General features: G+C 66.1%; 341 protein-coding genes, 4 tRNA genes and 3 pseudogenes. 186 read left to right on the top strand and 162 right to left on the bottom strand.

Going from position 1 to position 364,910, the window contains the following annotated elements:
- The 3 genes from QTH90_RS10650 to QTH90_RS10640 all read left to right on the top strand — a co-directional run.
- A partial coding sequence (locus tag QTH90_RS10650) for a transposase (protein ID WP_286664423.1) occupies positions 1-235 on the top strand: 235 nt, incomplete at its 5' end.
- A 506-nt stretch (positions 236-741) separates the two neighbouring features.
- On the top strand, positions 742-1,923 hold the full coding sequence (locus QTH90_RS10645; RefSeq protein WP_286664422.1) for an FAD-dependent monooxygenase: 1,182 nt from the start codon (positions 742-744) through the stop codon (positions 1,921-1,923).
- Positions 1,924-2,058: 135 nt separating this feature from the next.
- Positions 2,059-7,467, top strand: a complete 5,409-nt coding sequence (locus QTH90_RS10640) for an autotransporter outer membrane beta-barrel domain-containing protein (protein WP_286664421.1) — start codon at positions 2,059-2,061, stop codon at positions 7,465-7,467.
- A gap of 584 nt (positions 7,468-8,051) precedes the next feature.
- Here QTH90_RS10640 and QTH90_RS10635 read toward each other — a convergent pair.
- Positions 8,052-8,798, bottom strand: a complete 747-nt coding sequence (locus QTH90_RS10635) for a response regulator transcription factor (protein ID WP_286664420.1) — start codon at positions 8,796-8,798, stop codon at positions 8,052-8,054.
- 222 nt (positions 8,799-9,020) lie between these two features.
- Positions 9,021-9,251: a Na+/H+ antiporter NhaC family protein gene (locus QTH90_RS10630; protein WP_286664419.1), complete on the bottom strand. Its 231-nt coding sequence runs from the start codon at positions 9,249-9,251 to the stop codon at positions 9,021-9,023.
- A 244-nt stretch (positions 9,252-9,495) separates the two neighbouring features.
- Here QTH90_RS10630 and QTH90_RS10625 point away from each other — a divergent pair, with 244 nt between their 5' ends.
- From QTH90_RS10625 to QTH90_RS10610, 4 genes are all read left to right on the top strand, one after another.
- Complete coding sequence (locus tag QTH90_RS10625) at positions 9,496-9,747, top strand: hypothetical protein (RefSeq protein WP_286664418.1); 252 nt, start codon at positions 9,496-9,498, stop codon at positions 9,745-9,747.
- A 147-nt stretch (positions 9,748-9,894) separates the two neighbouring features.
- Positions 9,895-11,517, top strand: coding sequence for a ShlB/FhaC/HecB family hemolysin secretion/activation protein (locus QTH90_RS10620; RefSeq protein ID WP_286664417.1), 1,623 nt, complete (start codon positions 9,895-9,897; stop codon positions 11,515-11,517).
- Positions 11,518-11,557: 40 nt separating this feature from the next.
- Positions 11,558-17,452, top strand: a complete 5,895-nt coding sequence (locus tag QTH90_RS10615) for an MBG domain-containing protein (RefSeq protein WP_286664416.1) — start codon at positions 11,558-11,560, stop codon at positions 17,450-17,452.
- A 266-nt stretch (positions 17,453-17,718) separates the two neighbouring features.
- Positions 17,719-18,213: a methyltransferase family protein gene (locus QTH90_RS10610; protein ID WP_286664415.1), complete on the top strand. Its 495-nt coding sequence runs from the start codon at positions 17,719-17,721 to the stop codon at positions 18,211-18,213.
- 259 nt (positions 18,214-18,472) lie between these two features.
- Here the strand turns inward: QTH90_RS10610 and QTH90_RS10605 are convergent, their stop codons facing one another.
- The 10 genes and pseudogenes from QTH90_RS10605 to QTH90_RS10565 form a co-directional block, all read right to left on the bottom strand.
- Positions 18,473-19,288, bottom strand: coding sequence for a hypothetical protein (locus QTH90_RS10605; RefSeq protein ID WP_286664414.1), 816 nt, complete (start codon positions 19,286-19,288; stop codon positions 18,473-18,475).
- A gap of 228 nt (positions 19,289-19,516) precedes the next feature.
- Entirely contained in the window at positions 19,517-19,825 is a 309-nt protein-coding gene (locus QTH90_RS10600) for a hypothetical protein (RefSeq protein ID WP_286664413.1), read from the bottom strand.
- Between the two features lie 122 nt (positions 19,826-19,947).
- Positions 19,948-20,373: an energy transducer TonB gene (locus tag QTH90_RS10595; protein WP_286664412.1), complete on the bottom strand. Its 426-nt coding sequence runs from the start codon at positions 20,371-20,373 to the stop codon at positions 19,948-19,950.
- A gap of 68 nt (positions 20,374-20,441) precedes the next feature.
- A complete protein-coding gene (locus QTH90_RS10590; RefSeq protein WP_286664411.1) occupies positions 20,442-20,753 on the bottom strand; it encodes a hypothetical protein in 312 nt (103 codons plus the stop codon).
- A 660-nt stretch (positions 20,754-21,413) separates the two neighbouring features.
- A complete protein-coding gene (locus QTH90_RS10585; protein ID WP_286664410.1) occupies positions 21,414-21,761 on the bottom strand; it encodes a hypothetical protein in 348 nt (115 codons plus the stop codon).
- A gap of 606 nt (positions 21,762-22,367) precedes the next feature.
- The gene (locus tag QTH90_RS10580; RefSeq protein ID WP_286664409.1) at positions 22,368-23,570 is read right to left on the bottom strand and encodes an MFS transporter; all 1,203 of its coding nucleotides are present in this window, start codon (positions 23,568-23,570) and stop codon (positions 22,368-22,370) included.
- A gap of 205 nt (positions 23,571-23,775) precedes the next feature.
- Positions 23,776-23,883, bottom strand: a pseudogene (locus QTH90_RS10575) (ABC transporter substrate-binding protein); the annotation flags it as partial.
- Positions 23,884-24,147: 264 nt separating this feature from the next.
- The gene (locus tag QTH90_RS10570) at positions 24,148-25,086 is read right to left on the bottom strand and encodes an MFS transporter (protein WP_286664408.1); all 939 of its coding nucleotides are present in this window, start codon (positions 25,084-25,086) and stop codon (positions 24,148-24,150) included.
- A 65-nt stretch (positions 25,087-25,151) separates the two neighbouring features.
- Positions 25,152-25,307 (bottom strand): annotated as a pseudogene (locus QTH90_RS31520) (MFS transporter); the annotation flags it as partial.
- Positions 25,308-25,416: 109 nt separating this feature from the next.
- Positions 25,417-25,896, bottom strand: a complete 480-nt coding sequence (locus tag QTH90_RS10565; RefSeq protein ID WP_286664407.1) for an RrF2 family transcriptional regulator — start codon at positions 25,894-25,896, stop codon at positions 25,417-25,419.
- A gap of 789 nt (positions 25,897-26,685) precedes the next feature.
- On the opposite strand from QTH90_RS10565, the gene QTH90_RS10560 reads away from it, so the two are divergent.
- Positions 26,686-27,150, top strand: coding sequence for a hypothetical protein (locus QTH90_RS10560; RefSeq protein WP_286664406.1), 465 nt, complete (start codon positions 26,686-26,688; stop codon positions 27,148-27,150).
- A gap of 143 nt (positions 27,151-27,293) precedes the next feature.
- Here the strand turns inward: QTH90_RS10560 and QTH90_RS10555 are convergent, their stop codons facing one another.
- From QTH90_RS10555 to QTH90_RS10515, 9 genes are all read right to left on the bottom strand, one after another.
- A complete protein-coding gene (locus QTH90_RS10555; protein WP_286664524.1) occupies positions 27,294-29,609 on the bottom strand; it encodes a di-heme oxidoreductase family protein in 2,316 nt (771 codons plus the stop codon).
- Positions 29,610-29,844: 235 nt separating this feature from the next.
- Positions 29,845-30,816 carry a glycoside hydrolase family protein gene (locus QTH90_RS10550; RefSeq protein WP_286664405.1) on the bottom strand — a complete coding sequence of 324 codons (972 nt, stop codon included), beginning with the start codon at positions 30,814-30,816 and terminating at the stop codon, positions 29,845-29,847.
- A complete protein-coding gene (locus QTH90_RS10545; RefSeq protein ID WP_286664404.1) occupies positions 30,813-31,205 on the bottom strand; it encodes a hypothetical protein in 393 nt (130 codons plus the stop codon). Before QTH90_RS10545 ends, QTH90_RS10550 begins: the two co-directional genes overlap by 4 nt.
- Before the next feature lie 443 nt (positions 31,206-31,648).
- Positions 31,649-32,356 (bottom strand): alpha/beta fold hydrolase, encoded by a 708-nt coding sequence (locus QTH90_RS10540; protein WP_286664403.1) that lies wholly within the window; start codon positions 32,354-32,356, stop codon positions 31,649-31,651.
- A gap of 114 nt (positions 32,357-32,470) precedes the next feature.
- On the bottom strand, positions 32,471-33,346 hold the full coding sequence (locus QTH90_RS10535) for a DMT family transporter (protein ID WP_286664402.1): 876 nt from the start codon (positions 33,344-33,346) through the stop codon (positions 32,471-32,473).
- A gap of 70 nt (positions 33,347-33,416) precedes the next feature.
- Positions 33,417-34,031 (bottom strand): TetR/AcrR family transcriptional regulator, encoded by a 615-nt coding sequence (locus QTH90_RS10530; RefSeq protein WP_286664401.1) that lies wholly within the window; start codon positions 34,029-34,031, stop codon positions 33,417-33,419.
- A gap of 122 nt (positions 34,032-34,153) precedes the next feature.
- Positions 34,154-34,900 carry an SDR family oxidoreductase gene (locus tag QTH90_RS10525; protein ID WP_286664400.1) on the bottom strand — a complete coding sequence of 249 codons (747 nt, stop codon included), beginning with the start codon at positions 34,898-34,900 and terminating at the stop codon, positions 34,154-34,156.
- A 169-nt stretch (positions 34,901-35,069) separates the two neighbouring features.
- Positions 35,070-35,879 (bottom strand): helix-turn-helix domain-containing protein, encoded by an 810-nt coding sequence (locus QTH90_RS10520; protein ID WP_286664399.1) that lies wholly within the window; start codon positions 35,877-35,879, stop codon positions 35,070-35,072.
- A gap of 332 nt (positions 35,880-36,211) precedes the next feature.
- Entirely contained in the window at positions 36,212-38,494 is a 2,283-nt protein-coding gene (locus tag QTH90_RS10515) for an NADP-dependent malic enzyme (RefSeq protein ID WP_286664398.1), read from the bottom strand.
- 140 nt (positions 38,495-38,634) lie between these two features.
- On the opposite strand from QTH90_RS10515, the gene QTH90_RS10510 reads away from it, so the two are divergent.
- Together QTH90_RS10510 and QTH90_RS10505 are read left to right on the top strand one after the other, a co-directional pair.
- Complete coding sequence (locus tag QTH90_RS10510; protein WP_286664397.1) at positions 38,635-39,630, top strand: LysR family transcriptional regulator; 996 nt, start codon at positions 38,635-38,637, stop codon at positions 39,628-39,630.
- A 196-nt stretch (positions 39,631-39,826) separates the two neighbouring features.
- Entirely contained in the window at positions 39,827-40,186 is a 360-nt protein-coding gene (locus tag QTH90_RS10505) for a cupin domain-containing protein (RefSeq protein WP_286664396.1), read from the top strand.
- 135 nt (positions 40,187-40,321) lie between these two features.
- Here QTH90_RS10505 and QTH90_RS10500 read toward each other — a convergent pair whose 3' ends face one another.
- Positions 40,322-40,927, bottom strand: coding sequence for a TetR/AcrR family transcriptional regulator (locus tag QTH90_RS10500; protein WP_286664395.1), 606 nt, complete (start codon positions 40,925-40,927; stop codon positions 40,322-40,324).
- A gap of 146 nt (positions 40,928-41,073) precedes the next feature.
- On the opposite strand from QTH90_RS10500, the pseudogene QTH90_RS10495 reads away from it, so the two are divergent.
- Positions 41,074-42,129 (top strand): annotated as a pseudogene (locus QTH90_RS10495) (aldo/keto reductase).
- A 16-nt stretch (positions 42,130-42,145) separates the two neighbouring features.
- On the opposite strand, the gene map reads toward QTH90_RS10495, so the two are convergent.
- Together map and QTH90_RS10485 are read right to left on the bottom strand one after the other, a co-directional pair.
- Positions 42,146-42,925 (bottom strand): type I methionyl aminopeptidase, encoded by a 780-nt coding sequence (gene map, locus QTH90_RS10490; RefSeq protein WP_286664394.1) that lies wholly within the window; start codon positions 42,923-42,925, stop codon positions 42,146-42,148.
- A complete protein-coding gene (locus QTH90_RS10485) occupies positions 42,925-43,179 on the bottom strand; it encodes a ParD-like family protein (RefSeq protein ID WP_286664393.1) in 255 nt (84 codons plus the stop codon). Before QTH90_RS10485 ends, map begins: the two co-directional genes overlap by 1 nt.
- Before the next feature lie 137 nt (positions 43,180-43,316).
- Here QTH90_RS10485 and QTH90_RS10480 point away from each other — a divergent pair, with 137 nt between their 5' ends.
- The 4 genes from QTH90_RS10480 (at position 43,317) to QTH90_RS10465 (ending at position 46,392) form a co-directional block, all read left to right on the top strand.
- Entirely contained in the window at positions 43,317-43,913 is a 597-nt protein-coding gene (locus tag QTH90_RS10480; protein WP_286664392.1) for a TetR/AcrR family transcriptional regulator, read from the top strand.
- A gap of 207 nt (positions 43,914-44,120) precedes the next feature.
- Positions 44,121-44,711, top strand: coding sequence for a hypothetical protein (locus tag QTH90_RS10475; protein WP_286664391.1), 591 nt, complete (start codon positions 44,121-44,123; stop codon positions 44,709-44,711).
- A gap of 47 nt (positions 44,712-44,758) precedes the next feature.
- Positions 44,759-45,619, top strand: a complete 861-nt coding sequence (locus tag QTH90_RS10470) for a cytochrome b/b6 domain-containing protein (RefSeq protein ID WP_286664390.1) — start codon at positions 44,759-44,761, stop codon at positions 45,617-45,619.
- Positions 45,616-46,392 carry a molybdopterin-binding protein gene (locus QTH90_RS10465; protein WP_286664389.1) on the top strand — a complete coding sequence of 259 codons (777 nt, stop codon included), beginning with the start codon at positions 45,616-45,618 and terminating at the stop codon, positions 46,390-46,392. The genes QTH90_RS10470 and QTH90_RS10465 overlap by 4 nt, the downstream gene beginning before the upstream one ends.
- 86 nt (positions 46,393-46,478) lie before the next feature.
- On the opposite strand, the gene QTH90_RS10460 is transcribed toward QTH90_RS10465, so the two are convergent.
- Both QTH90_RS10460 and QTH90_RS10455 read right to left on the bottom strand, forming a co-directional pair.
- Positions 46,479-47,450 (bottom strand): Bug family tripartite tricarboxylate transporter substrate binding protein, encoded by a 972-nt coding sequence (locus tag QTH90_RS10460; RefSeq protein WP_286664388.1) that lies wholly within the window; start codon positions 47,448-47,450, stop codon positions 46,479-46,481.
- Positions 47,450-48,478 (bottom strand): PdxA family dehydrogenase, encoded by a 1,029-nt coding sequence (locus QTH90_RS10455; RefSeq protein ID WP_286664387.1) that lies wholly within the window; start codon positions 48,476-48,478, stop codon positions 47,450-47,452. The genes QTH90_RS10460 and QTH90_RS10455 overlap by 1 nt, the downstream gene beginning before the upstream one ends.
- A gap of 93 nt (positions 48,479-48,571) precedes the next feature.
- On the opposite strand from QTH90_RS10455, the gene QTH90_RS10450 reads away from it, so the two are divergent.
- Positions 48,572-49,492: a LysR family transcriptional regulator gene (locus QTH90_RS10450; RefSeq protein ID WP_286664386.1), complete on the top strand. Its 921-nt coding sequence runs from the start codon at positions 48,572-48,574 to the stop codon at positions 49,490-49,492.
- Between the two features lie 22 nt (positions 49,493-49,514).
- On the opposite strand, the gene QTH90_RS10445 is transcribed toward QTH90_RS10450, so the two are convergent.
- Positions 49,515-50,501 carry a quinone oxidoreductase family protein gene (locus QTH90_RS10445; protein ID WP_286664385.1) on the bottom strand — a complete coding sequence of 329 codons (987 nt, stop codon included), beginning with the start codon at positions 50,499-50,501 and terminating at the stop codon, positions 49,515-49,517.
- Positions 50,502-50,597: 96 nt separating this feature from the next.
- On the opposite strand from QTH90_RS10445, the gene QTH90_RS10440 reads away from it, so the two are divergent.
- Positions 50,598-51,008, top strand: a complete 411-nt coding sequence (locus tag QTH90_RS10440; RefSeq protein ID WP_286664384.1) for a winged helix-turn-helix transcriptional regulator — start codon at positions 50,598-50,600, stop codon at positions 51,006-51,008.
- Here QTH90_RS10440 and QTH90_RS10435 read toward each other — a convergent pair.
- Positions 50,999-51,163, bottom strand: a complete 165-nt coding sequence (locus QTH90_RS10435) for a hypothetical protein (RefSeq protein WP_286664383.1) — start codon at positions 51,161-51,163, stop codon at positions 50,999-51,001. The two genes, QTH90_RS10440 and QTH90_RS10435, sit on opposite strands and share 10 nt — an antisense overlap.
- Before the next feature lie 285 nt (positions 51,164-51,448).
- On the opposite strand from QTH90_RS10435, the gene QTH90_RS10430 reads away from it, so the two are divergent.
- Genes QTH90_RS10430 through QTH90_RS10420 form a run of 3 tightly spaced genes read left to right on the top strand, consistent with a single transcriptional unit; the run spans position 51,449 to position 57,275 of the window.
- Positions 51,449-53,326 carry a CocE/NonD family hydrolase gene (locus tag QTH90_RS10430; RefSeq protein WP_286664382.1) on the top strand — a complete coding sequence of 626 codons (1,878 nt, stop codon included), beginning with the start codon at positions 51,449-51,451 and terminating at the stop codon, positions 53,324-53,326.
- A gap of 15 nt (positions 53,327-53,341) precedes the next feature.
- Positions 53,342-54,460 (top strand): acyltransferase family protein, encoded by a 1,119-nt coding sequence (locus QTH90_RS10425; protein WP_286664381.1) that lies wholly within the window; start codon positions 53,342-53,344, stop codon positions 54,458-54,460.
- On the top strand, positions 54,426-57,275 hold the full coding sequence (locus QTH90_RS10420; protein ID WP_286664380.1) for an ATP-binding protein: 2,850 nt from the start codon (positions 54,426-54,428) through the stop codon (positions 57,273-57,275). The genes QTH90_RS10425 and QTH90_RS10420 overlap by 35 nt, the downstream gene beginning before the upstream one ends.
- Positions 57,276-57,312: 37 nt before the next feature.
- On the opposite strand, the gene QTH90_RS10415 is transcribed toward QTH90_RS10420, so the two are convergent.
- Positions 57,313-58,281, bottom strand: a complete 969-nt coding sequence (locus QTH90_RS10415; RefSeq protein WP_286664379.1) for an SDR family NAD(P)-dependent oxidoreductase — start codon at positions 58,279-58,281, stop codon at positions 57,313-57,315.
- A 165-nt stretch (positions 58,282-58,446) separates the two neighbouring features.
- Positions 58,447-59,202, bottom strand: a complete 756-nt coding sequence (locus QTH90_RS10410; protein WP_286664523.1) for an AraC family transcriptional regulator — start codon at positions 59,200-59,202, stop codon at positions 58,447-58,449.
- Between the two features lie 211 nt (positions 59,203-59,413).
- Between QTH90_RS10410 and QTH90_RS10405 the strand changes: the two genes are divergently transcribed.
- Positions 59,414-60,541, top strand: coding sequence for an MFS transporter (locus QTH90_RS10405; RefSeq protein ID WP_286664378.1), 1,128 nt, complete (start codon positions 59,414-59,416; stop codon positions 60,539-60,541).
- A 48-nt stretch (positions 60,542-60,589) separates the two neighbouring features.
- On the opposite strand, the gene QTH90_RS10400 is transcribed toward QTH90_RS10405, so the two are convergent.
- From QTH90_RS10400 to QTH90_RS10375, 6 genes are all read right to left on the bottom strand, one after another.
- A complete protein-coding gene (locus QTH90_RS10400; RefSeq protein WP_286664377.1) occupies positions 60,590-61,708 on the bottom strand; it encodes an iron-containing alcohol dehydrogenase in 1,119 nt (372 codons plus the stop codon).
- Positions 61,709-61,825: 117 nt separating this feature from the next.
- Positions 61,826-62,737 carry a LysR substrate-binding domain-containing protein gene (locus tag QTH90_RS10395; protein WP_286664376.1) on the bottom strand — a complete coding sequence of 304 codons (912 nt, stop codon included), beginning with the start codon at positions 62,735-62,737 and terminating at the stop codon, positions 61,826-61,828.
- Positions 62,738-62,825: 88 nt separating this feature from the next.
- Positions 62,826-63,461 carry an NAD(P)H:quinone oxidoreductase gene (gene wrbA / locus QTH90_RS10390; RefSeq protein WP_286664375.1) on the bottom strand — a complete coding sequence of 212 codons (636 nt, stop codon included), beginning with the start codon at positions 63,459-63,461 and terminating at the stop codon, positions 62,826-62,828.
- A 55-nt stretch (positions 63,462-63,516) separates the two neighbouring features.
- The gene (locus QTH90_RS10385) at positions 63,517-64,467 is read right to left on the bottom strand and encodes a ring-cleaving dioxygenase (RefSeq protein WP_286664374.1); all 951 of its coding nucleotides are present in this window, start codon (positions 64,465-64,467) and stop codon (positions 63,517-63,519) included.
- 61 nt (positions 64,468-64,528) lie between these two features.
- Positions 64,529-65,425, bottom strand: a complete 897-nt coding sequence (locus QTH90_RS10380) for a tryptophan 2,3-dioxygenase (RefSeq protein WP_286664373.1) — start codon at positions 65,423-65,425, stop codon at positions 64,529-64,531.
- A complete protein-coding gene (locus tag QTH90_RS10375) occupies positions 65,422-66,831 on the bottom strand; it encodes an amidase (protein ID WP_286664372.1) in 1,410 nt (469 codons plus the stop codon). The genes QTH90_RS10380 and QTH90_RS10375 overlap by 4 nt, the downstream gene beginning before the upstream one ends.
- 338 nt (positions 66,832-67,169) lie before the next feature.
- Between QTH90_RS10375 and QTH90_RS10370 the strand changes: the two genes are divergently transcribed.
- The 5 genes from QTH90_RS10370 to QTH90_RS10350 all read left to right on the top strand — a co-directional run bounded on the left by QTH90_RS10370 (position 67,170) and on the right by QTH90_RS10350 (position 71,595).
- The gene (locus QTH90_RS10370) at positions 67,170-68,195 is read left to right on the top strand and encodes a LysR family transcriptional regulator (protein WP_286664371.1); all 1,026 of its coding nucleotides are present in this window, start codon (positions 67,170-67,172) and stop codon (positions 68,193-68,195) included.
- 154 nt (positions 68,196-68,349) lie between these two features.
- Positions 68,350-69,321: an alpha/beta fold hydrolase gene (locus tag QTH90_RS10365; RefSeq protein WP_444814701.1), complete on the top strand. Its 972-nt coding sequence runs from the start codon at positions 68,350-68,352 to the stop codon at positions 69,319-69,321.
- A 39-nt stretch (positions 69,322-69,360) separates the two neighbouring features.
- Positions 69,361-70,224, top strand: coding sequence for a hypothetical protein (locus tag QTH90_RS10360; protein ID WP_286664370.1), 864 nt, complete (start codon positions 69,361-69,363; stop codon positions 70,222-70,224).
- A gap of 28 nt (positions 70,225-70,252) precedes the next feature.
- Positions 70,253-70,951: a dienelactone hydrolase family protein gene (locus tag QTH90_RS10355; protein WP_286664369.1), complete on the top strand. Its 699-nt coding sequence runs from the start codon at positions 70,253-70,255 to the stop codon at positions 70,949-70,951.
- Positions 70,952-70,992: 41 nt separating this feature from the next.
- Positions 70,993-71,595, top strand: a complete 603-nt coding sequence (locus QTH90_RS10350; protein ID WP_286664368.1) for a LuxR C-terminal-related transcriptional regulator — start codon at positions 70,993-70,995, stop codon at positions 71,593-71,595.
- Between the two features lie 66 nt (positions 71,596-71,661).
- On the opposite strand, the gene QTH90_RS10345 is transcribed toward QTH90_RS10350, so the two are convergent.
- From QTH90_RS10345 to QTH90_RS10335, 3 genes are all read right to left on the bottom strand, one after another.
- Entirely contained in the window at positions 71,662-72,066 is a 405-nt protein-coding gene (locus QTH90_RS10345; RefSeq protein WP_286664367.1) for a cupin domain-containing protein, read from the bottom strand.
- A gap of 59 nt (positions 72,067-72,125) precedes the next feature.
- Positions 72,126-72,584, bottom strand: a complete 459-nt coding sequence (locus QTH90_RS10340; RefSeq protein ID WP_286664366.1) for a carboxymuconolactone decarboxylase family protein — start codon at positions 72,582-72,584, stop codon at positions 72,126-72,128.
- 101 nt (positions 72,585-72,685) lie between these two features.
- Complete coding sequence (locus tag QTH90_RS10335) at positions 72,686-73,441, bottom strand: SDR family oxidoreductase (protein WP_286664365.1); 756 nt, start codon at positions 73,439-73,441, stop codon at positions 72,686-72,688.
- Between the two features lie 236 nt (positions 73,442-73,677).
- On the opposite strand from QTH90_RS10335, the gene QTH90_RS10330 reads away from it, so the two are divergent.
- Positions 73,678-74,286 (top strand): glutathione S-transferase family protein, encoded by a 609-nt coding sequence (locus QTH90_RS10330; RefSeq protein ID WP_286664364.1) that lies wholly within the window; start codon positions 73,678-73,680, stop codon positions 74,284-74,286.
- Here the strand turns inward: QTH90_RS10330 and QTH90_RS10325 are convergent.
- Positions 74,283-74,912, bottom strand: a complete 630-nt coding sequence (locus QTH90_RS10325) for a sigma-70 family RNA polymerase sigma factor (protein WP_353506608.1) — start codon at positions 74,910-74,912, stop codon at positions 74,283-74,285. The two genes, QTH90_RS10330 and QTH90_RS10325, sit on opposite strands and share 4 nt — an antisense overlap.
- Positions 74,913-75,223: 311 nt before the next feature.
- Here QTH90_RS10325 and QTH90_RS10320 point away from each other — a divergent pair, with 311 nt between their 5' ends.
- The gene (locus QTH90_RS10320; protein ID WP_286664363.1) at positions 75,224-76,690 is read left to right on the top strand and encodes a catalase; all 1,467 of its coding nucleotides are present in this window, start codon (positions 75,224-75,226) and stop codon (positions 76,688-76,690) included.
- Positions 76,691-76,722: 32 nt separating this feature from the next.
- Here QTH90_RS10320 and QTH90_RS10315 read toward each other — a convergent pair whose 3' ends face one another.
- Together QTH90_RS10315 and QTH90_RS10310 are read right to left on the bottom strand one after the other, a co-directional pair.
- Positions 76,723-77,148: a hypothetical protein gene (locus QTH90_RS10315; protein ID WP_286664362.1), complete on the bottom strand. Its 426-nt coding sequence runs from the start codon at positions 77,146-77,148 to the stop codon at positions 76,723-76,725.
- A gap of 53 nt (positions 77,149-77,201) precedes the next feature.
- Positions 77,202-77,951, bottom strand: coding sequence for an SDR family oxidoreductase (locus tag QTH90_RS10310; protein ID WP_286664361.1), 750 nt, complete (start codon positions 77,949-77,951; stop codon positions 77,202-77,204).
- Between the two features lie 253 nt (positions 77,952-78,204).
- On the opposite strand from QTH90_RS10310, the gene wrbA (QTH90_RS10305) reads away from it, so the two are divergent.
- On the top strand, positions 78,205-78,819 hold the full coding sequence (wrbA, locus tag QTH90_RS10305; protein ID WP_286664360.1) for an NAD(P)H:quinone oxidoreductase: 615 nt from the start codon (positions 78,205-78,207) through the stop codon (positions 78,817-78,819).
- Between the two features lie 51 nt (positions 78,820-78,870).
- Entirely contained in the window at positions 78,871-79,749 is an 879-nt protein-coding gene (locus QTH90_RS10300) for a LysR family transcriptional regulator (protein ID WP_286664359.1), read from the top strand.
- A 43-nt stretch (positions 79,750-79,792) separates the two neighbouring features.
- Here QTH90_RS10300 and QTH90_RS10295 read toward each other — a convergent pair whose 3' ends face one another.
- On the bottom strand, positions 79,793-80,548 hold the full coding sequence (locus QTH90_RS10295; protein WP_286664358.1) for an SDR family NAD(P)-dependent oxidoreductase: 756 nt from the start codon (positions 80,546-80,548) through the stop codon (positions 79,793-79,795).
- A 392-nt stretch (positions 80,549-80,940) separates the two neighbouring features.
- On the opposite strand from QTH90_RS10295, the gene QTH90_RS10290 reads away from it, so the two are divergent.
- From QTH90_RS10290 to QTH90_RS10220, 15 genes are all read left to right on the top strand, one after another.
- The gene (locus QTH90_RS10290) at positions 80,941-81,699 is read left to right on the top strand and encodes a sensor histidine kinase (protein WP_286664357.1); all 759 of its coding nucleotides are present in this window, start codon (positions 80,941-80,943) and stop codon (positions 81,697-81,699) included.
- Entirely contained in the window at positions 81,696-82,064 is a 369-nt protein-coding gene (locus QTH90_RS10285; protein ID WP_286664356.1) for a hypothetical protein, read from the top strand. The genes QTH90_RS10290 and QTH90_RS10285 overlap by 4 nt, the downstream gene beginning before the upstream one ends.
- A gap of 16 nt (positions 82,065-82,080) precedes the next feature.
- On the top strand, positions 82,081-82,848 hold the full coding sequence (locus QTH90_RS10280) for an alpha/beta hydrolase family protein (protein WP_286664355.1): 768 nt from the start codon (positions 82,081-82,083) through the stop codon (positions 82,846-82,848).
- 146 nt (positions 82,849-82,994) lie between these two features.
- Positions 82,995-83,408, top strand: coding sequence for a cupin domain-containing protein (locus QTH90_RS10275; RefSeq protein WP_286664354.1), 414 nt, complete (start codon positions 82,995-82,997; stop codon positions 83,406-83,408).
- A 212-nt stretch (positions 83,409-83,620) separates the two neighbouring features.
- The gene (locus QTH90_RS10270) at positions 83,621-85,294 is read left to right on the top strand and encodes an electron transfer flavoprotein-ubiquinone oxidoreductase (RefSeq protein ID WP_286664353.1); all 1,674 of its coding nucleotides are present in this window, start codon (positions 83,621-83,623) and stop codon (positions 85,292-85,294) included.
- A gap of 240 nt (positions 85,295-85,534) precedes the next feature.
- Complete coding sequence (locus QTH90_RS10265) at positions 85,535-85,762, top strand: hypothetical protein (protein WP_286664352.1); 228 nt, start codon at positions 85,535-85,537, stop codon at positions 85,760-85,762.
- Between the two features lie 47 nt (positions 85,763-85,809).
- Positions 85,810-86,646, top strand: a complete 837-nt coding sequence (locus tag QTH90_RS10260; RefSeq protein ID WP_286664351.1) for an alpha/beta fold hydrolase — start codon at positions 85,810-85,812, stop codon at positions 86,644-86,646.
- Between the two features lie 26 nt (positions 86,647-86,672).
- Positions 86,673-86,939: a hypothetical protein gene (locus tag QTH90_RS10255; protein WP_286664350.1), complete on the top strand. Its 267-nt coding sequence runs from the start codon at positions 86,673-86,675 to the stop codon at positions 86,937-86,939.
- Positions 86,936-87,568 (top strand): peroxiredoxin-like family protein, encoded by a 633-nt coding sequence (locus QTH90_RS10250; RefSeq protein ID WP_286664349.1) that lies wholly within the window; start codon positions 86,936-86,938, stop codon positions 87,566-87,568. The genes QTH90_RS10255 and QTH90_RS10250 overlap by 4 nt, the downstream gene beginning before the upstream one ends.
- 62 nt (positions 87,569-87,630) lie before the next feature.
- On the top strand, positions 87,631-88,638 hold the full coding sequence (locus QTH90_RS10245) for a bestrophin family protein (RefSeq protein WP_286664348.1): 1,008 nt from the start codon (positions 87,631-87,633) through the stop codon (positions 88,636-88,638).
- A 181-nt stretch (positions 88,639-88,819) separates the two neighbouring features.
- The gene (locus QTH90_RS10240; RefSeq protein WP_286664347.1) at positions 88,820-89,299 is read left to right on the top strand and encodes a carboxymuconolactone decarboxylase family protein; all 480 of its coding nucleotides are present in this window, start codon (positions 88,820-88,822) and stop codon (positions 89,297-89,299) included.
- Positions 89,300-89,322: 23 nt separating this feature from the next.
- Positions 89,323-90,078 carry an SDR family oxidoreductase gene (locus QTH90_RS10235; RefSeq protein WP_286664346.1) on the top strand — a complete coding sequence of 252 codons (756 nt, stop codon included), beginning with the start codon at positions 89,323-89,325 and terminating at the stop codon, positions 90,076-90,078.
- A 137-nt stretch (positions 90,079-90,215) separates the two neighbouring features.
- The gene (locus QTH90_RS10230) at positions 90,216-90,728 is read left to right on the top strand and encodes an Ohr family peroxiredoxin (protein WP_286664345.1); all 513 of its coding nucleotides are present in this window, start codon (positions 90,216-90,218) and stop codon (positions 90,726-90,728) included.
- Positions 90,725-91,402 (top strand): LuxR C-terminal-related transcriptional regulator, encoded by a 678-nt coding sequence (locus tag QTH90_RS10225; protein ID WP_286664344.1) that lies wholly within the window; start codon positions 90,725-90,727, stop codon positions 91,400-91,402. Before QTH90_RS10230 ends, QTH90_RS10225 begins: the two co-directional genes overlap by 4 nt.
- A 110-nt stretch (positions 91,403-91,512) precedes the next feature.
- A complete protein-coding gene (locus QTH90_RS10220) occupies positions 91,513-91,986 on the top strand; it encodes an acyloxyacyl hydrolase (RefSeq protein WP_286664521.1) in 474 nt (157 codons plus the stop codon).
- A 182-nt stretch (positions 91,987-92,168) separates the two neighbouring features.
- On the opposite strand, the gene QTH90_RS10215 is transcribed toward QTH90_RS10220, so the two are convergent.
- Positions 92,169-92,399 (bottom strand): hypothetical protein, encoded by a 231-nt coding sequence (locus tag QTH90_RS10215; RefSeq protein WP_286664343.1) that lies wholly within the window; start codon positions 92,397-92,399, stop codon positions 92,169-92,171.
- Positions 92,400-92,766: 367 nt separating this feature from the next.
- Here QTH90_RS10215 and QTH90_RS10210 point away from each other — a divergent pair, with 367 nt between their 5' ends.
- A complete protein-coding gene (locus QTH90_RS10210) occupies positions 92,767-93,153 on the top strand; it encodes a hypothetical protein (RefSeq protein ID WP_286664342.1) in 387 nt (128 codons plus the stop codon).
- Between the two features lie 33 nt (positions 93,154-93,186).
- Here QTH90_RS10210 and QTH90_RS10205 read toward each other — a convergent pair whose 3' ends face one another.
- Both QTH90_RS10205 and QTH90_RS10200 read right to left on the bottom strand, forming a co-directional pair.
- Positions 93,187-94,722, bottom strand: coding sequence for an MDR family MFS transporter (locus QTH90_RS10205; RefSeq protein ID WP_286664341.1), 1,536 nt, complete (start codon positions 94,720-94,722; stop codon positions 93,187-93,189).
- Positions 94,719-95,180, bottom strand: a complete 462-nt coding sequence (locus tag QTH90_RS10200) for a MarR family winged helix-turn-helix transcriptional regulator (RefSeq protein ID WP_286664340.1) — start codon at positions 95,178-95,180, stop codon at positions 94,719-94,721. The genes QTH90_RS10205 and QTH90_RS10200 overlap by 4 nt, the downstream gene beginning before the upstream one ends.
- Positions 95,181-95,333: 153 nt before the next feature.
- Between QTH90_RS10200 and QTH90_RS10195 the strand changes: the two genes are divergently transcribed.
- On the top strand, positions 95,334-97,061 hold the full coding sequence (locus QTH90_RS10195) for an esterase/lipase family protein (RefSeq protein ID WP_286664339.1): 1,728 nt from the start codon (positions 95,334-95,336) through the stop codon (positions 97,059-97,061).
- Between the two features lie 26 nt (positions 97,062-97,087).
- On the opposite strand, the gene QTH90_RS10190 is transcribed toward QTH90_RS10195, so the two are convergent.
- The 11 genes from QTH90_RS10190 to QTH90_RS10140 form a co-directional block, all read right to left on the bottom strand.
- Positions 97,088-98,146, bottom strand: a complete 1,059-nt coding sequence (locus QTH90_RS10190; protein WP_286664338.1) for an alpha/beta fold hydrolase — start codon at positions 98,144-98,146, stop codon at positions 97,088-97,090.
- Positions 98,147-98,300: 154 nt separating this feature from the next.
- The gene (locus QTH90_RS10185; RefSeq protein WP_286664337.1) at positions 98,301-99,515 is read right to left on the bottom strand and encodes a PP2C family protein-serine/threonine phosphatase; all 1,215 of its coding nucleotides are present in this window, start codon (positions 99,513-99,515) and stop codon (positions 98,301-98,303) included.
- A gap of 22 nt (positions 99,516-99,537) precedes the next feature.
- Entirely contained in the window at positions 99,538-100,032 is a 495-nt protein-coding gene (locus QTH90_RS10180; protein ID WP_286664336.1) for a Rab family GTPase, read from the bottom strand.
- Between the two features lie 2 nt (positions 100,033-100,034).
- On the bottom strand, positions 100,035-101,894 hold the full coding sequence (locus QTH90_RS10175; protein ID WP_286664335.1) for an OmpA family protein: 1,860 nt from the start codon (positions 101,892-101,894) through the stop codon (positions 100,035-100,037).
- A gap of 58 nt (positions 101,895-101,952) precedes the next feature.
- A complete protein-coding gene (locus QTH90_RS10170) occupies positions 101,953-102,579 on the bottom strand; it encodes a hypothetical protein (RefSeq protein WP_286664334.1) in 627 nt (208 codons plus the stop codon).
- A gap of 43 nt (positions 102,580-102,622) precedes the next feature.
- The gene (locus tag QTH90_RS10165) at positions 102,623-103,060 is read right to left on the bottom strand and encodes an ATP-binding protein (protein ID WP_286664333.1); all 438 of its coding nucleotides are present in this window, start codon (positions 103,058-103,060) and stop codon (positions 102,623-102,625) included.
- The gene (locus QTH90_RS10160; RefSeq protein WP_286664332.1) at positions 103,060-103,416 is read right to left on the bottom strand and encodes an STAS domain-containing protein; all 357 of its coding nucleotides are present in this window, start codon (positions 103,414-103,416) and stop codon (positions 103,060-103,062) included. The genes QTH90_RS10165 and QTH90_RS10160 overlap by 1 nt, the downstream gene beginning before the upstream one ends.
- 212 nt (positions 103,417-103,628) lie before the next feature.
- Complete coding sequence (locus QTH90_RS10155) at positions 103,629-107,927, bottom strand: GAF domain-containing protein (protein ID WP_286664331.1); 4,299 nt, start codon at positions 107,925-107,927, stop codon at positions 103,629-103,631.
- A 62-nt stretch (positions 107,928-107,989) separates the two neighbouring features.
- On the bottom strand, positions 107,990-108,154 hold the full coding sequence (locus tag QTH90_RS10150; protein ID WP_286664330.1) for a hypothetical protein: 165 nt from the start codon (positions 108,152-108,154) through the stop codon (positions 107,990-107,992).
- 11 nt (positions 108,155-108,165) lie between these two features.
- Complete coding sequence (locus QTH90_RS10145) at positions 108,166-109,149, bottom strand: Bug family tripartite tricarboxylate transporter substrate binding protein (protein WP_286664329.1); 984 nt, start codon at positions 109,147-109,149, stop codon at positions 108,166-108,168.
- Positions 109,139-110,368, bottom strand: a complete 1,230-nt coding sequence (locus tag QTH90_RS10140; protein ID WP_286664328.1) for a CaiB/BaiF CoA transferase family protein — start codon at positions 110,366-110,368, stop codon at positions 109,139-109,141. Before QTH90_RS10140 ends, QTH90_RS10145 begins: the two co-directional genes overlap by 11 nt.
- Before the next feature lie 169 nt (positions 110,369-110,537).
- Here QTH90_RS10140 and QTH90_RS10135 point away from each other — a divergent pair, with 169 nt between their 5' ends.
- From QTH90_RS10135 to QTH90_RS10060, 16 genes are all read left to right on the top strand, one after another.
- Positions 110,538-111,752, top strand: a complete 1,215-nt coding sequence (locus QTH90_RS10135) for an ABC transporter substrate-binding protein (RefSeq protein WP_286664327.1) — start codon at positions 110,538-110,540, stop codon at positions 111,750-111,752.
- A 9-nt stretch (positions 111,753-111,761) separates the two neighbouring features.
- On the top strand, positions 111,762-112,604 hold the full coding sequence (locus QTH90_RS10130; protein ID WP_286664326.1) for an HTD2 family dehydratase: 843 nt from the start codon (positions 111,762-111,764) through the stop codon (positions 112,602-112,604).
- Between the two features lie 48 nt (positions 112,605-112,652).
- Complete coding sequence (locus QTH90_RS10125) at positions 112,653-113,399, top strand: SDR family NAD(P)-dependent oxidoreductase (RefSeq protein WP_286664325.1); 747 nt, start codon at positions 112,653-112,655, stop codon at positions 113,397-113,399.
- Positions 113,400-113,412: 13 nt separating this feature from the next.
- Entirely contained in the window at positions 113,413-114,339 is a 927-nt protein-coding gene (locus QTH90_RS10120) for an NAD(P)-dependent oxidoreductase (protein WP_286664324.1), read from the top strand.
- A 4-nt stretch (positions 114,340-114,343) separates the two neighbouring features.
- Entirely contained in the window at positions 114,344-115,222 is an 879-nt protein-coding gene (locus QTH90_RS10115) for a branched-chain amino acid ABC transporter permease (RefSeq protein WP_286664323.1), read from the top strand.
- On the top strand, positions 115,215-116,231 hold the full coding sequence (locus tag QTH90_RS10110; RefSeq protein WP_286664322.1) for a branched-chain amino acid ABC transporter permease: 1,017 nt from the start codon (positions 115,215-115,217) through the stop codon (positions 116,229-116,231). Before QTH90_RS10115 ends, QTH90_RS10110 begins: the two co-directional genes overlap by 8 nt.
- A complete protein-coding gene (locus QTH90_RS10105) occupies positions 116,228-117,016 on the top strand; it encodes an ABC transporter ATP-binding protein (protein WP_286664321.1) in 789 nt (262 codons plus the stop codon). The genes QTH90_RS10110 and QTH90_RS10105 overlap by 4 nt, the downstream gene beginning before the upstream one ends.
- A complete protein-coding gene (locus QTH90_RS10100) occupies positions 117,009-117,791 on the top strand; it encodes an ABC transporter ATP-binding protein (RefSeq protein WP_286664320.1) in 783 nt (260 codons plus the stop codon). Before QTH90_RS10105 ends, QTH90_RS10100 begins: the two co-directional genes overlap by 8 nt.
- Positions 117,779-118,705, top strand: coding sequence for an SMP-30/gluconolactonase/LRE family protein (locus QTH90_RS10095; RefSeq protein WP_286664319.1), 927 nt, complete (start codon positions 117,779-117,781; stop codon positions 118,703-118,705). Before QTH90_RS10100 ends, QTH90_RS10095 begins: the two co-directional genes overlap by 13 nt.
- Positions 118,702-119,706 (top strand): Bug family tripartite tricarboxylate transporter substrate binding protein, encoded by a 1,005-nt coding sequence (locus QTH90_RS10090; RefSeq protein ID WP_286664318.1) that lies wholly within the window; start codon positions 118,702-118,704, stop codon positions 119,704-119,706. The genes QTH90_RS10095 and QTH90_RS10090 overlap by 4 nt, the downstream gene beginning before the upstream one ends.
- A 102-nt stretch (positions 119,707-119,808) precedes the next feature.
- Positions 119,809-121,029 (top strand): FAS1-like dehydratase domain-containing protein, encoded by a 1,221-nt coding sequence (locus QTH90_RS10085; protein WP_286664317.1) that lies wholly within the window; start codon positions 119,809-119,811, stop codon positions 121,027-121,029.
- Positions 121,030-121,065: 36 nt separating this feature from the next.
- Positions 121,066-122,232: a CoA transferase gene (locus QTH90_RS10080; RefSeq protein WP_286664316.1), complete on the top strand. Its 1,167-nt coding sequence runs from the start codon at positions 121,066-121,068 to the stop codon at positions 122,230-122,232.
- A complete protein-coding gene (locus QTH90_RS10075) occupies positions 122,229-123,434 on the top strand; it encodes a CaiB/BaiF CoA transferase family protein (RefSeq protein ID WP_286664315.1) in 1,206 nt (401 codons plus the stop codon). The genes QTH90_RS10080 and QTH90_RS10075 overlap by 4 nt, the downstream gene beginning before the upstream one ends.
- A 50-nt stretch (positions 123,435-123,484) precedes the next feature.
- Positions 123,485-124,066 carry a cysteine hydrolase family protein gene (locus tag QTH90_RS10070; RefSeq protein ID WP_286664314.1) on the top strand — a complete coding sequence of 194 codons (582 nt, stop codon included), beginning with the start codon at positions 123,485-123,487 and terminating at the stop codon, positions 124,064-124,066.
- 7 nt (positions 124,067-124,073) lie between these two features.
- Entirely contained in the window at positions 124,074-124,883 is an 810-nt protein-coding gene (locus QTH90_RS10065; RefSeq protein WP_286664313.1) for an HpcH/HpaI aldolase/citrate lyase family protein, read from the top strand.
- Between the two features lie 32 nt (positions 124,884-124,915).
- A complete protein-coding gene (locus QTH90_RS10060) occupies positions 124,916-125,542 on the top strand; it encodes a GntR family transcriptional regulator (RefSeq protein ID WP_286664312.1) in 627 nt (208 codons plus the stop codon).
- A 25-nt stretch (positions 125,543-125,567) separates the two neighbouring features.
- On the opposite strand, the gene QTH90_RS10055 is transcribed toward QTH90_RS10060, so the two are convergent.
- From QTH90_RS10055 to QTH90_RS10040, 4 genes are read right to left on the bottom strand one after another with little or no spacing between them, the layout of a single operon-like run.
- The gene (locus QTH90_RS10055) at positions 125,568-126,605 is read right to left on the bottom strand and encodes an L-idonate 5-dehydrogenase (protein ID WP_286664311.1); all 1,038 of its coding nucleotides are present in this window, start codon (positions 126,603-126,605) and stop codon (positions 125,568-125,570) included.
- Positions 126,606-126,613: 8 nt separating this feature from the next.
- The gene (locus QTH90_RS10050) at positions 126,614-127,387 is read right to left on the bottom strand and encodes a glucose 1-dehydrogenase (protein ID WP_286664310.1); all 774 of its coding nucleotides are present in this window, start codon (positions 127,385-127,387) and stop codon (positions 126,614-126,616) included.
- Between the two features lie 25 nt (positions 127,388-127,412).
- Positions 127,413-128,081, bottom strand: coding sequence for an alpha/beta hydrolase family protein (locus QTH90_RS10045; RefSeq protein WP_286664309.1), 669 nt, complete (start codon positions 128,079-128,081; stop codon positions 127,413-127,415).
- 25 nt (positions 128,082-128,106) lie between these two features.
- Entirely contained in the window at positions 128,107-128,493 is a 387-nt protein-coding gene (locus tag QTH90_RS10040) for a DUF1090 domain-containing protein (RefSeq protein WP_286664308.1), read from the bottom strand.
- 72 nt (positions 128,494-128,565) lie between these two features.
- On the opposite strand from QTH90_RS10040, the gene QTH90_RS10035 reads away from it, so the two are divergent.
- The gene (locus tag QTH90_RS10035; protein ID WP_286664307.1) at positions 128,566-129,501 is read left to right on the top strand and encodes a hypothetical protein; all 936 of its coding nucleotides are present in this window, start codon (positions 128,566-128,568) and stop codon (positions 129,499-129,501) included.
- A 65-nt stretch (positions 129,502-129,566) separates the two neighbouring features.
- Complete coding sequence (locus QTH90_RS10030) at positions 129,567-130,424, top strand: aldo/keto reductase (protein ID WP_286664306.1); 858 nt, start codon at positions 129,567-129,569, stop codon at positions 130,422-130,424.
- A gap of 128 nt (positions 130,425-130,552) precedes the next feature.
- Here the strand turns inward: QTH90_RS10030 and QTH90_RS10025 are convergent, their stop codons facing one another.
- Both QTH90_RS10025 and QTH90_RS10020 read right to left on the bottom strand, forming a co-directional pair.
- On the bottom strand, positions 130,553-132,037 hold the full coding sequence (locus QTH90_RS10025; RefSeq protein ID WP_286664305.1) for a nucleobase:cation symporter-2 family protein: 1,485 nt from the start codon (positions 132,035-132,037) through the stop codon (positions 130,553-130,555).
- Positions 132,038-132,228: 191 nt separating this feature from the next.
- On the bottom strand, positions 132,229-132,474 hold the full coding sequence (locus QTH90_RS10020) for an invasion associated locus B family protein (RefSeq protein WP_286664304.1): 246 nt from the start codon (positions 132,472-132,474) through the stop codon (positions 132,229-132,231).
- A gap of 201 nt (positions 132,475-132,675) precedes the next feature.
- Between QTH90_RS10020 and QTH90_RS10015 the strand changes: the two genes are divergently transcribed.
- From QTH90_RS10015 to QTH90_RS10000, 4 genes are all read left to right on the top strand, one after another.
- Positions 132,676-134,739, top strand: a complete 2,064-nt coding sequence (locus QTH90_RS10015) for an AsmA family protein (protein WP_286664303.1) — start codon at positions 132,676-132,678, stop codon at positions 134,737-134,739.
- 72 nt (positions 134,740-134,811) lie between these two features.
- Complete coding sequence (locus tag QTH90_RS10010) at positions 134,812-135,120, top strand: hypothetical protein (protein ID WP_286664302.1); 309 nt, start codon at positions 134,812-134,814, stop codon at positions 135,118-135,120.
- 80 nt (positions 135,121-135,200) lie between these two features.
- A complete protein-coding gene (locus QTH90_RS10005) occupies positions 135,201-135,449 on the top strand; it encodes a hypothetical protein (RefSeq protein WP_286664301.1) in 249 nt (82 codons plus the stop codon).
- A 29-nt stretch (positions 135,450-135,478) separates the two neighbouring features.
- A complete protein-coding gene (locus QTH90_RS10000; protein ID WP_286664300.1) occupies positions 135,479-135,676 on the top strand; it encodes a hypothetical protein in 198 nt (65 codons plus the stop codon).
- A 10-nt stretch (positions 135,677-135,686) separates the two neighbouring features.
- Here the strand turns inward: QTH90_RS10000 and QTH90_RS09995 are convergent, their stop codons facing one another.
- The 5 genes from QTH90_RS09995 to QTH90_RS09975 form a co-directional block, all read right to left on the bottom strand.
- Positions 135,687-136,634 (bottom strand): universal stress protein, encoded by a 948-nt coding sequence (locus QTH90_RS09995; RefSeq protein ID WP_286664299.1) that lies wholly within the window; start codon positions 136,632-136,634, stop codon positions 135,687-135,689.
- A 457-nt stretch (positions 136,635-137,091) separates the two neighbouring features.
- On the bottom strand, positions 137,092-138,318 hold the full coding sequence (locus tag QTH90_RS09990; protein ID WP_286664298.1) for a M20 family metallopeptidase: 1,227 nt from the start codon (positions 138,316-138,318) through the stop codon (positions 137,092-137,094).
- 5 nt (positions 138,319-138,323) lie between these two features.
- On the bottom strand, positions 138,324-140,096 hold the full coding sequence (gene uraD, locus QTH90_RS09985; RefSeq protein WP_286664297.1) for a 2-oxo-4-hydroxy-4-carboxy-5-ureidoimidazoline decarboxylase: 1,773 nt from the start codon (positions 140,094-140,096) through the stop codon (positions 138,324-138,326).
- A gap of 1 nt (position 140,097) precedes the next feature.
- Positions 140,098-141,048 carry an allantoinase PuuE gene (gene puuE, locus QTH90_RS09980; RefSeq protein WP_286664296.1) on the bottom strand — a complete coding sequence of 317 codons (951 nt, stop codon included), beginning with the start codon at positions 141,046-141,048 and terminating at the stop codon, positions 140,098-140,100.
- A 6-nt stretch (positions 141,049-141,054) separates the two neighbouring features.
- Complete coding sequence (locus QTH90_RS09975; protein WP_286603767.1) at positions 141,055-141,729, bottom strand: GntR family transcriptional regulator; 675 nt, start codon at positions 141,727-141,729, stop codon at positions 141,055-141,057.
- Between the two features lie 74 nt (positions 141,730-141,803).
- Here QTH90_RS09975 and uraH point away from each other — a divergent pair, with 74 nt between their 5' ends.
- On the top strand, positions 141,804-142,166 hold the full coding sequence (uraH, locus tag QTH90_RS09970; protein WP_286664295.1) for a hydroxyisourate hydrolase: 363 nt from the start codon (positions 141,804-141,806) through the stop codon (positions 142,164-142,166).
- A 2-nt stretch (positions 142,167-142,168) separates the two neighbouring features.
- Here the strand turns inward: uraH and QTH90_RS09965 are convergent, their stop codons facing one another.
- Positions 142,169-142,678 carry a hypothetical protein gene (locus QTH90_RS09965; RefSeq protein ID WP_286664294.1) on the bottom strand — a complete coding sequence of 170 codons (510 nt, stop codon included), beginning with the start codon at positions 142,676-142,678 and terminating at the stop codon, positions 142,169-142,171.
- 53 nt (positions 142,679-142,731) lie between these two features.
- Between QTH90_RS09965 and xdhC the strand changes: the two genes are divergently transcribed.
- The 7 genes from xdhC (at position 142,732) to QTH90_RS09930 (ending at position 149,301) form a co-directional block, all read left to right on the top strand.
- Positions 142,732-143,544, top strand: coding sequence for a xanthine dehydrogenase accessory protein XdhC (gene xdhC / locus QTH90_RS09960; RefSeq protein WP_286664293.1), 813 nt, complete (start codon positions 142,732-142,734; stop codon positions 143,542-143,544).
- Positions 143,545-143,751: 207 nt separating this feature from the next.
- A complete protein-coding gene (locus tag QTH90_RS09955; protein WP_286664292.1) occupies positions 143,752-144,957 on the top strand; it encodes a urate hydroxylase PuuD in 1,206 nt (401 codons plus the stop codon).
- Positions 144,958-145,017: 60 nt separating this feature from the next.
- On the top strand, positions 145,018-146,352 hold the full coding sequence (locus QTH90_RS09950) for a glycerate kinase type-2 family protein (RefSeq protein ID WP_286664291.1): 1,335 nt from the start codon (positions 145,018-145,020) through the stop codon (positions 146,350-146,352).
- 68 nt (positions 146,353-146,420) lie between these two features.
- Positions 146,421-147,182 (top strand): phosphatase PAP2 family protein, encoded by a 762-nt coding sequence (locus tag QTH90_RS09945; RefSeq protein ID WP_286664290.1) that lies wholly within the window; start codon positions 146,421-146,423, stop codon positions 147,180-147,182.
- Positions 147,183-147,259: 77 nt separating this feature from the next.
- Positions 147,260-147,499 (top strand): acyl carrier protein, encoded by a 240-nt coding sequence (locus QTH90_RS09940; protein WP_286664289.1) that lies wholly within the window; start codon positions 147,260-147,262, stop codon positions 147,497-147,499.
- Positions 147,496-148,698 carry a beta-ketoacyl-[acyl-carrier-protein] synthase family protein gene (locus tag QTH90_RS09935; RefSeq protein ID WP_286664288.1) on the top strand — a complete coding sequence of 401 codons (1,203 nt, stop codon included), beginning with the start codon at positions 147,496-147,498 and terminating at the stop codon, positions 148,696-148,698. Before QTH90_RS09940 ends, QTH90_RS09935 begins: the two co-directional genes overlap by 4 nt.
- A 63-nt stretch (positions 148,699-148,761) precedes the next feature.
- Positions 148,762-149,301 carry a DUF4136 domain-containing protein gene (locus QTH90_RS09930; RefSeq protein WP_286664287.1) on the top strand — a complete coding sequence of 180 codons (540 nt, stop codon included), beginning with the start codon at positions 148,762-148,764 and terminating at the stop codon, positions 149,299-149,301.
- A 34-nt stretch (positions 149,302-149,335) separates the two neighbouring features.
- Here QTH90_RS09930 and QTH90_RS09925 read toward each other — a convergent pair whose 3' ends face one another.
- The 3 genes from QTH90_RS09925 to QTH90_RS09915 are packed head-to-tail and all read right to left on the bottom strand — an operon-like array spanning position 149,336 to position 152,935.
- Complete coding sequence (locus tag QTH90_RS09925) at positions 149,336-151,168, bottom strand: IlvD/Edd family dehydratase (RefSeq protein ID WP_286664286.1); 1,833 nt, start codon at positions 151,166-151,168, stop codon at positions 149,336-149,338.
- On the bottom strand, positions 151,168-152,184 hold the full coding sequence (gene denD, locus QTH90_RS09920) for a D-erythronate dehydrogenase (protein ID WP_286664285.1): 1,017 nt from the start codon (positions 152,182-152,184) through the stop codon (positions 151,168-151,170). Before denD ends, QTH90_RS09925 begins: the two co-directional genes overlap by 1 nt.
- A gap of 10 nt (positions 152,185-152,194) precedes the next feature.
- Positions 152,195-152,935, bottom strand: a complete 741-nt coding sequence (locus tag QTH90_RS09915) for a FadR/GntR family transcriptional regulator (protein ID WP_286664520.1) — start codon at positions 152,933-152,935, stop codon at positions 152,195-152,197.
- A 231-nt stretch (positions 152,936-153,166) separates the two neighbouring features.
- On the opposite strand from QTH90_RS09915, the gene QTH90_RS09910 reads away from it, so the two are divergent.
- From QTH90_RS09910 to QTH90_RS09895, 4 genes are read left to right on the top strand one after another with little or no spacing between them, the layout of a single operon-like run.
- A complete protein-coding gene (locus QTH90_RS09910) occupies positions 153,167-154,240 on the top strand; it encodes an ABC transporter ATP-binding protein (RefSeq protein WP_286664284.1) in 1,074 nt (357 codons plus the stop codon).
- A gap of 43 nt (positions 154,241-154,283) precedes the next feature.
- Positions 154,284-155,612, top strand: a complete 1,329-nt coding sequence (locus QTH90_RS09905; protein ID WP_286664283.1) for an ABC transporter substrate-binding protein — start codon at positions 154,284-154,286, stop codon at positions 155,610-155,612.
- 19 nt (positions 155,613-155,631) lie between these two features.
- On the top strand, positions 155,632-156,543 hold the full coding sequence (locus QTH90_RS09900) for a carbohydrate ABC transporter permease (RefSeq protein ID WP_286664282.1): 912 nt from the start codon (positions 155,632-155,634) through the stop codon (positions 156,541-156,543).
- Entirely contained in the window at positions 156,540-157,418 is an 879-nt protein-coding gene (locus QTH90_RS09895) for a carbohydrate ABC transporter permease (RefSeq protein WP_286664281.1), read from the top strand. The genes QTH90_RS09900 and QTH90_RS09895 overlap by 4 nt, the downstream gene beginning before the upstream one ends.
- Here the strand turns inward: QTH90_RS09895 and QTH90_RS09890 are convergent.
- Positions 157,408-158,232 (bottom strand): class I SAM-dependent methyltransferase, encoded by an 825-nt coding sequence (locus QTH90_RS09890; protein ID WP_286664280.1) that lies wholly within the window; start codon positions 158,230-158,232, stop codon positions 157,408-157,410. The two genes, QTH90_RS09895 and QTH90_RS09890, sit on opposite strands and share 11 nt — an antisense overlap.
- Before the next feature lie 253 nt (positions 158,233-158,485).
- Between QTH90_RS09890 and QTH90_RS09885 the strand changes: the two genes are divergently transcribed.
- From QTH90_RS09885 to QTH90_RS09865, 5 genes are all read left to right on the top strand, one after another.
- Positions 158,486-159,001 carry a DUF3016 domain-containing protein gene (locus tag QTH90_RS09885; protein WP_286664279.1) on the top strand — a complete coding sequence of 172 codons (516 nt, stop codon included), beginning with the start codon at positions 158,486-158,488 and terminating at the stop codon, positions 158,999-159,001.
- Between the two features lie 68 nt (positions 159,002-159,069).
- Complete coding sequence (locus QTH90_RS09880) at positions 159,070-159,432, top strand: SPW repeat protein (RefSeq protein WP_286664278.1); 363 nt, start codon at positions 159,070-159,072, stop codon at positions 159,430-159,432.
- A gap of 82 nt (positions 159,433-159,514) precedes the next feature.
- Positions 159,515-160,183, top strand: coding sequence for a glutathione S-transferase family protein (locus tag QTH90_RS09875; RefSeq protein ID WP_286664277.1), 669 nt, complete (start codon positions 159,515-159,517; stop codon positions 160,181-160,183).
- Between the two features lie 2 nt (positions 160,184-160,185).
- Positions 160,186-160,425, top strand: coding sequence for a hypothetical protein (locus QTH90_RS09870; RefSeq protein WP_286664276.1), 240 nt, complete (start codon positions 160,186-160,188; stop codon positions 160,423-160,425).
- Positions 160,426-160,644: 219 nt separating this feature from the next.
- Positions 160,645-161,508 carry a hypothetical protein gene (locus QTH90_RS09865; protein WP_286664275.1) on the top strand — a complete coding sequence of 288 codons (864 nt, stop codon included), beginning with the start codon at positions 160,645-160,647 and terminating at the stop codon, positions 161,506-161,508.
- Positions 161,509-161,619: 111 nt separating this feature from the next.
- Here the strand turns inward: QTH90_RS09865 and QTH90_RS09860 are convergent, their stop codons facing one another.
- The 4 genes from QTH90_RS09860 to coxB form a co-directional block, all read right to left on the bottom strand.
- Positions 161,620-162,933 carry a ferredoxin reductase family protein gene (locus QTH90_RS09860; protein WP_286664274.1) on the bottom strand — a complete coding sequence of 438 codons (1,314 nt, stop codon included), beginning with the start codon at positions 162,931-162,933 and terminating at the stop codon, positions 161,620-161,622.
- A gap of 103 nt (positions 162,934-163,036) precedes the next feature.
- Entirely contained in the window at positions 163,037-163,375 is a 339-nt protein-coding gene (locus tag QTH90_RS09855; protein WP_286664273.1) for a hypothetical protein, read from the bottom strand.
- A complete protein-coding gene (ctaD, locus tag QTH90_RS09850) occupies positions 163,372-165,906 on the bottom strand; it encodes a cytochrome c oxidase subunit I (RefSeq protein ID WP_286664272.1) in 2,535 nt (844 codons plus the stop codon). The genes QTH90_RS09855 and ctaD overlap by 4 nt, the downstream gene beginning before the upstream one ends.
- Positions 165,903-166,565 carry a cytochrome c oxidase subunit II gene (gene coxB / locus QTH90_RS09845; protein ID WP_286664271.1) on the bottom strand — a complete coding sequence of 221 codons (663 nt, stop codon included), beginning with the start codon at positions 166,563-166,565 and terminating at the stop codon, positions 165,903-165,905. Before coxB ends, ctaD begins: the two co-directional genes overlap by 4 nt.
- Positions 166,566-166,643: 78 nt before the next feature.
- Here coxB and QTH90_RS09840 point away from each other — a divergent pair, with 78 nt between their 5' ends.
- Complete coding sequence (locus QTH90_RS09840; RefSeq protein ID WP_286664270.1) at positions 166,644-167,150, top strand: DUF2231 domain-containing protein; 507 nt, start codon at positions 166,644-166,646, stop codon at positions 167,148-167,150.
- On the opposite strand, the gene QTH90_RS09835 is transcribed toward QTH90_RS09840, so the two are convergent.
- The 10 genes from QTH90_RS09835 to QTH90_RS09790 form a co-directional block, all read right to left on the bottom strand.
- On the bottom strand, positions 167,114-167,626 hold the full coding sequence (locus QTH90_RS09835; protein WP_286664269.1) for a HemJ family protein: 513 nt from the start codon (positions 167,624-167,626) through the stop codon (positions 167,114-167,116). The two genes, QTH90_RS09840 and QTH90_RS09835, sit on opposite strands and share 37 nt — an antisense overlap.
- Positions 167,623-168,336 carry a cytochrome c oxidase assembly protein gene (locus tag QTH90_RS09830; protein WP_286664268.1) on the bottom strand — a complete coding sequence of 238 codons (714 nt, stop codon included), beginning with the start codon at positions 168,334-168,336 and terminating at the stop codon, positions 167,623-167,625. The genes QTH90_RS09835 and QTH90_RS09830 overlap by 4 nt, the downstream gene beginning before the upstream one ends.
- Positions 168,337-168,516: 180 nt before the next feature.
- Entirely contained in the window at positions 168,517-168,930 is a 414-nt protein-coding gene (locus QTH90_RS09825; RefSeq protein ID WP_286664267.1) for an acyl-CoA thioesterase, read from the bottom strand.
- Position 168,931: 1 nt separating this feature from the next.
- Positions 168,932-170,233: a TRAP transporter large permease gene (locus QTH90_RS09820; protein WP_286664266.1), complete on the bottom strand. Its 1,302-nt coding sequence runs from the start codon at positions 170,231-170,233 to the stop codon at positions 168,932-168,934.
- Positions 170,234-170,311: 78 nt separating this feature from the next.
- Positions 170,312-170,836, bottom strand: a complete 525-nt coding sequence (locus QTH90_RS09815; protein WP_286664265.1) for a TRAP transporter small permease — start codon at positions 170,834-170,836, stop codon at positions 170,312-170,314.
- Between the two features lie 37 nt (positions 170,837-170,873).
- On the bottom strand, positions 170,874-171,920 hold the full coding sequence (locus tag QTH90_RS09810; RefSeq protein ID WP_286664264.1) for a TRAP transporter substrate-binding protein: 1,047 nt from the start codon (positions 171,918-171,920) through the stop codon (positions 170,874-170,876).
- 131 nt (positions 171,921-172,051) lie between these two features.
- Positions 172,052-173,668, bottom strand: coding sequence for an indolepyruvate oxidoreductase subunit beta family protein (locus tag QTH90_RS09805; RefSeq protein ID WP_286664263.1), 1,617 nt, complete (start codon positions 173,666-173,668; stop codon positions 172,052-172,054).
- Between the two features lie 4 nt (positions 173,669-173,672).
- Positions 173,673-175,826: a thiamine pyrophosphate-dependent enzyme gene (locus QTH90_RS09800; RefSeq protein ID WP_286664262.1), complete on the bottom strand. Its 2,154-nt coding sequence runs from the start codon at positions 175,824-175,826 to the stop codon at positions 173,673-173,675.
- Between the two features lie 94 nt (positions 175,827-175,920).
- A complete protein-coding gene (locus QTH90_RS09795; RefSeq protein WP_286664261.1) occupies positions 175,921-176,559 on the bottom strand; it encodes a c-type cytochrome in 639 nt (212 codons plus the stop codon).
- Positions 176,556-177,749, bottom strand: a complete 1,194-nt coding sequence (locus tag QTH90_RS09790) for a PQQ-dependent sugar dehydrogenase (protein WP_286664260.1) — start codon at positions 177,747-177,749, stop codon at positions 176,556-176,558. The genes QTH90_RS09795 and QTH90_RS09790 overlap by 4 nt, the downstream gene beginning before the upstream one ends.
- Before the next feature lie 93 nt (positions 177,750-177,842).
- Between QTH90_RS09790 and QTH90_RS09785 the strand changes: the two genes are divergently transcribed.
- The 11 genes from QTH90_RS09785 (at position 177,843) to QTH90_RS09735 (ending at position 192,656) form a co-directional block, all read left to right on the top strand.
- Positions 177,843-178,748, top strand: coding sequence for a LysR family transcriptional regulator (locus tag QTH90_RS09785; protein ID WP_286664259.1), 906 nt, complete (start codon positions 177,843-177,845; stop codon positions 178,746-178,748).
- 217 nt (positions 178,749-178,965) lie between these two features.
- Positions 178,966-180,549, top strand: a complete 1,584-nt coding sequence (gene xdhA, locus QTH90_RS09780; RefSeq protein ID WP_286664258.1) for a xanthine dehydrogenase small subunit — start codon at positions 178,966-178,968, stop codon at positions 180,547-180,549.
- 146 nt (positions 180,550-180,695) lie between these two features.
- A complete protein-coding gene (gene xdhB / locus QTH90_RS09775) occupies positions 180,696-183,122 on the top strand; it encodes a xanthine dehydrogenase molybdopterin binding subunit (RefSeq protein WP_286664257.1) in 2,427 nt (808 codons plus the stop codon).
- A 65-nt stretch (positions 183,123-183,187) separates the two neighbouring features.
- Positions 183,188-184,141, top strand: a complete 954-nt coding sequence (locus QTH90_RS09770; protein WP_286664256.1) for a LysR family transcriptional regulator — start codon at positions 183,188-183,190, stop codon at positions 184,139-184,141.
- A 72-nt stretch (positions 184,142-184,213) separates the two neighbouring features.
- On the top strand, positions 184,214-185,578 hold the full coding sequence (locus QTH90_RS09765; RefSeq protein WP_286664255.1) for an NCS2 family permease: 1,365 nt from the start codon (positions 184,214-184,216) through the stop codon (positions 185,576-185,578).
- 68 nt (positions 185,579-185,646) lie between these two features.
- Complete coding sequence (locus QTH90_RS09760) at positions 185,647-187,188, top strand: ABC transporter ATP-binding protein (RefSeq protein WP_286664254.1); 1,542 nt, start codon at positions 185,647-185,649, stop codon at positions 187,186-187,188.
- Positions 187,181-188,332, top strand: coding sequence for an ABC transporter permease (locus tag QTH90_RS09755; RefSeq protein WP_286664253.1), 1,152 nt, complete (start codon positions 187,181-187,183; stop codon positions 188,330-188,332). Before QTH90_RS09760 ends, QTH90_RS09755 begins: the two co-directional genes overlap by 8 nt.
- A gap of 56 nt (positions 188,333-188,388) precedes the next feature.
- On the top strand, positions 188,389-189,309 hold the full coding sequence (locus QTH90_RS09750) for an ABC transporter permease (RefSeq protein WP_286664252.1): 921 nt from the start codon (positions 188,389-188,391) through the stop codon (positions 189,307-189,309).
- Positions 189,310-189,361: 52 nt separating this feature from the next.
- Positions 189,362-190,531, top strand: coding sequence for a BMP family ABC transporter substrate-binding protein (locus QTH90_RS09745; protein WP_286664251.1), 1,170 nt, complete (start codon positions 189,362-189,364; stop codon positions 190,529-190,531).
- 71 nt (positions 190,532-190,602) lie between these two features.
- Entirely contained in the window at positions 190,603-191,604 is a 1,002-nt protein-coding gene (locus QTH90_RS09740) for an aromatic ring-hydroxylating dioxygenase subunit alpha (RefSeq protein WP_286664250.1), read from the top strand.
- Positions 191,604-192,656, top strand: a complete 1,053-nt coding sequence (locus QTH90_RS09735) for an adenosine deaminase (protein ID WP_286664249.1) — start codon at positions 191,604-191,606, stop codon at positions 192,654-192,656. Before QTH90_RS09740 ends, QTH90_RS09735 begins: the two co-directional genes overlap by 1 nt.
- Here the strand turns inward: QTH90_RS09735 and QTH90_RS09730 are convergent.
- On the bottom strand, positions 192,614-193,909 hold the full coding sequence (locus QTH90_RS09730; RefSeq protein WP_286664248.1) for an MFS transporter: 1,296 nt from the start codon (positions 193,907-193,909) through the stop codon (positions 192,614-192,616). The two genes, QTH90_RS09735 and QTH90_RS09730, sit on opposite strands and share 43 nt — an antisense overlap.
- Before the next feature lie 84 nt (positions 193,910-193,993).
- On the opposite strand from QTH90_RS09730, the gene QTH90_RS09725 reads away from it, so the two are divergent.
- Complete coding sequence (locus tag QTH90_RS09725) at positions 193,994-194,917, top strand: LysR substrate-binding domain-containing protein (RefSeq protein WP_286664247.1); 924 nt, start codon at positions 193,994-193,996, stop codon at positions 194,915-194,917.
- Between the two features lie 24 nt (positions 194,918-194,941).
- Here QTH90_RS09725 and QTH90_RS09720 read toward each other — a convergent pair whose 3' ends face one another.
- Complete coding sequence (locus QTH90_RS09720; RefSeq protein WP_286664246.1) at positions 194,942-197,143, bottom strand: phosphocholine-specific phospholipase C; 2,202 nt, start codon at positions 197,141-197,143, stop codon at positions 194,942-194,944.
- Between the two features lie 24 nt (positions 197,144-197,167).
- Positions 197,168-197,389, bottom strand: coding sequence for a hypothetical protein (locus QTH90_RS09715; protein WP_286664245.1), 222 nt, complete (start codon positions 197,387-197,389; stop codon positions 197,168-197,170).
- A gap of 203 nt (positions 197,390-197,592) precedes the next feature.
- On the opposite strand from QTH90_RS09715, the gene QTH90_RS09710 reads away from it, so the two are divergent.
- Entirely contained in the window at positions 197,593-198,684 is a 1,092-nt protein-coding gene (locus QTH90_RS09710; RefSeq protein WP_286664244.1) for a BMP family ABC transporter substrate-binding protein, read from the top strand.
- 18 nt (positions 198,685-198,702) lie between these two features.
- On the opposite strand, the gene QTH90_RS09705 is transcribed toward QTH90_RS09710, so the two are convergent.
- Together QTH90_RS09705 and QTH90_RS09700 are read right to left on the bottom strand one after the other, a co-directional pair.
- Positions 198,703-199,365 carry an acyltransferase gene (locus tag QTH90_RS09705; protein ID WP_286664243.1) on the bottom strand — a complete coding sequence of 221 codons (663 nt, stop codon included), beginning with the start codon at positions 199,363-199,365 and terminating at the stop codon, positions 198,703-198,705.
- On the bottom strand, positions 199,362-200,519 hold the full coding sequence (locus QTH90_RS09700; protein ID WP_286664242.1) for a glycosyltransferase family 4 protein: 1,158 nt from the start codon (positions 200,517-200,519) through the stop codon (positions 199,362-199,364). Before QTH90_RS09700 ends, QTH90_RS09705 begins: the two co-directional genes overlap by 4 nt.
- A gap of 198 nt (positions 200,520-200,717) precedes the next feature.
- On the opposite strand from QTH90_RS09700, the gene guaD reads away from it, so the two are divergent.
- The 5 genes from guaD to QTH90_RS09675 all read left to right on the top strand — a co-directional run bounded on the left by guaD (position 200,718) and on the right by QTH90_RS09675 (position 205,573).
- The gene (gene guaD / locus QTH90_RS09695; protein WP_286664241.1) at positions 200,718-202,007 is read left to right on the top strand and encodes a guanine deaminase; all 1,290 of its coding nucleotides are present in this window, start codon (positions 200,718-200,720) and stop codon (positions 202,005-202,007) included.
- Positions 202,008-202,065: 58 nt separating this feature from the next.
- On the top strand, positions 202,066-202,632 hold the full coding sequence (dcd, locus tag QTH90_RS09690; protein ID WP_106555705.1) for a dCTP deaminase: 567 nt from the start codon (positions 202,066-202,068) through the stop codon (positions 202,630-202,632).
- Between the two features lie 138 nt (positions 202,633-202,770).
- Positions 202,771-203,034 (top strand): hypothetical protein, encoded by a 264-nt coding sequence (locus tag QTH90_RS09685; RefSeq protein WP_286664240.1) that lies wholly within the window; start codon positions 202,771-202,773, stop codon positions 203,032-203,034.
- A gap of 49 nt (positions 203,035-203,083) precedes the next feature.
- Positions 203,084-203,959, top strand: coding sequence for a KPN_02809 family neutral zinc metallopeptidase (gene ypfJ / locus QTH90_RS09680; RefSeq protein ID WP_286664239.1), 876 nt, complete (start codon positions 203,084-203,086; stop codon positions 203,957-203,959).
- 147 nt (positions 203,960-204,106) lie between these two features.
- Positions 204,107-205,573, top strand: coding sequence for a DEAD/DEAH box helicase (locus QTH90_RS09675; protein ID WP_286664238.1), 1,467 nt, complete (start codon positions 204,107-204,109; stop codon positions 205,571-205,573).
- A 12-nt stretch (positions 205,574-205,585) separates the two neighbouring features.
- Here the strand turns inward: QTH90_RS09675 and QTH90_RS09670 are convergent, their stop codons facing one another.
- Complete coding sequence (locus QTH90_RS09670; protein WP_286664237.1) at positions 205,586-206,428, bottom strand: symmetrical bis(5'-nucleosyl)-tetraphosphatase; 843 nt, start codon at positions 206,426-206,428, stop codon at positions 205,586-205,588.
- Between the two features lie 23 nt (positions 206,429-206,451).
- Between QTH90_RS09670 and QTH90_RS09665 the strand changes: the two genes are divergently transcribed.
- From QTH90_RS09665 to QTH90_RS09655, 3 genes are all read left to right on the top strand, one after another.
- Complete coding sequence (locus QTH90_RS09665; RefSeq protein ID WP_286664236.1) at positions 206,452-207,765, top strand: hemolysin family protein; 1,314 nt, start codon at positions 206,452-206,454, stop codon at positions 207,763-207,765.
- Between the two features lie 104 nt (positions 207,766-207,869).
- Positions 207,870-209,249, top strand: coding sequence for a type II toxin-antitoxin system HipA family toxin YjjJ (gene yjjJ, locus QTH90_RS09660; RefSeq protein ID WP_286664235.1), 1,380 nt, complete (start codon positions 207,870-207,872; stop codon positions 209,247-209,249).
- Between the two features lie 43 nt (positions 209,250-209,292).
- The gene (locus QTH90_RS09655; RefSeq protein ID WP_286664234.1) at positions 209,293-210,426 is read left to right on the top strand and encodes a zinc-binding dehydrogenase; all 1,134 of its coding nucleotides are present in this window, start codon (positions 209,293-209,295) and stop codon (positions 210,424-210,426) included.
- A gap of 39 nt (positions 210,427-210,465) precedes the next feature.
- Here QTH90_RS09655 and QTH90_RS09650 read toward each other — a convergent pair whose 3' ends face one another.
- The 3 genes from QTH90_RS09650 to flgA all read right to left on the bottom strand — a co-directional run bounded on the left by QTH90_RS09650 (position 210,466) and on the right by flgA (position 212,003).
- On the bottom strand, positions 210,466-210,918 hold the full coding sequence (locus QTH90_RS09650; RefSeq protein WP_286664233.1) for a flagella synthesis protein FlgN: 453 nt from the start codon (positions 210,916-210,918) through the stop codon (positions 210,466-210,468).
- The gene (flgM, locus tag QTH90_RS09645) at positions 210,915-211,208 is read right to left on the bottom strand and encodes a flagellar biosynthesis anti-sigma factor FlgM (protein ID WP_286664232.1); all 294 of its coding nucleotides are present in this window, start codon (positions 211,206-211,208) and stop codon (positions 210,915-210,917) included. The genes QTH90_RS09650 and flgM overlap by 4 nt, the downstream gene beginning before the upstream one ends.
- Before the next feature lie 84 nt (positions 211,209-211,292).
- Positions 211,293-212,003, bottom strand: a complete 711-nt coding sequence (flgA, locus tag QTH90_RS09640; RefSeq protein WP_286664231.1) for a flagellar basal body P-ring formation chaperone FlgA — start codon at positions 212,001-212,003, stop codon at positions 211,293-211,295.
- A 160-nt stretch (positions 212,004-212,163) separates the two neighbouring features.
- Here flgA and flgB point away from each other — a divergent pair, with 160 nt between their 5' ends.
- From flgB to QTH90_RS09515, 25 genes are all read left to right on the top strand, one after another.
- Positions 212,164-212,571, top strand: a complete 408-nt coding sequence (gene flgB / locus QTH90_RS09635) for a flagellar basal body rod protein FlgB (RefSeq protein ID WP_286664230.1) — start codon at positions 212,164-212,166, stop codon at positions 212,569-212,571.
- Positions 212,572-212,587: 16 nt separating this feature from the next.
- The gene (flgC, locus tag QTH90_RS09630; RefSeq protein ID WP_286664229.1) at positions 212,588-213,004 is read left to right on the top strand and encodes a flagellar basal body rod protein FlgC; all 417 of its coding nucleotides are present in this window, start codon (positions 212,588-212,590) and stop codon (positions 213,002-213,004) included.
- A 22-nt stretch (positions 213,005-213,026) separates the two neighbouring features.
- A complete protein-coding gene (locus QTH90_RS09625; RefSeq protein WP_286664228.1) occupies positions 213,027-213,713 on the top strand; it encodes a flagellar hook assembly protein FlgD in 687 nt (228 codons plus the stop codon).
- A 79-nt stretch (positions 213,714-213,792) separates the two neighbouring features.
- Positions 213,793-215,013, top strand: coding sequence for a flagellar hook protein FlgE (gene flgE / locus QTH90_RS09620; RefSeq protein WP_286664227.1), 1,221 nt, complete (start codon positions 213,793-213,795; stop codon positions 215,011-215,013).
- Positions 215,014-215,062: 49 nt separating this feature from the next.
- Complete coding sequence (locus QTH90_RS09615; RefSeq protein WP_286664226.1) at positions 215,063-215,806, top strand: flagellar basal body rod protein FlgF; 744 nt, start codon at positions 215,063-215,065, stop codon at positions 215,804-215,806.
- 38 nt (positions 215,807-215,844) lie between these two features.
- Complete coding sequence (flgG, locus tag QTH90_RS09610; RefSeq protein WP_286571876.1) at positions 215,845-216,627, top strand: flagellar basal-body rod protein FlgG; 783 nt, start codon at positions 215,845-215,847, stop codon at positions 216,625-216,627.
- Positions 216,627-217,397, top strand: coding sequence for a flagellar basal body L-ring protein FlgH (locus tag QTH90_RS09605; protein ID WP_286664225.1), 771 nt, complete (start codon positions 216,627-216,629; stop codon positions 217,395-217,397). The genes flgG and QTH90_RS09605 overlap by 1 nt, the downstream gene beginning before the upstream one ends.
- Positions 217,358-218,614 carry a flagellar basal body P-ring protein FlgI gene (locus QTH90_RS09600; protein ID WP_444814715.1) on the top strand — a complete coding sequence of 419 codons (1,257 nt, stop codon included), beginning with the start codon at positions 217,358-217,360 and terminating at the stop codon, positions 218,612-218,614. Before QTH90_RS09605 ends, QTH90_RS09600 begins: the two co-directional genes overlap by 40 nt.
- Positions 218,615-218,621: 7 nt before the next feature.
- Positions 218,622-219,632 (top strand): flagellar assembly peptidoglycan hydrolase FlgJ, encoded by a 1,011-nt coding sequence (flgJ, locus tag QTH90_RS09595; protein ID WP_286664224.1) that lies wholly within the window; start codon positions 218,622-218,624, stop codon positions 219,630-219,632.
- A gap of 58 nt (positions 219,633-219,690) precedes the next feature.
- Positions 219,691-220,209, top strand: a complete 519-nt coding sequence (locus tag QTH90_RS09590; protein WP_286571874.1) for a chemotaxis protein CheW — start codon at positions 219,691-219,693, stop codon at positions 220,207-220,209.
- 59 nt (positions 220,210-220,268) lie between these two features.
- Positions 220,269-221,975: a methyl-accepting chemotaxis protein gene (locus QTH90_RS09585; RefSeq protein WP_286664223.1), complete on the top strand. Its 1,707-nt coding sequence runs from the start codon at positions 220,269-220,271 to the stop codon at positions 221,973-221,975.
- Positions 221,976-222,005: 30 nt separating this feature from the next.
- Positions 222,006-223,550 carry a methyl-accepting chemotaxis protein gene (locus QTH90_RS09580; protein ID WP_286664222.1) on the top strand — a complete coding sequence of 515 codons (1,545 nt, stop codon included), beginning with the start codon at positions 222,006-222,008 and terminating at the stop codon, positions 223,548-223,550.
- A 107-nt stretch (positions 223,551-223,657) separates the two neighbouring features.
- Positions 223,658-225,223 (top strand): methyl-accepting chemotaxis protein, encoded by a 1,566-nt coding sequence (locus QTH90_RS09575; RefSeq protein WP_286664221.1) that lies wholly within the window; start codon positions 223,658-223,660, stop codon positions 225,221-225,223.
- Positions 225,224-225,227: 4 nt separating this feature from the next.
- Positions 225,228-226,814 (top strand): methyl-accepting chemotaxis protein, encoded by a 1,587-nt coding sequence (locus QTH90_RS09570; protein ID WP_286664220.1) that lies wholly within the window; start codon positions 225,228-225,230, stop codon positions 226,812-226,814.
- 16 nt (positions 226,815-226,830) lie between these two features.
- On the top strand, positions 226,831-227,304 hold the full coding sequence (locus QTH90_RS09565) for a chemotaxis protein CheW (RefSeq protein WP_286664219.1): 474 nt from the start codon (positions 226,831-226,833) through the stop codon (positions 227,302-227,304).
- 67 nt (positions 227,305-227,371) lie between these two features.
- Positions 227,372-229,105, top strand: coding sequence for a methyl-accepting chemotaxis protein (locus tag QTH90_RS09560; protein ID WP_286664218.1), 1,734 nt, complete (start codon positions 227,372-227,374; stop codon positions 229,103-229,105).
- A 50-nt stretch (positions 229,106-229,155) separates the two neighbouring features.
- Positions 229,156-230,862, top strand: a complete 1,707-nt coding sequence (locus QTH90_RS09555) for a methyl-accepting chemotaxis protein (RefSeq protein WP_286664217.1) — start codon at positions 229,156-229,158, stop codon at positions 230,860-230,862.
- A gap of 29 nt (positions 230,863-230,891) precedes the next feature.
- Positions 230,892-232,610, top strand: coding sequence for a methyl-accepting chemotaxis protein (locus tag QTH90_RS09550; protein WP_286664216.1), 1,719 nt, complete (start codon positions 230,892-230,894; stop codon positions 232,608-232,610).
- A gap of 31 nt (positions 232,611-232,641) precedes the next feature.
- Positions 232,642-234,609, top strand: a complete 1,968-nt coding sequence (locus QTH90_RS09545) for a methyl-accepting chemotaxis protein (RefSeq protein WP_286664215.1) — start codon at positions 232,642-232,644, stop codon at positions 234,607-234,609.
- Positions 234,610-234,706: 97 nt separating this feature from the next.
- Positions 234,707-236,671, top strand: a complete 1,965-nt coding sequence (flgK, locus tag QTH90_RS09540) for a flagellar hook-associated protein FlgK (protein ID WP_286664214.1) — start codon at positions 234,707-234,709, stop codon at positions 236,669-236,671.
- Positions 236,672-236,703: 32 nt separating this feature from the next.
- Positions 236,704-237,918 carry a flagellar hook-associated protein FlgL gene (gene flgL / locus QTH90_RS09535; protein ID WP_286664213.1) on the top strand — a complete coding sequence of 405 codons (1,215 nt, stop codon included), beginning with the start codon at positions 236,704-236,706 and terminating at the stop codon, positions 237,916-237,918.
- A 40-nt stretch (positions 237,919-237,958) separates the two neighbouring features.
- Positions 237,959-238,396, top strand: a complete 438-nt coding sequence (locus QTH90_RS09530; RefSeq protein WP_286664212.1) for a DUF4189 domain-containing protein — start codon at positions 237,959-237,961, stop codon at positions 238,394-238,396.
- Between the two features lie 26 nt (positions 238,397-238,422).
- On the top strand, positions 238,423-239,643 hold the full coding sequence (locus QTH90_RS09525; protein WP_286664211.1) for a helix-turn-helix domain-containing protein: 1,221 nt from the start codon (positions 238,423-238,425) through the stop codon (positions 239,641-239,643).
- A 51-nt stretch (positions 239,644-239,694) separates the two neighbouring features.
- Entirely contained in the window at positions 239,695-240,366 is a 672-nt protein-coding gene (locus QTH90_RS09520; protein ID WP_286664210.1) for a Vgb family protein, read from the top strand.
- 23 nt (positions 240,367-240,389) lie between these two features.
- Entirely contained in the window at positions 240,390-241,181 is a 792-nt protein-coding gene (locus QTH90_RS09515) for a DUF899 domain-containing protein (protein WP_286664209.1), read from the top strand.
- 57 nt (positions 241,182-241,238) lie between these two features.
- On the opposite strand, the gene QTH90_RS09510 is transcribed toward QTH90_RS09515, so the two are convergent.
- The 14 genes from QTH90_RS09510 to QTH90_RS09445 form a co-directional block, all read right to left on the bottom strand.
- The gene (locus tag QTH90_RS09510; RefSeq protein ID WP_286664208.1) at positions 241,239-241,586 is read right to left on the bottom strand and encodes a PRC-barrel domain-containing protein; all 348 of its coding nucleotides are present in this window, start codon (positions 241,584-241,586) and stop codon (positions 241,239-241,241) included.
- Between the two features lie 156 nt (positions 241,587-241,742).
- Positions 241,743-242,519, bottom strand: a complete 777-nt coding sequence (locus tag QTH90_RS09505; protein WP_286664207.1) for an alpha/beta hydrolase family protein — start codon at positions 242,517-242,519, stop codon at positions 241,743-241,745.
- Entirely contained in the window at positions 242,503-243,660 is a 1,158-nt protein-coding gene (locus QTH90_RS09500) for a DUF3182 family protein (protein WP_286664206.1), read from the bottom strand. Before QTH90_RS09500 ends, QTH90_RS09505 begins: the two co-directional genes overlap by 17 nt.
- Before the next feature lie 26 nt (positions 243,661-243,686).
- Positions 243,687-244,136 (bottom strand): hypothetical protein, encoded by a 450-nt coding sequence (locus QTH90_RS09495; RefSeq protein ID WP_286664205.1) that lies wholly within the window; start codon positions 244,134-244,136, stop codon positions 243,687-243,689.
- A 90-nt stretch (positions 244,137-244,226) separates the two neighbouring features.
- Positions 244,227-244,493 (bottom strand): hypothetical protein, encoded by a 267-nt coding sequence (locus QTH90_RS09490; protein ID WP_286664204.1) that lies wholly within the window; start codon positions 244,491-244,493, stop codon positions 244,227-244,229.
- A gap of 113 nt (positions 244,494-244,606) precedes the next feature.
- The gene (treY, locus tag QTH90_RS09485) at positions 244,607-249,673 is read right to left on the bottom strand and encodes a malto-oligosyltrehalose synthase (protein WP_286664203.1); all 5,067 of its coding nucleotides are present in this window, start codon (positions 249,671-249,673) and stop codon (positions 244,607-244,609) included.
- Complete coding sequence (gene treZ, locus QTH90_RS09480) at positions 249,666-251,528, bottom strand: malto-oligosyltrehalose trehalohydrolase (RefSeq protein WP_286664202.1); 1,863 nt, start codon at positions 251,526-251,528, stop codon at positions 249,666-249,668. The genes treY and treZ overlap by 8 nt, the downstream gene beginning before the upstream one ends.
- A complete protein-coding gene (gene glgX, locus QTH90_RS09475) occupies positions 251,525-253,660 on the bottom strand; it encodes a glycogen debranching protein GlgX (RefSeq protein ID WP_286664201.1) in 2,136 nt (711 codons plus the stop codon). Before glgX ends, treZ begins: the two co-directional genes overlap by 4 nt.
- Positions 253,657-254,445: a mechanosensitive ion channel family protein gene (locus QTH90_RS09470; RefSeq protein ID WP_286664200.1), complete on the bottom strand. Its 789-nt coding sequence runs from the start codon at positions 254,443-254,445 to the stop codon at positions 253,657-253,659. The genes glgX and QTH90_RS09470 overlap by 4 nt, the downstream gene beginning before the upstream one ends.
- Positions 254,446-254,478: 33 nt before the next feature.
- Complete coding sequence (gene treS, locus QTH90_RS09465) at positions 254,479-257,805, bottom strand: maltose alpha-D-glucosyltransferase (RefSeq protein ID WP_286664199.1); 3,327 nt, start codon at positions 257,803-257,805, stop codon at positions 254,479-254,481.
- An 11-nt stretch (positions 257,806-257,816) separates the two neighbouring features.
- Positions 257,817-259,865, bottom strand: coding sequence for an alpha-1,4-glucan--maltose-1-phosphate maltosyltransferase (locus QTH90_RS09460; RefSeq protein ID WP_286664198.1), 2,049 nt, complete (start codon positions 259,863-259,865; stop codon positions 257,817-257,819).
- Positions 259,858-261,747, bottom strand: a complete 1,890-nt coding sequence (gene glgB / locus QTH90_RS09455) for a 1,4-alpha-glucan branching protein GlgB (RefSeq protein WP_286664197.1) — start codon at positions 261,745-261,747, stop codon at positions 259,858-259,860. Before glgB ends, QTH90_RS09460 begins: the two co-directional genes overlap by 8 nt.
- A 110-nt stretch (positions 261,748-261,857) precedes the next feature.
- Positions 261,858-263,045, bottom strand: a complete 1,188-nt coding sequence (locus QTH90_RS09450; protein ID WP_286664196.1) for a glycoside hydrolase 100 family protein — start codon at positions 263,043-263,045, stop codon at positions 261,858-261,860.
- A 16-nt stretch (positions 263,046-263,061) separates the two neighbouring features.
- Positions 263,062-264,690 (bottom strand): N-acyl-D-amino-acid deacylase family protein, encoded by a 1,629-nt coding sequence (locus QTH90_RS09445; protein WP_286664195.1) that lies wholly within the window; start codon positions 264,688-264,690, stop codon positions 263,062-263,064.
- A gap of 157 nt (positions 264,691-264,847) precedes the next feature.
- On the opposite strand from QTH90_RS09445, the gene QTH90_RS09440 reads away from it, so the two are divergent.
- Entirely contained in the window at positions 264,848-265,489 is a 642-nt protein-coding gene (locus QTH90_RS09440; RefSeq protein WP_286664194.1) for a LysE family translocator, read from the top strand.
- Between the two features lie 48 nt (positions 265,490-265,537).
- On the opposite strand, the gene QTH90_RS09435 is transcribed toward QTH90_RS09440, so the two are convergent.
- Positions 265,538-265,957, bottom strand: coding sequence for a GFA family protein (locus tag QTH90_RS09435; RefSeq protein ID WP_286664193.1), 420 nt, complete (start codon positions 265,955-265,957; stop codon positions 265,538-265,540).
- Between the two features lie 126 nt (positions 265,958-266,083).
- Here QTH90_RS09435 and QTH90_RS09430 point away from each other — a divergent pair, with 126 nt between their 5' ends.
- Positions 266,084-266,734 carry a hypothetical protein gene (locus tag QTH90_RS09430; protein WP_286664192.1) on the top strand — a complete coding sequence of 217 codons (651 nt, stop codon included), beginning with the start codon at positions 266,084-266,086 and terminating at the stop codon, positions 266,732-266,734.
- A gap of 26 nt (positions 266,735-266,760) precedes the next feature.
- Here QTH90_RS09430 and QTH90_RS09425 read toward each other — a convergent pair whose 3' ends face one another.
- From QTH90_RS09425 to fliF, 15 genes are all read right to left on the bottom strand, one after another.
- Positions 266,761-267,147, bottom strand: a complete 387-nt coding sequence (locus tag QTH90_RS09425; RefSeq protein ID WP_286664191.1) for a DUF4345 domain-containing protein — start codon at positions 267,145-267,147, stop codon at positions 266,761-266,763.
- Positions 267,148-267,169: 22 nt separating this feature from the next.
- Positions 267,170-267,760: an NADPH-dependent FMN reductase gene (locus QTH90_RS09420; protein WP_286664190.1), complete on the bottom strand. Its 591-nt coding sequence runs from the start codon at positions 267,758-267,760 to the stop codon at positions 267,170-267,172.
- 63 nt (positions 267,761-267,823) lie between these two features.
- The gene (gene fliR / locus QTH90_RS09415) at positions 267,824-268,618 is read right to left on the bottom strand and encodes a flagellar biosynthetic protein FliR (RefSeq protein WP_286664189.1); all 795 of its coding nucleotides are present in this window, start codon (positions 268,616-268,618) and stop codon (positions 267,824-267,826) included.
- A 13-nt stretch (positions 268,619-268,631) separates the two neighbouring features.
- Entirely contained in the window at positions 268,632-268,901 is a 270-nt protein-coding gene (gene fliQ / locus QTH90_RS09410; RefSeq protein WP_286664188.1) for a flagellar biosynthesis protein FliQ, read from the bottom strand.
- A gap of 25 nt (positions 268,902-268,926) precedes the next feature.
- Positions 268,927-269,685: a flagellar type III secretion system pore protein FliP gene (fliP, locus tag QTH90_RS09405; RefSeq protein WP_444814700.1), complete on the bottom strand. Its 759-nt coding sequence runs from the start codon at positions 269,683-269,685 to the stop codon at positions 268,927-268,929.
- Positions 269,682-270,122 (bottom strand): flagellar biosynthetic protein FliO, encoded by a 441-nt coding sequence (gene fliO, locus QTH90_RS09400; RefSeq protein WP_286664187.1) that lies wholly within the window; start codon positions 270,120-270,122, stop codon positions 269,682-269,684. The genes fliP and fliO overlap by 4 nt, the downstream gene beginning before the upstream one ends.
- Before the next feature lie 129 nt (positions 270,123-270,251).
- Positions 270,252-270,683, bottom strand: a complete 432-nt coding sequence (gene fliN / locus QTH90_RS09395; RefSeq protein ID WP_286664186.1) for a flagellar motor switch protein FliN — start codon at positions 270,681-270,683, stop codon at positions 270,252-270,254.
- Positions 270,676-271,677, bottom strand: coding sequence for a flagellar motor switch protein FliM (gene fliM, locus QTH90_RS09390; RefSeq protein ID WP_286664185.1), 1,002 nt, complete (start codon positions 271,675-271,677; stop codon positions 270,676-270,678). Before fliM ends, fliN begins: the two co-directional genes overlap by 8 nt.
- Before the next feature lie 21 nt (positions 271,678-271,698).
- Positions 271,699-272,193, bottom strand: coding sequence for a flagellar basal body-associated FliL family protein (locus QTH90_RS09385; RefSeq protein WP_286664184.1), 495 nt, complete (start codon positions 272,191-272,193; stop codon positions 271,699-271,701).
- Between the two features lie 137 nt (positions 272,194-272,330).
- On the bottom strand, positions 272,331-273,674 hold the full coding sequence (locus QTH90_RS09380; RefSeq protein WP_286664183.1) for a flagellar hook-length control protein FliK: 1,344 nt from the start codon (positions 273,672-273,674) through the stop codon (positions 272,331-272,333).
- 16 nt (positions 273,675-273,690) lie between these two features.
- Positions 273,691-274,146, bottom strand: a complete 456-nt coding sequence (gene fliJ, locus QTH90_RS09375) for a flagellar export protein FliJ (protein WP_286664182.1) — start codon at positions 274,144-274,146, stop codon at positions 273,691-273,693.
- 5 nt (positions 274,147-274,151) lie between these two features.
- The gene (fliI, locus tag QTH90_RS09370; protein ID WP_286664181.1) at positions 274,152-275,576 is read right to left on the bottom strand and encodes a flagellar protein export ATPase FliI; all 1,425 of its coding nucleotides are present in this window, start codon (positions 275,574-275,576) and stop codon (positions 274,152-274,154) included.
- Positions 275,577-275,580: 4 nt separating this feature from the next.
- On the bottom strand, positions 275,581-276,366 hold the full coding sequence (gene fliH / locus QTH90_RS09365) for a flagellar assembly protein FliH (protein WP_286664180.1): 786 nt from the start codon (positions 276,364-276,366) through the stop codon (positions 275,581-275,583).
- Entirely contained in the window at positions 276,353-277,351 is a 999-nt protein-coding gene (fliG, locus tag QTH90_RS09360) for a flagellar motor switch protein FliG (protein ID WP_286664179.1), read from the bottom strand. Before fliG ends, fliH begins: the two co-directional genes overlap by 14 nt.
- Entirely contained in the window at positions 277,341-279,068 is a 1,728-nt protein-coding gene (fliF, locus tag QTH90_RS09355; protein ID WP_286664178.1) for a flagellar basal-body MS-ring/collar protein FliF, read from the bottom strand. Before fliF ends, fliG begins: the two co-directional genes overlap by 11 nt.
- A gap of 288 nt (positions 279,069-279,356) precedes the next feature.
- Here fliF and fliE point away from each other — a divergent pair, with 288 nt between their 5' ends.
- The 24 genes from fliE to QTH90_RS09235 all read left to right on the top strand — a co-directional run bounded on the left by fliE (position 279,357) and on the right by QTH90_RS09235 (position 304,336).
- The gene (fliE, locus tag QTH90_RS09350) at positions 279,357-279,674 is read left to right on the top strand and encodes a flagellar hook-basal body complex protein FliE (RefSeq protein WP_286567012.1); all 318 of its coding nucleotides are present in this window, start codon (positions 279,357-279,359) and stop codon (positions 279,672-279,674) included.
- Positions 279,675-279,930: 256 nt separating this feature from the next.
- Positions 279,931-281,706: a FliC/FljB family flagellin gene (locus QTH90_RS09345; RefSeq protein ID WP_286664177.1), complete on the top strand. Its 1,776-nt coding sequence runs from the start codon at positions 279,931-279,933 to the stop codon at positions 281,704-281,706.
- Positions 281,707-281,856: 150 nt separating this feature from the next.
- Positions 281,857-282,204 (top strand): flagellar protein FlaG, encoded by a 348-nt coding sequence (locus QTH90_RS09340; protein WP_286664176.1) that lies wholly within the window; start codon positions 281,857-281,859, stop codon positions 282,202-282,204.
- A gap of 43 nt (positions 282,205-282,247) precedes the next feature.
- Positions 282,248-283,696 carry a flagellar filament capping protein FliD gene (gene fliD, locus QTH90_RS09335; protein WP_286664175.1) on the top strand — a complete coding sequence of 483 codons (1,449 nt, stop codon included), beginning with the start codon at positions 282,248-282,250 and terminating at the stop codon, positions 283,694-283,696.
- Between the two features lie 22 nt (positions 283,697-283,718).
- Positions 283,719-284,141 (top strand): flagellar export chaperone FliS, encoded by a 423-nt coding sequence (fliS, locus tag QTH90_RS09330; RefSeq protein WP_286664174.1) that lies wholly within the window; start codon positions 283,719-283,721, stop codon positions 284,139-284,141.
- A 37-nt stretch (positions 284,142-284,178) separates the two neighbouring features.
- Positions 284,179-284,511 (top strand): flagellar protein FliT, encoded by a 333-nt coding sequence (locus QTH90_RS09325; RefSeq protein WP_286664173.1) that lies wholly within the window; start codon positions 284,179-284,181, stop codon positions 284,509-284,511.
- Positions 284,512-284,527: 16 nt separating this feature from the next.
- Positions 284,528-285,817 carry a flagellar hook-length control protein FliK gene (gene fliK, locus QTH90_RS09320; protein WP_286664172.1) on the top strand — a complete coding sequence of 430 codons (1,290 nt, stop codon included), beginning with the start codon at positions 284,528-284,530 and terminating at the stop codon, positions 285,815-285,817.
- 11 nt (positions 285,818-285,828) lie between these two features.
- A complete protein-coding gene (locus QTH90_RS09315; protein WP_286664517.1) occupies positions 285,829-286,107 on the top strand; it encodes an EscU/YscU/HrcU family type III secretion system export apparatus switch protein in 279 nt (92 codons plus the stop codon).
- Positions 286,108-286,680: 573 nt separating this feature from the next.
- The gene (gene flhD, locus QTH90_RS09310; RefSeq protein WP_286664171.1) at positions 286,681-287,031 is read left to right on the top strand and encodes a flagellar transcriptional regulator FlhD; all 351 of its coding nucleotides are present in this window, start codon (positions 286,681-286,683) and stop codon (positions 287,029-287,031) included.
- Complete coding sequence (gene flhC / locus QTH90_RS09305) at positions 287,028-287,636, top strand: flagellar transcriptional regulator FlhC (protein ID WP_286664170.1); 609 nt, start codon at positions 287,028-287,030, stop codon at positions 287,634-287,636. Before flhD ends, flhC begins: the two co-directional genes overlap by 4 nt.
- Before the next feature lie 69 nt (positions 287,637-287,705).
- Positions 287,706-288,566, top strand: coding sequence for a flagellar motor stator protein MotA (gene motA, locus QTH90_RS09300; RefSeq protein WP_286664169.1), 861 nt, complete (start codon positions 287,706-287,708; stop codon positions 288,564-288,566).
- A gap of 17 nt (positions 288,567-288,583) precedes the next feature.
- Positions 288,584-289,516, top strand: coding sequence for a flagellar motor protein MotB (gene motB, locus QTH90_RS09295; RefSeq protein ID WP_286664168.1), 933 nt, complete (start codon positions 288,584-288,586; stop codon positions 289,514-289,516).
- Between the two features lie 17 nt (positions 289,517-289,533).
- Positions 289,534-291,576, top strand: a complete 2,043-nt coding sequence (gene cheA, locus QTH90_RS09290) for a chemotaxis protein CheA (protein ID WP_286664167.1) — start codon at positions 289,534-289,536, stop codon at positions 291,574-291,576.
- 79 nt (positions 291,577-291,655) lie between these two features.
- Entirely contained in the window at positions 291,656-292,993 is a 1,338-nt protein-coding gene (locus tag QTH90_RS09285; protein ID WP_286664166.1) for an EAL and HDOD domain-containing protein, read from the top strand.
- A gap of 63 nt (positions 292,994-293,056) precedes the next feature.
- On the top strand, positions 293,057-293,923 hold the full coding sequence (locus QTH90_RS09280; protein WP_286664165.1) for a CheR family methyltransferase: 867 nt from the start codon (positions 293,057-293,059) through the stop codon (positions 293,921-293,923).
- The gene (gene cheD, locus QTH90_RS09275; protein WP_286664164.1) at positions 293,920-294,582 is read left to right on the top strand and encodes a chemoreceptor glutamine deamidase CheD; all 663 of its coding nucleotides are present in this window, start codon (positions 293,920-293,922) and stop codon (positions 294,580-294,582) included. Before QTH90_RS09280 ends, cheD begins: the two co-directional genes overlap by 4 nt.
- Before the next feature lie 56 nt (positions 294,583-294,638).
- Positions 294,639-295,664, top strand: coding sequence for a protein-glutamate methylesterase/protein-glutamine glutaminase (locus QTH90_RS09270; RefSeq protein ID WP_444814714.1), 1,026 nt, complete (start codon positions 294,639-294,641; stop codon positions 295,662-295,664).
- Positions 295,665-295,694: 30 nt separating this feature from the next.
- Positions 295,695-296,081: a chemotaxis response regulator CheY gene (gene cheY / locus QTH90_RS09265; RefSeq protein ID WP_286664515.1), complete on the top strand. Its 387-nt coding sequence runs from the start codon at positions 295,695-295,697 to the stop codon at positions 296,079-296,081.
- 11 nt (positions 296,082-296,092) lie between these two features.
- On the top strand, positions 296,093-296,734 hold the full coding sequence (gene cheZ / locus QTH90_RS09260; protein WP_286664163.1) for a protein phosphatase CheZ: 642 nt from the start codon (positions 296,093-296,095) through the stop codon (positions 296,732-296,734).
- Positions 296,735-296,862: 128 nt separating this feature from the next.
- Complete coding sequence (gene flhB / locus QTH90_RS09255) at positions 296,863-298,005, top strand: flagellar biosynthesis protein FlhB (protein ID WP_286664162.1); 1,143 nt, start codon at positions 296,863-296,865, stop codon at positions 298,003-298,005.
- Positions 298,002-300,098 carry a flagellar biosynthesis protein FlhA gene (gene flhA, locus QTH90_RS09250; RefSeq protein WP_286664161.1) on the top strand — a complete coding sequence of 699 codons (2,097 nt, stop codon included), beginning with the start codon at positions 298,002-298,004 and terminating at the stop codon, positions 300,096-300,098. Before flhB ends, flhA begins: the two co-directional genes overlap by 4 nt.
- Positions 300,095-302,677 carry a flagellar biosynthesis GTPase FlhF gene (gene flhF / locus QTH90_RS09245; RefSeq protein WP_286664160.1) on the top strand — a complete coding sequence of 861 codons (2,583 nt, stop codon included), beginning with the start codon at positions 300,095-300,097 and terminating at the stop codon, positions 302,675-302,677. The genes flhA and flhF overlap by 4 nt, the downstream gene beginning before the upstream one ends.
- Before the next feature lie 13 nt (positions 302,678-302,690).
- Entirely contained in the window at positions 302,691-303,566 is an 876-nt protein-coding gene (locus tag QTH90_RS09240; protein WP_286664159.1) for a MinD/ParA family ATP-binding protein, read from the top strand.
- A 35-nt stretch (positions 303,567-303,601) separates the two neighbouring features.
- Positions 303,602-304,336, top strand: a complete 735-nt coding sequence (locus tag QTH90_RS09235; protein ID WP_286664158.1) for an RNA polymerase sigma factor FliA — start codon at positions 303,602-303,604, stop codon at positions 304,334-304,336.
- Between the two features lie 9 nt (positions 304,337-304,345).
- On the opposite strand, the gene QTH90_RS09230 is transcribed toward QTH90_RS09235, so the two are convergent.
- The 3 genes from QTH90_RS09230 to QTH90_RS09220 all read right to left on the bottom strand — a co-directional run bounded on the left by QTH90_RS09230 (position 304,346) and on the right by QTH90_RS09220 (position 307,233).
- Positions 304,346-304,984, bottom strand: a complete 639-nt coding sequence (locus QTH90_RS09230) for a DUF2238 domain-containing protein (protein WP_286664157.1) — start codon at positions 304,982-304,984, stop codon at positions 304,346-304,348.
- A gap of 72 nt (positions 304,985-305,056) precedes the next feature.
- Complete coding sequence (locus tag QTH90_RS09225) at positions 305,057-306,244, bottom strand: M20 aminoacylase family protein (RefSeq protein WP_286664156.1); 1,188 nt, start codon at positions 306,242-306,244, stop codon at positions 305,057-305,059.
- Positions 306,245-306,252: 8 nt separating this feature from the next.
- Positions 306,253-307,233: a tripartite tricarboxylate transporter substrate binding protein gene (locus QTH90_RS09220; protein ID WP_286664155.1), complete on the bottom strand. Its 981-nt coding sequence runs from the start codon at positions 307,231-307,233 to the stop codon at positions 306,253-306,255.
- Between the two features lie 169 nt (positions 307,234-307,402).
- Between QTH90_RS09220 and QTH90_RS09215 the strand changes: the two genes are divergently transcribed.
- A complete protein-coding gene (locus tag QTH90_RS09215) occupies positions 307,403-308,287 on the top strand; it encodes a LysR family transcriptional regulator (protein WP_286664154.1) in 885 nt (294 codons plus the stop codon).
- A 104-nt stretch (positions 308,288-308,391) separates the two neighbouring features.
- On the top strand, positions 308,392-309,813 hold the full coding sequence (gene aspA / locus QTH90_RS09210; RefSeq protein WP_286664153.1) for an aspartate ammonia-lyase: 1,422 nt from the start codon (positions 308,392-308,394) through the stop codon (positions 309,811-309,813).
- Positions 309,814-309,847: 34 nt separating this feature from the next.
- Here the strand turns inward: aspA and QTH90_RS09205 are convergent, their stop codons facing one another.
- From QTH90_RS09205 to QTH90_RS09155, 11 genes are all read right to left on the bottom strand, one after another.
- Positions 309,848-310,825, bottom strand: a complete 978-nt coding sequence (locus tag QTH90_RS09205) for a Bug family tripartite tricarboxylate transporter substrate binding protein (protein ID WP_444814699.1) — start codon at positions 310,823-310,825, stop codon at positions 309,848-309,850.
- A gap of 34 nt (positions 310,826-310,859) precedes the next feature.
- Positions 310,860-312,044 carry a tricarballylate utilization 4Fe-4S protein TcuB gene (gene tcuB / locus QTH90_RS09200; RefSeq protein ID WP_286664152.1) on the bottom strand — a complete coding sequence of 395 codons (1,185 nt, stop codon included), beginning with the start codon at positions 312,042-312,044 and terminating at the stop codon, positions 310,860-310,862.
- A complete protein-coding gene (gene tcuA / locus QTH90_RS09195) occupies positions 312,031-313,452 on the bottom strand; it encodes an FAD-dependent tricarballylate dehydrogenase TcuA (protein ID WP_286664151.1) in 1,422 nt (473 codons plus the stop codon). Before tcuA ends, tcuB begins: the two co-directional genes overlap by 14 nt.
- A 77-nt stretch (positions 313,453-313,529) precedes the next feature.
- Positions 313,530-314,456 (bottom strand): LysR family transcriptional regulator, encoded by a 927-nt coding sequence (locus QTH90_RS09190; protein WP_286664513.1) that lies wholly within the window; start codon positions 314,454-314,456, stop codon positions 313,530-313,532.
- 67 nt (positions 314,457-314,523) lie between these two features.
- The gene (locus QTH90_RS09185) at positions 314,524-315,249 is read right to left on the bottom strand and encodes an SGNH/GDSL hydrolase family protein (RefSeq protein WP_286664150.1); all 726 of its coding nucleotides are present in this window, start codon (positions 315,247-315,249) and stop codon (positions 314,524-314,526) included.
- 142 nt (positions 315,250-315,391) lie between these two features.
- Positions 315,392-315,467, bottom strand: a tRNA-Thr gene (locus tag QTH90_RS09180).
- An 11-nt stretch (positions 315,468-315,478) separates the two neighbouring features.
- Entirely contained in the window at positions 315,479-316,489 is a 1,011-nt protein-coding gene (locus QTH90_RS09175; protein WP_286664149.1) for a class 1 fructose-bisphosphatase, read from the bottom strand.
- 21 nt (positions 316,490-316,510) lie between these two features.
- Positions 316,511-319,204, bottom strand: coding sequence for an aminopeptidase N (gene pepN, locus QTH90_RS09170; RefSeq protein WP_286664148.1), 2,694 nt, complete (start codon positions 319,202-319,204; stop codon positions 316,511-316,513).
- Positions 319,191-319,877 (bottom strand): HAD family hydrolase, encoded by a 687-nt coding sequence (locus QTH90_RS09165; RefSeq protein ID WP_286664147.1) that lies wholly within the window; start codon positions 319,875-319,877, stop codon positions 319,191-319,193. The genes pepN and QTH90_RS09165 overlap by 14 nt, the downstream gene beginning before the upstream one ends.
- A protein-coding gene (prfB, locus tag QTH90_RS09160) for a peptide chain release factor 2 (RefSeq protein WP_286664146.1) occupies positions 319,877-320,981 on the bottom strand; the annotation gives its coding sequence in 2 pieces (ribosomal slippage) (positions 319,877-320,899 and positions 320,901-320,981; 1,104 coding nt in all). The genes QTH90_RS09165 and prfB overlap by 1 nt, the downstream gene beginning before the upstream one ends.
- Positions 320,982-321,073: 92 nt before the next feature.
- Positions 321,074-321,991: an alpha/beta fold hydrolase gene (locus QTH90_RS09155; RefSeq protein WP_286664145.1), complete on the bottom strand. Its 918-nt coding sequence runs from the start codon at positions 321,989-321,991 to the stop codon at positions 321,074-321,076.
- 92 nt (positions 321,992-322,083) lie between these two features.
- Here QTH90_RS09155 and QTH90_RS09150 point away from each other — a divergent pair, with 92 nt between their 5' ends.
- The 4 genes from QTH90_RS09150 to QTH90_RS09135 are packed head-to-tail and all read left to right on the top strand — an operon-like array spanning position 322,084 to position 324,692.
- A complete protein-coding gene (locus tag QTH90_RS09150) occupies positions 322,084-323,145 on the top strand; it encodes an aldo/keto reductase (RefSeq protein WP_286664144.1) in 1,062 nt (353 codons plus the stop codon).
- Between the two features lie 10 nt (positions 323,146-323,155).
- Entirely contained in the window at positions 323,156-323,647 is a 492-nt protein-coding gene (locus QTH90_RS09145; RefSeq protein ID WP_286664143.1) for an aminoacyl-tRNA deacylase, read from the top strand.
- Positions 323,648-323,699: 52 nt separating this feature from the next.
- The gene (gene plsY, locus QTH90_RS09140) at positions 323,700-324,329 is read left to right on the top strand and encodes a glycerol-3-phosphate 1-O-acyltransferase PlsY (protein WP_286664142.1); all 630 of its coding nucleotides are present in this window, start codon (positions 323,700-323,702) and stop codon (positions 324,327-324,329) included.
- 9 nt (positions 324,330-324,338) lie between these two features.
- The gene (locus QTH90_RS09135; protein ID WP_286664141.1) at positions 324,339-324,692 is read left to right on the top strand and encodes a RidA family protein; all 354 of its coding nucleotides are present in this window, start codon (positions 324,339-324,341) and stop codon (positions 324,690-324,692) included.
- Between the two features lie 9 nt (positions 324,693-324,701).
- Here the strand turns inward: QTH90_RS09135 and QTH90_RS09130 are convergent, their stop codons facing one another.
- Both QTH90_RS09130 and QTH90_RS09125 read right to left on the bottom strand, forming a co-directional pair.
- Positions 324,702-325,277, bottom strand: coding sequence for a retropepsin-like aspartic protease family protein (locus QTH90_RS09130; RefSeq protein WP_444814698.1), 576 nt, complete (start codon positions 325,275-325,277; stop codon positions 324,702-324,704).
- A gap of 167 nt (positions 325,278-325,444) precedes the next feature.
- A complete protein-coding gene (locus QTH90_RS09125; protein ID WP_286566971.1) occupies positions 325,445-325,930 on the bottom strand; it encodes a YajQ family cyclic di-GMP-binding protein in 486 nt (161 codons plus the stop codon).
- Between the two features lie 77 nt (positions 325,931-326,007).
- On the opposite strand from QTH90_RS09125, the gene murB reads away from it, so the two are divergent.
- Complete coding sequence (gene murB, locus QTH90_RS09120; protein ID WP_286664140.1) at positions 326,008-327,060, top strand: UDP-N-acetylmuramate dehydrogenase; 1,053 nt, start codon at positions 326,008-326,010, stop codon at positions 327,058-327,060.
- Positions 327,061-327,064: 4 nt separating this feature from the next.
- Positions 327,065-327,877: a glycine-rich domain-containing protein gene (locus QTH90_RS09115; protein WP_286664139.1), complete on the top strand. Its 813-nt coding sequence runs from the start codon at positions 327,065-327,067 to the stop codon at positions 327,875-327,877.
- Between the two features lie 66 nt (positions 327,878-327,943).
- Here QTH90_RS09115 and argG read toward each other — a convergent pair whose 3' ends face one another.
- The 4 genes from argG to QTH90_RS09095 all read right to left on the bottom strand — a co-directional run bounded on the left by argG (position 327,944) and on the right by QTH90_RS09095 (position 330,737).
- A complete protein-coding gene (gene argG / locus QTH90_RS09110; protein ID WP_286664138.1) occupies positions 327,944-329,287 on the bottom strand; it encodes an argininosuccinate synthase in 1,344 nt (447 codons plus the stop codon).
- Positions 329,288-329,302: 15 nt separating this feature from the next.
- Positions 329,303-329,626, bottom strand: a complete 324-nt coding sequence (gene ppnP / locus QTH90_RS09105; RefSeq protein WP_286566967.1) for a pyrimidine/purine nucleoside phosphorylase — start codon at positions 329,624-329,626, stop codon at positions 329,303-329,305.
- A 133-nt stretch (positions 329,627-329,759) separates the two neighbouring features.
- Positions 329,760-330,308: a hypothetical protein gene (locus QTH90_RS09100; protein ID WP_286664137.1), complete on the bottom strand. Its 549-nt coding sequence runs from the start codon at positions 330,306-330,308 to the stop codon at positions 329,760-329,762.
- 75 nt (positions 330,309-330,383) lie between these two features.
- Entirely contained in the window at positions 330,384-330,737 is a 354-nt protein-coding gene (locus tag QTH90_RS09095; protein WP_286664136.1) for an ArsC family reductase, read from the bottom strand.
- Between the two features lie 34 nt (positions 330,738-330,771).
- Between QTH90_RS09095 and folC the strand changes: the two genes are divergently transcribed.
- The 15 genes from folC (at position 330,772) to QTH90_RS09020 (ending at position 345,385) form a co-directional block, all read left to right on the top strand.
- On the top strand, positions 330,772-332,079 hold the full coding sequence (gene folC, locus QTH90_RS09090; RefSeq protein WP_286664511.1) for a bifunctional tetrahydrofolate synthase/dihydrofolate synthase: 1,308 nt from the start codon (positions 330,772-330,774) through the stop codon (positions 332,077-332,079).
- A gap of 62 nt (positions 332,080-332,141) precedes the next feature.
- Entirely contained in the window at positions 332,142-333,041 is a 900-nt protein-coding gene (locus QTH90_RS09085) for an SPOR domain-containing protein (RefSeq protein ID WP_286664135.1), read from the top strand.
- Between the two features lie 11 nt (positions 333,042-333,052).
- Positions 333,053-333,538: a CvpA family protein gene (locus tag QTH90_RS09080; RefSeq protein WP_286664134.1), complete on the top strand. Its 486-nt coding sequence runs from the start codon at positions 333,053-333,055 to the stop codon at positions 333,536-333,538.
- Positions 333,539-333,550: 12 nt separating this feature from the next.
- Positions 333,551-335,050, top strand: coding sequence for an amidophosphoribosyltransferase (purF, locus tag QTH90_RS09075; RefSeq protein WP_286664133.1), 1,500 nt, complete (start codon positions 333,551-333,553; stop codon positions 335,048-335,050).
- Between the two features lie 9 nt (positions 335,051-335,059).
- On the top strand, positions 335,060-336,274 hold the full coding sequence (locus tag QTH90_RS09070) for an O-succinylhomoserine sulfhydrylase (protein WP_286664132.1): 1,215 nt from the start codon (positions 335,060-335,062) through the stop codon (positions 336,272-336,274).
- Positions 336,271-337,659, top strand: a complete 1,389-nt coding sequence (gene gltX, locus QTH90_RS09065) for a glutamate--tRNA ligase (RefSeq protein WP_286664131.1) — start codon at positions 336,271-336,273, stop codon at positions 337,657-337,659. Before QTH90_RS09070 ends, gltX begins: the two co-directional genes overlap by 4 nt.
- A gap of 35 nt (positions 337,660-337,694) precedes the next feature.
- Positions 337,695-337,770: transfer RNA gene (locus tag QTH90_RS09060), tRNA-Ala, on the top strand.
- A 54-nt stretch (positions 337,771-337,824) separates the two neighbouring features.
- Positions 337,825-337,900, top strand: a tRNA-Glu gene (locus QTH90_RS09055).
- A gap of 71 nt (positions 337,901-337,971) precedes the next feature.
- A tRNA-Asp gene (locus QTH90_RS09050) sits at positions 337,972-338,048 on the top strand.
- A gap of 172 nt (positions 338,049-338,220) precedes the next feature.
- Positions 338,221-339,210, top strand: coding sequence for an alpha/beta fold hydrolase (locus QTH90_RS09045; RefSeq protein WP_286664130.1), 990 nt, complete (start codon positions 338,221-338,223; stop codon positions 339,208-339,210).
- Positions 339,211-339,248: 38 nt separating this feature from the next.
- Entirely contained in the window at positions 339,249-339,746 is a 498-nt protein-coding gene (locus QTH90_RS09040) for a flavodoxin family protein (protein ID WP_286664129.1), read from the top strand.
- A 235-nt stretch (positions 339,747-339,981) separates the two neighbouring features.
- Positions 339,982-341,649: a M30 family zinc metallopeptidase gene (locus QTH90_RS09035; protein ID WP_286664128.1), complete on the top strand. Its 1,668-nt coding sequence runs from the start codon at positions 339,982-339,984 to the stop codon at positions 341,647-341,649.
- A 117-nt stretch (positions 341,650-341,766) separates the two neighbouring features.
- Complete coding sequence (locus QTH90_RS09030) at positions 341,767-343,377, top strand: mechanosensitive ion channel family protein (protein ID WP_286664127.1); 1,611 nt, start codon at positions 341,767-341,769, stop codon at positions 343,375-343,377.
- Positions 343,378-343,559: 182 nt separating this feature from the next.
- Positions 343,560-343,913, top strand: coding sequence for an alpha/beta hydrolase (locus QTH90_RS09025; protein ID WP_286664126.1), 354 nt, complete (start codon positions 343,560-343,562; stop codon positions 343,911-343,913).
- 134 nt (positions 343,914-344,047) lie between these two features.
- The gene (locus QTH90_RS09020) at positions 344,048-345,385 is read left to right on the top strand and encodes an MFS family transporter (protein WP_286664125.1); all 1,338 of its coding nucleotides are present in this window, start codon (positions 344,048-344,050) and stop codon (positions 345,383-345,385) included.
- On the opposite strand, the gene QTH90_RS09015 is transcribed toward QTH90_RS09020, so the two are convergent.
- From QTH90_RS09015 to QTH90_RS09000, 4 genes are all read right to left on the bottom strand, one after another.
- Positions 345,379-346,848 (bottom strand): amino acid permease, encoded by a 1,470-nt coding sequence (locus QTH90_RS09015; protein WP_286664124.1) that lies wholly within the window; start codon positions 346,846-346,848, stop codon positions 345,379-345,381. The two genes, QTH90_RS09020 and QTH90_RS09015, sit on opposite strands and share 7 nt — an antisense overlap.
- Positions 346,849-346,942: 94 nt before the next feature.
- Positions 346,943-348,556: a GMC family oxidoreductase gene (locus tag QTH90_RS09010; RefSeq protein ID WP_286664123.1), complete on the bottom strand. Its 1,614-nt coding sequence runs from the start codon at positions 348,554-348,556 to the stop codon at positions 346,943-346,945.
- Positions 348,553-350,055 carry a coniferyl aldehyde dehydrogenase gene (locus QTH90_RS09005; RefSeq protein ID WP_286664122.1) on the bottom strand — a complete coding sequence of 501 codons (1,503 nt, stop codon included), beginning with the start codon at positions 350,053-350,055 and terminating at the stop codon, positions 348,553-348,555. Before QTH90_RS09005 ends, QTH90_RS09010 begins: the two co-directional genes overlap by 4 nt.
- Positions 350,056-350,203: 148 nt before the next feature.
- Entirely contained in the window at positions 350,204-351,016 is an 813-nt protein-coding gene (locus QTH90_RS09000) for a class I SAM-dependent methyltransferase (RefSeq protein ID WP_286664121.1), read from the bottom strand.
- 205 nt (positions 351,017-351,221) lie between these two features.
- Between QTH90_RS09000 and QTH90_RS08995 the strand changes: the two genes are divergently transcribed.
- Both QTH90_RS08995 and QTH90_RS08990 read left to right on the top strand, forming a co-directional pair.
- Positions 351,222-351,755: an OsmC family protein gene (locus QTH90_RS08995; protein WP_286664120.1), complete on the top strand. Its 534-nt coding sequence runs from the start codon at positions 351,222-351,224 to the stop codon at positions 351,753-351,755.
- A gap of 10 nt (positions 351,756-351,765) precedes the next feature.
- Positions 351,766-352,734 (top strand): AraC family transcriptional regulator, encoded by a 969-nt coding sequence (locus tag QTH90_RS08990; protein ID WP_286664119.1) that lies wholly within the window; start codon positions 351,766-351,768, stop codon positions 352,732-352,734.
- 12 nt (positions 352,735-352,746) lie between these two features.
- Here the strand turns inward: QTH90_RS08990 and QTH90_RS08985 are convergent, their stop codons facing one another.
- Positions 352,747-353,166 carry a hypothetical protein gene (locus QTH90_RS08985; RefSeq protein ID WP_286664118.1) on the bottom strand — a complete coding sequence of 140 codons (420 nt, stop codon included), beginning with the start codon at positions 353,164-353,166 and terminating at the stop codon, positions 352,747-352,749.
- 108 nt (positions 353,167-353,274) lie between these two features.
- On the opposite strand from QTH90_RS08985, the gene QTH90_RS08980 reads away from it, so the two are divergent.
- Entirely contained in the window at positions 353,275-353,850 is a 576-nt protein-coding gene (locus QTH90_RS08980) for a cysteine hydrolase family protein (RefSeq protein ID WP_286664117.1), read from the top strand.
- Positions 353,837-354,364: a GNAT family N-acetyltransferase gene (locus QTH90_RS08975; protein WP_286664116.1), complete on the top strand. Its 528-nt coding sequence runs from the start codon at positions 353,837-353,839 to the stop codon at positions 354,362-354,364. Before QTH90_RS08980 ends, QTH90_RS08975 begins: the two co-directional genes overlap by 14 nt.
- 30 nt (positions 354,365-354,394) lie before the next feature.
- Here the strand turns inward: QTH90_RS08975 and trxC are convergent, their stop codons facing one another.
- The 11 genes from trxC to QTH90_RS08920 form a co-directional block, all read right to left on the bottom strand.
- Positions 354,395-354,838, bottom strand: coding sequence for a thioredoxin TrxC (trxC, locus tag QTH90_RS08970; RefSeq protein WP_286664115.1), 444 nt, complete (start codon positions 354,836-354,838; stop codon positions 354,395-354,397).
- A gap of 92 nt (positions 354,839-354,930) precedes the next feature.
- On the bottom strand, positions 354,931-355,770 hold the full coding sequence (locus tag QTH90_RS08965; RefSeq protein ID WP_286664114.1) for an alpha/beta hydrolase: 840 nt from the start codon (positions 355,768-355,770) through the stop codon (positions 354,931-354,933).
- A 23-nt stretch (positions 355,771-355,793) separates the two neighbouring features.
- Positions 355,794-357,797, bottom strand: a complete 2,004-nt coding sequence (locus QTH90_RS08960) for a hybrid sensor histidine kinase/response regulator (protein WP_286664113.1) — start codon at positions 357,795-357,797, stop codon at positions 355,794-355,796.
- Between the two features lie 3 nt (positions 357,798-357,800).
- Positions 357,801-358,691: an ATP-binding protein gene (locus QTH90_RS08955; RefSeq protein ID WP_286664112.1), complete on the bottom strand. Its 891-nt coding sequence runs from the start codon at positions 358,689-358,691 to the stop codon at positions 357,801-357,803.
- A 2-nt stretch (positions 358,692-358,693) separates the two neighbouring features.
- Positions 358,694-359,716 (bottom strand): anti-sigma regulatory factor, encoded by a 1,023-nt coding sequence (locus tag QTH90_RS08950; RefSeq protein WP_286664111.1) that lies wholly within the window; start codon positions 359,714-359,716, stop codon positions 358,694-358,696.
- Positions 359,707-360,111 carry an anti-sigma regulatory factor gene (locus QTH90_RS08945; protein WP_286664110.1) on the bottom strand — a complete coding sequence of 135 codons (405 nt, stop codon included), beginning with the start codon at positions 360,109-360,111 and terminating at the stop codon, positions 359,707-359,709. The genes QTH90_RS08950 and QTH90_RS08945 overlap by 10 nt, the downstream gene beginning before the upstream one ends.
- On the bottom strand, positions 360,101-360,475 hold the full coding sequence (locus QTH90_RS08940; protein ID WP_286664109.1) for an STAS domain-containing protein: 375 nt from the start codon (positions 360,473-360,475) through the stop codon (positions 360,101-360,103). Before QTH90_RS08940 ends, QTH90_RS08945 begins: the two co-directional genes overlap by 11 nt.
- A gap of 7 nt (positions 360,476-360,482) precedes the next feature.
- Positions 360,483-361,328 (bottom strand): STAS domain-containing protein, encoded by an 846-nt coding sequence (locus QTH90_RS08935; protein WP_286664108.1) that lies wholly within the window; start codon positions 361,326-361,328, stop codon positions 360,483-360,485.
- Between the two features lie 232 nt (positions 361,329-361,560).
- Complete coding sequence (locus QTH90_RS08930; RefSeq protein ID WP_444814697.1) at positions 361,561-362,571, bottom strand: Bug family tripartite tricarboxylate transporter substrate binding protein; 1,011 nt, start codon at positions 362,569-362,571, stop codon at positions 361,561-361,563.
- A 24-nt stretch (positions 362,572-362,595) separates the two neighbouring features.
- Positions 362,596-363,585 carry a hydroxymethylglutaryl-CoA lyase gene (locus QTH90_RS08925; RefSeq protein WP_286664107.1) on the bottom strand — a complete coding sequence of 330 codons (990 nt, stop codon included), beginning with the start codon at positions 363,583-363,585 and terminating at the stop codon, positions 362,596-362,598.
- Positions 363,582-364,805, bottom strand: coding sequence for a CaiB/BaiF CoA transferase family protein (locus QTH90_RS08920; protein WP_286664106.1), 1,224 nt, complete (start codon positions 364,803-364,805; stop codon positions 363,582-363,584). The genes QTH90_RS08925 and QTH90_RS08920 overlap by 4 nt, the downstream gene beginning before the upstream one ends.
- Between the last annotated feature and the right edge of the window lie 105 nt (positions 364,806-364,910).

The following is a 364,910-nucleotide window of genomic DNA, read 5'->3' as shown; positions in this document are numbered from 1 at the left end:
TGTCCAGCAACGCATGGATCGCAAGCCTGTGGCCATGACGCTGCGAAGATGCACCGTTGAGCACGTGTTCGGAACCTTCAAACACTGGATGGGTTGGACGCACTTCCTGACCAGGAAACTGGAGCATGTGGGCACCGAGATGAGCCTGCACGTGCTGGCTTACAACCTGAAGAGAGTCATCGCGATCTTGGGCATAGCCAGAACGATGAAGGCGATGCGATTGATGGAGGCGTAAGCCTCTCAAGGAGCCCCAACGTTCAATTCGAATGACCCCGGGCGCGCTTGCTGCGCACCGCGTACTGGATAAGCCGCTCTTGGCCACCCCGCCGGGTTCGCGGTCATGTCCTGCACACTGTGCAAAGCCAACGGTTTGCACACGGCCTCGGCCCGGACTTGCCGTCGGAAGGCAGACCGGGGAATGCCGTTCTGCGGCGGGAGCAGTCGTAGCCCGCAAAATGTTGGACTTTCCTAGTCGGCCATCAGCGGTCGCTGAAATGTTGAAGTCGAACTACCGGTTCCGGCCTTGGAAAAGGCCTTGGCCGTCTTGCATGGCCGCCACTTCGGGGAGCAATCGCCTGGATCGGAGAGGGACCTCTTCAGGTCGAACAATAGGATGTCCGGGCTGGCCCGGTAACAACGCTTCCCACATCGCTTTGCAATGCCTATGCTGCGAGCTTTGTGACGTGCCGCATCGCTGTAGCGCAGGGAGGCGGCTGATCGCATTCGCCAACCTGAGGTCGCATGTCGGCTCACCTACTTATTGCCGGTGGTGGCATTGGCGGACTCTGCGCCGCGGTGGCCTTGGCGCGTGCGGGCCAGAAGATCGACGTACTCGAACAGGCGCCCAAATTCGGCGAAATTGGCGCAGGCATCCAACTTTGGCCCAACGTGACCCACCGCCTACGTTTGCTGGGACTCGAAGATGCCATCGCCAGTGTCGCAGCCCGTCCCGAAGCGCTGACGATACGGAATGCCGCCGATAGCGCCGTGCTGGCACGCATGCCGCTCGGGGACTCGATCTTGCGCAAGTATGGCTCCCCGTACCTCTGCGTGCATCGCGTTGAGTTGCATGGTGTATTGCTCGCAGCAGCACAGAACATGCCCCTAGTCACGCTGACGACTGACGCACGCATATCACGGGTGGTGACGCGTAGGGAATCCGTCTCAGTCGGGGCATCCGGTGCACGCGAATGGGAGGGCGATGGGCTGATTGGCGCGGACGGGCTGTGGAGCATCGTGCGCGAGCGTGTGGTGGCCAGCACGCTGCCACCCCGCCCGACCGGACACACTGCATGGCGTGCCCTTGTTCCGTGCGACAGCCTGCCGGCGAAACTGCGAAGCGTCGACGTGCAGGCTTGGCTCGCTGAGCAACTCCATGTTGTAGCCTATCCGGTCCGCGGAGGCGACTGGCTCAGTCTGGTGGTCATCGCCGAATCGGAGTTGACCGGGTCCGACCCCAGCGACTGGGATCAGGAGGCCAGCGCCGGCGCTTTGCTAAATGTCATTGGGGACCGCTGCGACGGGGTCAGGCCCCTGATCGATGCGATGCCTTCCTGGCGCGCCTGGACCGTGAACAGCCGGCCTCCGGTCGCGGGCCCCGACGAAATGGCGAACGATCGAATCGCGCTTCTGGGCGACGCGTCCCATCCGATGGCGCCGCATCTCGCGCAAGGCGCCGCCATGGCGATCGAAGACGCCGTGGCGCTGGCCGAGTGCGCGGGAGACGGTGGCCCGGACAGCTTGCCGGATGCTTTCGCACGCTACGCGGCCGCACGCTGGCGCCGCAATGCCCGCGTGCAGGCGCAAGCCAAGCGTGATGGGGATATTTTTCATTCCCGCGGGACGATGCGCATGGCGCGCGACGCAGCGCTGCGTGTGGTGGGCGGGCTCTGGCTCGACGCGCCCTGGCTGTACGAAGGCTAGACCTCGAATGTGCGTCAGGGAGATCTGGTCCAAGTGCCGTAGATCGGATAGCCTTCTCGACGCCGTTTGAGACGCCGTGCCGTCGGATTGCGGCCTCCGCAATGCCTTGACAGCAACGCTTTGAAGGAGCGCACGATGAACGCGACATACCGGGTGGTCTGGAGCGCAGCCCGCCAAGCGTTCTCGGTCACCTCCGAACTGGCAAGCGGCCTTTGCAAATCCACCTCCGCGGTGGTCTTTGGCGGGGGCACTCAACACGCCGCCATGTGGCCGATGGGCCTTGCCGCAGCGCTGTTGACGATGGCCGTTCCCGGGCACGCATATGCCCAGCAAGCACAAGACTTGTCCATCATCCATGGCACGTCGGCGAGCACCACCAACACCATCACCGACGGGCAGATCAATGCCCAGCTCGGCATCGGCGGCTTCACCCTTCGCGCCAGCAGCAGCATTGGCGATGCCGCAGACGTTTCGGTATTCAGTGGCAACCCATCGGCGCTGGTGTTCGAGAGCAAGGGCGTCAATCTGGTGGGAACCTACAACGTGGGCGGTGGAATCGTGTTCAACAGCACAGGCGCTTCATCGGTGACTGGCACCCTCTCCGGAGCCGGCAGCCTCACCGTCTTGAAAGGCACGGTCACCCTCGGATCGGACGGCGCATTTTCATACACCGGATCGACGACGGTGGCCGATGGGGCGACCCTTCGCCTGTCATCACCGTCGGACGCATCGCCCATACGATCCACGAAGTTCAACGTCAATGGGCCATCGACCTTGATCATCGATGCCGTCAGCCGGGAGGACATCAGCGGGAGGATCACGTTCGATTCAACGGGCGTTGGGGTCGTGGATTTCACAGGAGAGGACTTTCGCGGCGGCACGGTCCTGGTGGACCCATTGACCATCACGACGGCCGGCGGCCCTGAAAACAAGGTCGTCAGCACCTCGGGCGTCGGGTTGAACCTGAACTTCAGACCCCTGACGCTGGAAACCCTTGATCGGGGTGACAGCCTGCTGGTGAGTTCGAGGATATGGAATTCTTCAGGCCCCGTGACCAAGACCGGCCCGGGAACCGCCGTGCTGACCTTCGACAACACCTATGAGGGCCCCACCATCATCAAGGAAGGGAGCCTGAGCGTCTCGAAAATCGCCAATGGCCGCGTCGCCAGCAATATCGGCAACTCCTCCAATGAGGCGGCCAACCTGGTACTCGACGGCGGCACGCTGCTCTACACCGGCGCCGTCAGCAGCACCGATCGCCTGTTCAGCGTGGGCGCCGGCGGCGGCACCATCGATGCGTCCGGCACGGGCGCGCTGAACTTCACCAACCCCGGTGCAATGGCATTCAACGGCCAGACGGGGGCTCGTATCCTGACCTTGGGCGGCAGCAACACGGGTGCGAACACGCTGGCCGCCGTGATCGGCGAAATCGGCGGGGCGACCTCGTTGGTGAAATCCGGAACGGGCACCTGGGTGCTGACCGGTAACGAGGGCTACACAGGCGGCACGACCATTGCCAAGGGTGCGCTGCACATTGGCAGTGGCGGGACCGCGGGCAGCATCATCGGGGACGTCGTCAATGATGGCGCCTTGGCCTTCAACCGGGCGGACGCGCTCACGTTCAGGGGTGTGGTCAGCGGGACGGGCTCTCTGACGCAGGCGGGCCCCGGCGTACTGACGCTGACGGGCGTGAACCGCTACACCGGCACCACGCACATCGACAACGGTGTCCTGAGCGTGGCGAGCGATGCCAATCTCGGCGCGCCCGCCGCCCCAGTGACTTTTGGGGGCAGCACGCCGAACGGCGGCGTCCTGCAACTCACCCAGTCCTTCAATTCCGACCGGGCCGTGACGCTCAACTCGGTCGGCACCATCGACATCGGGGCCAACAACGTTACCTTCACGGCCGGCATCAGGGGCCCCGGCCGGCTCATCAAGCTGGGCACCGGTACGCTGATTCTCACGGGTGGCAACACCTTCAATGGCACCACGACCATCAGCGGTGGCACCGTCGAGGTTGGCGGCGGCATCAGCAGCGGCACCGTCGCCGGAGATATCCACAACGATGGGTCGATGGTGTACAGCCGCAGCGACTCGCGCACCTATGGGGGTGTCATCAGCGGCACGGGCCCGGTCACCCAGGCCGGGGGCGGCGTCCTGACCCTCTCCGGCGCCAGCACGTACACGGGGCTCACGAGCGTCAATTCCGGCGTGCTCGCCCTGAATGGCACGGTCGGGGGCAACGCGCAGGTCAACAATGGCGCCACGCTGCGGGGCACCGGCACGGTGGCTGGACAGTCCAATGTGGCCGATGGGGGGCATCTCGCGCCGGGCAACAGCGCTGGCACATTCAGCCTTGGCGCGCTGGTGCTCAACCCAAGTTCCCAACTCGACTACGAACTGGGCCTGCCCGATCTGGTCGGTGGCACCGTCAACGACCTGACCCAAGTGGCGGGCAACCTCACGCTGGATGGGACACTCAACCTGGCCAACCTCGGCGGCATGGCGCCCGGCGTGTACCGCCTCATCGACTACGGTGGGGTCCTGACCAACAACGGACTCGCGGTGGGGTCGGTACCGGCGCGCTTCGTGAGCAGCGACTTCCTGGTCGACACCGCGACGCCGGGCCAGGTGAACCTGATCGTCCAGTCGGGTGGCTATGCGCTCCAGTTCTGGGACGGCGCGAACACCACCTCCAACAATGCGGTCGATGGCGGCACTGGAACCTGGCACACAACACCCGCCAACTGGACCGGCTCGACAGGAAATGTGAACGCGCCATGGCAAAACGGCTTCGCCGTTTTCCAGGGTGCCGCCGGCACCGTCACGCTGGGCGAGAACATCGCCTTCGAGGGCATGGAATTTCGCACGGGCGGCTACACGATCGAGGGGGGTGGCTTCGCCCTGGCGGGCGAGCCGGCGATGATCATCCGAGTGGATCCGCTCGCCACGGCCACCATCAACGCGCCGATCGTTGACGGCGCGAGCGGCCCCGCCCGGCTGATTCGCTCCGATGCGGGCCTTCTGGTGCTGGGCGGCGCCAACACCTACTCGGGCGGTACCGCGATGAACGGGGGCGCAGTGCAGGTGAGCGGCGACAACAACCTCGGGGCGCCCAGCGGCGGGCTCAGCCTCAACAGCGGCACGCTGATCACCAGTGCAACCTTCGGCATCGCTCGCAACGTCGATCTCGGTGTTGATGGCGGAACGTTCACACCCGAGGCCAACACGACCTTGAGCCTCACAGGCCCGATCTCCGGACCGGGCTTGCTGACCAAGCTGGGCGCCGGCACCCTGGTCCTCGCGGGTGCCAACAGCTACACCGGCGGCACCTTCATCGGGAACGGGGTGCTTGCTGTGGCGAGTGATGCCAATCTCGGCGCACCTGGGGGAGCACTGGATTTCGGTGGGGGGACGTTGCGCTTTGACGCCGACCTGAGCCTCGCGACCACGCGCGCCGTCGCGCTCAACGCCGCGGGTGGTCGCATCGACACCAACGGTCGCAACGCGACCATTGCGCAGAGCATCGGCGGCAGGGGCGGCCTAGCGAAACTCGGCAGTGGCACGCTGGTCCTCGCGGGCAACAACTACTACGAAGGCGGCACCGTCATCGGCGCGGGCACCCTGCAGCTCGGCAATGGGGGTACCTCGGGCAGCATCATCGGAGACGTCCTCAACAATGGGGCCCTCGTCTTCAACCACAGCGATGCCCTGACCTACGAAGGCGTCATCAGCGGAAGCGGCACCGTGGCCCAGAGCGGTACCAACACGCTCACGCTGACCGGCAACAGCCCCTATACCGGCACCACCACGATCAGCAGCGGCACACTGCAGCTTGGTGACGGCGGCAGCAGCGGCTCCGTGGGCGGCAACATCACCAACAACGGCACACTCTCCTTCAACCGCAACAACGTTTATGCCTATGGCGGCGCCATTTCCGGCGGCGGTGGGGTGAGCCAGATCGGTACGGGCACGACCGTGCTATCGGGCGCGAACACCTATGCAGGTGCCACCATGGTGACAGCGGGCACATTGAGGGCGGGTGCGGCCAACACCTTCAGCGCCGCCTCGGCCCACACCGTCGCAAAGGGTGCGACGCTCGACACTGGTGGCTTCAACCAGCGCGTGGCGGCGCTGGACAACAGCGGCACGGTGAGCCTCCTCGCCGCCAACGCGGGCAGCACGCTGACGGTTACTGGACCCTATGCGGCACACAGCGTGTTGAGGCTGGGCACGCAACTGGGCGGAGACGGAAGCGTGAGCGACCGGCTGGTGCTCGACGGTCCCGGTGCGACTGCCAGCGGCAAAACCTCCGTCCAGGTCACGAACCTGGGAGGGCTGGGGGCGCTCACGACCGGCAATGGCATCGAGGTGGTGAGCGGCATCAATGGCGGCACCACCACTGCGCAGACGACCAAGAGCGCGTTCACCCTGGCCAATGGCCACGTGGACGCGGGCGCCTACGAGTACAGGCTCTATGCAGCCGATGCGCAGGGCACGGGCGAGAACTGGTACCTGCGCTCCACCGCACCGGAGCTGCCGGCCGTCGGTCCGCCCGTGCAGGTGCCGACCTTCAGGGCGGAAGTTCCGCTGCTGGCGGCCTTGCCCGCGCAGCTTCGACAGGCGGACCTGGCCATGCTGGGCAACCTGCATCGGCGCATTGGCGACGAGGCGCCGGCGGCCCAAGGACTGGAGCCGCAGACAGGCACGCAAGCCGGTGCGCGTCGCGCCTGGGGGCGCTTGGTCTACTCGGACTTGGACATCCAGCAACCGGGGGTGGCCCAAGCACACACGGAGGGGCACGTGAGCGGTCTGCAGGCGGGCACCGACCTTTGGGCAGACGGCGACTGGCGCGCCGGCGTCTACGTGGGCTATCTCGATGGCGGCGTCGACGTCTCCGGCAATGCCCGCGGCATCACCGCGAATGTGGGCCGCAACGACCTGCAATCGCGCTACTTGGGCGCCTATGCAACCTGGATGCAGGCGAGCGGCCTGTACGTCGACAGCGTGCTGCAGGGTGGCAGCCAGCGCTTCACGGTGCGCCCCGACCTCAACCCGAACGTCTCCGGCAAGGCCAGCAGCTTCACGGCGTCCGTGGAGGCGGGCATGCCCTTCGCGCTCAGCGAGCGCTGGAGCTTGGAGCCCCAGGCGCAGATTGCATGGCAGCACAGCAATGTGGACGACATGGTGCTCAGTGGCGCACAGGTGAGCCACGACAACGCCGATGGCTGGATCGGGCGCCTGGGCGTGCGCATCAAGGGCGACCTTGCCACCGGTGCCGGTCGGCTGCAGCCTTACGCGCGCGCGAACCTGTACTGGGCGCATTTCGGCGACGATGTGGTCCGTTTCATCGGCCCGGCGGGATCCCCGGCGATCGCGAGCGGCGGTGGATACAGCGCGGCCGAGGTGGCGGCCGGCGCCACGCTGGCACTGAGCCCTGCAACCAGCCTGTACGGCGAGCTCGGGCACCTGTGGAGCATCGGCGGCGATGCGTCTGTCAAGTTCTCGGTGCAGGCGTCGCTCGGCATCAAGGTGCGCTGGTAGCAGTTCCAAGTCCCGAGGATATTCCCTGTATACGCCCCGCTGCAGCGGGGACTATTGTCGATCGGACAGGCCCTCAGCATGAACGTCCAACGCCGACTTCTTTGCGAAGCCGAAATTCAAGCAGCGAAGTTGAAGGTCGCGTGGGGGCCCTCTCCTGCCCAGCGGCAACCACCCGTCGTAAGACTGCTGCGCAGCAGCTTTGCTGCCCTTCGCGTCGGAGCGACCTACGACTCGGGTCGGCCATCTGCAGACATACGATCAGCTTTGTCCAGCGTCTCCTTTGGCCCAAAGCAGTCGAGCAGCAATCCTGCTAGCCATGGCCTCCTTCCGCGCCCAAGCGCTCGGCTGGAACCGCGAACGGCTTTACGTCACCACAGCGCCACTTCAAGGTCGAGCTACGCGGCAAGTGCCACATGCAGAGACGCGCCGGCGCGAGATCTCGCTCGACGAGGAAATCGTGCGGGTGAAACCCGCGCTTGCCTCGCGTTCGGCGCGCGCGATGCCCACGTGTTCCTACAGCGACCGTCCCCGTGATGCGCGAGCGCGGGCACTAGCACGAACGCGCCGCCGGGCGGCGGGTACTGTCACCCGTCATCTGCTGCGCGGCGCCCCCACACGGCGCGCGGACGCATGGCGGCGTGGCTCTTAGATCTGTCGGTGGCATCGAGCGCGGTATCGCCATCTTGAACGTTGACACCTGTCTCGACCGACGCGCCGCCAGGCGGGGCGTCGGAGTCCAAGAGTGCGAAGGCGTGAACCAGATCGGGCACGGAATCGACGACGAGCTTCTTCAATGCCGACTTTCGATAGCTCTTAACGGTGCGCTCGGCAGCGCCGAGCTTTTCTGCGATGTCCCTGTTGCGATAGCCTTCGCTGACAGATCGCGCGACCACCTGTTCCTGATAGGTCAGGCACGCATATCGTTCTCTCAGGAACGCAATTCTGGACGCTCTAGTGCGTTGCCTTCGCCCGCGCACTAGAGCCGTCTCGATGGCCTCGTGCAGCACCTGTTCCGCGACGGGCTTGATCAAGAAATCCGAGACTCCAACCTTCATCGCCGCGATGATGTCGGCAGGGCTCGGGCGCGTCGCGAGGACGACCGCAGCGACTCCCCGGGCGGCCGCACGCGCCAGGATGGCGGGCAGCGCGCTCAGGTTCTCGCGGACATCGATGTCGACGAGCACGCAGCCGCCCTCGGGATCCACTTCCGCTTCTTCGGTCGCGAACGCGTCGAGATTCTCGCAAACGTGAACACGATGCCCCTCCCGGCGAAGCGATCGCGAGAGCCGACTCGAAAGTGCAGTCGGGCCCATCAATTGCACGCCAGCCATCACCCGCTCCAAGAAAGGAAATCCAACCGGTGCAGGCGCCGGCACCCCGCGGCCTATTGCCGTCGCAAGTCGGGATCATCCGTCATCGGGTCGAAGTTGGCATCGCAAATGAGCGTAGCACTGGTCCGGTCAGTCAGGCCATGTTCCCTTTTCGGGGCGATCGGGCTTCCAGGCCGCGCCATCGTGGCATCTCGCGTTCGGAACTTATTCGCCGGACTTGCGTTAGCCCGATGGTGCCTGTTGCGCAGAAACACGTGGCATGCGGATGCCGCAGTAGGCCATGACGATAGCGATGACCGGGCTCGCGATGCAGAAGATCGCAAAGGGCGCGTAGCTGAACGTGGCGACGCCAAGTGTGGCCGCCATGCAGGCTCTGCAGCTGTTCCATGGGATCAGCGCAGAGGTGGGGAACGGCCGGTCTAATTTGGAACGTGACTTCGGCGTCGTCGTCATGAATCAGCATGGGTGGCAACGGACGAGCAGGGCGACATCCTGCGCGAACGACAGCCTCCGCAAGTCGCGAATCGGAGCTTCGGGCCCACTGTTGACATTCAGCGGCCGATATTGCCTTCCGCGAAGCGGTCCTCGGCGTTTGACACGAGCGGCAGACACTGGCTTGTCGGTAGCGCGTTGGCGCGTGGGCGCTACTCTGACTTGCGGTCGCGGAACACGCGCTCGACAAGGGTCTGATCCGCGGATGCTCGCGCAACGCGGCATTGCCCGGATCGTGCAGCAACATCGGCATCACGGCGCAGTGGGAGCCGAAGGCGGCCACGATCAGTTGCGCGGCGCGCTCGGTGTCACCCAGCGCTGCGCAGGCGGGTGCATGCAGGGCGGCGCTGCAGGCAGACGAGGCACTGCAGTCCAGGCAAGGATCGATCAGCGCCAGGGCCTGCGCGCTGCGCTCGCAGCGCGCGCGAGCACGTACGACAGCACCGACAGCGCGTAAGTGGTGCGTCGCGTTGTTCGGCCAGCTGGCAAGGTGGATCGCAGCGACGTCGATTCAATTCGACGCAACTTGCCCTGTGCAGCGCCTCTATGATCCGTGTGTGGGTTGCGCACCGTCTTAAAGCCAACGCTGAAGGGACCCTTGCGGATGTCGGGATGCTGGTTCCGATCGTGGTTCGTTCACCTGCTCATGGCAGGCTGCGCCGCATTCATGGCGATCGACGGCGCCGCCCAAACCCCTCCCAGCTTCGAGATCAAGCGAATTCGCGTAGACGGCGACAGCCTGTTGGATGCCGCGCACATCGATGCATTGCTCGCCCCTTTCATCGGCGCCAACAAGACCTTGATCGACGTGCAGGCTGCCCGCGAAGCACTGCTCGCCGAATACGCACGGCGCGGCTGGGGTGCCGTCGAAGTGCTGGTGCCTGAGCAAGAGGTCCGCGACGGAGAGGTCGTGGTCCGCGTGATCGAGGCCCGCGTGAGCCAGGTCCGCGTCACCGGCAACGAACATTTCGATACGGCGAACATTCGCCGCAGCCTTCCCGCCGTGCAGGAAGGCCAAGCGCCGAACACCCGTGCGCTGGCGGCACAACTGCGCTTGGCCAATACCAATCCGCTCAAGCAGACCACTGCCGTGCTGCAACCCGGCGCCGAAGCTGGAAGCGTCGATGTCGAAGCGCGCGTGAGCGACCAACGACCGTACCGGTTTAGCATTGGCCTGGACAACACCGGCAACCCGGAGACCGGCAACCTGCGCCTGGGACTGGGCTTTCAGCATGCCAACGTGTTCGGCCTAGACCACGTGCTGAGCCTCCAGTACGTGACCGCGCCCTATGACGACGACAACACGCACCGGCTGAGCGCGATCCCGGGTGACGACGTGCGCATCTGGGGCGCTGCCTACCGCATCCCGCTGCCCGCACTGGGCGATTCGATCGAGTTCACGGCGGGCTATGCCAACGTCAACTCGGGCGTTGTACAGGGGATCTTCAATGTCACGGGCGCCGGGCGGATCTATGGCGCGCGCTACAACTTCGGCCTCCAGGGCACGCCCTGGCTCGAGCACCAGTTGTCGCTCGGCATCGAGAAGCGCGACTACGACAACCGCGTGTTCGCTGTCGGCAGCGGCGTAGAGCTCGTGCCCGACTACAGCCTGCAACCCATCGGTGTCACCTACTCGGGCCTGCTGCGCGCTCCGCAAGGCGAAGGCTCGTTCTCCGCGGGCCTGGTGCGCAACCTGCCGGGCGGCAGCCAAGGCGATCAGGCCGCCTTCGATGCGGTACGCCGCGGGGCGGAGGCAGATTACACGCTGCTGCGCGCGAGCGCGAGCTACACGCACGCCCTTCCCTCGGACTTTCAGGCACGGGTGCGCTTCGCGGGCCAGTACACCAGCGACGTGCTGCTGCCCGGCGAGCAGTTCGGCATCGGTGGCATGGACTCGCTGCGCGGCCTCTACGAGCGGCAGTTGCTCGCCGACAAGGGCTATTCAGGCTCGCTAGAGTTTTATTCACCCGACTTGGGACGCTATACCGGCCAGCCTGACCTGCGCTTGAGGTTCCTTGCATTCGTCGATTTCGCGAAGGGATGGCGCAACGAGCCTCAGGCGATCGAGCTCGCCAAGGTCGATGCCAGGAGCTATGGGGTGGGATTGCGCATGGCCTGGAGCAACACGTACAGCCTGCGCTTCGACTACGCCACGCTCGATCCGGTCAGGCCGTACTACCTCGGTCGCTCCGAGCGCGCAACGTTCAGCATGGTGGTCGTGTTCTGAGGTGCAGCCAGCGCCGCGCCCCGAAGCCAAGGAGGTGAGAATGAGACAGGAGCATCCGCCGCTGCGACTGCTGGCGATGATGATCGCCCTGTGCCTTGCGGACGCGGCGCAGGCCAATCCGAGCGGGTCCACCGTGGTGAACGGCAGCGCCAGCGTCGATGCAAACGGCAGGACGCTGACGGTCACCAACTCGCCGGGCGCAATCATCAACTGGCAGCAGTTCTCGATCCGGCCCGACGAGGTGACGCGCTTCATCCAGAGCGGCGCGGCAAGCACGGTGCTCAACCGCGTGACCGGCACGCAATCGTCCAGCCTGCTCGGGCAGTTGCTTTCCAACGGGCGGGTGTTCCTGATCAATCCGAACGGCGTTGCGATCGGGGCCGGCGCCTACATCGACACGGCCGGCTTCGTCGCATCGAGCCTGCCGCTGTCCAACGAGGACTTCCTCGCGGGCCGCATGCGCTTCGGTGGTGCGGGCGGACCCGCGGTGGGCAACGTGGTCAACCAGGGCCGCATCCACACACAGGCGGGTGGACCGGTCTACCTCATTGCGCCGAACGTGGAGAACAGCGGCGTCATCACCGCGCCCAACGGCGAGATCCTGCTGGCGGCGGGCAAGAGCGTGGAACTGGTGTCGGGTGCCGCACCGCAGCTCCGCGTCCTGCTGAGCGCGCCTGAAGGCGGCGAGGCCGTCAACGTCGGGCAACTGGTGGCGCAGGCCGGCTCGGTCGGCATCTTCGGCGCGCTGGTGCGCAATGGCGGCCTCGCCTCGGCCAACAGCGCGAGCGTCAACGGGCGGGGCAATGTCGTGCTCAAGGCGACCGGGGACGTGTTCGTGGAGCCCACCGGCCGCGTCGAAGCGATCAACACGGCCGGCACCGGTGGCACGGTCGCGGTGCTGGGCGACCGCGTGGGCGTGCTCAGCGGCGCCGGCATCGATGCCTCCGGCCAGACGGGCGGAGGGTCGGTGCTGATCGGCGGTGACTTGCGGGGCGGCAACGCGCAGGTGCCCAACGCGCGCAGCACCGTGATCGCCTCCGGCGCGTCGATCCGCGCCGATGCGACGCAGCAGGGCCAGGGCGGCCGCGTGATCGCCTGGTCGGACGACTACACCGGCTTCCACGGCGCGATCTCGGCGCGCGGCGGTGCAATGGGCGGAGACGGCGGCTTCGTCGAGACCAGCGGCAAGAACAACCTGCAGGCCTTCGGCACGGTCGATGCGGGTTCGCCGCTGGGCGCCGCCGGGCAATGGCTGCTCGATCCGCGCAACGTGACCATCGCCAATGCCACGTCGGGCGGCGCGTTCAGTGCGGCCAACCCGAGCGTCTTCACGCCCACGGCCGACAACGCGGTCGTGGATGCGGGCACCATCAATGCGTCGCTCAACGCGGCGACCAGCGTCAACATCACGACGGGCACCACGGGAACGCAGGCCGGCAACATCACGGTGGCGGCGCCGATCAGCAAGACGGCAGGCGGCAATGCCACCTTCAGGCTGCTGGCGGCCAACGGGATCGTCTTCAATCCAGGCACCAGCGTCACCTCGACCAGCAACCAGCTCAACCTGACGCTGACCGCACCCGGCGGCATCACGGGCCTGCCGGTGACGAATCTCAACGGCGGCGCGTTCGTCGCGAACAACCCGGTGACGCTCACGGCCAACACCACGATGAACGCGGGCAACATCACCTTCGGTACGGTCGATTCCGACACGACGCCGCGTGCGCTCACGCTGAACGCCGCCGGCGCGACCACCTTCAATGGCGCCGTGGGTCGAACGTCGCCGCTCGCGAGCCTGACGACGGACGCACCCGGCCTCACCACCTTCAATGCCGGGTCGGCCACCATCGCATCGGTCACGACCGCCGGCGCGCAGACATACAACGATGCGGTTGCCCTGGGCGCCGTGCTCAGCGCGGACCCCAGGGCTTTCACCAGCACGGGCGCAGGGAACATCACTTTCGCTTCGACCGTGGACAGCAGCGGCGGGGCCGCGCGACTGATCGTCAACACGGCCGGCGTGACCCGCTTCGGTGGCGCGATCGGCACGGCGGCACGGCTGAATTCGATCTCCACCGACGACCCCGGCACGACGCGCATCGGCTCGCCGTCCGTCCTGACCACCGCCGGCCAGTCGTACAACGATGCCGTCGTGCTGACGGGTGACGCGGCTTTCAGGGCGTCGAACGCGAACCAGAACATCACCTTCGTCAAGCAACTCGACTCGGACGGCACACCGCGCAACGCGATCGTCGACGCCACGGGCACCAAGAGCTTCCAGGGCGGCGTCGGCCAGAGCTCACCGCTCGCATCGCTGACGACGACGGGCGCCGGAAACGTGCGCGTGCTCGGCGGCGGCGTGACCACCACCGGCGCGCAGACGTACGGCAGCATCGTGCGATTGAACATCGCACCGGACAACACGCTCTTCACCAGCACCAACGGCGGCAACATGACCTTCGGCGGCGGTGTCGACTCGGAGAACCCGGCGCAACTGCGCGGATTCGGCGCGTTCACCGACGGGACCGTGTTCCTCAACGGACCGATGGGCGCGACCATCGGCCTGTTCGGCATTTTCACGACCGGACCCACCGTCCTTGCGGGCGGTACGCTGCGCGCGCGCGACTTCATTCAGTTCGAGCAGCCGGTCACCCTGGCGGCGGACACGACGATGACCGTGACCGGACCGCAGTTGACGTTTCCGACGCCGGCGGTCGTGTTCGCCAACAGCATCGACTCGGCGCCGGGCACGTCACGCGCGCTGACGATCAACTCGTTCCGGGAAACGCTGCTCTTCGGGCCGATCGGCGGGACCACGCCGCTCGGCAGCCTGTCCATCAGCAGCCCGGCCGGCACGCAGTTCGCGGGCGGCCCCATCCGCACCACGGGCGCCCAGGCGTACAGCGGGCCGTTCCAGTTGCTGGCGCCGACGACGATGACCAGCACGGCCGGCGGCAACGTCACGCTCGCCAGCGCAGCGGGCGGCGGCAACGATCTCACCATCAACACCGCGGGCCTGACCACGCTGACGAACGCGCTCGGGCTCAGCAGGCTCACGACCGATGCGCCAGGGACCGTTGCACTCAACGGCCCCATCGACGCGCCGGTGATGAGCATCAACGAAGCGAACGGGTCGATTTGCGGCAGCCTGGGCGGCGGCAGCGGCAACGGCTCGTTCAGCATCGCGGGCGCGGTCGTCCTGTGCGGCAACACGACGATCAACGCCGGGTCGATCGCTTTCGGCTCGACCGTGGATTCCAGCACCGGCAACGTGTTCTCGTTGACGGCGAATGCGGCGGGCCCCTTCTCCAGCGGCCCGCTCGGCGGCAGCGCCGCGCTCGGCGGGTTGTCGGTCAACGCGGGCGGGATCAGCCTCAACGGCAACGCCCGTACGGCCATCGGCGCCAGTCCGCTCGCCGGCAACGTGACCCTGGCGTCGACGGGCGCACTGGCCGTCAACGGCACGCTGGACACGAGCGCGGCCAACGGGGGCATCACGCTCTCGGCAGCCGCAGGCCCCATTGGCAGCGATGGGGCACCAGTGGGCGTCAATGCGGGGTCGGGCGTGGCCAGCGCCTCGACCTCGGCCCCAGACGGCAACATTTTTTTGAACAGCGCCGGACCACTCTCGCTCGGCGCCCTCGTGACGAACGGCGCAAGCCAGCAAACGGTTCGCGTGCGCAGCACGGGCCCGGTCACGGTACTCGACCGCGCCGAAGGGATCGCGGGCGACCTCACCGAGATCAATGCCGGCGCCAACACGCTGACGGTGCAGGACACCGCATTCGACGCCGGCAACGGCGTGCTGCACCTCATCGGCGACGAGGTCAACCTGCTCGGCGGTGCGGGCTCCATCCGCGGATCGGGCGACGTCTACCTCGAGCCGTACACCCTGGCGACCGCCGTCAACGTGCGCGGCCCGGACACCGGCCTGGCCGGCACGCTCGACCTGAGCGCCACCGATCTCGACGCACTGCGCGACGGCTTTGCGAGCATCACGATCGGCAATGGGGCGGGCACCGGACACATCACGATCAATGCGGCGACTTTCAACGATTCGGTCTGGTTCCGCAGCTTCGATCCGTCAAGCGCGGGCATCTCTGTCGCCGGTCCACTGAACGCCGGCACGAACACCATCACGTTCAACACCACCGGCACCGCCACCCAGACGGCACCGATCGCCGCTGCGGGCATTGAATTGCTCGGCACGGGCGGCATCCACACGCTCACCAACCCCGGCAACAGCATTGGCACCATCGCCGCGAACACCGGCAGCGTGACCTACACGCCCGCAGGCAATGCTGTGGTCGGCATCGTCAACGGCTCCGTCGGCATCACGACGACCAGCACGATCACCATCAGCGCGGGTGGCAACGTGGTGCTCAACCAGCCCGTGAGCGCGGGCGCTGCCGGCAATGCCGCCGTGCTGTCGGGCGCGAACTTCATCAACAGCGCTGGCGCCTCGGCCATCGCCACGCCCAACGGGCGGTGGATCGTCTACTCGACCGATCCTGCGGCCGACACCTTCGGCGGACTAGCAAGCAACAGCGCGCCGGTGTGGGGCGCCAGCCTGGCGTCTCGTCCGCTGACAAACATTCCCGCGGGCAATCGCTACGTGTTCATCGCGCCGCAGACGCTGACATTCACGTCGACTGACACAACCAAGATCTACGGCGACGACGCTTCGGACGTGATCGGCAGCAGCTTCGCCGTCACCGGGTTCAACACCAACACCTTCGGCGGCGCCTTCCTAGCCGACACGGCCGCGACAACCTTCACCGGGGCACCCGCTGTGACGTCGATCGGTTCCGCGCCTCCGGCCACAGTAGCAGGCGGCCCCTATGGCATCGCCATCGCCACGGGCTCGCTGGCGGCAACGAATGGCTATGCCTTCAGCTTCGATCCGGCAGGGCGGCTGGGCGTCACGCCGCGATCGCTGGCGGTCACAGCCGATCCGCAGACCAAGGTCTACGGCTCGGCGGACCCGACGCTCACCTACAGTGCCCCGGGCCTGGTCAACGGCGACACGTTGTTCGGGTCGGTGGTTCGCGTGGCCGGCGAGACCGTGCTTGGCGGCCCCTATGCCATCACGCAAGGCACTCTGGCCAACCCCAACTACACGCTCGCCTTCACCAACGGGCAGCTCACGATCGCGCCGCGCGCGCTCGCGGTGGCGGCCGATCCGCAGACCAAGATCTACGGCGCTGCGGATCCCGCGCTCACCGTCAGCGCACCGGGCCTCGTCAACGGCGACACGCTCGCGGGCTCGGCAGTCCGCTCCCCGGGCGAGACGGTGCCTGGCGGCCCCTACGCCATCACCCAGGGCACGCTGGCAAACCCGAACTACGCGATCAGCTTCACGAACGGGCAATTCGCGATCACGCCGCGCCCGATCTCGGTCGTTGCCACCGACGGTGTCAAGCTGGTCGGAACGCCGGACCCGCGGCTCAGCTATTCCGTCAGCGGCTTGGTGGGCGGCGACACGCTCAACGGCAATCTCGCGCGCGCGGCCGGGGAGAACGCGGCTGGCGGCCCTTATGCAATCACGCAGGGCACCCTCACCGATACCAACAATCCGAATTACCACATCGGGTTCACCGGCGCCCGGTTTACGATCCTCGAGGCCCCTGTGGCCATCGCGCCCAGCGTGGTCGAGCCGCCGCCGGCGATCGTGCGCAGCGTGATCGAACCGTCGCAGGTCCTCGCGGCGAGCGCCTTGGGCTCCGCCTCGCAGGCGGCCTTGGCGCGCAGCGACGTCAGCGGCTCCGACGCAACCCCGCCGGGCGCGAGCGTCCCCACGCTCAACCTTTGCCATCTGGACTTCGGGGCCGCTACCCAGCGCCGCGAGTTGATGGAGCTCGACCTTGCGCTGTATCGCGCCGCGCGCGCGGGCCGCGAACTGGGGATGGGATTGTGCGCGGGAGGGACGCAGTGAGCACGGTGCCCGTACCGGCGTTTTGCATTCGATGCGCGTGTCAAGCCGCACACTGGGCTAGTCGAGCGAATCTCTCGAGATCCGACCGGCCCTCCCGTTTCAGGCGGGGGATCGACGGCGGCAGCTGCGAGCCGGGTGACAAAGACGGTTGATGTGGGCTAATAATGTTGGGCGGGGTGCGCTGCGAATCAGCAGCGTGCATGAAGCTGCCCGCTCCGTGCGAGCGACTTGCGAGTCGCCCGTTGTTTCGAGTACGTGATCCTATCGTGCAGCGCGCCGCCGCGATCATCGGTTCCGCGATCTTCCTGGTCATCGCTCCGGGCACCCTCGCCTTGTACGTCCCTTGGTACCTCACCCACTGGGACTTTGCACCTCCGCTATTCCCGATCGCGCGCGTGCTCGGCGCCGCCCTGATCGTGGCCGGATTGCCGATCTTGCTCGATTCGTTCGCTCGCTTCGCGTTGCAGGGCCTCGGCACACCGGCGCCCGTGATGCCTCCCAAGCGCCTCGTCGTCACCGGGCTCTATCGCTACGTCCGCAATCCGATGTACGTCGCAGTCACGGCGTTGATCGCGGCCAGGGGCCTCCTGTTCGGGAGCATCACGCTGCTGAAGTACGGCGTGATCGTGTGGGCCGGATTCTTCTTGTTCGTTGTCGCCTACGAAGAGCCTGCGCTGGGCGCGCAGTTCGGCGACGAGTACAAGCGCTATCGGGCGAACGTGAGGCGATGGTTACCGCGCATCACCCCATGGTGCGGGTAGGTGGTAAGAACGCTGATCCTCAGTCAACTCATCGCTGCATTGCAGACGTTCATGCGCCACATCGCCAACGCCCGGAACGGGCCCGGAACTGCTATCGAAAGGCCGAGCGGGAATTCCGTTGTGCAGCGAATGCCGACGTCGAGGTTAGGACCGCTTGATGCTTGAAACCAGCCGCTGCAAGTTGCAGGAGCTAAGACGGCAGTGGGCCCAAACCGGCTGTACAGATTTCTCCATAGCTGACCTTCGCGTTGGCAGCCGTTCAATGCTCAGGCATCGGGCCGTAGTCGACCAGCTTGTAGCCAAGCTCCCTGGCACCGAACGTCTGGTGCAAGCGTCGAAGCAGCGAGCTTTCCCGCAGGGTCGAGGCTGGCTCAGAAAAGTCAACGCAGAAAATCGGCCGAGGCCAAGACGCATGCTCCATGCGACTCATCGTCAGCGACTGGTCGGACAGCGCGAAACGACGCTTTGCTGTTTTGACGCCTGCTACGGACGTTTCTTCGCCTTCCCAAGACGAAAGCTGTCTGACTTCTGCGGCCTCTCCGAAGGCGGCAAACACGTCACCTTCGGCATGTGCGGAGAACGTGAACTGCACGTAGCGTCGCTTCTTCGAGTTCGGTACCAGGCTGTCCGCATTCGCCGCAGCGTCGGAGACGACGCCGGCCAACCATTCGGCGAAGAGTTGGTTCGGCGTTTGCGTGCCCAGCTCGAGGTCGAAAATCACAAGTCGCTCGCCTGCGCTTGAGGGCACCACGGCGCACGTGCGGTCCGCCTCGTCCAGCGCAAAGGGAAATGCATCGTCCGCTATCTCCCCGAAGATTTCCAGCAAGCCATCCCTTGCCTGACGGCATTCCCGAGCCTTCTCAAACGGTCGCAGGCCAACGTGTTTCCCAGCATAGGTGAGGTCCTGAACCAGCCCAACTTCCCGGTAGTAGTCCCGCAGCAATGGCGGTGCTTGAAGTCCAACCTCCAACTCCATCGCGCCAACTTCGGCTTCCGTCAGGCCTTCGAGGTAGACGCTCCCTCTTGCGGCCCCCAGGGAAAGCAGCGCTGTTTGGACTTGAGTCGGATGTGGCATCTGGCTGATGGGTTGGTGAGTTCAAGAATCGGCGATGTGCGGCGAACGACGGGTTCTGGCCGAGCTGTGTGAAAACTCGGTTGAGGCACGTTTTCAGGGGTCTTTGACCCCTTGGCGCATTCGAGAAAACGCAACCTGAGCCCATCTGAGAGGTCGACATTCGGAGTGACGTCGACCGCGATGAGTTTTCACACAGCCTCGGCCGCATGCTGCCTTCACGTCCGCCAGCTACGCGGCCGGTCGCTTAGAACGTGAAATGCGCCGCTGGAGGTCCTGCAGGGCCCGACCGCACGCACCCCATGCCGCATAGAAAGCAGGCTCATCGTTTGCGAAGACGTCGTGGAGGCTCCCCGGCCCCGCGTAGCTTGTGGCTGCGTACAGGTTCATGGCTTCGAATGCATCACCTTTTTCCAATGCGCGAGCAATTTGGTCGAACCTCGCGGCCCAACCTTCGAGTTCCTCGCTCCGGAGCACAACCACGAAGTGGTCGGTGACTGCCACTGCGTGCGCGATTTCCTCATCCGATTGCAAATCCATGGTCGCCTTGGTGCTTGGTGGCTCGGGGGCCGACGGCCGATTGTGGCCGGGTACAAGTCAGTGCGCACGCGCTTCCAAAGGTGCTTCGACCGTCAGCTTTTGGCCGGTTTGCGACGGCATGGCTACTCATTCGGCCGAAAGTGGAACACGATTACTTTCGGGAGCGCTTCGTTGGGTTCGAGCGGTAAACGCTCAGTTCGAACAATCGCCTGGAGGACAGATGTGTCCCATTCAACAACGCCGCTGGACTGAACAAGGTTGTGATTCAGTATTCGACCATCCGACGCGGTCTCGATTCGTACCACTGCCTCGGGGTTTCCCTTGATTTCGGTGTCTAGGTGGATGCTTTTCCTTACGGCGAGTGCTATCTGCATCGCGTAGGCGGCTGACGGCGCTTTGGGGGCCGCGAGCGCGGTGGCGTTTTGTATTCGGGCCATCCGACGCAAGTTCTCCTCGCGTTGCTCCTCCGCCGGCCCCGCGTGAACTGCATAGCACCAGAACGCAAGAGCGAAGGCAATCAACACAGCGAAATCGTCAGCTTGTCGCATCATTGGGTTCGGTCATGAAATTGAAGGTCGGGGCGAACGTCTGGTCTTGGCCGTTCGGAGCCATTCGATCAAGGCACGAGGGAGTAGCCCGCTCCGGCAAGGCAGCCGATGCAGAGGATGACGAAAAGCCAAACCGATTGATTGAGGTCACCAATGCCACGGAGCCTGCTGTACTGCTTTCGCTTCTCTTGTTCTGCCAGCGAGACATGCGCGACATCCTCACCCCAGCCCTTCGCGGTAAGGGCGAAGGGCACATCAGTTTCCGGTGACGAAAGTCGCGCCGCGTCATATGCGAGAAAGGCAAAGACGACCGCTACCGCGAGCAACACCCAGGTCAAAAGCATTCCCTCAATTGTGCGTGAGCCGAGAATGCGGTCCACCGAGTTTCGACCGCAACAGCCCGCTCCTGGCCGTATGCTATCTGCGACAAGCTCATTGCTTACGACGGACGTCTTCGATTACGAACCCCAAGGGGCTTGCGGTGAACTGAAGTGTCACAGTGTCCCCTTCCTTCGCAAAGGCGTCCAAACGACCTTCCACAGAATCTGCGATTTCGTGAAGGTCAAGGCCGGCCGCCGTCTCATGAACAGCCGACCTCCGAAACGCAGGACCGATGAGCGAAGTGACGTCGATTTGCATGCTTTTTCGAGTTCGTCGTGGAGGTCCGGTGTTGGCCGAATTCAGTCCTGCGCCAGCGAAGCTCCGGCAACAGAGGCGCGAGGCATTTTGGACACTTCTTCGGAAAGAAAAGAATGCCGGTCGTACCGCTGACGCTGCTGGAAGGAGGGGTCCCACATCTTGGGCATCGATAGAGTACAGAATGGTCCAAGAAGAGGGACAGAAAGCACGATGCGGCGACCACGGCGTACACCCAGCTGGACGACGAATCAGACTTCGTCAAGAGGAAGACGGCGCCGAAAAATCCCAAGCCAGGAAGCAAGGCCATCCAAGGGCCCAACGCATGTCTTCTTGCAAATCGCTTGGCCACCTCGTCCTTACAGATGCGCATCGCAACAACGGCTTCGAAAGCCTCGGGTCACTCAGGGCTTGCAGGTGAGCATCACGTACGCCGACACGGTGCCCGCATTGAACTTTTGCGTACCAACCAAGCGCATGATTGCGAGGTCTCCCGCTGAAGCAATACGCGTCGGCACGCTGGAGCTGCAACTGGACTGCCCAGTTCCAACGGTGCATCCGAGCGTGGTCGGTACTTCGGGAAGGCCCAGGTTGCTGGAGGTCGTTGTGTAGAGCTGGAAGGAATAGGCGGCAGTGACAGGGCCTGTGAACTGCACCCTCAACTCGCTGGTGTTGCAATCGACCGGCAGGAGGAGCGCATTGTCAGCCGCACCGATAGTGGGGGCAGTAATGCCGGAGTCGTAGGGCAACATGTTGTACGTGCCGTTTCCGTTGGGGAATGTCCGAGCCACCGCATAGTTGACGTAGAGCGGCTTGGGTTGCGTTGGGTCAACCGCTCCCGTGGCCCCTGCCGGTCCTACGAGAGACACACCGGAGCTTGGCCAGACTCCACCTACCTTCGGTCCGAACAACGTGTGGGATTCATAGTTAAGGTAGAAATCGCCGTCGCTGCCGACGTCAGATTTGGGGTCTTCAGCCCCGCTCAGAACGCCGTGCTTACTGCTTTCGTTTGAACTCGTGGGTGCCGGCGAGCTCGAGGGCACGGGTATGTAGTTGTCGTTGCCTCCGCCGCCGCAGCCGGTGACACCTAGGGATAAAGCTGCAGCAACAATGCTGCTCGGAAAGCGGAAAAGAAATCTCATGAGGACGGTAGAACCAGGTAACACAAAAATACATTTTGCTACAAGTGAGCACTACCTGCTTCGGCGCAGAAATCGCCGGTATGACTCGCGGGGCCCGCTTAGCGATCCGAGGAAACGGTTATGAAGCCGACGCGCAACGGCGGCCCGACGGGAGATCACGTCGACTTCACGGACCTTCCAGAACTTCGCCTCGTCCTTGCGCGCAGGCAGCTGACATTAAGGGACTCCCACCTTCGATGCGCGCTCCGCCGAGCCGTCTTGTCGAAGCCTCCACGTAAGAAGCAATGCGATTGACGCAGCTAAGCCGCCCACCATAAATACGCGAGAGTGACCGAAGTGGTCGGCAATCCAGCCTGCCATTGGTCCTGTCGCGCCGTATGCCAAGTCTTGAAACGCCGCGAAGCCTCCGATGGCGGTACCCCGCAGATGAGCCGACACCCGCTTGACGGCCTCCAATCCCATCGCGGGAAACACCATGGAGCAACCCATGCCAGTGAGCAGTGCGCCTACCAGTGCCAAGGCGGGATTCGGCGCCAGCCACAGCACTGTCTGGCCCAAGGCTTCGACCGACAACGAGGCGAGTGCGACGGGGGCGCCCCCGATGCGGTCGGGCAAAGAACCCGCCATCAAGCGTACAAGCACGAAGCCCAGGCCGAAGAAGGTCAGCCCGTAGCCGGCACCCTGCCAGCCATGTGCCAGGAAGTACAGGGGAAAGAATGCGCCCAATGCGGCAAAGCCGACCCCTTGCAGACCCACCACGGCACCCGGTTTCCAGATGAGTCCGAGCACCTGCACAAACGGCGAACGGCGTCCTTGGTTGGAAATTGCGGGCGCGATGCGCCAAAGCATCAAGCCACTCACAAGCGGCAGGAAAATGCTACCCGCCATCAGGCCGGCGAATCCCAGGTCCTCCAGTAGCCAAAGCCCGAGAGGACCGCCTACTGCGAAGGCCCCGTACATCCCGATGCCGACAAGGGCCATCACCCGCCCCGAACGTGCCGGTCCCATGGCAGCCATGGACCACCCCAACATTCCGACTAGCGCGAAGCTTTCGCCCAAGCCCAGCAGAAGCCGGCCAGCGAGCAGCACCAGGTACGAAGTCAAGTCGTGACGCAGCGCAGGAAGCGAAGAGACCCAGCACAAGAGCGCGGCAACCGCATAGAGGGCCAGTCCTCGAAACATGGCTACCTTGCCGCCGCGCTCGTCGGCCAGCCGGCCTGCCCAGCCACGACTAAGGATGGTGGAAAGAAATGCAATGCCGACCGCCAGGCCGGATAGGACATTGCCGAAGCCCAGCGTCTGCGACACGTGAACGGCGACGGCCGGCATGGCCATGGCGACGGACAGATAGCTGAGGAAAAGCGCAAGGGTCATCCAGACCAATTGGCGCAGAGAGTTTTTTGGGGAGATGCTCGACATCACTGCCGTTCCTTGAAGTCAAAGACGGCACCGCGCGGCTTACTGGCGGGGACAATGAACACCGAGGCGACCAACGCACACCGCCAGTTGGCCGCAGGGCGCCACTGGTGATGCGTTGGTTGACGTAAACGCTTACGGCCGATTCGCGCCCTGAACAAGTCAGGGGAGACGCAGCAAGTCCAAGTCTAACTTACCTATCTCAGCTGCGCGACTGCGGCGTGCCCATGGCCTGTTGGATCAACATGAAGCGTCCCGGCAGCAACCGCAGGCCGGCGTGCTTCTCCTGATCGGCCTTGAGTTGCTGCCTGACGCCACATCGAGCTGTTGGGCGACGATGAGCCCGTAGCGATGCTTGAATCATGGGGTGGATCAGTTCTTCAACGCTTCGACGCGATAGGCCTACGACGCTTCTCAATCAATCAGAGCTGCGATCGTCTCGCGGACCCAGTGCCGTTCGACATGCGCGTGCGCATGCTCGTGCCATACCATGCCAACTGCAAAGCAATCCGCCGGAAATGGCGGATTGATCAAGCGCACGCGCGCAAGTTGTTGATTCGCTGAGGAACGGGACCTTTCTCTAGTTTGAAAGGCTTGTTTGCAAACGCGCAGTCGTGACCAAGAGATAGGTGAACGCCAAGCCAGCCAGGCCCCCGCCGCACGCCAGCGGCACGACAGCGCCGTGACCGACAAGCTGGCCGCCGATGGCCGTGCCGATCGACATACCAAGATAGATGCAGGACGAGTTCAGGGCAACGACCAGTGACGCCTCCTCAGGCGCGCTAGAAATGAGCCGGTGCTGCTGCGCCGGGGATTGCGCCCAGCTGCTGGCGCCCCAGCACGCCATCAGAAAGGCGAGAAGAAGCGAGGTTTCGGCAGGCTGCTCGCTGGCGAACCAGGCCAGAATTCCCAGGGAGACAGCCATGAGCCCGTAAGTGCCGGCCAGAATCGCCACGGGTCCGACGCGGTCCGTCCCTCGACCGGAAACGTAGTTGCCAACGAAAGCCCCCGCGCCGTAGGCAAAGAGCATGAAAGTCAACGCCGAATCGGGGACCCGCAAGGCATCCAGGACATCCAACGTAAAGGCATACGGCGTGTAGCAAGCGGCCATTCCAAGAATCGTCAGCGGGAGGACTAGCAGGACCCTCGGACGTCTGAGCACCGCAAGCCTTCGGCGCAGCGTCACCACCATTCCAGTTGGGACGGATGGCATCAGGAGGAACACTCCGGCCGCGGCCACAAACGACATGACGCCCACGAGCGCCAGGGAAGCGCGCCAACTCAACGAGGCGCTGACGGCGTGTCCGATGGGGACGCCCAGCGCAGTTGCCAAGGTCAGGCCACCAATGACCACGGCAAGTGCCCGCGCGCGCGTTTGGGGACCAGCCAGTGCGGCCGCGACCGCGCCGGCATTGGGCGTGTAAGCGGCGGCACACGCCGCCGCCGCAACGCGTGTGACAACGAGCATGCCGAGGCCCCAGGACAATGCGGACGCGAAGTTGGCGATACCAAGCAGCACCAGAGGCCGACCAGAAGCGTTCGGCGGCCCATTGCAGATGTCAGGGTTGCGATGACGGGCGCGAGCAGAGCATAGGCAAGCGCGAATGCCGTGACGGAGTGCCCGGCCGCGCCCAGAGGGATCGCCAAGTCTCGGGCCATCTGTGGAAGGAATGCCGAAACGATGAAGGCATCCGTGCCGACCGCGAACGTACCGAGTGCGAGAACCCAAGTAGCGCGCATGCCGCGAGCAGCAGTTTCAGTACAACTGCCTTTCAACGGCCTATTCTTAATCAGGATATTTGGCATCTAGATTCAAATTCAAAAAAAGAGGGCCAAGCCCCATTTGCTGTCAGCGCCCGCGCCCCGCATACCACCGCTGCATTCGATGTTCGCCTGTCGCCGGAGCCGATTGCACCAAGTCCGCCAGGGTCTGTCTGGCAAGCTCGTTTCTCCAGGCTTCCTCCGCCTTGTGCATTGCCGCGGCAATGCCGCAAGGACGCGCGAACTCTCGCTTGTGTGCATCGCACCCTGCGCCTCGCTGGCGAATCTCCGTGCAGCGGAACGCCCTGTCGTCACCCTCAACGGCAATGACGATGTCTAGCAGGGATATCTCTCTTGAATTCCTAGCCAGACGAAAACCCCCTTTTGCACCAGCCGCGGAAGTGAGCACGCCGGCACGTACCAGCGCCTGCAGAAACTTGTTGAGATAGTGGGGAGGCACTTCGAATGCCGCGGCCAAGGTCGATGTCGGTACGGGACCTTCATTTGCGAGCCACGCCAGGGTCAGGCAGCAATGCAGCGCCCATTCAACGCCTTCGCTCATCTTCATCGCTTCGGATCCGGTTGATTATCTGGATATATCGTATCCATATTCAACGAATTGTGCCATTCTCACGTGCCGTGGCAGACGGAGCCCAGCTCGCCTCGGCCGGCGGGCGAGGGATGGGGCCTCGTGTTGGCGGGGCCGCTGCTTCATTCGTACTGCCTTTGAGCGTATGGCGTCCGCTGCCGCGGATATCCGACTATCGCGACCGGCTTCGTCCCATGCCCGCAGGGGGCACGTACCCGAAAGTGGCTTGCACGTCTCTTGGGTGCTTAGCGACTGTTACCCGACACGCGTGTTCCGCTGCCGAACTTCCGCTGTTGGCCGGATCCTGCCTTCCAGCCAGTGGGTGTGCACGCGCTTCACGAGGCGGGAAGCGGCAGACGTCTTTGCTGACGCCCTACGCAAAGCGTTCGCAGGATGGCCCGCTGGACGCCGTTGGGGGCGGCTCCGCCGGCCTTGGTCAGGGGCACAACGACGCGACGTCGCAATCGGTATAGGACAGCGCGGCGCTAGTTTGCGCATTTATTAGCTGAAACCTGCCTTCCCAAACCCAAGCGCCTCGGTGTCGTTCGGGAATTTACGAAGACGGCCTGAATCTCGAGGAGTTCGGCGAGCCGCATGCCACCTGGCTCGCCGTTTGGGCATTTATTTGCTCGGAACAGATCGGCCGTTCGGGCCGTTGGTGCGACCGCCGGCAAACGGCAGTTTTTACGGGCACCCTCAAGATCTTTACGCCTCTTTTATGGCTGCCTCGGTACCCTTCCTGCTTCAGTTTTGGATGGCTTGTTCATCATGAAAATCGCTGTCGCAAAGACACGAGGGGTCTCGTCTTTCACCCAGCAGGATTCGTCCGATCGTCACCTTGAACAGGATGACGTGCCCCAGACCGGTCCACAGCCCAGCCGTTGCGGCGGCAATCTGAGAGAAAGTCTCTGGTCCCGATTCTCGGGATGGGTGTATGCGGGTCGACAGCCGCAGGACATGACGCTTGAATGGTCCTGCTGCGGTACACCCACGCTTGATCCTGATGAGGCCTATCTGGGTCGCGTGGAATCATCCGAGTTGTCGATCGATTCGTGTGCGCACTGTGGAATGCTCTGGCTGAGTGTGCGCTCGGTGGCGACGACCGTCACGCGGACTACACCCCTGTCTCCTGCGGACGCAGAAGCGTTTCTCGCGGCGGCCCCGGGATTCGACCGGCGCGAGATCATGCGGGCATGGTTGCTGCAACTTTGGCAGCAAGCAAGAACCTCTTGAGCTAACTCCCGCGGATGAGCGTGAGCTTGGCCAGGATGAGTCCGACGCCAAGCGTGCGATAGGGAAGCGGGCGCACGTCCGCGAGGTGCGTCCCACCAGCCCTCGTCCAGTTGCTTCAGGCGCTCAAGGCTCCTTGAACCCCATCACAGAGAACTCAAGAACGCGATCACGGATTCCCGCTCTTCCTTCGTCATCGCCTCGAACTTGCCGCGGCTCGCAGTGGCCTCGCCGCCGTGCCACAAGATGGCCTCCTTGAGCGTGCGCGCGCGACCATCGTGCAGGTAGCGTGCGTTCTGCTCGCTTCCCTGCACGTACTTCAACGACCCCAGGCCCCACAGCGGCGCGGTGCGCCACATGCTCGCGGCCGCCTTGCCTTCGGCCAGCGTGTCGGACAGGCCAGGTCCCATGTCGTGCAGCAGGAAGTTGCTGTAGGGGCGGACGGTCTGGTTGCGCAGCTCGGCGAACGGATGCTTGGAGCCCGTCTGTATCTGGGGGGTATGACAGGCCACGCACTTCGCCTGTGCGAACAAGGCGATGCCGCGGTTGATCTGATCGGGATTGACGTCGTGCTCGGGCGACACGCGCGTATCAGCCGGGAAGCCGCTGCGCAAGCTGCGCTGCGCCGGAACAGCCAGCAGCGACAGATAGTCTGAAACGCGCTGCAGTTCGGATTCCGAGATGGCCGTGCCACCAGATACATCGTGGCAGCCGGGGTCCAGACGCTGACAGTCACGACTTGGGAACACCGGGCTGGTCACGCCCATGTCCTTGAGCAGCGCGTCCCCGATCTGCTGGCGCAATGTGGCCTTCGCGGCCTTCCACCCATAGCGGCCGAGGTGGACCTTGGCGCTCTCCGGATTGCTCACCCAGTTCGGCACGCCCCTCACTCCGTCACCGTCGCGATCGGTCGGGTCGGCGAGCGCCAGGATGGTGGCTTCGTCAATCGCCTCGATGAGGCCCATGCCAACGATCTGGGCCGCCTGGCGAACCGAGAACTTCGCTGGCACCGGCCCCTTGAACGCATAGACCGGCTTTTGAAGCTCGACCTTCTCGCCGTCGGGCAGCGTGTATTGCGTGGTTTCGTAGGACTGCACGCTGACGGAGAAGTCCGGCGCGCCAGCATCGCGGCTGCGCTGCTGCACGTTCAGGCCGTAGGTCGCATCCGGAAGGGGATTGGCGCCGGTTGAAGCAGTGGCCGCAGTGAGCACCGCCATCGAGTCCAGGCGCGCGCCGATGCCAGGGAAGGCGCTGCGGCCATTGAGCGTGTGGCACGCGATGCATCGCTCCTGGTTGTAGCGCGGGCCGAGCTGGTTCACGTGCGCGGCGAATACCGGGTTGTCGTTCGGATGCTCGGAGTGCCTGCCATCCAGGAACGAGGTGTGGAAGAGGCGCCGGCCCTGCACGAAGCGCTTGGAGTTGACGATGCCGATGTTGTTGGACATCTGCTGGAAGACGCGCATCGGCTCTTCCGAGTAGTTGTACGACAGGCTGGTCAGGCCGCCCAGCAGCGTGGCGTCAGGCAGCGGCGCGGAGTTGAGCCGGGGTGCCACGCCGTACCACGGCACCAGCCCCTGGCCGACGACGTAGAGTTGCTCGAACGAGTAGTAGCGGCTCCCGGCGCCGTCCACCACTGCCCTCCCTTTCAGGCTGTCGGAGACGGGCTCGCCAGCGTGCATGCCGTCTCCGTAGCGTTCCAGGCGCTGTGCAGGCGCCAACTCGATCACGTCACCCATCTTGAGCGCGCGATGTGGCTGGCCCTTGGGCACGTCCCAGTAGGAGTCGAATTCGATCTTGCAGTCGCGGCTGCCGGCCATGCACACCGGCTTGCCGCCCAGCTTGGGATTGTTGAAGCCGGTGTTGAGCGACCATCCGTAGTCGCGGACGCCTTCGTCGTTGCTGTTGCGAAACAGGCTGAAGGTCGTGCCATCGAAGGTGCCGTCGTTGACGATGAGGACCATCTCGATGAGCTGCTTGCCCGCCGGCACGTGATCGCGGATCTCGATGCCGTAGGTGCGGTTCTGGAAGTAGGCCGACGCAAAGGTGAGGTAGCGGCCCGGTCCCTGGTCGGCTTCGGTCCAGCCCTCGCCGCGTTCTCGCGCATGGCGCTCGGTGGGGCGCATGCCCATCAGCGTGACCAGCGTTCCGTCCGCCTCGCGGTACTGAATCTGCTCGGTAGTGGGCGTCCCCGCTGCAAAGAGCGGGTAGTAGCTGGTGATGCCCAGGCTCCCGTCCACCGACACGGGCTGTGTCGGAAGCAGGGGTGGCGTGGGCGGCACCGGGTTGGGAGCATCGACTTCTGTGCCGATGTTGCTTGGCTCGTCGTCGATGGGCGACGTGGACGGTGGCGTGTTTTGGGAAGGGCTGGAGCTGCCCGTGGTCGGACTGCCGGAGCCGCCGCCGCAGGCGCTCAGCGCGGCAGCGGCGATCACAAGGGCGCCCGCCAAGACGACGTTTCTCATGTTCACGATGGGATTTCCTTCTTGTTTCGTGGAGCGACTGCGTCGCCCGCGACGTGGAAGGTGCAGCCTGCGTGCCATGCTGGAATTTGCCCGTGGACTGCCGAACTGCGACAGTTTTGTCAGAGCACCCGGCAAACTTGACGATTGGGAGCGCCCGCGAGGCACAGTAATGTCGACTGCCGCGCCTCACACCTGGCACGATGCCGAAGAGATTGATGTCGTGATCAGCAGGCGCCTAGCCGACGAATGGCAGCGTCAGATAGTGACGACCAAGCTCCGTCAGCTCGCCGCTTGCACCGAGCAGGCTGGTGAAGTGAGGGTCTGATGCCCAGCGACCTGTGAACCACGCGTAGCGAAAGACATCGCTGCGCGATTCGCAGGTGGCGACCATGTCACTCATCTGCGCCTTCTGCTTGGCCACCGAGTCGATCTGGGCACCATCGGCCTGGTTGTGCCAGTTGGCAAACTCGGTGACCCAGAAGGACTTGCCGAATTTGTTCAGTCGGTCCAGTTGGGCCGCGAGTCCGTAGTCGTACCAGTGGAAGGCAAGGAAGTCGATCCTCGGATCACGATTGCCGTTGGCCGCACGGAATTCAGCATAGAAGGCGTCCAGCCACACCACCGGATCGCTGAAGCCGGGCATCGTGCCCCAGGTCATCGCCGGACCGACCAGCTTCACGCCCGTGCGGCTGGCCACCGACTCGTAGCGCGGCCACAGCTGTGCAGCCTGCGCGGGTGTCAGATTGGCCTGGTCGGTGAGATTTGGCTCGTTGAGCAGCAGCAAGTACTGGATTTCTGGATGCGCCGTCAGGTATGACTCGACCTGCGAAGAATCGAAGTTGCCGTTCCAGAGCATCGGGTGGAAATCCAGGCCATAGCGCAATCGGAAGTCGGCAGATACACCACTGTTCGGGCGCAAGCCCCATGCGTACCACCAGCTCACGCCAGGCGCGAGTGCGGCGAGATCCTGCGGATCTGCCAGGTCGTAGGCGATGCCGCGCTTGGCGCTCTTCTGTGCAATCGCGGGATCCTCGGAAACAGGGCCCTTGGAGGGGGTGTCCGTAGCGGGAGGCGTCGTGGGGGATGTCGGCGCGGAAGACTGCCCCCCGCCACCGCAGGCAACAAGACTCGCTGCCGCGAGCGAAGTTGCACCCAGCTTCAGGACCTGCCTGCGACGAAGATCATCGGTTCGGTAGCGCGAAGTCATGCCGATTCCCTCTTGACGCCAACGAGCAGATGACCGGCTTCGTACGCCCCTCTTGCAGCGACCTTCAGCTTCTCGATCGCCTGCTTCATCTGCAACGTCGCCTCCTTGTCGGACTGACGGGGGGCGTCGTCATCCATCAGGCGAACCGCGACGGCCAGGAGATTCTTCGCGGAGGACAGGGACTTGCGCGTTGCCTGGCGCCGCTGCGCGAGGCCTCTTTTGCCGTCTCCGCTGTTCGGGGAAATCGACAGTAGATGCTCACCTTCATCGCCACTTCTGATCAAGACGTGTTCAACGAGTTGCAACGCCTTCTCAATGTCGAGCATTTCTGTGGTCTTCATTACCTGCAATGTGTTTTTCTTGCGCGTAGTGCCGGAGATGCGGGCCACGCCATGTTGATGAACTGGAAAGGGAATCGTGAAGTTCTGAAGGCTGGACCACCATCCGGCCGGATTGGCCTCCGCCCGAAAGACCCTGCTATAGGCCGATCGCAGGAGCGTCCCTGCAGCGACGCCTGGAGTGGCAGGTCAGAAGCGCAGCAGCCCGGGCGCTCCTCTCAAGCGGTGGTGATCGGAAGCGCAGGTGCCGACGAACGTGCACACACCATTCCATCAGCATCAGTAGAGCAATTCGTATACCCGCCGATTTCTTCGTGCAGACACCCCAAAAAGAGAACGTAACGATTCATGGCGGTGGCAATAAAGTAATCCGATCCTGAAAACGACGACAACATTGTCAGAACCGCCGTGGAGGATCCGATTCCTGCGCGTGAGTCAGGTCACCTTGGCAGTTCCGACGCGTGGAAGGCTGCGCCATCGTGGAAGTCCTGTTCTCACCAAGTCGCTTCTTGCAAGAGTAGTGAGGTCAGTTCATGAGGACGGTCGAGCATGATGCTATGTCCGCACTCGATCGTATGCATCTTCCACTTTGGATGTCCCTTCAACCGCGAATGAGTCGAGACGAACCAATCGCCCCCATTCGCGGTCGCGAAGACATACGTGCGGTTGGCCACTGAGTTCGATTCCACACCCGTGCGCACGCCTTGGACAAAGGTTGCCAGCGGCTGTGCCACGGACATCGCGTCAACCCGGGGCGCGTCTTCCTTGTTCACGTTGAAGATCTCGGCCGGAATAGGTGGGATCATGCCGCCGCTCTGCCTGGCTTGCTCAAGAAAAGCCAAGGCAGTCTCTGCTCCGGTGATGTCGAGCAGCGACTGCCCGTCAGCAGGTGCATACGCGTCGATGTAGAAGAGCGTTCGAATGCGCTCTCCGATCTCGCCAGCGACACCGGTAATAACCATCCCTCCATAGGAGTGGCCGCATAGGATGGCATCGCTGATTTCCTCATGCCGAAAGACACTGACGATGTCTTGGATGTGTGTATCCAGATTGATCGCCTGATGAGCCAGGTGCGAACGCTCCCCGAGCCCAGTCAGCGTTGGGGTGTAGACCTCATGTCCTGCTTCACGAAGCAGGCGAGCGACCCGGGCGTAAACCCAGCCGCCCTGGAACGCCCCGTGCACTAAAACGAACTTGGCCATCTGTGTTTGGTCCTTTACTTCTGGAGAATTGCGGCACGAGCCGCGTTGATGGGTTTGTAGGTAAGCATTGCGATTTGCTATTCGAGAGTTGAATCGGACTGTGGATGCAGTGCCTCAACGCGCAGGCCCTTCGCCAGTTCCAGCGAAGCGTCGGCGCTGTGTGATCGCCACGCCGGTGATGCACATCAACATCCCCGCAACCAGGGCCACGCTCAACGGCTCGTGCAGGAAGAGCACGCCCGCAGCGACTGCGAAGACCGGTTGGAGCAGGGCATAGGGCGCCACCTGCGTCATAGAGCACGCCCTGATCAACCAGAACCACAGACCGAAGCCCGCGATCCCGCCCAGAAAAACGGTGTAGGCCAAGGCCCACCACGCAGTGGCTGAGGCGTTGCGTAGCGCAGCCAGCTGACCGTGCTCGATGAGGGCAGAGGCCGCCATGACCTGCGGCACCGTGAGAAGCGCCATCCACGCCATGAGCTTCAACGGTTCAAAGGGGCCGTGGTGCTTGGTCAGCACATTGCCGACCGCCAGCGCCAGACCGCCGCCGATGATGAGCCAGACCGGGAGCAGCGCCACCGAGGCATCCGACCCGGCCGAGGACAGCGCAACGCCGCCCAACGCAACGACCAGACCGAGCATCATGCGCAGGGACGGCCGCTCCCCGAGAAACGGCCACGCCAACAGCACGGTGAACGGTGTGGACAACTGCTGAGCCACCGCCAGCACGCCTGCACGACCGTACGCCAGTCCGACAAACGTCAGCGCAAAGTTCAGTCCTCCCAGGAAGATCGAGATGAGGACCATCGGACCGAGCTCGCGCCGGGTGGGTCGACCAACGAAGGGCAGGAGCAGCGCGGCGATAACGGCAAAGCGCACGCCAACAAAGAACAAGGGTGGAAACGCCACCAGGCCCGTCTTAATGACGACGAACTGGAATCCCCACAGCAGGGGAACCAGCAGGGCGCAGGAAATCTGGATCAGCGACATGACAGCGTCTTTTAAGACCGTTTGGTACAAAAATAGATATGCGGAACCTTCTGGATTTCCACACGGACCTCTACTTGGTCAAGCGGTCGAGCAAAGCGTCAACCGTCGATTGCTGCATGGCGCGCTCGACGCCGGTCTTGCCCACCACGCGCAAACCTTCGACCATGCAGAGCACAATGCGCGCGGCGGTGGCAGGGTCGACACCCTCGGCCAGCTCGTCCAGACTTTGGGCTCGCTCGAATGCCGCGCCAATCTTCTGCTCCATTGCCTTGAAGAAGCGACGGATACGTTGGGCCACCTGGACGTCCTGCGCAACAAGCTCCATCGTCGTCGCGACGACCAGGCATCCGCGCTTGCCAGCAACACCGCTGGTGCGGTCAACGTAGCCGGATAGAAAGACTCGCAGGCCAGCCATCGCGCCCTCTTGCCCGCCGAGCTCGACGTCGACACGAGCCAGTGAGTCGGCGATGTAGCGATCGAGCGCTAGCAGGAAAAGGTCATGTTTGTCGCCGAATGCGCCATAGAGACTGCCGCGCGAGAGCTTTGTCGCGTCAAGCAAGGCTGGCAGGGAAGTGCCGTTGTAGCCGTTTGACCAGAAGACATCCATAGCCCGCTCCACGACCTCGCCGTATTCGAACTGGCGCGGACGCCCGCGCGGTGCCTGTGCTGCGACGATTTGCTTCATGTCCATAATATAAACCAAACAGTCCAGAAAGTGGGGAGGCGCCGCCGGCACTGCGGTGGTGGAACGCTGTCGGCCATCCTGCTTTCGCGGAGAATCCGGCAGCGGCCACCGGGCCGCGGGGCTTACCAGGGTTGTGTGGTGGGCAGCACGAAGACCTCTGCCACATTCACGTGCTTCGGCGCCTTCAGTGCGAACAGGATCGTGTCCGCGATGTCCTCGGCCTTGAGGAAGGTCATCTGATCCTTCAACTGCTCCATCTGCTCGCGGTACTTCTCGTCGGAGATGTGCTCGAACAACTCGGACTCGACCGCGCCTGGCTGAATGCAGGTGACCCGGATGTTGTGCTTGGGCGCAACCTCCAGTCGAAGACCTTCCGAGAACGCGGTCACCGCGTGCTTGCTGGAGCAGTAGACCGCGAGGCCCGGGAACACCTTCCGCCCGGCGATCGACGAGGTGTTGACGATGTGCCCGCCACCTTGCTTCTTCATGTAGGGCAGAACTTCGGCCGTCGTGTTCAGCAGGCCCTTGACGTTGACGTCCATCATGCGGTGCCATTCGTCCGTCTTCAGGCTCTCGACGTCCGAGATCGGCATCAGTCCGGCGTTGTTGAACGCGATGTCGATCGCGCCGTAGGTGTCGGCCAGCTTCTTGACCCCGGCAGCGACTGCCGCAGGGTCGGTGACGTCCATGGCGATCGCCACGGCCTCACCTCCCGCGGCGCGGATCTCGGCAACGAGTTGCTCCAGGCGGTCCAGACGTCGGGCGGCAACCCCTACCTTTACGCCGTTGGCCGCCAGCTTGCGAGCGGTTGCGGCGCCGATGCCGCTCGAGGCGCCAGACACCAGTGCGACTTTTCCAATGAGTTCCATGACGTTCCTTTTTCCATTCATCCAAGTTGTGATTCGTGCGCCTCAACGATCAACCTCTTGAGAAGCGTTGAACTTCGCTGAGCACGGGATGAATGGTCGCGGCGATGCGCTTCTGGAGCGCTCGCTGCCTTGCGGACCCTGTCGGAGTTTTGCTGTCGGACGGCGAGGGTCAGACCCGGCCGCGGTATTCGCTCGGTGTGACGCCAACTTCGCGCTTGAACACCTGTGCGAAGTGGCTCGGACTTGCGTAACCCACGTCGAGCCCCACCTCGATCACCGGCTTGCTGGTCTCGCGAAGCAGGCGGCGAGCCCTGTCGACGCGCAGGCGAATGAAGTATCGGGAGGGGGAGAAGCCGGTGGTCTTCTTGAACGCTCTGCAGAAGTGGAACTCACTCAGGCCTGCAGCGCTCGCCAGGGGCTGCAGGCGGAATTCCCTGTCAAGGCGCTCTTCGAGCATGGCGATGATGCGATGCAGCTTGAATGCGGGTAGCCCGCCGCGCGGGGCGACCGGGCGCTTCCCGGCGTCGGCATAGGCACGAACCAAATGCACGGCCAAGCCCTGCGCCAGACCCTGAACCATCAGGGTGCTTGGCTGCCGCTGTCCCATGAGCTCGGCGCGAATCTGGCTGAGGAACATCGAGAGTGCCGAGTCGTTCGCCCCGGAAACCTCCCTCAGGACGAATTCAAACGGGTCTGCACCGTGAACGTCGCGCACAGCACGTTTCATGACGTCCAACCCAAGGTAGAGATGCATCACCTGGAATGGCTCCTCGCCCTCGGTTGCCCATCGCAACTCGCAAGGCTTCGGCGAGGTAGTCAGGAAGAAGTCGCCGGCGCGAACATGGTTTGCTATCCACTGCCCGCCGAGCTCGCGTTCCTCTACAACCGCGCTTCCCGACAGCACCCAGACGATCAGCGGCTCGGGAACCGCGGGAATGATCAGGCTCTCCTGGACGGGCCGGCGAAGAAAGACCTGCACCAACAGGTCCTTCCAGGGTCGCCCCTTGCTGCTGGCGAGTAGTTCGCCGGGCACGCGTTCGTCGAGTGCTTCGGCTGAGGATCGTTCCTGCAGTGACATCGTTCGGTGAAGGGGGAGTGCTTTCGGTGCCTTGAGAGGCGGCCAGGTGCGCAGGGATAGGGCGGCTACTTCCGAACCCTTAGCGGAGACTTGCGACACCAATCCGATCCAAAAGGTTCCGGTGGTTGTCCAGAACCTTGCGCATCATCGCTTGAATTCCGGGATCTGTCAGGGTACCGGCGCTCACTTGGGCGGAGTGGACTGCGCCCCTGCCCACATGGCGCTGTCTAGCGTCATGGCACTCGATTTGCGTCAATCACCGTCAGCGCGGCCATGTTGATGATTCGTCGGACGGTGGCGCTCGACGTTAGGATATTCACTGGCGCGTTGACTCCGAGGAGGAAGGGACCCACTGCCACATTGCTACCCGCTGCTGTCTTCAGTAGGTTATAGGCGATGTTGCCCGCGTCGACGTTGGGGCAGACCAGCAGATTGGCGGGGCCCTTGAGTCGAGATGTCGGCAGAATGCTCAGGCGCAGTGCTTCATTCAGCGCGCAATCGCCATGCATCTCACCGTCGACCTCGAGATCGGGTGCCTTGTCGATTACCAGTTCCAAGGCTCGTCTCATCTTGGCCCCCGATGCAGAACTGCCCGAACCAAAGTTCGAACGCGAGAGAAGCGCCACCTTGGGGGACAGATTCAACCAGGCCATCTGCTCGGCGCCCGCGACTGTGAATTCCGCGATCTGCTCGGCTGTTGGATCGTCATTGACATGGGTATCGACCAAAGCCACGGTGCGCTCGTTTAGCAGGAGGATGTTCATCGCCGCATAGGTCTGCGCTTCGGGCTTTTTGCCAATGACCTGATCGACGAACCGAAGGTGATCGTGGTAGGCGCCGACTGTGCCGCACACCATGCCATCAGCGTCGCCGAGACGAACCATCATGGCTCCGATCAACGTCAAGCGACGTCGCATCTCCACACGCGCCATTTCCTTGGTGATCCCGTGCCGGCACATCAGCTCCCAGTATGTCGTCCAGTACTGATGGAAACGTTCGTCGTAGTCAGGACTGGTCACCTCGACGTCTTGCCCCAGGCGTAGCCGAAGGCCAAACTTCTGAATCCGCGAAAGCAACACCTCGGGGCGCCCCACCAGGATCGGGCGGGCAAGCTTCTCGTCGACGATAACTTGCACAGCGCGCAGGACGCGCTCGTCCTCGCCTTCCGTGAAGACGATGCGGGTCTTGCCCCCTTCGCGGACTTGCTTCTTGGCCGCCGCGAAAAGCGGCTTCATGAACGCACCTGAGTGATAGACGAATTGTTGAAGTTGCTCCGAGTAGGCGTCCAGGTCAGGCAACGGGCGGGTCGCCACGCCGCTTTCCATCGCAGCCTTTGCGACGGCGGGTGCGATACGCACGATCAGACGGGGGTCAAAAGGCTTCGGAATCAGATACTGGGGACCAAACGGCAGACCGTAGCCGCCGTACGCCGCCGCCACAACTTCGTTCTGCTCTTCTTCGGCAAGTCCCGCGATCGCGTAGACAGCTGCGATCTCCATTTCGCGCGTAATGGTCGTCGCACCCACGTCCAACGCACCGCGAAAGATATAGGGAAAACAGAGCACGTTGTTGACCTGGTTCGGGTAGTCAGAACGGCCCGTCGCGATGACGACATCACTTCGCAAGGAGTAGGCGAGCTCGGGTGATATCTCCGGAGTTGGATTGGCCAGCGCGAGAATCAATGGGCGTTCCGCCATGCTCGTCAGCATTTCCGGCTCGAGCACTCCACCGACGGACAGCCCAAGAAAAACGTCGGCCCCTTTGATGACGTCGACCAACTTGCGCGCTTTGGTCTTCTGCGCAAATCGTGCCTTGTCTGGATCCATCAATGTTTCTCGGCCTTGGTAGACCACGCCTTCGATGTCGGTCGCCCAGATGTTCTCCAGTGGCAGGCCCAAGTGCACCATCAAGTCCAGACAGGTCAGTGCCGCGGCGCCAGCGCCTGACGTCACCACCTTGACTTCGCGAATGTCCTTGCCGACCACCTTCAGGCCGTTAATGAAAGCAGCACAAACTGTAATCGCCGTGCCATGTTGATCATCGTGGAAAACCGGTATCTTCATGCGCTCACGCAACTTGCGTTCGACGATGAAGCACTCGGGGGCCTTGATATCCTCAAGGTTGATGCCACCGAAGGTAGGCTCCAGCCCGGCAATGATCTCCACTAGCTTGTCGGGGTCAGTCTCGTTGATCTCGATGTCGAACACGTCGATACCGGCGAACTTCTTGAATAGGACTCCCTTGCCTTCCATCACGGGCTTGGATGCAAGCGCACCAATGTTTCCGAGCCCGAGAACGGCCGTACCGTTGGTGATGACACCTACCAGGTTGCCGCGGCTCGTATAGCGGTATGCATTGAGCGGATCTACAGCGATTTCCTCGCACGCCGCGGCCACGCCGGGTGTGTATGCCAAGCCAAGGTCGCGCTGCGTGACCAGTGGTTTGCTCGCGTTCACCGAGATCTTTCCAGGGGTCGGGAACTCGTGATAGTCCAATGCCGCTTGCCGATCGTCCATGTCCAGTCCTTAGCTTGTGTCGCCGAAACGCCGAGTCGTTCGTTGTGTCCCGGCTCGCCACAAGTCTATGGAGAAGGCATCAGAAGATCATTTTGATTTAGTATCGTCACATCATATTTTCATGATGGCATCGAAGTTCTATGAGCCCATTCGAGCCGGGCGACACGGTTAGGAGGCTCAGCGCGCGCCTCAAGATGCGGCACTTGATCCTGTTGCTTGAGATCGAGAAGCATGGTTCGCTGACGCGTGCGGCTGAGCACACGGCGAGCAGCCAGCCCGCGGTCACGAATGCCCTGGCTGATCTGGAAGGCATGTTCGGGGGCTCCTTGTTTGATCGCTCGGCGCGCGGCATGGTGCCGACTGCTTTGGGAAGGGTCGTCCTTGCTAGGGCACGAGCCATGGTCCATGACCTCGATCATCTTGTGCGCGACATGGAAACAGTCGCGTCAGGGCGAGCGGCTCACCTTCATATTGGTGTGGTTGCCTTCATCTCCGGTCAATTGCTTTCGGCTGCAATCCAGCGCACGTCTCCCGATGGATCCCAACGACTAACCGTTACGATTCATGAAGGCACGAGTGACCAGTTGCTTCGGCAGTTGCGTGACCATACCCTCGACATCGTCATAGGCCGGGCCTCCGCTGCGGTGGACCTGGAGCAGATGACCTTTGAGGTTCTCTATCGTCAGCAACCACGACTGATTGCGAGTCGACGGCTGGCTGCTCGGTTGGGTCGAATTCGCCTGGATTGGCACATGCTGGCAGATCTGGACTGGGTACTTGGCGCGCCCCACACGCCAATGCGAGACCAGGTTGCAGATATCTTTCTTTCGCACGGTCTCAGGCCTCCGTCGCCCATTGTGGAGAGCTATTCGTCCAAACTGATTGGTGAGATGGTCGGAGCAAATGAGCGCGCGGTGTCCATCGTGCCTGCAGACATCGCGGAGGAACTGGTGCGCACGACGGGCGTCGTGATCGTGCCGTACTCCTTCGACTGGACGCTGCCACCCATTGCCATGTTCACACGGGCACAAGGGCTCCAACGCGCAGCCGAACAGCTGTTTGCCGGATCTTTGCGCGAGATCTGCCTGCAAGATTCAGAGCCCAAAAGGAAGCAGCGCGGCGTTGAGTCGAGTTGATGGTGTGCGGCACGGGAACGATAGAACGGACCAGTCACACCCAAGGCTTCGCTGCCGGAAGTGCGTTGAGTGAGCCCCTGATTCGGGGTCAATTGGGCGCCGAACGAAGGGGGCGGCTACGGTCTTCATTGATACCAACCCCGGAATGCTGCTATTTAGCCCGTTGCATAATTTTTCCCATGATTAGGAAAGTCTCATGACGGCAGCAATCGATGATGCTGAAATTCCGCTTGCTAGCAGCAAGGTCCAATATCAGACATTGCTTAAGGAGGACGGGTGCTGGGTCTCGAAGACCACTGTGTTCCCCGGTGGCGAAACGCAGTGGCATCACCACTCGAATGTCAGCGATCGGCTCATGGTGGTGCGCGGGTTGCTAACGGTAGAGGTGAAGCGTGGCGAGAAGGTATACAAACTCGAGGCAAATGAGTACTACGCGATTCCCGCAGGGGTTCTCCATCATGTCAAGAACGAAACCAGCGATTTGGTCGAGTACATCATGGTGCAATCAGGCGGCGAGCGCGACATCGTGTTGGAAGGGACTTCATCTTCCGCTTAGGTGAAGTGAACGGCCGCGTACAGCCAGCGCTGACAGGCAATGTCTGCGGCGTGCTGCCGATCTTGGCCGCGATCAAGGCCACCGCTGTTCACTGCGATTCGTACTCGCCTCGCTGCTCGAACCCCTGCGGTTCAGCTAGTCGCGGCGTGTCGTGGTTTCAGCTTTTCGCACCTTCAGCATCGTCCTCTTAGTGGCGGTAAGGACTTCGTCCGCCAGCGCACAGTTCGACTTGGCCACCGCGCGCGATACGGCGATTGCACCGATCTTGGCCGCGACAGTCGAGACTGCGAGCCGCCGGCGTTTGACTGGCGTTAGCGCGTCACCCAGTGAAACTTCCAGAATCTTCACGACTTGCTCGAAGGCGTCTGCAAAGTTGGCACTGACGGCCTCTCCTTGCCGCGCAACCTCGCTGGCGGACGCCGTCATGGGGCAACCCACCGCTATCCCGTCGCGGGCATCAAGCGAAAGCAGGTCGTCCAGATGCTCCTCGAATGTGGGCTGGCGTTCGCGCTTTGCTCCTTGGGCGGCTGCCAGATTGGCATTGAAACCATGCGAGAAAGCCTCGGCCGCGAGTGCTTCCTTGGATGGGAAGTGCGCATAAAGCGCACCGTGTGTCAGTCCTGCCGCCCTCGCCACTTCAGCAACGCCGACGCCATCGATCCCACGCTCCCTGAATAGCCGACTTGCCGCCTGAAGAAGCGACACGCGGTTCTCCACCGCCCTCTCTTTCGGTACACGCATTCGAAGCACTCCTGGTCTGGGATTCTCAGTTTAGTTGCAATCGCCATTAATACAATATACATTGTGACCGCAATCATAAATTTCCCGAGCTTCTAGCGCGAGGCTTGGGGCACACGACTTCCATCGCGCCACTACAAAGGAATGACATGCGATACAAGGTTTTTGGCGAGCACACCGGGCTTCGAGTCTCCGAGCTCGTCCTCGGCACAGCGAACTTCGGCACGCGCTGAGGCGGTCATGGCGCGGAGCGCGATGAAGCGCGCCGGATCCTGGATGCCTATGCAGAGGCCGGAGGAAACTTCATCGATACCGCGAACGGCTATCAGGAGGGCCAGTCCGAAGAGGTGCTGGGTGAACTGCTGACCGGACGTCGCAATGAATTCGTGCTTGCCACAAAATTCGCCGTCAAGACGGACGCTGGCTCCGGCATTCTTGCCACCGGCAACAGCCGGCAGGCCATGGTCACCTCAGTCGAAGCCAGCCTGCGGCGACTCAAGACGGATCGCATCGACATGTATTGGGCGCATGTCGATGATGGCGTCACTCCGCTCGAGGAGATCGTGCGGGGCTTCGACGACCTGGTCCGCGCCGGCAAGATCCTGTACGCGGGCTTGTCGAACTTCCCAGCTTGGCGAGTCGCACGGGCCGCCACCATCGCCGAACTGCGCGGTGCCATTCCCATTGCAGGCTTGCAGGTCGAGCACAGCCTGGTTCAACGCGCGACCGAGCAGGAGCTTCTCCCCGTCAGCCGGGCGCTGGGTCTTGGGGTGGTTGCCTTCTCGCCCCTCGGCGGCGGCCTGCTCACGGGCAAATATCGTGAGCGCAATCGCGAGAAGGGGCGGGACGAGGCATGGGCGGGTGCAGGGTTCCAGCCGGAAAACTCTGCCCAGCGCAGCGCGATCCTCGACACTTTGATCGTTGTCGCGGACGAGATTGGCGTGACTCCCGGCGAGGTCGCCATTGCCTGGGTCGCCAGCAAGGGAGCGCTGCCAATCATCGGCCCACGAACCCTGTTGCAGCTCCAAGCCAATCTCGCCGCAGCCGAGGTGAGGCTGTCGGTCGAGCAGGCTGCGATTCTCGACGACGTCAGCGCGATTCCGATGGTCTATCCCCACACGGTGCTCAACGACCCGCGGATTCGGGATCTCATCACCGGCGGGATGGACGCTCGCATCGACGCGCCCGCGGAATCAGTGGCGTGAGAAAGAGGGGAAGTGATCACAACTGAATGCTTGGTGGCCAAGCCGTAAGCACTTCAAACCCCTCGGGTGTCACAGCGACCATGTGTTCCCACTGGGCGGACAAAGACCTGTCCTTCGTCACGACTGTCCACCCGTCGGCCAGTTGCCTGGTTTCGCGTTTGCCCGCGTTGAGCATCGGCTCGATGGTGAAGACCATCCCGGGTTCCAGCTTGAGCCCTTGCCCGCGCTGTCCGTAGTGCAGCACGTCGGGTTTCTCGTGGTAGACCTGCCCGATGCCGTGCCCGCAGTATTCGCGCACCACGCTGAAGTGCTCCCGGTGAGCGACCGACTGGATGGCATGGCCAATATCGCCGAGAGTCGCTCCAGGCTTGACCTGCCGGATTCCCGCCAGCATGGCTTCGTACGTCGTCTCCACCAGGCGCCGCGCCAACACACTGGGGGCCCCGACGAAGTACATGCGACTGGTGTCGCCGAACCAGCCATCCTTGATGACGGCGACATCGATGTTGACGATGTCGCCCTTCTGCAGAATCCGGTCGGGCGAGGGAATGCCGTGACAAACAACCTGGTTGACGGAGGTCAGGATGGTTTTCGGATATCCGAGATACCCCACGTTGGCTGGAATGGCGCCCTGGACGTTCACGATGTAGTCGTGGCAGATTCGGTCGAGCGTCTCCGTGCTCACCCCTGGTACCACGTAGGGCTCGACCATGCTGAGGACCGCTGCAGCAAGCCCGCCGGCCCGCCGCGCCTTCCCGATGTCCTCGGCGGACTTGATGGAAATGCCGTGGGCCACTAGTGTTTTCCGGTGGAGGATGCGCGGGGTTTGCCCAGTTGGGCCGTGACAGCCCCGGCGATATCCAGGCCCCCCGCCAGTTCAGCACGTATCAGCAGTTGGCAGATTTCTCTGTGGTCCAACTCCGGGTGCATCTCGGTCAGCATGCCGACTCGCATCCAATGCTCTGCTTGTGCATTGATAGACCTGCTGAGAGCGTTCCCCGCTACTCGCAGGTTCTCGTGCATCAGGTCTGAAATTTTTACGATACCCATCAGTGACTCATATACGAAACGATAGCGAAGTATATATGTTTCGTATACGTCTCGCCGTTCGTCGAGTAGTTGGACTCGATGAGCCCTAAAGCAGTCGACCACTTGACGTCATCCAACTAGTAGGTAGACTACTGGACATGGATTCAACAGAAATCTCTCCCAGGGCAGCCGAGATCGCAACATGTGCCCGGTCGCTCCTAGCAGTGCGCGGGTACAACGGCTTCAGCTACGCCGACATTTCGGCGGCAGTACACATCAGCAAGGCCAGCATCCACCACCACTTCCCCAGCAAGGCCGAACTGGTGCGAACCGTCCTTCAACGGCACCGCGAGCAAGGCCGTGAGGGCTTGGCAGCGCTGGAAAAACAGGTGACAGATCCACTAGCCCGGCTTCGCGCATACACCGGGTACTGGGAGGGCTGCATTCGCGACGCGTCGTCACCGTTCTGCATCTTCGCAATGCTTGGTTCGGAGTTGGCTGCGATTCCCGACGAAGTGGCCGTCGAAGTTCGGGGCCATTTTTCGGACTTGGCCGCATGGCTGACGGCGACCTTGAAAGAGGGCGCCGAAAAGGGGGTCTTCCGGTTGCGTACGACTCCGCAGGCAGAGGCGGAGGCGCTGATGGCCGCCGTCCACGGTGGCATGCTGGCAGCCCGAGTGCATGGCGACCCAGAGGCGTTTGCCACGGTTGTCCAGCAGGGTGTGAGGCAGTTGGTGCCAGATCGTCGGCATTGAGGTCGATAGCCTTCGGCCTTTACCCCTTCATTTAGCTGCGGTCTCTATCAACTAGTAGATAGAGATTGCTGGCTTTCTCTTGCTTCGAAAGAACAGTGGCGCAGCTTTCGATGCCTTTTCAATGACGCGCCCTTTAATCCGCGACCTCGCGTCGCATAGGAAATGACAATGCAATTCTCTAAAGCCTCCAAGCTTCTCGCCATCGCGGTGACCACCACGCTGCTCGCCGTCAACGTCTCTTCGCCGGCTTTCGCCGGACCGGCTGACCAGGTACGCGTTCGCGGCACCGTCGTCTCCTTGAATGGAGATCAACTTCAGGTGAATTCTCGAGAAGGCAAGCCCGTCACCGTGACGCTCAAGGCTGGGTGGAAGGTCTCGGCGGTAGCGAAGGCGAGCATCGGCGACATCAAGCCCGGTGATTACGTGGGCATTGCGTCTCTGCCCAAGGCGCAAGGCGGCGATGGCGCCTTGGAAGTGCTGATCCTGCCGCCGCAACTCAAAGGCATGGGCGAAGGCAGCTTTGGGTGGGACCTGAAGCCCAACAGCACCATGACGAACGCGACCGTCGCCGATGCCGTCAAGTCGGTCAGTGGCAGCACCGTGACTGTCAACTATCACGGCCAGGAGAAGAAGATCTCGATCCCCGATGGCACGCCGGTCGTCACCCTCGCGCCGGCCACGCCTGAAGACGTCAAGCCGGGCGCCGTGGTCTTTGTCTCCACCGAAAAAGGCACCGACGGCAGCCTGTCTGCCGGCCAGGTGGTTGTTGGCAAGAACGGTGTCGTCCCCCCGATGTAAGGAGCGCGTCCTGGCCAGTTCTCCCGGCTGGCCAGCAAGGATCATTCATGACCATTTCGAGTCCTAGCCCTGTGACGACGCCACCTGCGGCGCGTCGACAACTCATTCGACGGCATTCGGCAACCGTGCGCATCACCCACTGGCTGAACGTGGCGTGCCTCTCGTTCCTGCTGATGAGCGGGTTGCAGATCTTCAATGCGCATCCGCGCCTGTACTGGGGACAGTACGGTGCCGATGCGGACCCAGCCTTCATCGCAATAGGTGCGACGCCCAGTGGCGATACGCTGCAGGGCTTCCTTCAGATCGGCCCGGTCAGCGTTCGCACCACAGGGTTTCTCGGCGTCTCCGAGGAAGGCGATGGCGCCACTTCACGAGCCTTCCCGGCCTGGATGACCATCCCGTCGTACCACGACCTCGGCGCCGGCCGGCACTGGCATCTGTTCTTCGCCTGGCTGCTTGTTTTCAACGGCTTGATCTACCTGACGCACGGGCTGTGGAGCGGGCATTTTCGCCGCGACTTTCTTCCGAGTGTGGGTCAACTGACGGCCCGCCATTTGTGGCACGAGGTTCTTGACCATGCGCGGCTGCGCTTTGCTCGCGGCGAAGCGGCGCGACGCTACAACGTCCTGCAGAAGCTCAGCTACTTGGTGGTCGTGTTCGGACTGCTTCCACTGATGGTGTTGACCGGGTTGACGATGTCGCCCGGGCTCGACGCCACATTTCACTTCCTGCCCGATTTGTTCGGCGGACGCCCTTCCGCGCGCACGCTGCACTTCATCAGCGCGTTCCTGCTGGTCCTGTTCGTCGTAGTCCATGTGGTGATGGTGATCGTGTCGGGACTGTGGAACAACCTGCGGTCCATGCTCAGTGGCCGTTACGTGATCAATGACGAAGGAGTCTCTCCATGACACTGCAATCTTCGCGCCGCAGGTTCTTGACCGGAATTGCGTCAGGGGCAGGAGCGCTTGCCCTCGCTGGCTGCGACCGCCTGGTCCAGAACGCCGATGTGGATGCCGTACTGCGCGACACTGAAAGGCTGACGATGGCGACCCAGCGTGCGCTGCTGCCTCGCCAGCGACTGGCGCGCGAATACGCCGAGGCCGACCTGTCGCCAGTCTTCCGGGCCAATGGCACCCAGATGCCCGACTCAGAGGAGTATGCGCATCTGCTCGAGCATGAGTTTGTCGACTGGCGTCTGCAGGTGGACGGCTTGGTGCAACGCCCTCAAAGCCTCTCGCTCGCTGAGCTGAAACGCTTTCCTTCCCGCACCCAGATCACGCGCCACGATTGCGTCGAAGGCTGGAGCGCCATCGGCAAATGGCAAGGGGTTCCACTGGCACACGTGCTCGATGCCGCCGGCCTCAAGCCAGGAGCGCGCTATGTGGTGCTGCATTGCGCCGACGAACTGGAGAAGACTCTCGACGGCAGTGGCCGCTACTACGAGAGCATCGACCTGCTCGACGCCTACCACCCGCAGACGATCCTTGCGTATGGCATGAATGGAAAGGCGCTGCCGGTTGCGCATGGAGCGCCGCTGCGACTGCGAGTCGAGCGGCAGCTAGGCTACAAGCAAGCGAAATACCTGATGCGCATCGAAGTCGTCGACGCATTCGGCGCACTGTTTGGCGGCAAGGGCGGCTACTGGGAGGACCGGGGCTACGAGTGGTACGCCGGCATCTGATCATCGGGACATCGGTGACTCGTCTCAAAACGACGCTTGAGCGTCACACCGCATGCCCGGCTCGAATCGCGTTGCTGACCGGCACCCTATGTATCGAGCTTGATAGCAACATCCTTGACGACCCGGGCCCACTTGCTGCGTTCGTTGCGCATGAACGTCTCGAACTCCTGCGGTTTCATCGGCGACGGGTCGAAAGCCTGGGCGATGAGTTTGCTCACGACCTCCGGATCGGAGAGCACCTTGACGCACGCCGCGTTCAGCCGGTCGATGACCGCCTTCGGCGTCGCAGCCGGTGCCACGAGCCCGTACCAGTTGTTCGACACGAAGCCCTTCACGCCGGCTTCGGCGATCGTGGGCACTGAAGGCAGGGTGGCCGAACGCTTCATCGTGGTGACGCCGAGGGCTCGCAACTTGCCTCCCTGGATTTGAGGAATGGCGGTCACGCCGCTGGAGAACGACATGTCGACTTCGCCGCTCAGGATCGCAGTCATCAACGACCCGCCGCTCTTGTAAGGCACGTGGAGCATCTTGGTGCCCGTCAGCAGGGCGAACATCTCGCCGGCCAGATGCCCTGCCGTCCCGATGCCCGACGAGCCGTAGCTGAGGCTCCCGGTTTTGGCGACTTCGATCACCTGCTTGACGTCCATCAGCTTCGACTGTGCGGGCACCACGAGGACGTTGCTGGAATCCACTGCGTTCGTGATCGCGGCGAAGTCCTTGTCGGGGTCGAAGCCGAGACGCTCCTTGTAGAGCGCAGGGTTGATGGCCAGCGCGGCGATCGTGCCCATCATGACGGTGTAGCCATCCGGCTTCGCCGCTGCCACGTACTGCGCCGCCACGTTGCCGCCCACGCCAGGCTTGTTCTCGACGACGATGGCCTGGCCGAGTTCCTTGGACAGATACGGCCCGATGACGCGAGCGATCACGTCGGCGCCGCCGCCAGGCGTGAAGCCCACCACCATCTTGATGGGGCGATCGGGGTATGTGTCTTGCGCCAGGGAGAGGCTCGCCAAGGGGGCGAGGGCCAGACCCGACAGGATGTCGCGGCGGTTCAACATTACGCGACCTCCGCAACGAGAGCTGAGTTCTTCTTGTGTGCGGCTATGCGCGCACAGAAATGGAACGCCTTGGCGATGGCGCCTTCGTTCGCTTTACCTTGGCCGACGATGTCATAGGCGGTGCCGTGAGCCGGCGTGGTGTAGGTGGTCTTCAGACCGCCGGTGATCGTGACGCCTTCGAAGAATCCCAGCAGCTTGGTCGCGATCTGCCCCTGGTCGTGGTACATGATGACCACGGCGTCGAACTCCTTCCGGACGGCCTTGAGGAACACGGTGTCCGATGGCAGGGGGCCTTGCGTCGGCAGTCCCTGCTCCGCCAGCTTCTTCAGAGTGGGCGCAATGATCTTCAATTCCTCGTCACCGAACAGGCCCGATTCGCCGCCATGGGGATTGAGGGCTGCGACACCGATGCGGGGAGATGAGGTGCCGAAGGCCTGCAGCGTGCTGTGTGCGAGCGTGACCGCTCCCTTGATGCGTTCCGGTGTCACCAGGTCGACGGCGCGGCGAAGACTCACGTGCGACGTCACCCGAAACGTGACGAACTGCGAGATGACATTGATCTCGCCGTAGTAGCCCTCGTGCTTGTTCCAATGCGCGAACAGTTCGTGCTCGTCGTTGAACTTGAAGCCCCCCCGGTTCAGCGCCGCCTTGTTGAGTGGCGCAAAGCAGATTCCGTCCAGCTGGCCTTCGAGAACCCGCTCCGTCATCCATCCGAGCGTCTCGCCTGCGAGCCGGCCGGCGTCTGCCGACAGGGCGCCGCGCGTGAACGCCGCAGGGTCCGTGTCGCCACGATCGATCATGGGGATGCTGCCGTCGTTCCAGTCGATGTCCGAGAGACTGTCCACCACCTTGACGTTGAGCGTCTTGCCGGCATCGGCCATGCCGAGATCGAGCACGCGCTTGTCGCCGACGATCACGACGCGGGCCTGTGCGTGCGTATCGGCACGGCTGAGAAGCTTGACCGCGATCTCGGGGCCGATGCCTGTGACGTCGCCGAGCATGAGGCCGATGGTGGGTTTTTCTGTCATGGGGTCTCCTGATTTGAATGCCCGCAGTATTGCGGCCAGACTCCAAACTGGCAATTGACTGAATCTCATGTTATTACTAACATGAATTCAGTAATGATCGATCGCAACGACTTGAACCTGGTCCTTTCCGTGCGCAACCATGGCCGGATCGCGGCAGCTGCGGAACATCTCGGCGTGACGGCGGCCGCGGTCACCAAACGATTGGCAGCCATCGAGAAGCGGCTGGGCGTCAAGTTGTTCCACCGCACCACCCGCCGCATGAGCCCCTCCGACGAAGGGGAGCTCTGCGTGGCGCTGGCGGCTGAATTGCTCGAACGCTTCGAGGATCTCGAAGCGCAGGTGACGGCCCGCAGCCAGCGGCCTACCGGCCAGATCCGGCTCGTGGCCAATGCCGGGTTCGGCCGTGTTCACCTGGCCCCGCAGATCGCGGCCTTCCACGCGGCCTACCCGGAGATTTCGGTCGAGCTGCACCTGTCGAATCTGCTGCCCGATCTCCTGGCCGAGGGATTCGATGCCGCGATCTGGCTCTGGGAGCCGACCAGCACGCAGTGGGTGGTGTCCAAGCTGGCACCCAACCATCGTCTGGTCGTGGCTGCGCCGTCCTATCTGAAGCGTCACGGCCATCCCCAGACGCCCGACGACCTCTCCCACCATGAATGCATCGCGATGGCCCAGCGCGATGTGTTCGACAGGATGTGGCGACTTCAACGCCTCGACCGACGCGGCGGCCGCGATCGCGTGATCGAAGTGAAGATCAGCGGGAGCTTGCGCAGCAATTCAGGCGAGATCGTGCGCGACTGGGCCGTATCCGGCAGCGGCATCGCGCTGCGTCCACTGTGGGATGTGACGGATCTGCTGCGCAGCGGCAAGTTGGTGAACGTTCTTCCGAACTACGCGCAGCTTGAATCCGATGTCCAGTGGATCGCTCCGTTTCGCTCCCATTTGCCGCGCCGCGTGACGTTGCTCCGACAGTGGCTGCAGGACGCATTCGCCACGCCTTCGTGGGGCGATTGAGCCTTCTGGGGCGGGTCGGTTCTCAAGGCACGAGCACGACCTTGCCGCGCGTGCGGCGCGACTCGATGGCCGCATGCGCCGCGGCCGCCTGGTCGAAGCTGAAGCGTTCCGCGGGCAATAGCTTGAGCGCGCCACTGGCGGCGCGTTCGAACAGCCCCGCAACATCTGCCGTCAACGTCTCGGGCTTGAGCAGCGGCAGCAACGCGAAGCCGCGCAGCGACTGGTTCCGCTCGAACATGGCCTCCAATTGCGGGGGCATCAGCTCGAAGCGGTTCAGCGCCGCGAACATCAGTTCGCCGCCATCCGCGAGCGCATCGAGCGCGTCCGCGGTGAAAGGGCCGCCCACGGTGTCGTAGACGATGTCGACGCTGCCGCCGGATTCGCGCAGGCGCGTGGCCCAGCCTGGCCGCGTGTGGTCGACACCGGCATGCGCACCGACCTCCATGGCCGCTTCGATCTTCACGGACGAGCCAGCGACTGCGACGATGCGTCGTGCGCCGGCGGCCGCAGCCAGTTGCACCAGCAACGACCCCACGCCGCCGGCGGCGGCGCTGATCAGCACCGTCTTGCCCGAGGGCCGGCTCTGTTGCACGAGATGCCATGCGGCGAGACCCTGGATCATCAAGGCCGTGGCGTCCTCGAAGGCGAGACCATCGGGCAGCCGGATCACCGACGCCGCCTCGGCCACGACGTACTCGGCGTAGCCGCCTGAGGGCCGTCCCAACGCGAACAGCGGCACAGCCACGCGCGCGCCGATCCATCCGGCATCGACGCCCGGCCCCACCGCGTCGACCTCGCCGGCCACCTCGACACCGGGCACCACGGGCAGCTCCGGTGAGGGCGGATAGCGTTCCTGCCGGACCAGCGTCTCGAAGAAGTTCACGCCTGCCGCCCGGACCCGGACACGCAACGCGCCGGACGGCAGGGCAGGCACGGGGAGCGTCACCTGGTGCAAGACCTCGGGGCCGCCGAAACGGTTGAACTGGACTGCTTTCATTGTCGTGGTCATGGAATTCCGTGGGGTGCTGAACGAGCGGCGGATTCTTCAGTACATTCGCGGAGACGAATACCCACTCTTTGGTGGCTTACTTACCTTCAGGTGTCCATGGCTGAAACGATCAAGAGGCTGCCGAGCCTTCCGGCAGAGCGTGCACTCAAAGTGATCTCGGGGCGCTGGAAGGCTGTGATCCTGTACCACCTGTTCGACCGGCCCAAGCGCCTCTCCCAACTGGCTCGTCTGATTCCGGCCGTGAGTCAGAAGGTGCTTGTGCAGCAACTGCGCGAGATGGAGGAGCACGGTCTGGTGACCCGTGAAGTGTTTCGCGAGGTGCCGCCGCGCGTGACGTACTCGGCCACCGCGCTCGGACTCAGCCTCGAGCCGGTGCTGCTGGCGTTGTGCGAATGGGGTCAGCACCACGCGAGCGCACTGGACGAGCTTGATCAAACGGCAGATTGCATCATCCGGCCAAGATCCCCGGGTCGTTCGCGGTCTGATCGCGCTGAAAGTCACCCTTGAGCTGAGAGCTCAATCAGGGCGACCTGGCTATCCGACTCGCCCAAGTAGATGCGGTCAGCTGCGACCACGGGGTCCGGATTCAACAGCGAGGCGACCATCGCCACGAGCGACAGTGCGCTCGTCGACCAAAACAGGCAGCGCGAAGAGAGTTTCATGGCCATGCTGCGGTGGGGTGGGTCGCGCCGGTGCGCGATATCAATGTCCTGGAATTTAGGCGTCCGCCGCGGTTTGGCGAAGTACGCAGTGCACGGGGTCGATGTGACTTGGGTCACTGCCCTGGTTTCCGGCGGGCCACCGGGTTTGGTGTACTGAAGTCAACACGGTGCATCCATCAGCATGCCTACCGCTTGCAGACTCTCGCGCCTACCATCAGGATCCGCCATCGCGGTCCTCGCCACCGAGTAGCCCGGCGCCGTTCGGTGCCCCCGAAGGAAACGACCATGAAGATTGCCATCGCAGCCATCCTTGCATCCGCGGTGGCATGCGTCACGTCACCGGCGGCGCACGGGCAGGACGCGGGGCTGGATCCCGGCACCGGCCTGCCGGTGTCGCAGCCTTTCGATTTCCCCGAACTCGGGGTGGTCGCGCCGTTCTGGTCGAAGCGTGTGGCCGGCTACTTCACGACCGCCGACGGGGTCGAGCTGCGTTACACCGTGCTCCTGCCCAAGGGATCGGGCAGGTTCCCCGTTGTCTTGAGCATCAACGGGTACGACGCCGGCTCGATCGGAGGCTCGCCCTATCTGAAATACAAGACGGCCATGTCGGTCGAACTGGACAAGCTGCTCGTCGAGGCCGGCTACGCGGTGATGGGCGTCAACGCGGCGGGTACGGGCTGCTCCGGGGGGCAGCTCGAGTACACCCGGCCGCAGCTCGGCAGGCATGGCGCCGAAGCTGTCGAATTCGCAGCGTCGCAGGCCTGGTCCGACGGAAGGATCGGGATGGTCAACTGGTCGTACGGCGGGTCTTCCCAACTCGCGACTGCGCAACTCAACCCACCGCATCTCCGGGCCATCGTGCCCGGCATGGCGTTGACGGACTTTCGTGATGCCTTGACCCCCGGTGGTGTGCCGGCGCCCGGATTCATCACGCCCTTTCGGATTTCCTTCCGCTCCTACTGGGAAAAGGTGGTCGCACAGGCCGCAAGGGAGGAGGGCGACGAGCGCTGCCTGAAGCAGGTCGCGAAGAACCTCGAGGCCGAGGACACGAACTCCCTGATGCACCTGTTCCTCTCGCACCCCGTGCGCGACGCCTACATGGACAGCTTCGATCTCGCGCGCCTTGCCGATCGCATCCAGGTGCCCGTGCTGTCGCTCGAAGCCTTCCAGGACCAGGCGATCACGCCTCGCAGCGGCCACTACCAGTCCAGGCTCGATCCGTCCAGGCTGTGGCTCGTCCAGACGAACGGCCGGCACGACATGTACTTCGCCAGGGATTTCCAGGCCATGGCCAAACGGTTCCTCGACCGGTTCGTCAAGGGCGAGGACAACGGATTCGAGCGCGACACGCCACGCACCACCGTATGGATGGAGGCCTTCGAGACGGGTGACAAGACGCTGGAGCGGCGGGTTTCTCCAAAGGCCCGCTGGGTGGTGCGCAAGGGTGCAATCAAGGCCGACGATCTGGTCGTGAAGGAGTTTCACCTCGGCACCGGGAGCCTCCTTGCCGACAAGCCCGCTCCCGGGGCGGCCGATGGATTCGACTACCCAGGTGCCGGCGTGGCCGTCAACGACCTCGGAGGAGCCACGCTGTGGGGCCCGTTGCCCGCCGACTGGACTAAGACGAGCGTTGCCTACACCTCGGCACCACTCGGTCAGGACATGATGGTCTACGGGCCGGGCAGCGCCGACCTCTGGGTCGCGGCCAATGGCGGGGACGCCGACATCCAGGTGACCGTCACCGAACTGCGACCCGACGGCCTGGAGACCTATGTGCAGCGCGGCTGGCTGCGCCTGTCGAACCGTGCGCTCGACACCGCACGCTCGACCCCGCTGCTACCGGTGCATGTCGATCGGCCCGAGCAGTCCATGCCTCTGTTCCCGGGACGCCCGGTCTTCGCGCGTGTCGAGATCAACAAGATGGGGCACTACTTTCGCAAGGGTTCGCGTCTGCGGATCTGGATCGACACGCCGGCTCAGACGGGTGGCCTCCAGTTCGACACGTTCGCGCAGCGGCAGCGCGTCCACGTGCTGCACAACGCGAGCTACGACTCGCTGGTGCGATTCGGCGTCCTGAAGGATGTCAAAGGGCCGGAGGCCTACCCCGAGTGCGGCCGGACCCTTTTGCAGCCGTGCCGGCCGGATCCGTTGGCGAGCAACTGAGCGGGGCGCATTCCGATGGAGTACAAGCCAGCCTTCGACGGGGTTCGCGCGCTGTCCGTCGTCGCTGTCGTCTTCTTCCACTGCGGCGTCCCGGGCGCGGGCGGCGGATTCGTCGGATTGGACATGTTCTTCGTCCTGTCCGGCTACCTCATCACATCGCTGCTCGCGACGGAATACCGCAGCGGAGGCATCCAGATCGGTCGCTTCTACGCCCGGCGAGCCCTGCGGCTCTTCCCGACGCTGCTGCTGGTGCTGGCGGCCTACGTGGTGTTGGCTCCCGTTCTCTGGCCGTCGGACGATCGATGGTTGTCTGCCGCGCTCGCCGGGTTCTACCTGTACGACTATGCGCTGGCCTTCTGGCAACTACCCTACACGGTCGGCCACACATGGTCGCTGGGGGTCGAGGAGAAGTTCTACCTGCTGTGGCCTCTCCTGCTTCCATTGCTGCTGCGAACGCAGCGTCCGATCGCCTGGCTCCTGGCGGCATTCGTGGCGGTGACCGCGTGGCGCTACTACGTGGCCATGAGGTGGGCATGGCCGCAAGCCTACTTCTGCTTCGACACGCGCATGAGCGGGATCGTGCTCGGAGCGATTGCCGCGCTGAGCGGGTTCAAGGTGTCCCGGTATGCAGTCATCGTTGCTTCCTTGGCGCTTGCGGTCCTTGTAGCGCTCCCGTCACTGCCGACGAGCTACCAGACGGAAGCGGTGACCTTGCGCATCACGTTGGCGGAACTCGCCGCCTTCGTGATCGTGTGCCATGCCGCGGAGCACGCGAAGTCCACTTTCCTGGCTTCACGCCCCATGGTCTACATCGGCAGGTTGTCCTATGGCATCTACCTCTGGCATTTTCCTTTCGCGCTGCTGGTACGCGACTCCCAGCCGCTGTGGATCACGCTGGGCTCGACGATTGTTTTTTCGTTCACGATGGCGGCGATCTGCCTGCATCTGGTGGACGTCCCCATCAAGAATTGGCGCCAGAGGGCATGGCCGCTGCTGGATCCGAAGCGCCGCGCGACCGATGCCGGAAACCGCAGCAATGTTGAAGATGCGGGTGGTGAAATGATCTCGACGACTTCAGGACCTCCCTATGAAGCAGCCCATGAGGCGAGCCGAACACACATCCATCATGCGTGAAGAGGGCAACAAGCCATCCGACGTCCGCTGGCACTTCGGGTCTTTCCTGGTGTGGGAGACGCAGCGCCGGCTGGAACGCTCGGGACAGGCGGTGCGGCTGGGGCCGCGTTCTTTCGATCTCCTGCTGCAACTGCTCCAGCGAGCCGGGGAGTTCGTGAGCAAGGACGAACTGCTCTCCTCGGTCTGGGCCGGCGTGGTGGTCGAGGAGGCCAGCGTGCGCGTGCACATGTCCACGCTCCGCAAGGCCTTGGGCGAACCGGACGATGGCGACGGTTGCGAGGAATGGATCACCAATGTTCCTCTGCGGGGCTATCGGTTCAACGGCCGGGTCCGGCAAGAGGCGTTCGATCCGTCGACCCGAGGCGGGGCCCGGACGGTTTCCCTTTCGTTCACGAAATTGCCCGTGCGACTGACCGAACTCGTCGGCCGTGAAGCCGACGTGGAAGCCGTTCTCGCGTCGCTCGACACCCATCGGCTGGTCACGATCGTCGGCACGGGCGGCATCGGCAAGACCAGCGTCGCGATCCGGGCCGCGGAATGCCATCAACTGAAGCACGGCACCGAGATCGCCTTCGTCGATCTCGCCCCCTTGATTTCGCAGGATCACGTGCTCAGCACCCTTGCACGGTCGCTGGGCGCGCCGGCCGATATGCCCGACGTCGTCCAGGCCATCCATCGGTGCCTGATGGGCCGGGACGTGCTTGTGCTGATCGACAACTGCGAGCACGTGGTGGACACGCTCGCGTTGCAGGTCACCGGCCTGCTGACGGCCTTGCCCGACCTGCGCATCCTGGCGACCAGCCGCGAGGCGCTGCGTGTGACGGGAGAGTTCGTCCTCCGGTTGTCGCCTCTGGCGGTTCCCGATGCAGAGTCCATCACGCTCGCGCAGGCGATGCGCTGGCCCGCGGTCAAGCTGCTCGTCGAGCGCGCCAGGGCGGCGGGTGCAGGCGCGTTCGGCGAATCGCATGGTCACGTGCTGGCCCGGATCTCGCGGCAGCTCGATGGCATACCCCTGGCCATCGAACTGGTGGCCGCGCGGCTTGGCGTGCAGTCCGTCGGTGACCTCGCGCTCAGGCTGGACGATCACCTGCGGCCTTCCTCGGTCGGCAACAGGGCAGCGCCAGCGCGGCACAGGACGCTCGGCGCCGCGCTGGACTGGAGCATTGCCCTCCTGAACGAGGATGAACTGCGGCTCTTTCGCCGGCTGTCGGTCTTCCGGGGCCGCTTCGACGTCGAATCCGCCCTCAGCGTCACCGTCGGCGACACGGACGCCGAGGTGGCTTTCGACGCGCTGATTTCGTTGGCCAACAAGTCGCTGGTCTTCTTCGATGGCAACGATCCGATCGCGCCCTATCGCCTGCTGGACACGACGAGAAGCTATGCCGCTGCGCTCCTGGCACAGAGCGATGAACGTCCGGCGTTGCTGGGGCGCCATGCGAGGTTCATGCTCGATCTGATGAAGGCGGCCACGGCAGACTTGCCGAAGCTGACGGAGCAGGCATGGGGCGACCGGTATGCGTACCACCTGGACGATGTGCGCTTCGCGCTCGAAGCCTGCGTGTCAGAGCGGCCCGATGCGAAGACGGCCGCTTCTCTCGTCATTGCCTCCGCGCCGATGTGGTTCCATGTATCGCAGGTCGCGGAATACCGCGACAGGGTGGCGGCTGCCCTTGAACTGGTCGACCGCCAGCCCGAACCGGACACGGAGACGGCGACCTGGCTGAATACCGCCCTCATCAGCGCTCTTCTGCACACGGGAGGGTCGATTGCGGACCTGAACACCGCCTGCGACCGGGCCCTTGCCGGAGCGCTGTCGGTCAAGGTGCGCGTGCTGGAGTTGCAGGCCCGCTGGGGAAAGGCCACGCACGACATGTTTCGCGGCGAGCATTCGCTGGCAATGCAGCAGGCGGAGCAACTGATGGCGGTCGCACAGTCGTGGTCCGACCCGGCGGCCCTCAATCTGTCGCACCGCGTGATGGCGATGGCGAGTCATTTTTGCGGCCGCTTCGACGTGTCGAGGCAGCACAGCGAAGCGGCGATCCGCACGGGCGGCGGCCTTGGCCTCACGCGGGCCAGCATGGTCGGGGTGGACGTCATCGTCGCGGCGAAGGCCATGCTGTGCCGAACGCTCTGGGTGCAGGGGGAAACGGAGCAGGCCCTGGAGACGGCCGGCGACGCCGTGGCGCGTGCAGAAGCGGCCGGGAACGCCGTCTCGCTCTGTGCCGGGCTCTATGGAGCCTGCGCGGTCGCCCTGTGGTCGGGCGAACTGGAGCTTGCCGGCAAATGGGTCTCCATGATGAGGGAAGCCGCGCAGGGCAGGGGGCTGGTGGGATGGCTCCGGTACGCCGAATGGTTCTCCCAGGGAGTGCAGCTCGGCAATGCGCAGAGTCGAAGTCGCTACGTCCGCGAAGTGTCCGATCGGCTCGCAACCTATGACGCGCCGCGCAGGGAGATGCTCGTGACCTTTTGCGTCGACTGGGTCGACGACGAGTCGATCGCGCGCGTCTCGCGCGGAGAAGGCCTGTGGAGTGCGGCGGAAGTCTGGCGTGCGGCCGGCTGGCGCGCCGGACAACGTGGCTCGACCGACGAAGCCGAGGTCTTCTACCTTCGAGCCATCGAGACCTCCCGGCAGCAGGGCGCGATGGGTTGGGAGCTTCGAGCCGCGCTGGACCTCGCGAGGATGTGGGCGAGCATGGGTCGGCCTGAGCAAGCAGCCAGCTTGCTGGACGAGACCTGCGCGCGCGCCGGGCCCGATCGCAGAAGCGCGGCCATGGCGCAGGCTCGCGAGCTGCGCGAGCAGCTCACGCATCGCTGAATCGCTGCAGAGAGGCTCTTGCCATCCTGCGTGGCATTCAGAAGTGCTCGCCCACCAATTCCTCGCTCCGGCGCCACAACAGGCCGGCGATTTCCGGATCGAGTGCATACGAGCGCACACCTTCGGCAAGCGGGCTGACCGGCCGATCGATCACTTCGGACACGTGGCAGTTCTCGCAGTACCGGCCACCCACCTCGGCGGCTGAAGCGACCACACCGGCCCACACCGTGGTTGCCGCACCCTGGGGCACGGTCTTCCACTCGAACGGCGGCTCGCCCCGGGCGACCAGATCGGCACTGATGTGCCGAATGGCCTGGTCCATCGCTTCGTTGCCGATGTGTCGCCCGAGTTCTGTCCTGATGGTGCCGGGATGCACTGCGGTGGCACGAACGCCTCGTGCCGCGTGGCGGCGATCGAATTCGACGGCGAACAGGATGTTGGCGGTCTTGGATCGCGCATACGCGGTTCGGGGCTCGTACGCCGTGCGTTCGAAGTTCAGATCATCCAGCGAGAAGTCCGCCGAGCGATGGGAAGCCGAAGCCACGACCACGACACGGCCGCCGTCCGCGATCAGCGGCTCGATACGGTTGACGAGAACGAAGTGGCCGAGGTGATTGGTCCCCAGTTGCGTCTCGAAGCCATCGAGCGTGCGGCCGGGCGGCGTTGCCATGACGCCCGCATTCGCGATCACGAGATCGAACGGACGCCCGTCGTGGACGAGCGCATCTGCGCAGGCGCGCACGCTGACGAGCGAGGCCAGGTCGAGCGCGACCAGTTCGAGGCTGCCGCCGTGGGCCGCATCGGCACGGACCGGGCCGGTGGCGGCTGCAGCCTTGGGAAGGTCCCGTGCGGTGCCGACGACCTGTGCGCCGTGCGCGGCCAATGACCGCGCCGTTTCTACGCCCAGCCCTGACGACACGCCGGTCACGAGCACTCGTTTTCCCCGAAGGTCGGTGCCTGACAGCACGTCGTCAGCGGTGGACGTCGCGCCAAGTATTCGAGTCATGGTGTTCTTTCATTTACGCGGAAATCGTAGGTGCGGCCCATGGAGCCCGGTAGGTCCGAAACAGGCCTCACACCGTTTCAGGAAGGACACCAATGGCTTGGGTGTCGCCCTTCTTCAGAGACATCTTCAGTTCGAGCGTCGATTCCTTCGGGATGGCCGCGAGGCTCAGGCAGCTTGCGCCAGGCGACGTTCGGAGAAGTAGCGTGCAGGCGGCTTCCCCACGGACTTCCTGAACATGACGATGAACGCGCTGACGGATTCGTAGCCCAGCTTCTCGGCAACCTGCTGCACCGATGCACCCGAGGACATCCATTGCAAGGCCAGGACCAGATGCAGCCGCTGCCGCCAGCGTCCGAAGGACATGCCTGTCTCCGACTGAACGAGGCGAGTCAAGGTCCGTTCGCTCATCGCCAGTCGCGACGCCCATTGCGAAGCGGTGCTGCGATCGGAAGGGTCCTGCATCAGCGCCTCGATCAGCCGGCGCAGGCGGGGTTCATCGGAGACGGGAAGGTGCATCGTCTCCGTGGGCATTCGCACCAGTTGATCCAGCAGTACGGCCCGCAATCGCGTGGCTTCCGCATCGTGTTGCCCGCCTTTCGGCAAGGCAGCGAGATGCAGGATGAGTTCGCGCAGCAATGGATGGATCGCCAACGCACAACAGGTCTTCGGCATCAGCGCGGCGCCGTCCTGGACAAAGAGAAAGCAGACGTTTCCATTGGCGGTGACACGGTTGCTGTGAGGAACGCCGCCGGGTATCCAGAGCCCGCCGTGCGCGGGTGCCATCCATAGCGCGCCGGGCACCTCGCAGGTCACTGCCCCATGCAGCACCATCACCAACTGCCCCTGCCGATGCTGGTGCGTCGCCAGTTCGCCGACGACGGCCTGCGTGCGAATCTGTATGGCAGCGACCGCTGCATCCATCTTGTCGAACTCGAAGCTCCACGGATCGAGACCTTGCGAAGTCATTTTCAGATTGACCGGATCGGGTGATTTTTCGGCGGTCCGTGCAGATTCACATTCGCCCGCAATCCCTAGAGTTGCGCTTCCATTCAGAACCATGTCAGCTCCCATGTCTTCATCGATATCGGCGGTCCGGGCGCAGCGTCCGGCGCTTCTCATTGCCGGAATTCTGTTGATCGCCGCAAGCCTGCGCGCACCCATCACAGCACTCGGACCACTGCTCGACCTCGTTCGCGACAGCTTTGCGCTCAATGCTTCGCAGGCGGGATTGCTGACCACGCTGCCGCTTCTCGCGTTCGCCATCGTCTCGCCGGTCGCGGCTTCCATCGCGCACAGGCATGGGCTGGAAAGAACGCTCTTCGGCGCATTGGCGCTGCTGATCTGCGGAATCGTGCTGCGGTCTGCCGGCACAGTCTCGGCGCTGTACGTCGGAACCTGCCTGATCGGTGGCGCGATCGCCATCGCCAATGTCTTGCTGCCCAGTCTCCTCAAGCGAGACTTTCCACAACAGGTCGCAAGACTGACCGCCTGCTATGCGCTGGCGATGATTGCCGCTGCGGGCGCGATGTCTGCGGTTGCGGTTCCGCTGGAGCACGCGCTCCGTGCAGGGTGGCAAACGGCGCTGGCCACGGTGGCGTTGCTGCCGCTGGCGGCCGCCATCACCTGGCTGCCCCAGTTGCGCACGCGAACGCTGCCGGGCTCCATGCCATCGACGGGGACCCAGCGGGTTTCGGTGTGGCGTTCGTTGCTTGCCTGGCAGGTGGCCGCCTACCTGGGGCTGACCTGCTTCATCCACTTCGCTGCCATTGCGTGGCTGGCATCGATCCTTCATGACCTGGGTTATTCGACCGCGCGGGCCGGAACGCTCCATGGATGGATGCAACTGGCGGGTGCCGTGCCCGCGCTGCTGATGGTGCCGCTGCTCCAGCGAATGCCTGACCAGCGCTGGCTTGCGTTCGCCTCGCCGGCATTGAGTGCGTGCGCACTGGTGGGACTGATGATGCTCCCTGGCTGGGCGGCGCTCTGGGTGTTCGCTTTCGGGATGGGGATGGGGTCCGCCCTCATCCTGAGCCTCGCCTTTGTCGGGTTGCGTGCGGGCACCCAGAAAGTCGCCGCATCGCTCTCGGGCATGGCGCAGTGCATCGGTTACCTGATGGCGGCCGTCGGGCCTACCTTCGTCGGCTCTCTCCAGGAATCCGCGGGAAACTGGACCGCGCCACTCGCGGCTTGTGCGGCGCTCTGCATCGTGATGTGCATGTTGGGAATGTCCGTGGGGCGGGCGGTTCACATCGGCCGATGACGAGGGGTGCGCGTCACGCCGAGGGCGGAAAGCGCAGGCTGCGGAGATTCACCACAGGCTTTCCAGCAGCGCGTCGAGCTTGGCCGTGGCGCCGGCGCCAAGGTCTGCAACCTCGTTGGGGTAGTTCTTCTTCAGGAGCATGGCAACCTCAGGCAGCCTGGCCTTGTCGAGGTCGAATGCGCCGACCCGGTCGGGCAGGCCCAGAGACTTCACTACGCCGGAGATCCTGCCGGCTAGTTGCGTTGCGGCATCGTCCTCTCCGGGCCGTGCGGAAAAGATGTCGAGCTTGTCGCCATAGAAATCCGCGCAAGCCCGAATGACTGGCGCAAGGGTGATGCAGGAGGTCGCGCTGTGCGGCAGCCCGAAGCTGCCGCCAAGGATGTGCCCGATCCGGTGGCTGAGTCCGTAGATGACCGATGCGGGCGAGAAATAGCATTGCCACGCGGCCAACTGGAGTTGCAGGAGGTCGCTGGTGGTCACCAGGCCCTTGTCGATCGCCTCGCGGGTCTGCATTGCCTTGGGCCACTTCTCGAGAACCTTGAGGAATCGAGCGACACCGCTGGCGGCCATGATCGCGTGCGGATGCTCCCGGGTGACCTTGCGCATTCCTTCGACCGCGTGGTCCATGCCCTTGATGGCCGAAGACAGGAGCAGCGCGCGCGGCGTGTCGAGCACGAGCACCGGGTCGATCACGACGACCTTCGGGACGGTCTCCCGGACGGCGTAGCTGCGCTTGAACTTCTGCGCGCCGTCCGTCTCGGTGATGCCGAAGTAGTGGGAGAACTCGGAGCCGGACAGCGTCGTGGGCAATGCCGCGATGGGAAGAAAGCGCCCGGTCTTCTCATGGTGCAGATGGGACACCGCCTTGGCGGCGTCGAGCACGGAGCCGCCGCCGAGGGCAATGATGGAGTCTGCCCCTGCACCGAGGCATGCGTCGAGCCCTTTCTGGACGGCGGTGTCGGGGGCGTGTGCAGGCAACTCGGTGAACGTTCCGGCACCGTGCTTCAGGTTCGGCTGCACGTGGGTCTGATTCAGCTTCGTCAACGCCTCGACCGTGAAGGTGATCGCTCGTCCCATCTGGTAGTCCCCGAGCCTCGAGACCGTGCTTTGCAGGATGTGCTCGCCCCAGAAGACGCCGTCTTGCGGCAAGCAGTTGTATTGGTTCATTTGGATCTATCTTTTCGATGACGGGATCGAAAAGATAGATCGACGATCCCGCCCTCACAAGCCGTCGCAGCTCAGACGCAGCGTCCATGGGGGTGGACGATCGAAGCCGGGGGAAGGCTACGGCCGATCGAATGCCGTGATGACGGGAATCTCGACGGCCAGGAAGTCGACCAGCGAGCGCACGGCCGGAAGCAGACCTGTGCGGAAGGGAATCAGCGCGGACATGCGCGCATCCGCCGCGACCCAGTCCGGCAACAGCTGCTGCAAGCCGCCGGCTTGCAGTTCCGATCTGCAGATATAGCCCGGCAGTGCGGCGATGCCGAGGTTTGCGCATGCCGCTTCCTTGAGCGCGACCATGTTGTTGCTCTGGAACCTGGGGTCGATGGGCATGACGATCTCCTCGCCGTCAGGTCCTTGCAGTTGCCACTGCAGGGGTCCGTTGCGCACCATCGAGATGGTGGCATGTTGCGCAAGATCCTCCGGGCGCTCGGGCACGCCCATCTGCTCCAGGTACTTGGGGCCCGCGAAGAGATACCAGGGAACGTGGGCGATGGCCCGCTGCACCAGCGTGGAATCCTGCAGCGGCGTGGTGTGACCGCGAATCGCCAGGTCGAATCCCTCGCCCACGATGTCCACGTAGCGATCGGTCGCGATCTCGATGATGCGGACCTTCGGGTGTCGGTTGAGGAAGATGGGCAGAAGATCCCGAAGCGCGAACTGCGCGATCTCGACGGCCGTGGTCAACCGGATCACGCCGCTGGGCTCCGTCAGCCTCTGCCGGACCGCCTCTTCGGCGGCCTCCGCGCTCTGGAGCGTCGCGATGGCGTATTGATAGAACTCCTTGCCGATGTCGGTCATGCCGAACTGACGAGAAGTCCTGTTGAGAAGGCGAACGCCCAGGGACGCTTCGAGCTCCTGGACACGGTGACTCAATGTCGACTTCGGCAGCCGAAGACTCGCGCCGGCGGCGGTGAAGCCTCCGCGGTCCACGACCTGCACGAAATAGTAGACATCCTTCAGATCCAGCATGTGAAGCCTGATGAAACGTGATGCATGGCTGCAGCATGATGCCCGAAGGGCGGGGCGGTCGATGGGCCGCCCGACGTGCCGGTGCGGTTCAGGAGACGGCCTCGAGCGCGCGTGCGCCTGCGCCTGCCAGTGCCTGGGCGACCGAAGCGACGCGTCGACCCTGGAAGTTCGCCACGGCGAGATGATCCGCGTCGGGCATCACGGAATCCAGTTGGGAGACATGGGTCGCGCCGTAGGGCGTACCGGCCTTGAACATCGCGGGATCGGCATATCCCAGCGGCACGATGATCAGGCCGAGGTGGGCCATGGGCCCGTAGATTGACAGGAGCGTGGCCTCGTTGCCGCCGTGCCTGGAGGAGGTCGATCCGAACACCGACCCGACCTTGCCGTTGAGCTTGCCCTGGAACCAGAGGCCGCCGAGCCCGTCGATGTAGGCCTTCAGTTCGGCAGAGATCGAACCGAAGCGCGTCGGCGTTCCGAAGACGATGGCGTCCGCCCATTCGGCATCGGCTTCCGTCGGGGCTTCGTACTTCGCGTTCATCTCGGTGGCCCGCTCCGACCAGCCGGGCGATTGCCGCATGACGTCCTGGCCGACGAACTCCCGGGCTCGACGAAGCCGGACTTCGGCGCCCTCGGCAAGGGCACCTTCAGCGACGGCCTTGGCCAAAAGCTCGGTGGAACTGTTGCGGGAATAGAAAGCGATGAGAACCTTGGGTTGTGACATGGGATACGTGTGCGTGCGTTGCGTTGCTATGCGGCGAGCGCCGCGGTGACGAAATTCAGACCGCGATCGGCTCCAGGCGGCCGAGCAGTTCCTGCTTGCGCTCGCGCAGCCACGGCGGGAGCTGGAACTCCGCGCCGAAGTGGCCGGGCTCCTCGTCGATGGCGAAGCCGATGTCGGTCGTGGCCGCCTCGAACATCACCCCGCCGGGCATCTTGAAATACATCGAGCGGAAGTAGTTGCGATTGACCGATTCGGACGTGTCGATGTGCCCCATCGACATCAGCCTGTCCTTGATGATCATTTGCTGTTCGACGTTGTCCACGGCGAAGGCCACGTGGTGGATCGTGCCTTCGCCGTAGATGGACGATCCCTGCAGGCGATCGGGTTCATGAAGGAATTCGACGACGGTGCCGGGTGCCCCGTCGGCGGTCTCGAATCGGTGGTAGGGGCCGGACTCGCCGGCGTAGCGGAACTCCAGCGCGTCTTGCATGAAGATGATGGACTCCGCCACTTCGCGCAGGGACAGGGTGATGCTGTGCACTCCGCGGATTGCGAACGCCTCGGGGATGTCGCTGGCAGAGCAAGCAGGGCGCATGTCCCGGTCTGACGCGACGAGATCGAACTCGATGCCGCAGGGATGCTGGAAACGCTGCCGCCGTTCGTCGAAGCGCTCGACCACGTCCTTGTCGAAGGCGATGCCCTTGGCGCTGAAGCGCTCGCGCCAGAAGTCCAGGGAGCCCTGAGGCACGGAGTAGTTGATCACCTTGATCTGGCCCGAGCCGCGTCGCCCCTTCACGCCCTTCTGCTTGAAGGGAAAGGATGTCACCAGGGTGCCGGCGTCGCCCTCGGGGTTGCCGTAGTAGAGGTGATAGACGGGCTCGTCGCCGTCGAGGAGCACGGTCTTCTTGACGAGACTCTGCCCCAGCAGCTTGACGTAGAAATCGACATCCTCCTGAGCGCCGCTGACGCAAGCGGTCAGATGGTGGAAGCCTTTGATGAGCGACATGTGAATATCCTTTGAATGATTCAGTGGGTGTGTTGGTTGGAGTTTCGGCAGATGCCTGCAGTCAGATCCTGGGCTGCGACATGTGTGGACACACGGCCGACGGGTCGCCGATGAAGGTGCGCGCCGACCAGAGCTCGGGGAAGGGAATCTCGGCCATCGTGGGCATCAGCCATGCGACGCCTTCGGTGCCGAAGTAGGCGGGCCGCGCGCCGAAGGTCCGTCGCGTCGCCATCAGGTGGCGATGCTTCCAGTGGCTGAATCCCTCGGCAATGTCGGCGAGTGTTTCACCGAGTTGCTGGAGTCCGTCGCTCCCGACGGGGGCCGCGTAGATGTCGCGCCAGACCTGCTCGACCTCCTTGCTGGGGCTGTAGGGTGCGCTCAGATCGCGTTCGAGCAGCGACTTCGGCACTGCCATGCCGATGCGGCCGAGGTAGGCAAGGACGTCGTCATAGAGGCTCGGTTCGGACAGGGTCCTCGCGAGTTGCGCCCAGCGCTCGGGTTGCGGCTTGAAATGGTCCAGGTGCTGTGGCTGCTTGATCCCCAGCAGGTAGACCATCTGCCGATACGTCCATCCCTGGAGAGCGGTGTCCTGGCCATAGGTGGCCACTGCTCGCGAAAGAATGGCCAGCAGGTCGGTCGGTGTCATCCAGTCGATCGATCGCCAGATGGCCAGGAGAGGCTCGTGATGGGCCACCACGCGCAGCAAAGTCCGGTGGGCCTGGGGCAGGTTGTCGGCACGCAGGTACATCTGCGCGGTCTGGATCTCCTTGATGATGAGCATCCAGTAGAGCTCGGACACTTGCACGTGCGTGATCCACGCGTGCTCGCCGGGGTGATCGCTGACGGTGCGTTGCAGCGAATGGAGTGCATCGGTCTGCATCCATGCGCTGTAGGGCGTCTGCCCGGCTGTGGAACTGGCCGGTGCGCGGCTCTCGTGAGGGGTGGGGGTGTCGATCATTCTTGGGCTCCTGGTTGCATCTGCGCGGGTCGGTTCGCCGGAGGTCGGGCGCGAAGAATCAGCTCCATCTGCTGCGCGATCTGCAGTAGCGCGCCGTCCTGGCCTGGTTTCGCGACGATCTGCAGCGATGCGGGGAGGCCGCCGCCCCAGGCCAGGGGAATCGAGATCGCGGGCAAGCCTGCGACGTTGAACGGCGCGGTGTAGGTCATCAAGGCCTCGCGAACGGTGCCGGACCATTCGCCGATCGTTGCTGAGTGCGCGTCGATCAGCGGCGCTGTGCAGGGGCAGGTCGGCAGGACGAGGTAGTCGACGGTCGACATGACCCGATGCAGGTTCGCCGCAAAGCCGCGTCGGGTCTCTTGTGCCCGCGCATAGTCGCGAAGGTTCACGGCCTTTGCGCGTTGCAGCCTTTCGATGGTCTCCAACCCGTAGTGGGTGACGATGCGGTCCCAATCATTTCGCCGGAAGTGTTCGATCGCGCCTTCGGTCAGGACGATGCTGGCGAACGCCCCATAGACATCGGCAAAGAGATCCGACGTGTCGAGCTCCACGCAGGCGAACACTTCGTCGAGGCATTCGATGGCATCGCCGAATGCCGATGCGATGCTGGGACTCGGAGGAATGGGCGCGATCTCGCGCACGACCCCCAGTCGCGCGGAAACCCATGCATCGTCCTCTGGAACTTTGAGCTGGAGTGCAGCCGAGAGAAGAACGACGTCGTCGACGCTTTCACCCAGGAGGCCGGTGTGGTCCAGGGTAGGGGCCAGTGGAAACACACCGCGGGTAGAGAGGGCTCCGAACGACGGCTTGAAGCCGACGACGCCACACATCGCAGCGGGAATCCGGACCGAGCCGCCGGTATCGGTACCGAGGCCGGCCGTGATGGACCCATAGGCAATGGCGGCGGCGGCTCCGCCACTCGACCCACCGGGAATCCGGGTCCTGTCCAGGGGATTGAGCGTGTCTCCATAGACGGTGCTGGCCGTGGTGACGCCCCACGCGAACTCGTGGGTCGTGGTCTTGCCGATGGGAATGGCGCCTTGCTCGACCAGCTGCCTCACGACGTCGGCATCGGCGGTGGGGATGTGGCCGAGATAGGCTGCCGAACCGTAGCGGGTCTCGACATCCTTCGTGTCGATCAGATCCTTGACGCCGAACGGCAACCCTTCGAGTGGCCGCTGCTCCCCCTTCGCGTAGCGCAGGTCGCTGTCCGCCGCCGCCTTCAGGGCACGATCCCAGTCGATCACCGAGAAGGCATTGACGCACCGCTTGCAGTCCTCGGCGGATTCGAGCACCTGCTCTGTCAGCGCGACAGCCGTGGTGCGCCGCGTGGCAAGGGCGTCGAGCGTCTGTCGAAGACCAGGGGCGCGCGATGTTGCAGCGGATGACGGGCGGATGTTGCTCATGGCGTGGCGTTGGCAATCAAGACGGCATTTCTCTGGAGCGAAAAGATATGCCATCGAGCATCCGCTGTGCGCTGCTCATTGCGGAACTCAGCGTTCAGGAACGTGGACGATGAAACGCGCGTGAGATCGTTCGCTGTTCTCGGACTCAGCGTTCAAGGTCCGACGGCTTCTCAAGGCGTGCGGACGCACCTAGAGTTCCTTGCACACGGCAAGGCGGGCCTTAACACACCTTAACCGGCATTAACTGGTCTGTTGGCTCCCTGGCGGGCAGAGTCGGCGCACTGGCTTGTATCGCCAGATCGAACGCTATGCCTCCTTCAACCCAGGGAGCCGACCACATGACACACTCTGCCGTCCTTTCCCCCGAAACGTCCCCGCTCACCCTGCGCTCGGACCCTCTGGCCTCGAGCTTCGCCACGACCTACGCGGGGGTCGTCGCCTTCATTGCCGTGGTCACCGAAGGCAGCTTCGCCCGTGCGGCCGACCGCCTGGGCATCGGCCGATCCGCGGTAAGCCGCAGCGTCCAGAAGCTCGAAGATCAGCTGAACGTGCGCCTGTTCCTGCGGACCACGCGAAGCACGACCCTGACACGCGAAGGCGATCTCTTCTACGCGAACTGCCACACCGGGGTCGACCGGATCGTGCAGGCCGTCGAGGAAATGCGGGATCTTCGCGAAGGTCCGCCTCGTGGACACCTTCGCATCAGTTCGCCGATGGGCTTCGGCCGGCGTGTCGTCGCGCCATTGCTCGGCGAGTTTCGGGCGGCCTACCCGGACGTGTCGATCGACCTGCTCCTGGACGACAAGCCGACCGATTTCATCTCGGACCGCGTGGACATCGCGTTTCGCAACGGACGCCTGGAGGATGCCCAGATCATCGCCAAGCAGATCATCCCGATGCAGATGCTGGTCTGCGCCTCGCCGGCGTACCGCGATGCCCACGGACTGCCCGACAGCGTGGACGACCTGGCCCGTCACCAATGCGTCAACTTCCGCCACGGGTCGGGCCGGGTCTATGAGTGGGAGTTCAAGGTCGACGGCCAGATCCGCAAGTTCCAGCCCCAGGCCAGGATCACCTACAACGACCCCAGCCTGGTGTTGCAGGCCGTGCTCGACGGGCACGGCGTGGCCCAGATGGCAGGCTACCTGGTCTGCGATGCGCTCCGCTCCGGCGCGCTCGTTCCCTGCCTGACGCGGTATGCGCCCGATGACCGCGGCCACTACATCTGCTACCTGAGCCGGCAGCACCTGCCTTCGCGCATGCGTGTCTTCATCGACTTCATGACAACGAGGATCCGGGCGTCCGATCTCCAGTGCCTGACGGACTTCGGAATGGGCGCTGGCGCGTCGGTGGCCACGGCCTGAAAACAGCCATTGGTGCCGGCTCATCAACAGTGTGGGTCCTCTGGCAGACCTACCGCCGTCGAGGGGCCGAACCTACGATTTGTTCCATGGCGCAGCGTGACGGACCCCCGAGACGCATGCGCAGATTCTGTCCCTCGTCAACCAGGAAACACACATGAACACACCCCCCAACCCGTTGCGCCGGAATCTCATCGCGGCCGGTGCAGCCGCTGCCACCAGCACGCTGGCCTTCGGCGTGCAGGACGGAGCCAGCGATTCAGCGCAGCAGCGCACCAACCACCCCCAACGGAGCTCGAGAATGACCAGCAACACCATCACCACGCAAGACGGAACGCAGATCTACTTCAAGGACTGGGGCGACGGACCCGTGGTCACCTTCTCGCACGGCTGGCCGCTCAACGCGGACGCGTGGGACGGGCAGATGCACTTCCTCGCGCGCAACGGCTACCGGGTCATCGCACATGACCGCCGGGGTCATGGCCGCTCGACACAGTCGTCGTCGAACAACGACATGAACGGCTATGCCGATGACCTCGCAGCCCTCTTCGAAGCGCTCGACCTGAAGAGCGTGACCATGGTCGGCCATTCGACCGGTGGCGGCGAGGTCGCGCGCTACATCGCACGGCACGGCACGAAGCGCGTGGCCAAGGCCGTGCTCATCGGGGCCGTGCCGCCGATCATGGTCAAGTCCGCAGCGAATCCCGAGGGCTTGCCCATCGAGGTGTTCGACGGTATCCGCGCCGGCATCGCAGGGGACCGCTCGCAGTTCTACAAGGATTTTGCGAAGCCGTTCTACGGCGCCAACCGCCCGGGCGCGAAGGTGTCGCAGGGCATCCTGGACGCCTTCTGGCTCTTGAGCATGCAATGCGGCCAGAAGAACGCCTACGAATGCATCAAGGCGTTCTCCGAGACCGACTTCACGGCCGACCTGAAGAAGTTCGACATCCCGACACTGGTGATGCATGGCGAAGACGATCAGATCGTGCCCATCCATGACTCCGCAAAAAAGTCTGCGCGGCTCATCAAGGGAGCGAAGGAGATCTACTACCCGGGCGCACCCCACGGCCTCACCGCCACGATGCCGGACCGCGTGAACGCGGACCTGCTTGCCTTCCTGCGCAGCTGAGCTGCGCAACGGATCCGGACGCCACCTTCGATACGCGCCATGTTGAATCTCTTGCTCCAGACCACGATCGAGGGCGATCCGGACGACTGGAACGTCGATCGCTTCAGTCGCCTGCACTCGTTCCTTTCGGGATTGCAGGACAACGACGGCCAGATCGCGTTTCGCGTCACGGCCCGCAATCGCACTGCGCGCGGCGAGCCGGATCCCGTTCTGTCGAACCTGTCGGATTCGGATTTCGACCAGATCTGGCTCCTTGCGGTGGATGTCGGTGACGGCCTGACTGCCGAGGATTGCGCGGGCATCAGCCGGTTCCGGCAGCGGGGCGGCGGCCTCATGGTCACGCGTGACCACATGGACCTGGGCAGTTCGATCTGCAACCTGCACGGTGTCGGTGCCGCACATCACTTCCACAGCCGCAATCAGGAGCCCGATGAGCGCCGCCATTGTGTGGACAACCCCTATGCAGGGAACATCTCGTGGCCCAACTACCACTCGGGCGCCAATGGCGATTTCCAGCGTGTGCAGACCGTCGGCAGCATTCACCCGGTGATGCGGGACAGGCACTCGCCGACCGGCGTGATCCAGTACCTGCCGGCGCATCCGCACGAGGGCGCGGTGAGCGCGCCGCCGGGCGACTCGACCGCGCGCGTGGTCATGGAGGGCACGAGCACGGTGTCCGCTCGGCGCTTCAACATCGCTGTAGCCTTCGAGCGCACCGGGGACGGCGGACGGGCAATCGCGCAGTCGACCTTCCATCACTTCGCAGACTACAACTGGGACCCGTCGGCGGGTTGCCCATCCTTCGTGAGCGAGCTGCCGGGCGACGCCATGGCCAGGTTCCCCGAGGCGCTTCGCTCGACCCGGCAGTACGTACGGAATCTGGCTTTCTGGCTGAGTGCCTGAAGCCAGGCAGTCCGCGATCGAGAAAATCATGCACAACCAGATCCAGATCAGCACCACCGACGGCACCTTCTTGGCGTACGTCGCCCGTCCGTCGGTGACCCCCGCACCGGTGATCGTCGTCATCCATGAAGTCTTCGGCGTCAATGCCGACATGCGCCAGTCTTGCGACGATCTCGCAGCGCAGGGCTACATGGCGATCTGTCCCGACCTCTTCTGGCGGACCGAACCGGACGTCGACCTGACGGATCAAACTGAGGCCGAGCGGGCGAAGGGCCTGGCGCTGTACATCGCCTTCGACCTCGATGCGGGTGTCGCCGACATCGCCGCCACCGTCGAGGCGGCGCGCGCGATGCCGGACTCGACGGGCAAGGTCGGCCTGGTGGGCTATTGCCTTGGCGGTCTCATGACTTATCTGACGACCGCCCGCGTGGGCGCGGACGTCGCCGTTGCCTACTATCCCGGCAACGCCGACAGGCATCTCGAGGAAGCCGGTCGAATCGCAAGTCCCCTGATCGTGCATCTCGCGGAAGAGGACGAGTACATCCCGAAGGCAGCGCAGCAGCAAATCGTTGCCGCGCTGAAGGACAGACCGCAAGTACAGGTCTATGGCTACCCGGGATGCAAGCACGCATTTGCACGCCATCGCGGCATCAGCTACGACGCAGCAGCGGCCGCATTGGCAAACGGCCGGACCGACGCGTTCCTGGCGCAGCATCTGAAGCGCTGAGCGTCCGTGAAAGGGTGGCTCGCGCCGCCGAGGGAATGACCATGAATCATGCAACGCACCCCATATCCGTTCGCATCTGCCATGACGAGCCATTGCTCGCCGCTGGCCTGCTCGCGCTGATCGCGCAAGCGCCCGGTATCGAGGCACGCCTCGGGTACGACCACGGCGACCGCACCGTGGATGTCATCGTTGCGGACCTTGCGAACGGGCTTGCGCTTCTCGAATCCAGGGACGCGACGCACTTCCGGCCCAGGATCATCCTCATGACACGCCAGGCGCGGCAGGGCGAGATATTGCGCGCGCTGGAAAGCGGGGCGCATGGTTGCCTGTTGCAGAGCTCGGAGGCGCGCGAGCTGATCGACGCGATCCGCCACGTGGAGCGCGGCGGTACACGCTATCTGTGTCGCGAGGCGTCGGCGTTGGTGGCCAGCGGGCCTCCTCCGGCAAGGCTCACCGCACGGGAAAGCGAAGTGCTTCGCCTGCTGGTGCAAGGCGACGGCAACAAGGGCATCGCGCGCCAACTCGACATCTCGACGCACACCGTGAAAGCGCATGTGGCAACCCTCTGCAACAAGCTTCAGGCGCTGTCGCGCACGCAGGTGGCGATCGAGGCGACAGGACGCGGACTGGTGCATCCGTCATGACTGGCGCGGCCGTCCGGAAGGGGGTGCTTGCAGACCCCCGGGACGGCCGATCCCGTCATCGGCCGGCTACTTCACCGGAATGAAGAAGTCCGCACCCTTGTCCTTGATCAGCGTCACGATGAACTTCGCCGGTTGGGTGCTGCTCGCATTGCGCCCGACCGTGTGGACGTCGTTGAGACCTTCGTAGAAGGTCTGGCCCTTGGTGAGCGTGACTTCCTTGCCGCCCTTGACGCCCATCACGATGGATCCCTCGAGGACGTAGACGAACGCGTGTGCATCGTGCCGGTGAACCGGGTCCACGGCGCCGGGCGGATAGTCCACGGTGATCATCAGGACTTCCTTGCCCGGAATGTTGGGAAGCTCGTGCGTCAGCAGGGGCGTGACGATCGCGTCCGGCGCTGCGCCGGCCTGTTGCGCGAACAGGAGGCCGCATGCGAGGAGCAGCGGCGAACCAGTTTTCCAGATAGACATCTTTTCTCCTTGGAGTGGCCCTGTCTTCCAGGGCCGGTTTGCAGATCGTCGAATGCCGGTTACTGGATCGGCGCGTCGGATGGCGGCTGGCGCATCCCGACGGCCATCCGGTTCCAGGCATTGATCATGGCGACCGTCCAGCTCAGTTCGACGATCTCCTGCTCGCTGAACAGGTCCTTGAGCTGGTTGAACGCGCCGTCCTGGTCGCCGTGCTGGTCGGCGAGGCGGGTCATGGTCTCGGCCCAGTTCAAGGCCGCGCGTTCGCGTTCGGAGTAGATGCCGACCTCGCGCCAGGTCGACAGGCTGTTGATGCGCTGCCAGCTTTCTCCATGCTTGCGCAAGTCGCGTGCGTGCATGTCGAGGCAGAACGCACAGCCATTGATCTGGGAGACGCGGGTCTGGACGAGCTCGATCAGAGCGGGGCCCAGTGTCGACTTGGCGATCGAGGCGCTGACGCTGGCCATGGCCTGGTAGGACTTCGGCGCGATCTGGGTCCAGGGGAGTCGGGCTTGATTCATGATGCTTCCTTGTTGAGATTGACGTTGAGGTTGATCGGATTCACATATTCAAGACGTTTGAGGCACCGGCGTTGTGACAGCGTCGGTGGCGAAGTGGCCATCTACCGCTTTTCGTTTGCACGGCCGAGCCAATCCGCGTAGGTTGTCTTGCCGAGGCGAGGGTTCTTTCCCGGTGTCAGGGATTGATCGTCCAGCGCAGCGCCAAAGTAGGACGCGTCGGGGTCGACGATCACCTTGCGGGCATCGCGTGTCGCGCGCAGGAACTGGCCGACAAACTTGTCCAGCCTCATCGATGCGGGACCTGCGACCTCGATGATTCGGTTGACTGCCGTCTGGGTGGCGATGTCTGCCAGCGCCTCCGCAACGTCATCGGCGGCGATGGGCTGCACGAGAGCCGGGGACAGCCGGATGGCGCCGTCCTCGGTGCCGGCGCGGGCGATGCTCTCGGCGAACTCGAAGAACTGCGTCGTGCGCACGATCGTGTAGGCCACGAGCGCTGCCTTGATCCGCTTCTCCTGGGCCGTCTTCGCGCGAAAGTAGCCGTTGGCAGGAAGGCGCTCTGCGCCGACGACGGACAGGGCCACGTGGTGTCGCACGCCGGCGGCCTGTCCCGCCGCCACGACGTTTCGAGTCGAGGTCTCGAAGAAGTCCATGAGAGCCGTGTCGTCGATCGAGGGCGGGTTGGCGACGTCCACCAGGACCATGGCGCCTGTCAGGGCGTCCGCGAGGCCCTCTCCGGTGAAGGCGTTGACGCCATTGGACGGCGAAGCGGCAACGACGTGGTGGCCCCGCTGTCGAAGCTTGTGGACCAGCTTCGTTCCAACGAGTCCGCTACCGCCGATGACTGCGATCTTCATGGATCGAGCTTAGGAAGGCATCGCCCTGAAGTCAGCGGCTGTTGGATCGAGAAAGACCTGTCCCTTTGCGGGGGGCCGGCGCAAGCCGGCGTCGTGTCACGGCGGAGTCAACCGAGCTCGGCAGGCACTACTTCTCGCCGCCCTTCGAGACCTGGGACCGCACGCCGGCGCTGATCGTGGCCTTCCTGTTGGTGGAAAATCATCGGACCGCCCAATCGATGATGGAGTCAACAAAGATGCTGCGCCTCTATGACAGTCGCCTGTCAGGCAATTCGTGGAAGGTTCGCATCCTGTTGAGCCAGCTGGGGCTTCCGTACGAGCGCATCACGCTCGACATCGCCAAGGGAGATACGAGCCAGGCCGCCTTTCGCGAGATCAGCCGCTTCGCGCGCGTCCCCGTTCTGCAACTGGAGGATGGACGAACGATCGTGGAGTCCGGGGCGATCCTTCTTCACCTTGCGCAAGGCACACCCTTGCTGCCGGACGATCCCCATGAGCGCGCGGAGGTGATGAGCTGGCTGTTCTTCGAACAGGCGGACCTGCAAAAGGCGATTGCCATACCGCGCGTGTGGCATCTGCAAGGCCTCGCCAGTGGCAGGCAGCAGGAGATCCAGCGCCTTCATGCCGAGGGATATCCGGCGCTCGACAAGCTCGACCAATGGCTGCGCGGGCGCACGTGGCTGGTCGGCGAGCGCTACACCATCGCAGACACGGCCGCATCCGCCTATGTCTCGCTCGCGGCGGAAGGCGGCTACGACATGGAGCGCTTTTCGGCCATCCGTGAATGGATCGAGCGCGTCAAGAGCCAGCCCGCATGGGTGGAACTGGTGCCGGACGCCCGCTAGATCGATGTCGGGAAGTGTCCCCGCTCCAGTGCGCCCGCAAAGTCTTTCACCAGGTGCAGGTGGGCCTCGGCCGACACTGCAAAGCGCTTGCGCTTTTCCATGATCTGGGCCTTCGCCCGATGCACGAGCTGGCGACACGCCGCTTCGCTCTTGCCCAGCGTGTCGGAGATCTCGCGGTAGTCCGCGTCGAAGACCTCCCGCATCAGGAAAGCCGCCCGTCCTTCCGGCGCGAGCCGCTCCAGGACGGCGAGCAGGGCGTTGGATATGTCTTCCGCCTGCTCCAGCATCTGCTCCGGCGAGGGCGAGCCGACGGGGGTGAGCGGCTCGGGCAACCACATGCCGGCGTCATGTTCGCGCTGGATCCGGGACGCGCGCAGCCGGTCGATCGCCAGACGGGTTGTCACTGACACCAGCCAGGCTTCCACGTTGTCGATTGCGCCGCGGGCTGCCTGGCGGCAGCGCATCCAGACCTCCTGGACGATGTCTTCCGCTTCTTCGTGCGAGCCGAGCAGGCGGTAGGCGATTCCTTGAAGGCGAGAGCGCAGGCCACTGAAGATCTCGTCGATCCCGTCCGGGTCGTTCATCACATCCGGCTCGCCGTCTTGCCATGTCAGGGAATTGCGCATCGGCCTTGCTCCTCCGGATGACCGTGATGGGTGGCGGCGTGGACAGTCCAGAACCGCTGATGCATGAAGGGTAGGAACACAGCGATGCGCGGTCAGCCGCTGTTGGCAGCAGGGATGCCTGTCCAGTTGGAGGGGGCGTGTCCGTCGAGCCTGGGCGATTGATTCCGATGGCTCAACACCGTGCGTCGCAGCTTCGATCTACCGGGCCACGAGATCGATCAATAGCATCAGGACCGACTGCGCACGACGGCGCGCGATCCGCCTCGCGCAGACGCCGCGCTGGCAGCCCACCTTTTTCATAGACATTCACCATGCCCAAGCTGACGCACGCGAACGGTGCTCCCGTTGTCGACAACATCAACATCATCACTGCGGGAGAGAGGGGTCCGGCACTCCTGCAGGACATCTGGCTCATCGAGAAGCTCGCGCACTTCGATCGCGAAGTCATTCCCGAGCGCCGCATGCATGCCAAGGGATCGGGTGCGTTCGGGACCTTCACGGTCACGCACGACATCACGGCGTACTCGAAGGCAAGGCTGTTCGCCGAGGTGGGCAAGAAGACAGAAGCCTTCGTTCGCTTTTCCACCGTGGCCGGCGAGCGCGGTGCTGCCGATGCCGAGCGCGACATCCGCGGCTTCGCGGTCAAGTTCTACACGGAGGAGGGGAACTGGGATGTGGTGGGAAACAACACGCCCGTGTTCTTCATGCGCGACCCCTTGCGTTTTCCCGACCTCAACCACGCCGTCAAGCGCGACCCGCGCAGCAACCTGCGCAGCGCGCAGACCAACTGGGACTTCTGGACCTTGCTGCCCGAGGCGCTGCACCAGGTCACCATCGTGATGAGCGACCGCGGCTTGCCGGATGGCTACCGCTTCATGCACGGCTTCGGCAGCCACACCTTCTCCTTCATCAACGCCCGCAACGAGCGCCACTGGGTGAAGTTCCACTTCCGCAGCCAGCAGGGCATCCGCAACCTGACGGACGCGCAGGCGGCGGCCATCGTGGCGCAGGACCGCGAGAGCGCGCAGCGCGACCTGCTGGCGGCCATCGACGCCGGGGATTTCCCGCGCTGGACGTTGTGCATCCAGGCGATGACCGAGGCCCAGGCGGAGCGATGCCCCTTCAATCCGTTCGACCTCACCAAGATCTGGCCGCACGCCGATTACCCGCTGCAGGAGGTCGGCGTGCTGGAGCTGAACCGCATTCCAGCCAACTACTTTGCGGATGTCGAGCAAGCCGCGTTCTCGCCAGCGAACGTCGTGCCGGGCGTCGGCTTCTCGCCGGACAGGATGCTGCAGGCGCGGCTTTTCAGCTACGGCGACGCGCAGCGCCACCGGCTAGGCGTGAACGCTCACCAGATTCCGGTGAATGCGCCGAGATGCCCTTTTCACAACTACCACCGCGACGGCGCCATGCGTGTGGACGGCAACCAGGGTGCGCTTCCCGGATACGTTCCGAACAGCCTGGGCGAATGGTCCGACAGCCCCCGGCTCGCGGAACCGCCGCTGCGACTGGAGGGGGCCGCGAAGCACTGGGACCATCGTCTTGACGAGGACTACTACTCGCAACCGCGCGCTCTGTTCAGGCTTCTCTCGCCCGAAGAGCGCCAGAGGCTCTTCGACAACACGGCGCGCGCGCTGGCCGGCACGACAGAGGCCGTAAAGGAGAGGCACGTGCGCAACTGCGCGCTGGCCGATCCCGACTACGGCGCGGGCGTCGCTGCCGCCCTGGAGCGCCAGGCGCTGGCGAGCGTCAACGGCCTGTTCAACTTCATCTGAGCGGGCAGCGGGGCCGCCAGGCCCCGCATCTCTCAGGTCAAGCTCTTGCGTGGCGGCAAGAAGCCTTTGGCATGCGCCAGATCGGGCCAGGGAAGCACAGTCTCTCCAGAGACTAGCCATTTGCCGTCGACCTTTCTCAAGCGCAGTTCATAGAGCGCGGGATCGGCCTGATCGCTCATTCGCCGATAGAGGACAGCCGTCGCGACGTCGTCCTGTTCTTCAATGTGAAGAATGCGTTTCTCAGTGGAAAGCGGCTTCTCGCCCGCGTCACGCCGGCTTCGAAACTCGGCCATCATTTCCGCCTTCGAGAAGCGCGCGACCTCGCCTTGCGGAGTCAGTACGAGGAACCCCAGGTCCTCGGTGTACAGGCGCTCCATCTCGTTCATGCGGTAGTTGCTTCCTGTTTCCGCCAGTTCGTCGATGAAGGAAACGATGTCTGGATTGAAGGTCTTGTTCACTTTCAGGTTCTCCTAAAGGAAATATCGGTGATGCGACGCGGTCTGCGTGCAGCTCAGGTCAACGCGATGCCGCCATCGACGCGCAGGTCCACGCCGGTGACGAACCGGCTGTCGTCGCTCGCCAGGAAAAGTGCGGCCTGCGCAAGTTCGTCGGCTTTTGCCAGGCGGCCCAGCGGAATGACCGATGCCAATCCCGCCTCGAAGGCGGGCCGGTCGGCTTCCGTCACGCCCAGCTTTTCCAGGATGGGCGTATCCGTGGGTCCAGGGCTCAGGACGTTGACGCGGATCCTTCTTGCCTTCAATTCCAGGGCCCAGCTGCGCGCAAAGGCTCCGATGGCCGCCTTGGTGCCCGCATAGACGGCGTGGTTGTCGAGCACCTTCGCGCTGGCGATGGAGCCGGTCAGAATGATGGAAGCCCCATCGCGCATCAGCGGCAATGCCTTGGTCACGCCGAAGAAGACCGCACGCGTGTTGGTGGCGAACTGTGCGTCGTAGCTTTGCTCGGTGACCGCGGCAGACGGCTCGATGTTGTTCATCCCTGCATTGGCCATGTAGATGTCGATGGCTCCGTGGCGCTGGGCGACTTCGGACATGAGACGCTCGTGGGTGGCCAGCTCGCCGACGTCACCGACCACGCCGATGGCAGCAGGCCCGAGTTCTGCCAGCGCCGCATCCACGGCCTGCTGACGCCGCCCGAGGATCGCCACGCGCGCGCCTTCGGCCACGAAGGCCTTGGCGGCGGCGAGGCCGATGCCACTGTTTCCGCCGGTGATCACTGCGAACTTTCCCGATAGCTTGTTCATACGTGTTCCTTGTTTCGTGATGAGCCACGAATCTAGGGATGCACACGGCCGTTGAGTAGCTCATGGAGCAGACAAACACTTGTTCCGAAAGGAACAGGCGGCATTCGCGCAGTCGCGTCTCGCCGGGTGAGGGGCCGTTCAAGCCATTGGTGCTTGGAGGTCACCACGATGAGCCGCGATGAAGACCTTCTCGCAAGGCGCTGCATCGTGTCTCATGGGCCTCCACATTCATGCAACTCTTCGGGAAAAATTCATGAGCAAGGTTCTGGTTCTCTACTACAGCATGTACGGGCATCTCGAGCAAATGGCCCATGCCGTCATGGAAGGTGCTTCGTCGATTCCGGGTGTCGAAGCAACGCTCAAGCGCGTGCCGGAGACGATGGGCGAAGAAGATCTGCGCAAGTTGGGCGCAAAGATCGAACAGTCCGCGCCGGTCGCTTCGGTGGACGAGCTGCCCGGCTATGACGCGATCCTCTTCGGAACGCCCACGCGCTTTGGCAACATGGCCGGACAGATGCGGACCTACCTGGACCAGACCGGCGGCCTGTGGGCCAAGGGTGCGTTGATCAACCGGATCGGGAGTGTGTTCACCTCCAGCGCGACACAGCACGGCGGCCACGAGACGACGATCACTTCCTTCCACACGACGCTGCTGCATCACGGGATGATCATTGCCGGCGTGCCCTATTCCTGCAGCGGGCTGTCGAACATGGCCGAGATCACCGGTGGTTCGCCCTACGGTGCGGGCACGCTTGCAGGATCGGACGGCAAGCGCGTGCCGACTGCCAACGAACTCGCGATTGCGCGCTTCCAGGGCGAGCACGTGGCACGCCTCGCCCAGCGCCTCGGGCCGGCGACGACCCTCTAGGCCGGCCACTGTGCGGCCATCCGAACGACTGGGCCTGGCGCGGCTGTATCCATGCTCAAGCAGACCCAGGGGCTGATCGCCTTCGTGCGGGCGGTCGAGTCACGATCCTTCAGTGGCGCAGCCCGTGCGCTGAACACCTCGCCGTCGGCGATCTCGAAGAACGTGGCACGGCTCGAGGCCCGCTTCGGCGTGCGCCTGTTCCAGCGATCGACGCGCAGTCTCACGCTGACGCGGGAGGGAGAGGCCTATTTCGAGCGTGTCGCACCTTTGCTTCGCGCGCTGGATGAAGCCGGTGACGCGTTGCATCCGACAGCGACGGCCCAGGGTCTGCTGCGCGTGACGGCACCGGGGGACCTCGGGCGGGTCATGATGGATCCGATCACGAGGGAACTCTTGCCGGCGCACGCCGGGCTCAAGCTCTCGATCAGCCTGACCGACCGGCATGTGGACCTCATCCGCGAAGGCTTCGACATCGCTGTGCGTGCAGGCGAAGTAATGGACTCCGATCTCAACGCGCGCCTGCTCGCGAGGCTGCCGATGGTTCTGGCGGCATCGCCTGCCTACCTGGCCGCCCGCGGCGCCCCGCAGGACAGGCAATCCCTCGAAGACCACGACCATGTGCGCTACGTGCTCGACGGCAAGACCGTGCCGGTGCGCTTCGCCGACGGCAGTGTCTTCGCCCCCGAAGGCGTGCTCGACGCCGACAGCGGCGCGGCGATCCGGATTGCCGCGCTCAATGGTCTCGGCATCGTGCAGATGATGCGATTCGCCCTGCAAGAGGACATCGATGCCGGGCGACTCGTGCCTGTCCTGCCCGACGCTCCGCTGCCGCTGATACCGGTGCACGCACTGCATGCTTTCGGTCGTCACGTGCCCGCGCGTGTGCGGGTCTTCATCGACTTCCTCGCCGTGCGACTGGCTGGGTACTAGGCAAGCGCGCTCCAGCGCGCCCTCGCATTGGCGCAGACGTGCCTCAGGTGGCGTCCAGGCCGCCATCCACCGTGATGACCTGGCCCGTGATCCAGGCCGCCGAGGGCGACGCCAGCGACACGATCCATGCGGCCACTTCATCGGGAACGCCGCGGCGCCCGAGAGGGATCTGGCGCCGCTCGCTCGCCTTCACTTCCTCCGCCTGCTCAGAGGTCAACTGCATCCGTTCCACCAGGAAGTCGGTCTCGGTCGGCCCCGCCGCGACGGCATTGACCCGGATGCCGTCGGCCGCGAGTTCGAGTGCCCAGCAGCGGGTCATATGCTCGACGGCAGCCTTGCTGGCCGCATAGTGAGAGAGGGAAGCGGCGGCCTTGTGGCCAAAGGTGCTCGACAGATTCACGATGGTGCCGCGCGACGCCTTGAGATGGGGAAGCGCCGCCGTCGCCAGCAATGAGGGGCCGATCACGTTGACGGCGAAGATGTGTGCGACTTGCGCCGCATTGGCTTGCGCCAGGGGAAGAATGGCACCCGCGCCGGCGTTGTTCACCAGCACATCCAACGCGCCGAACTTCTCGATCACGGTGCTGACCGTCCGCTGCGCGTCATCGGGATTCGCCACATCCGCGATCAGGTAGTCGATGCCGGGGTGCTCCTTGGCCAACGCTTCCAGATGCCCCGCACGACGCCCGGTCACGACCACTCGTGCTCCCAGGCCGGCGAACTGGAGCGCCGCGGCACGGCCGATGCCGGCGCCGCCGCCTGTGATGAGGACGACCTTGTCCGCGAACTGCTGCTTCATATGAGGATCCTGTGTAAGAGATGAAATGCCCAGCCCGCCAGCACGCGCAGAAACGGACCGCTTGACGGCTTGGGGAGGCACCTGCGGGCCTCATGGAACAAGACGAATGAGCAGGGCGTTCTGTGACGGAAATCCGATTCGAAACGGCATCCGGTGATTGGTGCGCGGCTGGCAACACGGTGCGCTGCTGCGCATGCCTTCCGCCGGCCCGAGGGCTTGCCTACGATCGACGCGTCGCAAGCATCCCGGTCGAACGCGGGACCGCTGCATCAAAGGCAAGGAACACCCATGAAGCTCATTCACACGCATGCCGCGTGCCCACTTGTCGGCCGGATTCCAACTCCGTCGGGCGGCGCAGACCGCGTGCCGGTCCGCTTGGCCGCCCGGTGAGCATGCGCTGCGCAACCAGAGACAAGGTCCTGGCCATCGTCTCGCACGAACTCAGGCAACCTCTCCACGTCATCCAGATGAACGCCAACCTGCTCGCGCGCCTGCCGGCATCGACCGCGCCGACGCACATCCCGCGCATCGCCGAAGCGATACAGCGCGCCATCGAGAGCCAGGCGCGCATCATCAACGACCTCCTCGACGTCTCCCGCGTGCGGATCGGCAGGCTGACGCTTCATCGCTCGAACCTGGACCTCGGCAAGCTCGTGCTGGATGTCGTGGGGTCCTTGAGTGCGAGCTGGCCGCCGGGACGCATCGGCACGGAACTGCGATCGGCCTCTCCACTGATGTGCTTCGCGGACCCGGTCAGGCTCGAGCAGATCGTCGGAAACCTGTTGGACAACGCCGTCAAGTTCACACCCGCTGGCGGGCAGGTTGTCGTGCGCGTCACCTCGGAAGACGGCTTCGCCAGGATCTCGGTAACGGACACGGGCTGCGGCATCGCACCCGAATTCCTGCCCGAAGTCTTCGGACTGTTCAGCCAGGCCGGCGTTGCCGCCGAGGGACTGCACGGCGGCCTCGGCGTCGGGCTGGCCCTGGTTCACGGGCTGACGGTCGCGCACGGCGGCTTCGTGAAGGCCACTTCTGCGGGGCTCAACCGCGGCGCGGAGTTCAGCGTTTGGCTGCCCCTGCACCAGAGCATGCGGCCTGAGCCGCCTTCGCCCCCCACCCATGCCGACACTTCAACGATTGCAAGCTCATGAAAATCACTCTCGACAGTTCGATTGACGCACACCATCCGCACGCCTGGGCGTCGACCACGCTGAAGACTTGGTACGACGGAAACCCCGCGATCCGGCGCCTGTGGGCCATCCGGCCCGATGGGGCTACCGATGTCCCCGAGCTGCGCGTCATCGTGATGCTGGAACCTTCGCCAGATGGTGACGAGACGAGCCCCATCTGGATGGCCCACGGCGCCACCTGGGCAAGCGAACTGCGTGAGCAACTGGCCGGCGCGGTTCAGCTGGAACGCATCGACGGGCCGCTGCCCGACGAGTTCGAGATCGAGGGTGATGGCGTGCTGTTGTCCGCCTTGTATTGGCGCGATTCCACGGCATTGCAGGACTGACTGAACGGGACACAGGATGTCCACGCGTCCCTTTGAATTCCTCAACCACGAGGGCAGGCGCCTGTCCGGCAGTCTCGAGATGCCCGAAGGCGTTCATCATGGCTGGGCTCTGTTTGCGCACTGCTTCACGTGCGGCAAGAAGAATCTGGCCGCCGTGCGCATCGCACGGACGCTCGCCGGCGTGGGCATCGGCGTGCTGCGTTTCGACTTCACCGGGCTGGGGGAGAGCGAAGGCAGCTTCGCTGATTCGAGCTTCAGCACGAACGTGCAGGACCTCGTGTCCGCTTCCGCCGCGATGCAGGCGGCAGGGATGCCTCCGGATATTCTGGTCGGACACAGTCTCGGCGGCGCTGCCGTCCTCGCAGCCGCGGGCGACATTGCCAGCGCACGCGCGGTGGCCACGATCGCGGCGCCGTTCGACGTTGCGCATGTGCTGCATCTGCTCGACCCCGAGGGCCTGGCGCGGCTGGAAACCCAGGCGCAATCGCTGGTACAGGTGGCCGGACGCCCCGTATCCGTGAGCAAGGCATTCGTCGATGACTTGCGGGGCCACGATCAGGGCCTTCGAATCGCGGCCTTGCGCCGGCCGCTCCTGGTGCTGCATGCACCGCGCGACCAGACGGTCGACATCGAGAACGCCACGCACATCTTTCTCGCGGCACGGCATCCCAAGAGCTTTGTCTCGCTGGACAAGGCCGACCACTTGCTGTCCGGCCGCAACGATGCGGAGCATGTGGCGAACCTGATCGCGGCCTGGGCGTCGTACTACCTGCCCGAGTCTTAGGCCGGGCAGCCGGCGCCATCGCCGTGCGGTCCTTCGCATCGGCGCACAGGCCCTGCGCGTCCATTGCATTGGTGCGTCCCGGGCAACATCGTGAGCCTTCCTTCGTGCCTACCGCGAAGGATGCTCGATCTCTACGATTCGTCTTCATGTTCACCACTGCAAGACACATCGGCACGACGCTACTGGTCGCCGCAGGCGCGCTGATGGCGCAAGAAGCCTCCGCGCACGGCGCAGCGCACGACGCCGTCGTGACGCCGCTGCTCGCCAGGGAGCTCGCGAACATCTCCGGCAAGGAGGTCCTGGTGATGACCGTGGACTATGCGCCGGGCGACGTCGAACCTGTCCATCGCCATGACGCGCACGGCTTCATCTACGTGCTCGAGGGCTCGATCGAGATGGGTTTGAAAGGCGGCAAGGTCGTCACTCTGCAAGCCGGAGACACCTTCTACGAAGGACCGCACGACATCCACACGGTAGGGCGCAATGCCAGCAAGGTCTGGCCCGCGAAATTCCTTGTCTTCCTGGTGAAGAACACCGCGTCGATGCCGTCCTGCCAGTGAAGTGACCGATTTTCGCTCTCCACCCGTCGCTACGAAGATGACGGATGTCAGATCGTCGAGGCGGCTGTAATGAGGCGTGCACTTTCCATCCGTTCGTGCACGGGACGAACTCACGTCGGCGCGGAGCTCCCGCGCAAATCCGATCAGCAACACGGCGACGCGGCGGGTGGAGGGCACCCTTGGACCGAAGCCCATTCAAAAAGAGAAGCCGCATGACTGCCCCAGCCACTTCAACCGCCGTCGACGCGAGAGAAACGATCGACTTCGACATCGTGATCGTGGGCGGTGGGCCGGCCGGCATGGCCGCCGCGATCAGGGCCAAGCAACTCGACCCCGAGGTATCGGTCGTCGTGCTCGACAAGGGGAGTGAGCCCGGTGCGCACATTCTCTCGGGCGCGGTGATGGACCCGAGGGCGATCGATGAGTTGCTGCCCGACTGGAAGACGCTCGGCGCGCCCCTCAACCAACCCGTGACGGCCGACGAATTCCTGTTTCTCGGCGCGAAGCGCTCGATGCGAACGCCGGGCTTCCTGGTGCCCAGGTGCTTTCGCAACCACGGCAACTACGTCATCAGCCTCGGCAACGTCGTGAAGTGGCTCGGCCAGCATGCCGAGAGCCAGGGCGTCGAGGTTTTCGCCGGCTTCGCGGCGACAGAGGTGCTCTATGACAGGGAGGGCCGCGTCACGGGCGTGGCCACCGGCGACATGGGGATCGGGCGTGACGGCGAGCGCACGGCCGCATTCCAGCCGGGTGTCGAACTTCGCGGCAAGTACACCATCTTCGCCGAGGGCGCGCGCGGGCAGCTCGGCCGCCAGTTGATCGACCGCTTCGACCTGGCCGAGGGCCGCGACCCGCCCAGTTATGCGATCGGGCTCAAGGAAACCTGGGAGGTTGCCCCGTCGCAGGCCAGGCCGGGTCTCGTCGTCCACACGGCGGGGTGGCCAATGGACAGCGACACCTTCGGCGGCGGGTTTCTCTACCATCTCGAAGGCAACAGGGTTGCGCTGGGCTTCGTCATCGGGCTCGACTACCGGAATCCGTGGCTCAGCCCGTTCGATGAGTTCCAGCGTTGGAAGACGCATCCCGCGATCCGCGCGCACATCGAAAGCGGCCGGCGCATCGGCTACGGCGCGCGTGCCATCAACAACGGTTTTCCGCAAAGCCTGCCGAAGACGGTGTTTCCGGGGGGCGCACTGGTGGGTTGCGATGCCGGCTATCTGAATGCGGCACGCATCAAGGGCAGTCACGCGGCGATCAAGACCGGCATGCTTGCCGCGGAGGCCGCGTGTGCGGCGCTGCGCGACGGGCGTTCGGGTGACGAGCTCACGGCCTATCCGCAAGCGTTCACGCGCAGCTGGCTGCATGCGGAGCTGCGCGAGTCCCGCAACTTCAAGCTCTGGTTCAAGAAAGGCACCGTCGTCGGCACGCTGATGACGGGGGTCGAGCAGTGGCTCATGCCAAGACTCGGCATCCGGACGCCGCCGTGGACGCTGCATGGCAAGCAGCCGGACCATTCGAGCCTGCGCCTCGCCGACGAGTGCGAACCGATCCTGTATCCCAAGCCGGACGGCAAGCTGTCGTTCGACCGGCTGAGTTCCGTGTACCTGAGCAACACCCACCACACCGAGGACCAGCCGGTACACCTGACCTTGCGCGATGCCGCAGTGCCGGTGGCAGTCAACCTGCGCTCGTACGCGGGTCCGGAGAGCCGCTACTGCCCGGCGGGCGTGTACGAGTTCCTGAAGAACGACAAGGGCGAGGACCGGCTCCAGATCAACGCGCAGAACTGCATTCATTGCAAGACCTGTGACATCAAGGATCCGACGCAGAACATCGTGTGGGTGGCCCCGCAAGGCGGCGAGGGCCCGAGCTATGACGCCATGTAGCCAACCGCATTGATGCCGCATGGTCAACATGGCGGTACATGCCACAGGGCTACCGCTGCCCGCGGGTGATTCCTAGCATTGAGACCGTATCGCGATAGTCGCGAACCGGTCCCTCAGTCGTCCTGAGGTCAAGGCCTCCGTGGCCTTCGAGGTCTCACCATGACGCAGCGCGTGCCATCCCCGGCCCCTTCATTCGAACCGCCACACGCGTGCAGCGTCGATCCGGCATCGCGAGACGCAATGGATCGGGTCTGGCGCTGGGGATACGTGGCGATCTGCCTGCTCGCCATCGCCGCAGCGGGAGTCATCGCGCGAGGCGTGGCTCACGTGGAACTGAAGTTCGCCACGGTGGCCGTCGATGCGGCCCCCGTCCCACAGGCGCTCTGTGCCGCCAAAGCAGATCGACAGCCCGGCCTGCCCGAGGCCGCGTGCGCGAAGCAGGCGAGCCGAACGGCGGCGGTGTGCTGAGTCGCGAAGTCGTCGTCAATCCATCCCCATCCATCAAAGGAATCCAAATGAAGAAGTTCTCGTATTTCGCCCGCGCGGTCGCCGCCGTCGGCATCATGACCTTGCACCTCGCCGCGCCGGTGGGCGCAGCGGAGCCGTCGATGCCAAAGGCGAGGCCGACGATCGTGCTGGTTCACGGCGCCTTCGCCGAATCGGCGAGCTGGAACGACGTGGCGCGAAACCTGCGCGCCCGGAGCTTTCCCGTCATTGCCGTTGCCAATCCGCTTCGCGGAGTGAAGTCCGATGCGGCCTACGTTGCGGCGGTGGTCGATTCGGTCAAAGGGCCGGTCGTGCTGGTCGGCCATTCGTACGGTGGCTCGGTCATATCTGCCGCGGCAGATGGAAAGGCCAAAGTCAAGGCGCTGGTCTTCGTCGCGGCATTTGCCCCGGAGGCAGGGGAGTCCGCGGTCGATCTGTCGGGCAAGTTCCCGGGCAGCACGCTCGGCCCGACGCTTGCACCACCCGTGTCGTTGCCCGACGGAGGCAAGGATCTCTCCATCCTTCAGGAGAAGTTCGGCAGCCAGTTCGCTGCCGACGTGCCGCCAGCAGCCGCGTACCTGATGGCCATGTCGCAACGGCCCATCACCGAAAGCGCGCTGGGCGAAGCGGCCCCCGCGGCCGCCTGGAAGACCGTGCCGTCGTGGTTTGTCTATGGCGATCGTGACAAGAACATTCCACCGGCCGCGCTGGCATTCATGGCCGAACGCGCCGGGTCGAAGAAGACGGTGGTGGTGAAGGGTGCATCCCATGTCGTGATGGTCTCCAAGCCCAACGCGGTGAGCCGCCTCATCGTCGAAGCGGCCGAGGCCGCCGCAACCGCGCAGGCGGACGCGGCGCAGCCTTGAGTGTCCCGGCGCCAGGAGACCCGATCATGAACAGATCCGAACCGACGTCTCGCGAAGCGATTCGTGGACACCGAAGGCCAGGGCTCCTGGCCACGCTCCAGGGCATCGCAGGCACCGCCGCGGTGTGCATGACGATCGCGGCCAGCTCCGTGGTCGCAGCCTCCGAGGCGCTGCACGAGGCGCCTGGAAGCGCAGTCCGCGCACTCTGTGATGCGTTCGCGCAGCCGCATCCCGCGGCGAACGCATCGATGCCCGACGTCGCCGAAGCCTTGGCCGACAGGGGGACGCCATGACACGCGTCGATCCAGAAGCGGGCTATCCCTTCGCTTCGGGCCTGTCGTCCATCGAAGCCGACGACGTCTTCGATGCGACGGGGATCGCGAAGCGGGCCCAGCGCGTCGGTGGACTTGCGCCCGACCTGATCCTGCCGGACGCGTTCGACCGGCCCGTGCGGCTTGCGGACCTCTGGCGCAAGGGTCCGCTGGTGATCGTCTTCTACCGCGGGGGATGGTGCACCTACTGCAACCTCCAGTTGCGCGCGTGGCGCGAACAGGCGAGCGAACTGGCACGGCTGGGGGCCACGCTGGTGGCGATCTCGCCGCAGACGCCCGACAACTCGTTGAGCACGGCCGAGAAGAATGCGCTCGCGTTCACGGTCCTCAGCGACTCCGCGCTGGAAGCGGCCAACGGCTTCGGGATTGCCTTCACCCTGCATCCGGACCTGGTGGACTTCTACGGTTCGGTCGGCACCGACATCCCGGTTCTCAATGGCAACGGCCTCTGGGTGCTGCCCGTTCCCGCCACGTACGTGATCGACCGCACGGGAAGCATCCGCTTCGCCTTGATCGAAGAAGACGCTCGCCGGCGTGCCGACCCGCGCGATGTCATCGCTGCCATCGAGAACCTCGCACTCGGGGCCTAGCCAAAGTACGGGCCCCATGTCCATGGCCAGCGCGGGCGTTTCCAATCCATTCGAGTTTCATCATGCATCTGGGCAAGACCTACAAAGTTTCCGAGTTCCTCGTGTGGACGCGGCGGCAGATCTACCTGCTCGTGGTGGTCGGCTTCGTCCCCGTGATCCTCTACCAGGTGCTCGGTCTGCGGTGGCTCACGATTCCCCTGACCGTGGTCGGTCTCCTTGGAACCGCGACATCGTTCATCGTCGGCTTCAAGAACGTCCAGACCTACAACCGAACCGTCGACGCGCAGCAGGTCTGGACCGCCATCCTCAGTAGCAGCAGGTACTGGGGCATCAGCATTCGAGGCTTCGTGGCGACCGCCACCGACGCGCGCGATCTCGTCGAGCGCCATGCGGCATGGCTGACTTGCCTGCGCTACGAGCTCCGGCAGCCGAAGGTGTGGGAGTCGATGGAGAAGGCTTCGAACGTCGAGTACCGCCGTGCCTATCGCATTCCCGAGCGGGAGACATCCATCGACGAGGAGCTGTGCAAGCATCTGTCCGAGGAGGAGCACCGTCAGATCCTGAACGTCGGCAACAGGGCCACGCAAGTGCTCTGGCTTCAGGGGCGTGCGCTGAGGCGGCTGCTGGACGAGGATGCCATATCGCTCACTTCCTACATCGAGCTGAACAAGATCCTGAAGGAGTTCATCGAGCAGCAGGGACGCGTGGAACGCATCAAGAACTTCCCGTACCCAAGGCAGTACGCCATCATCAACACGATCTTCGTCTGGGCCTTCTGCGTCCTGCTGCCGTTCGGGCTGCTCAAGGAGTTCGACCGGCTGAACGAAGGCATCGCGGGCTTCATGCAGGGCAGCATGGTGTGGCTCGTCATTCCGTTCAGCGCGACCATCTCCTGGATGTACACCGCGCTGGAGCAGGTCGGCGAGAGCACGGAGAACCCGTTCGAAGGCGGCGCCAACGACGTGCCCATCACGCAGATCGCGAAGACCATCGAGCGGGAGCTGAAGGAAATCATCGGCGATCCCGATCTGCCCACGCTGCCGGAACCCTTGAACGACATCATTCTTTGAGCGCGGCCGCGCACAGGGCCGGCCCATTGGTGCGCAGCGCTCAACACCGTGCGCCCCCGTGCATGGCTTCCGCGCGCGATGGCTCAAACCTACGATTCAAACGCTTCTCAGCGATCTTCGCAAACGGGTATCTCAGCCGTTCTGAGCCACGGCATGTGCCGCCTCTTCAAGGAAATCAGTCATGACCCAACGCGTCAATTACCTCGAGCAGTCTCCCGAGCTGTTCAAGAAGTTCGTCGAGTTCCTCAACGCCATCAAGGAAAGCTCGATCGAAGAATCGATTCGCGACCTCGTGTCCATTCGCACGTCCCAGCTCAATGGCTGCGCCTTCTGCCTGGACATGCACGTCAAGCAAGCCAAGATCCACGGCGAGCGCGAGCTGCGTCTCTACCACCTGGCTGCATGGCGCGATTCGACGCTGTTCATTCCGCGCGAGCGCGCCGCCCTGGCATGGACCGAGGTGTTGACCAAGCTGCCCGATCTGGGCGTGCCCGACGACATCTTCGACCGCGTGCGTACGCAGTTGTCGGAAAAGGAGATCTCCGACCTCACGTTCCTGGTGATGTCGACCAATGCATGGAGTCGTCTGAACGTCGCCTTCAAGAGCGTGCCCGGTTCGTCCGACAAGGTCTTCGGGCTGGACAAGGCAAAGCTTTCCTGAATCACTCGCGAAGGGAACTCGTCATGAAAATCGTCGTCATCGGTGGATCCGGCCTCATCGGCTCCAAGGTCGTCAACAAGCTGCGTGCAGGTGGGCATGAGGTCATCGCAGCATCGCCCGCTTCGGGAATCAACACCATCACGGGCGAGGGCCTGGATGCAGCGCTCGCCGGTACCCAGGTGGTCCTGGACGTGGCCAACTCACCATCGTTCGAGGACAAGGCCGTCTTCGAGTTCTTCCAGACCTCGGGACGCAACCTGCTGGCCGCGGAGGCCAAGGCCGGCGTGAAGCATCACGTGGCGCTGTCGGTGGTGGGCACGCAGCGGCTCACCGAGAGCGGCTACTTCCGCGCCAAGATCGAGCAGGAGAGGCTCATCCGCGAATCGAAGATTCCGTACACCATCGTTCACTCGACCCAGTTCTTCGAGTTCCTGGGTTCCATTGCGCAATCAGGCGCAGAGGGCGACGCCGTGCACCTGTCTCCTGCCTTCGTGCAGCCGATTGCTTCGGACGATGTCGCTGCGGCGGTGGCCGACTACACCGTGGGCTCGCCGCTCAATGCCGTGGTCGAGATCGCGGGGCCGGAGCGTGTGCGGCTGTCCGATCTGGTGCAACGCTTCCTCAAGGCCTCGAATGACCCGCGCACCGTGGTGCCGGATGTCCACGCGCGCTACTTCGGGGCCGAACTCAAGGACGAAACGCTGGTGCCGGGCCCCAACCCCCGCATTGGCGCGCTCAACTTCGACGCATGGTTCGCACTGCCCAAGACGCCTAGGTAATGCAAGCACCTCTGCCGCGGTCGGTCATGAAAGCGGTCTTCCGCGGCCAGGCGTCCCCTGCGTCGCGCGTGGTCCGTCGCAGCGGCCGTCGCGGCAGAGGTTGCCGGCTCGAGAACTCCAGATCGATTTCACCCATCATGGCCAAGCTGCAACCTCCACCGGTGACCCTGCTGAACAAGTATCGGGGGCCGGCGTTTCTACCACTCTATTCGACGAGGGTCACTGCCAGCGGCGGGGAGGCAGAGCACGCGCGTGCCTCGGGCACCGTGCGCTCCGATGACGGCAATCTCGACGTGCAGTTGCGGCTTCCGCCCGAGCTGGGCGGCGAGGGCGGTGGGACGAACCCCGAGCAGCTGTTTGCAGCGGCGTTCGCAGCGTGCTTTCACGGTGCGCTCAACCTGCTGGCGGCCAGGAGCGGCATCGAGATTCGTGGCTCCAGCGTCCAGGTGTCCGTGGCGCTCGGGCGGGATCCGGTCGATGGACTCTTCACACTCACGGCCGATGTCCGCATCGCCCTGCCGAATGTCGAGAAGAGCCTCGCCGAGGAACTGGTGCGCAGCACCGAGCGATTCTGTCCCTACGCGAAGATGGCAAGGGAAGGATTCAGCAGCATCGTCGCGCTGGCGGCGTGGAAAGTGGAGTCGCAATGACCGCACCAGCAGAAGCCTCGAGGATCAGCGTGGCGATTTCGCATCAGGACACCTATGTCGCGGCGGGCATATCCGCGCTGCTTCGCTCTCGCATGGACTTCACCGTGCAAGTCGGAGACCTCGACGGTCTCGCAGCCGACGTGCTGGTGACCGACTACGCGACGGGCCTCCATCGGGCAACCGAGACCGCGCGGAGTCGCCGGCGTGTCGCCGCAAGTTCCTCTCTCATCGTCACGGACCAGAACACAGGCCTGCAGATCCGCCGTGCGGTCGATGCCGGCATCCGCGGCTACGTGCTGCAGGACTGCTCGGCCGAAGAGTTGTCGGAGGCGGTGCGCTGCGTCGCCGCAGGCCGAAGGTACCTGTCCGATCCGGTGGCGGAACAATTGCTGGACAGTCTCACCTTCGCCGTGCCGACGCCGCGCGAGCTGGAAGTGCTGCAACTCATCGCCCGTGGCTTGAGCAACAAGGACATCGGGCGTCGGCTCGGAATCGGCGAGGGCACGGTCAAGACGCACGTGAAGGCCATCCTGGGGAAGCTTGGAGAGTCGACGCGCACTGGCGCCCTGAGGGAAGCGCGGCGGCGGGGCCTGCTGTCGGAGGAACGACCGTCCGTGTCCAGGGCGACGACCGCTGATGCCCGCGTTCGCAGCCAGCGCGGCGAACTGGCATGAGGGCCGTCTTCCGGATTCGCCCCTCGTGGCGAGCTCTGGTCATTCAAGGGATTCTCCTCGGCGGGGTCGCACTTGCTGGACCCGCGAAAGCCAGCGGACCCTTGCTGCGCATGCCCGACGCGGCGTACGCACAAGCCGGCGCTGGCGACAACGTCGCATCGGCAACGATCGGCGTCACATGGGATCTGCCCTGGCGCCATGAGAACGATTGGGGACTCTGGGAAGGGTATCTGGATCTTTCCCTGGGGCGTTGGCGCGCGTCGAGAGCCGGGGCGTGGGCAGGCCATCGCGAAGTGACTCAGGTTGGCATCACGCCCGTGATCCGTCTGCGACCGGCGGGTTGGCGTCACGTTTTTCTCGAAGCAGGCATCGGGGCCAACTGGATCTTTCCGATCTACCAGAACGGCTCCCGGCAGTTCAGTACGACGTTCAACTTTGGTGATCACATCGGCGCGGGATGGCAGTTCGGTCCGTCCGGCGACCAGGAGCTGACACTTCGCCTCCAGCACTTCTCCAACGCGGGCATCCGGCATCCGAACCCTGGCGAGAATTTCATCGAGCTGCGCTATGCGCGGCGGTTCTAGGTCGTCGGAGCATCAGGCAGGTCCATGTCGCAGAACCCCGTGCCCACATCGCTCCCTGTCTCAAAGCGATCTCTGACGACGTCGCGACCCCATCGTGCTCCTTCCAAAAGACCCACCGTGCGCACGAGGCCCAACTATCTGAGCAGGCTGCTTTGGCTCTTTGATGTGGTCGATCACGGTCGTTAGAACGGCTCGTAGGCGGAAGCGCCGACCGTCTCGACGGGCGTGATCGGCGTGGTGTCCAAGGGCTCTCGCGGTGGCGGCATTGACAGGTCGATCGCGCCAATGCGATCCGGGCTCAGGGTGTCGAGCGATGCCTGAGGCGGCACGGCCGCGTCTACCGGTTGCATCGCGTACAGCACCATCCCGGCGACGAGGATGGAAAGCAGGGCAGTCGCAAGAAACTTCGTCATGATTCGTACTCGCTATTGGGTTCGTGCGGCTGTCTTCTGTCCGATGAGATGGCCGCGTCAGTGGTTCTCCGCAATGGCCTGGTAGAGCGAGTCCTCCAGGAGGCGCACCACGCCATTGCGTGGGCAAAGCGTAGAAGTCTTCGCGGCGATGCGGTAGGCGTGTCGCAGGGATCACGGTGTTGAGGACCACACACCAATCCTTGACGGTGCGCGACGTTGGCGCCTTCCGGGAAACACGAAGGTGAGGTGGACAGACCTTCCGGCCGTGGCCTTGTCTTCCTAGCATTGGCCTCACTGCGTCGCTTCCGGAGCAGATCGTTTCGAGAAGCCGAGGCGCACCGTCCGACCTGACCCATGAGGTGAGCACATGAATCAGTTGATCCTTGAGCAAGAGACCATCGCATACCGGGGAAGCGGTGGCGTCAGTGCCGACAACAGATGCTTCGGGTTCCGACCAGCCTTTCGGAACACGGAAACGGGCAACGTCTATCCCTCGCGCTTCGCCGACGGACGGCTGGCTCCGATTCACCTGATCGACGGATTGCCGAACGAATTGGTCGACGCGAGATCGGCCGCGGGCAAGGTCATGTCGGTGAAGCCGTCGGTGCAGTCGGGGTTCACCTTGAACGGCCGTTTCTATGACCGCGACGAGACTGCGATGTATTTGCGCCTGAACCGCTCGGACGCAGCGGCACAGGCAATGAACGAGCAGGCCGCGAGCATGGTGCAGGCGGCCAACGCATTCCGGAACTGACGCTTCCGGTGGGTCGGAGCGCGCTGCCGATCGCTAGTGCGGCACCTCGACCGCAGCGCCCGCCGCCGCACGCCGGGGACTGCGGATCAGCAGCAGCAGCGGGATCGCGACCAGCGTGATCACCATCATGATCCCGAAATCGTCGAGGTAGCCGATCAGCACGCCCTGGCGCGTGACCTCGCCGTTGAGTAGCGCCAGGCCGACCGGACCGGCCGGGTTCATCACCTGCGGCAGGGCGCTGAGCCCGTGGTTGCCCGGCCCCACCGTGGCGGCCAGCGTCGCGTGGGCCGTGCCCGAACTCTCGGTCAGCAGCGCCTGGACGATGGAGATGCCGACGCTGCTGCCGATATTGCGCAGCAGGCTGAAGATCGGCGTGCCCTGGTTGCGCAGTCGCGCTGCCAGTGTGGCGAAGGTCGCGGTCGACAGCGGCACGAAGGTGAAGCCGATGCCCAGGCCCTGGATGAATCCCGAGACGATGATCAGCGAGCTGTCCATCTCGAGCGTCAGGCGCGTCATCTGCCAGAGCGAGAAGGCGGTCAGCCCGAAGCCGACCGCCATGATCGCGCGCACGTCGACCCGCTGCACCAGCCGGCCGACGACGATCATCGCGATCATGGTGCCGATGCCGCGCGGCGCCGTCACGGCGCCGGTGTAGATCACCGGATAGCCCATGAGCCCTTGCAGGAAGCTGGGCAGCAGCGCCATCGTGCCGTAGAGGATCATGCCGACGATGAAGGCGAACAGGAGGCCGGTGACGAAGTTGCGGTCCTTGAGCAGGTCGCGGTTGAAGAACGAAACGCCCTGCACGGTCCAGGTGTGGACCACGAAGAAGGCGAAGGCGATCAGCGCCGCCGCCGCCTCGAGCTTGATCTCCCACGAGTCGAACCAGTCGAGCTGCTCGCCGCGGTCGAGGAACAGCTGCAGCATGCCGATGGCGATGCTCAGCGAGACGAAGCCGAAGATGTCGAGACGCTCACCCTGCGGCCTGCTCTCGGGCAGGAATCTCATGATGCCCCAGAGCGCGAAGATGCCGACGGGCAGGTTGATGAAGAAGACCCAACGCCAGTCGAAGTTCTCGGTCAGCCAGCCTCCGAGCAGCGGGCCGAGGATGGGGCCGACCATGATGCCGGCGCCCCAGATCGCCATGGCCTGGCCGACCTTCTCGCGCGGGTTGATGTCCAGCAGCACGGCCTGCGACAGCGGCACCAGGGCGGCACCGAAGATGCCCTGCAGCAGCCGGGCGGCGACGATGCCGACCAGCGAGGTGGCCAGGCCGCACAGCGCCGATGCCACGGTGAAGCCGATCACCGAGACCATGAAGACTTTGCGCCGCCCCCAGTGGCCACAGAGCCAGCCGGTCAGCGGCAGCGCGATCGCCGAGGCGACGATGTAGGACGTGAGCACCCAGGTGATCTGATCCTGGGAGGCCTGCAGGCTGCCCTGCATGTGCGGCAGCGCGACGTTGGCGATGGTGGTGTCCAGCGCCTGCATGATGGTCGCGAGCATGATCGAGACGGTGATGAGCCCGCGATGGGCGATGCCTTGGTACGGCGCAGTCGTGCTGCTCATCGCACGTCTCCGGTTGCAAGGGACATCAGGCCTGCGCGGGCCTTGCCGAGCAATGCGACCAGCTGCGCGCGTTCAGCTGCCGAGAGCTGCGCCAGCGCCCGCGCCTGCAGGCCGTCGCTGAGGCCCAGCGCGGCGTCGAGCGCCTGCTCCGCACTCGGTGCCAGGTGGACCTGCCGCACGCGGCGATCGGTCGGGCTGTCCTCTCGACGGATCCAGCCGGCCGCCTCGAGCCGGTCGCACAGCCCGCCCACCGCCATGGCACTCAGGTCGAGCCGCTGTGCCAGCTCGACCTGCGACATCGGCGCCTCGTCGCCATGCATCGCCAGGGCGCCCAGAAGCCGGCACTGTGCGCGGGTGAGTCCGATGCGCTCGCGCGCGAGCCGGTCGAAATGTTCGCCGTAGAGCTTGGCGACGTCGTTGACCAGGAATCCGAAGCGCTGGCTGAAGTCTCTTTTCATAAGCAGCATTATTGTAAGTATGCTTAGTAATTTCGTCAGCAGGGCGATGTGCAACCCTCTCTGCCCGTGGAACAACCCACGGTTTGGGGAGTCGGCCCAGGCAAGTCTCGGTATACCGTTGGGGCCTTGGCCCGAATCCACTGGGAGATCGACATGCCCGAAGCGAAGTCAACGGCGCCTGAGCCTCTCAAGTTCCCCGTCATCTATGTCAGGGGCTTCGCATTCACGGCGGACGAGCGCGACCAGACGGCGGCGGACCCCTATTGCGGCTTCAACGTCGGCTCCACCGTATACCGTGCCACCGCCGACAAGGAAAGACCGAAGTCCTACTTCTTCGAGTCGCCGCTCGTGCGTCTTTCGTCCGAATTCGGCTACCACGTCCTCTACAAGGATGGCATGGAGATCGTCGATCCGGCCTACGCGAGCGGCGAGGCCGGGAAGAAGCGGCTGGAAGAGGGCATTCCGATCGCGTCGATCATCATCCATCGCTTCTACGATGCGGCCTCGAGGTTGCGCGGGACGGGGCAGACCTCCTCGATCGAGGACTACGCCAAGGAACTGTCGAGCCTGATCGCCATGGTGCGGGAACTGGTGCGGCCCACTGCGCGCGCCGCGGCCAAGGCCAATGGGCAGAGCCCGACGGACGATCAACTGGACGCGGAATTCCGCTGCTATCTCGTGGCGCACTCGATGGGCGGATTGGTGGTGCGAACGCTCATGCAGAACGACAGGAACGACGTTCCGGAGCTCGAGATCGACGACGTCAAGAAAAGGTATCCGAAGGTGCGGGGCTGCGTGGCGAAGGTCTTCACGTACGGCACGCCGCACAACGGCATCGACATCGCAGGCTTCAACGTCCCGGCATGGCCCGGTTTCCTGAAGGACGTCGGCACCTTCAATCGCGACACCATGAGGGCCTATCTCGACCAGGTGCCCGTCGGAGGCAACGTGAACTACCTCCCCGCCGACGTGATTCCGCCTCCGTCGCATTGGTTCTCCATGATCGGGACCAACCGGATGGACTACGAGGTGGCAAAGGGCATGTCACGTACCTTCGTCGGCCGGGGAAGCGACGGGCTGGTGCGCATCGACAACGCAACGCTCTGGCATCAAAGAGAAGAAGGCGGGAAGACGATCGAGGCGCCGGTGGCCTGCGCTTATGCCTACCGCTCGCATTCCGGCAATTTCGGCATCGTCAACAGCGAAGAGGCCTACCAGAACCTGGTTCGCTTCCTGTTCGGGAACTTCAGGGTGGACCTCTGGCTGGACATCGAGGGCGTCACCCTGCCCGACGGCGTGCAGGCCGAGGAGGACAAGGGGCGCAAGGTCGACGCCGTCTACCAGATCGAACTGGTCGTCTCGACGCACGGCAAGACGTGGTCCCTGAGCAGGCGAAAGGCGGAGGAGGACTCGCCCGCGTGCAGAACCTACCAGGGGCTGAAGGCCAAGGCGCCCGCGGTCGACCCGGTCCACCTGTCGACTGTCTTCATGATGAAGGCCGCCAAGGTGAAGGCGGACAACCCCGGCATCTCGTACAGCGTCACCATCGGCATCCGGGCGCCGGACTACGAAGTGGCCAAGGCGTTCTGGCCCGATGGGCACTTCGAAGGCGTCTCGCTGTTCCGCGATTCACTCATCGTGACGCTGTTCGACCCGAACGACCTTCAGCAACTGGATCCGAACCATGCCCCGACCGTGGACTGGATGGTGCGTTACAGCTGGGCGGAGCACGGCGGCGTGGTGGACAAGCGGTTCACGCCGGTCGACATCCGTCAGCCCATCGTCGTGGAGGTGCCTTTGCCGGCGGCCATACCGACCGTGGTGGCTCGCAACGGCGCCGTGACGGCCAAGCTGAGGATGGAAGCCCGCGCGTGGCAATGAGGAGCGGCGTCAGGCGATGGCGCGAATCAAAGGCGCGCGACATCCACGACCGCTGCCGCGAAGGCCTCAGGTGCTTCCTGGGGCAAGTTGTGCCCGATGCCTCCCCGGATCAGTCGATGCTCGTAGGGTCCCGAGAACTTCCTGGCGTAGGCGCTGGCTTCAGGGTGGGGTGCACCGTTGGCATCTCCCTCGAGGGTGATGGTCGGTACCGTGATCACCGGGCCTCGTGCCAGCCGCGCTTCGAGATCCAGGTACTTCGCTTCGCCCTCTGCCAGGCCGAGCCGCCAGCGGTAGTTGTGAATCACGATGCTCACATGATCCGGATTGTCCAGGGCCAGGGCGCTGCGTTCGAAGGTAGCGGCATCGAAAGCCCATTGGGGTGAGGCGATCTGCCAGATCAGCTTCGCAAAATCGTGCCGGTTCTGGTCGTAGCCTGCGCGGCCGCGCTCCGTGGCGAAGTAGTACTGGTACCACCATTGCAGCTCTGCCTGCGGCGGCAATGGCGTCTTGCCGGCCTCCTGGCTGCCGATCAGGTAGCCGCTGACCGACACCAGCGCGTTCACGCGCGATGGCCACAGCGCGGCCATGATGCAGGCCGTGCGCGCACCCCAGTCGCATCCGGCCACCGTGGCCTTCTCGATCTTCAGCGCATCCATCAAGGCGATCATGTCGGCAGCGATCGCCGCCTGCTGGCCGTTGCGGTCCGTGTCGGCCGAGAGAAACCGTGTCGTGCCGTATCCGCGCAGGTGCGGAACGATCACACGGTAGCCGGCCGCGGCCAGCATGGGAGCGACGTCGACATAGGTGTGAATGTCGTACGGCCAGCCATGGAGAAGGATCACCGGGGCGCCGGTCGCGGGGCCGGCTTCGAAGTACCCCACGTTCAGCACGCCGGCGTCGATGCTCTTGAGCGGCTCGAGGCGTTTCTGGGGCGAGGCGCGTTGTGCCTTGGCGCTTCCGGCCGGTTGCGCCGGACTTGCAGACTGCGCGAAGACAGGCATGCTCGTGGCGAGTTGGGTGGCAGCCACGCCGATCGCAGCGGATCCGAGAAACGACCGGCGGGGCAGGTTGAACGGGACGGACATCGAAGGCTCCTCAAGAGGGATGGTGCCGGGACTGGCGTGGTGAATCTTCATGGCCGGCACGACGAAAGAACGGCGCAACGTATCCCTGTGTATCTCCGGGTGCTTTCCTGACAATAGATTTCCGTCCGGGGCGACGGTTGCGCGAGGAGCCCGCTCAGAGCGCCATGCGGATGATGGTGAAGTCGTCCTCCAGCGCGCCGGGACCGTGCACGTCGCGCGCATAGTCCAGCAGGCCGTCCAGCTCGGACTGCCCTTCGCGCACCGGTCGTGCGAGCCGCTCGGTGAAGGCCGCGTAGTCGAGCATCGAGCCATCCGGGCGGGTGATCTCGTAGGCGCCGTCGCTGAAGACGTAGAGCCGGGCGGGCGAAGGCAGCATGCACTGCTCGTCCTGGTATCGGGCGCCCGGCGAGATGCCGACGCAGGGGCCCGATGCCGGCAAGGGCCGGCCATCGCCGGTGGCGTCGCAGGGGCCGCTCACAAGGATGGCGGGCGGATGCCCGGCCGAGGCGTAACGCAGCCGGCCGGTGGCGCGGTGGTAGACGCCATACCAGACGGTGCAGAACAACTCGCCGTGGCGCTCCATCTGATAGGCCAGATTGAGTGCGGCGAGCACCTCCGCGGGGTTGCGGAAGTCGGTGCGCGCCAAAGCCTCCGAGCGCAGCGTGTCGGCCACCGCCACCGAGAGCAGGGCGGAGCCCACGCCATGGCCGCAGACGTCGATCAGGTAGAGCGCGAAATGCTCGTCGTCGATCCAGTGGTAGCCGAAGGAATCGCCGCCCAGCTCGGTCGACGGCACAAAGCGCCAGTCGACGGCCAAGGGCTCCGACACCGGCGCGGGGAGCATCGCGCGCACGTAGCGCTCGGCGTCGCGCAACTCCTGCTGCAGGCGGTCGTGCGTGAGCTGCAGGGTCTCGCGCGATGCGGCGAGTTCGCCATGGGCACGCGTCAGTTCCTGGTTGGCCGATTCGAGCTGCGCGATGAGCCGGGCCTCGCGCTGGCTCAGCAAGGTCATGTCGTAGGCTTTCTGCTGCACCAGCCGGGCCTCTTCGTATTCCGCCGTCACGTCGAGCAGCAGCACCCAGACCGTGCCGTCATCCGCGAAGAAATGGACGTCGGCCACGCGGCCGCTGGGCATCTCCATGGATCGGATGAGAAAGGGCGTTTCCACCAGCGGCAGCAGGCCTTCCAGGAAAGGGATCTGGTCGCTGGCGAGGCCGCCGGAGTGCAGGCCGTCCAGGCCGTAGTGTTCGAGGTGGCCGCCGGCCTGCACCAGGTTCTGCGCATCGTCGATGACCAGGTGCGCAAGAACGCGCTGCGCGTGGAGCAGCATCAGCAGCGAGTCGGAAATCCGCGGCGGCAGGTCGAGCATGTTGATCGCTGACGATGCCGCGCTATCGCGCCAGTCGGGCCGCCAGTTCCGCGAAGGTCGTCTCGACGCCATCGCCGGTCTTGGCGCTGGTGCGGCGAAAGACCCAGCCCGATGCCTCCAGGGCCGCGATGCGTTCGGGTGGGATAGCCCAGTCCTCCTGCAGGTCCGCCTTGTTGAGCAGGACGAAGAAGGGAACGGCGCCGATCTCCGCGTTGACGCGCGACTGGATCGAGACCGCCGTGTCCAGCGTCTCGGGCCGCGTGCCATCGACCACGAGCAGGTAGCCGGCCGCACCACGCAGGTAGCTCACGCGCACGGCCGCGACCTCGTCCTCGCCGGCGATGTCCCACAGGATCAGCGCCACTTCTTCCGAACCGACGTTCAGCACCTTCTTGTCGATCTTCACGCCCACCGTCGTCAGGTAGGCATCCGAGAAGATGGTGTGGACGTAACGGCGCACCAGGCTGGTCTTTCCCACGCCGAATGCGCCGAGCAGGCAGATCTTCTTTTGCATCATGGCTATTCGCCGGAACTCACGACGAAGGAAACGCGCCGGTTCATCGACAGCTCGTCCTCGCTGGCACCGGGCTTCAGCGGCTCCAGCGGGCCGGCGCCGCGCACGGCGAGGAAGGTCGGGTCGACGCCGCGCGCCCGCAGCATGGAGCGAACGACTTCCGCGCGCCCCAGGCTGAGGGCGAGATTGGAGTTTTCCTTGCCGGTGGCATCGGCGTGCCCGACGATCGTGACCTTCACCGGGAAACCGAAGGTGCGCGACACCTGGATCAGCTCGCGAACTTCCGCGGCGACGGCGTCGAGCATGGCTTCCTGGTTGGCCGCGGGCCGCGCGACGTTGTTCTCGAAGTGGATGAGGCGGGCCTGGATGGCGTCGTGCAGGCGGACGTATTCCGGATCCTGCACGTCCTGCAATGCGCTCAGGTCCACCTTGGGTGCGCCGGCCGGCAAGGTCAGCAGGAAGGCCCGTGCCTTGTCCATCCAGTAGGGGGTGGCAGTGCCCGTGGCGCGGACGCCGCCCGCCTCCTGCGTCAGGGTGACGGTCGGCGGCGGATTGAGGGTCGCCTGCAGCCGCTTCAGGATGATGGCCGGATGCAGCGCCTGGTAGGGCTCCCACCGGCCGGCCACGCGCGACGGGTCGAGGCGGGTTTGCGCGAGCAGGGCTTCGGGCGGTGTGGCGAGCGGGTCGCGCAGTCCGGACACCAGCCACTTCCCGTCGCGGCGCTCCGCGCCCGTCACGACGATGCCGGGCTGGTCCTGCAGCGCCGCGATATACGCGTTGACGCGCTGGCGCTCGATGACACGTTGCGTGATCCAGTAGCCCAGCGCCACCAGCAGCGCCAGCGGGATGGCCCAGAGCAGCGGCGAGACCTTCCTGCGCGACTCGGCGTCCTGCGACAACAGGCAGGGCCGCAGCCGTTCCGCGGTCTCCTCGAAGGGCGCGGTGTCGCCATTGAACTCGTCGAGCGCCGTGCGCCATTGCTCGTGCACGGCGCCCAGCGTCTCACCCAGGCGCGTGCGCACCATCGCAGGGGGATTGCCGTGGATCACGGCGGCCAGAAAGGCCTGCGGCCCTTCCTCGCACCACAGCAGCAGGTCGCCGAGGCGCAGGCTGTCGATGCTGCGGCCGCTGGTGCCGCCGGTGCCCGATTCATCGAAGGAATCGCGCACGAAATCCTGGATCGCGGAGAGCATGGCGGACACCAGCTGCGGGTCGCGCGTGGTCGCATCGTCGCGCGCGACGTGCGTGAGCAGGAGGCCTGTCTTGCGGTGGATCAGGAAGAGGTGTTCGACCCTAAAGACGGCCGTGTGCTGGAGCACCACTTCGCCGAAGGTGGTTCCGCTGCGCCAGGCCTCGATGCGCCACTTGAGGCCGCGCCACGAGAGGCTGTGCTTGAGCGCCTGGTTGACCGATTGCAGTGAGCCTTCGACGCTCTCGGCAATCGCCTTGCGGATTGCCGGGCCCATGACCGGGTACAGGATGTCGACCATCGTGCCCGGGTTCTTCTGGATGGAGGCCTGGGCCGCGCGCTCGACCGTGGGCGCGATCGCGTGGCCGAGCTGCGCGTCCTGCGCCGCCAGCGTGAAGGCGGCGGGCAGCACCGCGCCCACCGCGCCGGCGAACTCGCGCGGGTCGTCGACCTTGTGCTGCAGCCTCGCCAGCGCCACCTGCTCGCGTGCGAACAGCACGCCGCGCATGGCCTCCAGCCGGGGATCTTCCTGCAGACGGCTCGGGACCTTCGCGGCCACCTCCGGATCGACGCAGCGCGCCAGTTCCAGGAGCAGGCTGGCGAGCCGCTGGTTCGGGTCCTCATCGGAAGCGCTGCCGGGCGCACTCGTCGCGGTCAGCGACAGGCGCGCGTTCACCGCGCCTCCGCTCCGGCGCGCGTTCTCGCGAGCTGATCTGGCGAGCCGGCAGCGCGGCTCACCCGCGCTCGATGCCGTTGCCGCCCTTGGGCGTGACTTCCTGATTCAAGCATTTGGCGATCTCGACGAACAGGCCCGCAAGCAGGTTGCGATCGGTCTTGACGTTGCTGAGTTCGGCGAACATGCGTTCGATGGTGGCGCGGCTGTCGTCCTGGCGCCGCTTGATGTCCTCGCGCAAGCCCTGGACCTCATGGCTCAGCCGGTCCGTGAATTCGCGCTCATGCCGCGCGAGCTGGTCGGACACCTGGGCGAGTCTCTTCTCCAGCGCCTGCGTGTGATCGCGCAGGCTGCGCTCCAGCTCCTTGTCGGCATCGGAGCGCAGATCCTTTTCCTCGCGGAACTGGCCGGCGACCGATTCGAGCTGCTTCTTCATGGTCGATTCGAGGCTGCTCAGGCTGCGGTTCGACTCTGCCTCCAGGTCGCGCAGCCGTTGCTGGAAGCGATCCTCGAGAATGGAAAAGCGCTTGTCGTAGTCCTGCATCTGGTTGCCGAACAACAATTCGCGCATCTTGTCGACGCCGGAGCTTTCGCCCGCGCCATTGGGCTGGCCGCCGGCAAGAGCCGCCTGAGCCGCCAACGCGCTTTGCGCATCGATGCTGGGTGAGTTTTTGGCTGCCGTTCCCATTGAGAAGTCTCCTCGGTTGTGAATTGACGGGGGTGAAGGTCGATCAGTGCGGCGGCGACGCCCGGAACAGGAGCGTCAGGCAATTGCGTCCGTCTTCGTGGCGATAGCGCACGCCATCGGAGAAATGGCGAACGATGGGAATGCCCCAGCCGCCGATGCGTGCGTCCTGAACGCTGGTGGCCCGTGTCGGATCGGGAACCTTCCTGAGGTCGAACTCGCTGCCTTCGTCCTCGACGTCCAGTGCCACATCCTCGCCTTGCCAGCCCAGGTGCAGGACGATGCGCTGCGCACCTTCGCTGCAGGCGTAGGTCATGATGTTCGTGAGCACCTCGACGGAGCAGAGGTCGAGGCTCTGCGCGACCCGTTCCGGCAGGTGCTGGTGCTCGGCCCAGTCGTGCACCCAGGCGGTGACGCGCGGGAGTTCGCGCAATTCGCTGCCGACGATCAGGGATGCCTGCGGCTCCCCGTCGAACTGAGACATCAGCGGCTTTCTGCTGCCGCCATCAGCGCGCTGCAGGCGGTATCGACATCGGGGTAGACGGGGATGATCGTGTCGATCCCCGCCATCTTGAGCACCTCGGCCACCAGGGGCTGAGGGTTCGCCAGCGCCATCACGCCGCCGCGCGAGGACTGGGCCCTCGCATTGATGACCAGTGTGCGAATGCCGATGGAAGCCAGAAAGGACACCTCCGACATATCGACCACGGCAAGAAGCTTTCGGGTGGCGACGAGGGCGGCGAAGCGCAGATCGATGTCATGTCCGCCGATGCTGTCCATGCGCCCGACCAGACTGATCTTTTCGACGCCGTCGGCCAGTTGCTCGCTTCTCAGGTCCATACGTTCTCCGCAATCGATGTCGATGGGGTCCGAATCGGTTCCTGGCTGCAAGAACTGTCTCGTTCGTGAGTTGTTCTTGTTTCTAAAACCAAACAAGATCGTCTTACAAGCAACAGATAGAACCTTTTTCTAGCTTACGCCCAAATTGCGGCCACGTCGATAAATCGTCCTACACCGAAATGTGGATGCGTCCGACGGCGAAATTGCGGATTTCAGCGGTCCTTGCGCGCAGGGACGTTGTGCAGGGCCTCGACCAGCCGGTCGACCCGGATCGGCTTGGTCAGGTAGTCGTCCATGCCCGCCGCGAGGCACATTTCCTGGTCGCCCTGCATGGCATTGGCGGTCATCGCCACGATGCGCGGGCGCTGCGTGGGCGCCAGCAGCGTGCAGATCTGGCGCGTGGCGTCGAGCCCGTCGAGTTCGGGCATTTGCACGTCCATCAGCACCACGTCGTAAGTCTGGCGCTGCACCGACTCGACGGCTTCGATGCCATTGGAGGCGAGGTCCGCGCGGTAGCCCATCTGCTGCAGCAGGCGCATGGCGAGCTTCTGGTTCACCGCGTTGTCCTCGGCCAGCAGGATGCGCAGCGGATGGTGCGTGGCCATCGCCGGATCGATCTGCGGCTTCGCCGCAACGCTGGGTGCGGGTCTGGCGGCCGGCTCGTGCGCAAGCAGGTTCACCAGCGTGTCGAACAATTGCGACTGGTGGATCGGCTTCGACAGATAGGCGTTGAACAGCGATTCGGCATCGCCCGCTTCGCGCCGGCCCAGCGAGCTGAACAGCACGAGCGGCAGCGTCCTGTGGTTCGCGCGGATGCGCCGCGCCAGGTCGACGCCGTCCATTTCGGGCATGTGCATGTCGAGGATGGCGATGTCGTAGCGCTCGCCCTGGTCGAGCCAGCGCAAGGCTTCGGCAGGCGATTCGGTGTCGCGCGACGCCATGCCCCATCGGCCGGTCTGGAGCGTGAGCACGCGCCGGTTGGTGGCGTTGTCGTCCACGACGAGCACGCGCTTGTCCTGCAGGTCGACCTGCACGCCCGTGACGGCGGGGCGCCGGCTCGGCGGCGTGTCCGCAATCTGCGCATCGACGGTGAAGAAGAAGGTCGAGCCGGTGCCCGGGCCTCCGCTTTCGACCCACATGGTCCCGCCCATGAGCTCGGTCAGCCGCTTGCTGATGGCGAGGCCGAGACCCGTGCCGCCGTACTTGCGCGTGGTGCTGGAGTCGGCCTGCGAGAAGGATTGGAACAGCCGGCTCATGCCCTGTGGCGACAGGCCGATGCCTGTATCGCGCACGGCGAAGGTCAGCGCGACCTTGCCAGCGGAGGCTGGTTCCGCGCTCACGGTCAGCACGACTTCGCCGGCCTCAGTGAACTTCACCGCGTTGCTCAGCAGGTTCAGGAGGATCTGCCGCAGCCGGGTGAGGTCGCCGTTCACCCCCACCGGCACGTCGCCTTCGAACACGTAGGCGATGTCGAGGTGCTTCTCGGTCGCGCGCGTGCTGACGAGGTCGAGCGCCGACTCCACGCACTCGCGCAGGTCGAAGGGATGCTGCTCGATGTCCATGCGGCCGGCCTCGATCTTCGAGTAGTCGAGGATGTCGTTGATGAGGGTCAGCAATGCATCGCCGGAATCGCGGATGGTCGAGACGTAGTCCTGCTGCTCGGCGTCGAGCGGCGTGTCGAGCAGCAGGCCGCTCATGCCGATGACCGCGTTCATCGGCGTGCGGATCTCGTGGCTCATCGTTGCGAGGAAGGCGCTCTTGGCCTCGTTCGTGGCCTCGGCGGCAGCGCGTGCTTCCTTGGTCTCGTTGAACAGGCGGGCGTTCTGGATGGCGATCACCGCCTGGTCGGCGAAGGTTTCGAGCAGCCTGATTTCCTTGTCGGCAAAGGGGCCCGGCGGCTGGCGCGCGACGTGGATCGAGCCGATGTAGCGGCCCTCCCACGTCAGCGGGGCAATCAGGATCGCGTAGTTGCCGATGTGTTCGGCAACCTCGCGCATGAACGGCGGCAGGTTCGGCTCGCCGAGCGCATCCGGAATATGGAGCGCCTCGGGGCCGGCCATGGCGTCCCCGATGGGCGAACGGTCGATGGGCCGGGGATAGTAGCGCTCGAGTACTTCGCGGGCAGAGCCCCGATGCGCGCCGAGGTGCATCATTCCGTCATCCCCGACCAGCGAGATGCCGAGCTGGGTGCCGGAGAACAGGCGCTGGCAGCTTTCCAGGATCTTGTCGAACACGGGCTGCGCGTTCTCCATCGATTCGCTGATGACCTGCAGCACGTCCGCGGTCGCGGTCTGGCGTTCGAGCGCCTCGCGGGTTTCGTGGATCAGCCGCACGTTCTCGATCGCGAGCACGGCCTGGTCGGCAAAGAGCTGGAGCAGGTCGATCTGCCGTTGCGGTGTCTCGCCGGGCGCGGGCCAGGCAGTGGTGATCGCGCCGATCGGCACGCCGTCCTTGAGCATGGGCGCGCAGATCATCCGGCGCCGGTTGCCGCTGTTCGCCAGGCGGCGGTCGTAGTCCGGGTCGGACCAGGCGTCCTCGATGCTCAGGGGCCTTCGCTCCAGAATGACGCGGCCGTTCAGCTGGCGCGGGTCGGGCGGCGCAGGCCACACGGTGCGCGCCGCCTCCAGCGCCTCCGGGGACCAGTTGCGGGTCGCGGCCAGGTGAACCATGCGCCCGTCGTAGCTGAAGATCGCGGAGGCCGGGCCTTCGAACAACCACATGGTGCAGTCCAGGATCGCCTCGAACACCGGCGTCACGTCGGTGCGCGATTCGCTGATGACGCGCAGCACGTCGCTGACGGCGGTCTGGTATTCGAGCGACTCGGTCAGTTCCCCGGTGCGCACCTCGACCTTGTTCAGCGCCGCCTGGGTCTCGTTGAAAAGCTGTGCGTTCTGGATCGCGATGACGGCCTGGTCGGCAAAGGTCTTGAGCAGGGCGCGCTCGCTGGGCCGGAACGGACCGACTTCCGTGCGCTGCATGCTCAGGATGCCGATGCCGCGGCCTTCCCAGACCAGCGGCGCGGACAGGTTGGCGAAGCTGGTTCCCGCGAGCTCGGCATTGCGGCGCAAGACCAGTGGCGCCGCAGGATCGGCGAGCACGTCGGCGAACTCCACCAGATCGCCGGTGCGAAACGAGACCTCGGCCGAAGTGCCCGAGATCGGCATCGGGTAGTTCGCCTGCATCGACGCGCTGATCTCGGCCAGCCGCTCCTCGCTGACCGTGGCGCGGCCAGTGGCCGTCATCACCCACCGCGTGAGCGCGAGCCGGCCCTGGTCGTCCAGCATCATCAGGGCGAAGGAGCTGACGTCGAACAGCCGCTCGCAGCACTCGATGATCTTGTCGAACACCGGCCCGGGGTCGGCAACCGAGCTGCCGATGACTTTCAGCACTTCGGCTGCGGCAGTCTGGTGCGCCAGCGCCTCCAGCATTTCGTGGCCGTGGCGCTGCGTCTCGTCGAAGAGGCGGGCGTTCTCCAGCGCCAGGCCCATGCTGGCGGCTACCGTTTCGAGCAGCCCGACCTCGTGCGCGCCGAAGGCGTATTCGCGATCGTGGTTCTGCAGCGCGATGACGCCGAGGACGCGGTCGCTGCCGATGATCGGCACGGCGACGATGGAATGGGCCCAGTCGGTTCCGGGTGCGGGGTGCAGGCCGACCCGGGTCTGCTCCTCGCGCGTGTTGGCGACGCCAACCTTGCGCGCGAGCAGCATGCGGGCCAGGGGTTCGTCCGGCTTCAACGGGCGTGCCGGCGGCAGTGGCAGGGGCCGGTTGTGTTCGTAGCGGTACAGCACCTGCACGAGATTGGTCTTGTCGTCCCACCACACGATGTTCAGGTCGCCGGAATCGAAGAGTTCGCGCAGCTTGTCGCCCACGAGGTCGACGATGGCCTGGAAGCCCAGCTTGGCTGCCATGCCCCGCTGGATGCCGTTGACCAGGGTGAGTTCTTCGGCACGCTGCATGCGCTCGCGCTTGCACGCGGCCAATTCGCGCTGAAGCTCCTCGCGGACGCGGGTGTGGGCCAGGGCGCCGGCCGCCTGCCGCGCGAGTGCGGACAGCAGGTCACGGTGCACCTGTTCGAAGCGATCGAACCGGCCTTCGATGTCGGCGTAGAGATAGCCGAGCAATTCCCCTTGCGCCATCAGCGGCGCGATCAGGCAGGAGCGTTGGTCGATCGCGACGGCGTCATCGGGTCCGTGCCGCAGGCTCGGCTTGCGGGTGCGGCGGGTGTCGTCGAGCCAGGGTGTGATGGCGCCGAGGAGGGTGCCGGCGTCTTCGGCGGGTGGCAACCTCGCGCCCGCATGGCGCAGGCCGGTTTCCGTATCGAGCACGAGGAGCACGCGCTGGGCGCCAATGAGTCCGGCGGCCTCTTCGACCAGCAGGTCGCACACCCTCCCGGAGCTCTGCAATTCGTTCAGTCGCACGCCGGCGTCGGCCAGCCGCTCGAACGGGTCGCGCAGTGCGCTGCCCGCGCGCGGCGCGTGCTTCGACAGGGGTCGAGACCGGGACTCAGCCATGGGCATTTGCCTTCAGCGATCAGCGGGTTGATGCGCGATCGGCGCGCGCCACGGCGTGCAGTCTAGCGGTGAAGGGGCAATCTCTGCACGCGGGTGGCGTCCTCGGGCCGCGCGCCCCGTGCCGGCGCATCGATCGGCTCGGCGTAGGCGGCACCGATCAGCGCACCCGAATCGACGACCAGCCGGTGGATGAACGATCCGGCGTTTCGCAGCCAGCGGCGCAGCATGGCGTGGGCTCTCAGTCCAGGGTGAGCTTCGCCTTGCGGGTGACCTCGCGCCAGCGTGCGATGTCCGCCTCCAGTTCGGAGCGAAAGTGCGCTGGCGTGTCGAGCACGGGCTCCACGCCGCGCGCCGTCATGGCCTGGCGCGCAGCGGGCGTGTCCATGCTCTTGTGGATGGCTTCCTGCAGGCGGTTGGCCAATTCGGGGTTCAGGCCGGGCGGGGCGAATACGCCGAACCAGGTCGTGGCCTGGTAGGTGGGCACGCCCGCTTCGCGCATCGTCGGGATCTCCGGCGCAGCCGCGCTGCGCTCGCCGCTGGTGACGCCCAGCGCCCTGAGCTGGCCGCTCTGTATGAAGGGGAGCGACGAGGGCAGGGTGTCGAAATAGGCCGAGATGTGGCCGCCGAGCAGGTCGGTGATGACCTGGCTGCTGCCTTTGTAGGGGATATGCCTGAGGTTGGCCGTGCCGGTCGACTGCACGAACAGTTCGGCCGCCATGTGGGTGATGTTCCCCGTGCCCGCCGAGCCGTAGGTGACCGGTTCACTGCTCGAATTGACGTACCGCACGAAGTCGCCCACGGTCTTCGCGGGCGTGCGGTTGTTGACCACGAGCACCAGCGGCGTGTAGCCCACCTGGGTGATGGGCGTGAAGTCGCGCAGCGGGTCGTAAGGCAGCTTGGGCATGAGCACCGGGCTGATCGACTGGCTGGCGCTCACGCCCAGCAGGAGCGTGTAGCCATCGGCGGGCATGCGCGCCACGTCCGCGGCGGCGAGGGTGCCGTTGGCGCCCGGCTTGTCGTCGACGACGACGCTGGTGTCGAGTGCCTGCCCAAGGTGCTGCGCCACCTGCCGGGCGACGAAATCGGCGCCGCCCCCCGGTGTGAAACCGACGATCAGGCGAATCGGGCGCGTGGGGTAGTCCGCCGCGCTGGCGACCCCGGTGGCGCATAGCAGGCAGGCTGCAAGCAGCCCGAGCGCGGCCTTGATCGGATCACGCTGCATGACGCACCGCCGCCCAGGTGAAATCGTCGGGTTTGGCTGACGCGATCGCGCCCTGGGCAAGCAATTGCCCGCAGGCCTGCGATGTCATCCCTGCTGAACGCAGCAGCTCCAGCGTGTGTTCGCCGAGCTCCGGTGGGGGCAGGGTCTCGATGTCGTCCGTGGCGGCGCCGAGCCGCGGGAACTCGGGCACGTCGAAGGCGAGGCCGCGGTAGTGCACCTGCCGCAGCTTGCCCGGCTGGCGGGCCTGGGGTGCGTCGAGCACGCGTTCCAGCGGCAGCACTTCGGTGAACCCGACGCCACCGGCCTTGAGGCGCGCGGAGGCCTCGTCGAAAGTGAGCGCGGCCATGGCTGCTTTCACGATGCCCTCCACCTGATCGCGCGCCTTCTTGCGCTCGCGCAGGCTCGCAAGCGCGGCGTCGCCGGCCTGCGGGAGGTCCAAGGCGTGGCAGAACTTGAGCCAATGGGCATCGGTCAGCATCAACAGGTAGATCCAGCGATCGTCGCTGGTGGCATAGGCCCCGTAACCGGGCATGCTGAATTCTCCGTTGGGTTCGCGCTCCGGCCGTCCCAGCAACTGCATCTTGAGTTGCGCGCCGGACAGGTCGCGCGAGGCGACATGCAGGCCCGTTTCGTAGAGGCCCACTTCAACGGGCCCTGCCGCCTGGCCTTCTTTCGATTGCAACATCGCCGAGAGGATGCCGATCACCGCATAGGCGCCTGCGAACTGGTCATGGTACGAAGGCCCCAGGCGGCTGGGCCGGCCGTCGATGCGGTTGGCTTCCATCACGCCCGAGGACGCCTCGGCGACGGGGTTGGAGGCGAGGTCGTCCTCCTGCGGCCCGGCCGCGTAGCCGCGAATGTGGCAGTAGACCAGCCGGGGGTTGATGGCCCGGCAGTCCTCGCGCGTCAACCCGAGCTTGCGCGCGGCCTTGGGCGCGAGGTTGTGGACGAGCACGTCGGCCGTCGCCAGCAGCTTGCAGAACGCGTCGTGGCCTTCCGGGGTGGCGAGGTCGATGCACACGCTCTTCTTGCCGTGGCTGTAGGCGATGAAGGTTCCGCTGGGGCCGCCGCGAACCAGGCTTCTCGTCGGGTCGCCGCGTGGCGGCTCGACCTTGATCACCTCCGCGCCGAGTTGCGAAAGGATGTGGGCGGCAAAGGGCGCGGCCAGCATGGTGCCCAGCTCGATCACGCGGCGTCCTGCGAGGACAGGTTTCTGCATGGGGCGTCGTCTCCTAAAAGAATGCATTGTATTTGTGTGAGTTTCAGGCGAAAGCGCAAATTTGCGCCCTGAGACTAGAGAAAACCCGCATGCCATCAGCAAGTGGTCAACTTATACAATGCATTCTTTCGCGGCCATGAACCGCTTTCGAACCTCAGGAGACAACGTCATGCGCAGAAGGACCTTTCTCTACAGCGGTGCCGCCGCCGCTTCCGTCGCCTTGCCGGGCTGGGCGCATGCGCAGCAGCAGGTGTCGCCCGGCATCGATGTGGCCAGCAAGACCGTGACCGTGGGCGCCTTCACGCCGATCACCGGGCCGGTGCCCTTCTATACGATCCTCACGCACGCCGCCGAGTCCTGCTTCAAGTGGGCCAACGAGACGAATGCGTTGAACGGCTGGAAGATCAACTTCGTCACTTATGACGACGGCTACGAGCCGGCCCGCAGCGTGGCGGTGACGCGCCGCCTCGTCGAGGAAAACAAGATCTTCGCGCTGACGGCCGCGACCGGCACCGCGCAGTCCGTGGCCGTCATTCCCTACGCCAAGGAAGTGGGGCTGCCGATGATCGGCCCCATCGGCGGCGCGAGCGCCCTGTTCTCCGAGCGGCTGGTGTTTCCGCTGCTGCCGGACTACGGCTGGTCGGCGGCGGCGAACCTCGACTACGCGTGGAGCGGCCTCAACGCCGGCCGTGTCGCGCTGCTGTGGGAAAACGACGAACTCGGCCGCTCGGCCAAGCGCGGCTTCGACCTGCACATGGCTTCGCGCAAGAAGGAGCCGGCCGAGTCGATTCCGTTCGAAGTGCGCAGCACCGACTTCACGCCGCACGTTCGCCGGCTGGCGAACGCGAAGGCGGACGTGGTGATCCTCTTCGGCTCCAACGCCAACCTGGCGGCGGCACTGAAGGCAGCCGACCGCATCAGCTACGAGACCAAGTGGATGGCGCCGTTCTTCACGGCCGACCCGACCACGCGCAAGCTCGCCGGCCCGCTGCTGGACGGGGTGTACTTCTCCTCGTGGCTCATGCCGGTGACATCCGACGATCCGCAGATCAAGGCCTACCGCGACAACGTCGCCAAGTACTACCCCAGCGATCCGATCGGCGTGTTCGGCCTCAACGGCTGGAGCAACGGAGCGCTGTTCGTCAAGGGATTCCAGGCGCTGCTTGCCAGCGGCAAGCCGCTGACGCGCGCCAGCTTCGTCGACGTGATGGAGACCATCAGCAATCAGGCCATCGGCGGCGCGCGCAACGTGACCTTCACGGCCGGCGACCATCGCGGCGCACGCCAGGAAGGGATCATCCAGGCGGCGTCCGATGGCAGCTTCAAGCTGCTGCGCGACTTCCAGCCTTACCCGCCCGAAGTGTTCGACGCCAAGCTGTCCTGAGGAGCCGACTTGACCACTGCATATGACGCCTGGATCGGCCGCGAGGAGGAGCGCACGCAGCGCATCCTCGCGCCCGCCGTGCAGGCCATGGCCGCGACGCTCGACCTGAAAGACGCGCCCGCCGCCGGCGAACCGCTGCCGCCCGGATGGCAGTGGCTGTTCTTCAACCCGGCCGCGCCGCGCCGTGAACTCGGCGTGGATGGTCATCCGAAGCGCGGCGGCTTCCTGCCGCCCATCGAACTGCCGCGACGGATGTGGGCCGGCAGCCGGCTGCGCTATCTCTCGGACCTGCCCGTGGATGCCGAGGCGACCCGCCGCAGCCGCATCGTCAAGGTGGAGAACAAGGTCGGCAAGCGTGGCTCGCTCTGGTTCGTGACCGTGGAGCACACGACCACTTGCGAGGGCCGGGCGTGCATCGTCGAGGAACAGGACATCGTCTACCGCGAGGCGACCCCGCCGGGCGCCGCGCCCGCACCGGCGCCGCAGCGGCACGACGGCGAGGCCCAGTGGGGCCGCGCGTTCGAACCCGACACGACCTTGCTCTTCCGCTATTCGGCGCTGACCTTCAACGGCCACCGCATCCACTACGACCAGAGCTATGCGCGTGACGAGGAGGGCTACCCCGACCTCGTGGTGCATGGCCCGCTGACGGCGACGTTGCTGCAGCAGCTGGCCGTGGAGCAGGGCGGCGGCAAGCGGCTGGCGCGCTTCGAGTTCCGCGGTGTCAGTCCGCTTTTCGTCAGCCGGGCGTTCCGCCTCGAAGGGCAGGCGATGGCCGACGGCACGCTGGCGCTGTGGGCGCGCGGCCCCGATGGCGAGCTGGCGATGTCCGCGACCGCGGCATTCGGCTGAGCTGCTGCGCGGCATCCAGACATCCACACCACAAAGGAGACGAGAGACATGGCACAACACCTGAGCGGACCGGCGAGCCTCGAAGGCCAGGTCGCGCTGATCACGGGCGGCGCAGGCGGCATGGGCCGCGCCATCGCGCAGGCTTTCAAGGCGGCAGGCGCGCGAGTGGTCGCCACCGATCGTGCGGCGCATGAAGACATCGGCAGCGGCATCCAGTACCGCCGCTACGACGTGGTCTCCCGCGCTGAGACGGACAAGGTCATCGACGCCGTGATCGCCGAGCACGGCAAGGTGGACATCCTGGTCCTGTGCGCCGGCATCATCGCGCGAACCCCGCTCGGCGACAGCACGGACGAGGAGTGGGATTCGATCATGTCCGTCAATGTGCGTGGCGTGGTCAACCCGACGCGCAAGCTGTTCCCGCTGATGTGCGAGCGCGGCTTCGGCAAGATCCTCGCGGCCGGATCGATCGCGGCCAAGAACGGTGGTGTCGCCTCCGGCCCCGCGTACGTTGCATCAAAGGCAGCCGTGCACGGGATGATGCGCTGGGTCGCGAAGGCCGGTGCGCCGCACGGCGTGTATGCGAACGTGCTGGCCCCTGGGCCGGTCGAGACAGCCATGTGGGCGAACGTCACCGGCGGCAGCGTCGCGCCGTCGGCCAATACCACCGTGCCTCTCGGCCGCTACGGCAACGCGGAGGACATCGCGCAGGCCGCGCTCTTCCTTTGCTCGCCGGCCTCCAACTGGATCACGGGCACCTCGCTGGATATCAGCGGCGGCATGTGGATGGACTGACGAGGTGAATCGCATGGCAGACGACGCAGCAACGGTGATCGGCTTCATCGGACTCGGCGTGATGGGCGGGCCGATGTGCCGCAACATGGCTCTCAAGCATGCGGGCGAGGTCATCGCCTTCGACATGAACCCGAACGCCTTCCAGGCGCTGGAGGGCACGAAGGCGCGCCGCGTCGAGACGCCGGCCGACGTGGCCGCACAAGCGGACGTCGTCTTCCTGTCGCTGCCGGGCGGGCCGCAGGTGGAGCAGGTCTGCCTCGGGCCGCAGGGCCTCACGGCAGGCGCGCGCCGTCCTTCGATCATCGTGGACCTGAGCACGACCACGGTCGAGAGCGCCCGCAGCGTCGGCGAACGGCTCGGGCGGCTGGACGTCCAGTTCGCCGATGCGCCGGTGGCGCGCACGCGGGAAGCCGCCCAGCGCGGCGAGCTGAGCATCATGGTGGGCGCGAGCGAAGCGCTCTTCGCGCGCATCGAGCCGCTGCTGCGCTACATCGGCTCGGACGTGACACGCTGCGGCGAGCTGGGCTGCGGCCAGGTCGTGAAGCTGATCAACAACGCCCTCGTGTTCGAGCACACCATGGCGCTGGCCGAGATGATGGTGATCGGCGAGCGCGCAGGCGTGCAGCCCGCCGTGCTGCTGGACGCCGTCTCCAAGGGCTCCGGCGACAGCTTCGTGCTGCGCAACCACGGCCGCAAGGCCATGCTGCCGCGCGAGTTCCCGGAGAAGTCCTTCCCGCCCGAATACGCGCTCAAGGACATCGGCTACATGCTCGAACTCGCATCGCAGGTAGGCACCTCGGCGCACGTCACGGAGCTGGCACAGCGCTACTACGCCGCGACCGCGAGCAACGGATGGGGCGGGCGCTACTTTCCGGCGGTGATCGAGCTGATCGACCGCAACATCGGCCCGGCACCCGCCGCGGCCACCCACCGGGCCTGACCTCATGTCCGACTTCATCGGCCTGGTCTGGGCGGGCATCGTCAGCGGCTCCCTCTACGCGATGGGCGCGATCGGCATCGTGCTCATCTACAAGAGCTCGAACGTCGTGAACTTCGCGCACGGCAACCTGGCCGGGTTCGCGGCCTTCCTGGTGTTCGGGTTCACGGCCGGCACGTTCGCGAACATGTCGTGGTTTCCCGCCGTGCTCCTGACGCTGGCGATCATGGTCGTCGTGATGGCCGCGAGCTACCTGCTGATCGCGCCGCTGGTGTTCAAGTCCGACCTGACCAGCACGATCGCGACCCTCGGCGTAGGCCTGGTCATGCAGGGCGTGACGCAGTTGATGTTCGGCTCCAACGTGGTGTCGATGGACCTGCCCTTGCCGCGCTGGCGCGCACAGTTCGGCGGTCTCCAGGTGTCCTCCTACGACCTGGCAGTGCTGCTCGTGACGGCATTGGCGATCGGCTTGCTCTACCTGCTGATCGAGCGCACGCGCATCGGTATCGCATTTCGCGCGGTGTCGGCGAACCCGTTCGCGAGCCGGGTCTGCGGGCTGAACCTGCGCGGGGTGCATGTCTTCTCGTGGGTGGTGGCCGGCCTGCTCGGGCTGGTCGCGTCGCTGCTGATCGTGCCGACCACCTTCCTCTCGTCCACGAGCGTGGCGTCCTTCATGCTGCAGTCCTTCGCCGCCGCCGTGGTCGGTGGATTCAGCAGCCTGGCGGGCGCGGTGGTGGGCGGCATCTTCATCGGCGTGCTGATGAACCTGCTGTCCTTCTATGTGTCGGCGGAGTTCAACAACACCTACCTGCTGGTCACGATCCTGCTGGTGCTCAACGTCTTTCCCAAAGGCGTGCTCGCCGTTCGAGGGGGTGCCCGTGTCTAGCCTGCCCATTCTTCCTGCTGCCCGTTCGACCCTTCCGTCCGCTGCCGCGCCGAAGTCCGATCGCGCAGCCGGTGCCGCGCGAGGCGCGTGGGCGCGCAAGGCCGGCAGTGCGCTCGGCTTGCTCGTGCTGCTGTTGCTTCCGCTGGTCTCCGGCGGCTACTGGACCTTCACGCTCGGCGTGTGCTTCGCCAATGCCATCGCGATCATCGCGGTGAGCTTCCTGGTGCGCTACGCCGGCGAGGTCTCGATCGGGCATGGCGTGTTCGTCGCGGCCGGGGCCTACACCGTCGCCATTCTCGAAAAGTACCTGGGCCTGCCGCTGCTGGCGAGCCTGCCGGTGGCAGCAGTGCTGGGCGCGTTGCTCGGCGTGGTGTTTGCTTTTCCGTCGCGGCACCTGTCCGGCATCTACCTCGCCGTCACCACGATGGCGCTCGCGCTGGCATTGCCGGAATTGCTGCTGCACTTCTCCAGCGTGTCCGGCGGCTATGAGGGTCTGTACGTCAAGCTCGATGCGCTGCCCGGCGTGCCCAAGTCCTTGCAACGCTACTACCTGCCGCTCTTCGGGCTCGTGGCCGTCGCCTTGCTGCTGCGCCACTTCCGGCGCTCGCGGCAGGCGATGGCGATGCTGCTGATCCGCACCTCGACGCATGCGGCCGAGTCCTTCGGCGTGCGCCGCAGCTGGGCCCGGCTGTCGTGCATGGCCCTGAGCGCTTCGATCGCCGCGATCGGCGGTGCGCTGCTGTCGTTCAGTTCGTCCACCGTGTCGCCGAACAGCTTCACGCTGTGGACCTCGATCTTCCTGCTGGTCGGCTCGGTGGTCTGCCTCCATTCGATGTCGGTCGTCGGCAGTCTCATCGGCGGCGTGTTCCTCACGTTGATGCCGCTGCTGCTCGCCGGCGCGGGTGACTGGGTGCCGATCCTCTACGGCGGCGCGCTGCTCGTGGTGGTGCTCGGCGTCAATGCGCTGCCGGCAGCCGTGCGGGCGCGGCTCGAAGGGGGCCACACATGAGCGCAGTCGCGATGGCGCCGACAGTGCCGCTGGTCGTGCAGGACCTGGCGCTGGCCTTCGGAGGCAACCAGGTGCTGCAAGGCATCGCACTGCAACTGCAGCCGGGCGAGATCACCGGCCTGATCGGTCCCAACGGTGCGGGCAAGACCAGCTTCTTCAATTGCCTGACGGGGCTGTACTCGCCCCAGCAGGGCCGCATGCGCCTGGGCGATATCGGCCTGGAGGGCATTCCGCCCACGGGGCGCGCCGCGCTCGGCTTCTCGCGCAGCTTCCAGCACGTGGCGCTGTGTCCGGAGCTGAGCGTGGTCGAGAACGTGATGATCGGGCTCGACCGCCAGTCGGCCGCGGGCTGGCTCGATGCCTTCCTGCCGCTGCCTCGCGGCCGGCAGGAGCGCGCGCACAACCGTGAACTCGCGCTGGCAGCACTGACCCGGCTGGGCATCGCGAACGTGGCCGATGAAGCGCCCGCCAGCCTGCCGCCCGGTGTGCTGCGGCTGGCCGAGATCGCGCGCGCCATTGCAGGGGAGCCGCGCGTCCTGCTCCTGGACGAACCGGCAGCGGGCTTGAATTCGGTCGAGACGCGCGACCTCTCGACAGCGCTCCTGAGGCTCCGGTCGCCGCAGTTGGTGATGGTGGTCGTGGAGCACGACATGGACCTGATCATGGAAGTCTGCGACACCATCCACGTGCTCAACGTGGGCCGCCTGCTCGCCTCGGGAAGCCCGGCGCAGATCCGCTCCAACCCCGAAGTGGTGCGCGTCTATCTCGGAGACGACGATGAGTGAAGCGGCATCGAACCTGCTGCAGGTCGAGGATCTGACCGTGCGCTACGGCGCAGGGCCTGTGGTGCACGGCATTGCGCTGGATGTGCCGGGTGCGACGGTGGCGGCACTGCTGGGCGCCAACGGCGCCGGCAAGTCCAGCACGCTGCGGGCGATCGCGGGGCTGGAGCCTGCGCAAGGCCGCGTCCGCTTCGATGGCGAGGACATCAGCGGCTGGTCGTCCGCCAGGCGCTTTCGCGCCGGCATCGCCTACGTGCCGGAAGGGCGCGCGATCGTCACGGATCTGTCGGTCGCCGACAACCTCACGCTCGGGTCGTACTTCGTCGAAGCATCGGTCCGTGCGAAGCGTCGGCAGGTCGTGCTGGACTTCTTCCCCGAGATTGCCAACCGACTGAAGTCGCCCGCAGGGCTGCTGAGCGGCGGCGAGCAGCAGATGCTGGCGATCGGCCGCGGGTTGATGTCGGCGCCGCGCCTGCTGCTGCTGGACGAGCCATCGCTCGGCCTGGCACCGCTGCTCGTGGCGCGCGTCTACGAGCGGCTGGCACTCATCCAGAAGGAACAGAAGCTCGCTGCGCTGCTGGTCGAGCAGAGCTTTCACGCAGCGGCCAAGCTTGCGGCGCGCGCCTGGGTGATGCGTCACGGGCACATCGTCGGCGAACTCGATGCGCACTCGCTGCGCACCCGCGAAGGACGCCAGCAGGCCATCGACGCCTACCTCGGCGCGCGGCAGGACGAATCGGCCAACGCATCCAGGGAGACACAGTCATGGGCGGTCTGAAGTTGCAAGGCGAAGTGATCGCGACCGGACTGCGGTTTCCGGAAGGCCCCGTGGCGCTTCCGGATGGCAGCGTGCTGGTGGTCGAGATCGCCGGGGGCCGGCTCGTGCGCGTGCTGCCGAACGGCGAACTCAGTGTCGTGGCGGAACTCGGCGGCGGACCGAATGGCGCCGCACTGGGACCGGACGGGCACTGCTACATCTGCAACAACGGCGGCTTCAGTTGGCGCACCGACGACGGCTTCACACGGCCGACGGGCGCGGCTGCGGACTACCGGGGCGGCGCGATCCAGCGGGTGGACCTTTCGAACGGCGAGGTGGAAACGCTCTACACGCAATGCGAAGGCATTCCGCTGCATGGCCCGAACGACATCGTGTTCGACGCGCACGGCGGGTTCTGGTTCAGCGACTTCGGCAAGACCTTCGAGGACCGCATCCTGCGTGGCGCCGTCTACTACGCGCGCATCGATGGCAGCTTCATCCGCCGTGCCGCGCATCCGGTGCTCACGCCGAATGGCGTCGGGCTGTCGCCGGACGGGCGCACGCTGTACGTGAGCGAGACGGAGACGAGCCGGCTCTGGTCCTATCCCGTCAAGGCGCCCGGCGAACTCGGGCACGAACCCTGGCCCTCGCCGAACGGCGGACGCCTGGTGCATGGGCTCCCGGGCTTCCAGCGATTCGACTCGCTGGCGGTGGAGGAGAGCGGCAACATCTGCGTGGCGACTCTCGTGCGCGGCGGGATCAGCGTGTTCGCCCCGACAGGCGAACTGCTGGAGTTCCACGAGGCGCCCGAAGGCTACTGCACCAACATCTGCTTCGGTGCCGCGGACCGGCGCACGGCCTTCATCACGCTCTCCGGCCATGGACAGCTTTTCGCTGTGCGGTGGCCGCGGGCAGGACTGGCGCTTTCGGCATGACGCGCCATGCCACGTATTCCAGCCGTCGCCGCTTTCTGCAGCGCGGCGCAGCCGCTGCGGCGGCCGTTCTCGGCGCGGGCACTTTGCCGGTTGGCGCCCAGCAGGCGTGGCCTTCGCGGCCCATTCGCATCATCGTTCCCTATGCGGCGGGGCAGGGCGCCGATGTGCTGATGCGCCTGATCGGGCACGAACTCTCGATGAGCCTGAACCAGAGCATCGTGGTGGACAACCGCGCCGGCGCCGGCGGCAATATCGGGACCGCGGCAGGGGCGCGATCTCCAGCCGACGGATACACCTTCGTGCTCGGTACCAACGCGACGCATGCGGCCAACGAGTTCCTTTTCAGCGCGCCTGGCTTCAATGCCGCGTCGGACTTCGACGGCGTGGCCATGCTCGGCTTGCTGCCGATGGTGTTCTGCACCTCCGCACCCGACCTGCCCGCCAACGGCATCGCGGAACTCATCGCCCAGGCCCGCGCCAAGCCTGGCACGCTGAACGTGGGGCTGCCGAGCACGACGGCAAGCGTCGTGTTCGCTCAGTTCGTGAAGGCGGCTCAGGCACCGCTGTTCGGCGTGAAATACAAGTCGTCCAGCCAGTCGATGACCGATCTCCTCGGCGGGCAGATTCCGTTGGCCATCGACACGGTCACCGCCGCGCGCCCGCAGATCGCGGCGGGCAAGCTGCGCGCGTTGGGCATCACGTCCCTCAAGGCCAGCGAGATGCTGCCCGGCGTCAGGCCGGTGTCGGAGCAGGGCGTGCCCGGCTTCGACGTCGTGGCGTGGGATGCATTGTTCGCGCCGCGCGGCACGCCAGCCGACGTCGTGCGAAAGCTCGGCGAACACGTCCAGCGTGCGCTGCAGCAACCCGAGACGCGCAGCCGGATGCTGGAAATCGGCGTCGAACCCCTGTTCATGGGGCCGGCGCAACTCGATGCATTCGTGAAGGCAGAGCGCCCCAAGTGGGGCGAGATCATCAAGGCCGCCGACATCCGCGGCGACTGAAGAAAGCAGGGAGTCCATGCCACGTCATCAAGGGGTTCGTCCCTTTCCTAAAAGAATGCATTCTGCATTGTCTGTTCAACCAAGCCACCCAGGAGTAAGACCGTGACCACAGCCACCGCCCTCAACCCCGCGCAATCCGACGTCGGCAACGCCCCCGCAGAAGGCCGCATCACCGACCAGGCCATCGCCGACGCCAAGGCCATGATCGGCCTGCACCTGCGCCCCGAAGGCCCCTATCTGCAGGACGCCACGCCCGACACGCTGCGCAACTGGTGCAACGGCATCGGCGACCTGAACCCTCTCTACCGCGATATCGGCTACGGCGCCAGCACACGCTACGGCACGATGCTCGCGCACCCGATGTTCCCCATGGCCTTCGGCTGGCTCGGCCGCACGCGCTGGGGCCTGCCGGGCGTGCACGGTTTCTATGCCGGCAACGACTGGGAACTGTTCCGCCACGTGCGCCCGGGCGACCGCATCACCCCGATCGAACGCGTGGTCGGCGTCGAGGAGAAGGAAAGCAAGTTCTCCGGCCGTCTGGTGCTGCAGTACGTCGAGGCTTCCTACTTCAACCAGCGCGGCGAATTGGTGGCGCGTGCGCTCGGCACCTGCACTCGCCACGAGCGCAAGGCGGCGCGCGACACCGGCAAGTACAAGGAAATCGTCCAGCACGAATACACGGACGAGATGCGCGACCGCATCGACGAGATCGTCCTGGACGAGCCCAAGAACATCCGCGGCGCGAACGTGCGCTACTGGGAGGAAGTGCAGGTCGGCGAGGAGCTGCCGACCATCGCGCGCGGGCCGCTGTCGCTGATGGACACCATGGGCTTTCTCGTGGGCTGCGGCCGTGGACACACGCATGGCGTGGTGCTGCAGGCGGCCGTCAAGCACCCGGGCCACTTCTTCCGCAATCCCGAGGCGGGCGGCGGGGTGGAGTACACGGGCATCGGGCATCACCGCGAATCCGTGGCGAAGGAAGTGGGCGTGCCCGGCACCTATGACTATGGTCCCCAGCGCTCTTCCTGGATGTGCACGCTGATCACCAACTGGATGGGCGATGCCGGGGTGATCAAGCGCGTGCGCACCGAGATGCGGCGCTTCAACATCGTGGGTGACACGACGTTCTGCAAGGGCAAGGTCGTGCGCAAGTACGTCAAGAACAACATCGCGCTGGTGGACATCGAGATCGCCGCCGAGAACCAGCGCGGCGAAGTGACCACGCCGGGCATCGCGACCGTGGCGCTGCCCTCGCGCGACGTGAAGCTTCCGGCCTTCATCGACGGCTCCGGCGTCGATCTCGAACTGCCGGTCATCCGCTGAACGCAAGGTCCCCGGCAACACCGCGAAAGAGGTCACATGCTTTTCGATGAAGTGTCACCATCCGTCGAGCTGCCCTTGTCGGGTTGCCGCGTGGTCGAGCGTTCGCGCACGGTGGCGGCCGCCTACGCCGGTCGCCTCCTGGCCGCGATGGGCGCGCAGGTCGTGATGCTGGAGCCCGAGGAGGGGTCCGCGTTGCGGCAGGCACCGCCGTTGCTGGAAGAGACGGGGGAAAGCGCGCTGTTCGCCTACCTTGCCGTCGGAAAGCGCAGCCTGGTCTGCGACCCGCTGACGGGCAGCGGGCAGGCCGTGCTGGCGCGCGCGCTGGATGGCGCCGACATCCTGATCGACGACACGCCGGTGCGCGAGCGTGCGGCCGCGGGCCTCGACCCGGAATCGATCGGCAGGAGCTTTCCCCGACTCGTCCATGTGAGCGTGTTGCCCTTCGGCGCCAGCGGAGCCAAGGCGGACTGGGACGGCGAGGAAGTGAACCTGGTGCATGCCGGCGGCGAGGGGTTCCTGTTGCCCAATGGCCTGTCGCGCGAGCTGTTCCCGGACCGGCCTCCGCTCAAGGTCTACGGGCACTTCGCCGGCTACCAGGGCGGCAGCATGGCGCTGACCTGCGCGCTCGCCGCATGGTGGGCCGTGCCCGAACTCGGAGGCCAGTACGTGGATGTATCGGTGCAGGACGCGATGCTGTCGGTCGGTGCCTTCGCGTTGCAGCGGCTGGGCGATGGCTCGCTGGAACATCGTTCGACGCGCAGCTTCCGCTACGGCGGCGTGTTCAAGACGCTCGACGGCTATCTGGAACTGCTCACGCTCGAAGACCGGCAATGGAGCGCCCTCGTCGAACTGCTGGGCGGGCCCGGATGGGCCCGCGAAGATGCCCTGCGCGACCCGCTCGAACGCAGCCGGCGCGGCGACGAGATCAACGGCCATATCCGCGAATGGATGGCGAGGCATCGCGTCGAGGACATCGTGCGGCGCGCGCAGGAACTGGGCGTGCCCGCAGCCCGATACCGCACGCCCACGGAGGTGACGCAGGGCGAGCACGAACGCGCGCGCGGACTGTTCGCGCCTGCGACGCTCGAAAGCGGCATGGAGGTCGATGTGCTGATGGCGCCGTTCCAGTTCCGCTGCACGCCCTTGCAAGGCTGCGGACGGGTGCCCGCCCTGGGCGAGATGGCACAGGAGGTGACCGCATGACGCGCCCCCACGCGCCCCTTGCCGGCGTTCGCATCGCGGATTTCACGATCCACGCGGCCGGCCCTTTCTGCACGCACCTGCTGTCCCAGCTGGGCGCGCAGTGCATCAAGATCGAGAGCCGCACGCGGCCCGATGCCTTTCGCAAGCCGCATGCGGTGTACGGCCGGATGCAGGCGGCGACCTTCGACCAGGTGTCGGCGAACAAGCTGTCGGTGCGCCTCAACCTGAAGCAACCCGAGGCGGTGGAACTTGCCAAGCGGATCGTCGCCCTGTCCGACATCGCGGCAGAGAGCTTCAGGCCCGGCGTGATGAAGCGGCTCGGCCTTGGCTTCGATGCCTTGCGCGAGGCCAGGACGGACATCGTCCTGCTTTCGCTGTCCTCGTGCGGCCAGAGCGGTCCGGATTCGCACTTTGCCGGGTACGCGCCGCTCTTCGGCGCCTGGGGCGGGCTGGGCTGGATGAGCGGCTACAGCGACGGGCCGCCGGTGGAGATGCGCCACGTCATGGATCACTCCGCGGGCGTGCATGCGGCGGCGGCCACCTTGGCTGCGTTGCATCAGCGCCGCCGCACCGGCCGCGCGCAGCACGTCGACCTGGCCGCACGCGAAGTCGCTTCGGCCATGATCGGCGATGCGCTCGTTCAGGCCAGTTGCGGCAGCACGCCCCAGCGGCCCGGCAACGGCGATCTCGCCATGGCGCCGCACGGCATCTACGCCACCGCCCAACCCGATCGCTGGCTGACTCTGGCGGTGCGCAACGACCGCGAATGGAAAGCGCTGCTGACGACGCTGGGGCAGGGCGGGCCGCCGCTTGACTCGCGCTTTGCCACCGCGCAGGCACGCCGCCGACACCAGGCCGAGATCGATGCGCTGCTCATGGGCTGGCTGGCCACGCGCGACGCCGACGAGACGGCGGCACGGTTGCAGGAGGCCGGCGTTTGCGCCCACGTGTCGTGGAACATGCAGGATGTGGCGGACGATGCGCACCTGCGCGAGCGCGGCGCCCTGGTCGAGGTGAGCGCGCCCGACATTCCGCTGCGCCTGGCCGTCGGCGCACCGGGGCGCTTCTCGGTCACGGACGACGTGGGCATTCGCCGGCTGACGCCGACGCTGGGGCAGGATGAGGAATATGTCTTCGGCGAACTGCTGGGGCTCGACGCCGCACGCCGGGCCGATCTGGAAAAGCGCGAGGTCATCCTGTAGAACATCCCTCGCGCGACAACGCCCCAATCAACGAACCCAAGGAGTGCTACGTGACAGAGTCCATCTACCTCGTGCTGGACATGGAAAACGACCTGGTCCACGCGGACGGGCCGAACGGCAAGGCCGCCTATGGCGAGCAGGTGCGCGGCCGCCGCATCCTCGAGAACACCCGCCACGCGATCGACAAGGCGCGCGCCGCCGGCGTGCCCATCGGCTTCGTGCGGGTCGGCTTCTCGCCCGATTACCGCGAGTGCCCGCCCGATTCGCCGATCTTTTCCGGTGCCCGCAAGAACGGCGTCTTCAAGCTCGGCACCTGGGGCACCGAGGTGCATCCGGACCTCGGCATGCAGTCCGGCGACTTCGACATCGTCAAGCACCGCGTCAGCCCCTTCTACAGCACCAGTCTGGAAGCGATCCTGCGCGCGAAGGGGATCCGGCGGATCTACTGCTCGGGCATCTCGACGAACGCGGTCGTGCAGGCCACGGTGCGTGAAGGCCACGACCGCGACTACGAGATGGTCGTGCTGGAAGACTGCTGCTGCGGGCTGTCGGCCGAGGAGCACGAGGGCGCGATCCAGAGCTTGCGCCGCTTCTGTCGCCTGACGACTTCGCAAGAAGTGGTGTTCGGGTGAGGCGCCGATGAGTCGCGTCGCACGCAGCCTGCTGTTCGTGCCCGGCGATCGGCCCGAGCGCTTCGACAAGGCCGCCGCCAGCGGCGCGCGCGAAATCATCCTGGATCTGGAGGACGCCGTCGCACCTGCGGCCAAGACCGGCGCGCGCGGCACGGTCGCCTCCTGGCTTTCGACCGGACGCCGGGCCTTCGTGCGCATCAATGCCCTGCAGACCGAGTGGCACGCCGATGACTTGCGAATGCTGCAGGCGGCGCCGGGCGCGGGTCTGATGCTGCCCAAGGCCGATGCGGATTCGCTGGCGCGCACGGCCCAGGCGCTGCCGGGGCGCCGGATCGTCGCGCTGCTGGAAACAGTGTCCGGCCTGATGGAACTGGCGCAGATGGTCCGGGTGCCCGGCCTGGAGCGCATCGCTTTCGGCAGCGTGGACTTCGCCGCCGAAAGCGGCATCGCGGACGAGGGCGATGCGATGACGAGCGTGCGCGTCCAGATCGTTCTGCATTCCTGCCATGCCGGTCTCGTCGCCCCGATCGACGGCGTCAGCGTTCATTTCGACGACGACGCGCGCATGCGGGCGGATGCGTTGCGTTCGCGGCAACTGGGCTTCGGCGGCAAGCTGTGCATCCATCCGCGCCAGGTCGCGCCGGTGAACGCGGCCTTCCTGCCCACGCCGCAGGACCTGCAGTGGGCGCTGGCGGTGTTGGCTGCTTTCGAGGCCAGCGGAGGCGCAGCCACCTCCGTAGACGGCAAGATGATCGACAAGCCGGTCGTCGACCGGGCGCGGCGCATCGTCGCCGAAGGCACGGACGCTGCCGCTTAGAATCCCGCGGAGGGTTTGCAGGGCTGCAGCAAATGGACTATCGAACCAAAGAAGAACAAGTTGCGGATTACCTGCGCGAGCGGATCATCTCCGGGGTGTACCCGCGCGGCTCGCGCCTCAAGCAGGCCGAGATCGCCGAGCAACTCCACCTGAGCATCACGCCCGTGCGCGAGGCACTGAAGCTGCTGGCGGCCGAAGGCTATGTCAGCGGCGACTCCTATCGCGGCGCCCGCGTGGTCCCTTTCGATGCCGGTGCCTCCGGCGAGATCCTCAATCTCCGGCTGATGCTGGAAGCGCAACTGGTTCGCGGCGCGGTCGAGAAGGTCACGTCGCAGGACATCGCCGAGCTTCGGGCGCTGGCCGACGAATTCGCCGCCGCCTTCGAGAGCGGCGATCGCGCGATCGCGCGTGGCGTCAACTACCGCTTTCATCGGCGCCTCTACGACTGCGCGCAAATGCCCCAGACCCTGCACTTCGTCCAGATCCTGTGGGCGCGCTACCCGTTCGACCTGATCAACGCCGTGGAAGGCCGCGGCAAGGATGCCGTGCACGAGCACGACGAGATCCTGCAGGCGCTCACCACGGGCGATGCGTCCACCGCCATGCTCGCGATGCGCAAGCACATCGAGTCGGGGTGGACGGTCCTGAAGTCGGTCTAGACGCGGACCGCCGCGTCGTCGCGGCTCAGTCGAAGTTCAGCAGCACCTTCATCGCCTGCGACCGGTCCGCCGCCAGCGCGAATGCGCGCGCCGAATCACGATACGACAGCGTCGCCGAGATCAGCGGCTTGACGTCCACCAGCCCCTTGTTGAGCAGCTCGACCGCGACGGCGAATTCCTCGTGGAAGCGGAAGGCGCCGCGCAGGTCGAATTCCTTGGCGACGATGGTGTTGATCGGCAACTGGATCTCGCCGCCAGCCAGGCCCAGCTGCACGATCACGCCGCGCGGGCGCAGCGCCTCGAAGGCGCCGACCAGCGCGCGTGGGTTGCCGCTGGCCTCCAGCAGCACGTCGAAGCTGCCCTTGTCGACGGCGAAGCGCTTGAGACCATCGGGCTCCTCGGCCACGTTGACCACCTCGTCGGCGCCGACCTTGAGCGCCTTTTCCAGCGTGAGCGCGCCCACGTCGGTCGCGACGATGTGCGCGGCGCCGGCCCGGCGCGCCGCAATGATCGCCAGCGCACCGATCGGCCCGCAACCGGTCACCAGCACCCGCTGGCCCAGCAGCGGGCCCGCGCGCCGCACCGCGTGCAGCGCCACCGACAGCGGCTCGGCCATCGAGCCCTCGCCGTCGCTGACCGAATCCGCGAGCTTGTGCGCCTGGTGCGTCTCGACCACGATCTGCTGGCGGAAGGCACCCTGCACGTGCGGGTTGCGCATCGCGCTACCGTAGTAGCGCATGTCCAGGCAGTGGTTCTGCAGCCCCTGCTGGCAGAAGCGGCACAGCCCGCAGGGCCGGCTCGGGCTGATCGCGATGCGCTCGCCGGGCTGGAAGCCGGTGACGGCGGAGCCCACCGCCTCGATCATCCCGGCCACCTCGTGGCCCAGCACCATCGGCTGCTGGATGCGCACGGTGCCGAAGCCCCCGTGCTGGTAGTAGTGCAGGTCGGAGCCGCAGATGCCGCCGCAGCGCACGCGCACCTGCAGCTGGTCGGCGCCGAGCTCGGCGGTTTCGATCTCTTCGACGCGCAGGTCGCCGGGTGCGTGAATGACGAGTGCTTCCATGGTCTTTCTCAGAGAGTGGCGGTCACGCCGCCGTCCACGTAGAGGATGTGGCCGTTCACGAAGTTGGAGGCATCGCTCGAAAGAAACACCGCCGCGCCCACCAGGTCTTCGACATCGCCCCAGCGCCGCGAGGGCGTGCGGCCGACCAGCCATTTCGTGAAGTCCTCGTTGTTGACCAGCGCCTCGGTCAGCTCGGTCTTGAAGTAGCCGGGCCCGAGGCCGTTGACCTGGATGCCGTGCTGGCCCCAGTCGATGGCCATGCCCTTGGTCAGCATCTTCACCGCACCCTTGCTGGCGGTGTAGGGCGCGATGCCGGGTCGGCCGAGCTCGCTCTGCACCGAGCAGATGTTGACGATCTTGCCGCGCCCGCGCGGGATCATGCGCTGCGCCACCGCCTTGCCGACGAGGAACACGCTGTCGACGTTGGTCTTCATCAGTTCGTGCCAGTTCGCTTCCTCGAACTGGTCGAGCGGCCCGCGGCGCTGCATGCCGGCGTTGTTGACCAGGATGTCGATCGCGCCGATGTCGGCCTCGATGCGCGCGATGGCGGCGTTCACCGCATCGCCCGAGGTCACGTCGAAGGCGGCGGCGAAGACCGTGGCGCCCTCGTCGCGCAACTGCGTCGCGGCCTGCTCCAGCTTGGCGGCATTGCGCGCGTTGAGGATCACGCGGGCGCCGGCGCCGGCCAGCCCGCGCGCCAGCGCGAAGCCGATGCCCGCACTGGAGCCGGTGATGAGCGCGGTGCGCCCGGTGAGGTCAAAGTTCTTGAGGACGGATTGCAACAGGATCTCCAGCAGTGAAACAGGTTCAGGAAGAACGCCCGGCCGCCCATCGGGCCACGCCGTCGAGGATCTCGGTCAGCACCTCGTCATCATCGCGCCCCGAGCGCTTGAGGACGTGGAAGGAATGGTCCGCATGGTCGATCACCATCAGCGTGGCGCGCGAGCCGAGCTTCGCGACGACCGGGCGAAGGTGGTCGAGGTCCGCCAGCTTGTCCTGCGTGCCCTGGACGAAGAGCATCGGGATCTGCACCTTCGACAGATGCTCGGCGCGAGAGGTCGCGGGCACGCCGGCAGGATGCAGGGGGAAGCCCAGGAACACCAGGCCTTCGACGCGAGGCAGCGGCTCGATCGCCTGCGCCTGCGAGGTCATGCGGGCGCCGAAGGACTTGCCGCCCGCCAGCAGGGGCAGCGGCCCGAACACCTGCGCCGCGTACGCCACCGCCGCACGAACCGTGGCGTGCGCCGTGGGCGGCAGGTCCGGACGCTTCTTGCCGAGTTCCATGTAGGGGAACTGATAGCGCAGGGTGGCGATGTGGCGTTCGGCCAGGCCGTCCGCAACCGCGGTCATGAACGAATGGTCCATGCCGGCGCCCGCCCCGTGGGCGAAGACGTAGCAGGCACTGGGCGCGGGCGGCGCCTGCACGATCCCCGAGACGGCCAGGTCGTCGTTGATGCGTATCGAGACTTTCTGCATGTCGGTCCAGTGTCGTGCGGATGGGTCAGTTGAGGCGGGCTTCCTTGAGGCGCTGCAGTTCCGCTTGTTCCTCGGCGAGTTTGCTCTTTCGCCGCGCGATCTTTTCGGCGCTGCCATTGCGTTCGGCTTCCTTCAGCTCGCGTTCTCTCGCGGCAACCTTCTTCTCCTGTTGCGCGATGCGGCGCTGATGCTCCGCCTGCAGCTTCTCGTCGCTGCAGTTGCGGTCGACCTCCTTCAGCGCGCGCTCCAGACCACGAACGCGCTGTTTCTGCCCCTTGGCCTTGGCTTCGTCGATGTCCCGGCTGATGGCCTCGTGCTTGGCGCGGCAGGTTCCGCCGGGTGCGGCCTGCGCAGCGGCCCCGAAGGACGATGTGGCGAGCGCTGCTGCCAGGAGGTAAGTCGAAATATTCATGAGTGCTCCGTGTTCAAGGTGCCGAGCCTCCATCATCAATAATGGAAGGCTCTGTAACATGGAGTTTCAAACGTGACTTTGAGAATCTCTTTCACCGGCGCCGCCATCGCGGCCGCGGTGACCGTCCTGCTCGCCGGCTGTGCCGCCCAGCGTGCCCCTTCCGAGTCCGCCGCGCCCGCTGCGCCCGCGCCCGCTCCGGCTGCCCCCGCGGCGAACGACGCCGCCCGCAAGATCCCGGCGGGTATGACGTACGGGGAAATCACCCAGACGCTGAGCGAAGGCACCGCCAAGGCCAGGAAGGCGCTGGTCGGGAAGACCGTCGCGTTGAACCTGTCGAAGTCCTCGACGAAGGGTCTTCCTGCAGGGCTGTACGAAGTCCAGGCCGATGACGACACCTATTTCCGCTGCAAGACCTCCGCCGCCGGATTCAAGGGCGGCGAGGTCACGGCCAAGGTCAGCAACTACACGTTCACGCAGAAGACCAACCGGTCCGTCGTCGAACTCGACCGCTGCGCCGTGGCGGTGGCCGAAGCGAGCGCTCCCGTGGTCGCCGCAGCGCCTGCACCTGCCGCGGCGCCCGCACCGGCAGCGGCCCCGGCGCCTGCACCCGCAACGGCCAAGGGCGGTGCCAAGCCCGGCATGGACAGCCAGGGCAACGTGATCGACTCCACCAAGGTGGAATCCGGCAGCGGACGCACCGTCAAGGGCATGAACGACTACGAAGGCGAGATCACCGGGAATCCGGCCAAGAACTCGAAGTTCACGCAACTGCAGATCGGCATGTCCTGGAAGCAGGTCGTGGATCTCGCGGGCGAGCCGACCGACAGCGGTGCATACATGACGGGCAAGGCCTGGATCCCGTTCTATTTCGGCGGCGATCGCCATCGCCTCGAAATGACCTACAAGGGCCAGGGCCGCCTGATCTTCGCGGGCGGCAGCCTCGGCAACGTGTCCGGCGGCAACCTGATCTGGATCATCCACAACCCGAACGAAACCGGCTACCGCTGACCCGGGCGCGCTAGCATCCTTGTCCTGCTGGCCGTCCGGCCTGCTTTTCAGCACAAGGATGCGTGATGCGCTCACTCGATCTTCCTGGCGGGTCGTCCATCCCTTCGCTGGGCCTCGGCACCTGGCACATGGGTGAAGCCGCCGGGCACCGCAAGGCCGAAGTGGCCGCGGTGCGCGCCGCCATCGACATGGGCTACCGCCTCATCGACACCGCCGAGATGTACGGCGAGGGCGGCGCCGAGGAAGTCGTCGGCCAGGCCGTGGCCGATGCACTTCGTGCCGGCGACGTCCGGCGCGAAGACCTCTTCATCGTCAGCAAGGTCTACCCGCACAACGCCAGCCGCAAGGGAACACCCGCCGCCTGCGAACGAAGCCTCGCGCGCCTCGGCCTCGACCACATCGATCTCTATCTCCTGCACTGGCGCGGAGAGCACCCGTTGACCGAGACATGCGACGCCCTGCGCGCGCTCGTGGCAAAGCGTCGCATCGGCCACTGGGGCGTCAGCAACTTCGACACCGACGACATGGAAGAACTCGCAAGCGTTACCGGCGACGTCGCGGGCTGCGCGGCAAACCAGGTCTACTTCTCCGTCGGCGAACGCGGCCCCGAGTTCAGCCTGTTGCCCTGGCTCCGCGAAAGCGGAATGCCCCTGATGGCCTACAGCCCCATAGATCAGGGCTCACTCGCCACGGACGCCGGCCTCTTGAAAATCGCGCAGCGCCTCGGCGTCACGGCCGCGCAGGTCGCACTTGCATGGGTGCTGTCACGACCGGGCGTCGTCGCCATACCAAAGGCAGTGCGCGAAGCCCACCTCCGCGAAAACCTCGCAGCCGCCCACCTGGAACTCAGCGCCGCCGACCTGGCAGAAATCGACCGCCTCCATCCCCCGCCCCGCCGCAAGACCCCCCTGGCAATGATCTAACCCAAAGGCCGGCGAAGCCCAGCCTGTTCGTGAAACACCGCGGAACCGGCTCCGCCGGGCCGCCGGTGTTGCCCCCGGTAGGGGGTAGGCGAAGCGACACGAAGTGCGCGAAGCCTGGGGGCGAGCCCTCAATGCGCTTCGGCCTGCTTGGCCGCCGCGATGATCGCCGTCTCGTCGTGCTTCGCACCGTTGAGGAACAGGTTGAGCAGCACCGCGCAGATCGACGCCAGCAGGATGCCCGACTCCACCAGCGAGTGGATCGCATGCGGCATCCACTGCTTGAAGTTCGGGGCGATCAACGGAATCATGCCGATGCCGATCGACACCGCGACGATCATCGCGTTGTGGCGGTTGCCCTTGAAGTCCACGCCGGAGAGGATCCGGATGCCCGTGGCCGCCACCATGCCGAACATCACCAGGCCCGCGCCGCCCAGCACCACCGTGGGCAGCGATTCGACCAGCGCCGCCATCTTCGGCAGCAGGCCGAGCACGATCAGGATCACGCCGCCGGCGACGCAGACGAAGCGGCTCTTGATGCCCGTCACCGCCACCAGCCCCACGTTCTGCGAGAAGCTCGTGTACGGGAAGGTGTTGAACACACCGCCGATCAGTGTGCCCAGGCCATCGGTGCGCAAGCCGCGGGCGAGATCCTGCTGCGTGATCTTGCGGTCGGTCATTTCGCCCAGGGCGAGGAACATGCCCGTCGACTCGATCATCACCACGATCATGATCAGCGACATCGTGAGGATCAGGATCGGGTCGAACTGCGGCATGCCGAAGTGGAAGGGCAGCACCACGTCGAACCACGCCGCGTTGCCGACCTTCTCGAAGGTCATGAAGCCGAACAGCGTCGCGACGACCGCGCCGATCACGATGCCCAGCAGCACCGAGATGTTGGCGATGAAGCCCTTGGCGTATTTCACGATCATCAGGATCGACACCAGCACCAGCGCAGCGATGCCGAGGCCGCCCAGGTCCGCATACTTGGGGTTGGGCACCGAGGGCACGATCGAGAGGCCCTTGGGCAGCGGCGGCACCGAGGAGCCCGGCGAGGTCGCGTCGGCCAGCCACTTCGCGTAGACCGGATCGACCAGCGCAGGTGCGGTCGGGCCGACCGGGTTGCCGAAGATCCAGTTGATGCCCACGCGCATCAGGCTGATGCCGATCACCGCGATGATCGTGCCGGTGACCACGGGCGGGAAGAAGCGCAGCATGCGCGACACCATCGGGGCAATCAATATCGAGATGATGCCGGCGCCGATGATCGCGCCGAACAGCAGTTGCGCACCGGCCTGGCCCGGGTTGGCATTGGCGATGGCGACCATCGGCGCGACGGAGGCGAAGGTCACGCCCATCATCACCGGCAGCTTGATGCCGAACCATTGCGTGACGCCGAGTGCCTGGATCAGGGTGGCAACGCCGCAGCAGAACAGGTCGGCAGAGATCAGCAGCGCGACCTCCTGCGGACTGAGCTTGAGCGCGCGGCCGACGATCAGCGGAACCGCGACTGCACCGGCGTACATCACCAGCACGTGTTGCAGGCCGAGAGCCGTGAGCTTGCCTGCGGGCAGGCGCTGGTCGACCGGGTGGATGGAAGGCGAGGCAGCCGTCATTGCGTGATCTCCTGGGGCGGCGTGAACGAAAGAGATGATGAAGGCGATGGCGCGTCGCGACAACCGTCCACCGTTCTGTACGCCAAACTGTATACACATCAAGCCCCGCGCTGTATAGCGGAAAACCCGAGGCGCACGCCCAATGAAAAAAGCCCCCGAAGGGGCTTTTCGTGGTGTGCCTGGAGGCCGGATCAGGCGGCGTGCGTGGACTTGGCGCTCTTCTTGTGAGCCACGTGCACCTTGCCCGACTTGTGGGCGACCTTGTGCGAGGTGGTCTTGTGGGCCTTGCTGTGCTTGGCGGCGGGCTTGGCTGCCTTGGCCTTGGACTTGGTCACGACAGGCGCGGGGCTCACGGGATCGGCGGGTGCCTGGGCAAAGGACGAACCGGCTGCGAATGCAAAGGTGGCTGCGACAAGAGCGAGAAGAGTGCGTTTCATGAAGTGGTCGAAGAGAAGGTTGGAGAAGGCTCGAAGAAGTGGCCAGCCCGAACTGGAATCGGGTCTGGTCATGCTGTGCAACGCGGCACGTCGCGGGCGGATGACAGGGTTTCGAGCGCACCCGCGATGGGCGGAAATTTTTCATGGACTGGCTGACTGCCAGCAGACCCGCGCTGTCGCACCCGGGACGACAATGGCCCGATGAAGGCACGCGCAGGCCCATCCGGTGAAGTCGCCACCCCCGTGAGCAGCGTGTGGCGCCGCGGGTGGCGCATCGCAGGCATCGTGCTGGCGGTCGTCGTGCTGCTGGTTGCGGGCGCCTTGGTCGCCTTGCGGCGGGCCTACCCGCCGGAGCGGCTGGCAGTCTTGCTCTCGGAACAGGTGACGGCCTCCACGGGTCGCGCCTTCCGGATCGACGGCGACCTGTCCATCCATCTGCTCCCGACCATCGCCGTGAAGGCCAACGACATCGTGCTCGGCAATGTGGAGTGGGGTTCGCAACCGGACATGATCCGGCTCAGGCAGGCAGCCTTCGAGGTGTCGCTGCGAGAGTTGCTCGATGGAAGGGTTCGCATCCTGAGCGTCGACATGGACGATGCGGATGTGCTGCTCGAATCGGACGGCGCCGGCCAGTTCAACTGGCATCTGGCCCCGCGCCAGCGGACCGGCGGCACGCGCGCAGAGGGGATAGCCGTGGGGCGGATCTCCGTGTCCAACGCACGCATCACCTATCGTGATGGCAAGAAAGGTGTGCTCGACACGGTCACCGTCGACACACTCGACATCCGGCCCCAGGGCGAGCGCGAGAGTTTGAGCGCGACCTTCACGCTCGGGTCCCGGCAATGGAAGTCCGAAGGGGAGATCGGCCATGTCGGCGAACTGCAAGCGGGCAAGGGGGAATGGCCGTTCGACCTCCGATTCACCACGGATGGCGCCAGCGTCTCGGCGGCAGGCAACATGGGAACCGGGCCGCGCGCGGGACGCCTGGAGGCCAGCCTCTCGGCTCGCCTCGACACGGCGGCCGCGCTATCGGAGTTCTCCGCCGCGGCTGCGAACCTGCCGATGCCCGTCGAGGCCAGCGCGACCCTTCTGCGTTCGGGGGACGAATGGCGCGCCGAGTCGATGCGACTGTCGCTGGGCGGACAAACCCTGACCGGGCAAGTCAGTTTCCATGCCGGACCGTCTTCGCGTCTGGATGCCGATCTGTCGGCCGCTGCCTTCGATCTCGCCAGGTGGCACACCGGCAAGGGCACGACCCGGCCGCCGGCCGCAGCATCGGCGCATCGGGCGCAATTTTTCGGCGACACGCCATTGCCGTTCGATGCGCTGCCGCAATTCCCGATGCAGATCGCACTGAAGGTGGAGCGCTTCAACATGCCGGGCACGCCAACGCTGTCGGCGCTCAACCTGCATTGGGTGTCGGAGGCCGAACGGTTGACGATCGAGCCGCTCTCCTTCGCCGCCGCGGGGGGCGAGGTGCGCGGCCGGTTGAGCGTCGCGCTGCCAAGGAACGCGCCGCCTCGGACCGATGTGCTGATGAATGCCCGGTCGCTCTCCGTCGAAACGCTCGACGCGCAATGGGGCGGCGGCAGCCACTTCAAGGGCGGCCGCGCGAATCTCGACCTCAAGCTGGCCATGACCGGGCGCACGCCGCGTAGCCTCGCCGCGTCATCGACCGGCGACGTGCAGCTGACGATGCGCGACGTCTCGTTGACGGGCAAGGCGGCCGCGCTCGATCGCGACATCGTGGCCCGCCTGCTCGAAATGCTGGTGCCGAAGCAGGGGGGCCGGCCGGATCTGGTCGTGCAGTGCGCCGTTGCGCGCCTGCCCTTGCGCAACGGCGTGGCCGTGATCGACCGGTCGATCGCCATGGAGACCTCGCAGCTTGCCGTCACGGCCAGCGGTGAACTGAATCTGGCAAAGCAGACGATCGAGCTGGCGTTCCGGCCGAGGGTCAAGAAGGGACTGGACCTCAACCCGGGCAGCCTGGTCCAGCTCATGCTGGTGAAGGGGCCGCTGGAGAAGCCCGAGCTGAGCATCGACCCGAAGGGCACCGTGCGCCAGGCCGCGAACTACGGCGTGGCCGCGGCGACGGGCGGGCTGTCGCTGCTGGCGCCCGCCTTGCTGGGAGGCGAGGGCGAGTCCAGAGGCTGCGATTCGGCAGCCAAGGCGCCCGGCGCGGGCGCGAAGCCGCAGACCTCGGCTGCGAGCCGCAGTCCGAAGCTGCCGCGGCCTTTCTCGGGCCTCCGGCAAGCCTTGCCCTGACGAAAAGTAAAGTAAGAAGAAAGTGAATGAAATATCTTGTTACTTTGAAATCAGATAGGCACAATGTATTACATGGAATCTCAGAACTTTTCCAAGCCGCACTGGTCGCCGGCTGGCCTGCTGGGCCTCCTGCGATCCACGCTGCAGTCCGTTGAGGAAGCGCCGGCATCGCGGGAGACCAGTGCCCCTCCCGCCCGGCTGAGCAGCGCCCAACTGGCGGAAGTGGCAAACGAGTGGCGGCACCGCACTTCGGACGGCGACGAGGGCGCCGAATCCGTGGCGCAGGCTCTGGAACTCGTCGCCAACCATCGTTCGCAAGACAAGCAGAAGCGGATCCAGGCGATGGGCAAGCGACTGTCCGAACTGATGGGCTTGAATTGAGCTGCCCGCTTACCCACCGCGTGCGGCAGCGGCTGGGTAGAGTGCCGCGAACACGATTCCCTGGAAACTCTTCGACGCATATGAAGACTCAACTCGAAGCGATCAATGAAGGCTACGACGTCGACCTGTCGGGCCCCGGCCGGCCCATGGGCGCTCGCGGCAAGTATCCGGAATTCGAAGTGATTCCGCTGCTCACGGACATGGAGGCGGAGTTGCTCAACACGCTGAGCCTCATCCGCAAGCTGCTCACCGAGGGCACGCCGACCAGGGACGCGCAAGAGGGCGTGGTGCTCGCGATCGACGGGCTGCTCTCCGTCGCCCGTTCCTGAAGCACGACATTTCTTTCCAGGGGACAACCATGAACACCTACCAAACGGCCAGCCAAGCGACCGGTGTCGCCCGCACCCTCAGCAAGAGCGCAGCCTGCACGATCGTCGTGTACCAGGCGGCAGCCGGCAAGTATGTGACCGCGCGGCCCACGGATGCGGTCCGCGGGCTCGTCATCGGCATCTATCGCAACGGCTACCTGATGCCGAGCGGCCAGCGCGCGGCCTGAGCCGCCGCGATCATTTCAGGGCGAGTGCCGCTCGGGTCGGCCTCCCCTTGAGCCGACGAAACGCCCCCTTGGCATCGCCCATCTCGGCCTCCATCCGCTGGATCGCGGCCACCCGCGTCGAAGCCTGGGCATCGTGAGGCACGATCAGCACATCGCTCGTCGCCCAGTACAGGACCCGCTGCGAGACGCTGCCCAGAAAGAACGTCATGAACGGCAGGCGCCGCCGCTTGCCCACCACCAGCAGGTCGGCACCCACGTACTCCTGCTGAATCGCGGCCTGCCGGGCGGGATCGCCGTGGCTCACCTTGGACATCACGCGGTTGCGTCGCGAATCGAACGAATCGGTCAATGCCAGGATGCGGTGGCGCGCGTAGCGCAGACATTCCTGCCGGTAGGCCTTGACGGCTTGTGCAGAGGCCTCCGCGCAGCGCAACCTGGCTTCGTTCAGCGTGCTGATGGCATGGAAGAGCTCGACTTCGGCATCCGCGTCCAGGACGCACGCGAGCTTGACCATGTTCCTCGACTCCGGAGTGAAGTCCACGGCCACCAGGATGCGGCCGTATCGCCCTTTTGGCGCGAGCTTGGTCACCAGAACCGGGCAGCGACACAGGCGTGCCAGCCGCTCCGCCGTCTGGCCCCGCAGGAACGTCGCGAGTGCGGATTCGCGCTGGTAGCCGAGCACGAGAAGGTCCGCGCAGGCCGCCTCTTCGGCGACGTGATGCAGGGTGTTGGCCGTCTGGTTCGCCGTCCGGACGGTGATCGCCAGGCGAGTGCTCAGCGCTCTGGCGGTGTGGGCGAGCCGGCTCGCGCCATCCGCGGGTGGCGCGTTCCCATTCGCGGGCGCGAACATGAGCTTCAGCGTGGCTCGGTGCTCGACGGCAAGTTGCGCCGCGCGTTCCAGCGCCCAGTCGGCCTGCTTTGAAAAGTCGGTGACAGCCAGGATGGATCGGATGTTCATCGCTCGACACCCCGTCGATCGATCAGCCTGTCGGGCCGGGCGTAGTCAAGTTCGGTGAGCGCAAGCTCGCCGAGGATCGTTGCATGCATTGAACGCACTCCAGTCGAATGCAGCCTGCCCGTACGCGTGGGCAACGGCTGCTACTGCGCGAGGCGGATGCCCGGCGGTCGAATGGTTTGCGCTGATGAAGGAGAAAGGGAGCGGACCGCCGGGCTTAGGAATGTGCTGGCGTCGGCTGGAGGCCTGCCATCACCACTGAAAACTGCGTGCGCGCGCCGTCTGCCACCAGGGGCAGGACTGCTTGTGCAGCGAGTGGAGGGAGGATGGACAGGTTGAACACCGGCGGGAGTGTACTGACGCAAGGCGGTGCCTTCAAGCAATGGCCTCAGGCATCTTGCCGATATGCAGAATGCTGCGCACGCCCGGGGTGCGAAGCCTTGTCCCGGGCGGCGAAACCTCAGGTGATCAGGTCGCTGAGGGTCCGGGCGATGACCTTGGTCGCGCGCCGCAGATCTTCCAGTACCACGCGCTCGTCATTGCGCTTGGCGTGCGATTCCAGCACCGTGCGCGGCCCTGCGCCGTAGATCACGCCAGGAATGCCGGCCTCGCCATAGAGGCGCACGTCGGTGTAGAGCGGCGTTCCCATGGCCTTGATCGGTTCGCCGAAGATCGCCTCTCCGTGCTTCTGGATCGCATCGACCAGTGGCTTGTTGCCGGGCAGCGGCTTCATCGAGTTGGCCAGCAGCATGCGCCTGATCTCGACCGTGATGCCTGGCATCTGCGCCGCGGCATCCGCGATGACCTGGCGGATGTTGGCCTCGACCTCGACCGGGTTCTCCTCCGGGATCATGCGGCGGTCGAGCTTGAAGACGACCTTGCCCGGGACCACGTTGGTGTTGGTGCCCCCTTCGATGCGCCCGACGTTGAGGTAGGGGTGCGTGATGCCCTCCACCTTGGACGTGACCTGCTGGTACAGCACGTTCTGCGCATAGAGCGCATTGAGGATATGCACCGCGCCTTGCAGCGCATCGATGCCGGTGGTCGGTATGGCGGCGTGCGCCATCTTCCCGTTCACGGTGACTTCCATCTGCAGGCAGCCGTTGTGCGCCGTGACCACTTCGTAGCTGAACCCCGCGGCGATCATCAGGTCGGGCCTGGTCAAACCCTGCTTGAGCAGCCAGCCCGGACCGAGGATGCCGCCGAATTCCTCGTCATAGGTGAAATGCAGCTCGACGCTGCCCTGGGTAGGCTTGGCAACTGCTTCGAGCGCGCGCAGCGCAAAGGTGAAGCTGGCGAAGTCGCTCTTGCTCACTGCGGCAGCGCGGCCGTAGAGGCTGCCGTTGTCGATCTCGCCACCGTACGGGTCGTGCGCCCAGCCGTCGCCGGGCGGCACCACATCGCCGTGCGCGTTGAGCGCCACGGTGCGGCCGCCGCTGCCGTACTTGCGGCGCACGATCAGGTTGGTGATGGATTCGAGGCCGTAGTCCTTGACCTCCTGCGCGGGCACGGGGTGCTTCTCGGCTTCGAAGCCGAAAGCCTGGAGCAGTTCGGCCGTGCGCTCGGCGTGCGGCGCGTTGTTGCCGGGCGGCGTGTCGGTGGGCACGCGCACCATTTCCTGCAGGAAGCGCACTTCCTCGTCGAAGTGGGCGTCGATCCAGGCGTCGAGTTGGTTGTAGTCGGTCATGGTGGTCAGTGCTCGATGGCGAGGTTGTCGAGAAGCAGTTGGAAGGCTTGCACCGCCAGTTGCATGTCGTCGTTGGTGCTCGATTCGAGCGGGTTGTGGCTGATGCCCGAATTGATGCCGCGCACGAAGAGCATCGCCTGCGGCATGACCTCGTGCAGCTTCATCGCGTCGTGGCCGGCGCCGCTGGGCATGCGGAAGAGCGGCACGCCGAGCGTGTCGACGGCCTTCTCCCAGCGCTTCTGCCAGTCGGGCGCGCTGGGCGCGGCTGCGGCGCGCATGGTTTCCTCCAGCGTGTAGCGGACACCGCGGCGTTCGCAGATTTCCTTGAGCGCGTCGACCACGTCGGTTGCGAGCGCATCGCGCTGCGCGTTGTTCGGCGCGCGCAGGTCCAGGCTGAACTTGCAGCGGCCCGGTACGACGTTGATGGAGCCGTTCGGCACTTCGAGCATGCCGACGGTGGCGACCGAATCGCCATCCTTCGCGGCGCGCTGCTCGGCGAACAGGATCAGCTCGGCGATGGCTGCGGCGGCGTCGCGGCGGCGGTTCATCGGCGTGGTGCCGGCGTGGCTCGCCATGCCGATCACTTCGCCCACGTAGCGCACGCTGCCGTTGATGGACGTGACGATGCCGAGCGGAAGGTCCAGCTCGGTCAGCACCGGGCCCTGCTCGATGTGCACTTCGACGAAGCCCAGATATTTCGACGGATCGCGCTGCACCTTCGGAATGTCTTCGTCCTTGAGGCCCGCGTGCAGCCGCGCTTCGCGCATGGTGATGCCGTCGGCGTCCTTCTGGTCGAGCCAGGTCGGGTCGAAGTGGCCGATCAGTGCGCCCGATCCGAGGAAGGTGGCTTTGTAGCGCTGGCCTTCCTCCTCGGCGAAGCCCACGACTTCGAAGGCAAAGGGCAGGCGGCGGTCCTGGCGCTTGAGCTCGCGCACGCAGGCCATCGGCACGAAGATGCCGAGGCGTCCGTCGTACTTGCCCCCGTTGCGCACGGTGTCGTAGTGCGAGCCGGTCAGCAGGGTCCTGGCGGTGGGCGTGGCGCCTTCATAGCGGCCGACCACGTTGCCGACTGCGTCGATGTGCACGGTGTCGAACCCGGCCTCCCGCATGTCCTGCGCGATCTGCTGCGCGCAGGCGCGGTGGGCGTCGGTGAGGTAGGTAACGGTGAGCTGGCCCTTCTCGGCATAGCCCGGGTCGGTGTGCACGGACAGCTTCTCCTGCCAGTCCCAGACATGGTTGCCGAGCGTCGGCTCGGCGCCGAACTTGTCGTCCAGGCGGATCTCCGCGATGCGATGGATGTTGCGCAGCGCCTCGCCGAGTTCGAAGTCCGGGTGATGGTGCAGCCGGCGCTCGAAGGTGTCGATGATCTCGCGCTTGGCCAGCCCAGTGCCGCGCGGACCGCGCACCGCGAGGATGAACGGAAAGCCGAACTTGGCGTTGTAGTCGGCGTTGAGCTGCTGGATCTTCGCGAACTCTTCGGGCGTGCAGTCGGTGAGCCCCGCCTTGCTCTGCTCGTTGGTCGATTCGGCCGTGAGGTTCTTGCTCACCATCGCCTTGCCTGCCAGCTCCGGGTGGGCGCGGATCAGGCCGAGTTGCTCGTCGGTCGATGCTCCGGTCACCACCTGCACCAGCGCGTGCTTCAAATGCGGCAACGAGCGGAAGGGGCGTTGCGCGAGGGCGCGGCCCGCGATCCATGGCGAGTGTTCGTACACGCCGTCGAGCAGCGCGACGGCTTCGTCGGCCGACGCGGCATTGAGTTGGTCGATGGTGAGGGCCATGTCAGTCTCCATTCTTGGCAGCGTAGGGATGTGTCGCCTTCCAGTGCCGGGCAATGTCGAGCCGGCGGCAGACCCAGACGCGATCGTGTGCAGCGATGTGATCGAGGAAGCGCTGAAGCGCCGTGATGCGCCCCGGGCGTCCCAGCAGGCGGCAGTGCATGCCGATGCTCATCATCTTCGGCGCCTCGTCGCCTTCGGCGTAGAGCGCATCGAAGGTGTCCTTCATGTACTGGAAGAAGGGATCGGCGTGCGAATAGCCTTGCGGCAGCGCGAAGCGCATGTCGTTGCAGTCGAGCGTGTAGGGCACGATCAGTTGCGGCACGACCTCGCCGTCGGTCTTCTGCACCTTCATCCAGAAGGGGAGGTCGTCGCCGTAGTAGTCGCTGTCGTATTCGAAGCCGCCGTAGTCGGCCACCAGGCGGCGCGTGCGCGGGCTGTCGCGGCCGGTGTACCAGCCGAGGGCACGCTCGCCGGTCAGCTTCTCGATGGCTTCCATGCCCAGCCGCATGTGTTCGCGCTCGGTGGCTTCGTCGATGCCCTGGTAGTGAATCCAGCGCCAGCCGTGGCAGGCGATCTCATGACCCAACTCCTTGAATGCGACGGCCAGCTCTGGGTAACGCTCCAGCGCCATCCCGACACCGAACACCGTGAGCGGGAGGCTGCGCTTCTCGAACTCGCGCAGGATGCGCCACACACCCGCGCGGGAACCGTATTCGTAGATCCCCTCCATGCTGATGTGTCGGTCGGGGAAGCTCGCGGGGTTGAACATCTCGGAGAGGAACTGCTCCGAGCCTGGGTCGCCGTGCAGCACGCAGTTCTCTCCGCCTTCCTCGTAGTTCAGCACGAACTGCACCGCGATGCGTGCGCGGCCGGGCCATTGCGCATGCGGCGGATTGCGGCCGTAACCCACGAGATCGCGCGGATAGGGCAGGGTGGAGTCGTAGATGCTCATGGTTGCTCAGGCCAGTGCGAGGCTGATGTCATGGGTGGGAACCTTGCGGTCGAAGGTGAGGTTGGCCTCGACGTGCTCGAGGTGCTCGGTCATGAGGCGCACGGCACGCTCCTCGTCCTTGGCGGCCAGCGCCTTCACGATGTCGGCGTGCTCGTCGTTCGAATGCTCGGCGGCGCTGGCACTCTGGTACATCAGCGTGATGAGGGCGCAGCGCGAGATCAACTCGCCGAGGATCTGCGCCAGCACCGTGTTGCCCATCAGCTCGGCCATGCGCACGTGGAAGTCGCCAAGCAACTCGGTGCGGCCCGAGACGTCTTCGCCCGACACCGCGGCCTTTTCCAGCGCGACGTGTTCCTTCAGCGCCTTGATCTTGGCCGGCGTCACGCTGCGCACGAAGGCGCGCGTCATCTCGGCCTCCAGCATGCGGCGCACCGCGAATACCTGCTTCGCTTCGTCAACCGCGGGGGCCGCCACGAAGGCGCCGCGCGCGGGCTCCAGTCGGATGAGCTTGTTCTGCGAAAGCTGGAACAGGGCCTGCCGCACCAGGGTGCGCGACACGCCGAAGTGGTCCGCCAGCTTTTGCTCGGCCAGCTTGCTGCCGGGCTGAAGCCGGTGTTCCACAATGGCCTTGGTGAGTGCGTCGACGATCGCGCGGGTGGTGGTCGAGTCCATGCTTTTCATGATAGACCCAAAGCCCAGAACTGTATACACTTTTGTCGACCGGAATTTCCCGAATGCACTGAAGGAGCACATCCATGGGCCTGAGCACCCACGTACTGGACACCATGCACGGTACCCCCGCGGCCGGCATGGAGGTCGCACTGTTCACCACCGACGGCACGAACGAGGACGCGCGCGCCACGCTGGTGCGGCGCTTCACGCTGAACGCGGATGGCCGAAGCGACGGGCCGCTCTACGACAACAGCACGCTGAAGGCGGGCACCTATCGCCTGGTGTTCGATGTGGCGGGCTATTTCAAGGCGCGCGGCGTCACGCTGCCCGAGCCGAATTTCCTGAACCGCGTGGCGCTGGATTTCGGCGTGGCGCGCACCGATCAGCACTACCACGTGCCGCTCCTGGTCAGCCCGTGGAGCTATTCCACCTACCGCGGCTCCTGAACCTAGAGTTGCCCTTCGCTCAAGGTATCGAGCTGGAAATGACCGCCTTCGTCCCACAGCCAGGTGTCGGTCCACGTGACCTTGCCCAAGTGCGTGGCGACGGGGAAGGGCGCGGCGCTGAGCACCGTGCGTTCGATCTCGGCAATCACTTCGGGCGCGTGCGTCGGGGCGCGCATCCAATGCATCGAGAGCACCTTGCCGTTGGTGTCCAGGTTGACCTGCAACGTGCCGACGGCATAGAGCAACGGCGGCAGCTTGCCGCTGTAGACGCGTTGCTTGTTGATGTCGTAGACGTGGCGCGCGGCGTCGCGTCGATAGTCGCGCGGGGTTGCTGCGCCGGACGCGCGGGGCTTGGGCCGGCTGCCGTCGCTTGGATCGGGGGCTGCGTTGCTGAGTTGGCCGGGGACGGTTCCTGTGACCGAGCGAGGGCTGGTGCCGCAACCGGCGAGCCACAGGCTCGAGAGAAGGGCGGCCGCCAGTGCGAGGCGGCGCGACGTGGGCTGAAAATTCATCGGCGCGGTTATACCGTGCCGGCGATTCGCTCGCGCAACCGGAGGTTTCGGACATGACCGGCGTCGTCGACGAACTGCTCTCGCGTCTTCGGGACGAGGACGGCGTGCTCGTGCGCGTCGAATCGACACAGGGCTCCGCACCGCGCGAGGCCGGCACCTGGATGGCGGTGTGGGCCGATGGCCTCACGGCCACGATCGGCGGCGGCCAGCTCGAATTCCAGGCGACCGATGAAGCGCGCGCCTGGCTCACGGGCGGCCCGGCCATCGACGGCGTTCGGCGCTATCCGCTGGGCCCCAGCCTCGGACAGTGTTGCGGCGGCGTCGTGTTCCTGTCGTATCGCCGGATCTCCGCATCGGACGCCCGGGTGCTGCAGACCGAACTTCTCGCGCACCTGGAGCCGGTCGCGCTGTTCGGCGGGGGGCATGTCGGCGCGGCGCTGGCGCGGCTGCTGTCGACGCTGCCCTTCACCGTGCGCTGGATCGACAGCCGCGACGGCGTGTTTCCCGATGCGCTGCCCGCGCAGATCGAAACCGAGTATTCCGAGCCCGTGCAGCAGGCGGTCGCGCAACTCGCGCCCGGCTCGCGCGTGCTGATCATGAGCTTCAGCCACGCGGAGGATCTCGACATCGTGATCGCTTGCCTCAGGCGGCTGCGCGAGCGCGACGATCTTCCCTACATCGGCCTGATCGGCAGCAAGACCAAGTGGGCGACCTTTCGTCATCGCCTGGAGGCGCGCGGCTTCACCGCCGCCGAGATGGACCGCGTGACCTGTCCGATCGGCGTGCCCGGCATCGGCGGCAAGGAGCCGGAGGTGATCGCGGTGGCCGTGGCGGCACAGTTGTTGCAATCGCTTCCATCCGCGTGAAGGCGATCAGGGTTTTCCAGCACGCCGAGTGATGCAAAACCCGAGAAAGACCCTTCAAAAGTGTATACACTTCAGTCCACAAGCCGCAGCGGAGCGAGGCCCATTCCAAAGCCTGCGTTCGCGGCACTATCTCTGCTTACAGCGCCCGCAGTGGTGAGCAGGCCGGAACTCCGCGGCGTCCCCACGCGCCGACAAGGTTGAGAGTCAATGGAAAGCTACTACCTCGACTGGGCCAATCTGCTGCTGCGCTGGGTCCACGTCATCACCGCCATCGCCTGGATCGGCGCCTCCTTCTACTTCGTGATGCTGGACAACAGCCTCGAGAAGCCGCAGGACCAGGAGTCCCTGGACAAAGGCGTCGGCGGCGAGCAGTGGGCGGTGCACGGCGGCGGTTTCTACAACATGCAGAAGTACGCGCTGGCGCCCAAGAAGCTGCCGGACCACCTGCACTGGTCGTACTGGGAGAGCTATTCCACCTGGCTCACGGGTTTCGCGCTCTTCACGATGTCGTACCTGTGGAACGCCAGCACCTACCTGATCGACAAGTCGAAGATGGACTGGCAGCCCGGCGCCGCGATCGGCGTGGCGCTGGCCTTCTTCGTCGTGTTCTGGATGGTCTACGACGGCATCTGCCAGGTCTTCGGCCAGCGCAAGAACGGCGACACCATCGTGGGGGTGCTGGTCGCGCTCTTCATCGCCTTCGCGGCATGGCTCGCGTGCCACTGGTTCGCCGGCCGCGCGGCCTTCCTGCTGGTGGGCGCGATGATGGCGACGACCATGAGCGGCAACGTCTTCTTCTGGATCATTCCAGGCCAGCGCAAGAACGTGGCGGCACTGCGCGAGGGGCGGCCGGTCGACCCGATCCACGGACAGCGCGGCAAGCAGCGCAGCGTGCACAACACCTACTTCACGCTGCCGGTGCTGTTCGCGATGCTGAGCAACCACTACAGCTTCACCTACACGCACAAGTACAACTGGATCGTGCTGCTGCTCATCATGCTCGGCGGCGCGGGGATCCGGCAGTTCTTCGTGGTGCGCCATCGCTTCAAGCTGGGCAATGCGGGCAACCCCGCCCCGTACGCGCTTTTCGGCATTGCGGTGCTGGGGCTGTCCATCATCTGGATGAAGCCCGAGCCGGTCGAGGCGTCCGCCGCCGGTGCGGTGCCGCAGAAGGTGTCGTTCGGCGAGGTGCAGAAGGTCCTGGAACAGCGCTGCTATATGTGCCACGGCGCACAGGTGCAGATGAAGAATGTGCGGCTCGACACGCCCGAGCAGGTCGCGGCGCACGCGCAGGCGGTGTATCAGCAGGCGGTGGTCACAAAGATCATGCCGATGAACAACTCGACCGGCATCACGGACGCCGAGCGTGCATTGCTCGGCAAGTGGTTCGAAGGCGGCGCTGCGACAAAGTAGCGCGACGGGACGGGCTGTGCGCTTTCGATACGGAGACAATCGTCGGAGACAGGCAGAACCATGACCTCATCGAACCCGCAGCCAACTCCGGACCCGCGCACCGCGCCGCGCGAGTTCCTCGAACACATCTACCGCGTCGCCGTCGAGCGCGCGCTGCCCTTGGCAAGCATGGGGCCGTGCCTTCCCAAGCCGCCGAAGGGGCGCACGCTGGTCCTCGGCGCCGGCAAGGCCGGCGGGTCGATGGCGCAGGCGCTGGAGGCTCTGTGGCCCGCAGATGCCCAACTCTCGGGGCTCGTGGTTACACGCTATGGGCACATTCCGCCCCGGCCCGAAGGTCTCGCGCAGCGCATCGAAATCGTCGAGGCCGCGCATCCCGTGCCTGACGAAGCAGGCATGAAGGCTGCCGAACGAATCCTCGCGCTCACGCAGGGACTCACGGCCGATGACCTCGTGCTGTGCCTGATCTCCGGTGGCGGCTCGGCCCTGCTGACCCTGCCGGCGGAGGGCCTGACGCTGGCCGACAAGCAGCGCATCAACAAGCAACTGCTCGAATCGGGTGCCCACATCGGCGAGATGAACTGCGTGCGCAAGCATCTTTCGCGCATCAAGGGCGGGCGGTTGGCGGCTGCGTGTGCGCCGGCCCAGGTCGTCACGCTGACCATCAGCGACGTGCCTGGCGACGATCCGGCCGTGATCGCGAGCGGTCCCACGGTGCCCGACGCGACCACCTGCGCGGACGCGCTTGCCATCCTCGATCGCTATCGCATCGAGGTGCCGCCGCCCGTGCGCGCGCAACTCGAAAGCGGTGCGCTCGAAACGCCGAAGCCTTCCGACCCGGTGTTCAAGGAACATGCCACGCACCTGATCGCCACACCCCAGCAGTCGCTCGAGGCTGCCGCCGAGGCGGCGCGCGCGGCCGGCATCGAGGCCCATATCCTCAGCGATGAAATGGAAGGCGAATCGCGGGAGGTCGGCAAGGTCCACGGTGCGCTGGCGCGCGCGGTGTCCTTGCGCGACGCGCCGTTCGCGAGGCCTTGCGTGATCTTGTCGGGCGGCGAGACGACCGTCACCATCCGGCCGCGTCAGCCCGGCCAGGCCAAGGGCCGGGGCGGTCGGGCAGGCGAGTTCTGCCTCGGGCTGGCCGGTGCGCTGGCTTCGCGAGAGCGCGTCTGGGCCCTCGCCGCCGACACCGACGGCATCGACGGTGTGGAGGACAACGCCGGCGCCTTCGTCACGCCGGACACCCTGCGCCGCGCCGAGACCGCCGGCCGCAAACTGGCCGATCACCTCGATCGCAACGATGCCTACGGTTACTTCGATGCCATCGGCGATCTGCTGGTCACCGGGCCGACGCACACCAATGTCAATGACTTCCGCGCGTTGTTGATTCTGTAGTCCGGGTTTGCGGTTCGCGCGGGCAGCAGGCATGCTCGGTGCCTGAAAAGACCGAAAATACCGAATTCATGAATCAACCGCTCGAACTGCACCTCGGCCTGTTCCCGTCGCAGAGTTGGACCGCCGAGATCGGTCTGCGGATTCGCCGACACCTGTTGCTGAAGGTGATTGGCACCACGGCTTTCACGTGGATCTTCTTCATCGGCTATTTCCATCTGCTGCGCGAGCCGGTTCATCCGGTGACGGTGATGCCGCTGACCGCGCTCGACCGGCTGGTCCCGTTCCAGCCGCAGGCGCTGATCGCGTACTTCTCCCTCTGGGTGTACGTCGGGGTCGCGCCGGGGCTGCAGCTGACTTTCAAGGAACTGGTTGTCTATGGCTTGTGGGTGGGCGCGCTGTGCCTGACCGGGCTGGGCTTCTTCTACTTGTGGCCGACCCAGATTCCGCCCATGCCGACGGAGGCAACCGACTTTCCGGGCTTCGCGATCCTGCAGGGCGTGGATGCGGCCGGCAATGCGTGTCCGTCGATGCACGTGGCCGTCGCGATCTTCACGGCGATCTGGGTGGAGCACATCCTGCGCGGCGCCCGCGCACCGATGCTGCTTCGCCTGCTCAATGGCCTGTGGTTCGCCGCCATCGTCTACTCGACCCTTGCGGTCAAGCAGCACGTGATGCTGGATGCGCTGGCCGGCGCTGTACTCGGCATCGCCTTTGCCATCCCGTCCCTTCGCTGGCGGCCGGGAAGAGCGTCGCGTTCGCAGAAGCGGAGCGGATATCATGGAATGTCACTGCCCGCGGGCCGATTCGACGGCCGACCCAGGAGGGGTTGAGCTGCTGGCAGGCCAAAACCAACATCGCCATCGACGGGGATCGGTCGATGGCCAGAATGACACCGGATATCCGCACCATGAGTTCGCTGAAGGAATTGCAGGACCTGATCCACGAGAAGTACGGCATCGAAGCATCGGCGCTCGACCCCCAGGCCTCCATGCGCGAAAAGGGATTCGACTCGCTGGCACTGGTCGAATTCGTGTTCGCGATCGAGGACCGCTTCGCCATCACGATGCCTGACGACGATCCGGACATCGACACACTCGCCCAGTTGGCGGCCGTGGTCGACAAGGTCAGGGCGGCGCAGACAACGTGAGCCGGATTGCCGTCACCGGACTGGGTGTGATGGCGCCTCACGGCGACGAGCCCGGTTCGCTGTTCGAGGCCCTCCTGCGCGGCGAATCGGCGCTCAAGCCGGTCTTTTCGGAGTTGCCCAAGCCGGCCGCCGCAGCGACGGTGGCCTTCGACGAATCACGCTGGTTCACCAAGCTGCAGCTTGCGGGCGTCGACCGCGTCAGCCAGCTCGCGGTGGCCGCCGCCGACCTCGCGATGCGCGACGCCGGCATCCGCGGCGATGTCGACCCGGAGCGCATCGGCGTCTACGCCGGTTGCGGCATGGGCGGCGCCGCGGCGCTCGATGCCGCCTACCGCGGCGGTGGACGCGTCCCGCCGCTGACCATTCCTGCCTTCATGCCCAACGCGCCGGCCTCGCACGTGGCGATGCGCCAGGGAGCGCAGGGACCCGTGCTCACCTACTCGGTAGCCTGCGCCTCGTCGGCCGTCGCGATCGCCGAAGCCGCGAAGGCGGTGCAGCGCGGCGAAGTCGACGTCGCCATCGCAGGCGGCAGCGAGGCGCTCATCGTGCCGGGCGTGCTGCTTGCATGGCAGGCCATGCAGACGCTCGCCACCTTCGCGCCTGGCGAAGAGGCGACCGCGATCCGTCCCTTTGCGACCGATCGCAAAGGTTTCGCACTCGGCGAGGGCGCTGCCTTTCTCATCCTCGAATCGGCCGACCGCGCCCGCCGGCGTGGTGCGCGGATCTACGCCACGCTCGATGGCTGGGGCCAGAGCTGCGACGCCACGCACCTGACCAAGCCAGATGCGCGGGGCCAGGCACGCGCCATGCGCCAGGCCTTGCGCCAGGCCGGCCTTCAGCCTCGGGACGTGGGCTACTGCAACGCTCACGGCACCGCCACGCGCATCGGCGACGTGGTCGAGCGCGATGCGCTGGCGGAAGTCTGGGGCGATGCGCTCGATCGTCTGAGCGTCAGTTCCACCAAGGCGCTGCACGGCCATCTGCTCGGCGCTGCCGGTGCGCTCGAAGCCGTGGTGACGGTGCTGTCGCTGCATCGACGCCGGTTGCCTCCCAACGGCCATCGCGGCGAAGTCGACCCGGCCTGCAGCCTGAACCTCGTGCCCCAGGCTGGCGCCGACGCACCGCAGCTCGAAGCCGCGATCAGCAATTCATTCGCCTTCGGCGGCTCGAACGCGGTGCTGCTCTTCGGGCGCGCCTGATCACGGCACGCGAAACGCTCCAGGGCGGCTAAACTGGCCCGACCCGCAAGCACAGGAGTCAACATGATGGGACGGTTCGCTGCATTGGGATTTGCCGTACTCCTGTCGGCCTGCGCAAGTACGCCGACCGTCAACATCGACTTCGACCCCGCCGCCAACTTCTCCCGCTTCCGCACCTACAGCTGGATGGCAAGGCCCGATGGCGCAGGGTCGCCGCTCATGCAGCAGCGCATCGTCGATGGAATCGATTCGCGCCTGCAAGCCAAGGGATGGAAGCTCGTGCCCAACGGTGACGTGCACGTGGCCGCCCATGTGAGCACCTCCGAGCGGCAGAGTTTCAACACCACCTACACCAGCGTCGGCTACCTGGGCTGGGGCGGCTTCGGCCCGCCCGCGCCGAACTCGTCGAGAACGACGGTCGACACGTTTGAAGTGGGCACGCTGGTGGTCGACATGTTCGACGGGTCACGCAAGCAGGCGATCTGGCGCGGCACCGCGAGCGGAACGCTGGACAGCGACCCCGCGAGGATGACGGCATTGCTGCAAGCCGCGCTCGACAAGATGTTCGCCGGCTTCCCGCCGGGCAGCACCCCGGCCAAATGAGCTGACCCACGGGCCGGCGGCGCCGGCCCTGGCGCTAGTGGTTGTCCCGCGGAATCCCGAAGGTCGCGTGGATCTTCTGGTACTTCACCGCAGGCTTCAGCACCATCCCTCCGGACAACTCGTCGACGATGCCGCGCTGGATCTCCTGCCATGGCGTCTGGCTCGCCGGGTACGGATAGCCGCCCGACGCCTCCAGCTTGGCGCGGCGCTTCGCCAGTTCCTCGTCGGACACCAGCATGTTCGCCGTGCGCTTCTTCAGGTCGATGCGCACGCGGTCGCCCGTCTGCACCAACGCCAGTCCGCCGCCGGTCGCCGCTTCGGGCGAGGCATTGAGGATCGACGGCGAACCCGAGGTGCCCGACTGCCGGCCATCGCCGATGCAGGGCAGGGCGGTGATGCCCTTCTTGATCAGATACGACGGCGCACGCATGTTGACCACCTCGGCTGCGCCCGGATAGCCGACCGGCCCGACGCCGCGCATGAAGAGCACGCTCTTCGGGTCGATCTTCATCTTCGGGTCGTCGATGCGGCGGTGGTAGTCCTCGGGCCCGTCGAACACGATGGCCGTGCCTTCGAAGGCCATCGGGTCCTTCGGGTCCTCGAGGTAGCGCGCATGGAATTCCGGCGTGATGACGCTGGTCTTCATGATCGCGGAGTCGAACAGGTTGCCCTTCAGGTTGAGGAAGCCGGCGTTCTTCTTCATCGGCTTGGCATACGGAAAGATTACCTTGCGGTCGCTGGTGAACTGGCCTTCGCAGTTCTCGATGAGCGTCTTGCCGTTGGCGGTGAGGGCCGGCTTGATCTTGCCCTGCGCGATCAGCTCGGCGACCACTGCGGGCACGCCGCCCGCACGGTAGTAGTCTTCGCCGAGGTACTCGCCCGCGGGCTGAAGATTGACGATCAGCGGAATCTTGTAGCCGTGCTTTTCCCAGGCGTCCGTCGTCAACTCGACGCCGATGTGGCGCGCGATGGCGTTCAGGTGCACCGGCGCGTTGGTCGAGCCGCCGAGCGCGGAGTTCACGACGATCGCGTTCTCGAAGGCGGCACGGGTGAGGATGTCCGAAGGCTTCAGGTTCTCGCGCACCATCTCGACGATCCGCTTGCCGGTGAGGTAGGCCATCTCCTGCCGGTCGCGATAGGGTGCCGGAATGGCAGCGCTGCCCGGTAGCGTCATGCCCAATGCCTCGGCCAGCGAGTTCATCGTCGATGCGGTGCCCATCGTGTTGCAGTGCCCCGTGGACGGTGCGGAGGAGGCGACGAGCTTCAGGAATTCCTGGTAGCCGATCTTGCCCGCCGCCATCAACTCGCGCGCGCGCCAGACGATGGTGCCCGAGCCTGTGCGCTCGCCCTCGTACCAGCCGTTGAGCATCGGCCCCGAGTTGAGCGCAATCGCTGGAATGTCCACCGTCGCCGCCGCCATGAGCTGGGCGGGCGTGGTCTTGTCGCAGCCGGTCGTCAGGACCACGCCGTCGATCGGATAGCCGTACAGCACCTCGACCAGCGACAGGTATTGCAGGTTGCGGTCAAGTGCCGCGGTGGGGCGCTTGCAGGTCTCCTGGATGGGATGGATCGGAAACTCGAAGGCGATGCCGCCCGCATCGCGAATGCCCTCGCGCGTGCGCTCGGCCAGCACCAGGTGATGGCGGTTGCAGGGCGCGATGTCCGAGCCGGTCTGCGCGATGCCGATGATCGGCCGGCCCGATTGCAACTCGTCGAAGCCGAGGCCGAAGTTCATGGTGCGCTCCAGGTAGAGCGCCGTCATGTCGGCGTTGGCCGGATTGTCGAACCAGGCTTGCGAGCGCAATGTCAGCGCGCCCTTGGGTGCTTTTCCGGCCTTGGTCTTGGTCTTCTTGCTCGTGGGTTTCATCAGGACATTCCCTTCAGGGTCTCGCTGGCGTTGGGCAAAGCCGCACAGTCGTCGATGTATTGCTGGACGATGTCGGCGAAGTTCTCATGGGGGTGCAGACCGAGCCGAGCGGCTCGAGCGGCGGATGCGCCGCTCGGCCAGTTGGCCACGATGCCTGCAATGCGCTCGTCGCGCTCGAAGCGTACGCGGGCGCGAACGGCCGGGCCCGCCACCTTTTCGAGCGCATCGAGCATGTCGCTCACCCGCACGTTGAGGGCCGGGAGATTGAGCGCGGTGCGACCGCAGAAGGCGTCGCGGCTGGCTTCGTAGACGGCGATCAATCCATCGACCGTGCGCGACGGCGACGACACCGGATGCGACACGTCGGGTGATACGGGGCAGATCGATTCCACCCCTGCCAGCGGCTCGCGGATGATGCCGCTGAAGAAGGACGACGCGGCGCCGTTCGGTCTGCCGGGGCGCACGGTCACGGTCATGAGGCGCGCTGCGCGGCCATCGACATAGCCCTTGCGCGTGTAGTCGGCTATGAGGTGTTCGCAGATCAGCTTCTGCGTCCCGTAGGACGTCTGCGGCGCGGGCAGCGTGTCGTCGGCCACGATCTTCGGCAGCGGCACGGCGGGGTCGGGCCCGAACACCGCCACCGAGCTGGAGAACACCACGCGCGGCACCTTGCCGCCTGCGTTGACGTGCGCCCGGATGGCATCGAGCAACGCACGCGTGCTGTCGAGATTCGAACGCAGGCCCAGGTCGAAGTCGAGCTCGCATTCACCGGAGACGGCGGACGCGAGGTGGAACACGCCATCGAAGGGCTCTTCGCGCAGCGCCTCGGTCTGCGCCAGCAGCGGCCCGGTGCGCGCCTCGACCCGGGCGTCGGCGAGCAAGTCTGCCGGCGGCGGCGCGATGTCGGTCAGGACGAGGCGATCGATGCGCTCGCCGGCCAGCGTGCCGCGCTTCAGCAGCGCGCGCGCGAGGCGTGCGCCGACGAAGCCGCCGCCCCCGGTGATCATGAGTTTCATGGAGTCTCCTTCATTGCTTGCGAAGTCGTGGGGTGGAAGATTCCGCGGCGCGCACGGCTTTTGCCGCCGCCTGTCGGCGACGGCCATCGATGATGCCGCCCTCGACCAGCCGCTGCTCGCCGCGGATCAGATGTTCAGTTGCATGAAGCCGTGCCGCGACGGGATCGTGCGCGGCAATGGCTTCGAAGATGGCGCGGTGCTCGCTCTGCACCGCCGTCATGAAGTCGATGCGCCGCGCTTCGTTGCCGCGTGTGATGCGCATGCCTTCGCGCAGGTATTGCTCCAGGAAGCCGAGTAGCAGCCGGAACTGCGGGTTGCCGGTCGATTCGCCGATCACGCGGTGGAAGGCCAGGTCCTCGGCAACGCCGTCGCGGCCGTCGGCCACGGCCTCGTCGATGGCCTTGAGCGCGCGGCGCAATGCCGCGATCTGCGCGCGGGTGGCCCGCTCGGCAGCGAGTGCGGCGATCTCGCCTTCGAGCACGCGCCGCACCTCGACCACGTGGACGACGGCCTGGACGGAGGTCAGCACGGCCGGGTCGAAGGCCAGCGGCAGGTTGACCGGCCGTGGCGCCACGTAGACGCCGGAGCCCTGGCGAGACTGCACCATCCCCTTGGACCTGAGCTGGTGCACCGCCTCGCGAACCACCGTGCGCGAAACGCCGTGCGCCGAGGCCAGTTGCTGCTCGGTCGGCAGCCGGTCGCCGGGCTGGAGGGCGCCCGACTCGATCTGCGCGCTCAACAGCGCCGCCAACCGATCCGACAGCCGATCGACGATCAACTGCAGGGGCTGGGACTGGGCCGAAGTCCGGACGGCGGTGGGGGAATTGAGCTCGGTTATCAGGTCATCATACAAATCTACGGGGGTTAATGCGTACCGGTTTGCCCTGATGCGCGGGTCTGGCGCAGTGCCAATACTCCGCGTTTGCGACGTGGAGCGTTCCGTGTCGTTGCGTCGACCCGCGAACTTTCAGGACTCCAGTGCATGGCCAGTGTCACGATCCAGGCAGTCAAGAAGAACTTCGGTGATGTTCCCATCCTCCACGGGGTGGACATCGACATCAAGGACGGCTCCTTCACCGTCCTGGTGGGCCCGTCGGGCTGCGGCAAGTCGACGCTGCTGCGCATGATCGCCGGGCTCGAGGAGATCAACGGCGGCGAGATCCGCATCGGCGACAAGCGTGTCAACGACCTGCCGCCCAAGGAGCGCGACATCGCGATGGTCTTCCAGAACTACGCGCTGTACCCGCACATGACGGTGCGCGACAACATGGCCTTCGCGCTGGCGCTGGCGAAGACCGACAAGCCGACGATCGAGGCGAAGGTCGGCCGCGCGGCCGAGATCCTCGCGCTCACGCCGCTGCTGGAGCGCTATCCGCGCCAGCTTTCGGGCGGCCAGCGGCAGCGGGTGGCGATGGGCCGGGCCATCGTGCGCGACCCGCAGGTCTTCCTGTTCGACGAGCCGCTGTCCAACCTCGACGCCAAGCTGCGCGTGGCGATGCGCAGCGAGATCAAGGAACTCCATCAGCGCCTGAAGACCACCTCCATCTACGTCACGCACGACCAGATCGAGGCCATGACCATGGGCGACAAGATCGTCGTGATGCGCGATGGCCGCATCGAGCAGACGGGCAGCCCCCTCGACCTGTACGACCATCCCGCGAACCAGTTCGTCGCCGGGTTCATCGGCTCGCCGGCCATGAATTTCCTGCCGGGCACGCTGCGGCGCGGTGCCGGCGCGGCGAAGGTCGAACTGGCGGACGGCACGCAGCTCGATGCACCGTTGCTCGCCGGCGGCGTCGACGGCCAGCCGGTCGTCTACGGCACTCGCCCGGAGCATCTGAGCCTCTCGGACAACGGCGGCATTCCTTCGAAGGTGGTCGTGATGGAGCCGACCGGCATGGACACCTTCGTCGCATGCCGGCACGAAGGCACCGAGATCTCCGCCGTCTTCCGCGAACGCTACGACTTCGCGCCGGGCACCCTGATCCGCCTGCAGCCGGATCTGCAGCGCGCACACCTTTTCGATGCGGGCACCGGCCAGCGGCTGGTGGCTTGATTTTTTGAGTTTCTTTCTGGCCGTTCAACAACAGGAGACATGAATGAGTGACTTCAATCGCCGCAAGATTCTGAAAAGTTCGGCCGGCATCGCCGCCGCTGCCTCGCTGGGCGTTGGCACCGCGATTTTTTCGCCGCTGGCGAATGCGCAGACACTGACCTACAAGCCCGAGAAGGGCGCCAAGCTGCGGGTGCTGCGCTGGAGCCGCTTCGTGCAGGGCGACATCGACGCCTACATGGCGAACGTCAAGAAGTTCAGCGAAGCCACCGGCATCGAGGTGCGCGTCGACAACGAAGGCTGGGAAGACGTGCGGCCGAAGGCGGCCGTGGCGGCCAATACCGGTGCAGGGCCGGACATCATCCTGTCGACCAACGATGACGCGAACCTCTATCCGGACAAGCTGCTCGACGTGACCGACCTGGCCGAATACCTCGGCAAGAAATACGGCGGCTGGTACACGGCCGGCGAACTCTTCATGCGGCCGGACGGCAAGAAGTGGATCGGCCTGCCGCTGGGCGCATCCGGCTCGCTGATCGTCTACCGCGAGAGCATGGTCAAGGCTGCGGGCTTCGACAAGTTCCCGACGACCAACGACGAGTTCCTCAAGCTCTACAAGGCGCTCAAGGACAAGGGCACCCCCGGCGGCATGGCGCTCGGCAACGCTACTGGCGACAGCACCTGGACCAACTGGCTGATCTGGTCCTTCGGCGGCAAGCTGGTCGACAAGAACAACAAGGTGGTGATCGACAGTCCCGAGACGCTCAAGGCGCTGGAGTACGCCAAGGAGCTGTACGCCAATTTCATCCCCGGCACGCTGTCGTGGCTGGATCCGAACAACAACAAGGCTTTCCTCGACGGGCAGATCAGCATCACCAACAACGGCATCTCGATCTACTACGCGGCGAAGAACTCGCCCGATCCGAAGGTCAAGGAAATGGCGGCCGACATCAATCACGCGGTGTTTCCGGTCGGGCCGGTGGGCGTGCCGACCGAGTCGCACCTGTTCTTCAACCAGATGGTCATGAAGTACACCAAGTACCCGCAGGCCGCCAAGGAGTTCCTGCGCTTCATGATGGAGCGGCCGCAGTTCGACGACTGGCTCAAGGGCGCCGGAGGCTACGTGGCGCAGCCGCTGAAGGCCTACGAGGCGAACCCGATCTGGACGGTCGACCCGAAGAACACGCCCTACCGCGACTCCGTCAAGAATCTGCGGCCGGCCGGCTACGAGGGCAAGCTGGGCTATGCATCGGCCGGTGCGGCTGCCGACTTCATCATTCCCAACATGGTGGCCGAGGCCGCCAGCGGTTCGAAGTCGCCAAAAGAAGCCGCCGAACGCGCCCAGAAGCGCGCCGAACGCTATTACAAGGTTTGACGCCTTCCGACGGGACTCGATGACCACTCGACTGGCCAAGTTCCAGAACAGCCGCAACGCCCTCGGCTTCATGTTCATGTTGCCGGCGGCGGTGCTGTTGCTGGTGTTCCTCACCTATCCGCTCGGGCTGGGGACCTGGCTGGGCTTCACCGACGCCAAGGTCGGCCGGCCGGGCGAGTGGATCGGGCTGGAGAACTACCAGTTCCTCTGGAATGACGCGGTCACGCGGCTGGCCTTGTTCAACACGCTTTTCTACACGGCAGTGGCGAGCGTGTTCAAGTTCTTCCTGGGCTTGTGGCTGGCGGTGCTGCTGAACAAGAACATTCGCTTCAAGACTTTCTTCCGCGCCGTCATCCTGCTGCCTTACATCGTGCCCACCGCGCTGTCGGCGATCGCGTTCTGGTGGATCTACGACTCGCAGTTCTCGATCATCAGCTGGGCGCTGATGAAGATGGGTCTGATCGACAAGTACATCGACTTTCTCGGCGATCCGTGGAATGCGCGCTTTGCGGTGATTGCCGCCAACGTGTGGCGCGGCGTGCCCTTCGTCGCCATCACCTTGCTCGCGGGTCTGCAGACCATCTCGCCGTCGTACTACGAGGCTTCGGCCATCGACGGCGCCACGCCGTGGCAGCAGTTCCGCCACGTGACCATGCCGCTGCTCACTCCGATCATCGCGGTGGTCATGACCTTCTCGGTGCTGTTCACCTTCACCGACTTCCAGCTGATCTACGTCATCACCCGCGGCGGGCCGCTCAACGCGACGCACCTGATGGCGACACTGTCCTTCCAGCGCGCAATCTCCGGCGGTGCGCTCGGCGAAGGCGCGGCCATTGCGATTGCGATGGTTCCATTCCTGCTGGCTTGCATCATGTTCAGTTTCTTCGGCCTGCAGCGACGAGCCTGGCAACAGGGGGGATCCGACAAATGAGCACGAGCGCGGGGAAGATCGACGTCGTCGGCATGAGCTATCTGGAGTCCGTGCCGCGCAAGGCGATCACGGTCTACCTGCCGCTGCTGGTGTTCCTGTTCGTCCTGCTGTTTCCGTTCTACTGGATGGCCATCACCTCGGTGAAACCGGAGGCCGAACTGCTGTCGCGCGAAGGCAATCCGTTCTGGGTGATCGGGCCGACGCTCGCCCACTTCCACAAGCTGCTCTTCGACACGGCCTACCCGGAGTGGCTGTGGAACACGGTGCTGGTGTCGGTGGTCTCCACCTTCTTCTCGCTGGCGGCATCGGTGTTCGCGGCCTACGCCATCGAGCGGCTGCGTTTCAGGGGCTCGCGCCAGACCGGGCTCGCGATTTTCCTGGCCTATCTGGTGCCGCCGTCGATCCTGTTCATTCCGCTGGCGAACGTGGTCTTCAACCTCGGCCTTTTCGACACGCGCCTGGCGCTGATCCTGACCTACCCGACCTTCCTGATCCCGTTCTGCACGTGGCTGCTGATGGGCTACTTCCGCACGATCCCGGCCGAGCTGGAGGAATGCGCGCTGATCGACGGGGCCAGCCGCTGGCAGATCCTCGTGAAGATCGTGCTGCCGCTCGCGGTGCCGGGGCTGATCTCGGCCGGCATCTTCGCCTTCACGCTGTCGTGGAACGAGTTCATCTATGCGCTGACCTTCGTCTCGTCGTCGGAGATCAAGACGCTCCCCGTGGGGGTGGTCACCGAACTGGTGCAGGGCGACGTCTACCAGTGGGGTCCGCTGATGGCGGGCGCGCTGCTGGGTTCGCTGCCGGTGGCCTTCATCTACTCGTTCTTCGTCGAGTACTACGTCTCGGGCCTCACGGGCTCCGTCAAGGAGTAGGCACGGGCGAAGGAGCGGCGCCTGCGGCCCGGCGCTTGGTCGCGAGCACGATCAGCGACAGGGGCGCCACCTCGGTGTCTTCCAGCACCGCCTCGCGGCGGCCCGATGCGGCGCCGGCCGTGGGCTCGCCGAGTTTCTCGATCGCGAAGCCCGCGCCGATGACGAGGTCGATCCACTGGCTGAGCGTCCTGTGGAAGATGGGTGTCTGGAAGGGCGCGACCTTCTTGCGCTGCTTCCTCGACAGCATGGAGAACCACCAAGTGTCCACTCTCCCCGTCGTCGACGCGAAATAGTCGCCGATCTCGATGGCGCGCGTCTTGCCGTCGCGCCGGCGCAGCACCTTGCGATGCGGCGGCACGAAGCAGGGATGAAGGATGGAGAACTGCAGGAATCCGCCGGGCCGCAGCACCCGGTTCGCCTCCCGTAATGCGCGCTGCGGGTCCGGCATGTCCATCAGCGACATGAAGGCCGTCACGAAATCGAAGGATGCTTCATCGAAGGGCAGCGCCATGCCGTCGCCGACGCGGAATTCGATCCCCAGCGGCTCCTTGCATTCGGTTTCCTGCGCATGCCGGACGAAGGTCGGCGCGATGTCGACCGCCATCATCGCCGCACCGCGCCGGGCGAGCTGCCGCGTGTTGGAGCCTTCGCCGCAGCCGACGTCCAGGCCCTCCTTCCCCTGAATGGACGGCAGCTGGGCCATGAAGGCAGGTGTATTGACCGCATCGCGAAAGATGTCGAATCCGTTGCGGGCCTGCCGGGTCCACGCCTCGGCGTTGGCTTCCCAATGTCTGGCTACGTCCGTTGAATCCAAGGCGCGTTCCCTTTCCGAGGGGTGGGTCGGTATGTCTCCATTCGCCGGCGACCACGCATTGCGCCGCATGTAAATGAGCAAGGCGGCGATGATGTCCAGGCTATTGGGAAGTCCGCGGATGACGACGTCATCCTCCAAAGTGTGGACGGTGGACGGTGTCGTTTACTTTGCTTGCACCGTGTACGCCCTTTGTACGGAACCGTTGCCGTTCCGGACTGTCAGAGAGAACCTGAACTTCGAGAAGGAGGACGCCATGTCCAGCCCCTTCGGTTTCGCGGTGGCGGCGATGCTTTCCGCCGGTGCGTGCGCCGCTGTTCAGGCGGCGGATCTGTCGGTCGTCTTCGTTCAACCGGAAAACTTCAGGGACGCCGTCTACTCGCATCCGTACGGCAGCGAACGGGAGCGTGCAGCAGTGCTGCGGGACATCGAACGCCACCTGAGGGAACTCGCCGACCGCGGCCTCCCTCCTGGCGATTCGCTGCGTATCGAGGTGCTCGACATCGACCTCGCCGGCTGGTTCGAACCCTTTCGCACACGCTCCTACGGAGACGTCCGCATCCTGCGCGACATCACCTGGCCGCGCATCAAGCTGCGCTACACGCTGACGCGCGGCGATCAGGTGGTGGCGAGTGCCGAGGAGCAGGTGTCCGACCTGAACTACCTGATGACCGTCAACCGCTATTCGGTCAGCGACCGCCTGCGCTACGAAAAGGCCATGCTGGACAACTGGTTCGACCGTCGATTCGTCAAGCCGGCGGAACACGGCTGATCCTGCGTGATCCAACGGATTGCCGCCTGGCGCGCTCCAGCGGTCTGTCCGGCGGCAGGAGGTGTGTCATGAAGCAACTGAAACATTGGCAGGATGTGGTCAATGCCCTGCTGGGCGTCTGGGTCGTTCTGTCGCCCTGGGCCCTGGGCTTCCAGGACGTGGTCTCGCCCACGGCCAACGCGGTGTTGGTGGGCGTGGCGCTCATTGCGGCGGCGCTGGGCGCGATGATCGTTCCGCGCGCCTGGGAGGAATGGACCGAATGCGCGCTGGGCGTGTGGCTGGTGGTCTCGCCCTGGGTACTGGGCTTCAACGCGTTGCAAGTGCCGATGCTGGCCGCGGTGTTCACCGGCATCGTTATCGCCGCGCTGGCCCTCTGGACGCTGTACACCGACAAGGACTACAGCAGCAGCTGGCACCGGCCGGCGCATTGAGTCGCGGCGCGCGCCGTCAAGCCTGCGGCCGCGCCCAAATCCTACAAAGGGTCTGAGCGTGCGGGGGTAGGTTCGGCTTTTCATGGCCACTCCTGCATTCACCCTCTACGGCGCGCCGGGCTCTGGCGCTACGCCCGTGTACGCCGCTCTGAGTCTGATAGGCGCACCCGTGAAGCTTGTGGACGTCGCGCCTTGGGAGGGTGACTCGGAGCGCGAAAAGCTCGATCCGGTCAACCCGATGCGGCAGGTCCCGGTCCTGGTGCTGCCTTCCGGCGAAGTCATGACCGAGAGCGCGGCGATCCTGATCTGGCTGGCCGACCGCTATCCTGAGGCCGGCCTGGCGCCGGGTCCCGGCGACCCCGCGCGCGCGCAGTTTCTTCGATGGATGGCCTTCGTCTCCGGGGCCATCTATGCGATGTACTGGGTGCGAGACGACCCGTCGCGGCTCGCCGACTCGCCGGAAGCGGAGGCTGTCGTCGCGGACCGGAGTGCGGAGCGGATCGCGCAGTGCTGGCGGATCATGGATGCGCAGATGCCGCGCGGAACGCGCTACCTGCTGGGCGATCGCCTTGGCGTGCTGGACCTATATGTCACCGTGGTCTCGCGGTGGCAGCCGCGCCGCCTGCGCTTCTACCGTGAGGCCCCGCGAATGGCGGAAGTCGTCAGGCGTGTCGATGCGGAGCCGCGTCTCGTGCAATCGTGGGAGGCGCGCTATCCGTTCAGCGCCGGCTGGGAAACGGACGGACCTTGACCTTGCCCGATCTCCTGGACACCGTTCAATGGCCGGCTTTCGCTGCTTCCGTGGCAGCAGCCTGGCTGGTGGCGGCCAACTCGCCTGCGCGGCGCAACGCCGGATTCTGGGTGTTTCTGTCGAGCAACGTGCTGTGGGTCGCTTGGGGCCTGCACACCGGCGCGATGGCTCTGATTGCGTTGCAGGTGTGCCTTGCGGCATTGAACATCCGCGGCCTGTTCAAGACCGAGGCGAAGAAATAGCCGCCGTACGCGCAACGTAGGAAGTTGCTGACATACAGCGCGCGGCAGTCGTGCAAAAAGAGAGTTTCGCTGTCTTCCAGGGGGTTCACATTCATGTCGGAGTCGGTCGTCTGCAACGCCTGCGGGAGCTCCAACCGTGCGAAGGCCAAGTTCTGCACGGGATGCGCCCGTCCTTTGCCCGGCTTCGAGGCTTCCGGGCCCGGCGCGATCGACCCGGTGATGTCCCATCGCCCGGTTTTCGACCCGTCGTCGCGGGGCGCTGCGACCGTGCCGGTGCTGCCTGCAGAGACAGCAGCCTTCTGGCTGAAGGCTGGCTACTGGGGCATTGCCATGATCGTCGGCTTCACTTTGTGGTGTCTGTACGTCACGAACAAGCCTGGTGCGCCGCCGCTGAAGGCGGAGATCATGAGCTTGCTGGCGCCGTTCATGAACGCCTCGCCGAGTTCTTCGTCGCCGGCACCGGCGTCAGCGCCAGGAACGGCACCGGTACCGGCATCGCCAGCGCCCCCTGTTGCCGAAAGTAGGGGGCCTGCGTCGACACCGCCCGGTGAGAACAACTCGCCCTTGCATGCCTTGCTTCCCGGGCGCGGCGCGGCAGGCGCCGCCGTGGAGTCGTCTTCGCGGCCTGCCGAGCGCACGGTCGAGCGGCCTGTTGCCACGACACCGAGCGCAAAGCCCGAGACCCGATCCGCTGCGCGCCCGTCGAAGGGGAGTTCCTATGCGAGCAGGGCCAGCCGGGAGCGCGACGATGAACCACCCGTCAGCGCAATCCCGCCACCGCTCGAACGTCGCAGTGCCGAGCCTGATTCCGGTCCACCGATTGCCGCGGGCCCGGGCCCGTTGTACGACTACTCGCGACTGCCACCGGGCGCACCGGTTGCGGCCGGCAGCAACGCGACACCCTTGCGGCAAGTCCCGGATCCCGGGCCGCCGATCATTCCCGGACCGGGACCGCGCTACGACGCCGTGCGCGCTCCGCCCCAGGCCTCCGCTGCCTGGCCGAGCAACGATCCGGGCCCGCCGATCGCGATCGGCCCGGGCCCTCTGGTGAACTATTCGACACGCGGGGCCGGGACGCGCTAGTTACTAAGCTCCGGCCGCTCGCCAGAAGGCGAACGCGATCGAGACCACCACCACGATGATGCCCGTGGCAAGAGCCAGCCGGTCGGCGAACAAGCGGCGCATCGGAACCTCCTAGACGAAGCTGTAGCGCTCCGAGTGGTATTTGGAGAGGGGCACTTTCATCTCGCCCAGCGCCGCTTCGATGGCATCCATCATGACGTTCGGCCCGCAGATGAAGTACTCGTGGTCGGCATAGCCCGGCGGCAGGTGGCGCTTGAACACCTCGGCGCCGATGTAGCCCCGCTCGCCTGTCCAGCCCTCCGGCGGCTGCGAGAGCACATGCACCACCGTGAGGTCGATGCGCTTCTGCAAGGCCTCCAGTTCCTCGCGGAAGGTCACCGACTCCCAGTCCTTGCTGCCGTAGAGCAGGATCAGCGGTCGCTTGTCGCCACGGTCGGCAAGCGTGCGGATCATGCTCACCATCGGCGTGATCCCGATGCCGCCCGCGATCAGCACGTGCATGTCCGCCGGATTGCCGATGGTGAACGCGCCGTAGGGCCCGTCGAGGTACACGCGCCGGCCGACCGGTACCTTGGCGATCGCGCTCGTGAAGTCGCCGAGATTGCGGATCGTCATCTCGACGCGGCCGTCGTCGACTTCGGCGCTGGACGAGAACGAGAACGGGTGCCCGGTGATCTTGAACGGGCTCCCCCACAGCGTCAGCCAGCCGAACTGGCCAGGCCTGAAGCGCCAGCCCGCGTGGCCATCGGGCCGCATCACCAGCGTCGTGGTGTCTCCGCGTTCCTTGCGCACCTCGGCCACGCGGTACGGCCGGCGCAGCATGAAGAGCGGCTTGACGAGGCGCACGTAGAGCAGCAGCGCGATCCAGAAGATCGTCATGCCGATCCACAACGCACGCTTCCATGGGTCGGCGAGGTAGAAGCCCCATCCGATCATGTGGAGCAGCCCGCCGCCGACGGCGACCACCGCAAGCACGATATGGGCGATGTGCCAGAACTCGTAGCTGATCTTCAGCCGGGTGCGCCACAGCGCCATGATCACCAGCGTGATCAGCGAACCGATGGAGATCACAGCGAAGACGGCGCCGGCCGGGACGTCCCTGAGCGACTCGGGCGGTGCGAGCTTCTCGGACCCGGCCGCAATCAGGATGAGCGGGTGCACCACCACCAGCCCGACCGCGATCAGCGAGATCCGTCGGTGGAAGTGGTAGATCACGTCCTCGCCCCACGGGTCGGTGACGTAGCGGAAGCGCGCCGTCAGGCCGAACTGCAGGCCCATCATCGCGAGCCCGGAGTAGCCGAGCGCGACCGAGAACTCCGTCCAGAAATCGCGGCTGGGCGGCAACGCGCCCGTCAGCAGCGCGAGCAGTGGGGCGAGGATGAACAGCAGGTAGATGGCGGACCACACCGCCTTGCGCAAGGTCACGGCTCACCCCCAGGTTGGCTGTGGCGCCCACCGTTTGCAAGGAGGCGATGCCGGCAGCCTGGCAAAGCCAGTACTGCGGTATCTCCGACAGGTGTTCGTCCCTTCAGATGCATGTGGTGAGCAGCAGTGGCGGACCAAGGGCGAGCACCCCGCTGGCGAAGGCGGCAATGGTCGCCCAGACGATGGCGTCATGCAGGAAGCTGCCGGTCTTTCCGGTCGCGGGGTCCGGCGAGCCCTTTGCGAATTGGCCCCACATCCACCCGATCACGGCCAGATGCGCGAGGAACGCAATGACGAGGCTCCAGCGGAGCGCGCCGGCCGACCAGCCGAAAGCGCAGCCGATGGCGTGCAGCGCGTAAAGCACCACGAGCGCGATGCACCAGACGACGAAGCCGACCGCGAGCCACCAGAGACGCCGCGGCGGGATCAGTACGGCGCTCATGGCCGCGCTCCGAGCACGGTCACCAGCGTGGGCAGCGCGAGCACCAGCCCCAGCGCGATGAGGCCCGTCACCAGCGTGTAGTCGATCCAGAGGCGCGTCAGCCGCAGGTCGGTGTGCCGCCGCTGCGAGACGAAGCCGGCGCCGATGCGCAGCACGTTGCTGAACAGGAAGAGCAGGCCGATGAAGGCATGCAGCCCCACATAGCCGAGCAGCGCCGCGGCGGTCGAACCGAGTGCGTGTTCGGTAGGGCGTGGCGTGACGCCCATGATCAGGCTCACGGTGGCGGCGATCGCGGCCAGCAGCATGAGCGCCGTGAGGCCGATCCAGCCCATTGCGCCGCGCCCGGAAATGACCGCCTTGAGCGAGCCGCGCGATGCCACGGCCGCGACCGCGAGGCCCGCGATGGCGCCAAAGGCCAGCAGGCGGCTCGGCTCGGGCGGCGGCATCGTCTGCCAGTGGGCGCCGGCGAGCCAGAGATAGAAGGTGCCGAACACCAGCGAGGTGAACAGCGTGCCGTTGGCCACCAGCGCGCAGATGAGCGACAGCCAGGCCGGCGAACTGGCCACCTCGGTGTGTGGCGGCACGGCGACGCCGAGGCCGACAGGCAGCGGCCCGTAGTCGCGCGGCAAGCCGGCACGCTGCCCCGCGAAGATGAACAGTCCGCAGGTGACCAGCGCCAGCGCGAGCGACAGGAAGTAGAAGCTGAACAGCATCGCCAGCACGGCGCCCGCGGTGACGATGGCGGTGACCAGCGGCAGATAGGTCGGGTTCGGCAGCACGATCAGCTGGTCGGGCTTGCCGCTCGTCGCATGCACGCCGATCGTCTCCTGCCAGCCGTTGCGCACGAAGCCCAGATAGCCTTCCCCGCGCGCGAGCGTCAGCGCGAGATCGCCCGGCGCGATGCCATCGGTCTGCGCGCCCACGTGCGGGATCGAGGCGAAGGCATAAGGCGCCGGCGGAATCCGCATCGCCCATTCGAAGGTCTGCGCACGCCAGGGGTCGCGCCGCACGCGGCGTCCGTAGCGCAGTTGCACGATCAGGTCGATCACCAGCAGTCCGAAGCCGATCGTCATCACGAAGCTGCCGACCGAGGACAGCAGGTTGAGCGCGTTCCAGCCTTCGTCCCCGTTGTAGGTGTAGATGCGCCGCGGCATGCCCATCAAGCCGGTCAGGTGCATCATGAAGAAGGTCATGTTGAAGCCGATGAAGATCAGCCAGAAGGCGGGCACCGACAGGCGGTGCACGGCGGCGCGCCCGGTCAGCAGCGGCAGCCAGTAGTAGAGCCCGGCCATCATCGGGAAGGCGAGCGCCCCGGCCACCACGTAGTGCATGTGGGCGACGACGAAGTAGGTGTCGTGCGCCTGCCAGTCGAAGGGCACCATCGCGAGCATCACGCCGGTCAGGCCACCCATCGCGAAGACGAAGAAGAAGCCGAAGATGTAGAGCATCGGCACGTCCCAGCGCGGCTTGCCGTGCGACAGCGTCGCGAGCCACGCGAAGATCTGCACCGCAGTGGGCACCGCGACGATCGCCGAGCCTGCAGAGAAGAAGGCGAGCGCCAGATGCGGGATGCCGACGGTGAACATGTGGTGCACCCAGATGCCGAAGCTCAGGAAGGCGAGCGCGATGATCGCGACGACGATCGCGCGGTAGCCGACCAGCGAGCGGTTCGCGAAGACCGGAATGACGGTCGACAGCACCGCGGCCATCGGCAGGAAGATGATGTAGACGTCCGGATGGCCGAAGAGCCAGAACAGGTGCTGCCACAGCAGCGAGTCGCCGCCGCGTGTCGGATCGAAGAAGGGCAGGCCGAAGGCGCGCTCGATCTCCAGCAGGATCGAGCCCAGGATCAGCGGCGGGAAAGCCACGATCATCATCATCGCCGTCACGAGGATGTACCAGCCGAAGATCGGCATGCGGTCGAGCGACATGCCGGGCGCGCGCATCTTGAGGATCGAGACGGTGATCTCCATCGCAAGCGACAGGGCCGAGATCTCGACGAAGGTGATGCCGAGCAGCCAGACGTCGGCGTTGATTCCCGACGAGAAGGCGCTCGAACTCAACGGCGTGTACATGAACCACCCGCCGTTGGGCGCGACGCCCGCGATCAGCGATACGGTGAGGATCGTGCCGCCGAACAGGTAGCACCAGTAGCCATATGCGGTCAGCCGCGGAAAGGCGAAGTCGCGCGTGCCGAGGATCTTGGGCGTCAGGTACACGGCGAAGCTCTCCACCATCGGAATGGCGAAGAGGAACAGCATCATCGAGCCGTGCATCGTGAAGACCTGGTTGTAGGTCTCCGGGTCGAGGAAGTCCGAGTGCGGCGTGGAGAGCTGCACCCGCGTCAGCATGCCCAGCACACCGGCGATGGCGAAGAAGACGAAGGACGTGACCATCATCCGCACGCCGATGACCGAATGATTGACGGCGGCAAGGCGCTGCCATCCCGGGCCGGTGGCCCAGATCCGGTTCAGCTGGCGGTGCAGGCGCAACGCGCTGCCCTCTGCCTGCGGCTGGACGGGGTCGCTCATTGCTTCGCCTCCGGTGCGGTGGTTGCCTGCGTCAGCGCGGCGGAAAAGTCCTCCGGTCGGTGGACGATGATGACGAAGCGCATGCGCGCATGGCCCGTGCCGCAGAACTCGTCGCAGGTTCCCTCGTAGCGGCCCGGCTCGCCGGCCTGGATGCGCAGCCGGTTGACCTTGCCGGGCACCGCATCGATCTTGCCGGCGAAGCGCGGTGCCCAGAAGGCATGGATCACGTCCTTGCTCGTCACCACCATGTCGACCGGTGCGCCCGCGGGCAGGAGCAGGACGTTGCGCGTCTCGACGCCGCCGCGCTCGGGGTAGCGGAAGGTCCATGCCCACTGCTGCGCCACGGCCTCGATGCGTTGCGGCGGCGCGCTGCCCGGCAGCGGCAGCAATCGCTCGCCGACGACGAGGCCATAGGCCAGCAGCGGCAGCAGGACCACCGCCGGCAGCACCAGCCCGCCCATCACGATCCAGCGCGTGGGCGACACGCTGGACCCCCAGCCCGGACGCCGGATCACCAGGGTGAACAGCGTCATGAGCATCAGGAAGAGAACGCCGGCGCCGATCAGCATGACCCACCACATCGTGGCGATCGATGCAGCGGCCGGCCCGGAGGGGTCGAGTGCCGACAGCGGCCCCTTGCAGCCCGCGAGCGCCGCCATCGATCCGGCTTGGAGCGTCCGAAGCAAGGGACTACGATGGCCCCACATCGGCCGCACCCGGCGCGAAGGAGGAGAACCATGGCGAAAGGCGACAGCACCGCACCTCCCAGCGAGGTTCTTCTGGAACTGAACCGGCTCGACGTCGGTTCGGCGGTGGCCCTCGTCGGGCATCCGATCCACGTGATGATGGTGCACTTCCCGGTCGCCTTCGTCGTCGCGACGCTGGGCGTGGATGTCTTCTACTGGTGGACCGGCGATGCCTTCTGGCTGCGGGCGGGCCTCTGGTCGGCGGGCGCCGCCTTCTGGACCGGCGTGGCCGCCAGCATCGTCGGTACGGGCGAGTTGCTGCTCGTGCGCGGCATCCGGATGCTGGAAGCGAGCTGGTCCCATGCGGTGGCGGCGATGACGCTGGTCGCGATCGCCGGGGCCAACTGGGGCTTGCGGCTGGTCGATCCCGTGTCCGTCCTGCCGCACGGGCTGGCCTTGTCGGCCCTGTCCTCGGTGATGGTGGGCTTCGCCGGCTGGCACGGAGGCAAGCTCGTGTTCGATCATGGCGTCGGCATCTTGGTCACGCCGAAGGACTGATGCATCCATCGGCCGAGCGCGCCGGGCTCGAACAGACGCGCGGCGACCGCATTCGAGTCGAAGTGCGGCTTGGCCAGCACCACCCAGAGAATCCCCGCGATCACTATCACGTAGGCGCTCATCAGCGTCACGTAGGAAATCCGTCCGAACCGGCCCGTGGGTGAGAAGACCTGCATCAGCACGAGCCCGGCAAGGACGTGCAGCATGGCCATGACCCCGACCAGCACCATCTTCACGGAGAACCATTCCACGAAGGTCGCCTGAAGGAAGATCAGCGCCGTACCGGTGCCGATGGCGATGAAGGCGGCGGGCGAAGTGAGTTCGACAAAGACCAGCCGCGTGATCCGATGCAGGCGGTCGAGATCCGGGCCGGCCGTGAGCGTCCGGCGCTGCCAGAAGAGAAAGGGCAGGGCGAGCAGGCCGCCCGACCAGATCGCGATCGAGGCGAGATGGGCGAACTTCAGAAAGGTCGTCACAGCGCCGGCTCTCCGGGGCGCAGGCTGGACCACGCGATCCAAAGGCCCGCGCCAAGATAAGGCAGCATCGCCGGCACCCACATCAGGAGCCCGGCCAGTTGCTGGTCGGTCAGCGGTGTGAGTCCCCACGGCGCCGTGCTCGCGATGTGGACCGCATACAGCGGCACGGACGCGAAGACGATCACCGCGCCCAGAAGACCCATCTGCCCGATCGTCGCCGCGAGTGCCACCAGCGCCGGACCGGCATGCACCGCAGGCGCGAGGATGGCCCGCCACATCAGCCAGGCGCTTCCGAGCAGCGAAACCTGCATCAGCCAGTAGGCCGGCACGCTGGCGAGACCCCAGGCATAGGCACCGGGCGCATGCCAGAGCCACAGGATGACGGCGTGTGCCGTGACCAGCGCAGGCAGCGGCACGCGGCTCGGCCGACGCTGCGGGAAGGCCCGCGCGAGCAGGGGCGCCACGGCGGCAATGAGGATGATGTGGTGGAGCACCCGCGCCGAGAACAGGGCGGACGACAGCGCACAGAGCGGCGAGACGAAGACGATGCCCATCAGCGCGATCGCGGCCCAGCCGGCGCGGGCATCGAAGGAACGCCCGCTGGCCACCGCGAATGCCAGCACGGCGAGTGCGGACAGCAACAGAGGGTCGGAATTCCAACGCGACCAGAAGTCATCCGGTACCGCGGCGGGGCCGCAGTAGGCGATCATGAAATCCATCATGGCGCGGCGTCCTCTTCCCGTTATGCGGCCACGCCGTGGCGTGGGGCCGGAGTTGTGTACGGGACAGGATAGTCCCGGTCGTACCGGGACTCAAGTGCTTCGTCTAGGCCTCGACAGACCTCCGCCCGGCAGTCGAAGCTCAGGCGGATGCGGGGACCGGGCGATCCGCTACTCGCACAGCCGCCTGATCTGCGCAGGGATCGGCACCGCCCGGATGCCCCCGCCCTCGCGCTTGGCCGCAAAGATCCGCACCTCTTCGCATTCGAGAATCAGGTCCTCGCCGCGCGTCACGTTGTAGCGTTGCACGAAGCTCTTTTCGCGCCATTCCGGGATGGTGACGACGATGTCCAGCGTGTCGCCGTAGCTGGCGCTCTTGACGAAACGGGTGTGGGTGTCGACCAGCGGCGTGCCGATCACGCCGAGAGTCGCGGCCGTTTCCTCCCAGCGGGGCACGCCGCGCTCCGCGAAGAAATGGCGCGAGGCCGCGTCGATCCAGCGGAAGAAGTTGGGAAACCAGACGATGCCGGCAGGGTCGCAGTCGCCGAACTCGACGCGCACGGTGTAGATGACTTCGATGCTCATGTCAGCCCATTCTCGTCGGCAGCCACAAGGCAATGATCGGGAACGCGATCAGGATCACCAGCCGAATGATGTCGGTCAGGATGAAAGGCAGAACGCCCTTGAAGATGGTGGTGAAGCTCACATCCTTCACCACGCTCTTGATGACAAAGACGTTCATCCCCACCGGTGGATGGATCAGGCCCAGTTCCACCGTCATCACGATGATCACGCCGAACCAGATCGGATCGAAGCCGAGGTGCACGATCACGGGGAAGATGATGGGCACGGTCAGGATGATCATCGCCATTGCGTCCATCAGGCAGCCGAGCACGAGGTACATCAGCATGATGAGCGCGAGCACGCCGTAGCGGCCGATGCCCAGGCTGGTGAGGAACTCGGTGAGCTTCTGCGGGCTCTGCGTGATGGTCAGGAAGTAGCCGAAGAGCAGCGCGCCGATCAGCACCGTGAACACCGCCGCCGCCGTGCGCGTGGCCGAGAGCAGGGCTTCGCGGATCTTCGGGCCGTCGAGCTTGCGCCGCAGCAAGCCGAGGATGAACGCGCCGCTCGCTCCCACGCCGCCGGCTTCGGTCGGCGTGAAGAAGCCGCCGTAGAGACCGCCGATCACGAAGACGAACAGCACCAGCGGCGCCCACACGTTCTTCAGGTCGGCGACGCGGTCCTTCCAGGGCTTGACCTCGCCGCCCGGCAGCCAGTCGGGCCGTACCTTGACGATGAGAACGATCGTCAGCACGTACATGGTCATTGCCAGGATGCCGGGGACGATGCCCGCCATGAAGAGCTTGCCGATGTCCTGTTGCGTGAGGATGGCGTAGACGGCGAGCACCGTCGATGGCGGCAGGATCGCGCCCAGCGTGCCGCCCGCCGCGATCACCCCGGTGGAGAACGACTGCGGATAGTTGAAGCGCCGCATCTCCGGATAGGCGACCGCGGAGAAGGTCGCAGCCGTCGCGACCGACGAGCCGCAGATGGCAGCGAAGCCGCCGCAGGCCAGCACCGTGGCGACGCCCAAGCCGCCGCGCAGGTGGCCGATCATCGAATTGGCGGCCTTGAAGAGCTCGCGGCTCACGCCGGAGACCGAGACCAGCGCGCCCATCAGCATGAACATCGGGATGACGCCGAAGGTGTAGTCGGTCACCGTGCGCATGGAGGTCTGGCCCACCAGCTTGAGCGCGGGGCCGGGGCCGACGATCCATGCGTAGCCCGTGACACCCACCAGCCCCATCGCCATGCCGACCGGCACGCGCAAGAGCATCAACGCAAACAGGACGACAAAGCCCAGAACGGCAATCGCATCAGTGCTCATGCGGCCCCCACGCTCGGCACTGCGTGTCCTCGCTGCCCCCCGAGGGGGCCTGTGCATCTCGGAGCGGTCCTGCAATGCTCATTCATCGGATTTCATTTCAGGCTTCTCGTCATGGAGCAGTTCGGGGTGGAAGATCAATCGATACGTACGGATGGCGATCAGGACGACCGCCGATACATCGCCCAGCCACGCCACGGCGTAGAAGGGCCAGGTCGGGATGTTCATGTCGTAGGTCAGCACATGGTCGACATAGGTGGCGCGCACTTTGTCGAACAGCGTGGCGGTCTGCACTGCGACGACGAAGAGCAGGACGAGCGTGGCGAACACGTCGATCCAGCGCTTCATGCGCGGGCCGGCCGCGGTCCAGACCAGATCGACGGTGATGTGCCCGCCCCGGTAGCTGGTGGCCGCGATGCCCCAGAAGATCAGGATGCCCAGGAGCATGCGACCGAAGTCGTAGGAGTCGGGGATGGAGGTGTCGAAGAACTTGCGCAGCACCACCGCGATGAAGATGTTCAACGCCACGATCCCCACGAACATGGCCGCGAGCCATTCGATCGTGTTGATCATCTTGTCCATGACGTTCTCGCTACGCTTCGTCATTGCACCTCCATCGCGCGATCAGCGGGAGACCCACGGATCAAAGTGCCGACTTGTTCTTGGCGAGGCTGGCCTTGAGTGCGTCCATCACCGCCTTCGGGTCCTGTCCGACCTTCTTCACGCCTTCCGCCCATTGCGCCTCGCCGGGCGCAGTGGCCTTGCGCCATGCGTCGAGCTGGTCCGGTGTGAGCTTGTAGATCTCATGGCCCGGCTGCGATCCGATCTTGGCGCGGCCGGCGAACTCGAAGTCGGCCCACGGCGTAGCGACCTTCTCGGCCCATTCGCTGGTGCAGTGGTCGTCGATCACCTTCTTCTGCGCGGGCGACATGCTGTCGTACTTGCTCTGGTTCATGGCCCAGACGAAGGGCGTGACGTAGAGCGGCACGTCCATGTGGAAGCTCACCACCTTGTCGATGCCGAAGAGGCCGATGGAGCCCCAAGGGAAGGTGATGGCATCGGCCACGCCGCGCTCCAGCATGTCGCGCGACTCGGGCGCCGACGCCTGCACGTTGGTGCCACCGAGCGAGGTGACCATCTGCCCGATGGTGCTGGTCGCGGGGCGGATCTTCATGCCCTTGATGTCGGTCGGAAGCGTGATCTTCTTGCGCGCATGGAAGGTGCCGGGGTCGTGAACGAAGGCAAAGCAGAACTTCACGTCCTTCATTTCCTTGGCGGCGTACTGGCGATACCACTCGTCGATGGCGGCCGAGCCGCCCTTGCCATTGGAGAACAGGAAGGGCAGCGATGCGCCGGCCATGATCGGGAAACGGCCGGGCTGGTAGCCCGGATTGACGTAGGCGAAGTCGGCAATGCCGTCGCGCGCCATGTCGTAGTGGTCGAAGGCCTTGCCGAGCTGCTCGGACGGGAACAGCGTCGCGGTGATCGTGCCGTTGGATGCCTTCTTGATGTCGTCGGCCCAGGCCTGCAGCGAGGGGTTCAGCGGATGCTGCGCCGGCACCCAGCTCGACATCTTGAGATTGACGGGCTTGTCCTGCGCCTGCACCGGCGCGGCGGCCAGGGCCAGCACGGCCGAGAAGGCCAGCACGGCGCGTGTGGCGGCCGAGGTCAGGAAGCGGGTTGTCGGCATGGGGTTTGTCTCCTTGCGAGTTGGATGGAAGCTGTGATCCGTCGATGCGCCTTGTTGTCGTCTTTGTGCGGTGCGCAATCGATTATTTTTCATAAGAGTCGGCAGGGCCGTAAATCGGCGTTTACCTTGAGTCAGCGTGCATGCGTCGCCGAATCCTGCTGGCGCTTCATCCAGCGGATCGGCTGCGCCTTCACCGGTCGTGGCGGTGCGCCGTGGCGCACCAGCGCGGCATCCAGCGCCGTGCCTGCATCGTCTGCCAGCGCGGCCTCGCGTGCGGCGGCTATCGCGATGGCGCGCGTCGAGGGCGATGCGTCCGGCAGCGGCGCGGCGGCGAGGTGGTCGATCACGTGCAGCAGGTTGTGCTTTCCGCGCTCATTCGTGCTGCCATAGCCCTTGATGAGCCGGCCGCACAGCGCGATCTCGTGGCCCAGACGCCAGTCCGTGCGCGTGCCGTTGACCACGGCATCGAGCCAGCGGCCGATCAGCGCCTGTTCCTCGGCGAAGCGGTGGCCGCGCTTGCGCAACCACCGCAGCGAGGCCAGCAAGCGCAGCGAGGCCATGCCCAGCACCGAATGGCTGCCGACCTTGAGCGGCAGCGCCCATGGCGTCTTGCGGCGGCGGTCCCATGCCGTCACGCGATGGGCGAGCGAGGCCGGAAGCAGCGCCGCGAACTCGGGCGTGCCGGGCTTGAAGTGGTCATAGACCTTCACGATGTCGTCATCGGCCGCCTTGACCTCGATGCGCACGCGCCGTGCACGGCTTGCACGGCTCTTGAGGTCAGCCACTCGCACGATGTCGTCGAAGGCCATCCACAGCGCGACCCAGCGGGCCATCTCGCGTGTGATGGCGAAGCCTTCGGCGCCCGCCGGATCGACGGCGCGCTCGGCGGCCAGCACCTGCTGCAGCCGCTCGACATACAGCATGGCGTAGTCCGCGTCCTGGTAGTCGAGGACACGGGCATGGCCGAGAGCCAGCATGTCATGCACCGATGGCGGGAAGAGGCATGCCAATGCCGGCGGCAATGCCTGCGGGGCGGGCGCATCGTTCCCGTTCGCGGCGAGCAGCCCCGTGACCAGCGCTGCCTGCTGCCGCGGCGTGTTCACGGCGTCGAACGCCCTTGCGAACCCGCGCAGGCTCGCCTCGGCCGCCTTGCCGACCTTCTCGGGCGCACTGGTGTCGCCGCCGCGCACCACGCGTTCGTACGCTTCGCGCGGGAACGGGAAGAGTCCGCTGCCCGCGATGGCGCCAAGCATCACGGCGCTGACCACCGTGCCGGCTTCGCGCGCCGCCATGCCCATGTCGAACACGTGGTGCTCGCGGCTGAAGGCCTTCACGACATCCAGCAGGCGCTGCGCATCGGCGCGGCCGTCGCCGGGCTGCATGCGCTCGGCCGTGGTCAGCGTGCGGCTGGACGACGTGATGACGAGGGTTCGCTCCGGCGCGCTCATGCCGTTGCCGATCTGGCGCGTGGTTTCCAGCAGTTCGGAGGAGACGATGGCGTCCAGCGCACCCGGCACCGGGCTGAGGCTGAACACGGGCCGGCGGCCGCCGAGTTCCGTCAGCGGCACCGGAAAGACTTCGACGTAGTAGGTGGTGGCGCCGGTGCGCTGCGCGACGCCGGGGATCGAAGTGCTCTGCGCAGCGAAGCCGGCATGGCGCGCGGTGTCGACCAGCCATTCGGTCAGGACGCCGCCGCCTTCGCCGCCGAGGGCGCAGACCAGGAGGGTGATGGGTTGCGTGCGGTTCATCGCGTCAGGTCGATTGAAGTGAGCGGACGACCGCACCGCGCAGGCTGTGCAGGAGCCGCTCATGCCACTTCGGGTTCTGCACCACCTCCGCGCGATAGAAGCTCGGGCACAGCGTCGCCGCATGCGCATTCGCACCGCACAGGCCGCAGCCCACGCAGCCGTCGATGACCACCGCCACCGGGTCGACCTTCAGCGGGTCCGGGTTGTCCTTGATCGTGAGGGTGGGGCAGCCCGACAGCCGGATGCAGGCGTGGTCGCCGTTGCACACGTCCTCGTCGACGCCGTACTTCACGCGCACCACGCGCTCGCCGCGCCGAAGCAGGCTGGCGATCCAGGGCTTGATGCGGCGCTGGCGCTCGAGCTGGCATTCGCCCTCGGCAATGATCACCTTCAGGCCGTTGAAGTCGCTCGTGAAGGCATCGTTGAGTGTCTTTCGCATCCTGTCGACGTCGTAGGTGTAGACGGTGTGCAGCCACTGCACGCCCAGGCCCTTCAGCGTCGACTCGATGGTCTGGTTCTTGTCGACCAGGCTCTGCTGCTTGTCTGCGGCGCGCTCCTTCACCTCGTCGTCGGGCGTGGAGATGATGTCCTGCGTGCCGGTCGCCGAGGTGTAGCCGTTCTTGAAGATCAGCAACACGGCGTCGTCGCCATTGAAGAGTGCGCTCTGCACGCCGGTCAGCAGGCCGTTGTGCCAGAACCCGCCGTCGCCCATGATCGACAGCGCCCGGCGCTGCATCATCGGCGACACACCCGCGCGGCTCGCGAGGCTCATGCCGTAGCCGAGGATCGAATGCCCCATCGAGAAGGGTTCGAAGGTGCCGAAGGCGTGGCAGCCGATGTCGGCCGCGATGTGCACTGGCCCGCTGTCCTGCTGCGCAAGCTTGAGCGCAGCAAACACGGGGCGCTCGGGGCAGCCGATGCAGAAGCTCGGCGGGCGGTTGGGCAGCGGCGCCTGGAGACTTGTCGCCACGGCGGCGCGGCGGTCGCGATTGCCCATGAGCCAGCCCTTGGCTGAGTCCTGGGCGTGCTGGGGCAGGTAGCGCGCGGCGAACTGGCTCAGCCCTGTCGCCAGGACCTCGACGCCATATTCGCCCGCTGCCGGCAGCATGTCGCAACCGTGCAGGGGCGTCTGGATGTCGCGGCGGCGCAGCAGCGTGGCGATCTCCTGCTCGATGTATTCGGGCTGGCCTTCCTCGACCACCAGCACCGCACGCTTGCCGACGCAGAAGTCGGCCACCTGCTCGGGCACGAGCGGGTAAGCGACGTTGAGCACCAGCAGGGGGATGTCCGTTGCGCCGAAGGCATCCGCCAAGCCGAGCTGCTGCAGGCTGCGGATCAGCGCGTTGTAGAGGCCGCCTTGCACCACGATGCCGAGGTCGGCATGCGTGCCGGCGATCAGCTCGTTGAGGCGGTGCTCGGCGATGTAGCGTCGCGCGGCCGGCAGCCGTTCCTCGCCCTTGAGCTTCTCGTGGCGGAAGGTCACGGGCGGGTGCGCGAGCCGCATGTAGTCGAAGCCGGCCGGCTCCTCGATCAGTGCGCGGGTGGAGACCGGCGGCGGCACGTTGTCCTTGCATTCGAAGCTGCCGCGCACGTGGCAGGTGCGGATGCGCAGCTCCATCATGCAGGGCATGTTCGAGTATTCGGAGAGGCGAAAGCCGTGCTCCACCATGTTCACCATCACGCCCAGGTCGGGCCGCGGATCGAGCAGGCACATGCTGGACTTGAGCGCGTAGGCGTGCGTGCGCTCCTGGATGACGGAGGCACCCTCGCCGTAGTCCTCGCCGACCACGATCAGCACGCCACCCTTGACGCCTGGCGATGAAAGATTGGACAGCGCATCGGCCGCCACATTGGTGCCGACGATCGACTTCCAGGTCACGGCGCCGCGCAGCGGGTAGTGGATCGACGCGCCGAGCATCGCCGCCGCCGAGGCTTCGTTGGAGCACGCCTCCACGTGCACGCCGAGTTCGTCCATGTACGGCTTGGCCTGCACCATCACGTCGAGCAGGTGCGACACCGGCGCGCCCTGGTAGCCGCCGACGTAGGCCACGCCCGATTGCAGCAACCCCTTGGTGATGGCGAGGATGCCCTCGCCGTGAAAGGTGTCGCCCGCACCGAGGCGCAGGGCCTCGATTTCCTTGCTGAATGAAACTTCCAAGAGACTTGACTCCGTGGGCCTGTGTGTTGTCGTGGGTTCGGGTGCGCGGAACCGGCGTCGTGCCTTCGCCGACGCCGGTTTCCTCGATCCGTTCCTATTTGCCGGCCGGCTTGGCGGGCGCGCCCGGGAAGCGCGCCACGTAGTAGGCGATGGTGTCCAGGTCCTCGGGCGGGATCTGGCTCACCGCTTCGCCCATCGCCTGCGTGTAGCCCGGGCGCTTGCCCGACTTGAACTCGCGCAGGGTCATCTGCAGGTAGTCCTCGCGCTGCTGCCCGATGCGCGCGACCTGCTGCCCGCCGCTCAGGTCGGACCCGTGGCACATCACGCAGCGGTGCTCCTGCGCCAGGGCCTGTCCGCGCGCCATGCGTGCCGCATCGGGCGGCGTGGCAGGCGGCGGCGCGGGCACCGGCGGCAAGGTGCCGATGTATTCGGAGAAGCCGCGCAGATCCTGGTCGGACATGGTCTTGGCCACCGCGGTCATCGCTTCGTTGCCACGCCGCCCTTCACGGAACAGGAACAGCTGCGTGATCGCATAGAAGGAATGCTGTCCGGCAAGGGCCGGCGTTCCCGGCATGTCGCTGCGCCCGTTCGCGCCGTGGCAGGCTGCACACAGCGCCGCGAAGCGCTGCTTGTAGCTCTCGGGCGTGGCCTTGGCCTGGGCGGCGGCGGGCAGCGCCGCCAACCCAAGGAGCGCAGCGGCTACCGAAATCGCCAGTCTTGCCTGTCCTCTCATTTGCCGCCGTAGCTGATGCGGTAGATCGCACCGGCGTGGTCGTCGCTCACGAGCATCGATCCGTCCTTGAGCACGAGGAAGTCGACTGGCCGGCCGAGGTAGTTGTTGTTCTCCACGAAGCCGGTCATGAAGGGCTCGACCTTCGCGCCACCCTTGCCGTCGGGCCATGCGACGGAAACGTCCGCGTACTTGACGGTGCGATTCCACGGGCCGTGGCGCGCGATGAACATCGCGCCCTGGTACTTGGCCGGGAACATCTTGCCGTTGTAGAACTTCAGGCCCAGCGAGCCTGCGTGCGGGCCGAGCAGCGCGGCGGGCTTCTGGTAGTCGCTGCAGCTCTTGCCCCAGCCGAATTCAGGGTCGGGGATGTTGCCCTGGTGGCAGTACGGATAGCCGAAGTGCTGGTTCGCCTTCGTGACCACGTTGAGTTCGTCGTTCGGCAATTCTTCGCTGAACCAGTCGCGGCCGTTGTCGGTGAACCAGAGATTGCCCGTCTTCGGATCGAAATCGAAGCCCACCGTATTGCGCACGCCGCTGGCGACCGTCTCGATGTTGCTGCCATCGAGATTCATCCGGTAGATCTTGGCGTATTCACCCGGATCGCAGATGTTGCAGGGCGCGCCGATCGGGAAGTAGAGCTTGTTGTCGCGGATGCGCAGGAACTTCCAGCTGTGGTCGTTGCCTCCGGGCAGCTTGTCGTAGAGCACCTTGGGCGTGCCGGGGTTGTCGAGCTTGTCCTCGATGTTGTCGTAGCGGTAGATGTGCGTGTTCGTCGCCACGTAAAGCGAACCATTGTGGTACTCGATGCCGGCCGCCATCGGCAGCTTGTCGATGATGACCTTGGCCTCGTGCTTGCCCTTCTCGGGAATGGCATAGACCTTGTTGCCCACGAACAGCGTGCTCACGAACACGTTGTCCTTGGCGCCTTGGCGAAGCTCTCGAGCGTCGAGCACGCCCGATGCCCAGGTCTCGACCTTGAAGCCCGGCGGCAGCTTGAACTTGTTCGTCGGAAGCTGGTCCGCCGCCGTGGGAATGGGGAAGGCCGGCACCGGCGCCATGCGCGTGGCGGCCTCGGTCTTGGGGCGGCCCTTGGCCCAACCGGGCTCTTCGGTCGGTGGCTGTTGGGCCCAGGCGGCGGTTGCCGCGCAGAGCAGGGCGGCAGCTGCCGCATACGGACGGATCATGGTCATGTCTTGTCTCCTTCTCGTGTTGTCGGCGTGACGCCGCCCATCAGTTTGAGGTTGCGGCCAGTCACCATCAATAAAATAATCCAGCTAAGCGACATGAATCCCATGCATATCGATGCCATCGACCTCAACCTGCTGCGCCTCTTCGACGCCGTCTACCGCGCCCGCAACGTGAGCCGGGCGGCCGAAGCGCTCGGGCTCACGCAGCCTGCGGCCAGCCACGGGCTGGGCCGGCTGCGGCTGTTGCTGAAGGACGCGCTTTTCATCCGCGCGCCGGGCGGTGTGTCGCCGACGCCGCGCGCCGAGCGGCTGGCGGTGGCGGTGCAGTCCGCTTTGGGCACGCTGGAAGTCGCCTTGAACGAGCCCGACCGCTTCGAGCCGGACGATTCGCGCAAGACCTTCCGCATCCACATGAGCGACATCGGCGAGGGCCGTTTCCTGCCGCCGCTGATGGCCCGGCTCGGCCAATTGGCGCCCGGCGTGCGGCTGGAGACATTGCCGCTGCAGCCCGCCGAGATCGCCCCCGCGCTCGACAGCGGCCGGGTCGACTTCGCTTTCGGCTTCCTGCCCAAGGTAGGGGATACGCAGCGCGTGACGCTGCTGAAGGACCGCTACATCGTGTTGCTGCGCAAGGGCCATCCCTTCGCGCGTTCGCGGCGCAACGGCCAGGCGCTGCTGGAGTCGCTGCGGAAACTGGAGTACGTCGCGGTGCGCACGCACGCTGAGACGCTGCGCATCCTGCAGTTGCTGAACCTCGAAGACCGCGTGCGCCTGACGACGGAGCACTTCATGGTGCTGCCGGCCATCGTCCGCGCGACCGACCTGGCGGTCGTGATGCCTCGAAACATCGCGCGTGGCTTTGCGGAGGAGGGTGGCTACGCGATCGTCGAGCCGGCCTTTCCGCTGCGGGATTTCACCGTGTCGCTGCACTGGAGCAAGCGGTTCGAGGCCGATCCGGCGAACCGGTGGCTGCGGCAGCTCATCCGCGACCTGTTCGTCTAGCGGCGCGAAGCGATTCCCCGCGTCGCCGGCGCGCACATCCCTGTTCCCGGACTTCTCGCGGGGACACAATGGGACCCGATTCGAGGGTTTTCCCCAGCGTCACATACCAACCCCCACATAGGCGCTATGGCCGCGACCGTATGCATTCGGGGCGGCAAAGCACTAACTTCGAGTTGGCCCGATTTTTGATCGCGACAAACGCGTAGCCCCCACGAGCATGAGCATGACACCGAGCACCCAACCCATCCGCTTTTTCCACCGCGGCCGGATCGTCGACGTCAGCGGCGTGCATCCGACCCGTTCGGTGCTCGACTGGCTGCGCGAGGACGCCCGCTGCACCGGCACCAAGGAGGGATGCAACGAGGGCGATTGCGGTGCATGCACCGTGGTGGTCGGCGAACTGGCCGACGCCGGCGAGCAGGGCGCGGTCGGCGGCCTGCGCCTGTCGACGGTCAACGCCTGCATCCAGTTTCTGCCGACGCTGCACGGCAAGGCGCTGTTCACGGTCGAGGACCTCAAGGCGCAATGCAGCCACGGCCATGACGCGCGGCAGCACGACAAGCACCCGGTGCAGCGCCTGCATCCGGTGCAGCAGGCGATGGTGGACTGCCACGGCTCGCAGTGCGGTTTCTGCACCCCCGGCTTCGTGATGTCGCTGTGGTCCACGTACGAGCACCACCAGGCCGACGGCACGCGGCCGACGCGCCAGCAGCTGGCCGACGACCTCTCGGGCAACCTGTGCCGCTGCACCGGCTACCGGCCGATCCTCGACGCGGGCCAGCGCATGTTCGACCTGCCCGATGTGAGGCTCGATACGCAGCCCGTGGTGCAGGCGCTGACCAGCCTGCAGCATGACCAGACTTTCGAATACGCCGCCCCGCTCGGCCAGCGCCTGGACCGGTTCCATGCGCCGACCACGCTGGACGAACTCGCCGCGCTGCGCGAAGCCAAGCCGACGGCGCAGCTGCTCGCCGGATCGACCGATGTCGGCCTCTGGGTCAACAAGCAGTTCCGCGATCTCGGCGACATCATTTTCGTCGGCGATGTCGCCGAGATGAAGACGGTCGAGGAGCGTGGCGATGCGCTCTACATCGGCGCCGGCGCCTCGCTCGAGAATGCCTTCCGCGCGCTGACCCGGCGAGTTCCGAGCCTGACCGACGTGTGGTTGCGCTTTGCGTCGCCGCCCATCCGCAACGCCGGCACCATGGGCGGCAACGTCGCCAACGGTTCGCCCATCGGCGATTCGCCGCCGGTGCTGATGGCACTGGATGCCGAGATCGAGCTGCGCCGCGGCGACAAGGTGCGCCGCATGCCGCTGCCGGACTTCTACGTCGACTACATGAAGAACCGGCTGGAGCCTGGCGAGTTCGTGCAGGGGTTGTCGATTCCGCTTGCGGCGCTCGGGCGCCAGGTGCGGGCCTACAAGATCAGCAAGCGTTTCGACTGCGACATTTCGGCGCTGTGCGGCGGCTTTGCCGTCGAGTTGGATGGCGATGTGGTGAAGGAAGTGCGGCTTGCCTTCGGCGGCATGGCCGCGACAGTGAAACGCGCCGCCCAGGCCGAGGCCGCATTGGTCGGCAAGGCCTGGACGCAGGCCGGCGTGAACGCCGCCAAGCTGGCGCTGGCTCAGGATTTCAAGCCGCTGACCGACATGCGCGCCAGCGCGGATTACCGCCTGCAGGTGGCGCAGAACCTGCTGCAACGCCTGTGGCTGGAGACGCGCACGACCGATCCGTTGCCGGTGGAGGCGACCAGCGTCTGGAGCGTGATGCCCCACGAAACGAGCGTCGAAGGAGCGTGAGATGAAGCTCACCCCCAGGCTTGCCCACTTCGTGTGGCCGCCCACCCCCTTGCAGGGGGCAATACCAGCGGCCCGGCAAAGCCGGTTCCGCGGTATTTCCCGATCGACACTTCTCGCACCCTTGATGCCGCTGTGGAGCAATTGAGATGAACAAGCCCCTGGATCCCAGTCTGCTGCAATCCGCCGAGGCCTTTGCCGACTACCTCACCAACGCCGCCGCGCGCATCGACGAGCGCGCCGAGGCGAAAGCGCATGGCGACGGCGCGCGCGTGGGCATCAGCCGGCCGCACGAGTCGGCCCAGTTGCACGTTGCCGGCGAGGCGACCTACATCGACGACATTCCCGAACTGGCCGGAACGCTGCATTGCGCGCTGGGCCTGTCGCCCGTGGCCAACGGCCGGCTCAAGGACATGCGGCTCGACGCCATCCGCGCCATGCCGGGCGTGGTGGCCGTGATCACGGCAGCCGACATTCCGGGCAGCAACGATTGCGGATCGATCATTCATGACGATCCCATCCTGTGCAGCGGCGACATCCGCTACATGGGCCAGCCGGTCTTCGCCGTCATCGCCGAGACGCGCGATGCCGCGCGTCGCGCCGCGGCTCGCGCCAAGGACGCGCTCGACATCGAGGCCGCGCCGCCGGTGCTCACGCCGCAGGATGCGCACGCCAAGGGCCAGTACGTGGTGCCGCCGATGCACCTGGTGCGCGCAACGAACGAAGGCGGCGCACAGGCCGCGATCGCGAAGGCGCCGCACCGCCTGAAGGCCGAACTCGACGTCGGCGGGCAGGAGCAGTTCTATCTCGAAGGCCAGATCAGCTACGCCATCCCGAAGGAAGGCGGCACGATGCACGTCTACTGCTCGACGCAGCACCCGAGCGAGATGCAGCACCTGGTGGCCCATGCGCTGCACCTGCATGCGAACGAGGTGCACGTCGAATGCCGGCGCATGGGCGGCGGCTTCGGCGGCAAGGAATCGCAGTCGGCGCTCTTCGCCTGCGTGGCGGCGGTCGCGGCCAACAAGCTCAGGCGCCCCGTCAAGCTGCGGCTGGACCGCGACGACGATTTCATGATCACCGGCCGGCGCCATTGCTTCTGGTACGAATACGAAATCGGCTACGACGACGAGGGCCGCATCCTCGGCGCCGAGATCACGATGGTTTCGCGCGCCGGCCACTCGGCCGACCTGTCGGGGCCGGTGATGACGCGTGCGCTGTGCCACTTCGACAACGCCTACTGGCTGCCCGACGTGACCATGCACGGCTACTCGGGCAAGACCAATACGCAGAGCAACACGGCCTTCCGCGGATTCGGCGGCCCGCAGGGCGCGATCGCGATCGAGAACATCCTCGACAGCGTGGCGCGCGAACTCGGGCGCGATCCGCTGGACGTGCGGCGCGTCAACTTCTACGGCAAGGGCGAGAACAACGTCACGCCCTACGGCCAGGTCGTGAGCGACAACATCATTCACGAGCTGGTGGCCGAGCTGGAAGCCAGCAGCGGCTACCGCGGCCGCCGCGAGGAGATCGCGGCCTTCAACGTGAAGAGTCCGGTGCTCAAGCGCGGGATCGCCCTGGCGCCGCTGAAGTTCGGCATCTCCTTCAACGTCAAGCACTTCAACCAGGCCGGCGCGCTGGTCCACGTCTACACCGACGGCTCGATCCTCGTGAACCACGGCGGCACCGAGATGGGGCAGGGCCTCAACACCAAGGTCGCGCAAGTGGTGGCACACGAACTGGGCGTGAACTTCGAGAGCGTGAGGGTCACGGCCACCGACACGCAGAAGGTCGCCAACACCTCGGCCACCGCTGCCTCGACCGGCGCCGACCTGAACGGCAAGGCTGCGCAGGACGCCGCGCGGCAGATCCGCGAGCGGCTTGCCGCCTGCGCCGCCAGCCGCCATGGCGGTGACGCATCGGCCGTGCGCTTCGCCAACGACAAGGTCGAGGTCAACGGCCGCACGCTCTCCTTCAGCAGCGTGGTGGGCGAGGCCTACCTCGACCGCGTGCAGCTCTGGTCCGACGGCTTCTACGCCACCCCCGGCCTGAGCTGGGACAAGGACAAGATGTTCGGCCGACCCTTCTTCTACTACGCCTACGGCGCGGCGGTGAGCGAGGTGATCGTCGACACGCTCACCGGCGAATGGAAGCTGCTGCGCGCCGACATCCTGCACGACGCCGGCAAGTCGCTGAATCCGGCGGTCGACATCGGCCAGGTCGAGGGCGCTTTCATCCAGGGCATGGGCTGGCTCACGACCGAGGAGCTGGTATGGCACCCGAAGACCGGCCTGCTGACGACGCACGCTCCCAGCACCTACAAGATCCCGACGGCCAACGACTGCCCGCCGGTGTTCAACGTGCGGCTGTTCGAGGGGCAGAACTTCGAGGACTCGATCCACCGCAGCAAGGCGGTCGGCGAGCCGCCGCTGCTGCTGCCGTTCTCGGTCTTCTTCGCGATCCGCGACGCCGTGTCGGCCGTGGGCGAGCATCGGACCGACCCGCCGCTGCGCGCGCCGGCGACGAGCGAGGCGATTCTCCGAGCGATCACCGCGGTGCAGAACGCGGCCGCCTGAGGGCACTTCCATGTGAATGCAGCGCTGTATAACTGCCCGCACATTCCAGACCACGGTGGGCAGCTATGAGAGACCAAGCGCTTCTAGACAAGATCGATCTTCATCTCATCAGGGTTCTACACACCGTGTTGACCGACCGCAGCGTCTCGCGTGCCGCCATCCGATTGGGGATGTACCAGCCCGCCGTTTCCGCAGCCCTCAAGCGGCTGCGCGAGCTGTCGGGCGACCCGTTGCTGGTGCGCTCCGGCTCGGGCATGGTGCCGACCGATGCCGGCTTGCGGATGATCGAGCCCAGCGCGGCCATCCTGCGCTCGGCGGAGGTGCTGTTCAGCGATGCGCGCGGCTTCGATCCGCAGACGGCGGCCACCACCTTCCGCATCGCCGCGAGCGACTACATGGACCCGCTCTTCCTGCCGCAGCTGGTCGCACAGATCAAGAGCCAGGCGCCGTTGTGCCACATCGAGATCCATCCGCTGACCTCCGATTCGGACTACCACGCGCATCTTTCGCTGGGCCAGGTCGACGTGGTGATCGGCAACTGGCTGAAGCCGCCGGAAGACCTGCACATGGCGCGGCTCTTCGGCGACGAGATCGTCTCGCTTGTCAACAAGGACCATCCGGCCGTGCGGCGCGGCTGGGACCTGGAGAGCTGGCTCTCGGCCGAGCACATCGCGCCCACGCCGACGCATCCCGGCGCGCGCGGGATCATCGACCAGATGCTCGACGAGATGGGCCGCCAGCGGAACATCACGGCGCGCTGCGCGCATTTCGGGCTCATTCCGGACATGGTGGCTTCGAGCCTGCTGGTGCTGACCACCGGCCGCCAGTATTGCGAGCGTTTTCTCGACCGGTTGCCCGTAGCGATCCTCGAATGCCCGGTGCCGCTGCCGCGCCTCATGTACTACCAGCTCTGGCACGAGCGCACGCACTCGTCGAGCTCGGCGCGCTGGCTGCGCGAGCGCGCCAAGGCCGTGGCGGCGTCGCTGCGGCCCCTGGCGGTGGCGGGCGGCCCTGAATAGATAGATCTCGCGCCGGCGTCGCGAGCAAGGACAGACAACGCCATCGATCCATAAAGACTCGGAGACAAGACGATGAACCGGACAGAACAAGTGCTCGACATCCAGGAGCACGGCGCACCGACGCAGCCCGCCGCAAGGGGCTGGGCGGAACGGGTGTTCAAGCTCAGGGAGCACAACACCACCATCCGCACCGAACTGGTGGCGGGCCTCACCACTTTCCTGACGATGGCCTACATCATCTTCGTCAACCCGTCGATCCTCGGCGACGCGGGCATGCCGAAGGACGCGGTGTTCGTCGCCACCTGCCTGATCGCCGCGCTGGGCACGGGCATCATGGCCCTCTACGCCAACTATCCGATCGCGCTGGCGCCGGGCATGGGGCTCAACGCCTACTTCGCCTACGTGGTCGTGCTGCAGATGGGCTTCACGTGGCAGGCGGCGCTGGGGGCGGTCTTCGTCTCAGGTTGTCTCTTCCTGCTGGTCACGGTGTTCAAGTTGCGCGAACTGATCATCCGCGGCATACCGCACTCGATCCGAATTGCGATCACCGTGGGCATCGGCCTCTTCCTGGCGATCATCGCGCTCAAGAGCGCGGGCATCGTTGCCCCGTCGAAGGCGACCTACGTCACGCTCGGCGACCTGCACACGCCGGAGGTGGTGCTGGCGACGCTCGGCTTCTTCCTGATCGTGGTGCTCGACCGGCTCAAGGTGCCCGGCGCGATCCTGATCGGCATCATCGCGGTGACGGTGCTGTCCTTCTTCTTCGGCGGCAACACCTTCCACGGCATCTTCGCGCCGCCGCCGTCGATCGCGCCGACCTTCCTGCAGCTCGACATCAAGGCGGCGCTGTCGGGCGGCATCCTGAACGTGATCCTCGTCTTCTTCCTGGTCGAGCTGTTCGACGCCACCGGCACACTGATGGGCGTGGCCCGGCGCGCCGGCCTCCTGGTGCCGGGCAAGATGGACCGGCTCAACAAGGCGCTGCTGGCCGACAGCGGTGCGATCTTCGCGGGTTCGCTGCTCGGTACCTCCAGCACGACCGCCTATGTCGAGAGCGCTGCCGGCGTGCAGGCCGGCGGCCGGACGGGGCTCACGGCGCTGACGGTGGCGGTGCTGTTCCTCGCGGCACTGGTCATTTCGCCGCTGGCCGGCGCGGTGCCGGCCTATGCCACCGCACCCGCCCTGTTCTTCGTGGCCTGTTTGATGCTTAGGGAACTGACCGAACTCGATTGGGACGAGACGACCGAGGTCATCCCGGCTGCCGTGACGGCGCTGACGATGCCCTTCACCTATTCCATCGCCAACGGGCTGGCCTTCGGCTTCATCACCTATGCGGTGCTCAAGCTGTTCACCGGCCAGGCCAGGCAGGTGCACTGGATGGTGTGGCTCATCGGCGGCGTGTTCCTTTTCAAGTTCATTTACATCGGCGGACACTGACGACAATACGGCGATCGCCCAGGGGGCGGTTCAGGGCTCAGACGACAACCCACAAGCCAGGCATAGGCATGACAATCCACAGACTTCAACTCGCGCACATCACCAAGCGCTACCCCGCGGTCGTCGCCAACAGCGACGTTTCGCTGACGGTGGCACCGGGTGAAACCCACGCGGTTCTCGGCGAGAACGGCGCCGGCAAATCCACGCTGATGAAGGTCATCTACGGCTCGGTGAAGCCCGACGAAGGCAGCGTGATGTTCAACGGGCAGCCGGTCAACGTGCGCAATCCGCAGGAGGCGAGGGCGCTGGGCATCAGCATGGTGTTCCAGCATTTCAGCCTGTTCGACACCCTGACCGTTGCCGAGAACGTCTGGCTCGGCCTCGACAAGAGCCTGGCGCTCGCCGAAGTGGCGCGCCGGGTGCAGGCCAAGGCGGGCGAGTACGGGCTGGATATCGACCCCTCGCGTCCGGTCCACACGCTGTCGGTCGGCGAGATGCAGCGCGTCGAGATCATCCGCGCGCTGCTGACCGACCCGAAGCTGCTGATCCTCGACGAACCGACCTCGGTGCTGACGCCGCAGGCGGTGCAGAAGCTCTTCGTCGTGCTCAAGCAGCTGGCGTCCGAGGGCTGCAGCATCCTCTACATCAGCCACAAGCTGCACGAGATCCGCGAACTGTGCACCGCCTGCACGGTGCTGCGCGGCGGCAAGGTGACGGGGGTGTGCAACCCCCAGAACGAATCCAACGAATCGCTGTCGCGCCTGATGATCGGCGCGGAGCCGCCGCCGCTCACGCACCGGCCGATCCACGCGGGCGCGGTGGCGCTGCAGGTCAAGGGCCTGACGCTGGCGCGCGAGGACCAGTTCGGCGTCGATCTCGACGGCATCTCGCTCGACGTGCGCGCCGGCGAGGTGGTGGGCATTGCCGGTGTCTCGGGCAACGGCCAGAAGGAGTTGCTCTACGCGCTCTCGGGCGAGGACACGCGCGCCGAGGCGCCGATGATCCAGGTGTTCGGCCAGCCGGCCGCGCATTTCCGGCCGCGCCGGCGGCGCGCGCTGGGCCTGCATTTCGTGCCGGAAGAAAGACTGGGCCGCGGCGCGGTGCCCACGCTCGGCCTGGCGCACAACCTGCTGCTGACACGCGGCAACGCGGTCGGCAAGGGCGGCTGGATTCGCACCCGCGCGCTGCAGCAGCATGCGAGCGACATCATCCAGCGCTTCAACGTCAAGGCCGGCGGGCCGAACGCGGCGGCTCGGTCGCTGTCGGGCGGGAACTTGCAGAAGTTCATCGTGGGGCGCGAGATCGATGCCAACCCGAAGATCTTCATCGTCTCGCAGCCGACCTGGGGCGTGGACGTGGGTGCCGCGGCGCTCATCCGCGGCGAGATTCTTGCGCTGCGCGACGCCGGTTGTGCGGTGCTCGTGGTCAGCGAGGAGCTCGACGAACTTTTCGAGATCAGCGACCGCCTGCACGTGATCGCCAAGGGCCGGCTCTCGCCGTCCATCGACCGCGCCGCGGCCACCGTGCCGCAGATCGGCGAGTGGATGAGCGGCCTGTGGGACAAGTCGCATCACGCCGCCACGACGTCCGCGGAGGTGGCTCATGCTTAAGCTCGAACCCCGCCCGCAGCTCTCGCGCTTCTGGAGCTACGGCTCGCCGATCCTGGCGCTGCTGGTCACGGTGGTGATCGGCATGGTGCTCTTCGCGCTGCTGGGCAAGGACCCGGTCAAGGGGCTCCTGGTGTTTTTCTGGGAGCCGATCAAGAGCGGCTACGCGCTGGGCGAACTGATGGTCAAGGCAACGCCGTTGCTCATCATCGCGCTCGGGCTTGCGGTTTGCTTTCGCTCGAACGTCTGGAACATCGGCGCCGAAGGGCAGTTCGTGTTCGGCGCCATCGCCGCCGGCGGCGTGGCGCTGCTGGCTGACAAGACGACGGGATCGTGGATCGTCGCGGCGATCCTGGTCGCGGGCATCGCGGGTGGCATGGTGTGGGCCGGGATCGTCGCTTTCCTGCGCGACAAGTTCAATGCGAACGAGATCCTCGTGAGCCTGATGCTGGTGTACGTCTCGACGCTGCTGCTGGGCTACATGGTCTACGGGCCGTGGAAGGACCCGATGGGCTACAACTTCCCGCAGACCAAGACCTTCGAGGCGGTGACGCAGATTCCGCGGCTGATGAAGGGTTCGCGCGTGAGCATCGGGCTCGTCATTGCCTTGCTCGGGTCGGCGGCGCTGTGGGTGTTTCTCTTCCGCACGCGCGCGGGCTTCGCGCAGCAGGTCGGTGGATTGGCGCCGGCTGCCGCGCGCTACGCGGGCTTCTCGGCGCGGCGCGCGGTGTGGATCGCGCTGCTGACCTCGGGTGGCGCGGCCGGCCTTGCCGGCGCGCTCGAGGTGGCGGGGCCGCTCGGCCAACTCACGCCCTACGTGCCGGCAGGCTACGGCTTCGCGGCGATCATCGTGGCCTTCGTCGGGCGACTGCATCCTGTGGGAATGATCTTCTCGGCGATCCTCATGAGCATGTTCTATATCGGCGGCGAGCTCGCGCAGTCGCGGCTGGGGCTGCCGAAGTCGCTGACCGGCGTGTTCCAGGGCCTGCTGCTGTTCACGCTGCTGGCGTGCGACACGCTGATCGCCTATCGCATCCGGCGCAAATCGGCGCCCAAGGCCGTCTCCGCGACACCGGGCACCTCGTCACTGCAAGCCAGCACGCCTCTCACAGCCCCCGTTGCCCGTCCCACGGAAGGAGCCGCATAGATGTACCCCCACGCTCATCACTTCGTGCATTCGCTGCCTCCCGAGGGGGTGCAATGATGGAAAGCTACGCACTCCTCCTGGGGTCCACCCTGAGCGCCGGCACGGTGCTCGCCATCGCCGCGCTGGGGCTCCTCATCAACGAGAAGGCCGGCATCGTCAACCTGGGCGCCGAGGGCATCATGCTTTGCGCCGCCATTGCGGGCTTCGCCACGGTGGTGACCACGCACAACAACTGGCTGGGCTTCCTGGCCGGCATGGCGGCTGGCGCGCTGCTGTCGGCCTTCTTCGGCGTGCTGGTGATCTGGCTCAACACCAACCAGTACGCGACCGGGCTGGCGCTGAGCCTGTTCGGCGTCGGCTTCTCGGCCTTCGCGGGCATCAACTTCGTGCAGGCCAAGCTGCCTGAAAGCACCTCCTACGCCTTGCCGGTGCTGGGAGACATTCCGCTCGTGGGGCCGGCGCTGTTCCGGCATCACCCGATGGTGTATTTCGCGGTGCTGCTCACCATCGGGCTGATCTGGTTCCTCTACCGCACGCGCGCGGGGCTGGTGTTGCGCTCGGTGGGCGAATCGCCGGAGTCCTCGCACGCGCTGGGCTATCCGGTGCGGCGCATCCGTTTCATGGCAGTGGTCGCCGGCGGCGCGCTGTGCGGGCTGGCGGGCGCCTACCTGTCGACCGTCTACACGCCGCTGTGGGTCGAGGGCATGGTCGCCGGCCGCGGCTGGATCGCGCTGGCGCTCACCACCTTCGCGACGTGGCGGCCGATCCGGGTGCTGCTCGGCGCCTACCTGTTCGGCGGCGTCTCGATGCTGGGCTTTCACCTGCAGAGCACCGGGGTCAACGTGCCGAGCCAGTTCCTGAGCATGCTGACCTACGTCGCGCCGATCGTGGTGCTGGCGCTGATCTCGCGCAACCCGGCCTTCATCCGCGTCAACATGCCTGCTTCCATAGGAAAACCGTTCTACCCCGGCTCATAATCACGTTTCGTTTTGTTTCTTCGCCAACCTGTCCTTTGAGGATTTCAAACAAATGAATGATCTGAACAAGCGTTCCCTGCTCAAGCTGGCCGCCCTGACGGCGGTCGCTTCGGCCGCCCTCATCGGCTGCGGCAAGAAAGAAGAAGCGCCTGCTGCCGCACCCGCCGCTCCGGCACCCGCACCGGCCGCCGCGGCACCTGCGGCCGCCGCTCCGCTGAACATCGCCTTCGCCTACGTCGGCCCGGTGGGCGACGGCGGCTGGACCTTCGCGCATGACAACGGCCGCAGGGCGCTCGAGAAGGAATTCGGCGACAAGATCAAGACCACCTATGTCGAAAGCGTGCCCGAGGGCGCCGACGCCGAGCGCGTGTTCCGCGACATGGTGAGCCAGGGCAACAAGCTGATCTTCGGCACCACCTTCGGCTACATGGAGCCGATGCTCAAGGTCGCGGCCGACCACAGGGACGTCAAGTTCGAGCATGCCACCGGCTACAAGACCGCCGAGAACATGCGCACCTACGACAGCCGCACCTACGAAGGCGCGTACATGGCCGGCATCATTGCCGGCTCGATGACCAAGAGCAACACGCTGGGCGTGGTCGGCTCGGTGCCGATCCCTGAAGTGCTGCGCAACATCAACAGCTTCACGCTGGGCGCGCAGTCGGTCAACCCGAAGATCACGACCAAGGTGGTGTGGGTCAACGAATGGTTCAGCCCGCCGAAGGAAACCGAGGCCGCCACCGCGCTGATCAACGGCGGCGCCGACGTGCTGTTCCAGAACACCGACTCGCCGGCCGTGCTCAAGACCGCACAGGAAAAAGGCAAGCGCGCCTTCGGCTGGGACTCCGACATGACCGCCTACGGCCCGAAGGCCCACCTGGCCTCGGCGACCATCAACTGGGCGCCGTACTACATCAAGGCGACGCAGGACATGCTGGACGGCAAGTGGACGACCGGCCAGAGCTGGTGGGGCGTGAAGGAAGGCGCGATCGACCTGGTGTCGATCGCCGAAGACGTGCCGGCCGAGACCAAGGCCAAGGTCGAGGAAGTCAAGAAGGGCCTGAAGGACGGCAGCTTCGTGATCTGGAAGGGCCCGATCGTCGGCCAGGACGGCAAGGAGCTGGTGGCTGCAGGCGCTGCCGCGGACGACAAGTTCCTGAGCGGTGTCAACTTCTACGTCAAGGGCGTGGAAGGCTCGGTGCCCGGCGGCGAGAAGAAGTAAACAAGGCCCGGTGATCCGGTGCAAAGGGTTGCCTCCCGGGGCAACCCTTTTTCGTTTCAGGTCCCATGATGATGATTGAAAGACAACTTTGGCATCCGGTCGCGCTGGCGGAAGACGTGGCAGCAGCACCCGTCCCCGTCCGCCTGCTCGGCGAAAGCCTCGTTCTGTGGCGCGACGATGCGGCTGCCGTGCACGCATGGGCGGACCGATGCCCGCATCGTGGCGCGCAACTGTCCCTGGGCCGGGTGGTGCAATGCGAGGGCGGCTCACGGCTCGAGTGCCCGTACCACGGCTGGCGTTTCGAGGCCGGTGGCCGCTGCGTGCAAGTCCCGGCCTTGCCGGAATTCGTCCCCCCGGCCACGCACCGCGCCACGATGCATGCGGCGCGCGAGGCGCATGGCCTGGTGTGGGTGCGGCTCGATGCCCCCGCCGAGGGAGAGGGTGACGCGATACCCGCCTTCGCGCCCGAGGAAGACGCCCGCCTGCGCAAGCTCAACTGCGGCCCCTACGAGGTCGAGACCAGTGCGCCGCGCCTGGTCGAGAACTTCCTCGACATGTCGCATTTCGGCTTCGTGCATGAGGGCTGGCTGGGTGCGCGCGACATGACCGCGATCGACGACTACCGTGTGGAAGCTACGCCGCATGGCCTGCTCGCGACGGGCTGCAAGGCCTGGCAGCCGCAATCCACCATCAACTCGACCGCGCCCGCGCAGGTCGAATACACCTACGAAGTCACCGCGCCCTACACGGCGGTGCTGACCAAGATCCCCGAGGCCGCGAGCGTCGGCATCGACGACTACCGCGAATCGATCGCGCTCTACATCTGCCCGGTCGACGCCGAACGCAGCCGCGTCTGGTTCCGTCTCGCCACCGCCGACTTCGAGCGGGACGACGCGGCGCTGCGCGCCTTCCAGGACACGATCTTCCTGCAGGACAAGCCCGTGCTCGAATCGCAGCGCCCCAAGTGCCTGCCGCTGGATCTGCGCGCCGAACTGCACACCGTGGCCGACAAGGCCTCGTCGATCTACCGCCGCCACCTCAAGATTCGCGGCATCACCTTCGGAGTCTGCTGATGAACACGCCCCGCCATACCGTTCGCGACATTCCCGCGGAGCGCCTTCCGGCGCTGCTGCGCGCCATGCCCAAGGCCGAACTGCACATGCACATCGAGGGCTCGCTGGAGCCCGAGTTGATCTTCGCGCTCGCGCAGCGCAACGGCGTTGCCATTCCGTATGCGAACGTCGAAGACCTGCGCCGCGCCTACGCCTTCACCAATCTGCAGAGCTTCCTGGACATCTACTACGCCGGCGCCAGCGTGCTGCTGAAGGAGCAGGATTTCTACGACATGGCCTGGGCCTACCTCGAGCGCGCGGCAGCCGACAACGTCATCCGCACCGAGATGTTCTTCGATCCGCAGACGCACACCGAGCGCGGCGTGTCGATGCAGACCGTGATCGACGGCCTGCACCGTGCCTGCGTCGACGCGAAGGTCAAGCTGGGCGTCGATGCCGCGCTGATCCTGTGCTTCCTGCGCCACCTGAGCGAGGAGGATGCCTTCGCCACGCTCGAACAGGCGCTCCCGTACCGCGACCGCTTCATCGGCGTCGGACTGGATTCCAGCGAACTCGGCCATCCGCCCGAGAAGTTCGCTCGCGTGTTCGCACGCTGCCGCGAACTCGGCTTCCACCTTGTCGCGCATGCGGGCGAGGAGGGCCCGCCCGCCTACGTGTGGAGCGCGCTCGACGTGCTCAAGGTCGAGCGGATCGACCACGGCGTACAGAGCACCAAGGACGCCGCGCTGATGAAGCGCCTTGCGCAGGACCGCATCCCGCTGACCGTGTGCCCGCTGTCGAACCTCAAGCTCTGCGTGTTCCCCGACCTGGGGCAGCACAACCTGCGCGAGCTGCTCGACGCCGGCCTCGTCGCCACCGTCAATTCCGACGACCCGGCTTATTTCGGCGGCTACATGAACCAGAACTTCGTCGAGACCTTCGCCGCCACCGGGCTCACGGCACAGCACGCGTGGCAGCTGGCGGCGAACAGCTTCGAAGGCAGCTTCGTCGACGCTGCGGCGAAGCGGGCCTACGTCGATCGGCTCAACGCGGCGTTCGACGCTTTCGCCTGAGCGCGCTTTTTCGGTGCGGCAGGCACAAGGAGCGGCAGGGCCACCAACGCGCAGGCTGCTGCCGCGAACCAGACCAGCGGCCAGCCTTGCATCGTGAGCAGATGAGGAATCGTGAGCGGCGTGAGAAAGCACCCCGCGAACACGCTGGTGTTGGCCATGCCCAGCGCGGTGCCGGCACGTGCGGCGCCCGAAAGCGTGGCGAGTTCGGTGTAGGCCACGCCGTGCCACGCGGACACGCACACGCCACAGGCCGCCAGCAGCAGGATCAACGCGCCGCGCAGCGCGGCTGAGTCGCCAACCGAGCCTTCGCCCGCCAGCGCCAAGCCGCCGAGCAAGGCAAAGAGCAGCACGCTCAGGGCGCTGCATGCGCGAAGGTAGGCCGGGCGGTTTCCGCGGCGATCCGTCCACCGGCCGCTCCATACGCGCATCGCCATGGCACCGATCTGCACGGCGACCATCGTGGTCGAGATGGCTGCAAGGCCTGCATGGCCGAAGTCGTGCAGGAAGACGGTGCCGAAGGAAAGCACTGCGAACTGCGGCGCACACAGGATGCCGATGCCCGCGACGATGCGCCAGATGCGCGCGTCCCGCAGCGGTCCATCGCGCCGCTCGCCGCTGCCGCGCTTCGCCCCGGATGGCAGCGGCGCAGCAGGCGGTTCGCAGATCCAGGCCCACGCCAGCAGGGCGCTGGCGGCGCACAGCGCTGCCAGCAGACCGTAGAGTGCCGCGAAGCCGAAATGCAGCGCGACTGCAGGCAGGACCAACGCGCCGATGCCGCCGCCGAGTGGGACGGCCGTCTGGCGGATGCTCATGGCGAGCCCCCGTTCGCCTTCCGCGAACCAGCTCATCACGGCGCGCCCGCTCGCACCGTTGACGCTCCCGCCGAGCAAGCCGACCAGCAGAAGCCCCCCGCACAGCCAGCCCAGGCCAGGGACGTGCCGGGGCGAAGGTGCCGCAAAGAGCGCCATTGCGACCAGCGCCAGCGCCGTGGCTCCGAGCCCCGTGAGCAGCACCGGCCGGTCGCCCCAGCGGTCGGTCAGCAGGCCCCAGGGCAATTCGCTGACCGCGATGCCCAGTCCCATCAGGCCGAGCACGAGACCGAGCGTGGCGTTGTCCAGCCCATAGCCGGAGCGCATGAGGACGGCGGTCATGGGGATGCCGCTGAAGGCGACGGAGAAAGCGGCGTTGGCGGCGACGCCGGCGGCGAGGACTTTCCAGCGGTGTGCCGGTCGGGAGGCGTGGTCGTGTTGCATCGTGGGCGCAGTCTCCACCGTTGCAATGGTTTTGAAAATCAGAAAATAATCAACTGATAGTTCAGAAAAACAGGATGGTTGAATATGAGCCAGGTGATGTTCGATCTCGATGTGCTCCGCAGTTTTTCCACGGGCGTGGCACTCGGCAGCTACGCCCGCGCGGCCGACAAGCTCGGACGCTCCACCTCGGCCGTGAGCGCCCAGCTCAAGAAGCTCGAAGCACAAGCCGGCACCTCGTTGTTCCGCAAGGCGGGCCGCGGCCTCGAACTGACGGACGCAGGCGAAACCATGCTGGCGTACGCGCACCGCTTGCTGGAAATCAACGACGAGGCTGCGGCGGCGATGAGGGGCGTCGACCTGCAGGGATGGGTGCGCCTGGGCTTGCAGGAGGACGTGGGCGAGTCGCTGTTGCCAGGTGTGCTCGGACGTTTTGCGCGCGCACACCCCAAGGTGCGCATCGAGGCGTTCGTGGCGCGCAGCGCCGAATTGCGGGAGCGGATGGAGCTGGGTGAACTCGATCTCGCGCTGATCTGGGAAGCCGGCGAAGGGGCCTCGCCTGCACATGGGGAACGCCTGATCAGGCTCCCTATCGAGTGGGTCGGTCCGGCTGCACCGGCTGCGCTCGATGCGCCGTGGTGGACCGAGCGCCGTGGCGCGCGCAGGTCACGGGAGCCCTTGCCGCTGGTCCTGCTCGATGCGCCGTGTCCGTTGCGCGAGTTGGTCACGGCCGCGCTCGACCGCGCGGGCCTCCCGTGGCGTCACACCTTCACCAGTGCCAGCCTCGCGGCGCTGTGGTCGGCCACATCGGCAGGACTGGGCCTGTCGGCCCGCACGCCCTTCGGCTTGCCGCCGCATGTGCGCGTGCTTGATCGCAACGACGCCGGCTTGCCGGCGCTGCCGCACATGGCGCTGGCCATGTACAGGGCTCAGGCGGCGCCCGAAGCGCCAGTGGCGCGACTGGCCGAGCTGTTGCGGGAAGCGGTCCGCGCGAGCGTGCGCGACCGCTGAACTGGTCGCGCGCGCAGAGCGTGCTCAGAGATCCAGCTTGCCGAAAGCCGGATCGCTCACCGAATGCTTGCCGGTCTCCACGCGTCCGGCAAAGCGGCGGTAGTAGGCCCGGTCCGAGTCGCAGGTGACTGCGAAGTCGTACCACTGGCCGCTGGCGTCCAGGTCCCAATGCTTTTCTTCATCGTCGCCACCCTTGACGCGAACCACCCAGGGGCCGTCGCCGCGGTAGGCCTTCGCCTGGATCGTGAACCGGCACGCGCGGTCGCCGTCGTTGCGCAGTTTCAGGTACAGGTCGCCGCGCCGCGCGTCGTAGCCCACGCGCACTTCGGGCTCGGGTGCATCGCCAGCGCGCAGTCGATTCAGGTCGCCCTTGAAGTGCCGGTGAAAGCCATTGGGGCCCAGCACCCAGAGGTCGTAGAGACCGGCGTTGTCGGTCATCGCGGCCCAGGTGTCCTCCAGCTTCTCGCCACGCTCCACCATGTAGCGGCGCGGCAGGCGGTCGAGATGCAGCTTGTCGTAGACATGGAACACGGCACCGGCCTCGCCGGTGTTGGCGAACACGAGCCGGACCTTGCCGTGCAGCGCATCGGTGCGTGCGCTGACGTGCAGCTCGTAGGGCAAGGCGCGCGAGGGCCGCGTGCCGGTCGCCTGTTGCGGCAGCAGCGGATTCGCCGGTAGCGTGATGGGTGCGAGCTTTTCCTGGTCGGCACGCAGCAGGTCGGCCTGGTCGCGGGTCTTTCGTCCAGCGAGCGTGGGGAGCACCTCGTCATTGGGACGCGCGAAGTTGAAGGCGCTGCTCAGGTCGCCACACACCGCGCGGCGGAAGCGGCCGATATTGGGTTCCTTCACGCCGAAGCGCTTCTCCAGGAAACGGATGACGGAGGTGTGGTCGAAGACCTCCGAGTTGACCCACCCGCCGCGGCTCCAGGGCGAGATCACGTACATCGGCACGCGCACGCCGGGCCCGTAGACGCGGCCGTCGGGCTGCGGCTGGCCGGTGGTGCCGGGCGGGTTCGGATGCGTGAAGCGCTCGAAGGCGACGTCGGACTCGGGCAGCGTCGTCTTGCCCGCGGGGGTTCCGTCGGGGTTGAGCGACGGTGCGGAGGGTGAGGGATGGTGGTCGAAGTAGCCGTCGTTCTCGTCGAAGTTGACGAGCAGCACGGTCTTGCTCCAGACCTCGGGCACGGCGGTGAGGGCGTCGAGGGTCTCCTGGATGTACCAGGCGCCCTGGACGGGGCTCGACGGTCCGGGATGCTCCGAGTAGGTCGCCGGCGCGATGATCCATGACACCTGCGGCAGCTTGCCGTTCTTCACGTCCTGACGGAAGCGCTCGAAGTAGGTCTGCGCATTGTTGAAGTCGCCGGGCATGGTGTTGGCGATGCCCTTGTAGAGCGGATTGCCGGCGTCGTCGCTGGCGGGGTCGTAGGCAGGAGAAAGCGCGTCGTTTCTCACCGGCTTGCCGGAGGCTTCGTTGGCGCGGCGGTACTGCTTGAAGCCGGCCAGCGGGTTGTCGCCGAAGTTGTCGGGCATGTTCTGGTAGACGATCCAGCTCACCTTGGCTTCCTGCAGGCGTTCGGGGTACGTCTTCCATTCGTAGCCAAGGGTCGAGGCTTCGATCGAATCCCACTCGTTGTTCAGCGAGGCCACACCAGCGCCGGTCGGCCCGTTGGTGCCGGTCCACATGAACATGCGGTTCGAGTTGGTGCCCGTGTGCATCGAGCAGTGGTACGCGTCGCACAGCGTGAAGGCGTTGGCCAGTGCGAACTGGAAGGGCAGCTCGGCTTCCTTGAAGTAGCCCATCGACGCGACGGTCTTGTAGCGCGCCCACTGGTCGATGCGGCCGCCGTCCCATGCGCTCTGGCCGTCGGCCCAGCTGTGCGGGGTGCCGCTGAAGCGCTGTGCGTTGCCCTTGCTGCTGTCCAGGTGGAAGGGAAGCACGGGCTGCCCGTTGGCACCGGCCTGCTGCCATACGCTGCGGCCCTGCGGCAGCGGGATGGTGAAGCGGTCGCCGAAGCCGCGAACGCCGCGCAGCGTGCCGAAGTAGTGGTCGAAGGAGCGGTTCTCCTGCATCAGGATCACGACGTGCTTGACGTCCTTGATGGTGCCCGTCTCGTTGTGCGCGGGGATGGCGAGCGCGCGGCGGATGCTGGGTGGAAACGCGGCGAGCGTGGCGGCGGCGATGCCGGTGGTGGCGGTGCCCTGGATGAATTTGCGGCGCGAGTTCATGGTTCCGGTCCTGCTGTGAATCGTTCAGGGGGCGTAGCGGACGTCGGGCTTGTCGCTCGCTTCGGTCGTCCCGGTCGACGCCGCGGCATCGGGCTTCTGGGCGCTTGCGGTGGCAGCCGACGGCGACGTGGACGATGCGGCGAGGCTTGTCGGCGTCGCGCTGCCGCTGCCGCCGCCACAGGCGGCGAGGGCCAGGGCGAGGGTCAATGCGCAGGTCACGCGCACATGTGGAACCACTTCATGCATGGGGAATCTCCTCCAGTTGTCAGGGGATCGTTTAGGAAGCCGCCGAGGCTAGGGAGCCAACGTGACAGCGCCGTGAAGCGGCCGGCGCCATTGCGCAACCGGACGTGACATGGGATGGATTCCTGGCGCCCGGGTAAAATACCCGCCCGGCGCTGCTGCCCCGCAGCGCCGTTTTTCATTCCGGGGCCATGTAGAGGACTACCATGTATAAAAACCTCGCAGCCGCGCTCGCGGCCGCCTGCTTTTTCCTTCCAGCTTTTTCCCAGACCGCGCCGAAGGCCGATCCGCTGAAGATCGGCTTTGTCTACGTCGCGCCCATCACCGATGCCGGCTGGGTACGCCAGCACGAAAACGGCCGCAAGACCGTCGAGGCCGCGCTGGCCGGCAAGGTGAAGACCACCTACGTCGAGAACGTCGCCGAGGGCGCGGACGCCGAGCGGGTGATCCGCGATCTGGCGCAGCAGGGCAACAAGCTCATCTTCACGCCCAGCTTCGGCTACATGGAACCCACGATGAAGGTCGCCCGGGACTTTCCGGACGTGAAGTTCGAGTCGATCACCGGCTACAAGACGGCGCCCAATGTCGCGACCGCGAACGCGCGCTACTACGAAGGGCGCTACCTGGCCGGCGTGGCTGCGGGCCGCATGACGAAGACGAACGTCGCAGGCTATGTCGCCGGCTTCCCGATTCCCGAGGTGCTGCAGGGCATCAACGCCTTCACGCTGGGCATGCGCTCGGTCAACCCGAAGGCGCAGGTCAAGGTGGTGTGGCTCGACGTATGGTTCGACCCGCCGAAGGAGCGCGACGCGGCCATGGCCCTGTTCAACCAGGACGTCGATGTGATCGCCTTCCACACGGGCTCGACCGCCGTGATGGCCGCGGCCCAGGAGCGCGGCAAGATGGCCGTGGCCTACCACTCGGACATGCGCAAGGTCGCGCCCGAGGCGCAGATCGTCGCCGTCACCCACCAATGGGGCGGCTACTACACGGAGCGCGCGCGCGCCGTGATCGACGGCACCTGGAAGAGCGGCAACGTCTGGGGCGGCGTCAAGGAAGGCTTGATCCGCGTCGGCGATTTCGGCCCCAAGGTACCGAAGGCCGTGCAGGACGAGGTGCTGGCGCGGCAGCAGGACATCGCAGCCGGCAAGGTGAAGCCCTTCCAGGCTGCGGCCGACGTGCGCGACAACGAGGGCCACGTCGTCATCCCCAAGGGGCAGAACCTCAGCGACGAGCAGATCCTCAACATGAACTGGCTCGTCGAAGGCGTGCAGGGAAGGGTCGCCCGCCGCGGGTGACCGGGGCCAGCCCCCGCTTCAGTGAACGAAGCCGCGTGTCCGGTTGAAGTACGCGGCATCGGCATCGAGGCTCTTGACCTTGACGGCCGGCTGCCCCGCGTACACCGCGCATTCCTCGGTGTGGGCCTTGTTGAGCACGGAGCCTGCGCCGAGCACCGAGCGGTCCGGCAGCGCCGCGCCGCCCAGCACCGTGACGCGCGTCCCGACCAGGCAGTAGGCGCCGATGCGGATCGGCTTGCAGTCCTGCCGGCCCTCGACCACGTTGATGCCGTGCGTGATCAGCTGCGAGTGGTAGCCGGCGATGGTCGTGAAGGGCCCGATCTCGATCTTGTCCGTGCAGTCGATGATGTGCGACTTGGTGATGGCCGCATGCTCGCCGACGACGAGCACCGGCTCACGCTGTGTGCGGTGCGTGAAATGGGCACCCTTCGGCGGATGGCCGGTGATCCAGTTGGATCGGTCGATCACCGAATGCGCGCCGCATTCCAGCCTGCCGAGATGGATGGCGACGTTCAGGTGCCCGATGTAGGCGCCTTCGCCCATGACCAGTTCGCCCGGAAAGACGTAGGACAGGCCGATGCGTGCCCCGTCCGCGATCCGGTAGCCCCAGAAGCGCCGCAATGCCCAGCGCTTCAGTTTCCAAGGGAGGAACACGACACCCAGGGCCAGCAGCTTCTTCATGGCTGTGTCGTGGGCTGCGTCGTGCGCTCCCGGATCGCGCGCTGGTAGGCGGCCACATAGTTCGCTGCCATCTGCGTCGAGGTGTAGTGCGCCGCGTTCTCGAGCCCGAGGCGGCGCATGTCGCCCAGCCGGGGCGCGGCCTGCTCGATGGCGGCGGCCATGGCCGCCGGGTCGCCGGGGTCGACGTAGACGGCCCCTTCGCCGCCGATTTCGTTCATCGGTGCGAGATTGGATGTGAAGACCGGACACCCGCAGGCCTGCGCCTCGATGATCGGCCAGCCGAAACCTTCCTGGAGCGACGGGAAGAGGAGGGCCGTTGCGCTCGAGTAGATCGCACGCAGTTCCTCGTGCGATATCTTGTGCACCGTCTTGATCCTGTCGGCGACGCCATGCGCTTGCGCCAGCTTTGCCGACTCGGGCGACAGCTCCGGTCCCACGAAGAGCAACCGGTCCATTACCGGCGCGACGCCGGCCGCCGCAGCGCGTTCCTGCAGCGCGATGAATGCCTCGAGCACGCCCCGGCGGTTCTTGCGATCCAGGTCCCAGCCCACATGGAGCAGGAACTTGTCCTGCACGGAGATCTCCAGGCGATCCAGGAGGCGTTGCGCCTCGTCAGGCGCCACGGGCGAGAAGTTGTCGTTCAGGCCGTTGAGCACGGTCGTGACCTTGCGCTCGTCCGCGAAGCCCATGGCCAGCACTTCGCGCCGCGTCATTTCGGACACGCAGGCGATGAGGTCGGCGCCGGCCATTCCCTTCACGATCAGCCGCTGGAACAGTCTGCCGGTCCAGCCGACGTTCCAGCCGTCCACCAGGCCCTGGGCAGCCTGCACGGCGATCACGTCGTGGCAGGTGATCACGTTGGGCTTGGCCTTCACGCGCGGGATGTACATGCCGTTGGAGTGGTCGGCGACATGGACCACGTCGGCCCAGCGCACGTGGCCCGCCAGCGAGGGGAGGAAGAGGATGAATTTGTCGACGTAGCCCAGCCACTTCCACCAGCGTGAGGCGACCGGCACCCGAAGCACGCGCTTCGGCGGCGAGATCACCCGCAACTCGCAGCCGACACCGGGAAGCTCGCGTTCCAGGACGCGTTTGAAGGCGAGCATGCTGGTTTGGCCGTCGGGCTCATAGTTCGCGATCAGAAGCACTTTCATCAGCACTGGGCGCTCTTGGCGGCGTCACGTGAAGTCATTGCTTTTCCTGGAATGAATTGGCCGGATTATGTTCGACCGCCGAGGCAGCCCGGAAGTACGATCATGCGTACGCTCCGAGGGCAGCAGCGCTGCCGCCATATAGCGTCCATACGACCTAGCACATTGCATACCGGCGTTGCTGCCTTACCCTCCGTGCCCATGCAAGCGTACCGTGCCTCCCTTTTGCGATTCGACGCCGCCGGCCAGCCGGTTTTCGATGAAGACGGCCTGCTGGTGGTCGGCCCTGATGCCGATGGCCGGCAACGCGTGCAGGACGCCGGCGACTTCGCGTCCGTCGCGGCCCGCCATCCGGGCGTGGCCGTCACGCACTGGCCGGGACGGATCCTTTCACCGGGCTTCGTCGACATGCACATCCACTTCCCGCAGACCGACATCATCGGCGCGCCTGCGGATGGTCTCCTGCCCTGGCTGGAGAACTACACCTTTCCGGCCGAGAGCCGGTTCGCCGATCCGGCCCATTCGGCGGAAGTGGCGGAGGTGTTCTTCGACGAACTGCTGCGCAACGGCGTCACGACCTCGCTGACCTTCGCGACCTCGCATCCGCAATCGGTACAGGCCTTCTTCGAGGCGGCCCGACGCCGGCAGCTGCGCATGATCACGGGCAAGGTGTTGCAGGATCGTCATTCGCCCGACGGTGTACGCGATCAGACTGAACAGAGCCTGATCGATACGGAGTCCCTCATCCGCCAGTGGCACAACGTAGACCGCCTGGGCTACGCGATCACCCCGCGCTTTGCGCCCACCAGCACCGATGCGCAGTTGCGCGGCGCGGGTGAACTGGCGGCGAAGTACCCCGACACCTGGATTCATTCACACGTCGCCGAGAACAAGGACGAGGTGAAGTGGGCGCGGGAGCTGTTCCCGCAAGCGCGCTCGTACCTCGATGTCTACGCCGGCTTTGGCCTGATGCGCGAGCGCGCCGTCTACGCGCACTGCATCCACTTCGACGACGACGACCGCCGCCTGATGCGCGAGACGAAGACCGCTACGGCGGTCAGCCCGACCAGCAACCTCTTCCTCGGCAGCGGCTTCTTCGACTTCGAGGGCGCGGACCGCATCGGCTACCGCTACGGGCTGGCCAGCGACGTCGGCGGCGGCACCAGCTTCAGCCCCTTCGCGACCATGCTGGCCGCCTACTACGCGGGCCGCGAAGGGCAGACCAAGCCCGGCGTGAGCATTCCGCCATCGCAACTCTGGTGGCGCCACACGGGCGGCGCGGCGCGCGCGCTGGGGCTCGACGGCGTCATCGGCAACCTGCAGCCCGGCTGCGAGGCCGACTTCGTGGTGATCAATCCGAAAGCCACGCCGCTGCTGGCCCGCAAGACGGCGCTCGCGAACGGTCTGGAGGAGCTGCTCTTCGCGATGATCGTGCTGGGCGATGACCGGCTGATCGAGCGAACCGTGATTTCGCAGGCCCTGGGCGACTGAACGTCGAGGGGCATGGCGGCTCGCTGCCTAGAATAGCGCCCCCGAGGAAGGACCTGATATGAGCATCAAGAGCGACAAGTGGATCCGGCGCATGGCCGAGAAGAACGGGATGATCGAGCCCTTCGAGCCCGGCCAGATCCGCGAGCAGGACGGCCACCGGATCATCAGCTACGGCACCTCCAGCTACGGCTACGACATCCGCTGCGCACCCGAATTCAAGGTCTTCACCAACATCCACAGCACGGTGGTCGACCCCAAGAACTTCGACGAGAAGAGCTTCGTCGACTTCCATGGCGACAGCTGCATCATTCCGCCCAACAGCTTCGCGCTGGCGCGCACGGTCGAATACTTCCGCATCCCGCGCAACGTGCTGACCATCTGCCTGGGCAAGAGCACCTATGCGCGTTGCGGCATCATCGTCAACGTGACGCCCTTCGAGCCCGAGTGGGAAGGCTATGTCACGCTGGAATTCAGCAACACGACGCCGCTGCCCGCCAAGATCTACGCGGGCGAGGGTTGCGCCCAGGTCCTGTTCTTCGAGAGCGACGAGGTCTGCGAGACCAGCTACAAGGACCGCGGCGGCAAATACCAGGGCCAGCGCGGCGTGACGCTCCCCAAGGCCTGACGGCCTTCCCAAAGACCTAGGCGGGGCTCCGGCGCGGTCCTACAGCGTCTCGGGGCCGGCGCGTCGGGCGCGCCGCACCGCGCATCGGCAGCATCTCACTCCAACCCACGCAGGAGGCGTGGCTTCAGGAGCGAGAACATGTCGATATTCCAGACCCTGCGTGAGATGCACCCCTATCGCCGTCTGCTGCTCGCCGTCCTGGCCGCGATCGCGCTGGTGCAGGTCGTGGCCATGGTCGTCGTGACGCGGTCACAGGTGCAGAAGGCCGAGGCGCACTACGCGCAGGAGCGCGCCACGCTCGCCGCCGCGAATGCCGAAAAGAACGATGCAAGCAGCGCCGCCCTGGCCCGTGCCAGTGCCCGCGACGGCATCATGAACGTCGGATACGTGGTCTCTCGCTGAGCGCGTACCATCCTGCGACCGCCGCCCGGATAGCGGCAAGGAGTGCGACATGAGATGGGAAGGCAACGAGCAATCCGACAACGTCGAAGATCGGCGTGATGGTGGCGGTGGAGGGGGCGGATTCCCGATCGGCGGGCGCAGCGTGGGCATCGGCACCGTGGCCGTGGCGCTGATCGCAGGCTGGATATTCGGCATCAACCCGCTCACGGTCCTGGGGCTGCTGAGCGGCGGCGAGCCGGCCCCGCAGGTCCAGCAAGGCCCGGCGCACCCGCCGCCCGCCAATGACCGGGAAGCGGCCTTCGTCTCGACCGTGCTGAAGAACACCGAAGTCGTCTGGAGCGACATCTTCCGGCAGCACGGCGACTCCTACTCGACCCCGAAACTGGTGCTCTTCCGCGGCGCGACGCCGACGGCCTGCGGCACCGGCCAGTCGGCCATGGGCCCGTTCTATTGCCCTGGCGACAAGAAGGTCTACATCGACCTCGGCTTCTTCGACACCCTGAAGAATCAGCTCGGCGCGCCGGGCGTCTTCGCGCAGGCCTACGTCATCGCGCACGAGATCGGCCACCACGTGCAGGACGAACTGGGCATCACCGGCAAGGTCGACCAGATGCGCGGCCGCCTCACCCAGGCGCAGAACAACGCCATCAGCGTCCGCGTCGAGCTGCAGGCCGACTGCCTCGCCGGCGTCTGGGCCCACCATTCCCAGCAGTCCAAGCAATGGCTGGACCCCGGCGACATCGAAGCCGCCATGAACGCCGCCCAGAAGATCGGCGACGATGCCCTCCAACGTTCCGCCGGCCGCGCGGTCGTGCCCGACAGCTTCACCCACGGCACCAGTGCCCAGCGCCAACGCTGGTTCGGCATCGGCTACAAGACCGGAAATCTCCAGGATTGCGACACCTTCGCGGCCAAAAACCTGTAGCCCGAAGGGTCTAACCACCGGAGTCCAAAAACACCGCGGAACCGGCCGCGCCGGGCCGCAGGTGTTGCCCCCGGCAGGGGGTAGGCGACGCGACACGAAGTGCGCAAAAGCCTGGGGGGGAGCATAAATGCGACAATAGAGGGCTTAATGACAAGCTCTTTCTCCAATCTCTCCCTGGCCGAACCGCTGGCGCGTGCCGTAGCCGAAATGGGCTACGAGACCATGACGCCCATCCAGGAACAGGCCATTCCGGTGGTTCTGGCGGGCCAGGACGTGATGGGTGCGGCGCAAACCGGCACCGGCAAGACGGCCGCGTTCTCGCTGCCGCTGCTGCAGCGGATGCTCAAGCACGAGAACAGCTCGACCTCGCCTGCGCGCCATCCGGTGCGCGCCCTGGTGCTGCTGCCCACGCGCGAACTGGCCGACCAGGTTGCCCAGCAGGTCAAGCTCTATGCCAAATACACCAACCTGCGCAGTGCGGTGGTGTTCGGCGGCATCGACATGAAGCCCCAGACCCTCGAGCTCAAGAAGGGCGTCGAGGTGCTGGTCGCGACTCCGGGACGGCTGCTCGACCACATCGAGGCCAAGAACGCGGTGCTCAACCAGGTCGAGTACGTCGTGCTCGATGAGGCCGACCGCATGCTGGACATCGGCTTCCTGCCGGATCTGCAGCGCATCCTCTCCTACCTGCCCAAGCAGCGCACCACGCTGCTGTTCTCGGCAACCTTCTCGCCCGAAATCAAGCGGCTGGCCGGCAGCTACCTGCAGAACCCGGTCACGATCGAAGTGGCCCGGCCGAACGAAACGGCCTCGACGGTGGAGCAGCGCTTCTACAGCGTGAGCGACGACGACAAGCGCCGTGCTCTCAAGCAGATCGTTCGTCAGCGCGGCATCACCCAGGCCTTCGTGTTCGTCAACAGCAAGCTGGGCTGCGCGCGCCTTGCGCGTTCGCTGGAACGCGAGGGGCTCAAGACCACTGCGCTGCACGGCGACAAGAGCCAGGACGAGCGCCTCAAGGCGCTCGCAGCCTTCAAGGCCGGCGAGGTCGACCTGCTGGTGGCGACCGACGTCGCCGCTCGCGGCCTCGACATCAAGGATGTCCCGGCCGTCTTCAACTTCGACATCCCGTTCAATGCCGAGGACTACGTGCACCGCATCGGCCGCACCGGCCGTGCCGGCGCGTCGGGCCTGGCCGTGAGCTTTGCCAGCGGCGGCAACGATGTGCGCCTGGTCGCCGACATCGAGAAGCTGATCAAGAAGAAGATCGAACTCGAGGCGATCGAGTTCGAGGAAGACCGCCCGCGCGGCCGCATCAACGACGGGCGCCGCCATTGGCGCGAAGAGGGCGAGGCGGGCGATGCGCGCGACGTGCTCGACACGCTGGACCGCCCCCGCGAACGCAGCGAGGCCCGCCCCGTGCGCGGTGGTCGTCCGCACCGCGCGCCCGCCGCGCCGCGCGATCCCTTCTTCGAGCAACCCTATGAGACGCCGGATCGCGAGGCTGCTCCCGCCTGGGAAGCCGCAGCGAAGACCACGCCAGCGCGCGGTATCTCCAGCAACATCAAGACCAAGCGCAAGGTTCCGGCTCTGTTCAAGAGCGCCGAACCCGGTTGAGCACGGGCCGTCTCAGCCTGGTTTCTGTGCCTGCGGGCACTTGACCTGAATCAACTCCCGCTCCTGTGGCGTCGCGCCGATGCGCACGGCGCTCAGGCAGCCGCCCCACACGCAACCGGTGTCGGTCGACAGCAGGTCGGGTCGTGAGACCCAGCCCAGCGTCGACCAGTGGCCGCACGCCACCGTGGCATCGGCCGTTTGGCGACCGGGCACGTCGAACCAGGGCATGTAGCCCTCGGGTGCCGCTCCGGCGCCGTCCTTGCTCTCGAACTCCATCACGCCCTCTGCGGTGCAAAAGCGCAGCCGCGTCAGCGCGTTGACGATGACGCGCAGCCGCGCGCTGCCGGTCAGCGTATCGTTCCATTGCGCCGGCTCGTTGCCGTACATCGTCTGCAGGAACTCGTGCAACGCCGGTCCGCGCAGCACCGATTCGACCTCGGCGGCGAGCGACAAGGTATCGCTGATGCGCCACTGCGGCAGCACGCCCGCGTGCACCATCAACAGATCGCCGCCGCCGATCGTCTGGTGAAGCGCCATGTGCTGATGGCGCAGCCAGTCGAGCATGGCGTCGCGGTCGGGCGCCTCCAGCACGCTGGCAAGCGTGTCCTTGCGGCCGGCCTTGCGCGCACCGTGGACCACGCCTAGCAGATGCAGGTCGTGGTTGCCCAGCAGGCTTCGCGCCGAGGCGCCGAGGCGCTGCATGCGGCGCAACACGTCCGCCGAAGCGGGGCCGCGATTGACCAGGTCGCCGAGCACGATCAGCGTGTCGCGGCTGGGAGAGAAGGCGATGTCGTCCAGGAGGCGCTGCAGTGGCCCGTCGCAGCCCTGCACGTCACCGATCAAGTAAAGTGCCATGATCCCCATTCTCTCCCGCGTTCATGGATGTTTTCCTCCTGGCTTTGCTGACCACGCTCAACGCGGTGTTCGCAATGTCCGAAATGGCCCTCTCCACCAGCCGTCGCGCGCGCCTTGCTGCGCTGGCCGAAACGGGGGACGCGGGCGCCGCCGCGGCGCTCAAGCTCATGCAGGACCCGACGCAGTTCCTGTCGAGCGTTCAGATCGGGATCACCTCCATCGGCATGCTGAGCGGCATCGTCGGCGAAGCCGCGTTCGCGGAGCCGCTGGCAGTGTGGATGCGCAAGGTCGGCATGGGCAGCGGCACGGCCAGCATTGCCTCGACGGCGCTGGTGGTGACCTGCATCACCTTCTTCACGATCATCTTCGGGGAACTGGTGCCCAAGCGCATCGGCCAGCTCTACCCGGAGCCGGTCGCGCGCTATGTTGCGCGTCCCATGCGCGGCCTCGCCACGGCGGCCAAGCCTTTCGTGCTGCTGCTGTCGGGTGCGACGGCCGCCGTGCTCAAGCTGCTGCGCATCGACTCGAACGCCGCGCGAGTGGTGACCGAGGAAGAAATCTCCGCCAGCCTGGAAGAGGGCGTCGATGCAGGCGTGATCGAGATGCACGAGCACCAGATGGTGCGCAACGTGTTTCACCTGGACGACCGCCGGCTCACTTCGCTGATGGTTCCGCGCGCCGACATCGAGTGGCTCGAAGCCTCCTTCACCATTGCCCAGTGCCTGCAGAAGGTGTCGGCCGCCGGTGCGCTCAACCTGGTCCATTCGTGGTATCCCGTGTGCCGCAATTCACTGGACGACGTCGTCGGGGTGGTGAGCGTTGCTCAACTGCTCAGGCTGGGTCCCGATCATGAGGGATCGGTCGAACAGGTCGTGCAACCGGCCGTGTTCGTGCCCGAGACGCTGACAGGCATGGAACTGCTGGAGCAGTTCCGCTCGCGCGCCGGCCGGCTCGTGTTCGTGGTCGACGAATACGGCGTCGTGCAGGGCCTGATGACACCGCGCGACCTGCTCGAAGCCATCACCGGCGAGTTGCAGGTCGCCACCCACGACGAGGCCTGGGCGCGAGAGCGTCCGGATGGCGTATGGGAGCTCGACGGCCTGATGCCCGTGTCCGAACTGCGCGCGCGGCTCGGGATCCGGGAACTGCCGGACGAGGACCGCGGCCGCTACAACACCGTGGCAGGCCTGCTGATGTTCGTCTCCGGCCAACTGCCGGAGGTCGGCGAGCGCATCGACTGCGCTGGCTGGTGCTTCGAGGTCGCCGGGCTGGATGGCAAGCGGATCGACAGGGTGCTGGCCTATCCGGATGCGGGGGCGGCGGATCTGGCACCCTGACGCCAAAAGCTGCCACTGATCTTCTCAAAATAATCGCAAAACTACTGAATTTCTCTCTGTGAGAGAATGAGAAGTATCTTCTCATTAATCTTCTCATAAAGAGCATGCGAGTTCGCAATCAAGTCGCGCGCGACCAGTTGGCTGCCGTGCTCGCCCGGCGGCCGATGGTGAGCGCAGCCGACCTTGCCGAAGCGGTCGGTGTCAGTGTCCCGACGCTCCATCGCCTCCTTGCGGAACTTCAGGACCGGCTGGTGAGCAGCGGCAAGGCACGCCGCGCGCGCTACGCCTTGCGCCGCCCGTTACGGGGCGACATGGCCAGTCTGCCCTTGTACGAGATCGATTCCGAAGGCCGGGCCGAACTCGTCAGCCAGCTCACGCCGGTCTCGCCGCAAGGCACTCTCATGAACATCGCGGATGCCGGGTGGCCCGTGAATGACGAATCGCGCGATGGCTGGTGGGACGGGCTCCCGTACCCGCTCTACGACATGCGTCCACAGGGCTATATGGGGCGCCAGTTCGCTCGCGCGGAGCATCGTCAGCTCGCCGTTCCTGCCGATCCGGGCGAGTGGTCGGACGACGACATCCTGTTCGTGCTGAGCCGCAGCGGCTGGGACGTGAGCGGCAGCCTGATCCTCGGCGACCCGGCCTACGAGCGCTGGCTTCAGGGCAAGATCGCACCGCCCGAGCCGCTCAGGGGATCGAAGGCGGGCCCCGCCTACGCGCAGTTGGCCGAGCATGCGATTGCGGCTGGCGTGCCGGGATCGAGCGCCGGCGGCGAGTTTCCGAAGTTCGCGGCGCTGCGCAACCTGGAAGCGCAAGCGACACCCCATGTGCTCGTGAAGTTCTCCGGCGCCGATGGCTCGCCCGCGGTCCGGCGTTGGGCCGACCTGCTGGTCACGGAACACCTGGCGCTGGAGTGCTGCGCCACCTTGCGCGGCATCGAGAGTGCGAGAAGCCGTGTGGTCACGCATGCGGGCCGCACCTTTCTGGAGGTGGAGCGCTTCGATCGTCTTGGCATGTTCGGCAGGAGTCGTCTCTGCAGCCTCGACACGGTCAATGCTGCATTGATCGGCGACAGTTCGATGGACTGGACCCGGATTGCGGGCCAGCTCGTCCGCGCCAAGCTGCTTTCGGCCGACGACGAGGGCCGCATCCAGCATCTCTGGTGGTTCGGCCGGTTGATCGCCAACAGCGACATGCATCTGGGCAACCTCAGCTTCAGGCCGCAGGGGGCGTTGGTGCTGGCGCCGGTCTATGACATGGTGCCGATGCTCTATGCGCCGCTGCCGGGCGGCGAGGTTCCTCCGCGGGTCTTCGAGCCGCCGCTGCCGTTGCCCTCGCAGCGCGAAGTGTGGGCCGCGGCTTGCGAGACCGCCCACCTGTTCTGGACTCGTGTTTCCAGCGACAAGCGCATCAGCGAAGCATTTAGAACCCTCGCTGCCGCCAACGCACGCCTGCTCCTGGAGCGCGCCGAGCAGGTCTGATCCGGCACTCCTATACTGGCCGCCCCCAGCCTCGGAGACCCCCATGACCCAGCCCGCTACAACGCTCCAGATCCGTACCCTGGTCCGCAACAACGGCGAACTTGAACTGTCGTTGCAGGAGGAGCCGGTCCCGCAGCCAGCGGCGAACGAAGTCGTCGTCCGTGTGGAGGCCGCGCCCATGAACCCGTCCGACCTCGGCCTGCTCTTTGGCGCCGCGGACTTGCGGACCGCAAAGGCTTCCGGCACCGCCGCCAGGCCGGTCGTGACGGCCAGCATCCCCGAACTCGCCATGAAGAGCATGGCTGCGCGCGTGGACCAGTCCATGCCGGTCGGCAACGAAGGTGCCGGCGTGGTGGTGGCTGCGGGCGCCTCGCCCGCAGCACAGGCGCTCCTGGGCAAGACGGTCGCGATGATCGGTGGTGCCATGTACACGCAATACCGCTGCATCGATGCCGCCCAGTGCATGCCGCTGCCGGAAGGCGCGACGCCGGCCGAAGGCGCATCCTCCTTCGTCAACCCGCTCACGGCGCTGGGCATGGTCGAGACCATGCGCCGCGAAGGCCACAAGGCGCTGGTGCACACGGCAGCCGCCTCCAACCTGGGCCAGATGCTCAACCGGATCTGCATCCAGGACGGCATCGGCCTCGTCAACATCGTCCGCAAGAAGGAGCAGGAGGACATCCTGCGCGCCATCGGCGCCAAGTACGTGTGCAACGCCACGTCGCCCGACTTCATGCAGGAACTGACGGACGCACTCGCTGCCACGGGCGCCACGCTGGCCTTCGACGCCATCGGCGGCGGCAAGCTGGCTGGCCAGATCCTCACGTGCATGGAAGCGGCCATCAACAGGACGACCAAGGAATACAGTCGCTACGGCTCCACGGTCCACAAGCAGGTCTACATCTACGGCGGGCTGGACCGCGGCCCCACCGAGTTCACGCGCGGGTTCGGCATGACGTGGGGCATGGGGGGCTGGCTGCTGTTTCCCTTCCTCCAGAAGATCGGCGCCGAAGGGGCGCAGAAGCTGAAGGCGCGTGTGGCGGCGGAGCTCAAGACGACCTTTGCGAGCCGCTACACCAAGGAAGTTTCGCTGGTCGAGGCGCTGGGGCTGGGCGAGATCGCGGTCTATTCGAAGCACGCGACAGGCGAGAAGTACCTGCTCAATCCGAACAAGTAGGCGGGCGCACCCCGCTGCGCGCCCGCCGGGGCGACCCCATCAGCCCATGGCGAGTCGCGTTCCGTTGCTGGAGGTCTTGCGAACGCCGTCCGGACCGTAGAACAACTGCACGCTGGACTGCAGGAAGTGCAGCGCCTTCTGCGTGAAATCCAGGTGCGTATAGACGATCGAGCCGTTGCGCAGGTTGAGCGCACGGGCACGTTCGGCAAGTTCCAGCAGCGCGGTCCAGGCCTGGCGGGTCGCTTCGCCACCTGCGGCCGCCGCGGCGTCCGCGCCGGCGGCGCCGGGTTCGAACCCCAGGGCGGCCTGTGCGGTTTCGCGCTGGCGGTCGAGTTCGGCGATGCGGTCCAGCAACTGGATCTTCTGTTCCGAGATCGACGCCAGTTCGCCGAAGCGGCCATTCGACATCGCCTGCTCTTCAGTTTCCAGGACCGTGAGGAATTCCTCGACGCAGGATTTCTCCGCGTGGAGGTAGAGCAGCATGGTGTTCATGGATTCTTCTTGGAATCGAGCAGATCGCGGACGCTGTCCAGCAGGCCGCTGGCGATGCGCTCTGGGTTGACCTGATAGCGGCCGGCGCGGATGTCCTCGCGGATCGCCGCGACGCGTGCCGCGTCGAAATCGCTGCCGCCCGGTGCGGCAGGCAGGGCATGAATCTGGCCCGACACTTGTGCTGCCTCCTTGGCGCGCTCCGTGGCTTCGGCGCCGGACGCAGGGGCGGTCACCGCCTTGGAAGTGCGGGGGAGGGGCGTTGCCGAGGGGGCGGGTTGATCAATTTTCAAGATGGTTCCTCAAAGGGCTGACCCGTATATCGGCCGGCGGGGCGGGATCTTTAGGCTCTATATGTCACAAATCGCGGGTCCGGGCTACTGCGACAGCCGGATCTGCCCGTTTTCGGCTGCGATGCCCGTCAGCATGCGGCCCTCGCGCGTCTTGGCTTGCACGGTGGCGCCGACTTCGGCCCGGGTCATGGCCTTGCCCTCGGTGCTGACGACAAAGCCCTGTCCCTGCGCGACCAGCTGCACGGTCTGGCCCTGCTGGATGACGACCAGGCCCCGCACCAGCTCCTTGCGCAGCGGTGCGCCGGCGGCGACGCGGTTGGCCGTCACGACCCCTTGCAAGGCAGCGGCATCGGTGATGACGGAGCGCGGCAGCGCGCTGAGATCGCCCGTGCGCTCGACGACGTCGCCTGCGCCGACGGTCTCCCCGGCCTCGATCGCGCGCGCGGCGACGAAGTAGCGGCCTTCCACGGCCACGTGGACCGGCACGAATCGCATCCACGGCTTGTCGCCGCGGCAACGCAAGCCGACCGACACGCGGCCCCAGGGCGTGGCCCCGGCCGGCATGAAGGCCTCGAAGTCGTCGCAGGGAGGAAGGGTGGTCGACGCGGACGTCTTGACGCTGAACGTCGCCTTGCCCGGCAGTCCGGCCGTCTGCACCTGCAGCAGCCTGTCGATCGCCGAGCGCGCCGCATCGGGCAGCGGCGCAGCGGCCCATGCGGTTGCCGCACCCATGCCTGCCATGACGGTCGGCAGGGCCATGCACAGAAGGCGACTCCAGGGATTGCGTGGTTCCATCGCGGTCGATTCTAGGAAGGCACCCCTCCAGGCGAAGGTGCGAAGTGCTGGAGAAAACCCCCTTTGTTCGGCCCATTGCAAAAGCGATGCATGCATAGACTCGCTTTCCATCAGTCGCCATGCCCTCGTGCGGACGCGATGCTTCAAATGGTGGAACCACATGATCGACAAGCTGGATGCAGCGCTTCGCTTCAATCGCGAAGCACTCAATCTCAGGGCGCAGCGCCAGGAAGTGCTGGCGGCCAATATCGCCCACGCCGACACGCCGAACTACAAGGCGCGCGACTTCGATTTCAACAGCAGGCTCACGCAGGCCGTGGAACAGGGGCGGCAGTCGCAGTCCTTCGCGATGGCCACCACCTCGTCGCGCCACCTGGCCGGCGAAGCCAAGGCGATGCCCGACCAGGACCTGCTCTATCGCGTGCCGAGCCAATCCAGCATTGACGGCAACACGGTCGAGATGGATGCCGAGCGCATCAACTTCGCCGACAACGCGCTGCGCTACGAGTCGAACCTCACGGTGCTCGGCGCCAAGATCAAGACGCTGTTGTCGGCGGTCCAGCAGTAAGCAGCCGGAGACCCGCATGCCGTACCCCAGCTCTTCCATGAACATCTTCAGCGTGGCGGGTTCCGCCATGGCGGCGCAATCGCAGCGCATGAACGTGACCGCGAGCAACCTCGCCAATGCCGAGAGCGTCGCCGGCCCCGATGGCCAGCCCTACCGCGCCAAACAGGTCGTCTTCGAAGTGGCCGCCTCGGGGCAGCAGGACATCGGCGGCGTCAAGGTCTCCAGCGTCGTCGAGGACTCCTCGCCCGCCAGGATGGTCTTCGACCCCAAGAGCCCGCACGCCAATGCCGAGGGCTACGTGGCGATGCCCAACGTCAACGTGGTCGAAGAGATGACCAACATGATCTCGGCCTCGCGCAGCTACCAGGCCAACGTCGAGGTGCTCAACACCGCCAAGACGCTGATGCTCAAGACGCTGACCGTCGGCCAGTAATCCCCTTTCAAGAAAGCCCTTCATGGCCATCGCAGACACCTCCTCCATCACCGGCTCCAACGCTGCCAGCGCAGCGGCGAGCACCGCCAGCGTCGCGAACGCGGACAGCGAGCAGCGCTTCCTCAAGCTGCTGGTGACGCAGCTCAACAACCAGGATCCGCTCAATCCGATGGAGAACGCCGAGCTCACCTCGCAGCTCGCGCAGATGAGCACGGTGAGCGGCATCGAGAAGCTCAACGCCACGTTGTCGGGCCTGGTGAGCCAGACCGGCTCGAACCAGGTGCTGCAGGCGGCATCGCTCATTGGCTACAACGTGCTGTCGCCCGGCGACACCCTCCACACGAGCACGCCCGAGGACGGCAAGGACCCGGCGGTCCAGGCCTTCGCGGTGCAGCTGCCCGGCTCGGCCGGCGACGTGGAGATCAAGATCGTCGACGCCGCCGGCAAGACCGTGCGCACCATCGATGCCGGCGCCATGACCGAAGGCGTCAATGCCGTGACCTGGGACGGCAAGGACGACGCCGGCAACGTGGTGCCCGCGGGCGCCTACCAGTTCAAGGTGGCTGCCGCCAACGGCAGCGCCGCCGTGCAGGCGACCTCGCTCACCTTCGCCCAGGTGGCCGCAGTCAAGCAGGGCGCGAGCGGCGTCACGCTCGAGCTGGCATCGGGCCAGAGCATCGCGCTGTCCGACGTTCGCATGTTCCTCTGACACCCAACCCGTCTTCTCCCTCGGCGGCGGTCCAGGCGCTGCAGCCGTTCTTTCATCGCACTGAAACAAGGAATCCAACATGAGTTTCTCCCAAGGCATCAGCGGGCTCGGCGTGGCCGCCGCCAATCTCGACGTCATCGGCAACAACATCGCCAACTCGGGCACCGTGGGCTACAAGTCCGCCGCGGCAACCTTCCAGGACGTCTATGCCGGCTCGCGCGTCGGCCTCGGCGCATCGGTGTCCGGGGTGGTGCAGAACTTCACGCAAGGCGTGACGCAGACCAGCAGCCGCCCGCTCGACGTCGCCATCCTCAACGGCGACGGCTTCTACCGCCTCACCAGCGCCAGCGGCGAAGTCATGTACTCGCGCAACGGCCAGTTCACCAAGGACAAGGACGGCTACATCATCAACGGCTCCGGCCTGCGCCTCACGGGCTATGGCGTCAACGCCAGCGGCGGCATCAGCGGCGGCACGCCGACGGCCATCCAGATCCCGACCGGCGGCATGGCGCCCAAGGCGACCGTCGGCATCCAGGCCGAGTTCAACCTCGATTCGCGTGAAGCCGTTCCGACCAAGACGCCCTTCAACGCCACCGACTCCGATACGTTCAACTATTCCAACGCCGTCGGGCCCGTGTACGACTCGCTGGGCAATCCGCACGACCTCGCGGTGTACTTCGTGAAGTCCCCGACGCCCGCCAACACTTGGAGCGTCTACGGCACCATGGATGGCGCGCCCATGAGCGGTGGCGCCGCACTCTCGACGCTGACCTTCGACACCAACGGCAACCTCACGGCGCCGGCAGGCGGCTCGATCGCGCTGCCGGTGCAGACCTACACGACCGGTGCCGCGACAGCCACCATGACGGTCGACCTCTCGGGCACGACCCAGCGCGGCGCCACCAACGGCATGCGGGCGCTCTCGCAGGACGGCTACACCTCCGGCGAACTGACCTCCTACTCGATCAACCCCGACGGCACCATCACCGGCAAGTTCTCCAACGAACAGACCCAGTTGCTCGGACAGATCGTGCTGTCGTCCTTCGCCAACCCCAACGGCCTGGAGCCCAAGGGCGAGAACATGTGGGCCGAGACGCTGGCCTCCGGCCAAGCCCTCACCGGCACGCCGGGCGAGGGCACCAAGCTCGGCTCGCTCGAATCCGGCGCGCTCGAATCCTCCAACGTCGACCTGACCTCCGAACTCGTCAACCTCATCGTCGCGCAGCGCAACTACCAGGCCAATGCGCAGACCGTGAAGACGCAGGACCAGGTCATGCAGACGCTGATGAACATTCGCTGACCCGCGCGCCTGAACACACGCAGCAGTCCCTCATTTCCAGGAGCAACCAGTGGATCGAATGTTGTATGTCGCCATGAGCGGCGCCAAGCAGGCCATGGAACAGCAGGCCTCGGTCGCCAACAACATGGCGAACGTCTCGACGCCGGGCTTCCGCGCGCAGATCAACAACTTCCGCGCCGTGCCCGTGGTGGGCGAGGAATCGCCGACGCGCGCCTTCGTGGCGGCCACCACGCCCGGCGCCGATTTCACGCATGGGCCGTTGACTGAAACCGGCCGCGAACTCGACGTCGCGGTGCGCGGCGAGGGCTGGTTCGTGGTGCAGACCCCCGGCGGCGGCGAAGCCTACACGCGCGTCGGCAACCTGCAGGTGGGAGCCGACGGACAGGTGATGACCATGGGCGCACGCCCGGTCGTCGGCGATGCCGGCGCCCTGGTGATCCCGCCCGGGTCCACCGTCACGATCGCATCCGACGGCTCCATCGCCGCGCGCGGCCCTGGCGATCCGGCCACCGGCGTGGCCCAGGTCGGCCGCCTGAAGCTCGTCAACCCACCCACCGCCGATCTCGTGCGTGGCGACGACGGACTCTTCCGCATGCGCGAAGGCCTGCCGCCGGCGGAAGCGGACCCGGCCGTGATCGTCGCGCCCGGCGTGGTCGAAGGCAGCAACGTCAATCCGGTCGAAGCCATGGTCGCCATGATCGCCAACGGCCGCAGCTTCGAGATGCAGATGAAGTCGATCACGACCGCCGACACCAATGCGCAGTCGGCCAACAAGCTGCTGGCCTACGGCTGAAGCCGAGCCCAGCCCGCAACCCCCGCAGGAGTAATTCAATGATTCGTTCCCTCTACGTCGCCAAGACCGGCCTCGAAGCCCAGCAGACGCAACTCGACGTGGTGTCCAACAACCTCGCCAACGTCGGCACCACCGGCTTCAAGAAGAGCCGCGCCGTGTTCGAGGACCTGATGTACCAGAACCTGCGCCAGGTCGGCGGCCAGACCTCCGACCAGACGCGCCTGCCTTCGGGCCTGCAGGTCGGCACCGGCGTGCGCGTGGTCGCCACCGAGCGCATGCACTCCCAAGGCAACATGACCAAGACGGACAACCCGAAGGACGTCGCGATCAACGGCGCCGGCTTCTTCCAGGTGCTGATGCCGGACGGCACGACCTCGTACTCGCGCGACGGCTCCTTCCAGACCGACCGCGACGGACAGCTCGTCACCGCGAGCGGCTTCCCCATCCAGCCGGCGATCACCATCCCGCAGAACGCCACCAGCCTCACGGTGGGCCGCGACGGCATCGTGTCGGTCACGCAGGCGGGCAGCACCGCGACCGTGCAGGTCGGCCAGCTCCAGCTCGCCACCTTCCTCAATCCGACCGGCCTGCAGAGCATGGGCGAGAACCTCTACACCGAGACCGATTCGTCCGGCGCACCGAACCTGGTGAACCCCGGCGTCGACGGCGCCGGCATCCTGAGCCAGGGCTACACCGAAGCGTCGAACGTCAACGTGGTGGAAGAGCTGGTCAACATGATCGCCACGCAGCGCGCGTACGAGATCAACAGCAAGGCGGTCCAGACGTCCGACCAGATGCTGCAACGTCTGACGCAGTTGTGATGACCCCCAGGCTTCGCGCACTGCGTGTCGCTTCGCCAACCCCCTTGCAGGGGGCAACACCAGCGGCCCGGCAGAGCCGGTTCCGCGGTGTTCTTGGCATCCGGCATTTCGTGCTCTTGTTCATCGTCGTGCTGGCGACGGGGTGCGCGCAGCTTCCGCGCGATCCGCTGGTGCACCAGCCGATGACGGCGCGCGCGGATTCGATGGATGCGTTGCAGACGCGGTCCGCGAGCGGCGCGATCTTCCAGGCTGCGGGGCGCGATGTCGCATTGTTCGAGGACCGCCGGCCGCGCAACGTCGGCGACATCCTGACCATCGTCATCAGCGAGAAGCTCAACGCCAGCAAGAACTCCGGCGCCAACGCGAGCCGCAACGGGAGCATGGGCGCCGCCTTCGAGGCCGTTCCCAAGGTGCTCGGCGGGCTGCTGCGGGACCAGGACGCCAAGATGTCCGGCACCAACGCCCTCACCGCGAAGGGCGGCGCCAATGCGGCCAACAACTTCAATGGCGTGATCACCGTCACGGTCACCGATGTGCTCGCCAACGGCAATCTGCTGGTGAGCGGCGAGAAGCAGATGGGCATCAATCAGGGGACCGAATTCATTCGCTTCTCGGGCGTGGTGAATCCGCGCACCGTCACCGGCAACAACACCGTGCTGTCGACCCAGGTGGCGGATGCACGCATCGAATACACGGCAAAAGGCTACATCGACGAAGCGCAACACATGGGCTGGTTGCAGCGCTTCTTCCTCAACGTGATGCCCTTCTAGATATGAACCCCCAGTCTTCGCGCACTTCGTGTCGCTACGCCAACCCCCTTGCAGGGGGCAATGCCTGTGGACCGGCAAAGCCGGCTCCACGGCATTTCTGGAAGCGGCCTTTCAACGCCCTTGTTCGTCTTGGGCTTGCTGTCGCTTGTTCTGTTGCTCTGTTCCCTCCTGCGCATGCGGAGCGGCTGAAGGAGCTTGCCACGATCCAGGGCATGCGCGACAACCCGCTGATCGGCTACGGGCTGATGGTAGGGCTGGACGGCACCGGCGACCAGACGATGCAGACGCCGTTCACGACGCAGAGCCTGAACAACATGCTGCAGCAGCTCGGCATCACGATCCCGCAGGGCGTGAACATGCAGCTCAAGAACGTGGCGGCGGTGATGGTCACGGCCACGCTGCCTTCGTTCGCACGGCCGGGGCAGAGCATCGACGTGACGGTGTCGTCCATGGGCAATGCCAAGAGCCTGCGCGGCGGCACACTTCTGATGACGCCGCTCAAGGGTGTCGACGGCGCGGTGTACGCCATCGCGCAAGGCAACATGGTCGTGGGCGGCGCGGGTGCGTCCGCCAACGGGAGCAAGGTCCAGATCAACCAGCTCAGCTCCGGGCGGATTCCCGCCGGGGCCATCGTCGAGCGGGTGGTCGAGGCCTCTGTCGGCGGCGAGGGCATGTTCACGCTGGAGCTGGTGCGCTCCGACTTCGGCACAGCCCAGAAGACAGTCGATGCCATCAACCGCCAGTTCGGCTCGGGTATCGCCGATGCGGTCGATGCCCGCGTGATCCGCGTGCGCGCGCCAGAGTCGCCCCAGGCGCGGGTCGGCTTCCTCGCGCGTCTCGAGAGCCTGGAAGTCACGCCGACGCAGGCGGCGGCCCGGGTGGTCGTCAATGCGCGCACCGGCTCCGTGGTGATGAACCAGGCCGTGCGGGTGGAGGACTGCGCCGTCGCGCACGGCAACCTGTCGGTCGTCATCAACACCGACCCGGTGATCAGCCAGCCGGGACCGTTCGCGGGTGGCAGGACGGTGGCCACGCAGACCTCGGAGATCTCGGTCAACCAGGCCGGTGGCGCGCTGCAGATGGTGCGCGGCGGCGCTTCGCTCTCGGACGTGATCAAGGGGCTGAACAGCCTGGGCGCCAATCCGCAGGACCTGGTGTCCATCCTGCAAGCCATGAAGTCGGCCGGTGCCCTGCGCGCCGAGCTCGAGATCATCTGAGGCCGCCATGGCGATCTCCGCAGCCAACCAATGGACCGGCGCCGATGCGGCGAGCCGCACCGGCGCGCTGGACCAGCGCTTCGCGCTCGATGTGCAGGGGGTCGATGCGCTGCGGCGCACTGTCCGCACGTCGCCCGAGGAGGGACTGAAGCAGGTCTCGCGGCAGTTCGAGGCGCTGTTCATGAGCATGGTGCTCAAGAGCATGCGCGAGGCCTCGCCATCCAGCGGCCTGCTCGACACCCAGAACGAGAAGATCTACACCTCGATGCTCGACCAGCAGCTCACGCAGAGCCTCTCGGGGCGCGGCGTGGGTCTGGCCGAGGCGATGCTGGCGCAGCTCCAGCGCAGCATCGCGGCGGGTGTTTCCGACGACGGCGCGGAGCCGGCCGCGATGTCGCTGCTGCCGCGCGGCGGCTTGCCGCTGCATGCGCAATCGGGCATTCCGCTCGGCTCGTCGCCTTCGCAGCCCTCGCAGACCGCGCCGTCTTCATCGGCCGCGCGGGCCGACCTGAGCCTCTATCAGGTCAACAACGACCGCAACGGATCGAACGCCGCATCGAACCTGCAGAGCCACGTCGACCAGTTCGTCAACCGCATGGGCGCATCGGCCCAGGCGGCGAGCAATGCGAGCGGCGTCCCCGCGCCACTGATCCTGGCGCAGGCTGCGCTCGAATCCGGCTGGGGCAAACGCGAGATCCGCGCGGACGACGGCACGCAGAGCTTCAACCTCTTCGGCATCAAGGCCGACCGCAGCTGGCAGGGCCCGGTGGTCGAGACCACCACCACCGAATACGTTGACGGCGAGCCGCAGCGCATTCGCGCCAAGTTCAGGGCCTACGCCTCCTACGACGAGGCCTTCACCGACTACGCGCGCTTCATGACGCGCAACCCGCGCTACGCCAACGTGCTGGCCACCGACGACCCGACCGAGGCCGCGCACGGACTGCAGCGCGCCGGCTACGCGACCGATCCGCAGTACGGGCACAAGCTCGTTCGCATCATGCAGAAGTTCGGCTGACCGGCGACCCGGCCGGCCGCCCCCCTACCCGAACCCCCAGCCCACGCAAAGGACTCCCATGGCAGAAATCAAAAGCCTTCATCAACACGCGGGCGGTGCTGCCTCCGCGGCCCTCGCGAACGCCAACCGGCTGGAGGTGGTCACCTTCACGCTGGGCGAGGAGGAATACGGCATCGACATCCAGAAGGTGCAGGAGCTTCGCGGCTACGACGCGGTGACGCGGATCGCGAACGCGCCGGACTACATCAAGGGGGTGGTGAACCTGCGGGGGATCATCGTCCCGATCATCGACATGCGCATCAAGTTTGCGCTGGGCACGCCGAGCTACGACCAGTTCACGGTGGTGATCGTGCTGAACATCGGCGGTCGGGTGGTGGGGATGGTGGTGGACAGCGTGTCGGACGTGATCACGCTGTCGGCCGAGCAGATCAAGCCGGCGCCGGAGATGGGCTCAGTGCTGGACACGGACTACCTGATCGGGCTGGGCACGCTGGACGAGCGGATGCTGATCCTGGTGGACATCGACCGCCTGATGTCCAGCGAGGACATGGGCCTGATCGAGAAGATGGCCGCCTGACGGACCTTCTCCGGCGGCACACACAAATAACGGACACAACAGACGGACTTGGAGAAGCGATGAAGGACTGGAAGATTGGTACCCGCCTGGGTGGCGGCTTTGCGTTGGTTCTGGCCCTCGTGGCCGTCATCGCGGGCGTCGGCGTGGCACGGCTGCAAGGCGTGGGCGAAGCCACGCACGAGCTGGCTCGGGGATCGCTGGAGAAGGAGCGCCTGGCCGCTAACTGGCTGCTCTCCACCAGTACCAACAGCGTGCGCACTTATGCATTGCTCAAGAGCAACGACCCCGAGGTCCAGGAGTTCCTGCAGAAGAACATGAGCAAGACCAGCGCCGCCATCTCGGAGGCGCAGAAGAAGCTCGAAGAAGTGCTCGCATCGCCCGAAGAGCTTGCACTGAGTGCCGACATCAAGAAGAAGCGCGCCGAGTACGTCGAGCTTCGCACGGCGATCCTCAAGCTCAAGGCCGAAGGCAATCTCGCCGAAGCCACGCGGCTCAGCGGAGAGAAGCTGCTGTCTACCCTGGAGAGCTACGACGCGAGCATCCGCGCCATGCTGAGCCACCAGCAGGCGCAGATCGACAAGTCGGCCACGGCGATCGACGAGCTCTACCGCTCGGGCCGTACCAACGTGATCATCCTGGCCGTGCTTGCGATCGCGCTCGGTGCGGCGCTGGCATGGCGGCTGACGCGCAGCATCGTCGAGCCGATCGACGAGGCACTGCTCATCGCCGAGACCGTCGCCTCGGGCGACCTCAGCAAGGAGTTCGAGACCCAGCGCGGCGGCGACTTCGGCCGGCTGCTGCGCGGCATGGGCGAAATGGAAGACACGCTCACTGATCTGGTGAGCCGGATCAAGACTGCGACCGATTCGATCGTTGTGGCGTCGAAGGAAATCGCGGCGGGCAACCAGGACCTGTCGTCGCGCACCGAAGAGCAGGCCAGCTCGCTGGAGCAGACGGCTGCGTCGATGGAAGAACTCACCAGCACGGTGAAGCAGAACGCGGACAACGCACGTCAGGCCAACCAGCTGGCGGCCTCGGCCTCCGAGGTGGCGGTCAAGGGCGGCAGCGTGGTCAGCCAGGTGGTGGACACCATGGCCTCGATCAATGCGTCGTCGAAGAAGATCGTGGACATCATCGGTGTGATCGATGGCATCGCCTTCCAGACCAACATCCTGGCGCTGAATGCGGCGGTGGAAGCAGCCCGTGCGGGCGAGCAGGGCAGGGGCTTCGCGGTGGTGGCGGCCGAGGTGCGCAACCTGGCGCAGCGCTCGGCGGCGGCGGCCAAGGAAATCAAGGGCCTGATCGACGACTCGGTGGGCAAGGTGGACGTGGGCAGCGTGCTGGTGGGCGAAGCGGGAAAGACGATGGAAGAGATCGTCGGCAGCGTGAAGCGGGTGACGGACATCATGGGCGAGATCACCGCTGCGAGCCAGGAGCAGACCTCGGGCATCGAGCAGATCAACCAGGCGATCACGCAGATGGACCAGGTGACGCAGCAGAACGCTGCGCTGGTGGAGGAAGCCGCCGCTGCCGCCGCATCGCTGCAGGAGCAGGCGGGTGGCCTGTCGCAGATCGTCGGCACCTTCAAGCTCGATGACGACGACGGTGCAGGCCCTTTGCATGTCCCTGGGCGTCCGGCACCGGTTGCCGTCGCGGCGCGGAAAGCGGGGGCGAAGCCGCCCGCCACGACACCTCGACCGAAAGAAGTGGCCGCGCCCAAGGTGGCCACGGCCAGCGCCAGCGCCGGCGACTGGACCGAGTTCTAGACCGCATTTCAGAACGACATCGTCCCAACCATGAACTTCATTTCCAACCTCAAGATCGGCACCCGCCTGGCACTGGGCTTTGCCGCAGTGCTCCTGTTCCTGGCTTTCATCATGGGCCTGGGCCTGACGTCCATGTCCAGCATCCAGACGCATCTCAATGGCATCGTCAGCAGCAACAACGTCAAGGTTGCCACGGCGAACAAGATGCTGGATTCCATCCGCGACATGGCGAACCTCGCGAGCCACCTGGTGCTGCTGACCGACGAAGCGGCCATGCGCGAGGAAATGCAGAAGATCGCCGCGGCCCGCGAGCGCTACACCGAAGCCAGGACGCAGCTCGGCAAGCTGGTCGTCAGCCCCGAGGGCAAGGCGCTCCTGGCCAAGGTCGAAGACGCGCTGGCCGTCGCGACGCCCATCAACGCCCGGTTGCTCGAACTCGCCCTGCAGAACAAGAACGATGAAGCGACCGAACTCCTGATGAAGAAGTTCACTCCATCGGTTCAGGCTATCGTGGTGGCGCTGGACGAGATGGTGCAGCACGAGACCCGGCTTTCCCAGAGGGCCAAGGAGCAGGCCAACGCCGAATACACCCGAGCGCGCAATCTCATGATCGGCCTCGGCGCCCTGGCGCTCCTCATGGGTGCTGCCATCGCGTGGTTCACCACGCGTTCGATCACCGGCCCGATCGCGCAAGCGGTCAAGGTGGCCGAGACCGTCGCCGCTGGCGACATCTCCTCGCGCATCGAAGTCCGCTCCAAGGACGAGACGGGCCAGTTGATGCACGCGCTCAAGGAGATGAACGACAGCCTGGTCAAGATCGTGGGCGAAGTGCGCACGGGCACGGACACGATCGCGACCGCATCGAGCGAGATCGCGACGGGCAACCAGGACCTGTCGTCGCGCACCGAAGAGCAGGCCAGCTCGCTGGAGCAGACGGCTGCGTCGATGGAAGAACTCACGAGCACGGTGAAGCAGAACGCGGACAACGCACGCCAGGCCAATCAGCTGGCCGTGTCGGCCTCCGAAGTGGCGGTGCGTGGCGGCAGCGTGGTCGGCCAGGTGGTCGACACCATGGGCTCGATCAACGCCTCCTCGCGCAAGATCGTGGACATCATCGGCGTGATCGACGGCATCGCCTTCCAGACCAACATCCTGGCGTTGAACGCAGCGGTGGAAGCTGCCCGTGCGGGCGAGCAAGGCCGCGGCTTCGCGGTCGTTGCTTCGGAAGTCCGCAGCCTCGCCCAACGCTCCGCCGCAGCGGCCAAGGAAATCAAGACGCTGATCGGCGACTCGGTGGAAAAGGTCGAAGAGGGCAGCAAGCAGGTGGCCGAAGCCGGCAGGACGATGGAAGAGATCGTCGACAGCGTGAAGCGGGTGACGGACATCATGGGCGAGATCACCGCTGCGAGCCAGGAGCAGACCTCGGGCATCGAGCAGATCAACCAGGCGATCACGCAGATGGATCAGGTGACGCAGCAGAACGCGGCCCTGGTGGAAGAAGCCTCGGCTGCGGCGCAATCGCTGCAGGAGCAGGCGGGCGGCCTCTCCCAGGTCGTGAGCGTCTTCAGGCTCTAGGACTCGCGAAAGCGCACGGCCTCAACTTTTGCCGGTTGCAGCCGATATAGAGGAGCGACCGAAGCCAGCAGTGCGCTTCGGGTTCCACCCATCGTAGAAAGAGTGAGATGAGTTTCAAGGATCTGAAGATCGGCACGCGCCTGGGCGTTGGCTTTGCCGCCATGCTGGTGCTCATGGGTTTCATCTCGGCGACCGGGATGAGCCGGTTGAGCAACGTCGGCAATGCCACGGAGGAGATGGTTTCGGGTCCCCTGGTCAAGGAGCGGATGGTCGGCGAGTGGTCCAAGCTGCTGGCAGCGAACATCGTGCGCACCTTCGCCATGGTCAAGGCCACCGACGGCGCGACCGAAGCCTATTTCAAGAAAGATCTCGGCGCCGGGCAGGCGCTGATCAATCCGCTGCAGAAGAAGCTCGAGGAGCTGCTGACATCGCCGGAGGAGAAGAAGCTCTACGGCGACGTCGCCGAAGCACGCCGCGTGGTGCTCGAATTGCTGGCCTCGCTCAACAAGTTCAAGGCGGCCGGCGACACGGAGGCTGCCAACAAGCTGGCCGACAACCAGTTCCTCGCGGCGCTGGCGAACTATGAGAAGGCCGTCGACAGTCTCGCGGTGCATGAGCACGAGCAGATCGACCTCGCGGCGAAGGGGATTGCCAAGGACCATGATGCTGGCCACCTGACGATGATGGTGCTGTCCGCCATCGCGCTGCTGGTCGGCGCCCTTGCCGCGTGGCGGCTGACGGTCGGCATCGTTCGCCCCCTCGGACAGGCCGTGAAGGTCGCGGAGACGGTGGCCGCTGGCGACCTGAGCAGCCGCATCGAAGTGGACAGCCGCGACGAGACGGGCCAGCTGCTGCAGGCGCTCAAGAACATGAACGACAGCCTGGCGAAGGTGGTCGGCGAAGTGCGCACGGGCACGGACACGATCGCGACCGCATCGAGCGAGATCGCAACGGGCAACCAAGATCTGTCGTCGCGCACCGAAGAGCAGGCCAGCTCGCTGGAGCAGACGGCTGCGTCGATGGAAGAACTCACCAGCACGGTGAAGCAGAACGCGGACAACGCACGTCAGGCCAACCAGCTGGCCGTGTCGGCCTCGGAAGTCGCGGTACGCGGCGGCAGCGTGGTCGGCCAGGTGGTCGACACCATGGGCTCGATCAACGCCTCCTCGCGCAAGATCGTGGACATCATCGGCGTGATCGATGGCATCGCCTTCCAGACCAACATCCTGGCGCTGAACGCAGCGGTGGAAGCTGCCCGTGCGGGCGAGCAAGGCCGCGGCTTCGCGGTCGTTGCTTCGGAAGTCCGCAGCCTCGCCCAACGCTCCGCCGCAGCGGCCAAGGAAATCAAGACGCTGATCGGCGACTCGGTGGAAAAGGTCGAAGAGGGCAGCAAGCAGGTGGCCGAAGCCGGCAGGACGATGGAAGAGATCGTCGACAGCGTGAAGCGCGTGACGGACATCATGGGCGAGATCACCGCTGCGAGCCAGGAGCAGACCTCGGGCATCGAGCAGATCAACCAGGCGATCACGCAGATGGATCAGGTGACGCAGCAGAACGCTGCGCTGGTCGAGGAAGCAGCCGCGGCCGCCGCATCGCTGCAGGACCAGGCCGGCAGCCTGTCGCACGCAGTGGGCGTGTTCCGGCTCGACTCCGCCGGGCGACTGGAGCGATAGGCCCATGCGCGTCAACCTGCCGATCACCCACAACGAATACCCGCTGCCGCCAACGTCGGCGCTGGTCTCGCGCACCGACCTGAAGGGGCGCATCACCTACGTCAACCCGACCTTCGTGGAGGTCAGCGGCTACACGCTCGAGGAGTTGATGGGCAAGGCCCACAACATCGTGCGGCATCCCGACATGCCGCCCGAGGCCTTTGCCGACATGTGGGACACGCTCGGTCGTGGCCTGCCCTGGACCGGCCTCGTCAAGAACCGCCGCAAGAACGGCGACTTCTACTGGGTGCAGGCGAACGTCACGCCCATCCACCGCAAGGGCGTGACCGAGGGCTACATGTCCGTTCGCAGCCAGCCCGAACGCGCCGATGTGATCGAAGCCGAGAACCTCTATCGCAAGCTGCGCGAGGGTCAGGCGAAGAACATCCGCATCCGCCAGGGCGAAGTCGTCCGGCAGGGATGGTCGGACCCGCTGGGCAGCCTGCGCCGCATTCCGGTGCGCCGCCGTGTCTTCGCCGTGACGGCGATCGCGGCTGTGGTCACGCTGGGCCTGGGTGGCCTCGGATGGTCCGAGGCATCGAGGCTGTCCGCGTCGTCGGGCGCGTCAAGCTGGCTTCCGAACCTGCTCGCCGCCAGCACGGTCGGCGCGGCGATGGCATGGATCGCCATGGGCCGCTTCCTGGGCCGCACGATCTTCCAGCCGCTGGAGCAGGCGGTGGGCGTGGCGCAGGCCATCGCAGGCGGTGCGCCGGTCAAGTTCCAGATCCGTTCCTACGACGAGACCAAGAGCCTGCTGCGGGCGCTGAACCAGATGAGCGCGAACCTCTTCGCCATCGTGGCGGACGTCGGCGCGAACGTCACTGGCGTGATGTCGACGTCGGGCCAGATTGCCAGCGGCAACCAGGACCTGTCCTCGCGCACCGAAGAACAGGCCAGTTCACTGGAGCAGACGGCCGCGTCGATGGAAGAACTCACCAGCACCGTGAAGCAGAACGCCGACAACGCGCGCCAGGCCAACCAGCTGGCCGTGTCGGCTTCCGAGGTCGCGGTGAAGGGCGGCGAGGTCGTCAGCCAGGTGGTCGACACCATGGCGTCGATCAATGCATCGTCCCGCAAGATCGTCGACATCATCGGCGTGATCGATGGCATCGCCTTCCAGACCAACATCCTGGCGCTGAACGCGGCGGTCGAGGCCGCCCGCGCCGGCGAGCAGGGCAAGGGCTTCGCAGTGGTGGCCGCCGAGGTGCGCAACCTCGCCCAGCGCTCAGCTTCGGCAGCCAAGGAAATCAAGGGCCTCATCGACGACTCGGTGGGGAAGGTCGGCGCCGGCAGCGTGCTGGTGGGCGAGGCGGGCAAGACGATGGAGGAGATCGTCGGCAGCGTCAAGCGGGTGACCGACATCATGGGCGAGATCACGACCGCAAGCCAGGAACAGACCTCCGGCATCGAACAGATCAACCAGGCCATCACGCAGATGGACCAGGTCACTCAACAGAACGCGGCACTGGTGGAGCAAGCCTCCGCTGCTGCGCAGTCACTGCAGGAACAGGCCGAGAGCCTCGTCGATGCAGTGAGTGTTTTCAAGTCTTGAATCAGGAGCCAGGCAGATGACCACAGTTCAACCGAGCAAGCCGCTCGAATTCCTTTCCTTCACCCTCGGCCACGAGGAATACGGCATCGACATCCAGAAGGTGCAGGAGCTTCGCGGCTACGACGCGGTGACGCGGATCGCGAACGCGCCGGACTACATCAAGGGGGTGGTGAACCTGCGGGGGATCATCGTTCCGATCATCGACATGCGGATCAAGTTTGCGCTGGGCACGCCGAGCTATGACCAGTTCACGGTGGTGATCGTGCTGAACATCGGCGGTCGTGTGGTGGGGATGGTGGTGGACAGCGTGTCGGACGTGATCACGCTGTCGGCCGAGCAGATCAAGCCGGCGCCGGAGATGGGCTCGGTGCTGGACACGGACTACCTGATCGGGCTGGGCACGCTGGACGAGCGGATGCTGATCCTGGTGGACATCGACCGACTGATGTCCAGCGAAGAAATGGGCCTCGTCGAGGCCGCCGCAGCCTGAACCCGATGTCGTAACCGTCCCGAGCGTTGCGCGTTACCTCCAACTTCCACGTCTCCTCCATCCCATCATGAAATTCCTCTCCAACGTCCGCATCGGCACGCGCCTGGCCATCGGCTTCGGCATCGTCCTCGGCCTGACGATCATCTCGACTGCCTTCGCGCTGGTGAGTGCGAAGAACAATGCCGAAGCGACGCGGCGCATGATGGAAAGCCCGCTGGCGAAGGAGCGGCTCATCTCGGACTGGTACGTGCTGACCTATTCGGCCATCGCGCGCACGTCGATGATCGCGAAGACCACGGACGACACGCTGCCCACCGCGTTTGCCGATGTGATGGCCGACAGCGTCAAGAAGGGCACCGAGACCATGGCGAAGGTCGAGGCCCTGCTGGTGGTCGATGAAGAGAAGGCGATGTTCAAGACCATCGTCGAGTTGCGCGCGAAGTACCAGGCCGGGAAGGACGCGGTTTCCAAGGCCAAGGCGAGCGGCAATGCGGCCGAGGCCGCACGGGCCTTCAACGAGTCGTTCCTGCCGGCCGCCAAGGCCTATGAACGCGGCGTGCTCGACTTGCTGTCGATGGAACGCAAGGCCATCGACGACATGAGTCGCGCCATCGATGCGGCGAATTCGCGTGGCTTCAACCTGAGGGCCTTCCTCACGATCATGACGGTGCTTCTCGGCGGGTGCGCGGCCTTCATCATCTCGCGCAGCATCGTCAGGCCGTTGCATGAAGCCGTGAAGGTTGCGGAGACGGTGGCCGCTGGCGACCTGAGCAGCCGCATCGAAGTGGACAGCCGCGACGAGACGGGTCAGTTGCTACAGGCGCTCAAGAACATGAACGACAGCCTGGCGAAGGTGGTCGGTGAAGTGCGCACGGGCACGGACACGATCGCGACCGCATCGAGCGAGATCGCAACGGGCAACCAAGATCTGTCGTCGCGCACCGAAGAGCAGGCCAGCTCGCTGGAGCAGACGGCTGCGTCGATGGAAGAACTCACCAGCACGGTGAAGCAGAACGCGGACAACGCACGTCAGGCCAACCAGCTGGCCGTGTCGGCCTCGGAAGTCGCGGTGCGCGGCGGCAGCGTGGTCGGCCAGGTGGTCGACACCATGGGCTCGATCAACGCCTCCTCGCGCAAGATCGTGGACATCATCGGCGTGATCGATGGCATCGCCTTCCAGACCAACATCCTGGCGCTGAACGCAGCGGTGGAAGCTGCCCGTGCGGGCGAGCAAGGCCGCGGCTTCGCGGTCGTTGCTTCGGAAGTCCGCAGCCTCGCCCAACGCTCCGCCGCAGCGGCCAAGGAAATCAAGACGCTGATCGGCGACTCGGTGGAAAAGGTCGAAGAGGGCAGCAAGCAGGTGGCCGAAGCCGGCAGGACGATGGAAGAGATCGTCGACAGCGTGAAGCGGGTGACGGACATCATGGGCGAGATCACCGCTGCGAGCCAGGAGCAGACCTCGGGCATCGAGCAGATCAACCAGGCGATCACGCAGATGGATCAGGTGACGCAGCAGAACGCTGCGCTGGTCGAGGAAGCAGCCGCGGCCGCCGCATCGCTGCAGGACCAGGCCGGCAGCCTGTCGCAAGTGGTGAGCGTGTTCAAGCTGAGCCACGACAGCTCGGCGGCTCGTGCCTTTGCACGCGTCGCGCCGGTTGCCGGCGCGGCTGCCAAGGCGGCTCCGAAGACGGCGCGCGCCAAGGCGCTGCCCGCTGCCCCTCGCGAGAAATCGACCCGAACAGAACCCCAGTTGGTTGCAGCCGGTGCCGGCGCGGCCGCGGGCGACTGGACGGAATTTTGAGCCCTCGGCTCAGCATGACATAGGGCGGAAAGCCCAAGGGAGAAATCAACATGCAAGCGTTCTACAACCTCAGGATTGCAGCCAAGCTGCTGGTGTCCTTCGTCGCCGTCCTGGCATTGACCGTGTTCGTCGGTGCCTTCTCGGTGGTCCAGCTCGCGAAGGTCAACCAGATGTCGACGGACATCACCGCCAACTGGATGCCGGCCACGCGCACCCTGCTTTCGATGAAGGGTGCCCTGTCGAGCTTCCGTTCGCAGGAACTCGAACACATCCTCGCCACCACCGACGCCGACATGGCGCGCCACGAGAAGGTGATGGACGAGGCGTGGAGCGATCTGCAGAAGAACCGTGCCGAATACCAGACGCTCATCTCGGAGCCCGAGGAGAAGCGGCTCTTCGCGGAGTTCAACCAGGCGTTGAACCGCTACACGGTGGAGCATGACAAGGTACTCGCCCTGTCCCGCGCGCAGAAGAATGACGAGGCGATCGCCCTGATCCACGAGGAATCCTCGCGCGCGAACCACCTGGCCAACGAGACGCTCGCGCGGCTGGTGGATGTGAACACGGCGGGGGCCAAGAGGGCAGACGACACGGCCGACGCGGTCTACGCGAGCGCCAGGTGGTGGGTCATCGGCATCCTGGCGGGCAGCGTGGCCCTCGGCCTCGCGCTCGCGTTCTGGATTGCGCGCATCGTCGCGCGGCCGCTGTCCGAAGCCGTGAAGGTTGCGCAGTCGGTGGCTTCCGGCGACCTGACCAGCCGGATCGACGCACAGACGAAGGACGAGACCGGCTTGCTGTTGGCCGCCCTGAAGGACATGAACGACAGCCTGGTCAAGATCGTGGGCGAAGTGCGCACGGGCACGGACACGATTGCCACCGCGTCGAGCCAGATCGCGACGGGCAACCAGGATCTGTCCTCGCGCACCGAAGAACAGGCCAGCTCACTGGAGCAGACGGCTGCGTCGATGGAAGAACTCACCGGCACGGTGAAGCAGAACGCGGACAACGCACGCCAGGCCAACCAGCTGGCCGTGTCGGCCTCCGAGGTTGCGGTGCGTGGCGGCAGCGTGGTCGGTCAGGTGGTCGACACGATGGGGTCGATCAATGCCTCTTCGCGCAAGATCGTGGACATCATCGGTGTGATCGATGGCATCGCGTTCCAGACCAACATCCTGGCGTTGAACGCAGCGGTGGAAGCTGCCCGTGCGGGCGAGCAAGGCCGCGGCTTCGCGGTCGTTGCTTCGGAAGTCCGCAGCCTCGCCCAACGCTCCGCCGCAGCGGCCAAGGAAATCAAGACGCTGATCGGCGACTCGGTGGAAAAGGTCGAAGAGGGCAGCAAGCAGGTGGCCGAAGCCGGCAGGACGATGGAAGAGATCGTCGACAGCGTGAAGCGCGTGACGGACATCATGGGCGAGATCACCGCTGCGAGCCAGGAGCAGACCTCGGGCATCGAGCAGATCAACCAGGCGATCACGCAGATGGATCAGGTCACGCAGCAGAACGCCGCACTGGTGGAAGAGGCGGCCGCAGCGGCCGGCTCGCTCCAGGAACAGGCCGGCAGCCTGGTCCAGTCGGTCAGTGTGTTCAGGTTGGGTCACCACCAGCAGGCCGATCGGGCGATCGCGCAAGCGCGCTCGATGAGCCGGGCCGTGGTGCCACAGCGTGAGCCGCGCGCGCAGTCGAGTCCGGCGAAACCGCCGGCACCGCAGCGCGTCGCGGCATCAGCAGAAGCCTCGGGCGATTGGGCCGAGTTCTAAGTTCGTCATCCCTCAAAGAAAGAAGAAAAATGCAGTGGTTTCAAAAGCTACGCGTGACCGCCAGGCTGGTCATCAGTTTCCTCGTTGTCGCGGCGGTCGGAGCAATCGTCAGCGCGCTCGGCATCTTCCACATGGGGCGCATCAGCGCTTCGACGGAGAGGCTCTACACGCATGAGCTTCACGCCTTGCAGGCCGTGCAGGAGGCGAACATCCACCTGCTCTACGCGAGCCGGGCGCAGATGTCCCTGCTGTCGGCCGCCACGCGCGGCGAGCGCAATGCAGGATCCACTGAACTGAAGACCTCCATGGAAAGCCTCCAGGCGCGAGCCGCGGAGGTCAAGCCGCTGCTCGAGGAGACCGAAACCGGCAAGAAGCTCTTCGAGCAATACGAGGCCCTGCTGCCGCCCCTGAGCAAGCGCATGGCGGATTTCGTGACGCTCGTGTCGAAGCAATCGCTGGACAGCTCCCAGTTCGACGGCCAGGTGGTCGAGGACAGCGTGAGCCTGCTGAAGGATTCGCGCGCGGTCGAGGAAGTGCTGAAGAACATGGTCGCCTACAGCAACGAGCTGGCGAAGGCCAGCGCGGAGAACGCGACCGACACCTACCGGACCTCGCGACTGATGATGCTCGTGATGGCGCTGCTCGGCATCGTGGTCAGCGTGGGCCTGGGCGTGGTGGTCGCGCGTCTGCTGGGGCGCCAGCTGGGCGGCGAGCCGGCCTATGCGGCGGACGTCGTCGGGCGCATCGCGAGCGGCGACCTGAGCATGAATGTCGAAGCCAGCGCCGCGCATGCCGGCAGCCTGCTGTACTCGATCAAGCAGATGCAGGACCAGTTGACCTCGGTCGTCGGAAGGATCAAGTCCTCCAGCGACACGATCGCCACGGCATCGAGCCAGATCGCGGCGGGCAACCAGGACCTGTCGTCGCGCACCGAGGAGCAGGCCAGCTCGCTGGAGCAGACGGCCGCGTCGATGGAAGAACTCACCAGCACGGTGAAGCAGAACGCGGACAACGCGCGCCAGGCCAACCAGCTGGCGGCCTCGGCCTCCGAGGTGGCGGTCAAGGGCGGCAGCGTGGTCAGCCAGGTGGTGGACACCATGGCCTCGATCAATGCGTCGTCGAAGAAGATCGTGGACATCATCGGTGTGATCGATGGCATCGCCTTCCAGACCAACATCCTGGCGCTGAACGCAGCGGTGGAAGCGGCCCGCGCGGGCGAGCAGGGCAGGGGCTTCGCGGTGGTGGCGGCCGAAGTGCGCAACCTGGCGCAGCGCTCGGCGGCGGCGGCCAAGGAGATCAAGGGCCTGATCGACGACTCGGTGGGCAAGGTGGACGTGGGAAGCGTGCTGGTGGGCGAAGCGGGCAAGACGATGGAAGAGATCGTCGGCAGCGTGAAGCGGGTGACGGACATCATGGGCGAGATCACCGCTGCGAGCCAGGAGCAGACCTCGGGCATCGAGCAGATCAACCAGGCGATCACGCAGATGGATCAGGTGACGCAGCAGAACGCTGCGCTGGTGGAGGAAGCCGCCGCTGCCGCCGCGTCGCTGCAGGAGCAGGCGGGCAGCCTCGTCGATGCGGTCAGCATTTTCAAGCTCGGAGGCGACGACTCATCGTTCACCCCGTCGATGCCGGCCACGCGCCCGCAAGCGCCGAAGTCGCGCGCCGGCGGAGCGAACGTGCAGCGCGGGAAGAAGGCACGTCCTGCCAGCCGCCTCGCGGTGGCGCAGGGCGCCACGCATGAATAGTTTCAAGTAGATGGAATCAGGGAGCACAGAGATGCAGATGGAATCGAAGGTATTGAAGACCCGCGAGGGAGGGCCGCCGGCCTTCGTCTCGCTTGCGCGGACCCTGAGCGTGCGCGCCACGGTGGCCATCTTCGGGATGACCGTGCTGCTGCTGGGCGCGTTCTACGCGTTGGCGTCCTCGCAGCAGCAAAGCGCCGCGGCGCAATACGCCAATGCCAAGGCGGAGGCCATCGCGCGTTCGCTCGACATCTTCGACCAGACCATGCAGTCGACTGCCGAGAGCGCCTTCGGCGTCTTCCGGCGCCAGTTCGCCTCGACCTTCGTACTGGACGAACCGGCCGAGTGGGCGTTGACGAGCAACGGATCGCCGATCGACAGCACAACCACTGCCGAAGTCGACGGGTTCGCCCGGGATTTCCCCGGTGCCAATGCGACCGTCTTCGTCGCCCAGGACGAGGATTTCCGCCGCATCACCACGTCGGTCAAGAAGGAGAACGGCGAGCGTGCCGTCGGAACCCTGCTCGACCGCAAGAGCGCCGCCTACCCGGTGCTGCGCCAAGGCAAGCGTTTCGTCGGGCGCGTCACGCTGTTCGGGCGGCCGTACATCACCGTCTACGACCCGGTGCGCGATGCGGCCGGCCGCGTCGTGGCAGTGCTCTACATCGGCCTGGACATCTCGCGCCAGCAGGCTTCGCTGGGCGAGGCGGTGAATCAGACGCGGATCTTCGACAGCGGCGGTCTCTACGTCGTCAACCCGAAGGGTGCCGAGGCGACGCTGGTGCTGCATCCCACGGCCGCGGGCAAGAAGCTCGCCGAACTCCTGCCCGGACAGGAGGCCGATTGGCTCCAGCGCCTGAAGAGCGATGACGCGCTGTGGATCGAGCGTGCACCGTCGGTGCTCGTGCCGGGCAGCAGCGGGGATCGCTATGCCTCCGTCGCCCGCAGCGAGGCGACTGGCTGGCTGGTCGTGGCCGAGGTGCCCGCCGCGGAGGTGCTCGGCGGCCTGTATCGCCAGCTCGCCTGGCTCGGCGGCTTCATCGCGCTGGCCGCCGTGGCGCTGGGTTTCGCGCTGGTGTTGTTCATTCGCCGCACGGTGAGGCCGCTGAGTCTCTTGAGCGCGCATGTCGAGGTCATCGGCGGCGGCGACCTGTCGAAGCAGCTCCCGTCGGATCGGCGCGACGAAATGGGCGTGATCACGCGTGCGGTGGAATCCATGCGTGAGAGCCTGGCACAGGTGGTGGGACAGGTGCGCGAGGGCACCGACACCATTGCCACGGCATCGGGGCAGATTGCCAGCGGCAACCAGGACCTGTCGTCGCGCACCGAGGAGCAGGCCAGCTCGCTGGAGCAGACGGCTGCGTCGATGGAAGAGCTGACCTCCACAGTGAAGCAGAACGCGGACAACGCGCGCCAGGCCAACCAGCTGGCCGTGTCGGCCTCGGAAGTCGCGGTGCGTGGCGGCAGCGTGGTCGGCCAGGTGGTCGACACGATGGGGTCGATCAACGCCTCCTCGCGCAAGATCGTGGACATCATCGGCGTGATCGACGGCATCGCCTTCCAGACCAACATCCTGGCGTTGAACGCAGCGGTGGAAGCCGCCCGCGCCGGCGAGCAGGGCCGTGGCTTCGCGGTGGTCGCATCCGAAGTGCGCAACCTCGCCCAACGCTCCGCCGCCGCGGCCAAGGAAATCAAGACGCTGATCGGCGACTCGGTGGGCAAGGTCGAAGAAGGCAGCAAGCAGGTCGCTGAAGCCGGCAGGACGATGGAAGAGATCGTCGACAGCGTGAAGCGGGTGACGGACATCATGGGCGAGATCACCGCTGCGAGCCAGGAGCAGACCTCGGGCATCGAGCAGATCAACCAGGCGATCACGCAGATGGACCAGGTGACCCAGCAGAACGCGGCGCTGGTGGAAGAAGCCTCGGCCGCGGCGCAATCGCTGCAGGAGCAGGCTGGCAGCCTCTCGCAAGTCGTGAGCGTCTTCAGGCTGCGCGGCTAGGCAGCCCGGCCTCAAGTTTCAGCACCCCCTGCCGATATCCAACACAAGCAGGCATCCACACGATGCCGCACCCAACACCCCCTACAGGTAAAGCCACATGTCAGGAAACTTGTTCTTCACGGGCCTGAGCGGTCTCGGCGTCGCGCGCACCGCGCTCGTGACCACGGCCCACAACACGGCCAACGTCTACACCGCGGGCTACAGCCGCCAGGTGGCGCAGGTCTCGACCAATTCGGCGATCAGCTCGGGCTCCGGCTACATCGGCAGCGGCGCACGCGTCACCACCGTCACGCGCAGCTACGACCGCTACCTCACCGCGCAACTCGCCTCGGCCCAATCGGCTTCGGCGGCACTGGCCTCGTACGGCACCGAAATCAACCGCATCGATTCGCTCCTGGCCGACAAGACCGCCGGCCTGAGCCCGTTGATGCAGAACTTCTTCACGGCGGTGCAGGGCGTTGCCAACACGCCGGCCGATTCGGCGGCGCGCCAGCAGCTCATCAGCTCGGCACAGTCGCTGTCGAGCAAGTTCCGCTCGACCGACCAGTACCTCTCCGACCTCAACGAGTCGGTCAACGACCAGATCTCGGGCAGCGTCGAGCAGATCAACACCTACGCCAGCAAGATCGCCAGCCTCAACCAGCAGATCAGCATGATGAGCGCCGTGGCCGGCGGCCAGCCGCCCAACGACCTGCTGGACCAGCGCGACCAGCTCGTGAGCGAGCTGGGCCAGATCGTGGACGTCAAGGTGATGGAGCAGGACAGCGGCAAGTACAACGTCTTCATCGGCAGCGGCCAGTCGCTCGTCGTGGGCGACCAGGCCGCAACGATGAAGGCCGTGCCCTCCGCGGCCGACCCGACGCGCACCGCGGTGGCCCTCGTGGGACTGGCCGGCAACGTGTCGGAACTCAAGGACAACGTCCTCAACGGCGGTTCGCTCGGCGGCCTGATGTCCTTCCGCACCGAGACGCTCATCCCGACGCAGAACGCGATCGGCCGCCTCTCGATCTCGCTTGCCAGCGCGTTCAACGACCAGCACAACCTGGGCGTCGACCTGAACGGCGCGCTCGGACAGGACTTCTTCACGACGGCCACGCCGGGCGTCTTCTCGAACGCCAAGAACACCGGCGATATGGTGCTGACCGGCGCCGTCTCCGATGCCAACCAGCTCACGACCAGCGACTATTCGGTCGAAGTGCGGACCGGCACGCCGAAGTACGTCGTCACGCGGCTCTCGGACAAGCAGGTGATCGGCTCCTACGACGACACCGACTTTCCGGTCAGCTTCGATGGCGTGACGGTCTCCTCCGCCAGCGGAACGGCCCAGCCGGGCGACACCTTCCTGATCCAGCCGACGCGCACCGGCGCTCGCGACATGGAAGTGACGGTTCTCGACCCCGCCAAGGTGGCTGCAGGCTCCCCGATCATCACCGGCAACACCAGCGGCAACCAGGGCAGCGGCGCGATCAGCACCGCGACGATCGGTTCGGGCTACCCGGCATCGCCGCTGGCCGCGAACGTGACCCTGAGCTACGACGGCGCGACCAACTCGCTGTCGGGCTTCCCCGCGACCTCCGCCATCACCGTGACGCTGGCCGATGGCACCGTCAACAACTACGCGGCCGGTGCACCCGTGCCCTACACCGCAGGCGCCAAGATCAGCTTCGACGGCATCACCGTCAGCCTCAGCGGCGCCCCGGCGACGGGCGACACCTTCACCATCGGCAAGAACACCGGCGGCGTGTCCGACCCGGCCAATGCGCTGCTGCTCGGCGCACTGCAGCGCAAGGCCACGATGGGCGGCGGCACCACCACCTTCAACGGCGCGTATTCGCAGCTGGTGAGCCAGGTCGGCAACCGCGCGATGGAGATCAAGGTCGCGGCCACCACGCAGGACAGCGTGACCGGCCAGATCAAGGCGAGCCAGCAGTCGATCTCCGGCGTCAACCAGGACGAGGAAACCGCCAACCTGCTCATGTTCCAGCAGATGTACCAGGCCAATGCGAAGGTGATCCAGACCGCTTCGACCATCTTCGACGCGATCCTCGGCATCCGCAGCTGACCCCAACCCGAACCCGAATTCAAGGAGCCGAGATGCGCATCAGCACCAGTTCATTCTTCGAGCAGAACATCAGCGCGATGGGCCTGCAGCAGCAAAACCTCTTCCAGGTGCAGCAGAAGCTGTCCGCCGGGACCAAGTTCCTCACCGCCGGCGACGACCCGGTGGGCGCGGCGCGCGCGCTCGGCGTCAGCCAGACGCTGGCCGAGTCGGCCCAGTACGCCACCAGCCGCGACCGCGCGATGCTGTCGCTCACGCGGGAAGAGACCGCGCTCGACGGCGCGACCTCGATCCTGCAGAACATCAAGACGCTGACCGTGCAGGCAGGCAACGGCACGCTGTCGGACGCCGACCGCGCCGCGCTGGCCACCACCATCCAGAGCAACCTCGACCAGCTCGTGGGCCTCGCCAATTCCGACGACGGCAATGGCCAGTTCCTCTTTGCCGGCTACAAGAGCGCCAACGCGCCGTTTGCGGTGCAGGCGGGCGGCGGCATCCAGTACCTGGGCGACCAGGGCCAGCGCCTCATGCAGGTCGACGTCGCACGCCAGCTCTCGACCTCCGACGATGGCCGCTCGGTGTTCCAGTCGGTGCAGGGCGGGGCGGGCTACGTGACCTCGGGCGGTGCGGCCAACGCGGGCTCCGGCGTATTCAGCTCCATCGGCATCGTCGATGCCACGAATCCCAATTTCGGCAAGGACTTCCAGATCAGCTTCGACGCGGCCGGAAACTACTCGGTCACGACCAACGACACCCCTCCCGTGGTGGCGGCCAGCGGCGCCTTCGTCGCGGGCGAGCCGATTTCCTTCGGCGGCCTGCAGATCAGCGTCACCGGCACGCCGGCGAGTGGCGACAGCTTCAACGTCACGACGGCCAAGAACGCCGGCACCGACATCTTTGCCTCGATCAGCGAGCTGGTCACCGCGCTGCGCACGCCGCTGACCGGTGCCGGCGCGGAAGGCAAGGCCAAGCTGTTGAACGCGTTGAGCACGGCCAACGTCAAGGTGACCAACGCCCATGACAACGTGCTCACGATCAAGTCGTCGGTGGGCTCGCGCATGAACGAACTCGATGCGCTGGACGACAGCGGCGCGTCGCGCGACCTGATGGACAAGAGCTACCTGTCGGCCATCCAGGATCTGGACCCCGTCGCCGCGATCTCGGAGTTCTACCAGCGGCAGTCGTCGCTGCAGGCGACCCAGCTCACCTTCGCCAAGCTGAACTCGATCGCGTTGTTCAACTACCTGTAAGTCCGTGAGCCGGCGGAAGCATGCGCCCTCAGAATGGGGCATGCCATTTTTCGGTTCGCTGGTTTTCGGCGCAGCAGGCGCGCGCAGCGCCTGCCTGACGCTCGGTCTCGCTCTTCTTTGTAGTGGCCTCCCGGTGCGCGCCGGCGCCGCGCCGGCGGAGGACCCCGGCCCGAGCTGGGGAGCCATCGCGTCCAAGGCGGGGTGGTACGGCTACTCGTATAACCATGCTTCGCGCAGCGCGGCCGAACGTGCGGCGCGTGCCCAGTGCGATCGCGCAGCGCGCCGCGCGGACACGTGCGAGGTGCGCGCCTATTTCGACCGCTCCTGCGGCGCGCTGGCCGCGGGCAACTATGGCGAATGGGCCACGGCCACCGCATCGACGGCCAAGGCTGCGGGCCTGGCGGCCGTCGGGCAGTGCGATCTTCACCTTCCCACCGAACCCTGCAAGGTCGTCGTCAGCGTCTGCTCGCCGCCTTGAACGCTGCGCTGCGTTAGCCTGTCGGCATGGATTCCCTCATCGCCGCCTCCGCGCGCGCGCTCGCAGCGGGCGATGCGCTCGGTGCGCTCAAGCGCGTCGCCCTGCGCGAAGATCCGCCTGCGCTGGCCCTGCGCGGCATCGCCATGGCCCAGCTCGGAGAGCATCCGCGCGCCCGCGAGCTGCTGCGGCGGGCGGCCAGCGGTTTTGGCGCGCATGAAGAACTGGCGCGTGCCCGCTGCGTGGTGGCCGAGGCGGAGGTGGCGCTGGCCATGCGCGACCTCGGCGGCTCGCCGCGATCCCTGGCGGTGGCCTCGGCCACGCTCGAGGCACATGCCGATCGCGCCAATGCGCTGCAGGCGCGGCTGATCGCGGCGCGCCGGCTCCTGCTGCTCGGCCGCCTCGACGAGGCCGGGGCCGCGCTGGCGAGTCTCGATGCGCCCAACCTCCCGCCGGCGTTGGCGGCGGTGGCCGAGCTGAGCGCGGCCGAGCTGGCGCTGCGCTCGCTGCGCACCGGCACGGCACAGGCAGCGCTGGCGCGCGCGTACGAGGCGGCCCATCGCGCTCGCGTGCCGGCGCTGCTGGCCGAGGTGGCGGAGGCGCGGGCCACCTTCGACCGTCCCGCCGCCCGACGCCTGTCCGCCGACGGCGAGCAGGCGCTGCGCCTCGACGAGGTCGCGGCACTGCTGGCCTCGGACACGCTGGTGATCGACGCCTGCCGTCGCGGCCTGCACGCCGGCGACGCATGGCTGTCATTGGCGCGCAGGCCGGTGCTTTTCGCACTGGTGCGCGCGCTCGCCGAAGCCTGGCCCGGCGACGTCGATCGCGAAGCCCTGATTGCAAGTGCGTTCCGCACCCGCGACCCCGACGAGACGCACCGCGCACGCCTGCGGGTCGAGATCGGCCGGCTGCGCGCGCTCGCCAGGCCGCTCGCGCACATCGAGGCCACCGCGAGGGGTTTCGTGCTCCGGCCGGTCGGCGGGCGCCGCGTCGCCGTGCTGGCACCCCCCATCGACGGCGAGCAGGCATCTCTGGTGGCGCTGCTCTCCGATGGCGCGGCCTGGTCGACCTCGGCCCTGGCGCTGGCCCTGGGGGCGAGCCAGCGCACCGTCCAGCGCGCGCTGGCCGAGCTGGAGGCCGTCGGAAGGGTGCGCTCCATCGGACGGGCGCGGGCGCAGCGCTGGCTGTCGCCGCCCCTGGCGGGATTCACGACGATCTTGTTACTCCCCGCATCCCTGCCGATTGAATAGAGTCGTCTCGCGGGCCTATTCCGGGCTCGAGGCGCGCTACAGGAGCCAACGATGACCAGCAAGACTCTAGACAGACCCCAGGCGAAGCCACGTGCGGCCGAGATCGTCCGCGAATACGGGCCGTTCGACGGCGCCGACCGCATCCACGGCGTGACCCATGACGGGCAAAGCGTCTGGGCCGCCACGGGGGCGCGGCTGGTCGCCTTCGACCCCGCAAGCGGCAAGCCCACGCGCTCGCTCGACCTCGCGTGTGACGCCGGCACCGCTTTCGACGGTACGCACCTCTACCAGATCGCCGAGGCGCGCATCGACAAGATCGATCCGGCCACCGGCAAGGTGCTGGCGTCGATCCCGGCGCCCGGCCACGGCTCCGACTCGGGGCTCACCTGGGCCGAGGGCAGCCTCTGGGTGGGGGAGTACCGCGATCGCAAGATCCACCAGATCGACCCCGACACCGGCGCGATCAGGCGGACCATCGAGTCCAACCGCTTCGTCACCGGCGTGACCTGGGTCGACGGCGAGCTGTGGCACGCGACCTGGGAAGGGGACGAGAGCGAGATCCGCCGCGTCAACCCCGAGAGCGGCGCCGTGCTCGAGCGACTGGAGATGCCGGGCGGCATCGGCGTCAGCGGGCTCGAATCCGACGGGGCCGACCTGTTCTATTGCGGCGGCGGAGACAGCGGCAGGGTGCGCGCCGTGCGGCGTCCCAAGGCCGGATCGTGAGCGCAGGCCGCAAGGAGCAGTCCATGAACACCGTCGCTGTTGAAGCCCGCACCGTGGACCACCCCGTCGTGTCCATGGACCGATGGGTCGCCGAGCGCAAGGCGCTGCTGGCGCGCGAGAAGGAACTGACGCGCCTGCACGACCAGATCGCCCGCGAGCGCCGTGCGCTGCCGTGGGTGCACATCGAGAAGGACTATGTGTTCGATACGCCCGAGGGCTGGCGCACGCTCGCCGACCTGTTCGAGGGCCGTCGCCAGTTGCTGGTGCAGCACTTCATGCTCGGGCCGGGGTGGGAGGAGGGTTGCAAGAGCTGCTCGTACATGGCCGATCACGTCGACGGCATGAAGGTGCACCTCGCGCATCGCGACGTCACCCTGATGGCCGTCTCGCGCGCGCCGCTGGCCGAGATCGAAGTCTTTCGCCGGCGCATGGGCTGGCAGTTCAGGTGGGTGTCCTCGTACGGCACCGACTTCAACCACGACTTCGGCGTGAGCTTCACGCCCGACGAGCTGGCCAGGGACGAGGTCTACTACAACTTCGACATGCAGCCTTTCCCGCGCGAGGAGGCACCGGGCATCAGCGTGTTCTACCGGAGCGATGCGGGCCAGGTCTTCCGCACCTACTCGACCTACGGTCGCGGGGTGGAAGTGATGATGGGCACCTACAGCCTGCTTGATCTCACGCCCCAGGGCCGCGGCGAGGACAACCCGCTCTACGCCATGGACTGGGTGCGCCACCACGACCGCTACGAGCCGGAGCCCCACGCGAAGTCGACGCCCAAGTCCGTCGGCGCGTGCTGCAGTTCGCACGCCTGAGGGGCGGTGGCGCCGCGTGCGCAGCCGGCCGATCGATCTGCCGGCCGGCCCCGGCGCTTACCAGGTGACGCCGTAGTAGTCGTTGACGCGGCGGTTGTAGTCGGTGGTGTAGTCCGGCACCTGCTCCTGCGTGTAGCGCGGCGCGCCTTCGAGCACGTTCTTGTCCAGCGGGACGACATAGCCGTCCATCGAGGTGTCGTACTTCAGCATGTTCCACGGCAGCGGATAGCGGTCCGTGCCGATGCCGAGGAAGCCGCCGAATTCGAGGACGGCGTAGCGGACCTGGCCTGACAACTTGTCGATCATGATGTCGTCGATCGACCCGAGTTTCTCGCCGGCCTTGTTGTAGACAGCCGTGCCTTCGACGCGTTCGGAAGAGATGACGTTGCTGGATTCGGTGGGCATGGAGTGCTCCTTGAAAAGAGGTGGAGAGTTGCCGCCCTCGCAACGCTTTTGCATCGGGCGGCCCAGACCCCATGTATCGCGCCGTGGCGACGGAGCCGTGATCAGGATCGATGCCGCTGACTTGTAGGTGCCCTCCGGCCCGTTGCGAATCTGCCGCTACGCGGGGCTGTTCGGCGCAGGCCGCAACAAGCCGGTGGCGGCGCGGGCACCGAGGGTCATCTCCGTCATCCACGACACCAGCAGCATCCCGTAGGCCTGCCGGCTCCGTTCGTCGGAAAGCGCGTGGTCCGCTCCCGCGATGCAGCGATAGGTCACCGACTTGACGTGCTTGAAGGCGGCGAGGTAGCTCTCGATCACCGGATGCGGCACGGTCTTGTCGTGCTCGGACTCGACGATCAACGCATCGCCGCGAAACAGCGCACAAGCGGCGAGTGCGCGGTTGTCCGGCGGCGCGACGATCGACTTGCGGTATTCCGCCAGGTCGCTTCGGCTCAACTCGCCCTTGGGCACGTCCCATTCGGCATCGCGGTAGAGCGCGGGCACGCGCAGCGCCAGCCAGCGAACGGGCCGCTGCGTGGTGGCGATGGCGGCCAGGTAGCCGCCGTAGCTGCTTCCGACGATCGCGATCGATTCCGGGTCCACCGTCGGATGGTGAACCAGCACGTCGTAGGCCGCGAGGACGTCACGCAGGTTTTCCTCCCGGCTCACCGACTGCCGCTGTGCGGCGTGCCTGGCATGACCGCGCAGGTCGAAAGTGAGGCAGACGCAACCGAGCGCAGCGATCTCGTGGGCTCGCGCCTTGTATTGCTCCTGGCTGCCGTCCCAGCCGTGCACGAGCAGCACGCCGGGCACGGCGTTGGAAGCCGCGACCAGCGTGCCGTCGATGTGCTGGCCGTCGACGGCAATGTCGACCTGCTTATGTCGCGTCGGCATGCGCTTCGACGAAGCTGTACTTGGTCAGCCGGCCCACGTCCGGGTCGTGGCCACTGTAGTTGACGCAGGCGCCGGGCGGGAGCTCGGTCTCGCCGAAGACCTCGAAGCAGGACGCGCGCACGAGCGAGCGCTCGGGTTGGCTCTTGAAGACTTCCAGCGCCGCCACTTCAGCGCCGGTCGCGCCGCCCACGCGCCACGATTGCTCCAGCACGCCGGAGCACCAGACCCCGGCGTCATCGGGGCCCTGGGCCACGTCGTAGTTGATGCGCGATGCCATGAAGCCCGGATAGCTTTCGACCACTGCGGCGTGATAGACCGACGCCTGTTCGATGGCAAGGCGCAGCGACGGTTTCAGCGGCATGGCATTGAGCGCATCGAAGCCGCCGCGCACGACCGTGAGGTCGGACCCTCCGTAGACCTGGTCGCCCCGATGATTGCGCGTCAGCCGCTGCAAGCCGTAGTAGCTCACCGTCAACGCGCCGACCTTCACCTGCCCGATGCTGAGCGTGCGCGGTTCCCGGAGATTGCGCTCGAGAACCACGCCGTCGGTGTCCAGGTGGGGCACGCTGGCCAGCGTGCGGTCGAGCGATGCCGCATCGCGTACGACGGTCTGGCCATTGCCGCCGGTGGCCCGCACCGGCTTCACGCGGACGTCGCCGGAGCGCAGAAGCGTTCGGCCGGCACGGCGCGCGTCCTCCTCGCTGAAGGCCGAGTAGCCGGGCAGCACGCAGTCGCCGATGCGCGGGGAGAAGGATTGCACCCAGTCTCGCGGGCACGCCGCGTCGCCATCGTGCAGCGGGTGGGTGATGGCCTTGGTCGCCACGTATGAAAAGGGCACGGCCCCGCCGAAGAAATCGCTTTCGCTGCGGATGCCGATCGCCTGTGCGCGATGGGTCTCCACCGTGTCGCTCGGTATGAAGTACCGCGGCCCCGCGGGCGGCGGGCGCCGGCTCACCGGACCGAAGTACTGCATGCCCTGCAGGCCGGCGATGCGCTCGGCCAGGGTGCGGCGCGTGATGAGCTCGTGCTCGCTGCAGTAGTTGGCCGGGTCGATGACCCATTCCATGACGAAGCCGACGCCCGCGGCCGTTGGCGCATCGTGCGGCTCGAACCGGGGGCTCTCGTTCTGCAGGCTTTTCATTTCGGGACCTCGTGAAGAGAAGGCTGTCAAATCGAACCTTGCGAAGCCAGGTGGATGCGCGCGTAGGCGTATTGCATGGTCTCTTGCGGCGTCATGGCGCTCTCGATCTCGGCGAGTTCCATGCGCTCGTCGTCGTGTGCCACCCATTCGAAAAGATGGGATGCCGGCATTTCGTCCAGCGTCTCCGTGTCGCTCCAAGACGCCAGGCGCCAAGGTGCGCTGGACAGGAGGAGCCGAAGGAACAGCGCGCGCTCCACCCGCACCGCCGAGCGTTCATCGGGGGCGAGGGCGTGCTGGAGGAATTCCAGTTCCCGCGCGTAGACGTCCATGCGGCGGTGGTATTCGAATCGCTCGGGACCCACCGCCCTCCCGACCGCCCTCGTCAGGCGCATGCACTCGCACTGGATGCGCGCAAACGCCACAGCTTGCAGAAGGCGAAGGATCTGGCGTGGTGCGGCACCCATGATGGCGCGCATCAGAACGCCATCGGGGTCCGGGTGGCGTAGGACGAACGATCGCCAGCAGGCGAGACCTATTCCCGGATGCGCCGGGACGCTAGAGGCAGCTCAATCTGTGTCCTGGATCGTCAACTCGAAATCATGTGTTTCCAACCGCACCGGCCGCTTGCCGCTGCGGTGGAGTTCGAGGGCCCGCTCATCGATCAGGGCCGCGTTCCGGACGTAGGCGGCGGTCAGGCTGTCGCCGCCCCCGGTTGCTCCGAACAGGTCGCGCAGCGGGTCTTCGCCGATCTCCGCGACGACTCTCGCGCCGCCTTCCGGGTAGATCGCAAAGCGCACGGTCGCCGTATCGAAACAATAAATTGCTTCTGCCATTTCTCTTGTCTCCGTCGTGTGTCGCACCCGACTCGATACGCCTCCCGGCGGAATATTCCGGCAGCGGAATTCGATGCCGCGCGTCGGCGGCGTCCTACAGGACGATGCCGGGCTCAGTGCGCGTCGCGCGACACCAGCGCGGCACCCGGAAACGCGCGCAGCAGGGGCCCTACGGCCAGCCGATGGGCCGTGGCGACGTGCGACGCGCCGGTGATGCAATCCTCGAATTGCCATTCGCTTTCGCCGGCAGGCAGCAGCACCTCGGTGCCGGCCCAGGCGACGGAGGGAGGCGGCCGCCTCGCCTCGTCCCGGTCGAGCCTCGCGAACAGGCGCACCACGAGAACCACGAGCACGCGGCCGTGATGGCGGCGCATGAAAGCCAACAGATGGCGCTCGCGCGGGCCCCGCACTTCGAGTGGCTCGTAAGTGCCCTCGCGGAACAGATCAGGGTGCAGCCTGCGCAGCGCCAGCATGCGGCAGATGATCCAGAGCTTGGCACGACCGTCCGGCGCCGCGGCGGCAAGTCCGGCCACGCTCCGCTCCAGATCCGGCGCAGCCGCCAGGACCTGCAATGCCTGGAGGGCTCGCAGCCGGACGTCGTAGTCGACCGCGCGGCGGTTGTCGGGGTCGACGAGGCTGCGGTCGATCAGTTCGCAGCCCTGGTAGATGTCGGGCACGCCCGGCGAGCAGTACTTGAGCAGCGTCAGGCTGATGCCGTTGAGCGCCCCGTAGTGGTCCAGGCGAGCTGCCGCACGGCGCAGTTCCTGCAATGCCGTGCCGCCCGTTGCGAGCACGGCGCGCGCGAACCGTTCCAGTGCTTCCTCGTAGGCAGCGTCCGGTCGAATCCAGCTCGTCCCCACCTTGCCCTCGCGTGCGGCCTTCAGCATGTAGTGGACGATGCGTGTCACGTAGGCTTCGTGTGCCGCCGGGTCTTCAGCGGCAGCGGCCATCGTGCCCAGCACGGTCTGGTAGAGCAGGTATTCGTGCGCCGCCGTCACCGCGCCGCGCAGCGGGGCGTTCAGCGCACGCCAGCGTCGCAGCGCCAGCCGCCAGAGTCCGGGGCATTCCGACAGCACGTCGATGCGCAGCCGCACGTCTTCCGAGCGCTTGTTGTCGTGCGTGGAGGTCGCCAGCATCGTGTGCGGCCAGCGGCGCTGCCGGTCGCCCGACGCTTCGTGGAACTCGGCGCGGGTCATGCCGATGCGGTCCGGCTCGCCGCCCACCTCGTTGAGCGAACTCAGCGGGAAATAGCGGTAGAAGGCCGTGTCCTCCACGCCCTTGGCCGCGACCGGCGCGCTGAATTGCTGGAAGCGCCGCGCAAAGGCCACGGCGTCGCGGGCCGTCTCCGCACTGGCGTCGCCAGGAGGCTGGCCGAGAAGCGACGCGCGCACGAAGTCGAAGACGGACGCATCGGGCAGCTTCAGCCGCTCGCGCGCCGCGTCGATCGCCTGGTCGATGTAGCGGACGTCCTGCGGGCTCGCCTGCTCGGCGTTGTAGGTGCGATAGACCGTGAAGCAGGCCGCGACGGTCGCGATCACCTCGCGCAGCGCGTTGAGCGTGTAGTCGCGGGTGCGGCGGTTGCTCTTGGCGATGCCCAGCAATGCGATGGCGAGCACTTCGAGGTCCGACGCCAGCGTTCCGCGCGCGACGTCGCGCTTCGCGCCGTAGACGACTTCATCGAAAGGCTCAGTCATGCCGGTGAAGCCGCGCCAGATCCTTTCCAGGCGGCGTCCCGAGCGATGTTCGACGAGCACGGCGTTGGCCACGTTGGCGAAGCGATAGCCGGTGGTCCCGTGCACGGCCCACGAGACCGGCACGTCCTCATGCGGTGCGGCGATCTTCTCGGCCACGACGTACAGCGGGCGTTCGGGACGCCCCTGAGCATCGACCGATCGCGGCAGCGTGCCCCGCCGCGCGCAGAAGCCATCCTGCAAGCGGTCGAAGTACTGCGCAGGGTCGAGCAGGCCATCGGGATGATCGATGCGCAGGCCGTCGACCGAGCCGCGCGCAGCCAGCTCCAGCGCCAGGGCATGCGTGGCCTCGAACACGTCCTTGCGCTCGGTCCGCAGCGCGGCGAGTTCGTTGACGTCGAAGAAGCGGCGGTAGTTGATCTCGTCGGCGGCCGTGCGCCAGTAGGCGAGGCGATAGGACTGTGCTTCCAGCAGCTCATGGAGCGCGTCGCGCTGCGCGGATGCGCTCAGCGCTTTCGCGGCCTCTGCGAGGGCGTGCGCGACCGGGGGGCGTTCGGTGGCCAGCGCGGCGAGCTGCGATTTGAACCGCTGCCTTTCGCTTGCGCTGGCAGCCCATGCGTCGTCATCGCCCTCCAGTGCGGCGGGCAGGCCCTGGCTTTCGCCGGCAATGGCCGCCAGCCGCCTCGCCTCGTCGTCGCCCAGGGAGGCTGCGGCGCGGTCCAGGAGGCGAGGATAGGTCTCGATGGACAACGGAAAGTGGTGGTCGAAGTAGCAGACGGCGAATTCCCCCGCATCGGCCTCCCACCGGACCTGCAGTTCGCCCCTTTCCAGCACGTTGCCGTAATGGTCGCCCAGCACCGGGAGCAGCACCTTGCCCGAGAGCCCCGGCGTCGGCGAGCGCCACTGGATGTCGAAATGCGCCGAATGACGCGAAGCCATGCCGTTTTCGAGCACGTCCATCCACCAGCGGTTGTCCGTGCCGAGCACGCCCATGTGGTTGGGCACCAGGTCGATGAGCTGGCTCATGCCGTGCTGCTTCAGCGCGCGCGTGAAGCGCTCGAAGGCGGGCATGCCGCCCAGTTCGGGATTGACCTCGTCGTGCGAGACCACGTCGTAGCCATGCATGCTGCCCGGCCGCGCGCGGTGGATCGGCGAGCAGTACACATGGCTGATGCCCAGCATCGCGAGGTACGGAACGATGCGCGCCGCGTCGTCGAAGCCGAAGGCGCTGTGGAACTGAAGCCTGTAGGTGGCGCGAGGGACGCGCGACAGCTCGCCGCTGCCGGCCTGCGCCTGCCCGGCGGCCCGCGGCCGGACGCGTGCGAGCGCGGCGCACACCTGCCGCATCGTGTCGTTGCGCCACAGCGCCTCCACGGGCTGCGTGTACTTGCGCCGCCAGTTGGGATGCTGGATGGTGGTGCCCGGCAGGTTGGGCTGCTCGATCTCGCCGAGCGCGTCCTCGAGCTGGACCATCATGACCTTCGACGGCGCGGCGGCCAGATAGCCATGCACGGCCGCCATCGCCGCGGCGTCGAGGGACGCCTGCGCCGGATCGAGCTTCAGGTGCGGGTCTTGCCGCACCATGGCGTCGGCCAGCCGGCGGCGTTCGTCATGGCGCTCGCGCACCTGCTGTTCGAAAGTCGCGGAGTCTGCGAGGAGGCCGAGGTCCAGGCGCGTCTGCAGATCGCGAGCGCTCCACCATCCGGCCAGCGTCGCCAGGTCGTGCGTGCTGACGGCCGCAACGGCTTCGCGCGGGTAGTCGGCGGGCGGGCGAAAACCGCCGTCGCCATCGCGCTCGAAGTACAGGAGCCGGTACGACAGCACGCCGCAGCGGCGCAGCGTCTCTCGCATCGTCTCGGGCACGGTGCCGAGGTCTTCGCCAATCACCAGGCAGCGGTGACGCTGGCTTTCCAGCGCGAGGATCGCGAACAGCTCGTCGACCGGGTAGTGCACATAGGCGCCGTCGCGTGGCGTGCCGTCCGCGGGGATCCAGAAGAGCCGCATCAGCATCATCACGTGGTCGATGCGGATCGCGCCCGCGCCGCGCATGTTGGCGCGCAGCGACTCGATGAAGACCGCGTACTGCGACTGGCGCAGCCGGTCGGGGCGAAGCGGCGGCAGGCCCCAGTCCTGGCCCTCGAGGTTGAAGGCGTCGGGCGGTGCGCCGACGCGCGCATCCAGTGCAAAGCTCGTCCGGTGACGCCAGGCATCGGAGCCCGCGCGGTCGACCGACACGGCCAGGTCCAGGTAGAGACCGAGGCCCATGCCCAGTGCGGCGGAGCGCGAGCCTGCCGCTTCGAGCTGACGCGCCGCCTGCCACTGCAGGTACTCGAAGTAGCCGATGCGTTCGGCGTGCTCGTGCGCGAAATGCCTCACGGCCCCGGACGCCGGATCGCGGAAGTCCTCCGGCCAGGTGGGCCAGCCCCAGACGCCCGGATCGGCCTCATGGAAGTGCGCCTGCAGCGCTTCGAACAAGGCGTGCTGGCCCAGCGCCTCGTCGCCACGCTCGCGAAACAGGGCGAATGCGCGGACCTCGGGATCGGCCTCGTCCCGCGCCCGGAACCGGCGATACAGGAGGTCCAGCACCTCATGCTTGGCGGCGGCCACGCCGGCATGGTCCAGCAGCGTCGCGGAGCGCAAGCTGTCAAGCCTTGACTGGAACTCGGGGGAGCGCACGCGCTCCTGGGCCGGCACGCAGTCATGGAAATCCTTCACCGCCTCCACGTCGATATAGAGCACGTTGAGTTGCGCCCGCGACGATGGGCTGTACGGACTCGCGTGCGCCGGGTTGTGCGGGAAGAGCGCATGCAACGGATTGAGGCCGACGACATCGGCGCCCTGGCGGGCGGCATGCTCGACGAAATCCGCCAGATCGGTGAAATCGCCGATGCCCCAGTTGCGGGCGGAGCGAAGCCCGTGCAGCTGCAGCGTGAAGCCCCAGACCCGCGCATCGCCTTCGAGGGCGGCCGGCTGATGGCACTGGGCCGGCGCGCAGACGACAAGGGTTTCGCCAGGCAATGTGACGATGCTCATCCGGTGATAGCCATCCGGCAGCGGCAGTGCGAGGGGAAGGTGGTAGAGCGCGTGCTCGGCGCCGTCGATCCGCGTGCGTTGCGCGACGTGCAGCCGCGCGGTCTCGACGATGCCTTCGTGGAAGGCGCCGCTCTCGTCGACCAGGCGCCATTTGAAATGCGCAAGCTCTGCGGGCAGCCGGACGTCGACGGAGAACGAGGCCGAACCCGAGGGCACGACCTGGACCGGCGGAAGAGGGTGCCGCCACGCCTCGCGCTCCGCCGCCGCTTCGGCCGCTGCGAAGTCCGTCCCGCGCGCGACGAAACCTGCGTCGAACAGCAGGGCGGCCTGCGCGCCGGGGGTGAGGGTGTGCCGCGCGCCGAAGGCATCCACATACTCGGTCGAGATGCCGTAGCGCGCACACAGCCGGCGAAGGGCATCCGCTTCGCTGTCGGATGCCGCACCTTGCTCATGCATCCTGCGCCTCTTCAATGGCAGCGCACAGGCCGCCCGGCGGCAGCATGAGGGCCGTGCCGCCGGCCTCGCTCCCTTCGGCGCCCATCATGTGGATGACGCGGCCCGGAGGCCACGCCACCTGGGCGCCGGCCGTGCCGAAATTGGCCACCACATGCAGGAAGGCGGGCGAGCCGCCATCGTCGCGTGCGTCATCCAGCTGCCAGACCAGGCGCAGCGCATCGCCCTCGCACGACCACTGGTGGATGTGGGCACCGGCTCCGAAGCGGGGCACCAACTCGGCTTGCCGCAGATGGAGCAACGCGCGCACCTGCCCGAGGACCTCGGCCTGCGCAGGCAGCACATGCTCGGATTCGTCGAGCTTCGATGCAGCGAAAGTCGACTCGCTGTTGGGGTCCGGAATCTGCAGCGTCGCCGTGTCGCCCGCAAAGGCGGAGAAGCCGCCGAACTCCTCGCGCCGGCCGGCCGTGACGGCCGCGGCCAGCTCGGGCCCGAAATCGCAGAAATACTGAAAGGGCGTGGAAGCGGCGTACTCCTCGCCCATGAAAAGCATCGGCGTGTGCGGAGACAACAGCACGCAGGCGCGCGCCGCCATCAGGCGCGGCGGATCGGCGAGCGCATCGATCCGGTCGCCGAAGGCGCGATTGCCGATCTGGTCATGGGTCTGCAGGAAGGAGACGAAGGCAGGCAACGGCAGGTGATCGCACGGTTCCCCGCGCGGCTCGCCGGCGCGGAATGCGGATGGCTGGCCCGTGTAGATGAAGCCTTGCGCCAGCGCGAGCCCGAACTGCTCCAGCGGCCGCAGCGCGTAGTCGGCGTAGTAGCCATCGGTCTCGTTCGTCAGCAACACGTGCGCGGCATGGTGCAGGTCGTCGTTCCATTGCGCTGTGCCGGCGAGTGGCGATCCTTCCTCGTCGCGCTCCAGCCGATGGGCTTCGTTGAGATCGTTTTCCAGTACGACGTGCACCTGCCGGTGCCTGCCCGGGCCCTGGTGCAGGGCGGCGCAGATCTCCTCGACGATCGGCGGCGTGGAGCCGTCCCGAATCGCATGGATGGCGTCCATGCGCAGGCCGTCGAAGCGATATTCCTCGACCCAGTACAGGGCGTTGTGCATGAAGAAGTCGCGCACGGTCCGCGAATGCGCGCCGTCGAAGTTGATCGCGGCGCCCCAGGGCGTCTGGTGCGCGGGGTTGAAGAACTGCGGGCAGTAGGCGTGCAGGTAGTTGCCCTCCGGCCCGAAGTGGTTGTAGACCACGTCGATCAGCACCATCAGCCCGAGCCCGTGCGCGGCATCGACAAAGGCCTTGAGGTCCGCCGGCGTGCCGTAGCTGGCGTCGGGCGCGAAGGGAAGCACGCCGTCGTAGCCCCAGTTGCGGCGTCCGGGGAAGTCGGCCAGCGGCATCAGCTCGACCGCCGTGATGCCGAGCGATGCGAGCCTCGGGAGCCGCCCGGCCGCTGCGGCCAAGGTGCCCTCCGGCGTGAAGGCGCCGACATGCATTTCGTAGATGACGGCCTCTTTCCAGGGGCGGCCGGTCCATGCGTCGTCGGCCCATTCATGGGCGCGCGCGTCGATCACCTGGCTCGGGCCGTGGACATCGTCCGGATTGAAGCGCGATGCGGGGTCCGGCACCCGGAGGCCGTCGGGCATCAGGTAGCGGTAGCGGTCGCCGGCGGCGGCTTCTCCGATCACGTGCTCATGCCAGCCCTCATCGTCGCGCCGCATGGGAAATGGCTGCCAGGTCTCGCCCTGCTGCCGTTCGAGCGTGACCTTCGGCGCATCCGGCGCCCAGATCCGGAAGCGGACGCCACCGCCTTCGAGCAGCGCCGCGCCGAAGGGCATCGAATGGACGTGCTTCATGGCGCGACCAGGCTGCGGCGCAGCAGCGCCAGCGAGCGGCCTTGCAGCTGGTAGGTCGCCTCGGTGAGCAGCAGCGACAGCGAGTTCTCGCGCGCCGTGTCGACCTGCCGGGTCCAGCGGTCGGCGGGGCGCGAGGGCAGGGTGAAGGGCAGCGGCTCGTGGTACGCGTTCAGCAGCAGCAGGAAATCGTCGTCCTGCTGCGATTCGCCGTGCGGCCCGACGTCGATGATGCCGGTGCCGGAGAACATCATGCCGAGGCAGCGCACGTGCTCGCCCCAGTCTGGCGGCGTCATCTCGTTGCCATCGGGACGCAGCCACACCACGTCCTTGGTCTCGCCGTCGCCCACGGGCTGCCCGCGGAAGAAGCTGCGCCGCCGGAACGAAGGGTGGAGACGCCGCGTGCGGATCAGCAGCGTGACGAAGTCGCGCAGCGAATCGGCTTCGGGCGAGGGCGTCCAGTCCAGCCACGTCAGCTCGTTGTCCTGGCAATAGACGTTGTTGTTGCCGCGCTGCGTGTGGCCCCGCTCGTCGCCGGCCAGCAGCATCGGCACGCCTTGCGACAGCAGCAGCGTCGCGAGGAAGTTGCGCTTCTGGCGTTCGCGCAGCGCGTGGATCGCGGCGTCGTCCGTCGGTCCTTCGGCGCCGCAGTTCCAGGACAGGTTGTTGTCGTTGCCGTCCCGGTTGTCCTCGCCGTTCGCCTCGTTGTGCTTGTCGTTGTAGGAGACCAGGTCGTGCAGGGTGAAGCCGTCGTGCGCGGTGACGAAGTTGATGCTCGCGTGCGGCCCCTTGCCGGACCAGCCGTAGAGATCCTGCGAGCCCGCGAGCCGGTGCGCGACCTCCCCGGCGACGCCCCCGTCGCCCTTCCACCATCCGCGGATGCCGTCGCGGTACCGGTCGTTCCACTCGGCCCAGCCCGGCGGGAAGTTGCCGACCTGGTAGCCGCCGTGGCCCAGGTCCCAGGGCTCGGCGATGAGCTTGACGCGGTTGAGCGTCGGGTCCTGGCGGATCGCGTCGAAGAAGCCGCCGAGGTTCTCCACCTTGCCGGCTTCGCGCGCGAGCGCCGAGGCGAGGTCGAAGCGGAAGCCGTCGACGTGCATTTCCTCGGCCCAGTAGCGCAGCGAGTCCATCACGAGCTGCAGGGCGCGCGGCTGTTCGAGGTTGACCGTGTTGCCGCAGCCCGTGAAGTCGTCGTAGTAGCGCGGCTGCGCGGCGTTGGCGATGTAGTAGGAGGCGTTGTCCACGCCGCGCATGGAGAGCGTCGGGCCGAGATGGTTGCCTTCGCAGGTGTGGTTGTAGACCACGTCGAGAATCACTTCGATGCCGGCCGAGTGCAGGGTCTTGACCATGGTCTTGAACTCCTTCACCTTGCCCGAGGCGCTGTAGCGCACCTCCGGCGCGAAGTAGCCCAGCGTGTTGTAGCCCCAGTAGTTCTGCAGGCCCTTGTCGGCCAGGTGCCGGTCGTTCAGGAAGGCGTGCACCGGCAGCAGCTCCAGCGTGGTCACGCCGAGGCGCTGCAGGTAGTCGATGACGGGCGCGCAACCCAGCGCCGCATAGGTGCCGCGCAGGTGCTCGGGGATGCCGGGGTGCCGCATCGTGAAGCCGCGCACGTGCATCTCGTAGATCACCATGTCCTGCCACGGCACTTCGGGCCGCCGGTCCTCGCCCCAGGTGAAGGCGGTCTCGAGCACGCGCCCCTTGGGCATGAAGGCGGCGCTGTCGCGGCGGTCGAAGGAAAGGTCCTGCCGCTTGCTGCCCACCGAGTAGCCATAGAGCGCGTCGCTCCAGCGCAGCTCGCCGATGAGGTCCTTGGCGTAGGGGTCGAGCAGCAGCTTGTGCGGATTGAAGCGGTGGCCTTCCTCAGGCTTGTAGCGTCCGTGGATGCGGTAGCCGTAGGCCATGCCGGGCCGCGCCTCGGGCAGGTAGCAGTGCCAGACGTCGTTGGTGCGCTCGCGCAGCGTGATGCGCTGGCGCTCGTGGCGGCCCTTGTCGTCGAACAGGCACAACTCCGCCCTCTCGGCATGCTTCGAGAAGATGGCGAAGTTCACGCCCTGGCCGTCCCAGGTTGCGCCGAGCGGATACGGCCGTCCGGGCCAGACGGCGTCCAGCCGGGCGTGGTTGTTGTGTTTGCTCACGGATGCGGCCGATCGCGGTCGGTGCCGCGCGCCGGCCAGGCGCTCACGTGCGGGCGCGCGGCAGGCGGTGGCTGCTCACGCGCGGCCGGATCGCGCAGGCCGGTGCGTGGCGGCCGTTCCCGGTCGCGCGGCCACCATTCCTCGATGCGCCGTGCGGCCCAGTCCTTTCCCGCGAGGCCGAAGGCCAGCGCCAGGGCGAAGACGATGCCCGCAAGGATGATCAGGAAGCTCTGCCGCACGATGTCGCCGCCGACCTTGATCTGGTCGAGCGCGATCAGCACCACGAAGAGCAGGATCGCGTACTGCGCGACCTTGCCGAGCAGCATCGCGTCCTGCACGCCCGCGTTGCGCCCGTAGGTGATCACCGCATCGCCCACGAACTTGGCGAAGTACGCGCCGAAGACCAGCACCAGCAGCGCGACGAACACATTCGGCACGAACCACATCACCCGCCCGAGCAGGTCCGTCACGTAGCTCAGGCCGAGGCCGTTGAATGCGACGACGAGCGAGATCAGGATCACCAGCCAGTAGGCCAGCGCACCGAAGACGACGGTCGAATCCGACACCATGCCGCCCTGGCGCAGGAAGTTGTCGATGCCCGAGCGCTCGGTCAGCACGTGGAAGTTGATGGCGCGCAGCCCGCGGATCACCGTGAAGCGCACCGCCTTGGCGAGCAGCCAGCCGACCAGCACGACCAGTGCGGCGAAGAGCAGCCGCGGCAACAACGCGCCGACCTGGAACAGGAAGGCGCGCAGCGGCTCGAGATGGATAGAGAAGCTTTCCATGGACGTTCCCCCTTGGTGGCTTGTGCGTTGCCGTCAGCGAACCGCGGTCCGTTCGATCAGGGCGAGGATGCCCGTCAGCGGAACGGGGGCCCAGTCGATGCGGTTGTTCAGTTCGTAGCGCAGTTCGTAGAACGCTTTCTCCAGTTCGAAGAGTTCCAGCAATTGCGTGTCGGCCGGCCCGGCCTTCGGCGCCAGGGCCTGGCTGTAGCCGGCGAGGAAGGCGGCGCGCGTCTCGTGCTCCCAGGCCTGCGCGGCGGTGTCCAGGCGCACCAGTTCGTCGGCATTCTGCGCCGCGCGGCGCAAGGCGCTCCAGCGTGCGTAGTTGAACGAGCGCAGCATGCCGGCGACATCGCGCAGCGGCGATTGCTTGGTGCGGCGCTCCTCGATCGGGCGGGCGGGCTCGCCCTCGAAATCGATGATGACGAAGTCGTTGCGGGTCAGCAGCACCTGGCCGAGGTGGTAGTCGCCGTGGAAGCGCGTGCGCCAGGCGGTCTTGCCTTCGAGCGGCACGTCGTCGATGAACCGGTCGATGGCCGCGCTCATGCCGCGGAGCCGGTCGGCATCCTCGCGCGCGCTGGCCGGCAGGGCGGAGAGGTCGGCGTCGCCGAGCTGGCGCAGCGTGGCGGCGGCTTCGGCGCGAACGGTCTCGCGGGCATGGCGCAGGTCGGCCTCTGTCATCGGCTCGGGATCGAAGGCCGGGTTGCCGGTGCGCAGGCCGAGGGCGTTGTGCAGCTCGGCGGTGCGGCCGCCGAGGATGCGGATCAGCGCGAGGAATGCGCCGTGCGGATCGGGCGGCAGGCCGCCGTCGGTGTCGCGGAATTCGCCCAGCACGCGCTCCAGGTAGGCCAGCGTGTATTCCCATCCGTCGCCCTGGTTCGGCACGTAGGCCTGCAACAGGGCGAGTGTCATGACCGTGCCGTCCGCGCCCACGTATTCGAGCGCGCCGGCAATCGGCACGCCGTGCACGAAGCCGGCGTCCTCGGTGAGGAACCGGCCCATTTCCAGTTCCGGATTGACGCCCGCGCGCAGCTGCCGGTAGCCCTTGAGGAACAGCGTCTCGCCGAGCGTGACGACGGTGTTGCTGCTGACCGGACTCGGCGGGCTCACGGGCAGCTCGTCGATGACCTCGATGGGGAATTCCCGGCCGAGCGCCGTGGGCCGGAAGTGCAGTTGGCCGCGGGCGGTGGGCATCCGCGTCTCGCGCACGATGGCGCGCACGAAGGCGCGGCAGAAGGGCGCATCGAAGAAGGCGTCGGCCATCACCCCCACATGCGCCTGCTGCCGTACCTTGGCGATGGCTGCCGGCTGCAGCGCCTTCATGCGCTCCTCGTCGGTGTCTTCCCAGGCCAGCGCCAGCGGCATGAAATAGGTGGCGGGCTCGGGCGGCCCCTTGAGCGACAACAGCGGCAGCATCCAGCTGTGGCCATCGATCTCCCAGACCGCATGGTCGGTGAGCTGCGCGCGGTCGATGTGCGATCCCTTGGTCGCGTACCAGCGCTGGGCCTCGATGTGCGGCGGCAGCGTATCGGTCTCGAACTGCTTGCTCAGCCGCTCGGCGAAGCCCATGCGCCAGGGCACGACGCGGTCCCTGAACATGCTGGTCCAGCCGTCGAAGAGCACGAGCACCGGGCGGTCCAGCAGGGCCACGCCTTCCTGGTGCCAGCTGGGCATCGGCGCCTCGTCCGCGAGCCTGAACCAGTAGAAGCCGTGCGAGGTGAGGGTGAGCAGGTACGGCAGCTCGCCGATGGGCGGGAAGGAGGTGCGGCCCAGCATCTCGACCGGCACCCGGCCCTTGAAGGCCGAGAGGTCCAGCTCCACCGGCTGCGCGGCCCGCGAGAGGTTGAACACCGACAGGATCACGTCGCCGTCGTGCTCGCTCAGGTAGGCGAGGATCTTCCGGTTGCCGGGCTTGAGGAAAGTGCGTCGCCCGCGGCCGAAGGCACGGCTGGTCTTGCGCACCGCGAGCATGCGCCGCGTCCAGTGCAGCAGCGAGCTCTTGTCGCGCAGCTGCGCCTCGACGTTGACGGCCTCGTAGCCGTACATGGCGTCCATGATGGGCTGCAGGTAGAGCCGCTGCGGATCGGCGCGCGAGAAGCCCGCGTTGCGGTCCGGGCTCCATTGCATGGGCGTGCGCACGCCGTTGCGGTCGCCGACGAACACGTTGTCGCCCATGCCGATCTCGTCGCCGTAGTAGATGATGGGCGAGCCGGGCATCGACAGCAGCATGCTGTTCATGAGCTTGATGCGGTCCTTGTCGTTGTCCATCAGCGGCGCCAGCCGGCGCCGGATGCCGAGGTTGATGCGCGCCTGCATGTCCGCCGCATAGGTGGTGTACATGTAGTCGCGCTCGCGGTTCGTCACCATCTCCAGGGTCAGCTCGTCGTGGTTGCGCAGGAAGATGGCCCACTGGCAGTTGTCGGGAATGTCCGGCGTCTGCTGCATGATCTCGACGATCGGGTCGCGGTCCTCCTGCGCGATCGCCATGTACATGCGCGGCATCAGCGGGAAGTGGTAGGCCATGTGGCATTCGTCGCCTTCGCCGAAATAGCCGCGCACGTCCTCGGGCCACATGTTGGCTTCCGCCAGCAGGAAGCGGTTCTTGTAGTTGGCGTCGATGGCGGCACGCAGCTTCTTGATGACCTCGTGCGTCTCGGGCAGGTTCTCGTTGGTCGTGCCGTCGCGCTCGATCAGATAGGGAATCGCATCGAGCCGGAAGCCGTCCACGCCCATGTCGAGCCAGAAGCGCATGGTGCGGAACACCGCTTCGAGCACCTGCGGGTTGTCGAAGTTGAGGTCCGGCTGGTGGCTGAAGAAGCGGTGCCAGTAGTAGGCCTTGGCGACCGGGTCCCAGGTCCAGTTGGACTTCTCGGTGTCGGTGAAGATGATGCGCGTGCCGCTGTAGAGCGTGTCGGTGTCGCTCCACACGTAGAAGTCGCGCTCGGGCGAACCGGGCGGCGCCGCGCGCGCGGCCTGGAACCACGGATGCTCGCTGGAGGTGTGGTTGATGACCAGCTCGATGATCACGCGCAGCTCGCGCCGGTGCGCTTCCTTCAGCATCTCGCGGAAGTCGTCGAGCGAGCCGTACTGCTTGTGCACGTCCTCGTACTCGGCAATGTCGTAGCCGTCGTCGCGCAGGGGCGACGGATAGAAGGGCATCAGCCAGATCGTGTTGACGCCCAGGTCCTTGACGTAGTCGAGCTTGGTCGCCAGGCCCTTGAAGTCCCCCACGCCGTCGTCGTTCGAATCCACAAAGGCCTTGACGTTGACCTGGTAGATCACCGCATCGCGATACCACGTGGGGTCGTGGGAAGTGTCGATCTCGGTGGTTTCGAGCACGAGTGCGGGCAGGGGAGCGTTCATCGGCACTGTCCCTATAGGTAGTAGTCGAAGTCGCGCTCGTCGCGCACGCGCCGGCGCACGGCCATCACGTGGGCCGGCAAGCGATGCGGGTCCAGCTCGATGTAGTGATGGCTGCCGCTCCACATGAAACGCTGGTCGCTCAGCAGGTCATGCATCTGGAAGGGGCGGTCTGCCGGCACGCCGATCTCGGACGGGTCGAGGTGCAGCCAGCCGATCTGCGTGTGATGCGGATCGAGGTTGACCACGGTGACCACCGCCCGGTCGCCGTCCGGCGACAGCTTCATGTAGGCAATGAGCTGGTCGTTGTCGATGCGCAGGAACTTCAGCGTGCGGTCGGACTGCAGCGCATCGTTGGCGCGGCGGATGTGGTTGATGCGCGCGATGAAGGGGCGCAGGCCCTGTTCGGCGCTCCAGTCCCAATGCCGAAGCTGGTACTTCTCCGAATCGAGGTACTCCTCGCTCGACGGCCCGCGCGGCTTGTACTCCATCAGATCGAAGGCGGGGCCGTACATGCCGTAGTTCGCCGAGAGCGTGGCGGCGAGCACCAGGCGCGCCTTGTAGACGGGCTCTTCGCCGGTCTGCAGCGCCGCGTGAAGGATGTCGGGCGTGTTGGGCCACACGTTGGGCCGGAAGTAGTCCTTGCCGGGGCCCTGCGTGAGTTCGGTGAAGTACTCGGTCAGTTCTTCCTTGGTGTTGCGCCAGGTGAAGTAGGTGTACGACTGCGTGTAGCCGAGCTTGGCCAGCCGGTGCATGACCTTCGGGCGCGTGAAGGCTTCGGCCAGGAAGATGACCTCCGGATGCGCCCGCTTCACCTCGGTGATGGCCCACTCCCAGAAGGCGAAGGACTTGGTGTGCGGGTTGTCGACGCGGAAGACGGTGATGCCTTCGCCGATCCAGTGGTCCAGCACCGACTTGAGTTCGGCCCAGAGCCCTTGCCAGTCCGTGCTCTCGAAGTTGAAGGGGTAGATGTCCTGGTACTTCTTGGGCGGGTTCTCCGCGTACTGCACGGTGTTGTCCGGACGCCACCTGAACCACTGGGGGTGCGCCTTCACGTAGGGATGGTCCGGCGCGCACTGGAAGGCGATGTCCATCGCGATGTCGATACCGAGTTGCGCGGCCGTGCGCACCAGGTGGCGGAAGTCCTCGGGCGTGCCCAGTTCCGGCAGGATGTCCTTGTGCCCGCCCTCGGCCGCGCCGATGGCCCAGGGGCTTCCCACGTCGCCGGGCTCGGTGACGAGCGCGTTGTTGCGGCCCTTGCGCTGCAGCCGGCCGATCGGGTGAATGGGGGGGAAATACAGGACGTCGAAGCCCATCGCTGCGATGAGCGGCAGCCGCTTCTCGACGTCGCGAAAGGTCCCGTGCTCTCCTGGCGTGTCGCCGGCAGAACGCGGGAACAGCTCGTACCAGGTGCTGAACCGCGCGCGTTCGCGGTCGGCCACGAGAGGGAGTTCGGCGGCGAAGTGCGACTCCAGCCGCCGGTCCGGATGCCTTGCCGCGGCCTCGGCGAAGGCTTCGTCGAGCGCCAGTGCCTTGAGGTCGGTCGCATCCATGGCGGCATCGGCCGCGCCTTCTTCGAGCGCCCGCGCCCACCCCGACAGCGCATCGCGGTCTTCGCCGCTCGCCCGCTCGGCCGCCGCCTTGATTTCCTGCGCGCCGGTGCGGGCGGCGAGGCGGATGTCGTCCGCATCGACGCGGCGGACCAGTTCGTGGCGCCACGACTCGAAGGCATCGACCCAGGCGGAGACGGTGTAGACGTACCGGCCCGGCACGGGCGGCGTGAACTCGGCATGCCACTCGTCGTTGTAGCGCAGCTTCATGGGCAGCTGGTGCCGGCGCTCGCTGCCTTCCTTCCACCAATGGAGCATCACACGCGGCGCATCGTGGCCGTCGGTGAAGACGTGCGCCGTGATGCGCAGGGCTTCGCCGGCGATGCACTTGACGGCGAAGCGTCCGCCGTCCACCGCCGGCAGCACCGCATCGACGACGGCGCGGGCGCGGCCATCCGGCGCCGGGGTGTCGGCTTCGGGCGTGGCGGATCTGGAGAAGAGCCGGCTAAGCATCGGTGTCGGCTTTCAGGAACAGCGTGGACAGGGGCGGCAGCGTGAGGCAGACCGAATGGGCTTGCCCGTGCGAGCGCATCGGCGCGGCCTCCACCGCGCCCAGGTTGCCCCAGCCCGAGCCGCCGAATGCCGAGGCGTCGCTGTTGAGCAGTTCGCGCCAGGTTCCGCCGTGCGGCACGCCGACGCAGTAGTTCTGCCGGGGCACCGGCGTCATGTTGCTGACGACGAGCAGGGCGTCGCCGGTGCGAGAGCGGCGCAGGAAGGCGATCACGCTTTTCTCGTGGTCGTTGGGTTCGAGCCACCGGAAGCCGTCGGAGGAGAAGTCGAGGTCGTGCAGCGCTCCCTCGGAGCGGTAGATGCGATTGAGTTCGCCCACCAGGTGCTGCACGCCCCGATGCTCGTGCGTCTGGAGCGCGGGCCAGTCGAGCTGGCCTTCGTGCGTCCACTCGCTGCGCTGTGCGAACTCGCCGCCCATGAAGAGCAGCTTCTTGCCCGGATGCGCCCACATGTAGGTGAGCAGCGAGCGCAGGTTGGCGAACTGCTGCCACGCATCGCCCGGCATCTTGTTGATCAGCGAGCCCTTGCCGTAGACCACCTCGTCATGCGAGAGCGGCAGCACGAAGTTCTCGGTGAAGGCGTAGACCATCGAGAAGGTCAGCCGGTGATGGTGGTAGCGCCGGTGCACCGGGTCTTCGTGCATGTAGGCGAGGGTGTCGTGCATCCAGCCCATGTTCCATTTCATGCCGAAGCCGAGGCCGCCCATGTCCGTCGGGCGCGAGACCTGCGGCCAGGCGGTCGATTCCTCGGCCACCGTGAAGGTATCGGGATGCTCGCGGTACACGGCGCGGTTGAGTTCCTGCAGGAAGGCGACGGCATCGAGGTTCTCCCGGCCGCCGTGCTGGTTGGGTATCCACTCGCCGCCCTGGCGCGCGTAGTCGAGATAGAGCATCGACGCCACTGCATCCACGCGCAGGCCATCGACGTGATAGTGGTCGAGCCAGAACAGGCCCGAGGAGATGAGGAAGCTGCGGACCTCGTCGCGGCCGTAGTTGAAGATCGCCGAATTCCACTCGGGGTGATAGCCCTGCCGCGGATCGGCGTGCTCGTAGAGCTGCGTGCCGTCGAAGGAGGCGAGCCCGTGCGCATCGGTCGGAAAGTGCGAAGGCACCCAGTCGAGCAGCACCCCGATCCCGCGCTGGTGCAGATGATCGACGAAGTACATGAAGTCCTGCGGCACGCCGTAGCGCGCGGTGGGCGCGAAGTAGCCCGTCGTCTGGTAGCCCCAGGAGCCGTAGAACGGATGCTCGGTGATCGGCATGAGTTCGACGTGCGTGAATCCCACGGATACCACGTAGTCGGCCAGTGCATGGGCCAGCGCGCGATAGTCCAGCGGCTGGTTGTTCTCGCGGCGCCATGAACCGGGGTGCACTTCGTAGATGGACATCGGCGCGTCGAGGCTGTTGCGCGCCGCCCGGGCCTTCATCCATGCGTCGTCATTCCAGGTGTAGTCGAGCGACCAGAGGCGCGAGGCGGTGGCCGGCGGGGTCTCGGAATAGAACGCCAGCGGATCGGCCTTTTCGAGCACTTGCCCGCTCTGCGAGACGATCCTGAACTTGTAGGCCTGGCCATGCCGGGCGCCCTCGCTGCGGCCTTCCCACACGCCGGTGGAGTCGGCGCGCGGCGAGAGCGGATCGGCATGGCCGTTCCAGCCGTTCCACTCGCCGATCACGGAGACCGAGCGTGCATTCGGAGCCCATACGGCAAACGAAGCGCCTTCACCGCTGTGGGCGAGCCGGCCGCCGAGGCTGTCGTACAGGCGTGAGTGCGTTCCCTCGCGAAAGAGATAGGCATCGGTGTCGTCGAACGGGGAGACTGAACTCACGGTGGCTGTCCTTGCGAGGCAAGCCGCCTTTTTAGGCCTGGCCCTGAGCTTGCGCAAGGGCCAAGCGCCCGTCCAGGTGTCGGACAGTGACTGACGCCGGAGCGGGGGCTTCAGGCGCGGGTGCGCGGAGTGTCTTCGAGCGCGCGCCGTGCCAGCAGGAAGGTTGCCGCGTTCCAGCTTTGGCCTGCCATGCCCATTGGCGCCAGCGTGCGGCCGTGAAACCACTCCGTGAAACGCCAGTTGCCCAGTTCGTTGGCCTGCGCCAGCCGGGCGAGCTCGCTCCAGGCGCGCGCGTGCAGGCCCACCTGTGCGAGCGCCATCACCCAGTAGCCGCCGACAAAGGGCCAGATGCCGCCGTTGTGGTACTGGTGGACGATGTTCTGCTGGTGGCGTGCCATGTACGGCCGCCACAGCAGGTGCTGCCGTGTCAGCGGATGCAGGATCACCCGGACGGGGTAGGGGTCGGATGCGTTCGCCGCGGCGATGGTCTTGACGATGCGGCGCGCCGTGGCTGAATCGGCCAGCCCGCTCTGGATGGCCAGGATGTTGCCGAACACATCGCCCTCGTCGCCGACCACGGAGAGATTGACGAAGCTCAAGTACAGGCCCGGATCGCGCCGGCCGCGGCGCGCGTAGTGCCGCAGCAGCCGGGCGCGGTGGTACTCGGGCAGGTCGCGCTGGAAGGGATTGAACAGGTGGTTGAAATGGTGCTGCGTCGCCTCGGCGTGGTCCAGCGCGTAGCGGCGCTTCACGACGTACCAGAGGGCGTTGGTGTAGAGCACGTAGCCCGAGCGCGGCATGATGTCCGCCCAGTCGCTGGCCTCGTTCTGCTGGAGCAGCCGGAAGTGCTGGTGTTCCTGCGCCAGCAGCCAGTTGATCGCGCGGCCGACCCCGTCGCTCCAGCGCGACGGGTCGACGCCGCCATGGCGGCGCACGTGGTCCACCGCAATCAGCCACCACAGGGTCGCGTCGATGCAGCCGAGATACCAGAAATCGGCGTCTTGGCCTTCCGGGTCGACGTATTTGGGGATCTGCCCGTTGGCCGCCTGCTGCGCCGCGAGCGCATCGAGGCTGGCCACCGCGCCTTGTTCCAGCGCGGGCACGCCGCTGCCGCACATCGCCATCACGCAGATCGCGGCGTCGCGCCCGAAGATGCGCGTGTAGCGCCGCGCCACGGCCGCCTCGGTGCGGCTCGCGGCCAGGATGCCGTGCGGCGTGAGATTGCGTTCAAGCAGTTCGAGCGAAGCCTGGACGCAGGTGTCGATCAGAGCGAGCTGGGTGGCATCGAGATTCGTCATGGCCTCCAGTGTCGCGCTATTGGGCCGGGCAGCTTCCTGCCTTTGGCGTGCGCAGCAGCGGGCGGCCGGCGGTGGCGCCGGTCGGCTTGCCGCCGTCGACGGCGAGCTCGCCATTCACCAGCACCGTCACCACGCCTTCGGACAACAGGGCCGGCTGCGTGTACGTGGCCTTGGCTGCGTAGCGCGCCGGGTCGAAGGCGAGGATGTCGGCGTAGTAGCCCGCGCGCAAATGGCCGCGCTTCGCGAGGCCCAGCGTGTCGGCCGTCAGCGATGTGCTGCTGCGGATGAACTGCGCGAGGCCGATCACCTGCTCCTTGGCGACGTACTGGTCGTACTTGCGCGCGAAGGTGCCGTAGGCGCGCGGATGGCCTTCCGACGAATCGGACGAGGTCATGACCCAGGGTCGCTTCATGAAGGCCCTGATGTCGTCATCGCTCTGGTTGAAGGAGGCGATCAGCAGGTCGGTTTCCTTCAGCACCGCGAGGGTGGCGTCGACCGGATCGGTCTTGGTGGATTCCGCCACCTGCGAGAGCGTCTTGCCGACGTACCGGGTGCTGCCCGCCGAGAACAGGATGGCGTCGGGGCCGCCGCGCAGGCGCAGGTTCTCGCGGATGCCGGCGCGCAGGCGCTCCTGCGCCGCCGGGTCGTCGATGTGCTTCAGGAGGGCGGCGCGTCCGCCGTCGAGTGCCCAGGGCGGGATCAGCGCTGCGGAGAAGCGCGTGCTCGACGCGGTCCACGGATACTGGTCGGCCGTGATGTCGAGGCCGCGCGAGCGTTCCGATTCGATGCGCCGGATGATGTCGCCGCTCTGGCCCTGCACGTCGACGCCGAGCGCTTTGATGTGGGCCACGTGCACCGGCAGCCTGGCCTCGTGCCCGATGCGGATCACCTCGTCGATCGAACCCTTGAGCCCGATGTTGTACATGGACTCGTCGCGGATGTGGCTGTCGTAGAGGCCGCCATGCCTCGCCGCCACCTTGGCGAGCTCGATCACTTCCTCCGTCTTTGCGAAGTTCTGCGGGTTGTAGAAGAGCCCCGTCGACAGGCCCAGCGCGCCTTCGCACATGGCCTGGGACACGTGCTTCTTCATGACTTCCAGCTGCGCGGGTGTCGGTGCGCGGTTGGCCTCGCCCAGCTGGTCGATGCGCACCGGGCCGAAGCCCACGTACATCGCGGCGTTGGTGCCGACGCCTGAGCTGCGCAGCCGTTCGGCCTGCGCCGCGATGTCGAAGCCGCCGAAGCCATCGTTGCCGATGACCGCGGTGGTCACGCCCTGGGTCAGGAAGGGGACGTTGAGCCGCTTCTTCGCATCGGCGGTGAACAGGTCGCGGTCCGCATGCGTGTGGGCATCGATGAAGCCCGGCGCCACGACGAGCCCGGTGGCATCGATCGTGCGGCGCGCACTGAAGCGGCCGGCCTCCGGCTTGCCGACGAAGACGATGCGGTCGCCCGCGATGCCGATGTCGCCGGTCACCGGCTTGTCTTCGTCGCCGGTGTAGAGGGTGCCACCGCGAATGATGAGGTCGAGCTGGACCGGCGCGTCGGCCGCATGCAGCGCAGGCGAGGCGCAAGCCAGGGCCGACACGATCGCGGCGACGGCATGTCGAAGAGAAAACGGAGCGGACGAAACGCAGGAAATGGGCATGGATCGAAGGACGGATGGCACCGGAGGATCGCCGGCGGCAGCAGTCTAGAAGCAGCGTGCCGCCGGTGTCCCATGGCAATTGCGCCATCGGTCATAACGGCTATGCATGGGTGATGGGCCTGCGCGATACTTGCGGGTTCAGAGGACTGGAGTTGCCATGCTTCCCGATACCCCCCTTCTTCTTGCATTCATCGGCGCCAGCCTGGTACTGGCGCTCACGCCCGGACCTGCCGTCGTCTACATCGTGGCCCGGACGCTGTCGCAGGGACGTGCCTGCGGCCTGGCTTCCGTGCTGGGCGTGGCGCTCGGCAACCTCGCCAATGCCGTGGGTGCGGCGATCGGGCTGGCGGCGCTGTTCGCCGTGTCGTCGGCCGCCTTCACCGTGGTGAAGTGGGCGGGTGCCGCCTACCTCGTGTACCTCGGCATCCGCATGTGGCGTGCCACGCCGGCCGTCACTACGGCAACGCCCGAGGCGCCGCCGGTGCAGCCCCTGCGGCGCGTCTTCCGTGACGGCTTCGTGGTGGCGATGCTCAACCCGAAGACGTCCCTGTTCTTCGCCTCCTTCCTGCCGCAGTTCATGGACTCCCACGCCAGCCCGCTGGTGCAGACCCTGGCGCTCGGCGGCGTCTTCATCGGCATCGCCGCCTGCACGGACCTGATCTACGTGCTGACTGCGAGCCTCATCGGCCCGCGCCTCGGCGGGGCGACGCGGCACGCCGTCTGGGGCAACCGGCTCGCGGGCACGTCCTTCATCGGCCTGGGCGTGCTCACGGCGATGGGATCGCGGCCGACACGCTGAGGGCCTGCGGGATCCGGCGCTGGCGCGGCGGGCGCCTCAGCCGAGCGCTTAGACGAAATGCACATCCGCAATCCAGTTGCGTTTTCTGCGGGCGAGGCGCAACTCGATGCTCTCGCCGCCGAACGAGATGGGGACAGGGCGCAGTAGCGACGGCGCCACGTTGTTGAACGCGTTCACGTTCACGACGGCGTAGACGCGCTCGTCGACCGTGCTGGTCACCAGGGGGACGACGCCGCACCGGGCGCAGACGTGGAACTGCGCGGTGCCCGTGCCGAAGGTGTAACGGGTCAGCAGGGCGTCGTCCTCGATCCGGACGTTGAGCGCGCCGGCCGGATGGGAGGTCCAGACGCCGCCATGCTTGCTGCAGAACGAGCAGTCGCAAGCCCGCGCGGGGATTTCCAGGGGTTCCGGCTCCCAGGTGAGTTCGAAGGAAATGTTGCCGCAGTGGCAACTGCCTTGGACAACCATGGACATCTCCTGTTGTTTTCTCCACAGCCCGCCATCGTCAGGCGGTTCGCGTCCCGGGAAATCCTATACGGGTAACAAAACGTGTGCTCAAATCGCGGCCCAGTTGCGATCAACGAGGAGCGATCGATGCGCAGAGTCGTGAGTGCTGCTTGTGTGGCCGCGCTGCTATGCGGCTGTGCCACCCCGCCGTCGACGGAACCCGGCAAAGGCTCGGGCGCGGCCTACGTCCCAATGGTCGACATGGAAGGCGTGGCGCCGACCATCTACGCGCTGGATGTCGATGCTTGCCGGGCGGCGGCCCAGAAGATGCGGGTGATGCGCGTCGGGCCCAGCAACAGCGAAGTCGTGGATGCCGTCGCGGTGGGCGTGGCGATCGTCTTTCCGATGGGCATCGTGGCGGCCGCGGCGATCGGCGGCATTGCCGCCGCGGTGGGCGACAGCCCGGACGGCGTTCCCGCCGACCCCCGGATGCAGCAGACGGCCCTGGTCAACTGCATGGCCCGAAAGGGCTACAGGAACCTCGACCCGAACGTAACGGTGACCTACGCCGCGCCGCCCAAGCCCGACCCCCAGTCGCTGCCGCGCAGGACGGGCCTGGACACCTACGTCGCCGAGAAGTTCGCGAAGGCGAACAACTGCAGCGCCACGCCCAGGGCCGTGCTGGAGGACAAGGGGCCGGGCTTCGAGCGCTACAGCGTGGCATGCGCCGACGGCCAGTCGATGACGCTGCGCTGCGAGTTCGGCAACTGCACCCAGCAGGTGGCGTCGGGCAACTGAGGTGCTGCCGGGCGTTGCGCGCCGCTTCAGGTGCGCGCGTGGTGCGCAGCCGCGATGACGAACGGAAGAACCAGCTCCGGCACCAGATAGGCGATCCAGACGCGCTTGGGCTCGGGCAGGCCGACCTTGCCCATGGACACGAGCCTGCCGACGCCGCCCAGAAGAACGCCCAAGGCAATCAGGTACACGAGATCGCCCTGCTGGCGAATGGTGACCGCGGCCCATGCGCAGATGATCCCCATCGAGAAGTAGACGCCAGCCATGAAGCGGTGGACGTTGTCCAGGCGTGCGCTGGTGTCGGGTTGCCCGAGCACCATCTGGACCGTGCCGCCGAACATCGCGATCGCTGCCACCAGGAAGAGGCAGACGCGCACGACAAGCTGGCTGGCGAGAAGCGGGGTGTCGGGTTCCATGGGGCTCTCTTGTCGAACCGGATCAGTAGGGCGGCGCCTTGCGCGCCCGTTGCTCCCGCGCCGCCTCGGTCCACCAGTCCAGATCGTCGGCGAAGCGGCCGAAGGAGCGGTCGAGCGCTTCGCCGGCGCTTCCGGTGGGCTTGCCGCTGGCGTCCAGCGTTTGCGAGATCGGGCCGACCGCGAGCGTGCTCGACACGACCACCATCCCCATCTCGGAGAGGATCGAGTGCCAGATGGTGCCCGAGCGCACGCCCGAGAAGCGGCCCGCCGAATAGCTGGCGACGGCGGCCGGACGCCAGAACCATTCCTCCAGGAAGTGGTCCGTCAGGTTCTTGAGGCCGGGTTGTGGTCCCCAGTTGTATTCGCCCGTCACGAAGACGAAGGCATCCGCGCCGCGGATCTTGCCGGCCAGTGCTTCCATGGCCGCCGGCGCCGTGCCCCGGGGGTATTCCTTGTACATGCGATCGAGCATGGGGAGGTCGACATCCTTTGCGTCGATCAGCTCCGCATCGGCGCCCCGCGCCCGGAGGCCGGCGACCACGTAGTCGGCGAGACGCACGCCCATGCGGTCCGCGCGGTACGAGCCATAGAAAACCAGGATCTTGTTCGCCATCGTTTGTCATGCCCTTTCGGGCGCCGATGATCGCCGCAATCCGCCTTCTGTGCGAGCGCTCTTTCAGCGCCGCAATGCCTGGGTGAACTGGATCATGGACTCGAACCCTGCTGCAAAGCGCGGTTCGAGGAACGCGCCCAGGTGCGGCATCAGCAGTTGCATCATCCAGATGCCCGCCAGCAGCGTCAGCGGAAAGCCCACCGCGAAGATGCTGAACTGCGGGGAGGCGCGGTTCAGGATGCCCATCGCGAGGTTGAGCGTGAGCAGCGCGGTCACCAGCGGCAGCGACAGCATCAGCCCGCTCGCAAAGATCTGCGACGCGCCCGCCACGAGGAACATCCAGCCCTGACCGGACAGCGGCGCATCGGCGATGGGCAGGGTATGGAAGCTCTCCGCCAGCGTCGCAATCAGCATCAGGTGGCCGTCGACGGCCACGAAGATCAGCATCGCCAGCATGTTCAGCAGCCGCGCGACCACCATCGTGGCGCCGCCGTTCATGGGGTCGAAGAAGGACGCGAACGACAGGCCCATCTGCAGGCCGATGTATTCGCCGGCCGCCAGAACGGCGGTGAACACCATGCGCATGGTGAATCCCATGGCCGCGCCGATGAGCACCTGCTGCACGATGATCCACACCCCGCCGGCCGAGACCACCGGCACCGCGGGCATCGTCCCCAGCGTGGGTGCGAGAACCAGCGCGAGCATCGCCGCGATCGCGACCTTGATGCGTCGCGGCACCCACGATTCGCTGAAGACCGGCGCGGTGCTCACCAGCGCCAGCATGCGGACGAAAGGCCACAGGAACATCACCGTCCAGGCGGTGAGCTGCCCCGAGGTGACGGAGAAGACCTGAGGCATCGGCGCGGAGGGGTCAGCCCACGAGCTGGGGGATGCTCATGAAGAGGGCGCGGATGTAGTCCAGCATCTGCCCGAGCATCCAGGGGCCGGCGATCACGAGCGTGACGAACACGGCCAGCAGCTTGGGGATGAACGACAGCGTCGCTTCGTTGATCTGCGTCGCGGCCTGAAAGATGCTGATGATCAGGCCGACGACCAGCGCCACCAGCAGCAGGGGGGCCGCGAGCACCAGCGACACCTGGATCGCCTGGTTGCCCATCGACATGATGGTTTCGGGGGTCATACAGTGCGCGGAGCCTGGGGGTGGTTCATTGATAGAAGCTTTGCGCGAGGGCGCCGATCAGCAACTGCCAGCCATCGGCCAGCACGAACAGCATCAGCTTGAAGGGCAGCGCGATGCCGGCGGGCGGCACCATCATCATCCCCATCGACATCAGCACGCTCGCTACCACCAGGTCGATGATCAGGAACGGAATGAAGATGGTGAAGCCGATCTGGAAGGCCGTCTTGAGTTCGCTGATCACGAAGGAGGGCAGCAGGATGCGCAGCGGCACGTCCTCCGGCCCCTGCATGTCGGGCACCTTGGCGAGCTTGGCGAAGAGCGCCAGGTCGTTCTCGCGGGTCTGCCGCAGCATGAAGGTCTTGAAGGGCTCGATGCCGCGCTCCAGTGCCTTGTCGGTGCCGATCTTGTTCTCGGAGAAGGGCTTGTAGGCCTCGTTGTAGACCTTGTCGAACACCGGCGACATCACGAAGAAGGTCAGGAAGAGCGACAGGCCCACCAGGATCTGGTTGGGCGGCGAGGACTGCGTGCCGATGGCGGTGCGCAGCAGGCCCAGCACGATCAGGATGCGGGTGAAGCTCGTCATGCACAGCAGCAGCGCCGGCAGGAAGGACATCGAGGTCAGCAGCACCAGCGTCTGCACGCTGAGCGACCAGGTCTGGCTGCCGCCGGGGCCGGGGGTGCTGATCAGGCCGGGCAGGCCCTGGGTCCATGCGGCCATCGGCAGCGCGGCCGCGAGCAGCATCACGCCGCCCTGAAGGCTTCGACGAAGAACGCTGCGCATCATGGGGCCGGGCGTGGCTTGCCGGTCAGGGATTCGCGCAGCTTCTGCGCGAACAGGTCGAGGGGCTTGAACACCGCCGCAGCCGGGGCGGCAGGGGCGCTGCCCGGCACGGCCTGCGCCGGCAGCGTGTGCAAGGTGTTGATCTGGCTGGGGGTGACGCCGAGCACGAGCCAGGTGGCGCCGACTTCGACCACGACGACGCGCTCGCGCTGGCCGACGCTGGAGCTGGACACTACTTTCACCACGTGGCCGCCGCCGAAGCGCTGCAGGCCGAAGCGGCGCGCGAGCCAGGCGCAGAGAAAGATCAGTCCGAGCACCACCGCCATGCCGAGGCCGGCCTGCAGCAGCCCGCCGGCACCGACCGCTGGTGCAGCCTCGGTGGCGCTTTGCGATGGCACGGTGGGCAGCGCCGCAAGCGCCGGCAGCGACGCAAGCGCCATCGCCGCCGCGAGCAGGCGCGCACCAAAGCCCAGGAATCCCGCGGATCCGGCTCCGCCGGTCCGCCGGGATTGCCCCCTGAAAGGGGGTGTCCGAGCCACACGAAGTGGGCGAGGCTGGGGGTACTTCATCTACTTCGCGAGTTTCTGCATCCGCTCGGAGGGCGTGATGATGTCGGTCAGGCGAATGCCGTACTTGTCGTTGACCACCACCACTTCGCCCTGTGCGATGAGGTAGCCGTTGATCAGCACGTCCAGCGGCTGGCCGGCCAGCCCGTCGAGCTCCACCACCGAACCTTGCGACAGTTGCAGCAGGTTCTTGATGGTGATGCGCGTGCGGCCGATTTCGGCCGTGAGTTGCACCGGCACGTCCATCACCCGCGCGATGTCGACGGGCGATACGTTGACGGCGCTGGAGGCCGTCTCCTGGATCTGCTGGAAAACCTGCGCGGTCGCCGGCGCAGGTGCGGGCTCGGGCGCAGGCGCAGGGGAGGCTGCGGTCTGCTCGGCCAGGGCGCTGGCCCAGTCGTCCGCGTCGCTGGCGGAAGAGGTGTTGTCAGTCATGGTCGTTCTTCGAGTCGCTGTCTTGGTGAGTGATCATGTGTTGCACGCGCAGGGCGTAGCGGTCGTTCGATGTGCCGAAGCCGCACTCCATCACCGGCACGCCGTCGACCTTGGCGGTGACGCTGGTCGGCAGTTCGATGGGCAGCACGTCGCCGACCTGGAGCTGGAGGATCTCGCCGATGGTCGATGACATCGTGACGAAATCGGCAGTGAGTTCGACGTCGGCCGCCTGCATCTGCCTGGACATCTGCTTGACCCAGCGCTTGTCGACCTCGACCTCGTCCTGGATCGGGTTGGACAGCAGGTCGCGGATCGGCTCGATCATCGAGTACGGAATGCACACGTGCAGGAATCCGCCGATGGGGCCGAATTCGATCTGCAGGGTGGTGTTGATCACCACCTCGTTGGGCGCGACGATGTTGGCCAGCTTGCCGTGCATCTCGGCGCGCACGTAGTCGAAGTCCAGCGGGTACACCGGCTGCCACGCATCGCCGTAGCACTGGAGCGAAATGTCCAGCAGGCGCTTGATGATGCGTTGCTCGGTGCGCGTGAAGTCACGGCCTTCGACGCGCACGTGGTAGCGGCCGTCGCTGCCGAAGAGGTTGTCCACCACCAGGAACACCAGCTTCGGGTCGAACACGAAGAGGGCGGTGCCGCGCAGCGGCTTCATGTGCAGCATGTTGATGTTCGCCGGCACGGGCAGGTGCCGGACGAACTCGCCGTACTGCTGGATCTGCACCGACCCGACCGTGATGTCGGGGCTGCGGCGCATGAAGTTCAGCAGCGCGCCGCGCAGGCCGCGCGCGAAGCGGTCGTTGATGACCTCCAGCGTGTGCATGCGGCTGCGCACCACGCGGTCGGGCGCACCGAGGTCGTAGGCGGGGAGGCCGTCGGCCGGCGGTGCGGGCTTGGCGGTCTGGTCGACACTGCCGCCCGTCACGCCGTTCAGCAGCGCATCGACCTCGTCCTGCGAGAGGACCTGTTCATAGGCCATGGGTTGCCTGCCTGCTTGCGGTCACTGCACCACGAAGGTGTTGAAGGAGACGCTGGCGATCCCCTGCGAAGGCAGGTTGTCGGCCAGGGGACGGTTCAGCTCGGCCCGGATCTCCTCGGCCAGCTTGCTCTTGTCCTCGGTGGACACGAGCGACTCGGGCAGGCGGTTCGACAGCATCAGCAGCGCCCGGCTGCGCAGCTCGGGCATGAATTCGACGATCTGCGCCTTGGCCGCCTCGTCGCGCACCTTCAGCGACATGCCGATGTGCAGGAACTTGCCGCGGCCTTCGCCCTGGAGGTTGACGGTCAGCGGCTCCAGTGTGACGAAGATCGGCTTCTCCGGCACCACCGGCTTGGCGGCCTCCGCGGTGTGCGCGGCCTTGGGGCCGATGACGAAGACGTAGCCCACAGCGGCTGCGGCGATGAGACTGACGCCGACCAGGAGGGCGATGAGCAGCTTCGACGAGCGAGGGGCGGGAGCGTTGGCGCCGGAGGCGACGGGAGGGGAGGAAGCCATGGTGTAGCTGGATTTCTTGTTCGGTCTATTCTTTGCGAACTGCCCTGCAGGCGAAGGGCCGATCAAGGGGGGAAAAGCGCTTCAGATCGGCCATTGCCCGCTTGCCCGCGAGCGGTGCGTGGGCGGCTCGCCTTGGCTCAGGCAAAGGTATCGAGGCCTGCCCGTGCGTTGTGCGCGGGCGTCGATGAGGATGAGGGGCTCGTGGCTGCTGCGGCGGATGCGGTGCGGCCGGTGCCGGGGTACTCGGGCTGGTTCGGCGAGCGCGAGGGGTTCTGCTGTGCAAAGGCGGCATCCTGTCCGAAGGGCTGGCGCGTCTCGGCGCCGACCGAGGTCTGGCCCAGGCTGATGCCCTGTTCGGCAAGGGTGGTGCGCAGCTGCGGCAATGCCGCCTCGACGGCCTTGCGCACGCTCTCGTGGGCCGACACGAACATGGCCTGCGCCTGGCTGTCGCCCATCGTCAGCGTCACCTTGAGCGGGCCGAGGCCGGCCGGATTCAGGTTCAGCTCGGCCACCTGATGGCCGCTGGCGCTCATGCGGATCATCTGCTGGCCGATCGCCGGTGCCCATTCGTCGCTGCCCACAGGCGGGGCGACGGACAGCACGGGCGTGCTGCCCGATGGTGCGTTGGCGCGTTCGACCGTGGGTGCCGCGAGGGATTGAAGCTGCGGCAAGGGTTGAGGGGCGGATTCGGAGGCCGTGTCGAGCGAGTTGCCTGTCGCCTCCGCGGCTGCGGCCACCTTGATGCTGTCGCCCGCGGGCAGTGGCGGCGTCGGCTGGGCCTTGTCCGCCGCTGCCGCAACCTTGGCCTTGTCGGCGGATCCCGTCGCCACGATGGCCGGGTCTGCAGGCGCTGCGGGCGGTGTGGACAGGCCGACCGCAGGGCGTGCAGTCGGCGCAGTGGTCGCTGCAGTGTCCGCCTCGGCCTCTGCCGGCGCGGATTTCGCGAGCGCGTCCTTGAAGGCCAGGTCGGCGGCCGACTCCAGCTTGGCTGCGCCCTTCGAATCCTTGGCATCCACTTGCACGGCATCGGCGGCTTCGGTCGCTGGCTCCGTGCCGGCTTCGGTCGAGGCCGTCGCGAGGGCCGCGGCGTCGTCAGTCAATGCAGGCGTGGTGCCCGGCGCCACGCCGTCCACTGCGGAGCCCACCGGCTTCGCGGCCCGCGAGGCGAGGGCGCCGGCGGCCTTGGCATCCACGGCAACCGGTGCGAGGTGCGCCGGCAGCGGCGCCAGCAACGCCATCACGTCGGCCGCGGTCAGTTCGCTCTTCTTCTCGCCGGCACGCGGCAACTTGCGTCCGGCCACGGAAGCCGGCGTGTCGACGTCCGCAGCGGCTTCTTGCGCAGCGCTGTTGGCGGCACGCGAGCGGTCGAGTGCTGCACCGAAACTGCGGCCGTCGGGCTGCTCGGCGCCGCGGCCGCGCGAGCCGGCGGACGACACCGAGGTGCCGGAAGCGTTGACGGAAGTCGTGATCAGGGTAGACATGGGCGGATCCAGTGCTTCAAAGGGGCGGGTTGGCGGCGCGGTCGAAGAACTTCCGGGCCGATCGTTCATCGCTGTCGCGCTGCTCGCGCTTGGCCTGCGCCAGCATCTCCTGGCGACGCACGCGTTCGGCGAGCGTGTCGAAGGAATTGAGGCGGCGCTTGTGGTGCTGCCAGTCGGCGCGGCCATGGTCCAGCCGGGAGGCCGCCTGGGCGACGATGGCGCGCTGCTGCTCGATGGCGCCGTCGAGCGTGCCGAGGAAGGCCTGATAGTTGCGCCACTTGGCGGTCGGCAGGCCGGTGTTCATCAGCGCGTGCAACTGGTCGTAGTAGTCCTGGCGGTACTGCAGCAGCAGGTCCAGCTTCTGGCTCGAACTGAGCTGGGCGCTTTGCAGCGCGCCCAGCCGCCGCGCGGCATCGTCGGTCTGCGTACGGGCGAGATCGGTGAGCGTGTCGAGGGGTAGTTTCCGGGCCATGGTGGTCAGTGAGGTTCGAAGAGCTTGCTCATGCGGGAGATCGATGCGGCGTAGTCGGTGCGCTCTTCCATCGACTGCTGCAGGAAGGCCTCGATCCGCGGATACATCGCGATCGCCTGGTCCAGCTGCAGGTCGTGGCCGGGCGCATAGGCGCCGACGCTGATCAGGTCGCGGTTGCGCTGGTAGCGCGACAGCATCTGCTTGAAGCGGCGCACGGTGTCGAACTGCGCGGGCGTGATCAGCGCGGTCATCGCGCGGCTGATGGACGCCTCGATGTCGATCGCCGGGTAGTGCCCCGCCTCGGCCAGCGTGCGCGACAGCACGACGTGGCCATCCAGGATGGCGCGCGCCGAGTCGGCGATCGGGTCCTGCTGGTCGTCGCCCTCGGAGAGCACCGTGTAGAAGGCGGTGATGGAGCCGCCCCGGCCCTCGGCATCGCGAGCGCCGTTGCCGGCCCGCTCCACGAGGGCAGGCAGCTTCGCGAACACCGAAGGCGGATAGCCCTTGGTGGCCGGCGGCTCGCCCACGGCCAGCGCGATCTCGCGCTGGGCCATGGCGTAGCGGGTGAGCGAATCCATGATGAGCAGGACGTCCTTGCCCCGGTCGCGGAAGTATTCGGCCAGGCAGGTCGCGTAGGCCGCGCCCTGCAGGCGCAGCAGCGGCGAGTTGTCGGCCGGTGCGGCGACGACGACCGATCGGGCCAGGCCCTCTTCGCCCAGCGTGTTCTCGATGAAGTCCTTCACCTCGCGACCGCGCTCGCCGATCAGGCCGACCACGATGACCTCGGCGCTGGTGTAGCGCGCCATCATCCCGAGCAGCACGCTCTTGCCAACGCCGGAGCCTGCGAACAGGCCCATGCGCTGGCCGCGCCCGACCGTGAGCATCGCGTTGATGGCGCGAACCCCCACGTCGAGCACCGAATCGATCGGCGCGCGCGACAGCGGATTCACGGGCGGCGACGACAGCGGCACCTTGCGGCTGATGTCGAGCGGGCCGAGCCCGTCAAGCGGCCGCCCGGCGGCGTCGACCACGCGCCCGAGCATGCCTTCGCCGACCGGGAGCCGCTTGGTGTGGCCGTCACCGGTCAGGCCGGAACCCGTCGTGCCCGGCCGCGGAATCACGCGTGCGCCGGGCAGCAGGCCCGCGACTTCGCTTTGCGGCATCAGGAAAAGTCGATCGCCGGCGAAGCCGACCACTTCGGCTTCGGCGTAGCGCTGCGGATGGCCCGCAGGCAACTCGATCAGGCAATCGCTCCCGACCGGCATCTGCAGGCCGACGGCTTCGAGCACGAGGCCGACGGCGCGCGTCAGGCGGCCCGACTGCATGGTCGTGACGCAGCGGCTGACGTCGCTGCGCGCCTGCGCCAGCGTGCCGAGCCAGGATTGAAGGTGGGGATTGGGGGCGGCGGCGGCCGGCGTGTCGACTGGCATCGGTTCAGGCCCCCTGGGTGTCGGCGTCGCGGTGCAGGGCCGCGGTCACGCTTTTCCAGCGTGTCTCCAGGCTGGCATCCATTTCGCCGTTGGCGGATTGCACGCGGCAGCCGCCACGGGTGATCGTGTCGTCGGCGCGCACCTGCCAGCCGGCCGTCTGCAATTCGTTGCCGAGGCTGTTACGGACCAGCGCGACATCGTCCGGATGCAGCAGCAGGCGCGGTTCGCCCTGCAGCGCGGGCTCGGTGTGCAGCAGGTCCTGCACCACCGGCAGGACCCATTCGGGCTCGGCGCGCAGGGTGCGGTGGACGACCTGTCGCGCCACGTCGAGCGCGAGCGTGAGGATGACGTCGGCCAGTTCGGTTTCAGCGCGCCGCAGCGCGGCGGGCAGGCTGGCGGACAGCGCCTTGAGCTGTTCGGCGTGCGCGCTGGCGGCGGCCAGGCCGGCCGCCAGCCCTTCGGCGCGGCCTTCCGCTACGCCTTCGGCATGGCCCTTGGTTCGGCCCTCGGCACGGCCTTCCGCCTCGCCGGCGGTGCGCGCTTCGCGACGCAGGCGCGCGAGTTCGGCGGCGTGCACCAACGCCGGAGACGGAGGCGCCTCGGCAATGGCAACATGCTTGCGCGGTGCGGGCGCCTTGGGCTCGTTCAGCGTGTCCATCTCCCAGCGCTGCCAGGCGGAGAGCACCGGCTTGGCCGGCCTTGCGGGAGCGGCCGGCACCGCGGCAGGCGCGTAGGCCGAGGCCAGGCGCGAGAGCGAACCGGACGGGGAGGGGTACTTAGACAAAGTCATCGGTGCCCGGCGCTGCAATCACGATCTCGCCGGCCTCGGCCAGGCGACGGGCGACCTGCAGGATGGCCTTCTGTTCGGTCTCGACCTGCGACACGCGCACCGGACCGCTGAGTTCCATGTCCTCGCGCAGCGTCTCGGCGGCACGTTGCGACATGTTGTTGAGGAACTTGTCGCGCAACTCCTGCGGCGCGCCCTTGAGGGCGATGATGAGCGAGTCGGACTCGATGTCCTTGAGCAGGCGCTGGATGCTCCGGTCTTCCAGGCTGAGCAGGTTCTCGAACACGAACATCTCGTCGACGATGCGCTGTGCCAGGGCCTCGTCGACCGCCCGCACATGGGCAATCGCTTCTTCCTCCTGGGTGCTGCTCATCAGGTTGACGATTTCTGCCGCCGTCCTCACGCCGCCGAGGCGGCTGCGCTTCAGGCCCTGGCCCGAGAGCATCTCGGTGAGCACGTCGGTCAGCTCGTTCAGCGCCGAGGGCTGCACGCCGCCGAAAGTGGCCACGCGCATGATCACGTCGTGGCGCAGGCGCGTCGGCAGCTTTTCGAGGACCTCGGATGCCTTCAGGCGGTCCAGGTGAATGAGCACCGTCGCGAGGATCTGCGGATGCTCGTCGCGGATGAGTTCCGCCACTTCGCCGGCCTCGAGCTGGTTGAGGCGCTCGATGCCGCTGTGCGGCTCGTCGGCCTGCAGGATGTCCTCGAGCAGACTGCTGGCGCGGTCGTCGCCGAGGGCCTTCTTCAGCACTGCACGGATGTAGGAGCTGGAGCCCAGGTGCAGCGCGGAGAACTGCTCGGTTTCCTGTCGGAACTCGGCGAGCACCGAGGCGAGTTCATCCTTGGAGACCGAGGACAGCTTCGCCATCGCGAGGCCGAGCGTCTGCACTTCGGCGGTCGGCAGGAGGTGCAGCGCGGCGGCTGCACGGTCCTCGCCCAGTGCCATCAGCAGGATGGCGCTCTTGCGGGTTCCGAGTTCACTGATCATTGGCGTTCATCCAGTGTTGAATCAGCATGGCGACCAGCTTGGGATCCTGGTCCGCGACGTGATGGGCGTATTCCATGTCGGCCTTCTGGCGGAGGGCTTCGCGCTGGCGCAGGGCTTCCTCCGGCGAAATCCGGGGTTCCTCGTCCGCCGCGGGTTCGCCGGTGGCTTCCGCTGGCGGGCTTTCCACGACGGGCGCGGGCGGCGGTGCCAGGTGCTTGCGCAGCAGGGGCCGCAGCACGGCGAACCAGGCGAAGAGCGCGAGGAAGGCGAGCAGCAGGTACTGGCCGATCGTCTTGCCGATCTCCAGGTTCTCGCGGTCGCGCCAGAACGGGACTTCGGCAGCCGGGGCTTCGCGGCCATCGGCGAAGGCGCTGTTGACGACGTTGAGCGAGTCGCCCCGGTCCTGGCTGAAGCCCATGGCTTCCTTGGCGAGGTTCCGGATCTGGTCGATCTCCACCGGCGTCAGTGCACGGGTGGTGGTCTTGCCGGCGCCGTCGGCTGCGTCCTTGTAGTTCACGACCACGGCGACCGACAGCCGCTTCACCGCGCCCGCGCCTTGCTGCACGTGGCGGATCGAGCGGTCGAGTTCGTAGTTGACCGTGGCGTCCTTGCGCGAGCTGCTCGGGCCGCTCGGGGTCGGGGTGCTGGTGGTGGTGCCGTTCGTGTTGGCGTTGGCCGCGGCCGGAGTGCCCGGCGCAGGCGCGGCGGGGGCCTTGGGTCCGGTGATCGGCGCTGTCGGGTTGACCGGCGGCTGGTTCGTCAGCGCGCCCGGCACGCCGCCCGGCGGCACGCCGCCGTGCTGGTTCGATTCGCTCGTCTGGCGGCTGCGGATCGCGGCCTGGCCGGGGTCCTCGTTGGGGCGGTATTTCTCGTCGGTGTGCTCGATCACCGAGAAATCGATGTCCGCCGCCACCTGGGCGCGGACGTTGTTCGCGCCCACGATGGGCTGCAGGATGGTCTCGATGCGGCGGATGTAGCCCTGCTCGATCTCCTGCACATATTTGAGCTGGCTCACGTCCAGCCCGCGCGCGCCGCTGTTGGCGGCCGAGAGCAGGTTGCCGCGCTGGTCGACCACCGTCACGCTCTTGGGGTCGAGCTCCGGCACGCTGCTGGAGATCATGTGGACGATCGCGCTAACTTGGCCTTCGTCGATGCTGCGTCCGCGCGCCAGCGTCAGGACCACCGAGGCGGAAGGCTTCTTCTGTTCGCGCACGAACAGCGACGGCTTCGGCAGGGCGAGGTGCACCCGTGCCGATTCCACCGTGCCGATGGATTCGATCGAGCGCGCCAGCTCGCCTTCGAGCGCGCGCTGGTAATTGACCTGCTCGGCGAACTGGCTGGTGCCGAACTTCTGGTTGTCCATCAGCTCGAAGCCCACGCCGCCGGCCTTGGGCAGGCCCTGTGCCGCCAGCTTGAGGCGCACTTCAGGCACCTTGTCGCCAGCGATCAGGATCGCGCCGCCGCCATCGGCGAACTTGTAGGGCACGTTCATCTGCTGGAGCGACGCGATGATCGCGCCGCCGTCGCGGTCCGACACGTTGGTGTAGAGCACCTTGTAGTCAGGGCCGCGGTTCCACAGCGTGAAGGCCGCGGCGGCCGCCACGAGCGTGGCCGCGCCGATGATCAGCGGCAGCTTCGGCTGCGCACGCAGCCTGTCGAGGAGTGGGGGGAGCGAAGGCGCCGCAGGTGCGACGTTCGCTGGCGCAGCAGAACTCATGCGCGAGCCCTCGGCATGGCCGGTGCGCGGGTGCGGCCCGTTGTCATGTGGAGGGAGTGGATTCGTTGTTCAGGGGTCATGCCGGAGGCCGTTGAAGTCGTCAGCGGGCTTGTCGTTTCGCGGTTGATTGTCAACAGCCGTTACGAATTCGATGGGCCGAACAGCGGGGGGTTTTGCCGTCTGTTGACGGCTTGCATCGGGGTCTTCCCTTGGTACGCTGAAAGGACGACGGAGCGCCTGCGCGCTTCTATAGCAACCCTTAAGTTCACACGAAGAAGAGAGTCCCTCATGTCGATTGCCGCCATCGAGTCCGTCCTGCAGCAGATGCGGGTCACCGCGCTCCAGACCGGTTTTGCGCCCACGCAAGCCGCCCCCGCCGAGACAGGCGGCTTCGCGGCCGAACTCAAGCGCTCGCTGGACAACATCAGCACTGCACAGACCAAGTCCTATGCGCAGGCGGAGGACTTCGAACTCGGCAAGCCCGGCATCGCGCTCAATGACGTGATGGTCGATCTGCAGAAGGCCAACGTGGCGTTCCAGACCGGGTTGCAGGTCCGCAACCGGCTGGTGTCTGCATATCAAGAAGTCATGAACCTGCCGGCGTAGCCTGGAGCTCGCCCCCAGGCTGCGCGCACTTCGTGTCGCTTCGCCCACCCCCTGCCGGGGGCAACACCGGCGGCCCGGCGAAGCCGGTTCCGCGGTGTTCCAGGGCAAGACCGGGGTTTTTCAGGTTCCGCCCTAAATGTTTGACAAGGGTTGCCGATAACTAGTCCAACGATGGCTTGAGTCTCACGGAGAGTCCGGGTCCAGCGTTACGGCCAGAGGCCGGAAGTCCACAACCTTTGTCAAACAGGAGTCGAGCATGGCGCAAGTCATCAACACCAACAGTCTCTCGCTGCTTACGCAGAACAACCTCAACAAGTCGCAATCGTCGCTGAACACCGCGATCGAGCGTCTGTCTTCCGGCATGCGCATCAACAGCGCCAAGGACGACGCCGCCGGTCAGGCCATCGCGAACCGCTTCACGGCCAACATCAAGGGCCTGACGCAAGCATCGCGCAACGCCAACGACGGCATCTCGATCGCTCAAACGACCGAAGGCGCGTTGACCGAAGTGAACAACAACCTGCAGCGCATCCGTGAACTGTCGGTGCAAGCTGCCACGGGTACGAACTCGTCGACCGACCTCGACTCGATCCAGGGTGAAATCAAGCAACGCCTCGACGAAATCAACCGCGTGTCCGAGCAGACCCAGTTCAACGGCGTGAAGGTTCTCTCGTCCGATGCCGGCAAGCTGACGGTTCAAGTCGGTGCCAACGATGGCGAAACCATCGACATCGACCTGAAGGAAATCACCGCCAAGACCCTGGGTCTGGATGGCTTCAACATCAACGGCAAGGGAGTTTCCGCCAACAGCAAGGCCACGGTGACGAACCTTGCTGCAGCCGGCGGTGTGCAGCAGGCAGCACCAAACGCCAACGACTGGAAGGTCACGACGACCCACGCCAAGGCCACTTCGGCCCAAGTGTTTGACAAGCTGAGCAGCGGCGACGTCGTCCATCTCGACGACGGCACGAACCCTGCAGTCGACTACACCTATGACGCCGCCAACAAGTCGTTCTCGTTCACGGACAAGAGCATCACTGGCGCGGGCGCAACTGTCGCTGCGATCAAGACGGCCCTGACCGGCAACGCCGCGTACACGGACCTGACCAAGAGCATGAAGCCGACCAGCGGCACCAAGGCTGCGACGTACGAGTTCGGCACGGGCGACGTTGCGAACATCGAAATCGATGCAACTGGCAAGGTGTCGATCGGTGGTCAGGCCGCCTACATGGCGACGACCGGCGAACTGAGCACCAACGATTCCGGTTCCGCTACGCAGGCGACGATTGACGACGTGCTGGCATTCGTCGCATCGAAGCCGGCCGCCGGCTCGCCCAAGCTGAAGGTGGACGGCAAGGAATACACGGGTGCAGGTGTCGCCGGCACCAGCGGCACGCTTTCCTTCAAGAACACCGTTGCCAAGGACGCGCTGCTGAACGACTTCGTCAACAAGGCCGACACCACCGCCGGCGCTTCGACGATCACGCTGAAGTCGGGCCTGATGCAAGCGAGCATCGCCTTCGCCACCGGCGGCAAGTCCGCAAGCGCGACCTACGTTGACGGCGACGGCGCTTTCACGACGATCGCTTCCTACGACACGACCTACACCGTGGACCCTGACACCGGTGAAGCGACCGTCAAGAGCAACGACACGGCAGCAACCGCTGGCACGAAGTACGACGCCACGATCGGCGCAACGGCTTATGTCAACAGCGCCGGCAAGCTCACGACGGAAACCACCAGCAAGGGTGACAAGACCGTTGACCCGCTTGCAGCCATCGATGCCGCCCTCTCCAAGGTCGACGTCCTGCGCGGCAGCCTCGGTGCGGTGCAGAACCGTTTCGACTCGGTGATCGCCAACCTCGGCACCACCATCACCAACCTGTCGTCGTCGCGCTCGCGCATCGAAGACGCGGACTACGCGGTGGAAGTGTCGAACATGACGCGCGCCCAGATCCTGCAGCAAGCCGGTACCTCGGTGCTGTCGCAGGCCAACCAGACCACGCAAGGCGTGCTGTCCCTCCTGCGTTGATCAACTAGCAGATAACGAAAGGAATGCCAGGTCCCTCCCGCAAGGGAAGGCCCTGGCGGCGCCAGGCCCCCCGGCCTGCGCTGTGCCCTGCAGCCATGTCCCATGGCGAGGCTCCAGAGCACAGCGAATCCCGCAACCAAGGTGGAAATCATGTCGAACCCGGTCCCAGCCATTCCCGCGAAGGAAAGCCCATGGACGCAGCTGCTCGTCGGCCGCGCCGCGGGCCCGGCGTCGGCTGCCGCGGATGCGGTGTCGGAGCCGGTCGAGGAAGCGACCCCGACGCAGGTCGAGAACGCGGTGAAGGAGGTCAACGACTCGCTGGCCAGCCGCTCGATCAGCCTGCAGTTCGAGATCGACAAGGAGACCGACAAGGTCATCGTGAAGGTCGTCGACCTGACGAACGGCGAGGTGATCCGCCAGATTCCGAGCGAGGAAGTGATTCGCATCGCGAAAGTCATGGGCAAGGCGCCCGGGATCCTGGTGAGCCAGCAGGCCTGAATCACCGAGCCCACTCTTAGAACGCAATTTAGGAAACAACAAGATGGCAACGATCAGCAGCCTGGGCGTCGGCTCCAACCTCGATCTGAGTTCGCTGCTCACGCAGCTGCAGACCGCCGAGAGCCAGCCCCTGGTGGCCCTGGAGGCCAAGGCGAAGAGCTACACCAGCAAGCTGTCGGCCTACGGCACGCTGCAAAGCGCGCTCGGTGTGCTGCAGTCCGCCGCCCAGAAGCTCTCGGACCCGGCGCTCTTCAAGACCGTCACGGGCACGCCGACCGTGAGCGGCATCCTGTCCGCCTCGTCCACCGATCCGAGTTCGGCCGGCAACTACACCATCAACGTCTCCCAACTGGCGCAGGCGCAGTCGGCGATCACGGCGGGGCAGGTGAGCACCACGACCGCGATCGGCAGCGGCACGATCACGATCGACTTCGGCACCATCACCGGCGGCACGCTCAACACGACGACCGGCCAGTACAGCGGCGCCGGATTCACCCAGGACACGACGCGCACGGCCAAGCCGATCACCATCGACGGCACCAACAACACGCTGGCCGGCATCCGCGATGCGATCAACGCAGCGGACGCCGGGGTCACGGCCAGCATCGTCAACGACGGCAGCGGCGCACCGAACCGGCTGGTGCTTGTGTCCACGCAGACCGGCGAGGCATCCAGCATGCGCATCACGGTCGACGGCGATGCGGCGCTGCAGAACCTGCTCGGCAATGACCCGGCAGGCACGCAGAACCTGCAGCAGACCGCCGCGGCGCAGAACGCCAAGCTCAACGTCAACGGCATTGCGATCACCAGCGGCAGCAACACGGTGAAGGAAGCCATCCAGGGCACGACGCTGACGCTGGTGGGCACCGGGAACACCGGCCTGTCGATGAAGGCCAACACCACCTCGGTGTCGACCGCGATCAACGATTTCGTCAAGGCCTACAACAGCCTCCAGAGCACCGCGTCCAGCCTGACCGCGTACGACGCCGACACCCAGACGGGTGCCGCGCTGATGGGCGACACGACCCTGCGCAACCTCCAGACCCGCATCCGCCAGGCGCTCACGACGCCGCAGGCAGGTGGCCCCGACGACATGAAGGTGCTCACCGAGATCGGCGTCGGGTTCCAGAAGGATGGAACCCTGTCGGTGGACTCGACCAAGCTCGACAAGGCGCTCAGCACCAACCTGGAAGGCGTGTCGAAGCTCTTCGCCAGCGCCACCGGAAGCACTGCAGGCTACGGCAAGCAACTCGATGCGCTGGTAACCGACCTGACCAAGAGCGGCGGCACTCTGAAGGCAGCCACCGACGGCATCACCACGACGATCAAGGAACTCGACGAGCAGTACGACGCCATGCAGGCGCGCGTCGACGCCACGGTGGACCGCTACCGCAAGCAGTTCAACCAGCTCGACGTGCTGATCAGCAGCATGAACAGCACGATGAGCTACCTCACGCAGCAGTTCGAGGCAATGAACGCCAGCACCAAGTAAAGCCCAGCACGCGGAGCCCACGATGTACACCCCCCACACCTTCAGGACCGGTGCCGGTGCCTACGCACGCGTCGGCGTGGAGTCGGGCGTGATGAGCGCCACGCCGCACCAGCTCGTCTGCATGCTGTTCGACGGCGCGCACATGGCCATCGGGATGGCCCGCCATCACATGGCGCAGCGCGACATCGAAGGCAAGGGCAACGCCATTTCGAGGGCAGTGAACATCGTCGACAACGGCCTCAAGGCCGGCCTCGATGCCAAGGCGGCCGGCCCTGCCGGCGAGGAACTCGTGGGCAACCTGACCGCGCTCTACGACTACATCATCCAGCGACTTCTGTACGCCAACCTGCGCAATGACGCGCAGGCGCTCGACGAAGCCGATGGCCTTCTCGACAACATCGCTTCGGCCTGGCGCGAGATCGACGCCGGCGCAGCGCGCGTCTGACGCGCGCGCATTGAACAAGACAACCTGAAGAAACAACATGGCAACCCGAAGCGAAGTCGTGCATTGCTACGGTCAGCTGGCCTCGCGCGTCGCGCTCATGGCCGAACTGGCCCGTGCCAAGGAATGGGGGCAGCTTCCGGAACTCGAAGTCCAATGCTCGGCATTGGTCGACCGGCTGAAGGTGCTTCAGCCCATCGAGGCGCTGGACCCGGCGCAGTTCGAAGAGACACGTCGCCTGATCGAGCGCATCCGCGCCGACCAGGACGAGGTGTGCGGCCTGGTCAAGCCGCAGATCGAGCAGTTGATCGCGCGCATGTCGCACCTGAGCCAGCAGCGCAGCCTCGGCCGTGCCTACGGCCCGCCGCACTGAAGCGCACGGATTCGCCATGATTGGACTCTCCGGATTGATCGACAACCTGCTGGCTGCGAAGATTTCGCCGCGGCTGGACGTGCTCGCCATCAAGGGCGAGACCGAGGTCGGTGCGCCCGGACCGGTGTTGCAGGTGCAGAAGGTCGAGAACGACGTTCGCCTGCTGTCCAATGCCGCGCTCGATCGGCTGATCCCTGTCGGCCCTTCGGATGCGCCGCCCGCTGCGGGCGTGCGCCAGCCCTCCGAGGCCGACCTGTCGGTGGCGGCGCGTGTCATCAGCGCGGTGCTGTCGGATCTTCATGGCGATGCAGGCCCGGTGCGCGGCGCTTCGCCTGCGTGGCCGTCGTCCCGGCCGGCCCCGGCGGCGACGCTGGCGGGCGCACTGGCGCAGACAGTGTCCGACAGCGGCCTCTTCTATGAGTCGCACCTGGCCGAGTTCGCGACTGGCACGCGCACGCTGGCGCAACTGGCGCACGAGCCGCAGGCGCGCTGGGCTACGCCGCTTGCACAGCAGGCGATGGCGGTCGCTGCCGCATCGGCCGAAGTCTCGCAGCCGAACGCAACGAAGGACGCATCACCCGCAATGGCTGCGCCAGCCGCTGCGGCGGTGGCGGCCGATGGTCAGCAGGATGCGGCACCACCGATGGCGAACACGCCGGCCGGCACGCGCGGCGCGCAGTCCGGCCCGAACACAAATGATCCCGCGTCATCGCCAGGCGCGGCGCCGGCCGGCACGGAGGCGGACTTGCCTCCCGATGCCGCCCGTGTGCAGGCGGCGTACCGTTGGGGCGAAGCGCCGACGCCGGCCGCCGCGCACCCGTCGGCGCAGCGGGCCGAAGAAACCATCGCCGTTCGCCACGCGGCGGCCGCCGTTGCATCTGGTGCGGCGACTCCCGCGCAACCCGCCGAAGTGGTCCATCCACAAGCCATCGCGCTCGTGCACCAGCAACTCGACCTGCTGGCGACGGCGGTCTTCCGCTGGAGCGGCGAGGCCTGGCCCGGCGTCGCGATGAACTGGACGATCGAAAAGGAAGCCGCCGACTCGCTGGACGAAGGCTCGGTCGAGGACAGCCCGCGGCGCTGGTCGACCACGGTCTCGATGAGCCTCCCTCGGCTTGGCGAGGTGGTGATGCGGCTGAGCCTCGCTGGCTCCGGACTGCAGGCCAGGCTGGCGGCCGGCGAGCCCGGCACGGTGGCGGCATTGCGCGCGGATGGCGACGCGCTGGTCAAGCGCCTGGAGGCCGCGGGCTTTCGCATGCAGGACCTGCAAGTGGCGCCGAAGGCGCCGGCGGAGCACACGTCGTGAGCGCGGCGCCCATGGACGATCGGCAGAGCGCGGTGGCGCTGTCGCATGCCGACAAGGACCGGGCGCCGGTGGTCGTGGCCAAGGGCTACGGCGTCGTGGCCGAGTCGATCATGCGCGAGGCCAGGCAGAACGGGCTCTACGTCCACGCCTCGGCGGATCTGGTCAAGCTGCTGATGCAGGTCGATCTCGACCAGCAGATCCCGCCCCAGCTGTACCGCGCGGTAGCCGAGGTCATGGCCTGGATTCACGGGCTCGAGAGCCGCGCCGCGACGGAGGGGCTCCATCCATGAAAAATTTCACGCCTGGGGATTTGAATGAACTCTTTGGTTTCATTGTCTATGAATCTTCATTGAGTTAGGCGCCAGGAAATTAATGCTTTGTGTTTCAGTTTTTTCTTAATACTTTTTAAATCATCAAATTGAACGGCGGTGCCTATTTCGATGTAACTAATTAGGATTGCTTTGTAGGTCGCTTTCAAGGGGATGTCAGATAAGTCTCACTTTGCGGGACTGCTCATGCGGCTCTGCAACAATTGTTAAAAATTGTGTATAGACTTCGGTCTTGATTGAATGGAGAACAGCGGGATGTCAGAAGGCAAGCCATTATCCGGACCCCACATTCAGGTGGTTGTCCGAATGGATTGCAGTCAAGACAATCAACTGCTTGCGGCAGGTGAATTATTGATGAGGGTTGCAATTCCAAATGGAGCAATTCTATTTAATCGCCGGATTGCTTGCTCCGCTGCTCGGTAAATCAGGATTCTTTGGGAATTGAATTCGAGCAGAACGGCTTGGTCAATTCGCCAAGACGACTTTCAAGTGTTTCATGTGTGTGAACTGCACATATATAGATTGGGGTTCAAAGTGGAAATCGAAAACAATGGTGATGTAGGCGGTCATGGCGACGTCTCGAAAGAGATCGGCGACATCAACCTGGCCTACATGCTGCTCGCGCAGAAGCTGGCGAAGCAGGACCGCGCCGCGGCCATGTACCGCCTCGGCGTCGGGCGCGAGCTGGCCGATCTGCTGGCCAACATGTCCCTGACGCAGATCGTCAAGCTGGCCACGTCCAACTTCCTGCTGTGCAGCTTCCGCCTCGAGGACCACCCGATGTTCGCGGTCTTCGGCGAAGGCAAGGACACCGCGCTGCAGCAGGCGCACATGTCGATCCTGATGGCGGCGCGTCAGACCCGTGAAGCGGAAGCCGTGGCATGACTGTGAAGAGCGTACTCGGCGAGGTCCGGCAGGTCCAACTCGCCGTCGAATTGATCGAACTCGGCGCCCGGCTGCAATTCCTGGAAGCGGAAGTCGGGCTGAGCCGGGAGCGGCTGATTCGCCTCTACAAGGAATTGAAAGGCGTCTCGCCGCCCAAGGGTCTGCTGCCGTTTTCAACCGACTGGTACATGACATGGCTGGCCAACATCCATTCGTCGATGTTCTACAACCTGTACCGGTTCATGCTGCGCGAGGCGAACGAGCCTGAATTGCAGGCGCTGATCAAGGCTTACCGGCTCTATTCGGAACAGATCACGGCCCACGGGGGCGAAATCGTGCTGGATTTCACGCGCGCTTACACGATGGTCCGGTTTTTTGACAGCGACATGCTGCAACTGAGCACCTGCAGCCGCTGCGGAGGACATTTTGTCGCCCATGCGCACGATCACCAGCACGGCTATGTCTGCGTGCTGTGCCGCCCGCCTTCCCGGGCGGGCAAGGTGCGCGCGCCGAAACGCGGCGACGAAGCGGCCAAGGCCCCATTGGTCGCCGAGCCTCCGGCCCTGGCCGCGCATTCCGCGCTGGGCGCCAACGTAATTCGCTGAAATACGGCAGTTTGTCTCAATTCGCTAATTTTTTGATTTGACGCCTGAGGGCAAAAAAAGGGGACTCGCGTGCTCGTGCTGGTTGGATATCTTGTGGTGGTGGGTGCCGTGTTCGGGGGCTATGGCCTCATGGGCGGTCATTTCGGCGTCCTGTTCCAGCCGGTCGAGTTGCTGATGATCGGAGGCTCCGCGCTGGGCGCCTTCATCGCGGGGAACAACGGCAAGACCATCAAGGCGACGATCAAGGAACTGCCGCTCCTGCTGCGCTCGTCCAAGCACAACCGGCAGCTCTACATGGACCTGCTGGCGCTTCTGTATGAACTCCTGGCCAAGGCGCGCAAGGAGGGGATGATGAAGCTGGAGTCCGACGTCGAGAGCCCGGGCGAAAGCGAGATCTTCGGCCGCTATCCGACCATCATGGCCGACGCCGGCGTGATGGAGTTCCTCTGCGATTACCTGCGCCTGGTCATCAGCGGCAACACCGACGCCTTCGAGATCGAAGCGCTGATGGACCACGAGATCGAGACCATCCGCCACGAGGCCGAGATTCCGTCGCACAGCCTCGCGCGCGTGGCCGACGCATTGCCCGCGCTGGGCATCGTGGCCGCGGTGATGGGCGTGGTGCACGCACTGGGCTCGGCCAATCTGCCGCCTTCCGAAATGGGTGCGCTGATTGCGCACGCGATGGTCGGCACCTTCCTCGGCGTGCTGCTGGCCTACGGCTTCGTGACGCCGCTGTCCACCGTGATCGAGCAGAAGGTGGAAGAGGGGATGAAGGTCTACCAGTGCGCCAAGGTCACGCTGCTCGCGAGCCTGAACGGCTATGCGCCCCAACTGGCCGTGGAGTTCGGCCGCAAGGTGCTCTTCTCGACCGAACGTCCCACCTTCACCGAACTGGATGACCACGTTCGGGAAGTCAAGGCGCGCTGAGCGCCGGGGTTGACAGCATGAGCGCAGAGAAGCATCGCGTCATCGTCAAGCGCGTCGCCGGGGGCGGCGGCGGGCACCATGGCGGCGGCTGGAAGATCGCCTACGCCGACTTCATGACGGCCATGATGGCGTTCTTCCTCGTGATGTGGCTCCTGTCCATCTCGACGCCGAAGCAGCGTGAAGGCATCGCCGAACATTTCCGCATGCCCTTGAAGGTCGCCCTGCACGGCGGCGACAAGAACAGCCTGAGTTCCAGCGTGATCCCCGGTGGCGGACCCGATCCCATCCAGGTCGAAGGCGAAGAGAAACTGACCGAAGCAGAGCGCGAGGAAATGGCGGATGCCGCTCGCCTCGCCGACATGAAGAAGCGCCTCGATGCGCTCATCGAGAACAGCCCGGTCTTCAAGCAGTTTCGCTCGCAGATCCTGATCGACATCACCACCGAAGGCCTGCGCCTGCAGATCGTCGACAGCGACAAGCGCCCCATGTTCGACCTCGCGAGCGCGAAGGTCGTGCCGCACATGCGCGCGATCCTGCGCGAACTGGGCCCCTCGCTCAACGACCTGCCCAACCGGATCACCCTGTCGGGGCACACCGATGCACACGTCTACACCAACGGCGACAAGGCCTACGGCAACTGGGAACTCTCCGCCGACCGCGCGAATGCATCGCGGCGCGAGCTGATCGTGGGCGGCATGACGGAAAGCAAGGTGCTGCGCGTCGTCGGCCTGGCCGACAGCATGCACCTGGACAACGCCGATCCACGCAACCCGATCAACCGCCGCATCAGCATCATCCTGCTCAACCGCCAGACGCAGGAGCGCATCGAGCGCGAGAACAGTGGCGCGGCCGCCACCCCCGCCGCACGGATCGGCGCACCGCAACCCTCAACGCCGGACGGCAACAACGTGAAGTTGACGTCATTCAAACCATCGGCGCCGACGCAGTAATACCGAGACCTACAAAGATGGACCTCAGTCAGTTTTCCCAAGCATTCTTTGTCGAAGCCATCGAGCTTCTGGCGCAGATGGAGCAATTGCTCCTCGAACTCGATGTCGAGTCGCCGGACAGCGAACAGCTCAACGCCATCTTTCGTGCAGCCCATTCCATCAAGGGCGGTGCGGCCACTTTCGGCTTCACCGCGCTGACGGAAACGACCCACCTGCTGGAGACCCTTTTGGACCGGGCGCGCCATGGCCAGTTGAGCCTGAGCGGTCCGATGATCGATGCCTTTTTGGAAACGAAGGACGCCTTGCAAGAACAACTCACTGCCTACCAGGCTGGCAAAGAACCCGAGCCTGAACGAGTCGCGCACATCTGCGCCGTGCTTCAACAACTCGCGCTCGAGAACGACGACGGCGCGTCGGCGCCCGCACCGGCGCCAGCTCCCGTGACGGTCGCAGCGCCCGCGCCTGTGGCCGCAGCGGCCGGCGGGCAGGGTGCCTTGCGCATCCGCTTCTCGCGCCTGTCGGACAGCGAATGCGATCTGCTCGCCGACGAACTCGGCAACCTCGGCAAGATCCTCTCGCGCACGCGCAGCAACGACCAGTTGACCGTGGTGCTCGAGACGACCTGCGATCCCGACGCGATCATCGCGGTGTGCTGCTTCGTCATCGACGAGTCGCAGATCGACATCACGCGCGAATCCGCGGACGCGGCGCCCGCTGAGGCAGTGGCCGCAGTGGCCGCGCCGGTGCCGGCACCCGCGGCGCCTGCCCCTGTCGAAGCGGCGGGCAAGCCGCAAGCCTCTCCTGCATCGCCCGCCGCAGCCGCGGCGCCCGGTGCGAAGGAGTCCAGCTCGATCCGCGTGGACGTCGAGAAGGTCGACCAGCTGATCAACCTGGTCGGGGAACTCGTCATCACGCAATCCATGCTCACGCAGGCGGCGACCATGCTCGACCCCGTGGCCTACGAGCGCTTCCTCAGCGGCCTCGGCCACCTGGAGCGCAACGCACGCGACCTGCAGGAATCGGTGATGTCCATCCGCATGATGCCGATGGACTATGTCTTCAGCCGCTTCCCCCGCGTGATCCGCGACGTCAGCGCCAAGCTCGGCAAGCAGGTGCGCCTGGACACCTTCGGCAAGGAGACCGAACTCGACAAGGGCCTGATCGAGCGCATCGTCGACCCGCTGACGCACCTGGTGCGCAACAGCCTCGACCACGGCATCGAGACGCCGGACATCCGCCTCGCGAAGGGCAAGGAAGCGACGGGCCAGCTGCTGCTGTCGGCGCAGCACCACGGCGGCAACATCGTGATCGAGGTGAGCGACGACGGCGCGGGGCTGAACCGCGAGAAGATCCTCGCCAAGGCCATGCAGCAGGGCCTCAACGTCAGCGAGTCGATGCCGGACGACGAGGTGTGGCAACTCATCTTCGCGCCGGGCTTCTCGACGGCGGAGCAGATCACCGATATCTCCGGCCGCGGCGTCGGCATGGACGTGGTCAAGCGCAACATCCAGGAGATGGGCGGCCACGTGGAGATCCAGTCGCGCGGCGGCCATGGCACCACGACGCGCATCGTGCTGCCGCTGACGCTGGCGATCCTCAACGGCATGTCCGTCAAGGTCGGCAATGAGGCCTACATCCTGCCGCTGAGCTACGTGATCGAGTCGCTGCAGCCGCTGCCGGAGCACCTGCATTCGATCACCAGCGACGGGCATGTCATCAAGGTGCGCGGCGAGTATCTGCCCCTGATCGAGCTGCACCGCGTCTTCGACGTGTCGGGCGCGCAGGTCAACCCCACGCAGGGCATCCTCGTCATCGTGCAGGCCGACGACGCGCGCTTCGCGCTGCTGGTCGACGAACTGCTCGGCCAGCACCAGGTCGTCGTGAAGAACCTGGAGACCAACTACCGCAAGGTGCCTGGCATCTCGGCTGCAACGATCCTCGGCGACGGCAGCGTGGCTTTCATCATCGACGTCGGCGCCATGCCGCGCATCCAGCGCGCGCAGGCGGCGAGCAGCGCGGCCCTGGCCGGCGCATCGCGAATGGAACCGATCGCGGCCTGAAAGGCTTTCCACCAGCAATGCCCCGTACATCCTGCAGCGACGGGGTGATGGATACCAGCTTCAGACGGAGACATTTGCAATGCGGTTCGACTTTTTCAAGCGCCAGGGATCAGCCGGCGAATCCGTCCCGGCCGAGGGCGCCGAGCCGGTGATGGCGTCGCCGGCACCGGCGGATGAGACGCTGGCGCCCCAGGGCGCCAACGGCTTCGTGACTTATGCCCTGCAGCTGGACGCCCAGAAGCGCGTCAGGGGCTACAGGATGGCCTGGCGCGTCGCCGCCGGCAGCCATGAGGCGCCGGACACTTCAGCGCAGTTCAAGGCGCTGCTGTCCTGCGTGTCCAAGCATCTCAACACCGGCAAGGGTTGGCGGCTCGGGCGGCTCGTGCTGTTTCTCGACGTCACGGTCGACGCGCTGTTCCAGAGCGAGCTTCAGGCCCTGCCGCCGGAGAACGTCGTGCTGTGCATGGGCCTGGACGACCTGATGGATGCCGATACGCGCTCGATGCTGATGTTCCTCCGCGAGCAGGGCTTCGGCTTCATGCTGTGCAATGCGCAGGCGCTCCCGCGGGACCCGGCCCTGCTGGAGGTCATCACGCATTTCGACGTCGGCAGCGGCGACAAGGAACTGGTCGCCAGCATTCGCGACGAGCGGCGGCCCGAGCAGGCGCCCGTGCAGCTGATCGCGACGCGCATGGACAGTTGGGAGGATTTCGAGGCCTGCGCCGCGCGCTACGTGGATGTGTTTGTCGATGGCGGCCATCCGCCGCCGCCTGTCGAGAAGGGCGCCGACATCCTGCAGCCCGAGTCCATGCTGATCGTGCGGCTCATGCAGATGATCCAGCGCAACGAGGACGTGCGCTCCATCGAGTCGGCTCTCAAGCGCGATGCCGCGTTGACCTACCGCCTGCTGCGCCACATCAACTCCCCGGCCATCGGTGCCGGGGTCGAGATCACCTCGCTGCGCCATGCGGTGGCCATGCTCGGCTATTCGCCGCTGTTCCGCTGGCTGTCGCTGCTGCTCGCCACGAGCAACAAGGCGAGTTCGCCTTTCATGATGAAGAAAGCCATCATGCGCGGCCGCTTCGTCGAGCTGATGGGCCACGGCATGCTGCCCCGCAGCGAGGCCGACAACCTTTTCGTGGTGGGCATGTTCTCGCTCATCGATCAGCTGCTCGGCATCTCGATGCAGGAGGTGCTCGCCAAGGTGCAGCTCGCCGAGTCGGTGCAGCAGGCGATCCTGGAACGGCGCGGTGTCTACGCACCGTTCCTCGCGCTGGTGGAGGCCTGCGAGACGGGCGCCGACCCGGCGGCGCGTCTCGCGGAGGCGCTGTTCGTCAGTGCCGAGCAGGTGAATGCGGCGCATCTCTCGGCCATGGTGTGGTCGCAGGAAGTCAGCGCGGTCGAGGCCGGCGACTGAGCATGCGTCCCGATATGCAAGCCTTTTGTCCCGTTGATCGAACCATTGGAAAAGAGGCTCCCTATGTACATTGAAAGCCATGCACCGACCTTGGCCGTGAACTCCGAATTCCTCTTCACCGACAGCGATTTCTCGAAGATCCGGACGCTCATCCATCGCCGTGCGGGCATCGCCCTGGGCGAGCAGAAGCGGCAGATGGTCTACAGCCGGCTCTCGCGCCGCCTGCGCGAGCTGCGGCTGCCAGAGTTCTCGACCTACCTCGAACTGCTGGAGTCGCGGCAGGACGGCGACGAATGGCAGTCGTTCATCAATTCGCTGACGACCAACCTGACCTCGTTCTTCCGCGAGGCCCATCACTTCCCGGTGCTGGCCGAGCATGTGCGCAAGGCGCAGCAGCCGGTCACCATCTGGTGCGCGGCCGCATCGACGGGCGAGGAGCCGTATTCGATCGCGATCACGCTGATCGAGGCGCTCGGCGATCGCGCGAGCTCCGCCAGGATCATCGCGACCGACATCGACACGGCAGTGCTGGCCAAGGCCTCGGCGGGTGTGTTCACCGCCGAGCAGGTCGGCCGTCTTTCGGCCGATCGCCTGCGGCGTTTCTTCAACAAGGGCACGGGTTGCAATGCCGGCAAGGTGCGCATCCGGCCCGAGGTCGCGGCCATGGTGAAGTTCTCGCGGCTCAACCTGCTCGATCCTTCGTGGTCGGTGAAGGAACCGGTGGACGCGATCTTCTGCCGCAACGTGATGATCTATTTCGACAAGCCGACGCAGAAGAAGGTGCTGGACCGCTTTGCGCCGCTGCTCAAGACCAATGGACTGCTGTTCGCCGGCCACTCCGAGAACGCCTCGCTCGTGAACCAGACCTTCAAGCCGCTGGGCCATACCGTCTACGAGCTGGCGCGAAGCCCGGTCAAGGGTTCGGCATGAACGCAGCGGTGCCGGGATCGGTTGCGAACCATCACTATTTCGACCGCGATGTGGGCAGCATGGCGGTCAAGCTGCTGCCGTCCGAGTACTACGTCACCACGACCGACACGGTGCTGACCACGGTGCTGGGCTCGTGCGTCTCGGCCTGCATCGTCGACATCGACAACGGCGTCGCGGGCATGAACCATTTCATGCTGCCCGAGGATGGCGAAGCCACTTCACGGGACCAGACCGAGTCGATGCGCTACGGCGCCTACGCGATGGACGTGCTCGTCCGCGAAATGATCCGCTCCGGCGCGCGCCGCGAGCGGCTGCAGGCCAAGGTCTTCGGCGGTGCCGCGGTGCTGGCCAACATGACCACGCTCAACATCGGCGACCGCAATGCGGACTTCGTGCTGCGCTACCTGAGCGCCGAGCGCATCAGCGTCGCGGCGCAGGACTTGCGCGGCCAGCATGCGCGCCGCGTGTGCTTCATCCCGGCGAGCGGCAAGGCGGTGGTGCGCAAGCTGCGCGGCCAGACCGACGTGCAACTGATTCAGCGCGAGGAGGGCGAACTGCTGCGCAAGCTCACCACCCGGCGCGCAACCTTCGGCCCCCAGGTGGGCTACACCGCTGTCGGCGAGGCCACGCCCGCGGCCAAAACCAAAGGAAGCTGGTGAGCGCGAACAAGATCAAGGTGCTGTGCGTCGACGATTCGGCGTTGATACGCAGCGTGATGACCGAAATCATCAACAGCCAGCCCGACATGACGGTGGTGGGCACGGCGGCGGACCCGCTGGTCGCTCGCGACCTCATCAAGGTCACGAACCCCGACGTGCTGACGCTTGACGTCGAGATGCCGCGGATGGACGGCCTCGAGTTCCTCGAGAAGCTCATGCGGCTGCGGCCCATGCCGGTGGTGATGGTGTCCTCGCTGACCGAGCGCGGCTCCGAGATCGCACTGCGCGCGCTGGAGCTGGGCGCCATCGACTTCGTGACCAAGCCGCGGCTCGGCGTGCGCGACGGCCTGCTGAACTACACGGAACTCATCACCGGCAAGATCCGCACGGCATCCGCAGCCCGGCTTCTGCCCTCACGCAGCGGTGCTGCGGCCAGGTCGTCGGCCGATGCGCCGCCGGAAGCGCTGCTGCGCAGCCCGCTGCTGAGCACCGAGAAGCTGATCATCATCGGCGCCTCCACGGGCGGCACCGAAGCGATCCGCGAGGTGTTGCAGCCCTTGCCGCCGGACAGCCCGGCAGTGCTCATCGCGCAGCACATGCCGGCGGGCTTCACGAAGTCCTTCGCTCAGCGGCTCGACGGGCTCTGCCGCATCACGGTGAAGGAAGCGGAACACGGGGAACGCGTGCTCCCGGGCTATGCCTACATCGCGCCCGGCGCGTTCCACCTGTCGCTTGCCCGCAGCGGGGCCAACTACGTCGCGCACCTGGACCAGGAGCCGCCGGTGAACCGGCATCGCCCGTCGATCGACGTGCTGTTCGATTCGGCCGCCAGGCACGCCGGCAAGAACGCCATCGGAATGATCCTCACGGGCATGGGCAAGGACGGCGCCGAGGGTCTGCTGCGGATGAAGAAGGCGGGTGCCTTCACGCTGGCGCAGGACGAGGCGAGCTGCGTGGTCTTCGGTATGCCGAAGGAAGCGATTGCATTGGGCGCCGCCGACGAGGTGGCGCCGTTGGGAGAGATGAGCCGGCGCGTGCTGGCCCATCTGCGCACTTTCGGTGCGCGGACGAATCGGGTTTGAACGAACTGTTTTGGAGTGAGAGATATCGTGATCGACAAGAGCATCAAGATTTTGGTTGTGGACGACTTCCCGACCATGCGCCGCATCGTGCGCAACCTTTTGAAGGAACTCGAGTTCCTCAACGTCGATGAGGCCGAGGACGGCGCGGCCGGCATCGAGAAGCTGCGCGGCGGCAACTTCGGCTTCGTGGTCTCGGACTGGAACATGCCCAACATGGACGGCCTGACGATGCTGCAGACCATCCGCGCCGATCCGGAGCTGAGCAAGCTGCCCGTCCTGATGGTGACGGCCGAGGCCAAGAAGGAAAACATCGTCGCAGCGGCGCAAGCCGGCGCGAACGGCTATGTGGTCAAGCCCTTCACCGCCGCGACGCTGGAAGAAAAGATCACCAAGATCTTCGAAAAGCTGAACAAGTAAGAAGGCATGCCATGAGCCAACACTCCTCCGAGGCCGAACACGGGAATACCGCCGAGCAGTTGCTGGGCCGCATCGGGCAGCTGACGCGTCAATTGCGCGAAGGCATGCGCGAGCTGGGCCTGGACAAACAGGTCGAGAAGGCCGCCCAGGCCATTCCCGGCGCGCGCGACAGGCTGAACTACGTCGCCGAAACCACCGAGCGTGCCGCGCATCGCGCGCTCAATGCCATCGATGTGGCGCAGCCGCTGCAGGAAGGCCTCGCGACCGATGCCAAGGGCCTGAGCCGGCGCTGGGACGAATGGTTTGCCAACCCCATCGAGCTGGACCATGCGCGCGAACTGGTGATGGACACGCGCGGCTACCTGAAGGACGTGCCGGAAAAGGCCGGCGCCATCAACTCGCAGTTGATGGAGATCCTCATGGCGCAGGATTTCCAGGACCTGACGGGCCAGGTCATCAAGAAGATGATGGAAGTGGTCAACGAGGTCGAGACGCAGCTGCTGCAGGTGCTGATCGACAACTCGCCGGCCGAGAAGCGCCAGGAAATCAGCAGCAACAACCTCATGAACGGTCCTCAGATCGTCCCGGGCAACCCCGAGGCCGTGACGGATCAATCGCAGGTCGACGACCTGCTGGCCAGCCTGGGTTTCTAGGAGGCCGAGTCGCTCCTATTGGGTGAGAAGGAGGGCGATATCGCTCTTGATCGGCCGATTGTTCCGGCCCTCCGAATCCAATAATCAGTCATGAGCAGGCATCCTTCGCCGATGCTCCTGGAGCATGAATGGCTGAGGAAAGCGATCTCGAAAAAACGGAACCCGCCTCCGAGCGACGCCTGGAAAAGGCGCGCGAAGAAGGCAACGTAGCCCGCTCGCGCGAGCTGACCACGCTGGTCATGCTGGGCACCGCCATCGGCGGCTTGTGGTTCACGGCCGAGTCCCTCGGCAGCACGATGAGTGCCGCAATGCGGCGCGGACTGCACTTCGAACGTGCCGCGGTCTTCGAGCCGTCGCAGATGATGGTCCATACCGGCTATCTGGCACTGCAGACGCTCATGGCCATCGCACCGTTCTTCGCGATGATGGTCGTGGCCGCAGTGGTCGCGCCGCTGATGCTCGGCGGCTGGCTGTTCTCGGGCAAGGCCGTCTCGCCCAAGTTCGGCAAGCTCGAGCCTTTCGCGGGCATCGCCCGCATGTTCTCGACGCAATCGCTGGCCGAACTGATCAAGGCGCTGGCCAAGTCCGCACTCATCGGCGGCGTGGCCTACCTCGTCATTTCGAACAACCTCGAAAGCATCATGCAGCTGATGGCGCTGCCCGTGAGCGCCGCGCTGCCGCAGACCATCATGCTCATCGGCCGCGACTGCGCGCTGATCGCGGCAACTCTGGTGCTGGTGGCCCTAGTCGACGTGCCCTGGCAACTGTGGACCTACTACAAGAAGCTGCGCATGTCGCGCGAGGACGTGCGCCAAGAGCACAAGGAAAGCGAAGGCGATCCGCACATCAAGGCGCAGATCCGCCGCCAGCAGCAGGCGATGGCCAAGCGCCGGATGATGGCCGAGGTTCCGAAGGCCGACATCGTGGTGACGAACCCCACCCACTTCGCGGTGGCGCTCAAGTACGTCGACAGCGACATGCGCGCGCCGCGCGTGATCGCCAAGGGCACCGACCTGGTGGCGCAGCGCATTCGCGAGATCGCCGAAGCCAACCAGGTCGCGATTCTCGAAGCGCCGCCGCTCACGCGTGCGCTCTACAAGCACACCCGGCTCGGCGACGAAATTCCGTCGGGCCTCTACACCGCAGTGGCCGAAGTGCTCGCGTGGGTCTACCAGCTCAAGCGCTGGAAGGACGAAGGCGGCGATGAGCCGCGCACGCCGAAGGACCTGCCCATTCCCGAAGCGCTCGAATACTCCCTGACGCCCGCATGAACTCCCTTGCAAGCCTGATGCGTCTGCCGACGCAAATGTTCTCCGGAAACCAGTTCAAGGGACTGGCGGGGCCGATCCTCATCATCATGATCCTGAGCATGATGGTGCTGCCGCTGCCGCCCTTCCTGCTGGATCTGCTGTTCACCTTCAACATCGCGATGTCGGTGATGGTGCTGCTGGTGAGCATGTACACGATGAAGGCGCTGGACTTCGCCGCCTTCCCCGCGGTGCTGCTGTTCTCCACCTTGCTGCGCCTGTCGCTCAACGTGGCTTCCACGCGCGTGGTGCTGATGCACGGCCACACCGGGCCGGATGCCGCGGGCAAGGTGATCGAGGCCTTCGGGCACTTTCTCGTCGGCGGCAATTTCGCGGTCGGCGTGATGGTGTTCATCATCCTCGTGCTCATCAATTTCATGGTGATCACCAAGGGCGCGGGGCGCATCGCCGAAGTCGGCGCGCGCTTCATGCTCGACGCGATGCCCGGCAAGCAGATGGCGATCGACGCCGACCTGAACGCAGGGCTGATCGGCGAGGACGTTGCGCGCAAGCGCCGCACAGAGGTCGCGCAGGAGGCCGACTTCTACGGCTCCATGGACGGTGCCAGCAAGTTCGTGCGCGGCGACGCGGTCGCGGGCCTGCTGATCATGGTCATCAACATCATCGGTGGCCTGGTGGTCGGCGTGGTGCAGCACGGGCTGGACTTCTCGACGGCGGGCAAGACCTACACACTGCTCGCCATCGGCGACGGCCTGGTCGCGCAGATCCCGGCGCTGGTGATCTCGACGGCAGCCGGCGTGATCGTCTCGCGCGTGACGACCGACGAAGACGTCGGCAGCCAGCTGACGGGCCAGCTGTTCTCCAACCCGCAGGTGCTGTTCCTGACGGCCGGCATCATCGGCCTGATGGGCATGATCCCGGGCATGCCGAACCTGGCCTTCCTGCTGATCGCGGGCGGCCTCGCATGGCTGGGCCGCGGGCTGCTCCGCCGCAAGCCGCAACAGGCCGCAGCAGCGCAGGCGGCCGCCGCGCAAGCCGCCGCGACGCCGGCCACCGAGACGGCCGAGGCCACTTGGGACGACATCGCGCTGGTCGACCCGCTGGGCATGGAAGTGGGTTACCGCCTGATCCCGCTGGTGGACCAGTCGCAGCAGGGCGAACTGCTGGGCCGCATCAAGAGCATCCGCAAGAAGATCGCGCAGGACATCGGCTTCCTGGTGCCGGTGGTGCACATCCGCGACAACCTCGAGATCAAGCCGAACACCTACGTCATCAGCCTGAAGGGCGTGGAGATCGGCCGTGGGGAGGCGTTTCCGAACCAGTGGATGGCGATCAACCCCGGCCAGGTGTCCGGCACCTTGCCCGGCACGCCGACGAAGGACCCGGCATTCGGCCTTCCCGCCGTCTGGATCGACAGCAACATGCGCCAGCAGGCGCAGATCTATGGCTACACGGTGGTCGATGCCTGCACGGTGATGGCGACGCACCTGAACCACCTGATCCAGACGCACGCCGCCGAACTGCTCGGCCGCCAGGAAGTTCAGCAGCTGCTCGACCAGATCGCCAAGACCGCGCCGAAGCTGACCGAGGATCTGGTGCCGAAGATCGTGTCGCTCAGCACGCTGCACAAGGTGCTGCAGAACCTGCTGGACGAAGAGGTGTCGATCCGCGACATGCGGACCATCCTCGATGTGATGGCCGAGCACGCGCCGACCATCAAGGACGCCACGGAGCTGACCACGCTGACGCGCCTGGCCCTGGGCCGCGCGATCACGCAGCAGCTCTTCCCGGGCGACGCCGAACTCCAAGTCATCGGTCTCGACGGCTCGCTCGACAGCGTGCTGCAGCAGGCCATGACCAACAGCAGCGGCATCGAGCCGGGCCTCGCCGACAGCCTGCTGCGCCAGACGCAGGCCGCCATTGCGCGGCAGGAGCAGATGGGGCTCGCGCCCGTGCTGGTCGTCCAGCACGCGTTGCGCGTGCTGCTGTCGCGCTTCCTGCGGCGCAGCCTGCCGCAACTCAAGGTGCTCTCCCACGCGGAGATCCCTGACTCTCGCAACATCAAGATCACCGCCACCATCGGAGGAAGAGTTTGAGCATTTCTACAGACGTGCGGACTACGGCCCGCAAATTCGTCGCGGCCACCAGCCGCGAAGCCCTGCGCCTCGTTCGCGAGGCCCTGGGTGCCGAGGCCATCGTGCTGACCAACCGTGCTCTCGCCGATGGCGTGGAGATCGTGGCGATGGCCGAAGGGGATGTGACGCAGGCGCTCAGGAGCGCCGAGCCGATGACGCCGGTCGTGCCAGCGCGGCCGGTGGCAGCGATTGCGCCAGTGATGGCCGTTGCCGCTGCGGTGCCCGCGACACCGGTCGTACCGGTGGCCCCGGTGGCGCCCGCTGCACCCGTTGCACACATTGCGCCCGTGGCGCCTGTGGCATCCGCTGCACCCGTGGCACCCGTGGCACCCGTGGCACAGATCGCCCCGGTCGTTCCACCGAAGCCCGTTGCGACAGCACCGGCACAGGAACCCGCAGCCCACACCGACACGGTTCTGAACGAACTGCATTCGATGCGCGGAATGATCGAAGAGCAACTCGCCAGCCTCGTGTGGAACGACAAGCAGCGCCAGGACCCCGTGCGCGGCCGTCTGCTGCGTACGCTGCTCGGCGCCGGCTTCAGCGCGAAACTGTCCAAGGCGCTGCTGGAAAAGCTGCCGACCGGGCAGACCTACGCGCAGGGCATGGCCTTCGCGCGCTCGGAGCTGATCCGCGCGGTGCCGGTGCATGAGGATGAAGACGCACTGCTCGCACAAGGCGGCGTGTACGCACTGATGGGCCCGACCGGCGTCGGCAAGACCACAACCACCGCCAAGCTCGCGGCCCGCTGCGTGATGCGCTTCGGCGCCGACAAGCTCGCGCTGGTGACGACCGACAGCTACCGGATCGGCGCCTATGAGCAGCTGCGCATCTATGGCCAGATTCTCGACGTGCCTGTCTACGCCGTGAAGGATGCGGCCGACCTGCACCTGGTGCTGCAGGATCTGCGCGACAAGCACATGGTGCTCATCGACACGGTGGGCATGAGCCAGCGCGACCGCGCCGTCTCCGACCAGATCGCGATGCTGTGCACCAGCCATCGCCCGGTCAAGCGCCTGCTGCTGCTCAACGCGACCAGCCATGGCGACACGCTCAACGAAGTGGTGCATGCCTACCGCCACGGCGGGGGCGGTAGCGAACTCGCGGGCTGCATCTTCACCAAGGTCGACGAGGCCACGCATCCGGGCGCGCTGATCGACACCGTGATCCGCCATCGTCTGCCGGTGCACTACATCTCCAGCGGCCAGAAGGTGCCGGAGAACCTGATGCCCGCCGATCGCGCGCAACTGGTGGACAGTGTGTTCCAGCCGCGCCGTCACAACCCGCTGTTCGTGCCTGCAGAGGCCGACATGCAGGACGAGCCGGCAGGTGCTGCGCCGTCGGCGCAGGTCGTCCAGGCGCAGGCCGAGGCCGAGCGGCTCCGCGTGCAGTACCAGAACCTCATTCGCGCCATGGCGCATGACGCGCAGGAACTGGCGACCGCGGCTGGAGCGCTCGCGGGTGCGCAAATCGGCTTCGAAAGCGCACGCCGCCTCTGGCGCCATGCGGGCGAGGAGGACATCGGCCACAAGGCGGTGCTGCAGGACCTGATGGTGCATGCCCGCAGCGAGATCGCGGCCGGCTGCGACCAGCACGTTCTCGCGTTGTGCGGGCAGGTCGGCCTGCGTTCCAACGAGGGCGGCGACGCGTATGAATGCCAGAGCAGTCTGCTGCTGTCCGACCGCAGCGGCTCGCCGCTCTCCGCGCCGAACCAGTGGCTTTCCACCGCTGCGACGCGCGGCGGCAGCGATGCGCGTCGCAAGCCGGGCATGCGGCAAGTGCAATGGCTGCGTCAGCAGGATTTCGGCAAGGCGCTGGTGCACGTTCTGCCACGGCTGCCCGCCATCGAGTTCATGGCCGAATGGCAGGCGCAAGGCCAGAAATGGCTGGCCCGCGTGCCGGGTTCGACCGGTGTCGTCGATCCGCACACCGGCGCATCGAGCGCGCTGGCGCGCAGGGACTTCGATTTCGGCGAGACGCATCCTGTCCTGTTCCGCGGCAAGCCGGCGCTCCAATCCGAGGCGCATGCCGAAGTGATCCTGCGGGCCGGTGCCGACAACGCCGCACTGCCTGCGTTGCGCTGTGTCGTCACGCGCGTGCTGGACGAGCGCAGCCAGAAGATTCTTGCGCAGGGCTATCTGCTGACCAACGTCGGCACGCAGGTCACGGCACGGCAACTGGCGCAGTGGCAGGGATGGGCCGCCGAGGCGGACCCGTGCTTCCGCCTGATCCGCCAGGGCGTGCAGCTCGTGGGCGGCATGGGCGAGCTGGGCGACCCGAACATGATGAAGCGCCTGCTGATCGCCGGCCAGGTGACCACCACCGTGTGGCGCCTGCTGCAGGCCAACGGCGAGTGGGCCGACCGCACGCGCATGCTGCTCAACCAGTTGACCGGGCGGCCTGTGCGCTCCAGCCGGCCTCTCACCGGCAATGCCTTGTACGTGGGCGTGAGCAAGCTCTTCCTGCTGCTGGAGGCGTTGGGAACCGAATCGACGGCGCCGACGCAGCAGCCAGCCAGGGCCCTGGAGCAGCAGGATTGAGGAGGCGCACCATATGAGCAAGCTGGTTGCAGATCAGGCCGACGGATTGCGGCGCCTGCTGTCGCACACGCCGACGCGCATCGTGGCCGTCGCGGGCATCGGCCGCGGCGACGGCGCGACCACCACGGCGATGAACCTGGGCGCGGCCCTGGTGCATCAAGGGAAGGATGTGCTGCTCCTCGACGAGCATGGCCCGGCGGCGGACTCGGTCTGCGCCGTGTGGGGCGTCGATCCGCTGGGCAGCCTGGCGGACGTGGCCGACCGGCGCCTGACCTGCGAAGGCGCAGTGGCGCGTGCAGGCTGCGGCGTCGGCGTGCTGCCGGCGCTGCCCGGCGTGCGGCATGCGGACGCCGATCCGCGCCTGCTGTGTCCCGGCGGCGTGATCCTGGTCGATGCGGTGTTCGACAGCGAAGGCCGCCTGTCGGCGCTGGCCCAACTCGCGGACGAACTGGTGCTCGTGCTGCGGCCGAATGCCGCATCGATCACATCCGCCTATGCGGGCATCAAGCGGCTGCACTACGCGCATGGATTGAAGCAATTGCGCTTCCTGGTCAACGGCGTCTCCAGTGTCGAGGAGGCGCAGAAGGTCACGACCAATCTCGCCAATACCGGCAGCCGCTATCTCGCCGTGTCCTTGGAGCCGGCCGGCTGGGTTCGCGCCGATCCGCACCTGGCGGACGCGCGGCGGCTCGGCGAGACCGTGGTCGAGGCTTTTCCGGCCAGCCCGGCCGCCGTGGATTTCCGGCGAATCGCCGGCGACATGGGCCGCTGGCCCTGGCGCGCGGCGCCGCCGCGCCGCACGAGAAACACCGAGAGCGCGGAGCAGGCGCTTCGCGCAGCCATGGCGCCTGCGCGCTCCGCGTATGCGTCGGGCGCAGTCGCCGCCTGACCCGCAGAACCGAACAACGGAAAAAAGGACTGAACGTGTACACCGCGCAGGGAACCATTGAAAAGTCCCATCTGCTGGAGCAGCACCAGCCGATGGTGCGCCGCATCGCGCTCCAGATGATCGCCAAGCTGCCCGCCAGCGTGGAGCTGGACGACCTGATCCAGGCCGGGATGATCGGCCTGCTCGATGCATCCAGCCGCTACCAGGACAACAAGGGCGCGCAGTTCGAGACCTTCGTCAGCCAGCGCATTCGCGGCGCCATGCTCGACGAGCTGCGTGCCAGCGACTGGGGCTCGCGAGGCCTGCGCCAGTCGGCGCGCGGCGTCGAAAAGGCCATCCAGGCACTCGAGCACCGGCTCGGCCGGCCGCCCACGGAAGGGGAGATCGCCAGGGAGCTGAAGATGGACCTGGAGGCGTACCAATCGCTGCTGCAGGAAATCCAGGGCTGCCAGCTCCTGTATGTCGAAGACTTCGCGAAGGGCGAGTCGGACAACCCCTTCATCGACATGCATGCGCAGGAAGCGCGCAAGGGACAGCGCGGGAGCGATGACCCGCTGGAGCAGCTGCTGGAAAGCGGTTTTCGGCACCAGCTGGTGGATGCCATCTCGGCGCTGCCCGAGCGCGACCAGTTGTTGCTGAACCTGTACTACGAGGAAGAACTGAACCTGCGCGAGATCGGCGCGATCCTGGAAGTGAGCCAGAGCCGCGTGTGCCAGTTGCACAGCCAGGCCATCAGCCGGTTGCGGGCCAGCCTGAAAGAGCTGTTGTAAGGAAGGTCGCTACGACCGCGAGCGGGCCAGCAGCGACGCAAGTTGCCGGTCGTGCACGCGTGACAACAGCAGCAGCGCGGCTACGGACCCGACAAGCGCCATGAACATGTCCGACTGCGTGTCCCACGGATCGCCCTGCGTGCCGAGGAACTCGTCCGCACCCTGGCCCATCGCCAGGGCGGCCGCCCACTCGATGAGCTCGTAGCTGGCGCTGATCGCCATCACGATGCAGACGACGACGAAGGCGAGCATCTTCCGGCCCCGCACGTACTGCCCGCGCAGCAGGATTTCCCGTGCGATCAGCGCCGGCACGAAGCCCTGCATGAAGTGTCCGATCTTGTCGTAGGGATTGCGGCCCAGGTGCATCAGGTCCTGCAGCCAGAAGCCGAGCGGCACGCGCGCATAGCTGTAGGCGCCGCCCAGCATCAACACGCAGCAGTGCAGGAAGATCAACCCATAGAGCAGCGGCGTGAGCGGAAACCGCCGCCCGGTCGCCCACATCAGCGGCAATGCGATGAGCACCGGGGCCACCTCCATCCACCAGGTGACGCGGTCGTAGGGGTGCAGGCCCGACAAGGCCAGCAGCGCGATCAGGACGGCCGAGACGATGAGCAGGGCACGAGGGCGGTGATGGAGCGGATGGACCATGGGGACGCAGTATGAGCGACCCCGCACGCTATGTCGCCGCGCCTTCCCACCAGCCGAACGGCCCGGCCTTTTTCAGCCGGCCAGGAAGCGCTCCGCCAGCAGCACCCAGTAGGCCGAGCCGATGGCGACGTTGGCGTCGTTGAAGTCGTAGCCCGGGTTGTGCACCATGCATGCGCCGTGGCCGTCCCCCTCGCCGGCGCCGTTGCCGATCAGCAGGTAGCTGCCCGGCACCTTCTCCAGCATGAAGGCGAAGTCCTCGCTGCCGGACAATGCCGGGCCTTGCAGCGTGACGCGATCGGCGCCGACCAGTTCGAGCGCCACCTCGCGCGCGAAGGCCGTCTCCTCGGGGGTGTTGACCAGCACCGCATAGCCGGGCTTCCAGTCGATCGTGGCAGTGACGCCGAAGCTCTCGGCCTGCGCGGTGATCAGCGCCTTGATGCGTTGTTCCAGCAGGGCGCGGACTTCGCGATCGAGCGCGCGAACGCTCAGCTCCATCGTCGCTGTCTGCGGGATCACGTTGTTGGCCTTGCCGGCATGCAGCGCGCCCACGGTGACCACCGCCATCTGCAGCGGGTCGATGTTGCGCGACACGATGGTCTGCAGCGCCATCACGATGCTCGCCGCCGCCACGACCGGGTCGGCCGTGCGGTGCGGCAAAGCGCCGTGGCCGCCGATGCCGGTGAGCGTGACCGTGGCGTAGTCGGACGATGCCATCGCGGCGCCTTCGCGCAGCACCAGCCGGCCTTGCGGCGTGCCCGGCATGTTGTGCATCGCGAAGATCGCGTCGCAGGGGTACTTGTCGAAGAGGCCGTCCTGCATCATCCGCAGCGCGCCGCCGCCGCCTTCCTCGGCCGGCTGGAAGATCAGGTTCAGCGTGCCGGAGAAGCGGCCGCGATGGGCCAGGTGGTGCGCTGCCGCGAGCAGCATGGCCGTGTGGCCATCGTGGCCGCAGGCGTGCATCACACCCTGGTGGCTGCTGGCGTAGGCCAGGCCGGTGGCTTCGTCGATCGGCAGGGCGTCCATGTCGGCACGCAGGCCGAGCTGCCGCGTGCCGTCGCCGCGCCGGAGCCGGCCCACCACGCCGGTGCCGCCGAGGCCGCGCTCGACCTCGTAGCCCCATGCCTTGAGCTTCGAGGCCACCAGTTCGGAGGTGCGGTGCTCGTCGAATGCCAGTTCGGGGTGATGGTGGATGTCGCGTCGCAGGCCGATGAATTCATCCGCTTGCTGGTGCAGCGCGTCGAGCAGGGTCGCAGTCGTCATGGTGTTCCTTACTGGGGCTGCAGGTTGATGGACTTGGCGATGGCGCGGTAGCGCGCGATCTCGGCATCGTAGAACTTCGCGGATTCGGCCAGCGTCATCGGAGGCGAAGCCAACTGCGTCTGGGCTGCCAGCTGCGAGCGCACGCCGGGCTCCTGCAGCGTCGCGCCGATGGCCTTGTGCAGGCGCTGGACAACATCCTCCGGCGTGTTCTTCGGCACCATGAAGCCGCTCCAGATCTTGTACGAGAAGTCCTTCAGCTCCTTGCCTTCGCTGACCGTTGGCACGTTCTTGAGCAATTCGGAGCGCTGGGCGCCGAGTTGGCCGATCACCTTGAGCCGGCCTTGCTCGGCCAGGGCACCCATGCCCGCGCTGTAGACCAGCACGGCGAAGTCCACCTGGCCGCCGCCGATGTCCTGCAGCAGCGGCGCGTTGCCCTTGTATGGCGCATGGATCATCTGCGTGCCCGTGCGGTGCTGCACGTCCTCGAGGATCAGGTGGTAGAGCGAACCGATGCCCACGCTGCCGTAGGTCAGCGGCTTGTCCTTGGACTTGCGGGCGAGCGCGATGAGTTCATCGACGTTGTTGGCGGGAAGGTCCTTGCGCGCGACGAAGACCATCACCGCATCGGTCACCGGGTGGACGAGCCGGAAGTCCTCGGCCTTGAGCTTGACCGCGGCGTTGGCGAGCGGGGAGAGGATCACTTCATTGGGCGAGCCCTGGAAGATGTAGTAGCCGTCGGCGGGCGCAGCGAGCACCTTCTGGGCCGCCAGCGCGCCGGCGACGCCGCCGAGGTTTTCCACGACCACCTGCTGCCCGAGTTCCTTGCCGAGCGGCACGGTGAAGATGCGCGCCGCCGCATCGGACGGTCCGCCGGCGGGGTACGGAACCATCAGGCTGACGGGCTTGGTCGGGTAGCCCTGGGCGAGGGCGGCGCCCGCGGCCAGCAGCAACAGGCCGGTGGCGATCGAACGCTGGATGAACGGCTTCATAGAACTCCTGGGTGGCGCCTGCGTGGGCGCCTGTGGGGATGACTGGCTCGGCGACGGCGTCCTGGTGTCCTGACGCGAAACGCATCGTAGGAGCGCTGCAAAAGAACATCCAATGCATTGTTGTTGGGATTAGCATTACTCCAATGCATACATATGGAAAAGGCACGCCATGACGCTCGTGCAACTCCGCCACCTGATCGCGCTCGCGGAGAGCGGCTCGTTCAGCAAGTCCGCGCAGGCGATGTACATCACGCAGCCGGCGCTCAGCCGCAGCATCCGCGCGCTGGAGGACGAACTCGGCATGCCCCTGTTCGACCGCGTCGGGCGGCGCAGCGAGCTCACGTCTTTCGGCCACGAGGTGGTGGCGCGCGCACGTCAGCTGGTGTTCGAGGCCGGCGAGCTGCGCGACAGCGGCCGCCAGATGCGCGAGGGGCAGGGCGGCGTGCTTCGCATCGGCATGGGCTCGGGCCCCGGCGCGATGCTGATGACGCCGCTGCTGATGCGCATGGCGACGCGGCATCCCAAGGTGCGTGTGGTCGTGGCGCGGGGCGGCACCGACCTGCTGGCGCAAGCCCTGCGCGCACGAACGCTCGATGCGCTGGTGGTCGATGCCCGATCGCTGGATCCTGCTGCCGACCTGCAGGTGAGCGAGCTGCGCGAGATGCGGGGCGTCTTCATGTGCCGCCGCGGCCATCCGCTGACGCGCCTGCGCAAGGGCGTGACCTTCGAGGCCGTGCAGCGCTATCCGATCGCCTCCACGCCGCTAAGCGAGGAGGTGGCGCGAAGCCTGATCGAGACCTACGGCCCCGACGCGCATCCGGAACATTGCGTGACCCTGCAGTGCGAGGAGGTCGCCAGCCTGGTCGACGTGGCCCGCCAGAGCGATGCCGTGCTGCTGGCGATTCGCGCGGCCGCGCCCGATCTGGTCGAGCTGAAGATGACGCCGCCGATCGAAAGAGTTGCGCGCTTCGGCTTGGTGACGCTGCGCCGGCGCACCGAGGCGCCGGGATTGTCGATCGTGCGGGAACTGATCGGGGAACTGATGCACGACTGAGGCGGGAAGGCATCGGGCGCTGGCGCATTGACCGCAGCGCGGCATTCATGGATAACTCGCTTCGGAGACATCGCTCGCACGCCGGGCACCAACGAAAGAACGCCATGAGCCAATTCCGCATCGAACACGATCTGCTTGGCGACCGCGAGGTGCCTGCCGAGGTGTACTACGGCGTGCACACGCTGCGCGCGCAGGAGAACTTCCAGATCTCGGGAACGACTATCTCCGCCTATCCTGAACTCGTGACCGCGCTGGCGTCGGTGAAGCAGGCGGCGGCCGAGGCCAATGCCGAACTGGGACTGCTGCCCGAGGCCAAGCTCAACGCCATCGTCGCCGCCTGCGAGGAGATCCGAAAAGGCGCGCTGCGCGACCAGTTCGTCGTCGACATGATCCAGGGCGGGGCCGGCACCTCGACCAACATGAACGCCAACGAGGTGATCTGCAACCGGGCGCTGGAGATCCTCGGGCACCAGCGCGGCGAATACCACCACCTGCACCCGAACGAAGACGTCAACATGGCGCAGAGCACCAACGACGTCTATCCGACCTCGCTGCGCATCGCGACCTGCTTTGCGATCGACCGCCTGCTCGTCGCGATGGACCGGCTGCGCGGCGACTTCGCCGAGAAGGCGGTCGAGTTCGCGCCGCTGCTGAAGATCGGCCGCACCCAGTTGCAGGACGCCGTGCCGATGACGCTGGGACAGGAGTTCTCGACCTACGCCGTGATGCTGGAAGAGGACATGGCGCGCCTGCGCGAAGCGTCCTTGCTGATACGGGAGATCAACCTCGGCGCGACGGCCATCGGCACCGGCATCACCGCGCATCCCGAGTACGCGGCCAAGGCGCTGAAATCACTGGTGCGCATCACCGGCATCGAGCTCAGCACGGCGCCGAACCTGATCGAGGCGACGCAGGATTGCGGTGCCTTCGTGCAGCTCTCCGGCGTGCTCAAGCGCATCGCCGTGAAGTTGTCGAAGACCTGCAATGACTTGCGGCTGCTGTCGAGCGGCCCGCGCTCGGGCCTGGGCGAGATCAATCTGCCGCCGATGCAGGCGGGCTCGTCCATCATGCCGGGCAAGGTGAACCCGGTGATCCCCGAGGTGGTGAACCAGGTCGCGTTCGAAGTGTTCGGCAACGACCTCACGGTGACCTTTGCCGCGGAGGCCGGGCAACTGCAGCTCAATGCCTTCGAGCCGATCATCGCGACGGCGCTGTTCCGCAGCTTCAAGCACCTGACCAATGCCTGCAACACCTTGGGCGAGCGCTGCGTTCGCGGCATCACGGCCAACCCCGATCGCCTGAAGGAAAGCATCGAGCGCTCCATCGCGCTCGTGACCGCGCTCAATCCGATCATCGGCTACAAGGAAGCGACCGAGGTCGCTGCCGAGGCCTACGCCAACGGAACCAACGTGCGCGAGGTCGTGCTGCGGCGCAAGCTGATGACCGAGGTGGAGTTGGAGCAGGCCCTGCGCCACGAGGTGCTGACGCAGCCGCGCGTCTACGAGCAGACGCAGCGCAAGCACTGAACGCGCGAACGAGCGCCCGAGTGCGGCTCGGGCCTCAGTTGGCCGTGATCTTCCGCTCCCGGACGATGGCGCTCCACTTGGCGTCCTCGCTTCTCATGAACGCCGTGAGTTCGGCGCGCGAGGTCGGCTGCGGGGTCAGGCCGTGCTTGTTCAGGGCATCCTTGACGCCGGGGTCGTTGAGCACCTTGACGATCTCGACGTTCCAGCGGTCGAGGATCGGGGCCGGGGTCTTGCCGGGCGCGACGAAGGCGTACCAGTTCAGCGCCTCGAAACCGGGGTAGCCCGATTCGGCCACCGTCGGGATGTTGGGCAGGTACGCCGGGCGCTTCAGACCCGTGGTCGCGAGGGGGATCAGCTTGCCGGCCTCCACGTAGGGCATCGCGGTCGGCGGCGCGGAGAAGTACGAAGCGATCCGCTGGCCGAGCAGGTCGGTGAGCGCGGGCGCGCCGCCCTTGTACGGCACGTGCACCATGTCGACGCCGGCGCGTTGGTTGAACAATTCGCCCGCCAGGTGCGAGGCCGAGCCAGCGCCGGTGGACGCGAAGTCCACGCCGCCCTGCTTCTTCTTGGCCAGCGCGACGAACTCCGCGAGGTTCTTGACGCCCACGCCCTGGTGAACCACGAGCACGTTCGGAAAGTTCACGCCGCCGGACACCGCCGCCAGATCCTTGAACGGGTCGTAGCTGACCTTCATCACGTGCGGCGCAATGGTCAGCGGGCCGATCGAGCCGAACAGCAGCACGGAGCCATCGGCGGGAGCGGCGGCCACTTGCTGGTGCGCGATGTTGCCGCCGGCGCCGGCCTTGTTGTCGACCACTACGCTCTGGCCGATGTTCTCGGCCAGCTTCTTGGCGATCAGGCGCGCTGCGGCATCGGCTGCACCGCCAGGCGCGAAACCGACGACCAGCGTGACCGGCTTCGAAGGCGGGAAATCCTGCGCGTGGCCGATGCCTGCCAGCGGCAAGGTGGCGATGGCCAGCGTCATGGCGCTCAGCAGTTGGCGTTTGTTCATCGTGATCTCCGGAGTGGTTGTCGTCTTGTGTTGTTCAGTCGGCGCCCAGCCCGATCGGGTTGGGTTGGCGCTTCTCGATCGCGTGGCGCAGCAGCGAGGCGGTGCGGAAGATGCCGTGCGCGAACTTGCCGTAGGGGAGCGTGGCGAACAGCGCCATCACCGCGCCCAGGTGCAGGCAGAGCAGCACGGCCAGCGCGGGTGTGCCGCGGCCCAGCCACAACCCGAGGCCGGTGGCGCTGGTCAGGAAGAGCAGAGCGATGAAGCCGAGGTCCATCGGCTTCTGGGCCACGTCGCCGTGCGAGGGATGGCGACGGCGGTTCAGGTTCCACAGCCCTGCGGTGCCGACCAGCAGGCTCAGCCCGCCGGCCACGCCCAGCAGCTTCGGCAGGCTGGGCAGGTCATAGGGCGCGACCCAGCCGAACACGTAGTGGTAGACCGTCGCCAGCGCGGTCGCGGCAAAGCACAGCATGAAGCCGTAGAAGGTGAAGTGGTGGAAGCGCCGGCGCGAGAGCGTGTACGCGTCGTCCTCGTTGTTGCAGCCTTGGCCGTGTCCGCCGTCGAGGTACTTCAGCCGCAGCACCGCATCGGTGGCCTCGGCGGCAGCGGGAGCGCTCAGTGGCGCACCGCTGGTGGCGGGCGTCACGTCGCGCCAGAAGCGGCGCACGCCCATGGTCAGTGCCAGCGCAGCGAACAGGAAAACGGGCGCGAACAGGCTGACCAGCAGGTTGTGCGGGAAGAGGTTGTAGAAGTTGCCCTGAAGCTTGCCTCCCCACAGCGTGCCGTTCATCGCAACGGCCATGATCAGGAACAGTGCCAGCCCGGCCGCCACCGCGAGCGACAGGGTGAGCCCGTTGCGCTGGTACAGCTTGCCCAGAGCCGGCGGCCACGCGTAGTCGACATAGGTCTGCCCGCGCACTTCGGCCATGGCCTTCGGCACGTTGACGGCGAATTCGTGCGGCGGCGCGTACTGGCAGGCATGCAGGCAGGCGCCGCAGTTGTGGCACAGGTTCGCGAGAAAGTGGATGTCGGCCTTGCCGAACTCGAGCCGGCGGGTCATTGCGGGGAAGACCGCGCAGAAGCCCTCGCAGTAGCGGCAGGCATTGCAGATCTGCATCTGCCGCGCGACTTCGGTTTCGTTCGCGGTGAGGATGGGTATGACGGTGCGCCCGCCGGCGGCGAGCGACGCGGCTTCGCGTGTCAGGGCTTCAAGCTGTTGCATGGTGGTCCGTTCTGGCCGTCTTGGCGTGGGCGGCTGCCTCGGCCGCGCGAGTGCCGGCGATGCGGCCGAATGCAGTGCCGATGGCCATGCCGACGCCGGCCGTGTAGCCCTTGCCGAGCACGTTGCCGGCCATCATTTCGCCGGCGACGAAGAGGTTGTCGCTCGGCACGCCGTCGAAGTGCACCGCGGAGTCCTCGTTGACCTTCAGGCCCAGGTAGGTGAAGGTGATGCCGGGCCGCAGCGCATAACCGTAGAAGGGCGCGGTGTCGATCGGGCGCGCCCAGTGCGTCTTGGCGGGCGAGAGTCCTTCGGTGTGGCAGTCGTCGAGTTGCGTGTGATCGAAGGTGCCCGTGCGGCAGGCGGCGTTGTAGGCCTCGACCGTGGCGGTGAAGCGTGCCTCGTCGAGCCCGAGCTGTCGCGCAAGCTCCGGCAGCGAGTCCGCCCGCGTGCCCGGGAACACCGGCGGCATGAAGCGGCCCACGGCCTTGGCGTCGATGATCGACCAGGCGATCTGGTCCGGCTGCTGTGCGACGAGCCGCCCCCAGATGGCATAGCGCTTGGGCCAGAAGTCCTCGCCCTCGTCGTAGAAGCGCTCGGCGTGCCGGTTGACCACCACGCCCAGCGACACGCAGTCGATGCGCGTGCAGATGCCGCCGTCGTAGAGCGGTGCGCGCGCGTCGATGGCGACCATGTGCGCCTGCGTCGGATCGCCAATCGCGTCCGCGCCGGCGTCGATCATGTGCTTGAGCAGAACGCCCATGTTGAAGCGGGTGCCGCGAATCAGGAAGTTGTCGGCGGGCCATTCGCCACGCTCGTTCTGGCCCCAGGCCTCGCGCAGCCACTCGATGTTCGACTCGAAGCCGCCCGCCGCCAGTACGCAGGCGCGAGCGGCAATGCGTTCGCCGGCGGCGGTGCGGACCGCGACGAAGCGGCCCTCCTGCATTTCCACCGACACCACCGGCGTGTCGTAGCGCACCTGCACGCCCAGCGCCTCCGCGCTGCGGAAGTAGGCATTGACCAGGGCCTTGCCGCCGCCCATGAAGAAGGCATTGGTGCGCGCCACGTGCAGTGCCCCCGACAGCGGTGGCTGGAAATGCACGCCGTGGCTTCGCATCCAGTCGCGGCAGTTGGAGGACGCGCGGATCGCCATGCGAGCGAGGTGCTCATCGGTCTGGCCGCCCGTGACCTTCAGCAGGTCCTGCCAGTACTCCTCTTCAGGGTAGGCGTCGACCAGAACGTCCTGCGGGGCATCGTGCATGCAGCGCAGGTTGCGTGTGTGCTGCGAGTTGCCGCCTCGCCATTCGCGCGGCGAGGCTTCGAGCAGAAGGACGCTGGCGCCGGCCTCTCGCGCCATGAGCGCGGCGCACAGCGCAGCATTGCCGCCGCCGACGACCAGTACATCGATCACGTTGTGTCTCCTTGTGGGGTCAGGAGACTGTAGGGAGTCGGCCCTTCACGCGAAAGAGCGGATCGGGCAACAGGTGTTCAGTTTTCGAGAAGACTCGCGCCGGCCCAACGGCCCTCGCGCACCAGTGCACGCGCCGTGTCGGCCACCACCACGCGGGTCGCCAGCGCGGCGGGGGAGAGTTCGTCGTCGGAGAGGCTCACCAGCAGGTTGCGGCGGCCGACGTGCGCGTCGGTGATCTGGCTGAGGTGCACGTCGCCCGCGGGGTGGCGCGCGGTCGCGGCGCCGGGCTGGATGGTCGCGCCCTGGCCGGCGAGCACCGCATCCATCAGGAGGGCGAGGCCGTCGATTTCCGCGACGACGGCCGGCTCGACGCGCGCCCGCGCGAAGGCGGCCGTGAGCGTCGCGCGCAATCCATGGCCTGAGCTGGGCAGGATGAGCGGCACGCCGGCCAACTGCGACAGGCGCACCTTGGCACCGGCCGGTCGTTTTGCCAGGAGGGGCGACGCGATCACATACAGTTTTTCGTCGAGCAGGGGGGAGACGCTCCAGCGGCGCGGCGTGTCCGTCTGGAACAGCACGGCGAGATCGAGTTGCCGCGCCTCGAGCATCGTTGCGAGGTGGCCGGAGAGCGACTCCACCAGGTGCAGCCGCACATCCGGGTAGCGCTCGCGCATCGCCTGCATGAGCGGCACGCCGAGCACCGAAGCCGTGGTCGGCGCCAGCCCCACGCTCACGTGGCCCGAGAGGCGCGCCTGCTGCGCGGCGCGAACCGCGTCGTCGGCATGGCGCAGCGTGAGCTGGGCCTGGTGCAGGAAGGCCACGCCCGCGTCGGTCGGCGTGACACCCGTCGATGCGCGTTGCAGCAGGCGGGTGCTGAGTTCGCCTTCGAGGCGGCTGATCTGCTGGCTCAGGGCCGAGGTGACCACACCCAGCTCGACCGCCGCGCGGCCCATGCTGCGTAGCTCGCAGACCTTGACGAAATAACGTAGCTGTCGCAACTCCATGAGGGGGCAGTGTAGGGTCAGCGCGTCGGGGCGCGCTGCCATGCCCGAATGCTCAAGGGCTGCGGGATCAGTGGTGGCTGCATTCCGGCGCCACGCGGTCGAGCGCCTCGATCAGCTTGGCGGTCAAACGCAGGCTGTACTCCTGGGTCGGATGCACGTCGTCGATGAGCTCGGCCGGACCGGCCGATCCGAAATCGGCGAACTCGACGTCCATGTCGCGCGCCAGCCGCTTCGCTTCGTCGTCGATGCGGTCGCGGCCCGCCAGCTTGTCCGGCGTCATGAAGGCATTCGGCGTCTGCCGGGAGTAGCCGGTCAGCACCGGAATCTTCCCCTCGAAGCGCACGGCTTCGATCATCCAAGGCAAGTGGGTCAGCACCGTACCGCCGGACCAGCCCTCGGCAATGCCGCTTTCGATCACGACCACGCGGGCGTCCCTCGGATCGCCGTGGAATCCCTTGGCCACCTTCGCCAGGGACTGGCCCGGCACGGTGCGGTCGTCGATACGCCAGGCCGGGCGCTGCGCCTTGAGTTCAGCAGCAGGATGGCGCGCGTGGCGCATGGACAACTCTTCCTTGACGTAGGAGCCGTTGAGGATCGAGTCGCCGTAGAACACCACGGAGCAGTCGGCGGAGGTCTTGTCGGGCATCGGCCGGGCGGCGGCGACCACGCCGGGCGTCGCCGGCACGGCGCCGGTGACCGGCGTGTCTGCACTCTTGCCGCCGCAGGCGCTGAGCGCCAGGGCGAGGAGGGCGGCGCCGCCATGGCGCACGAGCGGGAATTTTTTGCGAAACAAGGAAAAAGGTTGCGAACGGAATGGCATGCGACGTGTAGGACCTGGCGCCAGTCCAGGCGACGAGTTCAACCACATACGCGGCTGTACGTGATCAACAAAAAAGGTCTGCTACCGGGGTGGTAACAGACCTTCTTGCTTCGATTGGTGCCGGAGAGATGAATCGAACACCCGACCTTCTCATTACGAATGAGCTGCTCTACCGACTGAGCTACACCGGCTAAGCCCTCGATTATAGCGGGTCGTGATAGCGAGTCAGCCGCTCGACCTCATTTTTTGACCCCAACACAACAGCCACGCGTTCGTGGAGCTTCGACGGCTCCAGGTCGAGGATGCGCTTCTTGCCGTTGGTGGAGGCGCCACCCGCCTGTTCGACGATCCAGCTCATGGGGTTGGCCTCGTACATCAGGCGCAACTTGCCGGCCTTCTCGGGCTCACGCTTGTCCCAGGGGTACATGAAGACGCCGCCGCGCATCAGGATGCGGTGCACGTCGGCCACCATGCTGGCAATCCAGCGCATATTGAAGTCCTTGCCGCGCGGACCTTCCTTGCCGGCGAGGCATTCGTCGATGTAGCGCTTCACCGGGGCGTCCCAGTGGCGCATGTTGCTCATGTTGATCGCGAATTCCCTGGTGTCGGCCGGGATCTGGATGTCTTCTTGCGTCAGCATGAAGGAACCCTGCTCGCGGTCGAGCGTGAACATCGCGACGCCGCTGCCGACAGTCAGCACCAGCGTGGTCTGCGGGCCATAGATACAGTAGCCGGCCGCGACCTGCTTGCTGCCTGCCTGCAGGAAGTCGGCCTCCTGCACGCCGGGCGTGTCGTCCGGCTTCTTGAGCACGCTGAAGATGGTGCCGATGCTCACGTTCACGTCGATGTTGCTCGAGCCGTCGAGGGGATCGAACAGCAGCAGGTACTCGCCTTGCGGATAGCGGTTGGGCACGACGTAGATGCTGTCCATTTCCTCGCTCGCCATCGCGGCGAGATGGCCGCCCCATTCGTTGGCCTCAATGAGTACTTCGTTGGCGATGATGTCGAGCTTCTTCTGCACCTCGCCCTGCACGTTCTCGCTCTCGGCCGTGCCGAGCACGCCGCCGAGCGCGCCCTTGTTGACGGCCTGGCTGATGCTCTTGCAGGCGCGTGCGACCACTTCGAGCAGCAGACGCAGCTGGCCGGGGATGAGGCCGTCGGCGCGTTGCTGTTCGACGAGGTAGCGGGTGAGTGAGATCTTCTGTTGAGCCATGTATTGGGGGTCCTTGATAGGTCAGGCCGTCAGGGCACGCGTAACGACTTCGTGCGTGTCCTTGCTGAGGTCGGGTCGGGCGGCGACGCGGGCGATGGCTTCGCGTGCGGCGCTGCGATAGGGTTCGGCCAGCTTGCTCCAGCGGTCGAGCGCTCGCGCGAGGCGCGCTGCAACCTGCGGATTGATCGCGTCGAGCTCGATCACGCGGTCGCTCCAGAACACATAGCCGGCCGCATCGGGGCGGTGCAGTGCGCCGGGGTTGGCGCTGCAATAGCTGAAGATCACGCTGCGGGCGCGGTTCGGGTTCTTGATGGAGAAATCCGGGTGCTTCATCAGCTGCTTCACCAGCGGCAGGATGTCGCCGCCGCGGTCGGGTGCGCCGGCCTGCAGCGAGAACCACTTGTCGATCACGAGCGCTTCGTTCTTGAAGATCTCGTGGAAGCGAGCGAGTGCCTGTGCCGCCAATGCGTGGCCGGAAGCGACCAGCGCGTTGAGGGCGTTGAAGCGATCGGTCATGTTGCCCGCGTCCTTGAAGCGCTGGAGCGTCTTGCCCGGCCAGACCGTGTCGCCCGTGGCGCGCGCGGCAAGGCACAGGTGGGTCAGCGCGATGCCGGCCAGTGCGCGGCGGCCCGACGAGACCGGGTCGGGCGTGTAGGCGCCGGTGTCGCGGTTCTGCTCGTACACATGCTCCCAGTCGGCGAAGAGGGCGGTAGCGAGTTGTGCGCGCATGGCTTCGCGCACGACGTGCACGCGCTGCGGGTCGACCACTTCCAGCTGCTCGGCGATGTAGGTTTCCGAAGGCAGCGTGAGCACGAGTTCCTTGAACGCGGCGTCGAGCGTCGGATGGCGCAGCACGCCGCGCATCGCGTCGACGAAGGCGTCGTTCAGCGGCAACTCGTGGGTGCCGGCCGGCGGCGTCGCGATGGCGCGCACCGCGGCGCGCAGCGCGAGGCGCTGGCCCGCTTCCCAGCGGTTGAACGGATCGGGATCGTTGGCCAGCAGGGTGAGCAACTGGGCGTCGGTGTACTCGTAGTCGAGGATCACCGGCGCACTGAAGCTGCGCAGGATCGAAGGCACTGGCTCGGCGTCGATGTTGACGAAGGTGACCTGCTCGCCAGCGCGCGTCAGCACGAGGGTCCGGGTGCCTTCGACCGCGCCTGATTCGCCTTCGAGTTGCAGCGGCAGTTCACGGCCGTCCGCGCCCAGCAGGCCGATGTTGACCGGGATCACGAAGGGGTCCTTCGACGGCTGGCCCGGCGTGGGCGCACAACTCTGCACGAAGCTCAGCGTGTAGCTGCGCGCAGAGGCGTCGTACACGCCATGCGCGGCCAGGCGCGGCGTGCCGGCCTGGCTGTACCAGCGCTTGAACTGCGGCAGCAGGCGCGCGAGGTCCGATTCGGGATTCGCATCGGCAATCGCCTGCGCAAAGTCGTCGCAGGTCACGGCCTGGCCATCATGGCGCTCGAAGTACAGCGTGATGCCGCGCTCGAAGCCCTTGCGGCCGACCAGCGTCTGCATCATGCGGACGACCTCCGCACCCTTCTCGTAGATGGTGACGGTGTAGAAGTTGCTGATCTCGATGTAGCTGTCGGGCCGCACCGGGTGGGCCATGGGGCCGGCATCCTCGGGGAACTGCGCCGTACGCAGCACGCGCACGTCCTCGATGCGCTTGACGGCGCGCGCCGATGCATCGGCGCACAGGTCCTGGCTGAACTCCTGGTCGCGGAAGACGGTCAGGCCTTCCTTGAGCGAGAGCTGGAACCAGTCGCGGCAGGTCACGCGGTCGCCGCTCCAGTTGTGGAAGTATTCGTGGCCGACCACGCTCTCGATGTTGCTGTAGTCGGCGTCGGTGGCGGTGGCCTGGTTGGCGAGGACGTACTTCGTGTTGAAGATGTTCAGGCCCTTGTTCTCCATCGCGCCCATGTTGAAGTCGCTGGTCGCGACGATCATGAAGCGGTCGAGGTCGAGCGGCAGGCCGAAGCGGGCTTCGTCCCACATCACCGAGTTGATCAGCGAGTTCATCGCATGCTCGGTCTTGTCGAGGTCGCCGGCGCGCACGTAGACCTGCAGCAGATGCTCCCTGCCGTTGCGCGCCTTGATGCGCTGCTCGCGTGCAACGAGTTTGCCGGCGACGAGCGCGAACAGGTAGCTCGGCTTGCGGAAGGGATCGACCCACTTCGCGAAGTGCCGGCCTTCGGGCAGGTCGCCCTGTTCGACCAGGTTGCCGTTGGACAGCAGCACGGGGTAGGCAGCCTTGGCCGCGCGCAGCGTGACCGTGTAGCTCGCCATCACGTCCGGGCGGTCGAGGAAGTAGGTGATGCGGCGGAAGCCCTCGGCCTCGCACTGCGTGAAGAAGGTGTCCTCGCTCACGAACAGGCCCATGAGCTTGGTGTTCTTCACCGGGCAGCAGGTGGTGAAGATCTCCAGTTCGAAGGCATCGGGCAGGTTGTCGATCACGAGTTGGTCGACGTCCATGCGGAACGATGCGCCCTGGCCGTCGACCAGCACGCGGGCCAGGTTCAGCTCGTCGCCGTCGAGGCGCAGTGGCTCGGGCGCCACGTCGGGATTGCGACGCAGGCGCATGCGGTTGAGCACGCGGGTCTTGGCGGGGTCGAGGTCGAAGGTGAGGTCGACGGTGTCGATCCAGTAGGCAGGCGCGCTGTAGTCCTCGCGACGGATCGCAATCGGTTGGCCTTGGGCATCACGCAACAGCATCGAGTGTCTCCAGAAAGTTTGAGTTAGCTAGTTCGTTGTAGTCACGCACGGCCGCAATCACGTGCGGCCCCGCGAGTTCGGAGGCGCTATGGGTGGTGCAGACCGCGACCGCGAGCATGCCGCCGCGGCGCGCGGCCTCGATGCCGAAGGGCGCGTCTTCGAAGACGACGCAGCGCGAGGGCGTCGCGCCGATGCGGCGGGCGGCTTCGAGAAAGATGGCCGGCTGGGGCTTGCCGGGGAAGCCTTCATCGCCCCCGACGATGGCGAGCGGGGCGGGCGTCATGCGCAGATTCGACATCGTGAAGGCGATGTTGTGCCTGTCGCCGGCTGTCCCCACCGCGATCTTGAGGCCGTGCGCGACGGCGCTGCTGGCGAAGGTCCGGAATCCTGCGACTTCGCGGAACTCCGCGCCGAACAACTCGCGGTAGATGGATTCCTTGTGTTCCATGATGGCGGCGCTCTCGGCCTGGCTGACCTCGCGTCCCATGAGTTCGCACGCACATTCGAAGCCCGTGCGCCCGGTGGTCCGCCGCATGAAATGCGGTATGTCGATCGTCAGGCCGTTGCGGCGCCCGTACTCGACCCATGCCCTGGCATGCCAGGGCATGGAATCGATCATGGTGCCGTCCATGTCGAAGATCAGTGCTTCCACCTTGTGCTTCGGGCCCTGCATCAGACTCCCTGCTTGAGCGAGGCTTCGATGAAGGCGTCGAGGTCGCCGTCCAGCACCTTCTGCGTGGCCGAGATTTCGACGTTGGTGCGCAGGTCCTTGATGCGGCTGTTGTCCAGCACGTAGCTGCGGATCTGGTGGCCCCAGCCCACGTCGGTCTTGCTGTCCTCGAGCTTCTGCTGCTCTTCCTGGCGCTTGCGCATCTCGTGGTCGTACAGCCGCGAGCGCAGGCGCTTCCACGCAACGTCGCGGTTACTGTGCTGGCTGCGGCCGTCCTGGCACTGCACCACGATGCCGGTCGGGATGTGCGTCAGCCGCACGGCCGAGTCGGTCTTGTTGATGTGCTGGCCGCCTGCGCCGCTCGCGCGGAAGGTGTCGGTGCGCACATCGGCCGGATTGATCTCGATCTCGATCGAGTCGTCGATTTCCGGGTAGACGAAGATGCTCGCGAAGCTGGTATGGCGCCCGCCCGAGGAGTCGAAGGGCGACTTGCGCACGAGCCGGTGCACGCCGGTTTCGGTGCGCAAAAGGCCGAAGGCGTAGTCGCCCTCGACCTTGATGGTCGCGCCCTTGATGCCTGCGGTGTCGCCCGGCGTCTCGTCCTCGATCTGGGTCTTGAAGCCCTTGCGCTCCGCGTACTTCAGGTACTGGCGCAGCAACATGCTGGCCCAGTCGCAGGCTTCGGTGCCGCCGGCGCCGGCCTGGATGTCGACGAAGGCGTTCAGCGGATCGGCCGGGTTGTTGAACATCCGGCGGAACTCGAGCTGCTTGATGTCGGCCTCGAGCTTGGCGGCGTCATCGGCGATGGCCTGAAGGCCGTCCATGTCGCCTTCTTCCTTCGACATCTCGAAGAGCTCGGTGTTGTCCGAGAGCCCGCTGGTGAGCCGGTCGAGCGTGACGACCACGTCGTCGAGCGACTTCTTCTCCCTGCCCAGCTCCTGGGCTTTCTTCGGGTCGTTCCAGACGTTGGGATCTTCGAGCGATGCGTTGACCGTCCTCAGACGTTCGGCTTTGGCATCGTAGTCAAAGATACCTCCGTAAATCGGAGGTCCGGGCGCTCAGGTCCGCGAGGGTTGCGCCAATTTGGTTGATTTGCTCTGCATCCATGGGGTGTCCTGACGGTGTTCGGGGAAAACCGTGCATTTTCTCATGCCGGGCCACGCCCGGTCCGGAGGGGGCGGAGCGGGCGGAAGGGCCTTTCAGCCGAGCAGGAAGTTCTCGATCAGCGACGCCACGCGCGCTGGCTGGTCGTGGTGAAGCATGTGGCCGGCGTCCTCCACGCGAGCGATGCGGGCGTCGGGCACCTTCTTCAGGCGCTCGTGGTATTCGGCCAGGGTGTAGCGGCCTTTCCACCATTGGCTGAGGCTGTCGTCCGATGCCTCGACCGCCAGCACCGGCGCGGCGATGGCGGCGTACAGCGCCAGCATTTCGTCGCAGCGGAAGATGTGGGCGTTGATGATCTTGTGAGCCGGGTCGCCCAGAATTTCCCACCGGTCGCTGCCATCGGCGTGCGGCCGGGGGGCGGACCAGTGGGCGGCAAGCCAGTCGGCCTTGTCCGGGGAGAGGCGCGGATTGGTCTTCATCAGGCGCCGCGCGACGCCGTCGACCGCCGAATAGCTCGCCAGCGCCATTTCGCCACGATGCAGACGCTTCTGTTCATCGATCCACTTCGCGTAGCGTGCCGGTGCCTGCTCGGGCTCGAAGGCGGGCATGCCGAAGCCTTCGAGGTTCACCAGCCGGCGAATCCGCTGTGGCCGGACGCCGGCGTATTGCATGGCGACATTGCCCCCCATGCTGTGGCCGACCAGGTCAACGGGAGCGTCGCCCGCATAGTGGTCCAGCAGCCAGTCGAGGTCGGCCAGGTAGTCGGGCATCCAGTAGTTGTCGACATTGCCGCCGGCCGTGAGGCCGAAGCCGCGCCAGTCGGGCGCCAGTATCCAGCGCGATTCGGCCAGCGCATCGACCACGAACTGCCAGGAAGCCGCGACATCCATCCAGCCATGCAGCAGCACCAGCGGCGGCCGGGCGGGTGCGGGCTCGCCCCACATGCGCACGTGGTAGCTCAGGTTGCGGACGGGAACGAATTCGCTGCGCGAAATGCGGAGGGCTTGGTACATCGGCGCCGATGATAAGGACGCGGGCGCAGCCGCACAGTCAGGTGCACGACACACGGCAACGCGCCGGCGTGCCAGCAGGTAGCATTTCGCCCATGCAAAAAATCCAACTCGGTCAGAGCGACCTTCATGTCACGCCGATCTGCCTCGGCACCATGACCTTCGGCGAGCAGGTCAACGAACCCACTGCCCATGCCATCCTCGATCGTTCGTTCGAACGCGGCGTCGACTTCATCGACACAGCCGAGATGTACGCGGTGCCGACCCGCAAGGAAACCTTCGGCGCCACCGAAACCATCATCGGCAACTGGTTCGCCAGGAACCCGGGCATGCGCCAGAAGATCGTGCTGGCCACCAAGGTGGCCGGGCCGTCACGTGGCATGCCGTGGGTGCGCGAAGGCGGCGGCATGACGCCCGCCGACATTGCCGCGTCGTGCGAGGGCAGCCTGAAGCGCCTGAAGACCGACGTGATCGACCTCTACCAGATCCATTGGCCGGAACGCAATGTGCCGATCTTCGGCGCGACCTACTACGACCCGACCAAGGAACGGTCCGAGACGTCGATCCATGAGCAGCTCGAAGCGCTGGGCAAGCTGGTGAAGGCTGGCAAGGTGCGCGCGATCGGCCTGTCGAACGAGACGCCGTACGGTGTGCATGAGTTCGTGAGGCTCGCCGAGCAGCATGGCCTGCCGCGCGTGGCGACCGTGCAGAACTTCTACTGCCTGATCGGCCGCACGCACGAGAACGGCCTGGACGAGACGATGCACCGTCTCGGTGTCTCGCTGCTGGCTTATTCGCCGCTGGCTTTCGGCCTGCTGACCGGCAAGTACGACCTGGGCGGCACCGAAGGGCCCGATGCGCCCCAGGGTGCGCGCATTTCCAGCTATGAATCGGTGCGCAAGCAGCGCTGGGGCCGCGCGGATGCGCTCGCGGCCGCGCGTCGCTACAACGCCCTGGCGAAGGACCATGGCCTGACGCCGGCCCAGCTGGCGTTGGCCTTCTGCTACACCAAGTGGCAGGTGGCGAGCACCATCATCGGCGTGACCTCCGTGGCACAGCTCGATGAAGACCTGGACGCCTGGGGCACCACGCTGTCGCCCGAACTCCTGGCGGAAATCGACAAGATCCGCTGGGAACTGCGCGATCCGGCGGCCTGAGCACCGGGCCATGAGCAAGAAGACGCACGTCTCCGAAACGCCCGCAACCCAGTTGTTGCGGGCGAATGGCGTCGCGTTCACCGAGCATCCGTACGAGTACCTCGAGCACGGCGGCGCACAGCACAGCGCCGAAGTGCTCGGCTTCGACCCGTTCACCGTGGTCAAGACGCTAGTGATGCAGGACCAGGATGCAAAGCCGCTGATCGTCCTGATGCACGGCAACCGCACGGTCTCGACCAAGAACCTGGCGCGGCAGATCGGCGCCAAGTCGGTCGAGCCCTGCAAGCCCGAGGTCGCGAACCGGCACAGCGGCTATCTCGTCGGCGGTACGTCGCCTTTCGGGACGCGGCGCGAGATGCCGGTGTACATCGAGTCGACCATCCTCGAACTGCCGAAGATCGCGATCAACGGTGGTCGGCGCGGCTATCTCGTCGGGATCGACCCGCAGGTCTGCGTCAAGCTGCTCGGCGCCAAGACGGTGCATTGCGCGCTGGCAGAATAGCCGGCTGCCTCGGTCGGAGGCGTGCCGCCGGGATTGCCGGCCCGGAGACACTGTGAGTTCCTATCTTCCCTCGCTGATCGCGATCGTCCTGTCCTACCTGCTGGGTTCGCTGTCCTTTGCAGTGATCGTCAGCAAAGCCCTCGGCATGGCCGATCCCCGCAGCTACGGCAGCAAGAATCCCGGTGCGACCAATGTGCTGCGCTCGGGCAACAAGGGCGCCGCGCTGGCGACGCTGCTGCTCGACGCGCTCAAGGGCTGGGTGCCGGTGTTCGCGATCCAGCATTTCGGGCAGCAGTTCGGCATGGGGCAGGGCACCGCGGCAGTGGCCGGGCTCGCGGCGTTCCTGGGGCACCTCTACCCGGTGTTCTTCGGCTTCCAGGGCGGCAAGGGCGTCGCGACGGCGGCCGGCGCGCTGCTCGGCATCGACTGGCTGCTGGGCCTGGCGACCGGCAGCACCTGGCTGATCATTGCCGTCTTCTTCCGTTACTCGTCGCTGGCCTCGATCGTGGCGGCCTTCTTCGCGCCTGCCTACTATCTCATCGGCGGCGAGATCGCCTGGCCGCTCGACCTCGTCGTGCTTCTCGCGCTGGTGTCGATCAGCCTGCTGCTGATCTGGCGGCACCGCGAAAACATCCGCCGGCTCGCTGCCGGCACCGAATCGAAGCTCGGTTCGAAAAAATAGGAACATCCCATGGCATCCCTCCAGCGCTTTCACGTCGGTCCGCGCCTCAGCGAGACGGCAGTCCATAACGGCACGATCTACCTCGCGGGCCAGGTGCCCGACGACACCTCGCAGGACATCCGTGGCCAGACCGCGCAAGTCCTCGGGATGATCGATCGCCTCCTGGCGGAAGTGGGCAGCGACAAATCGCGGATCCTGATGACGCAGATCTTCCTGGCCGACATCACGGAGATCGTCGCGATGAACGAGGTGTGGGATGCGTGGGTTCCCGCCGGCAACACGCCGCCGCGCGCGACGGTGCAGGCCGCGATGGCCAACCCCGCGTACAAGATCGAGATCGTGATAACCGCCGCCGCAGCCTGAGCGGCGAAGCTAGAACCGCTTCTCCAAGACCATCTGGTCGGCGTCGCGCCGCATGGAGAAGCGACTGATGAAGCTGTTGCCCAACAGAACGTAGGGCATCGGCTGCTGGGAGACGACGGCTTCCACGTCGTAGACCTCCACGTCGCCCACCCGCACGGAATTCAGCCGCACCCGATACCCCTGCGTGACGCCGTTCGCGGTGTTCATCCGCACGGGCTGCCCCTTGGAGAAATCGAGGCCGATGCGTTGCGCATCGGCGGCTGACATCGCCACCGTGGTAGCGCCGGTGTCGAGCATGAAGGTGACCGAGCGCCCATTGATCGCGCCCTGGGTCATGAAATGCCCGCCGCTTGACACCGGCAGCACGATGCGGGTGCCCCCGCCGCCGCCCGGTCCGCCGCCACCGATGCTCACCGGTGTATCCATGCGCAAGGCCACGCGCTTGCCGCCGGCCTCGACCGTTGCCTGTTCGCCCTGAAGCGACACGAGCTTGACGCCCTGGAAGGTCTCGCCGACCGCCACGGTCTTTGGCGCTGCACCGTCCACGATCAAGATCGCGCGGCTGCCGATGGTGCCGGTGAGCATCACCGATTGGGCGTGCGCAAGGGAGCAGCTTGCCGCAAGGAATGCGACGACGAGGGAGGAAATCAGATGCGAGGAATACCGCGGAGCCGGCTTTGCCGGGCCGCAGGCATTGCTCCCGGGGAGGGGGGCGGCGTCCACGCGAAGTGGGAGAACCCGGGCGCGAGCCATCAGTCTCTGAAATTGTTGAAGGACAGCGGCATGTCCGGCACGTCCTTCTTGATCAGCGCCATCGCGGCTTGCAGGTCGTCGCGTTTGGCGCCTGTGACGCGCACGGCATCGCCCTGAATCGCCGCCTGCACCTTGAGCTTGCTGTCCTTGATCAGGCGCTGGATCTTCTTGGCAGTTTCGGATTCGATGCCGTTCTTGACCTTGATCACCTGCTTGACCTTGTCGCCGCCGATCTTCTGGACGTCGCCCTTGTCGAGAAAGCGCACGTCGACACTGCGCTTGGTCAGCTTGGCGCGCAGGATGTCCTCGACCTGGACGAGCTGGAATTCGGCGTCGCCGATCAGGGTGATTTCCTTGTCCTTGAGTTCGACGGAGGCCGCGGTGCCCTTGAAGTCGAAACGCGTGGCGATTTCCTTGGCGGTGTTCTCCACTGCGTTCTTGACCTCGGGCAAGTTGGGTTCACAAACAGTGTCGAAAGACGGCATGAAGGCTCCGGCAGCAACAGGATTGAATAGTGGGCCGCGCGCAGTGCCGCGCGGCGTGTGAATGCGACAATTCTCCCATGATCGTGGAGCACAACGTACCGCTGCAGCAGCACAACAGCTTTGGCATCGTCGCGCGCGCCCAGCACCTGGCGCGCATCACCGGCGAGGCTGACGTTGCCGCGTTGCGGGCCGACGCGCAATGGCGCGACGTGCCCAAGTTCGTGCTGGGTGGCGGCAGCAATATCGTGCTGACCGGCGACGTGAAGCCGCTGGTGCTGAAAGTCGAAATCAAGGGGCTGAAGCTTGTCGAAGACACGCCACGCGCATGGATCGTGGAGGCGGGTGCCGGCGAGGCCTGGCACGACGCGGTGCTGTGGACGCTCGAACAAGGCTATCCCGGCCTCGAAAACCTGGCGCTGATCCCCGGCACGGTGGGCGGCTCGCCGGTGCAGAACATCGGCGCCTACGGTGTCGAGTTGCAGGACCGCTTCGATTCGCTCGACGCGATCGACCTCGAAACCGGCCGCGCCTTCACGCTGGACGCGGCGCAGTGCGCCTTCGGCTACCGGGATTCGGTCTTCAAGCACGTGGCCCGCGGCGGCAACGATTTCGGCCTGGCGGGGCGCGCGTTGATCACACGGGTGCGATTCCGTCTTCCCAAGCCGTGGAGGCCGGTGCTCGGTTATCTCGACCTGGAGCGCAAGATGGCCGAAACCGGCAACTTCACGCCGAGCGCGATGGACATCTTCGACTGGGTGTGCGCGATCCGCCGCGCCAAGCTGCCCGACTGGCGCGTGCTTGGCAACGCCGGCAGCTTCTTCAAGAACCCGACCGTGACGCCCGAACAGTGCGCCGACATCATCGCGCGCGATCCGAAGATCGTTCACTACCCGATGGCGGACGGCAGCATCAAGCTGGCCGCCGGCTGGCTGATCGATGCCTGCGGCTGGAAAGGCAAGTCGGTAGGCAACGCGGGCGTGTACGAGCGCCAGGCGCTGGTGCTGGTCAACCGGGGCGGCAAGGCCAATCCCGTGACCGGTGGGGAGGTGATGACGCTCGCCAAGGCGATCCAGACCAGCGTCTACGAACGCTTCGGCATCCGGCTCGAGCCAGAACCGGTCGTCGTCTGAGCGGATGGACCTCGACTTCCTGCACCTGAATTTCCGGCGGCGCATTGCCGCCCTGGTGTGGGCGAAGCGAATCGTCCTCGTGGTGGCGGTCGCTTCGGCGTTTTTCCTGACGCGTCGCTGGTGGAGTGCGGGCCTGCTGCTTGCGGGCGCTTTCGCCTTCGCCGCCACATTGAACTGGCTCGAAGCCAGCCTGCGGCGCCAATTCGTTCGCGAGGCCCGGCTGCCCAGCTTCCTGAGCGGCAAGTTGCGCGCGGCGCATCCGCAGCTGAGCCAGCGCGATGCCGAACTGGTGCTGCGCGGCCTGCGGCAGTTCTTCATGGCGCACCTGCGAAGCGGGCGCCGGTTTGTCGCGATGCCTTGCAAGGTGGTCGATACCGCGTGGCACGAGTTCATCCTGCACACGCAGGGCTACCAGCGCTGGTGCGAGGCGGCTTTCGGCGGGATGCTGCACCACAGCCCGGCCGAGGTACTGGGGCGCGACGCACGTCGTAACGACGGCCTGCGCCGCAGCTGGTTCTGGGCCTGCAAGGAGGAAAGCATCGATCCACGCAAGCCGTCGCGGCTGCCGTTGCTGTTCGCGCTCGACGCCAAATTCGGCATCGACAACGGCTTCCACTACGTCCCCGACTGCCACGCCATTGACCGGCACAGTGGTTCCGGCGTGCATTGCGGCACGAGCTTCGGCGAGTCGTCCTCGGACGGCGGCGGCGCGGGCGATGCGAATGGATTCGGCGGCAGCGAATCGAGCGGAGACAGTGGTGTCGGCGGCGATTCCGGTGGCGACGGAGGCGGTTGCGGTGGGGGCGGGGGAGACTGATCCCCTCGGCACAGGCAACAAAAAAGCAGGCCGGCGGCCTGCTTTTTTGTTGGCGTCGCGAAAAGGCTACTGCCCCTTGCCGTCGTCGTTCGTGAGCTTGGGCAGCGATGCGCCCTGGCCCGACACCAGCAGTCCCGCCTGCGTATAGATCGCCAGCTTGTCGCGCGTATCGACGATGTCGAGGTTGCGCATCGTGAGCTGGCCGATACGGTCGGCCGGCGAGAAGCTCGATTCACCCTTTTCCATGGTCAGGCGCTCGGGCTTGTACGTCAGGTTGGGCGACACGGTGTTCAGGATCGAATAATCGTTGCCGCGGCGCAATTCGACCGTGACTTCGCCGGTGATGGCGCGTGCCACCCAGCGCTGGGCAGTCTCGCGCAGCATGATGGCCTGCGGGTCGAACCAGCGGCCCTGGTAGAGCAGGCGGCCGAGGCGGCGGCCATGGTCGCGGTATTGCTCGATCGTGTCCTCGTTGTGGATGCCCGTCACCAGTCGTTCGTAGGCGATGAACAGCAGCGCGAGGCCCGGGGCCTCGTAGATGCCGCGGCTCTTGGCCTCGATGATGCGGTTCTCGATCTGGTCGCTCATGCCCAGGCCGTGGCGGCCGCCAATGCGGTTGGCTTCGAGGATCAGGTCCACGAGGCTCGTGTATTCGACGCCGTTGATCGCGACCGGACGGCCTTCGACGAAGCGCACGGTGACTTCTTCGCGCTTGACCTCGACTTCGTCCTTCCAGAACGCCACGCCCATGATGGGCTGGACGATCTTCATGCCGCTGTCCAGGTGCTCGAGATCCTTGGCCTCGTGCGTCGCGCCCAGCATGTTGGAGTCGGTGGAATAGGCCTTCTCGGCGGACATCTTGTAGGCAAAGCCGGCCTTCTGCATGAACTCCGACATCTCGGCGCGGCCGCCCAGCTCGTCGATGAAGGTCTGGTCCAGCCAGGGCTTGTAGATCTTCAGTGCCGGGTTGGTGAGCAGGCCGTAGCGGTAGAAGCGCTCGATGTCGTTGCCCTTGTAGGTGCTGCCGTCGCCCCAGATGTGGACGTCGTCTTCCTTCATCGCCGAGACCAGCATGGTGCCGGTGACCGCGCGCCCCAGGGGGGTGGTGTTGAAGTAGGTGACGCCGGCCGTGGTGACGTGGAAGGCGCCGGCCTGCAGCGCGGCGATGCCTTCGGCGGCGAGCTGCGTGCGGCAGTCGATCAGGCGCGCCTTTTCAGCGCCGTAGAGCATCGCCTTGCGCGGGATCTCGTCGTAGTCCGGCTCGTCGGGCTGGCCGAGATTGGCGGTGTACGCGTAGGGAATGGCGCCCTTGTTGCGCATCCAGTGCAGCGCGGCGCTGGTGTCGAGGCCGCCCGAAAAGGCGATGCCGACCTTCTGGCCGGCGGGAACGTTCTGGAGGATGGTGGACATGCTCGGAATCCCGGTTCAGCCGAAGTGGCAGATGTAGCTGTAGGGCTCGCCGCTCACGCGGATCTGGAAGCTGGAGTTGCCCGGCACGCTGAACTTTTCGCCCGCGCCCGAGGCCACCCATTCGTCGCTGCCGGACAACTTGTATTCGCAACCGCCGGCAGTGCCTTCCATGATTTCCGGCGCGCCGGTATTGAAGGTGAGGGTGGACGGCAGGATCACGCCGACCGACTTCTTGGTGCCGTCAGCGAGCGTGAGGCTGTGGCTCACGCACTTGCCGTCGAAATACACGTTGGCCTTGGTCGATACCGCGGCGCTCTGGAGAAATTCGGTTGTGCTCATTGGATAGGAGGGCCTGGCGCTGGTTGCGGTCGGCAATCAGCAGCGCGTCGTTACAGGACGCGCCCGTGCAGCAAAGGTTGGAAAAGCCCGTGATTTTAGGCTTGCCGGCCGGCCCCCCGGCCTCGACGCGCGATCAGCGCCAGCGGCCGCCCCAGCCGCGCGAGTACCCGAAGCCCAGCGAAATGCCGATCGGCGGGTAGACATAGGGCTGCGGGTAGGCATAGGCCGGAGCCGGGTAATAGGCAGGTGCCGGGTAGTACACCGGGGCCGCCGGCTGCACGTAGACGGGGGCGGGTTGGGCATAGACCGGCGGGGGCGCGCCGCGGCCGGACACGACGACGCCTTGCTCAGGAACCACGTGATCCCAGTTTTGAGGGCCGTTGTTGTAGTCGGAACCCTGAGCAAACTGCGACTGTGGAGCCACGGGGGAGGTGGTCGCTACGCCGTAGGCGCCGACTTCGACGGAAATGTTCGCGCCGGGCGGCGTGGCGGTGCGGGTCGTGTACTGGCGACCGGCGTATTCGTAAGTGACGTCGTAGCTGGTGCTGCCGTTGGATTCGGTCACCGGCGAGGTCGAAATGACCCGGGCCAACACCTGATCCGCCTGGGCGAGCGTCGCTCCTCCTGCCAACGTTGCCAACACCGAAAGGGCGGCGATTCTGCGAACTATCTTTGTATTCATCTGAAACTCCTGGAACGGGGCGCCGAGCCCCACGGAACCTTGTTGGATGCCGGTGGGCGGAAACGGTTCAACCGTTTACACAACGTGGCTTTTCCATTGGGCGGCGTCGAACCCTGTCGTAACGCCGGCATCGGAGCCCCAGTTGACCACGGGGCGCTTGATGAGGCTCGGATTGGCGAGCAGGACGGAGCGCGCCGAGGCGGTGTCGACGACGGCCGCGCGGGTTTCGTCGTCGAGGCGGCGCCAGGTCGTGCCGCGGCGGTTCACCAGTGCCTCCCAGCCCGGGGCCTTCAGCCACTGGTCGAGTTCTTTTTCGGGCACGCCTTCCTTCTTGAAGTCGTGGAATCGATAGGTGACACCGTGTTCGTCGAGCCATGCGCGGGCGCGTTTGACGGTGTCGCAGTTCGGAATGCCATAGAGCGTTGTCATCCGGCGATGATGCCCGCGGCGCGGGTCGGCGACAATTCCGGGCTCCATGAAAACCCTCGCAGACTGGCTCTCGCACGCCGAGCGCCTGCATCCCAAGAACATCGAACTCGGCCTCGACCGGGTCCGTGCAGTCGCCCAGCGGCTGGGCCTTTCCTTCGACTGCCCCGTGATCACGGTGGCGGGCACCAACGGCAAAGGCTCGACCTGCGCCATGCTCGAGTCGATCCTCACGCACGCCGGCTATCGGGCCGCGGTGTTCACCTCGCCGCACCTGGTGCGTTTCGAGGAGCGCCTGCGCCTGTCCGGCGAAGCCGTCGACGGCACGGAACTGGCCCGGCATTTCGAAACCGTGGAGCAGGGCCGCGGCGACGTCGCGCTGACGTACTTCGAGTTCACCACCCTCGCCATCCTGCTGTGCATCGCGGCGAGCAAGCCCGACGTCGCGATTCTCGAAGTCGGCCTCGGCGGGCGGCTGGACGCGGTCAACATCGTCGACGCCGACTGCGCCGTGATCACCAGCATCGACCTCGACCACATGGATTACCTCGGCCCCGATCGCGAAAGCATCGGTTTCGAGAAGGCCGGCGTCATGCGCGCCGGCCGGCCGGCGGTCGTCAGCGACCCGGTCCCGCCGCAGAGCGTGATCGACCACGCCAACGCGATCGGCGCCGATCTCTGGCTGGTCGGGCGCGATTTCAACGTGTCGGGCGACAAGCAGCAGTGGGGCTGGAGCGGCCGGGGCCGGCGCTACAGCGGTCTGGCCTACCCGGCCTTGCGTGGCGCCAACCAACTGGTCAACGCCGCGGGCGTGCTGGCGGCGCTGGAATCGCTGCGGCAGCGCTTGCCCGTCACCGCGCAGGCGGTGCGCAACGGATTGGCGATGGTTGAGCTCCCCGGGCGCTTCCAGATCGTGCCGGGCGAACCGACCTTGGTACTCGACGTGGCGCACAACCCGCACGCAGTCGCGGCGCTGGCCGAAAACCTCGACGCAATGGGCTTCTACCCGACCACCCATGCCGTCTTCGGCGTGATGGCCGACAAGGACGTGGCGCCCATGTTCGCGCGCATCGGCCCGATGATCGACCGCTGGTACTTCACCGATCTGGCGACCGATCGCGCTGCGAAGGCCGACGATCTGCTCGCCCGCTGGCAGGCGCAGAACACGCGTTCCGACGTGGCCGGCAGCGTGCACGCGTCGCCCATGGAGGCGCTGCAGGCGGCCATCGATCGTGCCGACCCCACTGATAGAATCGTGGTCTTCGGATCGTTCTTCACCGTGGGTGGTGTGCTCGAGCACGGAACACCCCGTCTGCGAGCCAGGCACTTGTCTCCAGGCTCCTGAAAAAGCCCTGATTTCCGGTGCCCCTCCACCTCACGCTGCACTCCATCAGGAAAACGAATTTCATGGCGTTCTTCAAGTTCCGCGCACGCGGTCCTCAGGGCAACGAAGGGCGAAACAGCGCGGTCGCTGCCGCACCGGCGGAGAGCATCGAAGCGATGCGCCGGCGCGCCCGTCATCGCCTTGTCGGCGCCGCCGTGCTCGTGCTGGTCGGCGTGATCGGCTTCCCCCTGCTGTTCGACACCCAGCCGCGCCCCGTCTCGGTCGATATCCCGATCGAGATCCCGGATCGCACGAAGGCCAAGCCCCTCGCGTTGCCCTCGGCTCCCGCGCCCTCCGCCGCGAGCAGCGGCAATACCGGTTCCGGCGCCGCGCCTGCATCCGGCAGCGGCGGCATGATCACCGAGTCCGCAGACGGCACCGAGATTCCGGCGGGCAAGCTGCCGCCGTCCGCTCCCGCTGTCGAAGCCAAATCCGAGCCGGCGTCCGAAGTGAAGCCTCCGCCCAAGGCCGAGGCCAAACCCGAACCCAAGCCCAAGCCCGAAGCCAAGGCCGAGGTCAAGCCGAAGCCGGAAGCGAAGGCCGAAGCCAAGCCCGAGCCGAAGCCGGAGTCCAAGCCCGCTCCCAAGCCGGCGCCAGCCGACGACGGAGACCGCGCCCGCGCGCTGCTTGAAGGCAAGGGCGCGTCCGCCGCTGCTGCCAAGCCAGCCGCCGCAACTGCCGCGGCCGACGAAAGCGGCCGCTTCGTGGTCCAGGTCGGCGCCTTCGCCGATGCCGACAAGGCCAAGGAAGTGCGCCAGAAACTCGAAAAGGCCGGACTCAAGACTTACACGCACGTCGCCAAGACGACCGACGGTGAGCGCACGCGTGTGCGTGTCGGTCCCTTCGGCACTCGCGCCGAAGCCGACCGTGCCGCCAGCAAGGTCAAGGGCTTGTCATTGCCGGCATCCGTCCTCAGCTTGTAGCCAGCGCTGACGTGGCCCTGCTGGACTGGATCGCTGTCGCGCTGCTGGTGGTTTCGATGCTGCTGGGGCTGGTGCGGGGACTGGTGTTCGAGGTGATGTTGCTGGCGGGCTGGGTGGCTGCCTTCCTGTGTGCGCAATGGCTGGCGGAGGACGTGGGCCGGTGGTTGCCCTTCGGCGATCCGGCGGCGACGTGGCGCTATGCAGCCGGTTTCGTCCTGGTGTTTGTCGCCGTGGCGTTCAGCGTGGGGATCGTGGCGTCGCTCACGCGCAAGCTGGTTGCCGCGATCGGATTGCGGCCGGTGGATCGTGTTCTCGGCGGCGCCTTTGGCGTGATTCGCGGCGCGGTTGCGCTGCTCGCCGCGGCGGTTGTTGTTCATTTGCTGGCGTTGAGCGACAGTGCCTGGTGGCACGAATCGCGAAGCGCCATTGTTCTCGATGCGGCATTGCAGGGCCTGAAACCCGCTTTGCCTGATAAGTTGGCAAGCTACCTGCCCTGAGAGGATCGCTTCATGTGTGGAATCGTCGGCGTTGTCAGCAACGCTCCCGTCAATCAACTTCTTTACGACGCCCTGCTGCTCCTGCAGCATCGCGGCCAGGATGCGGCTGGCATCGTCACCCTGCTGGAACGCAAGTTCTTCATGCACAAGGCCAAGGGCATGGTGCGTGACGTGTTCCGCACGCGCAACATGCGGGCCTTGCCCGGTGACGTCGGACTGGGCCAGGTGCGCTATCCGACCGCCGGCAACGCGTACAGCGAGGAAGAGGCGCAGCCCTTCTACGTGAACGCGCCCTTCGGCATCGTGCTGGTGCACAACGGCAATCTCACCAACGCGCATGCGCTGCGGGCCGAGTTGTTCTCCACGGACCACCGCCACACCAACACGGAGAGCGACTCCGAAGTGCTGCTCAACGTGCTCGCGCACGAGATCGATCGCGCGACGCGCGGCGGCGCGCTCAATTCCGCGGCCCTGTTCGACGCGGTGCGTAATGTGCACAGGCGCCTGCGGGGTTCCTACGCCGTCGTGGCGCTGATCGCCGGGCACGGCCTGTTGGCATTCCGCGACCCCTATGGCATCCGTCCGCTCGCGATGGGCCGCGGCGCCGATGGCACCGTGATGGTGGCCAGCGAGTCCGTCGCACTCGAGGGCTCGGGCCATGTGTTCGAGCGCAACATCGCGCCGGGAGAAGCGGTGTTCATCGACCTCCAGGGCCAGGTGCACGCCGAGCAGTGCGCAGACTCGCCCACGCTCAACCCCTGCATCTTCGAATTCGTCTATCTGGCACGGCCCGACTCGGTGCTCGACGGCATCTCGGTCTACCAGGCGCGTCTGAACCTGGGCGAGACGCTTGCCAAGCGCGTGGTCTCGACCGTGCCGCCGAGCGATATCGACGTGATCATCCCGATCCCTGAATCGAGCCGGCCGAGCGCGACGCAACTCGCGCACCTGCTCGGCGTTCCGTATCGCGAAGGTTTCGTGAAGAACCGCTACGTGGGCCGCACATTCATCATGCCGGGGCAGGGCGTGCGCAAGAAGTCGGTGCGCCAGAAGCTCAACGTGATTGCCAGCGAATTCAAGGGCCGCAACGTGCTGCTGGTGGACGACTCGATCGTGCGCGGCACCACCAGCCGCGAGATCGTTCAGATGGCGCGCGACGCCGGTGCACGCAAGGTGTACCTCGCCAGCGCGGCGCCGCCTGTGCGCTACCCCAACGTCTACGGCATCGACATGCCCACCAAGGACGAACTCGTGGCGCACGACCGCACGGTTGAAGAGATCCGCGAACTCATCGGCTGCGACGCGCTGATCTACCAGGACGTCGACGCCATGAAGCGCGCGATCGGCTCGCTCAATCCGAAGCTCGACGGCTTCGATGCGTCCTGCTTCGATGGCGTCTACGTGACCGGCGACATCGACACCGACGCCATCACGCGCATGAACGGCAACCGTCCGCGCGTCGAGGAAACCGAAGAAGACTCGTCGCGCCTCGCGCTGCCCAACCTGAGCTGAAGGCGCAACGTGACCGAACGATCCCTCCCGCCCGGGCTGCACCGCGACACGCTCGCGGTGCGCACCGCGCTCGACCGCAGCCAGTACGGCGAGAACTCCGAGGCGCTTTTCCTCACGAGCAGCTTCGTGCAGCCCGACGGCGAGACTTCGGCTCGCCGCTTCGCCGGCACCGAGGAAGGCTTTACCTACACGCGCACCTCGAACCCGACGGTGGCCAGTTTCGAGCGCCGGCTGGCCGCGCTCGAAGGCACCGAGGCGGCCATCGGCGCGTCGAGCGGCATGGGCGCGATCCTCATGATGTGCATGGGGCTGCTCAAGGCGGGCGACCACGTGGTGTGCTCGCGCTCGGTGTTCGGCTCGACGCTCAACCTGATCGGCCGCGAATTCGGCAAGTTCGGCGTCGAGACCACCTTCGTCTCGCAGACCGACGTGGCGGAATGGAAGGCGGCGATTCGTCCGACCACCAAGCTGCTCTTTGCCGAGACGCCGACCAATCCGCTGACCGACGTCTGCGATATCCGTGCGCTCGCCGATCTCGCGCACGACGCGGGTGCGCTGCTGGTGGTCGACAACTGCTTCTGCTCGCCGGCGCTTCAGCGACCGACCGAATGGGGCGCTGACCTGGTCATCCACTCGGGCACCAAGTATCTCGAAGGACAGGGACGGGTTCTCGCCGGCGCGATCTGCGGTTCGTCGAAGCTGATCAATGAAGTCTTCGGCCCCGTGGTGCGCACCGCCGGCATGGCGCTGTCGCCGTTCAACGCGTGGGTCGTTCTCAAGGGACTCGAAACGCTCGGCATCCGCATGCAGGCGCATTGCGCCGGTGCCCTCGCGCTCGCGCAGTGGCTCGAAACGCAGCCAGGCATTGCGCGCGTGTACTACCCCGGGCTGGCCTCGCATCCGCAGCACGAGCTTGCGATGCGCCAGCAGTCGGGGCAGGGCGGTGCCGTCGTGTCCTTCGACGTGAAGGGCGATGGACCTGAGATGGCCCGCGCCAATGCCTTCCAGGTGATCGACAGCACGCGCGTCCTCAGCATTACCGCCAACCTCGGCGACACCAAGACCACCATCACCCATCCGGCCACGACCTCGCACGGACGCCTCACCGAAGCGCAGCGCCAGGCGGCCGGCATCGGTCAGGGCCTCATCCGCGTCGCGGTCGGGCTCGACCATATCGAAGACATCAAGGCCGACCTGTTGCGTGGCCTGAGCACCCTGGCATGACACAGAAGACCCGCACCCGTTTCGCTCCCTCGCCGACTGGCTTCATCCATCTCGGCAACATCCGCTCCGCGCTCTACCCGTGGGCCTTCGCCCGCTCGACCGGCGGCGACTTCATCCTGCGCATCGAGGACACCGACGTCGAGCGTTCGACGCAAGCCGCGGTCGACGTCATCCTCGAAGGCATGGAGTGGCTGGGCCTCGACCATGACGAAGGCCCGTACTACCAGATGCAGCGCATGGACCGCTACAAAGCGGTGCTTGCCGAGCTGCAGGCTGCGGGCCAGGTCTACCCCTGCTACATGAGCGTGGCCGAACTCGATGCATTGCGCGAGAAGCAGATGGCCGCCAAGGAGAAGCCGCGCTACGACGGCACTTGGCGCCCCGAGTCCGGCAAGACATTGCCGCCGGTGCCCGAAGGCGTCCAGCCCGTGCTGCGCTTTCGCAATCCGCAGGGCGGCGTGGTCGCGTGGGACGACAAGGTCAAGGGCCGCATCGAGATCGGCAACGACGAACTCGACGACCTCGTGATTGCGCGTCCCGACGGCACGCCGACCTACAACTTCTGCGTCGTGGTCGATGACATCGACATGGCGATCACGCACGTCATTCGCGGCGACGATCACGTGAACAACACGCCGCGCCAGATCAACATCTTCCGCGCCCTTGGCAAGGAGCCGCCCGTGTATGCGCATCTGCCGACCGTGCTCAATGAGCAGGGCGAGAAGATGAGCAAGCGCAATGGCGCGAAGCCCGTCACGCAGTTCCGCGAGGAGGGTTTCCTGCCCGATGCGATGGTCAACTATCTCGCGCGTCTCGGCTGGAGCCATGGTGACGACGAGATCTTCTCGCGCACGCAGTTCATCGAGTGGTTCAACCTCGACCACCTCGGCCGCAGTGCCGCGCAGTTCGACGAGACCAAGCTGCGCTGGGTCAACGCGCAACACCTGAAGGCGATGGCCGACGATGCATTGGCGCCGCTGGTCGCTGCGCAGTTGGAGAAGCGCGGCATCGTCGCCGATGAGCGCCTGCCCGCCATCTGCGGTCTCTTCAAGGATCGCTGCGACACCACCGTCGCCCTCGCGAACTGGGCCGCGGCCTTCTATGCGGACGTGTCCGCGAGCGAAGCCGAGCGTGCACAGCACATCACCGACGCAGTGCGGCCGGCCATCGCAACGCTGGCCGACAAGCTTTCGACTGCCACCTGGGAAAAAGTCGCGATTGCAGCCGCCATCAAGGAAGTACTGGCCGCGCATGCGCTTAAAATGCCGGCTCTCGCGATGCCTGTGCGGGTACTGGTGATGGGAACATCCCAGACACCGTCCCTCGATGCAGTGCTCGCGCTCTTTTCTCGCGAAACTATTTTGAAGAGATTGAAGGAGGCCTGATTTTCAGGCTATAATTTGAGGCTCGACACCCACACGGGGGTATAGCTCAGCTGGGAGAGCGCTTGCATGGCATGCAAGAGGTCAGCGGTTCGATCCCGCTTACCTCCACCAAGGTTGTCGAGTAGAAGAAACAAGCGCTGATCGCAGCGCGGTTCCTAAGGTTTTGACCCTATCGTCTAGAGGCCTAGGACACCACCCTTTCACGGTGGCTACCGGGGTTCGAATCCCCGTAGGGTCGCCAGTTTTCACCGCTTGGTGAAGCGGGCACAAGTCGCAGCACTTGGCTCCATTTGGAGCGAACGTTGTCTACCAGGAGTGGTAGTTCAGTTGGTTAGAATACCGGCCTGTCACGCCGGGGGTCGCGGGTTCGAGTCCCGTCCACTCCGCCAGTAAAGCGAAAAGCCGTTGCAAGTCATCAACTTGCAACGGCTTTTTCCGTTGCGGGTCTGAAAGCGAAGTTCAGTCGGGCCACGCCCTCGTCGTGGGCAAACGCGCGCGGCCAAACTTGTCGGCGCCGGCTTTTGTCGGCATCATCGCCGGCGCTGAGGAAGGAGCCCGCTGATGAAATCGTGGATTCGCCATGCTGCCGCTCTCGCCGCCTTCATGACTGCGGGCGCCGTGCAGGCAGTCGGCCTGGTCGGCATCACGTTGCCACCCGGCTTCCCTTCGATCGAGGACACCTCGCTGGCCCGCCCGCTCATCGGATTCGGCGCCGCCGGGCCGGTGACGCGAACGCCGGTGATCTTCATCCACGGCAACAACGACACGCCGTTCCCCACGGCCTGCAACCCCTATGGGCGCGTTCAGGCGATGGCGCAGTACTTCGCCGACAACGGCTATGCCACCAGCGAGCTTTGGGGCGTGGGCTATCAGGGCGACCAGTGCGACCTGGCCGCAGACCAGACCCGCCGTTCGAGCATCGCCCACACGAATGCCGCGAACGTGCCCGACCTGCGCCGCTTCGTGCGCGCGGTGATGGAATTCACGGGCGCCAAGCGGGTGGACATCGTCGGCCACAGCCTGGGGGTGACGCTCGCGCGCGAATGGATGCGACAAGACGAGGCGCAACACCTGGTGCGTCGCTTCGTGGCCATCGACGGGCCCAACCACGGCATCATCAATTGCTCGCCCGATCCCGCGAACTACTGGCAGGCGCCGGCGGCAGGCGGCTTCACGCCTGCGAGCGACGTGTGCCAGGAACTGGGCTCGCCCGATTCGCCGTTCCTGCGCCTGCTCAACGGCCGCGGCGGACGCAACGAGAACGACGGACCCGCGCGCGTGCTGGTAATCCGCAACGGCGATGCCAGCTTCGTCTACTTCCCGGTGCAGGATGGTTCCGTCGCGCCGGTGCCCGCCCAGGATTCTTCCGGCAAGCCCACGGACTTCACCCGGAGCGCCAGCCTGCGCGGCGCGCGCGAGATCGTGTTCACGGGACAGGGCGCCTACGATCCCATCCTGCGCACCGGGCACCTCGGCATCCTGAACTCGCCGCAGACATGGCATGCCGCCTTCGAGTTCCTGAACGAGCGCTCCCGGGGCAAGGACGACTGAGTCCGCGCGTCGTCGGGCAGGCCGCTATGCTGGGCGGCATGACTCCCAAGACGCTGCTCGTGGTCTATCACACCATGACCGGTGGCACTGCGCAGATGGCGCAGGCTGCCGCCGAAGGCGCGAGCGATGAAGCCGGCGTGCGCGTGCGTCTGCTGCGTGCGCCCGAGGCGCAGCCCGACGATGTGCTCGGTGCCGACGGCTACGTGTTCGCCACGCCCGAGAACCTCGCCGCGATGGCGGGACTGATGAAGGACTTCTTCGACCGCTGCTACTACGCCGCGCTCGACCGCGTGAATGGCCGGCCCTATGTCGCGCTGGTGTGCGCCGGCAGTGACGGCCAGAACGCCGTGCGGCAGATCGATCGCATCGCCACGGGCTGGCGGCTGCGCAGCGTCGCGCCGGCATTGATCGTATGCACCCATGCGCAGACTCCCGAGGCCATCGCGCAACCGAAGAAGATTGGCGCCGAAGATCTCGGGCGGTGCCGCGAACTGGGCGCTGCGCTGGCGGCAGGGCTGGCGCTCGGCGTGTACTGACCCCTCCTGACGCGTAGCCACAAGCGCTGCTTTCGACAGCGGCCCGCCCGCGATTCTCCTGAGGACCAGGAACAACAGCCTGCACCAGCGCTGAATTTTTCACCGCATCTGCCGATATCCGCATGCAACCCGAATTCAGGAGCGCCGGTCTGGCCGGCACCCCTTCGGGCCTGGGCGATACGCGACCGGCTTCCGATTTCACGTGTCGCCGACCACGTGGAATCAGGAGAAAAAGATGCGCTGCAAAACGCAATTCGAATCGCTGTGCGAGCTGACCGTTGTAGTGGCGGTGGCGCTGGCTCTGTCTGCTTGTGGTGGCGGCGGTGGGGGCGGAGGCAGCTCGGCCGCGCTGGCTGCGTCGCCCAAGGCATCGACCCCGACCGGGGGCAATGCCGTGAAGGCATCGTGCACAGACTGCAGCGCGATCGGCGACAACGCCTATTCGGGCTCGGGCACCGGCATCTGGCAAGGCGCCAACGCCTCGCAGGTTCCGGTCGACATCCCACTGTCCATCTCCGGCCTCAACGGCCAGACCGTGACGCTGGTGCTGACCAACGAAAGCGATGCGGAAGTTGCGATGCCAGGACTCGTCCTGCGCTCGACCACCGAACAAAGCATCCTGGCGAACAAGGCGACGATCCTGGCGAAGGATGGCACCGGGACGGCCAGGGACGCCATCAGCGAGTTCAATCGGTCCGGCTTCGCCAAGTTGCTGGACCCTTCGACGAAACCATCCTCCAATCTCGCCAAGTCCGCGTTGCCGCTGGCGGTCTACGTGCCCAACGATCAGCGCGATGTCTTCCTGTACGACTATTCGAGGCGCACCGTCAGGCTCGTGGCGCAGCGGCGCACCAGTGATGGCATGACCGTGAACCTGTGGGTCGAGGCCAGCGAACTCGGCTCGTCACGCGTCACGAGCGAACTGGCCGATCGCATGGCGGACAAGTTTGCAGGAGCAGGGGGCGCCTACGACATGCTCGTCCAGACCGGAGGCCCGCTCTGGGGTCCGCACAACGTGAGCGGCTTGCTGTCCGGCAGCGGCCAGCCCATCGACATCTTCGTCGTGAACTTCGACCGCAACAGTCAGCCCTATGGCCTGGTGGGCTACTTCTGGGCCTTGAACAACTTCGTCAAGGGCAGCGGTGACCTCGCCTACAGCAACGAGTCGCTGAGCCTCTACCTGGACTCCGAGTCGCTGTACCTCGACGGCGAGGCCGGCGTGAAGGAGATGGCGACGGCGATGGTGCACGAAGGCATGCACATGCAGAACTTCTACCGCCGCGGCGTGAAGATGGGCGCGGCCTACAGCTTCGAACCGTGGCTGGAGGAGATGTCCGCGATGATGATGGAAGACTGGGCGAGCCTGTCGATCGACCCGAGCCACAACGCCATTCGCGACACGCGCTACCCGAACTACCTGCGCGATGCCGACAGCTACAGCTGCACCTTGACTGTGTGGAAGCCTTGCGAGAGCTACGCATTGACCGGCTCCTTCGGCGGCTTCCTGAATCGCCAACTGGGACTGGCCTTCTACAAGGCACTGCTGACGAGCACGGGCATCAGCGATTCCGCCAACGTCCTCGACAGCGCCATCAAGTCGCAGCGGCCCGACTCCGGCATCGGGCAGGAACTGCACCGATTCACCACGGCATCGGCGGGCATCATTCCCCTGAATGCCGGCATTGCCGAATACAGCATGCCCGCCCGCAACGAGGGCGGCTTCAGCCTGCCGGCGATCGACCCGCTCACCCTCGGTCGAAACAACAGGGCCTTGCCGCAAGCCGTGCCCGCGAAGCTGGAGAAGCTGGCAAGCTTCCCGGCGATTCGTTCGAACGTCGCGGGCACGTACAGCGAGACGGTTCGCGTGCCGCCCGGCACGACACTCTCGGTCGTCATCAACTAGGGGCGGCTGTCTCGAACGGGAAGCTGCTCCCGGCCTACGGAGCGGCTTCCCCATCACCAAAGTGCACTTGCGCGGCCGTGGCGGATGTGCATCATCGGGCGTTTCAGGAAGCGACACTTGAGCGTTCCTCGACTCGCCGAAGCCCTGGGGCGGTTCCTCATCCCGTGCACCGTTGCCCTCGTGCTGCTGCTGATGTTGATCGGCGGCGCCGCGCATTCCGACGAAGCCCATCTGCCGGGCGCACCGCTGAGCGTTGCGAACCGCCCGGTGTTCGTGTTTCGTGCGCCGGCCTTCGGTCTTTCTGCGCAGCAGCGTGCCGCCAGAGCGGCGGAGCGCATCGGCAATCTGCCATCCTCCCGTCTCAGGTCGCCGGTGGAGGTCTCGTCGTTCACGCACGAGGGCACCCAGGCGTACGCGGTGATGCTCGAAGGCGAGACCTTGTTCTCCCTGCTCCCTGGTGACCTGGAGCCTGGCGACCCGTCGCTCGAGCAGGTCACGGCGAGCGCGGCGCGGCGCTTGCACGAGGCCTTGCTGGTGCGCTGGGAGCAGGGGAGTGCGCGGCAGTTCGGCATCTCCGTTGCGTGGAGCGCCTTCGCGACTTTCATCCTCGTCCTGGTGATCGTCGCGCTGCAGCGCGTGGCCCGGATGGTGGCCGAGCGGACCTTGGCGGTGCGCGAGCGTGCGTCGAGTCGCCCCTTGCTCGACTGGCGCCGCATTCTCGTATCCGTGCTCGCCCACGTGATCCACTGGATCAAGATCGCCTTCGTGCTCGTGGCTGTCTACATCTGGCTGGCTTTCACGCTTACCCGTTTTCCCTACACGCAGCCCTGGGGCGAGACGCTCGGCAGTTCCATGGTCCGGCTCTTGGGCCGGGTCATGCTGGCCGTGCTGCATGCGCTGCCCGATCTCGCGACGGTCGCAGTCATCTTCCTGATCGCTCATCTGAGCGTGCGGGGACTGCATGCGATGTTCGAGGCGGCCAGGGTGCGAGGTGTCACGACGGCAGCCCTTCAGGCCGACACCATCGGTGCAACGCGCCGGCTGACTTCGGCGCTCGTGTGGGTCTTCGCACTGGTCGTCGCGTACCCCTATCTTCCGGGGTCCGACACCGATGCCTTCAAGGGTGTGAGCGTGTTCTTCGGCGTGCTGGTGACCCTGGGCTCCTCGGGCCTGGTGTCGCAGGTCATGGCCGGCTTCGTGCTGATCTACTCGCGCGCCCTCCGTGCGGGCGACTGGGTGCAGATCGGCGAATCGGAGGGCTATGTCGTGGACCTGGGCGCCCTCTCGACCAAGCTTCGTACGCGCCTGGACCAGGAAATCACCTTGCCGAACTCTGTGGTCATCGCGACGCGCATCGTCAACCAGAGTGACACGCGCAAGGCTGCCGGCGTCTCGCTGTCGACCTCGGTGACGATCGGCTACGACTCTCCATGGCGCCAGGTCCACGCCATGCTCGCGATGGCCGCGAAGCGCACACCGGACCTACTCGAAACGCCCGAGCCGATGGTCCGGCAGATACGGCTGCAGGACTTCTACGTGGAGTACGAACTCAACGTCTTCATGCGCGTCGGCGCGTTCAAGTTCGACGTGCTCTCGGCGCTGCACGCCAGCATCCAGGACGTCTTCAACGAATACGGCGTGCAGATCATGTCGCCCAACTTCGTGATGCAGCCCCGCGAGCCGGTCCTGGTAGCGAAGGACCGGTGGCGCGCGCCACCCGCCGAATGAAGGCTCAGGGCGTGACGATGCCGCTTCGACCCCGTTTGTTCCGGGGAAAACGCAGCCTGTGCCCCAGACATTGTTTTCGTTTCGTAAACGCGGCAGTTCCAATTGACAAGGGTTTTCCCCTAGATTCCCGTGAGAGACTTGTTTCCATGGGCTTATGCCCAGAACACCCCAAAGGAAACACCATGAAAACCTCGAAGGTCCTCGCTGCATCGGCCCTGTCTCTTTTCGCCATCGCTGGCGCTCATGCGGAGACCTATGAGGGCGTGCATCCCCTGACGTCGTCTGCCAGCCGCGCCGACGTGGCGCGCGAAGCCGTTGCTGCGGCGCACGCGGGCAACGTGTACGGCGATGCAGCAAGCACGGGTGCCAACGCCCAGCCCTTCACTTCGACCGCAAGCCGTGCAGAAGTTCGCGCTCAAGCCGTCGCCAAGGCGAGCGAAAACCGCGACAGCCTCGACCGCCGTTCCTTCTACCGAGACCAGGTGCCCGCCCAGTTCAATTCGGGCCGGTCCTTCACGCGGCAAGCCTCGCGCTGATCGACCGTTTCCAGCGGTCGCCTGAGCGCTTCGCGCGCGTGTCGCGAGCGCCGGCGGAAAACGCCGGCGCTCGCGAAGCTGCGAGATATCTGGCGCCCGGATAACACGCAGATATTCAGAGAGGCGCCTTTTCAATGAGCACAGTCACGTCCGCCGCGGGGTCGATACCCGGCGATTCCGCCCCATCCCATCGGCCCTACACCAGCGAAGAGAAGCGGCATCGCATCTTCGCGATCATGGCGGCTTCCTCGGGCAACCTGGTCGAGTGGTTCGACTTCTACGTCTACGCCTTCAGCGCGCTGTACTTCGCGCCCTCGTTCTTTCCCAAGTCCGACCCGACCGCGCAATTGCTCAACACCGCAGGCGTGTTCGCCGCCGGCTTCCTGATGCGGCCCATCGGCGGCTGGCTCTTCGGCCGCGTGGCCGACAGGTACGGGCGCAGGACGTCGATGCTGATCTCGGTCACGATGATGTGTGCCGGCTCGCTCGCCATTGCCTGCCTTCCCACCTACGCGGCCATCGGCGCGTGGGCGCCCTTCCTGCTGCTGGTGTGCCGCCTGTTCCAGGGCCTCTCGGTGGGCGGCGAATACGGCACCACGGCCACCTACATGAGCGAGGTGGCCTTGCGCGGGCAGCGCGGCTTCTTCTCGTCGTTCCAATACGTGACGCTGATCGGCGGCCAGCTGCTGGCGGTGCTGGTGATCGTGATCCTCGAGCAATTGCTGAGCGAGGCCGAGCTCAAGGCCTGGGGCTGGCGCATTCCCTTCGTGATCGGCGCCATCGCGGCCGTGGTCGCGCTCTTCCTGCGCCGCACGCTGCACGAGACACAGACCGCGGAGTCGCGCGCCAACAAGGAGGCCGGCAGCCTCGCCGGTCTCTTCAAGCATCACAAGGCCGCGTTCTTCACGGTGCTGGGCTACACGGCCGGCGGCTCGCTGATCTTCTACACCTTCACGACCTACATGCAGAAGTACCTGGTCAACACGGTGGGCTTGCCGATCAAGACCACGAGCTACGTGATGACCTGCGCGCTGTTCGTCTACATGTGCATGCAGCCGGTGTTCGGCGCGCTGTCCGACCGCATCGGGCGGCGCAACAACATGCTGCTGTTCGGTGGCCTGGGGGCACTGATGACGGTGCCGATCCTGACGCTGCTCCAGGGCGTCACGAGCCCCGTGGTCGCTTTCCTGCTGATCATCCTGGCGCTCGCGATCGTGAGCTTCTACACCTCCATTAGCGGCATCGTGAAGGCCGAGATGTTCCCGCCCGAAGTGCGCGCGCTCGGCGTGGGCCTTGCCTATGCGGTGGCCAATGCGATCTTCGGCGGCTCTGCCGAGTACGTGGCGCTGGGCCTCAAGTCTCTGGGCCACGAGTCGGCGTTCTACTGGTACGTGACCGGCATGATGGTGCTGGCCTTCCTCGTGGCCTTGCGCCTGCCGCGGCAGGCGAGCTACCTGCACCACGATCACTGAAAACGGACCTTCGGGTCCGTTTTTGCGCGCAACGCGGAATGGTGTCGCCCGTAGCCGAAGTAGATTGCCAGGCCGATGGCAAGCCACACCACGAGACGCAGCCAGGTGTCCAAGGGAAGACCAGCCATCAGCACAAGACAGAAGCCGATACCCACGATCGGGACAACGGGCACTCCCGGCGCGCGGAAGGGCCGGAACAGGTCCGACTCGGCGCGGCGCAGGTACAGCACCGCCCCGCACACCAGAATGAAGGCGAACAAGGTGCCGATGCTCACCATCTCGCCCAGGATCTCGATGGGCAGCATGCCTGCGGTGAAAGCCACGCAAACGCCGATCGCTATCTGGCTCAGGTAGGGAGTGCCCGTGGCAGGCCGCACCTTGGAGAACATGGGAGGCAGCAGACCGTCGCGCGAAATGGTGAAGAAGATGCGGCTCTGGCCGTAGAGCAGCACCAGGATCACGGTCGTGAGGCCGGCCAACGCGCCGACCTTGATGAGCAGGGACAACCAGGGTTTGCCGATCGCGTCCACGCCCAGCGCGATCGGATCAGGCACGTTGAGCTGCGGGTAGGGCACCAGGCCGGTCAGCACGGCGGCCACCGACACGTAGAGCAGCGTGCACACCAGCAGCGAGCCCAGGATGCCCACCGGCATATCGCGCTGTGGGTTGCGGGCCTCCTGCGCCGCGGTCGATACGGCATCGAATCCGATAAAGGCGAAGAACACCACCGATGCGCCGCGCAGCACGCCCGAGATGCCATAGTGGCCAAACTCGCCCGTGTTGGCCGGCACGAAGGGGACCCAGTGCTCGGTATTGACCAGACCCACGCCAAAGCCGATAAAGGCCGCCACGACTGTCAGCTTGATCAGCACCATGAGGTTGTTCATGCGCGCCGACTCCTTGGTGCCCATCACCAGCAGGGCGGTGAGCAGCAGCACGATGCCCGCTGCTGGCACGTTGAATAGCGCATGAACGGTGCTGCCGTCGGGCAGGGTCACGATGCCGGGCGCATGGACAAGTTCGGGTGGCAGGCGGACGCCGAACTGTCCCAGCAGGCTGACCAGATAACCGGACCACCCGACCGCCACCGCCGATGCTCCCATCGCGTACTCCAGCACCAGGTCCCAGCCGATGATCCAGGCCGTGAGTTCGCCCAAGGTGGCGTAGGAGTAGGTGTAGGTACTTCCGCTCACGGGAATGAGCGCGGCGAGTTCGGCATAGCAAAGGCCTACGAAGGCACAGGCCAGGCCCGCGAGCACGAAGGACAGGACCACCCCCGGCCCGGCGTACTTGGCCGCCGCCGTGCCGGTGAGCACGAAGATGCCGGCGCCGATGATGGCGCCCACGCCCATGGCGGTGATGCTGAAGGCCCCGAGCGATCGGGTGAGCTGATGCTCGCCCGCCTCGCAACTGGCCACGATGTCGGCCACGCTCTTGCGTGCTCTGTACTGGCTCACTGTCATCGTTGTCTTTCCGTCGCGCGCCAGTGGCAAACGGTGAGGCAAACAAGGACCGCCGTCAAGACGGGTCACCAGGCGCCTGGCAAACCTGTCGAGCTCAGGCCGGCATGTCGGCGCGGATCATGTCCGCGGCCTTCTCGCCGACCATGATGGTGGGTGCATTGGTATTGCCGCCGCACAGGGTCGGCATGATCGATGCGTCGACCACGCGCAGGCGATCGACGCCGCGCACGCGAAGGCGCGCGTCCACCACGGCCGCGGGATCGTCGTCCGGGCCCATCTTGCAGGTGCCGACCGGGTGGTACTGCGTATCGGCTCGATTGCGGATGTCCTCTGCGATGGCTGCGGTGTCGTTGCGGTCGACCGGGTAGAGCATCTTGCCGCGATAGGCGTCGAAGGGGCTGGCTTGCAGGATGTCCATCTGCAATTGCGCGCCCTTGACCAGCAGGTCCAGATCGCGCTCGTCGTCCAGGAACTTCGGATCGATGAGCGGCGCGGCGTGCGGATCCCGGCTCGCCAGCTTCACGCTGCCGCGGCTGTGCGGGCGCAGCACTTCGATGTGGCACGAGTAGCCATGGCCGATGTGCACCTTGCGGCTGTGGTCGTCGACCACCGCCACCACGAAGACCATCTGCAGGTCCGGCACGGTGACGTCCGGCGCCGAGCGCACGAAGGCGCCGGACTCGGCAAAGTTGCTGGTGATGAGCCCGGTGCGGTGCTTCTTCCACTCGGGCATCGCACGCGCCAACCTCAGGCCGCCGGCCAGGGAAAGGCCGAAGGTCGGCGAATCGCTGCGGGTGCGATAGGTCTGCACGTGGTCGATGTGATCGTGAAGGTTCTCGCCGACGCCTTTCAGGTCCCGCACGACCGGAATGCCCATCTGCTGCAAGGCCGCCCCGGGCCCGATGCCCGAGAGCATCAGCAGTTGGGGCGAACCGAAGGCACCGGACGACAGGATCACCTCCCTCCGCGCACGCACCTTCTTCTCTGCGCCGTTCACCGAGTAGGTGACGCCTTGCGCGCGCCGGCCCTCGAAGTCGATGCGAGAGCTCGGCGCGCTTGTCCTCACCACCAGGTTCGGACGCGACAGATGGGGCGTGATGTAGCCCTTGGCAGCGCTGCAGCGCTCGCCGTTCTTCTGCGTCACCTGGTACATGAAGGAGCCGAACTGCTCGGCGCCGTTGTAGTCGGCGACGTAGGGCACGCCGTTCAACGCCGCTGCCGCCAGGAAGGCCTTGTTCAGCACGCTGGGGCTGCGAAGGTCCGCGACGTTGAGGGGGCCACCCGTGCCGTGGAAGCTGCAGTTGCCGTGGTGCTCGTTGTTTTCGGCGCGCTTGAAGTAGGGCAGGACTTCCTCGTACGACCAGCCCGGATTGCCGAGCGACGACCAGTGGTCGTAGTCCCAGCGATGGCCGCGCACATACAGCATCGCGTTGGTCGAACTCGATCCGCCCAGCACCTTGCCGCGCGGCTGGTAGCCCCGGCGGCCGTTGAGGCCCTTTTGTGGAACGGTCTTGAACGCCCAGTTCTTGAACGGGATCGGCAGCATCGTCGCCACCCCGGCGGGCGCGTGGATGAACACGCTGCTGTCCGCACCGCCGGCTTCCAGCAGGCAGACCGTCACGTTCCGATCCTCGCTCAGGCGCGACGCCACGACGCACCCCGCCGAGCCGCCACCCACGACGACATAGTCGAATTCCTCCACGCTCATGCCGCTTCTTTTGGGGACGATGCTGCGGTGCGTGGCGCTGCCAGCCCGGGGTCGGGCTGGCCGAGGAAGAACTTCAAGGTCAGTCGCTGGACGAGCGTTCCGTAGGGCGGGTAGAAGAGGTCGATCGGGAAGAAGCGCTGGCGCTGGAAAACCGTCTTCGCATGCGACAGCTCGCGGAAGCCCTCCTCGCCGTGATAGGTGCCCATGCCCGAATTGCCGATGCCGCCGAAGGGTGCATCGTGGTTCACCACCTGCCAGCCCCAGTCGTTGACCGCGACGCCGCCCGAGTGCGTGCGGCGCAGCAATTGGTCGCGCTCGCCGCCGTCATGGCTGAAGCAGTACAGGGCCAGCGGGCGAGGGCGCTCGTTGATGAAGGCGATTGCGTCTTCCATCGTGTCGTAGGGCACGACGGGCAGGATGGGGCCGAAGAGTTCCTCCTGCATCAAACGCATGTCGGGCGTCATGCCCGTCACGATGTGCAGGGGCATCTGGCGTCCTTCGCCGGCCGGCATGGGGGCGCAGGCCTCGACCGTGGCGCCCTTGGCACGCGCGTCGTCGAGGAGCGCCTGCACGCGCCGGAATTGCCGGTCGTTCACCACGGCGGTGTAGTTCTCGTTGCCGTCCGTGCGGTTGTCGTAGAAGCGGGTGAAGGTGCGCCGCACGCCCGCGATGAATTCATCGACCCGCTCGCGCGGCACCATCGCGTAGTCCGGGGACACGCAGATCTGCCCGCAGTTGGCCGACTTGCCGTGCGTGATGCGCGTGGCCGCATCGCCGACGGGATAGTTGCGCGTCACCAGCGCCGGGGACTTGCCGCCGAGTTCGAGCGTGACGGGCGTCAGGTTGTCCGCCGCCGTGCGCATCACGATCCGGCCCACGGCCGGCGAGCCGGTGAACACGATGTGATTGAACGGAAGCGCCGTGAAGACGTTGGGGTCGGCCAGCTCTTCGCCCACCACGGCCACCAAGTCTTCGGGGAACACCTCCGCCAGCAAGGCCTTGAGCACCGCATTGGTGGCCGGCGTGACCTCCGGCATCTTGATCATCACGCGGTTGCCCGCCGTGAGTGCCGCCGTGAGCGGGCCGAGCGCGAGGTAGATCGGGAAGTTCCACGGCACGATCACGCCGACCACGCCCTTGGGCTGGTAGCGCACCTCGACGCGGTTGCTGAGGAACAGCAGTTCGGTTGAGCGGAGCCTTCGCTTCATCCAGCGGCGCACATGCGAGATGGCGTGGTTGAGTTCGAGCATCGAACCCAGCATGTCGAGCATCTTCGACTCGGCCTCCGAGCGGTAGCCGAAGTCGCTGCTCATGGCCTCGGCCAGCACGTCCTGGTAGCGCTGGACCTGGTGCTTCAGGGCCTTGAGGCGCGACCTTCGTTCATCGGCGCCGGGGTAGGGCTGCTGGTTGAAAGCCGCCTGCTGTGCGTCGAAGATGCGCAGCACGCGTTCGTTCGCCGCGGCCGCGGCTGCATGCCGCATGTCTGTGGTGTCGTTCAATGTGTCTCCTGGTTCTGGCGGTCCGCGCGACGCGGACACCGCCGAGGCTGCCTGCGAATTTAGGGCTTCCCGCGGCGAACGCCTAGATCCAGGGACACATTGGGTGAAATTCCGCCACGCTGTCCGGCAACGTGATGCGCCTGCCGGTTCAGCGCCGCGTGACCACCACTTCGAGGTAGTCGCTGGGCACCACCAGCGAGTTGGCGCCCGCGCGGTTCATGCGGTTCAGCAGTTCGGTCAGGTCCTTGTCCAGTGCCGCCGCGCCATCGGCAGGCAGGGCCGCGAAGGCCTTGTGGACCGGCCCGTACCAGTCGCGGAACACCTCGATGAAATGCGCCGCCGAGCGGTAGCGGAAATTGAACTGGCGAGGCGTCACTGCGATGGCCGCTGCATCGTCGCCAAAGAGCGAACGCAGGTGCGATTCCACGCCCCACAGCGAAGGCGGCTGAACACCCGCCGGCGGCGGCAGATGGCGACCCAGCGTCTTGAACATCTGCCCGACGAAGCCCTCGGGCGTCCAGTTGGCCAGGCCGATCCGGCCGCCGGAACGGCACACCCGCGCCATCTCGGCGGCGGCCTTGGCCTGATCGGGCGAGAACATGACGCCGAATGTCGACAACACGACATCGAAGCTCGCCTTCTCGAAGGGCAGCGCTTCCGCGTCGGCTTCCAGGAATGCGACCTGCAGGTGCTCCGCCTTCGCCCGCTCGGCACCCCGTTCGAGCAGGCTCCCCACGTAGTCCGTCGAGGTCGCGCGGGCGCCGCGGCGTGCGGCGGCGAGCGTGGCATTGCCATTGCCGGCGGCAACGTCGAGCACGCTTTCATCCCAGCGGATATCACAGGCTTCCGCCAACTGCTCACCGACGAGCTGCAGCGTGGTGCCGATCACGGCGTAGTCGCCGCTCGCCCAGGCTGCCATCTGGCGGGTCTTCACGGCGCTGAAATCAATCGGTGCGTTCATCTCTCGAGACTCCTTGTGAATGAGGCCCCACTGTCGTCCGCAGGGCGGGTCCATGTCCTGCCTGTGCGTCGGCGATGCCTGCCCGATCGTCCGCGGGTGTGTCGCGAGGGCCTCCCGGCCAACCGGCATAGGTCGTATCGCACGTTGGCGCCACGGCGCGGCGAGCCCAGAATGGCAGCCATCCAGCCTGTATGGAGAGCAACCCATGGCAGCAGCAGACATCGCGGCGGCATGCCAGCGCGTGGAATCGGTGTTGCAGCGGCGTCCCGAGGCCGGCCTCCACGACGACGCGCCGGCCACGGCACGGTGGAGCGACGGCCTGCGCGTCGTCTCCAGCCACGCCAACGGCACGCAGATCGAGACCGACATGCCCGCGGAAGTCGGCGGCAGCGGCGACCGGGTCTCTCCTGGCTGGATGCTGCGTGCGGGCTGGGCGTCGTGCACGGCCACCTGCATTGCCATGGCCGCCGCCGCGAAGGGGATCGAACTCACATCGCTCGAGGTTCGCGCCAGCAGCCGCTCGGACTTGCGGGGCCTCCTCGGCATGGCCGGCCCGGATGACGAGCCGGTGTACGCCGGACCCCGCGACATGCAGATGCACGTGCGGATCTCGGCCCGCGGCGTAGCGGCCGACCTGCTGCGAGCGCTGGTCGAGGAAAGCTACCGCAGTTCGCCGATGGCCTGCGCCGTGCAGGATGCCTTGCCGGTGAGCTTGCACGTCGACGCCAACGCAGACTGAGGACCACGCCGTGGATGCCTTGTCGGAAACCCTTCGCGTCGTGCGGCTGGTCGGCGCCATCTTCATCAACGCCCGGTTCACCGCGCCGTGGTGCTACCAGTCGCCCCGGGCGGACACGGTGGCGCCGGTGCTGGAGCCGGGCGCCGAACGGGTGGTGATCTTTCACCTGATCACCGACGGCGAGTGCTATGTCGAGATGGCCAACGAGCCGCCGGTGCGCCTCGTTGCGGGCGATGCCATCGTTTTTCCGCAGGGCGACGCGCATCGCATGACCTCGCAGCCCGGCCTTCCGCCCGCCACGGGGGGACGGCTGGACCGGGTGCTCGCGCGTCGTCCGCGCCAGCTGGACTACGGCGGTGGCGGCCCCGCCACACGGCTGGTGTGCGGCTACCTGGCTTGCGATGCGCGGCTCGCGGGCATGCTGTTGACGGGGCTGCCGCCTCTGGTCAGGGTGAACGTGCGCGGATCGAATGCGGGCGCGTGGCTCGAAGCCTCCGTTCGCTACGCACTGGCCGAAGCGCGCTCACCCCGGCCGGGCGGCGCCGGCGTGCTGTCCAAGCTGGCCGAAGTGCTCTTCATCGAGGTCCTGCGCCTCTACATGAACGAGCAGAGCGAAGGCCGGACCGGCTGGCTCGCCGGCGTGGGCGACCGCGTCGTCGGCGCCGCCTTGAACGCGATGCACAAGAATCCCGCACACGCCTGGTCGCTGGATGAGCTGGCGCGCACGGCCAGCAGCTCGCGCTCGGTGCTGGCCGAACGATTCCAGCAATTGGTCGGCAGCTCGCCAATGCAATACCTGACGCAGTGGCGCATGCTGCTGGCTGCCAATCTCCTGAGCCGCAGCAATGCGCCGCTGGCGAGCATTGCAGAAGACGTCGGCTACCAGACCGATACGGCTTTCAGCCGCGCGTTCCGCCGCGAGTACGGGGCGCCGCCTGCCGCATGGCGCCGGAGCCAGACGATGCGCGTGCAGGCCTGACGGAGATCGCCGCTAGTAGGTGTCCTTCAGCGCAGCCGTCGACTTCGGCTTGCCGGTTGAAACCATTGCGCAAGTGTTCCCCGGCTCCACCGATGCGAAGCGCTCGACGATCATGTGCTCGCGCGCCGGGCCTTCCATCGGCTCCCGGATTTCGAGCCGGCCGTCGAAGTTCACCAGCAGGGGCGCCTTCGGCGCGCTGTGCCAGCGCAGGTAGGCGCGTTCGAGCGCGAGGTAGTCGCCCGTCATTGCCACCGGCCATCGCTTGCCGCTGGCGCAATCGGTGAAGGCCGCCGAATCGGCGAAGTAGACGAACTCGCCACGCCATTGCACAGGTTGCGCGTGGGCGCTCGCAAAGAGGGCGGCGAGCAATGTGCAGGCCATCCATTTCGCGGTCGAGGTGGGGCTGTGACCAAGGCGCCAGGAGATGTGCATTCATCGATCCTTCCGTGCAACGATCTTCATCGTCTGAGCGCTCCATCATGGCAGATGGTCCGGGGTTCGGCTTCGCGCTGTGGGGTATCTCGGTCAGAATTCGAAACCATGAACACAGCACTTCTCGTGATCGACGTGCAGCAGGGCCTGTGCGAAGGCGAGCATGACGCCTTCGAGTCGCAGGAGGTCATCGGCCGAATCAATCGCGTGTCCGGCAAGGCGCGTGCGTCGGGTGCGCTGGTGGTCTTCATCCAGCACGAATCCAGGTCCGGCTACCTCGAGTTCGAGTCGGATGCGTGGCAACTCGCCCGCGGTCTCCACGTCGACCCGACGGACCTGCGCGTTCGCAAGACGACCCCGGACTCGTTTCATCGCACGGAGCTGGAGCACTTGCTCAAGGCGCATGCGATCACGGATCTTGTGATCTGCGGGATGCACACCGAATTCTGCGTGGACACCACGGCGCGCCGGGCGCTGGCGCTGGGATTCCCCGTCGTCCTGGTCGAGGATGCGCACACCACCGAAGGCAACCGGCATCTGTCGCCCATCCAGGTGATCCGGCATCACAACGAGACGCTCACGAACATCCGCAGCTTCGGTCCGAGAGTGCGCGCCGTCTCGACCGAAGACTTGCACATCGAAACCCGTCAGTTCCCATCCGGAGGCAGCCATGCAGGTACGTGACGCTGAAGCAGGCGACATCGCTGGCATCGTTGCCATCTACAACGACGCGGTGTTGCACACCACGGCGATCTGGAACGAGAAGACCGTCGACGCGGCCAATCGTGAAGCCTGGCTGGCCGACCGTCGACGCGTCGGCTACCCGGTGCTCGTGGCGATCGACGAAAGCGGCGCCGTCGCCGGCTATGCGTCATTCGGCGACTGGCGCGCCTTCGATGGCTACCGCCACACGGTGGAGCATTCGGTTTACGTTCGCAAGGATTGCCGCGGCGCGGGCATTGGCAAGACGCTCATGATCGCCCTGATCGATCGTGCACGCAGCATCGGCAAGCATGTGCTGGTGGCGGGCATCGACGCGAAGAATGCCGGCTCCATCGAGATGCACAAGAAGCTCGGGTTCGAGGAAGTCGGTCTCCTGAAGGAAGTCGGCACCAAGTTCGGCGGCTGGCTCGACCTTGCCTTTCTTCAACTCAGGATCGATTCGCGCGCCGAACCGGACAAGCTGCCCTTGCCTTGATGGAACGGGCGGGCCGTCGCGTCGCTTCGGCTATTTCGAATGGGCCTGCACCCATCGGACGATGTCCGCTGCGCCCATGGCGCCGGCCTGACGCGCCACCTCCCGCCCGCCCTTGAAAAGCGCGAGGGTCGGGATGCTCCGGATATTGAAGCGCGCGCCGAGGGCGGGGACGGCCTCGGTGTCGACTTTCGCAAGCCTGACGTTGGGCTCCAGTTGCGCCGCCGCCTGCTCGAAGCCCGGCGCCATCTGGCGGCACGGCCCGCACCACGGCGCCCAGAAATCGACCAGCACCGGAAGCTCGTTGCGTGCGACGTGACGGTCGAAGGAGGCTTCGTCCAATGCGGTTGAGTGACCGGTGAACAGCGGCTGATGGCACTTGCCGCAGTCCGGCGCGCTGCCGAGTTGCGCTTTGCGCACGCGGTTGGTGGTGTGGCAATGCGGGCACACGATGTGCAGCGTATCGGTCTCGGTCATGGTTCCTCCGTCGGCATTCTGGCCAGGGACGGAATCTGGTGCTCCGTGCGCAGATTTCAAGTGAGCGGCGGGACCGTTCGAGCTGTCTCGGCTCAGGCCGCCTTGGGCTCAGGCAGGACTGTGGTCAACGCGAAGTCGATCAGATGGAGCCAGGTCGCTTCGAGGCCCATGATGCTGTGGTGGTTGGAGCCGGGGATGGTCTGCACGGAGACCGGCGTCGGCCAGGCGGCGATGAGCTTCTCGGAGCGCTCCGGCAACACGACGTCATCCGTCTCGGCCAGCAGAACCTGGGTCTTGGCGGCAACCTCGCGGCTGTGGGCCAGGGAGTTGAATTGATGCCGCAGCAGGAGCGAGAGCGGAACCAGCGGAAAGCGTCGCTTTGCCACCTCCAGCATCGAATCGTATGGCGTGACCAACTGGAGGCTCGAGAACGACTGCCGCGCCACCAGCTGGATGGCCACGCCTGTCCCCAGGCTTCGGCCGACGACGTGCAGGCGCGCGTTCGGCAAGGCACGGCGCAGATGATTGGCAAACTGGCACGCGTCCTGGACTGAGGCGACTTCGGACGGATGACCTTCGGAATCGGCCACCCCCCGGTAGTTGATTGCCGCAAATCCGAAACCTTCGGGAAGCCAGTGCAGCGCCTGGGCCGTGGCGCGGACGTCCTCGCCACGGCCCGCGAAATAGATGAACAGGTCCTGCAGCGCTTCCTCGCCTTGCGGGTGATACACATACCCGCGGACCATCCCACCCGGCACGGTGTGGGAGTAGGTGGAAAAGTCGTCGGACAGGTGGACGACGGGGTGCTTGCGCGCGTCGAAGAGGATGTGCCCCTGGCGCAGGGCGAGGAGGGTCCAGTAGGTCGCGATGCTTCCAAGGGCGGCTGCCGAAGCAGACAGTGCGATGCGGGCGACTTTGGCTTTGGATGACAAGAGGTGGGCTCCGTGGTGAGCGTTCACGCCAGGCTGCCGTCTCCCGCGTCGCCAGGCGTGCGTCCAGCGAGTTCGACGATGGCGGCGATCAGGCGGTGCGGCTGCAGCGGCTTTCCCAGGTGGACGTCGAAACCTGCGGCCAGGGCGCGTTCCCTGTCCTGGTTGCGGGAGAAGGCCGTCAGCGCGACGGCAAGGAGACGACGCCCCATCGTGGCGTGAGCGGCGCTGCGAAGTTCGCGGATCAATTCATAGCCGTCTCGCCCCGGCAGGCCGATGTCGCTGACCAGCACGTCCGGCCAGCTTTGTGCCGCGGCCTGGAGCGCGCTGTCGTAGTCGATGGCCAGTCGCACGTGGGCGCCTGCGTCCGCCAGCACGACATGCAGCATCTCGCTGGCATCGGTGCTGTCCTCGACGACCAGCACCTCCATGTCCTTGAGCGGCGAGCTATGGGTCGAGGGGATTTCGTCGGCGTCATGCACGGCGCCCGGCGCGGCCTCGGTATCGGTCTGGGCCACATGAAGCTCGACCTCGAAGAGGGCTCCCTTGTCCTCTCCCTCGCTCGCCGCGACCACACCACCGCCGTGCAGTTCAGCCAGGTGCTTGACGATCGACAGCCCCAGCCCGAGGCCGCCGTGGAAACGGCTGTCCGGGGAGTCGCTCTGCGTGAAGCGGTCGAACAGGTGCTCGATGAAATCGGGCCGGATGCCTCTGCCGAAGTCGCGCACCGACAGCTTCAGCACGTCGCCTTCACGCGCAAGCACGACCTCGATGGCGCCGCCTTCCCTGGAGAACTTGATGGCATTGGTCATCAGGTTCCACACGATCTGCTGGAAGCGTGTCGGGTCGAGCCATGCCGAGCGCGAATCGCCCGGGGACTGGATGTCGAGCGTGAGCTGCTTGGCACTGATCGAATCGCGAAGCGCGTCGATCGCGGTGTTCACGACTTCCGCCGGGTCGGTCCACTGGCGGTCCAGGCGCAGCTTGCCGGAGTTGATGCGCGAAACGTCGAGGATGTCCGAGATGATGCGCGCCTGCGCATGGACATTGCGGTCGATGGCCTCCAGGCCCTTCAGCATCTCGGGTGTGGTGCCGCGCTTCTTGAGGATGTGCACCCAGCCGGAGATGGAGTTGAGGGGCGTGCGCAACTCGTGCGACAGGACGGCGACGAAGTCGTCCTTCGTGCGGCTGTGGCGCTCGGCCGTGGTCCGCGCCGCCTGTTCGCGCTCCAGCACCTCCTGCCGCCGTCGATCCAGCTCCTGCCGCTCGGACACGTCGACCGCAATGCCGATGCGAAGCCCCGGCTCCAGGTGGGCGGAGATGCTCCATTGCAGGTAGACCCAGGCACCGTCCGGACGCATGAGCGGAAACTCGCCGTGCCAGGAGGCGCCTTCCTCCAGCGCGGTGATCGTCCGGTGGCTCACGAAGTCGGTCCATTCGGACGGTGCAAAGTCGCTGATGGGCCGGCCGAGCAGTTCTTCCCGCGACCGGCCCAGCATCCGCGCCATCGCCGGGTTCACGTCCGCGAACGCGCCGTTGGCCTGGAACAGCGCCATGCCGCTGAGGGCCTGGCTGAAGACCGCGCGAAAGCGGATGTCGCTGCGCCGGAAGCTGTCTTCCGCCAGGCGCGCGCGGATCAACGCCTGCAGCGTGGCGGTGAGGACCGCCGGTTCCACCGGATGGACCAGGTAGGCGTCGGCGCCCGCGTTCAGGCCTGCGACCTTGTCCTCGTTTTCCACGTAGGTGGCCGACAGATGGATGATGGGCAGCAGCGATGTGCGCTCGTCCGAACGGATCAGCCGGCAGACCTCGAAGCCGCTCATGTCGGGCAGGTGGACGTCCAGGACCACCGCCGAGACGCGCCGGACGGACTTGGCCACCGCCTCGGCGCCGGTAGCGGCTTCTTCCGTCAGGAAGCCGGCCGCGCGAACGAAGCGCGCAGTGGAGTAGCGTGTCGTCGGGTTGTCGTCGACCACCAGCACCACGTGCTGGCTGCGATCGATGGTGGTCTGGATGACGCTTTCAGGCACGAATCACCCCGCGACGCCAGTGCCCTGCGGTCGGGCAGATATCTCGAGCTGGACCGGGACGATCACCGAGAACGTCGACCCCTTGCCCAGCTCGCTCTCCAGTTCCACCCGGCCGCCCAGCAGGATGGCCAGCTGCTTGCTCAGGGACAGGCCCAGGCCGGTGCCCCGCAGGCGCTTCTGCACCGGGGAATCGATCTGGGAGAAGTCGTTGAACACGGCGCCGTGGTACTTCGAATCGATGCCGATGCCGGTATCGCTCACCGAGAACCTGATGAAAGCCTCCCCCTCGCGCGTGGCCGAAACCCGGACTTCCCCATGGGTCGTGAACTTCAGGGCGTTGGAGATGAAGTTGCGCAGGATCTGGGACAGCTTCCGATCGTCGGTGTAGAGCTTGGGCAGACCCTCCGGTTCCTCGAACACCAGCGACATGTCGGGATTCGTCAGCACCGGCTTGAACATGCCGCGCAACGCCGAAAAGAGGTCGACCATCTCGAACCAGGCCGGCGAGATCTCGACCCTGCCGGCCTCGATCTTGGCGAGGTCCAGCAGGTCGTCGACCATGTCGGAGAACTCCGTGGCCGTCGACTGGATGAAGGCGACCTGTTTCTCCTGCTCCGGCGTCAGGGGACCATCGACCCGGTCCACGAGAAGGCGGGCGATGCTCCGGATGGCGCTGATGGGCGTCCGGAACTCGTGGCTCATGTAGGCGAGGAAGCGGCTCTTGAGCTCGGTCGCCCGCTTGAGCTGTTCGGCCTGCGCGTCGAGTTCGGCGTAGAGCGCCACCACGCCCCGGTTGGTTTCCTCGAGTTCGGCTCGCAGAGCTTCGACCTCCTGCTGGCTTGCCGCCAGGGCCGCCGCATCGATGCTGGACTGCTCTGTATCTGTGGTCGACATCCCTAGTCCCTTCGACGGACCACCACGATGGTGGCATCGTCGCGCTTTCTGGAATGGTGGCGCATCAGGATGGCCGCCACCAGGGCCGGGTCTCGCCCGAGCACCGGCAGGATGTGTTGAGTATCCCACCGCGACGCGATGCCGTCGCTGTGCACGACGACCAGCGCATGGAGCGGCAGCGCCATCGAGGTTTCGTCGGGCTTGCGTATCTGCACGCCGGCCGTGCCATGCTGGGTGACCATCGAGCGGTCGTAGACGCCGGAGACAACCCGCACCGCCACATTGCCGGCGCCAGCGCATCGCAGCGTGTCATCGCCGGAAAGCCGGACCACGCACACGGCCGCGCCGCGGGTCGTCTTGAGATCGACGTGGATCTGTTCGACCATGCCTCGAAGGTCGCGCAGCGGCTCGTCCAAGAGGGTGGCAACCGCCAGTTGCGAAGGCTTGGCGGCCTCCGGGCCGTGCCCCAGGCCGTCCGCGACCAGCGCCGTGAGCCCCGCAGCATCGAAGGCTGCGCCCCACGAGTCGCCGCACTCAGTCTCGCCGGGTATCGGCACGCAGACGGCGCCGACCTCGAAGGCGTGTCTGTCTGCAGCGTGCCCGACGCCAGTCGCGGCGTGCTTGCGCACCCGGGCGAGGCACACCGTGCCATGCGGCACCGCGCTGTGGATGTCGAAGTCGCTGGCCAGGCGCTTGACTGCGCCGAGGCCGGTGCCGGGGGAACTGCCGGTGGTGAAGCCGTCTTCCATGGCCCGCGCCACATCCTCGATGCCGGGGCCCTCGTCGATGGCCAGCACCTCGACGTCCGAGTGATCGGGCCGGGCCGCGATCAGCAGTTGGCCATGGCGCGCATGGCGCAGCAGGTTGGTGCCGAGTTCGGTGACCACCAGGGCCAGGCGTCCCGCCTCCGTGTCACTGAGGCCCAGTTCCGCGGCGGCCTGGGCGGCGTGGCGTCGCGCCTCCCCGACGCGGCTGGCGTCGCCCATGGGAAAGGAGATGTGGGTCCAGCCCCGGATCACTTCCACTTGGTGATGCTCACTCGAGTGCCTCGGCCGGGCGCGGAGTCGATCTCGAAATCGCTCACCAGGCGCCTGCTTCCGGGCAAGCCCAGGCCCATGCCGCTGCCGCTCGTCCAGCCGTCGGTCAAGGCCAGCTTCACGTCCGCGATGCCGGGGCCCTCGTCCTCGAAATGCAGCTGCAGGCCCTGCTTGCCTTCGCGTTCGAGCAGCTCCCAGCGCATGCGCCCGCCGCCGCCGTGAATCAGCGTGTTGCGCGACAGTTCGCTCGCGGCGGTGATCATCTTGGTCTGGTCGACCAGGGAGAATTTGAGCCGCTGGCAAAGAGCGCGCACCAGCTGGCGGCTGGTCACGATGTTCTGCTCGGACAGCACCGGAAGTTCGCCGGAGCGCTCAGTTTCCAAGTCGGCTCTCCTGGCGCGCCTTGCGCAGGAGCTCCATGCCGCGCTCGACATTGAGCGCGGTCCTGACGCCTTCGAGCGACAAGCCGAGTTCGATCAGGGTGATGGCAACTGCCGGCTGCATGCCGACGACGACCGTCGTTGCCGAAAGAATGCGCGCGATGCTCGAGATGCTGGTGAGCATGCGCCCGACGAAGGAGTCGACGATCTCCAGCGCGGTGATGTCGATCATGACGCCGCTGGCGCCGGTCTTGGCGATCTTGTCGGCCAGGTCGTCCTGCAAAGTCAGGGCCGTCTGGTCCTGCATGTCCACCTGGATGGTGACCAGCAGCGTTTCGCCCATGCGCAGGATCGGGATGCGTTCCATGGCGGCTTCAGTCGCTGTGCGTGATGCGCCAGCCCGTCTTCTGGAACGCGAGGCCCAGCGCGTCGGCCAGCGTGGCCTTGGTGCTGATGCCCTGCAGGTCGATCCCCAGGTGAACGATGGTCTGCGCAATCTGGGGGCGGATCCCGCTGATGATGCAGTCGGCGCCCATCAGTCGGATCGCACTGACTGTCTTGAGCAGATGCTGCGCGACCAGCGTGTCCACGGTGGGCACGCCGGTGATGTCGATGATCGCGAGCTCCGACTCGGTTTCCACGATCTTCTGGAGCAGGGTCTCCATGACGATCTGCGTCCGGTTGCTGTCCAGGATGCCGATCATGGGAACGGCCAGCACGCCGTCCCACAGCTTGATGACGGGCGTGGACAGCTCGAGCAGCTCTTCCTGCTGGCGCTTGATGATGTCCTCGTGCGCCTGCTGGAAGGTGGCGACCGTGCGCTGTGCGAGCTTGTCGACCAGCGTCGTGGCCGTCCACAGGGCCGGCATCAGGGCAGCGGGGTCGGAGGCCAGCTTGCGCTGCAGCCCGTCGAACAGCGGCTTCTTGAGGGCGAGGACAAAGAGGCTGGTGTCGCCGGCCGACTGGCCTCGTGCGGCTCGCGAGCGCGACAGGGACTCCAGGACCTGGCGGGTGCCGGCCCATGCCGGGGCTTCCATCGCGCCCGGGTCGGCGTCTGCCGCCAACGCCTCGCGCAGCAGCCGGAGCAGTTCTTCCGCATCCGGCTGGATCGCCCGGCGTGCAGCCGGATCGGTGGCCCCGACTTCGTCGAGCCAGACCTCGACGACTCTGCCTTTGTCGTCCTGCAAGGCAGACAGGATCGCTTGGAGTTCACTCTTCATGTGTTTGACTTCCCGGGCTTGAGGGGAACGACGCTTGCCTCGGGAAATCCGGGCAGGCGCAAGGCGCGGGCAATTCTATGGGCCGGTTGCCCCCCTCCGAGGCCCGGGAGAGTTGCCGCGGCGTTGGCCTACAGAGTGTCGGGCTCCGGGCTGACGAGGAAGAACCGGAAACCCATCGGCTTCCGGTGTCTTCCTTGGTTCACCCGGCCACCGGCTCCGGGTGGGCGCGCGCTCACTCGGCCTGGATTCGCGCCGCCTTGACCACATCCCCCCAGCGAGCCAGTTCCGCCTTGCTGTAGTCGCCGAGCTTCTTCGGGTCCATGTAGTCGGCGGAGGCTCCCTGTTCAGCCGCCTTCTGCTGGAAAGCCTGCGTCGCAGTGATCTTGGCGATCTCGCTGGTCAGGCGGTCGACCACGGCCTGCGGTGTCTTGGCCGGCGCGAACAGCGCGAACCATGAGGTGGCGTCGAGCTTGGGCATGCCGGCCTCGGCGGCCGTCGGCACGTTGGGCAACGAAGGCAGCCGTGCCTTGCCGGTGACCGCCAGCGCGCGCAACTTGCCCGCCTGGATGTGCTGCATGAAGGGCGGCGGCGTGCCGAAGGTCATGTCGACCTGGCCGCCGAGCAGGTCTTGCAGCGCCGGGCCTGTTCCCTTGTATGGCACGTGCGTGAGCTGGATGCCGGCCTGCTGCTCGAGCATGGCGCCCGTCACGTGCTGGAGCGAACCATTGCCGGACGACGCATAGGTCAGCTTGCCCGGGTTGGCCTTCGCGTAGGCGATCAACTCGGCGAGGTTCTTCGCAGGCACGCCCTCGCGCACCACGATGACCTGGGGCGCGCTCAGCACGTTGGCAACGGGACGGAAATCCTCCGCGGACCATTGCGGCTTCTGCTGACTCACATGCGGGGTGATCACGTGGTAGCCCGAGTACTGCATCAACAACGTATAGCCGGCCGGGTCGGCGCGCTTCACCGCGATGGCGGCAATCGCCCCATTGCCCCCACCCTTGTTGTCGACGATCACCGATTGGCCGAGCGCCTTGCCCAGCGGATCGGCCAGCATGCGTGCCGAGATGTCGGTCGTGCCGCCGGGCGCGGTGGGAACCACCAGGGTGATGGGGCGGCTTGGATACGGCCCGTCCTCGGCGACGGCGAGCCCCGCGCCGGCCATGCCGGAAGCCGCGATGAGCGCAACCAGTGTGCGGCGTGTGAACGGTGTTGCGAAAGTGATTCTTTGCGATGTCATGGTTGTCTCTCGGTTGTTGGAAATTCAGATGGCTCGTGCGAGCGCACGTTCACGGATGGCGGCGAAATCCGCAGGCACCGGATGCAGGTCGAGCCGGCGCCCCGCCTTGACGATCTGGCTCGGAATGTCGTGGCCGATCAGCGCCGGCAGGCGCCTGGACGCATCGATCAGCAGCGCGAGATCGACCCCGGTGCGGTAGCCCATCAGCTCGAGCGCGTGGACGATCTCCTCGCTGCAGACGTTGCCGGTGGCGCCGGGTGCATACGGGCAGCCGCCGATGCCGCCGAGCGACGCGTCGAAGCGGTCGGCACCGGCGCCGATGGCTGCCAGCACATTCGCCAGCCCCATCCCGCGCGTGTTGTGGAAGTGCAGCGTGACTTCGGTGTCAGGCCAGCGCTCGCGGAATGCTGCGGTGAGCGCCGCGACCTGCCCTGGGTAGGCCATGCCGGTGGTGTCGCACAGCGTGACGCCGCGTGCGCCCATGTCCTCGACGAAGCGGGTGCACCAGTCGAGCACCGTGGCAACGGGCACATCGCCCTCCATCGGGCAACCGAAGGAGCACGAGAGCGAAACGTTGACCGGCACCTTGGCCTGCCGTGCCAGAGCGTTGACCTCCGACAGCGCGGCAAAAGACTGCTCGCGCGTCATCCGCAGGTTGGCGAGGTTGTGGCTCTCGCTGGCCGACATCACGAGGTTGAGTTCGTCGGCATTGGCGTCGATGGCGCGCTCGGCGCCGCGAACGTTGGGCACCAGCGCGCTGTAGACCACGCCGGGCCGGCGCTCGATCTCGCGCAGAACGATCTCGGCATCGCGCAACGCCGGGATCGCCTTTGGCGAGACGAAGGCCGTCACCTCGATCTTTGACAAGCCGGCTTGCGACAGCGCGTTGACCAGCGCGATCTTGTCTTCCGTCGGAACAAAGGCCTGCTCCACCTGCAGGCCGTCGCGCGTGCCGACCTCCTGCATGTGGATGCGCCGGCCGGCGCCGTTCCAGAGCGTGTCGTTGGCGTTCATGCGACCACCTTCCTGCCGCGCAGGGCGGCGATGTCTTGAGTTGAAAAACCGAGTTCGTCGAGTACCGCATCGGTGTCGTCGCCCAGGCGGGGCGCCGACGAGCGCACGGTGCCCGGCGTACCGAGCAGCTTGGGCACGACGCCAGGAACGTCGACCACGTAGCCGTCGCGCGTGGTCTGCTGGAGGATCATGTCGCGCGCCCGGTAGTGCGGGTCTTCGTCGATGTCCTTCGCTGTGTAGACCTTGCCGGCCGGCACCCGGGCTTCGCCGAGGACGGCGAGGACCTCCACCACGGCGCGCGATTGCGTCCAGGCCTCGATCGCCTCGTCGAGCTGCGCGACGCGTGCCACCCGGCCGGCGTTGTTGGCGAGTCCGGCATCGGCGCCCAGGTCGTCGCGGCCGATGACCTGCATCAGCCGCTTGAAGATGCTGTCGCCATTGCCTGCGATCAGCACGTAGCCGTCGCTGCACCGGTAGGCGTTCGACGGTGCGATGCCCGGCAGCGCGCTGCCGGCCGCCTCGCGCACCGCACCGAATGCGCTGTACTCGGGCAGCAGGCTTTCCATGACGTTGAAGACCGCCTCGTGCAGCGCCACGTCGATCACCTGTCCCTGGCCGCCGTTGACCTTGCGGTGGTACAGCGCGGTGAGGATACCGATGGTGCCGTGCAGCGCGGCCAGCGTGTCGCCGATCGAGATGCCGCAGCGCACCGGAACGCGGCCCGGCTCGCCGGTGAGATGCCGCAAGCCGCCCATCGCCTCGCCGATGGCGCCGAAGCCCGGGAGGTCGCGATAGGGGCCGGTCTGGCCGTAGCCCGAGATGCGCAGCATCACCAGGCCCGGGTTGAGCTTCGACAGGACGTCGTAGCCCATGCCCCAGCCTTCCAGCGTGCCGGGGCGGAAGTTCTCGATCAGGACGTCGGCCTCGGCGATCAGCTTGCGGGCGATGTCCTGTCCTTCGGGGCTGCGCAGGTCGAGCGCGATGGAGCGCTTGTTGCGCGACTGCACTTGCCACCAGACCGACGTGCCTTCCTTGATGAGGCGCCAGTTGCGCAGCGGATCGCCCGTGCCCGGCGCCTCGATCTTGATCACGTCCGCGCCGAATTCGCCGAGCGTCTTGCCGGCGAAGGGGCCGGCGATCAGCTGGCCCATCTCGATGACGCGCAAGCCCTTCAGGGCCGCGGGCGTCAGCGGCAGGGTGGGGGCGGACTCTTCGTTCATGCGTGTGTCTCCTTGGGGTGCATGAATTCTCGAATCGCCGCCCCGCCAAGGGAACGACAAAGCCGCAGACCCAGCTTTCGTGGATCGCGAAAGCGGGCGCGGGTT

It is taken from the genome of Variovorax flavidus (assembly GCF_030317145.1).
Classification (GTDB): domain Bacteria; phylum Pseudomonadota; class Gammaproteobacteria; order Burkholderiales; family Burkholderiaceae_C; genus Variovorax; species Variovorax flavidus.
Note: the sequence above shows the minus strand (reverse complement) of the source record. Positions and strands in the feature narration are given on the sequence as shown.

What these genes read in the sequence shown, in the direction of transcription:
- QTH90_RS10225 (WP_286664344.1), top strand. Translation starts at nt 90,725, where the DNA reads ATGACCGCACCAGCAGAAGCCTCGAGGATCAGCGTGGCGATTTCGCAT.
- QTH90_RS10565 (WP_286664407.1), bottom strand. Translation starts at nt 25,896, where the DNA reads ATGAAGATGAGCGAAGGCGTTGAATGGGCGCTGCATTGCTGCCTGACC.
- QTH90_RS09895 (WP_286664281.1), top strand. Translation starts at nt 156,540, where the DNA reads ATGAGCACGAGCGCGGGGAAGATCGACGTCGTCGGCATGAGCTATCTG.
- QTH90_RS10510 (WP_286664397.1), top strand. Translation starts at nt 38,635, where the DNA reads ATGAGCCCATTCGAGCCGGGCGACACGGTTAGGAGGCTCAGCGCGCGC.
- QTH90_RS09430 (WP_286664192.1), top strand. Translation starts at nt 266,084, where the DNA reads ATGCGCAGAGTCGTGAGTGCTGCTTGTGTGGCCGCGCTGCTATGCGGC.
- QTH90_RS10485 (WP_286664393.1), bottom strand. Translation starts at nt 43,179, where the DNA reads ATGGGTATCGTAAAAATTTCAGACCTGATGCACGAGAACCTGCGAGTA.
- QTH90_RS10210 (WP_286664342.1), top strand. Translation starts at nt 92,767, where the DNA reads ATGAATCAGTTGATCCTTGAGCAAGAGACCATCGCATACCGGGGAAGC.
- QTH90_RS10465 (WP_286664389.1), top strand. Translation starts at nt 45,616, where the DNA reads ATGACACTGCAATCTTCGCGCCGCAGGTTCTTGACCGGAATTGCGTCA.
- QTH90_RS09975 (WP_286603767.1), bottom strand. Translation starts at nt 141,729, where the DNA reads ATGAAAAGCATGGACTCGACCACCACCCGCGCGATCGTCGACGCACTC.
- QTH90_RS09000 (WP_286664121.1), bottom strand. Translation starts at nt 351,016, where the DNA reads ATGAACGCACCGATTGATTTCAGCGCCGTGAAGACCCGCCAGATGGCA.
- QTH90_RS10425 (WP_286664381.1), top strand. Translation starts at nt 53,342, where the DNA reads ATGGAGTACAAGCCAGCCTTCGACGGGGTTCGCGCGCTGTCCGTCGTC.
- QTH90_RS10635 (WP_286664420.1), bottom strand. Translation starts at nt 8,798, where the DNA reads ATGGCTGGCGTGCAATTGATGGGCCCGACTGCACTTTCGAGTCGGCTC.
- QTH90_RS10585 (WP_286664410.1), bottom strand. Translation starts at nt 21,761, where the DNA reads ATGTTGCCCTACGACTCCGGCATTACTGCCCCCACTATCGGTGCGGCT.
- QTH90_RS10270 (WP_286664353.1), top strand. Translation starts at nt 83,621, where the DNA reads ATGACTGCCCCAGCCACTTCAACCGCCGTCGACGCGAGAGAAACGATC.
- cheZ (WP_286664163.1), top strand. Translation starts at nt 296,093, where the DNA reads ATGAGCCAACACTCCTCCGAGGCCGAACACGGGAATACCGCCGAGCAG.
- tcuB (WP_286664152.1), bottom strand. Translation starts at nt 312,044, where the DNA reads ATGCAACAGCTTGAAGCCCTGACACGCGAAGCCGCGTCGCTCGCCGCC.
- QTH90_RS09220 (WP_286664155.1), bottom strand. Translation starts at nt 307,233, where the DNA reads ATGAAGCCGTTCATCCAGCGTTCGATCGCCACCGGCCTGTTGCTGCTG.
- QTH90_RS09930 (WP_286664287.1), top strand. Translation starts at nt 148,762, where the DNA reads ATGATGGGACGGTTCGCTGCATTGGGATTTGCCGTACTCCTGTCGGCC.
- flgJ (WP_286664224.1), top strand. Translation starts at nt 218,622, where the DNA reads ATGGCGATCTCCGCAGCCAACCAATGGACCGGCGCCGATGCGGCGAGC.
- QTH90_RS09650 (WP_286664233.1), bottom strand. Translation starts at nt 210,918, where the DNA reads ATGAACACCATGCTGCTCTACCTCCACGCGGAGAAATCCTGCGTCGAG.
- dcd (WP_106555705.1), top strand. Translation starts at nt 202,066, where the DNA reads ATGAGCATCAAGAGCGACAAGTGGATCCGGCGCATGGCCGAGAAGAAC.
- QTH90_RS09625 (WP_286664228.1), top strand. Translation starts at nt 213,027, where the DNA reads ATGGCCATCGCAGACACCTCCTCCATCACCGGCTCCAACGCTGCCAGC.
- QTH90_RS09015 (WP_286664124.1), bottom strand. Translation starts at nt 346,848, where the DNA reads ATGACAGTGAGCCAGTACAGAGCACGCAAGAGCGTGGCCGACATCGTG.
- QTH90_RS10145 (WP_286664329.1), bottom strand. Translation starts at nt 109,149, where the DNA reads ATGCAGCGTGATCCGATCAAGGCCGCGCTCGGGCTGCTTGCAGCCTGC.
- fliE (WP_286567012.1), top strand. Translation starts at nt 279,357, where the DNA reads ATGTCGATTGCCGCCATCGAGTCCGTCCTGCAGCAGATGCGGGTCACC.
- QTH90_RS10295 (WP_286664358.1), bottom strand. Translation starts at nt 80,548, where the DNA reads ATGAAGCAGCAGTTCGCGGACAAGGTCGTCCTCATCACAGGCGGCGGC.
- flgC (WP_286664229.1), top strand. Translation starts at nt 212,588, where the DNA reads ATGCCGTACCCCAGCTCTTCCATGAACATCTTCAGCGTGGCGGGTTCC.
- QTH90_RS10320 (WP_286664363.1), top strand. Translation starts at nt 75,224, where the DNA reads ATGCCCAAGCTGACGCACGCGAACGGTGCTCCCGTTGTCGACAACATC.
- QTH90_RS09525 (WP_286664211.1), top strand. Translation starts at nt 238,423, where the DNA reads ATGGATTCCCTCATCGCCGCCTCCGCGCGCGCGCTCGCAGCGGGCGAT.
- flhA (WP_286664161.1), top strand. Translation starts at nt 298,002, where the DNA reads ATGAACTCCCTTGCAAGCCTGATGCGTCTGCCGACGCAAATGTTCTCC.
- QTH90_RS09710 (WP_286664244.1), top strand. Translation starts at nt 197,593, where the DNA reads ATGTATAAAAACCTCGCAGCCGCGCTCGCGGCCGCCTGCTTTTTCCTT.
- QTH90_RS10230 (WP_286664345.1), top strand. Translation starts at nt 90,216, where the DNA reads ATGGCCAAGCTGCAACCTCCACCGGTGACCCTGCTGAACAAGTATCGG.
- QTH90_RS09575 (WP_286664221.1), top strand. Translation starts at nt 223,658, where the DNA reads ATGAGTTTCAAGGATCTGAAGATCGGCACGCGCCTGGGCGTTGGCTTT.
- treZ (WP_286664202.1), bottom strand. Translation starts at nt 251,528, where the DNA reads ATGAAGCACGTCCATTCGATGCCCTTCGGCGCGGCGCTGCTCGAAGGC.
- QTH90_RS09795 (WP_286664261.1), bottom strand. Translation starts at nt 176,559, where the DNA reads ATGAGAGGACAGGCAAGACTGGCGATTTCGGTAGCCGCTGCGCTCCTT.
- QTH90_RS09750 (WP_286664252.1), top strand. Translation starts at nt 188,389, where the DNA reads ATGGAAAGCTACGCACTCCTCCTGGGGTCCACCCTGAGCGCCGGCACG.
- QTH90_RS09605 (WP_286664225.1), top strand. Translation starts at nt 216,627, where the DNA reads ATGACCCCCAGGCTTCGCGCACTGCGTGTCGCTTCGCCAACCCCCTTG.
- QTH90_RS09505 (WP_286664207.1), bottom strand. Translation starts at nt 242,519, where the DNA reads ATGCCGACGCGACATAAGCAGGTCGACATTGCCGTCGACGGCCAGCAC.
- QTH90_RS09325 (WP_286664173.1), top strand. Translation starts at nt 284,179, where the DNA reads ATGGCAACCCGAAGCGAAGTCGTGCATTGCTACGGTCAGCTGGCCTCG.
- QTH90_RS09955 (WP_286664292.1), top strand. Translation starts at nt 143,752, where the DNA reads ATGGAAAGCTACTACCTCGACTGGGCCAATCTGCTGCTGCGCTGGGTC.
- QTH90_RS09720 (WP_286664246.1), bottom strand. Translation starts at nt 197,143, where the DNA reads ATGAACTCGCGCCGCAAATTCATCCAGGGCACCGCCACCACCGGCATC.
- QTH90_RS10015 (WP_286664303.1), top strand. Translation starts at nt 132,676, where the DNA reads ATGAAGGCACGCGCAGGCCCATCCGGTGAAGTCGCCACCCCCGTGAGC.
- cheA (WP_286664167.1), top strand. Translation starts at nt 289,534, where the DNA reads ATGGACCTCAGTCAGTTTTCCCAAGCATTCTTTGTCGAAGCCATCGAG.
- QTH90_RS10395 (WP_286664376.1), bottom strand. Translation starts at nt 62,737, where the DNA reads ATGCTGGATCTGAAGGATGTCTACTATTTCGTGCAGGTCGTGGACCGC.
- QTH90_RS10010 (WP_286664302.1), top strand. Translation starts at nt 134,812, where the DNA reads ATGGAATCTCAGAACTTTTCCAAGCCGCACTGGTCGCCGGCTGGCCTG.
- QTH90_RS10280 (WP_286664355.1), top strand. Translation starts at nt 82,081, where the DNA reads ATGTCCACGCGTCCCTTTGAATTCCTCAACCACGAGGGCAGGCGCCTG.
- QTH90_RS10630 (WP_286664419.1), bottom strand. Translation starts at nt 9,251, where the DNA reads ATGACGACGACGCCGAAGTCACGTTCCAAATTAGACCGGCCGTTCCCC.
- QTH90_RS10460 (WP_286664388.1), bottom strand. Translation starts at nt 47,450, where the DNA reads ATGTTGAACCGCCGCGACATCCTGTCGGGTCTGGCCCTCGCCCCCTTG.
- QTH90_RS10135 (WP_286664327.1), top strand. Translation starts at nt 110,538, where the DNA reads ATGCGCAGAAGGACCTTTCTCTACAGCGGTGCCGCCGCCGCTTCCGTC.
- pepN (WP_286664148.1), bottom strand. Translation starts at nt 319,204, where the DNA reads ATGCTGTTGCGTGATGCCCAAGGCCAACCGATTGCGATCCGTCGCGAG.
- QTH90_RS09025 (WP_286664126.1), top strand. Translation starts at nt 343,560, where the DNA reads ATGAAAACCTCGAAGGTCCTCGCTGCATCGGCCCTGTCTCTTTTCGCC.
- QTH90_RS09700 (WP_286664242.1), bottom strand. Translation starts at nt 200,519, where the DNA reads ATGAAAGTGCTTCTGATCGCGAACTATGAGCCCGACGGCCAAACCAGC.
- QTH90_RS09010 (WP_286664123.1), bottom strand. Translation starts at nt 348,556, where the DNA reads ATGAGCGTGGAGGAATTCGACTATGTCGTCGTGGGTGGCGGCTCGGCG.
- QTH90_RS10180 (WP_286664336.1), bottom strand. Translation starts at nt 100,032, where the DNA reads ATGATGCAAAAGAAGATCTGCCTGCTCGGCGCATTCGGCGTGGGAAAG.
- QTH90_RS09990 (WP_286664298.1), bottom strand. Translation starts at nt 138,318, where the DNA reads ATGACCGACTACAACCAACTCGACGCCTGGATCGACGCCCACTTCGAC.
- QTH90_RS09175 (WP_286664149.1), bottom strand. Translation starts at nt 316,489, where the DNA reads ATGGCTCAACAGAAGATCTCACTCACCCGCTACCTCGTCGAACAGCAA.
- QTH90_RS09135 (WP_286664141.1), top strand. Translation starts at nt 324,339, where the DNA reads ATGGCATCCCTCCAGCGCTTTCACGTCGGTCCGCGCCTCAGCGAGACG.
- QTH90_RS09825 (WP_286664267.1), bottom strand. Translation starts at nt 168,930, where the DNA reads ATGAGCATCGAAGTCATCTACACCGTGCGCGTCGAGTTCGGCGACTGC.
- flgE (WP_286664227.1), top strand. Translation starts at nt 213,793, where the DNA reads ATGAGTTTCTCCCAAGGCATCAGCGGGCTCGGCGTGGCCGCCGCCAAT.
- QTH90_RS09495 (WP_286664205.1), bottom strand. Translation starts at nt 244,136, where the DNA reads ATGCGCGCCATCATGGGTGCCGCACCACGCCAGATCCTTCGCCTTCTG.
- QTH90_RS10580 (WP_286664409.1), bottom strand. Translation starts at nt 23,570, where the DNA reads ATGTCGAGCATCTCCCCAAAAAACTCTCTGCGCCAATTGGTCTGGATG.
- QTH90_RS10200 (WP_286664340.1), bottom strand. Translation starts at nt 95,180, where the DNA reads ATGAAAAGAGACTTCAGCCAGCGCTTCGGATTCCTGGTCAACGACGTC.
- QTH90_RS10190 (WP_286664338.1), bottom strand. Translation starts at nt 98,146, where the DNA reads ATGTCCGTCCCGTTCAACCTGCCCCGCCGGTCGTTTCTCGGATCCGCT.
- QTH90_RS09490 (WP_286664204.1), bottom strand. Translation starts at nt 244,493, where the DNA reads ATGGCAGAAGCAATTTATTGTTTCGATACGGCGACCGTGCGCTTTGCG.
- aspA (WP_286664153.1), top strand. Translation starts at nt 308,392, where the DNA reads ATGAGCCAATTCCGCATCGAACACGATCTGCTTGGCGACCGCGAGGTG.
- QTH90_RS10420 (WP_286664380.1), top strand. Translation starts at nt 54,426, where the DNA reads ATGAGGCGAGCCGAACACACATCCATCATGCGTGAAGAGGGCAACAAG.
- QTH90_RS10265 (WP_286664352.1), top strand. Translation starts at nt 85,535, where the DNA reads ATGGATCGGGTCTGGCGCTGGGGATACGTGGCGATCTGCCTGCTCGCC.
- QTH90_RS10440 (WP_286664384.1), top strand. Translation starts at nt 50,598, where the DNA reads ATGGCTGAAACGATCAAGAGGCTGCCGAGCCTTCCGGCAGAGCGTGCA.
- QTH90_RS10285 (WP_286664356.1), top strand. Translation starts at nt 81,696, where the DNA reads ATGAAAATCACTCTCGACAGTTCGATTGACGCACACCATCCGCACGCC.
- QTH90_RS08995 (WP_286664120.1), top strand. Translation starts at nt 351,222, where the DNA reads ATGGCAGCAGCAGACATCGCGGCGGCATGCCAGCGCGTGGAATCGGTG.
- QTH90_RS09545 (WP_286664215.1), top strand. Translation starts at nt 232,642, where the DNA reads ATGCAGATGGAATCGAAGGTATTGAAGACCCGCGAGGGAGGGCCGCCG.
- fliP (WP_444814700.1), bottom strand. Translation starts at nt 269,685, where the DNA reads ATGATGCGCAGCGTTCTTCGTCGAAGCCTTCAGGGCGGCGTGATGCTG.
- QTH90_RS10020 (WP_286664304.1), bottom strand. Translation starts at nt 132,474, where the DNA reads ATGAAACGCACTCTTCTCGCTCTTGTCGCAGCCACCTTTGCATTCGCA.
- QTH90_RS09425 (WP_286664191.1), bottom strand. Translation starts at nt 267,147, where the DNA reads ATGGAACCCGACACCCCGCTTCTCGCCAGCCAGCTTGTCGTGCGCGTC.
- QTH90_RS09340 (WP_286664176.1), top strand. Translation starts at nt 281,857, where the DNA reads ATGTCGAACCCGGTCCCAGCCATTCCCGCGAAGGAAAGCCCATGGACG.
- ctaD (WP_286664272.1), bottom strand. Translation starts at nt 165,906, where the DNA reads ATGAGCGACCCCGTCCAGCCGCAGGCAGAGGGCAGCGCGTTGCGCCTG.
- QTH90_RS09555 (WP_286664217.1), top strand. Translation starts at nt 229,156, where the DNA reads ATGCAAGCGTTCTACAACCTCAGGATTGCAGCCAAGCTGCTGGTGTCC.
- QTH90_RS09830 (WP_286664268.1), bottom strand. Translation starts at nt 168,336, where the DNA reads ATGATCGCCTACTGCGGCCCCGCCGCGGTACCGGATGACTTCTGGTCG.
- QTH90_RS10120 (WP_286664324.1), top strand. Translation starts at nt 113,413, where the DNA reads ATGGCAGACGACGCAGCAACGGTGATCGGCTTCATCGGACTCGGCGTG.
- QTH90_RS10165 (WP_286664333.1), bottom strand. Translation starts at nt 103,060, where the DNA reads ATGTCTCAGTTCGACGGGGAGCCGCAGGCATCCCTGATCGTCGGCAGC.
- QTH90_RS10310 (WP_286664361.1), bottom strand. Translation starts at nt 77,951, where the DNA reads ATGAACAAGCTATCGGGAAAGTTCGCAGTGATCACCGGCGGAAACAGT.
- QTH90_RS10080 (WP_286664316.1), top strand. Translation starts at nt 121,066, where the DNA reads ATGCTTTTCGATGAAGTGTCACCATCCGTCGAGCTGCCCTTGTCGGGT.
- QTH90_RS10275 (WP_286664354.1), top strand. Translation starts at nt 82,995, where the DNA reads ATGTTCACCACTGCAAGACACATCGGCACGACGCTACTGGTCGCCGCA.
- QTH90_RS10560 (WP_286664406.1), top strand. Translation starts at nt 26,686, where the DNA reads ATGAAAATCGCTGTCGCAAAGACACGAGGGGTCTCGTCTTTCACCCAG.
- QTH90_RS10100 (WP_286664320.1), top strand. Translation starts at nt 117,009, where the DNA reads ATGAGTGAAGCGGCATCGAACCTGCTGCAGGTCGAGGATCTGACCGTG.
- QTH90_RS10595 (WP_286664412.1), bottom strand. Translation starts at nt 20,373, where the DNA reads ATGCGACAAGCTGACGATTTCGCTGTGTTGATTGCCTTCGCTCTTGCG.
- QTH90_RS09155 (WP_286664145.1), bottom strand. Translation starts at nt 321,991, where the DNA reads ATGTACCAAGCCCTCCGCATTTCGCGCAGCGAATTCGTTCCCGTCCGC.
- QTH90_RS10335 (WP_286664365.1), bottom strand. Translation starts at nt 73,441, where the DNA reads ATGAAGATCGCAGTCATCGGCGGTAGCGGACTCGTTGGAACGAAGCTG.
- QTH90_RS10065 (WP_286664313.1), top strand. Translation starts at nt 124,074, where the DNA reads ATGAGTCGCGTCGCACGCAGCCTGCTGTTCGTGCCCGGCGATCGGCCC.
- fliN (WP_286664186.1), bottom strand. Translation starts at nt 270,683, where the DNA reads ATGACTGACAACACCTCTTCCGCCAGCGACGCGGACGACTGGGCCAGC.
- QTH90_RS09205 (WP_444814699.1), bottom strand. Translation starts at nt 310,825, where the DNA reads ATGAACAAACGCCAACTGCTGAGCGCCATGACGCTGGCCATCGCCACC.
- QTH90_RS10615 (WP_286664416.1), top strand. Translation starts at nt 11,558, where the DNA reads ATGAGACAGGAGCATCCGCCGCTGCGACTGCTGGCGATGATGATCGCC.
- QTH90_RS08930 (WP_444814697.1), bottom strand. Translation starts at nt 362,571, where the DNA reads ATGACATCGCAAAGAATCACTTTCGCAACACCGTTCACACGCCGCACA.
- QTH90_RS10430 (WP_286664382.1), top strand. Translation starts at nt 51,449, where the DNA reads ATGAAGATTGCCATCGCAGCCATCCTTGCATCCGCGGTGGCATGCGTC.
- QTH90_RS09190 (WP_286664513.1), bottom strand. Translation starts at nt 314,456, where the DNA reads ATGGAGTTGCGACAGCTACGTTATTTCGTCAAGGTCTGCGAGCTACGC.
- fliK (WP_286664172.1), top strand. Translation starts at nt 284,528, where the DNA reads ATGATTGGACTCTCCGGATTGATCGACAACCTGCTGGCTGCGAAGATT.
- QTH90_RS10060 (WP_286664312.1), top strand. Translation starts at nt 124,916, where the DNA reads ATGGACTATCGAACCAAAGAAGAACAAGTTGCGGATTACCTGCGCGAG.
- QTH90_RS09585 (WP_286664223.1), top strand. Translation starts at nt 220,269, where the DNA reads ATGAAGGACTGGAAGATTGGTACCCGCCTGGGTGGCGGCTTTGCGTTG.
- coxB (WP_286664271.1), bottom strand. Translation starts at nt 166,565, where the DNA reads ATGGCGGCGCTCGCGGGCTGCAAGGGGCCGCTGTCGGCACTCGACCCC.
- QTH90_RS10105 (WP_286664321.1), top strand. Translation starts at nt 116,228, where the DNA reads ATGAGCGCAGTCGCGATGGCGCCGACAGTGCCGCTGGTCGTGCAGGAC.
- QTH90_RS10260 (WP_286664351.1), top strand. Translation starts at nt 85,810, where the DNA reads ATGAAGAAGTTCTCGTATTTCGCCCGCGCGGTCGCCGCCGTCGGCATC.
- argG (WP_286664138.1), bottom strand. Translation starts at nt 329,287, where the DNA reads ATGTCCACCATCCTCCAGAACGTTCCCGCCGGCCAGAAGGTCGGCATC.
- QTH90_RS10115 (WP_286664323.1), top strand. Translation starts at nt 114,344, where the DNA reads ATGTCCGACTTCATCGGCCTGGTCTGGGCGGGCATCGTCAGCGGCTCC.
- QTH90_RS09740 (WP_286664250.1), top strand. Translation starts at nt 190,603, where the DNA reads ATGATTGAAAGACAACTTTGGCATCCGGTCGCGCTGGCGGAAGACGTG.
- QTH90_RS09580 (WP_286664222.1), top strand. Translation starts at nt 222,006, where the DNA reads ATGAACTTCATTTCCAACCTCAAGATCGGCACCCGCCTGGCACTGGGC.
- wrbA (WP_286664360.1), top strand. Translation starts at nt 78,205, where the DNA reads ATGAGCAAGGTTCTGGTTCTCTACTACAGCATGTACGGGCATCTCGAG.
- QTH90_RS10185 (WP_286664337.1), bottom strand. Translation starts at nt 99,515, where the DNA reads ATGCTCGACCTGCCGCCGCGGATTTCCGACTCGCTGCTGATGCTGCTC.
- QTH90_RS09685 (WP_286664240.1), top strand. Translation starts at nt 202,771, where the DNA reads ATGTCGATATTCCAGACCCTGCGTGAGATGCACCCCTATCGCCGTCTG.
- QTH90_RS09760 (WP_286664254.1), top strand. Translation starts at nt 185,647, where the DNA reads ATGACAATCCACAGACTTCAACTCGCGCACATCACCAAGCGCTACCCC.
- QTH90_RS10455 (WP_286664387.1), bottom strand. Translation starts at nt 48,478, where the DNA reads ATGACAGAAAAACCCACCATCGGCCTCATGCTCGGCGACGTCACAGGC.
- QTH90_RS08940 (WP_286664109.1), bottom strand. Translation starts at nt 360,475, where the DNA reads ATGGAACGCATCCCGATCCTGCGCATGGGCGAAACGCTGCTGGTCACC.
- QTH90_RS10435 (WP_286664383.1), bottom strand. Translation starts at nt 51,163, where the DNA reads ATGAAACTCTCTTCGCGCTGCCTGTTTTGGTCGACGAGCGCACTGTCG.
- QTH90_RS09855 (WP_286664273.1), bottom strand. Translation starts at nt 163,375, where the DNA reads ATGAGCGCCGTACTGATCCCGCCGCGGCGTCTCTGGTGGCTCGCGGTC.
- QTH90_RS09880 (WP_286664278.1), top strand. Translation starts at nt 159,070, where the DNA reads ATGAAGCAACTGAAACATTGGCAGGATGTGGTCAATGCCCTGCTGGGC.
- QTH90_RS09735 (WP_286664249.1), top strand. Translation starts at nt 191,604, where the DNA reads ATGAACACGCCCCGCCATACCGTTCGCGACATTCCCGCGGAGCGCCTT.
- QTH90_RS09130 (WP_444814698.1), bottom strand. Translation starts at nt 325,277, where the DNA reads ATGCTCACCGGCACCATCGGCAGCCGCGCGATCTTGATCGTGGACGGT.
- QTH90_RS09100 (WP_286664137.1), bottom strand. Translation starts at nt 330,308, where the DNA reads ATGAATACAAAGATAGTTCGCAGAATCGCCGCCCTTTCGGTGTTGGCA.
- QTH90_RS09730 (WP_286664248.1), bottom strand. Translation starts at nt 193,909, where the DNA reads ATGCAACACGACCACGCCTCCCGACCGGCACACCGCTGGAAAGTCCTC.
- murB (WP_286664140.1), top strand. Translation starts at nt 326,008, where the DNA reads ATGATCGTGGAGCACAACGTACCGCTGCAGCAGCACAACAGCTTTGGC.
- QTH90_RS09285 (WP_286664166.1), top strand. Translation starts at nt 291,656, where the DNA reads ATGCGGTTCGACTTTTTCAAGCGCCAGGGATCAGCCGGCGAATCCGTC.
- QTH90_RS10140 (WP_286664328.1), bottom strand. Translation starts at nt 110,368, where the DNA reads ATGCAGAAACCTGTCCTCGCAGGACGCCGCGTGATCGAGCTGGGCACC.
- QTH90_RS10515 (WP_286664398.1), bottom strand. Translation starts at nt 38,494, where the DNA reads ATGGACGATCGGCAAGCGGCATTGGACTATCACGAGTTCCCGACCCCT.
- QTH90_RS08920 (WP_286664106.1), bottom strand. Translation starts at nt 364,805, where the DNA reads ATGAACGAAGAGTCCGCCCCCACCCTGCCGCTGACGCCCGCGGCCCTG.
- xdhC (WP_286664293.1), top strand. Translation starts at nt 142,732, where the DNA reads ATGACCGGCGTCGTCGACGAACTGCTCTCGCGTCTTCGGGACGAGGAC.
- fliM (WP_286664185.1), bottom strand. Translation starts at nt 271,677, where the DNA reads ATGGCCTATGAACAGGTCCTCTCGCAGGACGAGGTCGATGCGCTGCTG.
- QTH90_RS08985 (WP_286664118.1), bottom strand. Translation starts at nt 353,166, where the DNA reads ATGCACATCTCCTGGCGCCTTGGTCACAGCCCCACCTCGACCGCGAAA.
- QTH90_RS09045 (WP_286664130.1), top strand. Translation starts at nt 338,221, where the DNA reads ATGAAATCGTGGATTCGCCATGCTGCCGCTCTCGCCGCCTTCATGACT.
- QTH90_RS09510 (WP_286664208.1), bottom strand. Translation starts at nt 241,586, where the DNA reads ATGCCCACCGAATCCAGCAACGTCATCTCTTCCGAACGCGTCGAAGGC.
- QTH90_RS09725 (WP_286664247.1), top strand. Translation starts at nt 193,994, where the DNA reads ATGAGCCAGGTGATGTTCGATCTCGATGTGCTCCGCAGTTTTTCCACG.
- QTH90_RS10240 (WP_286664347.1), top strand. Translation starts at nt 88,820, where the DNA reads ATGACCCAACGCGTCAATTACCTCGAGCAGTCTCCCGAGCTGTTCAAG.
- QTH90_RS09125 (WP_286566971.1), bottom strand. Translation starts at nt 325,930, where the DNA reads ATGCCGTCTTTCGACACTGTTTGTGAACCCAACTTGCCCGAGGTCAAG.
- ypfJ (WP_286664239.1), top strand. Translation starts at nt 203,084, where the DNA reads ATGAGATGGGAAGGCAACGAGCAATCCGACAACGTCGAAGATCGGCGT.
- QTH90_RS09770 (WP_286664256.1), top strand. Translation starts at nt 183,188, where the DNA reads ATGAGAGACCAAGCGCTTCTAGACAAGATCGATCTTCATCTCATCAGG.
- QTH90_RS10250 (WP_286664349.1), top strand. Translation starts at nt 86,936, where the DNA reads ATGACACGCGTCGATCCAGAAGCGGGCTATCCCTTCGCTTCGGGCCTG.
- QTH90_RS10220 (WP_286664521.1), top strand. Translation starts at nt 91,513, where the DNA reads ATGCCCGACGCGGCGTACGCACAAGCCGGCGCTGGCGACAACGTCGCA.
- QTH90_RS09945 (WP_286664290.1), top strand. Translation starts at nt 146,421, where the DNA reads ATGAATCAACCGCTCGAACTGCACCTCGGCCTGTTCCCGTCGCAGAGT.
- fliG (WP_286664179.1), bottom strand. Translation starts at nt 277,351, where the DNA reads ATGATCAGTGAACTCGGAACCCGCAAGAGCGCCATCCTGCTGATGGCA.
- QTH90_RS10025 (WP_286664305.1), bottom strand. Translation starts at nt 132,037, where the DNA reads ATGACGGCTGCCTCGCCTTCCATCCACCCGGTCGACCAGCGCCTGCCC.
- QTH90_RS08955 (WP_286664112.1), bottom strand. Translation starts at nt 358,691, where the DNA reads ATGTCGACCACAGATACAGAGCAGTCCAGCATCGATGCGGCGGCCCTG.
- fliF (WP_286664178.1), bottom strand. Translation starts at nt 279,068, where the DNA reads ATGAGTTCTGCTGCGCCAGCGAACGTCGCACCTGCGGCGCCTTCGCTC.
- QTH90_RS09715 (WP_286664245.1), bottom strand. Translation starts at nt 197,389, where the DNA reads ATGCATGAAGTGGTTCCACATGTGCGCGTGACCTGCGCATTGACCCTC.
- flgK (WP_286664214.1), top strand. Translation starts at nt 234,707, where the DNA reads ATGTCAGGAAACTTGTTCTTCACGGGCCTGAGCGGTCTCGGCGTCGCG.
- QTH90_RS10160 (WP_286664332.1), bottom strand. Translation starts at nt 103,416, where the DNA reads ATGGACCTGAGAAGCGAGCAACTGGCCGACGGCGTCGAAAAGATCAGT.
- QTH90_RS10400 (WP_286664377.1), bottom strand. Translation starts at nt 61,708, where the DNA reads ATGAACCAATACAACTGCTTGCCGCAAGACGGCGTCTTCTGGGGCGAG.
- QTH90_RS09020 (WP_286664125.1), top strand. Translation starts at nt 344,048, where the DNA reads ATGAGCACAGTCACGTCCGCCGCGGGGTCGATACCCGGCGATTCCGCC.
- QTH90_RS09925 (WP_286664286.1), bottom strand. Translation starts at nt 151,168, where the DNA reads ATGAAACCCACGAGCAAGAAGACCAAGACCAAGGCCGGAAAAGCACCC.
- QTH90_RS09515 (WP_286664209.1), top strand. Translation starts at nt 240,390, where the DNA reads ATGAACACCGTCGCTGTTGAAGCCCGCACCGTGGACCACCCCGTCGTG.
- QTH90_RS10530 (WP_286664401.1), bottom strand. Translation starts at nt 34,031, where the DNA reads ATGAAGCAAATCGTCGCAGCACAGGCACCGCGCGGGCGTCCGCGCCAG.
- QTH90_RS09225 (WP_286664156.1), bottom strand. Translation starts at nt 306,244, where the DNA reads ATGACGACTGCGACCCTGCTCGACGCGCTGCACCAGCAAGCGGATGAA.
- QTH90_RS09565 (WP_286664219.1), top strand. Translation starts at nt 226,831, where the DNA reads ATGACCACAGTTCAACCGAGCAAGCCGCTCGAATTCCTTTCCTTCACC.
- QTH90_RS10600 (WP_286664413.1), bottom strand. Translation starts at nt 19,825, where the DNA reads ATGGATTTGCAATCGGATGAGGAAATCGCGCACGCAGTGGCAGTCACC.
- trxC (WP_286664115.1), bottom strand. Translation starts at nt 354,838, where the DNA reads ATGACCGAGACCGATACGCTGCACATCGTGTGCCCGCATTGCCACACC.
- QTH90_RS09470 (WP_286664200.1), bottom strand. Translation starts at nt 254,445, where the DNA reads ATGGAAAGCTTCTCTATCCATCTCGAGCCGCTGCGCGCCTTCCTGTTC.
- uraD (WP_286664297.1), bottom strand. Translation starts at nt 140,096, where the DNA reads ATGGCCCTCACCATCGACCAACTCAATGCCGCGTCGGCCGACGAAGCC.
- QTH90_RS09785 (WP_286664259.1), top strand. Translation starts at nt 177,843, where the DNA reads ATGAATCCCATGCATATCGATGCCATCGACCTCAACCTGCTGCGCCTC.
- QTH90_RS10045 (WP_286664309.1), bottom strand. Translation starts at nt 128,081, where the DNA reads ATGCAGAAAGTCTCGATACGCATCAACGACGACCTGGCCGTCTCGGGG.
- xdhA (WP_286664258.1), top strand. Translation starts at nt 178,966, where the DNA reads ATGAGCATGACACCGAGCACCCAACCCATCCGCTTTTTCCACCGCGGC.
- QTH90_RS09145 (WP_286664143.1), top strand. Translation starts at nt 323,156, where the DNA reads ATGAGCAAGAAGACGCACGTCTCCGAAACGCCCGCAACCCAGTTGTTG.
- QTH90_RS10255 (WP_286664350.1), top strand. Translation starts at nt 86,673, where the DNA reads ATGAACAGATCCGAACCGACGTCTCGCGAAGCGATTCGTGGACACCGA.
- QTH90_RS10355 (WP_286664369.1), top strand. Translation starts at nt 70,253, where the DNA reads ATGCACAACCAGATCCAGATCAGCACCACCGACGGCACCTTCTTGGCG.
- QTH90_RS09385 (WP_286664184.1), bottom strand. Translation starts at nt 272,193, where the DNA reads ATGGCTTCCTCCCCTCCCGTCGCCTCCGGCGCCAACGCTCCCGCCCCT.
- QTH90_RS10205 (WP_286664341.1), bottom strand. Translation starts at nt 94,722, where the DNA reads ATGAGCAGCACGACTGCGCCGTACCAAGGCATCGCCCATCGCGGGCTC.
- flgL (WP_286664213.1), top strand. Translation starts at nt 236,704, where the DNA reads ATGCGCATCAGCACCAGTTCATTCTTCGAGCAGAACATCAGCGCGATG.
- QTH90_RS09270 (WP_444814714.1), top strand. Translation starts at nt 294,639, where the DNA reads ATGACCGAAATCATCAACAGCCAGCCCGACATGACGGTGGTGGGCACG.
- flgB (WP_286664230.1), top strand. Translation starts at nt 212,164, where the DNA reads ATGATCGACAAGCTGGATGCAGCGCTTCGCTTCAATCGCGAAGCACTC.
- QTH90_RS09460 (WP_286664198.1), bottom strand. Translation starts at nt 259,865, where the DNA reads ATGCTTAGCCGGCTCTTCTCCAGATCCGCCACGCCCGAAGCCGACACC.
- QTH90_RS10300 (WP_286664359.1), top strand. Translation starts at nt 78,871, where the DNA reads ATGCTCAAGCAGACCCAGGGGCTGATCGCCTTCGTGCGGGCGGTCGAG.
- fliI (WP_286664181.1), bottom strand. Translation starts at nt 275,576, where the DNA reads ATGCCAGTCGACACGCCGGCCGCCGCCGCCCCCAATCCCCACCTTCAA.
- QTH90_RS10125 (WP_286664325.1), top strand. Translation starts at nt 112,653, where the DNA reads ATGGCACAACACCTGAGCGGACCGGCGAGCCTCGAAGGCCAGGTCGCG.
- fliQ (WP_286664188.1), bottom strand. Translation starts at nt 268,901, where the DNA reads ATGACCCCCGAAACCATCATGTCGATGGGCAACCAGGCGATCCAGGTG.
- flhC (WP_286664170.1), top strand. Translation starts at nt 287,028, where the DNA reads ATGACTGTGAAGAGCGTACTCGGCGAGGTCCGGCAGGTCCAACTCGCC.
- QTH90_RS10550 (WP_286664405.1), bottom strand. Translation starts at nt 30,816, where the DNA reads ATGACTTCGCGCTACCGAACCGATGATCTTCGTCGCAGGCAGGTCCTG.
- QTH90_RS09150 (WP_286664144.1), top strand. Translation starts at nt 322,084, where the DNA reads ATGCAAAAAATCCAACTCGGTCAGAGCGACCTTCATGTCACGCCGATC.
- QTH90_RS10415 (WP_286664379.1), bottom strand. Translation starts at nt 58,281, where the DNA reads ATGACTCGAATACTTGGCGCGACGTCCACCGCTGACGACGTGCTGTCA.
- QTH90_RS10525 (WP_286664400.1), bottom strand. Translation starts at nt 34,900, where the DNA reads ATGGAACTCATTGGAAAAGTCGCACTGGTGTCTGGCGCCTCGAGCGGC.
- denD (WP_286664285.1), bottom strand. Translation starts at nt 152,184, where the DNA reads ATGAAACTCATGATCACCGGGGGCGGCGGCTTCGTCGGCGCACGCCTC.
- QTH90_RS09670 (WP_286664237.1), bottom strand. Translation starts at nt 206,428, where the DNA reads ATGGCACTTTACTTGATCGGTGACGTGCAGGGCTGCGACGGGCCACTG.
- ppnP (WP_286566967.1), bottom strand. Translation starts at nt 329,626, where the DNA reads ATGAGCACAACCGAATTTCTCCAGAGCGCCGCGGTATCGACCAAGGCC.
- QTH90_RS10500 (WP_286664395.1), bottom strand. Translation starts at nt 40,927, where the DNA reads ATGCGTGTACCGAAAGAGAGGGCGGTGGAGAACCGCGTGTCGCTTCTT.
- QTH90_RS10000 (WP_286664300.1), top strand. Translation starts at nt 135,479, where the DNA reads ATGAACACCTACCAAACGGCCAGCCAAGCGACCGGTGTCGCCCGCACC.
- QTH90_RS09165 (WP_286664147.1), bottom strand. Translation starts at nt 319,877, where the DNA reads ATGCAGGGCCCGAAGCACAAGGTGGAAGCACTGATCTTCGACATGGAC.
- QTH90_RS09705 (WP_286664243.1), bottom strand. Translation starts at nt 199,365, where the DNA reads ATGAAGAAGCTGCTGGCCCTGGGTGTCGTGTTCCTCCCTTGGAAACTG.
- fliS (WP_286664174.1), top strand. Translation starts at nt 283,719, where the DNA reads ATGTACACCCCCCACACCTTCAGGACCGGTGCCGGTGCCTACGCACGC.
- QTH90_RS09280 (WP_286664165.1), top strand. Translation starts at nt 293,057, where the DNA reads ATGTACATTGAAAGCCATGCACCGACCTTGGCCGTGAACTCCGAATTC.
- QTH90_RS10540 (WP_286664403.1), bottom strand. Translation starts at nt 32,356, where the DNA reads ATGGCCAAGTTCGTTTTAGTGCACGGGGCGTTCCAGGGCGGCTGGGTT.
- QTH90_RS08980 (WP_286664117.1), top strand. Translation starts at nt 353,275, where the DNA reads ATGAACACAGCACTTCTCGTGATCGACGTGCAGCAGGGCCTGTGCGAA.
- QTH90_RS10290 (WP_286664357.1), top strand. Translation starts at nt 80,941, where the DNA reads ATGCGCTGCGCAACCAGAGACAAGGTCCTGGCCATCGTCTCGCACGAA.
- fliJ (WP_286664182.1), bottom strand. Translation starts at nt 274,146, where the DNA reads ATGGCCCGGAAACTACCCCTCGACACGCTCACCGATCTCGCCCGTACG.
- QTH90_RS10350 (WP_286664368.1), top strand. Translation starts at nt 70,993, where the DNA reads ATGAATCATGCAACGCACCCCATATCCGTTCGCATCTGCCATGACGAG.
- QTH90_RS10330 (WP_286664364.1), top strand. Translation starts at nt 73,678, where the DNA reads ATGCTGCGCCTCTATGACAGTCGCCTGTCAGGCAATTCGTGGAAGGTT.
- QTH90_RS09885 (WP_286664279.1), top strand. Translation starts at nt 158,486, where the DNA reads ATGTCCAGCCCCTTCGGTTTCGCGGTGGCGGCGATGCTTTCCGCCGGT.
- fliR (WP_286664189.1), bottom strand. Translation starts at nt 268,618, where the DNA reads ATGCCTCAGGTCTTCTCCGTCACCTCGGGGCAGCTCACCGCCTGGACG.
- QTH90_RS09910 (WP_286664284.1), top strand. Translation starts at nt 153,167, where the DNA reads ATGGCCAGTGTCACGATCCAGGCAGTCAAGAAGAACTTCGGTGATGTT.
- QTH90_RS10605 (WP_286664414.1), bottom strand. Translation starts at nt 19,288, where the DNA reads ATGCCACATCCGACTCAAGTCCAAACAGCGCTGCTTTCCCTGGGGGCC.
- flgG (WP_286571876.1), top strand. Translation starts at nt 215,845, where the DNA reads ATGATTCGTTCCCTCTACGTCGCCAAGACCGGCCTCGAAGCCCAGCAG.
- treY (WP_286664203.1), bottom strand. Translation starts at nt 249,673, where the DNA reads ATGCATGAGCAAGGTGCGGCATCCGACAGCGAAGCGGATGCCCTTCGC.
- QTH90_RS09085 (WP_286664135.1), top strand. Translation starts at nt 332,142, where the DNA reads ATGGCGTTCTTCAAGTTCCGCGCACGCGGTCCTCAGGGCAACGAAGGG.
- guaD (WP_286664241.1), top strand. Translation starts at nt 200,718, where the DNA reads ATGCAAGCGTACCGTGCCTCCCTTTTGCGATTCGACGCCGCCGGCCAG.
- QTH90_RS09815 (WP_286664265.1), bottom strand. Translation starts at nt 170,836, where the DNA reads ATGACGAAGCGTAGCGAGAACGTCATGGACAAGATGATCAACACGATC.
- QTH90_RS10055 (WP_286664311.1), bottom strand. Translation starts at nt 126,605, where the DNA reads ATGGAAGCACTCGTCATTCACGCACCCGGCGACCTGCGCGTCGAAGAG.
- QTH90_RS09380 (WP_286664183.1), bottom strand. Translation starts at nt 273,674, where the DNA reads ATGTCTACCCTGATCACGACTTCCGTCAACGCTTCCGGCACCTCGGTG.
- QTH90_RS10005 (WP_286664301.1), top strand. Translation starts at nt 135,201, where the DNA reads ATGAAGACTCAACTCGAAGCGATCAATGAAGGCTACGACGTCGACCTG.
- QTH90_RS10620 (WP_286664417.1), top strand. Translation starts at nt 9,895, where the DNA reads ATGTCGGGATGCTGGTTCCGATCGTGGTTCGTTCACCTGCTCATGGCA.
- QTH90_RS09865 (WP_286664275.1), top strand. Translation starts at nt 160,645, where the DNA reads ATGTCCCATCGCCCGGTTTTCGACCCGTCGTCGCGGGGCGCTGCGACC.
- QTH90_RS10040 (WP_286664308.1), bottom strand. Translation starts at nt 128,493, where the DNA reads ATGAATATTTCGACTTACCTCCTGGCAGCAGCGCTCGCCACATCGTCC.
- QTH90_RS09040 (WP_286664129.1), top strand. Translation starts at nt 339,249, where the DNA reads ATGACTCCCAAGACGCTGCTCGTGGTCTATCACACCATGACCGGTGGC.
- QTH90_RS09215 (WP_286664154.1), top strand. Translation starts at nt 307,403, where the DNA reads ATGACGCTCGTGCAACTCCGCCACCTGATCGCGCTCGCGGAGAGCGGC.
- QTH90_RS10625 (WP_286664418.1), top strand. Translation starts at nt 9,496, where the DNA reads ATGCTCGCGCAACGCGGCATTGCCCGGATCGTGCAGCAACATCGGCAT.
- QTH90_RS10450 (WP_286664386.1), top strand. Translation starts at nt 48,572, where the DNA reads ATGATCGATCGCAACGACTTGAACCTGGTCCTTTCCGTGCGCAACCAT.
- QTH90_RS09905 (WP_286664283.1), top strand. Translation starts at nt 154,284, where the DNA reads ATGAGTGACTTCAATCGCCGCAAGATTCTGAAAAGTTCGGCCGGCATC.
- fliD (WP_286664175.1), top strand. Translation starts at nt 282,248, where the DNA reads ATGGCAACGATCAGCAGCCTGGGCGTCGGCTCCAACCTCGATCTGAGT.
- uraH (WP_286664295.1), top strand. Translation starts at nt 141,804, where the DNA reads ATGGGCCTGAGCACCCACGTACTGGACACCATGCACGGTACCCCCGCG.
- QTH90_RS10090 (WP_286664318.1), top strand. Translation starts at nt 118,702, where the DNA reads ATGACGCGCCATGCCACGTATTCCAGCCGTCGCCGCTTTCTGCAGCGC.
- QTH90_RS10030 (WP_286664306.1), top strand. Translation starts at nt 129,567, where the DNA reads ATGCGCTCACTCGATCTTCCTGGCGGGTCGTCCATCCCTTCGCTGGGC.
- QTH90_RS10340 (WP_286664366.1), bottom strand. Translation starts at nt 72,584, where the DNA reads ATGAATCAAGCCCGACTCCCCTGGACCCAGATCGCGCCGAAGTCCTAC.
- QTH90_RS10235 (WP_286664346.1), top strand. Translation starts at nt 89,323, where the DNA reads ATGAAAATCGTCGTCATCGGTGGATCCGGCCTCATCGGCTCCAAGGTC.
- QTH90_RS10370 (WP_286664371.1), top strand. Translation starts at nt 67,170, where the DNA reads ATGACACACTCTGCCGTCCTTTCCCCCGAAACGTCCCCGCTCACCCTG.
- QTH90_RS09315 (WP_286664517.1), top strand. Translation starts at nt 285,829, where the DNA reads ATGGACGATCGGCAGAGCGCGGTGGCGCTGTCGCATGCCGACAAGGAC.
- QTH90_RS10245 (WP_286664348.1), top strand. Translation starts at nt 87,631, where the DNA reads ATGCATCTGGGCAAGACCTACAAAGTTTCCGAGTTCCTCGTGTGGACG.
- QTH90_RS09765 (WP_286664255.1), top strand. Translation starts at nt 184,214, where the DNA reads ATGAACCGGACAGAACAAGTGCTCGACATCCAGGAGCACGGCGCACCG.
- QTH90_RS10470 (WP_286664390.1), top strand. Translation starts at nt 44,759, where the DNA reads ATGACCATTTCGAGTCCTAGCCCTGTGACGACGCCACCTGCGGCGCGT.
- QTH90_RS09940 (WP_286664289.1), top strand. Translation starts at nt 147,260, where the DNA reads ATGAGTTCGCTGAAGGAATTGCAGGACCTGATCCACGAGAAGTACGGC.
- QTH90_RS09035 (WP_286664128.1), top strand. Translation starts at nt 339,982, where the DNA reads ATGCGCTGCAAAACGCAATTCGAATCGCTGTGCGAGCTGACCGTTGTA.
- QTH90_RS09810 (WP_286664264.1), bottom strand. Translation starts at nt 171,920, where the DNA reads ATGCCGACAACCCGCTTCCTGACCTCGGCCGCCACACGCGCCGTGCTG.
- QTH90_RS09965 (WP_286664294.1), bottom strand. Translation starts at nt 142,678, where the DNA reads ATGAATTTTCAGCCCACGTCGCGCCGCCTCGCACTGGCGGCCGCCCTT.
- QTH90_RS09440 (WP_286664194.1), top strand. Translation starts at nt 264,848, where the DNA reads ATGCTTCCCGATACCCCCCTTCTTCTTGCATTCATCGGCGCCAGCCTG.
- QTH90_RS09875 (WP_286664277.1), top strand. Translation starts at nt 159,515, where the DNA reads ATGGCCACTCCTGCATTCACCCTCTACGGCGCGCCGGGCTCTGGCGCT.
- fliH (WP_286664180.1), bottom strand. Translation starts at nt 276,366, where the DNA reads ATGACTTTGTCTAAGTACCCCTCCCCGTCCGGTTCGCTCTCGCGCCTG.
- QTH90_RS09665 (WP_286664236.1), top strand. Translation starts at nt 206,452, where the DNA reads ATGGATGTTTTCCTCCTGGCTTTGCTGACCACGCTCAACGCGGTGTTC.
- QTH90_RS09840 (WP_286664270.1), top strand. Translation starts at nt 166,644, where the DNA reads ATGGCGAAAGGCGACAGCACCGCACCTCCCAGCGAGGTTCTTCTGGAA.
- QTH90_RS09805 (WP_286664263.1), bottom strand. Translation starts at nt 173,668, where the DNA reads ATGAACCGCACGCAACCCATCACCCTCCTGGTCTGCGCCCTCGGCGGC.
- QTH90_RS10095 (WP_286664319.1), top strand. Translation starts at nt 117,779, where the DNA reads ATGGGCGGTCTGAAGTTGCAAGGCGAAGTGATCGCGACCGGACTGCGG.
- QTH90_RS08935 (WP_286664108.1), bottom strand. Translation starts at nt 361,328, where the DNA reads ATGAAGAGTGAACTCCAAGCGATCCTGTCTGCCTTGCAGGACGACAAA.
- QTH90_RS10385 (WP_286664374.1), bottom strand. Translation starts at nt 64,467, where the DNA reads ATGTCGCTCATCAAAGGCTTCCACCATCTGACCGCTTGCGTCAGCGGC.
- QTH90_RS08925 (WP_286664107.1), bottom strand. Translation starts at nt 363,585, where the DNA reads ATGAACGCCAACGACACGCTCTGGAACGGCGCCGGCCGGCGCATCCAC.
- QTH90_RS09420 (WP_286664190.1), bottom strand. Translation starts at nt 267,760, where the DNA reads ATGGCGAACAAGATCCTGGTTTTCTATGGCTCGTACCGCGCGGACCGC.
- QTH90_RS10480 (WP_286664392.1), top strand. Translation starts at nt 43,317, where the DNA reads ATGGATTCAACAGAAATCTCTCCCAGGGCAGCCGAGATCGCAACATGT.
- QTH90_RS09240 (WP_286664159.1), top strand. Translation starts at nt 302,691, where the DNA reads ATGAGCAAGCTGGTTGCAGATCAGGCCGACGGATTGCGGCGCCTGCTG.
- yjjJ (WP_286664235.1), top strand. Translation starts at nt 207,870, where the DNA reads ATGCGAGTTCGCAATCAAGTCGCGCGCGACCAGTTGGCTGCCGTGCTC.
- QTH90_RS09570 (WP_286664220.1), top strand. Translation starts at nt 225,228, where the DNA reads ATGCGCGTCAACCTGCCGATCACCCACAACGAATACCCGCTGCCGCCA.
- QTH90_RS10555 (WP_286664524.1), bottom strand. Translation starts at nt 29,609, where the DNA reads ATGAGAAACGTCGTCTTGGCGGGCGCCCTTGTGATCGCCGCTGCCGCG.
- QTH90_RS10075 (WP_286664315.1), top strand. Translation starts at nt 122,229, where the DNA reads ATGACGCGCCCCCACGCGCCCCTTGCCGGCGTTCGCATCGCGGATTTC.
- QTH90_RS09745 (WP_286664251.1), top strand. Translation starts at nt 189,362, where the DNA reads ATGAATGATCTGAACAAGCGTTCCCTGCTCAAGCTGGCCGCCCTGACG.
- QTH90_RS09520 (WP_286664210.1), top strand. Translation starts at nt 239,695, where the DNA reads ATGACCAGCAAGACTCTAGACAGACCCCAGGCGAAGCCACGTGCGGCC.
- QTH90_RS10375 (WP_286664372.1), bottom strand. Translation starts at nt 66,831, where the DNA reads ATGAGCAACATCCGCCCGTCATCCGCTGCAACATCGCGCGCCCCTGGT.
- motB (WP_286664168.1), top strand. Translation starts at nt 288,584, where the DNA reads ATGAGCGCAGAGAAGCATCGCGTCATCGTCAAGCGCGTCGCCGGGGGC.
- QTH90_RS10360 (WP_286664370.1), top strand. Translation starts at nt 69,361, where the DNA reads ATGTTGAATCTCTTGCTCCAGACCACGATCGAGGGCGATCCGGACGAC.
- QTH90_RS10535 (WP_286664402.1), bottom strand. Translation starts at nt 33,346, where the DNA reads ATGTCGCTGATCCAGATTTCCTGCGCCCTGCTGGTTCCCCTGCTGTGG.
- QTH90_RS10215 (WP_286664343.1), bottom strand. Translation starts at nt 92,399, where the DNA reads ATGACGAAGTTTCTTGCGACTGCCCTGCTTTCCATCCTCGTCGCCGGG.
- flgA (WP_286664231.1), bottom strand. Translation starts at nt 212,003, where the DNA reads ATGGAACCACGCAATCCCTGGAGTCGCCTTCTGTGCATGGCCCTGCCG.
- QTH90_RS10445 (WP_286664385.1), bottom strand. Translation starts at nt 50,501, where the DNA reads ATGACCACGACAATGAAAGCAGTCCAGTTCAACCGTTTCGGCGGCCCC.
- QTH90_RS10645 (WP_286664422.1), top strand. Translation starts at nt 742, where the DNA reads ATGTCGGCTCACCTACTTATTGCCGGTGGTGGCATTGGCGGACTCTGC.
- QTH90_RS10325 (WP_353506608.1), bottom strand. Translation starts at nt 74,912, where the DNA reads ATGCGCAATTCCCTGACATGGCAAGACGGCGAGCCGGATGTGATGAAC.
- QTH90_RS10150 (WP_286664330.1), bottom strand. Translation starts at nt 108,154, where the DNA reads ATGCTGCGCCGCTGGCTGCGAAACGCCGGATCGTTCATCCACCGGCTG.
- xdhB (WP_286664257.1), top strand. Translation starts at nt 180,696, where the DNA reads ATGAACAAGCCCCTGGATCCCAGTCTGCTGCAATCCGCCGAGGCCTTT.
- QTH90_RS09755 (WP_286664253.1), top strand. Translation starts at nt 187,181, where the DNA reads ATGCTTAAGCTCGAACCCCGCCCGCAGCTCTCGCGCTTCTGGAGCTAC.
- treS (WP_286664199.1), bottom strand. Translation starts at nt 257,805, where the DNA reads ATGAACGCTCCCCTGCCCGCACTCGTGCTCGAAACCACCGAGATCGAC.
- wrbA (WP_286664375.1), bottom strand. Translation starts at nt 63,461, where the DNA reads ATGTCACAACCCAAGGTTCTCATCGCTTTCTATTCCCGCAACAGTTCC.
- puuE (WP_286664296.1), bottom strand. Translation starts at nt 141,048, where the DNA reads ATGAGCATCTACGACTCCACCCTGCCCTATCCGCGCGATCTCGTGGGT.
- QTH90_RS09550 (WP_286664216.1), top strand. Translation starts at nt 230,892, where the DNA reads ATGCAGTGGTTTCAAAAGCTACGCGTGACCGCCAGGCTGGTCATCAGT.
- QTH90_RS10155 (WP_286664331.1), bottom strand. Translation starts at nt 107,927, where the DNA reads ATGGCTGAGTCCCGGTCTCGACCCCTGTCGAAGCACGCGCCGCGCGCG.
- QTH90_RS09790 (WP_286664260.1), bottom strand. Translation starts at nt 177,749, where the DNA reads ATGACCATGATCCGTCCGTATGCGGCAGCTGCCGCCCTGCTCTGCGCG.
- QTH90_RS09675 (WP_286664238.1), top strand. Translation starts at nt 204,107, where the DNA reads ATGACAAGCTCTTTCTCCAATCTCTCCCTGGCCGAACCGCTGGCGCGT.
- QTH90_RS10345 (WP_286664367.1), bottom strand. Translation starts at nt 72,066, where the DNA reads ATGTCTATCTGGAAAACTGGTTCGCCGCTGCTCCTCGCATGCGGCCTC.
- QTH90_RS10365 (WP_444814701.1), top strand. Translation starts at nt 68,350, where the DNA reads ATGAACACACCCCCCAACCCGTTGCGCCGGAATCTCATCGCGGCCGGT.
- gltX (WP_286664131.1), top strand. Translation starts at nt 336,271, where the DNA reads ATGACACAGAAGACCCGCACCCGTTTCGCTCCCTCGCCGACTGGCTTC.
- QTH90_RS09500 (WP_286664206.1), bottom strand. Translation starts at nt 243,660, where the DNA reads ATGAAAAGCCTGCAGAACGAGAGCCCCCGGTTCGAGCCGCACGATGCG.
- QTH90_RS10380 (WP_286664373.1), bottom strand. Translation starts at nt 65,425, where the DNA reads ATGATCGACACCCCCACCCCTCACGAGAGCCGCGCACCGGCCAGTTCC.
- QTH90_RS09655 (WP_286664234.1), top strand. Translation starts at nt 209,293, where the DNA reads ATGACCCAGCCCGCTACAACGCTCCAGATCCGTACCCTGGTCCGCAAC.
- QTH90_RS09450 (WP_286664196.1), bottom strand. Translation starts at nt 263,045, where the DNA reads ATGACGAATCTCGATGCCACCCAGCTCGCTCTGATCGACACCTGCGTC.
- fliO (WP_286664187.1), bottom strand. Translation starts at nt 270,122, where the DNA reads ATGGCGCTTGCGTCGCTGCCGGCGCTTGCGGCGCTGCCCACCGTGCCA.
- QTH90_RS09900 (WP_286664282.1), top strand. Translation starts at nt 155,632, where the DNA reads ATGACCACTCGACTGGCCAAGTTCCAGAACAGCCGCAACGCCCTCGGC.
- QTH90_RS10640 (WP_286664421.1), top strand. Translation starts at nt 2,059, where the DNA reads ATGAACGCGACATACCGGGTGGTCTGGAGCGCAGCCCGCCAAGCGTTC.
- QTH90_RS09530 (WP_286664212.1), top strand. Translation starts at nt 237,959, where the DNA reads ATGCCATTTTTCGGTTCGCTGGTTTTCGGCGCAGCAGGCGCGCGCAGC.
- QTH90_RS09435 (WP_286664193.1), bottom strand. Translation starts at nt 265,957, where the DNA reads ATGGTTGTCCAAGGCAGTTGCCACTGCGGCAACATTTCCTTCGAACTC.
- cheD (WP_286664164.1), top strand. Translation starts at nt 293,920, where the DNA reads ATGAACGCAGCGGTGCCGGGATCGGTTGCGAACCATCACTATTTCGAC.
- QTH90_RS08975 (WP_286664116.1), top strand. Translation starts at nt 353,837, where the DNA reads ATGCAGGTACGTGACGCTGAAGCAGGCGACATCGCTGGCATCGTTGCC.
- QTH90_RS09590 (WP_286571874.1), top strand. Translation starts at nt 219,691, where the DNA reads ATGGCAGAAATCAAAAGCCTTCATCAACACGCGGGCGGTGCTGCCTCC.
- QTH90_RS10505 (WP_286664396.1), top strand. Translation starts at nt 39,827, where the DNA reads ATGACGGCAGCAATCGATGATGCTGAAATTCCGCTTGCTAGCAGCAAG.
- QTH90_RS10410 (WP_286664523.1), bottom strand. Translation starts at nt 59,202, where the DNA reads ATGGATGCAGCGGTCGCTGCCATACAGATTCGCACGCAGGCCGTCGTC.
- flhB (WP_286664162.1), top strand. Translation starts at nt 296,863, where the DNA reads ATGGCTGAGGAAAGCGATCTCGAAAAAACGGAACCCGCCTCCGAGCGA.
- QTH90_RS09345 (WP_286664177.1), top strand. Translation starts at nt 279,931, where the DNA reads ATGGCGCAAGTCATCAACACCAACAGTCTCTCGCTGCTTACGCAGAAC.
- QTH90_RS09445 (WP_286664195.1), bottom strand. Translation starts at nt 264,690, where the DNA reads ATGCCCATTTCCTGCGTTTCGTCCGCTCCGTTTTCTCTTCGACATGCC.
- QTH90_RS09950 (WP_286664291.1), top strand. Translation starts at nt 145,018, where the DNA reads ATGACCTCATCGAACCCGCAGCCAACTCCGGACCCGCGCACCGCGCCG.
- purF (WP_286664133.1), top strand. Translation starts at nt 333,551, where the DNA reads ATGTGTGGAATCGTCGGCGTTGTCAGCAACGCTCCCGTCAATCAACTT.
- QTH90_RS09095 (WP_286664136.1), bottom strand. Translation starts at nt 330,737, where the DNA reads ATGACAACGCTCTATGGCATTCCGAACTGCGACACCGTCAAACGCGCC.
- QTH90_RS09230 (WP_286664157.1), bottom strand. Translation starts at nt 304,984, where the DNA reads ATGGTCCATCCGCTCCATCACCGCCCTCGTGCCCTGCTCATCGTCTCG.
- QTH90_RS10195 (WP_286664339.1), top strand. Translation starts at nt 95,334, where the DNA reads ATGCCCGAAGCGAAGTCAACGGCGCCTGAGCCTCTCAAGTTCCCCGTC.
- QTH90_RS09995 (WP_286664299.1), bottom strand. Translation starts at nt 136,634, where the DNA reads ATGAACATCCGATCCATCCTGGCTGTCACCGACTTTTCAAAGCAGGCC.
- QTH90_RS09560 (WP_286664218.1), top strand. Translation starts at nt 227,372, where the DNA reads ATGAAATTCCTCTCCAACGTCCGCATCGGCACGCGCCTGGCCATCGGC.
- QTH90_RS09115 (WP_286664139.1), top strand. Translation starts at nt 327,065, where the DNA reads ATGGACCTCGACTTCCTGCACCTGAATTTCCGGCGGCGCATTGCCGCC.
- QTH90_RS09820 (WP_286664266.1), bottom strand. Translation starts at nt 170,233, where the DNA reads ATGAGCACTGATGCGATTGCCGTTCTGGGCTTTGTCGTCCTGTTTGCG.
- QTH90_RS10170 (WP_286664334.1), bottom strand. Translation starts at nt 102,579, where the DNA reads ATGGGAACGGCAGCCAAAAACTCACCCAGCATCGATGCGCAAAGCGCG.